This window comes from Rhodoferax sp. GW821-FHT07F03, assembly GCF_059418745.1.
In genome coordinates this window covers 1-461,373 of record NZ_JBWKQM010000001.1, presented here as the reverse complement: position 1 = coordinate 461,373, position 461,373 = coordinate 1, and the positions used below count along the sequence as shown (strand labels likewise).

The window sequence follows — 461,373 nt, the reverse complement described above, 5'->3', positions numbered from 1 at the left end:
TGAACGTGGATTCGCCTGCGTCCAACTTGCCCGCCGGGAATTCCACCATCACCCGCTGCAAGGGATAGCGGTACTGGCGCTCCAACACCAAACGTCCGTCGTCCAGCATGGGAATCACCATCACGGCGCCCGGGTGGTTCACATATTCACGCGTGGCGCTGCTGCCATCCGGCAGCCGAACCGTATCGCGAAAAGCATGCAAAAAGCGCCCGCGCAGCAACTCCTCGCTATCGGTCTTGTGCTCGATCAAATGCTGGTCGTTGGATGGCATAAGGGTGCAGCGGATAAGGTGGCAAAGAAAGAATCAGAAGAGCCCTGCTGCAGGCAGCAAGCCATCATGGCAGTGTGGCTCAGCGACTGTGCTTGAGCAGATAGCGGTAGACAAACCCTGGAAATGCGAGGGTCAAAAACAACGTTCCCGTGATGGCGTAAAACTCCCAGCCTTGGGATGCGATTTGTCCGGCGTGGTTCTCCAAAAACAAACCCAAACCGCCCACCAGCACATAGAGGAGCAGTAACTCGCCCAACCGAACGCCCAAGGATTTACCCCGGGACACGGATATCAAACCGAACAAACGTTGGCTCACAAAAGGCAAGTTGGCCGCACACAAGGCGGCCAACAAAACCAGCCAAACAGATACTGTTTGGGTCAACTCAATATCCAGCCAGCATAGGCAGCATCCAAGCCACTCAAGTACCCAGTGTCAACACGATGGAGCGTGCGCACAAGGCCATCAAACCACCAGGAACCAAGCCCAGCAACAGAACCAACGCGCCATTCAGAGTCAACACCGCGCGCACGTCCAACGGAGCAGATACCGTGCTGGCGGTAATGGGTGCGTCAAAGTACATCACCTTCACCACGCGCAAATAATAGAACGCGCCAATCAAGGACATGATCACGGCAAAAATTGCCAAAGCGATATAGCCGGTGTAGCCAGAGGCAATCAACGCTTGCAGCACCGAGAGTTTGGCGTAGAAGCCGACCATAGGAGGGATGCCAGCCATGGAGAACAAGCAGATGGCCATCACGGCGGCATACAAGGGACTACGCTCATTCAAGCCAGCCAAATCAGAGATTTCTTCGCTTTCAAAGCCTTCGCGAGCCAGCAGCAAGATCACACCGAAGCCAGCCAGGGTGGTCAATACATAGCTCACGACATAAAACATCGATGAGCTGTAAGCATTCGCGGCAGACAAGGTGTCGCCATTGACCACACCAGACAACAGACCCAATAAGACAAAGCCCATTTGAGAGATGGTGGAATAAGCCAACATGCGCTTCAGATTGGTTTGGGCCACGGCAGCCAGGTTACCCACCAGCAGGGAGCCGATAGACAACACCACCAGCATCTGTTGCCAATCTATCGCCAGAGGCAGCATGCCCTCTACCAACAAGCGGATCACGATGCCGAATGCAGCCAGCTTGGGAGCACCGCCGACCATCAAGGTCACCGCCGTGGGAGCGCCTTGGTAAACGTCTGGAATCCACATATGAAAAGGCACAACACCGAGTTTGAACGCCAAACCAGCAACCACAAACACCAGACCAAACACCAGCACCTGGTGCTTAACTTGCCCGGAAGCAATCACCTTGAATGCCTGGCCCACCTCCAGGGTTCCTGTTGCACCGTACATCATGGACAAACCATATAGCAAAAAGCCAGATGCCAGCGCGCCCAACACAAAGTACTTCATGGCGGCCTCGCTAGCAGTAGCGTTGTCGCGGCGCAAAGCCACTAGAGCATAACTGGACAAAGTAAGCAGCTCCAAGCCCATATAGATGACCAAGAAGTTGTTGCCCGAAATCATCACCGACATGCCCAACAGCGCAAACAGGCTAAGGGTGAACATTTCACCACCGCGCAGCATGTCACGATCGGCCGCATAAGGACGGCCATATACCAAGGTCACCATGACCGCAACCGTTGCAAAACATTTCAGCCAGTTGCCCATGGGGTCGCTGACCACCATATTGCCAAAGCCGTACAGCGTGGTATTACCGCTGGCGTAGGAACCCTGCAGGAATGCAACGAAGGCCAGCGTGGCCATCGTCAAGATATAGGTTCCGGTTCTACGAGGGCTTTTCACACCCAAGTCGACCAAGGCAATAACACAGGTCATCGCCAACAAAATAATCTCTGGATAAACCGTAATCCAACTGATTGTGTCAATCATCTTATCGTTCTCAATTCAGTGGTGTTTACAACTTGGAAATCGCAACATGCTTGATCAAATCGGCAACCGAAGCATCCATCACGTCGGTAAACGGTTTCGGATAAATCCCCATGGCGAGAACAGCAATTGCCAACAGCGCCAGCATCAAAAACTCCCGGGCATTGATATCCGTAAGTTCCTTGACATCGTCATTGGCCAGGGGTCCGAGATATACCCGTTTAAACATCCACAAGGTATATGCAGCACCAAAAATCAATGCGGTCGCCGCGCCAAAACCGATCCAGAAGTTGAACTTGATGGCACCCAAAATAACCATCCACTCACCCACAAAGCCCGCAGTGCCCGGCAAACCACAATTTGCCATAGCAAACAACAATGCAAACGCAGCAAACTTGGGCATGGTATTGATTACACCGCCGTAGCTTGCAATTTCACGGGAATGCACGCGGTCATACAGCACGCCAATGGACAAGAACATAGCAGCCGACACAAAGCCGTGCGCAATCATCTGAACCAAAGCGCCCGAAATACCCAAGTCATTAAATATGAAGAAACCCAAGGTCACGAAACCCATGTGAGCGACGGATGAATACGCAACGAGCTTCTTCATGTCCTGCTGCACCATCGCAACCAAGCCGACGTAAATCACAGCGATCAAGGAGAAAGCGATCAACAGCCAAGCCCATTGGTGAGCCGCATCGGGCGCAATGGGAAGTGAGAAACGCAGGAACCCGTACGCGCCCAGCTTGAGCATGATCGCAGCCAAGACGGCCGAACCACCGGTAGGTGCCTCCACGTGCACATCCGGCAACCAGGTATGTACAGGCCACATGGGAACCTTGACGGCAAATGCAGCAAGAAAAGCAAAGAACAACAAGGTCTGCGTGCGGCTATCCAAGCGCAGCTGGTGCCAGGTAGCGATATCAAAGCTACCACCTGACTTCACGTACAAGAAAATCAATGCAACCAGCATCAGCAAAGAGCCTAGCAGGGTGTACAGAAAGAACTTGAAGGCTGCGTATATCTTGTTTGGACCACCCCAGATACCGATGATCAAGTACATCGGAATCAGAGTGGCTTCAAAGAATACGTAGAACAAAATCCCGTCGAGCGCACAAAACACACCGATCATCAATCCACTCAGGATCATGAAAGCGCCCATGTACTGGTTGACGCGGCGGGTAATTACCTCCCATCCGGCAATAACCACTACCACGTTGATAAACGCGGTCAAGATCACAAACCATACAGAAATACCATCCACACCTAGGTGGTAGAAGACATTGAAGCGCTCAATCCAGCTTGCCTTTTCCACGAACTGCATCGCCGATGTCCCAAGTTGAAAACCTTGGTAAATCGGCAATGTGACTAGAAAACTCAGCAATGCACCAATCAGTGCAATCCAACGCACAGCCCGAGCATGCTCATCACGCCCCAGGGCCAAAAGTACAACGCCAAAGAATATAGGTATCCAAATAGCTAGGCTCAACAGTCCCATTTTTCTTTTCCCTTATTTGACGAGCCGGACCAAAGCCATAAACTGATCGTGCCAGACGAAATATGTCATCAATACAAAGACACCGGCAATCATGGCAAAGGCATAGTGGTAGATAAAACCGGTCTGCACCCAACGTACCAAGCCAGATACCCAGCCCACAATTTTCCAGGAACCATTGACCACAGCCCCGTCGATGATCACGCGGTCACCCACCTTCCACAGCAATGAGCCCAACAAACGCGCTCCACGAGCCAATACGTTTTCATTAAACCAATCCAGGTAATATTTGTTTTCAAGCAGCGTGTAAATTGGCTGGCAAGCACGCTTGATGGTCGCTGGCACGGCAGGATTGACCATGTACATGTAATAAGCAACCACCACCCCGGCCAAGGCCAATATGAAAGGCAGGGAAGTCAGCGCGTGTAAGGCCATCGCCATAGGACCATGGAAACCTTTGGCCAACTCTTCCATTGCCGGATGACGCTCCGCATCTACAAAAATAGCACCCTTGAAGAAATCACCAAACAACATCGGATCAATCGTCATCCATCCCAAAATTACAGATGGAATAGCCAATAGAACCAATGGCAAAGTCACCACCCAAGGAGATTCATGGGGTGTATGCGCCTCATGGTGACCGTGGTGGTCGGCATGATCATCATGGTGACCATGATGGGCATCTGGATTTTGATCGAAACGCTCTTTGCCATGGAAGACCAGGAAGTAGAGACGGAAGGAATAAAACGCCGTCACAAACACGCCGGCCAACACAGCAAATGAAGCAAAACCTGCACCGGGCAAATGGCTCTCTTGCACAGCTTCAATGATGCTGTCTTTTGAGTAAAAGCCGGAAAATAACGGAGTTCCGATCAGCGCCAAAGAGCCCAGCAACGAAGTAATCCACGTAATTGGCATGTAGCGACGCAGACCGCCCATCCAACGGATGTCCTGGTTGTGGTGAACGCCCATGATGACCGAACCAGCAGCCAAAAACAGTAGTGCCTTGAAGAAAGCATGGGTCATCAAATGAAACACAGCAACCGAATAAGCCGAAGCACCCAGTGCGACAGTCATATAGCCTAGTTGCGACAACGTTGAATACGCCACAACGCGCTTGATGTCGTTCTGAATAATGCCAAGGAACCCCATGAACAGCGCAGTAATAGCGCCGATGACCATAATGAAGTTGAGCGCGGTATCGCTCAATTCAAACAATGGAGACATGCGAGCGACCATGAAAATACCAGCGGTAACCATCGTCGCCGCATGAATCAATGCAGAAATAGGAGTCGGGCCTTCCATAGAGTCCGGCAGCCAAACATGCAAAGGAAACTGTGCGGACTTACCCATGGCACCAATGAACAAGCAAATGCAGATGACAGTCACCAGCATCCACTCAGTACCAGGGAACACAAGCTTGCTCAACTCATCGGCCTTCCCAAAAGCCTCTGCGTAATTCAAAGTACCAGCATAAGCAGCAATCAGACCAATACCGAGAATGAAACCAAAGTCACCTACACGGTTAACCAAAAATGCCTTCATATTGGCAAAAATAGCGGTAGGTCGGTTAAACCAAAAACCAATCAACAAATAAGACACCAGGCCCACTGCTTCCCAGCCAAAGAACAGCTGAAGCATGTTATTGCTCATTACCAACATCAACATGGAGAATGTAAATAATGAGATGTAGGCAAAAAATCGGTTATAGCCTTCGTCTTCCTCCATGTAGCCGATGGTGTAGATGTGGACCATGAGAGACACAAAAGTCACCACACACATCATCATCGCGGTCAGACCATCGACAAGAAATCCGACCTCCATGCGCAACCCACCAACCACCATCCAGGTATAGAGAGTTTCACTAAAACGGGCCCCATCCAAAATAACGCTTTTGAGCGTCATAGCCGACAAGATGAAGGCAACGAATACACCCAGAATAGTCAGACTATGGCTAGCGCGGCGACCAATTAAATTGCCACCAAATGCGGTACCAAAAACACCGGCCAGAAGAGCTCCTGCAAGTGGGGCCAGTGGAACTGCAAGAAGAGTAGAAGCGGTAAGGGTTTGAGTCATTTCTTATTAACCCTTGAGCGCATTGAGTTCATCCACATTGATATTGGATTTATTACGAAAGAGAAGCACCAGAATAGCCAGACCAATAGCCGATTCAGCGGCAGCCACCGTCAGGATAAAAAACACAAATATCTGCCCACGCATATCATTCAGATAGTACGAAAAAGCCACGAAGTTCATGTTCACAGCCAAAAGCATCAGCTCAATTGCCATCAACAAAACGATAAGGTTTTTTCGATTCAGAAAGATGCCAATAACCGACAGGGCAAACAAGATTGCCCCCAGCGACAAAAAGTGACCTAGCGTTAACGTCATTATTTTTTCTCCACGCTCGCAACGACGGCCGCCGCCACCTCAGCTTGAACAGGTTGCGTCACCTTCATCTTGATAATTTCTACGCGATCACGCGCCTTCACGCGAACCTGATCAGATGGGCTGGCATGCTTACTATCCTTGCGCTGACGCAAGGTAAGTGCAATTGCAGCCACAATCGCCACCAGCAAAATAACCGCGGCTATTTCCAAGGGATACAAGTACTCGGTATACAACAGCTTCCCCAACTCTTTGGTATTAGAAAACTGAGGTACTACAGGTACTAAAGCAGCAGAATTGCGAGCCTCCTCCGTTAAACGGAATCCCCCCATCAACACTGCCGCCATCTCCAAAGCGATCAAAGCGCCAATAGCGGCTGCAAATGGGAAATGTTTCCAAAAGCCTTGTCGCATGGAATCGATATTGATATCCAACATCATCACGACAAAGAGAAACAACACCATCACGGCGCCGACATACACCAGCACCAAGGCTATGGCTAGAAACTCAGCTTTGAGCAAAATCCAAATCGCCGCAGCCTGGAAAAACGCCAATACGAGGTAAAGCGCTGCGTATACAGGGTTGCGCGACGTAATGACACGAAACCCAGCGAACAACAACACCGCTGAGAAAAAGTAAAAAAGGCCAGTCTTAACGTCCATGGATCGATTCTTGTTTTATAGGATCAAAAGGATTGCGATCAGAGGATATCAACGGTATTTGGCATCTGCAGCACGGGCAGCTGCAATTTCCTTCTCATACCGATCACCAACGGCCAGCAACATGTCTTTGGTGAAATAGAGATCACCACGCTTTTCACCGTGATACTCAAAAACATGGGTTTCCACGATTGAATCGACGGGGCAACTCTCTTCACAAAAGCCACAAAAAATACATTTGGTCAGATCAATGTCATAGCGGCTGGTACGACGCGAACCATCAGTACGCACATCAGACTCAATTGTGATGGCCATTGCTGGACACACTGCCTCGCATAGTTTGCAGGCGATGCAACGCTCTTCACCATTTTCGTAACGACGCAAAGCGTGCAGACCGCGAAAGCGCGGCGATATGGGCGTCTTTTCCTCTGGAAATTGCACAGTAATCTTGCGCCGGAAGGCATGCTTTCCTGTAAGCGCCAAACCTTTAAAAAGCTCCACCAGCATAAAACTGGAAAGGAAATCTTTCAGTGAAAAGGCGGGAGAAGCCAATGTAGAAGACATGAATGACTCTCTTTACTTCCAGATATTTAACGACGTTTGCATCCACGCACCCACAACAACCAGCCACACCAAGGTAATTGGTATGAAAATCTTCCAACCTAGGCGCATGATTTGGTCATAACGAAACCGTGGGAAGCTGGCACGTACCCATAGAAACATAGTGACGACCGCAAATGTCTTGATGCCCAACCAAATCCAGCCTGGAATAAGATTGAACAACGCACCGTCAATCGGAGAGAGCCATCCCCCCAAGAACATGATTACGGTCAAGATAGAAACCAGCCACATATTGGCGTACTCGGCCAAGAAGAACATGGCAAAGCTCATCCCAGAGTACTCCACCATATGGCCTGCAACAATTTCAGACTCTCCCTCGACCACGTCAAAAGGATGTCGATTTGTCTCAGCCAAACCGGAAATGAAATACACAATAAACACCGGCAACAAAGGCAGCCAATTCCATGAGAGGAATGTCAGGCCCTTGTCTGCAAACATACCCTTAGCCTGCCCCAACACAATGTCGGTCATATTCAAGCTGCCAGATACCATCAACACAATTACGAAACAGAAACCCATAGCGATTTCATAGCTCACCATCTGCGCAGAAGCACGTAGTGCGCCTAAAAAAGCATACTTGGAATTGGATGCCCAGCCGGCAATAATGACGCCATACACCTCCAGAGATGTAATTGCCATCAAAAACAGTAAACCTGCATTGATATTGGACAGCGCAACTTCAGGACCGAATGGGACCACCGCCCAAGCTGCCAAGGCCGGCATGATCGTCATAATCGGACCCAAGAAAAATAGCCCCTTATTTGCTACCGAGGGAAGAATAATTTCTTTGGTGAGCAGCTTCAGTGCATCTGCAATAGGTTGCAGTAACCCCAGAGGACCGACGCGATTAGGACCAATACGAATTTGGGTCCAGCCGATTGCCTTACGTTCCCACAAAGTAAGGTAAGCCACACATCCCATCAACGGCAGCAACACCGCAACGATCTTGATAAGCGTCCAGATAACAGGCCATGCACCAGCAGCCCACCAGTTTGCAGCAACCAGCCCCTGGCCAAAACCGAATATCGAATCGATCATGCCGTCACCTCATTCACGCTGGATGCACGACGTCCATCCGCAGTAAGCTGCAATGACGTAGCGCGGCGCACAATACCGTCTAATTGGTAAAGGCTTGCAACGGACGGCGTAGCTACATTTGCAGAACTCAGATCCACGTTTGCCTGGGTTTTATTGCTCAGCATATCGACAGAAACACTTGCAGCACCAAGAAAACCCGTTGTCGCCAAGACATCCTGTGATGACTCGAAGTCAAAACCAGGAACCTTCAACAGGTTCGCCAATACACGCAAAACCTTCCATCCTGGTCGAGTTTCAGCCAACGGCCGAACCACCGCATGAAAACCTTGGATACGGCCTTCGGCATTCACAAAAGTACCTGCCGTCTCAGAAAATGGCGCAATAGGCAAAAGCACATCGCTGAACGCCAAGTTGGCCTTGAACGGACTTAACGTAACCACCATTTCAGCTTTAGCCAGAGCCGATGCTGCATTAGCACCAGCTGCAGAATCAAACTCTGGCTCCGTATTCAAAAGCAGAACCGCCTTCAAAGCACCATTCAGCATGATCTGAGCGTTTAATCCGCCTTGCCCAGGAAGTGCATTGACCAATTGCGCACCCACGGTATTTGCTGCTTCCGTCAGATAACCAATAGAAGCATCAGTTTGCTCAGCAATCCAATTTGCCAAAGCAAGAATACTGGAAGCCTTGGCGTGATGTGCTGCAGCATTACCCAGCAACACAGCTTTTCTATCCCCCCCCAACAGAGACTTGGCAATTGCAATCGCAACCGCGGTTGCCTCACCCTTTGCAGGCGGAGCAACACCCTTTTCCGATGCAATTGCTACAGCAACATCAGCCAGAACCTGAACCCATTGCGCAACTGGCACCAGCGTGGAATAAGCCAAAGGCATGGCCCACGCGTCGGGCTGAGCCAACTCAACTTCAGAATTGATAACACTCACAGCACAACCTTTGCGCGCCGCCTGGCGAATGCGTTGTGCAAATAAGGGATGATCCTTGCGCAGATTGGATCCCACCACCAGGACACGTTGCAACTGACTCAGACTTGCAATGGAAGTGCCCAGATAACGTACACCTTCGTTTGGAGCAAACTCAGCATTACGCATGCGATAGTCAATATTTTCACTACCCAAACCGCGTACCAACGCACCAGCAAGAACCAGTTCCTCAAGAGTACTGTGCGGGCTCACCAAAGCACCAATGGATGCAGCGCCGTGCTGTTCCTTGATCTGCTGCAGGCCATTAGCAACATATTCAAGTGCGGTTTGCCAATCTACCGACTTCCACTCCCCGCCCTGCTTCAGCATAGGCGTAGTAAGACGCTCGGTACTATTCAATGCCTCATAGGAAAAACGATCGCGATCAGCAATCCAGCATTCATTTACCGCTTCGTTTTCCAGCGGCACAACACGCATAACCTTATTGTTTTTAACTTGCACAACAAGATTTGCGCCCGTAGAGTCATGCGGGCTTACTGATTTGCGGCGTGACAACTCCCAGGTACGAGCGCTGTAACGAAAGGGCTTGCTAGTCAACGCACCGACAGGGCAAATATCGATCATATTGCCCGACAACTCTGAATCCACAGTCTCGCCCAGCACTGTCGTGATCTCGGAATGCTCGCCCCGATGGATCATTCCAAGCTCCATCACACCTGCAACCTCTTGGCCAAAGCGCACGCAACGCGTGCAATGTATGCAACGGCTCATCTCCTCCATCGAGATCAAGGGACCCACATCCTTGTGGAAGACAACCCGTTTTTCTTCCTCGTAACGAGAAGAAGAACCGCCATAACCCACGGCCAAATCCTGCAATTGGCATTCACCACCCTGATCGCAAATAGGGCAATCCAAGGGATGGTTGATCAGCAAAAACTCCATCACGGACTGCTGGGCCTTAATTGCCTTGTCGCTCTTAGTGCGAACAATCATTCCTTGTGTGACAGGCGTAGCACATGCAGGCATGGGCTTGGGAGCCTTTTCCACATCCACCAAGCACATACGGCAGTTGGCCGCAATACTTAACTTCTTGTGATAACAAAAATGCGGAATATAAGTTCCCGCCTTTTCAGCAGCATGCATAACCATGCTGCCTTCGACGATTTCCACCTTTTTGCCGTCGAGCTCGATTTCTACCATGTACTTTCCCTTGATCAGGCGTGCGCTGCAGCCTGTGGATTCTTGTTTTGGATCAACGCCTCGAACTCTGGGCGGAAATGCTTGATCATGGCCCGCACGGGCATGGCAGCAGCATCACCCAGCGCACAAATCGTGCGACCTTGGATGTTGTCGGCCACCGAGTTCAGCAGGTCTAAGTCGGTCACCCTGCCCTCCCCTCGCCATATGCGGTCGATCACACGCCACATCCATCCCGTACCTTCCCGGCACGGCGTGCACTGACCGCAGGACTCATGCGAATAGAAGTAAGACAAGCGCAGCAAGCTTTCCACCATACTGCGAGAGTCATCCATCACAATCACGGCGCCAGAACCCAGCATCGAACCTGCTTTGGCAATGGAGTCATAGTCCATGGTGCACTGCATCATGATGTCTGCAGGCAGCACAGGCGCAGAAGATCCGCCAGGAATCACGGCCTTCAAACTACGGCCTTTGCGAACGCCACCCGCCAATTCCAGCAATTTGGAAAATGGCGTTCCCATTGGAATTTCGTAATTGCCAGGACGCTCTACATCGCCACTCACAGAGTAGATCTTAGTGCCGCCATTGTTAGGCTTACCACATTCCAAATAGGCTTGACCACCATTGCGGATGATCCAGGGAACGGCAGCAAAGGTTTCTGTATTGTTAATGGTCGTGGGCTTTCCATACAAGCCAAAACTTGCAGGGAATGGAGGTTTGAAACGCGGTTGCCCCTTCTTACCCTCCAAGGACTCCAGTAACGCTGTTTCTTCTCCGCAGATATAGGCACCGAAGCCATGTGAAGCATGCAGTTGGAAAGAGTAGTTACTTCCCAAAATATTGTTGCCTAAAAGCCCCGCACTGCGCGCCTCTTCAAGCGCCTCTTCGAAGCGCTCATAGGTTCCAAAAATTTCACCGTGGATATAGTTGTACCCAACAGAGATCCCCATTGCATACGCAGCAATCGCCATACCTTCGATCACGATATGCGGGTTATATTGCATGATGTCGCGGTCTTTGCAGGTCCCAGGTTCACCCTCATCTGAGTTGCACACCAGGTATTTCTGCCCCGGAAATTGGCGTGGCATGAAGCTCCACTTCAACCCCGTGGGGAAACCTGCCCCACCTCGGCCACGCAACGCGGACTCCTTGACTGTCGCAATCACCTGATCCTGGGTCAGACCTTCACCACCGTCTTTTCCCAAAATCTTGCGCAACGCCTGGTATCCACCGCGTGCTTCATAGTCCTTCAAACGCCAATTACTACCATCCAGATTTGCAAAAATCTGGGGATTAATATGCCGATCATGGAAACAGGTTTGAACACCTGTAGCCTTGAACTGAGAAAGGATTTGTTCAGCAGACATTACTTCGCCTCCACTGGCAACGCACTGGATGCAAGCAATCCATCCACCAACTGATCCAACTTCTCGTTGCTCATAAAGCTGCACATAGTACGGTCGTTCACCAAAATGACCGGAGAATCTGCACACGCGCCCAGACATTCACTTTGCTGCAGAGTAAACAAGCCGTCAGGGGTTGTTTCATTCATAGCAATACCCAACTTGTGCTCAAGATGCTTCAATGCCTTGGCACCATCTCGCAACTGACAGGGCAAATTAGTGCACACGTTGAGCTTGAAGCGGCCTGTCGGCACTTGGTTGTACATGTTGTAGAAGGTCGTCACTTCATGCACGGCAATCTGCGGCATATCCAGATATTCGGCTACGACCTTCTCACTTTCAGCGCTTACATAGCCAAGCTCTTGCTGAACAATAGAAAGGCAAGCCATTACAGCGGATTGTTTTTGATCAGACGGAAACTTCGCCACTTCGCGGGCGAAACGAGATTTTGTTGCTTCAGAAATCATGTGTGCATCACCTGTCAATTTCGCCGAACACAATGTCCATCGTGCCGATCACAGCAACAGCATCGGCAATCATGTGCCCGCGAGACAACTCATCCATTGCAGCCAAGTGCGCAAAACCGGGTGCACGAATCTTCAGCCGATAAGGCTTGTTGGCACCATCGCTAACCAAGTAAATACCAAATTCACCCTTAGGATGCTCCACGGCGGCATACGCCTCACCCATCGGTACGTGGAAACCCTCCGTGAAAAGCTTGAAATGGTGGATCAACTCCTCCATATTCGCCTTCATAGACTCACGTGCAGGCGCAGCAACTTTGTGGTTGTCAGTAATAACCGGACCAGGATTCACACGTAACCAATCTACGCATTGCTTGATGATCCGGTTTGATTCGCGCATTTCCTGGACTCGAACCAGGTAACGGTCATAACAATCCCCCGTCTTACCAACAGGAATATCAAACTCGACCTTGTCATAAGCATCGTAAGGTTGTTTTTTACGCAAGTCCCATGCAACACCAGAGCCTCTCAGCATTGCGCCCGAGAAACCTAGGTTTAAAGCACGCTCGGGAGTCACCACCGCAATGCCAACCGTACGCTGCTTCCAGATACGATTTTCCGTCAGCAAGGTTTCGTATTCATCAACGCACTTTGGGAATCTGGCGCAAAAATCGTCAATGAAATCGAGCAAACTGCCCTGGCGATTTTCATTCAACTTTGCCATGGTCTTCGCATTTTTGATGCGACTGGCCTTGTATTGCGGCATGGTGTCCGGCAGATCACGGTACACACCGCCTGGACGGAAGTAAGCCGCATGCATACGCGCACCACTCACCGCCTCGTACATATCAAACAGATCTTCACGCTCGCGGAAGCAATAGATCAGTACGTTCATCGCTCCACAGTCTAGGCCGTGCGCACCCAACCACAGCAGATGGTTCAATAAACGGGTGATCTCCGCAAACATCACGCGGATGTATTGCGCACGCAACGGCACATCAATGCCCATCATTTTTTCGATGGCAAGACAGTAAGCCTGCTCATTCGCCATCATTGACACATAGTCAAGACGGTCCATATAGGGCAGCGACTGGATAAAAGTCTTGGATTCGGCCAACTTTTCAGTGGCGCGGTGCAACAAACCGATATGCGGATCCGCGCGCTGAATAACCTCGCCATCCAACTCCAAAACCAAACGTAAAACGCCGTGCGCGGCCGGATGTTGGGGCCCAAAATTGAGCGTGTAATTCTTGATTTCAGCCATGAGCTATCCTGCGCTTAATGCAAGCCACCATAGTTGTCTTCCCGGATGATGCGCGGGGTAATTTCCCGCGGCTCAATAGAAACCGTTTGATAGACAACACGTTTCTGCTCGGGGTCGTAGCGCATTTCGACATGCCCCGAAGTTGGAAAATCTTTGCGGAAAGGGTGACCGATAAAGCCATAGTCCGTAAGGATCCGACGCAAATCGTTGTGACCCTCAAAGAGAATGCCAAAAAGATCAAATGCCTCGCGCTCAAACCAGTTGGCTGAATTCCAGACTGCATCAACAGAATCCACCAAAGGGAAATCATCGTCGGCGCAAAACACCTTCAGTCGCAAACGCTGGTTCAAACTAACCGATAGAAGTTGCAACACAACGCCATACCGTGGACCGTCATACTCGCCATCACGAAATGAAGAGTAATCCAATCCACACAGATCCATCAGTTGCTCGAACTTGCAACCTGGTGCGTCACGCAGCAGCAGCGCCACCGCCGCGTAGTCGGCTGGCGCCACAACCACCTCAACCTCGCCCAACGCAATGGTGACCTGGCGCGCTCGATCCCCGAGCACATTTTCAATAATTTCTTTAAGCGCCTGGGGCTGAACAGCGTATGCAGTCATCTCAAGCCCTCGCAATCGTATTGGTGCGCCGAATCTTTTGTTGCAACTGAATCACACCGTACAACAAGGCTTCAGCGGTGGGTGGACAACCAGGCACATAGACATCGACAGGCACAATGCGATCACAACCACGCACTACCGAATAACTATAGTGGTAGTAACCACCGCCATTGGCGCATGAGCCCATGGAAAGAACCCAGCGCGGCTCCGGCATCTGGTCATAGACCTTGCGCAGGGCCGGTGCCATCTTGTTGCACAACGTGCCTGCAACAATCATCAAATCGCTTTGACGTGGACTGGGGCGAAACAACATACCAAATCGATCCAAGTCGTATCGCGCCGCGCCCGCATGCATCATTTCGACAGCACAGCAAGCCAAACCGAACGTCATGGGCCATAGCGACCCCGTCTTAGCCCAGTTCACCACCGAGTCATAAGACGTGGTGACGAACCCTTCTTTCATGACACCTTCAATCATCTTATTACTCCCAATCCAGGGCGCCTTTTTTCCACTCGTAGACAAAGCCAACGACCAGAATGCCCAGAAAAATTATGACGGCCCAAAAACCAACCACACCGACCTCCTTCAGCGCTACCGCCCAAGGAAACAGAAAGGCAATTTCCAGATCGAACAATATGAAAAGAATGGCAACGAGGTAATAGCGCACATCGAACTTCATGCGCGCGTCTTCGAAAGCCTCAAAGCCGCATTCGTAAGGGGAGTTCTTGGCCCCATCAGGACGATTGGGCCCAAAGATATGACCAAGCACTTGGGGCGCTACACCGACCCCCACTCCAACCAAGATGAACAAAAGGACTGGGAGGTATTGGTCGAGGTTCATCTTGAAATTTCTATCACCGCTAAAACCTGTCAAACCTTGCTGGCTTGACAGGCCTTTTTGTTGGTGCCGTCGGCGAGACTCGAACTCGCACAGCTTTCGCCACTACCCCCTCAAGATAGCGTGTCTACCAATTTCACCACGACGGCGGTTTCTCTGTACAGATGGCATGAGGAGCCTTGCGGCTTTTGGCTTTCAGTACAGCAATAGAGTTTACCCGAAACACCCCTCCATTTCAGAGTGCACTCGGTAAATTCAACACAGATTATTTCGTCGGAATTTGACCGGCACCAGAGCTCGGCACAACAGCTGCAGCAGGCTCATTTTTTGCTCCAGCAGCAACACCAGAAGCTGCCGCATCGGGCGCAGCGGCGCCGGCAGCCGGGCGATCCAAAACACTACCCGAACTCACGGGACGCGCACCATTGAAATACGCCAGAGCCAAGGTACACGCAAAAAACACCGCAGCCAAAATGCCTGTAGTGCGAGAGAGGAAATTGGCGCTTCCGCTGGCACCAAAGAGACTGCCAGAACTACCGCTACCAAAAGCCGCACCCATATCAGCGCCCTTGCCATGCTGAACCAGGATCAGACCAATCATGCCAACCGCCGCCAGCATCTGTACCGCCAACAGAAGGGTCAATAAAAAATTCATTTGGAACTCCTAAATCTAAGCTATTAATATTGATTAACTATTGAGCAGCTGCAACGATAGTCAGAAAATCAGCAACTTTGAGCGAGGCACCGCCCACCAAGCCACCATCGATATCCGCCTGGGACAGCAAATTCGCCGCATTGGCAGCATTCATGCTGCCGCCATACAGAATAGGGATGAGATCGGCATGGCTGCTAGCCGCCCGAAGCTGAGCACGCAACAACGCATGCACTTGCTGAGCCTGCTCTGGCGTAGCGGTCTTGCCGGTACCGATAGCCCATACAGGCTCATAGGCCAGCACAATTTCGCTAATGCAATGGCCATTGGCATGGATCACAGCCGCAAGCTGGCGCTTCACAACCTCTTCGGTTTTACCCGCTTCACGCTCAGCCAGGGTTTCACCCACACATACGATCGGCGTAACACCATTGGCTAGTGCGCACTGGGTTTTTGCCGCAACTACCTCGTCTGTTTCTCCATGGTATTGACGGCGCTCCGAATGACCAACGATGGCGTAACGCACGCCAAACTCCTTGAGCATAGCGGGTGACAGCTCGCCGGTGTAAGCACCTGACGCATGCGGGGAAACATCCTGCGCTCCCAAAAAAATAGCACTAGATGCAAGCAAGGTCTGCGCCTGAGACCAATATGGCGCGGGGACGCAAACCGCGACCCCACAAGTCGACGCAGCCACACCTGCAGTCAATCCTTCCAACAGTGCCTGGTTAGCGGCCAGGCTACCGTTCATTTTCCAGTTACCAACAATCAGTTTTTTCTTCATAAAACTACCAAGTCAAAATGATTTTCCCAACATGCTGGTTCGACTCCATCAAGGTGTGTGCCTGAGCCGCCCCAGTCCATCCTGCCTTGTCACCAACAGCAGCAAACACCTTATGAATCACCGGCTTGATCGCCCCGACCTCCAACAGAGGCCATACACGACTCTTCAATGCAGTTGCAATTTCTGCCTTGAAGACCACGGAACGGGGACGCAAGGTCGAACCGGTAATGGTCAAACGCTTACGCAACACCAGCCCCGCATTGAACTCACTCTTGACCCCGCCCTGGACCGCAATAATCACCAAACGACCATCTTCGGCCAAGCACTGGATTTCGCGCGCTACATAACCTCCAGCAACCATGTCCAACACCACGTCCACACCAGCGCCACCAAATATCCTTTGGATCTCCTCGACGAAATCATGGGTTTTGTAGTTGATCGCATGGTCAGCCCCCAGCGCCAGACAAGCAGCACATTTCTCAGCACTCCCCGCCGTCACAACAACCGTGGCCCCCATGGCCTTGGCCAGCTGGATGGCCGTTACACCAATGCCACTGCTACCGCCCTGTACCAGCAAGACCTCACCTTTTTGCAAACGAGCTCTGTCGAAAACATTGCTCCAAACGGTAAAAAGCGTTTCAGGCAATGAGGCTGCCTCGACGTCAGTCCATCCAGCAGGAACCGGCAGACATTGGGCAATGGGCGCCACACACATCTCCGCATAACCGCCGCCAGCGACCAAAGCACAGACCCGATCACCAACAGCAAAGCCCGCCTCGGCCATAGCCAGCAGGTCACCCGCCTCCACGACGCCAGCGACCTCCAGGCCCGGGATATCCGAAGCACCGTCCGGTACAGGGTAATGGCCCGTGCGCTGCAATACATCCGGTCGGTTGACGCCACTGGCAGCCACACGAATCAGCAACTCACCCGCCTTGGGGACGGGCACAGGCCGATCCACTAGACGCAAAACGTCAGGTGAACCATAGGCTTGGATCTCGATAGCCTTCATCACGGCGTTAATACAAGGAAAGGCCCCACCTCCGGCAGGTGGCCGCATTGGAATGCGACCACCACACACCAGATCAGTGCTGGGCTTCTGGGTTATAGGCAGCTGGCGCCGGACGGTCCAACAAGGCCTTCATTGACAGCTTGATGCGGCCTTTTTCGTCCGTTTCCATCACCTTAACCTTGATGATCTGGCCTTCGGTCAGATAGTCAGACACCTTTTCCACACGCTCGTGGGCGATCTGGCTGATGTGCAGCAAACCGTCCTTGCCAGGCAGCAAATTAACCAGCGCACCAAAGTCCAAAATCTTGGTGATCGGACCTTCGTAAACCTTGCCGATTTCAACTTCGGCCGTGATCTGCTCGATACGGCGCTTGGCTTCTTCGGCCTTGGCTGGATCACTGGAAGCGATGGTGATGGTGCCGTCTTCTTCGATGTTGATCTGGGTGCCGGTTTCTTCGGTCAGAGCACGGATCACCGCACCGCCCTTGCCGATCACGTCGCGGATTTTTTCCGGATTGATTTTCATGGTGAACAAACGGGGCGCAAAGGTAGACACCTCGGTCTTGGCTTCGGACATGGCGTCCATCATCTTGCCCAGGATGTGCAGGCGAGCCTCCTTGGCTTGCGCCAGCGCGACCTGCATGATTTCCTTGGTGATGCCCTGGATCTTGATGTCCATCTGCAGCGCGGTAATACCGTTGGTGGTACCTGCGACCTTGAAGTCCATATCGCCCAGGTGATCTTCGTCACCCAAAATATCGGTCAGTACGGCAAAACGGTTACCGTCCTTGATCAGACCCATGGCGATACCAGCCACGTGGGCCTTCATCGGCACACCGGCGTCCATCAGCGACAAGCAGCCGCCGCAGACCGAAGCCATCGACGACGAACCGTTCGATTCGGTGATTTCCGACACCACGCGCATGGTATAGGGGAAGTCTTCCTTGCTCGGCAGCACAGCGACCAGAGCGCGCTTGGCTAGACGGCCGTGGCCGATTTCGCGGCGTTTCGGCGTACCCACGCGACCGGTTTCGCCGGTGGCAAACGGAGGCATGTTGTAGTGCAACATGAAACGGTCTTCGTACTCACCGGCCAAAGCATCGATACGCTGTGCATCGCGCTCAGTGCCCAGCGTGGTGACGACCAACGCCTGGGTTTCACCGCGAGTGAACAAGGCCGAGCCATGGGTGCGGGGCAACACGCTGTTGCGAATTTCAATCGCACGCACGGTACGCGTGTCACGGCCATCGATGCGGGGCTCGCCAGCCAGAATCTGGCTACGCACGATCTTGGCTTCGATATCGAACAGCATACCTTCCACAGCAACGCTGTCGAAAGCCGCGCCATCGGCCTTCAAGGCGGCCATGACTTCGGCGTACGCAGCGCGGCAGGCCTGGGTACGAGCTTGTTTGTTACGGATTTGGTAGGCAGCGTTCAGCTTGTCACCGGCCAACGCGCCGACCTTGGCGATCAGCGGCTCATCCTTGGCAGGTGCCTTCCAGTCCCACACCGGCTTGCCAGCATCACGCACCAGTTCATGGATGGCGTTGATGGCGATATTGCCCTGCTCATGGCCAAACACCACAGCGCCCAGCATGATTTCTTCGCTGAGTTGCATGGCTTCGGATTCCACCATCAGCACAGCAGCTTCGGTACCCGCCACCACCAGATCCATGATGGAGTCTTTACGAGCCGTCTGACCTGGGTTCAGCACATATTCGCCGTTGACGTAACCCACGCGGGCCGCACCAATCGGGCCGCTGAATGGCACACCACTGACGGACAAAGCCGCGCTGGTAGCGATCAAGGCAGCAATATCAGCATCCACTTCAGGATTCAACGACAGGGTGTGCACGACCACGTGCACTTCGTTGAAGAAACCTTCAGGGAACAGCGGGCGGATCGGGCGGTCGATCAGGCGGCTGGTCAGGGTTTCGAACTCACTGGGGCGGCCTTCACGCTTGAAAAAGCTGCCGGGGATCTTGCCCGCAGCGTAGGTCTTTTCCAGGTAATCCACTGTCAGCGGGAAGAAATCCTGGCCGGCTTTGCCTTCAGTTTTGGCAACCACCGTGGCCAACACCACGGTGCCGTCCATATCCAGCAGCACGGCGCCGCTGGATTGGCGAGCGATTTCGCCAGTTTCCATGGTGACGGTATGGCTACCCCATTGGAAGGTCTTAGTTACTTTTTTGAACATGGTCATCTTTGGTCTCCTGGAAGAAAAACAGAACCCGAGGGGTCTATCCTTGGATCGCGGCCGTTTGCAAGGCCGGCTTGTGACAACAACCCAACCCGGGCTGAAAAGGCCAGAGAACCTCAGCTATACGATGCCATTCCATAACAACCAGCTACATGGCTCTTATGGAATGACACAGCGCGTACTCTGCGGTTGGACTCTGGGGGCAAAAACAAACAAAAACGCCTGAGCTAGTGAACTAACTCAGGCGCTTATGCATTGGGTATCCGACTTACTTACGCAGACCGAGCTTAGCAATCAAAGCTGCATAACGGTCATGGTCCTTGGCGTTCAGGTAATCCAACAGCTTGCGGCGACGGCTCACCATACGCAGCAGACCGCGACGACCATGGTGGTCCTTGGCGTGGGTCTTGAAGTGAGGGGTCAGTTCGTTGATGCGAGCGGTCAGCAGTGCAACTTGCACTTCTGGGCTGCCGGTGTCCGTTGCGCTACGTGCGTTGGCCTTGACAACTTCGGCCTTGATAGAGGATGCGATCATGTGTATATCCGTTATGTTTAACTTGCGTTGGTAGATGGAATTTCAGCCAACGTGCGCCTTGCAGGATGCAAAGCCTTCAAATTATAGCGCGTAACGCACAACAGGCCTGCACCGGGGCTACCAAAGGCCGTCAAACATCACAACTGGCGGACGCTGAAGGTATCGCAGGACTTCACTGCGCCGGTCTGTAAGCCCATGCTGAACCACCGCTGGCGTTGGGCACTGGTGCCATGGGTGAAGCTATCTGGCACCACTTCGCCCCCATTGGCGCGCTGCAGAGCGTCGTCACCGATCTTGGAAGCAGCATTCATCGCCGATTCGATATCTCCGTCTTCCAGCATTTTGCGGGCATCGCGCGCGTGGTGGGCCCATACACCAGCAAAACAATCAGCTTGCAATTCCAGGCGCACGCTCAGGGCGTTGTATTGGACTTGGCTGACTTTGCCACGCGCCTGGTCCATCTTTTCGCTGATGCCCAGCAGATTTTGCACGTGGTGTCCCACTTCGTGGGCGATCACATAGGCCTGGGCAAACTCCCCCGGAGCGCCCAGTCGGGTGCGCAGGGTTTCATAGAAAGCCAGATCGATATACACCTTTTGGTCGCCCGGGCAGTAAAACGGCCCCATAGCCGTCTGCCCCTTGCCGCAGGCCGTAGGCGTTGCGTTGCGAAACAGCACCAGCTTGGGCGCAATGTAGTGGTTGCCGTTCTTACTGAAGACCTCGGTCCAGACGTCCTCGGTATCGGCCAGCACCACGGATACGAACTTAGCCATCTGATCGTCCTTGGGTGGGCGGTGGGCTGGCACCTGCTGCACTTGGCCAGACGGTGTACCACCGCCACTGAGCAGTCCTAAGATGGTCAAGGGATTCACCCCCAGGACCCAGCCGCCCAGCAAGGCAATCACAATCGTGCCAATACCAATGCTGCGGCCGCCCAGCATGCCACCGCCGGAACCGCCATCGCCGGCGTCGCGGCGGTCTTCCACGTTATCGGACTCGCGGTTGCCTTCCCATTTCATACGCTATCTCCATGTTTCGGAGCACGATGGTACCGTGCAGGTAGCAATGCGATTTACATGCGATGTACGATTCTTCCGCGCAGCCATGTTTACACAAACAATTCGACAGACAGTGGTTTTCTACAAAACGCTCCATGAACATATTGGGATTCACTGAAAAGCCAACCGTGCTGGTCATAGACGACACCGCGGACAACCTCACCCTGATGGCCGCATTGCTAAAGGACAGCTACCGGGTGAAGGTAGTGAACCATGGCGAAAAAGGCCTGGCCATCGCCGCCTCGAACACACCACCAGACCTGATACTGCTGGACATCATGATGCCCCAGATCGACGGCTACGAAGTATGCCGCCGGCTCAAGGCCAACCCAGCCACGCGCAACATACCGGTGATATTTCTCACGGCCAAGTCGGATGACGAGGCCGAAGAAAAAGGCTTCGAGCTGGGTGCGGTGGACTACATCACCAAGCCCATCTGCCCGCCCATCCTGCTGGCCCGCGTGCACAACCATATTGCACTGAATGTGCGTACGGCCATGCTGCATTCACTGTCACAGAAGCTGTCTCGCTACCTGTCGCCCCAGGTCTACAAATCGATTTTTGAGGGCGCCCAAGATGTGTCCATCCAGGCGGTGCGCAAGAAGCTGACCATCTTCTTTTCGGACATCAAGGACTTCACCCAAACTGCCGAAGGCATGCAGCCTGAGGACCTGACTTACTTTCTGAACAGCTATTTCTCGGAAATGTCCAAGATTGCGCTGGAGCATGGCGCCACCATCGACAAATTCGTGGGCGACGCGATGCTGATCTTTTTCGGCGACCCCGAGACCCGTGGCGTACAGGAAGACGCCTTACAGTGTGTGCGCATGGCGGTTGCCATGCAGCGGCGCATGCATGCGCTACGCGACATCTGGCGCGACAAGGGCTATAGCCATCCGTTCCAAGTGCGCATTGGCATCAACACCGGCTTTTGCCACGTGGGCAACTTCGGCAGCGAACAACGCATGGACTACACCGTCATAGGTAACGAAGTCAACCTCGCCGCCCGCCTGGAGCAAAACGGCGAGCCAGACAACGTTATGCTGTCGTACGAAACCTATGCGCTGGTGAAAGACGAATTTGAGGCCGAAGAACGCGAACCGATCGCAGCAAAGGGCATTTCGCATGAAATCCGCTGCTTTGTATTGCGTGACATAGCCCCGACACAAAGTGCAGCGGACGCACTGCACCAGCGTTATCCCGGGCTGCGCTTGGCTGTAGACCTGGAAAAGCTCGACGCAGAGAGCCGCGAGCGTGCCGTACAAGACCTACAGAGCGCCATCGACAGCATCCGCCAGTTACCCCCCTCCACTCCCGTCTAACGCAGCATGACCGACATGGCCGACAAGCTGTTCAGCGTGCGCACCACATGCTGCACACTGGGGCCGGTGAACTCGAGAGTGACGCCATCCACCCGCTCGATACCGGGCAAAACGGCAAACAGGTCGGCCAGGCCCGGGCCCTGGGTCTGCAAACGGCACTGCACCGGAGCGTCCACTGTGCGCACAGGCGGTATATGTACACCGGCCACCGCTTCGCGCGCCGCCGTCTCGATGGCCCCGCAGGCCGCCGACGGCGACAAGGACACTCCACTTGCGTGCCCCTGGGCGGTTTTGGTCACCACAAAGCGTGCGCCCGGAAACAGCGGCTCGGTCTCGGCCTTGAACACGTCGTCACCGCTGGCCAGCAGCACGGGCACGCCCTGCTCTGCCGCAAGCGCACCGTACAGGCCAGCCTCGCCCAGCTCCTGGCCCTGCAGCCACACACGTGCAAACGCGAAGCTGTTGATGGTGTGCGCCAACACACCGCGGCTTTGCGAACGCGCGTGGTAGCCCACCATGAACACGCCGTCGCAGCCCTGCTCCAGCCCCCCCATCATGCCCAGCACGCGCGGCTTGCCCAGCACCACCTGGGCGCGCGGGTCCAATAGGTCGGGCAGCAAGTTGCGGAAGCCGCCGTGCGAATCGTTCACCAGCACCGTGGTCGCGCCGCCCGCAAAAGCGCCGCGTATCGCCGCATTCGCCTCCTCGGTCATCAAACGGCGGGCCCGCTCGTACTCGGTATTGCCGGCACGGGTCTGCTCGGCGTGGAATACGCCGGCCACACCCTCGATATCTACTGAAATCAAAACTCTCATGGTCTACACATCCTAGTGGGAGACCAGCGCCCGCCAGTCGGGCGCTATATCTCTGATAGCTGCTCGCGCACGTCCTTCGTGCCCCAGCACGGTTTTTGCCTCAAAGAGCGCGTGCACGATGGCCTGCTCGGTCACCTGGGCTGCAGCCTCAAACAAGGCATCCATTGAACTCTCGTGCAGCAAGGGCTGGGCGCGCAAATGCCCCACATCCTGCTGCGGCACGGTATAAGCCGTAGAAAAAGCCAGCGCGATATCACCGCTGCCATGGCCAAAGTCCGAGCCCGTGCGGGCCAAGCCGGCACTGGCGCGCACCGCCAGCCGCCGCAGTTGGCGCGCATCCAAAGGCGCATCCGACGCCAGCAACATGATGATGGAGCCCAACTCGGGTACTGCCGGGCCTGCTTTCAGGCGCTGCACCAGCAGCGGGCCGATGCGACGCCCAGCCAGGGTCAAGGCCTCCAGCCGGCCAAAATTGGCCAGCACCAAGGCGCCCAAGGTAAACGGCCCGGCGGTCGTCGCGGCGATGCGCGAGGCCGAGCCTATGCCACCCTTGAGTTCAACACAGCTCATGCCCCGACCCGCGCCCACCGCCCCCTGGGCGAACTGCGTGCTGCATGCCGCATAGGCTTGCAGAAAATGTGCCTCGTCCACAGCAAAAGCCTGCAAATCGTTCAGATAGCCGTCATTGCACTCCAGCACCAACGGGTTCACCGTGGGCAGGCCGCGACCAATGCCAGGGTTATCCGCCACCGCCAGCCGGGTGATCGCCGTAGCCACGCGGCCCACGGCAAAGGTATTCGTCAGGGCAATGGGCGACTCCAGCACACCCAGCTCCTGCACTTGCAGCAGCCCCATGCTTTTACCGAAGCCGTTGATCACCGCCAGCCCGGCCGGCGTCTTGTGCATGAACGGGTCTTGGCCATGGGTGCGCAACACGGTCACGCCGGTTTGTATGCCGCCCTGGGCCAGGGTGCAGTGGCCGACCTGCACACCGGCCACGTCGGCGATGCTGTCCAGCGGCCCACTGGGCAGATCACCAATGCGCGGCGATTCGAACACGGGGCTCAATTGTCCAGCTTGGGGTCCAGCGCGTCGCGCAGGCCATCACCCAGCAGATTGAACGCCAACACGGTGAAGAAGATGGCCAGGCTGGGGAATAGCGCGATATGCGGCGCGCTCATCATGTCGGCGCGGGCCTCGTTCAGCATGGCGCCCCACTCGGGCGTGGGCGGCTGCGCGCCCAGGCCTAGAAAGGACAGACTGGCCGCCGTGATGATGGAGGTACCGATGCGCATGGTGAAGTACACCACCACCGACGAGATGGTTCCCGGAAAGATGTGGCGGGTGATGATGGTCCAGTCGGACGCGCCGATGGAGCGCACGGCTTCGATATAGGTCAGGTGCTTGAGCGCCAAGGTATTGCCACGCACCAGGCGCGCAAACGCGGGCACGCTAAAGACGGCGGTGGCCAGAATCACGTTCACCATGCCGCTACCCAAAATGGCCACGATGCCAATCGCCAGCAAGATGCCGGGGAAGGCAAACAGCACGTCCGATATACGCATCACGATGCGGTCCCACCAGCCCTCGTAGTAGCCGGCCAGCAGACCCAGCACGGTGCCCACCAGGGCGCCCACCGCCACCGAGATAAAGCCCGCAGCCAGCGAGATGCGAGCGCCCATCAGGATGCGGCTGAAGATGTCACGGCCCAGAGGGTCCACACCGAACCAGTGCGCAGCCGAAGGCGTGGCGTTCAGGGCGTCGTAGTCGAAATAATTCTCGGCGTCATACGGCACCAGCCAGGGGGCCAGTACGGCAACCAGCACCAGCGCAAGCACAAAGCCGCCGGCCACCAAAGCCAGGCGCTGGCCCTGGAATTTGCGCCAGAACTCGGTCCACGGGGTGCGTACACGCTCTTGGGTCTTTTGGGGCTCTGACGCAGATGGAGTCATCACAAGTAGCTATATTATTTGTAGCGTATCGCTGGATTGATCACGGCATACAGCACGTCCACCACCAGATTGATCAAAATGAACTCCAGCGAAAACAGCAGCACCTCGGCCTGGATCACCGGGAAGTCACGCATCTCCACCGAGTCCACCAGCAGTCGGCCCATGCCCGGCCAGTTGAAAACCTTCTCCACCACGATCGAGCCGCCCAGCAAGAAGCCGAACTGCAGGCCCATCATGGTGACCACTGGGATCAACGCGTTGCGCAGGCTGTGCTTGACCACCACCACAAACTCGTTCAGCCCTTTGGCGCGGGCGGTGCGCACATAATCTTCCTTCAGGATGTCGATGAAAGACGACCGGGTAAAGCGCGCCATCACCGCCGCCACGCCGGCACCCAGCGTCAGCGACGGCAAGATGTAATGCCGCCATGAATCCGCCCCCACTGTGGGCAACCAACCCAGCTGAACGGAGAACACCTCCATCAGCAGCATGCCCAGCGCGAACGACGGGAAGGAAATACCGGTGATGGCCAGGGTCATGCCCAGCCGGTCCGGCCATTTGTTGCGCCATACGGCAGACACCGTACCGATCACCAGGCCCAGCAGCACCGACCAGCCCATGGCCGCCACGGTGAGCCAGAAGGTGGGCATGAAGCGCTCGGCAATCTCGGTAGACACCGGGCGCTTGCTGCGCAGCGAAATACCGAAATCGCCCTGCAGCGCATTGCCCATGAAGCGCACAAACTGCTGGTGCAGGGGCAGGTCCAGCCCCAGATCTTTGCGGATCATCTGAACCACCTCCTCGCCCGCCTCGGGTCCGGCCGCCAGCCGCGCCGGGTCACCCGGCAGCAGATGCACGAACAGGAACACCAGGGCCGCCACGATCAACAAAGTGGGCAGCAGGCCCAGCAGGCGTTTGAGGATGAAATTCAGCATGTCGTCAAAGGCAAGCGGCTTACTTCAGCTCGACTTCATCGAAGTTGAAGGACTGGTCTGGCATCATGTAGAAGCCATTCAGGTTCTTGGTGCGGGCCGACAGCAACTGCTCGGTGGCCAGGAAAATCCAGGGTGCGTCCTTCCAGATTTGCTGCTGGGCACTGGCGTAGAGCTTGGCTTTTTCGGTGGTGTCCACCGTGGCCAAGGCCTTGGCGATGTCGGCATCGACCGCGTCGTTCTTGTAGTACGCGGTGTTGAATGCCTTGGGCGGGAAGGACTCCGACGCCAGCAGGGGGCGCATCGCCCAGTCGGCCTCGCCGGTAGACGAAGACCAGCCCACGTAGTACATGCGCACCGGAGCCGTGGCCGGGTCTTGCCAGCTTTCCACGCGCTCCACCCGTTGACCCGCTTCCAGCGCCAGCACCTGGGCCTTCACGCCCACCACGCTAAGTTGCTGCTGGATGAACTGGATCAGCTTCTGGCCGGTGCTGTGGTTGTAAGCCGACCACAGCGTGGTTTCAAAGCCGTTCGGGTAGCCAGCCTCCTTCAACAGCTCGCGCGCCTTGACGGGGTTGTAGGGCCAGGGACCGAGCTTGGTGGAATAGGCCACATCCTTGGGCACCACGCCTTCGGAGGGGATGGCATAACCGCCGAACACCACCTTGACCAGGGCTTCCTTGTTGATGGCGTAGTTCAGCGCTTCGCGCACCTTGGGGTTGTCGAACGGCTTTTGCTGCGTGTTCAGCGAGATGTAACGTTGCACGATGGACGGGGTGACCGTCACTTCCAGGTTCGGTTTGCTCTTGAGCTGCTCCGACTGCTCAGGCGGCACGGGGTAGGTGAAGTTGGCTTCGCCGGTCTGCATCATGGCGGCACGCGAATTGTTGTCCACCACGGGGCGCCAGGTGATGGTGTCCACCTTGGGGTAGCCCTTGCGCCAGTAGCCGCCAAACTTCTCGACCTTGATGTAGTCGGTCTGCTTCCATTCCACAAACTTGAACGGGCCGGTACCCACGGGGTTGCGGCCAATGTCCTTGCCAAACTTCTGCAAGGCAGCGGGCGAAATGATGACGGCCGACGGGTGCGCCAGGGTGTTCACAAAAGCCGAGAACGGTTCCTTGAGCGTGAAGCGCACCGTGCTGGCGTCCACCGCCTCGGTCTTGGTGATGTTCTTGTACAGGCCGTAGCGCTTGAGCTTGTTGTCGGGGTTGGTGACGCGGTCGAAATTGATCTTGACGGCTTCGGCGTTGAAGTCCGTACCGTCCTGGAACTTGATGCCCTTCTTCAGCTTGAAGGTGTACGTCAGGCCGTCCTTACTGGCGGTATAGCTCTCGGCCAGCACGGGGCCCATCTTCATGCTTTTATCAAAGCCCATCAGGCCCTGGTAGAAGGACTTGGCGACCGCTTGCGACAAGGTGTCCTGCGAGTCGTACGGGTCCATGGTGGTGAAGTTGGAGAACACCGCCACCACCACATCTTTGGCAGCGTATGCGTGGGACACAAAGGCGGCCGACAAGGCCAGCGCTACAGACAGTTTCGTCAAACGGGGTTTCATGCGAATACTCCAAAGTTACCAAAAATCCCGGCTACCGGGTACCAAACTATCTAGTAGACACCACCTACCTTGTGCCGTGCCACAAAATGGCCCGGCCCCACCTCCAGCAGGGGTTCTACCTGCGGCAAATCGCCCAGCGCGCGAATCGGACTGGGGATGTCGCCCACCAGCAGCTCACGCTTGCCGCGTCGGCGCGCCGGGTCGGCTACTGGCACCGCCGACATCAGGCGGCGGGTGTAGGCGTGCTGCGGGTTCTCGAACACGGCGCGGCGTGGGCCGATCTCGACGATCTGGCCCAGGTACATCACCGCCACGCGGTGGCTGATGCGCTCCACTACCGCCATATCGTGCGAGATGAACAAAAAGGCGATGCCAAATTCGCGCTGCAAGTCCAGCATCAGGTTCACGATCTGCGCGCGTATCGATACGTCCAGCGCCGACACGGCCTCGTCGGCAATCACCACCTTGGGGTTCAACGCCAGGGCCCGCGCAATCGCGATGCGCTGGCGCTGGCCGCCAGAGAATTCATGCGGATACCGCTGGGCCGCGCTGGCGGGCAGGCCCACACGCTGCAGCAGCTCGGTCACGCGCTGCTCGGCCTGCGCACCTTGGGCCACGCCGTGCACCAGCAGCGGCTCCATGATGGCAAAGCCCACGGTGAGCCGAGGGTCCAGCGAGGCGAATGGGTCTTGAAAAATGAACTGCACGTCGCGCCGCAAGGCCTGCAGCGCGCGGCCCTGTAGCGGCGCAATCGCGCGCCCGGCCACGTCCACGCTGCCGGCATTGAACTCCACCAGCCGCGCCAGCGAGCGCCCGGTGGTGGACTTGCCACAGCCCGACTCGCCCACCAGGGCCAGGGTTTCGCCCGGCTGCAGGCTGAAGCTGACCTGCTCCACCGCGCAGACCTGGCGCGTCACCCGGCCCAGCACACCGGTACGCACCGGGAAGCGCGTGGTCAGCGCCTGCACGCGCAGCACCGGTGGCGCCTGGCGTTGCACGGTGTCCGGCAGCGGCTGGTCCAGCACAGCGGAAGCATCGGCGTCCAGCAGCGGAAACTTGGCTGGCGTGTCGGTGCCATGCATGGCGCCCAGCGTAGGCACGGCCGCCAGCAAGGCTTTGGTATAGGCTTGTTGAGGGGCAGCAAACAGGGCGGCGCAGTCGCCCTCTTCCACCGGGTCGCCACGGTACATCACCAGCACGCGGTCAGCCATCTCGGCCACCACGCCCATGTCGTGGGTGATGAAGACCACGCCCATCTGCATCTCTTCCTGCAGCATGCGGATGATGGCCAGCACCTGGGCCTGGATGGTCACATCCAGCGCCGTGGTGGGTTCGTCGGCAATCAGCAGACTGGGTTTGCAGGACAGGGCCATGGCAATCATCACGCGCTGGCGCATGCCACCTGACAGCTGGTGCGGAAAGCGGTCCAGTACATTTTTAGCCTCAGGGATACGCACCAGGTCCAGCATGCGCAAGGCCTCGGCACGGGCCGCTGCGCGGGCCAGACCCTGGTGCAGGCGGATCGACTCGGCGATCTGCTCACCCACCGGGAACACTGGGTTCAGCGAGGTCATGGGCTCCTGGAACACCATGGCCATCTCAGCCCCACGGATGCGCCGCATGGTGGCCGGGCTGGCCCGGGCCAGATCCAGCACCGAGCCGTCGCGCCGGTGGAAATCCATTTGACCGCTGACGATACGGCCGCCGCCGTTTTCCACCAGACGCATCAGCGCCAGCGAAGATACCGACTTGCCCGAACCCGACTCGCCCACGATGGCCAGGGTTTCACCCGCATTGACATGGAAGGACAGGTCGCGCACCGCATCCACGACGCGCTCCTTGGTTTCAAAGCGTACGCCCAGGTGGCGCACATCCAGAACACGGCGAGGCTTTGCGCCCTCCACCGTCACGCAGCCACTCCGCGCAGCAGCCGGGCCGTGCTGTAACTGCTGTCAGCCGGTTCCTGCAGACTACTCCAGACCTGGGCGCCTTCCACGAAGACCTTCAGCTCGCCGGGCTCGAAGCTGGACCAGGGCTCATCCGTGGTCAGCGGCTCGGTGGCCACCAGCACCATGCGGTCGCTTTCGCTGTTGACCTCACGCAGGTCCAGCGTCATGTCGCAATCGACCAGGCGCGCGGTCTGGAACGGGTGCTGACGCGACACCCAGCTGAGCTTGGTGGAGCAATGCGCGTACATGGCCTCGCCGTTGGACAGCAGGAAATTGAACACGCCATGGTCTGAAATACGGCGCGACAAACCGGCCAGCACCGGTGCGATCTGCTTCCAGCAGGGCGGGCAGGCGCCGCAGAACACGCTGCGCAGCTCCTGCAGCATCCAGCAAAAGGCTTTTTCGCTATCGGTCGTGCCCACCGGCAGGTAGTTGCCCACCAGGCCGGGGTGGAAGTTCTTCAGGTCGCCGTTGTGGCAAAACACCCAGTGCTGGCCCAGCCATTCACGCTGGAACGGGTGGCAGTTAGACAGGGTGATCTGGCCCTGCGTAGCCTTGCGGATATGCGCCAGCACGGACTTGGATTTGATCGGATAGCTGCGCACAAAGTCGGCCAGCGGCGAGTCGCTGGCCCGGCCGTCGTCGATGAACAGGCGGCAGCCGGTGCGCTCGTAAAAGGCGATACCCCAGCCATCTGCATGCTCACCCGTCTGGCCGCCCCGGGCGGAAAAGCCGGTGAACGAAAAGTTGATGCTGGCGCTGCTATTGCAGTTCATGGCGAGCATTTGGCACATGGTGGTTTCTTTCCTTGGATTCGCCTAATGCCCAGCAAAAATCAGGCCCGGGGCAGGGTCACTCCCACCTGGCCTTGGTATTTGCCGCCACGGTCTTTGTAGCTGACCTCGCAGACTTCGTCGCTTTCGAAGAACAGCACCTGGGCACAGCCTTCGCCAGCGTAAATCTTGGCGGGCAGCGGCGTGGTGTTGCTGAATTCCAGCGTCACATAGCCTTCCCACTCGGGTTCGAAAGGGGTCACGTTAACGATGATGCCGCAGCGCGCGTAGGTGGATTTACCCAGGCAGATGGTCAGCACATTGCGCGGAATGCGGAAGTATTCGACCGTGCGGGCCAATGCAAAGCTATTGGGCGGGATGATGCAGCTGTCGCCAGAGAAATCGACAAAGCTTTTTTCGTCAAAGTTCTTCGGGTCCACCACGGTGCTGTGGATATTGGTGAAGACCTTGAACTCGGGCGCGCAACGGATGTCGTAGCCGTAGCTGCTGGTGCCGTAGCTGATGATTTTGTTGCCATCTCGCTCGCGGATCTGGCCGGGCTCAAAGGGTTCGATCATGCCGTGTTGCTCGGCCATGCGGCGAATCCATTTGTCGCTTTTGATTGTCATAAAGATGTCTTTCGGTGAACGGCGATTGTAGCGTGCGGCATCCTTGAATGCTATCAACTTAATAGCTATATCGACATAAGCAATCTACAGCGCCTGCGAAATCACCGTGCGCTCCACCAGACGGTCGTCGCCCAGAATAATGCAGCCAAACAGCAGCTCGTCCAGGCTGTGCGCCCGCGAGGTCTTGCGTGCCAGCAGCGGCGTGGCCTGCGGGTTCAGCACCAGGAAATCGGCCTCGCAGCCCACCGCCAGATTACCCACCACCCCGCCCAGGCCCAGCGCGGCGGCGGCGCCCGCCGTGTGCTGCCACCACAGCTGCTGCGGGCCCAGGGACAGGCCGGCCTTGGTCTGCCCCTCTCTCCCCACGTAATAGGCAGCGCGCATGGTGTGGAAGGGGCTGAAGCTGGTGCCGCCGCCCACATCGCTGGCCAGGCCGTAGCGGAAGCCCGCGCGGTCCGCCTCGGCGTAGTCGAAAAAGCCACTGCCCAGGAACAGGTTGCTGGTCGGGCTGACGGCGGCCACGGTGCCGCTATCGCGCATCAGCGCGCGGTCGATGGCGTCAAAGTGAATGCAGTGCGCGTACACGGCACGCGGGCGCAGCAGGCCGAAGTCCTGGTACACCTCCAGGTAGCTGCGCGCATCCGGGAACAGCTCCTTGACCCAGGCGATCTCGCCCAGGTTCTCGGCCACATGCGACTGCACCCATACATCCGGGTAGCGCGCAGCCAACTCGCCCGCTCCGCGCAGCTGCTCCGGCGAGCTGGTGGGCGCAAAGCGCGGCGTGATGGCATAGCCCAGGCGGTCCACGCCGTGCCAACGCTGCAGCAGGTCTTCGGTGTCGATCAGGCTTTGCTCGGTTTCGTCGCGCACGCCGTCGGGTGAATTGCGGTCTTGCAGCACCTTGCCGGTCATCAGGCGCATGCGGTGGCTTTGCGCCTCGGTGAACAGCGCATCCACCGAGCTGGGGTGCGAGGTAGCGAATGCCAGCGCGGTCGTCACCCCATTGCGTAGCAGTTCTGCTATGAAAAACGCAGCTACTTCCGCAGCATAGGCGGGCGAGGAAAAGCGTTTTTCTGCGGGAAAAGTGTAGTTCTCCAGCCAGGGCAGCAAGCCGTCGGCTGGGGCGCCGATGATGTCGCTCTGCGGATAGTGGATGTGCATGTCCACAAAACCCGGCGCCAGGATGCGCCCAGGCAGGTGTTCCACGCTCAATCCCGGGTATTTGGGTCCCAGCGTACGGTAGGGGCCCACGGCCTGCACCACCCAGGTGCCCAGGGCGTTGGGGCCGACGACCAGCAGGCCGTCCTCCTCGTACAGGGCGGTTTGGTCGTCGGCAAAACGGAGAATAGCGGCGCGGTAAGCTTTCATATCTGACAAGCTTACGCATAATTCAGGCCATTTGATGTATTCCAACATGCCGATATCGACTTCTATCCATGCGCTTCCGACAAGCCTGGATGAGCTGAACACCCTCCCCCCGGACCAATGGCAGGCTGTGTTGGCCAGCCCACCTGCCCAGGCCGTGCCCTGGGTACGCGCCGCCGCCGAGCTGGGCCATGCCTCCGCCCAGGCCGCGCTGGGCCAGTGGCTGCTGGACGGCCACGGCATGGACAAGGACGCCGCGCAGGCCGTGCAATGGTTTTTGAAATCCGCCGCCCAGGGCCACCCCGTGGGCATGAACATGGCCGGGCGTTGCCTGGAAAACGGCTGGGGCACGGCGCCCGACCTGTTTGGCGCTGTCGCCTGGTACAAAAAAGCCGCCAGCCGCGGTCTGGACGCCGGCCTGTACAACCTGGCCAACCAGCTGGCCGCCGGCCACAGCGTGCCGCAAGACCACGCCGCCGCGCTGCAGCTGTACCGCCAGGCCGCCGACCAGGGCCATGCCAAGTCCATGACCAAGATCGGCCGCTACTACGAGGATGGCCTGGTGGTGGAGCAGGACCGGGAGGCCGCCTTCTTCTGCTACCAGGAAGGCGCGCAGGGCGGCGACTTTCGCGGGCAGTTCAACTACGCCAGCATGCTGGCCGAGCGCGGCCGCCTGGCCGAAGCCCTGGAGTGGCTGGCCAAAGTGCCGCTGACCGCCACCAAGGCCTACCTGGAGAAGACCGGCGCCCTGCTGCAGCAGTCTGGCAATGCGCAATTCCAGCGCGTTGGCAAGCTGTTCCTGCAGCAGGCCGGGCACTGAGCCCTGTTCCCATCCGGCTGACCATGGCTGTTGCGCACCCCGTCTTCCCCATCCGCACCGAATGCCCGCCCGGCGCCTGCAATTGCGGGCGCGACGCGCTGCTGCAAAGCCCCGACGGCGACCTGCGCGTGTTGCGCCTGACGCGCGAGGACGAAAAGCGCCTGGTGCAGCGCCTGGAAAACCTGAGCAGCCTGGGCGACCTGCGGCGCATGGAAGAGCGGATGGAGCAGCAGGTGGGCATACGCCTGAGCATCAGCAGCAGCCCGAACGAGGTCCGCACGCTGCGCGGCATCGTGATCCTGGTGCACGAGCAGCCCGGCCTGTGCCGCAAGACGCGCCAGGCCATACCGGCAGCCATCAAGCGCAGCCTGGAACTGCACCCCGAGATTGCCTACGACATCCTGAACGTGGGCGGCCTGTTCGAAGGCAGCTGAACGCCGCCCCGGCGTTTACTACAGTTTTAGTAGCTGCTAGCGCAGGTAGTACCTGCGCTAGCGGCCTATTTCATCAAGATTTGAATTGCAGGGCGTTGGTCATGTCGCCCATGGGCTGCTGGCCGCGCGCGACCATGGCGTCATCGCGCTCCTTCAGCCCGTCCAGCTTCTCCAGGCCGAACACGCGGGTGATCAGGCGCAGGATGGAGCCGGTGTCGTAAATGGTGTGGTCCACCGTGCCCTTGCGGGCGAAAGGCGAAATCACCATCGCCGGCAGGCGCGTACCCGGGCCCCAGCGGTCGCCCTTGGGTGGCGCCACGTGGTCCCACCAGCCGCCGTTTTCGTCCACGGTGACGACGACCACCATGTTGTCCCACTGCGGGCTGGCGCGCAGCAGCTTGATGGCGTGGGCGATGTGGCGGTCGCCGCTGGCCACATCCGCATAGCCAGCATGCATGTTCAGATTACCCTGGGGTTTGTAGAAGGTCACTGGCGGCAGCTTGCCGGCCTCGATATCGGCAAAGAAGCGGTTGGTGCGCGTCTCGTCACCCAGGCCGCCGTCGCGCAGGTGCTTGGTGCGGGCTGTGGGGTTCTCGGGGCCGAGGTTCTTGAAGTAGTTGAACGGCTGGTGGTGGTACTGGAAGTTGGGGATCTTGGGGATGCCCTTGGAGTCCTTGAACTGATCGAGCGTGGCCTGCCAGGCGCCGGCGTACCAGGCCCAGTCCACGCCCTTCTTGTCCAGCTTGTCGCCAATGTGCTGGTGCACCTGCGGCACCAGCACGCTGGGCTGGTTGGGCTCGGCGTAGTCGGGCCGGGCGCTGTCGCGCGACCAGGTAGGCCAATACGGTGGCGCCATGGTGTTCACGGCGTAGCCATCGGGCGTAAGGGCATTGGGGTCGAACTTCGGCGGGCCATCCATGGCGCTGGCCGGGCTGTTCTCGGTGGGCTTCAAGCGGTAGTCGGTCGGGTCGCTGCTTTGCAACCTGGCCACCTGGGTACGGGCAGGCGAGTTCATCACGTCCGGGTAGAAGGGCACGGTGCCCGTCACCAGGTACTGGTGGTTCAGGAAGGAGCCGCCGAATGCGCCCTGGAAGAAGTTGTCGCACAGCACGAATTCCTGTGCGATGTCCCACAGGCGCAGGTTGTAGCGGGTGTCGGCGTAGTAACCCATGGTGATGCCGCCCGCGTCGCCCCAGGCCACAAAGCCGTCGTTCTTGCCGCCGTTGATCTGCATCTGGTTGTGAAAGAAGGCATGGATCAGGTCGCGCGTAACCAGGCCCAGCGGCAACGCCTCGCCCTGCGGGCCTTTGAGCGCATACGGGGCGTTCGGCAAGTCGGTCTGGTACTGCGTGCCGGCCTCGTAGGTCACACCTTCGACCACCTGCGTGCCCACTTGCACCACGCCGCCCCAGGTCTGCGGCAGCTTGCCCAGCAGCTTGCCGTCGCGGTCACGCTGGGCGAAGTCGCCAGGCTTCAGGGCCGACAAGGGCTTTTCCAGACCGGGGAAGTTGGCAAACAGGTTGTTGAAGCTGCGGTTTTCAGCGTAGATCACGACCACGGTTTTGACGTTTTTCTGCAAGGCGCTGTCCAGCGCGCTGCTCTCCATGGCGCCAGCGCCACGCATGCTGTCAGTTGCGCAGGCGGTGAGCGTGGCGCCCACGCTGGCGGTGGCCATGCCGCCCAGGAAGTGGCGGCGCTTGAGTTCGGGTGCTGGGCTGGTGGTTACAGAGTCTTCGGTGGAGTCTCGTGGATCCGTCATGGCATTCCTGGCTGGTTTGTTGTCTACGAAGCTAGGCATGCTAGCCAGCAACCATGACAAAGAACAGCGCCGAATATGTAAAGGAATGTGAAACCCAGCCCATCATTTCACTATAGAAAAAATAGCTGCTAGCGCAGGTGCTATCTGCGCCAGCAGCCTATTTTCTATAAATTTTCCAACCAGCCTAGAAGCCGGTGAAGCAGGCTTGCAGGCGATCGGTCAGGGCTTTCTTATGGCTGGCGTCGATGAAGCTGGCCTCGAAGCTATTGGCCGCTAGCTGGTAAGCCTGCTGCGCGCCCAGGCCGGTGGCGGCAAAGGTCTGGGTGAAGTTCTCATTGATGTAGCCACCAAAGTAGGCCGGGTCGTCCGAGTTCACCGTGGCCACCAGGCCGGCATCGAGCAGGCGGCCCAGGTTGTGGTCGGCCAGGTTGGGGAACACGCACAGCTTCTGGTTGGACAGCGGGCACACCGTCAGCGGGATGCGGTCCTTGGCCAGGCGCTGCATCAGCAGGGCATCCTGGAAGGACTGCACACCGTGGTCGATGCGCTCGACCTTGAGCACATCCAGCGCGCTCCAGATATAGGCAGGCGGCCCCTCCTCGCCCGCGTGAGCCACCAGGCGCAGGCCCAGGCTCCGGCACTTGGCGAAGACCTGGGCGAACTTCTCCGGCGGGTGGCCCAGCTCGCTGGAGTCCAGGCCCACTCCGACGAATTTGTCCTGGTACGGCAGCGCCTGCTCCAGCACCTCGAACGCGTCTGCCTCGCTGAGGTGGCGCAGAAAGCACAGTATCAACACCGCGCTCAGCCCCCACTGCTTGTGCGCGTCCTGGCAGGCGCGATGCAGGCCGTTGATCACCACCTCGATGGGCACGCCGCGCGCGGTATGCGTCTGGGGGTCGAAAAACATCTCGGTATGCACCACGTTGTCGGCGGCGGCGCGGGCCAGATAGGCATGCGCCATGTCGTAGAAGTCCTGCTCGGTCAGCAGCACGCTGGCGCCTGCGTAGTAAATGTCCAGAAAGCTCTGCAGATTGGTAAAGGCGTAGGCACGGCGCAGCTCTTCCACGCTGGCGTAGGGAATAGCCACCTGGTTGCGCTGCGCCAGGGCGAAGATCAGCTCAGGCTCCAGCGAGCCCTCGATGTGCATATGCAGCTCGGCCTTGGGCATGGCGCGCAACAGCGCGGGCAGACGGTCTGCGGCGATGGGGGGTACGGTAAAGGTGTGCATCAACAGACTCCAAAAGTAATGCCCAGGTTTTTCAAATAGCGGCGGTAGGCGGACGAGGCTTTGTCCGCAGCCGTGTGCAGCTCGGCCCGCAGGTCCAGCGGCAGACGCTTAGGCGTTTGCGATTCCAGCACCGGCTGGTCCTGCGTAAAGATGGTGTGCTGGAAGGCCCGCATGGCGTCATCCGTGCTGCTCCAGTCATTGGAAGCCAGTCTAAACCAGACCCGGCTGCGCTCGGGGCCCTGCGGGCAGATGAACATTGCAATCGCCTCGCGGTAGTCCTGCAGCGCCACCTGCGCCGGGTCGGGCAGCTTGGTGAGTACCGCCGTATAGGGCGCCTCGACCGCATAGCTGTACTCCACCTGGGCCGGCCCGGTGGCCTGCAAGCTGGATTGGGGCTGCCAGGCCTTGCACTGCGTGGCCCACAGGCCCTGCGCCGTGCTGTCCACCTTGTAGTCGTCAATGGACGATGCCTCGCGCGTGCCCAGCCAGCCTTCGTGCACAAAGGCAAAGTGCGACATGTCCAGAAAATTCTCGACCAGGCGCGGCGCGCTGGTCGCCACGTCGTACGGGCCGCACAGCAGCTTGCGCAGCCGCGCATCGGACTCGGCGGCAAATGGTACAAGCTCCTGCGGTGAGGCAGGCGCCTGCAACTGCACCCACACCAGGCCATAGCGCTCGCAAGCCGCAAAGACCGTGGCAGTATGCCCCGCTGGCGGCACAAAGCCCGGCAACGCCGGCACACGCACACACTGCCCCGAGGCCGCGAACTGCCAGCCGTGGTACGGGCATTCCAACCGGCCATCACGCACCTGGCCCAGCGAAAACCGCGCACCCCGGTGCGGACACTGATCCGCCCAGGCATGCACCCCACCCGCCGCGTCGCGCCACAGCACCAACGGCTGGTCCAGCAAAGTAGCGCCCAGCGGCTGCTGCGCCACCGCCTCACTGGCGGCCACCGGATGCCAAAGCGTTTTTTCAATCATCTTCAAGCCATTCAGCAAAGACTGTGCCGCAATAAAAAAGCCGCTCCGAAGAGCGGCTTTCAAAGGGGCAGCAACCGCCCTCTTCTCCAGGCCAGCGCAGCGAGGCCCCTTCCAGAAACACCGCAGATCCGGCTCCGCCGGTCTGCTGGTGTTGCCCCCTGCAAGGGGGTTGGCGGCGACACGCAGTGCGCAAGCCTGGGGGTGAGCCTTATTTTCCGCCTGGAACCTTGCCCTCAACACCCTTCACGTAGAAGTTGATGCCTTGCAGGAAGGCGTCATCCGCCACGGCGTCCTTAGCGACCAGCACCTTGCCGTCTTGGCCCACGATGGGGCCCTTCCAGATGGCGAAGCTGCCGTCGGCCAAGCCCTTCTTGACTTCGTCGATCTTGGCCTTGGTTTCAGCTGGCACGTCATCGGCGATGGACACGACATCAATCGCGCCTTCCTTCACACCCCACCAAGCTTGGCCAGTAGCCCACTTGCCGTCCAGAGCGTCCTTGGTGGCCTTGATGTAGTACGGGCCCCAGTTGATGATGCTGGATGCCAGATGGGCCTTGGGGCCATAGGCGGACATGTCCGAATCCCAGCCAAAGGCGCGCTTGCCCTTGCTTTCAGCGGTCTTCAGCACGGCGGAAGAGTCGGTGTTCTGGAACAGAATGTCAGCGCCGCCGTTGATCAGCGAGGTGGCGGCTTCGGTTTCCTTGGGTGGGCTGAACCATTCGTTCACCCAGACCACCTTGGTCTTGATCTTGGGGTTGCTGCTTTGCGCGCCCAGGGTGAAGCTGTTGATGTTGCGGATCACTTCAGGGATAGGCACCGAGCCCACGATGCCCAGCACATTGGTCTTGGTCATCTTGCCCGCGATGATGCCGGCCATGTAGGCGCCTTCGTAGGTGCGGCTGTCGTAGGTGCGCACGTTGTCAGCCGTCTTGTAGCTGGTGGCGTTCTCGAACTTCACATCCTTCAGGTCGGCAGCGGCCTTCAGCATGGGTTCCATGTAGCCGAAGGTGGTGCCGAAGATCAGCTTGTTGCCTTGGCCGGCCATGTCGCGCAGCACGCGTTCGGCATCGGCGGACTCGGGCACGTTTTCCACGTAGCTGGTGACGATCTTGTCGCCCAGTTCCTTTTCCAGCGCCAGGCGGCCACGGTCGTGTGCATAGGTCCAGCCACCATCGCCCACGGGGCCCAGGTAGGCAAAAGCGACCTTCAGCGGCTCGGGCTTGGCGGGTGCAGCCTCGGCCGCAGGCGCGGAAGCAGGGGCTGCCGCAGGGGCAGCAGGTGCCGGCTCTTCCTTCTTGCCGCAACCCGCCAGGGCTGCCGCCACCGCGGACGCGGCAGCGAGTTGGATGAGGGAGCGTTTCTTCAAGTCAGTCATGGCAAAAGCACTTTCAGGCAGGGTTGAAAAAAGAGTAACAAAACATTATGAACCGGGAAAAAACGGTTTCCCCAGCGACGCGGGCATATTCATGCGTATCCACGCCGGGTTGCGCGAGATCAGCGCCAGCACCACGATAGGAGCCAGATAGGGCAGCATGCTCAGGAACTGGCTGGGCACGTTGACCCCCGTTCCCTGCAGATGGAAGGACAGCATGGTCACGCCACCAAACAGGTAGGCCCCCAGCAACACGCGGGCCGGCCGCCAGGTGGCAAAAGTGGTGAGCGCCAGCGCAATCCAGCCGCGCCCGGCGACCATGCCCTCAACCCATAACGGGGTATAGACCAGTGAGACAAAAGCACCCGCCAGACCGCACATGGCGCCACCGGCCACCACGGCCATGAAGCGGATGCGGCGCACGGGATAGCCCAGCGCGTGGGCCGACTCGGGCGACTCGCCCACCGAGCGCAGCACCAGGCCAGAGCGCGTGCGGTACAGGAACCAGATCAAGCCCAGGGTCAGCGCCATGGTCACGTACACCAGCGGATGCTGGCGGAACAGCGCCGGCCCTACCAAGGGAATGTCGCCCAGCAAGGGCACAGAGAACTGCACCCGCTCCGGCAGCTTTTCCTGCACGTACTGGATGCCCACAAACGCCGAAAAGCCGGAACCGAACAGACTCAAGGCCAGGCCGGTGGCGTACTGGTTGGTGTTGAGCCAAATTACCAGCACGCCAAACACCGCCGCCAGCAGTGCGCCCGCGCCCATGCCCGCCGCAAAGCCCAGCCAGTCGTTGCCGGTATGCACCACCGTGGCAAAACCGGCAATGGCCGCGCACAGCATCATGCCCTCGGCCCCCAGGTTGACGATGCCCGCACGCTCGTTGATCAGCAGCCCCAGGGCCGCCAAGGCCAGCACGGTGCCGGCGTTAAGCATGTCGCCAAATAGCAAGAAATACGATTCCATTACTTCGCTCCCCCGGTAGCAATGTGGGCGATCCGGGTGAGCCCCAAACGTACGCGGTATGCGATCAAGGTATCGCAGCCCAGCAAGGTAAACAGCAGCAAGCCCTGGAACACCCCGGTCAGCGACTTGGGCAGGCCCAGGCGCGACTGCGCCAGCTCACCGCCGATGTAGAACATGCTCATCAGCACGGCAGAGAACACCATGCCCACCGGGTGCAGCCGCCCCACATAGGCCACGATGATGGCCGCGAAACCGTAGCCCGCCGGCACATAAGGCGTCAGCTGGCCCAGCGGCCCGGCCACCTCCAGTGCGCCGGCCAAGCCAGCCGTGGCGCCCGAGACCAGCAGCGCCGTCCACAAAGCCTTGCGCGATGAAAACCCGGCATAACGCGCCGCGGCCGGCGCCAGCCCGCCCACCTGCAGTGCGAAACCAGCGCGTGTGCGAAACAGGAACACCCACAGCACCGCCACGCCCGCCAGCGCCATCCACAGCCCAATGCTGACGCGAGAGCCCTTCCAGATGCGCGGGATCTGCGTCACGGCCTCAAAGTTCTTGGACTGCGGGAAGTTATGCCCCATCGGGTCTTTCCAGGGGCCATCCACCATATAGCCCAGGATGAGCACGGCCACATACACCAGCATCAGGCTCACCAGAATCTCGCTGGCATTGAACTTGTCGCGCAGCACCGCCGTGACGCTGGCCCAGGCCATGCCGCCCAGCACACCGGCCAGCAAGATGGGCACGACGATCCAGGTGCTGCTGCCCTTATCGGCCATCAGCGCCACGCCACCGGCAAAAATGGCACCCAGCAGGTACTGGCCCTCGGCCCCGATATTCCACACGTTGGAGCGAAAGCACACAGCCAGGCCCAGCGCAATCAACAGCAAGGGCACGGCCTTGACCATCAACTCGCCCAGCGCATACGGGCTTTTGATCGGCTCCCAGAAAAACACCTGCAGACCCTTGACCGGGTCTTTGCCCAGCACAACGAACAGCGCAATGCCAATCAACACCGTGATCAGCAGAGCCAGAATGGGCGAGCCGTAGCCCCAGAACTTGGACGGCTGGGGGCGGGGTTCAAGCTTGAACATAGACCACCTCCGCCATCGCTGCCACTGGCGTAGCCACCACAGGCGGGGCATTCCACAATCCACTCATCCATTCTCCAATCTGGGCCACGGTGGCCTGCGCACGCGGGATGGACGGGGACAAGCGCCCCTTGGCTACCACGTGCAGGCGATCGCATATTTCAAACAATTCGTCCAGCTCTTCGCTGACCACCAGCACCGCGCAACCAGCATCGCGCAGCGCCAGAATCTCGCCGCGGATCTGCGCCGCAGCCCCCACGTCCACCCCCCAGGTGGGCTGGGACACGATCAACAGCTTGGGCTTGGCATCGATCTCGCGGCCCACAATGAACTTCTGCAGGTTGCCGCCCGACAGGGACTTGGCAGCCGCATTCGGCCCTCCAGCCTTGACCTTGAAGCGGTCGATGATGGCCTGGGCCTGGGCCTGCAGCGCGCCCAGCTTGATCCAGCCGCTGCCGGCCACAGCGTCGATGCGCGTCAGCAATAGGTTGTGCGCCAGGCCCATGGTGGGCACAGCGCCACGGCCGAGCCGTTCCTCGGGCACGAAATGCACGCCCATGGCACGGCGCGGGCCGGGGCCCATCTGGCCTACGTCGCGGCCAAACACCTGCACCATGTCGGGCCGGGCCCGCACGTCTTCGCCCGACAAGGCGTACAGCAGCTCGCGCTGGCCGTTACCGGAGACGCCAGCAATACCGACCACCTCGCCCTCGCGCACATCCAGGTCGATGCCATCCAGGTCCACACCAAACTGGTCTTCGCGTGCCAAGTGCAAGCCGCGCACGCGCAGCACCGTGGGGCCGGTTTTGACATCGCGGTGCTGCAACGCGGGTGGCTCGGCGCCAATCATCAGGCGGCTGAGCGAGGCGTTGCTTTCCTCGGTAGGGTTGCACACGCCTGTGACCTTGCCGCCGCGCAGCACGGTGCAGGCGGTGCAGAGTTCACGAATTTCATGCAGCTTGTGGCTGATGTAGAGAATGCTGCAGCCCTCGGACACCAGCTGTTTGAGCACCACGAACAGCTTCTCCACCGCCTGTGGCGTCAGCACCGAGGTGGGCTCGTCCAGGATCAGCAATTGCGGGTTGGTGAGCAGCGAGCGGATGATTTCCACCCGCTGCATCTCGCCCACGCTCAGGGTATGCACCGGGCGGCTGGGGTCGATATCCAGGCCGTAGGCGCTGGCCTTGGCGGTGATGCGCTGGGTGACTTCGGCCAGGCTCAGGCTTTTGTCCAGGCCCAGCCACACGTTCTCGGCCACGGTGAGGGTGTCAAACAGACTGAAGTGCTGGAACACCATGCTGATGCCCAGCGCCCGCGCTTCCTGCGGGTTGCGGATGTGCACCGGCTGACCGTTGAACAGCACCGTGCCTTCGTCGGGCTTGACCGAGCCGTAGATGATCTTCATCAGCGTGGACTTGCCGGCGCCGTTCTCGCCCAGCACGGCATGGGCCTCGCCCGGCTGCACCGCCAGCGACACGCCGCTATTGGCCACCACGGCCGGGTAGCGCTTGGTGATATTCGTCAATTGCAGTCTGGGTGGGGCCATACCTTGGGAATCTCGATTTATAAAAATAATGCCGCTAGCGCAGAGTAATCGTACACGAGCAGCTATGCTTTTCGTAGCGACGCAGCCACCGACTTGGTCAAGGCACGCAACCACTTGCCCGAGGCAGAGGTGTGGGTGCGGGCATGCCATAGCTGGTAGTACATCATGCGCGGGAAAGCGATGGGACATGGCAATATCTTGACCGGCAGCGTCGCCGCATAGCGCTCGCAGTACTGGCGTCCTGTGGTCAGTACCAGCAAGCTCGATGCCACCATGGCCGGGATCAACCCGAAATGCGCGCAGCGCGCGTTAATACTGCGCCGCAAGCCCAGGCTGTCCAGGTGCTCATCGATCACCCCCTTGGCCCCCGGGTACACCGGTGTGGGCGCAATGTGCTCGGCTGCCAGCCAGGTGGCCTGGTCCCAGCCACGGCGCACGGCGGGGTGGTCGGAGCTGACTAGGCTGACCACCTCGTCGCCAAACAGGCGGGCGATGTGCAGGTCTTCCGGCGGGCTACTCCAATTGCCCACCACCACGTCCAGCTCACCCTGCGCCAGGTGGGCGTGGTAGTCCAGCTGGCCCGACAGGCTATGGATTTCCACCGTGCACAGCGGGGCCTCGGATTTCAGACGGGCCACCAGTTGGGGCAGAAATAGCGGGTCCAAATAGTCGCTGGCAGCAATGCGGAAGGTGCTCTGGGCCGTCTTGGGCTCGAATCCGCGCACATCGCTGAACAGCACCTCGGCCGCCCGCAGGATGCTGACACTGGGGTTGAGCATGCGCAACCCGGCGTCGGTGGGCACCATGCCAGAGCCGGAACGCACCAAAATGGGGTCATCTGCCAGATCGCGCAGACGCTTCAAGGCGGCACTGACCGCGGGCTGGGTCATGCCCAGGCGGATGGCGGCACGGGAAACACTGCTTTCGGTGAGCACGGTATGGAGGACCCTGATGAGATGGAGGTCGATCTTGTCGAAAAGCGTCTGGTCTCTCATAGGTGCTCGTGGATGCAGGTCATATATCTTGGCGTATGTATTGTGGGGCGTGTCCAGACTAGGCTCTGAATATGCGGCCTGCCACAGGGCGTAAGTATGAACAGGTTCTTGTGCCGTTCATCCGGCTTCTCACACGCCAACCCGGCTGTGGCTGGTGAGGTTGCGGCACAGGAAATGCACAGGCATGGCGGCGACGCATTTGAAAAGCAGCGCAACCGCGCCTAGTGTTCCTTAGAACGTATTCACGTTTTTAGGCTTGCCGTATGCTGCATCCATTGACTTTGACTTATATCGTTTCAGCCCCGCTAGGACTCCACACCTTATGACAACCCACCCTCTGCGCTTCATCCGGCGTGGCCAGACCGTGATACTGAACAACGTGCCGCCCGACCGCACCCTGCTGCAGGTGCTGCGCGAAGACCTGGGCGCCATCGGCACCAAGGAAGGCTGCGGCGAAGGCGACTGCGGCGCCTGCACCGTGGTGCTGGCTGAGCCCCATAGCCATGAACATGGCAGCCTGCGCTTTCGCGCCATCAACAGCTGCATACGCCTGGCCCACTCGGTGGACGGCATGGCCTTGTGGACGGTGGAAGACCTGGCCCAGGCCAATGGCGACCTCCATCCAGCCCAGGAAGCCATGGTGCAGTGCCACGGTTCGCAGTGCGGTTTTTGCACGCCCGGCTTTGTGATGAGCCTATTTGGCATGTACCAGAACCATGTGTGCCGCGGCCAGGGCATCAGCCGCCAGCTGGCACAAGAGGAACTCTCGGGCAATCTGTGCCGCTGCACCGGCTACCGGCCGATTCTGGACGCCGCGCAGCACATGGCCAGCCTGCCACCGGTCCACATAGACGAATCCGCCTTGCTACAAAAATTAGAGCTACTTGCGCAGACAAAACCTGCGCTGCAGGCCGATTATTCTTATAAATCGCCCACCACCCTGGCCGAGCTCACTGCCGCACGCGCAGCGAACCCGCAGGCCCAGATCGTGGCCGGCTGCACCGACGTAGGCCTGTGGGTCACCAAGATGCACAAGCATTTCGACAGCGTGCTGGACGTCACCCAGGTGGCCGAGTTGCGGCAGATCCAGCCACAGGCCGACGGCATCCGCATCGGCGCGGCAGTCACCCTGCAAGACGCCTTCAGCGCGCTGGTGGCCGACCGACCGCAACTGCACAGCTTTGCCAGCCGCTTCGCCGGCCTGCCGGTACGCAACTCGGGCACGCTGGGCGGCAACGTGGCCAATGGCTCGCCGATTGGCGACTCCATGCCGCTGCTGATCGCCCTGGGCGCCAGCGTGGGCCTGGCAAGCCTTCGCGGCACGCGCAGCCTGCCGCTGGAGCACCTGTACACCGGCTACCGCAGCAATGTGATGGCACCCGACGAGGTGCTGGCCTGGATCGACGTGCCCCGCCCACAAGGCGAGCTGATGCAGGTCTACAAGATTTCCAAACGCTTCGACGACGACATTTCCGCCGTCTGCCTGGCGCTGCAGCTGACGCTGAAAGACGGCCTGGTGCAAACCGCCTCCATAGGCGCGGGCGGCGTAGCCGCCACCCCGGTGCGCGCGCTGCAAACCCAGGCCGCCCTGGTCGGCCAGCCCTGGAACCAGGCCACGGTGCAGGCCGCTGCCGCCGTACTGCGCGCCGAGTTCCAGCCCATCTCCGACATGCGCGCCTCGGCCGCCTACCGCAGCGAGGTGCTGGGCAATTTGCTGCAACGTTTCTGGTTGGAAAGCCAGGGCCAGACCCAGATCAATCTGGCCACCCTGGACGTGGAGGCCCTAGTATGAACGCCCCGGAAAAAATCGAAAAAATTGCTCTGGTCCCCGCTGCCGCAGGCCGCAGCGTGGCCCATGAAAGCGCCCGCGCCCAGGTGGCTGGCTCCGCCCATTACGTGGACGACCTGCCCGAGGTACGCGGCACGCTGTACGCCGCGCCCATCCTGTCCAACGTGGCCCACGGCACGTTGCACAAGGTAGATACGACCGCTGCGCAAGCCATGCCCGGAGTACAAGGCGTGGTGCTGGCCGCCGATATCCCCGGCGACCCCATCCTGGCGGCATTCGCCCACGACGAAGCCATTTTTGCCATCGACACGGTGCACCACGTTGGCCAAGTGATCGGCCTGGTGGTCGCCGATTCGGTCATGCAGGCACGCGCCGCCGCACGCGCCGTCCAGCTCGACATCAGCCCCCTGCCCGCCCTGCTGGATGTGCGCCAGGCCCACGCCGCCAAAAGCTATGTGCTGCCGCCGGTATTTGTGCGCCGGGGCGATGCCGCAGCAGCCCTGGCCCAGGCACCCCACACCCTCAGCGGCCAGCTGGAAGTAGGTGGCCAGGAACACTTCTACCTGGAGGGCCAGGTAGCCTATGTGCTGCCGCAGGAGCAAGGCCAGTGGCTGGTGCACTCCAGTACCCAGCACCCAGGCGAAGTTCAACATTGGGTGGCCCACGCGCTGGGCATTGCCAACCACGCTGTGCGGGTGGAATGCCGGCGCATGGGCGGCGGCTTTGGCGGCAAGGAAACCCAGGCCGGACATCTGGCCGTGTGGGCCGCCGTGGCTGCACAGAAGCTGGGCCACCCCATCAAGCTGCGCCTGGACCGGGATGACGACTTCATGGTCACTGGCAAGCGCCACCCGTTTGCCTACGACTACACCGTGGGTTACGACGACCAAGGTCTTATCTGCGGCCTACAGCTGACCATGCTGGCCAATTGCGGCTTCAGTGCCGACCTCAGCGGCCCGGTGGCCGACCGCGCCGTCTTCCACGTGGACAACGCCTACTTTCTGGCCGATGTGGACATCGCCTCCTACCGCCTGAAAACCCATACCCAGAGCCATACCGCTTTCCGCGGCTTTGGCGGACCGCAGGGCGTGATCGTCATCGAAAGCATACTCAGCGAGATCGCCCGCCAGCTCCAACTGGACCCACTGGCCGTGCGCCGCCACAACCTGTATGACGCGGCGCACACGCCCAACCCTACACGCGATACGACCCACTACCAGATGAAGGTGGAGGACAACATCCTGCACCCCATGCTGGAGCAGATAGAACAAACGTCCAGCTACCAGCAACGCCGGGCCGCGATTGCCGCCTGGAACGCTGGCAGCGCGGTGATCAAACGCGGCATCAGCATCACGCCGGTAAAGTTCGGCATCTCGTTCACCGCCACGCTGTTCAACCAGGCCGGCGCACTGGTGCATGTCTACACCGATGGCAGCGTGCAGGTAAACCACGGCGGCACCGAGATGGGCCAGGGCCTGAACACCAAGGTGGCGCAAATCGTGGCCGACGAGCTGGGCGTGGCCTTTGAAACCGTCCTGGCTACCGCCAGTGACACGAGCAAGGTGCCGAACGCATCGGCCACGGCCGCCTCCAGCGGCACCGACCTGAACGGCCGCGCCGCCCAGTACGCGGCGCGCAATGTACGGGACAACCTGGCGCAGTTCGTCGCCGGGCTGGACAACTGCGGCCCCGGCGCAGTGCGCTTCAAGGGCGGCGAGATCACCACCCCGGTGTGCAGCCGCCCGTTTGCCAGCGTAGTGCAGCAGGCCTATGCCAACCGCATCCAGCTGTGGAGCGATGGCTTTTACCGCACACCCAAGATCCACTACGACAAGACCACGTTGACCGGCCGACCGTTCTACTACTTCGCCTATGGTGCGGCTTGCAGCGAGGTCGCCATCGACACACTGACCGGCGAAAGCAAGGTGCTGAAGGTAGACGTGCTGTACGACGCCGGCACCAGCATCAACCCGGCCATCGATATTGGCCAGGTCGAGGGCGGCTTTATACAGGGCATGGGTTGGCTGACCACCGAGCAGTTGGTGTGGAACGACAAGGGCTATCTGAGCACCCACGCGCCCAGCACCTACAAGATCCCAGCCACCGGCGACATACCGGCGCACTTTAAGGTAGCGCTGTGGGAGCAGCCCAACTTCGAGGACAACGTCTTCGGTAGCAAGGCCGTGGGTGAACCGCCCTTCATGCTGGCCATCAGCGTTTTCGAAGCCCTCAAGGACGCTATTGCCACGGCCCGTGACGATGGCGCAGTGGTGCAGCTGGCTGCACCGGCCACGGCAGAAAATGTGCTGAAGGCCCTGGCGCATTGATCCGCAACATTCCACGCCCAGCGTGGAATGCAAAAAGCCCGCTATCTTTTGGATAGCGGGCTTTTACAATTTTGGTGGGACGTGCGGGGGTCGAACCCACGACAAACGGATTAAAAGTCCGCTGCTCTACCAACTGAGCTAACGTCCCAGCTAAAAGCATTTACGCTTTGTAGCGAAGCCTCAAATTATAGCGTGGTTTTTACCGGTTTCTCAAGAGTCTGTGCCAATTGGTCCAAAACCCAGCCCGCAGCACATTGACCGAAAGTGGCCGTGACGCTGACCACCGAGCCATAGCCATGGCAGTTCAGGCTGCCATCACTCTCCACCGCGCAGGACGCATCGGGCGGCATGACGGCTTCACGGCTGAATACGCAGGTCACTCCGATCTTTTTGCCTTCACGCGGAGCCGCATGTTCCTTGCGCAAGCGGTAGCGCAGCTGCGCCAACAAGGGGTCGTGCGTGGTGAAAGCCAGGTCGTCGATATCCACCTTGTGCGCGTGGCGCTTGCCACCTGCTGCCCCCACACTGATGAAGCAGGCACGGGTCTGCCGTGCCCAGGCCGCCATACGGGTCTTGGCCTTGACCTGGTCACAGGCGTCCACCACCGCATCCACGCCCTCGGGCAGCAATTGCAACCAGGTTTCAGGCTCGACAAAGTCCTCGATGCAATGCACGGTGCAGCCTGGATTGATCTGGGCAATACGGTCACGCATCGCCAGTACCTTGGCCTGCCCGACGGTCGAGTCCAGGGCATGGATTTGCCGGTTGATATTGGATTCAGAAACGTGGTCCAGATCCACCAGAGTCAAGCGCCCTACCCCGCTGCGCGCAAGCGCCTCCACGGTCCAGGAACCAACGCCGCCAATGCCGACCACCATCACGTGAGCGGCACGAATGCGCGCAGCGCCCGGCACGCTATACAGGCGCTCCAGGCCACCGAAGCGCCGTGCCAGATCTACAGCATCCATTTACTTGAGCTTGGCCAGCCTATCCTTGGCCGCCGATGCAGCTTCAGATTGGGGATAGACCTTGACCAGGTCTTCCAGTGTCTTACGAGCTGAACGCGCGTCTTTCAGCTCCATCTGGCAATTCGCAATCGACAGCGCGGCCTCAGGTGCGCGCAGATGGTCAGGCGCCGCCGCCAGCAAGGCGCGGAAGTTGGCAATCGCCTCCTTGTAGTCGCGGTTCGCATACTGGGCATTGCCCAGCCAGAACAGCACCGAAGTACCATAACCACTTTGCGGATAGCGCTTGTTGAAGCCCAGGAAGGCAGTTTGCGCGGCAGGGAAATCACCTTTGCGGAATATGGCCAGCGCGGCATCGAAGTCGCGGCTTTCCGCGGGGTCGGCGGTGAACTCCTTGCCATCCACGGTCACCTTGGCCGGTTCGAACTTGCGCAAACGGTCATCTACCGACTGTGTCTGGTCCTTCATACGGCGCTGCACATCCGCCACGTCACGTGCCAGTTGTTCATCCTGCCCACGCTGCTTGGCAAGGTCCGCGCGTACCGCATCGATCTGGCTCTGCAAATCCAGCAAGCTGCGCCGCAACTGCGCATTGTCTTCGTTGGCTCGCTGCAAATCTTCAGCCAACTTTTTGTTCGAGGACTCGACCCCCAGGCGGTTTGCTTCCACGCGCTGGCGCAAATCCAGAATGGCTTTGCGGGCCTCGTCATCGTCAAACACCCCAGCGTGGACGCTGCCTGCAAGCAGCATACAGCAGGCCCATGCCACTACGGCCAGACGCCGCACGGGGGCCGTCGAAAGTCTGGCAGTGCGAGTCATCGGTAGCTGATCTCTGCGCGACGGTTTTTCGCCATGGCGGCTTCATCATTGCCCATCACGGCAGGCTTTTCCTTGCCGAAGCTCACAGCTTCGAGCTGAGTGTCAGCCACGCCCAGCAGACCCAAGGCACGGCGCACGGACTCTGCACGCTTCTGCCCCAGGGCCAGGTTGTATTCGCGGCCACCACGTTCGTCGGTATGACCTTCCACCACGGCATGGCGGGTTTTGTCGGCCTTCAAGTAGCGCGCATTCGACTCAATCACCGACTGGTCACTTGACGAAACAGCGTAGCTGTCAAAGTCAAAATACACAATGCGCGAGCCGTTGGGGCCGACGGCATCGTTATTCGATTTCGTCAAATCCACGGAAGTCACACCACTTGTGCCGGCAGCCGAAGCATCGCTCTGCGCGCCAGCATTGCCGGCCTGCGTGACACCGGCACCGCTCTTATCCACCACAGGCACATCGTTCAGCTTGACGCCCGAAGCGCAACCGGCCAGCACAGCCGTCAAAGAAAGAGCCCACACCAAATTTTTCATTTCCATTTCCTCGTTAAATATGAAGTCAATACCGTACTCAGGGCTTCATGAACGGACCCCAGTCTGGTTCACGGATATCACCCGCTTGGCCAGCCAAACGCGCCTTTATTTTTCCGTCCAGGGTGGAGGTCATCAAAGCCTCACGCCCCTGCTGCTGGGTTGCGTAAACAATCAATCGGCTATTGGGGGCAAAACTGGGGCTCTCGTCCGCAGTGGTATCGGTGATGCTGGTGACGGTGGAACTGCTCAGCTCCATCACTTGCAGCTTGAAGGCACCATTGATGCGGGAGATATACGCCAGCCAGCGTCCATCCGGGCTGATGCTGGGTGAAATGTTATAGCTGCCCGAGAAGGTTACTCGCTCGGCATTGCCTCCGCTACTGGGCATGCGGTAGATCTGCGGCGCACCGCCACGGTCACTAACGAAATAGATGTATTTTCCATCAGCTGAATACCGGGGCTCAGTGTCAATGCCGCTGGATTGAGTCAGCCGCCGGGGCTCGCCACCATTTGCATCAATCACGTAAATCTGCGAGCCTCCGTCCTTACTGAGCGTCACAGCCAAAGAGCGGCCATCCGGAGACCAGGCCGGCGCACTGTTCGAGCCCTTGAAATTGGCAATCAAGCGGCGCTTACCGGTGGCAACGTCATGCACGTAGATCACAGGTTTGCGGGCCTCGAAAGACACATAAGCCAGTTGCAAACCATTCGGCGACCAGGCCGGAGAAATGATCGACTCCGGGCTAGCTAAGGCCGACTGGCTGTTCTCGCCGTCTGCATCGGCTACCCACAAAGTATGGCGCGAGCCGGCACGAGTTACATAGGCAATGCGGGTCGAAAAAACGCCGCGATCGCCAGTCAGCTTCTCATAGATGAGATCGGCAATGCGGTGCGCAGATAAGCGCAGATCGGCTTGCGGCACGGTGATACTTTGCGCAATCAGGTCCTTAGCCTTCACCACATCCCAAAGGCGGAAACGCACGTCGTAGCGGCCATCGGCCAAGCGAGTCACACTACCCGCCACCAGGGAGTCTGCAGCCTTCTGGCGCCATACCGACACATCGGGCGGGGTGGTTTCATCCAGTTTGGCTCCGCTGGCATCCACCGCCCGGAATTGCCCACTGCGCTCCAGATCGGCTTGCACGATGGCTGCAATCTTTTGCGGAGACTGGTCGTCGCCCTTGAAGCTGGCAATGGCGATAGGCAATTGGGTCAAGCCTACGCCTGACACCTCCACACGGAACTGGGCAAATGCCGAGCCAGCCCCGACCAGCGCCAGGGCGGCCAGACAGGATCGACGGTTCAACGAAAAAACAGAACTCATAAGTGCGTTGTCTTGAATCTCATGGACAAGGGGTAGGTGGGTTCGTATTTGTGAAAAATAGTTCCCAATCAGCGCTTCAGGACATTTTTCCAGTCTTGAGACCACTTCGCCTGGTGCTCCAGCTCCACGGCCTTGGCGTAGCGGTAGAAGGTTACTTCAAAGTACGAAAAAGCAATCACCAGCCCAGGCCAGCCGTCCAGGAAACCACGCTTGAACAGGAAATGCTTCCAGAAGGCCCAGATACCATGACTCAAAGCCTTGCCGTAACTGGAACCAGACTGACGCCGCTTTGTCGCCCCCAGGGACGAATAGCGGTTCATCTTGGCCACCACTTCAGCCAGGTCCTTGAAGGGCAATTGCCAGATGGCGGACTTCAAATAGCCAAGCCTGGCGCCGGGCGTCAACTCGAAGCCCTCGTGCACCGGACTGGGTTCGTAGCGCATTTGCGAACGGCGAAACAGTTGCGGCTGGCGATAGTTCGGGTACCAACCTGAGTGCCGTATTTCACGCCCCAAAAAGAAATTGCGGCGCGGCACAAAAAACACGTCAGCCTGTGCCTGCGCCACCAGGGCCTGTATCTCACTTGCGGCCTCATGTGTGCAGCGTTCGTCCGAGTCCAGGCTAAACACCCACTCATGCGAACAAGCAGCCACGGCATCATTGCGCAGCTTGCCAAAACCCTCAAAATCGATCTGCACCACCCGTGCACCAAGCGACTCGGCGATGCGCACGGTGTCATCCGTACTGTGTGAATCGGCTACGATGATCTCGTCTGCCCAGGCCACACTGCGGATGGCGTCAGCCACCTTCTCGGCTTCGTTATAGGCAATGATGTAAACGGATATCTTGCTCACTTGTGGTACGTGTTGGTCAGGTTGCAACCCGGTTGAGCATAGCAGACCCCCTAAACGCCCCCACGCGTAACCCGTATCGGGACCCACTTATTGATACACCGATAATGGCCGCCTATTTTGACTAACTCTACGGCCCATTCTGTGCGGTATCCACAATCCATACGAACCCTCCTAGTCTGTACTACAGCCATTTCCGTGGGCCTAACTATTGCCATGATGAGCGTAGCAAAAGCGCTGCTGGTGCTATGCGGCCTGGTGATATTGCTGAAGCAGCCATGGTATGCAAGCAGCCAGCGCGCATTTCCCGCACAGCGCACTGTCGTAGCGGTTCTGCTTGCCCTGGCTGGCCTGGCATTGACCCTACTGTGGACCGAAGCATCTTTGGCAGAAGCCGCGCAGTCGCTGGGCAAGCGCAGCAAGCTCTTGGTCATCCCCATGCTGCTGCTGCTCATACGCAACCAGCGGGAAGCCATGCTGGCCCTGGGTGCTTTTTTTATAGCGCAGCTATTTCTGTTGACCAGTTCATGGCTGCTGGTATTGCACCTCCCAGTCCCTTGGGCCACCAACCCCGCAACCGATACAGACTACGCTGTGTTTTCCACCTACCTCGACCAGTCCATCATGAGCTGCGTGGTGGCTGCGCTGTGCTGGCATCTGCGCGAACTCACCCATCGCCCCCTGCTGCGGGCCCTTGCTTTGCTAACCGTCATACTGGCACTAACCAACGCCGTGTTCGCCATGCAAGGACGGACAGGCCATATGGTGGCCATTGTGCTTATCACATTGGCCGTGATGTGGGCCTTGCCCACGCGCTGGCGTATTGCCGCTCTCTTGGCGCCGGTGCTGCTGGTAATGGGTATGTATGGTACTTCTTCCCGTTTCCATGACCGGTTCAATGCGGTCGCAACGGAAACCAGTGCATTCTCCGACGCTGGCAACAACGATACGCCGTCCGGCGAACGCCTAAACTACTGGCACCGTTCACTGCAGGCCATCGCAGAACGCCCCTTGTATGGCTTTGGTGTAGGTAGCTGGAACGCACAGTACCGCCGCCTGGATGCTGGTCGGGGCGCCCCCCATACCCTGCAAATACGCAACCCGCACCAGGAATTTTTGCTCTGGGGCGTGGAAGCGGGCCTGGGTGGCATTGTCTTGCTGTGCTATCTGCTGTTTGCGGCCTGCAAGGATGCGCTGTCCATGCCCTTGCCGGTCCGGCATGCTGTGCACTCCGTGGTTGCCGCGCTGATCGTTGCATGCTGTTTCAACTCGAGCCTGTTTGACGGCGCCATTGGCGACTTTTTTTGCGTGACGCTAGGCCTGCTGCTGGCCTTGGGCTGGCAAAGCCGGCACCAGCCACACTCTATTTCCAGAGCAAAGACTACTCCATGACTAACGCCGCGCCGACCATTCTGCAGCGCCTGCGCCATATCTGGCCCTATTTCAGTCCCTCTCGCAGCGGCTGGATCATGGCGGTAGTGGCCACCATCGTCGGTTCAGCAACCGAGCCCATGATCCCCGCCCTGCTCCAGCCCCTGCTAGACCAGGGGTTTCAGAAAACCAATATCCAATTGTGGGTGGTTCCCGTCACCCTGCTGCTGCTGTTCGGGGTGCGCGGTGCGGCAGGATTCATCGCATCCCTGGCCCTGGCCAAGGTAACCAACCAGGGCCTGATGGCCTTGCGCCAGGCGATGTTTGCCAAAGTGCTGACCGGCCAGCCCGCCATGTTCACCGCCAATACCTCCAGCGCCTTGGCCAACACCGTGGTGTATGAAATGCAGAACGGCTCCAGCCTGCTGGTGAACGCGCTGATGAGCATGACACGGGATGCGCTGACCTTGCTGGCGCTATCGTCCTACCTGCTCTATCTGAATCCCAAGCTCACCCTGATCGTCGCCTGCCTCATTCCAGCCGTAGCCTGGGTGATGCAGATTCTGTCCAAGCGCCTATTCCGCCTGACCAAGGACAGCCAGACTGCGACGGACTCACTGGCCTATGTGGTCGAAGAAAACGTACTGGCCAACCGCGACATCCGTTTGCATGCCGCGCAGAGCCTGCAACGCAACCGCTTCACCGAGTTGAGCAAGACGCTGCACCGGCTGTCCATGAAATCCACCGCCGCCTCTTCGGCCATGGCCCCCATCACCCAGATGCTGGCCGCGGTCGCCCTCTCGGCAGTCATCTCGGTCGCCCTGCTGCAGAGCGCCAACAATGGTGCCTCTGTTGGCGGCTTCGTAGCCTTTGTCACCGCCATGCTGATGCTGGTGGCGCCGATCAAACATCTGTCGGAAGTCGCCGGCCCCATTACCCGGGGCCTGGCCGCCGTGGAGCGCGGTCTGAACTTCGTGGAATCCACACCCGACGAATACGGCGGCAGCTTCCAACTGGAGCGTGCGCGAGGCAATATCCGTTTTACCGACACCACGGTGTCATTCCCAGGCCACCCCACTCCGGCCCTGGACCGCATCAACCTGGGGATTGCCGCTGGCGAAACCGTCGCCCTGGTCGGAGCCTCCGGCGCCGGTAAAACCACGCTGGTGAACCTGCTGCCGCGCTTTCTGGACCCGGCATCGGGCCGGGTTGAGCTCGATGGACAAGCCATCCAGGACTGGAATCTGGATGCCTTACGCCACCAGTTTGCCGTGGTCAGCCAGCATGTCGTCATGCTCAACGACAGCATCGCCCACAACGTGGCATTGGGCCTGCCCATGGACCGGCAGCGTGTACAGCAATGCCTGATCGATGCCAACCTGGATCGCCTGGTGGCCGACCTGCCGCAGGGCATAGACACCGTCGTCGGGCACAACGCCACCCAGTTATCGGGCGGCCAACGCCAGCGGCTGGCGATTGCCCGGGCGCTGTACAAAAATGCCCCAGTGCTGATACTGGACGAAGCCACCTCGGCACTGGACACCGAATCGGAGCGGGCCGTGCAAGACGCACTGGAGCGTCTGATGGTTCAACGTACCACCTTGGTCATTGCGCACCGCCTGTCTACCGTACACCATGCGGACCGCATCGTAGTCATGGACGCTGGTCGTATCGTGGAAACCGGCACCCACGTCCAGCTGCTGGAGCAAAACGGCCCCTATGCCCGCCTGTACCGCCTGGGGCTGCACAGCAGCGCAGAGGCTTGAGCACAGCAATCGCTATGAAATAAATAGCTGTCAGCGCAGGTAGATACTGCGCCAGCAGCCCATTTTTCATAGATTCTTTGCGACCGCCTGGTAAATCTGTTCCTGCTGCTGTGCCAACGCCGGCCACAGATGGTCTTGCGCAAAAGCCAACGCCTGGCGGCCCAGACCCTCACGCAATGCGGCATCGGCCAACAAGCACCGCAGGGCGGTAGCCAAGGCTGGCGCATCCTGCGGATCATCCAGCAGCAACACATTCACGCCGTCCGTCAGCAAGCCAGCAATACCGCAGTAGCGCTCGGCACTGACCACGACCGGCAGGCCATGGGCCATAGCCTCCAGCACCACCATGGCAAAGGTATCTTCCAGAGTGGGATGCACCAGTACATCTGCTGCCTGATAGGCGGGGTCCACCTGGTCCATGGCACCCAGAAAGAACACCCGCTGCGCCACACCCAAACTGCTGGCACGCGCACGGAATTCGGCAGTCTGCTCCGGCTTGCCCACCACCACCAGAAACACCTCGGCGGGCAGTTCAGCCAAAGCCTGCAGCAGGCTTGGCAGGCCTTTCTTACGGAAGTCGTTGCCCACCAGCAGCAGGCAAATTCCCTCCAACGGCAAACCCAACTGCGTACGCGCATGCTGCTTGGTGGCGTCACTGGCCGCACCAGGCACAGTGGCCACACCCGGGGTCAGTACCCGCAGCATGGGCAGAGTAGCGGGATAACAAGCAGCCATAGTGCCGCGCAAAAAACTGGACGTGACCACCACCGCCTTGTCTGCCTTCGGCCGGTAGCGCAAGTATTCCAAACCCAGATAGACCCATAACCGTGGGCTGGTCAGCACTTGCAGCCCGCGCTGTACGGCCCGCCAGCCGCGGCGTTGGTGGAACAGGTTGTGCCGAACCGGCAGCACGTGCACGGTCTGCACCTGGCCATGCCAGGTGTTCTCATGCGAATGCACCACGTCAAAACCTTTGCGCGTGGCCCACCAAGTGGCGATGGCATACCAAAGCTGGTTCACCCAGCGGGGTTTTTTGAATGGCGCAGAAACCCGGTGGTAGCTCACGCCAGGCATGGCATGGCCTATGGTCTGAGCAAACACATGGATATCGTGGCGCTGCGCCAATTGCTCCACCAGCGCAATCGAATAGCGCTCGGCACCACCACCGGTGGGGGCAAATACCCGGTTCAACACGGCAATGCGCAGCCTGCGGCCAGCCTCTATGCCGGGAGAAGGCTTGCCACTCATGCGCGACGGCGGTCTTCGTAGCCCGTACCCAGCTTCATCCACAGATTCAGCAGGCTGGTAGAGCGCGCTACCGGGGCGCGCGGCAACTGCAGCATGTCTTCACCCGCCAGGCAACGGCTTCGCTGAGTGGTGGTGGCGGTGCAAAAACCGGCCTCCTGTACCAGCTCCGTATGCTCAGCCGTGTATTCCCCGTAGGGATAACAAAAGTGGTTGACCGTGACACCCAGGCCGTCTTCCAGTTCTGATTTGCAAAGCATGATCTCGCTGCGGCTGGTGGCGGCATCCTGCTGGGGCAGGCGTACATGGTGGCGGGTATGGGCGCCTACGTCCTGCCCGCCCGCCACCCAGGTACGCAGCTGCGCCATGTCCATCAGCGGCGTCTGGGCAATTCCGATCTCGGCGTCCCAGGCATTGGTCTGCCCCAGGCGCTGACTGACCACATAACAGGTGGAAGAAAAGCTGTAACGCTGCAGCACTGGCAAAGCGTAGTGCAGATTGTTCAAATAACCATCGTCAAAAGTGATGCCCACCACCCGACCGGTCTTGCTGCCGACCAAATAGGGCTGCAGAGCCTGCATGGACAGTCCCTGGTAGCCCAGCAACTTCAGCAGCGCCATCTGGCGTGCAAAACTTTGCGGCGACACCACCAGGCTACGAAACGGCGCGCCCTTGGGCGGCGCCGAGTCGATCTGGTGGTACATCAGGATAGGGATGGGCTGTCGGTTGGCGGTACGTTGGCTGGGCATGGGTCTACAAAAGGACGATGTCGTACTGTTCCTGTCCCATGGCGGCCTCGCTTTGCAAGGAGATGGGTTTGCCGATGAAATCGCTCAAGCCAGCCAAGTGCTGGCTTTCTTCATCCAGAAACAGCTCTATGACTTTGGGCGAGGCCACCACGCGGAACTCGCGCGGATTGAACTGGCGCGCCTCGCGCAGAATTTCACGCAGGATGTCGTAGGTCACGCTGCGCGCGGTCTTCACGCTGCCCTTGCCGCTGCACACCGCGCAGGGCTCGCACAGCATGTGCGCCAGCGATTCACGGGTACGCTTACGCGTCATTTCCACCAAACCTAGCGCCGAAAAACCACCGGCCGTGGTCTTCACGCGGTCACGCGCCAGCTGCTTGCGGAACTCGGCCAACACAGCATCGCGGTGCTCCTCACGCGCCATGTCAATAAAGTCCACGATCACGATACCGCCCAAATTGCGCAGACGCAGCTGCCGGGCAATCGCCTGGGTGGCCTCCAGATTGGTCTTGAAGATGGTGTCGTCGAAATTGCGCGCACCTACGAACGCGCCGGTGTTCACATCCACCGTGGTCAGCGCCTCGGTCTGGTCCACGATCAGGTAGCCGCCGGACTTCAGCTCCACACGCCGGCCCAGAGCCTTGGCGATTTCCTCGTCGATGGAGAACAAGTCAAAAATCGGCCGCTCGCCCTTGTAGTGCTGCAGCTTCTCCACCGCCGCCGGCATGAATTCCTTGCCAAAGGCCTGCAACATCTCGAACTGTTCGCGCGAATCAAGGCGTATGGTCTGGGTCTGCTCGCTGACCAAGTCACGCAGCACACGCTGCAACAAATTCAGATCCTGGTGCAGCAAAGACGTGGGGGGCAAACGCACGGAGGCACTTTTGATGCGCGCCCAAGTCTTGCGCAAATAGGCTATGTCGTCGGCCAGCTCTTCATCCGTAGCGTCTTCGCCATTGGTACGCAGAATGAAGCCGCCACCCCCGCCTGTGGACGCATCGCCCACCAGCGCCTGCAGGCGCTTGCGCAAATCTTCACGTTGGGCCAGGGGGATTTTTTGCGACACGCCCACATGGTCGTCCTGCGGGAGAAACACCAGCAGGCGCCCGGCAATGCTGATCTGCGCCGACAGACGCGCGCCCTTGGTGCCGATGGGGTCCTTGATGACCTGCACCATCAACGCCTGGCCTTCGAACACCTGGCGCTCGATAGGCACCACGGGCGCAGCCGGCTTGGCCACACCATTGGCATCCAGCTCGGCCGACTTGTGGCCTACGAAGCCATTCGCCAGATCGGCCACGTGCAGGAAAGCCGCGCGTTCCAGCCCGATATCAATGAAGGTGGACTGCATGCCCGGCAGCACCCGCACCACCTTGCCCAGGTACACATTGCCCACCATGCCGCGCTCCAGTGTGCGCTCCACATGCAGCTCCTGCACCGAACCGTGCTCCACCACCGCCACCCGGGTTTCCTGCGGCGACCAATTGATCAGAATGTCTTGTTGCATAGGCATGGTGGTCAAAATTTAAAGCCCAGGGCGCGCAGCAGCTCGGCTGTCTCGAACATGGGCAAGCCCATGATGCCCGAATAGCTGCCCCGGATATGCGAGATAAACCCTGCCGCCCGCCCCTGCACCGCATAGGCCCCAGCCTTGCCCATAGGCTCACCCGAGGCCACATAGGCCTTTATCTGGGCCGTAGACATGGGGACGAAATCGACATGCGAGGCACTCAGGGCCTGCACCCGCTTACACCGCTGCTGCAACGCCACAGCCGTCAACACGCGGTGCCGGGAGCCGGACAAAGCGGACAGCATGCGCGCCGCGTCCTGGGCATCGGCCGGCTTGCCCAGAATCCTGCGACCCAACGCCACCGTGGTGTCCGAGCACAGGATGGGCGCCACGGGCAGGCCACGGCGCTTCAACCGCGCCACGGCGGCATCAAGCTTCAGGTCTGTCACGCGCTGAACATATGCTGCAGGTGCTTCGTTTTTCATAGCAACCTCAAGTCCTTCGCTGTCCTCGTCCGGATCGGGCAGCAACAGTTCATGGCGTACCCCCAATTGGTCCAGCAGCTGGCTGCGGCGAGGGCTTTGCGAAGCAAGGTAGATGAAATCGGTCATGGCACGATTATCACGGCAGGCATAGCCCAAAAAAGAACAGCCCGCCCATCTCGTTGACGGGCGGGCTGTTCACGGGAACGCTGTGAATTACTGCTTCACGGCTTCCACTTGGACGATCAGGTGCACTGCGTCAGGGAAGCCGTAGTTGGCGCCCCAGGTCATGCCCCATTGGCTGCGCTGAATGGTGGTATCAAAGTCGCCACCGCACACTTCACGCTTGAGCATGGGGTTTTGGTAGCAATTGAAGTTGCTGGCCTTGAGCGTCACGGGGTTGGTCTTGCCCAACAAGGTCAGATTGCCCACCACCTCCGACACCTTGTCGCCCGTGAACACGAACTTGTCGGCGCTAAAGGTAATGGTGGGGAATTTCTCAACGTTGAAGAAGTCAGCGCTTTGCAGATGCTTGTTGAACGCGGCGGTACCGGTGGACAGCGAAGTAGCGTCGATGGTCAGATCCACCTTGCCGGACTTGCCAGCCACGTCGAGCTGGACCGTACCTTCCTTCTTATCGAAACGACCGCGGTTGGTCGAGGTGCCCATGTGACCAATTTCAAAGGTCACAAAAGTGTGGCTTGGATCAATCGCATAGGTTGCGGACTCAGCCTGGGCAGCCCCGGCAGACAGGGTGGCGATAGCGGCAAGAGCGAGCAAAGTGTGGCGCATGGGTTCTCTTTCAAGAGTGGTTTAAGGAAACGGGAAACAGAAAAAAGCCGGGTTTAGAGCTTGCCTACACCCGTCAGATTGAATTTGAATTTGACTTGTACGTCGTCGGCGACCATGGAGGTATCGGCCCACTCGCCTTCGCCAATCTTGAAGGCAAGGCGCTTGATCGGCAGCACGCCGGAGGCCACGGTGTTGGCACCCGACTGCACCATGGTCACAGGTACCACCACGTCGCGAGCCTGGCCTTTGATGGTCAGCTTGCCGGCAACGTCATACTTGCCGCCACCCAGCGCCTTGACGCCGCTAGAGACAAAGCTGGCCTGAGGAAACTTGCCCAGGTTGAACCAGGTCGGCTTTGGCAACTCGGCGTCGGTTTCTGGCACGCCCAAAGTAGCGCTGGCCATGTCCACGGTGAAGCTGATCTTGCTGGCATCCAGCTTGGCCGGGTCGAAGCTAACCTGTCCATCAAATTTCTTGAAGCGCCCCTCTACCGGCACACCCATCTGCTTGCTGACGAACACAATTTCGCTTCCGGCCGGCACTAGCTTCTGGTCGGCATAAGCCCCCAAGCTAAAGCCCAAAGCCAGGGCAACAAGCGACAAATTCAATAGACGGGACATGGGTACCTTTCGAAATGAGAAAAAGCGATGCTCAGACGGATAGATCAAGATAGATCAGGATTTGGCAGGCCACATGCGGGCAATCAGCCCATCACGGTCCACAAACTGGTGCTTCAGCGCGGCAGCTACGTGCACCACCACCAGGGCGCACAGCGCCCATGCCGACAACCGGTGCAGAGGTTTCAGGAACTCGGCCAACTCCTTGCTGGCGGGCACCAGATCCGGCAGCGGAATCTGCCCGAAGACCACGATCTGGAAACCGGTCGCCGAGCTATAGGCCCAGCCCAGCAACGGCACCGCAAAAAACAACGCATACATCAGGCCGTGCGTCGCATGGTGGGCCCACTGCTGCCAGGCAGGCATGCCGCGGACCATGGCTTCAGGCAAGGCCGGCGGACGGTGCGTGGCGCGCCACAGCAGGCGCAAAGCGGACAGGGTCAGGATCGTGATGCCGGCCCACTTGTGCCAGTTGTACAACTTGAGCCGTGCGGGTGAAAAAGGCAGGTCCACCATATAAGTGCCGACGGCAAAAATGCCCGCCAAAGCCAGGGCCAGAATCCAATGCAGGGCAATTGCCACGCCGGTGTAGGTGGAGGCCTGTTTAGCCTGGGCTGCGGGTACGGAAGAAACGGGCATCGTAGTGAACCCCGGGCGGTTCAAGCGCCCGGTTCTTAAAATGTAAAGATCATTTTAGGAACCGTTCGTGGCGAAAAGTTCACTCAATTTGTTGGAATGATTCGAAATTTCTGAATCATTCTTGCCGCCGCTACTTTGCAGGCACAACAGCCCGAGGCTCCGCAGAGGCAGACGCAGGCAGGATATCTTCATCGTCCTCACCCAGGAACCCGCCGCTCTGGTGCGCCCAAAGCCTGGCGTATAGGCCGCCAGCCTCCAGCAAGCTGCGGTGATCCCCGACTTCCACGATGCGCCCCTTATCCAGCACCACCAGGCGGTCCATGGCTGCAATGGTTGACAGACGGTGGGCAATGGCGACTACGGTCTTGCCCTCCATCAGGCGGTACAGGCTGGACTGGATGGCCGCCTCGACCTCCGAATCCAGGGCACTGGTTGCCTCGTCGAGCAGCAGAATCGGGGCGTCTTTCAGCATCACCCGTGCAATCGCAATCCGCTGGCGTTGGCCGCCAGATAGCTTCACACCGCGCTCGCCCACATGGGCATCAAAGCCCTTACGGCCACTGGGATCGCTCAGGGTGTGGATGAAATCAAAAGCCTCGGCACGGCGCGCCGCCGCCACCATGTGCTCATCGGTCGCGTCCGGGCGACCATACAGAATGTTGTCGCGTACCGAGCGATGCAGCAGCGATGTGTCCTGCGTCACCATGCCGATCTGCGCGCGCAGGCTTTCCTGGGTCACCTGCGATATATCCTGACCATCCACCAGAATACGGCCGTGCTCCAGATCATAGAAGCGCAGCAACAGATTGACGATGGTGGACTTGCCCGCACCGGAGCGCCCCACCAGGCCGATCTTCTCCCCGGGACGAATGTGCAGCGACATATGGTCTATCACCTTGCGCGCATCCGGGCCCTTGGCTCCGTAGGCAAAGTCCACGTTCTCAAACCGCAGCTCGCCCTTCGTCACGAGCAAAGGCTGCGCCTGGGGTGCATCCTGTACGGCCTGCACGCGCGACAAGGTGTTCAAGCCGTCCTGCACCGTACCCACATGCTCGAACAGCGACGCCATCTCCCACATCACCCAGTGCGAAATACCATTCAGACGCAGCGACATGGCCGTGGCCGCTGCCACCGCACCCACACCGACCTGGCCCTGGGTCCATAGCCATAGCGCCACCCCGGCGGTTGCCAGAATCAACAGCATGCCCAGCACGTGGTTCACCACCTCGAAGCCACTGACCAGGCGCATCTGGCGATGCACGGTCTGCAGAAAATCCTGCATCGCTGAACGCGCATAGCCAGCCTCACGCCCCGCATGGGAGAACAGCTTGACGGTTGCGATATTGGTATAGGCGTCGGTAATACGACCGGTCATCAGCGAACGTGCATCGGCCTGCTTTTTGGCGACACCCGACAGGCGCGGCACAAAATAACGGATGGCCACAGCGTACAGCAGCACCCACGCCAGGAACGGCAGCAAAAGCCAGGCGTCGAAGCTCCCGACCACAGCCACCATGGTGACGAAGTAGATGGTCACAAACACCAGAATATCGCCCAGGATCATGCACACATCACGCACCGCCAGCGCCGTCTGCATCACCTTGGTAGCCACGCGCCCGGCAAACTCGTCCTGGTAAAAGCCCATGCTCTGGCCCAGCATCAGGCGGTGGAACTTCCAGCGCAGCATCATTGGGAAGTTGGCCGCCAGGGTCTGGTGCTTGAACAGGGTCTGCAATGCAATCAATAGCGGGCTACCCAGCAACAGCGCGCATAGCAGCAGAAGATGCGTACGCTCCTGGGTCCACAACAAAGCCGGTGGCACAGAGCCCAGCCAATCCACCACGCGCCCCATCATGGCGAACAGCAGGGCCTCGAACACACCCACACAGGCCGTGAGCAAGGTCATGGCCAGAATGTATTTGCGCGCACCTTTGCTGCACACCCAGACAAAATGAAAAAAGCCGCTCGGTGGCGGCTGGGGGGTGTCATCCGGGTAGGGGAGCACCAGGCTTTCAAACCAGTTCAGCATCGTATCTATTCGCGGTGATAGGGGTGGTTTGCGTTGACAGACCAGGCCCGGTAGAGCTGCTCTACCAGCAGCACCCGCGCAAACGCATGGGGCAAGGTCAAATCAGACAGCCGGATGCGCTCATGCGCCGCCTGGCGAAACGCCGGGTCCAGCCCATCGGGGCCGCCAATCACCAGCGCCACGTCATCGCTTTCCAACTGCCAAGTCTTGAGCTTACCCGCCAACGCCAAAGTAGTCAGTGTGGTGCCACGTTCATCCAGGGCAACAATACGGGCATTGCGCCCGATGCTGGACATGATGGCTGCTTCTATGCGCTCACGCTCGGCCGCATAAATCGTCTCTAGGGTCTTGGAGCCCCGAGGCTCGGTCTTGACCGCCTTGAGCTCCAGCTTGAGCTCAGGCGGGAAGCGTTTGGCGTAGTCGTCGTAGGCAGTTTGTGCCCAGTCGGGCATGCGCTGGCCTACGGCCACAATCACCAGCTTCATTTACTTGCGGCCGGGAGCCCGCTTGGCCGGAGCCTTGGGTGTCTTAGGCGCGGCGCGCTTGGCGGCAGCGGCCTTCTTCACGGTTTCGATCGGCGCCTTGATGACGATGGTCTTGACCGCCGTTTTCACGGCCGTCTTGGCGGGTGCTTTGGCCACGGTCTTGGCTGCAGTTTTAGCAGGGGCCTTGGCGGCTATAGCCTTTTTCGCTGGCACGGCCTTCTTGGCTGCAGGTGCTGCCACCGTTTTCTTTGCTGCTTTTTTAGGAGCATCCAGCACAGGACGCTCGGGTGCCAGCAGGCTTTCTGCATGTTCGCGTGCGGCGATCTTGCTGGCGCGTTTGGCAGCTGCGGGCGACAGCTTCTTGGCAGGCGCCTTCTTGGCTGGGGCCTTGACCGGCGCCTTGGCTTCTTCGGCCTTGGGCAGCGGCTTGGCCGAACCCAGCTTCAGGCGCACCGGCTTTTCGCCCCACAACTCTTCCAGGTGGTAGTACTGGCGGATCGCGGGTTGCATGATGTGCACCACAGCGCGGCCGCAATCCACGATGATCCACTCGCCATTGGCTTCGCCTTCGGTGCGCGGCTTGGCAAAGCCTGCATCGCGCACGGCATCGCGCACGCTGGAGGCCAGGGCCTTGGTCTGGCGATTCGAGGTACCCGAGGCGATGATCACACGCTCAAACAGCGCGGACAGACCTTCGGTATCAAACACCACGATGTCTACCGCTTTGACATCCTCCAGACCATCGACGATGGCGCGTTGGAGTTTTTGGGTGTCTTTTTTGGCGACAGTTTCCGATTGGGCAGAGGTGGTCATCGATTTGCTTGGTAGAGATGGTGTTGGTCAATATAGCGCGCCACGCCTTCGGGGACCAGATGGGCTATCCCCTGAGATGTTGCTGCGCGGTGTCGAATGTCGGTGGCACTCAGCGCCATGGGCGGCAGGTGCAGCGCCTGAAAGCGCCCTGGCGGCAGACTCTCAGAAACAAATTCAGGCGTAAATGGACCGCTTGCGCTTGTGTTGTCTGCGCGCAAAGCTACCGAAATTATAGCAGCCTGGACAATATCCCGCCAACCATGCCAGCTGGGCAGGCGCGCAGCCTGGTCTTCGCCCATCAACAGGAACAGCTCCGCCTGGGGCTGCTCGGCACGCAATTCGTTCAAAGTGTCTATGGTATAGGTTGGCCCTTCACGCTGAATTTCACGCTGGTCCACCACCACTTTGGGGATGTCGCCAAAGGCCAATTGGGCCATGGCTAGCCGGTGCACGGCCGGGCTCAGGGTGCGCGACTTGTGCCAGGCATGGCCGGTGGGGAACACGTACAAGGCATCCAGCTGCAGCTGCTGCAGCGCTGTACGCGCCAGCGCCAGATGCATGTTGTGCGGCGGATCGAACGCACCGCCAAACACGCCTATTCTTCGTAAAGCTGCGCTCACACCCAGTCTCGCGGCGGCAGAAAGTGGCGTGCCAACGCGTCTTCAGCAGAGCCCTCTTCCGGTTGGTGCTGGTAGGACCAGCTGGCCAGCGGCGGCATGGACAACAGAATGGACTCGGTGCGCCCGCCCGACTGCAGGCCGAAATGCGTGCCGCGGTCCCACACCAAGTTGAACTCCACATAGCGGCCGCGCCGGTACAACTGAAAGGCCCGTTCGCGCTCGCCATACGGCATGTCCTTGCGGCGCTGCAAGATAGGTACATACGCGTCCAGAAACGCCGAACCCACGGCCTGCGTCATGGCCATGCTCTGGTCTTGCCCCAGCTCGGAAAAATCGTCAAAAAACACGCCGCCAATGCCACGCGCTTCCTGCCGGTGCTTGAGGTAGAAATACTCGTCGCACCATTTTTTAAAGCGCGGGTATTTGTCGTCACCGAAGGGTGCCAGAGCCGCCTGGCAGCTGCGGTGGAAGTGCACCGCGTCTTCTTCAAAGCCGTAGATCGGCGTCAAATCCATGCCGCCGCCAAACCAGCAGACCGGGGCGGCATCAGCGGGCGAGGCCACGATCATGCGCACATTCATGTGCACCGTGGGCGCATAGGGGTTGCGCGGGTGAAACACCAGGGACACGCCCATGGCCTCGAAAGGTGCGCCGGCCAGTTGCGGCCGATGCTGGGTGGCAGAAGGCGGCAGCTTGGGGCCGCGCACGTGCGAGAAGCCGCAACCCGCACGCTCCAGCACCCCACCGTTCTCCAGTATCTGGGTGATACCCCGACCCTGCAATGGCTCGCCCGGCGGTTTTTCCCATGCGTCCGACAGAAACGCACCGCCGTCCAGTGCGGCCATACGGCCGGTGATGCTGGACTGCAAGCCCAGCAGATAGTCGCGCATGGCGACGGCCAAGTCCGGGCCGGAGCTCAAGTGCGTGCGGCGCGGTGGCCGATGTCCCGGCGGTATTGCATGCCGTCAAAGTGGATGCCACGCGTGGCTTCATAAGCCTGCTGCTGCGCCAGCTTGACGTTGTCGGCCAACACGGTCACACACAGCACGCGGCCACCCGAGGTGGACACCACGTCGCCCTGTTTGGTGGTGCCCGCGTGGAACACCACAGTGTCGTCACTGTTCTTGGGCAGGCCGGTAATGGCGTCACCCTTGCGCGGATTCAGCGGGTAGCCGTGGGCGGCCAGCACCACGCCCAGCGCAATGCGGCGGTCCCAGTCCAGACTGATCTGGTCCAGCTTGCCATGCGGGCCGGGTTCGGTCGCAGCCCACAGCACCTCAAACAAATCGGACTTCAGGCGCATCATCAGCGGCTGAGTTTCGGGGTCGCCCAGGCGGCAGTTGAACTCCAGCGTCTTGGGTTTGCCCTTGGCATCGATCATCAAGCCGGCGTACAAAAAGCCGGTGAAGGTGATGCCGTCTTTTTCCATGCCCTTGATGGTGGGCAAGATGATTTCGCGCATAGCACGTGCGTGCACATCGGCCGTGACCACGGGCGCGGGCGAATACGCGCCCATGCCGCCAGTATTCGGCCCTTCATCGCCGTCCAGCAGACGCTTGTGGTCCTGGCTGGTGGCGAGCGGCACCACATTCTTGCCGTCGCACATGACGATGAAGCTGGCCTCTTCGCCAGCCAGAAACTCTTCAATCACCACCCGCGCGCCACCCTCGTTGTGGCTCACCCCCAGGGTGTTGTCGACCAGCATGAAGTCCACCGCCTCATGGGCCTCGGCCAGCGTCTGCGCCACCACCACACCCTTGCCGGCGGCCAGGCCGTCGGCCTTGACGACGATGGGCGCGCCCATCTTGTCCACATAGGCGTGGGCCGCCACGGGGTCGGAGAAGGCTTCGAACTCGGCCGTGGGGATCGCATGGCGCTGCATGAAGGCCTTGGAGAAAGCCTTGGAGCTTTCCAGCTGGGCGGCGGCCTTGGTCGGGCCAAAAATGCGCATGCCGTGGGCGCGGAACTCGTCCACCACACCAGCCGCCAGCGGGCCTTCGGGGCCGACAACGGTCAGGGCGATGCCCTCGGTCTGGGCCCATTTGCGCAATGCCACCACATCGGTGATGGGCACGTTGATAAGCTGGCTGTCCAGCGCGGTACCGCCGTTGCCCGGCGCCACAAACACCTGGGACACACGTTCGCAGCCATTCATCTTCCATGCCAGCGCATGTTCACGGCCACCGCCGCCAATTACGAGAACTTTCATAGGGCCGCGTTGTGAAAGACTTCTTGGACATCGTCCAGGTCTTCGAGCACATCCAGTAGTTTTTGCATTTTTTCGGCGTCTTCGCCATCCAGTTCTATGGTGTTTTCGGCCCGCATGGTGACTTCGGCCACCTCGGGTTTGAGCCCAGCCGCATCCAGTGCCAGCTTGACTTTTTCAAAATCAGTGTAGGCGGTCAACACTTCGATGGCGCCGTCTTCGTCGGTGATCACGTCTTCGGCGCCGGCTTCCAGCGCGACTTCCATCACCTTGTCTTCGTCCGTGCCCGGAGCAAACACAAATTGCCCGCAATGCTTGAACTGGAACGACACCGAGCCTTCGGTACCCATGTTACCGCCATGCTTGCTGAACGCGTGGCGCACTTCAGCCACGGTACGTACACGGTTGTCGGTCATGGTGTCCACGATGATGGCAGCGCCGCCGATGCCGTAGCCTTCGTAGCGGATTTCCTCGTAGCTCACGCCTTCCAGCGTGCCGGTGGCTTTTTCGATGTTGCGCTTGACCGTATCTGCGGGCAAGTTGGCCGCCTTGGCTTTTTCAACCGCCAGGCGCAGGCGCGGGTTGATGCTCAGATCGCCGCCGCCCAAACGGGCGGCCACCATGATTTCACGGATCACGCGCGTCCAGATCTTGCCGCGTTTCTCATCCTGGCGACCTTTGCGGTGCTGAATATTCGCCCATTTACTGTGACCAGCCACGTAAAGTCCTTCTAGTTTGATTTAATCTACTGGCGCGATTTTACTTTCCCACCGCCCCCATTCCTGTCCAGGACGCCCCCCATGGCCGACGCTATTCTTCTTGCCAAAAACGCCACCACCACCTGCGAGCTGCTACCTGCCCTGGCGAATCGCCACGGCCTGATCACCGGCGCCACCGGCACCGGCAAGACCGTGACCCTGCAAACCCTGGCCGAAAATTTCTCCAAGATCGGCGTGCCGGTCTTCATGGCCGACGTCAAGGGCGACCTCACCGGCATCAGCCAGGCCGGCAAGATCGGCGACAAGCTGGCCGGCATACTGAAGGAACGCGGCCTGGAGCAACCCGCCTCGCAAGCCTGTCCGGCCACGCTGTGGGACGTGTTTGGCGAGCAAGGCCACCCGGTACGAGCCACCGTGTCCGACATGGGCCCGCTGCTGCTGGGCCGCATGCTGAACCTGAACGACACACAGGGCGGCGTGCTGAACATGGTGTTCAAGATCGCCGACGACCACGGCCTGCTGCTGCTCGACCTGAAAGACCTGCGCGCCATGCTGCAGTACGTGGGCGATAACAGTAGCGAATTCACCACCCAGTACGGCAATGTGTCGGCCGCCAGCGTAGGCGCCATCCAGCGCGGCCTGCTGCAGATCGAGTCGCAGGGCGGCGACAAGTTCTTCGGCGAGCCCATGCTGAACATCAGCGATTTCATGCAAACGGTGGATGGCCAGGGCGTGGTCAACATCCTGGCCGCCGACAAGCTGATGAACTCGCCGCGCCTGTACGCCACCTTTTTGCTCTGGATGCTGTCCGAGCTGTTCGAGCAACTGCCCGAGATCGGCGACCCCGAGCAGCCCAAGCTGGTGTTCTTCTTCGACGAAGCCCATCTGCTGTTCAACGAGGCACCCAAGGCCCTGGTGGAACGCATCGAGCTGGTGGTGCGCCTGGTGCGCTCCAAGGGCGTGGGCGTCTACTTTGTGACACAAAACCCGCTGGACATCCCTGACTCGGTGCTGGCCCAGCTGGGCAACCGCGTGCAACACGCGCTGCGCGCCTTCACCCCGCGCGACCAAAAGGCCGTCAAGGCCACGGCCCAGACCATGCGGCAAAAACCCGGCCTGGACATCGAAGCCGCCATCACCGAGCTGGCCGTGGGCGAAGCCCTGGTCAGCTTGCTGGACGAAAAGGGCCGGCCCAGTGTGACGGAGCGCGTGTTCGTGCTGCCGCCTGGCAGCCAGCTCGGCCCGATCAGCACCGAGCAGCGCCAGGCGTTGCTGCAGGGCTCGCTGGTGGCCGGCGTCTACGAGAAACTGGTAGACCGCGAATCGGCCTACGAAAAGCTCAAGGGCCGCACAGAAACCACGGCGGCGAATGCCTCTGCCGCTGGCACAGCCCCCGCCGGCAGCGCGCCCCTGCCCGGCCAGGCCGCACCAACGGCAACCGGCAACAGCGCCCTGGGTGGCGTGATGGGCGGACTGAACGACATCCTGTTCGGCAGCACCGGCCCGCGTGGTGGCCGGCACGACGGCCTGGCGCAGACCATGATGAAATCCGCAGTACGCACCATGGGTACCAAGATGGGCCAGGAGATTCTGCGCGGCGTGCTGGGCGGCATCTTCGGCGGAAAGCGCTGAACAGACTGGCTGGGAATTTTTAAGAAATCGGCCTCTAGCGCAGGATATACCTTCGCCTGCAGCTATTTAATCCATAGCACTGACATAGTCTTTCGGCGTGGTCATCCTGCCTAGAAACCCAGCCACCGGCACACAAAATGCATAGCGTGTACCCTGCTTGCCAGAAGGCCTGCCCATCGCTACATTGGATTTTTTGAGGACGTTCCATGCCTGCTGACGTAGCCACCGGTTCCCCTATCCCCGCCACTCCCGCCGCGCCGGCGGGCCCCAGCCACATCCGCCTGACCTCGCACGCCAGCGGCTACGGCGCCCTGCAGATACGCTGGGCCGCAGCCACGGCTGCCGAGCGCGGCCCGGTGGTCGGCACCACCACCAAGCGCAGCCACCGCAATGTGATCGGCACGCACAGCGGCAGCTACAGCATCTACCGCGCGCTGGCCGTGGCCTCCGGCGGCCTGTCGCCCAAACACCGGGCGGACCTGACCAACACCATGCCGACCGACGTGATCGGCCCCTACCCGCAGTGGAGCGAGCCGGGCCGCATCGTCGCCATGGACCCCTGGGGCGCCACCATCGCCACCGAATTCGCAGCCGAGCTGGCGGCGGGCTACGACATCCGCCCCACCATCGCGGTGACGCAAGCGCATGTGATCCTGCCCGAAGTCATCGAGGCGCTGCAATCCGGCCGCCTGCAGGCCGACGGCAAGTTCCTCAACGCCAGCGGCGCCGCCATGGTCACCAAGGTGGCGGTGGAGCCGGTGTGGTACCTGCCCGAAGTGGCCAAGCGCTTCAACTGCACAGAGTCCGAGCTGCGCCGCGTGCTGTTCGAAGAAACCGGCGGCATGTACCCCGAGCTGGTGACGCGCAGCGACCTGGAAGTATTCCTGCCGCCCATCGGCGGGCTGACCGCCTATATCTTCGGCAACCCGCGCGACCTGGCGAACCCCGAGGTCGAACTCACCGCGCGCGTGCACGACGAATGCAATGGCTCGGACGTGTTCGGCTCCGACATCTGCACCTGCCGCCCCTACCTGACACACGCCATCGAGGAATGCATACAGGGCGCGCAGCGCGGCGGAGTCGGCCTGGTGTCGTACTTCCGCAAGGAAGGCCGGGCCCTGGGCGAGGTCACCAAATTTCTGGTTTACAACGCCCGCAAACGCCAGGTCGGCGGCGACACGGCCGACCAGTATTTCAACCGCACAGAGTGCGTGGCCGGCGTGCAGGACATGCGCTTCCAGGAACTCATGCCCGACGTGCTGAACTGGCTGGGCATACGCAAGATCCACCGCCTGGTGTCCATGAGCAATATGAAATACGACGCTATCACCCGCGCCGGCATCGAGGTGGTGAAACGCATCAATATTCCCGAACACATGATCCCCGCCGACGCCCAGGTCGAAATGGACGCGAAAATGGCGGCCGGTTACTTCACCCCCGGCGCTGTGCCGGACGCCGAAGAACTGAAAAAGGCCAAAGGCCGTGGACTCACTGAATGACTATGGATTTGATAGCAGCCAGCGCAGATGCTGCCAGCGCCAGCGCCCTGTTACGCTCTACACAAGCGGTACGCGAACGGGCCCGGGGCCTGCTGGCGCGCGCGCGTACCGGCAACTCCGCCTACTTCACGGTGGCGGATGCCGCACTGCAACCCACCGCTGCCCTGGTGGCCCAGGTGACGCGCGAACGTTACCCCACGCTGGACATCCCGTACCACAGCCGCTGGCGCCATTTCGAAGCCGGTGGCGTGAACCGCGTGGAGCTGCTCAATGAAGAGTTGGGCAAGGTATCTGTCGCCAAGCGCGCACGCTCGCAGATCGACCTGGCCATCGTCAGCGTGCTGCTGGATGCCGGCGCCGGCCCCGACTGGCACTACAACGACCCGCGCACCGGCAAAACCTATAGCCGCTCCGAAGGCCTGGGCGTAGCCAGCTACAACGCGTTTACCAAGGGCCTGTTTTCCAGCAAACCCATGCAGCCCTGCCAGGCCGACGCCGAGGGCCTGCAGGCCATCACCGCGCGCCAGCTGGGCGACGCCTTCCAGGTCGGGGTGGAAAACCCGCTGGTCGGGCTGGAAGGCCGTGCCGCACTCTTACGCCGCCTGGGCGCGGTGATTGCCGCCCAGCCCGAGGTGTTTGGTGGCGCCGGCGGCCTGTGTCGCCCGGGTCGCCTGTTCGACTACCTGGTGCCCGTCAATACCGATACACCCACCGTCTCGGCCCACGCCATTCTGGTGGCACTGCTCACCACGTTATCGCCCATCTGGCCTGCGCAGAACGCTATCAAAACAGATGATGGCAGCGAGATCGCGCTGGGCGACTGCTGGCGTCACAGCGCCGTGCCCGGCGAGGGCGCGAGTGCGGGCTGGATGCCCTTCCACAAGCTGTCGCAGTGGCTCAGTTACTCCCTGCTGGAGCCGTTGGAATGGGCCGACGTGCCCGTCACCGGCCTGGACGCCCTCACCGGCCTGCCCGAATACCGCAATGGCGGCCTGCTGCTGGACGGCGGCGTGCTGGGCTGGAAAGACCCGGCCCTGGCCGGCCAGACGTATACCGCAGGGGATGAATGCATCGTCGAATGGCGCGCGCTGACCGTGGCCCTGCTGGACGAGCTGGCGCCGCTGGTGCGCGCCGAGCTGGGCCTGACGCCTGAGCAAATGCCCCTGGCCTGCGTGCTCGAAGGTGGCACCTGGGCCGCCGGCCGAGTGCTGGCACAGCGCCTGCGTGGCGGCACACCGCCTCTGAACATCGTCAGCGACGGCACCGTGTTCTAACGTTCACCCCCAGGCTTCGTGCACTTCGTGTCACTCTCGCCAACCCCCTTGCAGGGGGCGATACCAACGGCCCGGCAAAGCCGGTTCCGTGGTATCCCTGGAAGAGACACAGGCGCACAAATTGGCAAAATGAAACCTTAACTTTTAAAGAAAACCATGAGCACCGTACACCTGATCAACCACCCCCTGGTGCAACACAAGCTGACGCTGATGCGCCGCAAGGACGCCAGCACCAACACCTTCCGCCGCCTACTGAACGAGCTGTCCAGCCTGATGGCCTACGAGGTCACGCGTGACATGGCGATGCAGGACATCGAGATCGAAACCCCGCTGGAGAAAATGACCGCCAAGGTCATCGACGGCAAGAAGCTGGTGTTCGTGTCCATCTTGCGCGCCGGCAACGGCATTCTGGAAGGCATGCTCAGCGTGGTGCCAGGCGCGCGCGTGGGCCACGTCGGCCTGTACCGCGACCCGAAAACGCTGACGGCCGTGGAGTACTACTTCAAGATGCCCAGCGAAATGCACGAGCGCGACATCGTCATCGTGGACCCGATGCTGGCCACCGGCAACTCGGCCATTGCAGCGGTGGAGCGCCTCAAGGAGCTGAACCCGAAGTCCATCAAGTTCGTCTGCCTGCTGACCTGCCCCGAAGGCGTGGCCGCGCTGCAGGCCGCCCACCCGGACGTCGACATCTACACCGCCGCCATCGACCGCCAGCTCAGCGACCACGGCTACATCCTGCCCGGTCTAGGCGATGCGGGGGACCGAATTTTCGGCACAAAATAAGCCGCCAGCGTATATATCCATTGCGCCGACAGCTATTTAATAGATAGCAAACCCAACACAGCTTTGCGATCCGTGTTTTTGAAAGAATGTGCATGCTGGATTTACTCGTCACCCACGCCACCCTGCCCGACGGCCGCAGCGGCATGTCCATCGCGGTACAGGACGGCAAGATTGTGGAAGTCAGCCCCGGCCTGCAGGCCGCCGCACAGCAGACCGTGGATGCCCAGGGCCTGCTGGTCAGCCCACCGTTTGTGGACGCGCACTTCCACATGGACGCCACCCTGAGCTACGGCCAGCCCCGCGTCAACCAAAGCGGCACCTTGCTGGAGGGCATCGCCCTGTGGGGCGAGCTCAAACCCCATCTCACGCAAGAGGCTTTGGTGGACCGCGCCATGGCCTACTGCGACTGGGCCGTGGGCCACGGCCTGCTGGCCATCCGCAGCCATGTGGACATCTGCGACCCGCGCCTGCTGGCCGTGGAAGCCCTGCTGGAGGTGCGCCGCCGCGTCGCCCCCTACCTGGACCTGCAGCTGGTGGCCTTCCCGCAGGACGGCGTGCTGCGCGATCCGAACGGCATGGACAAGCTCAAGCGCGCGCTGCAGATGGGCGTGGACGTGGTCGGCGGCATCCCCCACTTCGAGCGCACCATGGCCGACGGCGCGCTCAGCGTCAAGCTGCTCTGTGAACTGGCGGCCGAGCAAGGCAAGCTGGTCGACATGCACTGCGACGAGTCAGACGACCCGCTGTCGCGCCACATCGAAACCCTGACCTATGAGACCAACCGCCTGGGTCTGCACGGCCGCGTCACCGGCTCGCACCTGACCTCCATGCACTCCATGGACAACTACTATGTGTCAAAACTGCTGCCGCTGATGGCCGAGGCGCAGATGAACGTCATCAGCAACCCGCTGATCAACATCACCCTGCAAGGCCGGCACGACACCTACCCCAAGCGCCGTGGCATGACCCGCGTGCCCGAGATGCTGGCCCAGGGCCTAACCGTCGCCTTCGGCCAGGACTGCGCCATGGACCCCTGGTACAGCCTGGGCAGCGGCGACATGCTGGAAGTCGCCAGCATGGGCCTGCACGTGGCACAGATGACCAGCCAGGCCGCCATGCGCCAGTGCTTCCAGGCCGTCACAGCCAACCCGGCGAAGATTCTGCAGCTGGAAGGCTACGGCCTGGAGGCCGGCTGCAACGCAGACTTTGTGCTGCTGCAGGCGCAAGACCCGATCGAGGCGATTCGCCTGCGCGCCACCCGCCTGCAGGTCTACCGCCGGGGCCAGCTGCTGGCCCAGACGCCGGCCACCACCGCCTGCCTGCACCTGCCCGGCCGGCCCAGCCAAACCGACTGGATGCTGCATCCATAAACTTATGCGAAACAGGCCTCTTGCGCAGGTAATACCTGCACAAGCAGCTATTAACTTGATAGCAAACTAGGCCAGGTTTTCAAACACCGGATGCAGATCGTCCGCCCAGTGTTGCAGCTCGGCCTGGTCGATATGCAGGTGCGACATGCAGGCCGAGCCATGGCGGGCCCATTCGTCCGACTCGCGCGTGCCCTCATGCAGGGCCACCAGGTGCTCGGCCAGCAGCAGCATGGCCACCAGATAGCGCACCTCGGGCGGGACGCTGGCCACCGGCAGAATGTCGAAGTCGTGGTGCAGGCGCACGGCGGCCGTCACCAGGGGCGGCAGCTTCCAGGTCTTGGCCACCAGCGCGCCCACCACGGCGTGGTCGGTCTTGTGGGCGGCGTTCTCGGTTGCCACAAAGCTGCGGTCCTGCCGCGCCAGGGCCTCGGCCAGGGTGCCGGCATAGCCCTTCAGGCCCTGCAACATCACCGGTATACCCACATGGCAGAACAGGCCACAGGTCTGCGCCACGTCGGCGTCCACGCCGTACAGATGGCGAGCGATGTAGGCCATGGCCAGGGATCGGCGGGTCGAGGTTTCCCAGAAATGCTCCAGCAAGGCCGCATCCACGCGGATCGCATGCCGGGTGAAGAAGCCGGTCAGCACGCCCACCGTCTGCTTCACGCCCAGCATGGCGATGGCCTCGCCCACGGTACGGGCCGGGCGCGAGCGGGCAAACAAGGGGCTGTTCGAATAACGTATCAGCGCCGCCGCCATGGCCACGTCCTGGCTGGCAATGCGGGCGATGGCGGCGGGGTCGGGGTCGCCGCCCCGCACTTCGCCCTGCAGCTCCAGCAAGAGCTGGGGGCACGGCGGGATCACGATATCCCGCACGGCGCCCTTGGCCTTGGCGGTTTCCAGTTCTCGGTCTATGTCTGCCAGCTGCATCGCGCCCCCTTAGTCCACGGAATTATGCCGACTTGCGCTTGGGTAGAATCCCCCCGTCAGGAGAGAGTTTTCACCCGAAAACCGCCGAAGGCGCAGGGCCCCGCTACGTGGGCCTGAACGCTCAGGCAAAAGGACTGACAAGCGTTTCTCATCAAACGTCACCCCACTGGAGAGAAGTCCGCCCCGAGCGGACTCACCGAAGGCGCAACCCGCAGTCGGCCTGCACCACCGCAAGGCCGGCCCGGCGAATCGCTCAGGTAAAGCGGACAGCGGGGACCACACATGGCCGTCAAAGGCCATGATCCGATTGTGTGTCCCCGAAAGAACCGCCATGGCCGACTTGTTACTCACTCCCCTCAACGCGCTGCATCTGGAGCTCGGCGCCCGCATGGTGCCCTTCGCTGGCTACAGCATGCCGGTGCAGTACCCGGCCGGCCTGATGGCCGAACACCACCACACGCGTAACGCCGCCGGCCTGTTCGACGTATCCCACATGGGCCAGTTGCGCCTGGTCGGCCCCGATGCCGCTGCGGCCTTTGAAACCCTGGTGCCAGTCGACGTGATCGACCTGCCCGTAGGCAAGCAGCGCTACGGCCTGCTGCTGAACGACGAGGGCGGCATCCGCGACGACCTGATGTTTTTCAAGCAGGCGGAAGATGACATCTTCGTCGTCGTCAACGGTGCCTGCAAAGCAGCAGACATTGCCCACATCCAGGCCCGGATCAGTCTGCATTGCGAAGTCATCCCCATGCCGGAAATGGCGCTGCTGGCGCTGCAAGGCCCCAAGGCTGTAGACGCGCTGTCGCGCCTGGCGCCTGGCGTGGAAAAGCTGGTCTTCATGACCGGCGGCCATTTCATGGTTGCCGGCATCTCCTGCTTCCTGACGCGCAGCGGCTATACCGGCGAAGACGGTTTTGAAATTTCGGTACACCAAGACCAGGCCGAGGCACTGGCCCGCGCTCTGCTGGCCCAGCCCGAAGTCCAACCCATAGGCCTGGGCGCACGCAACTCGCTGCGCCTGGAAGCTGGCCTGTGCCTGTATGGCAACGACCTGGACACCAGCACCACCCCCATCGAAGCCGGCCTGAACTGGGCCCTGCAAAAGGTACGCCGCGCTGGTGGCGCGCGTGAAGGCGGCTTCCCTGGCGCTAGCAAAATAATAGCGCAACTCGCAGGTAAACCAGGCGCTACAACCAAGAAACGTGTGGGATTGGTGGCACTGGAACGCGTCCCGGTGCGCGAACACACAGCCTTGCAGGACACCGCAGGCAACGTGATTGGCGAAGTCACCAGCGGCTTGCTTGGCCCCACGGTAGACAAGCCGATTGCGATGGCCTACGTGGCGCCAGAATTTGCTGCCATCGGCACCCGTATCAACGCCATCGTGCGAGGCAAAATCGTGCCGATGGAAGTCACGTCCATGCCCTTCACCCCGAACAATTACTTTCGCGGTTAATTCAACTTTTCACAGGAGCACCCCCATGAGCATCAAGTACACCGAAGACCACGAATGGCTGAACATCGAGGGCGACACCGCCACCGTCGGCATCACGCACCACGCGCAAGACGCATTGGGTGACGTAGTGTTTGTCGATCTGCCCGCCGTCGGCGCAAGCTTCGCGCAAAAAGACGTGGCCGGCGTGGTCGAGTCCGTGAAGGCCGCCGCCGATGTGTACATGCCTGTCTCCGGCGAGATCACCGAGGTCAACGAAGCCCTGCGCGCCGACCCCGCCCTGGCCAACACCGACCCGTTGGGCGCTGGCTGGTTCTTCAAGGTCAAGCTGTCGGATGCATCGCAAGTCGCCGCCCTGCTGGACGAAACCGCCTACAACGCATTTAGCCAAAACGCCTAACCCTCCCTAGACCTGCCCCATGACGACCTCCCTGCACGAACTAGAAAACGCCAGCGAATTCATCGCCCGCCATATCGGCATCGACGCTGCCGACGAAACCCTGATGCTGGAAGTGATTGGCTCCAGTTCGCGCCGGGATCTGATTGACGGCATCGTGCCGCGCTCCATCGCGCGCAGCACGCCAATGGATCTACCCGCGCCCGTCACCGAGGCGGCAGCACTGGCCGAGCTGAAGGCCATTGCCGCCAAGAACCAGGTCTTCAAAAGCTTCATCGGCCAGGGCTACTACGGCACCCATACACCAGGCGTGATCCAGCGCAACATCCTGGAGAACCCCGCCTGGTACACCGCCTACACGCCCTACCAGGCTGAGATTTCGCAAGGCCGCATGGAGGCGCTGGTCAACTTCCAGACCATGGTCTGCGACCTGACCGGGATGCCGATTGCCAACGCGTCCATGCTGGACGAGGCCACCGCCGCCGCCGAGGCCATGGCCCTGGCCAAGCGCAGCGCCAAAAGCAAGAGCAATGTGTTCATCGTAGCGGGTGACTGCCATCCGCAAACCATCGAAGTCATCCAGACCCGCGCCAAGCCGCTGGGTATCGAAGTCAAGGTCAGCACCGCCGTCATCACCCTGCCCCAATTGATGGCCAGCGGTGACTTCTTCGGCGTGCTGGCCCAGTACCCGGCCACCAACGGCATGGTGCACGACCTGCGCCCCCTGGTGGGCGTGGCCCATGCCAGCGGCGCAGCGGTCTGCGTGGCAGCCGACCTGCTGGCCCTGACCCTGCTGGTGCCCCCCGGTGAATGGGACGCCGACATCGTCATTGGCAGTACCCAGCGTTTTGGTGTGGCCGTGGGCAACGGCGGCCCGCACGCCGCCTACATGGCCTGCCGCGACGCATTCAAGCGCTCGCTGCCCGGCCGCCTGGTGGGCGTCAGCGTGGATGCACACGGCAACCCGGCCTACCGCCTGGCGCTGCAAACCCGCGAGCAACACATCCGCCGCGAAAAAGCCACCTCCAACATCTGTACCGCACAGGTGCTGCCGGCCGTGCTGGCCAGCATGTACGCGGTGTACCACGGCCCGCAAGGCCTGACCCGTATCGCCGAGCGCGTGGCCCGCTTGACTGCCATCCTGGCGCGCGGCCTGCAGCAAATGGGCTACGCGGTAACCAATGAATACGCCTTCGACTCGATCACGGTCAAAACCGGTGATGCTACCAATTTAATAGCTAGCCGCGCACAGCAATCCTGCGCCAACCTGCGTTTTCGCTTGAAAACCCATTTGGGCATCTCGCTGGACGAAACCACCACCCGTGGCGATATCGAAATGCTGTGGTCCTTCTTCGTCAAGCCCGGCGAACCCATGCCGCGCCTGAGCGAGCTGGAAAACAGCGTGGAAGTGATGATCCCCGAAGCCCTGCGCCGCAGCAGCGCCTTCCTGGCACACCCGGTGTTCAACACCCACCACTCTGAGACGGGCATGCTGCGCTACATCCGCGCGCTTAGCGACAAGGACCTGGCGCTGGACCGCAGCATGATCCCGCTGGGCAGTTGCACCATGAAGCTCAACGCTACCAGCGAGATGATGCCCGTGACCTGGCCCGAGTTCGCCAACATCCACCCCTTCAGCCCGCCCGAGCAGCGCCAAGGTTATGCCGAGCTGAACAGCCAGCTCTGCGCCTGGCTCAGCCAGGCCACCGGCTACGCAGGCATCAGCCTACAACCGAATGCCGGTAGCCAGGGCGAATACGCCGGTCTGCTGGCCATCAAGGCCTATTTCGATGCACACGGCCAAAGCCAGCGCAATATCTGCCTGATCCCGTCCAGCGCCCACGGCACCAACCCGGCCAGCGCCCAGATGGCCGGCCTGACCGTGGTCGTTACCGCCTGTGATGCGAATGGCAACGTGGACATGGCCGACCTGCAGGCCAAATGCGAGCAGCACAGCAGCCATCTGGCGGCGGTGATGATCACCTACCCCAGCACGCACGGCGTGTTCGAAACCCAGGTGAAAGAACTCTGCGCCCTGGTGCACAGCCACGGCGGTCGCGTCTATGTGGACGGCGCGAATATGAACGCCCTGGTCGGCGTGGCTGCGCCTGGCGAATTCGGCGGCGACGTCAGCCATCTGAACCTGCACAAGACCTTCTGCATCCCGCACGGCGGCGGTGGCCCCGGTGTTGGCCCGGTTTGCGTGGTCGAAGATCTGATCCCCTACCTGCCCGGCCACGCCACTGCGGGCGACAACAACCACGGCATCGGCGCCATTAGCGCGGCGCCCTTGGGCAATGCATCCGTGTTGCCCATCAGCTGGATGTACTGCCGCATGATGGGCGCCGAGGGCCTACAACACGCTACCGAAGCCGCCATCCTGGCCGCCAACTACGTCAGCACCAAGCTGCAGGCGCACTACCCCACTCTGTACGCCAGCGCCAACGGCCATGTGGCGCACGAATGCATCCTGGACCTGCGCCCCATCAAGGACAGCTGCGGTATTACCGCCGAAGACGTGGCCAAGCGCCTGGCCGACTACGGCTTCCACGCCCCCACGCTCAGCTTCCCCGTGCCCGGCACGCTGATGGTGGAGCCCACCGAGAGCGAAACCCTGGCCGAGCTGGACCGCTTCATCTTTGCCATGGTCGCCATCCGCGAGGAGATCCGCCAGGTCGAAGCCGGCACCTGGCCGCGCGACAACAACCCCCTGGTGCACGCGCCCCATACCGCCGCCAGCCTGCTAGCCGCAGAATGGGACCGTCCTTATGCGCGCGAAATCGGCGCCTTCCCGCTGGCATCGCTGAAGCAGGCCAAGTACTGGCCGCCCGTAGGCCGGGTGGACAACGTGTATGGCGATCGCAACCTGTTCTGCAGCTGCGTGCCGGTAGCGGACTACGCCTGAAATCCGCGAAGGCATGCGCGGCACAGATCCTGCTGAGGGTAGGGACATGAATACCCCTGCCCTGCCCGTCCACATCCACACACCGTTTGAAGATGCGCAAGCCATCTTTACCGGCACCCTGTTTGTGTCTCTGGCATTGATATTGTTTGCCCAGGTCGGGCTGCTCACCGGCGGCACGGCTGGGGCGGCCTTTCTGTTGCACTACGCCACTGATGTCACCCTGGGCAAGCTGTTCTTTCTGATCAATCTGCCGTTCTACTGGTTTGCCTGGACACGCATGGGCCGCGAATTTACCTTCAAGACCTTCATCGCCATCAGCCTGCTATCGGCCATGGTGGAATGGTCGCCCAGCCTGTTCGCGATAGACAGACTGCACCCGGCCTACGCCGCGGTGCTGGGCGGCTTGCTACTCGGTTCAGGCTGCCTGTTCCTGGCCCGCCACCGCGCCAGCCTGGGCGGCGCCACCATCGTCACCCTGTACCTGCAAAAAACCTACGGCTGGCGCGCCGGCAAGGTGCAGATGGGCATAGATTGCACCATCGTCCTGCTGGCTCTCACCGCCATAGAACCCGCCCGCGTGGCCTACTCGGTGCTGGCAGCGGTGGTCATGAACCTGTTCATCTGGGTGAACCACCGACCTGGGCGGTACGCGGTGCTGTAACCAAGTTGTGCTTACATCCGCATAGCACGTCGCCGCTATCACCCGCTGCTTACAACCTGTATCAGCTTTGTGGACGTCTTCGCTAGACCTGCAACGGAATTGAGCGAAGATATTACCTCTATGCATAAAGCGGCAGATAGGCAGATAACATAGGTGCCCCACCGTTTGAATGGAGGAATACGGCGGCAATGCCGCACCTCATCCAATCGATGAAAACAAATAATTTATTCAAATAAACTGAAATAAATTACAATTTAAAACAAACAACAGTCCCAGCATATTACATATTTAAGTTAACAATGACAATTATCGTAACAGGTGGCGCAGGTTTTATAGGCAGTAATTTTGTTTTAAGTTGGTTGGAGAACCATAACGAAACCATTATCAACCTAGACAAACTAACTTATGCCGGAAATTTACAAAATCTAGCCCCCGCGGCCGACAACAGCCATCACATTTTTGTACAAGGCGACATTGGCGACAAAGATTTAGTCGGCCAATTACTTGAAAAATACAGGCCACGTGCAGTTTTAAATTTTGCAGCAGAAAGCCATGTAGACCGCTCAATATCTGGCCCAGAAGCATTCATAGAAACAAATATTGTAGGCACTTTTAATTTACTTGAATCCATTCGCTCCTACTGGGGAAAAATGGAAGCAAAGGAAAAATCAGCTTTCCGATTGCTGCATGTATCTACTGACGAGGTTTATGGTTCCTTGGGCAAGACCGATCCCGCATTTACCGAAAAAAATGCTTACGAACCGAATAGCCCCTACTCTGCATCCAAGGCTGCGAGTGACCATCTTGTACGGGCCTATCACCACACGTATGGACTGCCGGTGTTGACCACCAACTGCTCCAATAACTATGGGCCGCTGCACTTTCCGGAGAAGCTGATACCGCTGATGATCGTCAATGCCCAAGCAGGCAAGCCGCTGCCAATATATGGCGATGGCCAACAGATCCGCGACTGGCTGTATGTACGCGACCACTGCAGTGCGATCCGCCGTGTGTTGGAAGCAGGCCAGTTGGGGGAAACCTACAACATCGGTGGCTGGAACGAGAAGCCCAATATCGATATCGTGCATACGGTGTGTGCATTGCTGGATGAACTCAAGCCGCGTGCAGACGGCCAGTCATACAAGCAGCAAATTACCTATGTAACGGACCGCCCCGGCCATGATCGGCGCTATGCGATTGACGCGCGCAAGATTGAGCAGCAACTGGGCTGGAAGCCCGCCGAAACTTTTGAAACCGGTATCCGCAAAACCATACAGTGGTATCTGGATAACCCGGAGTGGGTGGCCAATGTGCAGAGCGGCGGCTACCGCGACTGGGTCAATCAGCAATACGGTGGTGCGGTAGCCTCAGCATGAAGATATTGCTTTTGGGGCGCAATGGCCAGGTGGGCTGGGAACTACAACGCAGCCTGGCTCCATTGGGGGAGTTGATTGCCCTGGGATCTGATGCATCGCTAAATCCGGGCAATCTGTGCGGTGATTTCACCAATTTGGTAGGCTTGGCCGAAACGGTGCGCCAGGTGCGGCCGCAGGTGATCATCAATGCCAGCGCCTACACTGCCGTGGATAAAGCGGAAGCTGAGCCAGACGTAGCTCGCACCGTGAATGCGTTGGCACCCGGCGTACTGGCAACCGAGGCCACAGCCCTGGACGCCTGGCTGGTGCACTACTCCACCGACTACGTATTTGACGGCAGCGGGAACGCGCCATGGCACGAAGCAGACGCCACTTGTCCATTGGGCATCTACGGCCAGACCAAGCTCGAAGGTGAACAGGCCGTGGCCACTTGCCCTCGGCATTTGATCTTCCGGACCAGCTGGGTTTACGCGGCACGGGGCGGCAATTTCGCCAAGACCATGCTGCGGCTGGCGGCAGAACGCGATACGCTGAACGTCATTGACGACCAAATAGGAGCCCCCACATCAGCAGAGCTGTTGGCAGATGTAACAGCCCATGCGTTGATAGCCGCAATTCGCAAGCCAGAACTGGCCGGCTTGTACCACTGCGTGGCGGGCGGAGAAACCAGCTGGAATGGGTATGCCCGATTTGTTTTAGGACAAGCCCTTGCATTGGGCTGGGAACTCAAAGCCGGGCCTGAGCAGGTAGGCTCAACCTCTACGGCCAACTACCCTACACCTGCGCAACGCCCGCTGAACTCGCGCCTGAGCACAAGCAAGCTGCAAAACGCCTTTGGGCTAACACTGCCCTATTGGGAAACACAAGTGGCACGCATGCTGCAAGAGATTACAGGAAAAACTGAACATGACGGCAACCCCAAATCCAGCAACAAACAATATTGTGCGTCGTAAAGGCATCATCCTGGCTGGCGGCTCCGGTACACGTCTGTACCCGGCAACCCAGGCTGTTAGCAAGCAATTGCTGCCTATATATGACAAGCCGATGATCTATTACCCGCTCAGTGCGCTACTGCTGGCGGGTATCCGTGAAGTACTGGTGATTTCCACGCCGCAAGACACTCCCCGCTTCATCCAGCTATTGGGCGACGGCAGCCAATGGGGCATTCAACTGACTTACGCCATACAGCCCTCGCCCGACGGTCTGGCACAGGCCTTTCTGATTGGTGAGAAGTTCTTGGACGGTGCCCCAAGTGCACTGGTGTTGGGTGACAATATTTTCTACGGCCATGACTTCGCAGGCTTGCTGCACAAGGCCAACCAGCAAACCCATGGCGCAACAGTATTTGCGTATGCGGTGCAAGACCCTGAACGCTATGGCGTGGTGGAATTTGACACAAATGGCCGAGCCATCAGTCTGGAGGAAAAGCCCAAGAGCCCCAAGTCACGGTATGCGGTGACCGGCCTGTATTTCTACGATAGCCAGGTTGTTGAATTGGCCAAAAGCGTCAAGCCGTCGGCCCGTGGCGAGCTTGAAATTACCGACTTAAACAGGCTCTATCTGGAACAAGGTACGTTGGATGTGCAAACCATGGGCCGTGGCTATGCATGGCTAGACACGGGCACGCACGAGTCCATGCTGGAAGCCAGCCAATATATTTACACAATCGAAAATCGCCAGGGCTTGAAAGTGGCAGCTCCAGAGGAAATTGCTTGGCGGCAAGGCTGGATTGATAGCGAACAGTTGCAAAAACTCGCGCAGCCTTTGGCCAAATCGGGTTACGGCCAATACCTGATGCGCCTGTTAAAGGAAAAGGTGTTTTGATGAAAGTCACATCGTGCACCATTCCCGATGTGCTATTAATAGAGCCCCGCGTATTCGGTGATGACCGAGGCTTTTTCTATGAAAGCTTCAACCAGCGCGCATTTGACCAAGCCACAGGCCTGAACCTGCAGTTTGTGCAGGACAACCACTCCAAGTCGGCAAGAAATGTGTTGCGCGGCCTGCATTACCAAGTGCAGAAGCCCCAGGGCAAACTGGTACGTGTAGTAGCGGGTGAAGTATTGGACGTGGCAGTGGATATCCGGCGCAATTCGCCTACTTTTGGCCAATGGGTAGGCGCACTTTTGTCTGCGCAAAACCACCGCCAACTGTGGGTGCCGCCGGGTTTGGCCCACGGCTTTCTGGTGCTTTCCGATACTGCTGAGTTTTTGTACAAAACCACCGATTACTACGCGCCAGAACATGAACGCTGCATTGCATGGAACGACTCTACGCTGGCGATTGACTGGCCAATAGCATCCGATGGCCCAATACTGTCAACGAAAGATGCAAATGGTACAGCCTTCCTGGAAGCAGATCTTGGCAACTAACACAACCCTTCACTGCATTTCAGATTTCAATACCAATCCAAGGAGTAAGCATGGCTAAAGGAATGATTTTGGCGGCTGGTCAGGGTACACGCGTGCGCCCCTTGACCAAGAATATGCCCAAACCAATGGTGCCCATTCTGGGCAAGCCGGTAATGGAGTACCTGATCGAACACCTGGCCAATTACGGCATCAAGGAGATCATGGTCAATGTGGCATATAACCACTACAAGATCGAGCAGTATTTCGGCGATGGCCACCGCTGGGGCGTTCAAATCGGCTATGCCTACGAAGGCGTGCGCGAACATGGCGATGTAATACCCAAGCCTTTTGGTTCGGCTGGCGGCATGCGCCGCATCCAGGACTTCAGTGGTTTCTTTGATGAACCTACGCTGGTGCTGTGTGGTGACGCCTTGATCGACCTGGACATTGGCGCGGCACTGCACGAACACAAGTCCAAGGGCGCCATTGCCAGTGTGGTAACGCTGGATGTGCCGCGCACCGAAGTGTCTAACTATGGCATTGTCGTGGCCAACAACGAAGGACAAATCCAGTCTTTCCAGGAAAAGCCCTCGCCCGAAGAGGCACAGTCCACGTTGGCCAGCACGGGTATCTACATTTTTGAACCAGAAGCCATTGACCTGATTCCACCAAACAAGGTGTATGACATTGGTTCAGAGTTGTTTCCACAATTGGTTGAAAAGAAGCTTCCTTTTTACGCGCAGAAGCGCTTCTTCAACTGGATCGACATTGGCCGGGTCAGCGACTACTGGTCGGTACTGCAACGGGTGTTGCGCGGCGAAGTAGCGCAAATGAACATTCCAGGGCGCGAGGTCAAACCGGGTATCTGGGTGGGCCTCAATACCTCGATTGCCTGGGACCAGTGCAATATCCAAGGGCCCGTGTACCTGGGCTCCAGCGTGAAAGTGGAACCTGGTGCCACCATCATCGGCCCATGCTGGATCGGACACGGTAGCCATATCCGTTCAGGTGCCAAAGTGACGCGCAGCATTCTGTTCGAATACACCCGTATTGCGGCCGATATGCATTTCAACGAAATGATCGTGTCGCCCAACTACTGCGTCGACCGCAATGGCGAGACGATGTACCGCGGTGACGAGTTGGCCCAACTGCGCTGGGGTGACGCCCGGGCATAATCTGCCTCACCCCCAAGGCTACGTCTCCCCCTTGCAGGGGGCGATACCGGTGGACTGGCGGAGCCAGATCCACGGTATCTCTGGAAGAGATGACTCCACGCGAAGCATATGCCTTTCAGGCTTCTGGCGTTTATTTTCTTTGCGGCAAAAGCTATCTAATATGTAGCAAAACACGAAACAAAATACGGCTCCCTTTGAAGCGCCAAGACATAAAAAAAGCCACCTCGCGGTGGCTTTTTTACGGACGCATGAACTGGATTAGTTCAAAGCAGTCTTCTTGCCGTCTTTGTAGACGGACAGGGTGATAGCGGGGTTCTTCAACTCGCCATTGGGCTCAAAAGCGATGGTGGTGGTTACGCCCTTGTAGTTGGTCTTGATCAGCTCAGGGGTGTACACTTTGGGATCGGTGGAGTTGGCACGCTTCATAGCGTCGACCAGCACCATGGTGGCGTCATAAGTGTAAGGGCTGTAGATCTGGAACTGACCTGGGTACTTGGCGTCGTAACGCTTCTTCCATGCTTCGCCGCCAGGCATCTTGGCCAGGGAGGCGCCGCCTTCAGCGCACACCACATTGTCCAGCGTCTTGGCACCAGCAGCCAGCTTGGCCACTTCGTTGGTGCACAGGCCGTCACCACCGAAGTACTTGACGTTGGTCATGCCCAGTTGTTCCATCTGGCGCAGCATAGGGCCAGCCTGGGGATCCATACCGCCGTAGAAAATAGCGTCAGGAGCTTTGGACTTGATGGACGTCAGGATCGCCATGAAGTCAGTGGCTTTGTCGGTGGTGAACTGTTCGTCCACCACGGTCATGCCCTTGGCAATAGCGGTCTTCTTGAACACTTCAGCAACGCCTTGACCGTAAGCGGTACGGTCATCAACGATGGCAACCTTTTTCAGCTTGAGCGCGTCCACAGCATAGAAAGCCAACCCAGCACCCAGCGAGTTGTCGTTGGCGATGATGCGGTAGGTGGTCTTGTAGCCAGGCTTTGTCAGGTTGGGGTTGGTTGCAGCGCCCGTGATGTGGGGAATGCCGCAGTCGTTGTAGACCTTGGAAGCAGGGATGGTGGTGCCGGAGTTCAAGTGACCGACCACACCGTTGACCTTGGCATCGCACAGTTTTTGTGCAACGGCAGCGCCCTGCTTGGGATCTGCAGCGTCGTCTTCAGCGACCAGTTCAAATTTGATCTTCTTGCCACCGATCACGACATTTTGCGTGTTCAGGTCGTCCACGGCCATGCGTGCGCCATTTTCGTTGTCTTTGCCGTAATGGGCCTGCGCACCCGATGTAGGCGCAACGTGACCAATCTTCACGACCTGCACGTCTTGTGCAGAGGCAAGACCTGCCACGGCAGCGATAGCAGCAGCGACAGTCAATTTCAACTTCATTTGCATAAAAACTCCGATATTGGATTGGCTAGAAAACAAATAACTCTGTGAGTTACAAAACGTCACGAGCGGCAGAATAGCGCAATTTCCGGGCCTGACGCATAGTGAAAACCTTGGACTAGCCACTAATATCCCATTAATTCAACTGATACAAGGATTGACGTTTTAAGGACCATGGCGTGTGGCCAGCTCGTCGGCCACCGCATCCGACACGGACTGGCGCACAACGAATTCGATTTCCTCCCGCAGGCGCGGTACCAACGCCTGGGTCTGCTGCAGCACCATGGCCGCTACCGCTTCGGACAGCCGGCGCTCCAAAGACAAATCGATGCGTTGCATAACCCGATGGATGATCTGGTCTTCCAGGGCCTCATGGTTCGCCATACCCGTCACCGTACTGGACGCCTGCTGCGCCACCGGCTGCACCACTTCGGTGAGTGTGGGCACGAAACGCGGTGGCTGACGGGGTGGCGAGGAAGACATCAGGCGGACTCTTTCAGTTCAAGATCTTTGCGTTGGATCGCATAGCCACGAGAGGCATAGTGTTTCCAGCGCTGGCGGGCCAAGCCACGGTCGTCCTCATCCAGAGAGACGACTTCGATCAGCCGCTCAAAACGCTCAAACCCTGGCGGCACAGCATCCCCCAGCTGCAGCAGGACTTGCTGGTGCGGGGCCTCCAGCACCGACTCCAGCAGCAGCACAGGGGATGCCGACAATAAGGTTGCATCGGCACCATCCAGCGCGTGGGCCACAAAGTCCGTGCTGGAGAAGGTCCACAAAGCCTGATCGAGCTGGCGCAGCACGTCGATAGGCCCGGTCACCACGACCCGCGCGCCGCTGCGCGTCGCCTTGCGCAACAGCCTGCAGGCATACGCCTGCTTGTCGGGCGCATTGAAATGGAACTCCACCTCGGTCATGCAGCGGCCAACTTATTTAACCAGCCGTTTACGCGGTGCTGCAGATGCTGCTGCGGTTTTACGCGAAACTATCTTTTTTGCAGCAGCTGGCGCAGGTGCTACTTGCGCAGAAGGCTGATTCAGCACATAGTCCAGCAGCAGCCCCACCGGACGCCCGGTGGCGCCTTTGGCTGCGCCACTCTTCCAGGCCGTCCCGGCAATATCCAGATGGGCCCAGGGCATTTTGGCGGTGAACTTCTGCAAGAACTTGGCAGCCGTGATGGCGCCGCCCGCACGTCCCGCCACGTTAGCCATATCGGCAAAATTGGACTTCAGGCCTTCGGCATATTCGTCGTCCAGCGGCAAGCGCCAGCAGGGGTCGAGCGCGGACTCGCCAGCTGCCTGCAAAGCAGCTGCCAAGCCGTCGTCGCTGGCAAACATACCGCTACGCACGCCGCCCAGGGCGATCACGCAAGCACCGGTCAGCGTGGCGATATCGATGATGGCGCGGGGTTTGAAACGCTCCGCATAGGTCAGCGCATCGCACAGCACCAGACGGCCTTCCGCATCGGTATTCAGGTTTTCAATGGTCTGGCCGCTCATGCTGGTAACCACGTCGCCCGGCTTCACTGCACCACCATCGGGCATGTTCTCGCAGGCGGGGATCAAACCCACCACATTGGTCACCGGCTTGAGCTCGGCCAGAGCGCGGAACACACCCAGCACACTGGCCGCGCCGCACATGTCGAACTTCATCTCGTCCATCTCAGCCGAAGGCTTGATGGAGATGCCGCCGGTATCAAAGGTAATGCCCTTACCCACCAAAACGGTGGGGGCCACGGTTTTGGCTGCACCGTTGTAGTGCAGCACGATGAAACGCAACGGCTCTTTGGAGCCTTGCGCCACCGACATGAACGAGCCCATACCCAGCTGCGCCACTTCTTTGGGGCCCAGCACCTCGCAGCGGATCTTGGGGAAGCGGGCCAGGGTCTTGGCGGCATTACCCAACAGCGTGGGCGTGGCATGGTTGGCCGGGCGATTCGCCCATTCCTTGGCCATCTCCACCCCGGCCACCGTGGCTGCACCCAGCGCCAACTCGGCCTTGGCTGCTGCCGCATCGGGGGCACACAGCCACACCTGGGCCAACGCGCGACCTTCGGGCTTGGACTTGGTGGTGGTGTACACATAGGTGCCATCGGCCACGGCCTGCACCACGGCACGCACGGCTTTTTGCGCCGGCGCACCAGCAAAGCTGATGAGCAATTTGCGCAGCGTCGGACCTTTCAAGGCCGCTACGGCCGCCGCCACGGCCTGGCGCGTCTGGCGGGCCGAGCCGTCACCCGCACCGACCAGCAGCACCCGCGTGGCGGTGGCCGCCGCAGGCCGGTACATCTGCAGCAACTTGCCCGGCTTGCTGTCCAGATCCCCGCTTTTACGGGCCTGCTCTACAAGCTGAGACAATGCATCTTTGCCGGGCTGGAAGGCTTCCGACACCAGCACCACCAGGGCGTCGCACTTTTCTTTGGCGCAAGCCGCCAGGTCCAGGGATTTCAGTTCAAAGTTCATAATCCAGTCTTTTGGTTGGGGCCCCGAATGCGGCCTGATAGCCAGTGCTAACTAAAGCAACGATGTTATTCCATTCTTCTATACGCAAAGAGCTGGCACGCGGCTTTGGCGCCACCTTGGTAGCGCTCATTACCATCGTGATGACCATGATGCTGATCCGCACGCTGGGCCAGGCATCCAAGGGCGTGGTCAACCCCTCCGAAGTGATGATGGTACTGGGCTACACCGTGCTGGGCTACATACCCACCATATTGACCCTGAGCCTGTTTGTGTCCACGGTGGCTACCTTGTCGCGCATGTACCGCGACAGCGAAATGGTGATCTGGTTCGCCAGCGGACACGGCCTGATCGGCCTGATCAAACCCCTGTTCCGTTTTGCCTGGCCGATTCTGCTGGTGGTAGCCGCCATGGCATTGATCGTCTGGCCCTGGTCCAACCAGCAAATCCAGGACATGAAGGACCGCTACGAACAGCGCGGCGACCTGGAGCGCATCGCTCCCGGGCAGTTCCAGGAATCGGCCAATGGCAGCCGGGTGTTCTTTGTGGACAAGGACACGCCCGACAAACGCAGCGGGAACAATGTGTTCATCTCCTCGCTGGAGCACGGCAAGGAAACCGTCACCTCGGCCCGCAGCGCCCAAATCACCAACATCGACAAGAAACAGTTTTTGATGCTCTACCACGGCCAACGCCTGGAGTCAAATCTGGGCGAGCCGGACCTCAAGGTCAGCGAATTTGAAGAATATGGCACCCGCGTAGGCGACAACGCCATGGGCAGCAGCGACACCCCGCCCTCGCGCGTGCGCAGCTCGCTCGACCTGGTACTGGAGCCCACGCCACTGAACCTGGGTGAACTGGCCTGGCGCCTGAGCCTGGCCCTCGCGGCCCTGAACTTCGTGACCATCAGCCTGGCTGTAGCCGGAGGCAACCCGCGCTCGGGCCGCAGCGGCAGCATGGTGTTTGCGCTGTTCGCCTTCATCATCTACTACAACCTGCTGAACCTGGGGCAAAACTGGATCACCAACGGCGCGGTACCCTTCGGCAGCTTCATGCTGGGCCTGCACGGTGGCGTCTTCATTCTGTCCATGGGCTGGTTGCTGGTGCGCCACTACCAATGGTCCTGGCGCACATTGGTGGCACGCAAACCATCGGGAGCCGCCGCATGAAAACCATACGCCAGCTGCTGTACAAGGAAATCCTCACCTCGGTGGCTTTTGTCACCTTGGGCTTTCTGGCCCTGTTCTTCTTTTTCGACTTTGTGGACGAGCTGCGCTGGGTAGGCAAGTCCGGTGAAAACGGCTACCAGCTAACCCAGGCCGTGCTGGTCGTGGGCTTGATGGTGCCCAGCCATCTGTACGAGCTGCTGCCCATCACGGTGCTAATCGGCACCATCTTCGTGATGGCGCGCCTGGCCCAAAGCTCGGAATACACCATTCTGCGCACCAGCGGCCTGGGGCCCTGGCGGGCACTGCATACCTTGCTCAGCCTGGGCCTGATGTTCGTCGTGGTGACCTTCAGCATAGGCGACTACCTGGCGCCGCTGACAGACCGCACGGCCCAGTTGGTCAAAGCACGGTTCCAGGGCGACATCACCATCGGGCAGACCGGTGCCTGGCTGAAGGAAAAACAAGGCGAGCGCTCGTTTGCCGCCAACGTCAGCGCGCTGACCTCCACCGGCCAGATGCAGGGCATCCGTATTTTTGAATTTGGCAACAACGGCCTGCTGGCATCGCTAACGCATGCCGACAAGGCCGAGTTCGCCGGCGACGGCAGCTGGACCCTGTCCAACGTGGAGCGCAGCGACTTCCATACCCAAGTGGCCGACAACGCCAGCGTGGAGCGCAGCCACATTGCGACCTACCGCTGGCCCACGGAAATCACCGCCGAGATGGTGTCCACCGCCCTGCTCAAGCCCGACCGCATGGCCACGCTGGATCTGTTCCAGTACATACGCCATCTGAACGCCAACGGCCAGTCGGCCCAACGGTACGAAATCGAGTTCTGGCGCAAGGTCTTCTACCCGCTAAGCTGCCTGGTGATGGTGGTGCTGGCGCTGCCATTCGCCTACCTGCACTTCCGCGCTGGTGGCATCACCACCTATGTATTTGGCGGCGTCATGGCCGGCATCAGCTTCTTCCTGCTGAACAACGTGTTTGGCTACATCGGCAATCTGCAGAACTGGCAGCCCTGGCTCACGGCCGCTTCGCCGGGCATTATTTACTCCATGCTCTCACTGGCCGCATTCGGCTGGCTGGTATTACGACGTTGAAGAAACATATGCATGCGCGCGGCGTTATTTTGTTTGCCCATGGCTCCCGTGACCCGCTGTGGCACAAGCCCATGGAAGCAGTGGCGGACCAGGTCCGGGCGCTGGACCCGCAGGCCCGTGTGGCATGCGCCTACCTGGAACTAACCGAGCCCGATCTACCCAGCACGGCACGCCAGCTGGTCGCCCAGGGCGTGCAGCAATTGACTGTTGTGCCCATGTTCCTGGGCGTGGGTCGGCATGCGCGCGAAGACCTGCCGCTGCTGGTGGAAGACATGCGCCGGGAACACCCGGGCGTGGATATCCAACTGCAAGCCGCCGTGGGCGAAAATCCACAGCTGGTGTCCTTGCTGGCCAAGATCGCCTTGGGCACAGCAAAGCCCCTATAGACACTTACGGCATAATGAATTTCACAATACGCTGAAATTCGATATGAACCTACACCAATTCCGCTTCGTGCAAGAAGCTGCCCGGCGCGGCCTGAACCTCACCGAGGCCGCCAAGGCACTGCACACCTCGCAGCCCGGCGTATCCAAAGCCATCATCGAGCTGGAAGAAGAATTGGGCGTGGAAATCTTCGCCCGCCACGGCAAGCGGCTGAAACGCATCACCGAACCCGGTCAGCACGTGCTGCAAAGCATTGAACTCATCATGCGCGAGGTCGGCAACCTCAAACGCATCGGTGAGCAGTTCAGCGCGCAAGACAGCGGCACCCTGTCGATTGCCACCACCCACACCCAGGCGCGCTATGTGCTACCGGTGCCGGTTGCCAAGCTGCGCGAGGCCTACCCCAAGGTCAACGTCAGCCTGCACCAGGGCTCGCCCGACCAGGTGGCCCGCATGCTGATCGACGAGGTGGCAGAGATCGGCATTGCCACCGAGTCGCTTTCCAACTACGCCGAACTGGTCACCCTGCCCTGCTACGAATGGCAGCACGTCATCGTCTTCCCCGCCAACCACCCGCTCGCAAAAAAAGAGCGCCTGACGCTGGAGGACATTGCGCAAGAGCCCATCATTACCTACCACCCCTCGTTCACCGGTCGTACCAAGGTAGACCAGGCCTTTGCCGCGCGCAAGCTGGTGCCACGTATCGCCTTGGAAGCCATCGACTCCGACGTGATCAACACCTACGTGCGCCTCGGCCTGGGCATTGGCATCGTGGCTGAAATGGCGGTGCGCGATGTGCAGAACAGCGACTTGGTGGTGCGCCCCGCCGGCGCACTGTTTGGCCAGAACGTCACCCGGGTGGCCTTCAAACGCAGCGCCTACCTGCGCAGTTTCGTCTACAAGTTTGCCGAGCTGCTGAGCGATCGCCTTAGCCCCAAACTGGTGGCCCAGGCTATGACCGGCCACGTGAATGACTACGAGCTCTGATTCCGCCACGCATCTTTCTGCATGAACCCCACCATGACGCAAGCAGCCCCCCGCACCCCCACCCTGCAAACCAAACTGCCCGCCGTCGGCACCACCATCTTCACCGTGATGTCGGCGCTGGCGACCGAACACAACGCGGTCAACCTGGGCCAGGGCTTTCCAGACTTCAACTGCGACCCGGCCCTGGTGCAGGCCGTCACCGATGCCATGCAGCAAGGCTTGAACCAGTACCCGCCCATGCCCGGCATCCCAGCCCTGCGCGAAGCGGTTGCTACAAAAATAAAAGCACTCCACGCCCGTGAATACAGCGCCAACACCGAAATAACCATAACGGCCGGCGCAACCCAGGGCATCATCACCGCCATCCTGGCCGTGGTGCGCCCGGGCGACGAAGTCATCGTGCTCGAGCCCTGCTACGACAGCTATGTACCCAACATCGAGCTGGCCGGCGGCACCGTGGTGCGCGTGCCGCTGACGCCGCACACCTTCCGCCCCGACTTCGACAAGATCGCCGCGGCCATCACGCCAAAAACCCGCGCCATCCTGATCAACTCGCCGCACAACCCCAGCGCCACCATCTGGTCGCGCGAGGACATGCTGCAGCTGCAGGAGCTGCTGGCGCCCACCGAGGTGCTGCTGATTAGCGACGAGGTCTACGAGCACATGGTGTTCGACGGCCGCCAGCACGAAAGCGCGGCCCGCTACCCCGGGCTGGCAGCGCGCGCCTTCATCGTCAGCAGCTTTGGCAAGACCTTCCACGTGACCGGCTGGAAAGTCGGCACCGTGGTCGCGCCCGCGCCGCTGATGGCCGAGTTTCGCAAGGTGCACCAGTTCAATGTGTTCACCGTCAACACCCCGGTGCAGCACGGCCTGGCCAAGTACCTGGCCGACCCCACGCCGTATCTGGAGCTGCCGGCGTTCTACCAGCACAAGCGCGACTTGTTTAGAGAAGGTTTGAAGCAGACCAAGTTCAAGCTGCTGCCCAGCGAGGGCAGCTATTTCCAGTGCGTAGATATTTCCGAAGTGAGCGAGCTGAGCGAGTCCGACTTCTGCCAGTGGCTCACCAAGGAAATCGGCGTGGCAGCGATTCCGCTGTCGGCCTTCTATGGCAACGGCTTCGACCAGCGCGTTGTGCGCTTCTGCTTCGCCAAGAAGGACGAAACCCTGCAGGCTGCGCTGGCCCGCCTGGCCAAGCTATAACTATCAAAAGCATAGCTACCAGCGCAGGTACTACCTGCGCCAGCGGCCTATTTGGCTTCTAAGTAGTCGTAGACCACTTCGCCCATACCCAGGGTCAGGTCGGCGATGAAGTGCGAGGCTGAAAGCACTTCCAGCACAGGCAGCTTGGCCACGTCCACCGTCACATGCTGGAACAGCTCCAGCGCGGCCGGGCCGGTCCAGGCGCCTTTGACCTGCACGTCCTCGAGACGGTAGCGCACCAGCTCCAGGATGCGCGGCGTGCCGTCCACGTGGGGAATGATCTTCAGCAGGTAGCTGGGCTCGACCAGGGCCTTGTGCACCGCCGCGCTGTCGACCACCTTGTGCTTGTAGCCCATGGTGCCGACCGCACAGCGTAGGCTGCCGCAGTCCAGCGTGCCGACGATCACCTCGCCCTCGTGACTGATCTTGGGGCAGGCCAGCTTCTTGGGGAAGCCCCACAGCTCACGTCCGCCGGCGATGGGCGCATCGTCGTCCAGGTACATGGAATGCACATAGCCGCCGGGCTGGCCCTCGTAGGTCACAGGAATCACCTGGCCCGACTCGGTGTAGTCGCCAAAGCCGGTGGAGTCCGGCATGCGGATGAACTCGTACTTGACGATGTTGTCAGCCACCAGCAGCGGCTCCGGCACCACGGCGCGCAAGGCGTCCGGGTCGGTGCGGTAGCTGATGACGATGTATTCGCGGTTGTAGAAGCGGTACGGTGGGCGTGGAAACGAGGGGTTGGTCAACGGCATGGCGAATGCCGTTGCACGCACTTTGGCGATATCCATGGCGACCCCGGGTTTACTGGGCCGTCCAGCCGCCGTCGTTGGCCCAGGCTACGCCGCGCACGTTGTCGGCTGCCGGCGAGCAGAAGAACACGGCCAGGCCACCCAGTTGCTCGGGCGTGGTGAACTGCAGCGAAGGCTCTTTCTCCTGCAGCAGTTCCTTGGTGGCCTGGGCCACCGGAATGCCCTCTTTGGCCGAGCGGTCGTCGATCTGCTTTTGCACCAGCGGGGTCAGCACCCAGCCGGGGCAGATGGCGTTGACGGTGATGCCGGTCTGGGCGGTTTCCAGCGCTACCACCTTGGTCATGCCCACGATGCCGTGCTTGGCCGCCACATAGGCCACTTTCTGGGCCGAGCCGACCAGGCCGTGGGCCGAGGCGACGCTGATCACGCGGCCCCAGTTCTTGGCGCGCATACCGGGAATCACCAGGCGCGTGGCGTGGAAGGCGGCGCTGAGGTTGATGGCAATGATGGAGTCCCACTTCTCAATCGGGAACTCTTCGATCGGCGCCACATACTGGATACCGGCGTTGTTCACCAGAATGTCCACGCCGCCGAACTCGGTGTTCGCGTAGTCGATCATGGTGGCAATTTCTGCCGGCTTGCTCATGTCGGCACCGCTATAGCCCACCTTCACGCCAAGGGCCTCGACCTCGGCCTTGGGGCCGGCATGGTCGCCAAAGCCATTCAGGATGATGTTGGCGCCCTGTTTGGCCAGCTCCAGCGCGATGCCCAGACCAATACCGCTGGTAGAGCCGGTGACGAGTGCAGTTTTTCCGTTCAGCATAGGTAGATCCAATCAAGGTGAGGTGAAAGAAAACAGGCGCCTGAGGCGACAGAACCGCAAGGGTATACCACTAAGCTTGTCCGCGTATGTAGGTCAACAGGCAATGCCATCTGCAAAGTTTTGCGAACCCCGGCGCTCGCCAAGATCTGTAGACTTGCGCCCCATGCCCGCCCCCAAGTTCGCCCGTTGCGACATCCGCAGTTACAGCGGTGAACACATGGCGCACGCGCACGACTACGCCCAGGTCATGTTTGCCGTGCAAGGCCGCATGGAGCTGGAGATTGGTGGCCAGGCCAGCTTTGCCGACACCGCCTGCGGGGTGGTGATTCCGGCCGGGGTGGCGCATGGTTTTCTGGCCAGCGCCAATGCCCGCATGTGGGTGGCCGATGTGCCAGCCCATGTCGGCTTGGAGCGCATGCGGCGCTTTGCCGTTCCCGCTACGCTGGGCAGCATAGACACGGTGGCCGACCAGCTCACCGCCATACTGCAAGCCCCCAAGGTACTGCAGCGCCGCAGCCTGCGCCTGCATGAGCTGGACCAGGCGCTGGACGCGGCCCTGCACGAAGACTGGACGACGGTGCGCATGGCGGCCCTGTTCTTTCTAAGCCCGCAGCGCTTCCACGCCCGCCTGCTGGAGCTGACCGGCACCACGCCCCAGGCCTATCTGCGCGCGCGCCGCCTGCGCCGGGCCATGCAGTGGATACAAGCCGGCATGCCCTTGGAAACGGCGGCGCTGCAGCTGGGCTACCGCACGGCTAGTGCCCTGGCCTACGCGCTGCGGCGCGACTACCAGGTGGGGGCCAAACAGCTGCGTCAATCCTAAAAAGGTCCCGAGAACAAGAGTTTCTCGACAATCGGCGCCCCGCCCTGCCCCAGCATGGGTGCATGCAAAACAAATCTCTCTCCGGCACGCTCATGGTGCTGGGCGCCGCCGTCCTGTGGGGGACCACCGGCACCACCCAAAGCCTGGTCCCTACGCACCTCTCGGCCTACTGGATAGGCGCTTTTCGCCTGGTGGTGGCAGCGGCGTTTTTCAGCGCCGTCACCCTGGCCACACTGTCCCGTACGCAACTGCGCCAGGGCTGGCGCGCCCTGCCCGGCTGGAGCGTGCTGCTGGCCGGCGCCAGTGTGGCCGGCTACAACCTGGCCTTCTTCGCCGGCGTCAAGGCCACGGGCGTGGCCATAGGCACGGCCATCGCCCTGGGCAGCGGCCCGCTGTGGGCTGGTCTGCTGCAATGGCTGCTAACGCGCCAGCTGCCGGCCTGGAGCTGGTGGCTGGGTACGCTGCTGGCGGTGGGCGGCGGCAGCCTGATGGTGCTGTCTGGCACGTCCACCAGCGGCGCAGCGGCCAACCTGCAGGGCATCGCCCTGTGCCTGCTGGCCGGCCTGAGCTATGCCGTGTACGCGTTGCTGAACCAGCGTCTGGTGCACGCGACTTCACCCACCATGGCGACGTTGGCTGCGTTCGGCACCGCCGCCGTGCTGGCGGTGCCGGTGGCCTGGACCATCTCGGGCAACGTGACACCCGGCCCGCGCGACTGGGCCGTAGTGGGCTACCTGGGTGTGGTGGCCACGGGCATGGCCTATCTGCTGTTCAGCCATGCGCTGCGCTGGATCAGCAGCGCCACCGCTGTCACCCTGGCGCTGGCCGAGCCCCTGGTGGCGTTCTGCCTGGCCCTGCTGGTGCTGCACGAGGCGACCAGCACCGGTGCCTTCATAGGCCTGGGCCTGGTGCTGGCGGGGCTGGCCGTGGTGGTGCTGGCCGAGGTGCGACGCAAGGCCTGAGCGGACTCAGGCGCGATCAAGCACGCTGGGGCGCCAGCGTCTTGGCGTACAGGGATGCGCCGGTCAGGTCCTTCAACGTGACGGTCATGGCCTTGGTCTTGGCGTCGATGTCCACCTGGCCGAAGAACTGGTAGCCACCCGAGGGGGCGGTATTCTGCTCCGGCGGGGCCTTTTGGTAGACCACTTGCATGCCGAAGGTGTCGTCCACCTTGTTCGGGCCAAAGCTGCCCGAGTTCAGCGGGCCGGAGACGAACTCCCAAAACGGCGCAAAGTCGTTGAACTGGGCCTTGGCCGGGTCGAAGTAATGCGCGGCGGTGTAGTGCACATCGGCCGTCAGCCACACCACGTTGTGGATGCCGGCGCGCTTGATCTCGCGCAGCAGGCGGGCGATCTCGATCTCGCGGCCGCGTGGGGCCCCGTTGTCGCCGTTGGCAATGGCTTCCCATTTGTCGCGGCCTTCGGCGTCCTTGCCGTCCGGCACCTGCAGGCCGATAGGCATGTCGGCGGCGATCACCTTCCAGGTAGCCTTGCTGCGCTTCAGGCCGTCCAGCAGCCAGTCCACCTGCGGGCGACCCATGAAGTCGCTCTCGGGCGTTTCGCTGGTCTGCAGGTTGGCACTGTTGGGGCCACGGTAGCTGCGCATGTCCACCACGAACATGTCCAGCAGCGGGCCCTGGGGCAGGTGGCGGTAGACGCGCTGGCTTTCCACATCGGCGGTGCGGCGCAGCGGCGCGTATTCCAGGAAGGCCTTGGCGCCGCGCGCCATCAGCAGGGGCACGTTCTTCTCGGTATAGCGCGGGTCGCCGCTCACGTCTTTGGAGTCCGACCAGTTGTTGGTGACCTCATGGTCGTCCCACTGCCAGATTTGCGGCACGTCGGCGGCCATGCGGCGGATGTTGGCGTCCATCAGGTTGTAGCGGTGACGGCCACGGTATTCATTCAAGGTCTCGGCCACCTTGCTGACCTCTTCGGTCACGATGTTGCTCCAGATGCTACCGTCGGGCAGCTTGACCTGGGCGCTGATGGGGCCGTCGGCGTAAATGGTATCGCCGCTGTGCAGGAAGAAGTCGGGGTTGACCTTGCGCATCTGGTCATAGATGGACATGCCGCCCCAGGCCTCGTTGATGCCCCAGCCCTGGCCGGCGGTGTCGCCGCTCCAGGTGAAGCGCACGTCGCGCAGCGGGCGGGTGCCCGCCGCCGCCGGCAGGCGCAGGTGGCCGGCCATGGGCTCGGACATCACGCGTTCGTTGTGCAGGTCTTGCAAAATCACGCGGTAGAAGATTTCCTGTCCAGCCGGCAGGCCTGCCAGGTCCAGGCGGCCGGTGAAGTCGCTGTCTTCCATCAAATACGGGCCGCGCACGCGGGTGCTGTTGGCAAAGCTGGCGGTGGTGGACCAGTCCACCCACAGGCGCGCCGGGCGGTCGCTGCGGGTCCAGACGATGGCGCCGTCCGCCTTGGGGTCGCCGCTCTGGATGCCCTGGGCCATCTGCGGGCGCATGGCGTCACGGGTGATAACGGCCGGGGCGGACTGGGCCCAGCCGCGCAACGGCAAGGCAGTAGCGCCGGCAACAGCGGTGGTGGCATTCAAAAACAGGCGGCGATCCATGCAAACTCTCCATTCGTGGGTAATCGTGAACACCTCGTGGGTGATGCCGCATTGTTGAAAACACAAATGTCAGGCGTATGACCCCACCCGGCGGCGCGCACAGCCAGCACTTTGATAAAAAACAGGCCGTCAGCGCAGATAAAACCTGCGCGAGCAGCTATTAAATAAATAGCAATTTGCACATGCACGGGGTGGCGATCAGCAGACACACCGGCTGGCGCCTACGGCCTGGCTTGCACGAAATGTGGCAACTACCTACAGTTGGACAGCCTCCAGAGACCGGAGACTCATGGTTTCACCCGACCAATCTGAAAGCCTGCTTATGAATACCCCTCCGGCCACCCCTCACCAATCGGTCGCGCGCAAGCTGGCGCTTGTGTCCTTGAGCGGGCTTGCCGTCGTGCTGCTGGCCGTCAGCATCACCATTGGCTGGCTGGAGCACAACAGTACCAAGTCGCTGATGGTCAAGTCAGTGGAGGAAAAGGTGCAGAGCGTGGTCGCCGTGGCCGACGCCTATGACCAGGTCAACCGCAGCACCGTGCAAAGCGACTTCGAGAGCTTCCGCCAGAAATTCGACCCCGCACTGGCGCTGGATGAAACCACGGGCGACCTCAGTAACGCCGGCACCGTGCTGAACAACGACTTCACCCTGGTGGACCAGTTCAGCAAGGAAAGCGGCGGCGTAGCCACGGTGTTTGCAAAAAAGGGCGAAGACTTCATGCGCGTCACCACTTCGCTGAAGAAGCAGGACGGCACGCGCGCCATGGGCACACTGCTGGACCGCAACCATCCGGCCTACAAGCTAGTCGTGGCCGGCCAGGGCTATACGGGCCCGGCCGTGCTGTTCGGCAAGCCCTATATGACGCACTACGAGCCGGTCAAAAATGCGGCCGGCGCCATCGTGGGCATTCTGTTTGTTGGCAGCGATATTTCGCTGCAGCAGGCCGCGCTGGAAAAACAGGTGGCAACGTCCCACTTCTTTGCCACTGGCGGCATCTATTACATCGACGCCAAAAACGCCCTGGCAGACGCGGTGTTCGTCGCCCACCCCACAGCCAAAGGCAAGAAGGTGCTTGAAGCCTATCCGCAGGCCGAGAAGTTCCTGCAAGAGCTGTCCACCGCGCCTGACGGCTATGTGCGCAATGCCTACCCACTTTTGGCTGAACAAAAGGACAGCCGCTGGGCCTTGATGCACAAAACGCAGTCCGGCAAGGGATGGCTGGTGGCCGAGGTGTCCGAGAGCGAATCCATGGCCGAATACTGGCGCAATATGGGCGTTATCTGGGGCCTGCTGGCCGCCACCACGTTGCTGCTGGGCCTTGGCCTGTATCTGCTGGTGCGCCGCAATGTCAGCCAGCCGCTGGAGGAGCTGACCCGTGCCGTCACCACCGTGGCCCATGGCGACCTGACGCAAACCTTCGTCACCCAGCGCAAGGACGAAATCGGCGCGCTGGTGAACGAAGTCGAAGCCATGCGCCAACGCTACCTGCAGGCCTTGTCGCAGGTGCGCTCGTCGGTGGACAGCATCAGCAACGCCAGCAACGAGATTGCCACCGGCAACCAGGACCTGAGCAGCCGCACCGAGCAGACCGCCAGCAATCTGCAACGCACCGCCTCCAGCATGGAGGAGCTGACCAGCACCGTGCGGCAGTCGGCCGACGCCGCGCAGCAGGCCAACAAACTGGCGGCGTCTGCCGCCGCCGTGGCCGCGCGCGGTGGCTCGGTGGTGGGCGAGGTGGTAGCCACTATGCAGGACATCAACCAGGGCTCCAAGAAGATTGCCGACATCATCGGAGTGATCGACGGTATTGCATTCCAGACCAACATCCTGGCACTGAACGCCGCCGTGGAAGCAGCCCGCGCCGGTGAGCAAGGCCGTGGCTTTGCCGTGGTGGCCAGCGAGGTGCGCAGCCTGGCCGGGCGCAGCGCCGACGCGGCCAAGGAGATCAAGCAGCTGATAGGTGCGTCCGTCACCAAAATCGAATCCGGCGCGCAACTGGTGCAAAACGCGGGCAGCACCATGGACGAAATCGTGCGCTCGGTGCAGCGTGTCAGCGACATCATTGGCGAAATCACCGCCGCATCCACCGAGCAGTCGGGCGGCATCGCCGAGGTGAATACCGCCGTCAACCAGCTAGACCAGATGACCCAGCAAAACGCGGCCCTGGTGGAGCAGTCTGCCGCAGCTGCCGAAAGCCTACGCGACCAGGCCGAGCGCCTGGCCCAGGCGGTGGCGGTGTTCAAGCTATCCGGCGCGGGCGCCAGCCTGCCACGGCTGACGCACGGTAGATAGGAGCCGGATCAGTAACGCTTGCCGCTGACGCGCAGCATCAAGCGCATCACCAGCATGGCCACATATTCCATGGCCCGCTGGCGCAAAGGGCGGCTGGCGTACTGGGCCGGGTCCATGGGCCGCCCCTCCTCCTCCATCGCGCGGTGCAGCCGCCCGTGCAGACTGGCTGCGAAGCTGCTGTCGGAGACCACCACATTCGCCTCGCGCGCCAGCAACAGGCTCAGCGGGTCCAGGTTGGACGAACCCACGGTGGCCCAATCGCCGTCGATGACGGCCACCTTGGCGTGCAGAAAGCTGGGCTCGTACTCGAAGATCTCCACCCCCGCCCCCAGCAGCACGCCATACACCGGCCGGGCCGCGTAGTACTGCATGAAGTATTCGTAGCGCCCCTGCAGCAGCAGGCGCACACGCACGCCACGCTGCGCCGCCTCCACCAGGGCCTTGCGCAAGCGAAAGCCGGGCACGAAGTAGGCGTTGGCAATGATGATCTCGCGCTGCGCCTTTGCAATGGCGCGCAAATAGGCCGCCTCGATCCGCATGCGGCTGCGCAAGTTATCACGTAAAACGAGTGCAGCGCTGGTAGTACCTGCGCCAGCAGCTACAAATTCAGTAGCAACAGGAACAGGCCTTGATTTCGGCGACAGCAGGGTGCTGACCGCGTCGTGCAAGGCATGCTGGCGCAAATCGCGCACTGCCTGCAGGCGCTGCCAAAGCACATCCATGGTGGAGGCGATCTGCGCCACCAGCGGACCCGTCACCTGCACGGCGAAGTCGAAACGCGGCGCGGCCAGCACGCCGTAGCTAGGGTCGTGGAAGTCGTCCAGGATGTTGATGCCACCGCAAAAAGCCAGCGTGCCGTCCACCACGCAAAGCTTGCGGTGCAGACGCCGCCAGCGCGTGGGCAGCAGCAGGCCCCAGAGCTTGACCGGTGAAAACACCCGCCAGCGCACGCCGGCCAGGTCCAGCCGCATGCGCCATTCCGCGGACGGCTCGTCCGTGCCCAGGCCATCCACCACCACCTGGGTGCGCACGCCACGCTGCGCTGCGCGCACCAGGGCCTCGCCCACCTGGGCGCCGGCGCCGGTGAAGTCGAAAATATAGGTCTCCAGCTGCACCGTGTGGCGGGCAGCATCCATGGCACTGACCAAGGCAGGGAAGAATTCCCGGCTCCCTTCCAACAATGCCAGCTGGTGACCGCCGCGCAAATGGGCTCGGTGGCGTGGCATGTCACATCCTGAATTCAGCCAGCAGGGGCAAGTGGTCGGACATCCGCCACCAGATGCGCCCACGCGGCACCTCCAGGCTCAGCGGCTGCATGCCTCGCGCGTACACATAGTCCAGCTGTGCCAGGGGCAGGCGCGAGGGATAGGTGCGCACGCCCGACTTGTCGAAGCAGTGCATCTGGATGCGGTTCAGCGCCAGGCGCATCTGGCTGCCCCAGTCGTTGAAGTCGCCGGCCACCACCAACCGTACATCCGGGGGAATCTCGCGGGCGATATAGGCCGCCAGCTGCTGGACCTGGCGCGCCCGGCTGGCCGGAATCAGCCCCAGATGCACAACGATCACATGCACCGGTACGTCTTCCACCACCACATGCACGTGCAATAGGCCGCGTTGCTCGAAGCGGTGGTCGGAGATGTCCTCGTGCTTGTGCCAGACCACCGGCCAGCGCGAAAGCAATGCGTTGCCGTGCTCGCCGTGGCGGGTGAAGGCATTGGTCTGGTAGACGGCCTCATAGCCCTCGGGGGCCAGAAAGTCGGCCTGTGGCATATCGGGCCAGCGGGTGAAGTAATCCTGCTCGCTGCGGTTGAGCTTGCGCACCTCCTGCAGGCAGACGATGTCGGCGTCCAGCTGCTCTACCGCATGACCCAGGTTATGGATCTCCAGCCGGCGTGCCGGCCCCAGGCCCTGTACGCCCTTGTGGATGTTGTAGGTTGCTACGCGTAAGACAGTCATGGCATGAATCGGGGCAACATCAGGATGGCCTCCGCGTTAGATGGTGAAAAACAGGCTTGCGCTGCTGCATGGTACGGCAACCACTGGTAGGCCGTGTGCTCTCGCGCATGGAGTTGCACTACAGTACCCGCCGGCACCTGCAGGCCGAAAAGTCGCTCGCGGTTCAGCAGCACACCAGGCGCATATCGGTGCCGCCATTGGGGGTAGATGGGGTAGACGTTTTCCAGCTGCCAGTCACGCAAACCCGCCTCCAGCAGGCTCCCGACGCCGCAGCGTATGCCGGTTTCCTCGGCCACCTCGCGCGCGGCAGTGTGGGTAAAGTCCTCGTCCCAGTGGTCTTTGCTGCCGGTGACGGACTGCCAATGTTCGTCCGCATCCGCACGGCGTATCAATAGCACGTCCAGCGCTGGCGTGTGGATCACCACCAGCACGGATTCGGGGATTTTGAAAACAACGGCCATGGCCGCATATTAATCAGCTACTGCCATAAAGGTCATGCGCCAACACACATAGTGTCAAACCACCTGGCGCCTAGAATCAAGCACCGGGCCCAAGCTATTGCCGCCCGGTTTTTTGTGGGCTGTGCAATGCAGCCCCTGCAGCCGGCTCCAGTCCAAGCGCTCCACCTTCTCACCTCAAGAAAGCTGGAACCCCATGGAAATCTTCGACTACGACAACATCCTTCTGCTGCCCCGCCAATGCCGGGTGGAAAGCCGCGCCGAATGCGACACCAGCGTCACGCTGGGCGGGCGCAGCTTCCGCATCCCGGTGGTGCCAGCAAACATGAAAACCGTGGTGAACGCGCCGCTGTGTGCCTGGCTGGCCCAGCACGGCTACTTCTACGTGATGCACCGCTTCGACCTGGACAATGTGCAGTTTGTGCGCGACATGCATGCGCGCGGCGCGTTTGCCTCGATTTCGCTGGGCGTCAAGGCACCCGACTACGCGACGGTGGACCAGCTCGCCGCAGCCGGACTGGTACCGGAATACATCACCATCGACATCGCCCACGGCCATGCCGATACGGTGCAAAAAATGATTGCCTACCTCAAGCAAAAGCTGCCCGCGTCCTTCATCATCGCCGGCAACGTGGGCACACCCGAAGCCGTGATCGACCTGGAAAGCTGGGGTGCCGACGCCACCAAGGTGGGCATAGGCCCGGGCAAGGTCTGCATCACCCGGCTGAAGACCGGCTTTGGCACCGGCGGCTGGCAGCTGTCGGCCCTGAAGTGGTGTGCCCGCGTGGCCACCAAACCCATCATTGCCGACGGCGGTATCCGCGAGCATGGTGATATCGCCAAATCCATCCGCTTTGGCGCCAGCATGGTCATGGTGGGCTCGATGCTGGCCGGCCATGAAGAATCTCCCGGCCAGACGGTGGAGGTGGACGGAAAGCTCTATAAGGAGTACTACGGCTCAGCCAGCGACTACAACAAGGGCGAGTACAAACACGTGGAAGGCAAGCGCATCCTGGAGCCCATCAAGGGCCCGCTGGCCAACACGCTGGTGGAGATGCAACAGGACATCCAAAGCTCCATCAGCTATTCGGGCGGCCATAAGCTGATGGACATCCGCAAGGTGAACTACGTGGTGCTGGGAGGCGACAACGGCCTGATCATGTAAGCGCTAGGACTGCGCGGCCAGAAATGCATCCAGCGCCGCACGGTCTGGGCCATTGACCACACCGCCGGTGCGCTGCACCTTCAATGCCGCAGCCGCCGCCGCGAAACGCAGGGCCTGGCGGTCGGCCTGCCCTTGCGCCAAAGCCACAGCCAGAGCGGCATGGAATACATCGCCGGCACCATTGGTGTCCACCGCCTTCACGGCAAAAGCATCCAGACTGTGCAGCCTGCCGTCACCCGCCCGCATCCAGCACACGCCGCGCGGCCCCAGGGTTACCACTGCCACCTGCGTACCCGCATCCAGCGCCCGCTGCAACGCGGCAGCCAACGGCACATCGGGCGCAAACGCCACCAGGCCAGATTCCGAGAACACTGACCAATCAGCCAAGGCGCTCAAGACTCGCAAATCCTCCTGCGGCGACAAGTCACCGTCCAGCATGCTGAGCACCCCCTGCGCTTTGGCCCACTGCAGCGCCACCAGGGCACCCGGCATCCAGCGCGGGTCCACCGCTACCACATCGGAACCCTGCAGCTGGGCCTCGTCCAAAGGTGCTGCCCTGTGCAAGGCATCGCCACGGCAATTGAAAATCTGGCGCTCACCATGCGCGTCAATCACCACCGCCGAGATGGACGAGGTGGCATCGGGTACGCGTTGCAAGCCAGAGCAATCCACCCCCAGGCTGTGCACTCGCTGGGCCAGAAAACGCCCCGCCTCGTCATCACCCACCGCACCAAACAGGCGGACCCGAGCGCCCAGACGAGCCGCTGCAATCGAGGCATTCGCCGCCATACCTCCCGACACCATGCGATAAGACTGTGCCGGCGTCTTGGTGGGTTGCGAGGGAAACTGGTCGATGTCAAAGCAATGGTCCAGAGCCGCATGCCCCACGGTACTGATACGCGGCCCCGCCGCGGCGGAGGCGCCCTTCTGCATCTCACCCATAACATCCCTCTTTGATTCACCGGCTGCCGGCACGCTGTGCGGACAAGCACTTTGCAGGGCATTGTGTCGCAAGAGACTGCAGTCACTGCGGCATTTGCCTGAAGGACATCCATAGGCAAAGCAAAAAAATATGCCAGGGCTTCAAAAAGCCAGAAATACTGTGCATAATAGAGGGCTTGCCGCAAGCGAATATTAATTGCTTCCAGGCACCAGTTTTAAAGTGGGTTCTTAGCTCAGTTGGTAGAGCAGCGGACTCTTAATCCGTAGGTCGACAGTTCGAATCTGTCAGGACCCACCACTTTCAAGCCCTGTGGGCACTGCAAAGCCTGCTATTTAAACGATAGTAGGCTTTTTTGTTTTTTGGGACAATATGAGACGGCTTACGTGACAAGTCTCATACCCAGCAGCAACGCGTCTTATTGCTCCTGCCGCTGTTCATCCGCCAGCCCTAGATGCGCCATCGAAGTGCGAATTAACTGCACATCCCCTATGCCAATTGCCACTTCCTCGCATTGGCTAAAACAGGGCTGCTGACGCAGGCGCGCAAGCCGGCGACACACTTCGATCAGGTCAACGATCTTCTCCACTACATAGTTGTCGCACGCTGGTTGACCGGGGCCGGCACTCGCGCTCGCCAAGCGATTTCGCAGCGCCTGTAGCTTTCCGATTTCTTCAGTTCTTTTGACCTCAGGCAGGCTGCGAAAGCGTGACCAAAAGTCCTCGACGTCCCGAACGGCTTGCTCTCCATATTTCATGATGGCTCCTATGGAACAACTCCATCATGCGCCCGAGGGCCGCCAAAGCTGTGCGAACTATTTGGCAAATTCATAGAACCTAAGCATCCGCTGACGTAGCCTCTTTAGTCCTCAGACAACGCTCCCACCCCTTCCAAGCCCACTCCCTCGCATATTCAGCCGCGCCGCGCGGAAAAACCAAACAAAAAGCCTCCAGCGCAGGTGAACTCTTCGCTGGATGCTTCCATTTTTATAGCAACTTCAACACGCCTTTGGACCGCAGTGCGGTAAAACGTAGCACCGCAGCACGCAATTTATTCGGCGCGCACGGTCTTCTGGGCCATGGCCTGGGCCAAGCCGCCCCACTGGGCGCGAAACAAACCCGCATCCATTGTCTTGACGTTCTTCATGATGGGCTTGAAACCCATGTGGGCGAGTACGTCACGCTCCAGGTCCACGCCGGGTGCGATCTCGGTCAGCTCCAGGCCGTCGGTGGTCAGCTGGAACACCGCGCGTTCGGTGACGAACAAGACTTCTTGTTGGCGCAGCGCGGCGTCATGCCCGTTGAAGGTGATCTGCTCAACCTTCTCGATGAACTTGCGCGACTTGCCTTCTTTGACGATCGTCAGCTGACCGTCGGCCACCTTGACCTCCAGCCCGCCGGCGGTGAAGGTGCCGCAGAACACCAGCTTCTTGGTCGAACGGGTGATGTTGACGAAGCCGCCACAGCCCACCGGGCGGCCGTTGAACTTGCTGACGTTGACATTACCCCAGTTGTCCGCCTGGGCCAGGCCCAGGAAGCTGGCGTCCAGGCCGCCGCCGTCGTAGAAGTCGAACTGCAGCGACTGCTCGATGATGGCGTCGGCGTTGTAGGCCACGCCGAAGTCGCCCAGTTGCGCCGGGATGCCGCCAGTGATACCGCTCTCGATGCTCAGGGTCAGCTGGTCCGACACGCCCTCTTCCGCCGCCACCGATGGCACGCCGGCGGGGATGCCGATACCGAGGTTGGTGATGGCGCCAGGAGTCAGCTCCATGGCCGTGCGGCGCGCGATGACCTTGCGCTCGTCCAGCGCCATCGGCTCCAGCGAGTTGACCGGCACGCGCACATCGCCGCACAGCGCGGGGTTGAACTGGGTGGCGATGGTCTGCATGTGGTTCTCGGGCTTGCTGAGCACCACGTAGTCCACCGACACGCCGGGAATCTTCACCGCCTTGGGGTGCAAGCTGCCGGCCTTGACGATGCGCTCCACCTGCACGATAACGATGCCGCCACAGGCCTTGGCTGCGTGGGCGATGTTGATCTGCTCCAGCAGCATGCCTTCCTTGTCCAGGGTGATGTTGCCGTTCTCGTCGGCCACGGTGCCGCGGATGATGGCCACGTCGATCTTGGGCGTGGGGTAGAACAGCCATTCTTCGCCATTGAATTCGACCAGCTTGACCAGGTCTTCGGTGGACTTGCTGTTGAGCTTGCCACCTTCGATGCGCGGGTCCACAAAGGTGCCCAGGCCCACCTTGGTCAGCAGGCCGGGGCTGCGGCTGGCAATGTGGCGCGTCAGGTGCGACAGACTGCCCTGCGGGAAGTTGTAGGCCTCGACCTGGCCTTCGAACACCATCTTCATCATCTCGGCGCCGGTCTGGCCGAAGTGACCGGCCACGGTGCGCTTGATCATGCCCGCGTGGGCGAAGTGGACCATGCCCGCGTCCTTGCTGTTGCCTATGGCGCCGCAGGCCCAGGTGGTCACGTTGCGCGGGCGGCCGGTGTCCAGAAAGGTCTGCTCCACGCCTTTGAGCACTTCTTCGGGCAGGCTGGTGACGGCCAGGCCGCCGAGGAAGATGGTGGCGTCATCCTGGATGAGGGCGCCGGCTTGGGCGGTAGTAATGATTTTCATAGTGTGTTTCTGTACTTTATTGGCTGCTGTCGGTGACGCGCAGAATGGTGGCGTAACCGCTGTCGCCGGCTGCACAGCCGGTAAACATGCCGGTGCCGCCGCCGCGCAGCACCAGCTCTTCGATCAATTCGATAATGGCGCGCAGACCGGTGGGCGCTTGCGGGTGGCCCCAGATGATGGAGCTGCCATAGTTGTTCATCTTCTCCCAGGCAAAACCGGTGTCGCGTGCCAGAGCAATGTCGTTGACTGCGAAGGGGTTGTGGGTCTTGATGGCGTCAATATCCTTGATGGTCAGGCCGGCGTTCTTCAGGGCGTTGAAGCTGGCCGGTGATGGTGCCATGGGCATATAGCCCGGCTCCACACGGGCCATGCCAAAACCCAGTATCTGAATTTCGATGTGCGGGTTGACGGACGCCACGCGGGCCAAGTCGCGGGTGGTGACGATGGCGCCGGCATTGCCGTCCGCCGGGTGGGTTTGGCCGCCGTAGGTCACGGTGCCGCCCTCTTTCACAGGCTTGAGTTTGGCCAAGCCTTCGGCGGTGGTGGGAAAGATGCCTTCGTCGGTGCTGAGCACGCCGGTCTGCTTGCGAAACTTGGAGTCGCTCAGCGGCACATCGGCCATGTAGCGCTTCTGGAAGGCGCGGTCGTCGGCCAGCGCCTGCTGGTACTGGGTGTAGCGGTGCAGCTTCAGATCATGCTGCTCGGCGGTGCTGATGCCGTAGCGCGCAGCCACGTTCTCGCCGGTCTGCAGCATAGGGTTCTTGGCATACGGGTCATGGCTCATGTTGTCGGGCACCCAGTGTTCGCTGATGCCGTAGCCACCGGTGCCGCTGGAATCGGGGTAGTAGACCACCGGGCCGTTGGACTGGCGGTCGGCCATCACCAGCAGCGCGCTGGTCGCCGTGCCACAAACCACTTCCTGCGCGGCCATTTGCAGGGCCCGCACGCTGGTGGCGCAAGCTTGCTGAATGGTGGGACCAGCCACGCGGTCTATACCCATCATGCCGGTGACCCAGGGCAATCCGTAGAAGCTGCCCTTTTGCGGATTGGTCAGTCCCAAAATAGCCAGGTCGATCTGCGCCATGTCATAGCCGCGTGCTGCCAGCGCCTGCTTGCCGGTATGGGCCGCCAAGGGCAAGGCATTCAGGTTGGCCAGTGCACCTTGCCATTTGGCAAACGGAGAGGACCAGTAAATTCCGCAGGGAATATAGGCTTGCATGGGAGGTTTTCTCGCTTTGAGAACAGGTCAATTTAGTTATTTATCATAACCAAATTGACCGCCGTCCGACCTAGGGAAAACACTTGGTCACCCGGGCCGAACTACCCACCCAGGACGACAGATACGCGCTGTCAAACGTTCAAGCGCAGCCATTGCGCCAAGTCCGCCACCAGCTGTGTACCCACCGGCGACACGGCACTGAAGTGGATGCAGGCATGGATAGCGCCAGGGTAATGCTGATGGGTCACCGCCACACCCGCCGCTGTGGCACGCAGGGCCAGCGCATGGCCTTCGTCGCGCAACGGGTCGTGCCCCATGGTGGCGAGCCAGGTGGCGGGCAGGCCCGCCAAGTCAGACTGCAACAGCGCCATATCGGGGTGCCCGGGCGATTGCCCGCCCAGGTAGCTGGCAATGAACCAGCGCATCGCGTCCATGGTGAGGAACTTGCCTTCGCCGTTCTCCTGGTACGAAGGACTGGGTTCGTCGGGGTGCTGGGCGACTGGGTAAATCAGGCCCAACGCGCGCACCGCGGCGGCTTTCACCCGCCGCGCCGCTACCAAAGCCAGCTGCGCGCCCGCGCTGTCGCCCACGACGGCGATGCGCTGGGGGTCGGCACCCAGGCTGCCGGCGTTAGCCAGCAGCCAGCGCAATGTGGCTTCCACATCGTCGGGCGCGGCCGGAAACGGATGCTCGGGCGCCAGCCGGTAATCCACAGCAACAACCAGCATCTCGGCATGGTGGCACAGGGTTCGGCAGACGTTGTCATGGGTCTCCAGATCACCCATCACAAAACCGCCGCCATGTACGTAGAGCACCAGCGGCAAAGGCTGCTGGCTCCCCGCGGTATTGGGCGCATAAACACGCAAGGGCAACGCTCCTCCAGGGCCGGTAATGGCGGTGTCAAACACCCGCCAAATCCCGGGGGGTGGCAGGCCCAGGGCCTGCGCCTGCTCACGGTAAATTTGCCGTATCACAGGCGGTGGCAAGCTCTCTAGGGGCGGGTTGCCCTGGGCGGCGGCTTGGGCCAGAAATCCGGCCAAAGCCGGGTCCAAATCGGCCGAAGCCAGGGTCGGGAGATCGTTCATCATTTTGCTTGCTCTTAGGTGGTAGCTCTCAGGCCTCGACGACCAGCGCCCGCAAAGCGGCGTTGAAGACGGCGGACTGCTCCAGTTGCGGCGTGTGGCCGCAGTCATCGACGAGTTGAAACCGGCTCGCCGGGGCCAGCGTGTGCGCGTGCTCCGAATGCGCGAACGGGATCACGCTGTCTTGCCGGCCATGCAACATGAGCACTGGCACCGAGGCCGATGCGAGTGCCGTATGCGCATCGGCCACCAGCGACGCACGCTGCCCACCCAGGTCCGTCATCCGCCGCAAGGTGGCGAGGAAGGCGGCCTGGGCACCCGGTCGCATCACGTTGCGCTCTATCGTCTTGCGCAACTCGTCGGTGACAACAAACGATGGGCCGAAGATGGCCTGAATTTGCTGCATGACGGCCATGGGGCCAGCCCGCGACATCAGCGTGCCCAGCACAGGCAGCATCATCAGCCGGAAGGGCACGGGGCAGTCGCGCCCGAGGTTGGCCGCCGCGGCGAGCAGCACGGTCTGCACCCGCGCGGGCTGCTGGGCCTGCATCTGCAGGCAAATGGCCCCACCCAAAGAATTGCCGGCCAGATGCACCTTGTGCAAACCGAGCGCGTCGGCCACCCTCCATACGAAGGCGGCAAAAGTCTTGGGCGCGAACGGCTGCCCACCGAAGCCGGACAGACCGTGCCCCGGCAGGTCCAGCGCGATCAGACGCATGCCCAGGTTGGCGTCGGCAAACTGCGCCGACCAGAGTTCCAGCGAGCCGCCGATACCGTGCAGCAGCAGCACGACCGGACCAGCACCACCCGAGTCGCAATACCGCACCTGGACTTCATCGACCGAAATGTATGAATCGATCACGTCTCGTCCCCTTGAATACGCATATGTCTCATGCTGCGACCCTGCCCTGGACGCCCGCCACCCTCACAGCCGTGGCAGGCCGAAGGAGAAAGTAGCCCAGCGCCGGCAGCAACACCAAGGCCCCCACCATGTTCCAGATGAACATAAAGGCCAGCAAAATCCCCATGTCGGCCTGGAACTTGATAGGCGAAAATGCCCAGGTGCCTACCGCCAGTGCCAGGGTGATGCCAGTCAACATGACCACGCGGCCGGTGAACTGCAGCGCGTGGTGGTACGCGTCCGACAGGCTGGCGCCCTCACGCATGCGGGCCAGGGTGATGCTCAGCACATACAGCGCGTAGTCCACTCCTATGCCCACACCCAGGGCAATCACCGGCAGCGTGGCCACCTTTACGCCCATGCCCAGCCAAACCATCAAGGCCTCGCACAGGATGGAAGTCAGCACCAGCGGCAGCACCGCCACGAGCACCGCACGCCATGAGCGGAAGGTGATCCAGCACAACAGTACGACAGCGGCATAGACCCACAGCAGCATCTCGTGCATGGCCTTGGCCACCACGATATTGGTGGCCGCGGCGATGCCCGCACTGCCGGCGGCCAGTTGGAAGTGGATGGCGTCGGTGTTGTTGGCTGCGGCGAACCTTTCCACCTCGGCCACCACCCGGGACAGGGTCTCGGCCTTGTGGTCCTTCAGGTAGACATACAGCGCAAGAAAGGAGCAGTTCTGGTTGAACAGCTCGCGCGGCGCCCGTGTCTGCACGCCGCCCAGTGCTCCGTCATTCGGCAGCAGTTCAAACCATTTGAAGTTGCCTTCGTTGTAGCCCACCATCGCCAGTTTGGACAGCGCCGCCATGGAGTTGGTGGACTCCACGCCAGGCAGTTGCTCCAGCCCCCAGGCCAGGGTGTCGAGCTTGGCCAATGTGCCATAACTGGTGCACTGATCTTCGGGCGTGGTGACCATCACCGTCAGGATGTCGGCGCTGGCCGCGTAGTGCGCGATCTGGTAGGCGCTGTCGCGGTTGTAGCGGGAGTCGGGGCGCAGCTCGGAGGCGCCGGGGTCCAGATCGCCCACCTTCAGCTGCAGGCTCACGGCGTAGCCACCCACCGCCATCAGCGTGGAGACCACAATCGCCGCAGCCGCCCAGCGCTTCTGCGTGAAGTGGTCCAGCAGCGCCCACAGCCAGGCACGTTGGGTGCCGTCCTGCACCGCGTCTTCACGCAGGCTACGCGCCGCAGCCTTGGCTCCAACACCGGTGTAGGACAGCAAAATCGGCAGCAGTACCAGATTGGTGAAGATCAGTACGGCCACGCCTATGCTGGCAATCACCGCCAGGTCCTGGATCACCTTGATCTGGATGATGACCAGTACTGCAAAGCCCACAGCGTCGCACAGCAGGGCCGTCAGCCCAGCCATGAACAGGCGGCGAAAGGTATAACGCGCAGCCACCACGCGGTGCGTGCCACGGCCTATGTCCTGCATGATGCCGTTCATCTTCTGCGCGCCATGGCTCATACCGATGGCGAACACCAGGAATGGCACCAGAATGGAATACGGGTCCAGCTCATAGCCCAGCAGCGCCAGCAAACCAAACTGCCAGACCACAGCCACCAACGAGCATGCCACCACCAGAGCCGTGCTGCGGGCACAGCGGGTGTAGCCGTACAGCACCACGGTGGTGATGGCTAGCGCCAACAGGAAGAACAGCAGCACCTGCTGCAGGCCTTCAATCAAATCGCCCACCACCTTGGCAAAGCCGGTCACGCCGATCTGCAGCTTGTCGCTGGCGTACTTGGCGCGTATGACCTCGATCTGGCGTGACAGGTCACCGTAGTCCAGCGCCTTGCCGGTTTGCGGGTTGCGGTCCAGCAGCGGCACGAAGATGATGCTGGACTGGAAGTCGCCCGCCACCAGCTGGCCGATCTCACCGGAGCGCTCCACGTTCGCGCGCAGCTCGGCCAGGCTGGTGGGGCTCCCGTCAAAACTGTCGGGCACCACTGGGCCACCATCCAGCCCCTCTTCGGTCACAGCTACCCAGCGCGTGTTCGAGGTCCACAGCGATTTCATGAACGGCCGGTCCACACCTGGCAGCAGGAACACCTCGTCGTTGATTTTCTGCAGTGTGTCCAGATAGCTCTTGTCGAAAATCGTGCCTTGCTTGGCCTGCACAACCAGGCGCAGTGCATTGCCCTGCCCCGCCAGATCGCCCTTGTGCGCCAGGTAGTTGACGATGTAGGGGTGGCTGGTCGGTATCGTTTTTTCAAAACTGGCATTGAGCTGCAGGTGCGTCCCCAGCCAGCCCAGCACCAGGGTCAAGGCCAGACAGATCGCCATCACCCAAGGACGGTGGTTGAAGAAGGCGCGCTCCACCACATTGCCGGAGCGGGTGTCGAAATCTTCCAGCCGCGCAACCACGGGCTGGGTTTGGGAGGATGTATCGGCGTGCATTATTCTTTCGCGGCTGCGCGCAGCCTTGTTCCAAAAATCAATTCCAAAATCAATGGGCAGACAGGGCCGGCAGGCGGCGCATGCCCCGCAAGCTGGCCACGACCAGGCTGCCGTCGTCGGCCTGCACCACACCCGATACGGGCACGGGTTCACGTGCCGCCACACGGCGCAGCGCCACGCCATCGTCGCGTCCCACCAAGGCATCGCCGGCCTGGCTCATCAGCACAAAGCCACCGCCAGGCAAGCCCATGCCGGCCCCCACCGCCATGGGTACGCCGGTGTCCAATTTGTCCCAATGCACTCCGGCATCACTGGAGCGGTAGGCGGTACCACGCAGACCGTAGGCCACCCACACGTCGCCCACGCTACGCAACAAACCAAAGAAGCTGCCCTTGTACGGCGACTCCAAAGCCGCAAAGCTGGCACCACCATCGGTGGAGCGCAGCAGCAGGCCCTGTTCGCCAGCAATCAGCAGCGTGCTGCCGCTGGCACGCACGCCGTACAGGTGCAAGCTTTTGGGATTCGGCAAGCGCGGGGTCACGGCGGCCCAGGTTTTGCCCCCGTCCGCAGTGGACAGCATCAGGCCGTAGGCCCCCACCACATAGCCATGCTGGGCATCGCTGAACTCCAGGTCAAAGAAGGGTTTGTCGGCGCCCTCCTCCACCAGGCGCTGGGCGTTGGCGATAGCCTTGGCATCACCCGTGGCCTGGGCGGCTTGCAGCACCAGCGCAGCGGCCAGGATGCCGTCCAGCTGCTTGTGCCAGGTGGCGCCAGCATCATCACTACGCAACACCACGCCCAGGTGTCCTGCGGCCCAGCCAGTTTGCGCATCGGCAAAGCACACTGCGGTCAGGGTGGCCTGCACCGGCACCTGGGCCTGCCGCCAGCTTACGCCGGAGTCGTCGGACAGCAGCACGGTGCCGCGCTCGCCCACCGCCACCAGGCGCTTACCCGCGCGAGCCACGGCCAGCGTGGCCGCCCCCAAGGCCTTGGGGGTTTGCACGGCGGCCTGCGTCAACACAGCCGGCGTGCTGGCCGCCCGCGCTGGCAAAGCCAGCACCGTGGCCCAGCCGCACAAGCCCAGCAGGGCCGTGCGCCGCGCCACCCCATATTGAGCGGCCTGTTTCATCAGCGTGCGCCTTCGTTGGACAGGGATTCGGCGCTGAAGAAATTGCGCGGAATTGGCGGCACGATCTCGTACTGCTTGGGCAACTCGTTGGACGCCATGTTCAGGTAGTAGGAACCGTTTTGCAGGTCATAGCCGCCCCACAGCACAAAGTTGGAGACCACAGGCACATCGGGCGCGGTCAACATCAATGCAAAGTTGGTGCGCCAGAGCTGGCCCTTGGCATCCCAACCGTCGAACAATGCGGTCTGCCAGCTGTCTTCGTCGATGTAGTACTTGCGCTTGGGCACCACATGGCGCTTGCCAGCGGCCAGCGTGGCCTCCACTTCCCACACGCGGTGCAGCTCCCAGCGCACCTGGGACGGGTTCAGCGTGTTGGGCGTCACCAGGTCTTCCACCTTGGCGGCGGCGGCGCGGTTGTTGTTGTAGGGGATGTACATCTCCTTCTTACCCACCAGCTTCAGCTCGTGCTTGTCTATAGGGCCAAACAAGGTAAACGCTTCGTCGAACAGGCCGATGCCGGATGTCACCGAATCGGGCGTGTCATAGGCCACGGACGGGGCCTTGCGCACGCGACGCTGGCCTACCAGGTACTGCCACAGCCCACGCGGGGCGGCATCAGAAACGCCGTCCAGAGCCAGAATCGCTTCACCGGCCTTGGAGCCCGGTGCATTGGCCACGAACTTGCCCAGCGAGTAGTAGCCATCGAACTTTTCCAGGCTGCCGTCCTTGGCAAAGAAAGGCTGGCTCAGCGTCTGCGTGCCCCCCGAGGCCATGGCGCGCCGACCATCCGCGGTCACAACCCATACCCGCATGGGTAGAGTGATATTGCCGCCGCGCCAGGCGGTGCGCTGGTTCCAGATGGCTTCATAGCCGTCCTGCGGAATAGGGAATGGCACGCCGCCAAACGCCCCCTCCATGCCGAAGCCGCCTTCTATGGTCTTGGCACGGGTGGCATTCTTGAAGGTGTTGTCATACACCGCCTGGGGTGCAGCCGCCGTACGGTGCGTGGGGTACACGTCGATGCGGAAGTCGGGGTACTTCTTCATCAAGGCCTGCACGCCGTCTGACAACTTGTCGGCATACTGGGCCATGTTCTTGGCGCTGATGGACAGCGTCGGCTTCTCGCCAGGGAACAGGTCGGGGCGTACATCGCCGCTCTTGTAGCCGGCCGGAGCCTTGGTGGCACCACCCTCCCACGAGGGAATCGTGCCCTCCTTGTTGCCCGCCTTTTCGGCCCCCATCGGGGTCAGGGTGGTTTTGAGCTTGGCCGCCTCGTCGGCGCTCACGGCGGCCTGGGCGCCTCCAGCGACCGCCAGCAAGGCGGCTGCGAGCAAGGTGTTTATTGCAAACTGCTTCATGGTGTGTCTCGTTGAAATAGATAGGGGTGTGACAGGTTCAGAAAGTGCGCGACATGTTGAAAGACACATAGCTGCGGTCCTTCAAGGTCTGGCCGTAAGACAACATCCGTGAACCGGCGGGGTCCACCACGGTAAAGGTGCTCTCAGGGCCGAAGTAGCTGGTGTAGGTCAGGCCGATATTCCAGTCGTGGTATTTGCCTTTGACCCCCAGGTTGAAGTCGCCGGCCTTGCTGGCACCACCGGCAAAGTTCATGATGGCCGAGGAGCGGCCCGCAAAGTTGTAGCCCAGGCCCATGGGCAGCGACAGATCCAACCCCGGCAGTACCTGGAAGTACTGCGGCTCAAAGATCATGCGAAAGGCCGCCGCATCGCGCGTGGTGTTCGGGTCCAGGCCACCGTTGCCACGCGTGCTGGGGTTCTTGGTCACGCTCAGGGTGCGGTTCCAAGCCAACTCGGCCACCACCGAGCCGCCGTCCCACAGACCCGATTTGGTCAGAACATAGATGCCAGACAAGTTCAAATGGGCGGTCTTGCCGATGGCAAAGCAGGGGTTGCTGGGCGAGCCACTGCAATCAGCAGCAGGGCCACCCACGCCCAAAATGGCGGGCAGCAGTACCGCCGGGTCGCTGGCCAGGGGTGCATCAGCACGGAACGAACCCTCCAAGGCCCAGTTCAATGGCCCGATGGACGAAGTCACGCTGGCACCCACGGTCTTAACGCCTTCCGCATAGACCTTGTGCTCATTTCCATTGATGAAATCAAACACCGGTACTGCTGGCGTCTTTTCGTTATAGCGTGCGGCGTAGAAGCCGTATTCAAACGCGCTGCCGGCGGGAGCCCAGCGCACTTGCGCGCCAAACTGTCCGTTGTTGCCCGGCGTCTGGTCCTTGCTGTCGTCTGTGTTCAGCACCGTGGTCGGCCCCAGGTAGACACGTCCGCCGCCCAGGTAATCCTGGTTGGAGAAATAGCTGCCCACACCGGGCAGCTTGCTGGGGCGCCACTTGAGCTGGTAGTAGGCGCCCAGGGTCACATCTTCGGCCACCTGCAGGCTACCGGATATCTGCTCCACCGGCAGCAACACTTCTTTGAACTGCCAGTTGGGCACCGACATGATCTTGGCGATATCCACCGGGCCCTGTGCGTTGGCTATACCGTTCTGACCGAAGAACAGACTTTCACCATATTGCAGCGCGTGCTTGCCTATGCGGATGGAGGCCGGCATACCGCCTAGGTTTCCCTTGCCAAACACGAACACGTCCAGGAACTGGTCGCCCCGACCGCTTTGCATGGTGGTCAGCGGGATGTAGTCATTCACCGCCTGGTTGGCGTAGTTGTTCACCCCCAGCGATCCGTCATTGCTGCTGTGGCCTGTGTACTTGGAGTCGTACCAGGCGGCATGGCTGACGCGCAAACCAAAGTTGCCATGGGTCACGTCAAACTCGGTCAAAAGGTCAAACCGGTTGGACACAAAGCCCTTCTTACGGAAGTTCACATCGCCGTCGTTTTCGTTCACAACACCGGCGTCGCTGGACGGCACGGTCAGCCCGGGTGAGGCATCCTTCAAGCGATAGGCCGTGCTGTACTTGGGTGTCAAGTCCAGGCGGATCTTGGTGTCCGGATCAGAGCCCAGTTCCAGGGCCTGGGCCGATACGGCGCACAGCAGGCCACTGGCTACCGCCAGCGCGCTGAGTGGAAAGGGCGTGGTTTTTTTTGTCATCAATGTCTCCTCGGGTAGTACTTTTTTGTTTTACAGATAGGTCGAAGCCAAACCACCATCGACCGGGATATTCACGCCGCTGACCCAGCGCGCGGCATCGCTGCACAGCCAGGCAATCACCGCCGCCACTTCGTCGGCAAAGGCCGGGCGCAGCATGCGGTGGGCGTCTTTTTGCACACGCTCTTCGCCCAGCATGGAAACGAAATCGCCCAGAATGGGTGTGAACACCGGGCCGGGTGCCACGCAATTCATGCGCACGCCCTTGCCCAGAAACCACTCTTGGGATTGCACGCCGTTCCACACGATCAGCGCCTCTTTGAAGTACTGGTAGCAGGTGGCCTGCGGCACCGGGTGGTCACGCAACCAATGCGCTCCGGCATCGAAGCCCTTGATCGCGGCCAGCTCTTTGTGCAAGTCCAGCCGCAAGGGCCATTCAGCCCCCAGGATGGACGCCACGTTGACGATGCTGCCGCCGCGTGGAATGCGCGGCAGCACCGCTTCGGTCAGATGGCGCAGGCCCAGGTAATTGACCCGCGCCACCAGATCCACATCCGCCGTACCGGGCACGCCGGCGATATTGCAGAACGCATCGATGTGCGCGGGCAGCTGGGCCACGGCCGCATCTATGGCTGCCGTGGTGCCCAGGTCGGCTTTGACAAAACCATCCAGCGTCAGGCTGGGGTCGTTGCGGTCCATCCCAATCACCTTGGCGCCCTGAAAGCGGGCCAACCGCGCCACCTCGGCACCAATGCCGGATGAGGTGCCCGTGACGACAATGGTTTTTCCTTGCAAGCTCATGTTGTTCTCCTGGTTGTTATGGATATGTCAGAACGTGTGTCAGAACGGGTACGTGGGGGCCTGGTCTTTGACCGTGACCCACTGCCACATGGTGTATTCCTCCAGGTCGGCAGGGCCACCCACGCTGGTGCCATTGCCCGCGATACCGGGGCCGCCGAACGGATTCACACAATCGTCATTCACGGTCTGGTCGTTGATGTGGACCATGCCGGATTTGAGCTGCTGGCCCACCGCCATGGCGCGGCCCACCGACTTGGAAATCACCGCAGATGCCAGACTGCCGGTGTTGTTGTTTGCCAGCGCAATGGCTTCGTCATCCGTCTTGTAGGTAATGATGTTGGCCACAGGCCCAAAGGTTTCTTCCTCGAACACGCGCATACCGGACTTGACGCCCGTCAGCACCGTGGGTTTGTAGAACAGGCCCTCATAGCTACCGCCAGCTTCCAGCTTGGCTCCGGCCTTCACGCTGTCTTGCACCAGGGCGTGCACGCGGTCACGCTGCTTGGCGTCGATCAGTGGGCCCAGGGCCACTTGGCCACTGGCGCCGTTGCCCATGGGCAGATGTGTGGCTTTGGAAATCAGGCGTTTGGTGAACTCCGCTGCCATGCTTTCGTGCACCAGGATGCGGTTCGATGCCATGCAGATCTGGCCTTGGTGAAAATACGCGCCCCAGGCGGCATTGCATGCGGCCACATCCAGATCGGCGTCGTCCAGAATCACCAGCGAGTTGGTGCCGCCCAGCTCCAGGGAAACCTTCTTCAAATGCCGGCCGGCCAGCTCGCCGATGCGACGCCCCACCGCGACCGAACCGGTAAAGGCAATCATGGGCACCAACGGGTCCACTACCAGGGCCTCGCCGGCTTCGGCGTCTCCGGCCAGCACCTGCAGCAGGTCTTTGGGCAGGCCGGCTTCGGCAAAGATGCGGGCAATCATGAAACCACCGGAAACCGGCGTACGGCTATCGGGCTTGACCACCACGCCATTGCCCGCAGCCAGCGCCGGCGCAATGGCCCGCAAGGCCAAGATCAGCGGAAAGTTGAAGGGCGAAATCACCCCCACCACGCCGTGCGGCACCCGCCGGGCAAAGCTGGTGCGGCCAGGCACGCTGGGCAGCACATGGCCCTGCGATTGCAGGGGCAGATTGGCGGCCAGTTGGCAAATCAGCGCGGCCTCCCGGATTTCGTGCTGGCCCTTGGCCAAGATGCCGCCGGTTTCCCGCGCCGTATACAGGGCCAGCGCGTCAAAATGCTGTTCAAACAAAGCCCCGGCACGGCGGAAGATGGCGGCCTTCTCGCGCGGGGGCATGGCTACCCAGCTCTTCTGCGCCGCTGCGGAAGCGGCCGTGGCGGCAGCCATGTCTGCGGCATTGGCAATGCCTACACGGCACAGCACCTCGCCGGTGGCCGGTTCAATCACATCCCGTACCCCAGCGCCCAGTGCGGCTTGCTGCAGGCCCACAAAGTTGAAAATTTCCGTCGCATCGGTCGCGCCCATGGCCATGTCCTTTAGGTGAATTACGTTCATCAAGTCGCCACATTTCTTTGCAGCACACCTACTTATCGCAATGCACGGACCAGCCTTCTCCCGAAGGCATGCCAAAGGCCGTAAATCAAGCCCTCCGCCAGAGAGGAATTAGGTAGATACCCGAGCCCGCTTTACCGCACTGCAGCATAGGGAAATCACCCTCCATTAATTTCAGCAATTCGTTACATTCCTGAATCAAATTTAACCAATTGATGAAGTCCCCATGCGCAATTCCCCACGGGTTTCCCTGGCAGATGTCGCCCGTGCCACGGGCACGGTGCTCAGCAACTTCGACAGCAGCTCCGTCAACAAGGCCCTGGGGGGCTTTGCCAGCACCCACATCGGCAGCGAGGCCCACCCCAACGTGGCCGACATCAGCGAATGCCTGTTCTTTTCGCCGGGCGATGGGCGCATCTGGCTGCAAGACCAGCGCATGGTCTTGCTGCACACCGAGGCCCTGGGTTCGCTGCGCCGCGAGATGATCGACAGCCTGGGCACCAAGCAGGCCCGTGGCCTGTTCACACGTGCGGGCTACGTCAGCGGCGCGCGGGATGCCCATCTGGTCAGAAAGCAGTGGCCCGATGCCGACCCCTCAGCCGCCGCCATCGCGGGTACGCGCCTGCATGCCCTGGAAGGCGTCGTAAAAGTCGAGCTGGTGCAGGTGACGTATGACGCCAACACTGGCAGCTACGAGGGCGAATTCCTGTGGCACAACTCTAGCGAGGACGACGAGCACATCGCCGCCTACGGCATCGGCGGATCGCCTGCCTGCTGGATGCAGGTGGGCTATGCCACCGGCTACGTCAGCACCTTGTTCGGGCGGCTCATCGTCTTCCGCGAAACGCAATGCCGCTCCATGGGCGACGCGCAATGCCGAGTCATCGGCAAGTCGGCAGACCGGTGGGACAACGTGGAAGAAGACATGCGCTACCTGAACGTGCGCGACTTCGTGGACACTGCCGCCTACGCCCGCTCACCCAGCGACGCCGCCGAGCTACCCGCCAGCGGTGCGTCTGCGGGCGACGCCATGGTGGGCGCATCCTCGGCCTTCAACGCGGCCTGCCACCAGCTCAGCCGCGTAGCGCGCACCACCGCCACCGTGCTGTTCACCGGCGAGTCCGGCGTGGGCAAAGAGAAGTTCGCCAGCATGCTGCACAAGATCAGCCCGCGCAAAGACAAGCCCTTCATCGCCGTTAACTGCGCCGCCATTCCCGAGACGCTGATCGAGTCCGAGCTGTTCGGCGTGGAGCGCGGCGCCTACACCGGTGCCAGCGTGTCACGCCCGGGGCGGTTTGAGCGCGCCAGCGGCGGCACCCTGTTTCTGGACGAGATCGGCACGCTAAGCTTCGTCGCCCAGGGCAAGCTGCTGCGCGCGCTGCAAGAGGGCGAGGTGGAACGCGTGGGCGGCACCCGCAGCATCGCCGTGGACGTGCGTGTGCTGGCCGCCACCAACGAAACCCTGCGCCAGGCCGTGCGCGAAGGGCGCTTTCGCGAAGACCTGTTCTTCCGGCTCAATGTCTTCCCCATCCACCTGCCGCCGCTGCGCGAACGGCGCGACGACATTCCCCTGCTGATGAGCCATTTCTTGAACCACTACCGGCGCAAGCATGGCTGCGACATCCAGGGCTTCACCCAGGCCGCCGTGCGCACCCTGCTGAACTACGACTTCCCCGGCAATATCCGCGAGCTGCAAAACCTGGTGGAGCGCGCCGTCATCATGGCCGATGTAGGCGGTCTCATCGACGTACACCACCTGTTCACCAGCGGAGAGACCCTGGCCCCCGACGTCATGACACTCAAGTTGCAAGACGGCAGCGACACACTAAACCTGACAACTACGCCCCACCCTGCCGCCAAACCAGCCCCCCCAGCCCCCGCCAAAACACCTACCGCTGCAAGCGCCCTGTCGCTGGAGCAAACCGAGCGCGCCATGCTCCAGCAGGCCATCAGCGGCGCCCAGGGCAACCTATCGGCCGCCGCCCGCCTGCTCAACACCACCCGCGCCAAGCTGGCCTACCGGGCCCGCAAGCACGGGCTGGTGTGATGCGGGCACACTTCTGGATTTATAGAAATAGGCCTCTGGCGCAGGTAAATCGTGCGCAAGCAGCTACTTATTTAATAGCAACCAGCATTTAAGCCTCAGGATTTTCGATCAGCAGCGCCATGCCCTGACCGCCGCCCACGCAGGCGCTGGAGATACCGAAGCGTTTGCCGCGCTGGCGTAATGCGCGGGCCAGAGTCACCGTCAGGCGCACGCCAGTGGCGGCCAACGGGTGGCCCAGCGCGATGGCGCCGCCGTGCACATTCAGCTTGTCCAGGTCGAGGCCCAGCTCGCGACCCACGGCCAAGGTTTGTGCGCCCTGGGCCTCGTTGATTTCAAAGAGGTCGATGTCGGCCAGCGTCAGGCCGCAGCGCTCCAGCAGCGCACGGATGGCGGGGGCCGGGCCTATGCCCATGTACTCGGGTGCCACGCCCACTGCCGCAGCACCGCGCAGGCGGGCCAGGGGCTGCACGCCGCTCTTGCGTACATAGGCGTCGCTGGCCACCAGCGCGCTGGCGGCGCCATCCACCAAGGCCGAACTGTTGCCCGCAGTCTGCACGCCACCGGGGTAGACCGTGCGCAAGGCAGCCAGGGCGTCCACCGGCGATGGCCGGGGGTGGGTGTCGTGGGCTATCTGGGTCACTTTGCGCGGCAGCTGGATGCCACGGTTGGCATAGCCTTCCAGTGCAAACACCTCGTTGGCCACGGGCACGATTTCGCCGGCATGAAAGTCCTTGGCGCGCAGCGCGCGGTCGAACGACTGGGCCGCGAATGCATCCACGTCAGCCCGGCTGATGCCGTATTGCACAGCCAGGTTTTCAGCGGTCTGGATCATGCTGACCGGGCCTGCTGTATCGACCAACGCCTCCACCAAAAAGTCCTTGAACTCCACCGGCGCACCCAGCTTGAAGCCGCTGCGGTGGGTGTACGCAGCAATCGGGTTGCGCGTCATGGACTCGGTGCCGACCACCAGCGCCAGGTCGGCATAGCCCAGGGCGATCTGGTCGGCCGCCTGGCGGAACAATTCAAAACCGGTGCCGCAGATGCGCTGCACCAGGATGGAAGGCACGGCCAGCGGCACGCCGGCGTACAGGCCCACATGGCGTGGCAGCACATAGGCATCGAAGTCGGCCTGGGCCATGGAGCCCACCACCACCGACTCCACATCGCCCGCCGGCAACCCGCTGCGCTCCAGCACGGCGCGCGCCACCTTGATGCCCATGTCGGTAGGCGACAGCGCGCCAAAAGCGCCGCAATAGTCCACCAGCGGCGTGCGCACGCCGTCGACAAGCCAGGCATTGTGGAAAGAAGAAGAAAAGTGTTTCATAGAAATCCGTGGATAGTTGAGGCAGGCTGCGGCAACTGTCAGCCGCCGCAAAAACATACGCCGCAGTAGGTGGTGCAAGGTCTATTTTGATTATTAAATATAACTTTATATGCGCCCACCAAAGCTAGGGAAAGCACCTAGGATTCAAGCCTCTTTCAATCTTGTTTTAGTTATTTTTAATAACTATAGTTTGGCAAACTAAACCTGTATTCCCATGCGCACACCACATACCGACATCTCTCTGGAAATCCGCGGCGACAGCGAAGAAATCGCCATCATCCGCCTGACCCGCCCCGCTAAGCGCAATGCGCTGAACGACGGCCTGATCCTGGCGCTGCGCGACATCATGGACGGCCTGCCCGCCAGCGTGCGAGCCGCCGTGATCAGCGGCGAAGGCGAACACTTCTGCGCCGGCCTGGACCTGAGCGAACTCAAGGAACGCGACGCCGGCCAGGGCTTGCACCATTCCCGCATGTGGCATGCCGCGCTGGAGCGCGTGCAGTTCGGCCCGGTGCCGGTGGTTGCAGCACTGCACGGCGCTGTGGTCGGTGGTGGCCTGGAGCTGGCCAGCGCCTGCCATATCCGCGTGGCTGATGAATCCACTTTCTACGCCCTGCCTGAAGGCTCGCGCGGCATCTTCGTGGGCGGCGGCGGCGCGGTGCGCATCCCCCGCCTGATCGGCACCGCCCGCATGATGGACATGATGATGACCGGCCGCGTCTATAACGCCGCAGATGGCGAGCGCGCGGGCTTCGCCCAGTACCTGGTGCCCGCCGGCACGGCGTTCGACAAAGCGGTGGAGCTGGCCGGCCGCATCGCCCAAAACGCCCCGCTGACCAACTACGGCCTGATGCACGCCCTGCCGCGCATCGCCGAGCAACCCAGCGACCAAGGCCTGCTGACCGAATCCATGATGGCCGCGATTGCCCAGAGCGCGCCCGAGGCCAAGGAACGCGTGCGCGCCTTCCTGGACGGCCGCGCCGCCAAGGTGAAAAAAGACTGAGCCCACGCGCCCCCACCTAACCGTACGCGCCAGCCACACGACCAAGTTGCCCGCAGAGCACCGGAACCCAGACATGTCCGCCATCACTACCCCACCCCGCTTCCGCCCCTTGCAGTTTGGCGTCACCGAAGTCCGCACCCGCCAGGGCGAGCAGGGCTGCGTCTATGTGCAAGCCGCCCAAGAGCTGCAGCCCTACCCCACCCGGCTGACCGACCGGCTGGCCCACTGGGCCCAGACCCGGCCCGACCAGACCTGGATGGCCCAGCGCCAAAAGAATGCCGATGGCAGCCTGGGCGACTGGCAGCACATCAGCTACGCGCAAGCCTGGCAGTCGGCGCGCAACATCGCCCAGGCCCTGCTGGGCATGGAGCTGGGACCAGAGCGGCCGGTGGTCATCCTCAGCGAGAACGACCTGGACCACGCCCTGCTATCGCTGGGCTGCCTGGTGGCCGGCATACCGCAGTGCACCGTGTCAGCCGCCTACTCCACCATCAGCCAGGACTTCGACAAGCTGCGCCATGTGCTGAGCACCCTGACGCCTGGCCTGGTTTTCGCCAGCGTGGGCAGCCGCTTTGCCCGCGCCATCCAGACCACGGTGGCCAATGACGTACGAGTAGTGCTGGGTGCCGGCAGCATTGAAGGCCGCGACACCATTCCGTTCAGCCAATTGCTGCACACACCCGCCACCCCAGCGGTGGATGCCGCGCACGCTGCCATTACCGCGGACAGCATCGCCAAGTTCATGTTCACCTCGGGCTCCACCAAGCTGCCCAAGGCGGTGATCATCACCTACCGCATGTGGAGTGCCAATCTGCAGCAGATGAACCAGGCCATGCCCGTGCTGGCTGAGACGCCGCTGGTGCTGGTCGATTGGCTGCCCTGGAACCACACCTTTGGCGGCAACCACAACTTTGGCATCGTGCTCTACAACGGCGGCACGCTGTACCTGGACGAAGGCAAGCCCACGCCCAAGGGCATGGGCGAAACCATCCGCAATCTGCGCGAAATTGCACCCACCGTGTACTTCAATGTGCCCACCGGCTTCGAGGTGATCGCCAACCTCATGAAGACCGACGACCAGCTGCGCAAGAACCTGCTGAGCCGGGTGAAGATGTTCTTCTTCGCCGCAGCAGCACTGTCGCAGCCGATATGGGACTCGCTATTTGAAAGCGCCGAGCGCGAAGTCGGCGAACGCATCGTGATGGGTACTGGCCTGGGCATGACCGAATGCACGCCCTACTCCCTGGGCGTGAACAGCCCCCACGTGCAAGCCGGCCACATCGGCGTGCCCGCCCCCGGCCTGGAGCTGAAGCTGGCCCCCGTGGACGGCAAGATAGAGGTGCGCTACCGCGGCCCCAACGTCACCCCGGGCTACTGGCGCAACCCCGAGGCCACCCGCGAGAGCTTTGATTCCGAGGGCTTCTTCTGCTCCGGCGACGCGGTGCAGTGGATCGATGAAAACGATTTACACAAGGGCCTGCGGTTCGACGGCCGCATTGCCGAGGACTTCAAGCTCAGCACCGGCACCTTTGTCAGCGTGGGTCCGATGCGCGCCAAGATCATCGCCGCCGGCGCACCCTATGTGCAAGACGTGGTGCTGACTGGCATCAACCTGAAAGAAGTGGGCGCCCTCATCATCCCCACCAACGCCTGCCGCAGCCTCAGCGGCCTGCCGGACGACGCCAGCATGCAAGCAGTGTTGGAGAGCGCACCCGTGCAGGCCCGCTTTCAACAGCTGATGGACCAGCTGGCCGCCAGCGCCACAGGCAGCGCCAGCCGCGTTGCCCGCGCTTACCTGCTGGCCGAGCCACCCTCGCTGGACAAGGGCGAGATTACCGATAAGGGCTCCATCAACCAGCGCGCCGTACTCAAACACCGCGCCGCCCTGGTGGAGGCCATGCACGCAGACCAGTTGCACCCCACTCTCAAGCCCACAGAAAAATAACATGGCAACGGCTCCATGGATCCTCCTGCCCGGCGTGCGGGTGATGGCACGCCTGAACGTGGGAGGCAAACTCGCCTTCGCGTTTGCCCTGCTGGCAGCCGCGCTCGCACCCGCACTCTGGGCCGCATTCGGCGCCAGCGCAGACGGCATAAATGGCGTATCGCGCCAGTTGCTGCTGTGCTGGACGGCGGTGGCAGTGGGCGCACTGGTCTACTTTGGCGCATGCATCCAAGCGAACTTGTCGACGGGTTTGCAGGAGCTGGCCCAGCTGGTGGAAGCCGTGTTGGCTGGCAACCTGCGGCACAGCACGTCCATCACCGGAACAGACGAGTTGGCCCAGATCACGCGGCGTATGGAATCCATGAGCCGCAACCTGTCTGCCATCGTGGCCGCGATCCGCAGCGAGGCCGAGCTGGTGAGCATGGCCGGCGACCAGCTGTCCAGCGGCACCTACAGCCTGTCTGAACGCACCGAGCAGCAAGCGGCCAGCCTGGAGCAGACCACGGCCAGCGTGTCCGAGCTGGCCTCCACCGTGCAGCGCAGCGCGGAAGACGCGCTGGAAGTGCACCGCCATACCGAGCGCGTGCAGCTCACGGCCGACAACGGCGGCGCCATCGTGCAATCTGCCGTGGGCGCCATGGAAAGCATTGCCAAACGCTCCAAGCAGATGACCGAAATCATCAGCGTGATTGACGGCATTGCATTCCAGACCAACATCCTCTCGCTGAATGCCGCCGTGGAAGCCGCGCGGGCCGGCGAAGCGGGGCGCGGCTTTGCCGTGGTGGCGTCCGAGGTGCGCACCTTGTCGCAACGCAGTACCAAGGCGGCCGGCGAAATCAAGAAGTTGATCGAGGGCTCGATCGACGAAGTCGCCAGTGGCGTGGTGCACATCCACAAGACCAGCCGCCTGCTGCAGGACATTGTGAGCGGCATCCACGAAGTGACCGTCAGGGTGGGCCATATCTCCGCCTCCAACACCGAGCAAAGCACCAGCATCCATGAAATAGCCCAAGCCGTGCGCAGCCTGGACGACATCACCCAGCGCAATGCGCAGCTGGTCGAAGTCTCCGCCCGCTCGGCCGACAAGCTGCGCTCGCAGGCCAGCAATCTGTCGTCCAGCGTCATCTCCATGCGGCTGCGCCAGGGCTGCGCCGATGAAGCCCGCGTACTGGTAGAAAAGGCCTGCGCACTCATTGCGGCTGAAGGGCTGGAGTCCGCCGTGCGCCGCATCCATGACCGGCAAGGCGGCTTCATGGAACGGGATCTGTTCATCATCATTCTGGACCGCCGGGGCTACTTCCGCGCCTTCGGCATGGACCCGAGCAAGGCCAACAAACCGGCCGTGGCCGCACCGGGCGTGAATCTGGAAGAGTTGAACCGCAAGACCATCGCGATCGCCGACGAGGGCGGTGGCTGGATCGAGTTCAAGGGCATACACCCCATCACCAAGCTGCCCGCAGACAAGATGGCCTATGTGCTGCCCGCTGCGAGCCATGACTGCATGGTCATGTGCAGCATCAACAAAAACGATGGCAGCCAGGCCGCTGCACGCCTGCAGCTTGTGACACCAGCCGTTTAAGCCCGCAGCGCAGACAAATACTACGACAACCGCTACACATTCAATAGCATAGAGAGCATCACATGAACATTCAAGGACACGCAGCACTGGTCACCGGCGGTGGCTCCGGGCTGGGCGAAGCCACCGCCCGCGAACTGGCCCGCCTGGGCGCCAAGGTCGCCATACTGGACGTCAACCTGGCGGGCGCTGAAAGGGTCGCCGCCGACATCAACGGCATCGCCTGCCAGTGCGACATCACCAGCCCCGACAGCGTCACCGCCGCTATCGAAAAGGCCGCCGCCGCCCACGGCCCGGCCCGCATTCTGATGAACGTGGCCGGCATCGGCGGCGCCAAGCGCGTGGTGCAAAAGGACGGCAGCGCCGCCCCGCTGGACGCCTTCAGCAAGGTCATCACCGTGAACCTGATCGGCAGCTACAACATGACACGCTTGTTCGCCGCCGCCTGCGCCAAGCTGGAACCGCTGGAAGACGGCGCGCGCGGCGTGATCATGTTCACCGCCTCGGTCGCCGCCTTTGACGGCCAGGTAGGCCAGCAGGCCTATAGCGCCTCCAAGGGTGGCCTGGTCGGCATGACGCTGCCCATGGCGCGCGACCTGGCGCAGCATGGCATCCGCGTGTGCACCGTGGCGCCCGGCCTGTTCGCCACGCCGCTGATGCAGGAGCTGCCCGAGGCGGTGCAGGCCTCGCTGGCCGCCAGCATCCCCTTCCCGTCCCGTCTGGGCAAGCCTTCCGAATTCGCCGAGCTAGCCGCGCACATCGTGACCAATGGGCACCTGAACGGTGAAGTCATCCGGCTCGACGGCGCACTGCGCATGGCACCGCGCTAAGCGCTGCAGCAACCGACAAGACCAAGGAGACAAGACATGCCCACACCCCAAGCCCCCACCGGCGCGGCAGGCAGTACCAAGGTGCTGACCCTGTTCCTCTGCTTCATCGTGGCCCTGCTCGAAGGCCTGGACCTGCAGTCCGCCGGCCTTGCCGCCTCGGGCATCGGTGCCGAGTTCAAACTGCTGCCGCCGCAAATGGGGGGCATGTTCAGCGCCGGTCTGGTCGGTCTGCTGCCTAGCGCCTTGTTCGGCGGTTGGCTGGCGGACCGCATTGGCCGCAAGAAGGTGCTGGTCGGCTCGGTGCTGCTGTTTGGCCTGTTCTCGCTGGCGACAGCCCATGTGTGGGACTACCAGAGCCTGCTGGCCGCACGCTTTATGACCGGGCTGGGCCTGGGCGCGGCGCTGCCCATCCTGATCGCCCTGTCGTCTGAGGCCGCCGACGAGCGCAACCGCAGCGTGGCCGTGAGCGTGACCTATGCCGGCATCCCGCTGGGCGGCGCACTGGCCTCGGTGTTGGGCATGCTGAACGTGGGCGGCGGCTGGCGCGGCCTGTTCTATGTGGGTGGCGTGGTGCCGCTGCTGATTGCTTTTCTGCTGATCCTGCTGCTGCCCGAATCCCGCGCTTACCTGAGCCGCCAACAGGCTGCTGCCGCCACGGCGCGCCCCGTCTCCAGCGAGGGCCTGGCCGGACTGTTCAAAGGCAGCATGTGGAAGTCCACCCTGCTGCTGTGGCTGGCCAGCTTCTTTGTGTTGACCGTGCTCTACATGCTGCTGAACTGGCTGCCGTCATTGCTGCAGGGCAAGGGCATTAGCCGGGCCGATGCGGGCATGGTGCAGCTGCTATTCAACTTCGGCGGTGCTGCAGGCTCGCTGATGGTGGGCCGGCTGATGGATTCCAAGGGCCGCATGTTCACTGCCGTGTGCATCTACGTGGGCATGTTGCTGTCGCTGGCCGGGTTGGGCATGTCGGACAGCTTCAGCATGATGCTGCTGGCCGGGCTGGGTGCAGGCTTCTGCGCACTGGGCGGGCAGCTGGTGCTGTATGCGATGGCACCGGCGCTGTACCCCACCTCCATCCGTGGCACGGGAGTCGGTGCCTCCATCACCGTAGGCCGGCTGGGTGCGATTGGCGGCCCGATGATCGCCGGGCAAATCCTCGCAGCCGGCATGGGCGTGGGCGGCGTGATGGCCGCGTCATCACCCGGCATCGTGGTCGCCGCCGTGGCCGCCATGGCGCTGATGCGCGCCCAACAGGCGCTGCGCAGCCACTAAGAATTTATATATAAAAAAGACCTGTAGCGCAGGTAATACCTGCTCCAGCAGCTATCAAAAAAAGAGCAACCCATGGCCGCACTGAGCAACATCGCCTTCCTGCTATCCGAGGTGCTGCAGGCACCGCAGCAATGGCAGGTCTTACCGGCATTTGCCGATACCGATGCGGACCTGGCGCTACAGGTGCTGGAGGAGGCCGACAAGTTCGTCAGCCAACAAGTTGCACCGTTGCAGCGCGTGGGCGACGAGGTGGGCTGCCGCTTCCACGCCGGCCAGGTCAGCACGCCGCCCGGCTTCAAAGAGGCCTACCAGGCCTTCTGGCAAGCCGGCTGGCCGTCGCTGTCCTGCGCCCCCGAAGACGGCGGCCAGGGCCTACCAGCGGTGCTGGAATGCGTGCTGTTTGAGCTGCTGGCCGGTGCCAACCACGGCTGGACCATGGCGCCCGGCCTACTGCACGGCGCCTATGAATGCCTGAAACACCACGGTAGCGACAGCCTGAAAGCGCAGTACCTGGAAAAGATCGCCAGCGGCGAATGGCTGGCCACCATGTGCCTCACCGAAGCCCACGCCGGCAGCGACCTGGGCCTGGTGCGCAGCAAAGGCGTACCCAATGCCAATGCCACCGACGGCAGCGTACGCGTGAACGGCAGCAAGATCTTCATCTCCGGCGGCGAGCACGACCTGAGCGACAACATCATCCACCTGGTGCTGGCCCGCCTGCCCGATGCGCCGGCCGGGCCCAAGGGCTTGTCGCTGTTCCTGGTGCCCAAAATACTGCCGGGCGGCGAGCGCAACCCCGTGGTCTGCGAGCGCATCGAGGAAAAAATGGGCCTGCACGGCAGCCCCACCTGCGTGATGCGCTTTGACGACGCTACCGGCTGGCTGGTGGGTGAACCGCACAAGGGCTTGAACGCGATGTTCGTGATGATGAACGCCGCCCGCCTACACGTGGGCCTGCAAGGCCTGGGCCTGCTGGAGGCCGCCTGGCAAAAAGCCCACGCCTATGCGCTAGAGCGCCGGCAGATGCGTGCCCCAATGGCCGCACAAGGCCCCAGCACGATCGCCGAGCACCCCGCCATCCGCCGTATTCTGGACACTCAACGCGCCTGGATAGACGGCGGCCGGGTGGTGGCCTACCACACGGCCTTGCAGCTGGATGTGGCCAAGCACAGCCCGGACGCAGCCCAGCGCACCGGCGCCCAGCGCTGGTGTGCCCTGGTCACGCCAGTGCTGAAGGCGGCTTTCAGCGACCAGGCCTTCCAGGGCGCCAGCGCCTGCCTGCAGGTGTTTGGCGGCCACGGCTACGTCAGCGAATGGGGGATTGAGCAGATCGTGCGCGACTCGCGCGTGGCCATGATCTACGAGGGCACCAACGAAATCCAGGCCATCGACCTGCTGGTACGCAAGGTGCTGGCCGATGGCGGCGCCGGCATCAGCGCCCTACTGGCCGAGTTGCCCGCCACCGCGCGACGCAACGCCCTGCTGCAAGCCACCGCAGACCTAGTCCAGGCCGCCAAGGCTACACCCGAGCTGCCCTACTGGGTGGCAGACGACTATCTGCGCGCCGTGGCCCTGGCGCTGCTGGACTGGGCCTGGGGCCGCATCCGCACGACTCCAGCCGCCAGCGGGCCGCGCTGGAGCGTACCGGCCCAGGCCTTCCAGACCTGGGTGCTGCCCGAATTCGATATGCGCCTGGCCATCATCCGCCAACGGTTGGACGCGCAGACATAGCGATTACTTCACACCGCGGCCCGATTTGCGCGGGCCGCGCTTGTCCGTGGGTGGCCCGGCTTTTAAAATGGAGCTTCCTTTGCCCGCCGGAGCCCTGCCGTATGAATGCCATCTCGTCCATTTCGCTGTCCGGCATGCAAGCTGCGCAAACCCGACTGGATGCGTCTGCCCACAACATCGCCAACCAGCAAACTGAAGGGTTCCAGCCCCTAGAGGTGCAGCAAAGCACCCAAGCAGACGGCGGCGTCAGCAGCCAGGTGGAACGCAGCACCGGCGCCGGTCCCAGCCTGGAAGACGACGTGGTCGCCCAGCTGCAGGCCAAAAACAGCTTCCTCTCCAACCTCAACGTCTTCAAGACCAACGACAGCATGCTGGGGTCGCTACTGAATATTCGCGCCTGAGAAGCTGATGCCAACCAAGCCCTGAAGCGCGCTCGTTTGATCTTGAAGCAGTACCACGCGATGCTGCGACCGAATACCTGAAAAACGTGATGGGAAAAGTGGTGGCAGGCTGAGCGAGGTCGTCGTTGTCGACCCCGGTCTTTGGGGCCCGCCCTTGCAGGGGTGCGACGCAGCCAATCCTTGGAGCGCTCGGGCGGAGCATTACAATTTTCGGGAGCATGTTGAATTCGAACATCATGGTGGATTTTCAAAACACTGATCAAGACAGTCCGAAGACCCAGCAACCAATAGGATGAATGGATGATCAGCGCAAGCATGCAAGGTGACGTTAGGCGTCTGATCCTGACACGGCTGCGTATAGCTTACCAACGGGTCAGGCTTTCTACAGTTTCCAGCCTGCTGGTGTCATTACTGGTAGTGGTAGCCCTGTGGCCGGCCGTCGCCCGACCGGGGCTAATAGCTTGGCTTTTCGTGCTGTGGCCGATCTTGGCGATTCGCTACCTGTTCGCCCGCCGCTTTTTGAAGCTGGACCAAAGCGCCCGTGTCAAACCAAACAAGTGGATCACCGGCTATGTGATCGGTGCGGCAGCCACGGGGTTGTGCTGGGGGGTTACGGTTTTTTGCTTCCCGGAGTCGCCCCGGGATCAAACTGCCCTCCTGTTGGTCTTCGTGATCGCAGGGGTTAGCGCATTTGCCTGTGTGACCATGGCGTCGGTCCCGCTGGCATCCAACGCCTTCATGCTGTCCTCTTTGCTGCCGATGGCCCTGTGGCTGTTTTCATTTGACCAGTACGCCATGACTTTGATCACGCTGGTCTATCTGGGGCTGATGCTGCTGCTTTCGCGCCAAGTGCATGAAACCGTGCTCTCTTCTATGGTGTCGAACCAACAGAATAGGGAATTAACTTTGGCAGATCAGGAACGCGAAACGCGTTACCGCGCCCAAAACAAGCTACTGCATTCTGTGATGGAAGGCGCATCCGATGTAAGCATTTGGACAATCGACCGAGACTGCCATTACCTGATGTTCAATGCCCAGCATCGGGCAAGTTCAAAAAAGCTGAGGGGGGTAGACATTGCCATCGGAATGAGCGCCATCGACATGCTCAAACGCGAGGAATTCCGGGCGTTTCTCGATCGTGGATTCGGGCCTGCGTCAGCAGGTAATGGTTTCGCCGCCGAGACCAGGGAAGAAGTTGTGCAAGATGGCACCACAACCTACGAATACTTTGAGCACCACGGTTCGAGAATTTACGATGATGATGGTGAAGTCTTCGGGCTGACCATCTTTTCGCACAACATCACCGAGCGCAAGCGTATGGAACTCGAGCTGGAGGAGTCGCGCAACTTCCTCAGCAAGGTCATCAATTCCATTTCCGATCCGATTTCCGTCAAAGACAGTGAGCATCGGTGGATACTGCTCAACGACACCTGTTGCGCCATGATCGGCCACCCCCGTGAGGTACTGCTTGGCAAATCTGACTATGAGTTTTTTCCCAAAGAACAAGCCGATGTGTTCTGGGAAAAAGACGATCTGGTGTACAAGTCCGGCCAAATCAACGTCAACGAGGAGACCCTCACGGATGCGAATGGCAACACACGCTATCTGCTAACCCAGAAATCTCCTTTCACGTTCCGTGATGGGCAGCGCTACATTGTGGGCATCAGTCGCGACATCACCGAGCGCAAAGCTATTGAAAAAGCTTATCGCGACAGCGAGCATATGCTCCGGGAAGCCCAGCGCATCGCCCATGTCGGCAGTTGGGACGTCGATATGGTGAACGACAAGCTCACCTGGTCAGACGAAATTTTCCGCATCTGGGAAATTGACAAAACAAAATTCAAAGCGGACTTCGTGGCGTTCCTCGAAACGGTACACCCGCAGGACAGGGAGCGTGTATTGCAGGCTTACAACGAAGCCGTTGTCAACCATTCGCTCTATGCAGTCGAGCACCGCCTGCTATTCCCGGATGGGCGGGTCAAACACATCTTGGAGCAGGGCGAGCCACAATACGATGGGCAAGGCAAGCCGGTACGTTTCATCGGCACATCGCTGGACATTACCGAACGAAAACGTCTGCAAAATGAGTTGGCCGAGCGCGAACGCGAGTTTCGTTCGCTGGCGGAAAACCTGCCGGACAATATTGCGCGCTGGGATGTGAACGGGCGCTATCTGTATGTGAATCCCGCCCATGAACGAACGCTGGGCATTGCGGCAAGCGATCTGATCGGGCAGCCGCTCCCCGATACGCACGCGCACGTCAGGGCGGCCATCGCACAGGTTGTTGCCACCGGGCAGATGGTTGAACTGGTGCGTCAATCTGTGCCGGTTGGTGACGAGATTCAAATCCACGAAGTCAGCCTGGTACCAGAGTTCGATGCCGAAGGCCGTCTCGTCAGCGTGCTGGGGTTGGGTCGCAACATGACGGAGTTTTACCGCATGCAGCAGGCTGTCGTTGAACGCGAGCATGAGTCGCGCACCCTTATCGACAACACACCAGACACCATCGCCCGTTACGACCGCGATGGCATCCGCATCTTTGCCAACCAGGCCTTGGCCAACGGCATAGAAGGCGGCTTGGATGCTGCACTTGGCAAGACCCCCACCGAAGTTCCTGGCGGAGAACAATCTAAAACCTACGAGGCCAAACTGCGCGAGGTCTTGGCAACCGGTGTCAACACCGAATTTGAACTGGTCTGGCCGGGCAAAAATGGGCAGGCGCTTTGCAGCCACATCCGGCTCACGGCGGAGTTTGATGCCAGTGGCACCGTAGTCACGGTGCTGGCGGTGGGGCGCGACATCACCGATCTGTACAACTTCCGCCAGAAGATTCACCAGATGGCGTTCTATGACAACCTGACCTCGTTGCCTAACCGCGCCCTATTCAACGACCGCCTGCATCAGGTGCTTCACGATGCTGAATGGCACGGCCAACTTGCTGGAGTGATGTTGCTGGATCTGGACCGTTTCAAGGCCATTAACGATTCGTTGGGCCACCCCGCTGGAGATACCCTGTTGCGCGAAGCAGCGCTGCGACTCACCTTTTGTGTGCGTACCTACGACACCGTGGCGCGTCTCGGTGGGGACGAGTTCGCCATTTTGTTGCCCGATATCCGCAGTGGCGCTGACCTCGGGCGAGTGGCCAGCAAAATTCTCACAGCGTTCAATGAACCGTTTTTGCTGGAGGGCAACGAAGTGTTCGTGTCCACCAGCATCGGTATTGCGGTGTACCCCAATGACGACACCGATCCCCACGGGCTGATCAAGCAGGCCGATTCGGCCATGTATTTCGCCAAGCGCTCCGGTCGCAACAATTTCCGTTTCTATTCCAAAGACCTCACGGCCAGCGCGACTGAGAAGCTGTCACTGGAGTCAGAGTTGCGCAGGGCGCTTGAACGCAACGAGCTGGAACTGTATTACCAACCGAAAATCCGCTTGGACGACAACATGCTGGTTGGCTCAGAGGCCTTGTTGCGCTGGAACAATCCGCAGCGCGGCATCGTGCCGCCGAATGAGTTCATCGCGATTGCAGAAGACAGTGGGCTGATCATCGACATCGGCCATTGGGTACTGCGTGACGCATGCCGCACCGCCTGCGATTGGAATGGCGCGGAGAAGCCTTTGCACAAGGTGGCCATCAATCTGTCAGCACGCCAGTTCCAGTCCAACGATCTGGTCAGTGTGGTGTGCAATATTCTCGAAGAAACCGGCTGCCATCCGCAATGGATCGAGCTGGAGATCACCGAAAGTCTGTTGCTTGACGAGCAGGGTCAGGTGCTGGAGATGCTGAAAAGCTTCAGTGACATGGGCGTCACCATTGCCATTGACGATTTTGGCACCGGCTATTCGTCACTAAGCTACCTAGCACGCTTCCCAATCAACACCCTGAAAATTGACCGCTCTTTCATAGGCACCATCACTACCGAACATTTCCGCGGAGAGCTGGTGAAGGCTATTCTTTCCATTGCACGCTGTCTGGGGCAGGAAGTGGTGGCCGAAGGGGTCGAGACGCTTGAGCAAGCAACCTTCCTGCAGGCCCATGGTTGCCAGATTGCGCAGGGTTACCTCTACGGCAAGCCTGTGCCCAAGGTGGCGTTTGAAGCCATTAAATTCGCCAAGCACGGTGGGTAACGGTTTACTATTCCAATAAGCACAAAAATGCCCGTATCCGGGAAGTTTCTGATGGTCCTCGGGGCAGCTACGCTATACATTTAGATACATTTGCTGTCAAACAGCACAGTAGCCCCATTCCCTAGTCCGCCTGCGAGGCAGACGCCAAGGAGCCTTGTGAACCAACGTGCGGACGACCTCTCTACCAGCCAGGCCATGGTGATAGATAGTCACGCCACTTCGCGCTCCATCCTGGTGGCCCAGCTACGCGACTTTGGCGTGGGAAAGATAGTGCAATGCATGTCCACCGCCCACGCGCGCCGCCTGTTGGAGCACGAGCAGTTTGACGTTGTGCTGTGCGAACACCAGTTTGCCGGCAGCTCATCCTCTGGCCAGGATTTGATCGACGATCTGCGTCGCAACCAGTGGCTCCCCTTCTCCACCGTATTCATCATGGTGACCGCCGAAGCCACCTACACCAAGGTGGCCGAAGCGGCCGAGTCCGCGCTGGACGGCTACCTGCTGAAGCCGCACAGCGCCAACAGCCTGGGTGAGCGCTTGCTGCAGGCGCGCGTGCGCAAGATTTCGCTCAAGGACATCTTTGAAGCCATCGACGCGGGCGACTTTGAAAAGGCCGCGCAACTTTGCGTCAACCGGTTCAACGCCAAAGGGCCGTTCTGGCTGTACGCCGCCCGCGTGGGTGCCGAGCTGCTGCTGCGCACCAACCAGTATGACCAGGCACAGACCCTGTACGAGGCCGTGATTGCCGCCAAGACCCTGCCCTGGGCCAAGCTGGGAGTGGCGCGTTCGCTGCTGGATTCCGGCCAGACCGCCAAGGCCACCAGCGCCATCGAAAGCCTGATCGGCGAGAACCCGCAGTACGCCGATGCCTACGACATCCTCGGCCGCGCCCAGTTCGAGCAAGGCAAGTACGAGCAGGCCATGGCCTCCTACCAGATGGCGGTGGACATGGCGCCCGACTCCATCAGCCGCGCGCAAAACCTGGGCCTGATGATGTACTACGTGGGTGACCGCAAGCAGGCCGAGAAAATGCTGGACCGCACGGTGCGCCTGGGGTTGGACTCCAAAATGCTGGACTGCCAGACCGTTGTGCTGCTGGCGTTCATGCGCCTGGAAGCCAAAGACCGCAAAGGCCTGCAGCGCTGCTTCGACGACTTCAAGCGCGTCATGGAGCGCAGCACTGACACTGCACGCAATGAGCGCCTGCTCGGCATCATGCAAACCCTGCTGTACATCCACGACCAGTTGGTGGGCCAGGCCGTGCAGTCGGTGCGCGAGCTCACCCGCAGTGTCAACCAACAAGCTTTTGACTTCGAGTCCGCATGTAATCTGCTGGCCCTGCTGAGCGTGCTGGCGCAGCGCAGCATCCAATTGGACGAGATCCAGACCGTCATCGACGCGCTCGGCAAGCGCTTTTCCACCACCCGCCCCTTGAGCGAATTGCTGGCAGCCTCTTGCGCCGCACATGAACCCTATGCAGAGCGCATCCGGGAATGTCAGCCGCAAATCGCCAAAATCACAGAAAGCGCCATGGCCCTCAGCCTGCGCGGGGACCCCAAAGCTGCCGTGGAAAATCTGATCCTGCATGGAACCAACACGCAGAATGCCAAACTGATCGAAACCGCCTTCCTGGTCCTGCAGCGCTACGAAGCCAAGATCGACGACCACGCCAAGCTGCTGGCCACGGTGCAGGATTTGCGTGCGCGCTTCGCTCCAGCCAACTCTCGTTCGGTCCTGGGTGAACCCAAGCGGCAGGCGGGCCAACTAAGCCTGCGCACGGGTGGTGCGGCAGCACGTACATTACCGGGTTTGGCTCCTGCCGAACCCGCGCCCCAACGCCACGCCTTTTTGCCCCCTGGCTCCACCTGAATACCCATGTCCTGGCACGCCCAACTCGACCTGCATTACCAACAAGAAGCCGCCCGCAGCATTGCCCGCCACCTGCACAAGGGCCCGCTGCGCATTCTGCAAAGCCTGTACCCGGAGGGTGATGCCATTTGTCATAACGTGCTGGTCCACCCGCCCGGCGGCCTGGTCGGTGGCGACACACTGGACATCACGGTGCAAGTAGACAGCGGCGCCCACGGCCTCATCACCACGCCCGGTGCAACCCGCTTCTACAGATCCGCCGGCCAACCCGCGCTGCAAAACACCCAGATCACGCTGGCGCCCGCGGCCCGGATGGAATGGCTGCCAAGCGAGGCGATTTGCTACAACCAGTGCCTGGCCGAAAACCGCCTGCGCTTCCAGCTGGAGCCCGGCGCCGAACTGCTGGGCTGGGACGTGACCGCATTTGGCCTGCCGCAGGCGCAGCAGCCGTTTGCGCAAGGCCGCTTTTGCCAGCACCTGGAGCTGCCCGGCGTGTGGCTGGAACGCGGCACCATAGACGCCAGCGACACCCGCCTGCTGGACAGCCCGCTGGGCCTGGCCGGCAACAAGTGCATGGCCTCGCTGTTCTTCCTGGCCGGCAGTCGCCTAGAGAATGCGCGCCGCGCCGCCGCGCTGGACGTGGCCCGCCAAGTCATCGACAGCCACCCGCTGCGCGACACGGCCGGCGCCACCAGCCCCGATGGCCAGGTCGTCATCGTCCGCGCCCTGGCCCCGCTGGTGGAGCCAGCCATGGATTTGATGAAACAAGTCTGGGCCGCCTGGCGAGCCCACTTCTGGCAGCTACCCGCCACCAAGCCACGCATCTGGGCGATGTAGAAGAAATAGGCCGCCAGCGCAGAGGATACCTGCGCAGACAGCTATCAAAAATGCAGCAGAAAACAGACAAAGCCTCAGCCTTCTAAGCTGAAGGTCACCGTAAAGACGAGACTGTCTGTTCCAGAAACACCGCAGAACCGGCTCCGCCGGGCTGCTGGTGTTGCCCCCTGCAAGGGGGTTGGAGTAGCGACACGCAGTGCGCGAAGCCTGGGGGTGAGCCCAGCTACCCCGCTCCGACCAGCATCTGCACAAACATCTGCAGCTTGGTATTGGTCTCGGCACTCAGGGCGGTGAACTCCAGCCCGGCCAGCAGCAGGCCTTCTTCGTGCTTGGTCTTCATCACGCGGGCATAGATGTCGGTGACCGGATATTCCACCAGGGTCATGTCGAAGTTCAGCTTCACGTCGAAGCCGACTTCCAGCGGCAGGTCCAGCTCCAGCAGCACACCGTGGTAGCCGATGTCCAGGATATGCGCGCGGATCGGGTGGGGCAGCACCGTGCTGCCTTCCAGCACCTGCAGATCGCAAGGAATGCGCACCTCGGCACGGTGGCTGCGACGAAACTCCTGGCGGGGCACTTTGAGGTGTAGCGCGGGTATGGCGATCAGCTCGCGCACCTTCACGGGCACCAGCTTGCCCGCCACGAACACGTCCACCGGGTCGGTCACCACCACCGAGCCATCGCAACGCTGGTAAGTGTTCTCGCTGATCAGCACCTGACCGCGCAGGCTGAAGGATTCGATGCGCGAAGCCAGGCTGACCTCGTTGCCAATCACCGTGTACTGCGAAAAGGCTTCGGAGCCAAAGCGCCCGGCCATCACCGTGCCGGTGTTCAGGCCTATGCCCATGTACAACTCAGGCATGCGGCCGCGCTGGTACTGGTCGTTCAGCAGGCGCATGGCGATCTGCATTTCCACCGCGCAAGACAGGGCGCGCATCACATCGTCCGGGCGCTCCACCGGCGCACCGAACAGCACCGTCATGGACTCGCCGGTGAACTTGTCAATGGTGCCCTGGTAGCGGTAGATCACCTCGCTCATGCGCTCCAGGCACAGGTTCAGCATGGTCACGATGGTGCCCGCAGGCTGGGTGGCGGTCAGCGCGATGAAGCCGCGCAAATCCGCTACCAGTATGGTCACCTCGCGCTTGACCACCGCCAGCTCGGGCCCTGAATCGGGGGTGCCCAGGGCGCCGTCCACGATGGCCGACAACTCTGCTTGCAGCGCGGGAGACACAGCTGTGCCGGTTTCGCGCGCCACCAGTGCTTGCAAGCGGCGTTGTGTCTCCGTCCGGGTATCAGTTTTCATGCGATTGGACATTCTGTAATGGTTGCGCGGTATGCGCTACCAACAGAATAGTGCCGCACCCGGTGGCGGTCAAGCTGCAAGACCCGCAGCCTGCGCACCACGTCAATGGCCCAGCAGCCCGTCTGCCTTGAACATGGCTTTGATACCGCGCACCGCTTGGCGGATACGTGCCTCGTTCTCGATCAACGCAAAGCGCACATGCTCGTCACCATGGTCGCCAAAGCCTATGCCGGGCGAGACCGAGACCTTGGCCTTGGCCAGCAGCTGCTTGGCAAACTCCAGCGAACCCAGCGTACGGTAGGGCTCGGGAATGCGTGCCCAGATGTACATGCTGGCCTTGGGGCAATCCACCTGCCAGCCCGCTTCGATCAGGCCTTTGTAGAGCACGTCGCGGCGGCTCTGGTAGGTGGCGGCAATCTCAGTCACGCAGCTCTGGTCGCCCTCCAGTGCGGCGATGGCTGCCACTTGCAGCGGGGTGAAAGTGCCGTAGTCGTGGTAGCTCTTGATGCGCGCCAGCGCCGCCACCAGGTCCGGGTTGCCGACCATGAAGCCGACACGCCAGCCAGCCATGTTGTAGCTCTTAGACAGCGTGAAGAACTCGACAGCGATGTCCTTGGCGCCCGGCACCTGCATGATGGACGGCGCCTTCCAGCCGTCGAACACGATGTCAGCATAGGCCAGGTCATGCACCACGAAGATGTCGTGTTTCTTGGCCAGCGCAATCACCTTCTCGAAGAACGGCAACTCCACGCACTGCGCCGTCGGGTTACTGGGGAAGCCCAGCACCATCATCTTCGGCTTGGGGTAGCTGCCGCGAATGGCCTTCTCCAGCTCGGCGAAGAAGTCCACGCCCTCGGTCAGCGGCACGCTGCGGATGTCAGCGCCCGCTATCACCGCGCCGTAGATGTGGATGGGGTAGCTGGGGTCCGGCACCAGCACGGTATCACCCCGGTCCAGCGTGGCCAGCATCAAATGCGCCAGGCCTTCTTTCGAGCCTATGGTGACGATGGCCTCGCTGTCCGGGTCGATATCGACCTGGTAGCGCGTCTTGTACCAATGCGAAATAGCCCGGCGCAGGCGGGGTATGCCCTTGCTGGCCGAATAGCCATGGGTATCGGGCCGCTGCGCAACCTCGGTGAGCTTGGCAACGATGTGTGCAGGCGTGGCCCCGTCGGGGTTACCCATGCTCATGTCGATGATGTCCTCGCCACGCCGGCGCGCCGCCAGCTTCAGTTCGGCCGTGATGTTGAAGACGTAAGGGGGCAGGCGGTCAATGCGCGCAAAGCGGCGCTTGCCTGCAGAAGATGCAGCCATGTTGATAAATCTCACGTAAGCGCCCGGAACCGTCCGAGCGACGTGGTTTGCCATGTGGGCAAACCCGTTTGAATGCTAGCAGAAAGCCTGGCCGCCCAGACAAGCCAGCGCACGCAAAACCTGGCACGCAAACTGCATAGATAAACCTGTCTATACAGATTAAATAGACCTACTTTTTGAATTTTCACCAAACTTGTGCCTGATATGACCCTAATCCAATCGTCAAATCCAGCCTCACGCACCATTCGGGTGAAAATAATGGTTTACCTGTATGTACAAGTTGGCAAATAACGCCGACCATCGCACCACTATGAGCACATCCACACCTTCCGTACGCCGCACATCCAGGCCCCGCGCCCATGTGGCGGAATCCCCGCTGGAGCCTACCGTGGCCCGCTACCAGCAGGTCAAGGACTTCATTGCCGGCAAGATCCAGGACGGCACCTGGCGCGCTGGCGACCGCCTGCCGTCCGAGAGCGAGCTGGTAGCCCAGTTCGGCATTGCCCGCATGACCGTCAACCGCGCCCTGCGCGAGCTGGTGGAGCAAGGCCGCATCACCCGCACCGCCGGCGTGGGCAGCTTTGTGGCCGATGAAAAGCCCCAAGGCAATCTGCTGCAGATTGCCCGCCTGTCGGACGACATCCGCCGCCGGGGCCACGACTACCGCTGCCAGATCGTCACCGTGGAGCGCATCGCCGCCCCGCTCGAAGTGGCGGCAGCGCTGGGCCTGCACACAGGGGAATCGGTGTTCCACGCGGTTTGCGTGCACCTGGAAGACGGTGTGGCCATCCAGCTGGAAGACCGCTTCGTGAACCCGCGTATGGCACCCGAATTCATGGAGCAGGACTTCACGCTGGAGCAGCCCTCCGACTTCCTGGTGCGCACCGTGCTGTTCGACCAGATGGAGCATGTGGTGGACGCCGTGCTACCCACCCGCGAACAGGCCGAACTGCTGCAAATGGAGCCCAGCCAACCCTGCCTGCTGCTCACCCGCCGCACCTGGATGCGCGAAGTCCCCATCACCCTGGTGCGCTGCCTGCACCCCGGCGCGCGCTACCGCCTGGGCAGCCGCGTACGCACCGATGGCAATGCCGTGACCAGCTAACTTTTACCCCCACAAAACACTGCGCTTTCGCTCGCAATCACTTGTCTATACAGGATTAGAAATGTCCACTCTTACACTCCACCCCGGCCAAGTCACTCTGGCCCAGCTGCGCAGCATCCACGCAGGCAACATCCAGCTCAGCCTGGCCGCAGAAGCCCGTGCCGGCATGCTGGCCGCACAAGCCACCGTGCAACGCATCGTGGACCAGGACCAGGTGGTCTACGGCATCAACACAGGCTTTGGCAAACTGGCCAGTACCAAGATTGCACCCGACCATCTGGCCGACCTGCAGCGCAACCTGGTGCTGTCACACAGCGTGGGCACAGGCGAACACCTGGCAGCCCCGGTGGTGCGCCTGATCCTGGCCACCAAGGCGGTCAGCCTGGCGCGCGGCCATTCCGGCATCCGCCCCGCATTGGCCGAAGCCCTGCTGGCCCTGGTCAACGCCGGCCTGACGCCATGCATTCCAGCCAAAGGCTCGGTGGGCGCATCCGGCGACCTGGCGCCGCTGGCGCATATGGCCTGCGTATTGATAGGTGAAGGCCAGGCCACCAGCGCCAACGGCGAAGTACTGACCGGCGTGGAAGCCATGGCCCGCATCGGCCTGAAGCCTTTTGTACTAGGCCCCAAGGAAGGCCTGGCGCTGCTGAATGGCACGCAGGCATCCACCGCGCTGGCGCTGCACGGTCTGTTTGGGGCAGAGAACGTGTTTGGCGCCGCCCTGCTGTCTGGCGCCCTGTCGCTGGAAGCGGTGCAAGGCTCCATCAAACCCTTTGACGCCCGCATCCACGCCGCGCGCGGCCAGCCCGGCCAGATCGCCGTGGCAGCCGCTGTGCGGACTCTGCTGGACGGCAGCGAGATCGTGCCGTCTCACTCGAACTGCGGCCGCGTGCAAGACCCGTATTCCCTGCGCTGCATCCCGCAGGTCATGGGCGCGTGCCTGGACAACCTGACCCATGCCGCCCGTGTACTGCAGACCGAGGCCAATGCCGCGTCCGACAACCCGCTGGTATTTGACAACGGCGACGTGATCTCCGGCGGCAACTTCCACGCCGAACCCGTGGCCTTTGCCGCCGACATCATCGCCCTGGCCGTGGCCGAAATCGGCGCCATTTCCGAGCGCCGTCTGGCCCTGCTGCTGGACACCGGCCTGTCCGGTCTGCCGCCCTTCCTGGTACGAGACGGCGGGCTGAACTCGGGCTTCATGATGGCCCAGGTCACGGCTGCAGCCGTGGCGTCCGAAAACAAATCCCTGGCCCACCCGGCCAGCGTGGACAGCCTGCCGACATCCGCCAACCAGGAGGACCATGTGTCCATGGCCACCTTTGCCGCGCGCCGCCTGGGTGAGATGGTGAACAACACCGCCGTGGTGATTGGCATCGAAGCCATGGGCGCCGCCCAGGGCATTGAGCTGAAACGCGACCTGAAATCCTCGCCCCTGGTGGAAGCCGCCTTCGCCGACATCCGCCAGCGCGTTGCCTTCCTGGACCAGGACCGCTTCCTGGCCAACGACATCGAAGCCATGCGCCTGTGGGCCCACCGCAGCGACTGGCCCGCCGCCGTACTGAACATCTTGCCCAGCCACATTCCAGCCTAAGGAGAATTCCCATGACCCAACAAGACCCCCGCTTCGACGCCAGCCGCGTCATCCGCGCCCCCCGTGGCACCGAACTCAGCTGCAAGAGCTGGCTGACCGAAGCCGCCTACCGCATGCTGCAAAACAACCTCGACGCCGAGGTGGCCGAAGACCCGAAGAGCCTGGTGGTCTACGGCGGCATCGGTCGCGCCGCCCGCAACTGGGAATGCTTTGACCAGATCCTGGCCAGCCTGCGTGAACTGAACGACGACGAAACCCTGCTGGTGCAATCCGGCAAGCCCGTCGGTGTGTTCAAAACCCACGCCAACGCGCCCCGCGTGCTGATCGCCAATTCCAACCTAGTGCCCAAGTGGGCCAACTGGGAGCACTTCCATGAACTGGACCGCAAGGGCCTGTTCATGTACGGCCAGATGACCGCCGGCAGCTGGATCTACATCGGCAGCCAGGGCATTGTGCAAGGCACGTTTGAGACCTTCGTCGAAGCCGGCCGCCAGCACTACAACAACGACCTGGCCGGCAAATGGATCTTGACTGCCGGCCTGGGTGGCATGGGCGGCGCCCAGCCACTGGCCGCGACGCTGGCCGGCGCCGTGTCGCTGAACATCGAATGCCAGCAAAGCAGCATCGACTTCCGCCTGCGCACCCGCTATGTCGACAAACAAGCGCGTGACATCGACCACGCGCTGGAACTGATCCAGCAGCACTGTGCCGCCAAGGAAGCCGTGTCCATCGCCCTGCTGGGCAATGCCGCCGACATCCTGCCCGAGCTGGTGCGCCGCGCCAAAGCCGGTGCCATCAAACCCGACCTGGTGACCGACCAGACCTCAGCCCACGACCTGGTCAACGGCTACCTCCCCACGGGCTGGAGCGTGGCCGACTGGAAGGCCGCACAAAAAGACCCGGCCCAGCACGCTGCGCTGACAGCCGCCGCCGCCCAGAGCTGCGCCGTCCACGTGCAAGCCATGCTGGACTTCCAGGCCATGGGCATCCCCACGGTGGACTATGGCAACAACATCCGCCAGGTGGCTTTCGACGTGGGCGTGCAAAACGCCTTCGACTTCCCCGGCTTTGTACCGGCCTACATCCGCCCCCTGTTCTGCGAAGGCAAGGGCCCGTTCCGCTGGGTGGCCTTGTCGGGCGACCCGGAGGACATCTACAAGACCGACGCCAAGATCAAGGAGCTGTTCCCGAACAACCACCACACGCACCGCTGGCTGGACATGGCCCGTGAACGCATCAGCTTCCAGGGCCTGCCGGCGCGCATCTGCTGGCTAGGCCTGGGCGAGCGCCATATCGCCGGCCTGGCCTTCAACGAGATGGTAAAGAACGGTGAGCTCAAAGCCCCGATCGTCATCGGCCGCGACCACCTGGATACAGGCTCGGTGTCCAGCCCGAACCGCGAGACCGAATCCATGAAAGACGGCACCGATGCCGTGAGCGACTGGCCGCTGCTGAACGCGCTGCTGAATACCGCTGGCGGCGCCACCTGGGTCAGCCTGCACCACGGCGGCGGCGTTGGCATGGGCTATTCGCAGCACTCGGGCATGGTCATCGTGGCCGACGGCACCGACGCTGCGGCCGAGCGCCTGGCCCGCGTGCTGGTCAACGACTGCGGCTCCGGCGTGATGCGCCACGCCGATGCCGGCTACGACATCGCCATCGCCACCGCCAAGAAGCAAGGTCTGAACCTGCCCATGGTCCGCTAACACGATTGTCAACACGATTGCTCCTATATCCATAGCTGCCAGCGCAGGTAATTAGTGCTCTGGCGGCATATTTAACCCCCATTCCCCTGTCCCGCTGTTCCTCTGTCCTTCAACCTTTGAAAGTCTCACCATGAAAACCTCGAAACTCGTATCCGCCAGCCTGCTCGCCCTGGGCGCCATGTCCTGCCTGGCACCTGCACATGCCAAAGACTGGAAGTCCGTCACCATCGCCACCGAAGGCGCGTACGAACCCTGGAACCTGACCTTGCCAGGCGGCAAGCTCGGCGGCTTCGAGGTCGACATGATGGAAGACCTGTGCAAGCGCGCGCAGATCACCTGCAAGCTGGTCGTGCAAAACTGGGACGGCATGATCGCCGGCCTGAAAGCCGGCAAGTACGACGTGATGATGGACTCCATCGTCATCACCGAAGAGCGCAAGAAGGAAATCGCCTTCTCCGCCCCCTACGCCTCCACCTCGGCCAGCTTTGTCGCCGCCAGCGGCAAGCTGCTACCCGAAGCCAAGGGCCCCACCATGAAGCTGGGTACCGACGCCAAGGCCGTACGCGCCGCCATCGAGCCACTGCGCACTGCGCTGAAGGGCAAGACCATCGGCATCGCCTCGGGCACCGTCTACACCGCCTTCATGGATGCGCACTTCAAGGACATCGCCACCATCCGTGAATACAGCGCCTCGGCCGACACCATGCTGGACCTGAAGGCAGGCCGCATCGACGCCGCGTTTGACGACGTGACCCTGATCAACTCCATCCTGGAAAAGCCCGAAAACAAGGGCCTGGCCTACACCGGCCCCAAGATTGGCGGCCTGGTATTTGGCGAAGGCGAAGCCCTGGGTTTCCGCAAGGCAGATGCCGACCTGAAGGCCAAGTTCGACGTAGCAATCAAGGCTGCATTGGCCGACGGCACCATGAAAAAGCTGTCGCTGAAGTGGTTCAAGACCGACCTGACGGGCACGCTGTAATCCACACTGCGGCCACCGCAACAACCATTACCGAAAGACCATGATGGAATTGTTCGAAATGCTGGGGTTTGGTGAGCAAGGCTGGGGCTCGGCCCTGCTGCTGGCCACCCTGTTGACGGTGGCCCTGACACTGTGCGGCTTGCTGGTGGGCTCGGTATTCGGCGCGCTGGTCGCAGCCGCCAAGCTGTCGCCGCGGCGCAGCCTGCGGGCTGTGGGCGAGCTGTATTCCACGGTGTTCCGCGGCATCCCCGAGCTGCTGGTGATCTACCTGTTCTACTTCGGCGGCTCGACCCTGATCACAGCCATCGGCCAGTGGTTTGGCGCCGAAGGTTTCATCGCCACGCCGCCGTTTCTGGTGGGTGCGCTGGCCGTCGGCATGATTTCTGGCTCCTACCAGGCCGAGGTCTACCGTGGCGCCTTCCTGGCCGTGGTGCCGGGTGAGCTGGAAGCCGCGCGCTCCATCGGCATGCCCACCATGATGCTGGCTCGGCGCATCCTGCTGCCGCAAATATTCCGCCTGTCGCTGCCCGGTCTGGGCAATGTCTGGCAGATGAGCCTGAAGGATTCGGCACTGATCTCGGTCACCGGCCTTGCCGAGCTGATGCGCACCACGCAAATTGGTGCCGGTTCAACACGCCAGTACTTCACTTTTTATATCGTTGGCGGCATTCTGTATTTGTTGCTCACCGGCATGTCGAACCAAGTGTTCGGTCGTGCAGAAAAACACATGGGCAAGTCGCAACGACGCAGCCTGGCAGGAGGCCACTAAGATGGACTACGACTTCCTCCTCAACACCATGGGCAAGCTGTTGGTCGCCGTTCCGACAACGCTGGGCCTGTTCTTTTTGTCCATGCTGTTCGGCGGCTTGCTGTCGCTGCTCATCGTCGCCATGCGCGTTGGCCCGTACCCGGCGCTCAGTTGGTTTGCGCGCGGCTATGTGCTGGTGTTCCGCGGCTCGCCGCTGCTGATCCAGCTGTTCCTGATTTACTACGGCCTCGGCCAATTCGATGCGGTGCGCGAAAGCATGTTCTGGATCGTGCTGCGCTCGCCCTATGCCTGCGCGGTACTGGCGCTGGCCTTGTGCACGGCAGGCTACACCGCCGAGATTCTGCGCGGCGGGTTGCTGGCCGTGCCGCACGGCCAGATCGAGGCCGGCCTGGCCACCGGCATGTCGCGCTGGACGCTGCTGCACCGCGTCATCGCCCCCATCGCGCTGCGCCAGTGCCTGCCCGCCTACTCCACCGAGCTGGTGCTGCTGGTCAAGTCCACCGCGCTGGCCAGCCTGGTGACGGTGTGGGACGTGACCGGCGTGGCCCAGCAGATCATCCAGCGCACCTACCGCACCATGGAGGTCTTCATCTGCGCCGCCGCCATCTACCTGGTGCTGAACTTCCTGCTGGTGCGCGCCGTGGCCATGCTGGAGCACCGGCTGTCGCCGCATCTGCGCAAGCGCCCCACCACCGCTGTGAAACCCCACGCCCAAACCGTTTGACCCGACCATGACCACCACACCTGCGACCTTGGCCGTCACTGGCATCCACAAATCCTTTGGCAGCCACCATGTGCTCAAGGGCATTTCCATGACCGCCCAGAAGGGCGACGTAATCTCCATACTCGGTGCCAGCGGCTCGGGCAAGAGCACCTTTCTGCGCTGCATCAACCTGCTGGAAACGCCCGACCAGGGCAGCGTCTGCCTGGACGGCGAAACTCTGGAGATGCGCCAATGCAAAGACGGCCGCATGGAGCCGGTGCACCGCAAGCAGGTCGAGCGCATGCGCTCGCAGCTGGCCATGGTGTTCCAGAACTTCAACCTCTGGTCGCACATGACGGTGCTGCAAAACCTGATCGAAGGCCCGATGCGGGTGCAAAAGCGCCCGCGCGCCGAATGCGTGGAAGAGGCCGAGGCCTTGCTGCAGCGCGTCGGCCTGTTCGAACGCCGCGACTACTACCCCGCCCATCTGTCCGGCGGCCAGCAGCAGCGCGTGGCGATTGCCCGCGCCCTGGCCATGCGCCCGCAGGTGATGCTGTTCGACGAACCCACATCCGCCCTGGACCCCGAGCTGGTCGGCGAGGTGCTAAAGGTGATGCGCTCCCTGGCCGAAGAGGGCCGTACCATGCTGGTGGTGACGCACGAAATGGGTTTTGCCCGCAACGTGTCGAACCGTGTGGTGTTCATGCACCAGGGCCTGGTCGATGTAGAAGGCGCGCCGGCCGACGTGTTTGGCGCCCATAGTTCGGAGCGCTTCCGCCAGTTCAACTCCGGCCACCAGGAAAGGGCTGCTGCTTAAATGAACACCCTCACCACCATCACCCTCGGCGACGCCCCCTTGGGCTGGCGCGAGCTGGTCGCCGTGGCCCGCGACGGCGCGCCGCTGGCGCTGTCGTCCGCCGCTTGGGCCCGCATCGCCAACGCCCGCGCCATCGTCGACCGCATCGTGGCCAGCGGCGAGCGCGCCTATGGCATCAGCACCGGCCTCGGCGCCTTGAGCAATGTGCTGCTGCACGGCGAGCAACTGGCCCAGCTGTCGCGCAACACCTTGCTCAGCCATGCTGTCGGCGTCGGCCCGCTGCTGACGGTGGCGCAGACCCGCGCCATCCTGGTCGCGGCGCTGGCCAATTTTGCGCAAGGCTATTCGGGCCTGCAGCCCAAGGTGGTCGAAGGCCTGCTGGCACTGCTGAACTTTGGGATCACGCCCTGCGTGCCGTCCCAGGGCTCGGTCGGCTACCTCACGCACATGGCGCACATCAGCGTGGCCCTGCTGGGCGTGGGCGAGGTGCAGTTCCAGGGCCGCACCCAGCCGGCTGCCGAGGCGCTGGCCACCATCGGCCTGCAGCCGCTGGTGCTGGGCGCCAAAGACGGTTTGAGCCTGGTCAACGGCACGCCTTGCATGACCGGCCTGGCCGCGCTGGCGCTGGCCGATGTGGAGCGCCTGGCCGACTGGGCCGACGTGGTCGGTGCCATGAGCTTCGAAGCCCTGCGCGGCCAGACAGCCGCCTTCGACGCCGAGATCATCGCCCTCAAACCGCATCCCGGCATGCAGCAGGTGGGCCGCAATCTGCGCAGCCTGCTCGAAGGCAGCGAAGTCATTGCCAGCAGCCGTGGCATCCGCACGCAAGATGCCCTCAGCATCCGCTCCATACCGCAGATCCACGGCGCCTGCCGCGACCAGATCGCCCACGCGGCAAAGCAGATAGAAATCGAGCTGAATTCCGCCACCGATAACCCGCTGCTGCTGGGCACGCCCGAGGCTTACCGCGTGGTTTCGCAGGCCAATCCGCACGGCGAATCGGTGGCCATGGCCGCCGACCTGCTGCGCATTGCGGTGGCCGAACTCGGCGGCGTGGCCGAGCGCCGCATCGACCGGCTGGTGAACCCGCTGGTCAGCGGCCTGCCGGCGTTTCTGGTGGCCGAGCCGGGGGTGAATTCCGGCCTGATGATCACCCAGTACACCGCCGCCTCCCTGGCCGGCGAAAACCGCCGCCTGGCCCAGCCCGTGGTGGTGGACAACTTCATCACCTCGGGCAACCAGGAAGACCACCTGAGCCTGGGCACCAGCGCCGCGCTGGATCTGCACAAGTCCACCGAGAACCTGACGCAAATCCTGGCCATCGAATACCTGCTGGCCGCGCAGGCCTTCGAGTTCCTGAAGACGCAGCGCTTCGGCCAGGGCACCGGCCAGGCCTGGCGCAAGCTACGCGAGCAGGTTCCGGTCTTCGATGCCGACCGCTTTCTGGCACCCGACATTGCCAAGGCCGCTGCAATATTGCGTTCACCCTCGGGGCTACTGCCGTGATCCACAACTTCGACAGCGCTGCCCTGCCCGCCACGCCGTGGAAGAACGGCGGCGGCACCACGCGCGAGATCGTCTGCCAACCGCCGGGTGCCGGCATGGACAGCTTCGACTGGCGCGTCAGCATCGCCCGCATCGCCCAGGCCGGGCCGTTCTCGGCCTTCCCCGGTGTCGATAGGGTGATCATGCTGCTGGACGGCGCCGGCGTACGCCTGCATGCACCGGGCATAGACCACGCGCTGGACACCCCCGGCCAGCCCTTCGCATTCTCTGGCGATGTGGCGCTGGACTGCGACCTGCTGGGCGGCGCGTCTACCGATTTCAATGTGATGACCCGGCGCAGCCGCTTGCGCGCCGAGGTGCAGGTGCTCAACGCCGCCAGGCAAATTCCAGCATCCACCCAGGGCCTGCTACTGGTGCTACGCGGCGCCTGGCATCTGCAGTGCGGCGCGCACGATTTCCGCTGCGCCAGCGGCCACGGCCTGTGGTGGGATGCGCCGGCAGGCTGGCAGGCCACGCCGCTGGAGGCCCACGCGCAGCTGGTATGGGTCGGCCTGCATGATTTATAAAAAATAAGCCGCTAGCGCAATCCATACCTGCACGAGCAGCTACACATTCAATAGCAAACAGAATATGACTACGCCCCAACACCCCAGCGCTGACGGACTCTGGCACAACCTGCGGCTGGCTGATGGTGGCCCGGCCAATGCCCTGGCTGTTCAGCACGGCCAGATTGCCTGGATGGGTGCACTGGCAGATCTACCCGCAGCCTTCGCCGACCTGCCACGCATCGACGCCCGCGGCGCACTGGCCACGCCCGGCCTGGTCGATTGCCACACGCACCTTGTCTACGGCGGCCAGCGCGCGAACGAGTTTGCGATGCGCCTGGCCGGCGCCAGCTACGAAGAAGTGGCGAAAGCCGGCGGCGGCATCGTCTCGTCGGTCAAAGCCACGCGCGCCGCCAGCGAAGATGATTTGTACGCACAAGCCGCACCACGGCTGCAGCAACTGCTGGACGACGGGGTCTGCGCGATCGAGATCAAATCCGGCTACGGCCTGAGTCTGGAGCACGAACGCAAGCAGCTGCGCGTAGCGCGGCGGCTGGGTGCGGACTATGGCGTGACGGTGCGCACCACCTTCCTCGGCGCGCATGCCCTGCCGCCCGAGTACGCAGGCCGCAGCCAGGATTACATCGACTTGGTGTGCCACGAGATGCTGCCCGCGCTGCATGCCGAAGGCTTGGTGGATGCTGTCGATGTGTTCTGCGAGCGCATAGCGTTTTCGCTGGCCGAGACCGAGCAGGTTTTCAAGGCGGCGCAGTCCCTGGGCTTGCCGGTGAAGCTGCATGCCGAGCAGCTGTCCGACATGGGCGGCTCGGCGCTGGCGGCACGCTATGGCGCTTTATCGTGCGACCACATCGAGCATCTATCGCAGGCCGGAATCGACGCTATGCGCGCGGCCGGCACGGTAGCCGTGCTACTGCCCGGCGCCTACTACACGCTGCGCGATACGCATTTGCCCCCCATAGAAGCCCTACGCGCCGCCGGTGTGCCTATGGCGGTATCCACCGACCACAACCCGGGCACCTCGCCGGCGCTGAGCTTGCTGTTGATGGCCAACATGGCCTGCACGCTGTTCCGGTTGACGGTGCCGGAGGCACTGGCGGGGATCACCTCCCACGCCGCCCGCGCGCTGGGCTTGCAGGACACGCACGGCACGCTGGCTGTAGGGCGAGCGGCGAACTTTGTGCTGTGGGATTTGCGGGAACCCTCCGAACTGGTTTACTGGTTGGGGCAGCAGCCTGGGCGGACGATTGTTCGGCAGGGGCTTGTTGCATTGGATGGTTTGGGGGTGCTGTGAGTTTGCTGGGCGTTTATTGGCTTCCCCGGCCGGGATATGCGCCCGGCGGCGCAGTAACGTTTCTTTTGCTTCGCCAAAAGAAAGTCACCAAAGAAAAGGCGAGCCGAAGTCGTCGCCCCCTGCGCTGCGCTCCGAGGTACGCTGCGTTGCTCGGTCTGGGCGGGGTCCCGCTCGAACTCGCTACGCTCAGACAATCGCGGGCCCTGATCCGCCCAGCCCTGCGCTACTCGCCGACGCCACACGGCGTGGGAACCAACAGCCAATACCCAGCCCGGCACGGCCGGGCTGCAACGGCCTCGCGCCCTAGGCGCGATGTGGCGCATAGCGCCACCGATCCCGATCCCCGGGGTCCCCCTCTGTATGCGCCGAGGAGCACAGCTTTGGGCGGATCAGGGCTGGCGTTGTTTGAGCGCAGCGAGTTTAGCCAGACCCCGACCAAAGCGAGCACCGCAGGTTCCCGTAGCGCCAGCGGAGGGCGCAGACAGTGGGGGCGCCTTTCTTTTGGTGACTTTTCTTTTGCGCAAAAGAAAAGTTACTGCGCCGCCGGGCGCACATCCCGGCCGACGATGCCCATAAACAACCCCAAGTCATGACCAACCAAATCTTCGCCAAAAACGCCCTTCTCCCCACCGGCTGGGCCAGCAACGTCCTGCTCCAATGGAACAGCCTGGGCGAACTCACCACCGTCACCCCCAACACTGAACCCAACGGCGCACCAACCGCCGCAGGTCCGGTCACCCCCGGCCTCCCCAACCTGCACAGCCACGCCTTCCAACGCGCCATGGCCGGCCTGACCGAATTCCGCGGCGCCGCCCAAGACAGCTTCTGGAGCTGGCGCAGCCTGATGTACCAATTCGCCGCCCGCCTCTCACCCGAACAGGTCGAGGCCATCGCCACCTGGCTGTACATCGAAATGCTGGAAGCCGGCTACACCTCGGTGTGCGAATTCCACTACCTGCACCACAGCGCCGACGGCACACCCTACGCCGACGACGCCGAGCTGTCCAAGGCCCTGCTGCGCGCGGCAAAAACCGCCGGCATCGCCATCACCCTGCTGCCCGTGCTGTACCAGACCAGCGGCTTCGGCGGCACGCCGCCCAACGAAGGGCAACGCAGATTCATCCGCTCCACCGACTCGATGCTGCGCCTGCTGGAAACGCTCAAACCCCTGTGCGACGCGCAAGGTGCGCGCCTCGGCATGGCGCCACATTCGCTGCGCGCCGTGCCGCCCGACAGCCTGCGTGAAGCCGTGGCCGGCCTGCATGCGATAGACGCCAGCGCGCCGGTGCACATCCACATCGCCGAACAGACCGCCGAGGTCGATGCCTGCCTGGCCTGGAGCGGCCAGCGCCCGGTAGCCTGGCTGCTAGACCACGCCCCGGTGGATGCGCGCTGGTGCCTGGTCCACGCCACCCACATGAGCGAATCCGAATACCAGCGTGCCGCCGCCAGTGGCGCAGTCGCCGGCATCTGCCCGAGTACCGAGGCCAACCTGGGCGACGGCCTGTTCGATATGCCGCGCTGGCTGGGCCACGGCGGCGCCTGGGGCCTGGGCTCGGACAGCCATGCCTGCGTGAATGCGGCCGAAGAACTGCTGCTGCTCGAATACGGCCAGCGCCTGCAGTTCCGCCAGCGCAATGTGCTGGCAAGCGCGCAGCAGCCCCAGGTCGCTACGGCCACCTTGCTCCAAGCTGTGGCCGGCGGCGCGCAAGCCTCGGGCCGCAACGCACAAGGCCTGGCCGTGGGCCAGCGCGCCGACTTCTGCGTGCTGGATGCGCAGCACCTGGCATTGCGTGGCTTGGCAGCACCCGCCATGTTCTCGGCCCATGTATTCGGCAGCCATCGCACTTCGGCATTGGACGCCGTCTGGGTCGCCGGCCAACAGCGCACCGGTAGCGGCAGCCTCCATCCGTTGCGGGCGCAGGCCCAGGCGGCTTTCGTCGCCGCGCGTACGGCGTTGGTATGAGGTACAGGCCGCCGAGCCGCAGATCGGGCCTAGACCGGGCTCAACAGCCGGTAGTCGCGCACCACGCTGCGATTGCGCCCCTGGTTCTTGGCCTCGTACAAGGCCAGGTCGGCCTGGTGCAGCAGGCTGTCCAGGCTGTGCTGCCCCGGATGGATGATCAAAGCCCCCAGGCTGATGGTGCAGGCCACGTGCTGTGGGGGCTGCGCCATGGGCGTGGCGGCCACCACGGCGGGCAGGCGCTCGGCCACGGCATGGCCGTCCAGGGCGCCGTGCAGCATGATGGCGAACTCGTCACCACCCATGCGCGCCAGCATGTCCTCGGCCCGCAGCAGATGGCCGACCAGGCTGCTGATATGGCACAGCACCGCGTCACCCGCCGCGTGGCCGTGCAGGTCGTTGATCTGCTTGAAATGGTCCAGGTCGAACAGCATCACGGTGACCGGTTCCTGCGCAGCCAGGGCATCGCGCATGCGACGCTCGGCCTGCTCGATGAAACTGCGCCGGTTCAGGATTCCGGTCAGGCTGTCGGTCTCGGCCAGGGTACGCAAACGGCGCTCCATGCGCTTGCGCTCGGTGATGTCAAAAATGGCGCCGGCCTGCCCTGCGGGTGCACCGTCCACGCCGTGGAACACGGCTTTGTAAAACGTCACCTCGCGCAGGCTGCCGTCGGCCCAGCGCACCTGGGTGTCGTAGATTTGCCGGGTGCCGGATGCCAGCAGGCGCTGGTCGGCATCGGCATATATGGCCGCCAACTCGGGTGGCGCCACGTCATAGACCGTCTTGCCAATGATCTGTTCGCGCGGCAGCCCCAAAAAGTCCACAAAGGACTGGTTGGCCTCGGTATAGACGCCGTCGGCATTCTTGATGAAGATGGGTGCAGGCAGGTTGTCCAGGCTGGCGCGCAAGGCCTTTTGCTCGGTACGGTTGCGGCGCAGTTGGGCCGCCTGGCCATGGGGCGAGCACAGGCGCTGCAACAAAGCCTGGACCTGATGCGCCAGACCTGCGCCCTGCGCCGTATCGAATACCTCCACCGCCCCCTGCTCCCAGGCTGTCGACGCATAGAGGTCCCGCATGCCGGGCTGCGACAACCACAGCGCCCATGGCAAACCCTCCAGCCAACCCGCGGCACGCATGGCGTCCACGCAGGCAAGCCATGCATTCGACTCTGTCCCGTCCACCAGCCAGCAACGGCCCGCATCCGGGTCATGCATCCAGCCCTGCAATGCAGGGTCCGCAGGAGTGAGTGGCACGGCCGGACTATGGCGTGCACGCACCCAGGGCTGCAGCGCCACTGGAACAGGTGCATCGCTGAGCAAGAAGAACGGTTTGGTGTCTCGGTACATGGAATTCAGCACGCAAGCTGTCTGACAAAGGGGCCGCAGTGGCACAAGGGAATACCCCCTATTGTCGCGCTTGGCCACCACCACAAACCTTCAAACATACCCTCACCCGGCGTAAACCGCCGCCTTCTTCACCTCTCCAGGAGCCTCCATGCAAGCCTTTAACTTCCACCAAGGCACACAACCGCTGCTGATCTCCATGCCCCATGTCGGCACCTATGTGCCACCGGCCCTGGCCACGCGCCTGACCGATGTGGCCCAACAAGTGCACGACACCGACTGGCACCTGGAGCGTCTGTACGGCTTCGCCAAAGACCTGGGCGCATCGCTGCTGATAGCCACCCATTCGCGCTATGTGATCGACCTGAACCGGGACCCCTCGGGCGCCAGCCTGTACCCGGGCCAGAGCGTCACCGGACTCTGCCCGGTGGACGATTTTGATGACCAACCGCTGTACCGCGACCCGCAGGATGTACCCGGTGAAGCCGAGATCGCCGAGCGCCGCGACAGCATTTGGCAGCCCTACCACCAGCAGCTGCAGGCCGAACTGGCGCGGTTGAAGGCCGTGCATGGCAAAGCCGTGCTGTGGGATGCGCATTCGATCCGCTCGGTGCTGCCGCGCTTCTTCGAAGGCAAGCTGCCGGACCTGAACCTGGGCAGCGGCAACGGCATCAGTTGCGACCCGGCGATGGCGGCCCAGCTGCTGGCCATCGCCGAGTCCGTGCCCGGCCACACCGCGGTGCTGAACGGCCGCTTCAAGGGCGGCTACATCACCCGCCAGTACGGCCAGCCTGCGCAGAACATCCATGCGATCCAGCTGGAGATGACGCAGTGCAGCTATATGCAGGAAGCCATGCCCTTCGACTACCTGCCCGAGGTGGCAGCCCGCATCCAGCCGCATCTGCGCCGCATGGTGGAAGCCGCGTTGGGCTTCGCGCAACAGGGCACACGCTGACATGGCTAGTCGGGGCTAGATGACCGCCCATGCACTGACCACCTGGTTCCTCCCCAAGCCCTTAGCGTGATAGAGCAACTCATCGGCTGCAGCAATCAGCTGCGGGGCTTGCATGGGTGGCACCAGCTCGGAAACCCCGCTGCTGATACTGACACAAGAACCCGCCGAGGAATGGGCATGCGCAATGCCCAGGTGGCTGACTTCACGGCGTATCTCCTCCGCCATCCGCGCGGCGGCCCGCAGATCGGTATCGGGCAGGATGAAGGCAAACTCTTCGCCCCCGTAGCGCGCCACCAGATCAGCCGGACGGTGCGAGCAGGACGCGAGCACGCGTGCAACGCGCTTCAGGCAAGCGTCACCCGCCTGGTGTCCGTAGTGGTCATTGAAATCCTTGAAATGGTCTATGTCGCAAAGGATCAAGGCCAACGGCCTGTGGAAGCGGCTCGCAACAGCAATCTGCTCCGCCAGATACTCATCAAAATACCGCCGGTTCGCCAGCCCCGTCAATCCGTCATGCCGCGCTAAATTCGCCAGAACCTTGTTGGCCACACCAAGCTTGATCGACAGCTGGAACAGCCGCTGGTGCTGCTTCACATCTTCAATCAACAAAGCAATCAGCAAAAAGCTCGCGGCCAGCAGACCGTAGATCCGGCCTACATACCAGCCCAAATCGTATCGGCCGGTATTCAAAAGCGCCGCCAGTGCAATATCGAACAACCACACGCACATGACGACCAGCAGCCACACGTCCAGTACCGTGTGCGGCTTCTTCTTCCACACCGCCACCAAGGCGGCCAGGCTGAGAGCCCACACGCCGAATAAAAACCTGTGCCCCATATCGGTGGTGCGGTTGCCATTGAGAAAAATCGGAATATAGGCCTGGCCCTGCGTGGCGAAGAGCCCAAACCCAGCCACCAGAACAAATATGCCCACCACAGCGACAGCAATCGCAATGGATGGGCGATCCCGCATCAGCTGCTGCGGTTGAAAGGGTTTGAAAACCTTGCCCTTCAACAACGTATAGCCCATGATGGCCAGCGGAAACCCGCTGTGCCAGAACATGTACATCGCAGACGAAGTCTGGGGCCCCGACCCGAACAGGCCGGTTGGCGACAAGAGACCAGGAAAAATCGACAGATACTCCAGCGTGGCGCTTGCCGTGAACAGATAGCCACAGGCCAGCAGCAACAAAGCCGGCGTGCGCACCACGCTGAACTGACCAAACAACAGCACGGCGGTGATCAGATCGCAGATCACCAGCACCGACCCATACATGGGAATAAAGGCGGGAATCTGTACCAGCGGCATCCTGGCAAATGGCACGGCCGCCGCAAACACCAGCAGAGAGACGGCGACTGAAATGGCAGCATGCCGAATCTCCCGGCGCCCGGCGGGCTCCGTGGAAAGCAAGCCCGCGGGCGGCTTGGCCGAGTCACAGTCTGTTTGCATCATGTTATCGGCGGGCATTTTCTACACCCGCCCAGTGTCCACATTGAAACGACTCGACGAAAGGCAGCCGGCTTGGTGCGCGCATCTGCCCCACTGTGCTGCACCAGCCCAGCGCCACCGCATTCGCACCCAGCCTGCACCACAGCCTATGGATCTTGCACCTGCTGCGCCGCTTTGTACCTAGGGTGGACCCTCCCACGTCCACCGGCAAAATCATCGGCGCCGGCATTGCAAACGCCGCGCTTGCACCCAGCTAGCAGGTTCCGCACCGATTTGTTGCCACACCGATTTCCATGGATACCCCTACCGCCACCCTCATCGCCCTGCTGATCCTGAGTCTGGTGTGCGCCCTGGGCTGGCTGCTGCCGCGCTGGTGGGTGGCGCGGCGCCGGCGCAAGCTGCAGCAGCAGGCATTCCCCAGCGCCTGGCGCAAGATATTGCGGCGCCGGGTGCCCCTCTTTCACCGACTGCCGGCCGACCTGCAACTGCAGTTGAAGAAGCACATGCAGGTGTTCATCGCCGAAAAAGCTTTCATAGGCTGCGCTGGCCTGGAGGTGACGGAGGAAATGCGCGTGGTCATCGCCGCCCAAGCCTGCCTGCTGGTGCTGAACCGGTCGATCGACCGCTATGCCAATTTGCGGCAAATCCTGGTCTACCCCGGGGCCTTCGCGGTGGACCGTGCCACGTCTGATGGCGCCGGCGTGCTGCAGGAGCAGCGCCATGCGCTAGCGGGCGAATCCTGGTCGCAGGGCCAGATCATCCTGTCCTGGCAGGACAGCCTGGAAGGCGCAGCCACGGCCGATGACGGGCACAACGTGGTGATCCATGAATTTGCCCATCAGCTGGACCAGGAAACCGGCCACGCCAATGGCGCGCCCCGGCGTCTGCCGGGCACCGACCCGCAGCGCTGGTCACGTGTATTCCACGCCGCCTACGCCAAGCTGCGCCGGCAAGCCCACGTGGGCGAACCCGGCCTGCTGAACCACTATGGCGCACAGGACCCGGCCGAGTTCTTCGCCGTGGTGTCAGAGGTGTTTTTTGAACAAGGCGCCGCGCTGGCCGAGTACGACCCGGCGCTGTACCGCGAGCTGCAAGGCTATTACCGTCTGGATACGGCGGCCTGGTAGCGGGTGGACATTTAGGCAAAAACAGACTCTTGCGCAGGAAATACCTGCGCAAGCAGCTATCACTTGTGTAGCAGATGGCTCAGGCACTGACGTTGATGATCAAACCCTTGGTCTGGCTGGCGCGGCGCAGTTGCTGCGCGTAGGTGGCGTCCATTTGCTTGCTGCGGCTGTTCAGGTCGTTGGCCGTGTCCTGGCTGTTGCGGGCCGAGCGGTCGGCCTGGTCGGCGGCGGCGCGCAACTCGTCCGCCCGGCTCTGGGCGGCGTCCGCATCCCGCCGCGCCTGTGCAACCTGCGCCTTATCGGGGCCGGTTTGCACCTGCGGAATCGACAGACTGGTGCCAGTAATGGCGACCATGGCCAACTCAGGCGGTGGTGTTGACTATGCGACCTGTGGTCTGGCCCTGGCTGTTCACCACGGGCGGCGGCTTGGCCGGTGGGTTCTGGTCTTGGGCGACCTTGCTCACCTCGGGGTCGTCGCGCTGGGCGGCGCGGCGTTGCGCGTTGCGGGTTTCCGACGCAATGTCGGTAGGCTGGGTAGGCTGAACGGATTGCCGATAGACCGATGAAACATCCATGTCTGGCTCCTGGAGTGGATCGTTTGATTTTACGAGTGCGGCCTGGCACATGCAATCCGCGCCCCGGAAGGGGGGGGTCAGCTCCAGATGCGGTAAACCCAGAAGCTCTCGTCGTCCTGCACGCGCTGGCGCAGGGCCTCGGGGCTCAGGCCGGTGACGCGGCGCGTCTCGCGGCACAGGTGGGACTGGTCTGCATAACCCGCACCGGCCGCCAGGTCGGCCCAGACGACATTGCCGGCATCCTCTGCCTGGCGCACCTGGAAGAACGCGGCCTCGGCCCGGCTGCGGCCCTGCAACGCACGCAGGGACTGGCCCGTCCAGGCCTTCACCCGGCGTTCGGCCTGGCGCAGGCTCTGGCCCGCGCCGGATGCCAGGGCGCGCACCGCCAGAGTCTCAGCCCAGTCCTGAAAGCTGCGCACCGGTACCGCGCCCTGGGTGCGCGCCTGCTGCCAGCGCGGCAGCAAAAAGGCCTCGATGACCCGCACCCGATCCGCGTCGTCGGGCGCCTGCAGTGCGACCTGGGCCATCTCGCACCAGCTGGCATCCAGCACCTGGTGCAAGGGACTTTGCCGGTTTACCTGGGCGGCCACATCCACGCCGGTCATGGCGTGCAGGGCGTCGGGCAGCATGAGCAGCATGAAGCCCTGGGCCGGGCCCGGGTTGTACGACACCGTGGGCCGTGTATGCGGACCAAAAAACGAGATGGGCGGCAGACGTTGCAGCCAGTCGCCACTGCCGTCGGCCGGCAGCATATCGGCCACGCCATGCGTGAACCAGGAGATGCCGCACAGCGGGCTGGCAGGAAAATGGTTGTAGCGTTCCTGCGGCAGCAGATCCACGCCCAGGGTGCTGCGCGAGATATAGGCCCGCACGCAGGCACCCAGGCCCATGCCGGGGGCAATCAGGTGGGCCGTGGCGCCCTTGGGCGAGGTGTGGGACAACATCACGGCAGTGTAGCCAGCCGGGCTTGTCGTAATCGTTCAATACACGCCGGCCAAGCAGGCGCACAGTAGCCACCATGACCCCATCCAACGCAAGCTTTCCTCCAGGCCCCCTGCCCCGCTTTTTCGGCTTCCCCCTGCTGGGCCAGATGCGCCGCGACTACCTGGGTACGGCGCGGCATATGCACAGCCACTACGGAGACGCGGTGCACGCGCGCATAGGCCCGGAGCAAACCTTCGAGTTCTTCCGCCCCGACTGGGTGCGCGAGGTGCTGGTGGAGCAGGCGCGCAACTTCATCCGCTGGGAGCGCGGCACGGCGGTCTTCGCCAAGGTGCACGGCCAGAGCGTGCTGGTGACCGAGGGCGATACCTGGCAGCGCCAGCGCCGCATGCTGCAACCCGGCTTTGGCCCCAAGCGCATGGCCGGCTACGCCCAGCACATGGTGGCCGCCGCCGCCCAGGCCCTGGACGCCTTGCCGCCCCAGCCCAAGCAGACGCTGAATTTTGAGCACATGGTGACCCAGCTGACCATGGACGTGGTGCTGCGCACCCTGTTCAGCCAGCAGATCAGCGACAGCAACCGCGCCGAAGCGCTGGCGGCCGAGCAGGCGGTACAAGTGATCAGCCGCGCCGGCATGGAGGAATTCTTCTGGCCCTTCAGCCTGCCCGACTGGATGCCGCACAAATGGACCACCCGCCGCGCCAAGCACACGCTGGACGGCCTGGTGCGCCGCCACATCCGGCAGCGCCGCCAGGCCAACGGCACCGCACAAAGCGACCTGCTGGCCATGCTGATGGCCGTGCGCGACGACAGCGATGACAGCGGTGATGGCAGCGCGCTGAGCGACGAAGAGGTGCGCGACCAGTGCATGACCATCTTCCTGGCCGGCCACGAAACCACCGCCGCCGCCCTCACCTGGTGGGGCCATACCATGGCCGCCCACCCCGACTATGCCCAGCGCGCCCAGGACGAGGTGGACCAGGTGCTGGGCCAGCGCCCGCCTTGCTATGAGGACCTGCCCCAGCTGCCCTACCTGGCCCAGACGCTGAAGGAAACCATGCGCCTGTACCCGCCGGCACCCTCGCTAATCAGCCGGCGCGCGCTGCGCCCGGTGCAGATCGGCCCCTGGCAGCTACCCAAAGGTGCACTGGTGCGCGTCACGCCCTGGGTGCTGCAGCACGATGCGCGCTGGTTCCCGGAGCCCGAACGCTTCGACCCCGAGCGTTTTTCCAGCACCGGCCAGGCCCTGCACGAGCGCGGCAGCTACCTGCCGTTTGGCGCCGGGCCACGGGTGTGTATAGGCAATCTGTTTGCGACGACCGAGATGACGCTGATCGCCGCCATGGTGCTGCAGCGCTTCCGCCTGGCGCCGGGCAGCGCGGCGCCGCCCCAACCGGTGCTGAACGTCACGCTGCGCCCGGCGGGCGGCATGCCGCTGCAACTGACACGCCGCCAAAACCTGGCATAAAAAGTGCCGCTGGCGCTGATAGACCCTGCGCCAGAAGCTACTAAAAGGGTAGCGTACACACGGGGGTAAAGCACAGGCCCCACAATGGCGGCCTTTTCACCTATTTCTGTTACATGTCTACACAACTGTCCCTGCGTCGCTTTTTGCTGGCTCTGGCCATCGTGGCGGTGTGGGGTAGCAACTTCGCCATCATCAAGATCGCGCTGGCGCACTTCACGCCGCTATGGCTGGCCACCTGGCGCTTTGCGCTGGTGCTGCTGCCGGCGGTGTTCTTCATCCCACGGCCGACCGTGCCCTGGCGCAACCTGGCCACCTATGGCGTGCTGATTGGCGTCGGCCAGTTCGGCCTGATCTACTGGGCCATGCAGGGCCATATCTCGCCGGGGCTGGCCTCGCTGGTGGTGCAGACCCAGGTGTTCTTCACCATTGCCCTGGCCATGCGCACCACCAAGGAACGCATGCAGGCCTACCAGTGGTGTGGCCTGCTGCTGGCGGCCAGCGGCATCGTGGTCATCATGCTGCACACCGACGGCAGCACCACCCCGCTGGGTCTGGCCGTGGTACTGCTGGCGGCACTGTCCTGGGGTGGCGGCAACACCGCATCGCGCCAGGCAGGCAAGGTGAACATGATGGCCTACGTGGTCTGGTCTAGCCTGTTCGCCGTGCCCCCGCTGCTGGCGCTGGCCTGGGTGTTTGAAGGCAGCGCAGCCCTGATCACCAGCCTGCACACCGCCGACCTCGGCACCTGGGTCGCCGTGGTGTGGCAGGCCTGGGGCAACAGCCTGTTTGGCTACGCCATGTGGGCCTGGCTGCTGGCACGCCACCCGGCCGCCACCATCTCGCCCCTGGCCCTGCTGGTGCCAGTGTTTGGCATGGGCACCTCGGCCTGGTGGCTGGGCGAACCCCTGCCAGCCTGGAAGCTGATAGCAGCCGGCCTGGTGATGCTGGGCCTGGTGATCAACCTGCTGTGGCCGCGCTGGCGCGTCGCCCGCCAATCCTAGCCAAATCAGCCTCTAGCGCAGGAAGCATCTGCGCCAGAAGCTATCAAAACCATAGTACCCAGTCCACCCCTGGGTATTTCTTTAACATGATTTGTACAAACGTACAACATTGCAAGGTAAAAGCAGGCATCGGTGTTTGTACGAGTGTTCAACATTCTTGTACAAGCGTATAAACCAGCCTATGCCATCTACCAAAACCACATCTACCACCCGCAGCACACCGGCCAGCCGGCGCAAGGCGGCCATCGAACCTGGCGAGGACGCGCTGGCGCCGAATCGGCAGCAAAACATCCTGCTGGCGGCAGAGCGGCTGTTCGCCACGGCCGGCTTCCATGGCGTATCGATACGCGATATTGCCGAAGAGGCCGGCGTGCCGCTGGCCCTGGTGGGCTACTACTACGGCCCCAAGCTGTCGCTGTACCACGCCATCTTCCGCGAACGTGCGGGCTACATCGGCGAGCGGCTGGAGTCGCTGGCCGCGGCCCAACGCGATGCCGCACCGGGCCAGTTGCTGGAGGACATCGTCAATGCCTTTGTGCTGCCGGTGCTGAAGGTGGCGGCCCAGACAACAGGGCAGAACTTCATGCGCATCCTGTCGCGCGGCATGAGCAACCACCAGGAGGAAGACGAGCCGGTGATACGCGAGCTGTTCGACCCGCTGGCCCATGCCTTCATCGACGCGCTGGCCGCCGCCCTGCCCCAGGCCACGCGCAGCCAGGCCGCCTGGTGCTACCAGTTCGCGCTGGGCGCGCTGCTGCACCATGTGAACGACCGCCGTATAGAACGCCTGTCGCTGGGCCAGAACCAGCCGGGCGACTTCGACACCAGCGGGCCGCTGCTGGTGGCCTTCATCACCCACGGCCTGCGCGGTGCCTGCGCCGTCCCTACCCACTGAGCACTGAGGACCGCCATGCCAACACAGCCTAGACACGGCGGCCAGGCCATGGGGCCATAAGCCCCCCGCCGCTCTCCCACTCCCTTCGCCTGCCAAGCAAGGCGCAGTCGCACGCCGACCGCGCCGGGGGTGCGCACGCCCCAACCCGCCACAACACAAACCACCAGGAGACCAGAAATGACCAGCCCCACCGCCAGCACCCCTACCGGCGCGGCCCTACCCAACACCAGCAAGTGGCTCACCCTGTTGCTCTGCTTCATCGTGGCCCTGCTCGAAGGCCTGGACCTGCAGGCCGCCGGCATTGCCGCACCCGGCATCGGTGCCGAATTCAAGCTGCTGCCGCCGCAGATGGGTGGCATGTTCAGCGCCGGCCTGGTGGGCCTGCTGCCCAGTGCCTTGTTTGGCGGCTGGCTGGCGGACCGCATCGGCCGCAAGAAGGTGCTGATCGGCTCGGTGCTGCTGTTTGGCCTGTTCTCGCTGGCCACGGCCCATGTGTGGGACTACCCCAGCCTGCTGGCCGCGCGCTTTCTGGCCGGCCTGGGCCTGGGCGCGGCGCTGCCGATCCTGATAGCACTGTCGTCCGAAGCGGCTGACGAGCACAAGCGCGGCATGGCCGTCAGCCTGACCTATGCCGGCATTCCGCTGGGCGGGGCCCTGGCGGCGGTACTGGGCATGCTGAACTTTGGCGGCGGCTGGCGTGGCCTGTTCTACGTGGGCGGCGTGCTGCCGATGGCGATTGCGCTGCTGCTGGTCGTGCTGCTGCCGGAGTCGCGCGCCTTTGTGAACCGCAACCTGGGCCAGGCGCAGCCAGACCGGCCCCGCTCCAGCAACGCTGGCAGCAGCATGGCCGGTTTGTTCCAGGGCGGTATGTGGAAGTCCACCCTGCTGCTGTGGCTGGCCAGCTTCTTCGTGCTGACCGTGCTGTACATGCTGCTGAACTGGCTGCCCTCGCTGCTGCAGGGCAAAGGCTTTCGGCGCGCCGATGCGGGCCTGGTGCAGCTGTTCTTCAACTTCGGCGGCGCCGCCGGTTCGCTGCTGGTGGGCAAATTGATGGACGGCAAGGAGCGCGTATTCACCGCCGTCTGCATCTATCTGGGCATGCTGCTGTCGCTGGCCGGGCTGGGTCTGTCGGACGGCCTGGGGCTGATGCTGCTGGCCGGGCTGGGCGCGGGCTTCTGCACCCTGGGTGGCCAGCTGGTGCTGTATGCGATGGCGCCCACGCTCTACCCCACGTCCATCCGTGCAACTGGGGTTGGGGCCTCCATCACGGTCGGCCGGCTGGGTGCCATCAGCGGACCCATGATTGCCGGGCAGGTATTGGCCGCCGGCATGGGCCTGGGCGGCGTGATGGCGGCTTCAAGCCCCGGCATTGTGGTGGCAGCCGTAGCGGCCATGGTGCTGATGCGCGCGCAGCAGGCGCTGTACCGCTGAGTATTTATACAAAAAAGCCGCTAGCGCAGATATTACCTGCGCAAGTAGCTACTGAATTCATAGCAAACCACGAAAGACCAAGCATGACCCGCCGCTTCATCGACATCTCCATGCACCTGGAAAACGACGTGCCCTCCGACCCGCCCGGCCTGGGGCCCAAGATCAGCTACATCGACCACCAGACCAGCTACCCGGAAATGGCCCGCTTCTTCCCCGGCCTGCAGCAAGAAGACATGCCCGACGGCGAGGCCTGGGCCGTGGAAGACGTGCAGCTGAACACCCACAACGGCACCCACCTGGACGCCCCCTGGCACTTCGCCTCCACCATGGACGGCGGCCAGCGCGCCATCACCATCGACGAGGTGGACCTGAACTGGTGCTTCCAGCCCGGTGTGAAGCTGGACTTTCGCCACTTCCCCGACGGCTACGTGGTGCAGCCCGCCGATGTACAGGCCGAGCTGGCGCGCATAGGCCACACGCTGCAGCCGCTGGACATCGTGGTCATCAACACCGCCGCCGAGGCCGCCTACGGCTCGCCGGGCTATACCCGCGCCGGCTGCGGCATGGGACGCGAAGCCACGCTGTACCTGCTGGAGCGCGGTGTGCGCCTGACCGGCACCGACGCCTGGAGCTGGGACGCGCCATTCGCGCAAACCGCCCAGCGTTATGCAGACACCCGGGACGCCAGCCTGATCTGGGAAGGCCACAAGGCCGGCCGCGAGATCGGCTACTGCCATCTGGAGAAGCTGCACAACTTGTCGGCCCTGCCGCCGCACGGCTTCTACATCAGTTGCTTCCCGGTCAAGGTGCGCGCCGCATCGGCCGGCTGGACCCGCGCCGTCGCCATCTTCGACGACGCACTGCAGGCCAGCGCGCGATGAACACCTAGCCAAACCCTTCCCCCGCTGATTCCGCTTGTGGCGCAGTCGCCCGCCGACTGCGCCAGGGATCTGCTCGTTCTGAAATTCACCACCACCCCACCGAGGAGACAACACCATGCAATCCAAACTATCCACACTCACCCCTTTGGCCCTGGCCGCCCTGTGCTGTTACGCAAGCACCGCCCGGGCCCAGCCTGCCGTCACGCCTGGCCTGCAGATGTACGGCCTGGTGGACAACGTGGCCGGCAGTTTTGCCAGTTCCATCAGCGGCATCAACACACAAAGCGTGCGCACCACCAAGCTGGAAGACGGCGGCATGTCGGCCAGCCACTGGGGTGTTCGCGGCAACGAAGACCTGGGCGGAGGGCTGAACGCCTTGTTCGAGCTGTCGGCCTTCTTCCGCAGCGATGTCGGAGCATCCGGCCGCAGCGGCGCACTGCCGGCACCGGTCAATGTGGCGGCCGACCCGATGTTCTCGCGCGCCGCCTGGGTGGGCCTATCCAGCCCCAGCTGGGGCCGGCTACGTGCGGGCACGATCATCTCGCAGCTGTTCCTGAACACCATTGGCTCCAACGCCTTTGGTGACTCCATGGTCTTTGGCCCGCTGCCGCTGCTGACCTTCACCGGCGGCATTCTCGGCGGCGGCACCAGCTGGACCAACTCCCTGGTGTATGAAACCCCCACGTTTGCCGGCGCCTCGGCGACGGCGGCACGCTCGCTATCCGAAGGCCAGGGCGGCGGCAACAGCGCGCTGCGCCTGGCCTATGCCCAAGGCCCGTTGGCCACCTCGCTGGTGTGGCAAAGCGTGAAGAAAGACCCGCTGACTTTTGCCGATGGCACCACGCCGAACGACACCAGCAGTTGGCAGCTGGCGGCCTCGTACGACTTCAATGCGGTGAAGCTGTATGCCCACATCGGCCATATCCAGAACGACGGCACACAGGCCGCACCGCAGAACGTGGGCTACCGGCTCTGGGACATCAGCGCCGCCGTGCCAGTGGGCGCCGGCCGCATCCTGGCCGGTTATGCCGCGCGCACGACCCACGACACGGCGGCCCCGGTGCCCGCCAGCGTGGCTGGCGGCAATGTGGAACGCAAGATTCTCAGCCTGGGCTACGACCACAACCTATCGAAACGCACCGACGTCTATGCCATGTGGTCGCACGACAGCACCCGCACGCGCACCCTGCCCGCGCCCTTCAACACCATTGATGCCAGCGGCAACAGCTATGGCATCGGCATCCGCCATCGTTTTTAAAGCTCACCCCCAGGCTCCAGTGCTGCGCATCTTTCGCCAACCCCCTTGCAGGGGGCGATACCAGTGGCCCGGCAAAGCCGGTTCCACGATATCTCTGGAAGGGGCCGTTTTTGCCAACCGCTAAAACCTCATAGAAAGCGTTTATTTATGCAGAACACCACCATGCTCAACGAAACCCATGATCCCGATCTGCGCAGCTGGGTCTTGTCGGCACAGCAGCCCGGCACCGATTTCCCACTGCAAAACCTGCCGCACTGCGTGTTCCGCCGCCGCGGCAGCACAGAGCCCTGGCGCGGCGGCGTGGCGATTGGCGATGCCATCCTGGACATGGCCGCGGCCCACGCGCAAGGCGTGTTTGGCGCGGCGGCCGACACCGCCGCCCAGGCCGCCAGCGCCGGCACGCTGAATGGCCTGATGGCGCTGGGGCCGCAGGCCTGGTCGACGCTCCGGCTGGCGCTGTCGCGGCTGCTGCGTGAAGGCGCGCCCGAGGCGGCTCGGCTGCAGGTCTGCCTCGTGGCCCAGGCGAACGCAGAATACGCGGTGCCCGCGCAGATCGGCGACTACACCGACTTTCTGACCTCGCAATACCACTCGCTGAACGCCGGTCGCATCTTCCAACCGCAGAATGCACTGCTGCCCAACTTCAAGTGGCTGCCTATCGGCTACCACGGCCGGGCTTCGTCGGTCGCCGTCAGTGGCAGCGAGTTGCTGCGCCCCTCGGGCCAGACACGCAGACCGAGCACCGAGCTACCAAGCTTCGGCCCCACACAAAAGCTGGATTACGAGGTGGAGCTGGGCGTCTTCATCGGCCCCGGCAACCCGCGCGGTACACCGATTGCGCTGGACGATGCCGAAAACCACGCCTTCGGCCTGTGCCTGCTGAACGACTGGTCGGCACGCGATGTGCAGGCCTGGGAATCGATGCCGCTGGGGCCGTTCATGGCGAAGAATTTCCTGACCAGCATCTCGCCCTGGATCGTCACGCTGGAGGCGTTGGCGCCGTTTCGCGCTCCATTGCCGCGCGAGGCCGGCGACCCGGCGGCCCTGCCCTATCTGCGGTCGAGCCAGGTGCAGGCTTTCGACATCCAGCTGGAAGCCTGGCTGAGGCCGGCGGGCTCCGCTTCCGAGACACGGCTGTCGCACACCAGCTACCGCCATGCTTACTGGTCGGTGGCCCACATGCTGGCCCACCACACCAGCAATGGCTGCAATCTGCAGCCCGGCGATCTGCTGGGCACCGGCACCCAGTCCGGCCCCGAGCTGGGTGAAGAAGGCTGTTTGCTGGAACTGACGCGCGGCGGCCAGGTGCCGCTGGAGCTGCCCGGCGGCGTGCAGCGCCGCTACCTGGAAGACGGCGACCGGGTAGCGCTGCGCGGCTGGTGCGAACGTGCCGGCCAGGCCCGCATAGGCTTTGGCCCCTGCGTAGGTACGGTGCAGGCCACGCTATAGGGTTTCAGGTAAAAAGTGGCTCTGGTGCAGGTACTACCTGCGCCAGCAGCTACCAAATAAATAGCGACCCAGTCCCGTGGTTCAAGCCGGCTTGGCGCCGTCTTTCACCGCATTGGCCTCGGCCCAGGCCCAGGCCTGGCTGGAGAGTTCCAGCACCCGTTCCAGGCTGCTGAAGCCGTCGGCCGCCACACTGGCGTCGCTGGCGGTCTGGTTCTCTACCTGCGCGGCGGTATGCAGGTAGACATGCCAGGGGCCGGCCTGGCCCAGCAGGGCCTGCTCGGCCTCAGGCGGCAAGCTGAGAGTAGCGACTACTTCCTCAGGACTTATTTTGAGGATCAAGCCCAGCATGGACGCCAGCCCCAGGGTGAAGAAGCGGCCTGGCTCGGACTCGCCACGCTCTATGGCCAGCAGCTCCACCAGGCGCGAACGGCACAGCGCGATCTCTTGCAGAGCCGAGGCCATCTTGCGGCTGCCAGCAAACTGCATCAACATCAGCGACAACCAGCGGTGCAGGTCGTTGCGGCCCAGCATCTGCACTGCCTGGTCCACGCTGGAAATGCCGCCCAGATGCGCAAAGCTGGCGCTATTCATGCGCTGCAGCAAACGGTAGGTCAGGCTCACATCGCCCTTGATGGCCGCCACGATCACCGGCGTGTCGGCTCCGGCAGAGAGCTGGCTCAGCAGCTGGGACAGGCGCCCCACCTCGGGTGCCAGGGCCTGGGCCTTGGGTTTGGCCACGCGTGCCGTGCTGCCCATGGCGCCGCTGGCAAACTGTGCGCCGCCGTGCAGCACCAGCTCCATATGCTCGACCTGGGCCAGGTCGGTGACGATGGCCGGTAGTTTGGCTGCCGCGCCGGCCTGGGTTTTCAGCTGCTCCAGCAAGGCATCCACACCGGCTTCACCGGGTCGCAGCAGCCAGAAGTCCGGGGCCACGCCCATGTCCAGGCTGCTGCTCCAAGCTAGGCGGGCCCCAGCCGTGCGGAAGGCGGCCACCGTGTCACGCAACGCCTGCTGCGCCTCGGGTGCCAGCGGCTGTGCCGCATCGGCCTCCACGCCGACCACCACGCCGGCATCGTCCTTGGGCACCACGGCCTGCGCCAACCACACCGCAGGCAACCGTGCAAAGCCGGTACGCCCCTGCATGGCCACCAGCCGGGCGGCCACCAGCACAGCCGCCACCTGGGCGGTTTGCGCAGCAGCATCGCCACTGGCACTAAGACTGCGCTGCACAGCGTCGTCGATTCGGAACTCAAACCCGGCCACATCGCCATTGGCAGAGACCAGAGGGCGGCGCGCCACTACCTGCTGCGGACGCGGCGGCACGGGCGGCTTAACCACGGCGGCAGGTGCCGGGGCTGACTGCGCCGGCGCCGCGGGCTCGGGCGTGGTCTGACCAAACTTGGGAATCAGGCGTTTTAGAAAAGAAGTCATGGCGGGTACGGCAAAAGTACGTAGTACCAGACTCTAAGGCCTTCCTGGATCGATGTCAGACCTTTACGATTTTTTTATCTACCCCGGATACAGCAGGAATCAAATCGCCACCAGATTGCGCACACCGTTGGCTTCCATGTCCTTGCCCAGGCCGCGGGCGATGAACTCGCCGCGCTCCATCACCAGGTAATCGTCGGCCAGCTCCTGGGCGAAATCGTAATACTGCTCCACCAGCAGAATGGCCATGTCACCGCGGTCGGCCAGCATGCGGATCACGCGGCCAATGTCCTTGATGATGCTGGGCTGTATGCCCTCGGTGGGTTCGTCCAAGATCAGCAGCTTGGGGCCGGCGGCCAGCGCGCGGGCGATGGCCAGCTGCTGCTGCTGCCCGCCAGACAGGTCGCCGCCGCGCCGGTGAATCATCTGCTTGAGTACCGGGAACAGGGTGAACAGCTCGGGCGGAATAGGCGTGCTGGCGCTCTTATAGGCCAGGCCCATGCGCAGGTTTTCTTCCACCGTCAGCCGGGCGAAGATTTCCCGGCCCTGCGGCACAAAGCCCACACCGGCGCGGGCGCGTTCGTACGGCGTGTAGCCCTGGATGGCTTTGCCATCCAGCTCGATGCTGCCTGTCTTGATCGGCACCAGGCCCATCAACGACTTCAGCAAGGTAGTCTTGCCCACGCCGTTGCGGCCCAGCAGCACGGTGACCTTGCCCTTGGTGCATTGCAAACTGACGTCGCGCAGGATGTGCGAGCCGCCATAGTACTGGTTGATGTTCTTAACGTTCAGCATGGTGGAAGGATCTAGTTAAGGGTGAAGTACAGGCGGCTAACGGCAACCCGCCAATAGGGGCCCAAATGCGAGACGCACTGCGCTCGATCTACCTGCATACGGCGCGCAATTGGGATCTGACCCCCATTGGCTACACGCCCTGTCTCGCGCCCTAGGCGCGATGTGGCGCATAGCGCCACCGATCCCGATCCCTGGGGTCCCCCTCTGTATGCGCCGAGGAGCGCAGCTTTGGGCGGATAAGGGCTGGCGTTGTTTGAGCGCAGCGAGTTTAGCCAGACCCCGCACAAAGCGAGCACCGCAGGTTCCCGTAGCGCTAGCGGAGGGCGCAGACAGTGGGGGCGCCTTTCTTTTGGTGACTTTTGGTGTTCGCGTAACTTTGCTGCGCAAAGTGAGCGAACTCCACGTGCAAAGCACGGCATTGCGCAAAAGAAAATCCGCTCTGCGGATTTCTACAAAAGTTACTCGCCCGCCGGGGCGAACTCCCGGCCGGAGATACAAGTTAACGTCAACCCGCCAATGGGGGTCAGAGCCCCAATGCGAGACACACCCTGCTTGATCCGCCAGCACACGGCGCGCAATGGGGATCTGACCCCCATTGGCTAGGAGCATAGCTCTATCGGCCAAGATAAACCTCAATCACGCGCTCATCGGCCTGCACCTGGTCCAGCGTGCCCTGTGCCAGCACCGAGCCATCGCACAACACAGTGACGATCTCAGAGATGGTCTTGATGAAGCTCATGTCGTGCTCCACCACCATCAGCGAATGCTTGCCTTTCAGCGTCAGGAACAGCTCGGCCGTGCGCGCGGTTTCTTCGTCGGTCATGCCGGCCACTGGTTCGTCCAACAGCAGCAATTTCGGATCTTGCATCAGCAGCATGCCGATCTCCAGCCACTGCTTTTGCCCGTGGCTCAGGTTGCCGGCCTGGCGCGTCACGCTGTCGGCCAGGTGGATGGTGGTCAGCATCTCGGCCAGCTTGTCGCTCTGCGCCGAATCGAGTTTGTGCAGCATGGATGACTTGACGCTCTTGTTCATCTTCAGCGCCAGCTCCAGGTTCTCGAACACGCTGAGCTTTTCAAACACCGTGGGCTTCTGGAACTTGCGGCCAATGCCGAGCTGGGCGATCTCGGGCTCGTTGTGGCGCAACAGGTCGATGGTGCTGCCGAAGAACACCTTGCCGGTGTTCGGCCGGGTCTTGCCGGTGATGATGTCCATCATCGTGGTCTTGCCGGCGCCATTCGGGCCGATGATGCAGCGCAGCTCGCCAGGCGCAATGTCCAGCGACAAGCCGTTGATGGCCTTGAAGCCGTCAAAGCTCACATGCACATCTTCCAGGTACAAGATGCGGCCGTGGGCGATGTCCACCTCACCAGGGGTATGGATGCGCGAGAAGCCGGCTTCGCGGCCACCGGATTCAGTCTGGCCGGTTCCGTGTTGCTGCTTTTCTTTGCGGTCCAGGCGCTCCGTGCCTTCGTCCATCAGATCGGGCGTCATGCCTTGGCTCCCTTCAACTTCTTCACCAAACCCACCACGCCGTCCGGCAGGAACAATGTCACAGCAATAAACAGGGCACCCAGAAAGTACAGCCAGAACTCGGGATAGGCCACGGTCAACCAGCTCTTGGCACCGTTGACGATGAAGGCGCCCAGGATGGGGCCGATCAGCGTCGCCCGGCCACCGACTGCGGCCCACACGGCGATCTCGATCGAGTTCGCCGGGCTCATCTCGCTGGGGTTGATGATGCCCACTTGCGTCACATACAAGGCCCCGGCCACGCCGCACATCACGGCAGAAATCACCCAGATGCTCAGCTTGTAGCCCAGCGGCGAATAGCCGGAGAACATGACACGCGTTTCCGCATCGCGGATGGCCTGCAACACCCGACCGTACTTGCTGCCGACCAACCACTTGGCGAACAGGAAGAAGCCCAGCAAGGTCAAACCCGTGAGCACAAATAAGGTCATGCGCATCGAAGTGGTGGCCATGGGGATGCCCAGGATGCGCTTGAAATCGGTAAATCCGTTGTTGCCACCAAAGCCGGTTTCGTTACGGAAGAACAGCAGCATGGTGGCAAAGGTCATCGCCTGGGTGATGATGGAGAAGTAAACGCCTTTGATGCGCGAGCGGAAGGCAAAGAAGCCGAAGATGCCCGCCACCACCGCCGGTGCCCCCACGATCAAAAACAGCGTCGCGCCGAAGCTGCCGCTCAGCGTCCAGTGCCAGGGCAAGGCCTTCCAGTCCAGGAACACCATGAAGTCGGGCAGGTCGCTTTTGTAGTTGCCGTCGCGGCCGATCTGGCGCATCAAATACATGCCCATGGCATAGCCGCCGAGCGCGAAGAACAGGCCGTGGCCCAGGCTCAAGATGCCGGTGTAGCCCCAAATCAAGTCCATGGCCAGCGCTGCAATGGCGTAGCACATGATCTTGCCGACCAGCGCAATGGCGTAGTCGCTCAGATGCCAGATGCTGTCGGCCGGGGTCAGCAGGTTCAGCACTGGCGCCACGGCGCAGACCAGAATCAGCGCGACGATGAAGCTGCTCCAGCCGGAACGGGTCAGCAGCGGGCCTTTGACAGGCAAAGTTACTTTCGAGGTAGTGCTCATAATCTCACGCCTCCGCAGAGCGGCCCTTCATCGCAAAAATACCTTGGGGACGCTTCTGGATGAAGATGATGATCAGCACGAGCACCGCGATCTTCGCCAACACCGCACCGGTCAATCCCTCCAACAGCTTGTTCAAGATGCCCAGGCCCAGGGCCGCGTACACGGTGCCGGCCAGTTGGCCCACGCCGCCCAGCACCACCACCATGAAGGCGTCGACGATATAGCCCTGGCCCAGGTCGGGGCCTACGTTGCCCACCTGGCTCAGCGCGCAACCGGCCAGCCCGGCGATGCCGGAGCCGAGTGCGAATGCGTAGGTATCGATGCGGGCCGTATTCACACCCATGCAGGAGGCAATCGGCCGGTTCTGCGTCACGCCGCGCACGAACAGGCCGAGGCGTGTCTTGCCAATCAGCCAACCCACGCCCAGCAGCACAGCGATGGCGAAGGCGATGATGACCAGGCGGTTATAGGGCAGCGACAAATTCGCCAGCACCTGCACACCGCCGCTCATCCATACCGGGTTTTCCACCCCCACGTTTTGCGCGCCGAAGATGCTGCGCACCAGCTGCTGCAGCATCAGGCTGATACCCCAGGTGGCGAGCAAGGTCTCCAGCGGCCGACCGTACAGAAAGCGCAGCACGCTGCGTTCCAGCGCCGCGCCCACCAGGGCCGCCACCAGAAAGGACACAGGCACGGCAGCCAGCAAATACCAGTCAAAGGCACCAGGCAGGTATTTTTGGAAAACAGTCTGCACAAAGTACGTGGCATAGGCGCCGATCATCATCAGCTCGCCGTGCGCCATATTGATCACGCCCATCAGCCCATAGGTGATGGCCAGGCCCAGCGCCACCAGCAACAGGATGGAGCCCAGGCTGATGCCGCTGAAGATGGAGCCCAGGCGGTTGCCCCAGGCCAGCGCCGCATCCACCTTGGCCAATGCGGCCGAGAGGGCCACTTTGACATCTGGCTCCGCCTCTTCCTTCAGGCGCGCCAGCAGCACCGTCTTGGTGGCAGGGTTGCTGCTGTCGGCCAGGGTTTTGATGGCGTCCAGACGGTGCGCCTTGTCGGTGCTGTTGAGCAGCAAGGCGCCGCGCAGCAGGCCCAGCTGCTCTTTGATGGCGGCATTGGCCTCAGAAGCAAAGGCTTTTTCCACCAGGGCCAGCTTGCTCTCGTCGGGCTCGGCCAGCAGGGTTTTGACGGAGGCGGCACGCACCTTGTCGTCTTTGGAAAACAGCTTCAGGGCGGCCAGCGCATTGTCCAGCTCGCCGCGCATTTGGTTGTTGTTGATGACGTCTTCGGCGTCTTCCGGCAGGGCCACGGCGGCTCCGCTGGCAGGGTCCACGGTCTTGTCGCCCTGGACCCAAAAGACTTTGTCACCCTGGATCTTGATCTGGTCGTCGGACAGCGCCTGGATGAAGGCAACGGTCTTCTCGTCGGCGTTGACGACGGCTTTGTTGAGCGCCTCAATGCGCGTCTCGGCTTCGCCGGTTGCCATGGCTTTGACCTCGTCAGCGCTTAGTGCATAAGCGTGACCAGCTATTAAAAGCAGAGCAGCAGTAAAAATGGGAAGGATGGGGCGGAACATGTCCCAGCTTTCAAAAAAGAAAAGGAGATGGGGGCGCCACCGGCGAGCCCCCACCCTAGCCCTCTCCGTAGGAAGAGGGAATGGAACCAGCCATCGAGAACGCCCCTGCTCCCTTCCAGGGATACCGCGGAACTGGCTCTGCCAGGCCGCTGGTATCGCCCCCTGCAAGGGGGTGGGCGAAGACACGAAGTGCGTAGCCTGGGGGTGTTACTTCTTCACGGGTGCATCGGGCTTGCCGGCATTGCCTTCGATGTACGGGCTCCATGGCTTGGCTTTCACAGGGCCAGGCGTCTTCCACACCACGTTGAACTGGCCGTCGGCCTTGACTTCACCGATGAACACCGACTTGTGCAGGTGGTGGTTGGTCGCGTCCATTTCCGACACGATGCCGGACGGTGCATTGAACTTCTGGCCGGCCATGGCGGCGATGACCTTGTCGGTATCGGTGGACTTGGCCTTCTCAACGGCTTGCTTCCACATATTGATACCGATGTAGGTGGCTTCCATCGGGTCGTTGGTCAGAGGCTTGTCGGCGCCGGGCAGGTTCTTGGCCTTGGCGTAGGCAGACCACTTCTTTATGAACTCGGTATTGGTCGGGCTCTTGATGGACATGAAGTAGTTCCAGGCAGCCAGGTGGCCGACCAGAGGCTTGGTATCCACACCACGCAGCTCTTCCTCACCCACGGAGAAGGCGACGACCGGCACGTCCTTGGCCTTCAGACCGGCGTTACCCAGTTCCTTGTAGAAAGGCACGTTGGAGTCACCGTTGATGGTGGACACCACGGCGGTCTTGCCACCTTGAGAGAAAGTCTTGATGTCAGCCACGATGGTTTGGTAATCGCTGTGGCCGAACGGGGTGTACTTCTCGTCGATGTCCTTGTCGTCCACGCCCTTGCTCTTCAGGTAGGCGCGCAGAATCTTGTTGGTGGTACGGGGGTAGACATAGTCGGTGCCCAGCAGCACCCAACGCTTGGCGCCGCCGCCGGCCTTGCTCATCAGGTAGTCCACCGCAGGAATGGCTTGTTGGTTAGGCGCAGCACCGGTGTAGAACACGTTCTTGGACAGCTCTTCACCTTCGTACTGCACGGGGTAGAACAGCAGGCCATTCATTTCTTCCACGACCGGCAGCACCGACTTGCGCGACACGCTGGTCCAGCAGCCGAAGATCACGGCGACCTTGTCCTGGCCCAGCAACTGCTTGGTCTTTTCAGCGAACAGAGGCCAGTTGGAAGCGGGGTCGACCACCACAGGTTCCAGCTTCTTGCCCAGCACGCCGCCCTTGGCGTTGATTTCGTCAATCGCCATCAGCACGGTGTCTTTCAACACGGTTTCCGAAATGGCCATGGTGCCCGACAGGCTGTGCAGCACGCCAACCTTGATGGTGTCAGCCGCATGCGCGGGAATGACGGACAGGCTGCTCAGAGCCACGGCGGCGGTAATTGCCTTGAGAGTGAATCGACGTTGCATGTGTGCTTCTCCGGTAGTGAAATAAACCCTGACTGAACCCATACGCCACCCGGCATGTGGGCCTGTGTGTGGCGATGGATGGACTGTAGGCACGCATGCGCTTTGGAGAAATACGCCGGGTGGCGTATGCGCGGCATTGGCAGCGCTTAGGGGTGCATCACCTCCAAATTGCTGGGCTATACGGCCCTGGCTAAACTGGCTTGCCAGCATCTCCGCCGCCACCACCCCATGCACACTGCCGCCCACCGCCATTTCCTCAGCGCCCTCTGGTCCGCCCTGGAGGGCGATGCAGCCGCCTTGCCGCGCGTGCGCTTCAGCGGCGACGGCGAGCTGCCCTCTGTGTTCGAGACCACCGCCCTGGCAGCTGCCTCCATAGGGGCGGCCGGGCTGGCGCTGTCCAGCCTCAGCCATGCCCTCGGGCTGCCTGCGGACACGGCGGCCGAGGTGCAGGTGGATAGCCGCCTGGCCTCGTTCTGGTTCGCCACCTCGCTGCGCCCGCAAGGCTGGGCCGTGCCGCCCCTGTGGGATACAGTGGCGGGTGACTACCGCACGGCCGACGGCTGGATACGCCTGCACACCAATGCACCCCACCACCGCGCCGCAGCACTCGCCGTGCTGCAGGTACCGGCGGACCGCGCGGCCGTGGCGCAGGCCGTGGCCGGCTGGACCGGCGACGCCCTGGAGGCAGCCGTCGTGGCCCAAGGTGGCTGTGCTGGTGTCATGCGCAGCGCAAGCCAATGGATGCAACACGCGCAAGGCCAGGCCGTGCAGGCTGAGCCGCTGCTGCATTGGCAAATGGGTGCCAGCGCTGCCGCACCCGCCTGGCAGCCGTCCGCCCAGCGGCCCCTACGCGGGGTGCGGGTGCTGGACTTGACCCGCGTACTGGCCGGCCCCGTGGCTACCCGGCTGCTGGCGGGCCTGGGTGCCGAGGTTTTGCGCATAGACCCGCCCTGGTGGGATGAACCAGCCGTGGTGCCAGAAACCACGCTGGGCAAACGCTGCGCCCGGCTGGATCTGCGCCTGCCCGCCGACCGGGCCCGCTGGGAAACGCTGCTGGCCAGTGCCGATGTGCTGGTGCACGGCTACCGTGGCGATGCGCTACAACGCATGGGGCTGGGCGCGGACCGGCGCCAGCAGCTGCGCCCGGGCCTGGTGGATGTGTCGCTAAACGCCTATGGCTTCAGCGGCCCCTGGGCACAGCGCAGAGGGTTCGACAGCATTGTGCAGATGAGCACGGGCATCGCCGAAGCGGGCCAGCGCGCCGCCCAGGCCGACAAGCCAGTGCCTCTGCCGGTGCAGGCGCTGGACCACGCCACCGGCTACCTTCTGGCCGCGGCAGTGCTGCGCGGGCTGGAGCGGCGCGTGCGCGAGGGCAGCGGCAGCATCGCAAGGACCTCGTTGGCGCGCACCGCAGCCCTGCTGCAGTCACTGCCACGCACGGCGGACGCAGCAGCGCAGCCACTGGCGCCCGAGTCGCAGCATGATTGGAGTCCGGGCATCGAACAGAGCTTTTGGGGGCCAGCACGGCGGGTGACCTGGCCGCTATCGATACCGGGTATTGGATTTGCATGGGATGTGCCAGCCGGCCCGCTGGGTAGCGTAACGGCATGCTGGCTGGAGATGGGAAGCTAGTTTTGACGACGCTCTTGCATTCGGAATTTCGCAAAGAAATCAAACGAACGCTCGCGATAAGTAGCTTGTGCCCACGTGGCACAATCGCGCCCTTTTTCTTTGGGGCAGGATGCAATGGAAATCGCGCAATCTACGCCAACAGCGGCCAGCATCGCGAAGCTCGTCCAGGCCCGCTATGGCCTGGGCAAAGTGGTCGAGAGCGAATTCCTCCGACGCAGTTTCAATCAAGTCTACAGATTGGGCTTTGCCAGTGGGCAACGTGTCGTGGCCCGCCTCAGTGCCGAGCGGCCCCGAGGTGGTCCCAATGTATTGTTCGAGTCAGCCGCACTAGAACATTGGACGCGGGTTGGATGCTCCGTCTCTCGTTGCGTGCCCACCGCAACAGGTGAGGTTGCAATACAAGTACCGCTGCCCGAAGGCTCTCGGGCGCTGATGCTTTTTGAACATTTGGAAGGTGAGTTCACAAGCGACGCCGTCGAAGATATCGCAGCTTTTGCGCACGGTCTAGCCGCTTTGCACATCGGGGGTGAAAGCTACCAAGGGCCATCCAGCACCTATTGCCTGGACCTGGACCATCTCCTACTGAGGCCGCTGGAGGGTTTGCTGCGCGCGCCGACGATGACAGCCGAACTGCGTCCTCACTTCGAGGCGCTAGGCCACCGCCTACACAATGACATCTCGGCACTAGGCAAGCTCAGCCGCGCGCTTTGCCATGGCGATGCCCATGGCAGCAATCACTTCATCATTAATGGTGCAACAGGACGGCGTGAGGCCGTATTCTTTGACTTCGACGAGGCAGGCCCAGGCTATCTGGCCTACGAGCTTGCCGTTTACCCGTGGAATCTATACCCGCGTATGCCCGAAGCTGTAGTGGGCGACAAAGCGAAGACGCAGTGGCTGCATTTCATTTCTGCCTACCGCGAAAAGAAACCAGTTGCAGATGTTGACCTGGTTGCCATTTCACGTTTTATGGCAGTGCGGCAGTTTTGGCTGCTGGGAGAGTACGCAGGTCGAGTTCCGGTCTGGGGTTCGCAGGCAATGCCGACGGACTACCTCCGTAAGCAGGTCACCATGTTGCGCAATTGGGAGACGCTGGAACTACCGCTGTAAGTGCCAATAGCGGCTGCTGGCAACAGGTTTCAAGTTCGTAGCGGGTGAAGTCCAAAATTTCCTGCTACCCGCGGCATCCCATACACCAGCAGTTAGGCACGGTTGCTGCATCATCGCCCCCACAACAGCAGCGTTCGCAAAGGAGTCCCCATGCAATTCGAAAAAGACGGTCTGTGGCGCAACTGGGTCGGCAACCAGTCGTGCACTACGCGCTACAAGGGTGCGCCCAGCTCCGAAGACCAACTGCGCGAGATGGTGGCCGAGGCAGACCGCCTGGATCTGTACCTGCGCGTTGCCGGATCAGGCCACAGCTTCACCCCGGTGGTCGGCACCGGTGACCTGGCCGCTGTCCATACCCGGCACCGCATTCGCCTGGGACACGCCAGCCGGCCCGCTGGGTAGCGTGGCAGCGCACTGGCTGAATGAAGACCCAGCGGTGTAGGAACACCAGGGGGCCAGTGCGCTCCCCAAGTTCGCTATAGGCGCGGCGCGACCACAGGCAGCCCAAACTTGCTCCCCATGACGGTCTTGAGTTCCTCTGGGTCCAGCGTTCGCTCTTCGAGCTTTCCGTGCGTGACCGTCTTCAGCTGATTGCCGACCAGGATGTCCCGCCCCTGCGGGTTGTGCAAAACCACCACCACTTTCTGGACGAAGATCGCGCCGGGGTGGGTCGAGTTCATGTAGTTGGCGGGCTCGAAGTCGATCCACTCCTGCGCAGACAGATCGAAGCCGTACTGGTTCAGCCACTGCCCTCCCGCATAGGCCTGCAGCAGGTATTCGCCGTTGTCGGATCGGCTCAGCTTGAACCGGTCTGCATCCTGCGGCACCTCCACGTCCAGCAGTGCTAGCCGCATGGGCGCACGGATGCCATAGCTGCCAAAACCCAGGTCGCACAGCCAATCTTCCCCGTCCACCGTGGCAATGATTGCCATGTGCGTCTTGGGTCGCCGCACCGGGTAGAACATGGGCCGTGCCGCAATCAGGCGAAACGGTATGCCCAGCGCACACAGGGCCATAGAGAAAATACCGTTGACCTCGTAGCAATAGCCGCCGCGCTGGCGGTCGATGATCTTTTCAACGATGTGTTCCGGCACCAGCGAGACGATCTTGCCGGCCTGCACGTCCAGATTCTCAAAGGGCACGGTAAACAGCTGGCAACGCATGATCTCAGCGAGCGTGGCGGCATCCGCCTTGGCGTCACCTTCGTATCCGATCCGCTGAAAGTAGCGCTGCAGATTGAAATTCTCGGCATGCATAGGAAAGTCCTGTTATGGGTTGGGGTGATGTAACGATGATGCGCGGAAAACACTAGCGAACAGCGCCAGCTATTAGGACATGTGTGCTATACAGATAACGATAAACCATATCTGTCATGCAGCACAGTTACATCCAGCTTTCCAAGCTTTTGAAGCTCGACATCCGCCGCCAACGCTACCAGGTAGGCGCCAAGCTGCCCTCCGTGCGGCAGTACGCCACATCCCAAGGCGTCAGCGCGTCCACCGTGGTGCGCTGCTACCGTCAGCTGGAGAGCGAAGGCTATGTGGAAATCCGTGCCAAGTCGGGCATGTACGTGGCCGACTGGAAAGCGCAACAGCAAACACGCTCCCCCGCCAGCGCCGCTATGGGCACCCCACCCCCATCGGCCGTGCAGTACGAGCAGTTGGCGTCCCTGCAACACCGTATGACGCAGCTGTATGCGCTGACGTCCCAGCCGTTGACGCTGCCGCTGCACCTGGCCCATGCCGCCCCCCAGTGGTACCCCTGCGACACCTTGGCACGCATAGGCCAGCGCGTGCTGCGCCGCGACCCTTTGGCATTCGGCGCCTATGCCACAGGCACCGGGCTCCCCGCATTGAAAACTGCCTTGGTCGGCCATTTGACGCGCTGCGGCATCGAGCTGGGCCCGCAAGACCTGCTGGTGACCAACGGCGCCACCGAGGCATTGCAGATCGCGCTGCGTGCGGTCACCCGGCCGGGGGACACCGTGGCGGTAGAGTCGCCGGTGTATTTCGGCATTGTCCAGATGCTCGAACACCTGGGACTGAAGGTGCTGGAAGTGCCATGCGTCGCTAGCCAGGGCATCAGCCTGGAAGCGCTGGAATACGCCCTGGAACAGCACGGCAGCGTGCGCGCCGTGGTGGTGATGCCCAGCTTCCAGAACCCGCTGGGGTCATGCATGCCAGACGCGGCCAAGCGGCGCCTGCTCGGCATCATAGAAAAGCACGACACGGTACTGATCGAAGACGATGCCTTTGGAGACTTGGCGTCCGCGCCTGAGCGCCCTCGCCCCGTCAAGGCCTGGGACCGCACAGGACGGGTGATCTACTGCGGCTCGGCCAGCAAAAGCATGGCACCCGCCATGCGCCTGGGCTGGGTAGTGGGCGGTCGCCACCAGCGGCAGCTGGAGTCGCTGAAGCTCAGCAACTCCTTGACCACGCCGCTGTTCGAGCAAGCGGTGCTGGCGGAATTCATCGCGTCCGGGGCCTTGCCGTCGCACCTGCGCAAGCTGCGCGAACGGCTGGCGGCCACGGTGGGGCCCGCAACGCAGGCCGTCCTGCAGCACTTCCCGCTGGGCACGCGTGCCGGGGGCCCAGCTGGCGGCTGGTGGCTGTGGATCGCTTTACCTGACACGCTGGACACCATGGCGCTGTTGCACGCTGCGGCGCAACGCGGCATAGCGTTCACACCGGGCGCCTTGTTCTCGGTGTCGGGCAAGTTTGCCAACCACCTGCGTCTGAACATCGCCCGCCCCTGGGACCGTGAACTGGAGCAAGGCATCAAGACCCTGGGCCTGTTGGCCAAGGCGCTGCAAAGCCAGCTTGCACCGGACTCTGGTGTGAGGCCTTGAAACAGCGGCTGAATCTGGGTATGTTGGCAGGCCACAGACGGGCATGATTGCTGCATTCCAGCGGCAACCATCCTCAGCCTTCAACCGGAGTCAACATGCAATTCGAAAAAGGCGGCCTATGGCGCAATTGGGTCGGCAACCAATCGTGCATAGCGCGCTACAAGGGTGCGCCCACCTCCGAAGACCAGTTGCGCGAGATGGTCGCCGAAACGGACCGTCTCGATCTGAACCTGCGCGTCGCCGGCTCGGGCCACAGCTTCACCCCGGTGGTGGGCACCGGCGGCGTGCTGCTGTCGTTGGCGCAGATGCGGGGCGTGAACGGCTTTGACGACGCGAAGAAGCAGGTGCGCGTGGCTGCCGGCACGCGCATTCACGACCTGGCGATAGCGTTAAAAGCACACGGTTTTTCACTGGTGAACCAGGGCGATATCGATTCGCAGGCGGTGGCCGGGGCCTTCACCACCGGCACCCACGGCACCGGAACCACGCTGGGCTGCCTGGCCTCGTCAATCGCCGGGCTGCGGCTGGTACAGGCCGATGGCAGCGTGCTGGTGGTGGATGGCAGCGACGCCGATCTGCTGCACGCCGCCCAGGTGTCGGTGGGCACGCTGGGCGTGATCTCCGAGCTGACCCTGCAGGTCACCGACGCCTACCAGCTGCACGAGCATGTGTGGCGCGACGACTTCGAGACCTGCATGGCGCGGCACGATGAACTGGCGGCCACACACCGGCACTTCGGCTTCTTCTGGTGCCCCACGCCGCAGAGCCGGCACCTCTACTGCCTGGCCGACACAGCGGATGCGCCGCTGACCACCACAACCAAGACCGCCGATGTTTGCGAGATGAAGATCATCGACATCACCGACCGGCCGGCGCTGAACACGCCGTTCGAGAAGATCGCCTACTCGTCGGAGATCTACCCCATCGAGTACGTGCCGAACTTCCATGAGCTGGAATACGCCGTGCCGCTGCAGCATGGCAAAGAGGCTGTGCGGGCGGTGCGCGAGTTGATGCTGACCAAGCACACGAACTGCATCTTCCCCATCGAATACCGCTTCACCGCGGGCGACCCGGCGTGGATCAGCCCGTTCTACCAGCAGGACAGCATCACGCTGTCGGTGTCCGGCCAGCCGGGCGTGGACTACTGGGACTATCTGCGCGATGTCGATGCCATCTTGCGCCGTTACGGCTCACGCCCACACTGGGGCAAGATGCACTTTCTGGACACCGATGACGTCACCGCGCTGTACCCGCGCGCCGCCGATTTCCGCGCGCTGAGGCGCAAGCTTGACCCGCGCGGCCGCTTCCTGAACGACCATGTACGGGCGCTACTGGGCTAAACCATCCGCTAGCAAATTTATAGCTACTTACGCAACTAGTACCTGCGCCAGAGGCATGAAAAGCTTGTAAATTCAAACCAATTTCTGCACCGCGACGTGGCGGTTATAGGCCAGGTAGGCGCAGGCCACATCGGCCAGGCCCACCCCCACCGACTTGGCAACAATGATGTCGCCACTGCTGCCGCGCCAAGGCTGCCCATGGCGATACAGCTCGGGCAAATCCACCACCTTGGCCCGCTCGAAGTCGTTTTGCGGGCGCCACAGCACCAGCTCGCCGGCCTCGGCCAGGCTTTGCGGCTTCCATTCCACGATGATGCGGCTGGCGCGGGACAAAGTGGCGTCGTCCAGCTCGCGCCCCTTGGGCGCGCTGGTGCCGATGGCGCAGACAAAGGCACCGGGCTCCAGCCAACGACCGTCGAACACCGGCACCTGCGAACGTGTGGCGGTCACCACCAGGTCGGCGCCGCGCACCGCGGCTTCCGCACTGCACAGCTGCACCCGGCTGCCGGTTTGCAGCGCCAGGCGGCTGCACCAGCTGTCGTCACCCAGTGGGTCGACCACGGCGATCTCCTCAAAAGAAAAGACTCCGCACAAGGCCTGCGCCTGGGCCCGCCCCTGCAGGCCGGCGCCAAACAGCGCCAGCTTCTTCGGCGCCGGATTCGCGGCCTTGGAGGCAATCAACGCCGTCAACGCCGCGGTGCGAAAACGGGTCAGCTCGGCGCCATCCAGCACGGCGATCGGCACATTCTTTTCCAGGTCAAACAGCGTGACCAGAAACGCAAACTGGCCTTGCACCGTGGGGTAGACCTTGATGCCGCCAACCTGGCGCGCACCCCACAGCGCGCCCATGCTGCTCAGCCGGATATTGCCGCTTCCGGTGCGCTGGCGCGGGTGAATTTCAGCCTGCTCTGCAGCCAGGTCGGCAAATGCGGCGTCCAGAATGGCGGCCACGCCGGCAAAGTCGAGCAGCTGGGAAATGGCGGCATCGTCGAGGTAAAGGGGGTTCATATTTTCAGGTCGTCAAAAAAGGAATCGGGTGCCCACTGGCCGGGCTGGGCTATGCCAGCAGCAAAGCCCCCAGGCGAAAGGTGCCGACCACCTGGGCCAGCTTGTCGGCCTGGCCTTTCAGGCTGTCTGCGGCGGCGGCGCTCTGCTCCACCAGGGCGGCGTTTTGTTGGGTCATTTCATCGAGCTCACCCACGGCGGTGTTCACCCGCTCTATGCCCACGCTCTGCTCGGCCGCGGCGGCGGTGATCTCGCTGATGATGTCCGTCACGCGCTGCACCGAATCGACGATGTCACGCATGGTGCTGCCGGCCGACGACACCAGCCGCGAGCCGGCCTCGACGCGGTTGAAGCTGGCGTCGATCAGCTGTTTGATCTCGCGTGCGGCCTGGGCCGAACGGGTCGCCAGATTCCGCACCTCGGCCGCCACCACCGCAAAGCCCCGGCCCTGCTCGCCGGCGCGGGCAGCTTCCACCGCGGCGTTCAGGGCCAGAATGTTGGTCTGGAAGGCAATGCTGTCAATCACCGAAATGATGTCGGCGATCTTGCGCGAGCTGTGGTTGATCTCGTCCATGGTGGCCACCACCTGGGCCACCACCGCGCCGCCGCGCGCTGCCACTTCTGCGGCGGAAGACGCCAGCTGGTTGGCCTGCCGGGCCGACCGGGTCGACTGCCCCACCGTGCCGGTCAGGTCCGACAGCGACGATGCCGTGCCTTGCAAATTGCTGGCCGCCTGCTCGGTGCGTTGGCTCAGGTCCTGGTTGCCGCTGGCGACCTCGGCACTGGCGGCCTTGATCGACTCGGCAGAATCGCGCACCTCACCAACCACGGTACGCAACGAGGCCTGCATCGCATCCAGCGCCCGCAGCAACTGCGCCGTCTCGTCCCGCCCCTGCACCACGATGGTCTGGCCCAGATCGCCGGTGGCGATGCGCCGGGCCAGCGCCACGGCATGGTCCAGCGGCCGGCAAATCGACTGCAGCGTCAGCCACATCAGCGGCACGAACAGCAGCAGGGTCAGGCCTACCAGGCCCAGGCGCAGCAAGGATGCGGCGGTGGACTGTGCCTGCATCTGCTGGTGCGCCCGCACCGCTGCCTCTTGCTGCGCGGCGATCAGGCGTAACGTGTTATCGCCCAGCGCCTGGAAGCTCTTGTCCACCTTGGTCGAGAACACCAGCGCCGACAGGCTGTCGATCACCGCCGACTCCAGCTGTTCCAAGGCCGGCCCCATGGTCGCGGCGTAGTCCTGCATCAGCCTATCCTGGTTGGCCACCAGCTTGGCGATCTCGGCGTCGGCCGGGTTCGCCTGGCGGATTTTTGCGCCGACCTGCTGCACTTTCTGCACCTCGGCTTTCCACCGGCCGATCAGCGCATGCACCTGGTCGGCGTTCGAGGTGCCGATGGCAATCGCCAAGCTTTCCCAGCGCCGCACCAAGCCCAGCGATTCACGCAGCACGGCCACGTCGGCGGCAGCCGCATTGGCGCGGGTAAACAGATCGGCAGTGCTCTGGTTGGCCTGCACACCCGAGACCCAGCCCCAGCCGCCGAGCACCAGCAAGGACAGGGAGACGCAGGCCAGCACCAGGTAAAAGCGCAACCGGATACTGAAATTGTGGAGGGACAACATGGCGTTTCAGTCTTTCAATGGCGATCAGGGGACGCCGTATTTGCTGGGGAAGCGCAGGTTCTCCTGCATGTAGACATTCATCGGCACGCGCAATGCGACGGTGTCAAACCATTTCTTGTAGAGGCCGAGCAGCTCGCCAGACGACATCAAACCCAGCAAGGTCTTGTCGACAATTTCGCGCAGCGGTACATCGCCCTTGGGCAACATGAAGGCGTACGGTTCGACCGACATGAAACGGCCGCTCACCATCAGCTGGTCTTTGCGCGGCGAGGCGCTGAGCAGGCCGTAGAGCAGGATGTCGTCCTGCGCAAATGCATCTGCCTGGCCTCGCTCCACCAGCGCAACACCTTCCGGGTCGGTGCCTACGCTGATCACCTGCAGGTTCTGTTCAGTTTGCAGCTGGCGCACCAGGCTCTCGGCCGTCGTGCCCTTGCTGACGGCCACACGCTTTTGCCACAGGTCGTTGTTGCCCTGCACCGGGAATGATTTCAGCGTCAGCAGCCGGGCACCGGTGGTGAAGAAGGTGTAGGAGAAATCCACGTCCTTTTGCCGCGCCACCGTATTCGTGTTGCCACCGCACTCGATGTCGATCTCGCCGGCCTTCAACATCGGGATGCGCTGGGCGCCTGTGAGCTGGGTGTAGCGCACCCGCAGGTCCGGGCGCTTCAGGCTCTTGCGGATGTTGTCGATCACACGTAGGCAAAGGTCAATGGAGTAACCCACCGTATTGCCCTGTGCATCCTCAAATGCAAACGTACCGGGCGTAGCGATATAGCCGACACTGACCACGCCCTTCGCGGCGATGCGGTCCAGCGTCACGCTTTGCGCAATGGCAGCCCCGACCCACCACAATCCGGCGAATACCAGCAGCGACAACGCAGGCTTGCGCAGCAGCACGGGGCACATGGCAAGCAGCCTCAGGCCAGGCCAGGCGGCACAGCCTGGCCCCACGGCGTGGCTTGCTCGAAGGCAAACGCCGCCCGCAGAATCGTCGGCTCGGCAAACGGCCGGCCGATGAACTGCACCGAGATCGGCATGCCCGCCGACGACAGGCCCGCCGGCACGGCCACCGAGCACAGGTCCAGCAGGTTCACAAAGCGACCGAAGCGCGACAGCGGCGTGGCCAACTCATCCACTTCAGTCAGCGGTATCGCGCTGATGGCATTCGTCGGGAACACGCACACGTCCACCCCGTCCATGGCCTCCAGCATCGCGGCCTTGGCCTGCTCGCGCTGGCGTAACAAATGGATGTACTGCGCCGCGCCGATGTCGCGCCCCAGCAGGATGCGGCGCTGGATATTCGGGTCGAACTGCAGTTCGCGGCGCTCGAACAAGGGGCCCAGATGCGCATAGCCCTCGGCACTCATCAGGCTGCCGGCGATGCGCATGGATTGCTCCAGGCTGTGCGGCAGTGGCCGCTCCACCAGCACCATGCCCATCGACGCCAGCGCGTCCAGTGCCCGGTCGTAGGCGCGCAATACCTCGGCGTCCACATCCTCTCGCTCGGCCCATGGCAGTGTCCACACCCGCAGGCCCTTCACGTCTTTCTCCAGCCCCTGGGCCACCGAGCGCGTGGGCGCCAGGCGCGATACCGGATCGAGCGGGTCCGGCCCGGCCAGCACGTCCAGCATCGTCGCGCAATCTCGGACGCTGCGGGTCAGCGGGCCGACGGTATCGTGCGTCGGGCACAGCTCCAGCAGGCCGTGGCGGCTCACCAGGCCGTGGGTCGTCTTCAGCCCGACCAGGCCGCACAGGCCAGCCGGGATGCGCACCGAGCCCCCCGTGTCGGTGCCTATCGCCGCGCATGCCATGCCGGCCGCCACGGCCACGGCCGAGCCGCTGCTGGAGCCGCCGGGCACGCGGTGTGTCTGCAGGTCCCAGGGGTTCCAGGGCGTGCCCATGGTCGTGTTCGTGCCCCAGCCGCCAAAGGCGAATTCCACCGTGTGCGTCTTGCCCAGCACGATGGCGCCGGCACTGCGCAAGCGCTGCACCGCACTGGCCGTCAGCGTGGAGATGCGCGGCGGCAGCGCGGCCGAACCGCCGGTGATGGGCTTGCCCTGGATGTCGAACAAATCCTTCACCGCCACCGTCACGCCGTGCAGCGGCCCGAGCAGCGTGCCGGCCTGGCGCAACCGGTCCAAACCCTCGGCAGCAGCCAGCGCCTCGTCGGCATACACATCGATGAAGGCGTGCAACTGCGGGTCCCATCGGTTGATACGCGCCAGGTGCTCCTGCACCAGCGCCACGCTGGTCAGCGCGCCGGAGGCCAGCGCCTGCTGGGTCTGCTCTATCGAGCCGAAAGCCACGTTCGCCACGCTCATACGGCCCCCATCACACGGCGGCCACGCGCCAGCCGCCGCTCGAACAGGCGCGACAGCATCGATAGCGGAAAGGCGATGCCGAAGTAGAACAAGCCGACCAGCAAAAAGATGTGCAGCGGCAAAAAGAACTCGCTGGCCATGGCCCGGGCCGTCAGCATCAGCTCGTCGGTGGCAATCAGAGCGCAGAGAGAACTGTCTTTCAGCAGCGCCACATAGGTGTTCAGCAGTGGCGGCAGCATCAAGCGCAGCGCCTGCGGCAACACCACGCGGAGGAACACCTGGCGCGGCGCCAGGCCGACGGCCAAAGCCGCTTCGCGCTGGCCCTTGTGGATGGCGTTCAGCCCACCGCGAAAGATCTCGGCCACATAGGCAGCACCGTGCAGGCCCAGGCCCAGCGCGCCGGCCCAATAGCCTGACAAGGTAATGCCCAACGGCGGCAACGCAAAGTACAGCGCCAGCAGCAAAGCCAGCAGCGGCACGGTACGTACCGCCTGGATGAACAGATTGGCGGCATGGCGCAGCAGGCCGTTGCCGCTGCGCAGCATCGCCACCAGCGCCGCGCCACCCAGCAGCGCAGCGATGAAGCCGACCGCCGACAGCTGCGCCGTCACTACCGCGGCACGGGCCAGGCGCGGCAACCACTCTGGCAAATACTCCAGATAGGCCATGAAAAATACGGTCATCGCTGTGTCTCCAGGCGGCGTTCGGTGCGGGCGAAGGCCCAGCTGATCGGCAAAATCATGGCTGCGTACAGCAGCATGGCCGCCAGGTAGATCAGCGTGGTCTCGAAGGTGGAAGTCACCAGATTGCGGGCAAAAAACATGATCTCCGGCGCGGCGATGGCCGATGCGATGGAGGTGTCTTTCAGCAGCTGGCTGACGTAGTTACCCAGCGACGGCAGGGTCACGCGCAGCATCTGCGGTAGCAGCACATGGCGCAGTGTCTTGACAGGTGTCAGGCCCACAGACAAAGCCGCTTCGCGCTGGCCGACATGCAGGGATTTCAGGCCCGACGCGAACACATCGCACAGGATCGCTGCGCCCACCAGGCCCAAGCCGATGACCGCTGCTGTCAGCGGCGACAGCCGCAGTCCGACTGCCGCCAGTCCGAAGTACAGCAGAAACAGATGCGCCAGCGCCGGCACATTGCGCATCCATTCGATGTAGCCGGCAATCGCCCATTGCAACAGCCGGCTGTGGGTGAAGGTGCGGCAGATCGCCAGCAGCAAACCCAGCAGCGCAGCGATGGCGAATGCGCCCACGGCCACCTGCACGGCGGTGACCGCACCCAGTGCCAGAGTGGCCAGGATGCGCGCAAAAATATCGAACGCAGCCATCACAGCACCGCTTCCGCGCCAACCTGGCCGAGAAAGCTGCGCGTGCGCTCCATCTGCGGCCGGTTGATCACATCGGCGGCGGCGCCCTGCTCGACGATGTGGCCACCGTCCATGAAGATCACGCGGTCGGCCACGTCGCGGGCAAAGCGGATCTCGTGGGTCACCAGGATCATCGAGCGGCCCTCCTCCGCCAGCTCGCGGATCACACCCAGCACCTCGCCCACCAGCTCCGGGTCGAGGGCCGAGGTCGGCTCGTCAAACAGCATCAGCTTGGGCCGCTGCGCCAGCGCCCGGGCGATGGCCACGCGCTGCTGCTGGCCGCCGGACAGGCGCTCCGGGTATTCGGTCGCCTTGTGGCGCAGATGCACCTTGTCCAGCATCTCGTCGGCCAGCTCGTAGGCCTCGGCCTTGGACATGCCGCCGGCGCGGATCGGGCCCAGGGCCACGTTGTCGCGCACGTTCAAGTGCGGCCACAGATAGAACAGTTGGAACACCATGCCGATCTCGGTGCGCTGCGGCGCCAGCTCCTTGTCGCTCATGAAGCGGAATCCACCGCGCTTGTCCGGCAGCTGGCCGATGCGCTCGGACTCCAGCAGGATGGAACCTTCGCTAGGCCGCTCCAGAAAGTTCAGGCAGCGCAGGCAAGTCGATTTGCCCGACCCGCTAGGCCCGATCAGCGACAGGGTTTCGCCTTTGGCCAGATCAAAGGAAATGCCTTTCAGCACCTCGGTCTGGCCGTAGCTTTTCTTCAGGCCTTGGACCTGCAACAGTGGGTTGTTCATGGCAGCGTGGGTGGGCAAATGGAGGGTGACTTACTTGCAGGAGGGCAATTTCCAATCGGCCGGGCGATCGACACCGGCGCGGAAGTTCTGGCCGGCGGGCACGTACCACACGTCTTGCACCAGGCCGTACTTGCTGCCGATCTTCTTCAGCTCGCAGCCCTGCCAGAGTTTGGCGATCTCGGCGTTCACCGCCTGGGCCAGTTCCGGGTTGTCCTTGTTCAAACCAAACACCACCTGGCCCAGGCCGGTCAGCAGCGGGAAGTCGGGGTTCGCATCCACGAAGGCGTTGAAGCGCACGTTCCACTGCGGATTGCGCGAGATGGCGTACTGCATCACCGGCGGGTCGCCGATCACCGCGTCGATGCGGCCGGCCAGCAAATCACGCACTGCGGCGTCCGAGGTGTCGTACATGGTTAATTGCAGACCGGCAATCTTGCGCAGCTCGGGGATGAAGGAGAAGCCGGTGATCGTGCCGACCTTCTTGCCTTCCAGGTCCTTCAGGTGCGACCAGTTGGTCTTGTTCGACTGGGTGATGCCGTTCTTGAAGTAGTGGATCGGGTCGCTCAGCGTCATGATCTTCGAGCGCTGCTCAGTCCAGCCCATGGTGCCGGCCATCACGTCCACGCGCTTGGCCTGCACCGAGGCGATGGTGCCCGACCACTCCATCAGTGCCGGTTTCACCTTGAGCTTTACCGCGTCGGCGATGCGCTGCAGGATCTCGCCGTCGTAGCCGATCATCAGGCCGTCCTGGTAGCCGGTGCCGGGCATGTCGCCGGTGAAGGCGATGGTCAAATTGCCTTTGTCTATGGTGGAAGGAGTTTGCGCCTGCACAGTGGGCAGCAGCGCGAAAGCGCCGAGCAAGGTGCACAACAGCCGGGTGATAAAGAGTGGTTTCATGGTGGTTCCTGCAAGTTGGAAGAAGGCTTCTGGGTTACGCGTTGGCGTGGCACGATTGTTCAAAATCACCCCCCACTTGGCATAGGAAGCGCTTGCCTGTAAATTGAACGTATGCGACATACGGTAAAAACCCCTAAACCCCTGGCCAAGCAAGGCGCGAACGAACTGGTCGGCCTGCTGGACGCCTCGAAGGAACGTCCGCCGCTGAACCCATCGGGCGTGGAGCTGCGCATCGGCATCCTGCTCTGGCCGCGCTTTCCGCTGCTGTCGCTGGCCGGCCTGTGCGATGCGCTGCGGCACGCAGCCGACATAGGCGACCAGAGCCGGCAGGTGCGCTGCACCTGGACGGTACTGGGCGTGCCCGACCAACCGATCCAGGCCAGCTGCGGCGTGGAGATCCCAGTACAGCAGTCGCTATCGAGCCAGCACCAGTTCGACTACGTGGCGGTGATCGGCGGGCTGCTGCCCTTCATGGACAAAGTAGACCGGCGCTACACCAGCTTTCTGCAAGAAGTGGCTGCAGCCGGCACTCCGCTGATCGGCATCTGCACCGGCAGCTTCGCGCTGGCCCAGGCCGGGCTGCTGCAGGGCAAGGTGGCCTGCGTGCACCCCTTCCATGTGAACGACTGGAAGAAGATGTTCCCGGCCCAGGCGTTTGCGACGAATGCCGACTACCTGTTCGACGGCGACCGCATCACCTGCGCCGGCGGCATCTCCATCATCGAGCTGGCCACCGAGCTGATCCGCCGCCACTGCGGGCCGGACCGCGCGGCCAAGGTAGTGCACCAGATGACGGTATCGCAGCGCTCCTCCACCCACGTCACGCGCCGGCATGCGCTGGGCTATGCGTCAACGGAGAACGACAAGCTGCGCCAGGCCATCATGCTGATGGAAAAGAACATCACCACGCCTCTGGAGATCGCGGTGATCGCCCGACTGGTGGAGACCAGCAGCCGCCAGCTGGAACGGGTTTTCATGGCCGAGACCGGCGCGTCGCCGTCCGAGTTCTACCGCAACTCACGCCTCAAGTACGGCCGCTGGCTGCTGACCACATCCGACTCGCCCGTCAGTGCGATTGCCTACGAATGCGGCTTTGCCGACGCCTCGCATTTCATCCGGCATTTCCAGCAGCTGTACGGCATGGCACCGGGGCGGCTACGCCGCGCGGTGCAACCCCAAAGCGCTTGAAAATTTATAGAAATTGAGGCTCTAGCGCAGTAGATATCTGCGCAAGCAGCTATTGAATTAGTAGCGCATCAGCCACAGGCGGACGCACTGCTTCCATCTGTACCAAGAGGTGCACAGCCTTGGGCAAGCCCCAACTGACGCCCATGTCCATGCCGTAGTCGGTGCGGTCTATGGTGGTTTCAAAGCGACCGGAGCACGCCTCGGGAGCGGGCGGGACTGTGCAGACAAAATGGGTGACGTGCAACACCACGGGCAGGGTCTTGCCTAGCAGGGTCAGGCTGCCGCCCACCTCGGTCAGGGTGTCGCCGTTGAACAGAAACTGGTCGCCCACGAAACGGATGGTCGGGTACTGGCTGGCGTTGAACAGCTCCGCGCTTTGCAAAATGCTGTCGATGAAAGCCACGCCTGAGCGCACTGAAGCCGCGGCAATATTGACATTGGCCCAGCCGGTTTTGGCCTGCAGGTCCAGTTGAATGCTGCCCGAGTGCTGCTCGAACCGGCCGCTCTGAAGGCTGCCGAGTTCATATTGGGTCACGGTGCGCGCAGGATCGATCGCATAGACCACGGGCTCGGCATGGACCAGCCCCGCAGCCAGCGCCAGCACCCCATAACGCAACAGGCGCAGCCAAACCATGGTGTCAAGGCGCCAGCACACGGATCTGCACCAGGCGGCGCGTCTCCGCAACGGCTTCGCTGCTGTAGCTATTGGCCTGGGCCTGCGCACCGGTAGCGGCCACCGTGACCCACTGGCCCAGCGCCGCGCTGACCGTGGTGGCCATCTGGCTGCGCGACTGGCTGGGCAGCTCGGCATTGCCCGTGGGCGCCTCTACGCTGGCGGCCTGGACCTCGATCTGCACCGCCACCGGCTGCTTGCCACCGGGCCAGCGCGGCTGCACCGCCATGCTCTGGCCAGCCTGCATCCACACCATGCCGTAGCTGACGCCACCGCCGCTGCTACTGCCGGTTCCGCTGCTGCCCGACTGGCTGCTACTGCCCCCCACCACCGACTGCACAAAGCGGATGGGCACGGTCTGGCCCATGTGCAGCGTGGCCTTTTCGCCATTGCGCACCTGCACCTGCTGCGCCACCAACGGGGCGCTGGTGGCCTGGGTGCTGACGGTGTAGGCCGCGGATTCGTCGATCTGGCGCAGCTCTACCGTGAGATTGCGCTGCGGTAGTTGGGCCAGTACAGGTAAGGCCAGCCACAGGCCGGTAACGACCAGAAACAGGGATTTACGTGCATTTTTTGGCATTGCAATATTGTTTCACGTTTGTTTCACGTAGCCGCTTTGTGTGCCTGATGCGTTATGTAAATAAGGCCCCATATACAGCCTATCCAGGGCTTTATTCCAGCCCTTGTTCTGCATGGCCTTGCCTATATTGAAATGGACAGCCAGCCTCATTTTCGGCGGAGCTTTTATGTATACGGACACGATGACATTAGACAGCGGCACGGCGGGGGCATCGCCCAGCGGCCTGCTGCTGGAGGTGGACTTCAAATGGCTGATGGCTGGCCAGGGCCGTGATATAGACCCCGCACGGCTGATGCATGACCGTGGCTACGCCAGCAGCTGCCTGGAGTTTGCACTGCACTCGCCCTGCGCTCCCTTGCGTGCCTGTGCCAGCCGCCTGATGGTGGTACTGGGGCTCTAGGTTTTACCGGCCATCCGCAAAGCCAGCGCACTCAACGCCTCATAGGCCGCGCCGGCCTGGGCGTCCCAGGCCGTGACGGCCTGCGCCTGACGGGCAATGGCCGCGGTGTCGCCGCGCGCGGCCGGCCCGGTCAGCGCGGCGGCTGGACCCAGCGCGGTGATATTGGCCACGGCATTGTTCAGCAACATGCGGCGCAGGCCTGGGATCAGCTCCGCCGGCACGCCGCTGCTACGCCAGGCGTCTTCGGCCACGCTCTGCAGCACCGGCAGAAAGTTGGTGGCAAACACCGCCGCAGCGTGGTACAGCAGCTTGTGCTCCGTGGCCACGCCAAAGCATTGCGCGCCAATGGCCGTGAAGGCGCTGCGCAAAATTTCGCAGGCCGCCGGGTCACCTTCCAGCGCGCAGGCGGTACCGGCAAATTGGGCCACGGCCGCGTCCACCGAGGCAAAACTCAGAATGCAATGCGCACTGGCCGTCTGCCAGCCCCGCTCAGCCAGCGGTGCTAGCAGCCCATGGCCCAAGGCCCCACTGCAGTGGAAGGCCAGCGCAGGTGTGGCATTGGCAGACAAGGCCGCCGCCAGCGCCTGGGCTGCGGCGGAAATCTGCGCATCCGGCACGGCCAGCATCCACACATCGGCGGAGCGCAGGGCCTGCGGGTTGTCCACCGCCCGGCCCGCGCCAATGGAGGCACAGGCAAGCTCGGCGCGCTGCAAAGAGGTGGTCAGCACGTCCTGTACGGCGAAGCTGCCCTGCTGTCGCCACAAGCGTGCCAGGGTCTGGCCCACGCGCCCCGCGCCCACCAGGTTCAGGGTTTTCATGGCGGGTCGCTGGGCAAATGCCATACACGGTTGCGCCCGGCACGCTTGGCGCGGTAGAGCATGCCATCGGCATGGGTCAGCAACTCATCCAACGTGGCATCGGGCTCGGACATCACCACGCCGAAACTGGAGCTCAGTCGCACAGGCCTGCCGTCGTTGGACAAGCACAGCGCCTGCTCCACGCCCTGGCGCATACGCTCGGCCAGAGCCAGGGCACCCGCCAGGTCGGAATCCACCGCCACCACCACGAATTCATCGCCGCCGATGCGGCCAAAGAGGTCGGTCTCGCGCAGATTGCGCTGGCAAGCCTGCACCACGGCGACGATGGCGCGGTCGCCCACCGAGTGGCCGAAGCCGTCGTTGACCAGTTTGAAGTTGTCGATATCAAAGGCGATCACCGCGATCTGCGTCTGCGCGCGGCGCACGCGCTTGAGCTCCTGCTCGGCCCGCTCCAGCAGATGCCGGCGGCTCAGGATGCCGGTGAGTGCATCGGTATTGGCCAGCAGGCGGAACTGGTTTTTCAGCCGCACGACCTCGGTGATGTCGGTGGAGATGCCCACATAGGCGTCCACCACGCCGTGGTTGGTGATGGGCACCTTGATGGACCAGTAATGGCGCGTCACGCCGTCGGCGTCCACCAAGGTTTCTTCGCCGGTGGATTTACGCCCGCTGTCAAACACCTGCTGGTCCATCACGCCGAAACGCTCCGCTTCCTCCGGGGGAATCATCTGCGCATCCGTCAGGCCTACGATGCTCTCCTGCGTCTGACCGAACAGCTCGGCAGCGTTGATATTGGCGTACAAATAACGGCGCTGCCGGTCCTTCATATAGACCAGAGCCTCCAAATTATTCAGCACCGTGCCCAACAGCGTCTTCTGGGCCATCAGCGTACTCTCCAGGCGTCGACGCTCGGTGATGTCGGTAGAAATGCCGCACAGACCAACGATCTCGCCACTTGGTGCGCGCAGCGGCAGCTTGACGGACCAGCAGATCGTGGGCTGCTGCTGGCCCTTAGCCAGAGTGACCTCTTCCAATTCGACCTTCTCTCCCGTGGCGATGACGTGGCGGTCATTGGCCATGAATTGGTTGTGGACCGTCAGATCGAAAAACTTGTCGTCCGCAGCGCCCACCACCTCGTCCAGGCGACAACGGAACTGCTTGCACACCATGCTGTTGGCGTAGGTGTAGCGGCCCTGCAAATCCTTGGCATAGACATAAGCGCCCACATGGTCCAAGGTGGTTTGCAATGTGAAGACCTGCGCGATCAACTCTTCATAAGAAGCTTCCATGCGCACTCCTTACTTTTGAATACATTCATTCTAGGGGCTCCCCTGCTCTTGCGCCGTCCTTCAGTAGGCGGGTATTCCACGGCTAGAAACCTGTTCAAAGTCTTTTTTTGGGCCTCCCAAAAGACTTTGAACTCGCTCTAAGATGCCGTATGCATACGTCTCCCGTCCCCGCCAGCACCGCCCAAGACCGCCTGCGCACTCTGCCCAAGGCCGAGGTACATGCCCACCTGGAGGGCTGTTTCGAGCCCGCCTTGCTGGCAAGTTGGGCACAGCAGGCGGGTGTAACGCTGCCACGGCCTGTGGATCAGTTGTTTGCCTTCCAGGGCCTGGGCGACTTTCTGCACTTTCTGGACTGGGCCTGCGGGCTGGCCGACACACCCGAGCGCCTGGCCCAATTGGCCTATGCCTACAGCCAGCGCCTGGCCGACAACGGCGCGGGCTATGCCGACCTGATCGTCAACCCCAGCCACTGGAAGGCCTGGCATGGCCGGCTGCCAGCCATGCTGGACGCCATAGACGCCGGGCTGAGCGCCGCCGAGCAGGACGGTCTGCCGCCGGTGAACCTGTGCATCAGCCTGCTGCGCACCCAGTCGGCCAACGCGGCGGTGCAGTTGGTGGAGCAGCTGGTAGCGCTGCGCCATCCGCGCGTGGTGGCCCTGTCCATAGACGGCAACGAAGCCGCGGCCGGCCGCACCGGCCCACGCTTTGCCGAAGCCTTCCAGCGCGCCGGGGCCGCCGGCCTGCGGCGCACCGTGCATGCGGGTGAATCCAGTGGAGCCGAGGGCGTGCGCGACGCCATCTTGCTGCTGGGCGCGGACCGTATCGACCACGGCGTGCGCGCCATTGAAGACCCCTCCGTGGTGGCCCTGCTGGTGGATCGGCAGATACCGCTGGGCATCTGCCCCAGCTCGAATCTGCTGCTGGGCGTTTACCCCTCGCTGGCCGAGCACCCGGTAGACCGGCTATACCGCGCCGGCGTACGCGTCTCGCTGAACACCGACGACCCCTCGCTGCTGGGCGCCAGCCTAGTGGGTGAATACCAGCGCTGCCAGGCCGCGTTTGGCTGGACCGACGCCGACCTGCGCACCATTGCCCGCACCTCCATCGAAGCCAGCTTTGCCCCGCCAGCCACGCGCCAGCAACTTTTGCAGGCGCTAACAGCCTGGTAGTTGCTATGTATTCAATAGCTGATTGCGCAGTTAATACGTACGCCACAGCCATTTTTTCATAAAAACGGGAAATCCCGACTCCAGACTGCCCGCAAACCGCCGATAACCAGGAACCGCGTTCTACGCCCCGCCAGGAGACCCGCACCATGGGAATTGCCAACACCACGGCCGTGCAGTCGGCCACCGCCGCCGCACAAGCCCCCGCGTCCGACAGCCTGAACATCCGCGTGCTGAAAAAAGCCCTGGACCAGCAGGAGAGCAACGCGCAGACCCTGTTAGACGCCCTGCCCCAGCCCGCACCCGCACCGACACTGGCCACCTCCGGCAGCCTGGGCACCCAGCTCAACACCTACGCCTGAGTTTCAGGATAAAAACCGGCGCTAGCGCAGATAAATCCTGCGCTGGCAGCTATAGATTTAGCAGCATGCCGTGGGCCCAGGGACCGGAGGCGGTCACAATGCAGCTTTCCCCCACGAGATACCGCCATGCTGTTTGAAGCCTTTGCCTTTCTCCATTTAGTGGCCGCCATCGTCTGGATGGGTGGCATGACCTTCATGCTGTTCGCCCTGCGCCCCGCCGCCCTGGTCGCCATGGAGGCCCAGCCGCGCGCCCGGCTGATGGTGCAGGTGATGCAGCGCTTCTTCCGCCTGGTACTGGGCGCCATCGTGCTGCTGTTGGCCACCGGTGGCCATATGTACAGCAGCAGCATGAAGGCCGCCCGCGCCGCTGGTGCAGGCCTGCCCCTGGGCTGGAGCCTGATGGCCGGCCTGGGCCTACTGATGGTGCTGGTGTTTGGCCATATCTACTTTGCCGGCTTTGCCAAGTTCAAGCGCGCCGTAGCCGCCGCCGAATGGCCCACCGCCGCGCGCGCCGCCGGCCAAATCCACAACCTGGTGGTGCTGAACTTTGTACTGGGCTGGCTGGCGATTGCTGCGGTGAAGTTCATCCACTAGGAACGAAACAGGCCTCTAGCGCAATTAATTCCTGCGCAGGAAGCTACGTATTTCATAGCAAAAGCCTTCCACTAAAACCCGCCTCTATGGCGGGTTTTTCATGCACCCGAACTAGACGACTGGTCTACTTGATCCACAATCCAACCCATGCTTGCCGACGCCTCCCCCACCCGTAACCAGATCCTCGACTGCGGAGAACGCCTGATCTCCAGCAAGGGTTTCGTGGGCGTGGGCCTGGCCGAGATACTGGCCAGTGCGGGCGTGCCCAAGGGCTCGTTCTACCATTACTTCAGCTCCAAGGAACGCTTTGGCGAGGTGCTGCTGGCGCGCTATATCGAGCGCTATTTGCAGCAGCTGGACGCGTTGCTACGGCCCGACGGCACGCCGGCACGTGCCCGGCTGATGCGCTACTGGTCGTACTGGAACGTCACGCAATGCGGCGTGGGCGACAGCACAGAGCCTGCGTCCAGCCCCAAATGCCTGATCGTCAAGCTCAGCGCCGAAGTGGCCGACATCTCTGAACCCATGCGCAAGACCCTGCGCGAAGGCGCCGACGGCGTACAAAAACGCCTGGCCCTGTGCCTGGAGGAAGCCCGGCTGGACGGCTCCGTGCCCGCCAGCCTGGACGCCTCCAGCACCGCCGAAACCCTGTACGCGCTATGGCTGGGCGCCAGCCTTTTGTCCAAGCTGCGCCGTGACGGCAGCGCGTTTGACCAAGCCACCCGCAGCACCGAACTGCTGCTGGGCCCACGCACCGCCTGAGCCATGCATGTCCATCATTTTTTCACCGGCCCAACTAGCCGACCGGTCTATTTACAACTACTCGTTCTAAAAACAAGGGGCCCCCATGCTGAACTTTGACTTCCACAACCCCACCCATATCGTCTTTGGCAAGGACCGCATTGCCGACATCGCCAAGCTGGTGCCCGCCGGCGCCAAGGTGCTGATCCTGGTCGGTGGCGCCAGTGCCGAAAAAACCGGCACCCTGACCGAGGTGCGCCAGGCCCTGGGCACGCGCCAGCACAGCACGTTTGCGGGCATCGAGCCCAACCCCAGCTATGACACCGCCTTGCAGGCCGTGGCGCGCATCCGGGCCGAGGGCTTCGATTTCCTGCTGGCCGTGGGCGGCGGCTCGGTAATTGACGCCACCAAGTTCATCGCCGCTGCGGCCCTGTTCGAAGGCGATGCCTGGGACATCCTGCTGCAGCGCGGCCGCAACATCGGCCAGGCCCTGCCCTTCGGCGCGGTGCTGACCCTGCCCGCCACCGGCTCGGAGATGAACAACGGCGGCGTCATCACCCGGCGCGACGTCGGTGCCAAGCTGCCCTTCCGCAGCGCCAAGGTGTTCCCGCTGTTCTCGGTACTCGACCCGACCAAGACCTACACCCTGCCGCCCCAGCAGCTGGCGAATGGTGTGGTCGATGCCTTCGTCCACACCGTGGAGCAGTACCTGACCTACCCGGTCAACGCACCGGTGCAAGACCGCTTTGCCGAAGGCCTGCTGCAGACCCTGGTGGAGATCGGCCCACGCCTGCTGGCCGCGCCCACGCCGGTGTACGACGACCGCGCCAGCCTGATGTGGGCCGCCACCCTGGCACTCAACGGGCTGATCGGCGCCGGCGTGCCGCAAGACTGGGCCACCCACATGGTGGGCCACGAGCTGACCGCCCTGCACAACATCGACCACGCCCGCACCCTGGCCATCGTGCTGCCCGCCATGCTGGAAGAGCGCCGCGTGCAAAAGCGCGACAAGCTGCTGCAATACGGCGAGCGCGTTTGGGGCATACACACCGGCACGGACGATGAACGCATCACCGCCGCCATCGCCCAGACCCGCGACTTCTTCGAGCGCATGGGCATCGCCACCCGCCTGAGCGGCTACGGCCTGGGCGCGGACGCCATCGATACCGTGGTGCAGCAGCTGCAGGACCACGGCATGACCCAGCTCAGCGAACACGGTGACATCACGCCCGCCATCAGCCGCCGTATCCTGGAAGCCGCACTGTAAACCCCCACCCGGAGAACCCAGAACATGAGCCAAACCACCACTACCAACCGCCAAATCCAGCTGGCATCCCGCCCACACGGCGCGCCCACCGCCGCCAACTTCCACCTGGCCAGCGGCCCCGTACCCGTGGCCGGCCCGGGCCAGGTGCTGCTGCGCACGGTCTACCTGTCGCTGGACCCGTATATGCGCGGCCGCATGAGCGACGCGCCCAGCTATGCCGCACCGGTGGCCGTGGGCGCCACCATGGTCGGCGCCACCGTCTGCCGCGTGCAAACCAGCCAGCACCCCGGCTTTGCCGAAGGCGACTGGGTACTGGCCTATACCGGCTGGCAGGACTACGCCGTGTCCGATGGCAAGGGCCTGACCAAGCTGGACCCGAAACTGGCACCGCCCTCCTACGCCCTGGGCATTTTGGGCATGCCCGGCTTTACCGCCTATATGGGCCTGCTGGACATTGGCCAGCCCCAGGCTGGCGAAACCGTGGTGGTGGCCGCCGCCACAGGCCCGGTGGGCGCCACCGTGGGCCAGATCGCCAAGCTCAAGGGCTGCCGCGTGGTGGGCATTGCCGGTGGCGCAGAAAAATGCCGCTGGGCCGTGGAAGAACTGGGCTTTGACGCCTGCATAGACCACCACAGCCCCGACCTGGCCGCCCAGCTGGCAGCAGCCTGCCCGCAAGGCATAGACGTGTACTTTGAAAACGTGGGCGGCAAAGTGTTCGACGCCGTGCTGCCTCTGCTCAACAACAAGGCCCGCGTGCCGCTGTGCGGCCTGATCGCCCAGTACAACGCCACCGAACTGCCCAGCGGACCAGACCGCAGCAGCCGGCTGATGCGCACGGTGCTGACCAAGCGCATCCGCATGCAGGGCTTCATCATCTTCGACGACTACGGCCACCGCTACCCCGAGTTCGCCAAGGACATGGGCCCCTGGCTGGCTGCCGGCAAGGTCAAGTTCAAGGAGCACGTCGTGGACGGCCTGGAAAACGCCCCCGATGCCTTCATAGGCCTGCTGGAAGGCAAGAACTTCGGCAAGCTGGTCATCCACGTGGCCAACGACTAACTCCACCCCACCAATACAAGGAAACAAGATGAGCAAAATTCTGATGGTGCTGACCTCGCACGACCAACTCGGCAGCACTGGCCGCAAGACCGGCTTCTGGCTGGAAGAATTCGCTGCGCCTTACTACGTCTTCAAGGACGCGGGCGTGGACGTCACCCTGGCCTCACCCCTGGGCGGCCAGCCACCGCTGGACCCCAAGAGTGACGACCCCAGCGCGCAAACCCCGGCCACCGAACGCTTCAAGGCCGATGCCGCCGCCCAGGCCGTGCTGGCCAGCACCCACAAACTCGCCAGCGTATCGGCCGCCGACTATGACGCGGTGTTCTACCCCGGTGGCCACGGCCCGCTATGGGACCTGGCCGAAGACGCCACATCCATCGCCCTGATCGAGGCCATGCTGGCCGCCGGCAAGCCGGTGGCGACGGTATGCCACGCGCCCGGCGTACTGCGCCACCCCAAGAATGCCGACGGTACATCGGTGGTCGCGGGCAAGGCTGTCACCGGCTTTACCAACACCGAAGAAGCCGCCGTAGGCCTGACCGAGGTCGTGCCGTTTCTGGTGGAAGACATGCTGCAAGCCCGAGGCGGCAGCTACTCCAAAGTGGCCGACTGGCAGCCCTATGTGGTGGCCGACGGCCTGCTGATTACGGGCCAAAACCCGGCCTCGTCCGAGCCCGTGGCCAAAGCCCTGTTAAAACACCTGGCTTAGCCTGCGCACAGGCGGGCGATTTGCGTGGCGTCGATACAATGAGTTACGCATAGCGGGCCCGAGGCGGGTAGAACAGGTATGAACCTTTCTACCCAGCGCCGGTCCGATACAGCGTATGAACCTCAAGCCATCGACAAGGGAGATCTGCAGTTGAGCGACGATTTTGACGAACTGTTTGACAGCCCCGCATCGACGCCAGCAGCCCCAGCCACGCCTCTCCAGGTCACTGCGCCCACGGCCGCGCCAACCGCCACTCCAGCACCGGCACCGGTACCCGTCAAGGCCCCGTTTCTGGACCCACCCACGCTGTGGATGCCCTTGCTCAAGCCCGGCACCGAGGTGCGCTTTCAAGACAAGCCCTACACCGTGGGCCACGTCCTCATCAGCAAGGGCGATCTGTTCGTCAACCTGCGGGAAGTAGAAGGCGCGATATCGGCTGAAAAGGTCCGCGTCAGGCTCACGCAGATCAACCTCAACCTGCCGTCCAAGCCCGGCAACACACGCTAGCGCGCGGCAGCCCGGTAGCGTCCATGGTTCATCCCAAACGCTACGTATTTAATAGCGCCATGCGCACGTTCAACCTGCGCTGGAAGCCTGTTTCGCTTAAATCCCCCTGGCCGCTGCTGCGTACCCGCAACGCCGCACCCGCACGCGCCCCTGGTCAACGTTGGCAGTTGCAGGTAGATTGCGGGCATATTTGCCTGCCCTGTGACCCCGCCCGCCAGCACCACACCGCTGGCCTCCCAACGCCCACGGCCTATGCACCCCTTGGATGACCTGCTAACTGCGGCCCTGGCAGACAGCACCGCGCCAACGGCGGCCGACCCGCACGCCGCCCTGGCCCTGCTGCGCGCCATGCTGGACGCATCGCCAGACGGCGCAACCGCCATCGACCCACAGGGTGAACTGGTGGCTTTCAACCCCTGCTTCGTGCAGATCTGGTCCATCCCGCCGGACATGCTGCAGCGGCTCAACCCGGCCGAGCTGCGGCAACATTGCTGGCAACAGATCCGTTCGCCAGAGGCAGAACCTGAGGACCTGCATCCGTACTTGGGCACACCCGGCCAGCCTGAAGAGTTCGAGCTGCACGACGGCCGCATCCTGGAGCGCTATGTGTCCACCCCACTCACCGCCGCCGGCCAGCAGGTGGTGATCGTGTACTGGCGCGACATCACGGCGCGCAGGCGTACCGAGTTGCAGCTGCAAGAGACGCAGATCTTCATGGGCAACCTGCTGGACTTTGCGCCGGTATCCATCTACGTCACCGGTCGCGATCAGCACCTGCAGCTGGTCAACCGCCAGTGGGAATACGACACTGCCACCCCGCGCGCCGACGCCGTGGGCCGGCGCATGGAAGAGGTCTTCCCCGTCACCCTGGCGCAGCAATACGCCATGGAAAACCAGCAGGTGCTGGACAGCGGCCAGCAACGGGTCAACGAAGGCTGGGCCGAAACGCCAAACGGCCGGCGTTGCTACTACACCATCAAATTTCCGCTGCAGAACCGCCAGGGCCAGTTGGATGCGGTGGGCGGCATCTCCATCGACATCACCGACCGCAAGGACGCCGAGGCCCAGGCCAAGCACCTGGCCTTCTCCGACCAGCTGACCAGCCTGCCCAACCGGCGCCTGCTGCTGGACCGCCTGGACAAGGCCATGGCTGCCTGCCTGCGCCACGCCCGCCATGGTGCCCTGCTATTCATCGACCTGGACAACTTCAAAACCCTGAACGACAGCTACGGCCACGAAATGGGCGACCAGCTACTGCAGCAGGTGGCCCAGCGGCTGATAGATTGCGTGCGCGATAGCGACACCGTGGCCCGCCTGGGCGGCGACGAATTCGTGGTCATGCTGGCCGACCTGGACGCGCAGCCCCCCCTGGCCACCCAGCAGGCGCGGTCGGCCGGCGAGAAAATCCTGGCCACTCTCAACCAGGCCTACCTGCTGGGCAGCACCCGCTACCACGTCACGCCCAGCCTGGGCATCACCCTGTTCGGCCCCCAGCCCGAGGGGCTGGAGGAGCCGCTCAAACGCGCCGACATGGCCATGTACCAGGCCAAGGCGGCGGGCCGCAACACCCTGTGCTTCTTCGACCCGCAAATGCAGGCCGTGGTGCATGCGCGCTCGGCACTGGAGATGGGCTTGCGCGAAGCCTTGGCGCAAAGCGAATTCCAGCTGTACTACCAGCCGCAGATGCTGGGCTCGCTGCAGGTCACCGGCGCCGAGGCCCTGGTACGCTGGCTGCACCCGCAGCGCGGCATGGTGTCGCCGGCCGAATTCATCCCGCTGGCGGAGGAGTCCGGCCTGATACTGCCGCTGGGCCTGTGGGTGCTGCACGCGGCTTGTGCGCAATTGGCGCAGTGGGCCGTCATTCCAGAGTTGGCCACGCTGACGCTGTCGGTCAACGTCAGCCCACGGCAGTTTCGCCAGCCCGATTTTGTGGACCAGGTGCTCAGCGTGCTGCGCCACACTGGCGCCAACCCGCAGCGCCTGAAGCTGGAGCTGACCGAGAGCCTGCTGGTGGCCTCTATCACCGAGGTCGGCGCCAAGATGAATGCGCTGAAAAGCGTGGGCGTGGGCTTCTCGCTGGACGACTTCGGCACCGGCTATTCGTCCCTGTCGCACCTCAAGCTGCTGCCGCTGGAGCAAATCAAGATCGACCAAAGCTTCGTCAAAGACCTGCTGACCGACCCGAACGACGCAGCCATCGCCTGTATGGTGATCAACCTCGCGCACAGTCTGGGCGTGGACGTGATCGCCGAAGGGGTAGAGACCGAGGCCCAGCGCGACTTCCTGGCCCGCCACGGCTGCCACGCCTACCAGGGCTATCTGTTCAGCCGCCCGTTGCCGCTGCCGGAGTTCGAGGCCTGGGTACGCAAAACGCTACACAATTAATAGCTGCTGCCGCAGGTAGCATCTGCGCGAGAGCCACTATTTCCTTAAATTTCCAGTTGTTCATTTGAGCGGCACGGCCACGCCCAGCATGGGCCCCAGCGGCGCGCCCAGCCCGCCTTCCAGCGGGAACAGCTCGGAAATGGAGCCGTCGAGGTACAGCGCGTCCTGGCAGCCCAGGCTGTCGCGCAGCGTGTTGGCAAAGTCGTAGAAGTTGATGGGGTAGCGGCTCTTGGCCAGCACCACCTCTTGTGGCGTGCGGGTACACACGGCGTTGCGCACCAGGCGGTTGTCCGATCCGGGGGTAAACAGCGGGTTGATCTGCCGGTTCTGCAACAGCATCGGCCCCGACTGCGTGGCGTAGCGCACGCTGGGCGCCAGCTGGTCCCAAACAGTGGCCAGCGCATCGGTTTCCCAGATGGTGGCGCTTTGCTCGGTCAGCACCAAGGCACCGTTGGGCTGCAGGTAGAAGTTGCCATAGCCGTCCTTGCGGGTGCTCAGGCGGCGCAAGACCTGACGGTCCTCCACATACAGCCCGATGGGCCGCAGGTCCTTGCCGTAGATGCCGGCATTGCTGCCGCACAGCAGCCGCTCGCTACGGGTACGCAGCCAGCCGTCCACCTGCGGCAGGCCGGCAAGAGTCTGGCCATCGGGCCCGCGCCAGAAGGTACGCAAGGCATCGCCTGGCAAATGGATCTTGCACACATCCAGCACCAGCGCGCCCTTGCCCACATTGGCTAACTCGGCCGCCTGCAAACCGACGGCGCAAACACTCCACCATAGTCCCAGGCCCCAGGCCAGGGAACGCTTCAACACACGATCAAACATCCGCCCTTTTTACCTGCTTTCACCGCCATTCCGACGCGGGCCGCGCTTCTTTACCTGGCATTGTTCTGGGGGCGGTCATGACCCTGCCATGCCGCAATGGTTAAATGTTGCGCCAGCCCTCTTCCCTACGTCCCTGCCACCCAAGGAACCACGCACCGATGTCCTCTGCGCTCCCTGCCCTGCAACACGCCCACAGCCTGCTCGCCGCCGCCCGGCATAAAACCGAACAGCTGCGCAACATCGACCCCTATCTGATCGACCTGTCGCTGCGCGAGAACCCGGTGGGTTCACGCGTGGGCCAGACCCTGCGCGACAAGCTAGCCATCCTGCCCAAGCTGCGCGAGTTCGGCTTCAAGAACATCCACCTGGGCACGCTGGACTATTCCATGCCCGAAGACCTGGAGGTGGACGACGATTTCATGGTCTACCTGCGCGACCACGCCATCGACACCACCGGCTGCTTTGCCTTCACCGCGCTGGGCCTGGAGACACCGGACGGCGTCTTCACCCCCGACCCGTCGATGCTCAAGCTCAGGGATTACCGCGTGCCCAACACCCTGCACGAAATCTACCTCAGCCCGGCCGGCATGCAGTCCGCCGGCTACGACCTGGCCACGCTGGAGCGCAGCCTGCCGGCAAGCATCCAGTGGCTGATGCAGAACATCCGTGGCGACCATGGCGGGCCACCGCGCATCCTGATCAACATCGTGGACGGCTGCGACGCCCTGGCCGAAGACCCGGACACCACCTTCTCCATCCTGCAGCTGCTGGCCCAGCAACCCATAGAAGGCGTAAGCATCGAGGACGACCGCGGCACCTATATGCCGTTCCAGGTTGGCGCCTATGTGGCGGCCGCGCGTAGCTTCTTGCCGCCACCGCTGAAACTCGTGGTGCACATGCACGCCGGCGGTGGCTTTGAAAACGCATCCGTGCTGGAAGCCCTGCTGAACGGTGCCGACGGCGCCTGGGGCGGCCTGCCCAAGCGCGCCGCCGTCATCGGCCACGCTTCGCTGGGCGAGCTGATCGCCAACCTGGTGCGGGTGGGCAATCCGCATATGCAGCAATACCAGCTGGACCAGCTGCTGCCCATGGCGACCAAGCTACAGGTGCTGGACGATGAGGAACGCGTGCAGGACGACATCCCCATCCTGGGCCACAACGCCTACCGCCTGCCGCTGAGCTTCTTCCGCCAGGTGCCCAACCGCTTCATGGACCTGCCGCCCGAAGCCATTGGCGGCCAGTACCGCTACCGCATCTGCCCGGTGGTCAGCGACACTGCGGTCATCGCAGGGCGGCTGGCCGAAGTCACCGGTGAACCGGCCGACCATTTCACCGACGAGGTACTGAAGCAGATGATCCGCCTCATGCGCCAGGACCTGCGCGAAGGCCTGCGCATCGCCTACGACGAACCCGGCAATTTGTTGAATCTGTACGCAAGAGCATTAAGCTCCTGACCTTTATCCGCCCACCGCCCGCACACACGCCATGCAAATCGATCCCAACGTTTACAAGACCCTGCTGGAATCCACCAAGGCCATTCCCTGGCGCATCGACTGGAAGACGCTGACCTTCTCCTACATCGGCCCGCAGATTGAAGAGCTGCTGGGCTGGTCGCCTGAGAGCTGGGTGGGCGCCCAGGACTGGGCCGACCGCATGCACCCCGAAGACCGCGAGGCCACCTTCAACTTCTGCGTCGGCCAGTCGCAGGCCGGCATAGACCACGAGGCCGACTACCGCGCGCTGACCAAGGACGGCGGCTATGTGTGGATACGCGACGTGGTGCATGTGGTGCGCAAGGACGGCGAGGTGGAGGCCCTGGTCGGCTTCATGTTCGACATCAGCGAACGCAAGAAGACCGAAGAGCAGCTGATTGCGCTGCAAAAGGAATTCGAAGTGCTGTCCTTCAAGGACGGCCTGACCGGCATTGCCAACCGCCGCCGCTTCGACGCCATCATGGACATCGAATGGAGCAACGCCCGGCGCAACTGCCAACCGCTGTCGCTCATCATGCTCGACATCGACTACTTCAAACAATACAACGACCAGTACGGCCACCTCAAGGGTGACGACACGCTCAAGCGCGTCGCCGAAACCCTGGCCGCCGCCGCCACCCGCGCACGCGACTTCGTCGGCCGCTACGGCGGCGAAGAGTTCGTGCTGGTGCTGCCCGAGACCGACGCCACGTCCGCGCTGAAGATCGCCGAACGCTGCCGCAGCATGATCGCCCAGCTGCAAATCTCCCACGAGGGCTCGCAAGTCAGCCCCCACCTGAGCATCAGCATAGGCGTGGGCACCGTGCTGCCGGGCATGGACAGCGTGCTGGCCGACTTCATCGACAGCGTGGACAAAACCCTGTACCAGGCCAAACAGCTGGGGCGGAACCGGGTGGAATGCATGCCGGCCACTGCGGTCAGCCTGCCCGCTCAGCGGTGAAGCCCATCAAACTCAGCCCTTGATTTCTTAACCGCATACCTCCGGTCAGAAGCGGTCGGAAGGCCATTGTGTAGCGGCCGTAGTCAACACGAAGGAGGCACTCAAGTTCGGCTCTCACCTGACGTTGTGACCGAAGCCTAGTCGCCGGCTTTTATGGCTGCGCCCGCCATTTTTCTCCCCTGAAACCCACCGTCTTTTAGCCCCCATTTCTCGCTCAGAAGGGCACGCAAGTTCAATATTTCTGAGTTCTCGGAAAGTTCAGGAGCCAAACTGAAAAACGAGCTTCGCTCATTCGGTGAACGGAATGCAATACGCAGCGATTCTCCACCACTGATCGAAACCAACTCCAATAGGTTCGTCGTATTTCGACTTCCCACCAAGATGGACCGAATGGCTCCAAAATGGTCTAGCTTGAAAGTGGCCGTCCTAACCTCGCCAAGAAACCCGCTCCTGTGGAGAATCACCGTCCCGTCCGTTTGGACCTCAATCTCTTCCTTGCTTTGAAGCCAAAACCATCTGAAAAGCAGAGCCGAAATTACAAATATTATTAGACCCAGAGATTCCGCAAAGGTGCTCCACCCATGTTGAAGAACAAACATGCCGTAGAAAAACAAAGCAGAAAAAAATCCAAATATAGCAACTCGACCCCTACCATCCCTCCGTCGATAAAACCTCAGGTTCATAGAGTTTCCTATTGAGCAGTCACGTTATTGTGCGTTGCGCACAATTTTTCGCAGACAGTTATGACTGACACAGTTGAGCAAGATGACGACCTGCTTCGGAGCAATGGAAAAGAACTCTTCGGGCCCGACGTAGCCGCCCCGCCGAACTTTATTTATTCCCATCAAAGCGGCCGCTTCAAGTAGGGTTGAGCTTTACCCCACGGAATGGTTAGCATGATGCCTCTGCAACCTCTGACGGCCTCAGAGAAATCGTTACTCACCACAGCAAGCCCATCAAACTTTGGCATCAGCTCAAAGCTGAACCGATATTCCGGCTTTGGTGGGTGCCAGTCAGCCTTTCTGGCAACCATCACCCCTTCGTCGTCGCCTGCCGAGATAGCAGGCAGACTTTCTATCCAATCTTCAACACAAGAGTTATCAACTTGATAAGAAGTTAGGAATGGATTCAACTTACTTTTGGTATCGAATTTGCTAGCCTCTTTTAGGATCAGTGACTCGATAACCCGTTGGCTTTTTAACCATTTCTCTGGAATCCTCGCCTCGTTGTAGTTATCTAGGTAACGATCTAGCGTTTTATCTGACAAATGCTGGAAAAGAACTGTTCTCGCATCAACAGGCTCACTCGTTCGCAAGTCAAACACTTGGAAAGAATAACCAAATAGACCATGGGCACCACCGTAGTAACCGCCGCCCCCTCCACCCCAGACCAACCAACGAAGGGATTGAAACTGAACCTCGTTGCTGTCCTCTTCACTTCCATCTAAAGAAATATTTTCAAGTCGTGCTGCGGCTTCAGCAACTAGGCGTGATTTCATTCTTTTGTTGAAACGCTCCATTACCTCATTGGAGTAACCTGAAATCAGTTGAGGGACTTTGGCTTGTGACCGCGTGTCAGTCAAAACCCCGGCAGTCACAGAGTTTTTCTTCGGGAATTGCACCAGTTTTGTCGCTCCAGTTCCAAGCAACTGACTCCAGGCATGCTCTGCATCTAATTGAACGGCCGTCAATTGCACCTCTACAACTGCGGCGTTTTTTGCCCCCTTCCACTTTGCTGTGAGCGAGGTCTGTCCTTCGTTCGTACTTCCGGCTGACAACAGCCAATAGCCAGTAGGCTTTGCACAATCGATGTTGTGGAAATCCGCTTTGCATTCTGCCAACCACCCGTCTTCGGTTTTGATCAACGGAATGATTCGTCCTATTGCACGGTAAAAATATTTAGCCCGTTGCGCTTCCCCGTAAAGGTCCTGTTGGCTCTTCATCTCATTCTCGGAGAGAAACTGAAACACGATTTCTTTCTGCGCTAATTTTCCAATGAGCGTTGGTAGGGGTGTTTCGACTGCAGCTCTTGCAGTGCCAAAGGCCGCAGCCAGTGACAAGAAAAAAATACCAACGCCACAAATCGAAAACTTCATAGCTCCCCCTGCTGTTTTAAAGTAATCCTAAACGAACAGGCAGTGAAAGCAACTTCACGTAGAGCGTTGGTGTACACCGCCAACACACTCATGGACCTACCAAGCCCAAGATGACACCAATCGCGCGGTTTTCCGTCAATCAGGAGGCGCCGATCGGGAAGCTGCGCCACCGCATCACCCCCCCATCATTGACACGCGCTGCATACTGGCAACCGCACCATGGCCGTAGGCTATGTCATGCGCCAGGGCAACACCGTGGTGTATGACACCTACCTGATGGAATAAGCCAGCGCCAATCCGCTCTTGAATTCAGAGCACATCACGCAGGCACATGCTGCGTCGGTCGCTCTTTTTCCATAAATTTTCCAGAGCGGGCGCGGGTGTCAGCAGCAGCTGCTCTACCAGGGGCAGCAAGGCCGTGGTGTCGGGGTTGACCAGCAGCAGCAGGCGCGGCTCGCGCAACGGAGCGCCCTGCTCCACCACCTCGTCGAGCCGGCCCACCCAATCCAGGCTGCTCAAGGTGTTCAGCACGGGCTCCAGGTGCAACGTGTCCACCTGCAAGGCCTGGCCCAGTTGGGCCATGGTCAGGCCTTTTTCGCCCCGGGACTGGGCGCGGCTGAGTTGCTGCAGAGCCTCGATGGCCAGCAAAAAATGCCAGCCATGGGTGGTCGCTCGGCGGGCCACACCCTGCAGCAGGCTGGGCAAGTAGGCAGTAATCACCGCCCCCAGCAGCACGATCACCCAGGCCAGGTAGATCCAGATCAGCATGATGGGTAAGGTGGCAAACGCGCCGTACACCACAGAATAGGTGGGCACAAAGGCCAGGTACAGGGTTAGCAGGCGCTTGGCCACCTCGATGCCCAGGGACACAAAGATGCCGCCCACCCAGGCGTGGCCCCATTTAACGCGGGTGTTCGGCACAAAGCGGTACAGCGCCGCCATGCCGGCGGCCAGCAGGCCCATCTGCAACAGGCTGAACAAAAAGCGCACGCCACCGGGCAGGTTGTCGGCCAGGTCGCGCGAGGCCGACAGTACATAGGAGGTGAGCGCCAGGCTGGCGCCCAATAGCAGCGGCCCCAGGGTGATGGCGGCCCAGTAGATCAGCACCCGCTGGCCCAGTGGCCGGGCGCGGCGCACGCGCCAGATAGCGTTCAGCGTGCGGTCTATGGTCAGTATCAAAGCCAGGGCGGTGAACAGCACCGCTGCCAGGCCTACGCTACCCAGCTTGCTGGCCTTGCTGGCGAACTGGGTCATATAGCCGAGCACCTGGCGCGCAATGCTGTCCGGGATCAGGCTTTGCACCAGCCAGCGCTGCAGCACGCTTTGCACCGTGCCGAACATGGGAAAGGCGGTAAAGATGGCCAGCGCCACGGTAAAGAATGGCACCAGGGCCAGCGAGGTGGTGAAGGTCAGGCTGCTGGCCGTCAGGCCCAGGCGGTCCTCACGGAAGCGCTCACGCAAGGTATGGGCGGTGGTTTTCCAGGGGAATTGCGACAGATCTTTGAGAAACTGGTCAAAACGCTGGGACAGGCGAACAAGGCGCGGGATCAAGCGGGGGGCTAGGCGGGAAATAAGGCGGGTAGGCATGGCCGCTATGATGCCATCGCTATGCCTACGAACATCCAATCTGTGCAATGGAGCCGCGCCGTCGCGGTAAGTAGCCTGCTGGGCCTGATTGTGCTCAGCCTGGCATGGGAGCTGGTGCTGGCGCCGCTACGCCCGGGCAGCGTGGTGCTGGCCCTGAAAGCCCTGCCCCTGTGCGTGCCGCTGATCGGCCTGCTGAAGAACCGCATGTACACCTACCGCTGGGTCAGCCTGATGGTATGGCTGTACTTCACCGAAGGCGTGGTGCGCGCCTACAGCGACGCCGCACCCAGCCGCTGGTACGCGCTGGCCGAGGCACTGCTGTGCGTCTGTCTGTTTGCCGCCTGCGCGCTGCACGTACGCCTGCGCTTCAAACATACCAAGGCCGCGGTCCCGGCAACTTAATTTTTCACTTCCTATGCAAAACCTGCTTGAAAGCCTGCGCCAGGCCGTTGGCGCGCAATATGTACTGACCGAAGGCGACCTTAGCGCCTATGAGAACGACTGGCGCAAGCGCAGCCGCGGCAAGTCGCTGGCCGTGGTACGCCCGGGCAGCACGGCCGAGGTGGCTGCCGTGGTCAAGGCCTGCGCGGCCGCTGGTGTCAGCATCGTGCCCCAAGGCGGCAATACCGGCCTGGTGGTCGGCAGCACGCCCGACACCTCGGGCAAGCAAGTGGTACTGAGCCTGCAGCGCATGCACGCGGTGCGCGCCATCGACGGCGCCAACCTGACCATGACGGTAGAGGCAGGCTGCATTCTGCAAAGCCTGCAGGAGGCGGCAGACAAAGCCGGCTTTCTGTTTCCGCTGAGTCTGGCCGCCGAGGGCAGCTGCACCATAGGCGGCAACCTGGCGACCAACGCCGGTGGCACCCAGGTGCTGCGCTACGGCAATGCGCGCGAGCTGTGCCTGGGCCTGGAAGTGGTCACCGCCCAGGGCGAAATATGGGACGGCCTGAGCGGCCTGCGCAAGGACAACACCGGCTACGACCTGCGCAACCTGTTCGTCGGCAGCGAAGGCACGCTGGGCATCATTACCGCCGCCACCGTGAAGCTGTACCCGCAGCCGGCTGCCCAGCTCACCGCCTGGGCCGCCGTGCCCAGTCTGGACGCGGCCGTCACGCTGCTGGGCCTGGCGCACCAGCACCTGGGTGCGGGCCTGACCGGCTTCGAGGTCATGGGCCAGTTCGCCCTGAGCCTGGTGGCCAAACATTACCCACAGCAACGCGTGCCGCTGTACCTGGACACGCCCGCCGCCGCGCCGGGCCGCCCCAAGCCAGGCGCAGCCCCCTCGGAGGGCAGCGAACCACACGAAGTGGGGAGCGTGGGGGTACCCTACTGCGTGCTGCTGGAGAACTCGGACAACGAGTCCGAAACCCATGCCCGCACCCAGTTCGAAAGCCTGCTGGAACTGGCGCTGGAGCAAGGTTGCGTGACCGATGCCGTGGTGGCTGAGAACCTGGCCCAAGCCCATGCGCTGTGGCATGTGCGCGAAAGCATCTCCATGGCCCAGGCCGAAGAGGGGCTGAACATCAAGCACGACATTTCCATCCCGGTGTCGAGCATCCCCGAGTTCGTGCGCAGCACCGACCTGCTGCTGCAAGAGCGCATTCCGGGCGTACGCCTAGTCAACTTCGGCCACCTGGGCGACGGCAATCTGCACTACAACGTGCAAGCCCCGGCCGAGGGTGACCCGGCCCAGTTCCTGCGCGAGAAGGAAGGCGAGGTCAACACCATCGTCTTTGACGCAGTGGTCGCGCACGGCGGCTCGATCTCGGCCGAACACGGCGTGGGCAGCCTGAAGGTAGGCCACCTGGAGCACTACAAATCGCCGGTGGCGCTGCAGCTGATGCGCGGCATCAAACAGGCGCTGGACCCGCAGAACCTCATGAACCCGGGCCGGGTGGTGGTCCCGTAAGGTCTTGGCGGGGGACTTAAAATCGCGGTCTTATGACCCGCCCCATCCGCTCCCAATACGAAGATTTCATGCGCCTGGTGCATACCACCGGCGTGGCCAAGACCGACCGCACCGGCACCGGCACGCGCAGCGTGTTCGGCCACCAGATGCGCTTTGACCTGAACGAAGGCTTCCCCCTGGTCACCACCAAGAAGGTGCACCTGCGCTCCATCATCCAGGAGCTGCTGTGGTTTCTGCAGGGCAGCAGCGACAACAACTGGCTGAAGGAACGCGGCGTCAGCATCTGGGACGAGTGGGCCCGCCCTGACGGCAGCCTGGGCCCGGTGTATGGTGTGCAATGGCGCAGCTGGCCCAAGCCTACCCCTGAAAATCCGGGCGGGCATATCGACCAGATCGCCGAAGTCATCAAGACCCTGAAGACCAACCCCGACAGCCGCCGCATCATCGTCAGCGCCTGGAACGTGGCCGATCTGGACAAGATGGCGCTCATGCCCTGCCATGCATTCTTCCAGTTCTACGTGGCCCCTTCGACAGGCTCAGGACAGGCCAAGCTCAGCTGCCAGCTGTACCAGCGCAGCGCCGATATATTTTTGGGTGTGCCCTTCAACATCGCCAGCTATGCGCTGCTCACACACATGGTGGCGCAGCAGTGCGACCTGGCGGTGGGCGACTTCATCTGGACCGGTGGCGACTGCCACATCTACAGCAACCATGTGGACCAGGTGAACGAGCAACTCAGCCGCGCGCCCTACCCCTACCCGACGCTGCACATCAAGCGCAAGCCGGCCGATATCTTCAGCTACGAGTTTGAAGACTTCGAGGTGCTGGACTACCAATACCACCCGGCCATCAAGGCGCCGGTGGCAGTATGAAGCTGCATCTGATTTTTGCGCGTGCCGCCAATGGCGTGATCGGCGTCAACGGCGCCCTGCCCTGGCATCTGCCGGAGGACATGGCGCACTTCAAGCGCACCACGCTGGGCTGCCCGGTCATCATGGGCCGCAAGACCTGGGATTCGCTGCCGGCGCGCTTTCGGCCGCTACCGGGACGCGTGAACATCGTTGTGACGCGGCAAGCCGACTGGCAGGCCGAGGGCGCCTTGCGGGCCGGCTCGATTGCCGAGGCTGCAGCACTGTGTCCGGCCGATACTGATGCCTGGGTGATAGGCGGCGCCGAGATCTATGCGCAGGCCTTGCCGCTGGCACAGACCGCCGTGGTCACCGAGATCGGTGTGGCGTTTGACGGCGATGCATTCGCCCCAAGCTTCGGCCCTGAATGGGCCGAGACGGACCGCGAGGCGCACACCAGCAGCACGGGCCTACCGTTCAGCTTTGTGCGCCTGCAACGTGGGATTTGAATACTATATTTTTGATAGCACCTACCGCAGAAAATATCTGCGGTCGCGGCCTAAAAGGCTTGAAACGGTTTAGCACTGCTGGACAAAAAGTTATCGGACTCCTTGCAAAACGCAAGTCCGAAGATGCAGTAACAGGTCAGACCGGCAGCGGCCAAGCCCGACTAATCCTTTGTGGTGCAATTCCATTGCAGCAACCACGGGAACGGAATGAGCCCCGTTGAGCGGTTCGTATCTGGGTCCGCACTGAAAAACCAGTGCAACAAGGGCGTCTGTAGATGTGCAGTCTGTTCCGCGTGTACAGCCGCTTCCGTGCATGCCAACGCAAGGAATACCGATTTCTAAGGAATTAGAAAAATACCGTTTCTTATTTGACTACTTTGGAAGTCCCTGTAAGGGGTAAGACCACGCGCTCACCTGCTGACACCTATTTCTACCTTTCAATTGAGTGGCAACGAGAAGCGCTCCCAACGGGCCACAGCGCCATTGTCCTTGGCGATGTAGTTGAGCGTAAGTCGATCGTCTTTTCGAATAGGCTTCGCCCGAGAAATGGCGGCGTCGAGGAGCACGTCGATCCTCTTTCCGTTGAAGGTCTCAGCGTAATCGTTATCGGCTCGACCATTGCTGGTTGCACGATGGGCCCTAATCTTGAAGGTAAGGATTTCTCGCTCAACTTTTTGCCCGCTTGGTTCGTTGACATACGTTCGCCTCAACTGGGGCACGCTGACTACGGTGTCGGCGATTGAACACGTGCATCACACGTATGAGGCCTGCACTGCACCAGAAAGTGATGCACACAGAAGAGCAGCCCAACAACGCATGTGACTTGAACGCTTCATTCCACGGCTCCGCTTAAAACAACATTTTCGAAGGCTGTGGGGGGGGGCAAATGAACACGCCCAACCTGTCGCTCTTGAGCCGATCGAGTTGATTCCGGGGTTTAACGTCACCCATCAGCCGCGTGCGTTTCGCACGTCGGCTGCATGGGTTTGTTATGTTTCTCACGCCTTACAACGCGAGTGACGACCAACGCGACTACTGCCGATAGCAACATGCACACGCTGCCGAATAAACCAAAGGTCCACCACGGAATGTCAAAGCCGTGCGAATAAAAATTGCCGGCCGGGATTCCCAACACGATCACGCACAACAGAGCCGCGAGTCCTATATGCAACATTGCGAGTCCACCGCGCGCGCCTCTACGCAAGCGAACCACCACGTAAGTTACCGAGCCCACACTGCCTGTCGCCACACATATAAGATACGCGATGGGTCCGAGCATCAACATTCTCCAGAAACATAACGTAGAAGTAACCGGCGCCCAAGCATTGGAGCGCACGTAGTGCGCGGACGCCCTTAAGCGCCCGCGTTGACTGCCTTGTTGTACTTTAAAGTTGGTCCTACATGATAAGTATGCTTACCAAGGTTTTATTTCTATTTCCTTTGTGTTGTCGAACTCACGACACCCAACTCTGTTGGCTTGGCGAAGTTCGGAAGCAGAGCATGTTGTGAGTAATGCGCCTGAAATAGTTACCGTAACGTGCCTTCCTTCAATTTTCTCAAGGCGACTTTGAATATCCTTTGAAGGGGCGAAAGGGCTAAACAATAAGATTTGTCCGAAGTTGGTTGACTGCAGAGTTAGCATTGCTCCGCCCATTGGAACTGTTTGAAGTTGCCCAGAAACAGATATTTTCTCCGTGGCATAAATTTTCCCCTGGTGCTTAGGAGCCTTCTTAACAGGGGCGATAGTGATTGTCTCGCCGGTGGCGAAACATGGCGAAGTCAAAGAGAGTAATGTAAGTACGAAGAGAAAATTTTTCATTGGTCGAAGCCTAACGAATGGCGTGTATCTGCCGCGCAGCGATGCAAGAGACGAGGCGATGTTCATACGCGGCGGATAAACCTTGTGGGACTGAACCCACGCCCCGAATGGTCGTTGGTGAAGATACAGGGGATTGCTCAAGCAGTCCCTGCCGATGGACGCAAATTATGGCCCGAGTCGGGACGTTTTCGGACATTCATTTCTGTGACGCAAGCACCCACCCCGACATACCAGGCGGGTTGGGTGTGCCCATCTGCCTGGGCGCTGTGGCCTGCCAGCGCCCAGGCCCGCAGCACACGCTGCGCCACCCCGAACACCCCGCCAAGTGCCCGACCAAGCAGCGCCTGAACCCCCACCCCGCACCCTCACGGCGGCCCGCGCTGCGTTGGCCGCACCAGGGATACTGGGCTTGGCGGCATAGGCAACCGCCAGCACCGCGACAACCTGCAAGGTGCCACTCTTGCAGCACGGACACAGCAACACATCGATGCGCCCCACCCGCACCATGAAGTCCCGCGCCGATTCCTGCGCTTCGGGGTTGCAAGCAGGCATGCTCAGCGCCAGCCGTGCCGCCTCCAGCTTGACACCCTTGCACCTGGCAGCCAGCACCCCGCAATGCCATATCCGCTTGACCCCACAATTTACGCTCTACACTTCCGCCCCACACTCGGTCACCCTCATGCAGTTGCGCTTCGCTCGCTGTGATCTGCTTGCGGCGGGACTTGCACCCGCAGGAGTGCGCTCATGCTCGGCGCACAAGTATCTCGCTCGCCGGGGCGGCTCCCGGTCAGGGATGCCCGTGGCATCCACAAACCCCAAAAGAAACCACAAGCCCCATGGGCCTGCACCGTAGATAAATCCAGCGGTGATAGCTATTAATTTGATCGCCCAAGACTTTGACAGCGAGGCCTTCGCCCCGAGCTTCGGGCCCTGAATGGGCCGAGACGGACCGCGAGGCGCACACCAGCAGCACGGGCTTGCCGTTCAGCTTTGTGCGCCTGCAGCGCGCGGCCTGAATACTAGGCTTTTGATAGCGCCTCCCGCTTATTCCATAAGCGCCAGAGGCCTGTTTCATCTAAAAATCAACGCGAAATAGTCTTACCGCTATCGTCCGACAGCACGATCTCCACGCGCCGATTCAGCTGGCGGTTGGCAGCCGTGTCGTTGGCGACCACCGGGTGGGCTTCGCCGTAACCGCGGATGGCCACACGCTCGCTGCCAATGCCCATGCCCGCCAAAGCAGTGCGCACGGCGCCGGCGCGGCGATCCGATAGCTCCTGGTTGTAGCCGGAGGCACCGGTGCTGTCGGTAAAGCCTTCGACCAGCACCTTGCGCTGCGGGTTCTGCTGCAGCACGTCGGCCAGCTTTTGCGCGGTGCGCATGCCGTCCGGCGTCAGCCTTGCCTGGTCGGTGCCAAACAGCACGTCGCCCAGGGTGATGACCATGCCGCGCTCGGTTTTCTTGGCGGCCAGGTCGGCCAGTTGGGCTTCGAGCTGGGCGTTGCGGGTCTGGGCTTCGGTGGCGATGCGGCGGGCTTCTTCGGTCTTGCGCTGGGCATCGGCAGCATCGCCTTGGGCGACCAGGGCATTTTGCTGGGCTGCAAGCGCATTGGCCTTGGCCTGGTCGGCTTCGTTCGAGCGTTGCTGCAGGCGCAGTGCGTCGCTTTCCTTGCCAGCCTTCACGACATCGGTTTCGGCCGCCTTCTGGACAGCGGCTTCACGTGCCAGCGCGATCTTCTGCTTGGCCAGGTAGGCCAGCTGATCCACCTTTTCCGGCTTGTCCTTGTGGTCGGCCGAGGCATTGGCCTGGGCCAGCGCATCGCCGGCCTGCTTCAGTTCCAGCGGGGCATAGCGGTTGACATCGGAATTGGCCTGGGCCGACTGGTAGTCGCTACGGGTTTGCTCCAGTAGGCTGGTGCTGGTGGGCAGGGAACTGCAGGCGCCGAGCAATACAGCAAGGGCCAGGGCGACGGGGGTGGCGTAGAGTTTTTTCATGGTGTTCTTTCTTGGGGTTTACTTGCTGGCGCGGTCGAGTTCTTCACGCAGAACGCGCACGCTGTCTTGCATCGCATCAGCGGCCGCCTGCGACTTGGCTGAGTTGGCTTTACCCTGGGCCAGCTTGGCATCGGCCTGGGCCTGGTTCGCCAGCACGGCGGCCAGCTTGTAGTCCTTGTTGTCCATGGCCTTTTGGGCGGCGGTCATTTTTTCGCGGGCCGAGGCCATCTCCAGCGGAGCGAACTCTGCCCCGCCGGCACCGGCTGCGCTGTCTACCGCGGCTTTGGATACCGCGACATCGGCGGTGGCCGGGGTTTTCATGCTGCTGCAACCAAACAGCAGTGCCAGGGCAACAGCACTCGCGGCCAAGGGCCAGTTCATTTTTGTCATAGAGATCTCCAGTGGAAAAAGGGAATTCAGAAAGCCTGCGCCTGGCCGTCGGTAGACAAACCATGCGTTACGTGCCTTGGCAAAACCAGCTTGCCTAGCGCATTGGGAATGGCCTCGATATGCACCACGGGGGCGCTGCCGGTAACCGCGCCAAACATGGTGGCAAAGGCCGAATCGGCGGCGTCGCGGCCTATACCCAGGCGCACAAAGCCCATGGGAACGGCTACGCCAGAGGCGTCAAAGATGTACCAACGGTCACCCAGAAAGACCTCCACATAGGCGTGGAAATCGGTCGGGCCCAGGGTAGGGTCGGCACCGTAGTCGATGCCGGTGGTGAAGCGCGCCGGAATGCTGACGGCGCGGCACAGCGCGACCATCAGATGCGCGAAGTCGCGGCACACGCCAACCCGGTCCACCAGGGTGTCGATAGCCGTGGTGTTGCCATCGGACGAGTTGGAACGGAAGTTGATGCGGCTAGTTACCCAGTTGTGGATGGCCTCAACCCGGCTGTAGCCAGGCGGCAACTCGCCAAATTCATTGATGGCCAGGCGGTGCAGGCGGTCGGATGGGCAGTAGCGGCTGGGGTATAGGTACTGCAGCACCTCGCCCGGAATATCGGCCACACCGACCTCAGGGATGTTCTCTGGCAGCGCGGTGAAATGGGCCAGCTCCACCGTCGCCTCGTAGTGCACGTTCAGCGCACCGGTGGTGGCGGTCAGCCGCAGATAGCGGTTTTGCGTCACGGGGTCGGTATACAGCTTATGGGGTACGGGCTGGCTGATCTTCAGTACCTCCGCCACTACCGTCTGGTGCGAGGTCTGGGCCGCATGGATATTGAAGATGAAATCGCACGCAGGCGCCGTGATGGCGTAGTCCAAGCTGATCGAAAACTGGAGCCGTACGGCAGGAGGCTTGGAAGGAATCTGGGTGGTGGTCATGGTGGTGCGTTGGTATGCGGCCAGTCTAGGCAGAAGCCCCCAGGCCCAGAAGCGGACACCAACGCGGCCTACGGTAGGACAAGCACAGCAAGCGACCATGGCCAAGCGCCTACAGGGTTTAGCTTTTCCGCTTCATTTTCTATAGCATCCCGGGCTTGGCATATATGCAATGCAGGGTGTGACCAAAGACCTTGAACAGGTTCCAAACGCAAAAAAACCACCCGCTGGCTGTACCAGGGGGTGGCGGGTAACGCGGCGCGGTCAGATGGTCCTATCCGCGCGCGCGAAGGCGCTACTTCTTCAGGGTCATCTGGTTGTTGACGCTGTGCACATCCTCCACGGCGCGAGCCACCTGCAATGCGCGGTCGATCTGGCCCTGGTTGTCCACAAAGCCGCTGAGCTGGACCTCGCCCTTACGGGTCACCACAGCGATGTCGAAACTCTTCACGCTTTCGTCGGCCAGCAACGCGGCCTTCACGCGGGTGGTGACGATGGCGTCGTCCACCTTGTTGCCCACCGTGGTGTCGCTGGCCTTCATCGTCATTTTGTTGTCTATGGTCTTGACGCCCTGAACCCCCTTGACGATGGCGCTGATGCGTTCGACTTGGGCCAGGTTGTCCACAAAGCCACTGAGCTGCACCTCGCCCTTGCGGGTTTCCACTTTGACGTCCAGGCTCTTCACTTCGGGGTCGGCCAGCAAGGCAGAACGCACGCTGGCTGTGACCACGGTGTCGTCGATCTCGGTGCCCACGGTGGTGCTGGGCGTACTGGCAGCCGTGTCTACCGGTTTGCTGCAGGCCATGAGGGACATGGAGATGGCTGTGGTCAACAAGACTTTGGAGGCGTAACGTTCTAACTGGGTCTGCATAAGGTCTCTTTCTGATCTCGGATAAATGCCGTTCTGGTCACGGCGAGCTATGCAATGATTGTTGGCCGGCAGCTGGCAAATTTGTATCAGTCCAGGGGCGGCCTGCCTGTAAGCCGACTCCTACACACGTAGCTCTGTAGGCAACGTCTGACAGCGCCGAGCGCCCGTGGCTGGTAGGCTATGGCGACCATTTACGCGACGATGCAGCCAGATGAATACCGCGCCCCCTGCCACCACTCCCTTGACGGCCCGCAGCAGCTGGAAACTGATCACCCAGGTGGCGCAATCCTGGGTGAATGACTACGCGTCCAGCATGGGTGCGGCCCTGGCCTACTACACGCTGTTTTCACTGGCGCCCATGTTGCTGATCGCCATCTCGGTGGCCGGTCTGGTGTTTGGCGAGACCGCTGCGCGCGGCGAGATCGCGGCGCAGCTGCAGTCCTTCATGGGCGACCAAGGCGCTGCCGCCGTGCAGAGCCTGCTGGTCAGCGTGCACAAACCGACAGAGGGCACGCTGGCCACGCTGCTGGGCCTGGCCCTGCTGTTCATCGGCGCCACCTCGGTATTCGGCGAACTGCAAAACGCGCTGAACCGCATCTGGCGCGTGCCTGCGCAGGGCACCACGCGCGGCTGGATCGCGCTGGTGCGGGCACGCCTGCTGTCCTTCGGCATGATCCTGGCCATTGGCTTCTTGCTGATGGTGTCCCTGGTGGTCAGCGCCGGGCTGACCGCCACCGAGCGCTGGCTGGAGCCGGTATTCGGCGGCTGGTTCCTGGTGGCCGCCGTGGCCAATGCGGTGGGTGGCTTTGCCCTGGTAGCCGCCATGTTCGCCCTGATCTACAAGCTCATGCCCAACGCACGCGTGGAATGGAAGGACGTATGGATTGGCGCCATCTTCACAGCCCTGCTGTTCACCGTGGGCAAGTCGCTGATCGGCCTGTATGTGGGCCGCAGCGGTGTGACATCGGCCTACGGTGCGGCGGGCTCGCTGGTGGTGATCTTGCTGTGGGTGTACTACTCGGCGCAGATCTTTCTGCTGGGCGCCGAATTCACCTGGGGCTATGCCAATACCTTCGGATCGCGAGCAGCCACGGCCATGGCCATTGCATCAACGCGCAGCCAATAGGCGCTGCACACCCACGTCCAGCCCGCCCATGAAGGACTCCACCGCGCGGGTATAGCCACTCTCCAACCCCAATTGCTGGTTGATATCACGGTGTGACAGATCTTGGCCCAGCACGCTGGCGCGTACACCCAGCGCGGTGGCCCTGCTCACAAACTGCCGCGCCTGCGCGCATGAGTCGCCGCGCCGGGTGGAACATACGGCCAGCAGCGGGGCCGCAGACGCCTGCAGCACATCTGCTGGCGACACCTGGCGCCAAAACACAGGGTCGCTGCCAAAAGCCGTGTCATACAGGCGCATATGCCGCGCCTGCATGATCTGCACCACGTCCAGTGCCGCACTGTCCAAGGCCACCGTGCCCAGCCAGGGGCGCACGCCCGGCGCCAGGGTCGGCGCGGCGTCCAGCAAGGCCACCAAATGCGCCCCGGCCGAATGCCCGAGCAAGATGAACTTGCCAGCGTCGCCACCCCAGCCCGCCGCCTGCTGCTGGGCCACGGCCAGGGCGTGCGCTACGTCCTGGGCCTGCACCCGCACATCGGCCTGCGGCAGCATGCGGTAGTTCACCGACACGAAGATAAAGCCCTGGCCCACCCAACGCGCCAGCTTGTTCTGCACCACCGTCGCCGCACCCTTGTCCCCCACCCGCCAGGCCCCACCGTGCACCATGAACAGCACCGGTGCCCCCACCGGCTGGGCCGGCAGGTAGACATCCATGCGCTGCAGTGCGTCCGGGCCATAGGCCACATCGCGCAGCACGCGGACGCCGGCAGGCAGCGTCACCGTGCCCACTGGGCCATCGTCCTCGAGGCCCTGCTCCTGCTGCACCGCGCGCCGCTCCAGCAGGCGGTCGCGCAGCAGGCCGGCCTGGGCGGCGGCGCCAAATGCCAGCAGACAAACGCCGGTTCGCAGTACCGGCCAAAACAAAGATGGTGGGTTCATGAACGGCCTCATACGGTTTGGCTCACCAATGCAGCAAGCATGCCAAGTTGCCACTGGAACTCGGGCTCAAAAGACCCGCGTTCGGCCACTGCCGCATAGCCGCCCTGGGCGTAAACCGCGGCGTATGCAGCATAGCTGGCTGCCTCCAATGCCTTACCTTCGATTGCCTTGGCTACGGCGTAGGTGGCAGAAACTGCGGCATGGCCACAACCGTCGATTGACTTGGAGCCTTGATGATGGTTTGCCAGACGCGCGGCTTCGACGACAAGCTCACACCAACCGTCGCGATCGACAGACCCGGACAAATAGGCACCGAGCCCGCGCAGGCATGTCTCCACATCTGGCTCTTCGAGCAGGTGCTTGATCCGCATCGCGCAGGCATACCCAAACGCGAGCCGCAAATGCTCGTTGGCAGGTTCATGCAGAGCGACTTCTTTTGCGAGTTGATCAAGGGCGTGGTTCATACAACGCTCCCAGAATGGGTGTCAGGATTCCGCTGCAGCTTGCCTAACGAAACGCGTCCACCCCACGGCAGTTGCGCCTGTTAACGATGCAGCAATCGGCCGAACAGTGTGCCATGAAAGCCCAGCCACAGGAGTCACTTCACCGTGCACACCAAGCGGACAGGCAGCTTCGTGCTACGCGCCACGTCGCCGCGCACCACCCCGGTTTGCACATTCACCACCCAGCCATGCAAGAACGCCAGGCGGTTGGCGTTCTGCTCCGTCACGCCCTTCTGGATGTTCTTGTAGTCGTAGGGGTTGACCGACCTGCTATCGATGCTGGCCGAGGCCGTCCAGTACCACTCCGGCGGCGCCGAGGGAAACAAGGCCTTGGCCCCCTGTGCCGCAGCCTCGCCTTTGCCGATCAAGTGCTGCAGCTCCTTGACACCCGGTACACGCCAACATGCGTCGTCCGCCTTGGCACGCGCGCTCGCCAGCACGCGCGCTTCGGCATAGCTGACGAGCTTGGGATCGCCCACACAGGTTTGGCCGCTCCACTGCATACCCTCCACACAGCGCGCCCACGCCAGCCTGCTTTGCATGTCAAACACAAAGCTGCCGTCCTTGGACACCACCAGGCTGGGCGATTCCTCCGGGCTGGCTGCCTGGGCAGACTGCATGGCGACGAAACACAGCAACGAGGCAGCGATGTGGGAGTGATAGTGCATACGCATTGTCTGGTTGGAGCTGCTTCACAAAATCCTGCACACGCAGAGCAACAAAGTTTCTGAAAACCCCGCATCCAAGCGATGGGCACTATAGCGCGGGCATTTTTTGCACAGAATTTTCCGCACCCAATTCGCTCTTATTTTCGTAGCCTCTTACCCATGTTTTCTTTGCGCTAAGTCAGGTTTTGTTCAATAAACCAATTGCCGCCTCCCTGTGCCCCCATGCACGGAAAAGACTGTTCACCCTAAGAACCAGTTCAAGGGCTTAAGGCTTACGCCACAAATTGATTGCGAATTTCATCAGAAACACCCCGACGGCGCCTAGCAGTACGGCGGGCAGCAGGATACCCGAGCCATCTGCCTCCACGCCGCCAGCGGTGTGGCTTGGCATTGCCGCAGAGTTTGGTGCGTATTCGGCGCTGAAGTAAAAGTGCAGTGATGCGAGCAGCAGCCACATGGCCCAACCGAGCACCGCGGCGGCGAGCCCTCCAACGACCACCGAGATTTTGCGCAATGCAAGTTCCTTTCAATGCCTCAACGTAGTGGTGTTATGCAAGATCTCACGTACGCCTACTTCAGCTCCGCATAACTCATCTCACCGATCTTCTTTGCCAGCGTATCAATACCAAGCCATGCATTTCGATAGTAGTCTTCAACGGCGTAGTTTTTGCCTTGATAGGCAATGACTGCCTTGATCTCATCTTTGCCTGCAAAAGCGCCGGCCAGGAATCTGGCTGCATCTCCCCGGGCTACGTACTCTTTGATGGTGAGGTTGGCGTAATTCACCTTAGAAACTTTGCGCCCTGCCTTGCTCGCTGCCTCGTTGTAGCCCTCAACAATGAGACTCGGAATGGTGGACTTAACCGCACAAGTACCGCAGTCAATTGTGACCTGCAGCGCTGGCACTTCAGCCACTAAAGGAGTTGACTGCGCGCCAACGCCAGTACCTGCGTTTGTGTTTGTAGTTGTTGGGGTCGTGCTGGCACAACCAGAAACGAGGATGGCAACAGATGCGACCACTATGCCAACGTTATTTTGAATGCTCAAGAAGATGCTCCCAGTAGAGGTGGTAACGAATAGATTAATGAAGCCTAAAAAATAGCGCTTATCGGCCCAGCAACGATGCAAGAAAAAGGTGATTTTTATGCATGGCGCTTTCGCCTTGTTGGACTGACTCCACGCCCAGGAACGGAGTGGGATCAAGGGATGCATTAGGGGCTCTCTGATCCCACCCAGCCAACATATCCAAATTATGTCCCGGTGCTACGCATCGCAGCCATCTTCGGTATGTGCCGCGTGAACCCAACAAGCCCGGCCCACGCCAGGCCATGTGACACGGGCCCTGGCAGCCGCAAACCAACCCCCACAAATACCAGGTGACTTCCCTTGACGGGTTGCAAGCACCACAGGAACAATCCACAACATCTTTATACTGTTTAAATGCACAGCCCCCGCCGCATCGCCCACCTCGACATGGACGCGTTCTACGCCTCCGTGGAGCTGCTGCGCTACCCGCAGCTCAAGGGCTTACCGGTGGTGATTGGCGGCGGGCGGCGCAAGGAGGACGAGGCCTTGCGGCTGGCGCATGGCGGCGCCTTGGCGGACATTCCGGTGGCGGCATTTCCGGTGCTGAAGGACTATGTGGGGCGCGGCGTGATCACCACCGCCACCTACGCGGCGCGGCAGTTTGGCGTAGGCTCGGCCATGGGGCTGATGAAGGCCGCCAAGCTGTGTCCGCAGGCGATTTTGCTGCCGGTGGACTTTGAGGAAATCCGCCGCTATTCGCGCCAGTTCAAATCAATTGCCACCAGCATCGTGCCGGTGATGGAAGACCGCGGGGTGGACGAGATCTACCTGGACTTCACCGAGGTGCCTGGCGGCCAGCGCGAGGGCGGGCGGGTGCTGGCCCGGCTGATCCAGAAGGCCATACAAGACGCCACCGGCCTGACCTGCTCGGTAGGCGTGGCGCCCAACAAGCTGATCGCCAAGATGGCCAGCGAATTCAACAAGCCCAACGGCATCTCCGTGGTCCATGAAAGCGATGTGCAGACCCTGATCTGGCCGCTGAGTTGCCGCAAGATCAACGGCATAGGCCCCAAGGCCGGGGAAAAACTGGCAGGCCTGGGCATACAGACGATTGGCGAGCTGGCCGCGGCCGAACCGCAGTGGCTGGTGGGCCATTTCGGCAAGGCCTATGGTGCCTGGATGCATGAGGCCGCCCATGGTCGCGATACGCGCCCGGTGGTGACCGAGAGCGAACCCGTGTCCATGAGCCGCGAAACCACCTTTGACCGTGACCTGCACGCCGTCAAAGACCGGGCCGAGCTGGGCGCGGTGTTCACCCGGCTGTGCGAACAGGTGGCTGCCGACCTGCAACGCAAGGGCTATGTGGGCAAGACGATTGGCATCAAGCTGCGCTATGACGACTTCAAGATCGCCACGCGCGACCACACGCTGAGCCTCCCCACGGACGACGCCGTGCGCATACGCCAGGCCGCAGGCCAGTGTCTGAAGCGTGCGCCGCTGGACAAGCGGCTGCGGCTGCTGGGCGTGCGGGTGGGGTCACTGAGCAAGCGCGATGCCGCCGCGGATAGTTCAGATAAAAATATGCCTCCAGCGCAGGTAGTACCTGCACGAGCAGCTATCCATTTGGAAGCACAGACGGGCTGGCTGTTTTAGGCGTGGGCCGAAGCACCGGGCCTTCCGTTATGGCTTCTGTATCCGAATGTAGCTTTACGTTATTCTGTGTCGCCTGCAGCTTCGGAAGCTTTTATGAGACAAAAATACCCCACGCTGGTCCTGGCTGCACTAGCTCTGTGCAGCCCGTGGGCGCTGGCCGATACCGGCAAGCTGCTACTGACCGGCGGAGTCAGCAGCATCGACGGTACAGCCGGCGGCGGCCTGGGGCCTTGGGCCGTGATTGGCAGCAATGCGACCGAGCGCGAAATCGGCGCCAGCGCGGCCATCACCCGCCTGCATACCCAGGACTACGGCCTGACCGTCGCCAGCGCGGCCGTCGGCATCCATGACCGGGTGGAGCTGTCGATCGCGCAGCAGGACTTTGATGCATCGCCAGCATTGGCGCTGAACAGCATTGCCACCTTTGGCGTCACGCCGGGCCAGCACATCAAAATGGACATTCTGGGCGCCAAGGTCCGCTTGGCGGGCGACGCGGTGCTGGACAGCGACAGCTGGATGCCGCAGATCGCCGTGGGCCTGGAGCACAAGACCGTGCACCCCGGCTCGCTGGGCTCGGTGCTGGACTTTCTGGGCACCCAACGCAGCGGCACCGACCTGTATGTCAGCGCCACCAAGCTCTTCCTGGCGCAGGGCCTGTTGGTCAACACCACACTGCGCAGCACCAATGCCAACCAGAACGGCCTGCTGGGCTTTGGCTCGGCCGCGCCAGGCAAAAACCAGCGCAGCCTGCAGCCTGAAGTGTCGGTGGCCTATCTGTTGAGCAAAAACCTGGCCCTGGGTGCCGAATACCGCTTCAAGCCGAACAACCTGGAAGCGCTGGGCGCGGCCGCCGGCCTGGGCTCGGCGCTGCGCGAGGACAACTGGGCCGATGTGTTCATCGCCTGGGCGCCCAGCAAGAACCTGTCGTTGACCCTGGCCTATGTAGACCTGGGCTGCATCGTGCCGGGCGTCACGTCCGACCGCAAACAGACCGGGGCCTATCTGTCGGCCCAGATCGCATTCTGAGGAGCCACACCATGCCCGCCATCCGCCTATGGACCGCCGCCGCTGCGCTGTGCATTGCCTGCTGCGCCCAGGCCCAAACCAGCACCGCCGCGCTGTACCAGTCGCTGGGTGAAAAACCCGGCATCACCCTCCTGATGGACGACTTTGTGAACCGGCTCAAGGCTGACCCGCGTATAGGCAAGATGTTTGACGACATCAAGCCCGCCTACCTGAAGGAACAGCTGACCGACCAGGTCTGCGAAATCAGCGGCGGCCCTTGCAAGTACGAGGGCGAGGAGATGAAGAAGTCGCACGAGAAACTGGGCATAGACAAGGCCCAGTTCAATCTGCTGGTGGAAATACTGCAACGCGCCATGGATGCGCGCGGCATTCCGTTCACCGCGCAAAACCAGTTGCTGGCCAAGCTGGCGCCCATGCACCGTGAAATCATCACAGTGCACTGAGCCCCCACGCGCTTTAAACAAAAAGAGCTGCCAGCGCAGATAGCACCTGCGCTGGCAGCTCTTTATTTAATAGCAGTCCAGTTAAGGCGTTGTACGCAGCTCGCGCCGCAGCATCTTGCCCACGGTGGACTTGGGCAGAGCGTCGCGGAACTCCACGCTGCGCGGGCGCTTGTAGCCGGTGAGCTGCTGGGCGCAGAAGTCCAGCAGTGTGGCCTCGCTGAGGCTGGCGTCTTTTTTCACCACAAACAGCTTCACCGCCTCGCCCGTCGCCGCATCGGGCACGCCCACGGCCGCACATTCCAGCACCAGGGGGTGGAAGGCGGCCACGGCTTCGATCTCGTTCGGGTAGACGTTAAAGCCGTTGACCAGGATCATGTCCTTCTTGCGGTCCACGATACGCACATGGCCCTGCGCGTCCATCACGCCCACGTCGCCGGAGCGGAAGTAGCCGTCGGCCGTCATGGCGGCGGCGGTGTCCTCGGGGCGCTGCCAGTAGCCGGCCATCAGCTGCGTGCCCTTGATGGCGATCTCGCCGGCCACGCCGGGGGCCACTTCCTGGCCGGCATCGTCCACGATGCGCAGGTCCACGCCCGGCAGAGGCAGGCCGATATGGCCGGTGAAAGCCTGCAAATTGGTGTGGTTGGACGTGACGGCGGAGGCGGTTTCCGACAGGCCATAGCCCTCGGTGATGGGGCAGCCGGTGGCCGCCAGCCACTGGCTGGCCACCGCGGCCTGCACCGCGCTGCCGCCACCGTTGGAAATACACAGCTCGCTGAAATCCAGCTGACCAAAGTCGGGGTGCTGCAGCAGCGCGTTGTACAGGGTGTTGACTGCGGGGAACATATGCAGCTTGTAGGGCTTGAGCTGTTGCAGCATGGCGGACTGGTCGCGCGGGTTGGCGATCAGGATGTTGCGCCCGCCGGCCCGCATGCCCAGCAGACTACACACCACAAACGAAAACACGTGGTACAGCGGCAGCGCGCAGACAATGGTGAACTGCGTTGTGCGCACACGGCGCGCCAGGCCCGGGCGCATCCAGGCCTCGCAGGCCAGCAGGCTGGCGGCCAGGGTGCTATGCAGCAGGGTGGCGCCCTTGCTCACGCCCGTGGTGCCGCCGGTGTACTGCAGCACGGCCGGGTCGCTGGGCTGGATCTGCGGCCGCTGGAATGGCAGGCCATGGCCCTGGCGGATTGCATCGACCAGGCGGCTGCGGCCGTCTTCACGCGGTGCGGCGGCCGGTGCCGCCACCAGCGCGGGCAAGGCCTGGCCTGCGGGCAGACCCAGCAGGTCCGCACCGCCCACCACCAGCACCGTCTTGACATCGGTTTGGGCCAGGATGGCGTCCAGCGTGGGCAGAAACGGCTCCAGCACGATGATGGCCTTGGCGCCCGAGTCCTGCAGCTGGTGCAGCAGCTCGTGCGGGGTGTACAGCGGGTTCACGTTGACGGTGATGCAGCCGGCGCGCAGCACGGCCGCCATCGCCACCGGGAAGCTCAACAGATTCGGCAGCATGGTGGCCACACGGTCACCCGGCTGCAGCCCCTGGGCCTGCAGCCAGGCGGCCAGCGCCAGGGATAGGGCGTCGACATCGCCATACCGCAGGGCATGGCCCATGGACACATAGGCTTCGCTGTCAACGTGCTGGGCAAAGCTCTGCTCCAGCATGGCCACGACATCCGGGGTGGCCGAAGTGTCAAGGGTGGTGGGCATGCCGGGCGGATAATGGGCGTGCCAGGGGCGTTGCATGGTGTTTCTCCGTAGATGGGACAAGTCGCTCAAATATAGCGCCCTCCTTCACGTGCTTTTCAGAGCCCCATGAAAAAGGCCCTTTCCGCAATTGCAGAAAGGGCCTCCAGCTATCCTAAAGATAGCATTTATAGACGAAAAAACTAGGCAGCCATCTTGGCGGTTTTTTCATCCAGCAAGACTTCGGGCGCGTTCGCCTCGACCCAGGTTTCCTGGTTCAAGCCGGCGTGCAGGCGGTCCATATCGAGGTCGCCGGTCCATTTGGCAACCACCAGGGTGGCCACGCCGTTGCCCACCAGATTGGTCAGCGCACGGGCTTCGGACATGAAGCGGTCAATACCCAGGATCAGCGCCAGGCCGGCCACTGGCACATGGCCCACGGCAGACAGGGTGGCAGCCAGCACGATGAAGCCGCTACCGGTCACGCCGGCCGCACCCTTGGAGGTCAGCAGCAGCACCAGCAGCAGGGTGATCTGCTGGCCGATGTCCATCGGGGTGTCGGTGGCCTGGGCGATGAACACCGCGGCCATGGTCAGGTAGATAGAGGTGCCGTCCAGGTTGAAGGAATAACCGGTGGGGATCACCAGGCCAACCACAGACTTCTTGGCGCCCAGGTTTTCCATCTTCTCCATCATGCGCGGCAGCACGGATTCGCTGGACGAGGTGCCCAGCACGATCAGCAACTCTTCCTTGATGTACTTGATGAACTTGATGATGCTGAAGCCGTGCAAACGGGTGACGATGCCCAGCACCACCAGCACAAAGATCAGGCAAGTCAGGTAGAAGGTGCCCATCAGCTTGCCCAGTGAGAACAGCGAGCTGATGCCGTACTTGCCGATGGTGAAGGCCATGGCTCCAAACGCACCAATGGGGGCCACCTTCATGATCACGCCGACGATGCTGAACAGCACGTGCGAGAACTTCTCGATGAAGTCAAACACCTGGGTGCCACGGCCACCAAACTTGTGCAGCGAGAAGCCGAACAGCACGGCGAACAGCAGCACCTGCAGGATCTCGCCCTTGGCGAACGCGTCCACCACCGAGGTGGGGATGACGTTCAACAGGAAGTCCACCGTGCCGGTCATCTTGCCCGGACCGGTATAAGCGGCGATGCCCTTGGTGTCCAGCGTGGAGGCATCCACATGCATGCCGTTACCGGGCTGTATCAGGTTCACCGTAACCAGCCCCACGATCAATGCCAACGTGCTCATGATCTCGAAGTACAGCAAGGCCAGGCCGCCAGTCTTGCCGACCTTCTTCATGTCTTCCATGCCGGCAATGCCCACCACCACGGTACAGAAAATGATGGGTGCAATGATCATCTTGATGAGCTTGATGAAGCCATCGCCCAGGGGCTTCATTTCGGCGCCCAACTCGGGGCGGAAATGCCCGAGGGCAATGCCGATCGCCACGGCGAACAGCACTTGCACATACAGGGAAGCGTAAAACGGCTTCTTGGGGACGGAGGGGTTCGCTTGCATAGGGCGGCCTTTTCAGGAGTAGGAGAAAAATACGCGGCCACATCACCGCACATATTGCAAGCAACTTTAGGCCCGAAAACCGGCCGCGACAGTGTGGAAAATACCGCCCCAGGGCCTAGGGTTTACCCCGGTATTTCTTTTACCCCACGGGCAAACTGACACGATTTACGCTCACAATGTCTCCATGGAAAACACAGACAAACTCAACGACCGCAACGTTGCCCTGGCCTGGGCGGAACTGCAAGCCCACGCCAGCGCGGGCCAGCCTCTGGAGGCCGATGCTTACCGCCTAGCCTTTGCCGACCCGGAGTTTTTGCTGCGCCGCGAAACCCGAGGCATACGCTTCCAACTGGAAATGCTCAAGCCCGACCTGGAGCAGCAGGAACAAGGCATAGAGAACACGGTGGTGGTGTTTGGCAGCGCCCGTTTCCCGGCGCCCGACGATGCGCAACGTGAACTGGCCGCAGCACAAGCCGGCGACGACGCCACCGCATTGAAGGTAGCCGAGCGCCGCATGCGCAATGCCCATTACTACGACCAGGCCCGGCTGTTTGCCCGCCTGGTGGCCCAGTACAGCGCCGACCAGCCCGCGGAAGACCGCCTCTACATCTGCACCGGTGGCGGCCCCGGCATCATGGAAGCAGCCAACCGCGGCGCACATGAAATGGGCGCGCTGAACGTAGGCCTGAGTATTGCCCTGCCGCATGAGCAAAGCGGCAACCGCTATGTGTCGCCCAGCCTGAACTTTAAGTTCCATTACTTTGCGCTGCGCAAGATGCATTTCATGATGCGCGCCAAAGCCCTGGTGGCCTTCCCCGGCGGCTTTGGCACGCTGGACGAACTGTTTGAGGTGGTCACCCTGGTGCAAACCGGCAAGGCCAAGGCCGTGCCTATCATCCTGTTCGGCACCGACTACTGGAAGGGGCTGCTGAACTTCGACGTGCTGATAGAAGAAGGCGCCATCTCCCCAGCCGACCTGAAGCTGTTCACCTACGTGGACACGCCGGAGGAAGCCTGGAGCGCCATGCAGGCGTTCTACAAGCTGTAGAGCCTGTTCAAGACTCGCCGAAGTCGGCGGTCTTGAGCTGCCAGGCGGTGCGGGTGCCGCTGCCCACCACCACACCCACCACCCAGAACAGGCCAGCCACGCCGATGTAGGCGCTGGCCAGGCCAAACAGCATGGGCATCATCACGCTGGATGCGTTGATGGTCATCAGGCGCAGACCCAGCGCCTCGCCATGGCGGTGCTCGGGCGTAATCTGGTGCAAGGTACTCATCACCATGGGCTGCACCGAGCCCAGCACCAACCCCAGCAAAACCGAGCATGCGCCCATGGCCACCGCGCCCTGCAGCAGCGGATACACCGCAAACAACAGTGCCGTGGCACCCATGGCACCGGTAATCACCGCCCATTCGCGCAAATGTTGGGCCACCAGGGGCATGACCATGCGCACCACGGCCGCCGCAATGGCGAACACCCCCAGGATGGTGCCTATGGTGGAGGCACTCAGGCCGCGCTCATGGCCCAGGATGGGCACCACAAAGGTATGCACATCCCAGCAGGACGACAGAAACCAGTTCACCAGCAGCAGGCGGCGCAGCATGGGGTCGTGCAGCAAATCCCACACCCGGGCCTTGGCCGCGTTGGCTGGCGGGTGGATGGGCGGCAGCTCCTGCACACCGCGCACCAGGGCCCAGGTCAACACAGGTAACAAGGCCAGCATGGCAAACGCGGCGCGGTAACCGAAGATGTCGCCCGGCGCCGCGCCCGCATAGTCGATCAACAAGCCGGCCCCGAACGGCCCGATGAAGTTGGACACCGCCGGCCCCATGGCCAGCCAGCTGAACACCTGCTTGAGTTGGGTCGAACCCTCCACCGCCCGGCCCACATGGCGCTGCAACGCGATCACGGCTACACCGGTCGCCCCGCCCGACAGCAAGGCGCTGAGACACAGCACTGGGTAGACCGGAAACACAGCCGCCAGTCCGGCTCCCAGCACCGCCATGACCACGCTGCCGGTGACCGGCAGGCGCAAGCCGTTGCGATCTGCAAAACGCCCGGCGGGCAAGGCCAGGAACACCTGGGTCAGAGCAAACAGGGCCAGCAGGAAGCCCACAGAGAAAGCACTGTATCCGGCCTTCAGGGCCAGCAAGGGCGAGGCCAGACGCAGCCCAGTCATGCAAGCATGCAGGCAGATTTGGGCCAGTATCAGACGCGCCAGGGCCAGGGTCATGCCGGCCCGTCGTCCAGATCGGCCTGCGCGGGCAACAGAGCCTGCGCCTCTGCGTCCGGCAAGGCCTCGACCACTTTCAGCGCGCGGCGCATCTGCCGGGTACGGGTGTCGGCCTTGTCCAACGTGTCGGAGGCTTTTTGCACCTGCTCGCGGATGCGTGCCACCCATTCGCCGTAGCGCTCGAACTCGGTCTTCACCGCGCCCAGCACCTTCCAGACTTCAGACGCCTGCTGCTCCAGCGCCAGCGTGCGGAAGCCCATGTGCAGGCTGTTCAGCATGGCCAGCAAGGTGGTCGGCCCAGCCAGGGTCACGCGGTAGTCGCGCTGCAGACTGTCCATCAGACCGGGGCGGCGCAAGACCTCGGCGTACAGGCTCTCGATTGGCAAAAACAGGATGGCGAAGTCGGTGGTATGCGGCGGCGCCAGGTAGCTCTCGGCAATGGATTTGGCCTCGGTGCGAATGCGCGCCTCCAGCGCCTTGGCAGCTGCCTCGGCAGCAACAGCGTCGGCGCGCTCGTGCGCGTCCAGCAGGCGCTCGTAGTCGTCACGCGGGAACTTGGCGTCTATCGGCAGCCAGACCGGAGCACCGTCGGCGCTGCGGCCCGGGAAGCGCACCGCAAAGTCCACGCGCTGGTTGCTACGCGGCTTGGTCTCGATCTGCTTGCCGTATTGCTCCGACGTCAACACCTGTTCCAGCAGGTTTTCCAGCTGCACCTCACCAAACATGCCACGGGTTTTGACGTTGGTCAGCACGCGCTGCAGGTCACCCACGCCTTGGGCCAGCGACTGCATCTCGCCCAGGCCTTTGTGCACCTGCTCCAGCCGGTCAGCGACTTGCTTGAAGCTTTCGCCCAGGCGGGTTTCCAGGGTGTTTTGCAGCTTCTCGTCCACGGTCTGGCGCATCTCATCCAGCTTGGCGGCATTGCTTTGCTGCAGCTGCTGCAGCTGGCTTTCCAGCGTGGCGCGCACCTCGCCGATGCGCCGGGCGTTGGACTCACCCAAGGCCTGCAGCTGGGTGCTGAGCGTGTCAGACAGTGTCTTTTGCAACAGCGCTAGTTGCTGGGCAAAGGCGTCAATCTGCGTGTTCTGCGTGCGGGTGGCCTCGGCACTTTGCTGTACCAGGCTGCGCTGGAAGGTGGCGAAGCTGGTAGCCAGCTCTTGCCGGTCGGTGCGGGCGGACTCGGCGATCTCGCGGCGCAGCTCCTGGGCCAGCCGGTCCATCGCCGTGTGGTCGGGTGCGGCGGGCTTGCGCAACAGCAGCAAGGCGAGCAACAGCAGGTTCAGCACGCCCAGGCCAGACAACAGGCCCCATTCGATTCCGGTCATGAGTGCTATTTATTTCGTAGCTAGCTGCGCAAGGTTTATGGGCGTGAGTGGCTTGTTTTTTATAAGAAAACCGACGAGGTTGTCGGTGGCCAGCTGGGCCATGGCGGTGCGCGTGGCGACGGTGGCGCTGGCGATGTGCGGGGTCAGCACCACGTTCGGCACGGTCAGCAAATCAGGGTGGACCTTCGGCTCGCCCTCGAACACGTCCAGGCCAGCGGCGGCGATGCGCCCCTCACGCAGAGCCACGGCCAGGGCCGCGTCGTCCACGATGCCGCCTCGGGCGATATTGACCAGGGTGGCGGTGGGCTGCATCAGCGCCAGCTCGGCAGCACCTATGGTGTGGTGCGAGGCGGCCGAATACGGTACCACCAGCACCACGTGGTCGGCGGTCTTCAGCAGCTCCTCCTTGGACACGTAGCGGGCCTTGCATGCGGCCTCGGTCGCGGCGTCCAGGCGGGAACGGTTGTGGTATACCACGTTCATGCCAAAGCCGTGGGCGCCACGCCTGGCAATGCCCTGCCCTATACGGCCCATGCCGATGATGCCCAGCGTGCTGCCGTGGATCTCGGCGCCAGCAAACATGTCGTAGCTCCACTTCTTCCACAGGCCTGCACGCAGGAAGTGCTCGCTCTCGCAGACACGACGGGCAGTGGCCATCAACAGCGCAAAGCCGAAGTCGGCCGTGGTTTCGGTTAGCACATCGGGCGCATTCGTGGCCAGCACGCCGGCCGCGCTCATGGAGTCGATGTCGAAGTTGTTGTAACCCACGGCCATGTTGGCGCAAATACGCAGCTGCGGGCAGGCGGCCAACACCTCGGCATCGATGCGTTCGCTGCCGGTGGTGAATGCCCCCACCTTGCCCTGCAAATGGGTGATGAGGTCGGCCTTGGTCCAACTGGCATCGTCCTGGTTGGACTCCACTTCAAAGTGCTGCTCCAGCTGGGCAATGATGGACGGGAATATCTTGCGGGCGACGAGGATGGCGGGTTTGGTCATGTAGGGGTCTCGATTTCAAAAACCTGGCGCAGGTAGGCGATGTACTTCTCGTCGTCGCACATATTCTTGCCCGGGCTGTCGGACAGCTTGGCCACGGGTTGGCCATTGCAGCGGGTGAGCTTGATGACGATCTGCAGCGGCACGTGGTTGGGCGGGTCGCCCATGTCGTTGGTCAGGTTGGTGCCGATACCAAAGGCCAGCAGGCAACGGCCGCGGAACTGCTGGTACAGCTCGATGGTGCGCGGCACCGTCAGGCCGTCGCTGAAGATCAGGGTCTTGGTCAGCGGGTCCACGCGGTTCTGCTTGTAGTGCGCCAGCAGGCGCTCGCCCCAGCGGAAGGGGTCGCCGCTGTCGTGGCGCGCGCCGTCGAACAGCTTGCAGAAGTACATGTCGAAGTCGCGTAAAAACGCGTCCATGCCGTAGACGTCGCTGAGGGCAATGCCCAGGTCTCCACGGTATTCCTTGGCCCACATTTCAAAGCCGAAGACCTGGCTGTCGCGCAATCGCGGGCCCAGCGCCTGGCAAGCCTGCAGGTACTCATGGGCCATGGTGCCGAGCGGTGTCAATCCTAATTTCATAGCATAGAACACATTGCTGGTGCCCGCGAACTGGCCTTTTACGCCTGCACCCAGGCGGGCCACCAGCACCCGCAGCACTTCCTCGTGCCAGGCTTTGCTGAAGCGCCGGCGGGTGCCGTAGTCGGCAATCTTCAGTTCCTGCAGGCCATCGGCACGCAGCTGCTGGATCTTGGCGTCCAGGCGGCGGCGGCCCTCGATAAAGTCGGGCACCGGCTGGGTGTTGCGGAAATAGACCTCGTTGATGATGGCCAGCACCGGGATTTCAAAGGGAATCACGTGCAACCAGGGGCCCTGGATGGAAATCTCGATCTCGCCGCTGGGCAGGGGCGTGACCTGGATGTATTTCTCGTTCAGCCGGAACAGGCCGAGAAAATCCACGAAATCGCTCTTGATGAAGCGCATGGAGCGCAGGTAGGCCAGCTCAGCCTCCTGGAAACGCAGGCTGCACAACGAGCGGATTTCGTCGCGTATCTCTTCTACAAACGGGGCCAGCTGGACGCCGGGGTTGCGGCATTTGAACTTGTACTGGACCTGCGCCGCAGGGAACTGGTGCAGCACCACCTGCATCATCGTGAACTTGTAAAGGTCGGTGTCAAGCAGGCTGGTGATGATCATAGAAAGCGTGGCCGCCAAGGCCCCACAACGCGGTAGCTAAAGAAGTGCCGCAAAGTGTAGGGGATTCACGCCAACGCGACCCGTTGGAGAACCATAGGCCTCCAGCCAGGCTGGCTTTAAGGCCGGTTCATGCGCCTAAGCGCAATGCCCCGGCCACCGGCGCCGCCGGGATATGGCCGTAGCCATCACGCAGCTTGAATACCGCCACCACCTGCACCAGCTCGTTGGACTGGGCACGCAGGCTGTTGGCGGCGGCGGCCATTTCTTCCACCAGGGCGGCGTTCTGCTGCGTCACTTGGTCCATCTGGGTGACGGCCTCGCCGACCTGGGCCACGCCCATGGACTGCTCGTTACTGGCGGTACTGATCTCGCCCATGATGTCAGTCACCTGTTTGATGGAGTTCACCACCTCGGCCATGGTGGCACCCGCCTGGTCCACCTGGGCCGTGCCCTGGGCCACGCGCTCCACACTGGTACTGATGAGGTGCTTGATCTCTTTCGCCGCGTCGGCGCTACGCCCGGCCAGGCTGCGCACCTCGCTGGCCACCACGGCAAAACCACGGCCTTGCTCGCCCGCACGGGCAGCTTCCACGGCAGCGTTCAAGGCCAAGATATTCGTTTGGAAGGCAATGCCGTCGATCACGCTGATGATGTCGCTGATCTTCTTCGAGCTGTCGTTGATGCCCTTCATGGTCTCGACCACCTGGCCCACGGCCGCGCCACCCTTGGCGGCCACCTGGGATGCTTTCATCGCCAGTTCGTTCGCCAGCCGAGAACTGTCGGCGTTTTGCCGCACATTGGAGCTCAGCTCCTCCATGGAGGCCGCAGTCTGCTCCAGCGCGCTGGCCTGGCTCTCGGTACGCGCGCTCAGGTCATCGTTGCCCTGGGCGATTTCGGCACTGGCGGTGGCCACGTTTTCAGAGCCGGAACGCACATTGGTCACCACCCGCTCCAGGCTGGACTGCATCTCACCCAGGCTGCTCAGCAATTGGCCCACTTCGTCGGTGCGCTGGCCGTTGATGCGGGCAGTCAGGTCTCCAGCAGCCACACGGCGTGCCAAACCGATCGCGTCATGCAGAGGCAGCACAATGCCACGCGCCAGGTGCCAGGCAGCGGCTGCCGCCAACACAAAGGTGAGCACAAACGCCAGCGCCGCAATGCGCACCAGGTTACGGTGCTGGACCTCGCTGCTGGACAGCGCCGCTGCCACATTGGCGTCCTGGATCGCCACCAGATGGCTGATCGCATCTATCCATTGGTCCTGCACCGGGCTGACCTTGGTAACCAGGATGGAGGCCGCGGTATCCGGGCGGAAATTGCTGGCGTACTCTTCGGCCTTTTGCAAGGGCTCCAACGTGTCCTGCTCCAGCTTGGCGGCTTTAGCCAGGTCCGCAGCCTCCTCCGCGGTGGGTTCCAACTGGGTGAAGCGGGCGAGATTCTTCTTGTAGACCTCTTTCAGGGCGCGCAGGCCATCCACTTCTTTTTTCATTTCGTCCACGTCGGAGCGCAAGCCGATATTGCGTGCCTGCAGACCCTGTCGGAACACCGTGTCGCGCATGGCACCGGCAACTTCCCTGCGTTCCTTGGCCTTGTTAAGCGCACTGTCAAACTGGACCCGGCCCTGCGCATCCAGCACGAACGTGGCCACCAGCACCAGGGCTGGTAACACCAGTGCCATGCCCACGGCCAGATACAAACGCTGCGAAATCTTGAGATTCATGGCCGTACCTCCCATACATGGGACGGCCCCATGGCACGCAAACCCGATTCAGTTGTTTCAAACATGCTGCTGTGTTCCTTGTGTCCATACCTGTTGGCATCTGCGATGCCCGCGCGTCCGCTCAGCTAGCCGCTGTACGCACTGACTATCTCTTGGAAGCAGCAGCGCACCCATACTGGTTTACCATTAATCAAGTCGATTGATTTATTGGAGCATCGCAGGCTGCGGCACCAATACGTATCCACAGAAAACAGATACGCAAACCACCAAGAGTCCCGACTATCCGGCAATCGCACACAGATGACACTAGGGTTTTCGATAAGTAAAACAAATTGATTTAGTAACTATAGTTCGCTGCCCGCCTGAAATTCAGCTTGTATTTCAACGGCACCTGCCCCCAACCGAACCCTGTGTTCATTCCTATCCTGGAGACAACATGAAGAAGTCCACCGCTACCCTGGTACTTTCCGCCATTGCTTTCGCTGCTACCAGCGCCTGCGCTGCCGAGCCCGTGATCGGCCTGATCACCAAGACCGAAACCAATCCCTTCTTCGTGAAAATGAAAGAGGGCGCGCAAGCCGAGGCCAAGAAGCTAGGTGCCAAGCTGCTCAGCGCAGCCGGCAAGGCAGACGGTGATAACGCCGGGCAGGTGACGGCCATTGAAAACATGATCGCAGCTGGCGCGAAGACCATCATGATCACCCCCAATGACTCCAAGGCCATCGTCCCCAGCATCAAGAAGGCCCAAGCCCAAGGCGTGATGTTTATCGCCCTGGACAGCCCCACTGACCCCGTGGAGGGCACGGACGCCCTGTTCGCCACCGACAACTACAAAGCCGGTGTTCTGATTGGCGAATACGCCAAGAGCGCCATGGCTGGCAAGCCCGCCAAGATTGTGACCCTGGACTTGTTCCCTGGCCACCCTGTGGGCGCACAACGCCATAACGGCTTCATGAAAGGCTTTGGCCTGGCCGCAGCTGACGCCAAGAGCAACGAGCTGTCCAAGACCGCTGAAATCGTTTGTATGGCCGACAGCTTTGGCGACCAGGCCAAGGGCCAGACTGCCATGGAAAACTGCCTGCAGAAGAATCCTGACGTGAACGTGGTCTACACCATCAACGAACCCGCAGCTGCCGGTGCCTACCAGGCACTGAAGGCCGCAGGCAAGGAAAAAGACGTGCTGATCGTGTCGGTGGACGGTGGCTGCGCAGGCGTGAAGAACGTCAAGGCCGGCATGATCGCCGCCACCTCGCAACAGTACCCGCTGAAGATGGCCAGCATGGGCGTGGCTGCTGGCGTGGCATTCGCCAAGGACGGCAAAAAGGCCTCCGGCTACACCGACACCGGTGTGACGCTGATCACCGACAAGCCACAAAAAGGCGTGGACAGCAAGGACACCAAAGTTGGTATGGACTTGTGCTGGGGCAACAAGTAATCTGGCTCTGAACTGAACCGTGGGGCGCCTGTTTGCGCGGGCGCCCTATTCCCTCCCTTCATCCCAAAGACCACCATGGCTAGCCTCAAAGAAAAACTACCCCCCATAGGCACACTGGGGCCATTTATCGCCCTTTTCATTGCGTGCATATTTTTCGCGACGCAAAACGAACGCTTTCTCTCTGCAACCAATTTCTCACTGATCCTGCAACAGGTGATGGTCGTGGGTGTTATCGCCATCGGCCAAACACTGATCATTCTGACCGCCGGCATCGATTTATCCTGCGGCATGGTGATGGCCCTGGGCGGCATCGTGATGACCAAGGTGGCGGCTGAATTCGGCCTGCCTGCACCGCTGGCCATACTCTGCGGTATCGCAGTCACGGCATTCTTTGGCCTGGTCAACGGCCTGCTGGTAACCCGCATCAAGCTGCCCCCGTTCATCGTGACGCTGGGCACACTGAACATCGCGTTTGCAATTACGCAGCTGTATTCCAACGCCCAAACCATGACCGATGTGCCCCCCCTGATGACAGCACTCGGCACTACTTTCCGCATCGGCGGCACGGCTGTCGCCTGGGGCTCGGTGGTCATGCTGCTGCTGTATTTGGGTGTGTGGTTCTATCTGCGTGAAACCGCATCCGGTCGCCACGTCTACGCCGTAGGCAACAACCCCGAAGCTACCCGTCTAACCGGTATTCCGACCGAACGCGTACTGCTGGGCGTCTATGTGCTGGCAGGTATCTTCTACGGCATCGCCTCCCTGCTGTCCGTGGCCCGCACTGGCGTGGGCGACCCCAACGCCGGCCAGACCGAGAACCTGGACGCCATCACCGCCGTGGTGCTGGGTGGCACCAGCCTGTTTGGTGGCCGCGGCATGATTCTGGGTTCGCTGGTCGGAGCCATCATCGTGGGCGTGCTGCGCAACGGCCTGACGCTCATGGGTGTGCAGTCCGTCTACCAGGTTTTGATCACCGGTATTCTGGTGATCCTGGCCGTCACCATTGACCAACTTTCACGCAAGGGAGCCCGTTGATCATGGCTAACGACGCAAAAATTGTGATGCGCGCCACTGGCTTGGTGAAGCGCTACGGCCAGGTAACGGCCTTGGATGGAGCAGACTTCGAGTTGCGCGCCGGTGAAATTCTGGCCGTGATTGGCGACAACGGCGCGGGCAAATCGTCTCTCATCAAATGCCTGTCCGGCGCCACGATTCCCGACTCCGGTGAAATCCAGCTCGACGGCGAGAACATCCACTTCAAGAGCCCCATGGATGCCCGTAAGGCCGGCATCGAAACGGTATACCAGGATTTGGCTGTGGCCGCTGCCATGTCGATCTCGGAAAACCTGTTCCTGGGCCGCGAAATCCGCCGCGAAGGCTTTATGGGCAATGTGCTGCGCATGCTCGACAAGAAGAGGATGCTGGAGCAAAGCATCGCCCGCATGAACGACCTGAAAGTAGGTATCCGGTCCATGACCCAGGCGGTGGAAACCCTATCGGGTGGACAACGCCAGTGCGTGGCAGTTGCCCGCGCTGCCGCTTTTGCCCAGCACGTGGTGATCATGGACGAACCCACGGCCGCCCTGGGCGTCAAAGAAGGCAATATGGTGCTGGAGCTGATCCGCCGGGTGCGCGACAAAGGCCTGTCGGTGGTGCTGATCTCGCACAACATGCCGCATGTATTTGAAATTGCCGACCGTATCCACGTGGCCCGCCTGGGCAAACGCGGCTGCGTGTTGAACCCCAAGGCCATCAGCATGGCCGACACCGTTGCGGTCATGACCGGGGCCATTCGCCCCGACGAGCTGCCTGCCGGTTGCCTGGCGAATTGAAAGACTGACGCATGCTCAAAGGAATTGATCCACTGCTCACGCCCGAGCTGTTGAAGGTTTTGGCGGAAATGGGGCACGACGACGCGGTTTTGTTGGCCGATGCCAACTTCACCGCAGTGCGCCTGGCTGCTGGCAAACCGGTGCTGCGCTTACCCGGTGTCAGCATGCTGCGGGCGGTGCAGGCCGTCAACTCGGTGCTGCCACTGGCGACAGATGTGGAGTCACCGGTGGCGTTCATGCAGGTCTCGGATACCACCGCGCCCTATCGCTCGGGCCTGCAACGCGAGGTGCTGGAATTGCTGCAGCCCAGCCTGCAGCCGGGCCAGAACCCCGAGCCTATCGAACGCTTTGCGTTTTACGAACGGGTGCGCAACATCTACGCCATCGTGTTGACCGGTGAACTACAGCCGTTCGGCAACTTCATTCTGCGCAAAGGAGTGATCGGCGAAAATCTACGCCCATGACTCCCCCTCTAGCCTCGCCCCTGCTGCGCCCGCGCGGCTCCAACCATGTGGGCATGCGCCAGTTCAACGAACGTGTGGTGCTACAGGCCATCCGCCAGCACGGCAGCCTGCCCAAGGCCGAACTGGCGCGCATTACCAGCCTCACGGCCCAAACGATAGGGCTGATCACCTCCCGCCTGGAAGAGGACGACCTGCTGCTGCGCCACGAGCCCGTGCGCGGGCGCATCGGTCAGCCGTCCGTCCCTCTCGCGCTGAATCCAGACGGCGCGTTTTCCATAGGTATCAAGGTCGGGCGGCGTGGTACCGATTGGTTGCTGGTGGACTTCACCGGCAAGGTACGCCAACGCCTGACCCTGCCCTATGCCTTTCCCGATGCAGCCACGCTTCTACCGGCCTTGGGCCAGCACCTGGCCACGCTGTGCGATGCGCTGGGGCCGCTGAGCCCTCGCCTGGTTGGCATCTGCGTAGCCGCGCCCTTCCAGCTCGGCGGTTGGCACAAGATGCTGGGTCTGTCAGAAGCCCAGTCCAGTGCCTGGAACCAGATTGACCTGGGTGCCGAGGTGCAAGCCATGACCGACCTGCCGGTCAGCTTTGCCAAGGATGCCACCGCAGCCTGCGTGGCCGAGTTGGTGGCGGGCCAAGGCCGCAACCTGAAGACCTTTCTCTACCTGTTTGTCGATACCTTCGTGGGTGGCAGCCTGGTCATCAACTCGCATCTGCACGCTGGCATGCGCGGCAATGCCGGAGCCGTGGCTTCACTGCCCATGTATCTGGCGCAAACGACCGGCGCCGCACCCGAGCAATTGCTGGTCAATGCCTCCCTGTGGGAGCTGGAACAACGCCTGCAAGCCCACGGTCTGGACCCCAGCGCAGCCTATGATGAACGCGCAATGCAAGCCCCGTTTGCCACAGAAACCCAGAAATGGGTGACCCGTGCCGCCAACGCCCTGGCGCACTGCGTGGTCAGTGGCACGGCGTTTCTGGCTCCGGAGGCCGTGGTGATCGATGGTTCCATGTGCCGCCCGCTGTTACAGCAACTGCTGGCCAGCACCCAACAGGCGCTGAAAGACTACAACTGGGAGGGTCTGTGGCCCACACCCATCGTGGCAGGCAGCATAGGCTCGGACGCGCATGCCCTGGGCGGAGCCCTGCTGCCCCTGCACTCCAACTTTGCACCCGACCGGGATCTGTTCCTCAAAGCGTAAACATCGCCCCCTAAAACGGCACCTCGCCGTGGAACTGTTCCGCCAGAAAATCCAAGAACCGCCGTACCGATAACACCATGCACGGCGCAACGGCAACACCGGCCAGCGCAGTGGGTGAGATCAAGGCACAGATGCCTAAAGCCCCAAGGCCTGCCAACGCCGCCAGTACTCCAGCGCCACGGTGTAGGTGTTGACCTGCACCTGCACCGTCTGCTCCAGCTGCGTGCCGTAGCCGCCGGCCATGGCAAACGCCAGGGGCAGACGGCGCTGCCAGGCCCAGTCAAAAACACGACGATCGCGCGCCTGCAATCCATCAAAACTGAGCTTCAGGCGCCCCAAACGGTCTCCCTCGAACGGGTCGGCACCAGCCAGGTAGATCACAAGATCGGGTTCAAAGCGCTGGCCCAACTGCTCCAGCGCGTTTTCCAGCGCCTCCAGATAGGCCACGTCGCCGCAGCCGTCGGGCAAGCCCACATCCAGGTCACTGGCCTGTTTAAGAAACGGGAAGTTCTTTTCTCCGTGCAATGACAGGGTGAAAACGCTGGCATCCCCTTGGAAGATGCTCGCCGTGCCATCGCCCTGGTGCACATCCAGGTCCACCACCGCCACCTGCAAAGGCCTGCGGTGCATGCGCCCCCACTCCATCTGCGCTACGCGAGCGGCAATGGCCGCATCGTTGAACACACAGAAACCCGCCCCCTTGTCGGCACGCGCATGGTGCGTGCCCCCCGCCATATTCGCGGCAATACCCTGCCCGGCCATGGCGTCACGCACCGCCGCCACCGTAGCGCCCGCTGAGCGGCGTGAGCGCTCCACCATGGCCTGGCTCCAGGGAAAGCCGATGTCCCGCATCACCTGCGGCTGCAGTTGCACGATAGACCCATCCTCCAGCGACTGGATATAGGCGGGATGGTGGGCCAGGGCCAGCTCTCCATCACTGGCACGCGGCGCCTCACGCTGCACGACCTGGGCCAGCTCCGAGGCCACGCGGTCGCGCAACATGCGGTACTTGGCCATGGGGAAACGGTGACCCGCAGGCAGGGGCAGCACAAAGTGGTCGGAGTAGTACGCGTGCATGGAAATCGCTATCGCAATGTGACTAAGGTGCAGGCCCCACCTGGGGATAGAGTCGAGTATCTAATGTGCTGCAGCGCAGCATAAAAGCCTTGCATGCCAGAACAGGCGGCCTATAATTTAATCCATGCTGCACTGCAACATAAACCGGCGGATAGCCAGTCTCAGCGCAGATGTTGGATCTTTTACCGTTTCTTAATTAACTGGAGATTTTTATATGATGACCGCTGAACAAGTTCTGGCCTCCCACAAAGCTACCGTTGAAACCCTGTTTGGTCTGACGACCAAGGCTTTCGAAGGCGTTGAAAAGCTGGTGGAACTGAACCTGACCGCTTCCAAGGCAGCCCTGTCCGAAGCCGCTACCCACTCCCAAGCTGTTCTGAGCGTGAAAGACGCCCAAGAACTGCTGGCCCTGCAAGCTGGCCTGCTGCAGCCCCTGGCTGAAAAGACCGCCGCTTACAGCCGCCACCTGTACGATATCGCCCAAGGCACCAGCGCCGAATTCGGCAAAGCCATCGAAGGCCAAACCGCTGAAGCCCAAAAGAAGGTTGCTGGCCTGATCGAAAGCGCTGCCAAGAACGCCCCGGCCGGCTCCGAGTCCGCCGTGGCTGTGCTGAAAAGCGCCGTGACTGCTGCCAACAACGCTTTTGAATCCGTTCAAAAGGCTGTGAAGCAAGCTTCCGACGCCGCTGAAGCCAACTTCAAGGCTGTTGCTGCTACCGCTGTGAGCGCCGCTGGCACCACCGCCGCTGCCGCTACCAAGAAGCGTTAATTCGCCAAGGGCTTTCCTGGCTGCATGCCAGGGCCCGAACGGACAGTCCTGATTTGAAGCCTAGGTTTCCACCAGTTGTCTCCTCGGGTCCTTTCGACGCCATCAGGCTCAGGGATCCCTTACAGGCCTCGTCGCAAGACGGGGCCTTTTTTTATGCCCGTTTACTTTCCAGGCCTGCGTCAATGGCTCTTGGCCAGCATGGCCGCCTTGAGCTGCGGCAGAGCCTGGAGCATGGCCGCACGCCCGGCCTCGATGGCACGGCGGCGCGCGCCAAAATCGGCACTCTTCACGCCCAGCAAAGACGGGCGTACCACCACATCGGCTTCACGCAGCTCGTAGACATTGATGCTCTTGCCCATGATGGCAAAGGTTTGCAGCAATATCTGCATGGTGTCGTTGGCCAGGTTGCCTTCGGGGGCGCTGGAAATATCCACCGCCACCACCAGCTCAGCCCCCATCTGCCGCGCATAGCGCACCGGCACGGGTGACACCAGGCCGCCATCCACATATTCGTGCCCGGATATCTTGACCGGCTGGAATACCGCCGGCACCGCACTGGAAGCGCGCACGGCGGTGCCGGTATCGCCGCGCTGGAACAGTACTGCGTCGCCGCTGTTCAGGTCCGTCGCCACCACACCCAGGGGCATGGGCATGCTTTCAATCGGCCGGCTGCCCACCTGGGCGTTTACATATCGGGCCAGGGCGTCGCCGCGCAACATGCCGCGGCTAAAAATGGGCAAGGTCCAGTCGGTAAAGGCCGCTTCCTCCATGGTCTCGGCCACCTGCTGCAGCTGCGCACCGTTCTTGCCGCTGGCATATAGCGAAGCCACCAGGCTGCCGGCCGACGTACCCACCACCAGATCGGGGCGTATACCCGCCTCTTCCAGCACCTGGATCACCCCCACATGGGCAAAACCACGCGCTGCGCCGCCGCCCAGGGCCAGGCCTATGCGCGGCGGACGCTTCACGGCGGGCGGATTCGGTGCCGGCGGGGCCACCTCCACCGGTGCCGTCACGCAGCCCGCCAAACCCAGGGCAGCCCCCAGCAGCGTGCCCAATACCAAACCACGGCGCCCATTCGGCCCCCACTGCTGCGCTTGCGCGTCTTGTCTGCCCATCGTGTTCCTGCTTCTATCAAAAAAATAGCGGCTGGCGCACATGCTACGTGCGCCAGCCGCTATTTTGATGCCCAAACCAGGCTAGGCAGGTAAAGCTGCTTTTTTGGCGCTCACGGCCTTCACGATACGCGGCAGCAGCAGCACGGACAGCACCACCACCAGCAAGGTCACAGACATGGGCCGCTCCAGGAACACCGTCCACTTGCCCTCGCCTATCGACAACGCGTTGCGCATCTGAGCCTCGGCCAGCGGGCCCAGGATCATGCCCACCACCACGGGTGCGGTCGGGAAGTCAAAGCGCCGCATCACCACGCCCAGCAGGCCGATGCCGTACAGCAGCACCAGGTCGAACGCGCTCTGGCGCATGCCGTACACGCCCACCGTGGCGAAAATCAGGATGCCGGCATACAGCTGCGGCTTGGGAATCTTCAGCAGCTTGACCCACAGGCCCACCATGGGCAGATTCAGCACCAGCAACATCACATTGCCGATGTAGAGCGAGGCAATCAGCGCCCACACCAGTGAGGCGTTGGTGTCAAACAGCTGCGGACCCGGCTGTATGCCGTAGTTCTGAAAGGCGCCGAGCAAAATAGCCGCCGTGTTCGAGGTCGGAATGCCCAGCGTCAACAACGGAATCAGCGTAGCGGTGATGGCCGCGTTGTTCGCCGCCTCTGGCCCGGCCACGCCCTCGATGGCGCCGGTAGTGCCAAACTCCTCCTTGTGCTTGGAGATCTTTTTCTCCACTGCGTAGCTCAGAAAGGTAGGAATCTCGCTACCACCCGCCGGAATGGTGCCGAACGGAAAGCCGATGAAGGTGGCCCGCAGCCAGGCCGGCCAGGAGCGCTTCCACTCGGCCGCCGTCATATGCACCTTGCTCATGGGGTTGCGCGACTCGGCCACGCGCCCTTCGAACATCACGTTGTACAAAGCCTCGCTCACGGCGAACAGGCCCACGGCAATCAGCACCACCTCCAGCCCGTCCATCAGCTCGGGTACACCGCTGGTGTAGCGGGCCGCGCCGGTCAACTGGTCCAGCCCCACCAGACCCATGGCCAGGCCGATGAACAGCGAGGTCAACCCGCGCAGCGTGCTCTTGCCCAGCACCGCGCTCACAGTGGTGAAGGCCAGCAGCATCAGCAAGAAGTACTCGGGTGGACCCAGCCGCACCGCATAGGTCGCCACCAGGGGTGCAAACAGCGTCACCAGCACCGTGGCAATCGTGCCCGCCACGAACGAGCCTATGGCCGCCGTGGCCAGCGCCGCGCCAGCCCGGCCGCTCTTGGCCATCTTGTTGCCCTCCATGGCCGTGACCATGGAGCCCGTCTCACCCGGCGTATTCAGCAAGATGGAGGTGGTAGAGCCACCGTACATCGCGCCGTAGTAGATGCCGGCAAAAAAGATCATCGAAGCCGTGGCCTCGACCTTTACCGTGATCGGCAGCAACATGGCCACCGCCGTAGCGGGGCCAATGCCCGGCAGCACACCAATCGCCGTGCCCAGGGTGCAGCCCAGCAGAGCCCACAGCAGGTTGATGGGTGTGCCTGCAGTGATGAAACCCTGCAGCAAGTTGTTCCAGATATCCATTACAGCCACCCCGTCTGCGTCAGGCCAGGCAAGTTGATGGCCAATAGTTTGGTAAACATCCAGTACACCGGAGCGGATATCAAAAAGCCCACCAGCGCATCACGCAGGCTGGCCCGCAGCCCCCGGCCGCGTTGCCCCTCGGCCGAGGTAAAACCGCGCACCGCTAAGGCAAAGCACAGAGTGCAGCTCAAAATGAAGCCCAGGCTGGTGATCAGCGCCGCATTCGCCAAAATGCCGACCGACACCCAGGCAAACGCCACCCAATCGGCCCGCTCGGCACCCGAGGCCTCGTCCATGGCGCGGAAGCCGCCAGTGCTGGCCTCCCACAGCATCCAGGCGCCCAGCACGCACAGCACCAGCGCCACCACCCAGGGTAGAAAGTTGGGGCCCACGCCCGCATAGCCGGCCTCGGAGGTGATGCCCAGCGCACCCAGCGCCATGGCCGCACCCAGGCCCACCGTACCCAGACCAATCCAGGTCTGGGGAGATCGCACAGCCAACGCCATGGCCTTACACCATGCCCGACTTGACCATGGTCGCGCGCAAGCTGGCGAAGTCGTCGTCCACGAACTTCTCGAACTCGGCCCCGGTCAGCAGCGCGGGCGTCCAGTTGTTCTTTTCCACCGCCTCGGCCCAGGCCTTGGACTTGGTAGCCTTGACCAACACGTCAATCAACTGCTTGCGCTGCTCTGGCGTGATGCCGGCCGCGCCGTACACGCCGCGCCAGTTGCCGATCTCCACATTGATGCCCATCTCCTTCAGGGTCGGGATGTCCACGCCCTTCATGCGCGTGCCCGAGGTCACGGCCAGCGCCTTCATCTTGCCGGTCTTGATGTATTCAGAGAACTCGCTCAGGCCGCTGCCGCCCACCGTGACGTTGCCGCCCAGGATGGCAGCCGTGGCCTCGCCGCCGCCCCGGAAGGCCACGTAGTTGATCTTCGCCGGGTCCACGCCCACGTCGCGGGCAATCATGGCGGCCGCAATGTGCTCGGTAGAGCCGCGCGAGCCGCCGCCCCATTTGATGCTGCCGGGGTCCTTCTTCAGCTGCTCCACCACTTCCTTCATGTTCTTGTACGGCGAGTTGGCCGGCAGCACGAACACGTTGTACTCGGTGGTCAGCCGGGCAAGCGGAGTCGCCTGCGACAGGCTGACCGGTGGCTTGCCGGTGATGATGCCGCCCAGCATCACGGCACCCATCACCATCACGGCGTTCGGGTCACCCTTGTTGCCGTTGACGAACTGCGCCAGGCCCAAGGCGCCCGCAGCGCCGCCCTTGTTGTCAAAGCTCACGGTATCGGCCACCTGGGCATCCGTCATGGCCTTGCCCAGGGCACGGCCCGTGGTGTCCCAGCCGCCACCCGGGTTGGCGGGGATCATCATCTTGATGTTGGGAGCGGCGCGGGCCGACAGAGGCAGGGTTCCGGCTGCGGCCAGTGCCGCCAGGGACTTCAGAAAAACATCACGACGCATCGCGGTCTCCTTGTGGATTGTTGGAATTGGTCGATGATGCAAAGCCAGCCTGTCAGTTGGCTGTCGAAAAGCACTAGGGAAAATGCTAGGCCCCACGGGCGCTTACAGTCTCGCCTATGCGATTACTACTGGTGGAAGATGACCCGGCCATGCAAACCACGCTGCTGCGCGCGCTGGGCCGGCAAGGTATGCGGGTACAAGCCTGTGGCGACGGCCGCGCCGCGCTGGACCTGTGGCTGGCTGCGCCGCCCGACGTGGTGCTGCTGGACCTGTCCCTGCCCAGCATGGACGGCCTGCAGGTGCTGGCTGCCGCCCGCAAACAGGGTCTGCGCACGCCGGTGCTGATACTCACAGCGCGCGGCACCGTGGGCGACAAGATCCTGGGCCTGAACACCGGCGCCGACGACTACCTGCCCAAACCCTTCGACCTGGAAGAGCTCGAAGCCCGGCTGCGCGCCCTGGCCCGGCGCAGCAACGAATCCGCATTTGGTTTTGAAGAAAAATCGGCCTCCAGCGCAATCAATCTGGGCGCACTTCGCTATGAAAAAGAGAGCGGCGTACTTTACCACCTGGACCAGCCGCTGGAGCTTAGCCCGCGCGAGCTGGCCATGCTGCGCCCATTGATGGCCCAGCCCGGCCATGCGGTCAGCAAAGAGCGCCTGTTTGAACTGGTCTTCCCTGGTGCGCAAGAGGTGCAGTACGAAGCCATCGAAGTAGTGGCCTACCGCTTGCGTAAAAAGCTCAGCGCCACCGGTGTGCACCTGATGACACTGCGCGGCCTGGGCTATCTGCTCAAGGAAAGCGCTTGAAACCCAGCCGCTCCCTGCGCAGTACGCTGCTACTGGGCATTTTGCTGCCGGTGCTGCTGGTGGTGGGCATCAACACCTACAGCCTGTACGAGCAGGCGCTGGAAGCCGTCACCACCGCCTACGACCGCAGCCTGCTGGCGTCGGCCAAGTCGATCGGCGAAGAACTGGAAGTGGATGGCTACGACGACAAAGCCGTGCTGCGCGCCACCGTGCCCTATGCTGCGCTGGAGGCCTTCGAGGCCGACAACAAAAGCAAGATGTTCTACCGCGTCTCCAGCTTGGACGGCCAGCTGGTATCGGGCTACACCGTGCTGCCCTTCTGGCATGGCAGCATTCCCCAGCGTCCACCCTATGCCGCGCTGGTGAACTTCTACAACGACAGCGTGGGCGAGGAGCCCGTGCGCGTGGCCGTGCTGCTGCAGCCGGTGGCCACCCAGACAGGTCGCGCCATGGCCGTGATCCAGGTCGGCGAAACCCTGGAGCTGCGCCACACCCTGGCGCGCCAGATCCTGATCGACACCCTGTGGCGCCAGGCCGCGCTGATCCTGGTCATCGCCGTGCTGGTGGTCGCCGTGGTGCAGCACGCCACCGGCCCGGTACGCCAGCTCAGCCGCACACTGCAAGACCGCCCCGAGGGCGACCTGACCCGCCTGGCCGCCCCCGACGCACCGCGCGAGCTGCGCCCACTGCTGGACGCCACCAACCAGGTCATGGACCGCCTGCAGCACCTGCTGGACCACCAGAAACGCTTTGTGCGCGACGCCGCCCACCAGCTGCGCACACCATTGGCGGTGCTGAAAACCCAGGTCCAGTCTGCCCTGCGCAGCGACGTCGAGCCGCTGCAGGCCCTGCATGAAATCAACGCCACGGTGGACCGCGCCACCACCCTGGCGAACCAGATGCTGGCCCTGGCCAAGGTGGAGCAACTGCGCCAGCAGGACGACGCCCAGCCGCTGGACTGGGCCGAAGCCGTGCGTGCCGTGGCCCTGGACCTGTCACCGCTGCTGGCCGACAAAGACCTGGACTTCGCGCTGGACACCCAGCCCGCCCGGGTGCGCGCCCACGACTGGATGCTGCGCGAGCTGACGCGCAACCTGCTGCACAACGCCATCAAATACAGCCCCCATGGCGGTACGCTGGAAGTCCAGCTCAGCCTGGAGGGCCGCCACGCCCAGCTGCGCATTGCCGACAACGGCCCGGGCATCTCGCCCGAGTTGGCGCGCCGCCTGTACCAACCGTTCTCGGCCGGCGACGTGCACCATGGCTCCGGCATGGGTTTGTCGATCTGCCAGGAGATCGTCCACGCCCTGGGCGGTACCATCAGCCTGCAAAACCGCAGCCGGCAGGGCCAGCACGACGGGCTAGATGCCTGCGTACGCCTGCCCCTGACAACCTGACCCGAGGACGATGGAAAAACTACGTATCGACAAATGGCTATGGGCCGCCCGCTTCTACAAGACCCGCAGCCTGGCCACAGAAGAAGTCAACAAGGGCCGGGTGCAAGTCGCCGGCCAGGACGTCAAACCCGCGCGTGAAATCAAGGCCGGCGACCACATCACCCTGCGCCAGGGCCCCATGGTGCGCACCGTGGTGGTAGTCGGCATCAGCCAGGCGCGCGGCCCGGCCCCTGTCGCCCAAGCCTTGTACGCCGAAACACCAGAAAGCCTGCAAACCCGCACCGCCGCCGCCGAACAGCGCCGCCTGGCGCCGGAGCCGGCCCTCAGCCTGGACCATGGCCGCCCCACCAAGCGCCAACGCCGCGACCTGGACCAGGCAGGCCAGGCCTGGGGCGATCGGTGGAGTGCCTCGGTGGACGATTGAAAAAACTGAAAAACTAGGCGAACGCGGAGAACGCGCTGATCAAACCCTGGTTCTGGCCGTCGGCCACCACCTGGTAGGCCAGGGCGGGATTGCTTTTCAGAGCCGCCGTCCAGTTCGTGGCATTGGCATCGCTTTGGCTGGCCGCCACGCTGCCGTACTCGCCCGACGCAATCGCCAGATCGCTGCTGCTGACCGGCGTGCCCGTTTCGGTGGAGCCCAGCAAATCCGCCGCATTGGATTGCGCCGTATCGGCAACCGCGCTGGTGCCGGCCTGCAGATAGGAATTCAGCAGGCCCGCCGCGGTGTAGGTTGGGGTGGTGGCAGCGCCAGAGCCAAACGACGCAATGATGGACGCGTCACTGGACTGCTGTATGGCCTGATCCGTGAGCTGATTGAGCCCAGCCAGCCCGTTGCCCGCCGTGTAGGGGGCGACCAGACTGTTGCTGGAGCTGATTGTGGATATTGCGGCCATGACAAGCTAATTCTCGGCCTCGGGTCACCGGTTTTCAAGCAGGTTTACACAGCGATACCAGCCGCGGGCCCAGGAAGCCGTCAACGATAATGCACGGTCTGGGCCTCGCCGCCCACCCGCACGCGCATTCCATCGATTACCCGACTACCTGTTTCCCCCACATCACATCCAACACATGGGAACCAAAACCCAATCACAGCCAGCGGCCAGCCCCGTAGATCTCTCGGGCCATACGCCCATGATGCAGCAGTACCTGGCCATCAAAAACGAGCATCCTGAGACCCTGGTGTTCTACCGCATGGGCGATTTCTATGAGCTGTTCTTCGGCGATGCCGAGAAGGCCACGGCCCTGCTGGACATCACGCTGACCAAGCGCGGCCAGACCGCTGGCCAGCCCATCCCCATGTGCGGCGTGCCCTTCCACTCCATGGAAGGCTACCTGGCCAAGCTCATCAAGCTGGGCGAATCGGTGGCGATTTGCGAGCAGGTGGGCGAAGTCACAGGCAAGGGCCCGGTGGAACGCAAGGTGGTGCGAGTGGTCACCCCCGGCACACTGCTTGACCCCGAGCTGCTGGCCGACAAGACCGAATCCGTGCTGCTGGCCGTGCACCAAGGCCCGCGCAACAGCTGCGGCCTGGCATGGCTGAGCGTGACGCGGGCCGAAATCCACCTGGCCGAATGCCCCAGCGACGAGCTGGAGGCCTGGGTGACGCGCATCGCCCCCAGCGAACTGCTGCACAGCGCCGATGCCAGCGCCAGCTTCAGCCAGCGCATCCAGGCGCTGAAGCGCGCGTCGGCCACGGCCCTGTCCAGCACCGCGCGCCCGGCCTGGCAGTTTGACGCCGCCTTGGGCCAGCGCAAGCTGCTGGAGCAGTTGCACGCCGCCAGCCTGGAAGCCTGGCAGGCAGAAGACCTGCCCCAGGCCCATGCCGCCGCTGCTGCGCTGCTGACCTTTGCCGAGCACACCCAGGGCCGCGCCCTGTCCCACGTACAGACCATCCGCGTGCAGAAAAGCGATGCCAGCATCAGCCTGCCGCTGAGCACCCGGCGCAATCTGGAGCTGACGCAAACCCTGCGCGGCGAGGACAAACCCACACTGTTTTCCCTGCTGGATGCCTGCAGCACCAGCATGGGCAGCCGCGCCTTGAAGCGCTGGCTGCTGGAGCCCCAGCGCGACCGCAGCGAAGCCGCGCTGCGCCTGCAAGCGATTGGCGTGCTACGCGAAGCCGGCATGGGCCAGCGCCTGCGCGAACAGCTCAAGGGCAGCGGCGATGTGGAGCGCATCAGCGCCCGCATCGCGCTGCGCCAGGTGCGCCCACGCGAACTGGTGGCCCTGCAGTACACGCTACAAAAAACAGAGCTACTGCTGCAGGCAATACCTGCGCAAACGCCGTATTTGGCTCAAATCTCTGGCGCGCTGCAACCACCCGAAGGCTGCGCCGCCCTGCTGCAGCGCGCCATCCTGGACGAACCCGCCGCCCTGGTGCGCGATGGCGGTGTGATCAACCACGGCTTTGACGCCGAGCTGGACGAGCTGCGCGCCATCCAGACCAATTGCGATGCCTTTCTGCTGGACCTGGAAACCCGTGAAAAAGCCCGCACCGGCATTGCCAATCTGCGCGTGCAGTTCAACAAGGTGCACGGCTTCTACATCGAAGTCACCCAGGGCCAGGTGGACAAGGTGCCCGACGACTACCGGCGCCGCCAGACACTGAAGAACGCCGAACGCTTCATCACCCCCGAACTCAAGGCCTTCGAAGACAAGGCCCTGAGCGCCCAGGAACGCGCGCTGTCGCGCGAAAAATGGCTGTTTGAGCAGCTGCTGGACCAGCTGCAGGCCTTTGTGCCGCGCCTAGGCCAGCTGGCCTATGCCCTGGCCGCGCTGGACGTGCTTTGCACCCTGGCCGAGCGATCCCTGACACTGAACTGGTGTGCGCCGGTATTCGTCAAGGAACCCTGCATTGCCATCGAAGGTGGCCGCCATCCGGTGGTGGAGGCGCGCCTGGCCGAAAACTCCAGCGCCAGCTTCATCGCCAACGACACGGCCATGGGCCACCGCCAGCGCATGCAGATCATCACCGGGCCGAACATGGGCGGTAAATCGACCTATATGCGCCAGGTGGCCATCATCGTGCTGCTGGCCAGCATGGGCAGCTATGTGCCGGCCGACAGCTGCCGCCTTGGGCCGATAGACGCCATCCACACCCGTATCGGCGCGGCGGATGACCTGGCGAATGCGCAGTCCACCTTCATGGTGGAAATGACCGAGGCCGCGCAAATCCTGCACAGCGCCACCGCCCACAGCCTGGTGCTGATGGACGAGATCGGCCGCGGCACCTCCACCTTTGATGGCCTGGCCCTGGCCAGCGGCATTGCGGCGCACCTACATGACAAGACCCAGGCCTTCTGCCTGTTTGCCACGCACTACTTCGAGCTCACCGAATTCCCAGCCTCGCACCATGGCGCGGTGAACATGCATGTGAGTGCGGCCGAATCGGGCCGCGACATTGTCTTCCTGCACGAGCTGCAGCCCGGCCCGGCCAGCCGCAGCTACGGTATCCAGGTGGCGCGCCTGGCCGGCATGCCGGCCGCCGTGCTAAACCACGCCCGCCACACCCTGGCCGCGCTGGAGGACCACGCCCAAGGCAGCCAGGCACAGGTAGACCTGTTCGCCGCCCCGCCCGAACCGGTGCAATTGGGGCCTGGCCCCGTAGAATCAGCGCTGGCGGCCATCCAGCCCGACACGCTGTCCCCCCGCGACGCCCTGGAGGCCCTGTACAGCCTCAAGAAACTAGCCCAACGCGAGCAGGGCTGACCTGCTGCTCCACCACGAATCTATTGCGCCATGACCTACTGCGTCGCCATCAAACTCAATGCCGGACTGGTTTTCCTGTCCGACTCCCGCACCAATGCCGGCCTGGACCAGATCAGCACCTTCCGCAAGATGATCGTCTATGAAAAGCCGGACGACCGCTTCATGGTGCTGCTGTCGGCCGGCAACCTGAGCATCTCGCAGTCCATCCGCGAGATCCTGCAGGTCGAGCAGCTGAAGGAACACGAAGACAGCGAACCCATCACCATCTGGAACGCCAAGAGCATGTTCGACGCGGCCCGCGTGCTGGGCGCCGCCGTGCGCCATGTGTACGAGCGCGACGCCGCATCGCTGCGGCAGGCCGGGGTGGAGTTCAATGCCTCCATGATCTTCGGCGGCCAGATCAAAGGCGAAGGCATGCGCCTGTTCCAGGTCTATTCGGCCGGTAACTTCATCGAAGCCACGCACGAAACACAGTACTTCCAGATCGGCGAATCCAAGTACGGCAAACCGGTGCTGGACCGGGTCATTTCCCCCGACACCCCACTGGACGAGGCCGCCAAATGCGCGCTGGTGTCCATGGACTCCACGCTCAAGTCCAACCTGTCCGTCGGCCTGCCACTGGACCTGGTGGTCTACGAAGCCAACAAGTTCCAGACCGACAAAGTGGTCTGCATGGACGAAAACAACCCCTACTTCCGCATGCTGCACAGCAGCTGGGGTAAAAAGCTGCGCGAAGTGTTCGACAGCATCGAAGACCCGATGTGGAACGGCGAGGCCACCAACGTGCCGCTGATGGTGGAATCCGGCCGCGGCAAGCCGCTGCGCAAAATCACCACGCCCAACGAACGGCTGATCTAGAGCCGCAGGCAACGCCCCATGCGGTGGCGTATGCTGAACTTACGTGACTGCCCTCTGCCGTCCAATTGCACACAATGGCAGTCATGCAATCCATCATCTTCGCGCACGCCAATAGCTTCCCGGCATCCACCTACCGTGTCCTGTTCGACAACCTGCGCACCCGCGGCTACGCGGTGCAAGCGCTGGAAAAAGTCGGCCATGACCCGCGCTACCCGGTCAGCAACAACTGGCCGCAGCTGGTGCAGCAGTTGGCCGACTTTGCTGCCAAGGTGGTGGCCCAGCAGGGCGAGCCGGCGTTTCTGGTGGGGCATTCGCTGGGCGGATTTTTGAGCCTGATGACCGCCGCGCGGCACCCGGAGCTGGCCCGCGGCGTACTGCTGTTGGACTCGCCCCTGGTGGGTGGCTGGCGCGCCACCACGCTGGGCGCCTTCAAGCGAACCAAGATGGTCGAAACCGTATCGCCCGGCAAAGTCAGCAAAGGGCGCCGCCAGCACTGGCCCAGCCAGCAGGCAGCGCTGGAGCATTTTCAAAGCAAGAAAGCCTTCGCCCGCTGGGACCCGCAGGTGCTGCAAGACTATGTGACGCATGGCATGCAAGACCTGGACGGCAAGCGCGTGCTGGGCTTTGACCGCGCGGTAGAAACCGCCATCTACAACACCCTGCCCGACAACCTGGAAAGTCTGCTGCGCCACCACCCGCTGAAATGCCCTGCGGCCTTCATAGGCGGTACGCAGTCGGCCGAGATACGCCAGGTCGGCATGGCGCTGACCAACAAGGTCACCCATGGCCGCACCATGATGCTGGACGGCAGCCACCTCTTTCCCATGGAAAAACCGCTGGCCACCGCAGCCGCTATTGAAGCAGCGCTGCGCAACATGGGCGGTGACTGAACCTGGCTTAACTCAGTGCTGAGTAAAGAAGGGCTGCAGCGCAGCCAGTCCATCGATAAAGACAACCCGCTCGGCCATCTCCGCAGGCATGCCTTCACGCGGGTGTAAGCAAAATACCTGCATGTCGGCGGCCAGCCCGGCCTGTACACCGGGCAGGCTATCTTCCACCACCGCACAATGGCGGGGTTGTGCGCCCAGGGCCTGGGCCGCATGCAGAAACAACCCGGGGTCGGGCTTGAAAGAGCCCACTTCGTAAGCACAAAAAATGCGCTCGCCCAACAAGGGCAACAGCCCCGTCAGGCCCAGCGTCAGTTCCACCTTGGCGCGCGGGCCGTTGGTGGCCACACAGAATGGCAATTGCAGACTTTGCAGCAGCGCCAGGGCCCCTGGCAAGGCTTCCAGGCCCTGGCGGAAGCGAAGCTCCATCTGACGGCGCACCTGCAGCGTGAAATCGGCCTGAAATGCCAGTGACGAGGCCGGCGATGTGGACGGCAACTGCGACGCAATCCAGGCCACGCAATCTGCCATGCGCGCTCCACGGAACTGCTGGAAGGCCTGCGCACGCGTCAGGTCCACGCCGTGGGCGCGGGCCATCTCGAACATCACCTCCATGCCCGGCTCCTCGCTGTCCACGAGGGTACCGTCGGCATCAAAAATGACGGCATCTATGCGCATGGCCACCATCTGGTTTACGCCGCCCAGTTCACCGTGCCGGTCCACCAAGTGGCCAACACCACCAGACCGAAGGCGATGCGGTACCAGGCAAACACTTCAAAGCTGTGGTTGGCGATATAGCGCAGCAGCCAACGTATGCACAGCCAGGCCGCCAGAAAGCTGACGATGAAACCCACCGCGAACAGCGGGAAGTCAGCCATGGACAAGGAGGCCCGCTCCTTCCACAGGCTGTAGCCACCGGCAGAGATCAGGGTCGGAATGGCCAGGAAGAAGCTGAAGTCGGTGGCAGTCTTGCGCGACAGGCCCAAGAGCATGCCGCCGATGATGGTGGAGCCCGAGCGGCTGGTGCCGGGGATCATGCCCAGGCATTGCACAAAGCCCACCTTGACAGCATCCCAGGCGGTCATGTCGTCGATGTCTTGCACACGGGCCTTGGGCTTAGCGTAGCGCTCCACCCACAGAATGATCAGACCGCCGACGATGAAGGCCGCCGCCACCACCGGGGCATTGAACAGATAGTCCTTGATCTTCTTGTAGACGAAGAAGCCGATCAAGCCGGCAGGCAAAAAGCCCAGCGCCACGTTGAACACGAAACTGCGTGCCTTGGGACTGGTGGAAAACTCGCTCACCGAACCTGAGATACGCCTCCAGTAAACGATGATGACGGCCAGAATGGCGCCGGTCTGGATGGCGATATCGAACACCTTGGACTTGTCATCCGTCATGCCCAACAAGGTGCCGGTCAGGATCAGGTGGCCGGTACTGGAGATGGGCAGGAACTCGGTCAGCCCCTCCACAATGCCCATGATGGTCGCTTTGATCAGCAAAATAATGTCCACGCACGCTCCCTAAAAACTGTTGTGCAGCGATTATCACAGCGCGACAAGACACTACAAACGGGACTCGGGCGCGTTGCTTTTCTTTACACCCTGTGCGCAGGGCGGGCCCGAACCTGCCCCGCAGCGATCAACTGCCGCAGGTGCTGCTCGCGCTGGTGCCGGTGCTACCCAACCACTGGCTCAGCGCCGCACTGTAGGCCTGGTCGAAGCGGCCGTAGATATTGCTGCCACTTTGGTTGGTACAGCTGGAATCACCACCAAAAAGTTGCCCCACCAGATAGTGGCCACCACTGGACGAGGTCTGGAACAGCGGCGAGCCGCTGCTGCCCTCTTCCGTAGCGCCGCTGGTGAACACCGCATTCAGGAAATTGCCGCTGGTCACGCTGGACAAGGAACAAGTCCGGCTCTGCGACGTGGAGCTTATTTGGCTGCACAACTGGAACGAAGCTACGGTACCGGTGCTGACCTTCTCCAGATCACCCTCGGGGAAATGCAGGCCAGCCACGGTGGCACCTATGGTGGCCGGGTCCACCAACCAGCCCGCATACATGGCCCCCGTAGGCGGCGTGTCGAGCAGACGCATGAACGAGGTATCGGTTCCGCTGTTGGCATACAGCAAGGTGGCGCCGCCGATGCGGGTCGTGGAAGACGAGCTCAGCGCAGTACTGTTGCAGCTGGCAGAGCGATAGAACCAGTAGGTCTGCAGGCTGCTGGCCTCGGTCTGGGTGGAGATGCAGTGGTTGGCCGACAGAAAGTACGGCGTGCCACTGGAGCTTGTATCGTTCAGCAGCGTACCCGAGCACTGGTACAGCGTGCCGCCGGAAGCAAACACCATGCGGGCCACGGCATTGCTCTCCTTGCTGCTATAGCTGCTGTTGCAGTTCACATCCACCTCGCAACTGCCTGAACTACCGATGGCACGGGCGGTGACCGTGCTGGAATCCAGCGGCGACACCACCAGATGCGACAGGCGAGGCACGGCAATCTGCACCGTACTGGTGGCGACCTGGGCGGGTAGCTCTATCTCCAGCGTGACCTCCTGGCCTTGCACCAGCGGAGTCCAGTAGGTACGCGCGTTGTCGCTGCTGTCGCCACTGTCCAGATTGCGCTGCACGGCATCCAGCACGGTCTGGCCAGAGACCACATAGGCCGTGCTTGCATCCTGCGCATAGACGCGCACCGTAGCGTCGGCAGGCAGGCTTTTCACCAGCATACCCAGGCGCAGACCCTTGGCGTCTTCGGAGCTGAAACTGATGGCTGCGCGCTGGCCGCCGCTGACCGTGCTCTGCCAGCCCAGCACCGCGGCCGTGCTGTCCACGCTGGCGGTCAACACCACGTCGCGTGCCAGGCCGATACGGCGCGGCACGCCGATGCTGCTGCTCTGTGACACCTCGGCCAGGCGGGCCTGGCTCAGCGTACCCAGGCTGATCGACCAGGCGTTGATGGCCGTGCCGCTGCGCGCCTGGATGGGCGAAACATCGGAGCCCTGGCTCAGCATGGGCTCGACCTGCACCGCGGTATCCAGCGACGCCGATTTGGCTACGCTACTCACGCCATCCAGCGCGGACGAGGAACAGGTCGTCGTAGTCGTTGTCGTCGTGGTGGTCGTCGTGGTCGTGGAGGAAGAACCTCCACCACTACCGCCGCCGCAGCCCGCCAGCACAAGCACTGCCGCCCAGGCTCCCAGTTTCAAAACATCTGCCATTCACCATCTCCGTAAAGCAATTGCGCCAATCATACGTACTGCAGACACGTGTTCACGGCCTAGCCCAGCCACAGACACCCACTCTTTACACAATCTTAAATATTCAGAGAAAAGTCACTCTAACGCTTATAAATACAACGAGGACAGCTATTAAATTTGAAGCAAAACCAACCATTCAGGCGGCGATTACCCGGTTGCTTCATAAAGCCATACACAAGGCATATATTTCCTCCACATGGTGGACGCAGAATGCGCCGGCCCCCGGTTGCAAACACCCCGTGGGCGGTTCACCGCCGCAGAGCAGGCATACGCCACTCTGCCGCCCCTTCTTGCTTCTACGCGCCACCCGATTCCGATGCCCTACTTCTCCCGCGTTTCCCTTCTGGGGCTGGTCCTGTTACTGCAGAGCCTGGCGTTCCCCGCTTTGGCGGCAGCACCAGCATCGAAAGCCATCACACTGAATTTCTCCAACGCCGAGATAGAGGCCGTTGCCCGCACCCTGGCCGTCATCACCGGCCGCAACCTGGTGGTGGACCCGCGCGTCAAGGGCACGCTGTCGCTGAGCAGTGACACACCCGTCACGCCGGCCAAGGCCTGGGATCAATTTCTGGCGGCCCTGCGCATGCAGGGTTACACCATGGTGGAGACGGCGGGGCTGTACAAAATCGTGCCCGAAACCGAGGGCAAGCTGCAGTCCGAGTCGGTGCGGCTGGACTCCGGCCCCCAGCGCGGCGACCAGATCGTCACCGAGATCTTCAAGCTGAACTATGAGAACGCCAACAACCTGGTGTCGGTGCTGCGCCCGCTGATCAGCGCCAACAACGTGATCAACGTGAACAGCGGCAACAACTCCCTGGTCATCACCGACTACGCCAACAACCTGGGCCGGCTGCGTACCATCATTGCCGCGATGGACACTCCCAGCGCCACCGATGTGGAGGTCATGCCCCTGCAGCACGCGCTGGCAGCCGACCTGGCCGCAACCGTGCAGCGCCTGACTGACAGCTCCGGCGGCAAGACCGGCGGCACCGGCACCAGTAGCAGCGCCGCCGCCACGCCCAGCCCGGGCGCAGCCACCGCCCCTGCAGCTGCCAGCACGGCCACGGCTTCCAGCGGCGGCGCCTCGGTACTTGCGGACACGCAAAGCAACAGCCTGCTGGTGCGTGCGCCCAACCTGGCGCAACTGGCCTTCATACGCTCCCTGGTGGCCCGGCTGGACCGGCCCCGGGCGAACAGCAATGTGCGGGTGATCTACCTGAAGAATGCCGACGCCACCCGCCTGGCCAAGGTGCTGCGTGCCGCCTTCCCAACGGACTCGACCAGCGGTGGTGGTAGCAGCAGCTCCGGCAGCGCCAGCACACCCAGCGTGGCCCAGGTCGCCAGCAATAGCTCCAGTTCGAGCAGTGGTAGCAGCAGCGATAGCTCACAGGCCAGCGCACCCATCACCGCCACGGCGCAGCCCTCGACTGGCGGCGGCATCCAGGCCGACCCGGCAAGCAATGCCCTCATCATCACCGCGCCCGAGCCCCGCTTCCGCGAGATGTACCCCATCATCGAGCAGCTGGACTCGCGCCGCGCGCAGTTATATGTGGAGTCGCTGGTGGTGGAAGTGGACGCCACCAAGACCGTGGACCTGGGCGTGCAGTGGGCCTCGCTGTTTGACGTCAGCAGCAGCACCACCCTGACCCTGGGTACGGTGGCCAAGGCACTGGAGGAAATGACCGGCACCAACATCCTGTCCACCGCCAACATCGTGACGCTGGACAACGAAGAGGCCAAGATCGTAGTGGGGCAAAACGTGCCCTTCATCACCGGCTCGTACACCACCAGCACCAGCTCCAGCCCGTTCCAGACCATCGAACGCAAGGACGTGGGCATCACCCTGCGCATACGCCCGCAAATCGGCCAGAACGGCAGCATCCGCATGACCATCTACCAGGAGTCGTCGTCGGTGGCATCCACCAGCTCCACTACCGGGCCTACCACCAACAAACGCTCCATCGAATCCACCGTCATGGTCAACAACGGCAAAACCATTGTGCTCGGTGGCCTGATCGAAGACAGCCACACCGACGACGCGGCGCAGGTACCGGGCATTGCGGATGTGCCCTTTCTCGGCGCACTGTTTCGCAGCATGAGCCGCACACGCAAAAAGACCAATCTGCTGGTGTTTCTGCGCCCGGTGGTGATGGCCGATGAAAACGCCAGCGACGCGCTATCGATGGACCGCTACGACTACATCCGCGCCAAGCAGAAGGAGATGCCAATGGACATCCACCAACTGCCGCCAGACACCAGCCTGCCCCTGCTGCCGCCCAGCGCCTCTGTCGCTCAATAGATTGTGAACAGACTCTCAAAAGTTAAGTAAATTTGCGAACAGCATGGTTGACGTAGCCATGCTGCACCGCAATAATCCGCCCATCTTAATTTTGGAGTGCCCAACGTGGACAGTGCCAGTAGTTGTTGTGATGTGAAGCGTGCCGCGGTATCCGCGATAGCCGCTGTCTTATCAGCCATCTGACGCCACGTTATCTGTGGTTGTGGGGCTGCCAAGACAGCCGCCAGAACCACTTTCAGACGGTGTAGCCCACCGTGTGAAAGTAGCCGCACTCCCTTCCCATTGCTTGTAGTTGCTGAGGCAAAGCCTGGTCTTTGCCGGCGACTCATTGCTGCTCCGTCAACGTTCGGGCGCCCTGCTTTGTACAGGAGCGCGCGATGCCTTTACCCTTTGCCCCCCGCCGGGACCTGGCTGCCCATACGCCCACCCACGCCGCACAAGCTGCAGCCACGCCGCTGCATGCGCCGGCAGCCAAGGCAGATACCCAGACCCTGGACGCCGTCAACGCGCTGGACCACGGCTGCGTCTGGCCCACCCACCGCTTGCGCTGCTTTTTGCAACTGCAGCACAGCAAGGCTTTTGCCGGTTCACGCTGAGCCCCTGAGCACCAAACTATTTTTAGCAAAGGAGATGTCCTATGGACCCGTCACCCAGTAGGCGCTGCATGCGCCGCCTTCTCAACACCACTGCCATTTATTTCCAACCCTCGCATCCGGCCCTGACCTGGAGGCACCGGCTCACCTGAACACGTGAGGCGTTTGCTCCTGGGCCACGGCCGCCAGGAGAAACCCATGCTGTTCCACACACCTGTTCCCCGCGCTGCGCTGCAGCGTTCCCCATCGCCACACGCCGGCGTCTCCCACACCCTGCAGGGAGTAGCGCTATGACCGCATTGAAATACTGGGGCTTTGCCCTGCTGCGCATGCGCTACGCAGCCCGCCTGCTGCGCCGCCGCGCAAGCGCACAAAGCCCAAGCGAAACTACATCGACCAGCCACCTCTCCCGCCTGATGCTGCGCGCCGCCATGGACGACGTGCCGGCGCTGCTAACCCGGCTGGATACGCAGGCCGACGGCCTGGAGCATGCGCAGGCCGCACGCCGGCTGGAGCAAGTGGGCCCCAACGAGGTGGCACATGAAAAGCCCGCACCCTGGCGGCTACATCTGTGGCGCTGCTATAGCAACCCGTTCAACCTGCTGCTGACGGTGCTGGCCAGCGTGTCCTATCTAACCGACGACGACAAAGGTACGGTGGTAATCGGCAGCATGGTGGTCTTGTCCACCCTGATCCGCTTTGTGCAAGAAGGCCGCTCCAACCGCGCGTCTGCCCAGTTGAAGGCCATGGTCAGCAACACGGCCACGGTGCTGCGGCGGGACGCGGCGCATGCGGACATGCCGCCGACGCACACCGAGCTGCCCATCCAGCAGCTGGTACCCGGCGACCTGCTGCAGCTGTCGGCCGGCGACATGGTCCCGGCGGACTGCCGGGTACTGAGCGCCAAGGACCTGTTCATCAGCCAGTCGGCCATGACGGGCGAATCCTTGCCGGTGGAAAAGTTTGCAGAGCGCCGCTCGGGCAGCGACAACTTGCTGGAACAGGCCAACCTGCTCTTCATGGGCAGCAACGTGGTGTCCGGCTCCGCCCTGGCGCTGGTGGTCACCACCGGCAACAACACCTACTTTGGCACCCTGGCCCTGCGCGTCACCCGCAGCGACCGCGCACCCACCGCGTTCCAGGCAGGGGTGAACAGCGTCAGCTGGCTGCTGATCCGCTTTGCCCTGGTGATGGCGCCGCTGGTGCTGCTGATCAACGGCTTCACCAAGGGCGACTGGGCCGAGGCCCTGTTGTTTGCCCTGTCCATCGCCGTGGGCCTGACGCCTGAAATGCTGCCGATGATCGTCACCTCCACGCTGGCCAAGGGCGCTGTCATCCTGTCGCGCCGCAAGGTGGTAGTCAAGCGCCTGGATGCCATCCAGAACTTCGGCGCCATGGACGTGCTGTGCACCGACAAGACCGGCACGCTGACCCAGGACAAAATCGTTCTGGAGCGCCACACCGACGTGTTTGGCAATGCCTCCGCGCAAGTGCTGCAGTACGCCTACCTGAACAGCTACTACCAGACCGGCCTGAAGAATCTGCTGGACCGCGCGGTGCTGAACCATGTGGATCTGCAAGCCAAGGCGCCGCTGGCGCAGGGCTATCGCAAGATCGATGAGGTGCCGTTTGACTTCCAGCGCCGGCGCATGTCGGTGGTGGTAGACGGGCAGCAAGACCAGCACGAACTCATCTGCAAAGGCGCGGTGGAGGAAATGCTCTCGGTCTGCACCCAGGTGCGGGTAGATGGACAAGATGTGCCGCTGGACGCGCACATGCTGCTGCGTATCCAGGACGTCACCCGCCAGCTGAATGCCGAAGGCCTGCGCGTCGTGGCCGTTGCCATGAAGACGACGCCAAGCAGCCGCACCGTGTATGCGGTGGCCGATGAAACCGGGCTGACGCTGCTGGGTTACGTCGCCTTCCTGGACCCACCGAAGGAGTCCACCGCCCCGGCTTTGAAGGCCCTGGCGGACTACGGCGTGGCGGTGAAGGTGCTGACCGGCGACAACGAACTCGTCACCGCCATGGTCTGCCGACAGGTGGGTCTGCAGGTGCTGGGCGTACTGCTCGGCCACCAGATCGACAAGATGGACGACGCCGCGCTGGCCCATGCCGTGGAGCATCGCAATGTATTTGCCAAACTATCGCCGCTGAACAAGGAGCGGCTGGTACGCGCTCTGCGGGCCAACGGCCATGTGGTGGGCTTTCTGGGCGATGGCATCAACGACGCACCCGCCCTGCGTGCCGCCGACATCGGCATCTCGGTAGACAGCGCGGTGGACATCGCCAAGGAAGCCGCCGACCTGATCCTGCTGGAAAAAAGCCTGATGGTGCTGGAAGAAGGCGTGATCGAAGGCCGCAAGACCTTCAGCAATATGCTGAAGTACATCCGCATGACGGCCAGCTCCAACTTTGGCAACGTGTTTTCGGTGCTAGTGGCCAGCGCGTTCATTCCGTTTTTGCCCATGCTGTCACTGCACTTGCTGGTGCAAAACCTGATGTACGACGTATCGCAGATCGCCATCCCGTTTGACAACGTGGACGACGAGCTGGTGCGGGCGCCGCTGAAATGGAACCCGGCCGACATTGGCCGCTTCATGGTGTTCTTCGGGCCCATCAGCTCGGTCTTCGACATCACCACTTTTGTGCTGATGTGGTTCGTCTTCAAAGCCAATAACGCGGCCCAGCAAACGCTGTTCCAGTCGGGCTGGTTCGTGGTGGGCCTGCTCACCCAAACCATGATCGTACACATGATCCGCACGCCGAAGATTCCGTTCATTGAAAGCCGCGCGGCCTGGCCACTGATGCTGATGACGGCACTGACCATGGCGGCCGGCATTTTCCTGCCCATGGGGCCGCTGGCCGCGTATTTCAAACTGCAGGCGCTGCCGTTGTCCTACTTCCCCTGGCTGGCAGCGATTCTGCTGGCCTATATGGTCCTGACGACATGGCTGAAGCAGTTTTACATCCGCAAATTTGGCTGGCAATAAGACCATTTATAGAAACGATAACACCGCATGAAAACACTGGAAGCTCTGCAATATTTCGATGCTCTGGCGCTGCTGGACACCCTCATCCGTCTGGCCACGGCCTTTGTGCTCGGCGGCATGATTGGCCTGGAGCGCCAGGTGCGCCAGCGCACCGCAGGCCTGCGCACCAACACCCTGGTTGCGGTAGGCGCCGCCATTTTTGTATCGCTGGGCGACCGGCTGTTTGAACTGCATGGCGGCGGGCAAGGTGCCGTCACCATCGTGGCCTATGTGGTATCGGGCATAGGCTTTCTGGGTGCGGGTGCCATCATGAAAGAAGGCGCCAACGTGACCGGCCTGAACACCGCTGCCACTCTGTGGGGTTCGGGTGCCGTGGGGGCCTGCGCCGGCGCCGGCCTGGTGGCCGAAGCCGCGCTGGCGGCGCTGTTTGTGCTGGCCAGCAACACGCTGCTGCGCCCGGTGGTCAACCGCATCAACCGCCGCCCGGTGAACGAGGAAACCAGCGAAGCCACCTACACCGTCTACGCCATATGCAAACGCGAGGCCCAGGCCGACGTGCGTGAAAAACTGGTGGAACTGCTGGAGCAGGCCAGCTACCCGGTGCGCGATGTAGACCAGCACCCTTTTGGCCAGGCAGACGCCGAGATTGCCGCCGTGCTGTACGCCACGGCGGTAGAGGCCGACGAACTAAACTAGGTAATGGCCTTGCTCGAAGCACAGCCCGGGGTGGTGCAAGCCTTCTGGAGCTCCAGCACGGAGGACTGACGCTATTGTTAATAAAAATGGCCGCTAGCGCAGGTATTGCCTGCGCTAGCAGCTATCAAATCTACAGCAAAAACATGGCTGCCGCCACGGCGGTAGGCACCAGCGCCCCAGCCAGCAAGCCTAGCGCGCCGATGGACTCTTCATTAAAACCACGCCGCAGCAGCGCCACACCCGCCGGGTTGGGTGCATTGGCAATCACCGTCAAGCCCCCGCCGGCTACGGCACCGGCCACCAGCATGTACTGCGACTGGGTGGAGATGCCCTCGATCAGCGATCCCAGATAGGTCAGCGCCGCGTTGTCCGTCAGCGCGGTCAGCCCCAGCGCGCCAAAGAACAGCGCCGTGGGCGCCAGGCTGGACACGATGGGCTGCAGCCACCACTGCTGCATGCCGCCCAGCACCACCAGCCCGGCCAGAAAGAAGCCGACCAGCAACCCCTCTTTCAGGATCAGCGGGCTTTGGTGCTGTGCATAGGCCTGGGTGTAGCCGATGAAGAACAGAAACAGGCCGATGAACACCACCGGGTGGTGCGCAAACACCACCACCGCAGCCAGAAAGCCCAGGTGAATCAGACTCACCAGCAAGGGCACCGGCGCACCAGGACCCACGCTGCCCGCGGCAGGTGTGTGCAAGTGGCGGCGCAGCAGAAACACCAGCACGGTCGCATTCACCAGCACCGCCACGCAGGCGCGCCAGCCGAAGGTACTGGCCATGAAGGCGCTGTCCCACTGCCAGGCGGCCGCCACCATCAGCACCGGCGGCGCGGCATACGAGGTCAGCGTGCCGCCAATGGACACGTTGACAAACAGCACGCCCAGCGCGCCGTACTTCAGCCATTCGGGCGGGCCCTGGCGGAACACCAGCGGCGCCAGAATCAACGCGGCCAGCGTCATGGCCGCCGGCTCGGTGATCAGCGAACCCAGCAGCGGCACCAGGGCCAGGCCCAGCCAGGCCAACACCACCGGCGTGGGCAAAGGCACCAGGCGCGCCACGGCCATCAAACTGCTTTGCACCAGCGCCAGCACCGGGCGCGATGCGGCCACCACCATCACGACGAAAACAAACAAGGGCTCGGTGTAGTGGCGCGACTCGGCATAGGCCAGCGCCTCGGCGCCTGTAGTCAGCAGCGCCATCGCCACCACCAGCACAAAAGCCCACAGGCCAAACACCACCTCCACCTCGCCCAGGATATGGAACAGGCCGGCATGGCGCGGGTGCCGGTGGGCCAGGCCCTCAAACCATTTGGCGGCAAAGGTGTGCAGCAGCGCCAGCGCGAACAAGGCGGCGGCGACGGTCTGTATCAGTGAGGCTTGCATGGCATGGGTAGAAAGTAGGTTGGATACATCACAGCTGGGCCAGCGGAATGCTGCCTGCCTCTTCATCGGCCTTCAGCAGCCCTATCAGCTCGGCCAAATCCTGGTCCAGCCTTTGCAGGCTGGTTGCAGGCAGTTTACCCAGAGCCTGCGGCAGCACACCTTCAAACGGGCCGGGCACCTGCTGCAGCACGGCCAGGCCGGCGGGTGTCACGGTCAGGCGCACATTGCGCCGGTCCTCGGGCGCCTTGTCCAGCTGAACCAGTTCTTTACGCTGCAGGGTTTTGACCAGATTGCTGGCGGTGGACTGGTGGATGTCCATGCGCTGGGCCAAAGCCCCCATGCCTATGCCCGGGCTGTCGCGCACCACCCCCAGCGCCCACACCTGGGCGCCCCCCAGGCCCACCTGGTTCTCCACCTGCTGGAAATGGCTGCGCACGGCATTGAACACCACGCGAAAGCGGCGTAGCACCTGGGCGGTGCTGGCGGGGTCCACAACGGTCTGCTTTTTACGGGTCATGCCTAATTATATTTGGGGCAATATAAAATCAAACACCGCCTCTCCACACCCTCCCCCATGGACCCACATCCCCGTGTTTTTTCCGCGCTGCAGCGCGAGGTCGCCGACTGGCGCTTATGGGCCGGCCGCGCGGTGGTGCTGGGCTTTGCCGCACTCGCCGGGCTCATCGTGGTGGGTTTCACCTGGCTGACGGAACATGCGCTAGCGTACTTCTCACAACTAAACCAATATGCCTGGTGGCTGCCCCTGCTGTGGACGCCGGCCTGCACGGCGGCCATTGTGTGGCTGACGCGGCGCTTTGCGCCTGGTGCGGCGGGCTCGGGCATTCCGCAGGTGATGGCGGCCATGACGCCCGGTGTGCCCACGGGTGCACGGGCACTGTTTGTGTCCCTGCGCCTATCGGTAGCCAAGATGCTGCTGACGGCCTGGGGCTTGCTGGCCGGCCTGTCGCTGGGGCGCGAAGGCCCGTCGGTACAAATTGCTGCGGGCGTGATGCACCATGCTCGGCGCTGGCTGCCGCGCGGTGCCCGCGTGTCCGACTACGGCCTGCTGCTGGCCGGCGGCGCTGCCGGCATCGCTGCAGCCTTCAATACCCCGCTGGGTGGCGTGATGTTTGCCATCGAAGAGCTGGCGCGCAAGCCCGAGCAGCGCAGCAATGGCCTGGTGCTGGCGGCCATCGTGCTGAGCGGGCTGATGGCCGTGTCGGTCTACGGCAACGCCACCTACTTCGGCGTAATACGGGTGGAGAACCTGGGCTGGGCCCTGCTGCTACCCGGCTTGCTGGTGGCGGTGCTGAGTGGTGCCGCAGGTGGGCTGTTTGCGCGGCTGCTGGCGGTTTCGCTGGCGGGCAGCTCCAAAGACCAGTTCAGCCGCTGGCGCAAGCGGTCGCCGGTAGGTTTCGCCGCAGGCTGCGGCCTGCTGGTGGCGCTGCTGGGTTGCGCCAGCCAGGGCACGGCCTACGGCAGCGGCTACGGCCACACGCGGGCCATGCTGGAAGGTGCAGGCGATGCATCGGCCCTGGCGCCGCTGTATGTGCTGCTGAAGTTCTGCGCCACCTGGATCACCAGTTGGGCCGGCGTGCCCGGCGGCATCTTTGCACCCTCGCTGGCGATTGGCGGTGCGCTGGGCAACGACATTGCACAGCTGACCCACTATGCCAACGCCCCCACCTTGATTGCCCTGGGCATGGTGGGCTTTTTGGCGGCGGTGACCCAGGCACCCATGACCTCTTTCATCATCGTCATGGAGATGGTGGACGGCCACGGCCTGGTGTTGAGCCTGATGACCAGCGCGCTGGTGGCCAGCGGGGTATCACGCCTGGTCAGCGCACCGCTGTACGCGTCGCTGGCAAATCTACAACTAGGGCGCCTGCCCGAGCCTTTACCTGTGCCACCCACACCGCATAGCAGCAGCTTGCACCACTGAATCTGCAGTTCGTCGCAGCCCGCTGGCCGTAGCGCGCGGCCGCTGGCACAGTGCGGGCATTGCCATTTCACTGCCGCCCGCCATGCCGATTGCAACGCTCACACCCCTGATCGCCGTCCACATGACCGCCGCCCTGCTGGCCGTGGCCACCGGCCCTGTCGCCCTGTGGGCGCGTAAGGGCCGCAGCCAGCGCCCACGCCTGCACCGGGCTTTTGGCTATGCCTGGGTGACGCTGATGCTGATCACCGCCACGTCCGCGCTGTTCATCCGCGATTTCCAGCTGCCCAACCTGGCGGGGTACACACCCATTCACCTGCTGGTCGTGGTCATCGCTGTCTTCCTGTTTCGCGCATTCCACGCTTTGGCAGGCGGCGATATTGCGACCCACCGCCGTGTCATGCAGAGGCTGTACTTCGTGGCCTGCGTGGTGACCGGACTACTAACCCTGCTGCCGCGGCGTACCCTAGGCCAACTGGTGTGGAACCAGTGGCTTGGCTGGCTATGAGCATGCACAATCCCCACCTACCCCGGAGCCCCCATGTCTGCTGACCACTACGATGATCTGGAAACCTTGGCCCGCCGGCGCGCGGGCCGCAAGATTGGCTGGTACATCCACGCCCTGGTGTTTCTGGTGGTGAACACCGGGCTGGCCTTTTTGTCGCTCTACAACGGCCGGCACTTTGTGCTGACCTCGGCCTTTGGCTGGGGCCTGGGTCTGCTGATCCATGGCCTGGTGGTGTTCGTATTGCCGCCGGGCAGCGGCTGGCGTGAACGCCTGGTGCAGCAGGAGCGCGCACGCCTGCTACGCGAGCGTGAGCGGCAAAACTAGCCGCATGCGCCTGAGCAGCCTGCCCCTGCCGCGTGTGCTGGCCGTACTGGTCCCCGTGCTGGCACTGAACACCCTGATCGCCCTGGGCCTGACGCTGGCCGGTCCCTACGACCTGGCCAGCAACCTGGTGTTTTCGCACTGCATAGGCCTGGGCATCTGGGCGGCGATAGAACCCGTGTCGCGCCTCTGGGTCTGCGACATCGAGCGCCAATGGCGGCGCCTGCTGCTGATCGTGCCGGCCGGTGTGCTACTGGGCTACCTGGGCGGCAGTGTGCTGGCCCGGCTGCTGCTGGATTTGCCACTGGACTGGCACAGCCTGGCCCGCCTGCCCTACCTCGTGCTCAGCCTGGTTGCCGGCGCCGGCGGCACCTACTACTTCATCAGCCAGTTGCTACTGCGCCAGGCGCGGGAGCGTAACGCCGCCCAGCAGCTACACATGGCCGAGGCCCGGCTGCAGCTGCTGCAGGCCCAGCTGGAGCCGCACATGCTGTTCAACACCCTGGCCAATCTGCGCGTGCTGATCACGCTGGACCCAGCACGCGCCACCGCCATGCTGGATCGCCTGGTGAATTTTCTGCGCGCCACGCTGAGCGCGTCACGCCAGACCATGCACCCGCTCAGCGCCGAATTCGCCCGCCTGCAGGACTATCTGGAGCTGATGGCCGTGCGCATGGGTCCGCGCCTGCAGTACACGCTGGACCTACCCGCCGCGCTGGTCGACCTGCCCGTGCCCAGCCTGCTGTTGCAGCCGCTGGTAGAGAACGCCATACGCCACGGCCTGGAGCCACAGGTGGCGGGCGGCAGCATCCTGGTCAGCGCCCGGCGCAGCGGCGACCATGTGCTGCTGGAGGTGGTGGACAGCGGCGCAGGCCTGCCGCCGGCAGACATGCCCTCCGCAGCGGCCGGTGGCGGCTTCGGCCTGGGCCTGGCGCGCGAACAGCTGACGACCGCCTACGGCCCCCAATCCGCTATCGAGTTAATAGCTGCCAGCGCAGGTGGTACCTGCGCCAGAGCCTCATTTTTCATAAATCACTGAAGCATGCACGCCACCGCCCTGATCGCCGAAGACGAACCCCTGCTGGCCCAGGCACTGCAAACCGCCCTGGCCCAAGCCTGGCCGGAACTGCGCATCGTCGCCAGCGTGGCCGACGGGGCGTCCGCCGTGGCCCAGGCCCTGCAGCTGCAGCCCCAGCTGCTGTTTTTCGACATCCGCATGCCCGGCCTGGACGGACTGGAGGCCGCCGCCGAGTTGGCCGACCAGTGGCCTGGAGGCACGCCCTTCCCCGCCCTGGTGTTTGTGACTGCGTTCGACGATTACGCCGTGCAGGCCTTCGAGGCCCAGGCGGTGGACTATCTACTGAAACCGGTACAAACCACCCGTCTGCAAAAAACAGTGGCAAAACTGCAGCTGGCGCTGGCGGCATCTGCGCCAGCCGCTACACATTTGGAAGCAAACCAATTGGAAACCACGCTGGGGCAACTGCGCGCCCTGCTGGGTAGCCCGGCGGTCGCCACACCGGCCCCGCTGCAGATGCTGCAGGCCAGCAATGGCAACACCATCCGCCTGGTGCCGGTGGACGAGGTGGTCTACCTGGAAGCCGCCGACAAATACGTGCGCGTGCTCACCGCCCAGCATGAATACCTGCTGCGCACGCCACTGAAGGAGCTGCTGCCGCAGCTGGATGCACGCAGCTTCTGGCAGGTACACCGTGGCACCGTGGTGCAGGCCCAGGGCATAGACAGCGTGCTGCGCGACGCCAGCGGCAAGCTGCAGCTCACGCTGCGTGCCAGGCCCGAAAAGCTGGCCGTGAGCCGCCTCTACGCGCACCTGTTCAAAGCCATGTAGGGCGGCCCGCCCGCGAACTCAGCCGCCGTTCAACCGCTGGCCAGCTGGGCCAGGTAGCGGGACTCGAAGACATCGGCCGGCACCGGCTTGCTGATCAAATAGCCCTGCATTTCATCGCAGCCCAGCAGGCGCAGCAGACGCTCCTGCTCGCTGGTTTCCACCCCTTCGGCTACCACCTTGAGGCGGAAGGAATGCGCCAAGGTGACGATGGTGGAGACCAGGGCCAGGCCTTGCGGACCGGCCACCATCTCCAGCACAAAGGAGCGGTCGATTTTCAGGGTGTCCACCGGCAGCCGGGACAAATGGCTGAGCGAGGAATAGCCGGTACCGAAGTCATCAATGGCAATGCTCACCCCCATGGCGCGTATCGCCCGCAAGCTCTCGCTATTGGTCTGCACGTCGTCCATGATCAGGCTCTCGGTAATCTCCAGCTCCAACCCGGCCGCCGCCTTTTCGTCCACGCTGATGGACTGCTGGACCGCAGCCACAAAATTGCGGTGCCGTAATTGCAGGGGCGACACATTGACGGCAATGCGCACGGGCGTCAGGCCCTCGGCACGCCAGCGCATATTGTCCTGGATGGCCTGGCGCATGGCCCACAGACCCACCTCGTAAATCAGGCCGGTTTCTTCCAGCAGGGGAATGAAGTTCGCGGGTGGCACCAGGCCGGTTTGCGGATCGTTCCAGCGTATCAGCGCCTCGGCACCGGTCAGCAGGCCATTCACCAGACTGATCTTGGGTTGGTAATACAGCACGAACTGTCCCAGTTCCAGTGCCGTGCGCAGCCTACTTTCCAGGTCCAGCGCCTTGGCCACACGGGTGTCCATCTCGGGTGCATAAAACAGCACAGACTCGGCCGAGCTCTTGGCCCGTTTGAGCGCTGCTTCGGCATTGTGCAGCAGCATCTCCGCATCGTTGCCGTCCACAGGGTAGAGCGCAATGCCCGCTTTGCCGGCGATGCGTAGCTCGGTGCCGTCCACCAGGTAGGGCTTGGCAAAGCAGTCGCGCAACAACTGCTCCAGGATCAACGCGACCGCGCCCTCGTCACGCTGGTCATGCACCACCACGCCAAAGCAGTTCACCCCCACCCGCGCCACGGCGTCCAACCCCACGCGGCTGGCACGGATGCGCTCGGCCACCTGGCGCAGCAAGGCGTCGCCAGCTTGCCGCCCAATGGTGTCGTTGATGACACGGAAGCGCTCAATATCCACCAGACCAATGGCCAGCACGCTCTTGCCGCTGTCATGCGGGCGGAAATGCTGGCTGACATGCTCCAGGAAAAGGCTGCGGTTTGGCAGGCCGGTAATGACGTCGTAGTAGGCTAGGTAGTTAAGCCGCTCCTCCTTGTCGAGGTGGTCCATGGCAAAGCCGATGTCACCGGCCAGATCGGTCAGCAGCAGCTTTTCCTCGTCGTCAAAAAAGCCGGTCTCGTCTGCCGAAAGAACCAGCACCCCCAAGGCCTTGTCGGACACCATCAGTGGCAGATAGGCCAAGGAGCGGACGCTCGGGTCCATGGTCTGCAGGAAGTACAAGCTGCCTGCGTACTCCTGCATATCGTTGATCACAATGGGGCGCTTGCTCTGCACTGCGCGCACGGAGATAGGGGTACCCATGGGAGCACACTCCTCCAGGCTGAAGCGGTTTTGCAGGGAGGCCAAAAAATCCGGGGGTGCCCCGGCACAGGCCACCGGAATCAGTTGCATGGCATGCCAGTCCGCCACGCCCAGCCACGCCATCTGGAAGCGGCCATGCTCGACCGCAATCTGGCAGGCTCCGTTAAACAGCTCATCGCGCTTGCGCACACGCACAATCAGCGTGTTGATACCGCTGAGCACCGCGTACACACGGTTCAACCGCTGAATACGACGCTCGGCCTCCTTCTGGTAGCTTACGTCCTGGATGGTGTTGAACCAGCGCACCGGCACTGGCCGCCCCTCGGAGTCCATCAATTGCTCTGTGACCTGGCGGATATGGATCACCGAGCCATTGCTGTGCCGCATGCGGTAGGTGAAGTCCACCCGCGTGCCAGTCGCATCGGCCTCCTGCATCTTGGCCCTGACCAGCGCGCGGTCATCCGGGTGCACCAGCGTCAACCAGGCGCGGGCAGAGTCCACCATTTCTTCGGGCTTGAGACCCAACAAAGGCGGCAAGGTGTCAGGCCAGCTTTCCACCACACCCTGTGGTCCGGTGATGACGTGGGACAGCTTGGCCAGTATCTGCGCCCGGTACAGCCGCTCTTCACTGGCCTGCAGTGCTTCTGAGGCCAGCTGGCGCTGTGTAATCTCGATCTGCAACTGCTCTGCGTGCTGGCGTACCGTGGTGTAGAGGCTGCCGTTTTCGTAAATACGACCGACCTGGGCCATCATGGTGGCCACCATGCTTTCGTCTTCTTCGCTAAAGCCGCCGGCACCCAGTTTGTCTGCCAGGCAAATCCAGCCGTAGCAATGTGAAATCGATGCCACCGGGGCCAGCAGACAGCTGTGCAGCTGCGGGTAGTTGGCCGGCAGTCCTATGGCCGTGGGCTCACCGCCCGGGCAGTCCATCCGCACGGACTGGCGCCGGGAATACACCAGTCCCAAAGCGCCGGTTTCCACATGCGGGTGCTCCAGCGTCTGCAGCAAGCTGGGGTCTATGCCACTGGTGAAGAACACGGCCGGGCCACCGTTTTTGCCGTTCACGCACAACACGGCATACTTGGCCCCCATCAAATCACGGGCGCCACGGCACACCTTGTCCAGCAGCGTGTAGGGGTCTTGCTCCGATGCCAGGTGCAGATTGAGCGTGCTCAGGGCTTCCAGGCGGCGGTTGGTGGCGCGCAGGTCATCCAACTTTTCAGACAGCTTGTCGGTCATCACCTGCAGATGCGCGCGGTCAAAGGCTTCCACATCCGGTGGCGCGACAGGCTCAGGCACCCGCTGCAGAGATTGCTCTATGACACGCAAGATTTCTTCGGGCTCGCTGGGCTTGACCAGGACGCGCGTCACGCCACAGCTCTTGGCCAGGTTACGTGCCTCGCGCTCGCGGTAGTGCGCGCTATAGAAGATCACCTCGGTGGCCGCCACCAGCGGGTCGGCGCGTAGCTGGCGCACGAACTCGTAGCCGTCCATGGTGGGCATGAGAATGTCCGAAATCACCAGGTCAGGCCTCTGCTCTCGCACGATGGCCAGAGCCTCGGCGCCATCCGATGCTTCCAGGGCTTGGTGCCCGGTGTAGCCAATCAGGGTCACTAGCAGTTCACGGTTCGGAGCTTGGTCGTCCACCACCAATATTTTTGCCATGCGTCAGTTCCAGCGTTCTATGTATCTATGCGCCGCAAAGCACGCAAAGTGGGGGGCAGCAATAACTCGATCTGCTGGATAAAGTGCTCCGGGGTTATGGGTTTGGTGACATGGTCGTCGAAGCCGGCCGCCAGAGCCTTGTCCCGGTCGCTCGCCATGGAGAAGGCAGTGAGGGCGATGATGGGAACCTGGCGCCAGTGCGGGTCGTTTTTCAAGCGACTGATCACATCGTAGCCGTTGAGCACCGGCATTTGCAAATCGCAAAGAATGAGATCAGGGTTCTTTTCCAATGCATATTGCAAGCCCACGCCACCATCCACCGCATCCAGCGTGACATAGCCCGCAGCATGCAACAGGTACTGCACCAGATCCCGGCTGAAATCATCGTCCTCAATGATCAAAATACGAGCTGGCACGGCTTATCCCTCCGGTAATGCAAGAGTGAAAGTGCTACCTTGGCCATGGACGCTATGGAAGCTGAGCTGGCCTCCAAGCTCCTCGGCCAGCTTGCGGCTCAGATGCAAGCCCAGGCCGCTGCCTTCAAGTTTGCGCTTATTGGCCGCCCTGGGGCGGGAAAAGGCATCGAACAGCAGCCCCTGGTCCTCCACCGGAATGCCGGGGCCCGTGTCTTCCACGCTGATGAACAGAGTAGGCCCATTCGGCCCCACCCGCGACTCCAGACGCATGTGCACGCTTCCACGTTCGGTGAACTTGATGGCATTGCCCAGCAGGTTCATAACGATCTGCTTCAACGACCGACTGTCGGTGTGCCATAGCAGCGCAGCGGGCGGAAGATGCAGACTGAAGTCCAGATCCTTCTTGTCGGCCTCGGGGCGCAGGGCGGCGCCCACCTCATCCAGCAGCGCGCTGCAGTCCACTGTTTCCAAGGTCAGATCCATCTTGTTGGCGCCCAGCTTGGCCAGGTCCAACAGGTCGTTGATCAACGACAGCAGGTGGCGTGCGCTGGTTTGCACGATTTGCAACTGTTTGTCCTGTTCGGCATTCAGTGGGCCGGGCAGCTTCATGCGCAAGGTGCCGGTAAAGCCAATGATGGCGTTCAAAGGCGTGCGCAACTCGTGCGACATGCTGGCGAAAAACAGGTCTTTCGCCAAGGCGGTCTCTTCCAGCTGACGATTCTTGTCGCGCAGGGTCTGCTCAATAAGCTTGCGGTCGGTCACGTCGCGGATGGCGCTGGAGACAAATAGCCCGTCTTCCGTCTCCAGCGGACTCAGACTGATTTCGACAGGAAACTCCGAGCCGTCTTTACGCAGGCCAAACAGCTCCAGCCCGGCGCCCATGGAGCGGGGCCGCGGCTGCACAAAAAACCCGGACCGGTTGCCCGGGTGCTTAAGGCGGAAGCGCTCGGGCACCAAAAGTTCGATGCGCTCACCCAACAACTCGTCGCGGGTCCAGCCAAACAGCTGCACCGCCTGGGAGTTGACCAGCACCATGATGCCGTCCCGGTTGACGATGACCATCGCATCCGGGGCAGACTCAAGCAGGTCCTTGAACTTCTGGTCGGCCTTCTTGCGGTCCGAAATATCGCGGATGGCGCTCATCACCATCGTGCCTTCTTCGGTCTCCAGAGGACTCAGGCTGATCTCGACCGGGAACTCCTCGCCGCCCTTGCGCAAGCCATACAACTCCAGACCCGCCCCCATGGTACGGGTACGAGGCTGCTTGAAAAAATTTCCACGGTGACCCAGGTGGGCGCTGCGGAAACGGCTGGGCAGAAGAATCTCCACCGGCTGGCCGAGCAACTCGGCACGCGTATGCCCAAACACGTTCTCGGCTTGAGAATTGACCAACACAATACGCCCCGTCACATTCACCATCACAATCGCGTCCGGCGTGGACTCCAGCAGGTCCAGGAAGCGCGCCTGTACCAGCTTGGCATCACGCAATACCTTCAGGTGCGTGACGTCCTTCTGGTTGGACAGAAAGTACGCCAACCTGCCATCTTCACCGTAGACCGCGCGGGTAGACACGCTGACATGCACCAGGGTGCCGTCCTTGCGACGACGCAATGATTCGTAGACCACCAGCCCCATACGCAGCACATCGTCCAGCCGGCCCTGCTCTTCCTGTACGTGGTCATGGGGCACCACCAGCGCCACCAAGGACTGGCCCACGGCCTCGTCGGGGCGGTAGCCATAGAGCAATTCTGCGGCCGGATTCCACTGCAGCACACGGCCATCCGGCGTGATGGTCAACAGTGCGTCCGGGTTCAAGACCCACAGAGGATCGCTGGCATCTGGCCTCATGCAGTGCACGCCACCAGAACGCCTGACTGCACGTCTACGCAGAACAACAGCTGTTGGCCCATCGCAATTCCTTTCAGACTCAGTGTGCTCTCGGTCCCCATGCATACGCCCCAGCAAGCAAGTCTGCTGGCGCCACAAAGGTGTGCAATACGCCAGCCCTTTTGACTCGTTGTAACACTATCGCGCGCGATACGTCCAGAGCATCGAAGAACATCAGTCCCACAAATGGGGGATACCGGCCGCACCGTGTCGCGGTACACATTGCGCTATCTTTTTAGGACAAAAATTCTTAAGCCAAATAGGCCGCTTACGCAGATGAAATCTGCGCAAGACGCTATTTATTCAATAGCAAATCCTATAAATACGGCGGCGTGCAGGCAGAAACGATTTCTGCTGGCCGGTCGCCCACGTTGCGAAAGCGGTGCGGCAGGCTGCTGTCGAACAAATATGCGTCGCCCGATTTGAGCACCCGCACCTGCTCGCCCACGGTCAACTCGATCTCGCCCGACAACACGATGCCACCCTCGTGCGAGGCGTGCTCCAGCATGTCCACCCCGGTGTCGGCCCCTGGCTCGTAACGCTCCTGCAGTATCTGCAGGTTGTGTGCGCGCGCATTGCCGACCTGGCGCAATGTCAAGGTGCGGTCGCCGCTGGCGCCTGGGGCGTGCTGGGTCAGGCGGGAGGTCAGGTCCACCAGGTCGGCCGGGCTATGGAACACGCTGTCGGTCGGTGTCTGGTCGGGCTCGAAGAATTCCGCCATGGTCAGCGGAATGCCGTTCAGTATCTTGCGCAGCGAGGCCACCGAGGGGCTGCTTTTGTTCTGCTCAATCGTGGATATCTGGCTGGACGGCACGCCGGCCCGCTCCGCCAGCTGGCGCTGCGACCAGCCCGCCTGGCTGCGCACTTGCCGCAAGCGGCTTCCCACATCAAACTGGGCATCTGCCATGGATATTTCCTAAATTGTTACCCGCTTGCTCAATATTATGAGCAAAATATACGCTTATACCGATCACTTGAGCGTTGCCATGCCACTAGACCACACCACCGCCCCGTCCGACAAGCCGCCGGTCACCATCTTCGGCCCCGATTTTCCCTTCGCTTTCGACGACTGGATCCGCCACCCCGCCGGCCTGGGCAGCCTGCCCGCCGAGCACCTGGGTGCCGAGGTGGCCATCGTCGGCGCCGGCATGGCCGGCATGGTGGCGGCCTACGAGCTGATGAAGCTGGGGCTGAAGCCCGTGATCTACGAAGCCTCGAAAATGGGCGGCCGCCTGCGCTCGCAGCCCTTCGAGGGCGGCCAGGGCGTGATCGCCGAGCTGGGCGGCATGCGCTTCCCGGTGTCCAGCACCGCGTTCTTCCATTATGTGAACCAGCTAGGGCTGGCGTCGCAGCCCTTCCCGAATCCGCTGACCCCCGCCTCCGGCAGCACCGTGGTGGACCTGGAAGGCCAGACCTACTACGCCGAAAAACTGGCCGACCTGCCGCCCATGTTCAAGGAAGTGGCCGACGCCTGGAGCCAGGCGCTGGAAGACGGCGCCAGTTTCCAGGCCGTGCAGGACGCCATCCGCAGCCGCGACGTGCCCGCGCTGAAAGCGCTGTGGAACAAGCTGGTGCCGCTGTGGGACGACCGCACTTTCTACGACTTCGTGGCGACTTCCAAGGCCTTCGCCGGCCTGTCGTTCCAGCACCGCGAGGTGTTCGGCCAGGTCGGCTTTGGCACCGGCGGCTGGGATTCGGACTTCCCCAACTCCATGCTCGAAATCTTGCGCGTAGTGATGACCAACTGCGACGACGAGCAGCGCCTGATCCAAGGCGGTGCCGACCAGGTACCGCTGGGCCTGTGGCAGCACGCGCCAGACAAGATGGCGCATTGGCCCGCCGGCACCAGCCTGGCCAGCCTGCATGGCGGCGCGCCGCGGGCCGGCGTGGCGGCCATCAAGCGCCAGGACGATGGCAAGCTGGCCGTGACCGACCGCTGGGGCGATACCCGCGCCTATGCCGCCGTGCTGACCACCTGCCAAAGCTGGCTGCTGACCACCCAGATCGCCTGCGAGGAATCGCTGTTCTCACACAAGATGTGGATGGCGCTGGACCGCACCCGCTACATGCAGTCCAGCAAAACCTTCGTCATGGTGGACCGCCCGTTCTGGAAGGACAAAGACCCCGTCACCGGCCGCGACACCATGAGCATGACGCTGACCGACCGGCTGACGCGCGGCACCTATCTGTTCGACAACGGGCCAGGCAAGCCCGGCGTGATTTGCCTGTCCTATGCCTGGATGGGCGACGCGCTGAAGATGCTGCCCCAGCCGCCCGAAAAGCGCGTCAAGCTGGCCCTGGATGCGCTGAAGAAGATCTACCCGAACGTTGACATTGCCAGCCACATCATCGGCGACCCAATCACCATTTCCTGGGAGGCCGACCCGCACTTCCTGGGCGCATTCAAAGGCGCCCTGCCCGGCCACTACCGCTACAACCAGCGCATGTTCGCCCACTTCATGCAGGACGGCATGCCCGCCGCCCAGCGCGGCATCTTCATCGCCGGCGACGATGTATCGTGGACCCCAGCCTGGGTCGAAGGTGCGGTGCAGACATCGCTGAACGCAGTGTGGGGCATCCTGCACCACTTCGGCGGCCGCACGCATGCCGAGAACCCCGGCCCCGGCGATGTGTTCAAGGATATCGGGCCTATGGAGCTCCCCGAATGACCGATCTGAAACTGGCCCTGCTGCAATGCGCATCCCAGCCCGGCGACGTGCTGGGCAATCTGCAACGCCTGGACCAGGCCGCCGCCGATGCTGCCGCGGCCGGCGCCCACCTGCTGGTCACGCCCGAGATGTTTTTGACCGGCTACAACATTGGCGCCACCCAAGCCAGAGTACTGGCCGAAGCGGCAGACGGCCCACGCGCCCAGGCCGTCGCCGCCATCGCCCGCCAACACCAGATCGCCATCGTCTTCGGCCATCCCGAGCACGATGCCGCCGGCCACATCTTCAACACTGCCCAATGCGTGGATGCCCAAGGCCGCACGCTGGGCACATACCGCAAGACCCATTTGTTCGGCGCGCTGGACCGCAGCATGTTCGCCCCCGGCACGGGTGACGAACCGCTATTCGAACTCCATGGCTGGAAGCTCGGCCTGCTGATTTGCTACGACGTGGAATTCCCCGAAAACACCCGCCGCCTGGCCCTGCAAGGCGCCGACCTGGTCGTCGTGCCTACCGCCAACATGGCCGACTTCGACTTCGTCGCCCAGCACCTGGTGCCGACGCGGGCCTACGAGAACCAGCTGTATATGGCCTACGCCAACTTTTGCGGACAAGAGGGAGAACTGGCCTACGGCGGACTCAGCTGCGTGGCGGCCCCCGATGGCGCCGGCCTGGTGCAGGCGGGGCGGGGCACAGAACTGCTATTGGCGGAGCTGACGCAAACTGGCTTGGCCCGTGGACGGGCCTTGAACTGCCACGTGAAATTACTATTAAATCCATAGCTGCCAGCGCATATAAAATCTGCACTGGAGGCATATTTCATTCACACATCACTCCATCGCGTGCGCGTCCACCGGCGGCGGCGCACGGCGCTGTTTACGCATCAACAGCAGCAAGGGCATGGACAGCAAGGTGACGACCATCATGATCTTGAAGTCGTTGATATAGGCCAGAAAAGTAGCTTGGCGTGTGACTTCGCTATTCAAGGCGGCCAAGCCCTGCGGTGTGGCCAGGTTGTAGACGGTGGGCAGGCCGGCCTGGACGGCCGGGCTCGCCAGGTTGATGTACTCCACCATCTGCGAATGGAACAACGCGGTATTGCGGGTCAATACCGTCTGCATCACCGAGATACCAATGCTGCTGCCGATATTGCGCGACAGGCTGTAGATGGAGGTGCCATCCGGCCGGTAGATCGGATTCAGGGTGGAAAACGAGATGGTTGTCAGCGGCACCGACACAAAGCCCAAACCCAGGCCCTGGATGAAACCCGACCAGACCACAGCGGATTCGCCGGTATCAAAACTGAAGCCCGACATCTGCCATAAAGAAAATGCGGTAAGGCCAAAACCCAGCCCAATCAGGGCCCGTGGGTCGGTCCGTGTCGCAATACGCCCCGCCACCATCATCGACAGCATGGTGCCTATGCCGCTGGGGCCTATCACCAGGCCGGCCGTCACCACTGGGTAGCCCATCAGCGACTGCAGCAGCGGTGGCAGCAAAGCTCGGGTTGCGTACAGCAACAGACCGACCATGAAGTACAGCGTCAGGCCGGTGACGAAATTGCGGTCGTTCAACAGCTGCACATTGAAGAACGAGGCGCCCCGGGCCGTGGCCGTCAACGCAATAAAGAAGGCAAAGCTGACCAGCGCACCAGCCGCCTCCAGCACGATTTCTGTGGAGCTGAACCAGTCCAGTAGCTCGCCGCGGTCAAGGAACATCTGCAGCAAACCAATCGCCAGGCTCAGTGCGATGCAGCCATAGACGTCGAAGCGCAGTTTGCTCTGGATAGCGGTTTCGCGGATGTAGGCCTTGATACCCAGGAAGGACAAGATGCCCACGGGAATATTCACAAAGAACACCCAGCGCCAGCTGAAGTTGTCGGTCAACCAGCCGCCTAAGGTAGGCCCGAGGATGGGGCCGATCATCACGCCCATACCCCAGATCGCCATGGCCTGGGCATGCTTTTCCTTGGGGTTGGTGTCCAGCATGATGGACTGCGACAAGGGCACCAAAGCCGCACCAAACAAACCCTGCAGCAAGCGCGCCAACACGATCTCCGTCAATGAGTTGGACAGACCGCACAGCGCTGAGGCCAAGGTGAAGCCCACCACCGAGGTCAAGAAGATACGCTTGCGTCCGAAGCGCCCGCTCAACCAGCCGGTCAGCGGTGTGGCAATCGCGGCCGCCACGATATAAGAGGTCAGCACCCAGGAAATCTGGTCTTGCGAAGCCGACAGATTGCCCGCCATATGCGGCAAGGCCACGTTGGCAATGGTGCTGTCCAGCGTCTGCATGATGGTGGCCAGCATGATGGCCACGGTGACCAGCCCGCGATGCCTGGCGACGTCAGGGGCTACGGGTGCGGCGGTCACAGAATCTGCGGATGGCATGGGAGTTCTGTCTTGCAGGCAATTGGAAGGATGGACACCACGGATTGCGAAATAGCAACCCCGGTGATAGTGACGCAGGTTACTAATTAGGCAAAAAAGAGCTTCAGCCATCCAGAACACCCAGCAATTTGCGCAGCAGCGCATCCATCTGACCCATCTCTTTTTCAGAAAACCCGGCCCAGAGCGCCCTGTATTGCTGGCGGCGCAAAGGCTGCAGCGTTTCCACCAAGTTTTGACCTACGTCCACTGCGGTCAGGTGGTCAACAGCAGCACGGACACAAACGCACTATATAGATAGATAAGTGCCGGTGTCCTATCCATCCTACGTCGTACTGGTCGCTGTGAACGAAATGCTCTGCCGCCCAGACACGTACCGACAAAGGCACTTGTTCTCAATAACCTGTTCACCAAGCCCTGCGCACAAGCGCCTTCCCCGACCATTTTTCAGAACCATGCGACGCAGCAACGCGACCCATAACAAAATTTAAAAAAATGACTATTTCTGATATTTAGATAGGTATCAGAAAAAAAGTGGTTTTGCGGACTCATCATCTTCAAAAAACCGAAACCTCCCCTAGGAAACACCTACCGAGGGTTTTCCTTAATTTGAATATCAATATGAATAATACCCAAAACTCTATTAGTTTCATACGTTTTTGATATGTATCATCCGCTTACTTCTTGAAGTGATGCAACCTGAAATCGTTGCCTAACCCCAAGGGGTTGCAGGGAGGCTGAACGCGGGCGGCCTCACTAACGCCCGACACCCGTTATCCATTGATAGACATAGAGGAGACACTAATGATGAACAACCGACGTACCCTGTTGGCCACCTTGCTGGCTGCATCTTTTGCTGTAGCAGCTCCCATGAGCGCATTCGCTCAAAAGAAAATCGTAATGGGCTTTAGCCAGATCGGTGCCGAAAGCGAATGGCGTACCGCCAACACCAACTCCATGAAGACAGCAGCCTCTGCTGCCGGCATTGATTTGAAATTCTCCGATGCTCAACAAAAACAAGAAAACCAGATCAAGGCATTGCGCTCTTTCATTGCTCAAAAAGTGGATGTAATCGCATTGACCCCCGTCGTTGAATCTGGCTGGGACACCGTACTCAAGGAAATCAAGGACGCCAAGATTCCTCTGATTCTGGTGGATCGTTCTGTCGACTCCAAAGATACATCTTTGTATGTTACTCACATCGGTTTTGACTTCGTAGAAGAAGGTCGCATGGCCGGCCGTTGGTTGGTCGAAAAAGTGAAGGGCACCACGGGCGATGTGAACGTGGTGGAACTGCAAGGCACCGTTGGCTCTGCTCCCGCCGTTGATCGCAAGAAAGGCTTTGAAGAAGCAATCAAGAGCGAACCCCGGATCAAGATCATCCGTTCGCAGACCGGTGATTTCACCCGTGCGAAGGGCAAAGAAGTCATGGAGGCTTTCTTAAAAGCCGAAGGCAAAAAGATCAATGTGCTCTACGCGCATAACGACGACATGGGCATCGGTGCTATCCAGGCTATCGAAGAAGCTGGTCTGAAGCCCGCCAAAGACATCATGGTCATCTCCGTCGATGGCGTGAAGGGTGCATTTGAAGCCATGATCGCTGGCAAGCTGAATGTCACCGTAGAGTGCAGCCCCCTGCTCGGCCCTCTGGTCATGTCGACCGCCAAGGACATTGTTGCTGGCAAGCCCGTACCCAAAGATATTCAGGGTAAAGATGGCATTTACCCCATGGAAGTTGCAGCCAAGGAGTTCCCAAACCGCAAATACTGATCGCGGTTCAATCGGGATTTTTTCATTTACTAGGATTTAGCCCACGGCCTTGGCCGTGGGCTTTTTTTCAAGACACATGACACACACAACACAGGCTTCCAGCACTGTCACTCCTGTACTAGAGCTGTCTGGCATAGCCAAACAGTTCGGTACCATGCGGGCGCTTTCTGGCGTGAATCTGCGCCTATTTGCGGGTGAAGTGCACGCCTTGATGGGGCAAAACGGCGCTGGAAAATCCACACTGATCAAAGTATTGACCGGCGTGTATCGTGCCGACGACGGTGAAATGCGCCTAGGTGGAAAGCCCATCAACGCCGCGTCTACGCTAGAAGCCCAACATCTGGGCATTAGCACGGTCTACCAAGAAGTCAACCTCTGCCCCAATTTGTCGGTAGCAGAAAACATTTTTGCAGGCCGCTATCCGCGCAAAGGTTTATCGGGCGCTTACGCCATTGATTGGTCACACATGCAGCGCGAAGCACGGCAGCTGCTCGCGCGTTTGAATTTGGATATTGATGTTACCCAGACGCTCTCCAGCTACTCTGTAGCCGTACAGCAGATGGTGGCAATTGCCCGGGGCCTGAGTATCTCGGCTCAAGTATTGATCTTGGACGAACCAACCTCCAGTCTGGACGACGAAGAGGTAGAGCGCCTCTATGGCGTACTGCGCCAATTGCGCGATCAGGGTATGGCGATTTTGTTTGTCACCCATTTTCTGGATCAGGTATATGCGGTGTGCGACCGTATCACCGTGCTACGCAATGGCGAATTGGTGGGCGAGTATCTGGCCGCTGACTTGGGGCACAACGCGCTGATTGCTGCCATGGTGGGACGTGAAATGGTGGCAAATCCTGCACAAGCAGCGGGCGCGAGCGCCAACGTGCAAAAAGAACAATCTGTATTGCTGCAGACGCGTGGCCTCGCCCGTGCGGGCAGTGTCAAGCCACTGGACCTGACGTTGCATCGCGGAGAGGTGGTGGGCTTGGGTGGCCTGTTGGGCTCGGGACGTACGGAACTAGCGCGTGTGCTCTTTGGCCTGGACCAAAGCGACGCGGGCGAGTTGGTGATAAACGATAGCCCAGTGAAGATGGATTCGCCCGTGGAGGCAATTCGTCTGGGTCTGGGTTTGTGTCCAGAAGACCGCAAGGCCGAAGGCATCATTGGCGAACTCTCGGTACGCGAAAACATTGCGCTTGCCTTGCAGGCACGCCAAGGTCTGTGGCCCTGCATTTCACGGGCCAAGCAAATTGAAATGGCTGAGTACTACGTAAAGAACTTGGGCATCAAAACCAACAGCATTGAAACGCCTATTGGTCAGCTCTCGGGTGGTAACCAGCAAAAGGCAGTGTTGGGTCGTTGGCTGGCTACCAAGCCTAGCCTATTGATTCTGGACGAACCTACTCGCGGCATTGATATTGCGGCTAAGCAGGAAATCATGAACGAAATATTGGTATTGGCAAAACAAGGGATGGCTGTGTTATTCATCTCCTCAGAGATGGAAGAAGTAGTGCGCTTATCGGACCGCATTGTCGTGATGCGCGACCGCGCCAAAGTGGGCGAACTGCCCGGCGGAACGGAAGACCATGCGGTCTACGCCATGATTGCAGGGCAGGCATGAGCATGACAAACAAATCTTCTTGGCTGGTACGGGTGCAAACGCACCATTTGCTGTGGCCACTGGTTACCTTGGCGCTGATTTTGATGGTCAATGCCAGTCTGAATCCGGGTTTCTGGATGCTGCAATGGCGTGACGGTCACCTTTATGGCAGCGTCATCGACATCCTAAATCGCGCCTCACCACTGATGCTGGTGGCTCTGGGCATGACATTGGTAATCGCCACGCGCGGTATCGATATTTCGGTAGGTGCCACAGTGGCCATTAGCGCCGCGGTGGCTGCATTGATGGTTGGTGGCACGCTGGTGATCAACGACGGCGTGGCCCAGCATGTGAGTCGATTTCCGATGTGGTTGGCAATTAGCTGCGCCCTGCTCACGGCACTGGCCTGCGGGCTATGGAACGGGGTGCTGGTCGCCAAGATTGGCTTGCAACCCATCATCGCCACACTGATCCTGATGGTGGCAGGCCGCGGTGTAGCCCAGCTTCTGACAGACGGACAAATTGTCACGGTGTACTACCCACCCTATTTTTTCATTGGCAGTGGCTATCTTTGGGGTTTGCCATTTGCGTTGTTCATTGCCGGATTTGTGTACCTTGTAATGCATCTGGCGGTAACGCGCACGGCACTGGGGCTGTTTATCCAGGCAATTGGCATCAACCCCGCAGCGGCCCGCTTGGCAGGTGTGCGTGAGCGTTTGATCAGCATCTGCGTGTATGCATTTTGCGGCCTCACCGCCGGTGTGGCGGGTTTGATCATTAGCTCCAACGTCAAGAGTGCGGACGGCAACAACGCAGGTAACTTGCTGGAATTGGATGCAATTCTGGCTGTCACTCTAGGCGGCACTTTGCTAACCGGTGGACGCTTCAGCCTGGCGGGCAGCCTGATTGGTGCGCTCATCATTCAGACGCTGACTTCCACCATCTATTCGATTGGTGTTCCACCTGAGATCAATTTGGTAGTGAAGGCAGCTGTGGTGTTCGTAGTCATGCTGATGCAGTCAGCAGAGTTTCGCCGTGCGGTACGCGGCTGGGTGGTGCGCCCAAGCGCAGGGAGCAAAGCATGAAATTAGCAAGCAAATATATCCCCTTAGCGGCCACGGTGTCACTGTTCGCGGTCATGTCGGTGTTTGGCTCGGTGTCTTACAACGGTTTTTTCTCAACACAGGTTTTTTTGAACCTGCTGATCGACAACGCCTTTTTGGTCATTGTGGCTGTGGGCATGACCTTTGTCATTCTGTCCGGAGGCATCGATCTCTCGGTGGGCTCGGTGGTGGCACTTAGCACCATTGTGCTGGCCAAACTGGTAGAGCATTTGCATTGGCATCTGGCGCTAGCCATTCCCCTGGTGCTATGCATGGGAGCATTGTTTGGCGCATTCATGGGCTGGTTGATCCAGCGCTTTCGCCTGCAGCCCTTTATCGTCACTCTGGCTGGCATGTTTTTGGCGCGTGGCATGTGCTATCTCATCAGTATTGATTCAATCAGCATTACCGACCCAACCTACACAATGCTGGCACAAACACGCATCCACCTCTGGGCGGATGGGCCCATGCTGTCCATAAGCGCCATCCTTGCATTGGTGGTCTTGGCCGTTGCAGTATTTTTTGCGCATAACACGCAGTTTGGCCGTACCGTATACGCCATTGGCGGTTCGGAGCATTCGGCTGTGCTAATGGGACTGCCGGTGGCCCGTACCAACGTGACGGTCTATGCACTGAGCGGATTTTGTGCTGCGTTGGGTGGTGTGGTGTTCACCTTCTACATGCTGTCGGGTTATGGCTTGCACGCAGTAGGCTTAGAGCTTGATGCAATTGCTGCAGTAGTGATTGGTGGCGCGCTGCTTAGCGGAGGTGTGGGCTATATGCTGGGCACTCTGTTTGGTGTGCTAACCCTGGGAATCATCCAGACCCTCATCATGTTCGATGGCTCGCTCAGTTCCTGGTGGACGCGCATCGTGATTGGCGCATTGCTATTTGTGTTTTGCGTGTTGCAACGCGTGTTCGAGTCAGGGAGAAAGACCTCCTAATGCCAGGCCGGACACAACATACTTGTAAATGTATGTAATACCGCCTCCCAACCCAGGAACTACCGATGAGCAATACCTTGATCGTGGACGCCTCTCCTAAGACTCAGCAGAAATATCGACCACGTTTCATACAAAGGCTCAATCCGTTGATATGGTTGCAAGGCTGTTTTCTGCGATTGCCATTGGGGGTAAAAATCGCGCTGCCGCCAATGTTTGTGATCATCTGTTTGCTGCTCATTTCAGGCATCGCCTGGTTTGCAAACAGTGGTCTCACGCGCGAATTGCACAATGTGGCCGACACTGGCATGGTCAACATCGACAAGGCGCATCAGTATGAAGCAGCTTTACAAGAGTTGCAGCTGGGCGCATCCCAATTGGTGGCTGCCCTGGCTCTGCAAAAGGATGCCGTCGTCACTGACTCGATGAAAGCGCGCCTCGGTGGCAAGTTGACAGAACTGGAGCAGGCGATTGTAGGCGCCAACAAGGCAGTCGCAACACATGTTGATTCCAACGTAGACACGGAGTTGGTAGACGATTTGCAGGCCATCACCGAAGCCATCGCAACCTACCGACAAGAGTTTGATAAAACACTCACCGTAGCATCCGGAGACAACAACGGTGCAGCCAATGCGTTGACGATGCTTAACGACGCGCATCGTGTCGCGGCAGACAAAATTGCCATTTTGCTCAGCCGGGAAGCTAGTGCCGCCCAAGCCTCGCTGAGCAACGGTGATGCATTGGCCACGCTAAACACCCGCTTGATCATCGGCTTTGTTGTCCTATCTGTGTTGCTCTCGGCACTGATCAGTTGGACCTGCACACGTTACCTGACACAAATTTTGAAACGAGCCAGTGTGATTGCAGCAGCGCTGGAACAGGGTGATTTAACCCGCCGATCGGATATCGAACCCCATGACGTCGCAGGCCACACTGTGCGCGCGCTGTCGGACGTATCGGTCAACCTGAGCCAATTGGTGAAAGACGTGCGTGATTCGGCGACACAGGTAGAACTGGCATCCAAGGAAATTGAAGCCGGTAACCACGACCTGTCCCGTCGCACTGAGCAGCAGGCCAACATTTTGCAGGAGACGGCTGCCTCTATTGCGGATCTCAGCAACACGGTGAGAAACAGCGCAGAAAGCGCCCAGCAGGCAAACCGACTCGCCATGAATGCGTCGACGGTGGCGCAGCGCGGTGGTGAAGTGGTGCACCAGGTAGTGCAAACCATGAAGGGAATCAATGACGCGTCTCGCAAAATTGCGGACATTATTGGCGTGATTGATGGCATCGCTTTTCAAACCAACATCCTGGCACTTAACGCCGCGGTGGAAGCTGCGCGTGCTGGCGAGCAAGGGCGTGGCTTTGCCGTAGTTGCATCGGAAGTGCGCAGTCTGGCCGGCCGCAGCGCGGACGCGGCCAAAGAAATCAAGAGTCTGATCCATGCCAGTGTGGAGCGCGTGGGTTCCGGCTCTATTTTGGTTGACCAGGCAGGAATCACCATGACCGAAGTGGTAAATTCCATTCGCCAAGCTACTGAATTAATGGGTGACATCAGCGCAGCCAGTTCCACGCAAAGCGATGGCGTTTCTCAGGTGGATGAGGCGATGAAACAAATGGATAAAACCACGCAACAAAATGCTGCCTTGGTCGAACAAATGGCGGCCGCGGCCAGCAGCCTGAGAAACCAGGCCGGTGGTTTGGTGCAAATGGTTGAGGTGTTCAAATTGGGGGCTACCGATTGATGTGCCCATATTGAATGCTGGAGGCTGCACCTGCGTAACCCTGGGCTACGGGATTAATCCAAAACGGGTGTATTGATGGAAGTACGAAGAACGCCAGAGCCAGATGCTGGCCACGCTGCAAGATGACAATGTAGGGTTGCTCCGCTGCAGTTGCTGGGCAACTGGAAGAGTCGCATCCCATACGATGTTTTCATCGCCTGCTCGTCAGTGACCAGTGACGTAACCAAAGTGGGCTGTCTGGCATAAATTCTTGGGCCAGCACGGAGTGAACAAGAGCCTGATTGCCCAGTTCATGCTGGCGCCGTTCGGCAAAGTCGTCGACATCTAATGCGAAGTCAAGGAACTGGACGCAGAACTACGCAAGGCTATTCAGCAACGCCAGTGCTCGATTCTGCACTCGATCACGGCCCATCCGATGGACTACACGTCGTGACCAGGTTTGGCGGGAGAGTTTGGATCGTTCTCGGAAAAAGTGACGTGTTGATCATTTGACCTTGTCCTTGGGTAATTGCCTGTCTCGTCCACGAGTCGGGTGAAGGGCGCCCAGTACAGCAGACTGTAATTCAGTGAGACTCAGAAATTACACAATCAAGGAAAGTCTTGCCACGCATTGATGCGCCTCGGGAATAAAAAAAGCACCAGACTCTGGTGCTTTTTTATATTGCTGCAAGCAGCTTTGGCGTTACGGCCTAGACAGAAACAGCAGCCTTGCGGCGACGCGAGGTGCCCAAAATGCCCAGCAGGCCAGCACCCATCAGAGCCAGGGAACCTGGTTCAGGCACCTTGCTGGTCGTGGTTTTCACATTGGCGGCCACAGACAACAGCTTCACGAAGTCGTTGATAGTATCCATTGCACCACCACCGTAGCCGGAGTTGTATGCACTGATCAGCCACCAGCTGGAATAAGTAGTGCTGTCTGTCGTGTTGTAAGTGACATCAGTTCCTGTGCCGCCGGTGTTGGTAGCCGTCGTTGTGCCTGCCGTTCCGTAGTTCTTGACCGAAGTCCAGCCATTGGCCGCGTTCAAGGTAGTGGAATTGGTTGCCTGGCCCACACTGGTACCGGTCAAGGTCTTACCCGTAATGGTTGGGGTGCCCGCACCGGTGTACGCCAATACGGTGATGTCCGCATCGCTAGCCCAGTAGCCCAGGGTCAGGCTGGTGATGTTCACGGCCGAACCAAAACTCAGCAGGATCAGATCCGTACCATTCTGGTTGTCAGCCGTGTGCGTGGGGCTGGTCGCATCTTCGTTGACAGACACTACGCCCAAACCCAAGCCAGAACCCCAGTTACGAACGTTTGCTGCTGCAAATGCGGTGCCCGTGGTCGGAGCCGCGACAGTACCCGTACCTGTGGAGTAAGCCTGGGCATTCAGCGTAGTACCGCCAGCAGAGCCGCAGGTCAGGGTATTACCAATGCTCGTGGAGTTATTGCAACCAGAATCCAGCGCCCAAGTACCCGCTGCAAAGCTAGGTGCGGACAACAGAGCGAATGCACCGCACAACAACCATTGTTTGACGGAACCGTGGTTTGCAGAATGGGTTTTCATCATTTTTCCTCTTGAACCGAATTAAGCGAAGCGACGACTGCAAAAATCTGTCGGCCATATGTAAACAACAAAGCAACACTCATGCCAAACAAATAAACCATTTATTATCAATAACTTATGCAATTCATTGCCATTTGATGTGTTACATATGTAAAGGATTTCGACACAAAATAAAGTCCATACAACGCGATTTAGCGCAAGCTTTTGAGCAAGCTGTCGGCCTCGGCCATGGTCTCAAAACGGCGTCCGGATTTCAGGGCCGCCTCGACCTCGTCACGGGCCTCTGTTTTGCGTCCCGATTGGGCCAGAACCGCCGCCAGGTGGTAACGGATGTCCGGGTTGCCGGGCTCGCGCAGGCGTGCATCGCGCAGTAGTTGCAAGGCGCGATCCACCTGGCCGTTCTGAAACAAGGCCCAGCCCAGGGTGTCGATCGCGTTGGCATTACTGGGTGCCTTGGCCATAGCCTTTTCAGCCACGGTGACCGCCGAGGGATCTTTCAAGCGCAACAGCACATTGGCCAGGTTATTCAAGGCATCAGCGTCGTCAGGAGACAGCGCCAGCAAAGACTCATAGCTGGTGCGGGCTGCGGCGTAGTTGCCCGCACGCGCATAGCCATCGGCCAGAGCGCGACGCACCGAGACATCCTGTGGCCGGGTTTTCAACCATTGCTCCGCCAACTGCACGGCGGGTTTACCGCCGTCCTGGCCTGACAAGGCGCGGAACAAGCGCAGCAGCGTGTCCGAGCTAGGCTCGATCTGGAGGGCTCGGCGGTAGTTGTCGATTGCAGCTGCAGATTGGCCACGGGCCTGCGCAACGTCTCCCAACAGGCTGTAGCCAATCGCCCGTTTCGGCGCCAACGCGAGAACCTGGCGTGCACGTTGCTCGGCCTTGGCAGGATTTGCCTGCCGCAACTCCACGTCGGTCATCAAGGCCAAAGCAGGCAGGAAGTCAGGCTTGCTGGACAAGGCTTTTTCCAGGCTATAGGCGGCCCCCGCAGGGTTGTTCGCCGTCATTTGCAAGGTTGCGATTTCGGTTTGCTGAGGTGCGTTGAAGTCGGCGAAACGGGTTGCGCCGGAGAAGGTGGAACGCGCACCTTCGAGATCGCCATTGGCCAATTGGGCGCGGCCATACACCAGCATCACAGGCAAGTTGTCGCCCGCCTTGGCAGACAGGCGCTTGGCGGCCTCCAATGCCAATGCCGGCGCGCGGTTGCGCAAATGGAACTCCACCAGCGAGGTACCGGGGCGCAATTCGCCAGGGCCGGAGATATCGTTGGCTTTTTCCAGCCAGCGCTGCGTTTCCGCGGTTTGACCGCGACGATCGGACACATTGGCCATCTCGTACATGGCATCCACATTCTTGTCATCGGACTGCAAGATGGCGGCCAAGCGGGTTGCGGCCGAGTCATAGGCCTTGTTCAGCATATCTAGCCGGGCCAAATTCAGCTTGGGCTGCAGCAGGCTGCCATCCAGTGCCAGAGCGCGCTCGAAGCTGGCCTTGGCGGCTACCCGGTTGCCGCCCTGGGCCTGGGCCATGCCCAGCATGTTCAGGAACCCGGCATTGCCGGGCTGCTGCTTCACCAATTTGTCGGCAATGGCCAAGGCTTTGTCAGAGAGTCCGTCTCGCAAGTACAAAATCACCAGACCGGTGCCCGCCTGTGTTTGCTTGGGGTCTTTAAAGGCGGTTTCCAGCTGCGCAATCGCGTCGCCGGTCTGGCCACCGCCCAGCAAACTCATACCCAACGCGGTGTGAAATTCGGGTGCATTTTTAGTCGCCAAAGCCTGCTGCATCAAAGCTGTCGCCTTGGCGTTATGCCCCAAGGCCATATGGGCGCCAGCCAACATGGTGATGGCCTGGCCATCGCCAGGCTGCGCCTTGACGTACGCCTCCAATAGATCGGAGGCACGACCGAAATTGCCCTCGGCCATATTGATCTGCGCCAGCAACTTGGACACCGGGCTATTGCCCTGGATCTTTTGGAAGGAGTCCAGATAAGGCTTGGCCTTTTCGGTCTCACCCAATCCAAAATGCGCCAGCCCGTTGAGCATCAGCAGCTGTGGACGGTACTGGATGAAGGGTACCGGCACAGGGTCCAAAAAAGCCGTGACCTCGGCCAGGGCCGAGCGCACGGCAACAGGTTTGCCGTCGCGCTCAGCCAGCAGGGCCTTGAGATAAGCCGCGCGCGGCTCGCTTGGCGACAAGCGCTGCACCTCGGCCACGTCCTTGGCGGACTCTGCATATTTTCCTAAATCGATAGCAATACCCGCACGGGCGACGCGCGCTTCCACATGTTTCGCATCCAGCTGCAAGGCAGCGTCATAGGCCGCCACGGCGCCACGCAAGTCACCTTGGACGTGGGCCAAAGAACCCTTTTGATAACGCGCCTCCGCTGAATTGGGTGCCAGGGCCAAGGCCCGGTCTATGGCCGAATTGGCCTCGCTGAACTGGCGCGAACGAATGCGCACCGGCACCTCGGCCAGCCAGACTTCCGCACTGCGGCCGTCCACGATACGGGCTTCATCGATGGCTTTCAACGCATCCCGTGGCTCACCAATGTCTGCGCTGGCAGATGCACGCAGCAGCAAAAGCTGGATTTGCGTGGCAGGCGGCAAACCGGTGGGATTGAACAAGGCTTGGCTCAGCATCAACTTGTGCTTGCCCTGGGCGATAAACGCTTGGGCCAGCGGTACCACGACTTCGGCCCGGTTCACCCCCAAGCGCAGCGCTTCATTCAACGCAACCTCGGAAGCCACCGCCTCGCCATTCGCCAGCAAAGCCTTGCCCAGCAGCACCTGGACGGGCAGCATGTTTTTGTCGATTTGAAGCGCATTCTTCAGCTGGATGATGGCGCCGGGCATGTCGTGGCGCTCATAGCGACTCAGCGCATCTTCGTAATAACGCGATGCCTTGCTGTCTGACACCGCATAGGAGGAAACGCTGGTGGCACACAGCAAAGCCAAAAGCGTGGCGCGCCCGGCAAAAGCCGCGCTGCTAGAAAGGGGAAATAGCTTCATGGAGGGCAACTCTTGGCAGCGGGCGCACGGTGCGGCCCATCCAGGAATGTTAGCCCATGTAACAAAGCCTTTACAGGAGGAATCTCCCCACTCCGTGAGGAAATGGACTATCGGTGATTTGCTTCACATCCCGCTACAACACCCAAAATCTGCGTGATACAAACCGGCAGACCGGTATCACGCCGAAGCGGCAAAACGCTCGAATCCACGCGCCCGCAGCACGCAGGCCGGGCATTCGCCACAGCCGTAGCCCCAGGCTTGGCGGTGGCCACGGTCGCCCAGGTAGCAGGTGTGGGTGTGCTCCACGATCAGGTCTACCAACGCCTGGCCACCCAATTGCCGTGCCAGTTCCCAGGTTTGCGCCTTGTCTATCCACATCAACGGGGTTTCAATCAAATACCGTTTGTCCATGCCCAACGACAAAGCCAGTTGCATGGCTTTCATGGTGTCATCGCGGCAATCCGGGTAGCCCGAAAAATCGGTCTCGCACACGCCGGTGACGATAACTTCCAGATTACGCCGGTAGGCCAGGGCTGCAGCCAGGGTCAAAAACAACAGATTACGCCCGGGCACAAAGGTGTTGGGCAGGCCACTCTCCTCCATCTTGAACGCCATGTCACGGGTCAGCGAGGTCTCACTCACCTGGCCCAGAACGGACAAATCCAGCAGATGGTCTTCGCCCATCTTGCCGGCCCACTGCGGGAATTGCAGCTTGATCTGCTCCAGCACGCGCAGACGAGCCTGCAGCTCTACATGGTGGCGCTGGCCATAATCAAACGCAACCGTCTCCACATGGTCGTACTTGGACAAAGCCTGGGCCAGGCAGGTGGTGGAGTCCTGCCCACCGGAAAACAAAACAAGAGCGCGGGAATGCATGGTCGGATTTCAATAACAGTAAAAAGCTTTATAGGCTATTTTCGTAGAAGACGACAGCCGGCGCCCAGGCCGAGGCAGGTAGGATGCGACCATGAAATTCCTCCTGCGCCTGGTCCGCACATTGTTCAGATACACACTGACACCCCTGATCGCCCTGCTGCTGGTATTCGAAGAATGGGGTTGGGAGCCGCTGGCCCGGCTGATGGACAGGCTGGCGCATTTACCGGTCTGGTCGCATTTGGAGCGCCTGGTGCGGCGCCTGCCGCCGTATGCCGCCCTGCTGGTATTTTTTGTGCCCATGCTAACGCTGCTGCCCATCAAGCTGCTGGCCTTTTACTGGATCAGCAAAGGGCATGCCTTGCTGGGCCTGCTGGTGGTGCTGGCAGCCAAGCTGCTGGGCACAGCGGTAGTGGCCCGCCTATTCCACCTAACGCAGCCGGCACTCATGCAGCTACCCTGGTTCAGCCGCCTATACCAACGCTGGAAAGCATGGAAGGACGAATTGATTGCCCAAGTCAGAAACAGCCGGCCCTGGCGCATAGCCCGAGCGAGTTCACGCACCGTGCGCCAAGTCAGCCGTAAGCTGCTGGAAACCCTGCGCCAGGCCTTCCGCTAGCCTTCAAAGGTCTTATAAGCTTTTTAGGGCTCTAGCGCAGATACTACCTGCGCTAGCAGCTATAAAAACGATAGTACTTAGAAATCAAACTCAATGTGAGTGGCGTGGCACGGTCGAACCGCGGCAGCCCACCAGGAAGTCGAAATCGCAGCCATCGTCGGCCTGCAGCACGTGGTCCACGTACAGGCGGGCATAGCCCCCCGACAGCGGCTTGGGTACGTTGCCTGCCAGGGCGGCCAGGCGCTCGGCCAGCTCGGCATCGCTGATGTCCAGATGCAAGCGGCCTTGTTCGCAGTCCAGCTCGATGAAGTCACCATCGCGCACGGCGGCCAGCGGGCCACCGGCAGCGGCCTCAGGTGCCACGTGCAGCACGACGGTGCCGTAGGCGGTGCCACTCATGCGGGCGTCGGAGATGCGCACCATGTCTTTTACGCCCTGGCGCAGCAGCTTGGGTGGCAGGCCCATATTGCCGACCTCGGCCATGCCGGGGTAACCCTTGGGGCCGCAGTTCTTCATCACCATCACGCAGCTGGCGTCGATGTCCAGGTTTTCATCGACGATGCGTTCCTTGTAATGCTCCAGGTTCTCGAACACCACGGCGCGGCCGCGGTGCTTGAGCAGCGCGGGCGTAGCCGCCGATGGCTTGAGCACCGCGCCGCGTGGCGACAGGTTGCCGCGCAGGATGCAGATGCCACCGTCGGCGATCAACGGGTTATCGATGGGGCGGATGACTTCGTCGTTGTACTGGGGTGCTTCACGCACGTTGTCCCACATGGACTTGCCGTTCACCGTCAACGCATCGGGGTGCGGCAGCAGGCCATTCTCGCCCAGGCGGCGCAGCACGGCGGGCAGGCCACCGGCGTAGTAGAACTCTTCCATCAGGAAGCGGCCCGAAGGCTGCAAGTCCACGATAGTTGGGGTGTTACGGCCGATGCGGGTCCAGTCTTCCAGGTCCAGCTGCACACCGATACGGCCGGCAATGGCCTTCAAATGGATGACGGCATTGGTCGAGCCACCGATGGCGGCGTTGGTGCGGATGGCATTCTCGAAGGCTTCGCGGGTCAGAATCTTGGACAGGGTCAGGCCTTCGCGTGCCATCTCCACCGCGCGCGAACCCGACATATGGGCCAGCACGTAGCGGCGCGAATCCACTGCGGGAATTGCGGCGTTGTGCGGCAGCGAGGTGCCCAGGGCCTCGGCCATACAGGCCATGGTGGAGGCCGTGCCCATGGTGTTGCAGGTGCCGGCGGAACGCGACATGCCGGCTTCGGCGGCAAAGAATTGGTGTTCGTTGATCTCGCCGGCTTTCAGCGATTCATGCAGCTGCCAGACGGCAGTACCGGAGCCGATGTTCTTGCCATCCAGCTTGCCGTTCAGCATGGGGCCGCCGGTGACGACGATGGCCGGGATGTCGCAGCTGGCCGCGCCCATCAGCAAAGCCGGCGTGGTCTTGTCGCAGCCGGTGAGTAGCACCACCGCATCGATGGGGTTGCCACGGATGGCTTCTTCCACGTCCATGCTGGCCAGATTGCGGGTCAGCATGGCGGTGGGGCGCAGATTCGATTCGCCGTTGGAGAACACCGGAAACTCGACCGGGAAGCCTCCAGCCTCGAAGATGCCGCGCTTCACATGCTCGGCGATCTTGCGGAAGTGGGCGTTGCAGGGAGTCAGCTCAGACCAGGTATTGCAGATGCCGATGATGGGACGACCGTCGAACTCATGGTCGGGAATGCCCTGGTTCTTCATCCAGCTGCGGTACATGAAGCCGTTTTTATCGGCAGAGCCAAACCACTCCGCAGAACGCATTTTTTTCGGGGTATCAGTCATAGTAAATTTTTCAAAGAAGAGCGGCTACGGAAATCAGCCGCGGGGGATTTGCGGGCGGTAAAAAGCGCTGCAACAAGCAGAACAGCAAAAGCAGCGCGCCCACCACGATGCGCGTCCACCACGAACTCAAAGACTCATCAAAAGAAATCAATGCTTGGATGATGCCCACTGCGTGCATACCGTAGCAAAGCATGTAGAAGATGAACATGACACCAGCCAGCGTAGAGCAAAAACCAGACGGTATGTACACGCCAATCAGCGCAGAGCGCACTGACAAGCCCATCAACATGGCAGAGTATTCGCTGCCGCCGACGGCATACACGTTGCACCCCAAAGATGCGCAGTACGCCAAGGAAATGCCCCCAGCAACGCCACCAAAACGATGACGGTCCCTATGAAAATGGATGCGTCAGCCCATACAGACAAACGTATTTGCGATACCGCCGGGTAAAACTCACGGGTCATACTAATTGAATCAATGCTAATCAGGTAGCACAAGCCGTACACCAAGAACATGCCTGCCAGAGTCACCCAGAAATGCTGCAGGCGGTCTATCCGCGTAAGCTGCAGCGCTGGGTTGGCACTGGTGCCTAACATTATTTGTTCTTGTTGTAGACGTCAACAAACACGGCTGCCAGCAACACCAGACCCTTAATGATCTGCTGGTAATCAATACCGATGCCCATGATGGACATACCGTTGTTCATCACGCCCATGATGAAGGCGCCAATCACCGCCCCCATCACCTTGCCAACGCCACCGGACGCCGACGCGCCACCGATGAAGCAGGCTGCAATCACGTCCAGCTCAAATCCCAACCCACCCTTGGGCGTGGCGGTGTTCAGCCGCGCGGCAAACACCAGTCCGGCCAGCGCAGCCAGCACGCCCATATTGATGAAGGTGTAGAAGGCCAGACGCTCGGTTTTGATGCCCGACAGCTTGGCGGCCTTTTCGTTGCCGCCAAGGGCGTAGACGCGACGGCCAATGGTGGTCCGACTGGTCACGAAGTCAAACAACGCAATCAGCAGCGCCATGACGATCAGCACATTGGGCAGGCCCTTGTAGGATGCCAGCAGGTAACTGAAGGTGATCAGCAAGGCCGAGAAAATCACCATCTTGCCCCAAAAGAAGGCCGTGGGTTCGCCAGTCACACCGTGTTTTTGCTGATTGGCTCGTGCTCGTATACCCGCCACCACCAGTGCCAGGGCCACCAATACACCCAGCAGCAAAGAGGTCATGCGCAAACCTTCGGAGCTGAACAGATCGCCAATGAAACCCGAACTGAGCATCTGAAAAGTATCTGGGAATGGCCCCACCGACTGCCCTTGCAGCAACGCCAGCGCCAGCCCCCGGAACACCAGCATGCCCGCCAACGTGACGATGAAGGAGGGAATGCGGAAGAAGGCGACGAAGTAACCTTGCATGGCCCCGATCAGCCCACCTACAGCCAGGCAGAGAATGGCCGTGGGCAGGTAATGCCATTCGTAATTAACCATCAGCACCGCAGCCACCGCGCCTACAAAGCCGACGATGGAGCCGACCGACAGGTCGATGTGGCCCGCCACGATCACCAGCAGCATACCCAGCGCCATGATGACGATGTAGCTGTTTTGCAGCACCAGGTTGGTCAGGTTCAACGGCTGCATCAGCGTGCCGTTGGTCATGAACTGGAAGAAGGCCATGATGGCCACCAGCGACAGCAGCATGCCATATTCGCGCAGGTTGCTTTTGAAGAAGCTCAGGCCCGAAGGCGCGGCGGTGACAGCAGAGGCCGCAGGGGTTGTAGTTGTTTTTTCCATGATCTGAATGTTCTAGTAATGCTCTAGTTGGCGCTGACGATGGCGCGCATGATTTTTTCCTGGCTCGCCTCGGCGGTTGGCATTTCGGCCACAAACCGCCCTTCGTTCATCACGTAGATGCGGTCCGACAGGCCCAGCAGCTCGGGCATTTCGGACGAAATCACGATCACGCACTTGCCCTCGGCCGCGAGTTGCGCAATCAGGGTATAGATTTCGAACTTAGCCCCCACGTCAATGCCGCGTGTGGGCTCGTCCAGAATCAATACCTCGGGATTGGTGAACAGCCATTTGCTCAGCACCACTTTTTGCTGGTTGCCACCCGACAGGTTGACCACTTTCTGGTCTACACCCGAGCAGCGAGTGCGCATTTTTTCGCGGTAACCCTGGGCCACGGCAAACTCGCGACCATCGTCGATCACGCCGTTTTTGGACACGCCAGGTAGATTCGCCAGCGAGGTGTTCCACTGGATGTCTTCGTTCAACACCAGGCCGTTGCCCTTGCGGTCTTCGGTGACGTAGGCCAGGCCGTGCGCCACGGCTTTTTGCACCGTGGACACGTCGATTTCCTTACCGTGCAGCATCGCCTTGCCGCTGATGCGCTGGCCCCAGGATTTACCAAACACACTCATCGCCAACTCGGTGCGGCCCGCGCCCATCAGGCCGGCAATGCCGACGATTTCGCCACGCTTGACGGTCAGGTTGATGCCTTTAACCATCTCGCGGTCGGCATGCTGTGGGTGGTAGGCGCGCCAGTCGCGCAGCTCGAACACGGTCTCACCAATATTCGGCGTACGTTTGGGGTAACGGTCGGCCATTTCGCGGCCCACCATACCGCGAATCACGCGGTCTTCGCTAATGGATTCGGCGCGGCAGTCCAGCGTCTCCACCGTGGTGCCGTCACGCAAAATGGTGATGGAGTCGGCCACCTTGGAGATTTCGTTGAGCTTGTGCGAAATCAGAATGCAGGCAATGCCCTGGGCTTTGAGTTCTAGCAGCAGCATCAACAGCGCATCGCTGTCGGTTTCGTTCAGGCTGGCCGTAGGCTCATCCAGGATCAGCAGTTTGACTTCTTTGGACAGCGCCTTGGCAATTTCGACCAATTGCTGCTTGCCCACGCCGATATTGGTGATCAGCGTGTTGGGGGATTCTTTGAGGCCGACCTTCTTTAGCAAGGCCTGGGTCTGGCTGTGTGCCGCCATCCAGTCGATCACTCCGTTGTGCGCGGTCTCGTTGCCCAAAAAGATGTTTTCGGCAATCGACAGCAGCGGCACCAAAGCCAGCTCCTGGTGAATGATGATGATGCCCTGTTGCTCGCTGTCGTGAATGCCGCTGAATCGGCGCTCCTCATCCATGTAGCGGATTTCTCCGCTATAGGTGCCATGGGGATAGACACCCGACAAGACCTTCATCAAGGTTGACTTTCCTGCGCCGTTTTCACCCACCACGGCATGTATCTCGCCTGCATGCACACGCAGATTGACCTTATTCAACGCAACCACTCCGGGGAATGTCTTGCGGATGTCGTGCATCTCCAGAATTGTTTTCAACGCCTATTCCTCTTTTAGACTTACGCAGCGCCCGTGGGCGCGGTGGTACTCACCTGCCCTCGGGCGCTGCGTAAACCGTGCTTCAGTTGAAAGCAAATTGCATCTCAGGCACAACGATCCTGCTCCACGAGACGCAGGATCGTCGGCCGTCACGGCTTACTTGACTTGCGATTCCTTGTAGTAACCGCTGTCAATCAGGATTGGCTTCCAGTTGGAAGCATCTACAGCCACTGGCTTGAGCAGGTAAGCAGGCACGACCTTGATGCCGTTGTTATAGGTCTTGGTGTCGTTGATTTCAGGCTTCTTGCCGGACAACTCGGCATCCACCATATTGGCGGTCACCTTGGCCAGCTCACGGGTGTCCTTGAAGATGGTGGAGTACTGTTCACCACGCAGAATGGACTTCACCGAAGGTATTTCCGCGTCCTGGCCGCTCACAATGGGGCAAGGCTGGGTCTTGGTGCAGTAGCCCACACCCTTGAGGGAAGACAGAATCCCGATGGAAATGCCGTCATAAGGGGACAGCACGGCATCGACCTTGTCCTTGGCATAGAAGGCGGACAGCAAGTTGTCCATACGGGCCTGGGCCACAGCACCATCCCAACGCAGGGTACCGACCTTGTCCATGCCCATTTGCTTGCTGCGCACCACCAGCTTGCCGCTGTCGATGTACGGCTTGAACACGCTCATCGCGCCGTCGTAGAAGAAGAAGGCGTTGTTGTCATCTGGCGAACCACCAAACAACTCGATATTGAACGGACCCTTGCCTTGTTTCAGGCCCAGCTTGTCCACAATGGTGCCGGCTTGCAACACGCCGACCTGGAAGTTGTCGAACGTAGCGTAGTAATCCACGTTCTTAGAGCCCTTGATCAGACGGTCATAGGCAATGACCTTGACGCCCTTGTCGGCAGCGTTTTGCAGCGCCTTGGACAGCGTGGTTCCGTCAATCGAAGCAATCACCAGGACCTTGGCACCCTTGGTAACCATGTTCTCGATTTGGGCGAGCTGGTTAGGGATGTCGTCGTCAGCGTACTGCAAATCGGTCTTGTAGCCGCGCTCCTTGAGTACCTTGACCATGTTGTCGCCGTCAGCGATCCAGCGGGCCGAAGATTTCGTGGGCATGGAAATGCCGATGGTTCCCTTGTCTTGTGCATTGGCCTGGGGTGCGAAACCCATAGCAGCCAGGGCCATGCTGGCCAGCAAGGTTTTGATAAACGTACGTTTCATTGGATGTCTCCGTTGGTTAAAAAAACGCCCCCAGTATCAAGGGCGTCGTGGTTCGCGCAGATAAGTATTTACGCTTGGGGAACTCTTGCAGCCACTTCCATCGGAAAGATACTTTCTTCAGTCAGAATGCGTTTTTGCAAAGTCTTGCCTGCCTTCAAATTTATCATGACGGCCATGAGCTTCGGGCCCAGTAACGGCCCGCACTCAACAGACACGTTCAATTTACCAGTAATCATGGCGTCGAACGCGCCCTTCACCGCATCGATGGACATAATCATGATGTCCTTGACGGGTTTGAACGTAGCGTCTTCAACCGCCTGGCTGGAACCAATCGCCATGCCCTCGTTGCGCGCAAACAGCACATTGATCTTCTTGCCCTCGGCCTTTAAAAATACCTCCATGACTTCCTTCCCCTTGGCACGGGTGAAGTCGCCATCCACGTTCTGAGCAATGAAGGAACGAATGGCCTTGATCTGATTTTTCTGCCTTTGCTGTGCATCAGAGAACTTCAACTCAATTCCGGCTTCTGCGACAGAAGCCTTGATGGAATCGGCATTAACGGTATGCCATTCGCTTTCGGCACCCACTTGGCTAAAACCCAGAATAATTTTCTCCTGTGCAAATGCAGCGGATGGCAGCAGGCCGATAAAAAACACAGCAGCCAGTACAGCTGTAAGGGTACGGCAATTGATTTTTATAGCGCCTCCTAATTGATTTCGTAGTTTGCCCGGCCTGCTATTTCAGGCCAGCATGTAGCCGGTCTTCACCGTGGTGTAGAACTCTGCTGCGTAGCGCCCCTGCTCGCGCGGACCGTAGCTGGATCCCTTGCGCCCGCCAAAAGGCACGTGGTAATCGACACCCGCTGTAGGCAAATTGACCATGGTCATCCCCACATCCGCATGGCGCTTAAAATGCATCGCGGTTTTCAGCGATGTAGTGCATATACCGGCACATAAGCCAAATGGAGTGTCGTTCGCCAAAGCCAGCGCATGCTCGTAGCTATCTGCACGCAGTACGCAGGCAACGGGGCCGAAAATTTCTTCGCGGGCCAAGCGGTGCTCTGGCTTCGCAAGGAACAATGCGGGACTCATGTAGTGTCCAGGTGTAGGACGCTCCAAGACAGCGCCCCCAAAAATATGCTCCGTACCTTCTGCACGGGCGATTTCCATCCAGGCCAAGTGCTGTACCAACTGACTGCGATCCACCACCGGACCTATGGCCGTATCCCGCTCCAACGCATGCCCAACCTTCAGCTTGATCATCCGTTGACGCAGCTGCGATACAAATGCGTCATGCACCGCCGTTTCCACAATCAACCGGCTGGATGCGGTGCAGCGCTGGCCCGTTGAGAAATATGCGCCCTGCACAGCACAATCCACCGCTTGGTCTAGGTCCGCGTCGGCCAACACCACCAAAGGATTTTTGCCGCCCATCTCCAACTGCACCTTCGCGCGCCGCGCCGAGGTGGCCTGCAAGATGCGCTCACCTGTCGCCACCGAACCAGTAAAGCTCAAAGCATTTACGCGCGGGCTATCGACCAGAGTCTGACCCACCTCACGGCCGCTACCCATGACCAGATTGAAAACGCCTGCCGGTAGACCAGAACGACTAATGATCTCCGCCAACGCCCAACCGCAGGCTGGCACTAACTCAGCGGGCTTGAATACCACGCTATTACCATAAGCGAGCGCCGGTGCAATCTTCCATGCAGGAATGGCAAACGGGAAATTCCACGGAGCGATAATGCCAACCACCCCCACCGGCTCACGCGTCACGTCAACTTGCACACCCGGCCGCACAGAGGCCATGGCCTCACCCGCAATGCGCAAGGCCTCGCCGGCAAAAAATTTGAATATCTGGCCCGCCCGTGTGACCTCGCCCACGGCTTCTGGCAAAGTCTTACCCTCTTCCCGAGCAAGTAGATTGCCCAACTCAGCTTTGCGAGCCAGGATTTCGCTGCCAATTTGGTCCAGTACGTCGAATCGACGCTGCGGTGTACTCTGACTCCAATGCGACAAAGCCTCGGCAGCGGCACGTATCGCCAGTTCGGTCTGGTTACGATCAGCACGTGCGTACTCTGCAACTACTTCACGGGTATCAGACGGATTTTCACTAATGCCGGTGGTGACACCCGTCTCCCAGCGACCATTGATGTATTGCCGGGCAGTCTGCAGTTTTTCGCCTGATGTCATGTAGATGTGATTGCCAATGTGCGAGCAGTTTAGAAATAAAATTCATATCAATCTAATCATTTTTTCAACAAAATACATATCAATGTCTGCATTCTGGAAAACCCCATGACGAATTACACCCACTGGTTCATCCGCGCTCGGCTGAAAACCCGACAGCTTTTGTTGCTGGTGGCCCTGGCGGAAGAAGGCAACATCCACCGGGCAGCCCAAGTGCTCAACATGACTCAGCCCGCTGCGTCAAAGTTGCTCAAAGACTTGGAAGACGTGCTGGAGGTGTCGCTATTCGACCGTCTGCCACGCGGCATGCAGCCCACTTGGTATGGCGAAACCATGATCCGCCATGCTCGCGTAGCCCTGGCTAGCCTGAACCAGGCACACGAAGAACTCACTGCGCTCAAAGCCGGACGCTTTGGCCAAGTCAGCATCGGTGCGATCACCTCACCGGGGCTCACACTGCTGCCGTCGGCTGTTGCCCTGGTCAAGCAGGAGCAACCCACGCTGCGTATTGCACTGGACATCGATACAAGCCCGGCGCTGATTGAGCGACTACAACAGGGCAAACTCGACATCCTGGTGGCCCGCCTTTTCGCCGAACACGATAAGACCAATCTGCGTTACGAACCCTTAGTAGAAGAGCCGGTATGCGCTGTCGTCCGACCAGGCCACCCGCTGATTGGCATGACAGGACTGACCTTGCGCGACGTAGTGGGCGCCGGCTGGATCGTCCCGCCGGCCGGCAGTGTGCTACGCCACCGGTTTGAGCTGATGTTCCAGGAGGTAGGGCTGGCCACGCCGTTGAATGTGGTTGAAAGCGCCGCCCTGCTCTTCATCACCCGCATGCTGCAGCAAAGCGATATGGTGGCCGTAATTGCCGCCGATGTCGCCAAGTACTATGCTGCCCACGGCATTGTTTCCATAGTGCCGTTGGAAATACCATGCCATATGGATGCATTCGGCATCATCACCCGTACCGACCGCCTACCCTCCCCCGCAGCCAAGGTGATGATGAAGGCCCTGAAGACCGCCAGTCTGTCACTATACGGATGCAAGCTGGAGGCCGAATAAAGCTAAGCTGTCAAGCCCAGCCGGCATCCACCTTGAACTCTTGGGCGGTGCACATGGCGCCGTCACTGGAGGCCAGGAACAAAACCATGCGCGCGATATCTGCGGGCAAAATTTTGTCGGGCAGGCACTGGGTGCGCTGCAAATTGGCCTCGCCCTCGGCATCCAGCCACAGCTGGACCTGGCGCTCGGTCATCACCCAACCAGGCGAGACGGTGTTGATGCGAATGCGATCCTGGCCCAGGCTCTTGGCCAAGCCACGCGTCAGGCCATTCACCGACGACTTGGCGATCGCATAGCAGGGGTAGCCCGTGCCCTTGGTCTGCCAGCCGGTGGACCCCAGGTTGATGATGGAACCACCACCCAGTCGGCGCATGCCCGGCACCACCGACTGGATTGCAAAAAATGCCGGCCGCTCGTTGATGGCCATTCGCTGGTCGTAGTACTGGGGGGTGACCGACTCCAGCGTGTGGCGGTCGTCGCTGGCCACGTTGTTAACCAGTGCCGAAAAGTCGCCCAGAACCGCAGCGGCATCCTGTATGGCCGTTTGCAGCGCAGCCACATCCCGCACATCGCAGGTACGCCACCAGGGCGCGGCATGGCCGGCGTCCTGCAACTGCTGTGCCAGCGCGCGACTGGCATCTTCGGCCACATCCACAAAGGCGACCCGTGCGCCCTGCTCCACAAATGCCGAGACGATGGCCGCGCCAATACCACCGCCGCCGCCAGTCACAAAGACCGGCAGGTTACGCAAACTGGGGTAGGTGGAGTCCAATGCGGCGCCGGAAGATGTCGCCTGCGAATTAATGTTATTTGTCATTGCAAAATATATATCTTTAAATGCAAAAAATAATGCATTTTGATATAACTATGCCCTGCGCACCCCATCCACGTCAAGCACCGGACCTATTTACGCGCCGAACAAGGCGCAGCTTTTCACTTCAACCAACACACCATCTGCCGCCGCAGGATTTATAAAAAATATGGCTCTATCGCATGTATTACGTGCATCAGCAGCTATGAAATAAATAGCAATCACCCATCCTGCGTTAAACGCTTGCGGCCCGGTTAACCTCCAGCGCCACATGCAAGGCCACCAGAGCCTGGGTCAGCTTGTGCTGCGGGTCCAGATAGACCATGGGCAAGGATTGTTCGTGCGATTCACGTATCTTGACCGAAGAGGACAGATAGGGCTGCAGCACAGGCAGACCCTCGGCCACCAATTCGTTCACCATGCGCTGCGGCAGGTTGGCGCGCGGTTGGAACTGATTGACCACAATTCCGTCCACCACCAGGCCGGGGTTGTGGTCCACGCGGATTTCCTGCACGTTCTCCAGCAAGGTGTACAGGGCCTTGCGGGCAAACTCGTCGCAGTCGAACGGGATCAGGCAAGCACGCGCGCCAATCAGGGCGGAACGGGTATAGAAGTTCAGCGCGGGTGGGGTATCCAGGTAAATACGGTCGTAGTCCGCCCCCAATTGCTGCAAGGCTTCACGCAGCTTGTACAGCTTGTGACGCGACTCCAGCTTGCCCTCCAGCTCGCCCAGCGCCGGGCTGGACGGCATCACATGCAGGTTCTCGTGTGGCGTGGGTACGATGAAATCCGTGGGCGGTACCGTGCGCAGGCTGTAGCTCAGACAATGTTCAAAGAACCCGGCCACAGTGGGCTGGTCTTCGCGTGCCAGCGATCCCAACAGATAACTTGTGGAATTTCCCTGAGGGTCCAGATCGATTACCAGGGTGCGCAAACCCTGGCTGGCACTGATGGCGGCCAGGTTGCAGGTAATGGTGGACTTACCCACCCCACCCTTCTGGTTGAAAACGACAAGTGGCATGGCACGGTTCCTCGTACAAAGAGACAGGGGCTAAAACTCGGGCTATTGTCCACGGTCCATGCCCAACGCAGGCCAGCAGCAAATCGCATGCCCACTGCGACAAAAATAAGCCGCTGACCATCGCAGATGGCTACCGACCCAACTACGGCGATTTGGTAGCATGAAGACATGTTCAACCGCGCCTGCATCCGGCCCGCAGTCATTGCTGCCCACCTCAGTCTTTGCGCATTCAGCTGCTGCTTGGCAGCTACGCCCCCCACATTCGAAACCCCGGAAGCAGAGAAATTCGTACGGAGCATGTTGGCCGAAGCCGATGCAGGCAAGATCCTGCGCGTCAGCAGCAAAACCCTGATGCAAGCCTACAAATCCAACGAGGCTGCCGCCGACCAAAAATACAAAGGTAAACCACTGCTGGTGGAAACTGCGGTGGACCTGGTATCACGCGACATGGTCGGCGCCCTGGTGGTGTACCTTAAATCAGGCTCCTTTATGCCGGTTGCAGCCCGCTTCGACACCAAGGTCACCCTGGTCGAAGGCCTGGAAAGTAGCACCAACACCGTCAAAATCCGGCGGCTTCCAGCGGAAGAAGCCGTCACCTTGCTAAAACGCGGCCAGACCATCCATCTGCTCTGCAAAGGTGACGGTTACAGCCTGGGCTCCCCGGGGCTGGAGCTTTGCAACATGGTCAGCTTATAAAAGCTGGTATTTAAATCCCTGGCTCCGGCCCCTGCGCGCCCTTGTGCATCGTGATCACATCAAACGGGCAGCGCAGTGCGCATTTGCTGCAACCGGTACAGGCATCTATATCGCTAAGAACAGAGAACTTCCTCCAGCCCTGCCTTTCCAAGGACAGCAAATGCAGGTCGCACGTGGGCACGCACCAGCCGCAGCCAGTGCAGCGGGTGGTATCTATTACCGGTTTCGGTACTTGGCGTGGTCTACCCATTGAACCTACATCATAGAACCGGCACAACCTTGTTCACCACACAGACGAAAATCCAAAGATGCAAGAACCTTCGCCACGCTCCATACCCCGCTTCTGGTGGCACGCCACAACACTAGTCGCATTCCTGGCGGGCTGTGCCTCCACACCACCCAAGCAGCCGCTGCGAGCTGTCTCGCCAGCCGCTACCCAAGCCGCACCAGCGTCACCCTCTGCCGAAGCACAGAGCCTGCAACCAGATTTCGCCCGCTGGGTCGATAGCGTCCGCGCCCCGGCGCTTGCCGCCGGCATCAGCGATGCCACCCTGCATATCGCTTTCGACAATGTGCGTTACCTGCCACGTGTGGTCCAACTAGACCAGGCACAGCCCGAATTCACGCGTACTGTCTGGGACTATCTGGACTCAGCCGTATCCCCGCAACGCGTGGTGCGCGGCCAGGACAAACTCCTGCAAGTCCGGGCTGAAGCCGATGCAGCCGCCACCAGCTACGGCGTACCGGCCAGCACCCTGGTCGCCATCTGGGGCATGGAAAGCAACTATGGCAGCAACTACGGCGACATCCCCACCATTGACGCGCTGGCAACGCTGGGTTTCGAAGGGCGGCGCGAAGACTGGGCCCGTAGCCAATTGCTGGCAGCGTTGAAGATTCTGCAAAACCGTGATATCGACCGTGCCCACATGATCGGATCCTGGGCTGGCGCCATGGGCCAGACCCAGTTCCTGCCATCGAACTTTCTGGCCTACGCCGTAGATGCCGATGGCGACGGCCGCCGCGACATCTGGGGCAGCATGGCCGATGTACTGGCCTCGACAGCCAACTTCCTGGCCCACTCAGGCTGGCAAGCTGGCCAGCCCTGGGGCACTGAGGTGCAGCTCCCCGCAGGGTTCGACTTCGGCCGCGCCGACACCCAGATACGGCAAACCGCCGAGCAATGGGCAATGGAGGACGTGCGCAGCATGGACGGCGCAGCCCTGCCCGCGCTGGACGCGGCAGAAATCCTGTTGCCTGCAGGCGCACGCGGACCCGCCTTTCTGGTGGGCCCCAACTTTCGCGCCATCCTGCGCTACAACAACTCCACCAGCTACGCGCTCGCGGTCAGTCTGCTAGCCCAGCGCCTGGACAATGGGCCCGCTGTACAAGCGGCGTGGCCGCGTGATCTGCAAGCCCTCACGCGCAGCCAAATACGGGAGCTACAAACAGCACTGAACCAACGTGGATTTGCCAGCGGCAGCGCCGACGGCCTGATGGGCCCCACCACACGCGACGGCCTAAGAAAGTACCAACGCAGCCTGGGCCTGCCGTCCGACGGCTATCCAGACCTGGAGTTGTTGCAGCGCTTGCAAGCGCCATAGCATTGCGGATTCAGGACATCCGCAATGCACCGGTAGCCCGACCGTCAAGCCAACTGGCGTTGTACATGCTTGAGTAAGCCTTCACAGGCATCTTCAACCAGGTCCAGTACGGCCTCAAACCCTTGCTCCCCTCCGTAATAGGGGTCCGGGACCACCGGGTTGTCATAGTGTTCACAGAACTCGGTCAAGCGCCGGATCTTGGAGTGGTGACGGGACGGGCTTTCGCTCTGCGTCAAAGCCAGGTTATCCCAGTCCATCACCAGAATCAGGTCGTATGCGTCAAAGTCCGCATCCCGGATCTGCCGCGCCCGTAAACAAGACAGGTCGTAGCCACGCCGGGATGCATGCGCCTGCGATCGGGCGTCAGGGGGACTATTGGGATGGTAGTTGTGGGTGCCGGCGGAATCCACGTGGATTCGGTGCCCCCAGCCCTGTGCAGTGACCTTGTGCAGGAACACGCCATGGGCGGTCGGACTGCGACAGATATTGCCCATGCAGACAAATAGAACAGAGAAGGTTTTCATCATCATCGTCGTCGTGCGGGATGCCCAATCCTGGTCAAGCGGGAAGCAACAGTACCAGAGTTCCCAATCGGGCCATGCTTCTACACTAGGATGACAAATATACTGTATATTAAAACAGTATTTAGCCCAACTACAGATGTGAGAGCCCGCATGGAAACCATGATCGAAACCCTGTACACCGTCACTCTCAGCGACTACCCCGATCTACCCGAGAAGGAACGCATGGCTGCGGAAGCGCGCTACTGCAAAGCGTTAGAGCGGCGTATAGGCCCGCCGGAAGACGTAGCGCATGTACTCAAAGCAATAGAGCGTCTGACAGACGACAGTGATGTACAAGAACCCAGCGATGAAACGCGTAAGCTGGTAAGCCATTGGCATCTTGCGTGTAACGTGGCACGAACTGCGGGCTTGCAAGGGTTGGGGGATCTACCAGAAGCCTGGTTTGATGTCCGTGTCTTGTAAGCAGCCCCCTCAAACGTTGCAAAACTTTGGCTGCTGCAATCCAGAGAAACGCCAGCACCGAAATACATCGTTCCGAAGCCCATGTTGAATCTTCTCTTCACAACCGTTACCGAAGCCCTTGCAGCCACCGGAGCATCCGCTATGGCTCCAAGCTTGTTGGGCAGGAGTCTCAGTGTCTGGGAAGTATTGCTTTGCGGCGGTTTGGCATGGGCCTGCACAGCCTGCGTACTACGCTACCGCAAACGCCAGGAACGCAAGCGATTGGTTAGCATGCGCGACTCGGCCTTGTGGTGATGCAGCAGCCAGTTCGGGCGATTTCATCAACCGATTGGTTGAAATCAGCAACTCGCCAACCAGCCTCCGCTGGTGTCGACGGGAGGATTCAGTCCCCCCGCAGGGGTTTAGGCACAGCATGCCTGATCACGCCTTTGCGCCCCCGTACAAAAACCATACGAATCTGTTAGACGACTGCCAAGCAGAAGCAATAATCAACATGGTAAAAGCAAAAAACCATTAATCGTAAGCTATTGATTTAGCTTACTCTTAACGGGTTTTTTTAATACATGCCCTTTTCGTCAGCCAGGCGGATATAGGGACGGTCGGCGGGGCATTTGGCCCGGTCGCACTGGAGTTTTGTCAGGGGCATACAGGCGCGTTTGGGGGCATATTTTCTGGGGGCACAAAAAAACTGGATTTATGCCCCCAAATATGCCCCCACCAAATGCTGGCTGTCAACGAACTACTTTGAACCTCCACGAACGAAAAAGCCCCGACTAGCGGGGCTTTTAGCGTGGTTCCTGAACTTCTACGAACTTCCTGGAACCGGTTCTTGGCGGAAAGGGTGTCTGCCAATAAGTGATCCAAAGTAGTCCAACGAAATCCACTAACCCATTGATATTAAATAGTTTTTAAAAAATAGCCGTCCAATCTACGCCAAAAGCATTCAACCCAATCTGAGAATCTATGGTAGAAACCATGGTAGGAACAGAAAAAGGGAAATAGCCAATGGTTCGCAAGGCAAAAGACTTATCAGCGCTGGAAGTGGGCCGGCTGACCACACCCGGCAACCATGCAGTCGGGGGGGTGGCTGGACTATATCTCTACGTCAATGATGCGGGCGCACGGTCATGGGTACTACGCACGATGGTCGGTAGCAAGCGCCGCCACATGGGGCTCGGTGGTTTTCCAGACGTGCCACTGGCTATGGCAAAAGAAAAAGCCCGCAGAGCACGCGACGAAATTGCCCAAGGCATTGATCCAATTGCCCAACGCAAGGCGGCCACCAGCTTGCTACGCGCACAGCAGGTGATGGAAAAGACGTTTGAGCAAGCCACGGAAGGCTTCCTCGAAGCCCATGGGGATACATGGAAAAATCCCAAGCACAGAGCGCAATGGGCCAGTACCCTGGAAACCTACGCCTACCCTTTCATGGGTAAATTGCTCGTGCGCGACGTGGCCCAGGAACACGTACTCAACGCCCTGGAGCCGATCTGGAAAACGAAAAATGAAACCGCCTCCCGCGTGCGTGGCCGCATAGAAAACGTTCTGGACTGGGCTACCGTGCGCAAGTACCGCACGGGAGAAAACCCCGCTCGTTGGAAAGGCCACCTCGATATGCTGCTGGCAGCCCCCAGCAAGATCAAGAAAGTGGAGCATCACCGAGCCCTGCCAATCGCAGAGATGCCGCAGTTCATCGCGGACCTGCGCAAGCGCGAAGGCACGGCAGCGAGAGCACTGGAATTTGCCATCCTCTGCGCCTCTCGCAGTGGAGAAGTACGCGGGGCAACCTGGGGCGAGATAGATTTGGAAACGAAGGTGTGGACCATCCCGGCTGAAAGAATGAAAGCCGGCAAAGAACACCGCGTCCCCTTGAGCGAATCGGCGATTCGAATCCTCAATGCACTACCGCATCAAGATGCACCCGACCTAATATTCAAAGCGCCACGGGGCGGTCAGCTCTCCGATATGACAATGACGGCTGTCATGCGTAGGATGGAGGTTGATGCCGTCCCCCACGGATTTCGGTCTACCTTCAGGGATTGGGCAAGAGAACACACCAACTACCCGCGTGACGTGGCCGAGCAGGCACTCGCACATGAACTCGACAATAAAGTAGAGGCCGCTTATCGGCGTGGTGACGCCCTGGACAAACGCCGACACTTAATGGTGGACTGGGCCACTTTCTGCAAGACTTAACATGTACGAATTGAAAAATGATTGATGCCCCCGTTTTTTTGCCTGACCGAAAACACTACACTCTTTTGGAAATAGGTAAATCAATCGCAAACCTGGTCCCCGAAGAGCCCGACAAATCTCAGGGGATCGACTGCCTCAGTGAAAAACGCTACTCCTTAATACCATTTACCACTGAGCCAGAGTATTTATTCCAAAGAGCCATTTGCCTTAAATCCCCCTTAACAGAGATAGAGCGAGAAATACTTCAATCAATTCTCCCAGAATTGCCAAAAATTCATCACTTCATGTCAACAGAAGAGATTGAATATTTCTTCGAAAATTATTACAAACATCCCAATAGGCCACAGTGGGAACCGGCAATAACCACTCCTCGGAATAGGGAGTCCATGAAGACTGATTATGAAAACCGTGTCAGAGAGCATTGTGAAAATTATCTGAGCCAAGTAAAACAGGGAAAACTCAGACTTCTTAATGAAAAAAGAATTCTGCTTTCAGGTGAGAAAAGCGTTCTTCACTATCAAAATATGGCGTATGTGCTAAAGGAAGATGCCGTCTCTTTCTTCAAATTTATCGACCTTGAACTCCTTTTCATCGACTCACATTTGAAGGAAGATGCATCTGACGTTATTCCGCTGACACCCGCTTCTTCGGCAAGACCAGGAAAGCAGAAAAAGAAATGGACTCCTGAGCTCATTGCGGAGGCGGCCAAATATCTAGCCCAGCACGGAGAAAGGATGGCCGAAGAAAAATACCGGGTATCAGCAACGCGAATACGATTCGTGATGCGAAGAGAAGAAAGAAGAGCTCAATCCAAGGGGAAAAATTAGGCTTTGTTCCAATTACATGTTGCTCCCAGCGTCCAAGGGTCTCGCGCGAGCAGTCCGCAAGTTGAATGCTGTGCTGATAGCGCTCCAGCATGTGTCGCCAGTCCAGGTAATTGAAGAGGTACTTATTGGAGACGCCGTAAAAACGGGCCATCCAGCTCTTCAGCCTACTGTGATCCGCATTGACATTCTGGATACGAAAAGCGCCTTCACGCACCCATGACCCGCAGCAGTCATGCACCATGTAATGCGTGACCCCGCTGGTGCCAGCAACAGTGACGTAAACGACCGCCCCATCCATGCATCGCACCGACTCACGCTCGTTCAGCGGCAGCAAGGCCGCTCGCACATATGCGGCGTCGAACTTGTCCAACTGAAAGCCAGCCATGTTCACGGCACGGTCACGCACCACCATCACCGGGATCTGGTCGGGGCAGGTCGCGTTGTGCCCCTTGAAGGACTCCAGAAAGAAGACCTCGTCGGGTTCGATAATGCCGCGCTCACGACTATCACAATGTGCGGCGGCACGCCCGGTATCGGTAACGCCGCAAGCAACGGCTCCAGCCTTAAGGGGCCACTCGCGGGGCCAGCGCTTGGCAATGGCGTCCGCCTGGTAGTTCCGACAAAACCGCTATGGGCGCCTACTACGGAGAATGCTCACTAAATGCACGTCGCACCGTAGCTCTTTGCATGACTGTGAGTTGGTTGAGCGGCTCCAAACAGTACTAAAAGTCTTGGGTCCATGGGGACCTTCTCCATCTGTGGCCACCTGCAGATTACTCCGTCAACACGTGATTCTGAGACCGCCAAAAATTAGCCCCAAGCAGAGAATTGGAGCAGTTTTTTCAAGAGCGCAACCAGTTACGAGTCAAAGAAGTTGAATAAAAACAATGGCTTACGTGCTCACCGCAACCGCTTGACACGTAACCCAGTTGCCGAATCAGAATTTTCACCATCAGTAATCCCGGCACTTACCGGACCATGGTGGATAAGCAAAACGTATGCAGTCCACCCAAAACGATGGTGGAACTATGCAAAATTCTCGAATCAGAACGGCGTCTGCGGTTCCTCAAAACAAGCAAGCTGATGCGCCGTGCCGCATTGGCCGGAACGAAATCTGCACGCTGACACGCAATAGTCAGCAATCACTACAGCCCGCCTCCATGCAAGCCGCCGAGGGCCGACGCACAGAATCACCCCAAGCACCAAGTTCAACAAGGGTTGCTGTCACGAGAGAAGTTCGTCAATCCGCGATGTTGACAGCCCATTCGGACGGTAGCAACCGACGCGAGATACGCATTCTCCGCTTAGCGGATCTAAAGGCGCGCATTGGTCTCGGGCGGTCGGCCATTTACTACTTAATGGACCGGCGTTCCCCATATTACGACGCGTACTTTCCCCGAAGCGTCAAGATTTCCGCGAATTCCGTGGGATGGATTGAGTCCGAAATAGATGCGTGGCAGGAATATCGAGTTTCAGCAAGTCGCAACTGATCTCCGTACGCGGAATAGTCCCCCCAGCAACTAAACAGGCCACCGCACAAGGCCAGGAGAAATGCACGCCCAAAAAACATATTCCATGTCTCCCCGTTCACTCACATCAACCATCAGCCGCAAAACAGTAAATGCGATTTATAGAGCCACCCTTTTCACTCTACGCAAGGCAAGTCTTATAGAAAACTCATACCAACCCGCTCTAGCACGAATACATGTATTAGCCGAAACCAATCGCTTAAAGAAAGATCGTCACCATGAATCCCCCTAGCATCACCCCAAAGTTCCCACACTGGTCCGCACCCGAAATCCTGAAGAATGCAGTCCTAGAAACACAGAGCCACACACAGACACCTATGTCGATGGTATTTTCATCGGCATTGGCTGCCGTCTCATTGGCATGTCAAGACCAGATTCGCGTTAAGTTACAGGGCGGTCATGAAGCCCCTCCAAGCTTATACACCGTCTCAATTGCAGAGTCTGGAGAGCGAAAGACGCAAGTCGATCGGCTGCTTTTTCAAGGCGTTCGAAACTTTGAAAAGTCGCATCTAACCACTCAAGAGTCAAAGCAGGAAGACCATGAAATTGCAATGCAACTATGGGAAGCCGAACGCGTAGTGAGAGAATCATCTTTTCAAAATGCACTGAAAAAAGGAGAGTCCGCCGATGCTGAAAAGTCGGCATTACAGGCGCACCTCAAACTGAAGCCTCTTTCAGCCAAAGTGCCTAAACTCATCTATAACGATGCAACGCCGGAAGCTATTATTTGGGGATTGCATACCCAATGGCCTTCCGGAGGACTTATATCGGACGAAGCAGGCATGGTTCTAGGCAACCATGCAGGACGAAACTTGCCTTTGTTAAACAAGCTTCGGGATGGAGACAGTATCACCATTGATAGAAGGTCGGTTAAAAGCTTCACTGTGCGAGAGCCCAATTTCACGCTGGCGCTCATGATCCAGCCCAGGACGTTTAATCACTTCTTGGAAACCCAGGGCCAAAACGCACGTGATGTTGGTTTCTTTGCTCGCTGTTTGATAACGTATCCGGAATCAACACAAGGGTGGCGATTCATTTCCAACATCCAAGACGTAGCTTGGAAAGATTTACCGATTTTTCAGGATCGCATCGAATCCATTTTGCATGATGGCTACAAGAATAATGCCCAGTCCAATAAAGTGACGCTGGAGCTATCTACGGAAGCCCGATTTAACTGGCTCCGCTTTTACAACGCCGTGGAAGCGGATATGGGTAATGGTGGCTATCTGTGCGACGTGAGAGATGCTGCATCCAAGATAGCTGAAACATCCATTCGAATGGCGGCGCTATTTCACCACTTAGAAGGTCGCACCGGTCAGATTCAGGTAGACACGTATGACCAGGCGAGTAATATTTGCTCCTGGTACCTATTGGAATTCAAACGCATTTTTGGTACCAAACAGGAAGTACCGATAGAACAATTGGATGCGCAGCAGTTGGAACTTTGGCTCTGGGAGATCTTCAAGAAAGGTGGGAACTATCACCCGATCCGGAAAAACTTCATACGCCAATATTGCCCCAATAACCTGCGCGACAAAAACCGGCTCAACGCTGCCCTTTGGGAACTTGCTCGCATGGATAGGATCTCGTTCGGCATGATAGGTCGAACGGAAGTCGTCAATCTGAATCCAAATTACTTCACGGCTCAAGCATATACGCAGCCGCATGACAACCAATCTATCCAGCAGTTCAGAATAGGTAGACTTTGATTTATCGCTTGCGTCTGATGCGAACACCGCTATTTCCGCTATTCGTAGCAGAAATAGCGGAATGTGGTTCAGCTGGTGAGACGTTCAACGCCACAGGCGTGGTACTAAACAAACAGTGCCTGGTAGCCATCCCCCCCACTGGCACTGGCTCGCCAATACTGTCCCCACCGTCAGTTCCAGGCATTTTTAATGCTTGCGAATGACACAGACACCAATCCGGCTCTCAAGAAAACTAGCGCATCGGCCCATTTGATGCAGGAGGACGCCCTCGACGAGGTACGTTTGGGTCTAGCGGTTTAGGCATCCAGCTCTTACCGAAAGTACGAAACTCACCGGAATCTGTTCTGCCTGACTGGATATCAAACGCAGTACATTTTTTGGTCAGGTAGGCAGCAACCTTCTCGATTAGATTAATGCGTAATGGCACATCATCACGATGAATCATGCCAATACCCAAGCAACCTTGATTCCGTAATTTGTCCTTATCGAAGTTGCTGATATAGCACTGGCCGCATCCTTCGGTAATCGTGTTCCATACATCACGAATAGCCAGACCTATTCCAATATCATCTCGACGCACAGCACCGTTGTATAGCGCAAGTAAGTGGTAGTGATAGCCACCTTCTTTTTCACTGTATTCAAGACTCCAAGCGTAGCCTAGCAACCCTTCAAATACTTCCGGATGATTCCGTCTATCACCGAGTAGTTGTTCACGATGCATCTGTACGACTTCAATCGGTACTGCATTAGCCACTTCCCTTTTGTAGCTCAAATCTACACGCAACACCAGTATCCGCGAATGGTACTCAAATAGCCGGTTTATCAGCTTCGTTAGTTCTGATAGATTGCGTTTGGCACTATAGAGCAGTTCATCTAGTGTTCGATGATCGTACGCTGTTGTGTTAAATACAAAATCATTGAAATAGGAATGTCGTTGATTGCTGTTCATTTTAAAAGCACCTGCTTAGTTGATAAGGAAACCGCATCGATCTTCATCAATGCATACAATCTATCAACGATAGTATTTTTTACATCACAGGAGATCGTGCATGCAATCACATTAACCTGCAGTCATGATTTAACAGATAGCCAATCCAACATCAGACACTACGAACTTTGAATACTCCTCAAGCATACTCAATACACACCAAACAAATTAATCCGGTATATATTTAATATACAACCCCATATTCATGCTTAATACATACACTCAGTATATACCCAACGCATCCGCATGTATGCTTAATACATTCAGAATACTTTCAAACCAATAATACAAGAAAATCAAACACTCGTGTAGCAATGAAGACCCGCTGAAGCCTTCACGCTTAAATCAAATTAAACCATCCAAACCTCTACTCCAGAATTATGCAGAGATAATCTATAATTCAGCCATGATGAACACATTTACACAACGTGGTTCAAATTCCTCGAATTCGTTTTTTAGTTTCTTACTAAGACAATGGCAATATACTGATACATCACCGTGCCCTACGAATGCATGGCATTCACATCGCCCTCGTAAGTGCCATATCGGCTAGATTCTTGAAAACAAACTACACCCATGTGTAAAAAAAACAAGTACCGATCATCAGCTTATCGTGGGTAAAAATGAATGGCGTTGCTCATGTGGCAACTGATCAGCCGCGGTGCCACAGATTGGAAGACGACAACCAACGAGCAATTCATCCAGATCGTTGACGCCTACATCCACTGATATAATAAAAAACGCATCAAAATATCCCTTGGCTTATCTCAGCCCCCTCGATGCCGAGCGAGCGTTGGACTTGCGGCTTAAACCAGCCCAAGATTTCCGCCGCCCCCTAGAGAAGGTCTACAAACCCCCAATTTTTAATAGATCGTGGCTTGGAACCTATTGATTTTTATGAATCAATATTTCTGAAAAACGGGTTTTGCAGAGGGTCCCTATTAATTAGAATTGGATCAGCTCTAACATCTACGCTTTATAGTGTAATTTTCCGTATAAACGGCTTTCAATAGAAGAACGGGTCGCTGCGTGCTGCGTTTTGCATACGTATATTCATCCTTACCTGTAAGGGCTCTTGCTCATCATTATTTTTTCAATTTACACGTTCTCAAAACGGAATATTTTTTCCTGGAATATTAATTTGATGGTGCCGGTATCCAGCATGCTTTTTTCGACAATTATTTCTGCCATGCCCGGGTCACGGCACGCCTCGTTAAATAGTTCATCGCGATAAATCAGCAGGATCGTATCGGCGATGTCAGCCAAAGTTGCCGATCCATACAGGTCATATTTAGTGGGACGGCGATCTTTGCGGCGCTCAAATTTTTCGTCACCAGACTTTACGTCACTCGTTAAAAGAATGGGCATATCTAGTTGGCAGGCTAGGTGTTTCAAGCCTCGTGCATTTTGATCAAAGCGCGTCCAGCGGTCGGCTGAACTCATGCGTTCAATACCATCGACCCACGGTAACCCATCCACAATAATGATGCCTTTGTTACCATTGCGCTTTACGAAGTCGATGGCGTTTTCCTGCAGCCCCTCAAAGCTCAAGTTAACATCATCATTAATCTCAATAGATTGAGGCACACACCTTAGCCGTTCAATCAGTTCGGCCAGCCGTACCCATTCTTCATCGAACATTTCACCGTTAGCCAAATGGGAGTAGTGAATACGACCATTGGATGACATCATGCGTCGCGTGACATCTATGGCGCGAGTTCTATAAGAAAAAAGCATCACTGGAACCTCTTCGTGAACCAGTAGGTGTTCCGCAATATTGAGCGCAAAAGATGTTCGACCAACTCCAGGCCGAGCCGCGACCAGGATCAACTCTCCTGGTTTGAGCCCGTTGGTTACTAAGTCCAGTTCGGAAAATCCTGTGCTCAGCCCGATCACAAATGGAGTTTTTTCTGCCTTGCTTGTAATTTGGGTGTCAGCAAGCTCTTGCACTTGATCGAGAACACCGATCAATAGTTTCTGAAATTGATTCTCTTCGATTGGCACTGTGGCTGTTCTTTCGTTAATTAATTAGTTCATGCTATCTGACAAAAACATCTCTGCATTCGCGCGTGGGAGCTCATTGCGAGACGAATGTAGGCACGGATTCCTGGTCACTAACTGGGTTAGCTCCAAAGAGGCCAAGGGGCAGATCAAGTCGAGGGAATTACTGCGCAAAGCATACACAGGTCAGGAGGTAACGACAGTTATGCCGCGTTCGAGATGCCCGTCAATTCCCCCAGCTGGTCCTATATGCCGAAAACGCGCTGGCTTCATTGCGCCGAAAACAGGGTGGCTCCTATGTGCCGAAAACCAATTGGCCTGTATGTGGTGAAAAGTGACACGGGGGGTATGCGTGATGGCGAGCATGCAGGGCTTGGCCAGTCGATGGCGCCATACGCGGCTGACCATCCAGGAGTGTTAGCTGAGAAAATAGCGAGGGTCAGGCCTCATTCAACCACTTCATGGGTACGAGCTTGACCCCGTCTCGCCACTCGCGCAGCCCAACCACGCCTGGGATATCACCCCACACATCGCGGGACGCGTGGTCTAGCACGATCAGTTGCAGCTTGCCCTCGGCCTTGAGCACGACCTGCCCCATGACCTCGAATGCCTTGCGAACGGCATCGATGTCTTCATCCCGAAAGAGCGGTTCCTCGACCTTTTCATCCGGACGTGTCACAACGCGCTTCGGAAAGTACACCTGGCTGGGCTGGTCCAGGACCATAAAGCCGGGAACGGGACTGCTCGGCTGGGCCAAGTAGAACTGGTGCAGGGCCAGCAACATGGCCAGGTGGTAGGAGAGCCAGTTGGAGCCGCTGCCGATCTCGGACAGGTAGTCATCGCGCTCCGCGCCCCGCACCTTGATCGTCAGGTCGCTGATTTCGAGGGAGATGGGGTCATCGGCGTTCTCCACATCCAAGGAGGGCAAAAGGCGACCCGCATGTGTGTTGACCGCGAGCAAGGCTCGGCGCTTACGGGAGTCGACATCCTGCTCGCGAAGTTCCGCCTCTAACCGCTGAACGATCTCCCGCAATCGGGCCACCTCATCAACAAGTTCACTGTCGCTGCCCAGGCGCCGGTGAAGATCGAGGGCGGACTCGAGGTTGCCGACAAATCGCTCAGCTTTCTTCGCTGCGAACTGACGTTCACTCGCCTCCTTAGAGCGACCGGACAAGGCACGTTTGCGAATCTGAACAGACCGTAACCGCTCAGTCGTCTGGCCCACTTCGGCCGTCACGCGCTGCAGTTCACGATCAAATGCGGCGGGCACTTCCTTGTCGACGCCGGCCTCGGCTTCGACTTCTTCCAATCGCGCTGACAGCACCTCCAGCTTGCGTTTTGCCGAATCGGTGTGACTGCCACACATGGGACAGTCTGCTGCATCATCCGTGTGTGAGACCAGCCAACTGGATAACTTGAGACGTCCCCGCTGAAGCCCTATCGCCGCCTCATACTGATCGACGCCGGAGCTCATGCGGTTCATTTCCTCGAGCCGATGCCTCAGCGTGGTCAACTCTCGCGACACCTCGCGCTCCTCAGCATCCAGGCCACTGAGCTCGCGCAATGCATCAGAGATCGTCGAGGTGCTGACGGACAGGGTCAGATCCGTGCGTGCGACGACCTCCTCCAACAGCTCGATCATTTGCCCTCGCGTGGGTTGTTGCTCAGACTTGGACGTCAAGCCCAGCTCTTGGGCTTCGCTGAACTTGACCATCAGATCCGCCAGCCAGCGCGCCGACACCTGCTGAGCATCCTTGAGCTCACGCTCCTTGCGGCGCAATTCCTGACGTGTACGGCCCAGCTCGAACTGCTTTGCCATGAGGGCCGGCGTCACTGCGCCCAGCACATAGGGAAATATCTTACGCAGCTTCTCGCGGTGCTCGTAAGTGTTAGTCTTAAAAAACAGCACGTCCGGGTTGGCCACGATGTTCTGCGGCTGAAACGTGAACGCAGCAAGATCCCGAAAGCTCGGGCGGCCGTCAAAACCGGTCGAGTCGTCCCCGCCACCGGTGAAGTCCAGCTTCGACAGGCCGGCGAGGTCATCCAGCAGCCGCTTCACAGCGTCGGCGTTCGTATTCTTGACGATGCGCAGCGGCACCTCGGTAATCCTGTCGGCTTCCATCAGAAACATGTCATCGGTGCTGCGCTGCGCGCCGGGCTCACGGCGCGCCAGCAGTTTGTCGCCCTGATCGGTCGCCACGACAACGCCGAACCACTCGCAATACTTGCGGATGGTGTTAACGGGAATGGAACACGTGCTGGAGCCGAGGCAGTAGTCGATGATGGGGATGACCGCGGACTTGCCCGTCCGTGACGCGCCGCTGATGACGTTGACCTTGCCCAGATCGAACTGCAGCCGACGCGGCTTGAATTCGGGGTTCCGGGGCCAGAGCACGATCGCGCGAATCTGGAAAAACATCAGAGCCTCACCTTCAGCGTTGTTGTTATCTCGTGCAGCGTAAGCTGCCCACACCAGGCGCCGAGCTTCTCTGCATCCGCCAAGAGCTGCTTCACTTCGTCAGGCATGCCCCGCGCCCTGGTCCGCGACAAAGGAACCGCGCTACCCGCATCCGTGAGGTAGATCAGTCGTCCCGCGGTGGCCAACTCGATGGACTGCAAGCTCAGCACACGCCATCGCAAAGCGCGATCATGAAGTTGGAGCAGCAAGTCTTGCTTGGAGACAGCCGAATCACCGAATTTGGCCGCAAAGGCGCGAAGGCCCGAGCTGATCCTAGTACGTTGCAGTAGCTCGGCGGTCGCCTGGTGCAGAACGATGGGCAACGTAAGGAAGAGCACCGGCAACGGTGGCGGGTCGCCCGCAGCCTGGGACTCGACGTAGCCACAGCAGAACCGCCATATGACGGCGGCGCCCAATGCCGGGTTCTGGATGTTTTGTACCTCTCGTACTAGCATCGTCACGCCGCCTTTTTCGCCTTGAGGTGCTGCTCGTAGTCGGGATGCCATCCGATCGAGAGATCATCGGCCAGTCGGTGCAAGCAGCCCGGAATGAAATGCTCGGGCGGGTCCATCGCCTGCACTGATGCGCTGACCTGCATGCAGTCGGCATACAGCGCCTGCCCCTGCTGGTCCTGCGCTTTGCCGGAGTGCGCGACTTTGCAGGCAAGTCGCTTGTTCTTCCAATTTCGCTTGAGGGTGGCGTCGAGGTCATCAAGCGACGTCACATCCACCTCGCCGCGCACGGCCCAGTCGGTGCGATCCGCGGCAGCCATCAGGTAGTCGCTCACGGCCTCGAGCTTGTCTTCGAACGTCATGCCGATGATTTCGAGCTGTTGGACGAAGATCTTGGGCAGGTAGCCCTGCGACTCGTCCGAACTCGGCGCCTTCGCGCGACTCAGCAGCACTGTCTCCCGATCGATCTTGCGAACGTAGGCGTCATACGCAACCTTGAATTCGTCTCGTCCGATGATGGCAGGCCGATTTGCCTCCAGGAGCTCGTCCACGCGGCGCTTCACGAAGCCGCACATGTAATCTGCGATGTCCCGGACCTTGCTTGGCGACACCGGATGGGTGCGGATGACGGCTTCGATGTCAGCCTGCGGGCTGCCGGAGCCGCAGGTAAGCCGGAAATTCTTGATGACTCGCGCCACCAGATCCTGGTCAGCATCGAAGACCTTCTCAACGTAGGAGGCGACTTCTGAAGCGACGTCACTTCGCTGCGCGAAGGTGGGCGCCTCGCCCCACAGCGCGGTACGAGCCTGGAGAATGGCAGCGCGGGCGGCATCCAACGTCGCAGCCTCGGCGAGCACATGGACGATCACGCCTGTCACCGGCCGCGACACGTAAATCTCGAAAAGTGTTCTGTCCGGATCACAGCCGCCTTCCGCGGCCAGGGTGACCCAATTTGACAGCGTCTTCCAAAGCGACTTCGCCCGATCTGCCACCGGGTTCGCGGTGAGCGCGCTCTTGCTCTGAACCAGGTGCACACCTAGCTGCGCATGTTCTTGGGCCACGTCGTCCAAGACCTCCATGCTGCAGGAGCTGCCCTCGGGTACCACAAGCAGGAGATGCAGCAGTCGGGTGTACTGGAGCCCGTAGCCCAGCGCCTGACCTGGAACCTCGGTTTTACGTCGTGACCGCGAGGCTCCCCTACCCGTCGATGTTGTCATTCAGCTCCCTGACTTAATTGCAACATGATCTTACATGTATGGTGGCATCTGCTCGCACGCGGCATGCTGCATCTGGGCATCGTCGATATGGCAATAGCGAAGCGTCCTCGAACGCGTCTGGACTGCTGATGGGATGTGAACCCGAGAGATTCGGGTCCAGATTACTTCGAAATTGAACAACCTCCCTGGATCCGCCACTGGCGGCAGCGCAGTGCCAGCCGGGACATACGACAGAAAGGGGAACGCTCCAACGCTGCTCTCCATCGCGCACCAAGCGCATTCAAATGCGTCTTTTGGGGTCATGGTGCAAATCAACACAGACCTGTTGCGACGAAGACGTCAACAACTGGATCTTCATCAAAATTAATGAAATATTTTTCCTGGGTGTCAATTTCCACGCAAACCTAACCCGGTGATGGACCTGCGGCACTTCGGCATGGGCAGCCCATTATTATCTTGGGTACCCCCCAAAAAAAGCGACCATCACCTCTCCGGCGTATACGAATACACCCAATCCGAATACTTCTTGCTCCCGGCCAATCCTGCGAACGGGTCTTCAAAGTTACTCGTTTTGATGGGCGCTTTCTCGGACGTACTGGAAACACCCCGTATGCCGCCTTGTGCATCCATCACCAAACGCCAGTCCCGCGTACCCGTCATCGGGTCCACATAGATCTGGCGCAGATGCCGCTTCTTGAACAGGAACCGGCTGTCTTCCAGCAGATCCTGCAAGCGCGCAGGATAGGTCTTCACCAGACCCGGCGAGCTGAGGTAGTAGCTCTTGATGGCCTGCGCAAACTCCGCCCCAATCGACAGCAGCGCTTCTTCCCGTTCTCGCTGGCGCTGGGTGCTCCATACCTCGCTGGTGGCCGCCAGCGCCACACCCATGAAGGCCACAAAGAACAGCATCGTCAGATACACACTGCCGCGCATATGCATCGGCATTTTCTGGGGCGCAGCAGTGCTACCTGTGCGCCAGGGCGCTGTATGAATTTTCCGCACGCTAACCACCGGATATGTCACAGCTCGCTAAAAAGCTTGCCGTTGCGCGCAGAGCCCGGCGCCGCACTCTTCACATCCACGATGCCTGGATCATCAGGATCCGTCGAAGGCACCAGAATCCAGCTATCCCGAGATCCCGTGATCGGGTCCACCGGCACACGGCGCAGATAACGCTTGCCCACCAGCTCGTCCAAGGTCTGGGGGTATTTGCCGCTGTCGCCGTGCATCTTGTCAATGGACACCCGCAGTGCATCCAGGTTTTGTTCCAGCACCGCCAGATTGGCCTTGTCCACGCTGCCTGCGTAACGGGGCGCAGCAATTGACAGCAGTGTCCCCATGATGGCCAGCACCACCAGCAACTCGATCAGCGTAAAACCCCGGGCGCCATGGCCCAAAGGCCGCCCACGCCCACGTCCATGCTTTTTCATGACAAGCTCACCATGATTTGTACGCTTGGCCATTCAGCCCCACCTTCGGTGACTGGGAATACACGTCGAAGACATCCGCGCCTTCCTTCGGTTCTTCGTAGCTGGAGGCATAGCACCGCTTTGTCCAGGTATCCGCAGCCGGCAAGGTCTCATCCTCGTTGAACGGATCGCGGGGCAGACGCCGTAAAAAATACAGCTTCCGAGGTTTGGTGCTTCCGTCCATGGTGGGAGGCTTCGCATCGGCAACCCCTTCCACCAAGGCATCCAGGGTCGGAGGAAATCCGCTCTGGTCCGATTTCAGGAGAATGTGCCCGGTGTCCGCTGCCCGCTTGTAGGCATCGATAGCCACACGGATGTCATGCAATGCCTGGCGCAACTGCGCTTCCTTTTGGCGGCGCATGGCCATGTGCGTGAGCGGAAACACCGCGCTGGCCAGGATCGCCACGATCACCACCGTGACCAGCATCTCGACCAGGGTGAAGCCATGCGCGCGCCGCCCGCGATACCGGGCGCAGGGAACGGCGAACGCTACCAGTCTCATGGCTGCGCGGATGCCGCAAGGCCGGTGAAGGGGGCAGGCATGCTGACCGTTGGCGGCGCAGTGCCGCCCACCACGGGTTCCGCCATGAGGACCTTGAGTTCCGAAGGCATGGAGCCTGTCGGGCGCAATTTGATATTGAACACACTGAACTCACCCGCCCCAGCACCTATCGCATCATTGCGGATGGCTGTCACAAAGATCCGCCCTTTCACCGGGTCCACGCTGTTGGAGAAAGTGGTGTTGGCGCCATCCCGCTTGAAATACCCCCCCTCCTCCACCGCAAGAATCTGGTAGGCCGCGGGATCAAAGCTGATCTGGGCAGGCAAGCTGCGCATGGTGCCATCCGCTTTGGCCACCAGACTGACGCTGAAGACCCCGGCCTTATCGGCCGCAGAGGCCTTCCAGCTCAGCTCCACGTTCTTCGCGGGCTCCAGTGGCAAGGCCGTCGGTTTTGCCGCCCTACCAGGCGCAGCATCCGCGCCATTGGACGTGCTCTTGTTTCCTGCTCCACCAGCGCTAGCGCCTCCGTCAATGTCCGGCATACGCAAAGCGGCTTCCGTGCCCGACCAAAACTGGGTCAAGCCGGCGCCTGGCAGTACCAGGTTGTGCACCAGATGCGGCGTAATGGCCAAGACCAGTTCCGTGCGGTTCTTGGAATCGCTCTTGGAGCCAAAGACCCGGTCCAGCACCGGCATATCGCCAATGCCCGGGATCCGGTTGCTGCTATTGCTCTCCTGGTCGTTGATCAGTCCTCCCAGGATCTGGGTCTCGCCGTCGCGCAGGCGCAGCCTGGTCGAGGCATTACGGGTACCGATCTGGTAGGTCTGTGTTCCGTTAGCCATCGTGATCGTGCTGGTCACGGAGCTCACTTCCAGATCGACCTTGATACCGATATCGCTCTTGAGGCGGATATCGGGTTGCACCTCCAGTTTGAGTCCCACATCCAGGTAATTGACGCTGGGGGATATCACGCCGGTAGAGGTAATGCTGTTGGTGATGACCGGCAATTTGTCGCCAATCATGATCTTGGCGGTCTCTCTGTTCTTCACCCGGATACGGGGATTGGCCAGGATGTTGCTGTCGGTGATGGTCTTATTGAGATTCAAGGTCGCCGACAGGGAGGAAACCCCGACGGTGCTGCTGTTGATCTGGCGCAGGTCCGAAACCGTCAGTCCATTGCCGGAATTCGATGACAAAGGTGTCAATGCCACGGAAGCCGGCCATTGGATACCGAGCTTTGTCGCATTGGCACGGTCCACCTCCAGGACCTCGACCTCCAGCATGACCTCCGGCTCCTGGATGTCCTGCATGGAAATGATTTTCTCAGCGGCAGCGATGACATCTGGGGTGTCGCGCATGATCAACAGGTTCAGCTTTTCGTCGATCACCGTGTCCTTGGTTTTCAGGATCGTCTTCAAGTTGGCCTGCACCTGCTTGACGTCCGAGTTTTGCAGATAAAAGCCTTTGACCATGAGATCCTGGTAGACCTTGAGCTTTTCCGGCAGACTGGGGTAAATCAGAACCGAGTTGGCATTGAGCACTTTGAATTCCAGCTGGTTGGCGTGCAAGATCATCTTGACGGCTTCTTCCAGCGATGCGTTGCGGACCGATACCGTCACCCGCAAGTCCGGACGAACGTCCTTGTCCATCAAGAAGTTCACGCCGTTGGAGCGGCCCAGCACATCCATCACCATCTTGAAGGCCGCATCCCTGAAGTCCAGGCTGATGGGATCTCCCTTGGGGAGCTTCAGATTCATTTCGCCCATCAGGCGACGCCCTGTCGCACTGGACACGGCTTCGTCGATATCTTGCTGCAGCAGGTTGGCAGCATAGTGGCCGGGGTTTTCCGCCAACACCTGCTTGGTCAGGGCGGCGGCCATATTCACATCCCCGGCTCTCAGAAGCGTTTGGGCCTCTGCGATGAGTTTGCTCTGGCGTATCTCCTTGGGCAGCTGGACCAAGGCATCCTGCGCAACCGTATTGGCGGTATCGACCCGAAGGATGTTCTCGTACACCTTGCGGGCGTCGTCAAACCGGCCTTGCTGCTGCAGATCACGCGCTTGCATGAGCAAGCCCTTGGAGTAATTGCCCAGCCTGGAAAAATACTGGGTTGCCGCCTCTACATTCTCCGGCTCGGTATCCACGACTTTTTTAAGAACGAGCAGGCCTTCTTCGTTGCGTCCTTGCTGGAAGAGGTTCTGGGAGGTGCGGTAATTGCCGCTGGCACAGGCCGCCAGCAAGGTAAGCGCCAGGAGCGCGACAGTCCTGGCCATGGCGCTACGCGCCCAAAGGCTGGGGTGGTTGACTTGCAATTCAAGGTCCGATCTGAAGGGTCTGCCGCTCTGACAGCGGAAGATATTGAAACACCAGGACATCGCCTTCGATGCCCACGAATCGGTAATTGGCATCGATGCTGTCCCCGGCGCTGACAGAAAAAGATTCGTTGCCTCGCCCCAGAAACACCACCACGCCGGAAGAAGCCGCGACAGCCTCTTTCGTACCCGGCTTCGCTGCGGACGATTTCGGTGACGCGTCCATCTTTCCCAGGTACTGGAAAGGCAGCGGAGGTGCCGTGGGCGCCACCACGGGCGGGGGAGCCACTGGCTTGGGCGGGGGTGGAAGTACCACCGCCAAGGGTGCAAAGGGATCCACCTGTACAGTGGCTTGCGCGCGTGCGGTCGCGGACAGGCCTTGGTCCACAGCACTCGCCGCAAACATGGAGGGATTCGAGATGGCCGACACCGGTTCAGTGGCGGTCTCTCTGTCTCCGCTGTGCTGCGAAGCAGGTTCCGCAACCGTGGTGCCCTTTGCCTTGGTGGTCGCATGGGAAGACGCTGGCAAGAGATCCGCCGCAGCGTCTTCCTGCCAACGTGTCCACAGCGCTGCCGCCACACTCCCCGCCAGCGCAAGCCACAGTACCAGGTTGCGCACACGCGTAGATGCCGGCCCATGCTTATGACCACGCACTTGTACGGAAGATGCCCGGTCCAAACTCACGGCACCTCCCGCATATAAAGCGTCAAATGCAGCTCCACCGCCAGACGCCCACCGGGCACGCTCTCGCGGGTGATATTCATCGCATCGAGGGACAGGGAGGGATGGGCGACGAGCAGATCCCCCACGAACGTGCGGATGTCCTGGTAGCTACCCTTTACCGGCCAGTCAATTTCTAAAGCCCGGATCGGCACACCGAGCGAGGCCCCCGACATTCCTGCGTCTTTGCTGGCCCAACGGAACTGCCCCTGGGACAAGGCGATATTGCGCTTGGGCGCGGCATCGTAGATCTCGCCCAGAATGGCGCTGCGCTGGCGCACGTCGGGGAAGAACTCCAACCCCGCTTGCAGTGGCAAGGCCTGCTTGCCCTGGTCTGACTCCGCAGTGCTGCGGCTTTCCGCATGCTTAGCACTCTCGGCATCTGTTTGATCGGTCAAGGCGCCCAGTGCCGTGCGCAAGGGCTCCACCACCTGGACAATGCCCAAGGCACTGACAAGCAACAACACCAGGCCCGCAGCCAACATCCAGCGCCCTGACGCGAACCCGTTGCGGCCCATCCATGCGAACTTCTGCATCGAGTATGACGCCCACCCACGGGCACTCCGTAAAACGGTCTTCATGGAACGAGACTCCCCGAAGCAACATTGCGGGGGGCCGTCTTCTGCGAATTGGCATCCCACTTGGCATTGATCTCAAAATGCACCGTCCGCAGGGGGTCCTGCTCGTTCACCTGGTAGCTGGACAGGTAGGGATCACGCAACTTGGCGCACTCTGTCGGCACCGGCGGGGTCGCCGTCGGCGGCTCTGCGGCTTGCGCGGTCGGGGCTGTGGGCACAGGGGCCTCCAGTGCATCGACAAAGCGCGTAATCGCCTTGAAGCTGCGTGCATCGCCGGACAGGTGCAACTCACCGGTCGCAATGTCGGGGGCAATCGCCGACAGGGTGATATCGGGATTGGTGGAGGACTCGATGCAATGGAACAGGTTTTCCCAGGGGCGATCTAGTGCGGTCTGGATTCTTTGCAGGTACACGGCCTGCGCTTTTTGGGTATCGCTCAACACGACGGGCGCACGGGGCTGGCTGGCTTTTTGAGCATCCTGCTCCAGGCGGGTCTGGAGTTCGGACAACTGCTGCGCCAGGTGTGCATAGGTCGCCCCGGCTCCCACCAGCAGCGCGATGCCCGCCAGCAGTAGGCCGCGATACCACATGGGCGTGGTCCGGTTTGCCATTGCAAAATCAATGGCAATATCCATGCGCCTGCGTGCACGGCCCGAGGGTCTGGCCTTGAAGGACGCGGAATCCACCAGCTTCCGCGTGGCGCTGCGCAAATCCCAAGGCCCATCCCCCGACAGCACAAAAATCCCCGCGTGGTCAGACTGGCCATCCCGAAGACCGTTCGCAGCTTGTCCTTCCAACCCAAAAACCATCAGACAAACCTGCGGATCCACGAGCCGCTGCAGCAGTATCTCGCGCCGGGTATAGCGCAGGGCTTGCTCCAGATCACTCTCGCACTGCAGGCTGCGGATACCCTGGCTGGTGGATATCTGCGTGGAGCTTCTTGACTCCAAACTTGGCGTCTCGTGCCGGCTCCAGGACAGCGTCAATGTGCCAGCCTGCAGCGTTGCCAACAGCAGATCCGAGGCAGGTGCTTTCGCGCGATTCAGCACTTGCGTGAAGCGGTCCACAGCCAATGCGTGGGTCGGCATGAACGACCGCAGAACCGATCCCCGGGCCTTGAGTGCACGGGCCAGCCCTGCCTGCCAGGTGGGCGAGACCGCTGCCACCAGCTGTCCGTCCCCGAATCGCGCGCGCCCATGCGCCAGCAGCCATGCGTGCGTGTCCGCATAGAGGGCGGAAATCCTGGCAGACAAAAGCGCTTGGCGCTCAGTCAAGGACACACGGGAGCCCAGCCAGGGAATGGAAGACCAGCGTATCCACTGGTCGGCCAGGACCACGGTGCACGGCGCGACCCGCCATGCTGGGGGTAACTGCAGCAGCAACTGGCCGAGGGTTTCGCAACTGGCGCTGACCACGTCTTGCGCCAGTGGCACCTGTGCCTCCCACTGGCCCAGAATCTGCACAACTTTGCGCCCTTGGACCACTTGCAGACGTACCCTGTCAGGCGAGATGTCGGCCACGATGCGACGGGCGCGGACACGCGCCACGGCCAGCAGCCAAGGTCGCCGCACCCCCTCCAGCATGCGCGTGGACACAGGTTTAGAAATAGAGGGCAGCATGCTGGACATCGGTAGCACTCAGTACTGCTGCGCGAAGCTGACCCGGTTGATTTCTTCCACCGTGGTCCACCCTGCCAAGGCCGCCTGCACCGCGGCATCCCGGAGAAACACGGTTCCCTTGGAGCGGGCCAGGTCCTTCAGAGCCCGTATCGGGGCACGCGCAATGATCATTTCGCGCATCTCGTCGTCCAGGATGAGCAGTTCAGAAATCGCCCGACGCCCCTTGTAGCCGGTGCCACGGCAATGGCCACAGCCTCTGCCTCGGAACAGTTCCGGGAGCACCGCGCCGCAGTCCAGCCCCAGCTGTTCCTGTACCTCGGCAGCGCTCAATACATGGGGTTCGCGGCAATGCGGGCAGATGGCCCGAACCAGGCGCTGTGCCAGCACGCCGTTCAAGGCGGACACAAAGCTGAAGGTGTCCACCCCCAAATGGATGAACCGGCCCAGCACATCGAATACGTTGTTGGCGTGGACGCTGGTGAACACCAGATGCCCGGTCAGCGCCGACTGGATCGCGATCTGGGCGGTCTCCGAGTCGCGGATTTCTCCCACCAGTATCTTGTCTGGGTCATGGCGCAGGATGGAGCGCAAGCCCTTGGCGAAGGTCAGACCTTTTTTTTCGTTCACGGGGATCTGCAATACGCCGGGCAGCTCGTATTCGATGGGGTCTTCGATGGTGACGATCTTCTGGTCACCGCTGTTGATTTCCGTCAGAGCCGCATACAGCGTAGTAGTCTTGCCGCTGCCTGTGGGGCCGGTGACGAGCAACATACCGTAGCTTTCCCGGGCCAGGTTTCTGACCTGGCGCAATATCCGGCCCTCGTAGCCCAGCAACTCCAGGCTCAGGTTCTGCATCTGGTTGGTCAGGGACAGTTTGTCCAGGATGCGGATCACCACGTCTTCGCCAAACAGGCTGGGCATGACCGAGACCCGGAAATCCACATCGCGCTGCCGTATCCGCAATTTGAAGCGTCCGTCCTGCGGGATGCGCTGCTCGGAGATGTCCAGCTCGGCCATCACCTTGATGCGGGACACCACCTGCGCCGCCGCTTCACGTCCGGGCATCTGGCCCGCGCTGCATAGCACGCCGTCAATACGGTATTTAATCTTGAGTCCGCTGGCCAAGGCCTCCAGGTGGATGTCGCTGGCCTGGGCTTTCATGGCATCCAGGATGGTGGAGTTGACCAGGCGCACGATGGGGCTGGATTCCTGTGAGATGCTTTCCAGCGACACGTGGTCCACCGCATCGGACGCATTGACCGCATTACCCGCCTCCGGCTGCACATCCGACAATGCCTTGTCCATGGCCTGCAGCCGCCCTTCTTGCATCAGGCAGTAGGCTTGCAGGTCAGACGGGTGGACGACATGCCATTGAATTTGCCACTGGATACGCGCCTGTTTACCGTCCTGCTGGCCCGCTTGCACCTTGTTCTGCAACCAGGTTTGCAGCTCGGTATCCAGTGGGTCCGCGAGCGCCACGACAAGGTCGATCAGTGACATCGGCCGGCGAAGAACCAGGCAGGCTCTCTTGCTGGACTCCGTGAAACTCAGGACAGAGAAGTCCGGTTGCAAAGCATCCAATTCCTGCATGGACAGCACCGGCAGATCCAGTGTCAGACCCAGGCGTAGCGCACAGGTAGAAGGGACCTCGTTCAGCCGCTCGCCGAGCAAGGTCCAGAACGCGGCAATGTCCTTGCCTGCACTGTCGCGGGTGCTGAACAGGATGTGGGCGGGTATCGGCGCATGAGGGCTGGCCTGCGGCGCACCCAATCCCAGGGCATGCGCCTCCATACGGGACGCAGCAACAACGATGTCGTTCATTGGATGCTGCCCGCCAGTTCAAAGATGGGCATGTACATCAGGATGATGATGACGCCAATCGCCAACCCGATCACGACCATCAGAATCGGTTCGAACAGCCGAGAAAACCAGGCCACCGCACGGGAGACTTCCGCATCGTAAAAGCCGGCAATCCGGTCCATGACCTGGGCCAGCTCACCGGAACGTTCACCCGAGACCAGCAGGCGTGCGCCCACGGGGGTTGCCAGGCCATGGATGCGAAAGGCGTCGGACACGGCCTGGCCCTGAGAGATAGCTTGCCGGGCTGCGGTCAGCCCGGATGCCAGCGCAGGTTGCAGCAACAGGTCGGCCGTCATGTCCAGGGCGCGCACCAGGGGAATGCCGCCGGACAGCAGCATGGACAGGGTGCGGACGAACTGGGCCAATTGGTAGGTTTTAAGGTATTCACCGATACGGGGCATCGCCCACAGGCGTTGCACCAACCAAGCCCGGACCGTGAGACGGCTGGCGACATAGCCCGTGGCGACAAACAGCATCAATCCCAGAATGCCAATCGGCAAGAGATGCTGGTTCATCAACAGGCCCCACTGCATCAACCAGCGCGACAGGACCGGGAGGTGGTCACGCCCGACGTCGTCATAGATCTGGCTAAAGCGAGGCACGACGTAAACCATCAGGAACAAGATGACCAGTCCGCCCACCGCCAACAGCAGCGCCGGGTAGATGCTGGCCGCGACCACCTTGTCGCGCACGGCGGTGAGTTCGGTGCGGTAATTGAGGTAGCGGCGCAGTGCCTGCGGCAACTGGCCGGTACGCTCTGCAGCGCGGATGCTGGCAATCAACAGCGTCGGGAAGGTGGACTGGGTGGACAAGGCCAGTACGGCGTCCGTCCCATCCGCACATGTATCTGTAGGGTTTGCAGCGTGGCTGGCAGTATGGTGAATGGATGTGGGCGCACGTGTGTACAACGTGGTTCTGGCCAGGGCTTCGGACAAGGGGTGGCCTGTGCGCAATCGTTCCATGACAGCAGCCAGGACCTCTTGCAAGACGGGATCGCGGGCCTTCTCGTGCAGGATGTCCATGGACTCCATCAAGCCCATGCCCGCGTCCAGCAGCGCCAGCAGCTCCTGGCAAAAAAGCAGGACCGAGGATTCGCGGAATCGGGGGGTGAATGTGGGCATCCACGACACGTCGGCAGACCGCACCGACAGCACGGTATGGCCATGGGCCGCCACAGCATCGGAGGCGGCTTGTGCCGTGGCGGCCTGGATGACCTGCTCGCGCAGAGCTGCCGCGGAATACGCGCTACCGCTTTCGTAGGCTTTGACAATGAAGCGCATAGAGTGTCGGCCGCCATGGCGGGAGGAATATGGGAGCCAGGCCCCCTCCCCACCTACCAGTTGACGATAGCGGATCCCTGGTTGGCGCTGCCGGACTTGGCGTCGGGCCCATCGGAATACAGATCCACGTCCCCGTGCTCACCAGGCTGGCGGTAGTGGTATGCATTGCCCCAGGGGTCCAAGGGAACGGCTTTCTTGAGGTAGGGGCCTTGCCAGTTCTTGGCACCGGCAGGGGCGGTCATCAATGAGGCCAAGCCTTGTTCGGTGGTGGGGTATTTGCCGGTGTCCAGACGGTAGGTTTCCAGGGCTTTTTCTAATGCGTCGATTTGGGCTTTAGCGACTTTGACTTCGGATTTACCGACCTGGGTGAAGTAGCGGGGTGCGACGTAGCCAGCCAGCAGGCCGATGATGACCATGACGACTAGGAGCTCTAGGAGGGTGAAGCCTGCAATCGAAATCCAGTTTCTTGATTTCGCAATTTGCTTTTTGCAAATCGCGTTTTCTTTTTTATATGGAACCATCAAATATGCCCGTCGCAAAATCAAAGGCGCCCTCATTCAATCGCTGTGCTTCTATTGCACTCATTCAGCGTTAACTCCCCATCAATCGAAATCACGACCTGATTCCAGGTCTACAGTTTTTGCCCAAACTATCCTCGTTGCTCTCGGACTAGCTTGCTCAAAACTTCAGCAAGTTCAATTGCCTCATGCTCGGCAAGCTCAATGGGATCTTTGAATTTACTGAGAGTTTTTAAACAAATAGACCCACCGGGCTCCAGCCAAACCGCGATTTCGCCACTAGCAAGTTCGTATACATGAGGTGGTTTTTCAGTATTCATATTTTGAATCAAAAAGTTGGAAAGTGCGGATCATTGTTGTCTGATGGATTACCTATTTTCTTACCATTGGAGTCGAAGCCATGTACGTGCGGAGCTGCGGCATTTGGATTGTCATACGGCAATCCCGTTATGCGGTCAACGTGCCCATCGTGAATAAGCATTCGTTCTTTTCCTGTTACAGGATCACGCCATTTGTCAGGGTTATTTGGATCTTGGACAAGACCTTTGTCTTTTGCAAGTTGCTCAAGCTCCTCTCTGGTTTTCCCGGTCAATTCGTCTGGTTTAATTTCTGGACTAGGAGCCGACGTGTCGGCCTCCTCCGCCCCATTCACATTAAGCGCATTTTGTGCCTGGGCGAACGCACTCTTAGCTTTAACAGAAACCCAACCTACAAATGTTGCCCATACATCTTTGACAGGCTTCGTCTGCACGAGAGCAACTGTTAGGACAGCTAACACGACAACTGGCGTACTCACTCCGGCACCTATCGCTAGCCCTCCCACCATCACGGCGCTTGTTGTCCGCCCTCCGTTATGACCGTATCGATCAGGATCAGGACCATCTGGCTCATCACATGCACAAACAACCGTTGGCCGCAAAGTACGGATTGGTTCCTTGCCCGTCGATTGAGGTGGATCGCCTGCAGGACTTGCATCACTATTAGATGATTCTGAGCCGCCATCGCCGCTGGATCCCGCATCAAATCCCGTCGGGTCCGACATATTCAACGGGCTATTCCACACATAGCTGTAACGGTTAAAGCTCTGAGAATATCCAGGCGCCTGGATATGCGGATCAGCACTCATGAAGCGCGCTGTCATCGGGTCGTACACCCGGCCGTTCATGTTGATCAGCCCCAACTCATCCATGTGCTCATGGTTGGTGAAGCCGCGTTGTCCCAAGGTGTCGGTCACCGCATTTGTCGGATCTTCCGCACCAGGCACCTGGCGACGCTTGCCAAATGGCTCGTAAGCCAGACGCTCCAGCACCGTGCCAGCTTCGTCACTCACCACCGTGGTACTACCCAGACCATCGCGCTGGAAATACCGTGTCTGCTCACTAACTACATTGGCACTGCTGGTGATCTGCTTGATCTCGGCAATGACTGCGCCACCTGCTGTCACATAACTGCGCAGCTCCACACTGTTGTCGGGCTTGATTTCCTTTTCATAGAAGAGGTCCCCCGCATTGCCCGGGTTGAGGTAGTAAACCGTGCCCAGGGTGCTGGAGACCTGCTTGACACGTTGGTGCTCAGGTCCATAGGTGTACGTCTCCGATACCGTGGTGCTGCCACTGGTGGACGCCAGGGTCAACGGCATGTTGTAGCTTGTGTAGCTATAACTACGGGTATTAGCCACGGCAGTGCCTTGCTGCCAGACTTCGCTGGCGCGGTTACCGTTGCCATCGTGGCTGTAGAACCGGCTACCGCTGCTGCTGGGCAGCTGTACCAAGGTCAGAGCGTGGGGTGAAGCACTGGCCACACCGGTGGCAACGCATTGGCTGCCACTCACACTTTGTCCCGCCGGGCAGCTATAAGCCGTCTGCGCGGCAGCAGAAGTCGTGGTCTGGCAGGTACTGGTACTGCCAGTACCCACCTGTGTACCCGATGTGCAGACATATTGCACATTGGCAGGCACCAGTGTGTTATTCGACAACAAGCACTGGTTGTCACTTTGCAGAACTCCAGAAGTGCAGGTGTATTTGGGCGTAGCACCCACCGAGGTAGTGGTCACGCAAGTGCTGCTCGCCCCGGTCCCAGTCAAGGTTCCGCTCGTACAACTGTAGTTTGCTGTCGCACTCGATGTCGTGGTGTTGACACAGGTGTTACCTGCCACCGTCTGGCCTGCCGGGCAAGAATAGCTGCTGACTGTGGCCGCTACCGAGGTGGGAACTGTACAGGTCGAACCTGACAACGTCCCGGAAGAACAGCTGTAATTAGGGGTAGCGTTTGCGGTAGTGGTAACTACGCATGATGCACCTTGCAGTGTGCCTGCGGAGCACGAATAGAGAATGTGAGGCGTATAGACGCAATATGTTGTATACCCGGTATTGCGGCCGTTGTTCATTCCTATAGGGTCCGCAACTTTGTATGTCAAAAGCTGCCGGTTTGGCACTGCCCGACAAGCTTGCGCCCCCCCAGGAATATCGGTTTGGAACCCACTGCCGGTGCATGATCCTGCGGGATACGGTAAGGAATAAACCACATAGTTCACCATGAAGGAAAGGGAGCCCGCCGACGCTTGGTATTGAAACCTCGATGCAAGAGGAGGACCGGCTACGGTGCTTGGGCAACTGGTATCAAATGACTGGGCTGCAGCGGTAGTGGTAGTCAACGAACACGTCGTCCCCGAGAGGCTATAACCCGACGGGCAGCTATAACTGCTGACATTAGCCCCAACGGTCGTGGTGCCCACGCAGTTGGATCCACTCAGGCTGCCAGAGGCACAGGTGTAGTTGGGTGTCGCCGCCGTCGTCTGCGAATACACGCAGTTGGTTCCCGATAGCGTCGCATTGCTAGGGCAGGTCAAGGTTGAAGTGGCCGCCACCGAGGTGGTTGTCACACAGGTGGAACTGGATCCGCTGCCGGTCAATGTAGCCCCTGATGCACAGCTATACGCCGCGTTGGCCGGTGTCAGCACATTGGTCGAACTCAGGCACTGGGTGCCCTGCAAGGTTTGGCCCGAAGGGCAAGAATAGGTAACCGTAGGTGCAACGGACGTGGTGGTCACACAGGTACTGCTAGAGCCACTGCCGGTCAGCGTGCCGGTGCTGCAACCATATCCCTGCGTCGCCGCGGCGCTGACCGTTTGGTAGCCATAGCTTCCCAGATCGCTACGCGAAGTGATATTGCCGGAATTGGCGTATGCGTAGGTATTGGTATAGCTGGTCGCGCTGGCATTCACCGTGGAGGTGGTCAGGCGGTTCAGTGCGTCATAGCCAAAGGTTTCCAGCAGGCTTTGGGTCTGGTCATTGCGGTTGGTCACATTGCCCAGCGCATCGTACTGGTAGCTCGCGTTCTGCACCGCATTGCCGGCCCCCGCCGTAATGGCCTTCACGCGTCCGTTGGTCGGATCGAAGGTTTGTGTTGTCGCCAGTCCGTTGCCATAGGTTTGCTGCAGCAGATGCCCTTCGGCATCCCGCACATTGGCTTTCCACAGCACCACGCCAGATGAGACACGTGTGATGCTTTGCAGATAGCCCAAGGGAGTGAAGTTGTACTGCAACACCACGCCACCTGGGTAGGTGCGGGTCGCCACACGCCCGTTGGCGTCATAGGTGGCACCGTCTGTATAAGTGGTGTCCAGCGTGGTCGTGGTGCCGTTGGCACGGCCCAGACTGTCGTAGCCGAGCTTGCGGCTGTAGCCGGTACTGGTGGTTGCCTGGCACAGCTTGCCAATACCCTTGGGGCAGGCGACGGAGCCGCTGTAGGTGTCGTAATACCAATTAGAGACCAGGTCGGCTTCACTGCGTGCCGTCATGCGGCCCAGCACGTCATAAGCCATGGTGCTGGTGTTGCCCTTGCCGTCTTTCTGCGTAACCAGTTGGCCCAGTGCGTCGTAGCTATAGATCCAGGTACCCATGTCCGGATCGACCATCTGGGTTTTACGACCGCGCAGGTCGTACTGCATGGTCACGATGTTCTGTGCAACATCCTTGGTGGACACCAGATTGCCCAGGGGATCGTAGACAAAGCTAGTGGTCTGGTTGTTGCTGTCCACGACGGACACCACCTGTGCCTGGCTGTTGCGGGTGGTGGTGCTGGCCTGGTTGTTCGCATTGGTGACCGTCGTCACCAGTCCGCTGTAGCGGCTGCTGGTAACACTGCCATCAGCGGCCGTGCTGGACACCACACGCCCCAAGGCGTCGTAGATATTGGTCGTCCAGTAGGCTGTCTGTCCGGCGTAATAAGGCCGGGATACGGCCAGAACCTGGCCCAGGTTGTTGTACTGGGTGTCCTGGTAGATGGCTGTGCTGCTGCCCGAACCATCCCAACCCTGGGTCTCGGTGCGGAGCTTACGGCCCAAAGCATCGACATAGACCTTGCTGTAGGCACCGTTTTGGGTGGAACCGTTGCTGGCCAACGGGGTTGTGACCACCACATAAGCAGCCTGGGCACCGTTGACGGTGGGGCAGCTGGTGCTGCCGCCATTGAAACCAACACAGTAGAGGTACTGCGTCTGCGTCTTGTTGCCATCGGCACGGGCTTCCAGAATCGGTCGTCCCAGGGCATCGTAGTTCCATGTCGTTGTCAGGCTATTGGGACCAGTCAAGCTGGTAGGTCGGCCAAAACGCATGTCGTACTGCCGGGTTTCCTGCTGACTCAGAGCGTTGCTGGCACTGGTGACGAACTGGCCGGCAATAGGATTGGCGGTAGTCGCCGCAGTGCTGGAGCTGGAGCTGCGAGAGGTAAAGAGTGCGGATCCACTGGCACCGCTGCAATTGGCGGTGGTCGATCCGGTCTTGTTGCCGTAGCCGTCGTACACATAGCTGGTGGTCTGGCACAGCTGCGGCAACGTCGGCTCGATGGTCTCGCTCATGAGCAAGCCATTGCTGGCGTTGTAGGTGAACGCAGAGGTACGGGTGGCCGAGCCTGCAGGAGTGATGCTGGTCACCGCACTCTGAGTCAGTAATCCCAGAAACCAGTTGCTCGTGTCATTGGTATAGGTATTGGCAGTGGATTGGCTATAACCATCCCCCGTGCCCACCGTGGCCACCAAGGCATTGCCAAAACTATCAAAGGTATTGGTGGTCGTGGTCGTCGGCAACGCCGTTCCATCCAGATCCCAGCTGGTCTTGATAGCCTGGGATACATAGGGGAAATAGGTGTTTCCAGGTGCTACCGCGCAACCGTTGCCGGTTTGGGGATTGGTACAGCCAAAGGTATTGACGACCAGATTAATTTGGTGGCTAGGACCCGATGCTGCGGAGTTGCTGGTCGCAACGGTCAGGGGCAGTCCCGTAAAGGGCCAGGACTGGCTGAAAGTAGTCGTATTAGAAACCGTGTTGCTGCCCTGCTGCTGCGAGGTCGTCATGGCAGCGAAGCCCAGAACGCCTCTACCGGTGAATAGCTCCGCTCTCAAACCGCTGTAGCTGTAGTTGGTGGTGAGCAGCCCACCCACGCCATCGGGACTCACCACACTGCTGACCACATTGAAAGGCAGGTTCAGATTAACCAACGGATAGTTCACGGCGGAACCGACGGTGTACACCGCAGGATTGCTCAAGGTGCTGTAGTTGAAGTTGCTGTACGCACCCAGACCGTTGTCAATCTTGCTCACCAGTGTGGGCGCACCTGGCATGGCGTTGATCCAACTCTGGACATACATGCCGCTCGCGGCAGGGTTCCATGCCACCAAGTCCGCGCGTCCGGTACCACTCAGATCCGAGGTCAGCGTGCTCCAGCCCGTGGTGCCTGCAGCAGAAGTCCCGGTATTGCTGGCAGCACCATAGGCTTGCGTGAAATTCCCATCTCCATTGCCCAGGAACACATACGCCGCCCGCGTACCTGCGGCAGCATTGGCCGAGGCATAGACAATATCGACCAAGCCATCGCCGTTCACATCGGCCAAGCGGACATCCCAGCCCGTAAGGTTGCCCACATTGGACGAGATAGCATTTTTTTGCACAGCGGAAAACTGTCCGCCACCCACCCCGGCCCAAACATCCACGCTGGCACCACTGGTTCCCTTGCCCAAGGCCAGCAGCTCAGGTGCTCCCGCGCCATTGAGATCGGCCAGTACCAGGCTGTAGTTGGCCTGGTAGGTGTAACTCGAATTGCCTGGTGTACCGGTATACGTCAGCGCAGTGACTGGCGCACCCAACAAACCATTGGACTGCCCTGGCCAATACTGCATGGCAATGGAGTTGCCATTGGCATACAACATGACCAGGTCGGGAATCCCGTCATCATTGATGTCAGCCCAGTACACGCTGGATTGGACGTTGGCTGCAGTAAACCCCGTAGGCATGGCCCCCGTCCCCAAGCCTGAGGGCGTATTGAAACCACCTGACCCATTATTAAGCAGTCCCCAAACCGAAACGTTGCCCGAATCAGCAGTCACCCAAATAAGGTCAGCCTGGCCCGTTCCATTCTGGTCGGTCAGCCTGAAGTTTGCGACACCGGCGCAATTTGTGCCGGCATATGGCGTCGAGGTGGCCGTGCCAAAAGTACCATCGCCCTTGCCCTTGAGGACAGTCACCGTCAACGTGGCGCCGTCTGTGCTGCAAGTTGGAATCACCAGATCCGGAATACCGTCGCCGTTGATATCGCCGACCTGTAAATTAGTCCCCGTGCTAGCCCCGCCTTGGCTGGCTGCGAATCTTGTAATCTGCTTGCTGGCAGCCCCCAGATTGATGGCCGATATTGCCGCCTGTTTGGTGAAGGCACCAGAACCGTTGCTCAGCCATGCTTGGATCTGCAAGCTAGATCCCGATACCGAAAAACCAACCAGGTCCGTTCTACCGCTATTGGTCAGTGCAGCAGACACCATCTGCCAGCCGGTATAAGACTGTGCGGTGTCAGCAATGGAAGCCTGGGGCGTCGCAGCAAAACTCTGGCCGCAATTGGCAGTACATCCGTTGGCAAAACTGAGATAGGTCGGCCAAGTAATCTGCGTCGCGGGTAAGGTGCTTCCATCGGCGAAGACCTCTTGCACACTTGTCAGTGCAGACAGGTTGGATCCATACGTCTGGGACTTGTAGGTCAAGTTATAGGTCTTGACCAGGCTCCCGTTGGCATAGGTCTTGATGGTGCTGAGCAATTGGGTGTTTTTAACCAAACTGCCTGCGGTGTAAACCGGGATTTGATCCGTACGGCTGGTATAGCCGAACGCCACCGAACTGCTGGGTGCCTGGCTGCCGTTACCGGTATAGCTGATGCTCAAGGGGTAATAGGATCCGTTGGTAGCGTCCGGTGTGTACGCCATGGACATGTAATTGCCCACGGTGTCAGTGACCTTGCTCAGCGCCCACAGACGTACCGTTGGTTTGCCTTGCGCCAAGACGGCCGAATCGGTCGTGCTGCCGTACTGCAAGGTTTGGCCCGCTTTGGTCTTGACGGTGAACGACGCAGGCCCGTTGCCCAGTGCGCCATTGGCCACAATATTGCTGAAGCCGTCCTGCTCGGTTCGGTACACAGAGCCGGATGCTCCATAGGTCCCGCTGATCAGCATCAACTTTTGTCCATCGAGGCAGAAGCGATCTGTGCCGACGTAGGTAACACGACCACGAATCCCATCCGATGCCTGGGTTGCACTGCAGCGCGAAATGGACGACATGCCCGACAGACTCCAGCCAAGTCCCAACAAACCGTTACCGCCCTGGCTGTTGTATTGAAGACCAAGCTTGGGAGCCATGCCTGCAATGCCAGGCGGCAAAACGATGGGCATCGCATAGGTAGCAGCTCCGTTTTGGCCTACCCCCACCGAGCCTGACGTCGCCATGTTCTGTGCCTGGGCCGAGAGGCTCAAAGCCCCACCGAGAACTAACGCTGCACAAGAAAGAACCAGAGTTTTTAACTTCACACAAGCGGGACGCGTGAAGGGAGTCACAGAAAAAGAGGGCATTGGCAAATACAAAAATGCGCCTTTCACGGCGCGTAACTTTGCGATAGGTGCAACTACGGGAATTTACGTTCGAGCGATAGAAAGCGATGCGTGTGGGACAAAGAAATAAGGACACCACCCGGGTATGTCCGGATGGCTTAACTTCACGCCGCCATACAAATCAATCCATTGCTTCAAAAAAGGCAACGAATCGTAACAATATATTTACCAATACCCATGATCTTTACATGGCGATTTCGGGGGAGGAAGGGGATGGTTTTCATCAAAATGGTGGATGCATCGCGCCACCAGATGGAGCCATGAGCACATATTTGGGCAAAAAAATACTTCCACCCCATGGGATGCGACTTTGTCGCATCCCATAGTTCCGAACGTAAAGTCGGCGCCAAACCTTTTGGTCACGCCTCGCGTTTGCTGTAAATCGCGAAGTACATCATCAGCGCACGGACGGCGATAAATACCAGCAGCACGCCCTGAACAACGTACATCTCAGCCAGCTGAAATCCCGCTGCACCAATCGACACGACGATCAGCAAAACCCAGTCCAGCTTCGCGGTGTTGGCAAAGCCTGCTTTCTTATGGGTTCGGAACAGGCGGACACTGAGTGCAGCGGCAACACCGGTTGCACAACCGACCAGTGCAAGCTGGTACGTGGTGTAGATCAAAAGAGTGCCAATGGCCGCCGCAGCGATCAAGGTCATATGGAGTTTTTGGGTCAGTGTGGTCATATTGAATTCCAAGTAGAGATAAAAGAAAGTGAGTGGGGAGGCATCGGCCTATAGGGCTCGGCTCCCCAGATAAAGCGGTACGAGGGCCGACAAAAATACGGTTGCGATGGCCGTATTTCTGCCCTAGTGCCCCATCCGATCCGACACGATGATCTGTATGAACCGCGCCTTCACGCTGTTCACGTCCACCTTGACTTCCGTCTCGCCCTTGTCTTCCAGGTAGCCCAGGTAATACGCCACGTCGATGCTTTTGGACTTTCCCTTCAAACCAAACGTATACGACCCGGTGCATTGGCTCTGACTGTCGCCATGCGAGACAGTTTTGATGTTTTCCAGTGCGGGATCTCCAGTGAGATCGGACTGGATCTCCTGGTACCACACCGCATTGTTCAGGTGTGACTGGATGATGGCGATCACCTGGTCCTTGTTCTTGCCGCCGTTGCAATCCAGCTTGCTGCCGCAGCCCTGCAGACCTACCACGGCCGCACCCAAGGCTGCCACCATCACATACCTACCCCAGTTTTTAGTGTTCAACATAATTTCCTTTGATTGATTTATTTCAGAAAAGCCACCTCCGTCTCTCCATGAAGAGACGTGTGTGGAATCGATATAAAGATGTGTTTGAAACTCCTTTTAGAGCAAAAAAAGAGCGCCTTGAAGTAACCAAGCAGCAGGGACTGCAAGAAAACCTCGGCGCAGATATGTATTTTTACGATCTCATGATAGCTTAATGGGCTTCAAACACCGTGTATTCAAACACGTCTTTTTCTCAAGATCACAGGCATGCCACGCCATGCCTCTCCCGCGCCTACTCCCCTCTCCCTTCGACTGGTCTTTGCCCGCAATATCCGCTTGGTCCGCATCCATGCGGGCATGTCCCAAGAGAGCATGGCGGCTGAAGCCGGTCTGGACCGGACCTTCGTCGGCACCCTGGAACGTGGCCAGCGCAATATCTCCATCGACAACATCGCACTGATCGCCCAAGCCATTGGTGTCCCCGCGCACGAACTGATGGACCCGGACCTCCCTCGCCAGCGCGGTCTAGACGACACACTCACACGGGCACCCCGCACTGCACGCCCCTACCCTGTGTCGCGCAAGTCCAAAGCGGCAGGCTGATCAAGCCACCGCACTGGGTGCGGAAGCCTGCTGTAAATGGGCCACCTTCTGCTGCAGCCTGTCTCCCAACCGAGGCTTGACGGCAGTCCGTGCTGATCTCGACATCGGCACCAAGGCCAAGCCACCACTGTCCGGTTTATCCGGCCCTCCATCTCCATCTCCATCCACTGCGTGCGCATAGAACTCCTCCACCACGCTAGCGCCCTCCTCTTCAGACTCTTCAAATGCACCATGGGCCAGGCCCTGGCGCGCAGCCTCATCCAAAGCAGCCTGGTCAAAGCCAGCAGCCCGGCGGTCCGCATGCTCCGTTTTGGCTGTAGCGATCGCATCCGCCATCGTGGCTCCCGTCTGCACCGTCAGATCCACGTAGTAAATCGCCGACCGGTGCGACTGGGTGGTGGATTTGCCACGCAGCCGCAACTCCAGCGGCAAGGTCGACAGCAATCCACCCGATACCGCATGGAAGTAGCTGAGCCGTGCCGACAGAGTTCGGATGCTGTTGAACCCGGTGGTGCGGAACACAAAACTGCCCAGCTCGTCTTCGTCACCGATGCGGACGTTCAGCCGTCCGTAGGGCTTGCAGTAGCCACCTTGCCCCACGGCACAGGCCTCCGGTGCCGGACATGGCAGGGTCTGCATACCCTCCGCTGTGACCCGCCTACAGGTTTCACCGTTGCCGACGCACACAGGCCTGCCGGTGTGCCGGTCGAACATGGTGTAGTTGGCGCGCAGGTTCAGATCCGGGTCATCGAACAACAGGCGGACAGGGATGGTGCGCAGCTTGCCGCCGGCATTGCCGCTGGTCTTGCGCAGAGCTTCGTCAACCGGGTGAGGCACCCAGCCGTCCCGGTTCTGTACCTGGCTGGTGACGGTGAATTCATCGTCCTTTTCTGGGACACGTTTACCGGACTTTTCTACAACCTTGCCGATGGAGATCCGGCCAATCACGGGGGGCGTTAACGCCAAACCTTTGAGCATGGGGTTTCCTTTCTAAGAGGGTCTGTACAGGGTCTGTACAGGGTCATGGATGGAGACAAGAAGGAGAAGATGTGAAGAAAACTGGCAGGAGTGCTAGGGCTGTACGGCATCCAGCCGTACAGCCCTATGCCGCTAGCCATTGACCAGAAAGCGCCGAGATCCAGGCTTGACCAGGGGGTAGCGCTGCAGCAGTTCAGGTTGTGCGGCCAGCAGGCTGGCCACATCCAGCCCCTGGCTGTCCTTGCTGCGTTTCCAGGTCACGTCGCCGGCATCGAAGACCAGTTTGGTGGCCTCACCCATGCGCTGCTGGATGTGCTGCTTGAGCTGGGCTTCCAGTTGGATGGCTGCATCCAGTTGCTGGCGCACCGCCAGCAGATCGGAGAACACCGCACCCATAGCCAGATCGTCGGAAAGATCCAGGGTCTGGCCGTTGTCCTGCGGGTACAGGCAGCGCAGTGCCATATCGGCGGAGTCGGAACCATCGGCCGGTGGGGCTTCGTCCCGCTCCACATAACCCCAGAACTGGCGTTCCAACGCGATCAACCGGGCGATCATGGCTTCGTCTCTTTCGATGCGGTGGACCTGTAGTTCCTGCCCACAGATCAGCACAGCCACGTCGGCCGCCTGCTTGCCGGTGACAGCCAGTTGGTGCAAGACCTGCAGTTGGACGTATTCGGGTACGTCCTCCTGCCAGAGCCGGGCACCATTGATACCAGCAGTCTTGCATTCCAGGATCTGGACATCCGGCGCACCGATAACCTCCCGGTCCAGGTTGGCCAGCATCCAGGGTTCCCGAGGGTGCTGCAGTACCGCATTGATGCGACGTACCCGGTTGCCGGTGCGCTTGGTGTAGTGCGCCGCTACGATGGGTTCCAACAAGGTTCCCCAGTACATGGGACTGGTTTCGTCGTTGGGATCGGTCTTGGGCAGGTTGCCATCTCGACCCGTCTTCTCCATCCAGAGTTGAAGCTGAGACTTGTACGGGTTCAGGCCCACGGCAGCACCGGCGTCGGAACTGCCGATGCCGCCTTTACGTACGGACAGCCATTGCGCACGGCTGAGGTCCTGGGTTTTGACCAGCTTCAGGGCCGGTCGGGGTTTAGAGGTTGGGAGTGGTTTGTCAGGTTGAGTATGGGGAAGCATGGGGATTTCTTTCCATGGTCAAAGTGTCAAAGTTGGTCATCACAAGCACAGCGCCTGCGAAGACGTCATGCCTGTGGGTTAGGTTTCTGTGGGTCAGGTCTTAGGCTGGATTCCGTAACCGGCATCCAAGGCGAAGACGAGTTCAGCAGATAGCGCGCACCGAGCGCGTACAGTCCGCAAGGCCCGGCAGGCCGGTAGTACCCGGAGACGCAGCGCCGGAATGGCACACCGGCTTCGTTCGTGTAGACCACCGGATCGCCCATCGCAAAGCACAGGGGCTTGCCGTTCTCGGGCGGGAACGGCTTGAGCGCATCGTGCTGTGCGGTGATCTCGACGGTCCAATCGTGGTGGCTAGCCATGGCGTGGATCTCCTTCACGGTTCAGACAGCACAAGCACCACCACGGCATTCAACTAGCCAACTGCAGCGCATGCTCCAGTGCGCGCTGCTTGAGATTGGCCCCCTGGCCGAACCAGGCACTGTCCAAGCGGTATTCCTGGCTCTTGGCCCGTTTCTCATGGTCCACGAATTCGGTGACCGCATTGAGCAAGCCCCAGGCGGTACCACTGGCCGAGGCCAGTTCCGATCCCCTGCCCTGCCCGTCATACAGAGCCTGTACCCGTTTGAGTGCCCGTTCATTCGTCAGGCCCTGTGCCGGATCGACCTGGCGGTCGGTCTGGCACAGGACCTTGAGGAAGTAGTTCAGGGATTCATGGGTTTTGACTTTGCGCTCGGACAGGGTTTTCATGCGGTACATGAATCCGTCCCATTGCGAGACGGCAATGCCGAGTTGCTGCTTGACGGCTTGCGCGTCAAAGCTGGTGCTGTGCGGGACCTTGATGGCCTGGGTGGCTCCGTTCAAGGCCACGGCCAAGGTGTTGTTGCAGACCACCCGGATGGTGGTCGGCGTAGCCGTGGTTGCCAGGGTGCCATCGCAGGAAGTCGCCAGCAGGATGTAGCCTTTGACGGTATCACCACCCCTGAGGGCCGATTCCTTACCGGTGCGGGCCAAGGCCCAGAACTTCTTGCCACCTTTGAGGACACCGGCAGTTTCCAGCTCGAATCCAGACACCTCACTCAGGTCCCGGTAGAACTCCAGCACGGCTTGGGGTTGGACGACCTGGTAGCGGCCACTGACGACGGACAGTGCCGCCTTGGTATCGCTGCGGTACAGAACCTTGTGGTCCTCGCTGGACATGATGGCGCCCAGAGCGCCTTGCTGGTCTGCCAGGTAGCGGACAGGGGTTTCGCAGATGGACCAGTCCATCCCGGCTTTCTGAGCCCAGACCTCGATGGGTTGCTTGGGTGGGAGTGCGTTGCCGAGTTGGTGCCAGGGGGCTTCGCCGACATAGGCCATAGAGTTGATTTGGTGTGCCATGGTTATTTACTTTCAAAGTGGGTGGATGGGATAAGGGGAAGAAGCGAGAACGCGGAATAACGAAGAAATCCGGACGTGGCAAAGCCGCTGAAAACATCAGCCAGGCACGCCATGCCGGATCGGGAGCAGAAAAGAAACGAGGGAAACGGGGAAAGTGCTACGAGATCAGTGCAACCGTTGCAGTTGCGGGTAGCGAAGAATCAGAAACGAAAAGGCCCGGGCTACCTCCCCTAGGCCGTGGCTACCCGAGGACTGAAGGTGTAGCCGCACTGCAGGCACAGGCAGTTGTTCAGAACGTGCTGGTCAATGGCCTCGCCCAGGGAGGCTCCCAGCACACAGCCGGTTCCGCCGCCGACCAGAAGGCCAACCAAGACGCCGAGCAAGACACCACCGGGACCTGCCAGTGTGCCGACCGAACCACCAATTTCTGCGCCGTTCAGGGCGCCTATGGCTCCGCCTGCGGCGCCGGCGACTGTCCCCAAGCTACCACCGGTCTTTCTCGCAATATCCTTGGTGTCGATCCGCTCGGATGCGCATTGCGGGCATTGAAGGGGCATGGGGACATCTCCTTGTATGAATCGATATATCGGGTAGGAATACAGTTTTCAGATGCATGGGCAGGCTGCCTGGCAAAAATGCGGCATAGAACCCCGTATTTTTTGGAGTTTCATATATAGGACGAGACAAGCAAGAGATAGCACACCGAACACAAATGCAATGGCAAATGCGGCCAGACTTTCCAGGGGAGCGTTAGTTGAGAGCATAGGAATTCCTACGAAAGAAAAAGGGGTTGGACAGGGGGTTGGAAAGGATCGAAAGATACCCAGCATTGCACTGGGGATGGCTGGCAGGTGAATCGGCACGAAAATCCCAAGTGAGGGTTATTCGGTGGCACCGAGGCCCAAACAAGCGTATTTAAATCTCGTCTGTATCACTTTGCCATGGGAGTGATATGTGACTGAAAATATTTAGGACCCAGACGCCCACGCTCCAAGGCACGCACAGACGGCCTTGCCCACGCGATCCGCGACACAGGCAGCGCTGGTGGCATATTGGTGCCACCAGTTGGCCTCCAATCGACGGTGCGCGCCTACCCCAGGCTGAACGCGCCGAACTCAGTGATTACAAGGGATCTGGCTACCCTCGTTCCGTAATCCGTGGACTCGCCGTGCAAAACCATATTTCGGTTGAGTTCGCGTCAGTCTGGCTCGCCCTGCGCCAAGGCCATGGCCTCCCGCTCTTTTTCGTTCGCATTGATCGGGAGCACATTGGCCACAGCAGGAAATTTAAGCGACCTTCCGTATAGACTGCCACCAAGCAAAATGCCTCCAAGGCCTAGTAGTATCGAGGCAATCGAAAATCAAGGAGGCTGCGTGAAATCAAACCGTCCCGCGAAGACATTGCCGGCGTTCGTCAGGATCGGCAAGTAGCCATGCCTGCGGCGCTTCCAATCACCGACACGGTCATTGCCGCCATCGCGCAGCTCATTGACGACTCCAAGTCCAACGGCGAGTATCGAGACCCCACGCACTCAGACATCGATTTTTATGTCTCGCAGGCTGGCCTTTCCGCGCACGATCCCAAGCGACAAGGCCAGGTCGTCGGTAAGGCAAAACGAGTGCGGGCGATTCTGCACGTTGCGTTAACAGACAACGCCGACGCAGGCTCTACTCTCATTGGCTCGATCTTGGCGAAGGTCCGCGCGTGCGGCGGATTTCGTGAGGGCTCCCAAAACTATGTCGGCACGGAAGCAATCACCAACGCCCAAACAGCATTTGATGCCGAAGGATTCGCACTTGCCGCCGATGGTTCGATTGGGCCGAAGGTTCTATCTGCTTTGCAAGGCCAGGAATTGACCGAAGCATTGCGGGCCTACGCGAACCGAGCGCAGAAAGGCTCGCATGACGCGGCCCTCTTAGCTGGCACCGGCAAAGACTTGATGGAAGCGACCGCCGCCCATGTCTTGCAGACCATCAACGGTGGCTACCCGACAGGCGCGAACTTCCATAGCTTGCTCGGCATGGCGTTTGTCGCGCTCAATTTGGCGGTCCCCGAACTACCAGCGCAGCATGGCGAATCGCCAATCAAAGGGTTGGAGCGCGGACTGTTTCAAGCAGCCATCGCCGTCAACCGACTGCGCAACAAAGAGGGAACTGGCCATGGCCGCCCATGGCTGCCGTCTCTCAAAGACGATGAAGCCAAGGCGAGCACCGAGCTCGCGGGCTCAGTGTCGGCGTATCTGCTTTCCAAATTGGAAAAGCACCGCAAGTGATCTCCGCGATCCTAAAGCGAGTGTCCCAATGGCTTTAATTATTCGAGGCAACGAGCCAGAGAGCGTGTTCCACCTCAACGGCTTGGACGAAAACAGCGCAACCTATGCCATGGGGTGGACCCTTGAGCAAAGCCAGGCATTCCGGCAGATTTTTGTCGAGGCTCTGCTTGGAGAGCCGGTTGACGTAGCGACGGCCAAGCTGTCACTACAAAAACATGGCGAAGACGGCGGATACACTGACCTGGAGATCCAAGCTGGACAAGAATTCCATCTCGTGATCGAAGCAAAAAAAGGCTGGCAAGTTCCAAGTCTCGAACAACTGACGAGATATCGCCCAAGGGCGCTCGCGGGAGGGGCCTTGCGCCAACGGCTTGTGTCTGTCAGCTCGGCCCACGCCGACATCGCCACCCGCAGGCTTCCGCCACATTTGGATGGTGTGGGAGTCGTCCACCTTTCATGGCGCGACATTCAAAGGATGGCCAGCGCCGCTCATAGCCAGGCGTCGGGATTTGAAGAGAGGCTCTGGCTTCGCCAATTTGTTCAATACATGCAGGAGTTCGTAACTATGGAGCGTTTGACGGACAACACGGTTTATGTCGTATCCCTTGGCCTTGGTCCGATGGTGGACGGGGGCACTCACACATGGGTCGATGTCGTGGAGACGGACCGCAGTTATTTCCATCCCATTGGAAAAACCTGGCCCACCCAGCCGCCCAACTATGTCGGGTTTCGGTATAACGGCAAGCTTCAATCGGTCCACCATGTCGATAGCTTCCAAATCGCTGCCGATATTTCAACGATCAACCCCTTGTGGCTCCAAACTTCTGACGACCACTTCGTGTATCGGCTCGGCCCGCCCATGAAGCCTCCGGTCGTGGTAAGGACCGGCGATATCAACCGAAACGCTCGCTGCACATGTGCTATCGACACCTTGCTTTCAGGTGCGTTCACGACGATCAGCGCTGCACGCGACGAAACGAAGCGGCGGTTGGCTGAGGCTACGTAACTGGCTGCAAAGCGGCGTGGCAGGAAGAGCCGCCACATGCGTGTGTCACGCCAGCAAAGAAAATGCCACTCGTCCATGCTTGGAAGAGTGAGCAACCATCGTGGATGGCCCCGCTCATGGAGGTGAAGCAGGGGAACTTGCGTTCGGGCAGCACTATATCCAAGCCCAACATCAAGTCAAACGGCTTACTTCGACGTATAGCTGAGCAAGTTGCGCGCTGGCGTTGCAGACCAGGTCATTGGGATGACGTCTGAACATCTGTTGATTACGGAAACCGAAGAGTGTGGCAATGTGACCCAGGTCTACGATTCTGTCCGGGACAAATAGGGCGCGCTAAATCGACGCCTATGCGATTGCGCATCAGCTCGGCGACCTCGGGCTTGACGCCGTTGAAGCGACGGGGCTCGCACCGCACTGCGTGCGCATCCATTCGCCTTTGTCCGCGGGGTCCAGGTAGGTGATGATCACACCCGCAGCTGCGGTCATCGGAGCACTCGCTGCGCGCATGGGAGCGAGCTGGCTCCACGACGGCACTTCCACTTTAGGAATGGCGATCGCAGCCAACCTTTCTGGAGGACGTAATTGCGGCCAGCGCCCGTTCTCGTCATAGGGAGATAACTCGACAAACAGTGGCGAGCCGATGCGCGAACGCAGCACAGCAGGACACACGACCGCTGTCTTCTCTCCAGGCTCAACCCTGCAAACCGCACGCCCGCCTGCGGCCTTATTCAGGTGATCGCATCCTTCGCTGGTTAGGACCATCGCGACAGGAACCTCCCCCAGGCCCAGCACACCAACGACGGCTCTTGGGAATCCGGCCCCGTTGCCCGATATCCCTAGCAACGCCACCAAACTGGCCGCAATGCACACGCCCAATATCGCCAAGATATTGACCCGCGTCATCCAGGCCACGACGACATTCGATGCATAACACCAGGCGGTCCACCCCACCAAACCAACCAAGAAACGGCCGGAATCCCCGTCGCGCGGAAAAAAGGCAAACAGCGTGAGGAAAGCTGACATGGCCGTCAGCAACCAAAAATACCCAAAAGCCGAAAAACCTACTCCTCTGCGGATCTTCGCCCATCGGTTATCAGCCGCGTCAGAGACGTTCGCCTTGTACGTCGGCTTCAAGAAGGCAAAAACGCAGGCCAGGATCAACAACAAAACGAATGGGGTCGCGTAGCCCCACCTTGGAATTTCGCCCTTGGGATCCAAATAGAAGTAGAGCGCGAAAGCAATCGCGCTCAGCATTCCGGGAGCAATGAGAAGAGCCAAGGCTCGGTTCTCGCCCAGCCCGTTCGGACTTTCCTTTTGACCACGCATCATGAGCCCGGTACCGAACGCGCAGCCCGTCAACGCAGCGGCAAGAGCGAATCCGACGACTGCGACCGCCATCAATATCGCGCTGACCCCTGCCAGATCCAGCTCGGGTATCCGGCCAAGCTGGCAAAAGAACGCAAGCAATAGCAGACCACCCATCACCGAGGCCACCGTGCCCGCAGTGGCCAAAGGGCGTTCCCGAAGTTGCTGCAACCACCAGGGCATTGGCGGCTCCGTCTTGTTGACCCGATGCCGTCGCGAGGGCTTTTTGTCCTCTTCCATGTGTCCAAACCTCCCTTTCTTGCATTTTGACATCGGCAAGAATCTTTTAAGACCGCACAAGGCAGCTAGTTCAAAGCGATTACGTTACAAGCTTTCGGTGATTTCTTTGGTTTGGATATTTGTGTCGGCTAGGCCTGCGGTTACAGCATCAAAGGCCTCTTCTTCAAGGTCGCCTTGGTGCGCGGCAACATACTGCGCTATTTTTGAAGAAAAGAAACGCTGGGATCACTCGAAGTCCCCTTCCTAAGCGACAGACGCACACATGGCCATGGTGGGGTTCGGCAGACTGATGGCTTATTGCGCGTATCCTGACGTACATCCCCAGTTTTTTCGTCACGGCTTCTGACCGCCAAGCCTGAACAGACGTAAACCCGTCTATTTCAGAATATTTTTAGGATTTCTATAGGCCAATCCAAGCACCATTCGCATTGGTAGAAACAATGGTAGGAACAATGAAAAAGCGCCCCGTAGGGCGCTTGTTTCTTAGTTACTTGGCGGAAAGGGTGGGATTCGAACCCACGGTACCTTGCGGTACGCCTGATTTCGAGTCAGGTACATTCGGCCACTCTGCCACCTTTCCTGGTATGTCTTTAGCTTGGTCCTAGTGGCCTTGGGACTAAGCAACGCCCGCCATTCTAGCAGCTGACGCGGCCATATTCGGCTTAGCCACCCAATTTTTCCAAACCGCCCAGGTAAGGACGCAGCGCTTGCGGCACGGTGACCGAGCCATCGGCATTCTGGTAATTCTCCAACACAGCTACCAGGGTACGGCCGACGGCAAGACCCGAGCCATTCAAGGTGTGCAGCCATTCGTTCTTGCCCTGCGCATTCTTGAAACGGGCTTGCAGACGGCGGGCCTGGAAGGCTTCGCAGTTGGAGACCGAGCTGATTTCACGGTAGGTGTTCTGCGCAGGCAGCCAAACCTCCAGGTCATAGGTCTTGGCCGCGCCAAAGCCCATGTCGCCGGTGCACAAGGACATCACACGGTACGGCAAACCGAGCTTTTGCAGAATGGCTTCAGCGTGGCCGGTCATCTGTTCCAAAGCCTCGTAGCTGTGGTCGGGATGGACGATTTGCACCATCTCCACCTTGTCGAACTGGTGCTGGCGAATCAGGCCGCGCGTGTCGCGCCCTGCGCTGCCGGCTTCAGAGCGAAAGCAAGGTGTGTGGGCGGTCAACTTGATGGGCAGGTCGGCCTCGGCAGCAATGGTGTCGCGCACGAAATTGGTCAACGGCACTTCGCTGGTGGGGATGAGGTAGAGCGCGCTGTTGTCGGGCACTTCTTCGCCATCCTGGCCGCCTTTTTTGGCGGCAAATAAATCGCCTTCAAACTTGGGCAACTGGCCCGTGCCGCGCATGGAGTCGGCATTCACGATGTAGGGCACATAGCACTCGGTGTAGCCATGTTCGATGGTCTGCACGTCCAGCATGAATTGCGCCAAAGCCCGGTGCAAGCGGGCAATTGGCCCCTGCATGACGGTAAAGCGCGAGCCGGTGAGCTTGACGCCCATTTCAAAGTCCAGGCCCAGGGGTTCGCCCAGATCCACATGGTCTTTAGCTACAAAGTCCATAGCACCCGGCGCACGTTCGGCGGGGCTCCAGGTCCGCACCACCACATTGCCATATTCGTCCGCGCCGACCGGCACGCTGGCATGCGGCAGATTGGGTACGGCCAGCAGCAGGGCTTGCAGCTCGGCTTGCAGATGGTCCAGACGCAGGGCCGAGCTTTCCAGCTCGTCCTTGATGGCGGCCACGGCAGCCATGACGCCATCGACGCTTTCCCCCTTGGCCTTGAGTTGGCCGATCTGCTTGCTGAGCGCGTTGCGCTGGGCCTGCAGCTCCTCGGTACGGGTCTGTATGGTTTTGCGCTCGGACTCCAGCGCGCGGAACGAGTCCACGTTCAGGAAGGCTTGCGGATTTTTACGCGTTTGCAGCCGGGCTACGACGGCGTCGAGGTCTTTGCGGAGGAAGGTGATGTCTAGCATCCCCGCATTTTAGTTTCACGCCAGCGTGGCCGGATCGACGTTGCCGCCGCAGAGTATCAACGCCACTTTTTCGTCCGCACGCACCTGGTATGCACCAGACTGCAAGGCCGCCAAACCCAGGGCCGCACCGGGCTCCACGGCCAGCTTCAGCTCCTTCCACAGCCAGCGCTGCGCGGCTCGGATGGCGTCGTCGTCCAACAGCAAGGCATCTCGTACAAAACGTTGCGTGACCTCCCAACCCAGCTGCCCGATGCGCTTGGCGCCCAATGAATCTGCGGCGATACCCCCCACTGCAACATCCACCGGTTCACCCGCTTGACGCGCACGGTACAGCGTTGGCGCCAAGGTAGGCTCCAGGGCTACCACGCGGCTACGCTGCTCAAACCAGGCCGCCACGCCGCCGATCAGGCCCCCGCCGCCCACGCTGACCAACACGCTGTCGGGCAGACCGCCCTGGGCTTCCATCTCGTGGGCCAGGGTGCCGGCACCAGCCAGCACTTCCGGCTGGTCGTAGGCATGGGTCAACAGGGCGCCGGTGATCTGCTGGCGCGCCATGCAGGCCTCGAAAGCCTCCGCATACACCGCCCCGGTCACCACTACCTCGGCCCCCAGATCACGCAAGCGGGCACGCTTGGCTTCGGGCGAGACCGTGGGCACAAATACCTCACAGCGCACGCCCAGGGCCTGCGCCGCCGCCGCCGTGGCAATGCCCGCATTGCCGCCTGAGGCGATCACCACGCCCGCTTTCGGTATGTTGTTGGCCAACAGACGGTTCAGCATGCCGCGGGCCTTGAAGCTGCCGCCCACCTGGGTGTGCTCCAACTTGAGCCAGACCTCGGCACAGCCCAGGCCCAGCGCTGCGCCGGATAGCTTCCACAACGGTGTTTTACGTAAAAAATTGCCGTGGCGCGCATCAAACCTGCGCAAGGCGCTATCAATTTCAGAGTGATTCATCTTAGTAGCCGTCACTGCCATAGCCGCTGGCCAGGCTTTCAAACTTGGTGATATTGCGCAAGAACGCCAGCTTGACGGTGCCGACGGGCCCGTTACGGTGCTTAGCGATGATGACCTCAGCCACGCCCGGCTCTTTACACGCGTCCTTGGTGTAGTACTCGTCGCGGTAAATGAACATGATGATGTCCGCATCCTGCTCGATGGCGCCGGATTCACGCAAGTCACTCATCATGGGACGTTTGTCCGGGCGTTGCTCCACCGAACGGTTGAGCTGGGACAAGGCGATCACCGGGCATTGCAATTCTCTGGCCAGCATCTTCAAGCCGCGCGAGATTTCGCCCAGTTCGGTGGCGCGGTTGTCGCTACCTCCACTGGAGCTGGAGCCACTCATCAGCTGCAAGTAGTCGACCACGATCAGGCCCAGCTTGCCGCACTGGCGTGCCAGGCGGCGCGAGTTGGCACGCAGCTCGCTGGGAGACAGGCCCGGGGTTTCATCGATATGCAACGACACCGTACGCAGGCGCTCCACCGCCTCGGCCAGGCGCGGCCATTCCTCGTCGGTCAGCTTGCCGGTGCGCAAATGACCCTGGTCGACGCGGCCGATCGAGCCCACGATACGCACAGCCAACTGGGATGCACCCATTTCCATCGAGAAGATGGCAACCGGCAAGCCCTCGTTGAGCGCCACGTGTTCGGCGATGTTCACCGCGAAAGCCGTCTTACCCATGGACGGACGCGCTGCAAGCACAATCATATCGCCCGGCTGCAGGCCAGAGGTCATGCGATCCAGGTCAGGAAAACCCGTGGCCACACCGGTCACGTCGCCAGCACTGTCAGCCATCTCCTGCACGCGGTCCAGCAAGTCGACCACCAGGGTGTCCATGGCCTGGAAGCCCTGTTTGCTGCGCGCACCTTCTTCGCCGATATTGAAGATCTTCTGCTGGGCCTCGTCGAGGATCTTCTCCACCGGCCGGCCCTGGGTGTTAAAGGCATTGGTGGCGATCTCATCGCTGACCGTGACCAATTTGCGCAGCACGCCGCGCTCACGCACGATTTCAGCATAGCGGCGGATATTGCTGGCACTAGGCACGTACTGCGCCAGCGAGTTCAGGTAGGCCAAGCCCCCTACTTCGTCGGACTTGCCGATTACCTGCAGGCGCTCGAACACCGTGATCACGTCGGCCGGCTTGCTTGCGTTGATCAGCTCGCGCACCGCGGTAAAGATCAGCCGGTGCTCGTAACGGTAAAAGTCATCGTCCTTGAGCAAGTCTCCCACCCGGTCCCAGGCATTGTTGTCCAGCAGCAGGCCACCCAGCACGCTGGACTCGGCCTCGATGGAATGGGGAGGAATGCGCAACTGCGCAATTTCGCGGTCGTGGCTGGAGGACTCGTCCAAGGGGGGGAAAACGGCAGACATGGGGGCTTGCTTCCTGGGGTGAGGCTGGATGCTACGCGGTGGCGCCGGGAACGGCCAGGCACAAGTCTGTGCGCAAGCCGTGGATAAGCTCTGGACAACCCGGTATAAAACCCGGCGCCAAAGGAAAAGGCCGCCAGAGCTTACGCCCTGGCGGCCTCTTACAGAGAAACGCTAATTAAGCGGTTTCGCCGTAGACCGAAACGGTGATTTCCACAACCACGTCGGTGTGCAAAGCCACGTTCACGGTGTTGTCGCCGATGGTCTTGATCATGCCGTTAGGCAGGCGAACCTGGGCCTTGGCAACCTTGTAGCCTTGCTTGTTCAGCTCTTCGGCGATGTCCGCATTGGTCACGGAGCCGAACAGACGGCCATCCACGCCAGCCTTTTGCGTCAGCTTGATGGTCGTGCCGCCGAGCTTTTCGCCCAGAGCTTGCGACTCAGCCAGCTTGGCAGCAGCAGCCTTTTCCAGTTCGGCGCGCTTGGCTTCGAACTCGGCCTTGGCCAAGGTGGTAGCGCGACGTGCGCGGCCAGAAGGGATCAAGAAGTTGCGGGCGTAGCCGTCTTTGACCTTAACGATGTCGCCGAGATTTCCAAGGTTCACGACCTTGTCGAGCAGAATGATTTGCATGTTCGTACTTCCTTAGATGCGGTGCTGGTCGCTGTACGGCAGCATGGCGAGGAAACGCGCACGCTTGATAGCGGTGTTGAGCTGGCGCTGGAAAATCGCGCGGGTGCCGGTCAGGCGTGCGGGAATGATCTTGCCGTTTTCAGCAATGAAATCGCGCAGCGTGTCGATGTCCTTGTAGTCGATCTGTTCCACACCGGTCACGGTGAAGCGGCAGAAGCGCTTGCGCTTGAACAGCAGGGACTGGGTGTTGCGCTTCGGGCGCTTGTCTTTGTTATTGAAACGTTTTGGTCCGGCCATGATGGACTCCTGAATTAATCTGGTTGAAATTCTTGAATATGGAGCGCGGGGTTTTTACCCAATCGGGGACTGGCCAGAAAACCGGTGAATTGCCAACGGCTGCCCAGAGGCTGCTGCTGGATTCGCTCGGCTATCGCGCCAAAGGCAATTGCCTTGACCACGAGTTTGATTTGCCGTGTGTGGCCTGCTTGCTCCAGACTGGACTCGTGTTCGAGCACCATATCCAGGGCCGGCAGCCCGGCGGGCGTGTAGCGCAGATTTTTAAGCTCTGCAATACAGGCCGTCAAAACAACGTGGTTCACTCCGTTCGGTGACTCCGCGTAAGCACGCCACCTTAGTGGGCTGCGTACTCCGCCTGTTGCGTCTTGCGGGCTTCTTCACGCTCAACGGTCTTCATCATCGAAGATGGGCCGGTTTCGGCCTTCTTCATCACCACGGTCAGGTGGCGCAGCACGGCGTCGTTGAACTTGAACGCGTGTTCCAGTTCAGCCATGATGGCTTGGTCGGCTTCGATGTTGACGCACAGGTAGTGGGCCTTGGCCAGCTTGTTGATCAGGTACACCAGTTGACGGCGGCCCCAGTCTTCCACGCGGTGGATCTTGCCGCCGCCGGCAGTGATCATGCCCTTGTAGCGCTCCAGCATGGCTGGAACCTGTTCGCTTTGATCCGGGTGGATCATCAAAATGATTTCGTAATGACGCATATTTCTCCTTAGGGATGTAAAGCCACCCACTGCGTCTGTAGTGGTGTAGCAAGGGCAAAGCCAAGTATTATAGCGCGGCTTTTGCGCCCACAGCTTGGCGCCTCGACAAGAGGCTGACCAGCCAGACCGTCAGCGCGCCGGCTGGCAGCCCAAACACCCCCGCAGAAACCGGCTGAATACCCCACCACAGTCCGCTCTCATGCAGGCCGAGGAATGCCCGAACTACGGATGCATTCAAGGCCATATACCCCGTGGTCACCGCCAAACCCACCAGCATGCCGGCTACCGCACCGGCACGGGTCGCGCCCTGCCAGAAGATACCCGCCACCATGGCCGGAAAGAAGGCTGCAGCCGCCAGAGAAAACGAGGCCGAAACCAGAACCAGGATATTTGCAGGCTTTTGCGCGGCCACATAGGCCGCCACCAGGGCCAGCAGCAACAAGGCGAACTTGGACAACAGCACCCGCACCATGGGATCGGACCGCCCCCCCTTCCCCTCCAGATACAAATCATGGGCCAGGGCATTGCCCATGGTCAGCAACAGGCCATCGGCCGTGGAAAGGGCTGCCGCCAAGCCCCCCGCAGCCACCAAGCCAGATACGACATAGGGCAAACCGCCCAGCTCGGGGGTGGCAAGCATCACCAAGTCCGCCCCTAGCTTCAATTCTGCGAATTGCAGCACATGGTCGCCGTTGACATCGTTCACCGCCAGCAAACCGGGATCCACCTGGGCCCACTGGGCTATCCAGGTCGGCAGGCTTTCAAAGCTTTGGCCCACCAGATGGCTCATCACCTCGAATTTGACCAGCACCGCCAGAGCCGGCGCCGCCAGATACAACAAGGCAATGAACAGCAGCGACCACGCCACCGAGCTACGGGCCTCGGCCACCGAGGGCGTCGTGTAGAAGCGCGTCAACAAATGCGGCAGACCCGCGGTGCCGGTCATCAGGCAAAACACCAGCGCCAGGAAGTTCAAACGACTGGTGTTGAACAAGGCCGCCTCGGCAGGAGCTCCGTCCGGGTTGCCGGCAAACACCTGGGCATGCGGGGACATGCCAGCCAGCGGCCGGGCACGGTCCAGGTTGTCTTGCCGGGCCCTGCTCCACTGCTCACGCGCAGAAGCTACGTCGGACGGCAGTATGGCCAGTTCACGCGCGGCCTTGCGCACCAGCGCCGAATCCGCGCGGTCGGCCTTCAACTGCCGCAGATGCGCCTGCGCAGCCAGACGCTCCTGCTCCAAGGTCTTAGGCACATCGAGCAACATTTGCTCATACCGCGCCGCCCTGCGGCTGTATTCGGCAAGCACGGCCGTCTCCGCAGGAGACTCAGTAAGTTGCTTTTCCAAGGCGGCAATCTTGGGCAGTTGCTGACCATAGACCAAGATCGCCAAAGGATTACCCAACTGCTTATAGGCCAGCCAGGACACGGGGATCAAAAACGCCAGGATCAAGATCACGTACTGCGCCACCTGGGTCCAGGTCACCGCACGCATACCTCCCAAGAACGAGCACACCAGCACACCTCCCAGACCCAGCAAAATGCCGATCTCGAACTGCACCCCGGTCAAACGAGAGGTGATCAAACCCACGGCGTAAATCTGCGCCACCACATAGGTGAACGAGCACACTACGGCCGCTCCGGCGGCAATCCAGCGCGGCCAATGCCCTCCATAGCGCTGACCAAAAAAGTCGGGCACGGTATAGAGCTGCAGGCGACGCAAGCGCGGTGCGATCAGCAAGGCCACCAGGCAAAAGCCGCCCGTCCAGCCCATCATGTATGCCAACCCACCCGGCTGCCCGTCCGGCCCCGAAAAACCATTCAGGTACAAGCCACCTGCCAAGCCAATAAAGGATGCAGCACTCATCCAGTCGGCAGCAGTTGCCATGCCGTTGTAGACAGCCGGAATGCGCCGCCCTGCCACAAAGTATTCCGAAGGGTCCGAGGTACGGCAGTAGATGCCGATGCTCGCATACAGCGCCAATGTGGCGAACAGGAAAATGCCGCCTATCCAGTAGCGCGACAAACCTTGGTGCTCCGCCCAGGCCATGAGCGCCAGAAAACACAGCACACACGCCACGTACAGCGAGAAATTGCGGTGTAGTCCCCGGCGATAGCTTGCCTGGACGGACGCCGCCACCTCCTGGTCGGCCCCCACACCGCGCCTGCGCCAGGCATAGAGGCCGACGATGAGCAAATAGCACAACACCACGCCCTGGGCGCTAAACCAATAATTGAATGGCCAACCCGCCACCACCCAGCTCAGGTCGCGTGCGAAGAACACCACGCCAAACGACAGCAACGTCCACAGCACCAGCAAGCCAGTGCGCAAACGATCAAAGCGGGGAAGTGTGGCCAGTGGAGATAGGTGCACAGCAGATAGAAAAAGACCCACCGCAAAGCCGCAGACATTGCGACCTTGGTGGGTCCTTCATCCTAGCCCAGGCGCAGGCCTGGGCCTATCCGCAACAGCCCTAGGAGCCTGCGAGTTGCTTCCAGGTCGCCACCACGCTGTCGGGGTTCAGCGAGATCGATTCGATGCCCTGATCGGCCAGCCACTGGGCGAAGTCGGGGTGGTCGCTAGGGCCTTGGCCGCAAATGCCAACGTACTTGCCCTGCGCCTTGCAGGCGGTGATGGCACGGCTCAGCATGGCTTTGACGGCCGGATCACGTTCGTCGAAGTCGGCGGCCAGCAATTCCAAACCAGAATCCCGGTCCAGACCCAGGGTCAGCTGGGTCAGGTCGTTGGAGCCGATCGAGAAGCCATCGAAGTACTGCAGGAACTCGTCCGCCAGGATCGCATTGCTGGGCACCTCGCACATCATGATGACCTTCAAGCCATCCTGACCACGCTGCAGGCCGTGCTGAGCCAGCAACTTGGTGACCTTCTCGGCCTGGCCCAGGGTGCGCACAAAAGGCACCATCACCTGCACATTGCTCAGCCCCATGTCCTGGCGCACACGCTTCAGCGCGGCACACTCCATGGCAAAGGCTTCGCCGAAATCGGCGCTGATGTATCGCGCCGCGCCGCGGAAGCCCAGCATGGGGTTTTCTTCTTCCGGCTCGTAGCGGCTGCCGCCAATCAGCTTGCGGTATTCGTTGGACTTAAAGTCCGACAGGCGCACGATCACCGGCTTGGGCCAGAAGGCGGCGGCAATCGTTGCCACACCCTCGGCTACCTTGTCCACATAGAACGCACGAGGCGAGGCGTGGCCGCGGGCCACAGACTCGACGGCTTTCTTCAAGTCGCTGTCGATGTTCGGGTAGTCCAGGATGGCCTTGGGATGCACGCCGATGTTGTTATTGATGATGAACTCCAGCCGGGCCAGGCCCACGCCCTGGTTGGGCAACTGGCAGAAGTCGAAAGCCAGCTGGGGGTTGCCCACGTTCATCATGATCTTGGTCTTGATCTCGGGCATGGCACCGCGCTCGACTTCGGTCACCTCGGTTTCCAGCAGGCCGTCGTAGATCAGGCCGGTATCACCCTCTGCGCAGCTCACGGTCACCAGGGTGCCGGTCTTGAGCTTTTCGGTCGCGTCGCCGCAACCGACCACCGCAGGAATGCCCAGTTCACGCGCAATGATGGCGGCATGGCAGGTACGGCCGCCACGGTTGGTGACGATGGCACTGGCGCGCTTCATCACCGGCTCCCAGTTCGGGTCGGTCATGTCGGTCACCAGTACATCGCCGGGCTGGACTTCGTCCATTTGGCTGATGCTGTGCACCAGGCGCACCGGGCCGGTACCGATCTTCTGGCCAATCGCGCGGCCTTCGGCCAGGATGGCGCTTTTGCCTTTGAGTTTGTAGCGCAGCTCGGCCTTGTCTTTCTGCTGGCTCTTCACGGTTTCGGGGCGCGCCTGCAGGATGTAGAGCAGGCCGTCGGTGCCGTCCTTGCCCCATTCGATATCCATCGGGCGGCCGTAATGCTGCTCGATCACCAGGGCGTAATGGGCCAATTGTTCGACTTCGGTGTCGGTCAGCGAATAGCGGTTGCGCTGCTCGGTAGGCACGTCGGTGGTCTTCACCAGCTTGCCGGTGGCGGCTTTTTCAGCTGCGGTGGTGAATTCCATCTGGACCATCTTGGAGCCCAGGTTGCGGCGGATCAACGCGCGCTTGCCGGCCTGCAGCATGGGCTTGTGCACATAGAACTCGTCCGGGTTCACGGCACCCTGCACCACCGTTTCGCCCAGGCCGTAGCTGCTGGTGATGAACACCACCTGGTCGAAGCCGGATTCGGTGTCGATGGTGAACATCACACCGGCAGCGCCCAGGTCGGAGCGCACCATGCGCTGCACGCCGGCACTCAGGGCCACGATGTCGTGGGCAAAGCCTTTGTGCACGCGGTAGCTGATGGCGCGGTCGTTGTACAAAGAGGCAAACACCTCTTTCATCTTGTGCAACACGTCGTCGATGCCGACCACGTTGAGGAAGGTTTCCTGCTGGCCCGCGAACGAGGCGTCCGGCAAGTCTTCGGCTGTGGCCGACGAACGCACGGCAAACGAAGCCTCAGGGTTGCCCGCGCTCAGCTTGGCAAAAGCCTCGGTGATGGCGGCTTGCAGATCGGCCGGGAAAGGCTGGGCTTCCACCATGGCACGGATTTCTGCACCGGCCACGGCCAGGGCACGCACATCTTCAATATCCAGGCGCGCCAGGCGGGCACTGATCTTGTCGGCCAAGCCGTCATGCGCCAGAAAGGCCCGGAAGGCATAGGCCGTGGTGGCAAATCCGGTAGGTACCCGCACGCCCGTGGGCAGCTGGGAAATCATCTCGCCGAGGCTGGCGTTCTTGCCACCCACCGACTCGACGTCGTCCATTCTCAGTTGTTCAAAGGGTACGACCAGGGCGGTCGGGCTGAATAGTGCAGACATGGGAAGACTCCGAAGGTTAAAACCGGGTCTGCGCGTCCAAGGGCCTGGCCTTGGACGTCGCTGCACATGCCTGCCGCGCGACGGTGTTGTTGTTGGTCTGGGTAGCAACGGGGCATGGTGTGTGTGGGGTGTCGAAATAATTCCGAATGGCGCGATTGTAGAGAAGTCGGCGTTCCATCACATGCAAGTTACCGCCGAGTTACGAAATTTAGAAAAAACCATGAAATCGCACTCTAGCGCAATAACCACCTGCACAAGCAGCTACATCTTCAATAGCAAAATACCAAAACCAACCGTGCCGACTCGGCCGTCTACTTAGAACAAGACCGAGCGCTTCATCAGCGCCCGCGTGTCCGACAGCATGCCGGCCATGCGGTGCAAGGCATCTTGCGAGTCGCCCTCCTCGATGGCGGAAAACACCTTCTGGTGCTCGGGTAACGCATTCTTGAAATCACCGGCATTGCGTGCCGTGATATCCAACAGGGATTCCAGCGCGCTACCGATGATGGCAGCCAGCGGCATCAGCAAGGGATTATTGGTAGCTTTCAGGATGGCGGTGTGAAAGGCCAGATCAGCCTCCACCCATTCGCCGATGGAAGTGCAAGCCTCCATGGTCTTCAAGGCTGCGCGTATCACCACCAGCTGTTCCGGGCTGCGGCTGGCAGCCGCCAGCGAGGCAGCCGCCGGTTCGATGATTTCACGCAGCTCGGTCAAATGGCGCAGAAACTCGGCGTCTGCCCCGATCGCGCAGCGCCAGGCCAGGATGTCCGGGTCCAGCAGATTCCACAGATCGCGGTTGCGTACACGGGTGCCGATGCGCGGACGAGACTCCAGTAAACCCTTGGCGGCCAAGACCTTGACGGCCTCGCGCAACGCCGTGCGACTGACCTGCAGCTCCTGGCATAGCTGCTCTTCGTTGGGCAGCAGCGCCTCGGCAGGATAAATGCCGCCGACGATACGCTTACCCAACTCACTGACCACTTGGCCGTGCAGGTTACGGCCGGTATACATCGAAGCAGAATGGGGAAGTACAGGATGCATGCAGGGTGCCGCGCCTCATGGCGCCTCGTAAATGCCTAATAAATTCGATTGCCGGGCTTGTCAAAGAGCAATGATAGGCGCGTCTGGAAGCAGGCCTCATAAGCCTGGCCGGTCTTCAATGCCCGGCCATGCTCGGTCTTGATGACGATGGTGCCGCCCGCGGCGGAACGTGCATAGGCAAAGGTTTCACCGCCCAAGTGTTCCAGCATGTCGATGGTCAGTGGCAGGCGGCCATCTCCATCCTCGCGGAAATGCTCGGGGCGCACACCCAGTTGCACCTCGGTGCCCGCCGCCGGAGCCGTGCCCTTCAAAGGTACGGACACCACCAGCTCGCCAAAGCCGGCCAGGGCCACATGGCATAACGGCCCATCGCTGCCCAGCACCCGCCCGTCAAAGAAGTTCATCTTCGGCGAACCAATGAAGCCGGCCACAAAAGTATTTGCCGGGTTGTCGTACACCTCCAGCGGCGCCCCTACCTGCTCGATCAGGCCGGCACGCAGCACCACGATCTTGTTGGCCAGGGTCATGGCCTCGACCTGGTCGTGCGTCACGTACACGATGGTGGAGCCCAGTTCACGGTGCAGGCGCGCGATCTCGATGCGCATGTGCACGCGCAGCTCTGCGTCCAGATTGGACAAGGGCTCATCGAACAAAAACACCTTGGGGTCGCGCACGATGGCCCGGCCTATGGCCACACGCTGGCGCTGGCCGCCAGACAAGGCCTTGGGCTTGCGGTCCATCAGCGGGCCCAGACCCAGGATTTTGGCGGCGGCGTCCACCTTGCTGGCCACCTCGGCCTTGGGCACACCGGCGAACTTGAGCGCAAAGCCCATGTTCTCGCGCACCGTCATGTGCGGGTATAGCGCATATGACTGGAACACCATGGCGATACCGCGCTTGGACGGGTCCAACTCGTTTACGCGCTGGCCGCCGATCTCCATCACGCCGTCGGTGATGTCTTCCAGGCCAGAGATCATGCGTAGCAGCGTGGACTTGCCACAGCCAGACGGCCCAACAAAAACGACAAACTCGCCCTTGTTGATCTCCAGGTCCACACCGCGGATCACATGCGTGCCACCAAAGGATTTTTTAACGTTGCTTAATTTGACATCTGCCATTTTTATTTTCCCGCAGGCGCTTTGCCTCTTACTCCTGTTGCATCAGCATGTGGTGAGCGTCGTGGTGTGCTGGCCCAGGCGCTGCGTGGACACAGTCACCACGCTGTCGCTGCGCTCGCCCGTGCTCTCCACCCAGAAACCTGCCACACCACCTTTGAATGCCAGGGCCGCAGGGCCCAGCAATTTGGCGCCACCCGAGACCTGCAGCGACACCACATCGTCCAGGAACGGCAGCAAGCGGCCATGCTGGTCCAACGCGCGCACGATGAAGCGCACTGCATCCTTCTCACCCGCGATCAGCTCCGTGCTGTCAGCCTGCACATCCAGCATGGTGGGCAGCGGGTTGCCACTGAGCAGCACCTGTTTGACCGGCTTGCCATCCACATAGCCGGTCAAGCGGCCGTCCATCCACTGCATGCCCCAGGCGCCCAGCTCCTGCGGGTCGACGTGGCGGCTATCAATCACCACCGGCGCATGCGGCAGATGCGGGTACTGCGCACGGTCGGGCTCGATACGGATGGCCGGGAAGCTGCCGAACTGGAATTCCAGATAGTCGCAGTTCGTCAGCACGATCAGGGGCAAGGCCTCGCAGCGGTCCTTCTCGCCGCGTGCCCAATAGGTCACGGGCTCCAGCACCACCTGCTCTTGCGGGGCGCACTGGCTGGCGTAGGCGAAGGCAGCAAACTTGGGCTCGCGGAAGATGTCCATCACGCCGTGGTGGCAGATACGGTCGCCCGCACCAAAGTCCTTGTGCGTGTTGTAGTCGAACATGCACCAGCCAATGGAGCCAGCAATCTGCGGGTTGCCGTAAGCCTTGTTCAGCACATCCAGATAGCGGGTCACATGCTCGGCCTGGCGCACCTCGGGGTCGATGCGCTTGGTGGGGAACATATGGCCGTTGAACTCGGTCACCAGGTAGGGCACATCTTTGTCCAAGCCGGTGACGTAACGCGGTGGCCGCAGCGGCGCGGGCGGCTGGCCGCGCATCCATTCGGGCGTGGCCACGTGGCAGAAGTCGTTAACGGTGTAGACGTCTTCCAGCAGCTCGCTGTTCTCGATGTAGCGCACACCACCGGTCTGGCGCGTACTGTCCAACGCGCGGGCCATGGCATTGGTGCGGGTGTAGAAGTCGTGGTCGTCCTGCGACTCGTTGATGCGCACGCCCCAGAGGATGATGGAGGGGTGGTTCCAGTCGCGCTCCACCATGCGGCGCACGTTCTCTACCGACTCGTCCTTCCAGGCCGCACCGCCAATATGCTGCCAGCCCGGAATCTCTTCAAACACCAACAGACCGATCTCGTCGCAGCGGTCCAGAAAATAGCTGGACTGCGGGTAGTGCGAGGTGCGCACCAGGTTGCACTTCAGCACCTCCTTCAGCACGTCTGCGTCCTTCTGCTGCGCGCGGCGGCCCATGGCGTAGCCCACGTAAGGGAAGGACTGGTGGCGGTTCAGGCCCCGGATTTTGAGCGGCTTGCCGTTGAAGGAAAAGCCCTCGGTGGTGAAGCGTGCGGTGCGAAAGCCAAAGCGGGCGCTGAGCTGGTCGCTGCCTGCGCTGCTGGCGAGCGTTGCGCGGACCAGGTACAGCGCGGGGCTGTCCAACTCCCACAGTTGCAGGCCCGCCAATTGTTCAAACGATGCACTGAAGCCATCGGCATCCACCGCCACAGTTTGCTGTTGCAGCACAGCCCCCTCCACGGTGCACACCTCTACCAGCGCGGTGCCGGTAAAGGCCATGCCGGTGGGGTTGGCCAGAAAGCCTTTGACGGACACACCTTTGGCATCGCTCAGCTCATTCAATGTTTCAATTTTCAGATTGGCGATGGATACCGGGTCCGTCACCTGCAGCCATACGTCACGGTAGATGCCGGCATAGGTCAGGTAGTCGATCTGGCCGCCGAAGGGGGGGATCTCGGGGTTCTCGCTGCCATCGACCTTCACGGTCAGCAGGTTGTCACCCGCTTGCAGATAGTCGGTCAGGCGGGCCTGGAACGGGGTGTAGCCATCCTTGTGGCTGGCCACCTGGTGGCCATTGAGCCAGACCACGGTATTGGCCATGGCGCCGTCAAACTGCAGCGTTACTTCCTTGCCAGCAAACCCGGGCTGCCAGGCCAGCTGGTACTGGTAGCCGAATTCCTTTTGGAAGCTGCGCTCGTCGAAGTAGTTCATGTCCAGGTCCACCGCGTTGTGCGGCAGGCGGACAGAGGCACCCGCCTTGGGCTGGGTGGTCAGATCGCTGGAAAAATCGGCGTGGAATACCCAGCCGGCGGTCAATGGAGTCACGGTACGCATATGTGGAAAACCTATTTAACGGAACCCAGCATGCCTTCGACAAACTGGCGCTGCATGGCAAAGAAAACAACCAGGGTGGGAATGGTGGCCAGGATGGTGGCGACCATGATCACGCCGAAGTCCGGCGTATACGACGAGCCCAGTGACGACAGCACCAGGGTGATGGTCTTCAGTTCAACCGACTGCAACACAATCAACGGCCACAGAAAGCTGTTCCAGATGGTCATGAAGACGATGATGAAGGCCGCCGCGTAGGTGGAGCGCATCACCGGCAGATAGACGAACAGGAAGATTTGCCATTCCTTCAAGCCATCCACCCGCGCCGCGTCGCGCAGCTCCAGCGGGAAGGACTTGGTGTTCTGGCGGAAGTAGAAAATCATGTACGCCGACGCAATGCCCGGCAGGATCACCGCCATGTGCGTGTCCAGCATGTCGAACGAGGCTAGCAGGATGAACAGCGGAATCATCAGCGCCGAGAACGGAATCATCATCGACAGCAGCACGCCCTGGTAGACACGCTCACGGCCGGGTGAACGGAATATCTCGAAGCCATAGCCGGCCAACGACGATACCGCCAGCGTCAGGAACGAGCCCAGAATCGCCACCTTGCCGGAGTTCCAGAACACCAGGCCCACGTCGAACAGCTCGGCGAACTTGTGGTAGTTCTCGGCCAGCGCATTGCCAAAGCTCATCTTGCCTTTGGTGATATCGTGGCTTTCATTGGTGGCGCTGATCAGCATCCAGACAAACGGGAAGATGGACAACAGCGCCATCAACCACAAAAACCCATACACCAGGGCCGTGCGTAACTTTCCGCTCCATTGGCTCATTGATCACGCTCCCGGGCTGCATAAAACTGGATGAAGGCCAAGATCGCCACCAGCACCACGATCACATACGAGACCGTGGCGGCGTAGCCAAAGTTAGGCACGTATTTAAAGGACAGGTTGTAGATGTACAGCGACAGCGTCAGCGTGCTGTCCGCCGGCCCGCCGTTGGTGATGTTCATGGCCTCGTCGAACATCTGCAGCGTGCCGATGGTGGAAGTGACCGTGGTGAACAAAATCACCGGCTTCAGCACCGGAATGGTGATCGACAGGAACCGCCGTGTGGCCGATATGCCGTCGATGCGTGCCGCCTCGTAGATCGACTTGTCCACGTTCTGCATGGCCGCCAGATAGAAGATCATGTTGTAGCCGGTCCAGCGCCAGGTGATGGCGACGATCACCACCACGCGGGCCCAGAACGGGTCGGTCAACCAGGGCACGGCCTCAGAAACCAGGCCCAGCCCCATCAGCGTGCTGTTGACCACGCCGTCATAAGAGAACATGCTTTTGAACAGCACCGAATACGCCACCAGAGAAGTCACGCAGGGCAAAAACACGGCGGTACGCAGCAGGCCGCGGCCCTTGAGGTTGGGAATATTCAGGCACGAGGCCATCACCAGGGCCAGCACGATCATGATGGGCACCTGCACCACCAGAAAGATGGAGGTATTGGTCAAGGCCCGCAGGAACATGGGGTCGTCCAGCAGACGCTGCACATTGCCCAGGCCGACAAACCTGGTCATGGTGCCCTGCCCAGACTGCACCGACATCCATAGCGATTTGCCTATGGGGTACAGCATGAAGACAGAGATCAAGGCCATCGCCACGGAGACGAAGGCCCATCCGTTGATATCAAAGAAGCGGCTGGAACTCGGCTTGCTTGCTTGCCGCATAAAGGCTCCCGGGAACAATACACACGGGGGCAGCGCCAGCGCCGCCCCCACTCAAAAAAATGCTTACTTGATTTGCGCCGACAGCTGTTGCTGGATCTTGTCCAGCAGCTGGTCCACCGGCACGCCCTGGTTCAGCGCCGGCAGTTGGGCCGACACAGCCGCATCACCCTCGTAGGTGTAGATGCCGTAGTTCACGCTGGGGATCTTGCCCAGCCAGTCGCTGTAGCGCTGCCACACCTGGGCGCCGCCAAAGAACGGATCAGCTTCGGCATAGGCCTTGCCGCTACGCGATGCCAGCAGCGTGCCCACAGCGCCACGTGCGGTCAGGATGCTCTGGTAGAAGTCCACGTCCTTGGCGTAGATTTCATTCAGGAAGTCGATGGCCTGTGCCTTCTCCTTGCCGCCGCTCAGCACATACCAGCTGGAGCCACCCAAGTTGGACGCATGGCCGGCGCCTGGGATGTCCAGCGCCGGTGTGGGCGCCACGCCCCATTGGCCGGACTGGCCTTTTTCAGACTTGACCGAACCGGTGATCCACACGCCGGTAGTAATAGAAGCCACGTCGCCCTTGTTCACCGCACCCACGTATTCGGCCCAGTTGGTCACGGGCTTGACGATGCCGGCCTTGAACAACTTGCCCTGGGTTTCCAGCGCGGCCTTCAGTGCGGGGTTGTTCTTGATGTCGAGCTTGCCGTCTTTGTCGAAGTACCAGCGACCGGCGGACTGCATCATCACGCGGATCAGGCCGTTGTCATTGGGGTCGATGCCCAGCATCTTCTTGCCGGTGGTGGCGACGACCTTCTTGCCGATTTCAATATAGCGGTCCCAGGAGATGTTCTCCATGTCCTTCTCAGAAAAGCCGGCCTTGGCCAGCAAGTCCTTGCGGTAGTACATGCCGGTCACGCCCGAATCGAACGGCAGGCCGTAGGTCTTGCCGTCGATGGTCATCAGGTCCACCTTGTATTTGGCGAAGCCCGCGTAGTTCACCACGCCCGACATGGGCTCGAACGCACCAGGGAAGGAGCGCAGGTATTTTTGGGCGTTGTAGTCTTCCACCAGCACCACATCGGGCAAGGACTTGGTCACGCCGGAAGCCAGCATGGTCTGCAACTTTTGCTCCACGTCCGCCTTGGACATGTCCACGATCTTGAACGTCGCATCAGGGTGCTTGGCCGTGTAACGGGCCGCCGCCTCTTTCATGATGGCGATGTTGAAGTTCGGGTCCCAGGCCCAGACGGTGACTTCCTTGGCCGACACCGCAGCAGCGGTCATCAAGCCCATGGATGCCAAAGCCAGACTGGCCACGGCGGTGGTTGGTTTTGCAAAATGCATGGTGCTCTTTCGTCTCTTGTACTATGGTTGACGTGTCTGCGCCGGCCACCCACGCCCGTGTACGGAACACAGGGCGCCCGGTAGCGGGGCAGTGCAGGTCCGCTGGCCAAGGCCGCCGACCCACATTCATATTACAAATAACCTCTAGCCAACTCACCGGGGATTACCCTTGGCTGCTTTGGCCCTTCCAGTGGGCACTGCCGCATTCGTAAAAGTAACAGAGTGTGAGCGTCCCCCCTCTTGCCGATGGAATTGGCTTAATCATCATATTTTTAAAGTACCGACATGCCCGACAGCATCCACTTCTACGAACCCCGACTGGGTCATGGCTTGCCGCACGACCCGTTCAATGCCATCGTCGGGCCGCGCCCCATCGGCTGGATCGCCTCGCACAACGCCGAAGGTGCGCTGAACCTGGCGCCCTACAGCTTCTTCAACGGCTTCAACTACATCCCGCCCATCATCGGTTTTGCCAGCGTGGGTTACAAGGACACGCTGCGCAACATCGAGCAGACCCGCGAATTCGTCTGGAACCTGGCCACCCGCGACCTGGCCGAGGCCATGAACCAAACCTGCCAGGCTGTGCCCCCCGAGGTGAACGAGTTCGCGCTGGCCGGCCTGACGCCCGCGCCCAGCCGCGTAGTGGCCGTACCCCGGGTACAAGAAAGCCCGGTGTCCTTCGAATGCCGTTGCACCCAGATCGTGCAACTGCAGGCCGCCAGCGGCGCGCAAATCAGCACCTGGCTGGTATTGGGCGAAGTGGTGGCCGTGCACATCGCCAAAAGCCTGCTGAAAAACGGGGTGTACGACACCGCCGCAGCCGGCCACATCCTGCGCGGCGGCGGCCCGGCCGACTACTTCAGCGTGGGGCCGGAACAGCTGTTTCGCATGCACCGCCCGCGCTGAACGCAGCACGGCTGCTTTCCTATTTTGATAGCGGCTTACGCAGGTGTTACCTGCGCTGCCGGCCAGTTTGAGCGCAAACTTCGGCAGACTTTGCGTGGCTGCAGTACATTGGCGGCTATGCCTGAATCCACCCCGTACCTGACCGAGCCACTGGCCGACCTGGCCGCCTGGACGCGCTATTTCTGCGACGCCGAAATCCCCGTGCTGGCCACCACCTCGCAGGCCCTGGAGGCGCTGCGCGCCATAGAAGACGATGTGGATGCCGCCATGCTGACCGAGGCCATCCAGCCCGACCCGCTGATGACCATCAAGCTCATGGCCTACGCAGCCAAGCAGCGCCGGCCCGGCGACTTCACCGAGACCGAGAGCATCACCAGCGCCCTGGTGATGACCGGCATCGCCCCCTTCTTCCGCCACTTTGGCCTGCAGCCCACCATCGAAGACCGGCTGCACGACCAGCCCGAGGCGCTGGCCGGCCTGCGCGAGCTGCTGCAGCGTGCAGAACGGGCCCGCCTGTTCGCCCTGGGCTTTGCCGTGCACCGCAACGACATGGACGTGGACGTGATCCAGCGCGCCGCCTTTCTGCACGACTTTGCCGAGATGCTGATGTGGTGCCACGCTCCCACGCTGGAGCTGCAGATCCGCCAGGCCCAAAAAGCCGACCCCAACCTGCGCAGCGCCAGCATCCAGAAAAGCCTGCTCAACATCGAACTGGACGACCTGGCCCTGGCCCTGATGAAGCTGTGGCACCTGCCCTCGCTGCTGGTGCGCATCAGCGATACCAAGCATGCCGACCAGGCCAATGTGCGCAATGTGGTGCTGGCCGTGCGGGTCGCCCGCCACACCATGCACGGCTGGGACAACCCGGCCCTGCCAGACGATGTGAACGACATCGCCGAGCTGCTCAACGCCGCACCGCGCATCGCCCTGGCCTATCTGCACAAGATAGACGCCTCGGCCTGAGAGCCCGCCCAAGGCTCACAAAATAATCCGCCTCCAGCGCAGGCAATACCTGCGCTGGAAGCTATCAAAAGAATAGCAATCAGCAAACCGCACGCAATCCCGACTCACGCGGTCGGGTAAATGCTGCGTGAATCCAAAGCAAAGTTTCCTGCGTATCCGTGATGGATGTCCTGTACCAGCGTGTACCGGGCCTCTGCAAGCCAGCTTGGCATCAACGGACACGACCTTCAGGAGCACAACATGCAATTCAAACGCGGCCCCATCACAGCAGCCTGTGTACTGCTGGCCCTCGGCAACGCGGCGCTGGCATCCAGCCACCGCGAAGCGCCTTTCATCACCACCTCGCCCAAGGTGGACGGCACCGACTTCTATATGTTCCGCAGCTACGAAGGCGTGGCCAGCAACGGCAGCGGTGGCCGCTCGGACTACGTGACCATGATCGCCAACTACCAGCCGCTGCAGGCTCCGTACGGCGGTCCCAACTACTTCTCCATGGACCCCAACGCGCTGTACGAGATCCATATCGACAACGTGGGCGACGCCAAGGAGCACATGAGCTTCCAGTTCCGCTTCAACAACAAGCTCAATAACGTGGCCCTGCCGATTGGCGCGTCCAGCGTCGCCATCCCGCTGATACAGGCCGGTGGCGTGAGCAATGTGAACGACGCCAACCTGAACCTGAATGAAAGCTATACCGTCAAGGTGGTGCGCGGCGACCGCCGCAAAGGCGCCGTGTCCGACGTGACCAAGACCGACGGCAGCAAAACCTTTGAAAAGCCGGTGGACTACATCGGCGCCAAGACCCTGGGCAATGCCTCCGCCTACGAGACCTATGCGCAAAAGCATATCTTCGACATCAAGATCCCCGGCTGCCCCGCCGGCATGGACACCGGCAAAGTCTTCGTCGGCCAGCGCCAGGACGGCTTTGCAGTGAACCTGGGCCCGGTGTTTGACCTGGTGAACGCGCCCGCCGCCTTCTTGCTAGACCCGGCCAACAAAGACGCCGTGGGCCAAGGCGGCCAAGCTGTGGTGCAGAAGACCAATATCACCACCATCGCACTCGAGGTGAACAAGGGCTGCCTGACCGCCGGCTCCGAGACCGTCATCGGCGGCTGGACCACGGCCAGCCTGCGCCAGGCCCGCCTCCTCAACGGCAAGCCGCCATCGGGCCACCAGGCCAGCGAGAAAGCCGGCGGCGCCTGGGTCCAGGTGTCGCGCCTGGGCAATCCGCTGGTGAACGAGCTGGTCATCGGCCTGCCGGACAAGGACAAGTTCAACGCCTCCAAGCCGCAGGACGACGGCCAGTTCCTCACCTATGTGACCAACCCCACGCTGCCGGCGCTGCTGGGCATCACCCTGGCCAATAGCGCCACCGCCCTGGCGCCGACCAATTTGCCGCGCACCGACCTGGCCACCGTGTTCCTGACCGGCATCACCGGCGTGAACAAGCCGGCCAACGCCACGCCATCCGAAGTACTGCGCCTGAACACCGCCATCAGCCCCGTACCCTTCGCCACGCAAAACCGCCTGGGCGTGGCCGGTGAAGTACTGCGCGTGGGTGGCACGGCCAATCTGGCCCAGGCCGTGGACCTGGCCGGCTTCCCGAACGGCCGTCGCCCCAAGGACGACGTGGTGGACATCGCCCTGGTCGCCGTGCTGGGTGGCCTGTGCGTGATCAACGGCGACAACAACAGCCTGGGCCTGAACAGCGTGCCCGGCGTGCCCGGCGTGCCCAGCCTGACATCCTCCTGCAAGGCATCCAGCGTGCCGCTGGGCGCCCAGTCGGCCAATATCCACGACGGCGTGGACCAGGCCACCGTGCCCTTCCTCACACGCTTCCCCTACCTCAACACGCCCAACGCCGGCTCCAACTAAGCCCCTAGCAGTACGAAAGGACACACCATGGCTCAGTACAAATGGATAGCCCCCACCGTGGTCGCAGTTGGCCTGCTGGTGGGATGCGGAGGCGGTGGCGGCGGCGCGGACCTGGTGCAAACCGTGCCCGGCACCGACGTGCCCGTCGCGGCGGAAACCAATGTCGGCAACGTAATCTCGTTCGCCCAAAGGCAGATCGCCACGACCAGTGACAGCAGCGACCCGCTGGTGCTGGGCAGCGCCACGCTGGCCACCAGCGACTCGGACGAACCGGCGGACATCTGACCCGCCTAAAGCCTTGCACCGTTCCAGCCTGGCGGCAGCGGTGCAAGGCATTTCAACATTTACATGAAAGTGGCCGCCAGCGCAGAAGATACCTGCGCTAGCAGCTACTTTTTATATAGCAAACCAGACGCCGCACACCCATGCGCCTCCTAACCCTCCTGTGGCTTGCCGGCCTGCTGACGTGCAGCGCCGCCCATGCCACCACCGAGCTGCACCCCAGCCGGAGCGATGACGTGGTAGAACGCCTGCCCACCATCACCCGTGTGCGCCCGATAGCGCCGAATGCGTCGGCCCCGGCGCAGCCCGCCGACCCGGTGGCCGCAGCGGCCCAGGCCCGCGCCCACATCGCCACCGCCCGGCAAAGCGGCGACACCCGCTACTGGGGCCGCGCCCAGGCCGTGTTGGCGCCCTGGTGGAACCAGCCGAATGCCCCGGTGGAGCTGGCCATTCTGCAGGCCACGGTGCAGCAGGGCCGGCACGAATTTGCCGCATCGCGCAGCGTGCTGCAGGCCGCCCTGAAGCGAGACCCTGGCAGCGCCCAGGGCTGGCTGAACCTGGCGGCGCTGGAGCGCCTGTCCGGCCAGTATCCGCAGGCCCTGCTGGCCTGCAACGCCGTGGCCCGTGCCGGCCAGAACATGTACGCCCAGGCCTGCGTGCTGGAAACCCAGTCGCTGCAAGGCCAGAACACCGCTGTGCGCAGCGGCCTGAACGCCCTGCTGGCGCAAACCCGGGATGCTGGCCAGCGCAGCTGGCTGCTGTCCCTGCTGGCCGAGAGCGAGGAGCGCGCAGGCCATGACGCCGCCGCCCAGGCCGCCTACCGCAGCAGCCTGCACAGCGAGCCCGACCTCTACACCAGCATTGCCCTGAGCGACCTGCTGCTGCGCACGGGCAAACCGGCCCAGGCCCTGGCTGTGCTCAAGCCCCTGCCACTGACCGACGCCGTGTTGCTGCGCCAGGCCACCGCCCTGCGCCGGCTGAAAGACCCCGGCTGGCAAGCGCTGCGCCAGACCATCCGCGAATGGAATGCCGAACTCGCCCAGCGCGGCGACGACCTAACGCTGCACGGCCGCGAGCAAGCCCTGGTGGCCCTCTGGCTGGACGACGACGCAGCGGGCGCCCTGGCGATTGCCCGGCGCAACCTCCACCTGCAGCGCGAGCCGGTGGACTGGTGGGTCGCCCTGCAAAGCGCCCGCCAGGCCGGTGATGCGGCCGCCCTGCAGCAGCTGCAAGCGGATATGCGCGGCATCGGCCTGGTGGATGCGCGCAGCGTGAAGGGCGCGACATGAAACGCCTGATTTCCCTACTCTGCGCCCTGCTGCTGTGCAGCGCCTCCGCCTGGGCCCACAAGGGCAGCGACGCCTATCTGGACGTGCGTCAGGCAGATGCCGCGCTGAACCTACGCCTGTCCGTGGCTCTGAAAGACCTGGACCTGCTGCTGCCGCTGGACGCCAATGCCGACGGCCAGCTCACCTGGGCTGAAATACAGGCGGCCACACCCGCCGTGCTGGCCCTGCTGCAAGCCCATACCGGGCTGGACACAGCCGCCCCGGGCTGCCCGCTGACCTGGCGCTACGACGGGCTGGAGCGGCGCAGCGACGGTGCCTACCTGCGTGCCGCCGCCCAGGCACGCTGCCCAGCAGGGGCAGCCCTGGCCTGGCGCTACACCCTGTTCCGCGAACAAGACGCCAACCACCGCCTGATCGTCACCGGCGCCCTGGACGGCCACGACCTGCTGGCCACCGCCTCGCCCCAGCAAGTCCAGCCGCTGCAACTGCGCCAAGCCACCCACTCCGCCAGCCCCAACGTTCCCACTGGTCCCACCACGCAGCGCGGCATCGCCGCCACCGTGCTCGACTATCTGGGCCTGGGCATGCACCACCTGCTGGAGGGCTATGACCACATGGCCTTTTTGCTGGCCCTGGTGCTGCCGCTGCATTTGCGGCTGGGCCGGGGCGCCACGGCGGCGGGACAACGCAGCCCCTGGTGGTCGCTGCTGCGCACCATCACCGCCTTCACCATTGGCCACTCCATCACGCTGATGCTGGCCACCTTTGGCTGGAGCCAGGCCTCGCCGGTGTGGGTGGAGCCGGCCATCGCCGCCTCCATCTCGGTGACGGCCCTGCTGAACATCTTCCCGGTGCCCGTGCTACGGCCCGAACGCTTGGCCCTGAGTTTTGGCCTGGTCCATGGCTACGGCTTTGCCGGCCTGCTGATCGAGGCCGCCGCTTCGTCCGGCCTGCTGCCCTGGGCGCTGGCGGGCTTCAACCTGGGTGTGGAGGCAGGCCAGTTGACCGCAGTGACCGCCTGGGTGCTGCTGTCCCAACTTGTCGTCAACCAGCCTTGGTACGGCCGCGTGGTGGTGTGCGGCGGCTCGGCACTGCTGGCCCTGCTAGCGGCCTACTGGTTCTGGGTGCGGGTGTTTTGATTTGCTATTTAAATAGGAGCTACTTGCGCAGGTACCGCCCGCGCCAGAGCCCTATTTAACCCATATTCAATGGGGGTGCACATGTCTGTGGTGAATGTCCGGGTAATGCGGGTGCTTGTGCGTCATTACCTCGTGCCGGTGCGGGTGCGCATGGGCGCCCTGCCCGCTCCAGGCGAAGCTGTGCGCGTGCTGGTGGTGGGCATCGTGCCGGTGGGTGTGGTTGTGCTCCAGCACCTCGTGTGTATGCGCATGCTCATGCCGTTCGCGCACATGCAGCCATATGCCCACGGCCATCAGCGCCGCAGCCGCCCAGAACAACGGCCCCGGCAAGCCCGGCCACAACAGCAGCGAAATCACCACGCCGAATAGCGGCGCCACCGAGAAATATGCGCCAGTGCGCGCCGTGCCCAGGGTGCGCAGCGCCACCACGAACAGCGTCAGGCTCAGGCCATAACCCAAAAAACCCACCAACATGCTGGAGCCCCATACGCCTGCGGCCGGCAAGACTGCACCGCCGACCAAGGCCAGCGCCGTGTTGCTGATGCCGGCCAAAAGACCCTTGAGCCCGGCCACCAGCATCGCGTCGTTAGTGGAGACTTTGCGGGTCAAGTTGTTGTCTACAGCCCAGCACAGGCAGGCGCCCAGGATGAACAAGCCGCCGCGCGAAAAGCCCAGCCCGCCCGGCTCCCAGGCCAGCAGCACGCCGCCCAGCACAATGGCCAGCATGCCCAGCACCAGTTGGCGGTCGGCGTTCTCCTTGAACACCATCCAGGCAATCAGGGCGGTCAGCACGCCCTCCACATTCAACAGCAGGGAAGCCGACGCAGCACTGGTCTGCGCCAGGCCCAGCATCAGCAGCGCCGGCCCGAGCACGCCGCCAAACACGATGGCACCCAGCAGCCAGGGCCATTCGGCCCGTGGAATGCGCAGCTTCTGCGACTGCCGCAGGCTGCGTAACCCCAGCAACACGCCCAGGCCCAGGCCGCTACCCAGGTACAAAAGCCCCGCCAAGAGCAAAGGCGTCACGTCGCCCACCAGCAACTTGGCCAACGGTGTGCTGGCGCCAAACAGCAGTGCAGCAGCCAGGGCGGGAATAGCGGGTTTGATCGACATGGTGGGTACAGAGCAGATGAGGCTTACATAATAATCTTGTATCAATCATCACCTAGTGCGATGATTGATACATGAATTCCTGGCTGCTGCTGACGACAACCCTGCCCACCCACCCCAGCGCCCTGCGCGTGCGGGTGTGGCGCGCGCTCAAGGCCACCGGCGCGGGCACGCTGCGCGAAGGGGTGTACCTGCTGCCCGCCACCGCGCCAACGGCACAGTCGCTCTGGAACCTGGAGCACACCATCCTGGAAACCGGCGCGCCCGTCCATATGCTGGTGCTGACGGCACGCAACGCAGCGCAGGAGAGCCAGTTCCTGGCCCTGTTTGACCGGTCCGCCCTGTACACGGAGCTGCTGCAGTCCGTTCAGCACACGCGCTCCAGCCTGCGAACCGCGCCGGCGGCCACCCTGCGCAAGACCCTGCGCAGCCTGGAGCAACAGCTGCAAGCCCTGCAGGGCATTGACTTCTTCCCCGGCCCCGCGCAAGCACAGGCAGAGGCCGCGCTGTCTGCGCTGCGCCAGGCGCTGGAGCGCCAGCTCTCGCCGGGCGAGCCCAGTCCGCGCGCAGCAGCCATTGCCCTGCTGGCGCGGGCCGACTACCAGGGCCGTACCTGGGCCACGCGCCAACGCCCCTGGGTGGACCGCCTGGCCACCGCCTGGCTGGTGCAGCGCTTTGTGGATACCGCCGCACGCTTTGTCTGGCTGGAAGATCCACGGCAATGCCCGGCCGCCGCGCTGGGCTACGACTTCGACGGCGCCACGTTCAGCCATGTGGACACGCTGGTGACGTTCGAGGTGGTGGCCCGCAGCTTTGGCTTGGATGCCGACACAGGCATCCAGCGCCTGGCTGCGCTGGTGCACTACATCGACGTGGGTGGCATCCCGGTGGACGAGGCCGCCGGCATTGAGGCCCTGGTGCGCGGGCTGCAGGCCCTGCATGCCACGGACGACGCGCTGCTGGCCGCGTCCCTCCCGATTTTTGACAGCCTGTATAGAGCAATGAAAGCAGACGCATGAATACGCAAACTCCCCCCCAGCCCGTCAGCTTTGGCCAGGCCTTCCTCTACTGGCTGAAGCTGGGCTTCATCAGCTTTGGCGGCCCGGCCGGGCAGATTGCCATCATGCACGAGGAGCTGGTGGAGCGGCGCCGCTGGATATCGGAAAAGCGCTTTCTGCATGCGCTGAACTACTGCATGGTGCTGCCCGGACCGGAAGCCCAGCAACTCGCCATCTACATCGGCTGGCTGCTGCACCGCACGCGCGGCGGCATCGTGGCCGGGGTGCTGTTTGTGCTGCCCTCGCTGTTCATTTTGATCGGCCTGTCCTGGGTCTACATGGCTTACGGCCATGTGCCGGCCATCGCCGGCCTGTTCTACGGCATCAAGCCGGCCGTCACCGCACTGGTGGTGCATGCGGCTTACCGGGTGGGCTCACGGGCGCTGAAGAATGCCTGGCTGTGGGGCATCGCGGTGGCGGCGTTTGTGGCCATCTTCGCGCTGCAGTTGCCGTTTCCGCTGATTGTGCTGGCTGCGGGCAGCATAGGCTACCTGGGGGGCCGGTTTGCGCCAGCGCGGTTCAGCAGCAGCGGCGGCCACGGTAAGGCTGGTGCCTCCTACGGGCCCGCACTCATTGACGACGATACGCCCACATCGCCGCACGCCCTGTTCAATTGGCGGCGCTTTGGCCAGGTGCTGGCGGTATGCCTGGGCCTGTGGCTGGCTGCCATGGGCACGCTCACCGCGCTGTACGGCTGGGACGCGGTGCTGACGCAGATGGGCTGGTTCTTCACCAAGGCGGCTTTACTGACCTTTGGCGGCGCCTATGCGGTGCTGCCCTATGTGTTCCAGGGCGCGGTGGAGCATTACCAGTGGCTGAGCGCGCCGCAGATGATGGACGGCCTGGCGCTGGGCGAAACCACGCCGGGGCCACTAATCATGGTGGTGTCGTTCGTGGGCTTTGTCGGCGGCTGGGGCAAGGCGCTGTTCGGGCCAGAGGCCCTGCTGCTGTCGGGCGCGGTGGCGGCCAGCGTGGTGACCTTCTTCACCTTCCTGCCCTCGTTCATGTTCATTCTGCTGGGCGGGCCGTTCATTGAATCGACCCACGGCAATTTGAAATTCACCGCGCCACTGACAGGTATCACGGCGGCGGTGGTGGGCGTGATCGTGAACCTGGCGGTGTTCTTCGCCTACCACGTGCTGTGGCCGCAGGGGCTGTCCGGGCACTTCGAGTGGCCCTCGGCCCTTATCGGCATGGGCGCCGCACTGGCCTTGTTCCGCTTCAAACGCGGCGTGATCCCGGTGGTGCTGGCCGCCGGGTTGGCCGGCCTGGCCTGGACGTATCTGCAGCAGGCCTTCGCCTAGCAGCAGCTTGGCTCAGGCGAAGTCGCCGGCTTCGGCCGGGCCGGTCCATTCGATGGGGTTTTCAGAGCACAGCATTTCCTGGTCGGCAAAGCCAATCGATTCAGCCACGCGGCTGGGGTATTTGTCGAACAGGGCCGGGGCGTCCAGGTCCATTTCATGGGCCAGGCTACCCCAAGCGGCCAGGTAGACGATGCCGGCCAGGGTTTCACTGTCTATGTCTTCATTGGGGTTGGGGTGGTGCTGGATGGCATCCACGATGGCCTGCGGGAAATGCCACTTGGCGGCAAAGGCGGCGCCCACGTCGGCGTAGGAATAGCCCAGCTCGGCCACTTGCCGGGCATGGCGGTCGCCGTCCGAGGTAAAGCTGGCTTGCAAACAAGGCTGGTTGGGCATGGCGATCTTCATCACCAGGTCGCCCACGCCGTGCAGCAGGCCGGAGGTGAAAGCCAGGCCCTTGTCGATACGCATGGAGTCGGCCAGGGACTGGGCGATCTTGGCCACGTCCAGGCTGTGGCGCCAGAAGTCGGCCATGTCCACGCCAGGCACCTGCTTGAAGGCCCCGCCCACCGCCGCAGCGCTGATCAACTGGTGGGTGGCCTTCAGGCCCAGCAGCGGAATCGCCCCTTCCACGGTACCAATGCGGCCCCCACCGCCGTAACGGGCGGAGTTCAGCAGCCGCAGTATGCGCACCGTCAACCCCACCTCGCTGGAGACCAGCTCGGTAATGCGGCGCACATCGGGCTCTTCCTTCTGAAACTCACCCAGAATCTGCGCCACCGTAGCGGGCAAGGACGGAATCAGCGTGTCCGAGGCAAGAATTTCTTCAAGTTGCATGGCGTTCTCCGGGATTGGACTGCGGGAAAATGCCATCAATATAGTCCCAATATAGTCAGTCTCCACCACGTAAAGCCCGTTTGCCTGCATATGGCTGGTCGGAACCAATGCCGCTGACCGCAGTCTGTCCGTATACAGCCGGGTTTTGACTTGCCGCAAGACCATGGTTCCCAAAAACCTGCACACTGTGCCCCCATTGCGCTGCGTGGTGGCCACCGACCCCAAACACGTTCCAAAGGATTTGTATGCATCTTCGCTTTCGCCACACACTGGCCTGTGCCGCCCTGTTGCTGGCAGCACCGCTGGTGTGGGCCCAAGCCCCCAAAACCGTGTTTCTGGAAGACCTGACCTGGACCGAGCTGCGCGACCAGGTGCAGGCCGGCAAAACCACCATCCTGGTGCCCATTGGCGGCACGGAGCAAAGCGGCCCCTATGTGGCGCTGGGCAAGCACAACGCGCGGGTCAAAATCCTTTCACAACGTATCGCCGAAGGCCTGGGCAACGCGCTGGTGGCACCCGTCGTCGCCTATGTGCCCGAGGGCGGTACGGCGCCCACGTCTTCGCACATGCGCTTTCCCGGCACCATCACCGTACCGGACGATGTGTTCAAGAAAACGCTGGAATCGGCCGCCAACAGCTTCAAGGTGCATGGCTTCAAAAACATCGTCTTTCTGGGCGACCACGGCGGCTACCAGAAGGACATCCAGCAAGTGGTGGCCCAGCTGAACAAAAGCTGGGGCGCCACGGCACAGGCCCTGGTGCCACCGGTGTACTACGACACCAGCTCCGACGGCTATGCCCAGATCCTGCGCCAGCATGGCATACGCGACGATGAAATCGGCACCCATGCTGGCCTGGCCGACACCGCCCTGCTGATGGCCGTGGCGCCCCAGATGGTGCGCCAGGACGCAATGCGCAGCGGCCCCAAGCTCGGCCTGGCCGATGGCGTGTACGGCGGCGACCCGCACCGCGCCAGCGCCGAACTGGGCCAGTTGGGCATAGACGCCATCGTCAGCAAAACCATCCAGTCCCTCAAAACCAGCACGGCCGCGCACTAGGCAACCACTAGCGCGACCGGCATCTCTACAGGAAACCACCATGCATTTCAAAACCTCACTCACTGCTCTTGCTTTTGCAGCCATGGCCTGCGGCACAGCCTCGGCCCAGGCAATCAAGACCGTCCCCGGCATGCCGCCGGTGGTCAACGCCAGCAATCTGTACGGCGAGGCCGGCACCGACCGCCTGAGCCCGGCCGTGGCCAAGGCACTGCCGCGCATCTACGTGCCCAATCTGCGCTCCAACGATGTGTATGTGATCGACCCGGCCACCATGAAGGTGGTGGACAAGTTCCCCGTGGGCCAAAGCCCCCAGCACGTGGTGCCCTCCTGGGACCTGCAAACCCTGTGGGTGGCGAATAACGCCGAGGGCAAAAACAGCGGCAGCCTGACCCCCATCGACCCCCTCACCGGCAAGCCCGGCAAGAACGTGGAGGTGGACGACCCCTACAACATGTACTTCACGCCCGATGGCAAGGAAGCCATCGTGGTGGCCGAGGCGCATGCGCGGCTGGACTTCCGCGACGCCCACACCATGGCGCTCAAGTCCAGCCTGTCCGTGCCCGAGTGCAAGGGCATCAACCACGCCGACTTCGCCATCGACGGCAGCTACGCCCTGTTTACCTGCGAGTTCGGCGGCAAGCTGGCCAAGATCGACATGGTGAACCGCAAGGTAGTGGGCTACCTGGAGCTGAACAAGAAGGGCATGCCGCAAGACATCCGCATCGCCCCCGACGGCAAGGTCTTCTACGTGGCCGACATGATGGCCGACGGCGTCTACCTGGTGGACGGCGACAGCTTCACCAAGATCGGCACCGTACCCACCGGCGTGGGCGCGCATGGCCTGTACCCCAGCCGCGACGGCAGCAAGCTGTACGTATCTAACCGTGGCAGCAATATGGTGCACGGCATGCGCCACGGCAAGGGCAGCGTGTCGGTAATCGACTTCGCCACCCGCAAGGTGCTGACCACCTGGCCCATCCCCGGCGGCGGCAGCCCGGACATGGGCAACGTCAGCGCCGACGGCAAGACGCTGTGGCTGTCCGGCCGCTTCGACGACGTGGTGTATGCCTTCGACACCGACAGCGGCGCGGTCAAGTCAATCAAGGTCGGCGCCGAGCCGCACGGCCTGACCGTCTGGCCCCAGCCCGGCCGCTACTCGCTGGGACACACCGGTAATATGCGTTGATGCCTACAGCCTGCATGCTGCGTTTTTCATAGCTGCCAGCGCAGGTATTACCTGCGCTGGAGCCCGATTTTTCTCATGAGCAGCAACGACTTCCCACCTCTGGCCTTTGTGGACATTGAAACCACCGGCAGCACTGCCGGGCGGGACCACATCACCGAGGTGGGCATTGTGGAGGTCGACGGCCCGCACGTGCGCCGCTGGAGCCAACTGCTGGACCCAGGCACACCCATCCCCAGCTTCATTCAGCAGTTGACCGGTATCAGCGACGCCATGGTGGCCGGCCAGCCCACGTTCGCGGATGTAGCCGCCGACATCCTGGACCGGCTGCGCGGCAAGCTCTTTGTGGCACATAACGCGCGCTTTGACTACGGCTTTCTGCGCGCCGAATTCAAGGCCTGCGGCATCGCCTGGCAGGCGCCCGTGCTGTGCACCGTGAAGCTGTCGCGCCTGCTGTTTCCCCAGCAGGCCCGGCACAACCTGGACACGCTGGTCGCCACCCACGGCCTGCACATGCCCGAGCGCCACCGCGCGCTGGCCGATGCCGATGCGCTGGCGCAGTTCTGGCAGCTGCTGCAAACCCGCTTCGCCCCCGCCACCTTGCAGGACGCGGTTACCAGCCTGTCTGGCCGCCCCGCCGTGCCGCCGCAGCTGGACGCCGAACACATCGACCGCATACCCGAAACGCCAGGTGTCTACCTGTTCTGGGACGCGCAGCGCAACCCGCTGTACATAGGCAAGAGCAAGAACCTGCGCAGCCGCGTGCTGGCGCATTTCAGCGCCGCGCTGTCCAACCCCAAGGAGATGCGACTAAGCCAGCAGGTGGCCGACATCGACTGGGTGGAGACCGCCGGTGAAATCGGCGCCCTGCTGCTGGAGGCCCGCCTGGTCAAGCAGCACCAGCCCAGCCTGAATGTGCAGCTGCGCCGGCAAAACGATCTGCACGCCTGGCGGCTGGACGATCCTGCTTCTGTGCACACGCCCCTGGTGCCACGCCTGGTGAATGGGCCGGACATAGGCCTGGGCGTGCAGGACACCTTGTTCGGGCCGTTCCGCTCACGCCGCGCGGCCTTGCAATTGCTGGAAGACCTGGCTACTGAGCAGCGCCTTTGCCGGGCCGTGTTGGGCCTGGAAAAAATTGCATCCGGCAAGCCCTGCTTTGCCTACCAAATCCGCCAGTGCGCGGGGGCCTGCGTGGGAGAACAAAGCGTGGCCCAGCACAATCTGGCGCTGCGCACCGCCCTGATCCGCCACCAGGTCAAGCGCTGGCCCTACCCTGGCGCCATAGGCCTGCGCGAGGGGGATGACCTGCATGTGCTGCACGCCTGGCGCCACTTGGGCACGGCCCGCAACGAAGAGGAAGTGCAGGAGCTGCTGCAAGGCAGCCAGGTCGCATTCGACTTTGATAGCTACAAGATCATCAGCAAAGCCCTGGCCCAGGCCAAGCCAGGCCAGGTGCGGCGCCTGGCTGAGCCCAGAGCTGAATAGATACCATCCACGCAACAGCCGCGTCAGGCCCGCAAAGCGCCCAAAACCTGGGCCGCGTCATTGAACTGCAGATTGTCCATATCGTCACGCAAACGGGCGAAGCGCTCTGGCCCCAGCAGTGCCTTGATCTGCGCCGCCAGTTCCTCAAAACTTTGGATGGCCAGCATGTTCTGCTGCTGGAGCAGATCACACAGGCCGGCCAGATCCTCGGGGGCCAATGGCGGGCCCGACTCGACCGGCACCGCATCCACCAGCTTGTCGTAGGCGTCCAGGTACGGGGCGGCACTCTGCTGCAGGCTGTCCATTTGCGCATCCAGCTTGCGCAGCAGTTGCCGGGCCTTCTTGGCCTGTCCTTCCGCGCAGGCCTGTTCGGCCTCGCCAGCGAGTTGCTGCACGGCATTCACGCCCAGCATGCCGGCGCTGCCACGCAACTTGTGCATGCGCTGCGCCAGGGTGCTCAAGGATGCTGGGTCTTCATCGACAGGTGCCAGGCTGGTGGCGTGAAACTCCCGCAGCAGGCGTTTGAGCATGGCATAAAACAGCATCCAGTCGCCCCCCAGGCGGGCATAGGCGTCCTGGGCATCCACCCCGCGTATCGTAGGCCAATCGATCTGCGCCGGCCCGGCCGCGGCCGCGGCCACCGATGCCTCCGGCACCACCACCTGTATGCCGCCGAAAGCCGACACGTGGCGCAGGATGGTCCGCCTCAGGTGCTGCACATCGAACGGCTTGGCGATGAAATCGTCCATACCGGCAGCCCGGGCTTGGTGGTGCTCCTCCAGCATGGCGCCAGCCGTGAGGGCAATCACCGGCAAGCGGGTCAATCCCAGCTCCTGGCGGATGATGCGGGTGGCGCTCAGGCCATCGAGCTCGGGCATCTGCACATCCATCAGCACCACATCCACGGCTTCAGGCTGGGCCCGCAGAATATCGATGGCTTCACGCCCATTGGCCGCCAGGGTGACCAGCGCACCGTCCAGTTCCAGAACGCGTTTGGCCACCTCCAGATTGATCTCGCTGTCATCCACCACCAGCACCCGCACGCCGAGCAGCCCACGGCCCGTGCCTACCGCATGCTGGCGTTTGTGGCCCTTGGCCGCGTCGGCGGCGACCGCGCCAAAGTCCAGCTCCAGCCAGAACTCGCTGCCCACGCCTTCGGTACTCTCCAGGCCCAGATGCCCGCCCATCAGCGTGACCAAATGCTTGACGATGTGCAAGCCCAGGCCGGTGCCCCCAAAGCGGCGCGTGGTGGAGGCATCGGCCTGCACAAAGGGCACGAACAGACGCGCCTGCACCGCCGGCGGAATGCCGAGACCCGAGTCACGCACGGAAAACCGCAGGCGGATGCGGTCGGCCCCCGCCGGCAAACGTTGCAGCGACAAACGCACATGACCTTGCTCGGTGAACTTGACGGCGTTGCTCAGCAAATTGGTCAAGATCTGCTGCAACCGCGTGGCATCCCCCGTCACCACATCCGGCACATCCTCGGGCCAGTCCAGCAGAAATTCCAGCCCCTTGGCATGGGCCTGCATGGCCATCAGATCGGACACATTGCGCAGCAATGTGTGCAGGTCGAACGGCACCTGCTCTATCGCCATTTCATTGGCCTCGATCTTCGACAGATCCAGCACGTCGTTGATCAGGGCCAGCAGAGACTGGCTGGCCAGCTTGATCTTTTCCAGGAAAGCGGCCTGCTCCTCGTCCAGCACCGTATGCCCCAGCAGGTAGGACAGGCCCATCACCGCGTTCATGGGTGTGCGGATCTCGTGGCTCATGTTCGCCAGGAACTGGCTTTTCGCCACGCTGGCCTGCTCGGCCTTGAGCATCGCATCGCGCAACGATTGCTCCACCTGCTTTTGCCGCGTGACGTCGTGGGCCACCCCCAGGTAGCCAAAGATGCTGCCATCGGCCGCACGCATGGCAGTAATCACCTGTGACACCGTGACCCGGCTGCCGTCCTTGCGCACATAGGTCCACTCGCGGGCCTGGTGCAGGCTGAGCGGCTCGGTAAATACCGAGGCCCCCAGCACCGGATGGCCCACCTCGTCGCTCAGCTCCTGGCTGCGCGCCCAGATCTCCTCGGGGTCGTGGATCAGCATGGGCGTTTCACGCCCCACCATCTCGCCGCTGGAATAACCCAGCAGGCGCTCGGCGCCAACGTTGAACACCCGGATGGTCAACTGGTTGTCGGTAGCAATGATGGACACTTCGGAGGCGGACTCCAGCACGTTCTGCAGCAAGGAGTTGGTCTCCACCTGCAGCAGCTCGGCCCGCTTGCGTTCGGTGATGTCCAGGTTCACCCCGGTCAAACGCAGCGGCATACCCAAGGCATCGCGGTAGACGCGGCCCGCAGCCTTGATGTAGCGCACCTCGGCATCCGGGCGCAGGATGCGGAATTCAATGTCCATGGGGTGTTCACCACGCACCGTCGCATCGACATGGGACTGGTAGCGCGCCAGGTCCTCCGGGTGCAGACAGCGCGCCCAGAGCGACTCAGGCGCTTCGCCAGTGTCCGCGGCCACCCCCAGCTGCTGGTACACGCGCGCATCGCAGCTCAAGGTGTTATGGACCAGATCCAGATCCCACACACCCAGACCTGCACCTTCGGCCGCCATTTCAAAACGCAGATTGGTGTCGTGCAGCTGTTCTTCGGTTTTCTTGCGGGCGGTGATGTCACGCGAGATACCGAAGGTGCCGATCACCTTGCCCTGCACGTCGCGCAGGGGCATCTTGGTCGTCAGGTTCCAGGTCGGAGGCCGGTCCGGCCAAAACTCCTGCTCTTCCAGGTCGATCAGGGGCGTACCAGTCTCCATGATTTTCAGCTCCACCGCCGCCGTGCTGTTGGCATGCTCCTGGGTAAAGAAGTCTGCGTCCGACAGGCCTATCGCTTCCGATGGGTCTTGCAGCCCGTAGCGTTTGGCCAGGCCCGGATTGATGCGCAGAAACCGGCTGGACATGTCCTTGAAGTAAATCTGGTCGGGTACCGTGTTCAACAACGATGTCATCAGGTGGCGTTCGTAGGTCAGAGTGTTCTCAATCTGCTTGCGCGTGGTGATGTCCTGCAACACACCGACCAGGCGCACGGGGCGTCCCTGCTCCATCTCTGCTTCGCCCAATATCCGCACCCAGATTTGCCTCCCCCGAGCAGTCTGCATCGGCACCTCCAGATCCCAGCCCTCGCCGGACGCCATGGACCGCTCCACCATGCGCTGGATGAGCGACCGCTCCTCGGACTGGTAGAAGCTCAGCCCCTCCTCCAGCCCCGGTTGGTAGTCTGGCGGCACCTCGTGGATGAGCTTGAGCTGGGGTGACCAGACCACCCGCACCGGGTCCAAGTCCACCTGCCAGGCGCCGATCTTGGCGACACGGTTGGCACGCTCCTGGAAAGCCTGGCTGGCACGCAGGGTCTGCTCCGCCAGCTTGGACGCAGTGATGTCGGTACCCACCGCGATGTATTTCTCCACCTGCCCATCAGCCCCCACAAACGGCGCCACCGTACTGCCCAGCCAGTAGACAGCGCCGTCCTTGGCGCGATTGCAGATCTCGCCCCGCCAGGGCTGGCCACTGGCGATGGTGTTCCACATCACCGTCCAGAAATCCGGCTCGTGCACGCCGGAGCTGACCATCCGGTGGTTCTGTCCTATCAGCTGTTCGCGGCTATAGCCGGACACCAGGCAGAACGCATCGTTCACCTCGGTAATCCGGCCCGCGCGGTCCGTGACCGACACAATCGCATGCAAGTGGATGGTTCGCAGCAGGGCCTCGTTCTCGCGCTGCAAAGCGCCCAGCTTCACGCGGCCATCCATCAGCTCCGACACGTCATGCACCAGCGTGACAAGACCGCGCACCTCGCCATCCACGATGTCCGGCAGATAGTTCACCAGGGCATGCCGCTTGCTGCCACCACCTGGCCTGGGGATTTCCTGCTCGAAGAAGCTCTGGGGCTGGCCGCCCAAAGCAGCTTCCAGGGCAGGACGGCTGCGCTCATACACGTCGGGACCAAGCAGGTCACGCATATGTGTGCCGCGCAACGCCACGGGGTCGATGCCAAACCAGTTGCGATAGGCCTCGTTGGCCATGCGGTTCAACAGACCTTTGTCCCAGTATCCGATCTGCGAAGGCACGGCGTCCAGAATCAGCCGCAAATCACGCCGTGCCGCATCCAGCAGTGCGGTGCGCTCCAGCACCTGCTGCTCCAGGCTGGCATTGAGCTCACGCACGCGCAGCTCGGCACGCTTGGTGGGCCCGATATCCCGTATGACTTTCACGATGCCTATACAGCGGCCGTCAGCCCCCAGCATGGGTGCCCCCGCCACAGACACATCCAGCATGCTGCCGTTCTGGTGCATGCGCGTCGTGTCAAACAGCGGCAGCACATCGCCATGGGATATACGCGCCAGAATGTCGGCATCTTCCTGGGCCCGCTCCGGAGGTAGCAGCAACGCCGCCAGCATTTGGCCCTGGGCCTGTTCTGCGGTGTAGCCAAACAGGCGCTCGGCTGCCGGGTTCCAGTCAGTCACACGGCCATCCAGCGTCTCCCCCACGATGGCATCGGCGGAATAGTCCACCATGGAGGCACGGCGCGAACGCTCCAGACGCACCAGTTCGGCCTGCGCCAGCTCCTTCTGGCGGATACCGACCAGGGCCGCCACCAGCATGCTTATCACCAGACCCGCCAGAGCCACCCAGCGCGGGTCCAGCGGGTCCAGGTGGTCGAAAAACGACGGTAAAACCTTGGCATCCACCACCCAGGTGCGACCATAAATGGAAAGGGAGGTGCGCTGGCCCAGCGAGTCCGGAACGGGCTCCGCAGAGGATGAACGGTAAAAAACCTGCTCGCCCTTGTCCGATACATCGCTGAGCGAAAGAACCAGCTGGTCGCGGTGTATTTCTACATTGCGCAGCATCTCCGAGATCATCAAGGGCGCATAAGACCAGCCCTCCAGAGCCGCCTCGCGTGCCGCCGGGTCCACCACGGAAGCACCCGGCCGGTAGATAGGCAGCAGCAGCAAAAAAGAACTGGGTGCATTGGCCGGGTCCTGGACCAGCCTGATGGGCTCGGTAATGGTTGCCTGGCCGGTGCGCATGGCCTGGTCGGCTGCTGATCTGCGGCTGGCGTCAGAAGCCACATCCATGCCTATGCCGACTCGGTTGCGCTCAATCGGCTCCAAAAACTGGATGACATAGCGCTCGCCCGCATTCGGCTTGAACTGCCGCACGGCGAAGTCCGGCCAGCCATCGCGCTGGGCCGACGCCACAAAGGCCGCCTCGTCCGCCTGCGCCACCCGGCGTATCACGCCAAAGCCGCGCGCCCCCGGAAACTCCTTTTCTACATTCCGGGACGCGGCGTATTCACGGAAATGCTGGCGGTCCAGCCGGTCGAAACCGGCCCCCAGTACCGCACCGCGTGCGCCACGCAGTCCGTATTCATAGATGCCCAGGCGGTCGTTCAACTGCTCCAGGGTACTTTGAACCAGGCTGTCAAAGTGGCTGGCTGCATTGGCCGCGTTCTGCCGGGCTTGCCACAGGGTAGCCCAGCAGGTCAATACCAGCCCCAACAGCAAAACCAGCCTGGCCCGTACCTTGGGCTGGCGCAGCCATTCCTGGGTGGACTTCCACAGGGTGGCGGGCTGCATGGTCAGGTAGCCGGTACATCCGGGCCACTGGGTGGCCGAAGCATGGCAGCCCCGGGTGCCGGCAGCTGCAGGGGTTCAGCAGCCATATGCCAGGCCCTGGCCCTCCCCGCGCTCTTGGCTGCGTACAAGGCCTGGTCCGCCGCAGCCACCAGATCACGCATCTGGCCCTCACTGCCGGGCACGTCCACATGGCCTATCCCCACGCTCACCGTCACGTTGCCAGCGATCGATGAAGCCGCATGCGGCATAGCCTGGCGGGCCATGGCGTCCAGCACCCGCTGCGCCACCAATTCGGCACCGGCCAGCGTGGTTTGCGGCAGCAAAATCGCGAACTCCTCACCGCCATAACGGGCTGCCAGATCGGCCGGGCGCTGGCAGCTTTCCATCAACACCCGCGCCACGGCCTGCAGGCAGGCGTCTCCCTCGGGGTGGCCGTAGTGGTCGTTGAAGAGCTTGAAGAAATCCACATCCACCAGCAGCAGCGCGATGGGGTCTTTGTCACGCATGCTGCGCAGCCATTCACGCTCCAAGCGTTCGTCCAGGCGGCGGCGATTGGCCAGGCCCGTCAAGGCGTCCACGGTAGAAATACGGCGCAGTTCATCCGTCAGGCGTTTGATGCGCAACTGGGTTTTGACACGCGCCAACAGCAGCGGTTCGCTGATGGGTTTGGCGATGAAGTCCACCGCACCCAGTTCCAGCCCCGCCACATGTACCGCCGTATCGCTATGGCTGGTGACGAAGATTACCGGCACATCAGAAAACTCGGGGTCAGCCTTCAATATTTCGCATATCTCGAAGCCACTCATGCCAGGCATTTCAGAGTCCAGCAAAATCAGATCCGGCATGGCCTCACGGGCCAGGCGCAGGGCGACTTCACCATTGGTAGCGAAACGCAGCATAGCCACCTCTGAAAGAATGCGGCTGATGCGATGGATGATGACGGGGTCATCGTCGACCAACAGAATGCTGCTCTTATTCATTGTCCCGCGGAATGATGGATGGCCAGAACCCCGTACCGAACTGCTCCGGCTGCGACTTGCCCACTTGGGTGACCGCAGCAGTATCTCTGTTTTGCATCGACTTGGGTAGCAATGGCCCACTCCTGTTGCAGCCCTGGGGTGATCGTGGAAATACTACGCTTTTAGTAGCATCCCGCGCACGCAGCAACTGCGCCGCAAGCCTGATTCATACCCAATATATAGGAGGCGTTCCCAGCTCCGCTCTGGATGTAAAAACTTGCAATTTAGGGATTGGCATGGGCAGCACATGCAGGGCTTCGGGGTCCATGGGTTGGGCTCTGGATTTGGCTCCAAGGGGCGGTCCCAATTTTTCTGCCGCCCCCCTCCAGTGCAAGGCCGAACGCGACGGGACTGGGATAAGCTACAACGCAAAACATCGCACCAGGAGAAGCCTATCCACCCGCCAGAGCACCACAGCATGATGGACACGCTGGACCAGTTACCCTGCGCAGTTCTGGTGACCGACCACGCAGGCTATATACAGGCCGCCAACCACAGTCTGGCCAGCCTGGTGGGCCGCTCGGCACAGCAGCTCAGGCAGTGCGCGCTGGAAGATTTACTCCCCCTGCCCAGCCGCATCTTTGTACAAACCCATATATGGGCATTGCTACGCAACCAAGGCATGGTCAGCGAAATGAACCTCAAGATCCAGGACGCCCACAAGGCCAGCGTCCCGGTAATGGTGAACTGCCAGCGTGGCATGTTTGCCGGCGCAGACTGCTACTACTGGGTGTTTTTCGTGGCACTGGAGCGCCACAAGATCGAGATGGAGCTGCTGGGTGAACGCCGGCGCGCCGAGGAAATAACCCGCGAGCTGGCCGAGAGCGCACGCTTTGTACAGACCATCACCGACGCCATGCCCAGCCTGGTCGCCTACTGGGACAAAAACCTGCGCTGCCACTTTGCCAATAAGCCCTACCTGGAATGGTTCAACATCCAATCCGAAGACGTGATCGGCAGCACCATGCTGGAGCTGCTGGGCACGGCCATGTGGAAGCTGAACGAAGCCTATGTGCAGGGCGCCCTAGCCGGCGAACGGCAACGGTTCGAACGCGCCATGACCAAGGCCGATGGCAGCACCGGCTACACCCTGACCCACTACATCCCGGACCACAACCACCGGGGCGAAGTGGCCGGCTTCTTTGTGCTGGTCAACGATGTGACCTACATCAAGACCACCGAGAGCGAGCTCAAGCTGGCCGCCAGCGTGTTCAGCAACACCGTCAACGGCATCATGGTGACCGATGCCGACAGCATGATTCTGTCGGTCAACCCGGCCTTCACAGCCATCACTGGCTACAGCCCGGACGAGGTGGTGGGCCGCCCCTCGCAGCTGCTGCGCTCGCACCACCACGACGACGCCTTTTACGCCGCCATTGGCCACGCGCTGACCCAGCAAGGCCACTGGGCCGGTGAGCTATGGAACCGGCACAAGAATGGCGAAGCCTTTCTGGAATGGCAGAGCATCACCACCATTCCGGGCTCGGCCGACACGGCTACGCGCTATGTCTCGGTGTTCAACGACATCACCGAACGCTGGCGCAAGGACGAACGCATCCGCCACCTGGCGCTGCACGACCCTTTGACCGACCTGGCCAACCGCCAGCTGCTGACCGACCGGCTCAGCCAGCTCATCACCCAGACCGCACGCGAGCCACGCCGGCTAGCCCTGATGTTCCTGGACCTGGACCAATTCAAGCATGTCAACGACACACTGGGCCACGACGTGGGCGACGAATTGCTGGTACTGGTGGCGCAAAAGCTGCTGGCGCTGGTACGGCAAAACGACACAGTGGCCCGTCTGGGCGGCGACGAGTTCATCATCCTGCTGGACAACCCGCTGAACCAGGACGACGTGGCACAGATCGCCAACCGCATCGTCGCCACCATCCGCACGCCCGTCGTACTGCAGGGGCAAACCGTGCAGATTGGCGCTTCCATCGGCATTGCCCTCCATCCGGAGGATGGCGCCACGCCAGCGGCCCTGATCCAAAGCGCCGACACCGCCATGTATGCAGCCAAGCGCGCGGGCAAGAACACTTACCGGTTCTACGCTGCCGCCTGAGCGGCGCGCGCCAGAAATGTCCTACGCAGGACGGGGGCCATCTCCTGCGGACATGGACCGCCCCTGGAGGGACACTGAAACCCTAGCCGTTGCAGCACGCGGCCCAGGCAAAAGATGTGCGTGGGTGCTGCCACTGCAACTTCATTCCACCGATTGAAGGAGGTATTCCATGTTCCACCCATCTCCCCCCCTGCAGACACGGTCGCCTCGCAAGCGCCGAGCCCAACTTGCGCTGGCCGGCCTGGCGGTATCTGCCCTGGCACTATCGGCCTCACCAGTCTGGTCGCAAACCACGGGTGTGCCCAGCATGGCCGATACCCCCCCCGGCGCCACGGCAGACAGCAGCAAACTCAGTTTCACCGACAGTGCCATGCTGGGCGACTTGGCGCAAGCAACGCGGTCCGAAGTAGAGGCCGCCAAGCTGGCCCTGGAAAAGTCGCAGAACGCCAATGTGAAAAAGTATGCCCAGGACGTCATGGAGGAACACACCAAAGCTCTGACCGAGGTAGAGCAGCTGGGTGCGGCCAAGAACGTGAAACTTCCGCAAGGCGTTGGCGTGGTGAACAAGACCAAGGAAACCGCCCTGAAAGCGCTGTCTGGCAACACCTTTGACAGCCAGTACCTGAAGCGCGTCGGCGTGGGTGGCCACGAAACCGCGGTGGAGCTGCTGCAGAAGATCCAGAAAACGGCCAAGGACCCTGAGCTGAAACTGCTGGCCGACAAGCTGCTGCCGGCAATGCAGCGCAACCTGGACACGGCCAACCAGCTGGTTCCCGCATAAGCGGCACCGTGCAAACGCTACAATTTTAGTAGCTACTCGCGCATACAAAATGTGCGCTAGCGGCCCTTTTTGACACTGAACCTTCAGCGGACACAGGGCCGCCTTCCCCAGCCCATCCAACCGGCCAAACTGGCCCAACCGACATTACCAAGCCCGTACCTGCGCAAACGCCGTCGCCAGAAAGTCCACCAGCGCCCGCACCTTGGGCGGCACATGTTTGCGACTGGGGTACACCGCGTAGATACCCATCTCCAGCGATCGATAGGCTGGCAGCAGTTCGACCAGCCGACCGGCGGCCAGGTCTTCGCCCACCAGAAAACCCGGCTGCAGGATGATGCCCTGGTGCGCCAGCGCCGCTGCGCGGCAGGTGTCGCCGTTGTTGGCATGGATGCAGGGGCGGGTGGTGACGCTGACCGGCCCCTCAGGGCCGTCAAAATGCCACTCGTCCTTGGCCGCCCAATAGGTATAGGCGATGACGGCATGCCGGGCCAGCTCGCGCGGATGCAGCGGTGTGCCATGCGCGGCCAGATAGGCAGGCGACGCGCACAGCAGCATGCGGGTACTGGCCAGGCGCTTGCTCACCAGCGTGGAGCTGGGCAGGGTGGCAATGCGGATAGCCATGTCGTAGCCCTCCTCCACCAGATCCACCACCCGGTCGGCCAGGGTCAGGTCCAGCGCCACATCCGGGTACTGGCTGCGAAACAGCCCCCACAGCGGTGCCAGGTGCAGGATGCCAAAGGTGACCGGCGCGTTGATGCGCAGCAGGCCGCTGGCCGCGCCGCTGCGCGAGGTGAGTTCCGCCTCTGCCTCGTCCACACCGGCCAGCAGCTCCTTGCTGCGTGCATAAAACACCTGGCCCGCCTCGGTCAGCGACAGGCGCCGGGTGGTGCGCTGCAGCAGGCGTACACCCAGGCGGGCCTCCAGGTCCGCCACATAGCGCGACACCGCCGCCTTGGACAGGCCCAGGCTATCAGCCGCCTTCACAAAGCTGCCGGCATCCACCACGGCTGCGAAGGTTTGCATCTCCAGGAAACGGTCCATTGTCTTACCCACTGAAACAATGAATCTTATTTCAGGTCATTTATCTCTGCAACAGCCATAGATACAGTGGAGTCCATGCTTTCACCGGACACCACCATGACCTCAGCCCCCCCTGTCAACGCCGTTGCCACCGTCAGCCTGGCCCCGGTTTTCTTCATCTCCCACGGCGCCCCCACGTTTGCGCTAGAGCCTGGCCAGCTGGGCCCCTTGCTGCAGGCCGCAGGCCAGCAGTTGCAGGACGTCGACGCCGTGCTGGTGGTGTCGCCACACTGGCAAACCCGTGGCGTGCGCGTGTCCACCAGTGCCGCGCCCGAGACGGTGCACGACTTTGGCGGCTTCCCCGCGCCGCTGTACGCGCTGCACTACCCTGTGGCCGGCCACCCTGCCCTGGCGGCCCAAGTGGCCGAGCTGCTGGCAGCCGCCGGCTGGCCCACCAGCATGGACGGGCAGCGCGGTCTGGACCACGGCGCCTGGGTTCCGCTGCGCCACCTGCTGCCCGCCGGCAATGTGCCGGTATTCCAGGTGTCCCTGCCCCTGGGCCTGAACGCTGGCACCGCCCTGCAGCTGGGTGAGGCACTGGCCGCCGTGCGCGCCCTGGGCGTGGCCGTGGTGACCACAGGCAGCATGACGCACAACCTGTACGAGGTGGACTTCCAGGCCGGCCCCGACAGCATCACCGCTGAATACGTCACAGACTTCACCCGCTGGGTGCGCCAGGCCGTGAGCCAGAACGACACGCAAAAGCTGGTGGACTACCGCCAGCAAGCCCCGCACGCACAACGGGCGCACCCCACCGAAGAACACTTTTTACCGCTGCTGGTGGCCATGGGCGCACGCGGCCATGCCGAACCCGTGCAGGTGCTGGATGGGGGTACCACCTACCACGTGCTGGCCATGGAGTCTTATGCTTGGGGTCTGCCCGCAGCCAGCACTGAAACCACCCACTGAATGCAACCTGGAACATCCGCCATGCCCACCCTGAGCCCCCTGCAGACCAGTCCCGACTTCAGCCTGGCATTCCGCCTGCTGCAACCCGCTCCCGCCCAGCCCCAGGCCTGCCTGGTACTGCTGCACGGCGTGGGCGGCTCCGAAACCAACCTGGCGGACCTGGCCAGCGATCTGCCGCCCAATACCCTGGTGGTGCTGGCGCGCGGCCCGTTGACGCTGGGCCCGGAGCAATTCGCCTGGTTCCGCGTGGCCTTTGGCGCGCAGGGGCCGCGCATCGATGCGGCCGAAGCCGAGAGCAGCCGGCTGACCTTGATCCGCTTTGTCGAACAATTGCAAACCGCCTATGGCGTCAGCCCGCAGCGCACCGTGGTGGCCGGCTTCAGCCAGGGCGGCATCATGTCGGCCAGCCTGGCCCTGAGCACGCCCGAGCGGGTGGCGGGCTTCGGCCTGCTGTCCGGGCGCATCCTGCCCGAGCTGGAGCCGCACCTGGCCGCGCCAGCGCGCCTGCACCAGCTGCAAGCCTTTGTGGCCCATGGCACGGCCGACAGCAAGCTGCCCGTCGCCTGGGCCGAGCGCGCCGACGAGCTGCTGACCATGCTGGGTGTGGCCCACGAGACCCGGCTCTATCCCATGGACCACGGCATCAGCGCGGCCACGCATGCCGACTTTCTGGCCTGGTTACACAAGGTGTTGCCCGCGCAATAAGGCGAACACTCCTGATTTGATAGCTACCAGCGCAGGTATTACCTGCGCCAGCGGCATATTTCCTTTAAGAAAACCATGGACGCCGACACCACCATCCAGCGCGACTACGCCGCCGCACGCCTCCAGCTCCCCCCCGGTACAGCGATCACCGTGCTGCATATCGGCGAGGCCGCCACGGCGCTGGCCGTAGGCCGCGACGCAATACCGAGCGCAGTGCTGTCGCTGGCCATCGGGTCGCAGAAAACGGCGGCCGCGTTCTTCAAGCACACGCCGCCCACGCCCGGCGAAATCGAGAACGCCATCATGGTCGTGGAGGATGAAGTCACCCTGGCCCGCAGCGTCGTTGCCGATAACATGGCATTGTTCAGCGCCGACCCGGCCCTGCAAGCCATGGCCGACCTGGTTGGCGTACGTGGTCGCAGCATGTCGATCGATACGATCGAACGCCTGTTCGATCTGCTCGCCGCCCTATCCCAGGGCCGGCCCGTGGCCAGTGCGGGTATTCCAGACACCCCTAGCTTTGCCGCCACGCTGCTGATACTGCGGGAGTTCATGCACCACCTGGGATTTGCGGAAATCCGCTGGTAGCCACTGGAGCCGCCGACGGCTAAGCCCTATGCCTCATCACTGCAACGCTGCATGATGGCGTGCCTCTCTGCTTGGAGACTCAGCAATGCATCCACGCAATCTGCATCCAGCCTTCCGCTAGCGGCCTCCTTTTGCATCTCGGCGACGACGGCCTCTTCCGTCCACGCACTTTTGTAGGGGCGCTTGTTGGACAGGGCGTCATAAACATCTGCTACCGCGACAATGCGCGCTTCCAGGGGAATGTCCGCCATCAGGTGTCCCCTGGGATAGCCGGACCCATCGCCCCGCTCATGGTGGCAGGCCACGATATTGCGCATGATTTCGAAAGCCATGCTATCGCCCAGTCCCAAGTCCATACCCATTTGCACAACGATGGACTCGCCAATTTCCACGTGCCTGCGCATCAATACCCACTCGTCGGCATCCAGCCGCCCGGGTTTGAGCAATACGCTGTCGGACACACCCACTTTGCCCACATCATGGAGTGGCGCAAACAAAAAAATGTATTCAATGAATTCATCACTGAGTTGATGCGACTGTGCCAGCTGGCGCGCTATCAGCCGGGAATAGGCCGCCATGCGGTCCAGATGCGCCCCCGTTTCCAGGTCGCGGATACGTGCCAAGCCACTGGCGATGTGCACGCTGCCCACGATACCATGCACCACCTGCAGCTGGAGTAGATAAAGCTGCGAAATCAGATTGGAGAACAGCGTCAAGAACTCCGTCATGTTCGGGTCAAAAGAGCGGACCCGCTTGGAATCAAAAAACAGGAAGCCCGCCAGCTTGCTACCCAGAAAAAAAGGAACCGTCAGGCTGGACCGGTATCCACGCGACTTCAGCCACTCAGTGTGCCGGTTCGAGGACGTAAATTCCTGGGCAATGTCGTCCACCACACGGATTTGTCGATTCTGCGCAATCGAGCGCAAGGCAGGCACATTGGCTAGCTTGGATTCGTAGTGCTCCAGCACTACACCATCCATGCTGCTGCTGACAAATGTCTTCAGCATGTCGGATGTCTCATCGTAGGTGGCGAGCGACACACGATCAATTGCGGGATATCTGGCAGCGATGGCAGAGTGAATCGTTTTCAGATGCACTGAAATATTGAATTCATCCTGCTGAACCGACATCAGTGAGTAGTGGACTGGGCTCATGGTTCGAACATCAATTCTTATGTTCACAACACAGTGAAGCCGCATCCGCCTGCCCACGCAGCGACTTGGCCGTGGCGGCAAGTTCTTCCACCGTGGCCGTGTTTTGCTGGGTCAGAGAGTCCATCTGAGAAACCGCCTCGTTGATCTGGCAAATGCCCGAGGTCTGCTCAGCAGGAAAGACGTACTCGTGCTGAGTAACCGGTAGATTTCGCCTCATGGATAACCCCTGCGCGTTGAAGTTTTCAATCCCGTGGCGGTGGTCCGCAGACCCTGGCTCAGGCTTTCGCGTTGGCCAGCTTCGCGCAATCAATTTATACCAAACGAACACCCAAAAACACCATGCCATTCCAGCAAAAAAATCAACCAGCACACAAGCATCGTCAACTTTTAGTATGAACCTGATGCCTGTAGAGAAGCCACGGGGAAACCCTATTTAACAGCCAGTGGCGTAGCCAAGCTTCTATTGGCAAGCATCCATAGCATCCGGGGCTAGACACGCAAAGGGTTGCTACGCGCAGCAAGCAGCTACACAACCCGAACACCGCCGCCTACTAGGTGATGGCATGCGGTGCGATGCGCACGCGACCTGGGGCCAAATACTCAGCCATCCAATGCCACCGCTTCAATCTCAACCCCAGCAATACCCTCAGACCGCCAGCTCCTCCGGCAGCAGCATGGCGATGCGCTCGCGGATGGAGTCGGCGCGCTCGGCTCCTGCGGTGTTTTCCACCTCATCCAGCATCGCGCGGCCTACTTCCAGCATGGACGCGCGATCGCGGGCCTTGCGCAAGGCCTCACGAAAGAACTCCGCCTGGGCCGGGTCACGTTTGGCAAACATGCGCTCGCAAATATCGAACAGAAACATACGGGTCGTGGCCAGCGATCGTTTGCCGTCAAACGGATCTACCGCAGTGGATTGAACCGCCGCGGCAACAGCCGATACGTCCTGGCTCAGATAGCCGTCGCGCAAGAGCTGCAACACCAGCTGTTTGCCCTCGTGGCCAAAATACGCGGCCACCTCCTGCACGGTCTTACGCCCATCTGCCAACAGCAGCAGTGCACGCTCCCGCTGGCCCAGACTGCGGCATCCGGGTTGCAGCTCGGCACGCGCCTTATCGGTTTTTTGAAGCCCCATGGTGTCCGCCCGTTGAAGACAAAGAGCGATTGGAGCAAGTATTTGTTACTCAGCCATGACGCGAAGACTGCGCTCCAGCATGGCCTCAAATTCAGCGATCGGCAGCGGGCGGCTCATCAGATAGCCCTGGTAGGCATCGCAGCCGTTGCGGGCCAAAAACAGGCGTTGTTCCTCACGCTCCACACCTTCGGCGATCACCGCCAGCCCCAGAGTGGCCGCCAGTGCGATGATCATCTTGGCTATGGCCGCGTCGTTCGGGTCTTCCAGAATGTCTTTGATGAAGCCCTGGTCGATCTTCAGCTGGTCCAGCGGCAGTCGCTTCAGATAGGTCAGCGATGAATAGCCCGTGCCGAAATCGTCCAGCGAAAAGCCCACGCCCTCGGCCTTCAGCGCATCCATTTTGGCGATGGTGGTTTCCACATCGTTCACCAGCAGGCTCTCGGTCAGCTCCAGCTTGAGGCGCTGCGGTTGGGCGCCGGTACGGCGCACGGCCGCCAGCACCTGATCCACAAAGTCATCGCGCTGCATTTGCCGGGCACTGACATTCACCGCAATCGACAAGCCGGCCGTGCCGGGCTGCTGCGCCCAGGCCACCAGCTGCTGGCAGGCCGTCTCCAGCACCCACTGGCCCAACGGCACGATGAGATCGGTTTCCTCGGCCAGCGGAATGAACTCAGACGGGCTCACCATACCGCGCAGCGGGTGCTGCCAGCGCAGCAGGGCCTCGGCCCCGGTGACCCGCCCTGTACCCAGCACCTGCGGCTGGTAGTACAGGCTGAACTGCTGCTGCAGCAGGGCTTCGCGCAGGTCCGCCTCCAGCGCCGCACGCAAGGTCACCACGGCCTGCATGGCGGCATCAAAAAAGCGCAAGGTATTGCGACCCGAGGTCTTGGCCTGGTACATGGCCAGGTCCGCCTGTTTGAGCAATTCCTCCACGGCGTTGTGTCGTCCATCGAACAAGGCAATGCCGATACTGGGCGAGCTACGGCGCTCATGGCCGTCCAGTACATAGGGCTGGTTCAGCACGTCGAATATCTTCCCGCCCACAGCCCGGCAGTGGGCAGCGGCCTCGTCGACATGGCCGCCCAGGCCCTCCAGGATGACCACGAACTCGTCGCCGCCGAAGCGCGCCACGGTGTCTCCCTCGCGCACGCAACTTGTCAGGCGCCGGGCGACCTGTTGCAGCAGCAGGTCGCCCTTGTCATGGCCCAGCGTGTCGTTCAGGGTCTTGAAGTGGTCCAGGTCTATGAACAGCAAGGCCCCCAGGCTGCCGCTGCGCATGCTGGCCATCAGTGCCTGCTTCAGCCGGTCCAGCAGCAGGCGCCGGTTCGGCAACTGGGTCAGGGGGTCGTAAAAGGCCAGGCTCTTGACCTCGTCTTCGATGGCCTTGCGCTCGGTAAAGTCTTCAATGACCCAGATGGACCCGGCTTGTGGTGCTTCGGGGTACAGGCTGCGGCTACGCAGATGAGCCCAGAACTGCGAACCGTCCTGGCGCTGCAAGAACAGCACATCGTCGGAAGGTCCATGCTCCGGCGCGCTGGAGGACGCGCCGGGCGGATACAGCAATGCGGCGGACAAGCCCGCCATGTCCGACTGGCTATAGCCAAAAATGTCCTGGGCATAGTGATTGGCCAGATGGACCACCCCGTCGCGCACAAACACAACGCCCACCGGCACATTGCCCAGTATCACCTGCTGTTCGGCAAACGCGGCCTTCAGGTCGCTGCGCATATGGTCCATCTGCATCGCCAGCCGGCCTATTTCATCCGGCCGTTGCCAGCCCACAGCCTGGTCAAAATCGCCGCCGGCCAGTCGGTTGGAAAACAAGGCCAACTGGTTCAAGGGCCGCAATACGCGCACATGTAGCGCCAGCAGAATAAAGCCCAGCGACAGCACGAACTGGCCCAACAAAATGAAGGAATAGGCCCGGCGGTCGCTTTCAAACTCCTGTTGCTTCAGGCTGTTATCGACTTCCATCTCAATAAAACCGGCAACCTCCTGGCGGCTATTGCCCGCCTCCTGGAACGTCAGTGGCCACTGGACCACCCGCGAGCTGCCCCGCCGCCGCTCGGGCTGCTCCAGCGTCAGCATGGGCACCTTGTCGGAATCACGGATGACGATGCGCACCACCTGGGGGTCCAGCAAGGTGGCATGCCCAATGGTGCTCACGCTGGCGGTGTTGTAGTTCCATACCGGTGCCGACAGGCTGTTGGACAGCAGCAAAATCTTGTCGTCCAGGTAGCGCTCCAGCTCCTTGTTGATCTGCGCCTGGCGCAAATCCGTGAGCGTCATCACGCCAATCAGGGCAGGCACAAACAGCCCCGCCGCCATGGCAATCACAATGCCCACGCTCAGGCTGCGCAATCTGTCCCGGGTTTTCAACGGAGGCAAGCGTTGCTTGGTGGGTTGCAAGAAATGCATGGACCAAAGATTAACTGCGGAAGGTGTTTACGTGCTTAGCATTTGCTACACATCATTTTCTGGATTTCAGGATTCTGGAAATTTGCACGCGTCACCAGAGTGGTGTCGGTGAAGATGGTGGCCTCTTTGAGAGCCTGACCCCTGGCCGCAGCGACCGCCGCCTGCACGCCCTTGTAGCCCATTTGCGCAGGGTTTTGGATCACCAGGCCGCTGATCTCCTGCTTCTTCAGCCCCTCCAGCAGAAAATCGGTCGCGTCAAACCCGACGAAACGCAACTTGCCGGCCTGCCCCGTGTCGCGCAACGCGCGCAGCATGCCATCGGTCGAAGTTTCATTCACCGCGAAAACCCCGTCCAGAGGTTGGTGCCCCCCCAGCAAGGCGACCGCACTCTGCCGTGACCGGCCCGTCGAGCCGCCACCGTACACGTCCGCCACCACGGTGATCGCTGGCGCATTGGCCTTCATATAGTCCAGGAAACCCTTGGCCCGGTCATCCGTGGATGCGCTGCCCGCCACCGTGCGCAACACCACGACCCGGCCTTTTTTATCCAGCAGATCGGCCAGGGACTTGGCCGCCAGCTGGCCGCCGGCATAGTTGTTAGAGGTCACAAAATTGCTGTGCTGGTTGCCGTCCAGCCCCGAATCGACGGCCACTACCGGGATGCCCATGGCCACTGCACGCCGCACCGGCGCCACCAGGCGCGCCCTGTCGGTGGCAGCAATCAGGATAGCGTCCACCCCGGACTTGCTGTAGAGCTGCAGTATCTTGATCTGCGAATCGATGTCGTCATTGTGCGCAGGCCCGCGCCAGGTCAGCTGGATATGCCCGTCCTCTTGCACCGCCTTGTCCACGCCGGTGCGCATCACATCCCAAAAAACCTGGTCACTGGCCTTGGGGATGAAGACCAGGTGCACATCTTTCACCGCCGGCTGCGCAGCAGGCAGACCCATTGCGCAGCAGGCCCATAGCAGGATGAGTAGGGATTTCATATGCGTTCCAGCTTGAGTTCTTACGCCATAGCGACACATGCTATAGGTAACAAGATACGCTATCCCTGCATACAAGCGAAACGGGCATACCCTTGTTGCGCGGCCACCAGCAAGCTCTGGCAAGCGCTAGCCGAAACTCCTGATTTGATAGCAACCAGCGCAGGTACTACCTGCGCCAGTGCCAAATTTCATTCAAAACTGCTGGCTACTCAGTTGGCAACCGTGAAGCGCTTTTGCACATGCTTGGGCGTCTCGATCTCGTCCACCATGGCCACTGCCAAGTCGGCAGCCGAAATACCCGAAGGTGCGTCACCCACGCCGGGCAGCGGCGTGTCGGCACCCACACGGTACTTGCCGGTGCGCTCGCCGGGCGCCAGCAGGATGGGGGGCGACAGGAAGGTCCAGTCCAGCGTCGTTTCCAACTTGATGCGGTTCAACAGCTCGCGGGCCGCCAGCGCGCCCTGCTTCCATTCGGCAGGGAACTGTGGTGTGTCCACCAACTGCAAGCCGGGCGCCACAAACAAGCTGCCCGCGCCACCCACCACCAGCACGCGCTTCACGCCAGCCTGCTTGGTGCCGTCCAGAATCGCCTGGCTGCCCTGCAGGAACAGGTCATGGATCTGCGGCTCGGTCCAGCCGGGGTTGTAGGCGCTGATGACGGCATCCACACCGGCCACGGCCTTGGCCACCTGGGCAGGGTCCAGCACATCGGCGGGCACCACGGTCAGGCCGGGCTGGGGGCTGAACTTGCCAGGGTTGCGTGCCAACGCGGTCACCTGGTGGCCACGGCTGAGCAGTTCGGTCAACACGGCGCTGCCGACAAAGCCGGTGCCGCCAATCAGTGCAATCTTCATATCAAGCTCCTGTGGAAAAGGGCTCTAGTGTGATTTCTTCACCAAGATATGAATAGACGGTTTAATTCGCTATTACTCTGAAGCTCTGCTACACAATCAAGCCTATGGATCAACTCAAACGCATGGCCATCTTTGCAGAGGTGGTGGCCAGCGGCTCGCTCACGGCGGCCGCCCGGCAGCTGGACATGACGCCCTCGGCCGTCAGCCAGCATCTGCGCCAGCTTGAAAAAGCCCTGGGCCTGGCCCTGCTGCACCGCTCCACCCGTAAGCTGACGCTGACCGAGGCCGGCGCCCGCTACCACGTGGGCTGCGCGGCCATGGTGGCGGCCGCGCGCTCGGCCGAATCGGCACTAGCCCGACTGCGCGACGAACCCGAGGGCGAGCTGCGCCTGGCCGCGCCCATAGGCTTTGCCAGCCTGCTGGCCAGCGCGCTGGCGCCGCTGCGCGGCCACCCCAAGTTGACGCTGAACCTGCTGCTGGACGACACCGTGATCGACCTGATCGAAGCCCGGGTAGACATTGCGCTGCGCGTGGGCGCCATGCCCAGCTCCAGCCTGGTAGCACGCAAGCTGGGCAGCATGGAGCGCCAGCTCTGCGCCGCCCCAGCCTACCTGGCCGAACACGGCTGGCCAGGCCATCCGCAGGATTTGCCACAGCATGTATGGCTGGGCAGCGCATCCGACAACACCACTTTCGACACGCTGGAGCTGCACGGGCTGAACGGACTGAAAGGCGAGCACTGCACGGTCCAGCTGCGCGGCCGGGTGCAGGCCAGCCAGGTATCGGCCTTGCACGCAATGTGCGTGGAGGGCTGGGGCATTTGCGTGGCCGTGCGGCAGGAAGACTTCCAGGCCCTGGCCAACGGCCGGCTGGTGCCCGTGCTGCCTCAATGGCGGCAAAGCCCCATGCCGGTCTACGCCGTCACCCCGCGGCGCGATGCCCAACCCGCCAAGGTGCGGCACACGCTGGACCTGCTGGCCACCTACTTTGACCGGGTGTACCCGGGTGTGGTGGCAGACTAATTCCTATTTTGATAGCAGCCTGCGCAGGTATTACCTGCGCCAGCGGCACTTTTCGTTCTTAATGATCGTCGTGCAGATACGTGGCCTGGCGCGGCAGCAGCAGGCTGACTCCGAAGGCCAGAACCATCATCCCCGTGACGTACCAGTAAAAGTAAGACTCGTGGCCCATCGACTTCAGGCCCAGCGCCACGTACTCGGCGCTGCCGCCAAAAATGGCGTTGCCCACCGCATACGACAGGCCGACTCCCAGCGCACGCACTTCGGGCGGAAACATCTCGGCCTTCACGATGCCGCCTACCGAGGTGTAGAAGCTGACGACCGCCAGCGCGACGGTGATCAAAACCCCGGCCAGCAGCGGGCTGGTCACGCTTTGCAGCGTGGTCAGAATCGGTACCACCATGAGCGTGCCCAACGCGCCAAACAGCAGCATGTTGTTGCGCCGGCCGATGCGGTCCGACAAGGCACCAAACAGCGGCTGCATGCACATGTAGAGGAACAGGCAGGCGGTCATCACGTTGCTGGCGGTCTTGATCGACATGCCGGCCGAGTTCACCAAGTACTTCTGCATGTAGGTGGTGAAGGTGTAGAAGATCAGCGAGCCGCCGGCGGTATAGCCCAGCACCACCAACAAAGCACGCTTATGGTTTTTCAGTAGCTCGGCCACGCTGCCAGCAGCTTTGGAACTGCGCGTCTGCGCGGTGGTGGTTTCATGCAAGGTGCGGCGCAGCATCAGCGCAACCACGGCGGTCAACGCTCCGAGTACGAAGGGAATGCGCCAGCCCCAGCTCTTCAGCTCAGCCTCGTCCAGCAACTGCTGCAACACCACGACCACCAGCACCGCCAGCAGCTGGCCGCCGATGAGCGTGACGTACTGGAAAGATGAGTAAAAGCCGCGCTGGCCGCGCATCGCCACCTCGCTCATATAGGTGGCGGTGGTGCCGTATTCGCCGCCCACCGACAGGCCCTGCAACAGGCGCGCCGTCAGCAACAACACCGGAGCCAACGCCCCAATGCTGGCATAGGTGGGCAGGCAGGCAATCAGCAACGAGCCGCCGCACATCATCATCACCGACACCACCATCGAGGTCTTGCGCCCCTTGCGATCGGCCAGACGACCGAAGATCCAACCGCCGATGGGCCGCATCAAAAAGCCCGCGGCAAACACGCCGGCCGTGTTCAGCAACTGGGCCGTAGGGTCGGACTTGGGGAAGAACGCCGGCGCAAAGTAGATGGCGCAGAAGGCGTAGATGTAGAAGTCAAACCACTCCACCAAATTGCCCGACGAAGCGGCGACGATGGCGAAGATGCGCTTGCGCTTTTCTTCAAAGGTATAGGGAAGGGGCAGTACGGCAGTCATGGGCGTCCTTGTCTCGGTGAACTTGTAGTCGGCAGTGTCTTGCAATGCCGTGCTTCTGTCGTCCGTAGCAATCCGCCCCGGCGTCTGCGTAGCTCTACGCAAGGGTAATTACCTAGGGATGGCTAGAGCGCATTCTCACGCAAAAATCGCTCCAGCTCGTGGCTGTTCGAAAGGCCCAGCTTGGCAAACACATGGGCGCGGTGCGTCTCCACGGTGCGCAGTTCCAGCGGCGCCAGATCCAGCGCGATGCGCTTGTTCGGCTTGCCCTCGGCCACCAGGCGGGCCACCTGCACCTCGCGCGGCGTCAGCTTGGCCCATAGGGCCTGCGCGGCCTGCCGGGCTTGCTGCTCGGCGGCGATGGCGCTGGCCTTCTGCAAAGCCTGGGCCACCGTGTTCAGCAGGCGCTCGTCGTTGCAGGGCTTCTCCAGCCAGCCAAACGCGCCCTGCTGCACGGCCTCCACCGCCATCGCAATATCACCGTGGCCTGACAAAAACACCACCACCAGCGGGCTCTGCTGCGCACGCAGCGCCTCGAACACCTGCAGCCCGCTGATGCCGCCCAGCCGCAGGTCGAGGATGGCGCAGCCGGGGCGCTGAGAATCGACGCCGGCCAGAAATGCCTCGCCAGAAGCAAAAGCCTGCACCGCATGGCCACGCGACAGCAGCAACAGGCCCAGCGAGCGGCGCACCGCTTCGTCGTCGTCGACGACGTATAGGTTCAGGGGGAGAGGGTTCGACTTCATGGGGGTCAGGAGACAGGGAACGGAGTTCGCAGAGACTAACCGAGACCAACGCACAGACATTGCACAACAGGCATCTGACGGGAATGAGGTAGATACGATACCCGTTCACGGCCGGTCGCCAATCTGAAACAAGGAATCGGCTCGCTGTAGCGTTCAAAACTGGATAGATCTGTATCTATTCGGATGTCCCCAGCTTGCATATGCTTGAGCTCATTTCCCATTTACATGACTGATCCCATGCCAGAAATCCCCAGTTTGCTAACCTTTGGCCTTGTCTCGCTCGGCATGGTGCTCACACCCGGGCCGAACATGGTCTACCTCATTTCGCGTTCGATTTGTCAAGGGAGAACGGCCGGACTGATTTCTCTGGGCGGGGTGGCACTCGGGTTCGTTGTCTACATGCTGTGCGCTGCATTTGGCATCACTGCTTTGGTGATGGCCGTGCCGTACGCATATGACGCACTGCGCCTCGGAGGTGCGGCCTATCTGTTCTATCTGGCTTGGCAAGCTGTTAAGCCCGGCGGACGCTCGCCGTTTGAAGTGCGTAATTTGCCCAAGGACAGCCCTAAAAAACTTTTCACGATGGGGTTCATCACCAATTTACTCAATCCCAAGATCGCGATCATGTATCTGTCGTTGTTGCCACAATTCATTGATCCCGACCATGGCAGTGTTCTGGTGCAATCCCTCCTATTGGGCCTGACGCAAATTTTTGTCAGCGTTAGCGTCAATGCCGTAATAACCGTGCTGGCGGGTTCCATTGCGATTTTTCTCACGTCCCATCCCTCCTGGCAGACTGTTCAACGCTGGCTCATGGGAACCGTATTGGGCGGACTGGCAACGCGCATGGCCATGGAGAGTCGGCGGTGATTTCCTGATGGAACCGCCATCCAGAAGAACGTTCACTCTGCGACTTCCAGCTCCAACGTAAAAACCGTCCCCCCATCCACCCGGTTGGCAAACGTCAATCGCCCACGGTGGCTTTCGACAATCGTGCGGCAGATGTTCAGACCCAGGCCCAAGCCGCCGTCCTTGGTGGTGAAGAACGGCGCGAACACCTGCTCCGCAATTGCAGCATCAATGCCAGGCCCACGGTCCGCCACGCGGATCTGCATGCGGCCGGCGACCACGGCCGCGTCGATCTCCACCACCCGGCGTTCCGGTGCAGTGGCATGCATGGCCTGCAAGCTATTCAGCAGCAGGTTCAGCAGCACCTGCTCCAACAGCACGCGGTCGCCGCGCACCATGGGCAGGTCGGCCGGCACACGCAGCACGGTGCGCGCCTGCTGTGCCCGCATCTCGCCCTGCAGCAGGGCCAGCACATTCGCCACCAGGGCCGGCACGGCGCAGTCCTCGGCCCCAGCGGTGCGCTGGCGCACAAAGCCGCGTATACGCTGCACGATCTCGGCACTGCGCTGGGCCTGGGCCATGGTCTCATCAAGGCTGCTGCCCAGCAGTGCCTGGTTGCCTTGCTCAGCAAAGGCCTTGGCCGCGCTGGCGAAATTGCTCAGGGCCATCAGTGGCTGGTTCAACTCATGCGCCAGGGTGGACGCCATCTCGCCCAGGCTGGCCAGGCGCTGGGCGTGTTGCAGCTGCTCATCGTTCTGGCGCTGGCGCAGCTCGGCGCGCTTTTGCGCGGTGATGTCCACCACCGAGCTCATCCAGCCGCTGTGCTGGCCGTGGGCGTCGATCAGCCTGGCGGTATAGACCATGGTGAATACGTCATGCCCGTCTCGGTGGCGGATACGCGACTCGAAGCCGGACATGGCGGCCTGGCCGCTCATGGTGGCCTCGTTGTTCTGCCAGTGCTGTTCCACATCATCCGGGTGCCAGTAAGGGTATGGCGGCAGGCGGCCCAGCAGTTCGTCGGCGCGGTAGCCGGTCATATCGCACAGAGCGGGGTTGACGTAGATGATGTGGCCTTCCAGGTCGCGCGCGCGCATGCCGACCAGCAGCGAATCTTCCATGGCCTTGCGGAAGGCGTGGGCCTGGTCCAGCTCCAGCGTGCGCTCGCGCACGCGCACTTCCAGGTCTCGGCGGGCATCGCGCTGCTCGGCAAAGCGGCGCTCGCGCAGGCGCCAGTACAGGCTGCCCAGCAGCAGCAGGCCGGCGCACAGCAGACCCAGCATCCAGCTACGTTCGCGGGCATGAGTGACGGCGGCATAGTCGGCCATCACGGTCAGCGTCCAGCCCAGGTCTGGCAGGACCTCGTCCACCGCCAGAAATTCGCGCGGCTGGCCGGCCAGGCTGGTGCGCAAGCGGTAGCCCTCGGCATCCGGCGTCGCATCGCGCTGCCAGGGCAGCTGCGCAAAGCTGTGGCGCGCGCCGTACTGCTGGTGGCGCTGCACCCAGGCCAGGTCGTCCTCGCCCAGCGCGCGCTTAGCCTGGTATATCCAGGAAGGTACCGAGCCCAGGAACACGATACCGCGCGCATCGGCCAGCAAAATGGGGTCGCGCACAAAGGCCCAGGTGTCCTGGATCTGGCGCAGGCTGACCTTGACGGTGAGCACGCCGCGCACCACCCCGCCCTGCTGCACCGGCGCGGAGATGAACAGCCCCGGCTCCCCGGTGGTCTGACCCACACCGTAGAACTGGCCGTTGCGGCCAGCCCGCGCATCCAGAAAATACGGCCGGTTCGCATACGACTGGCCGACGAAACTCTGCGCCGTCTGCCAATTGCTGGCGGCCAGGGTCATGCCCTGCAAATCAATCAGGTAGAGCGCGTCCGAGCCGGCGCGGCGGTTCACCTCTTCGATGTAGCGGTTGGCACGCTGCTGGGCCACCGGGTCTTGCGGCTGGGCCAGCGCCGCCAGCACGTCCGGGTGCTGCGCGGCGGTAAACGGCAGGTAGCTGTACTTGGCCGCCGCACCCCGCAAGCCCAGCGCATGCACCTCGATGGCCCGGTGGATGGAGTCCAGCTGGAAGCTGGCCTCACGCCGCGCCGCCCACTGGCCGGCAGCGGCGATCAAGGCTAGGCCCAGCACGGCCGCTACGGCCCACGCCCACCACGTCCGGTATGCGGGCACAGCGGCGGTAGGTGCAGATGGATCGGAGGGCATGGATGCAGAACAGGAAAAAGGGCCGAATCATTGTGCATGAGCAACACCGCAGCCCTGCGCACCGTCACAAAGTATTGGCTTTGCGCAACTGCGTACCAGTCCCACGCGCAGCCAAACAACAAGCGTATTTTTTGTGCGCCACGCGGGCTAGTCCGCCCAGGCAATTTACTATTATTTTTATAGCTTATAGCGCAAGTATTCTCTGCACGAGAGGCATAAAACACCATGTAACCCGAAAGAGCCTGGCAGCCTGTCAAGGGCCCCCTCAGCACGGTAAGATGGCCATGCGCGCAGCCCCGCCGGCCGCCATTGCAAGCACCCGATACACCACACCATCTTGACGTACAACAAGAGGCAAGAACACACCATGCAAGCCATCCGCATCGCCATCGTCGGCGAGTCCCTAATCGACTTCACCGCCACCAGCGGCCTGAACTTTGAAGGCCATGAAGGCGGCGCCCCGACCAATAGCGCCATCGCTACCGCCCGCCTGGGCCAGCCCATAGGTTTCATCAGCCAGCTGTCCACCGACCTGTTTGGCGAACGCCTGCTGCAGCATCTGCAAAGCAATGGCGTGAACACCGACTGGGTGCTGCGCAGCGATGCGCCATCGACGCTGGCCTTTGTCGAACGTACGCCGCAGACCAACCGCTACGCCTTCTACACCCAGGGCACGGCCGATACGCAGTGGGCCCCCGCCGTGCTGCCCACCCTGCCCGATAGCTGCCGCTTTCTGCAATTTGGCTCCATCGCGCTGCTGCACGAGCCAGCGGCCAGCCGCATCACCGATCTGGTGCTGGCGCAGCAAGGCCAACGCATCGTCTTGTTCGACCCGAATGTGCGCCTGAGCCTGATCAAGGATCTGCCGGCCTACCGCGTCAACGTGCAGCGCTGGGCCGCCGCCAGCAACCTGATGAAGTTCAGCGACGAAGACGCCGCCGCCCTGGCGCCCGGCCTCAGCCTGGCCGAGGTGGCCGCCAGCTTCATGCAGCAGCCCGCGCAAGGCCCGCGCGCCGTGGTCATTACCCGTGGTGGAGATGGCGCCACGCTGTTCCGCCGTGGCCATGCACCGCTGGAGGTGTTGGCTCCCAAGATCACCGTGGCAGACACCATAGGTGCCGGCGACACCTTTGATGCCGGCCTGACCGTCGCCCTGCTGGAGCACGGAGTGGAGCAGGTGGCCCAGCTCGACAGCCTGCCCGACGCCACCTGGCTGGCCGTGCTGCGCTTCGCCGCCTGCGCCGCCGCCATCAACTGCACCCGCGAAGGTGCCAACCCACCCACCCGCGCCGAGCTGCAAGTAGCGCTGGACGCCACCTCCTGAACTGATCGAACGCCATGCAAGCCTTTCATCTCTACCTCGACAGCGCCGATCTGGCCGATCTGCAAACCTGCCTGCCCCACCCCGCCGTCCACGGCGTGACCACCAACCCCACGCTGCTGCGCCGCGCCGGCATCACCCGCGCCACGCTGCCAAAATTGCTGAACACCTGCATCAAGCTGGGCGCACGCCAGGTGCAGGCCCAGGTGCATGCCGCCGATACCGAGGGCATCCTGGCCGACGCGCACCAGCTGGTGCGTGAATTCAACCCCGGCCAACTGGTGGTGAAGATCCCCGCCACCCGCGACGGCCTGCGTGCAGGCGCCGAACTGAGCATGGAAGGCATTCCGGTCACCTACACCGCGGTGTACGCGCCCGAGCAGGCCCACTTCGCAGCCCAGCTGGGTGCCGCCTATGCCGCGCCCTACCTGGGCCGACTGGAGGATTCGGGCGTAGACGGTCTGGCCCTGATCGGCCAAATGCAGTCCCTGGTCAGCCGCAGCGGCGCCAACACCCGGCTGCTGGTGGCCAGCGTGCGTTCGCGCGCAGCCTACCTGGCCTTGCTGGAACTGGGCGTGGGCTCCATCACCATCCCGCCCAAGCTGTTCAGTGAGCTGTTCGACCACAGCGCCACGTTGGATGCCGAGCGCGGCTTCCTGGCCGACGCGGCAGCACTGGGCAGTTAGGCGAAGCGGACTTCGGCGCGCAAGCGCTGACCAATCTGGCGGATGCGCTCCTGGCCATTTTGCAGCGCGGCCTGGCTGGTGTGCACCGAATAACGGCCCAGCACCAAATCATGCGGGTGCGGTACCGCAGAACCCAGCACAAACACGCAATCGGTTTCGGCCTGGAAGGTAATGGTGTCTTCAGATGCATCAAACACCGCCATCTCGCCCTGGCGTAGCGTGTCTGGCAATCGCAAGCCCCCTTCGCCCAAGGCCACCCAGGCCACGCTGTGGCCGGTCGGTGGCTGGTATTCCCAGTGCTGCCCGGCCTGCAAACGCACCGACAGGTAATTGATGGACGATGGTGCTTGCAGGCTGCTGCGGGCCGCACCGTAGGCGCCCAATAAGACCTTGGCCGGTCCATCTTGCGCAATATCATCCGGCGTAACGTAGCTACTGAACGCAGGTGCCAGCTCCAGCGCCGCTGGCAAAGCCACCCACAGCTGGAAGCCCCGCATGCGGTCCGAACCACCAGGGCCACCCGCATGCCAGGCGCCGCCACCAGCCTGCATCCACTCCACACCGCCCTCGGCCAGCACACCCTTGCGCCCCGACGTGTCTTCAAAGCCCATGTCGCCCTGCAAGCTCCACGTCAGCGTGGCAATGCCGGAGTGCGGATGCAGGCCAAAGCCCTGGAAGGCGCTTGCATCGGCATCAAACAAGTCCAGAAACACAAATGGCTTCAGGTACTGCCCCAGGTCGGACGGGCTCATCAACCGGGTGATAGGCCCGTGGCGCTGGCCATACGTACGGTGCACGATGCGGCGCAAGGTGCTTGCGACCGCGCTCATACCGCCACCACCGTGGTGCGCGGCCGCAGCCGGTAGGCAACAAAGCCGCTAAGCAGCGCCAACACCAGGGCCGGCACCGCCGTGCCGCCGAGCACCAGCAGATGTGCAGCAATTGCACACAACATGGTCAGACCAAGTAGCAGCCCGCCCCAGAAGCCGGTGCGCGGCACCAGCAACAGCAGCACGCCAGTGATCTCGACCAGGCCAGTTACATAGCGAAACCACTGGCCCAGGCCAATCTGCTCGAAGTTCTGCACCATCATAGGTACGCCCGCCAGCTTGGCCACACCGGCCGCACCAAATGCCAGAGCCAATAACAACCGCACCGCCCAGACGATATGCCCCTGTTTTTTTACCGATGAAGCCATACACAATCCTTTGAAAGTTGAAGACCGGCTCTTCCGCCGTATGCCGCAAGCGTAGCCAGGCATGAATACGGCGACTAGTCGGTAGAATTTGATTTCACTCATCCAAAATTTGAAGTAATTGCATGCTGGACCTGAATGACGTGGCTTTGTTCGTGCAGGTAGTCGAAGCCGGCAGCTTTGCCGCTGCGGCCCGGCGCCTAGGCATGCCCGCCAACAGCGTGAGCCGGCGAATACAGGGTCTGGAACAGCACCTGGGTGCGCGTCTGATGCAGCGCTCGACCCGCAAACTGACCCTCACCGATGCCGGACGCGGCTTCCACGCGCGCTGCGCCGACCAGGTGCGGACCTTGGCGCAAGCCGCCCAGGAGCTGGTCGATGGCAGCCAGCAGCCACAAGGCGCGGTGCGTGTGGCCGCCCCGGCGGATTTCTTCAACTGGTTCCAGATGGACTGGGTGGCCGAGTTCCTGGCAACACACCCACGGGTACGGCTGGAGTTCGTACTGAACGATGCCCGCGCCGACCTGATTGGGGAAGGCATTGACATCGCCCTGCGCGCCGGTACGGTGCTGGAGCCGAATCTGGTGGCACGCCAGATCGGCGTCAGCAACACCATACTGGTAGCCAGCCCGTCCTACCTGGCGCTACGCGGCATGCCCGAGCAGCCCAGCGACCTGGCTCGGCACGATTGCGTAACCCGGGTATCCCGACAGTCCGCCAGCGGCCACAGCAACTGGCGGCTGGACGGCCCGGACGGCAGCGTCGACACCAGCGTCAGCGGGCGGTTTTGCGCCAACAGTATGGACGCAGTGATCAAGGCCACGCTGGCCGGCCTGGGGGTGGCGCCGCTGCCAGCAATGATGGCCCAGCCGCTGCTAGACAGCGGCCGCTTGCTGCCCGTGCTGCCCGCCTACGGGGTGCGCGGCGTGGGCATCCACCTGGTCTACTTGAGCCGGCACCACCTGCCGCGCGCTGTAGCCAGCTTCATTGCGTTTACGATGGACAAAGTCCAGAACTACACCATGGCCGTCCAGCCAGCCCCATCCACCTGCAGAATACCCATATGACCGACCGCACCGTCTTCTTCATCTCCGATGGCACCGGCATTACCGCCGAAACCTTTGGCAACGCCATCCTGGCGCAGTTCTCCATGGCGCCGCGCCATGTGCGCCTGCCCTTCACGGATACGGTAGACAAGGCCCACCAGGCGGTACGCCAGATCAACCACACAGCGGAGCTGGAAGGCAAGCGGCCCATTGTGTTCAGCACCCTGGTGAACATGGAGGTGCTGAAGGTGGTCACGGACAACTGTAAGGGCATGCTGCTGGACATGTTCGGCACCTTTGTGAATCCGCTGGAAAACGAGCTGGGCATCAAGTCCAACCACCGCATCGGCCGCTTCAGCGACGTGAGCAAAAGCCAGGCCTACCACGACCGTATCGAAGCCATCAACTTCAGCCTGGAGCATGACGACGGCCAGACCCACCGCGATCTGGCCCAAGCCGATGTGATCCTGGTCGGCGTCAGCCGCAGCGGCAAGACCCCGACCACCCTGTACCTGGCCATGCAGTACGGCCTGAAGGCCGCCAACTACCCGCTGATCCCCGAAGACTTCGAGCGCCGCCAGCTGCCGCCGGCCCTGGTGGAATACCGCAAAAAGATCTTTGGCCTGTCGATCCAGCCTGAGCGCCTGAGCGAGATCCGCAACGAGCGACGCCCCAACTCCAAGTACGCCTCGCTGGAGAACTGCCGTATGGAGGTGAGCGAAGCCGAAGCCATGATGCGCCGCAGCGGCATCCGCTGGCTGTCCAGCACCACCAAATCCATCGAAGAAATTGCCACCACCATCCTGCAGGAAATCCGGCCGGAACGGCTGGTGTACTGAGGCTTGGGCAGGTGCTTGGCGCCTACACCGCAATGGTGTAGAGCATGGCGCTGGCGCGCTCGTCGGCGTTGTGACCCTGCAGCGCGACATCCCACTCGTGGCCCTGGGCGCCGCGCTGGGGCGGCAAGCCCTGCGTCATGGCAGTGACCTCTTCCGCAGTGGCATCGAACTCGGCGGCCAGTTCACGGTTCTCCAGAAACAGGCGCGCCACCATGGAGCCGCCCGAATCGATGAGCATGAGGTAACGCACAGGCAGTCGGTATGACGTCTGAAGGTTGCCTCGCGGCGCTTCCATTCCGAAGGTTTGACTCATGAAACCATCTTGCCACAGCTATCGCGCCAAGGGTAGTGCTGCTTGTGCCTAGGCGTATATGTTCACGCCTCAATTGCTATCTATTTAGCAGCAACTTACACAGAAGAAATAAGCGCTGCAGGCTTATTTCATCATCAATTCTGTCTACGCGTTTTCATGCTTTCCATTTAATTTAAATGTATACAAACCGATAACAAAGTAGATACATTCACTGCCGGCCCTATCCCATGCTTGTACGCTCCGACCTGATCACCAGCACACTGCCCACGCCGGTCACCAGCCTGAGGGGCGCGGCATCGGCAGAGACGGATGGCCCCGCACTGGCTACGGCCGAGGTTCCGTCCACCATTGTCAGCAACTCCACTGCGCTGGAAGCCCATGCCGCCAGCTGGACCTACATGGCGCCCACACGCTATGTGCCTGCCAGCATGCAGGCTTGGCAAAGCCGATCCGAGGACACGGTCAGCAAGCTCATGGCACGCAATTTCTCGTCCACGGGCAATGCAAACCGCTTCAATGGCCTGGCAGGCGCCTTGCTGGAGCGCTTCAAAACCACGCCGGGTGACTACCAGCAAGCCGTGGCGAACTATGTTCCCAGCAGCAACACCAGCGTCGATGCCGCGGCCAAAATCGCGCTGTCCAGCATCGGCAACAACGCATTGGCCAAAGTGTCTTTGAGCATACGCACCCGCTCTGGCACCGTGGTGAACCTGACCCTGACCAACCAGAACGATGGCCTGGGCGTGGAAATACACAGCAATGGCCCCTTGAGCGCCACCGAAAGCCAGGCCATTGCGCAGTTATCCGCCAGCTTTGAAAGAGCGGTGCAAGGCTTCACTGCGGACCCGCCCACGGTGGATATTGCGGGCCTGGGCGACTACGACAGCACGGTCCTGTCCAGCATCGACCTGAAGGGCCAGATGCTGCGCAACGGCGACAGCTACCGCCTGGACTTCCATGCCGACGCCAGCCAGCGCAGCTTGAAAATGAGCTCTCCCACCGACCAGGTGGATATGAAAGTCAATCTGCAAAACCCAGCTTTATGGGGCAGCCCGGCCCAGCGGGAGCAGGCCATCGCCCAACAATTGCAGAAGATAAGCCAGGCCGGCAGCCGCGGCCATGGCAATGCCGAATGGATAGGCATTGTCCAGGACGCATTTGCGTCCATGCAGCGGTCCTACGGCGTCGATGCCAACGACAGCCCCCAAGTGCCGGCCAGTACCGGCACACCGACCATCAAGGACAGTGCTTTGTTATCTGGCCTGGCTGATTTTGCGCTGCGCATCACCGGCATGACCCAGGCCACCAACCCCATGCGTCTGGACGAAACCGACCGCTTTGACTTCAGTTTGCTGCAGACCACCAGCACCACTGGCCCGGCCGACAAGCCCGACAGCATCCAGCAGCGGCAAACATCCCGGCTCAAGGCTAACTACCACAGCGCGCTAAACGCCTCCGCGAAGCTGGAGCTCACCAGCGAAAAGAAATTGCAAAGCTACCTTTACACCCGCATCGACGACCAGGGCAGCCTGACGGTGACACTGACCCGGCAGCTGGACCAAAGTATGCAGGTGGTGGTGGACAAATCGGCGAAAACCTCCGCCCGGGTCCAGCACTACGAAATGGGCATGCTGGTCGAAGACCGCAGCACGCCCTGACGGCAGGCTCGGCTTAAAAGCTGGTCCAGTCGTCGTCGTTGGTGCTGGCGGCCTTGGGCGCGCTGAGCTTGCCCATGGTGGGTTTGATGCTAGGTTTGGCAGCGGGTTTAAGGACCGGCTTGGAGACAGGCCTGGCGGTCTGCGTGGGCAAAGATTTCGCCAACGGCTTACGGGCTACAGCAGGCGCAGGACGGGCCAGGGCAGGACGGGCAGCCGGCGCGCGCAGGGGTGCCGGGGCGGCCCTGCGCATCGGTGCCGGCACGGGTGCGGTCGCGACAGCGCGCTGGGGGGCAGCACCATCGAGCTTGAACACGGCCACCACCTGCACCAGGTCGTTCGATTGGGTGCGCAGGCTGCTGGCGGCGGCGGCCATTTCTTCCACCAGGGCGGCATTCTGTTGCGTGGCCTGGTCCATCTGGGTGACAGCCTCGCCGACCTGGGCCACGCCCAGGGCTTGTTCGTTGCTGGCGGCGCTGATCTCGCCCATGATGTCGGTGACACGGCGGATGGAGCTGACGACTTCGGTCATGGTGACTCCGGCTTGGTCTACCTGGGCCGTGCCCTGGGCCACGCGTTCCACGCTGGCGTTGATCAGGTTCTTGATTTCCTTGGCGGCGTCGGCACTGCGGCCGGCCAGGCTGCGCACTTCGCTGGCGACCACGGCAAAGCCGCGGCCTTGCTCGCCGGCCCGGGCGGCTTCGACGGCGGCGTTCAAGGCCAGGATGTTGGTCTGGAAGGCGATGCCGTCGATGACGCCGATGATGTCGGCGATCTTTTGCGAGCTGTCGTTGATGCCCTTCATGGTTTCGACGACCTGGTTGACCACTTCACCACCCTGGATGGCCACGGTAGATGCGCTCATGGCCAGCTGGTTCGCCTGGCGGGCGTTGTCGGCGTTCTGGCGCACGGTGGAGCTGAGCTCTTCCATCGACGCGGCGGTTTGCTCCAGCGCGCTGGCTTGCTGCTCGGTGCGGGCGCTGAGGTCGTCGTTGCCTTGGGCGATTTCCGCACTGGCAGTGGCCACGTTTTCGGAGCCCGAACGCACATTGGAGACTACCCGTACCAGGCTGGCCTGCATGTCTTGCAGGCTGGACAGCAGTTGGCCGACTTCGTCGGTGCTGCGGTTGTCGATGTGGGCGGTCAGGTCGCCTCCGGCCACTTGGCGCGCCACACCGGTTGCCTGCACCAGGGGGCGGGTGATGCTACCTGAGATCAGCCAGGCGCAGACCAGGCTCAGCAGCAGGCTGACCACGCCCAGCGCAACCATCAGGCTGCGGCTGGCTTCATAGTTGGCGTGGATTTGCTTGGCAATGCTGTCAATTTGCGCACGCTGCTGAGACAGCAACGCATCCATCTTGGCCAAATACACCTTGGAGGCGGGTACAAACTTGTCGGTCAACACCTTGTTCGCCTCATCCTCTTTGCCATCCTTCTTGAAGGCAAGAATTTCGTCACGGGCAGCTACATATGTTTTTCGGGCGGCCCCAATTTCTGCATAGAGGGCTTTTTCCTCGTCGGTATTGATGACCTCTTCCAGCTTCTTCTGGAACTCGGCCGATGTCTTGGACGACTCGGCTTGGTCTTCTGCAAAGTAAGCAGCTACGGAAGGATCACTGCTTTTGGCGATGGCGCCCGTGCGGCGCACGCCTGTGTGGATGTTCCGATACCAATCGCTCACAAGACGCTCGGTCTTGAGTGGCTCCTCCACCATGTTCTGCGTGGCCTGCGCAACCGCGCTCAACCGAGAAAGACCCACCAAGATACTGATCAAGGACATGATCAGCACCAGGGCGAAACCCAGGCCCAGGCGCTTTGCGATGGACAGGTTCTTAATAAAGCTTGGCATAGCAGCGTCTCTCTCAGAAGTTACGTAAGGAGGTTGAACAGAAAGGCAGGCAGCCGGGCCGGTAGAGCACAGTGGGCAATACGCCCCAATGGCATGTGGGCGGTATGCGCCGTACGGGTTGTGCGCTCAACCATGCGGGGCAGCTCGCGATTCAAGCGCGGAATTCTGCGGTAATTTACACCCGCTTACACGCATGGTTCGCGAAATGCTAGAAATATATGCCACCAAGGCCCAGAGGGCTTCTGGCGCACGCCGGGCAAATCAGCTCAACAGCTATGCATTTAATAGCTGCTTGCGCAGGTATTCCCTGCGATACAAGGGTTTTTTATCTAGATCACGGGCGGGCTTACAGCCCCGCCGCGGTAGCCGCGCGCAGCTTGTCTTTTTTGCTGGGCCGCTTGCCCTTGATGCCACCATTGGAGGGCGCCGAGCCCGCAACGGGCGGTAAGGGCAACTCCACCGGCTCAAAGCCCGCCACCTCTTCGCGCGGCAGGCTCAGGCCCTGGCGCTTTTCGATCAAGGCGAAATGGGCCGCGCTGTCGGCGGTGATAAAGCTGTAGGCCTCGCCGCTGGCACCAGCCCGCCCGGTGCGGCCAATGCGGTGCACATAGTCCACCGCAGAACGCGGCAGGTCGTAGTTGACCACCACCGGCAAGTCTGAGATGTCGATGCCGCGCGCTGCCAAGTCGGTAGCCACCACCACGTGTACGCGCCCGGCCTTGAAGTCGTCCAGCACCTGGGTGCGTTTGCCTTGGCTCAGCTGGCCGTGGAAAGGCTCGGCCAGGATGCCGGCCTTGCGCAGCTTGTCGGCTACCACTTCGGCGGCAAACTTGGTTGCCACAAAAGCCATCACGCGCTGCCAGCCCTGGCTTTGCACCAGGTGGCGCAGCAGCTGGGTGCGGCGGCTGGCATCCACCGCGATGGAGCGCTGGGCAATCGCGGGCGTGGCCGCCTCGGTCGTGGGAGCAGCGGCCATCTCTATACGCACGGGGTCACGCAGCAGTTGCGCGGCCAGGGCCTCGATGGCAGGTGGGAAGGTGGCAGAAAACAGCAGGTTTTGCCGCTGTGCGGGCAACAGCGTGAGCACGCGGGCCAGCTCTTCGCTGAAGCCCAGGTCCAGCAGGCGGTCGGCCTCGTCCAGCACCAGAGATTCCACGGCCGACAGTTGCAGCGCGTTATGGTCCACCAGGTCGAGCAGGCGGCCGGGTGTGGCCACCACGATGTCGGCACCACCGCGCAAGCCCATCATCTGCGGGTTGATGGACACGCCGCCAAAGATCACCGCAATTTTCAGCGGCTGCGGCAGGTGCTGGGCCAAACCACGGAACACCTCGCCCACCTGGGCCGCCAGCTCGCGCGTGGGCACCAGTACCAGCACGCGGCTGCGGCGCTTGCCCTGCAGATGTCCGGCCGCCTGCAGGCGTTGCAGCAGGGGCAAGGCAAATGCGGCGGTCTTGCCCGAGCCGGTGGGCGCAGCAGCCCATACATCGGCCCCACGGGCGATCGCCGGGATGGCCGAGGTCTGGATCGCCGTGGGCGCAGAGAAGCCCTGTTCGCGCACAGCGCGCAGCAAGGCGGGAGCTAGTCCCAGGGAGGCAAAGGGCATGAAGTTGCGTCTGCAAGACGTCTGGAAAGGGGTGGGGAGTTTACTCCCCGGCTGGGCCGCGTCAGCGGCGCAGCGCCAGCAGCCACGCCGGCAAACGGTTCAGCAGCGCCACCAGCCAGCGCATCTGCCATGGAAACGCGCACACCGCCTGGCGCAGCCGGATGGCCTGGGTAATCTGCACCACGGCCTGCGCCTCAGACAGGATGAAGGGCTTGTGGCTGGCGTCACCCTGGTTCAACGCACGCAGCTGGGCCGTGTCCACATAGCCGGGGACAATGGCCGTCACCGCAATGCCAAACGGCTGCAAGGCGGTACGGTAGGTGGCGCACAGGCTGAGCACGCTGCGCTTGGTGGCGCTGTACAAGGACGCGCCCGGATAGTCGTGCAGCAAGCCCGCCACCGAGGCAATCGCCACCAATTGGCCCGACTGCTGGGCCAGCATGGTTTCTGCCGCCAGGCCAAACGCCTGCTCCATGCCGCCTACATTGGTCCGCAACATGCGCAAGGTGGTAGCAGCATCCAGTGGGTGGTGCCGGGTGTTGAAGTAAAAGCCTGCGGCCACGATGAGCAGGTCCAGGCCCGGCGCGGAAAATTGTTGCATTACCCCGGCCAGTGCTGGCGCATCGGTAATGTCCAGCGCATAGGCCTGCAACTGCGCAGCGCCCGCGCCCAGGTCGGCGGGCAAGCGCGCCAGGTCGCGGCCCGCCACGGCCACCGTGTCGCCCTGCTGCAGATATTGCCGCGCCAGCGCCAGACCGATACCGCTGGTACCGCCCAGTATCAGGACGCGCATGGCTCGGCCTGGTTGTAGCGGTCCACCTGGCGCATGCGGGTCTTGTCGCTGGGCACGGGCCGCTGCAAGGCCTCCATGCCGCGCTGGTAACCGTACTGCCATTGCGCTTCGACATATTCTGCATAGGTGGCATGGCTGTCGGGCAGGGCCAGCACGATGCGGTTGCGTAGCCAGTCCAGCTTTTTGTGCACCTGCTGCCGGGGCAATGCGCGCGACACGTCGGAGGTATCGAACCACACGTCGGCATGCTGCCCGTTGACCTGGCGCAGGCGCTGGTTGCCATCCAGGCCCAGCACCTCGCGCCAGGCCGGGATGGAAAAGGTCTGGTCGAACGATTCCTTGAATTCGATCATCACCTCGTGGGCCAGCCGGTGTGCCACCTCGATGGGGAACAGGTCCACCACACCGCCGATGTAGTGGTCGGCCCCATGGCGGTGGCAGGGAAAGTAATAAAAGTCGGTGATTGACAGGCGAGCCGCCTCCTCCACGCCAATGCTGCTGTCGGTATAGAGCTGATCAGCAATCGCATGTGCGCCCCAGAGCGGGCTGGAAAACGGTGAATCCATACCTTGCAGCAAGGCCGCCGCGCGCGGCTCGCAAAGCACCGTCTGGGCGAACAACTTGCGCTCGCCACGGGGTTGCAGCACCTCGTCGGGACGGAACAACAGCTTGCCACCCATGGTTGCCACGGCCACCTCGGATTGGGCGACAGCAGGCGGCAAGGGCAGTTGCGGCGGTACCTCGAACAGGTAATCCTGGAAAAGATTGGGAATGCGCGGCACGCGGCCAGCCGCCAGTTTGCGCCGCAGCGCCCGCGCCAGCGTACCCGTCAGCGTGGCCTGCCGCGCCGGCTGCAGGCTGGCCCAGAAGGCGTACATCTGTGGCGAGCTCAGCCAGGCCTTGCGCTGTGCATCGTCTGGCAGCGCCTGGATGATGGCCGCCGCAATCGCGCCACCACAGCTGGCCAGCAGCAGATCGGGCTGGCGCCCTGCATCGCGGGCTGCAGCATACATGCCGAGATAGATGCCAAAACGGAAGCCGCCTCCGGCGAACACCATGCAGCGTTGGTACTTTGGGGGCATTGGGGACTGGTTCATGCCGCTAAGATAACCCACGCAAGATAGGCAACAAAAGAAGGCTGCGAATGGCGTCTGTGAACGGGGTGACATGGCAGCAGCGGCTGGCCCACCTGGGGCTCAACAGCCTGGCATTTCTGCTGTGCTACATGCTTGCCAATGCGTGGGCCCAACAGCAGGCTACGCCACGCAATGTAGCCCTGGAATGGGACACGCAGATCCCGTTTCTGCCCTGGATGGTCCTGCCCTATGCCAGCAGCGGGCTGTTCTTCTGCTCGGCGTTTTTCCTGGTACGCAGCCCAGATGCCTTGCGCGGGCTGAGCCAGCGTCTGCTGCTGGCCACCGCCGTGGCCGGGGCCGTCTTTGTGCTGCTGCCGCTGCAGTTCGGCTGGCCACGGCCCATGGTTGCGTCGCCTGTGTTGGCCGCTCTGTACCAGGGGCTGGAACTGGTAGACCGCCCGTACAACCAGCTACCATCCTTGCATGTTGCCTATTGCTTGCTGTTCTGGACATCGTTGCGCCACCGACTGAGCAGCTTATGGGCACGCATGGCGCTGGGCGGCTGGCTGCTGCTGACGGCCGTGTCCACCCTGTTCACCTACCAACACCATCTGCTGGATGTGGCTGGCGGGCTACTGCTGGGCTGGGTGTGTATTGTCTGCATCCCACCGGGCCGCAGCGAACCCTTTGTGGGTTTGTATTACTTTGTCGCGGCCTGCATCGCGTGGGTGCTGGGGCGCTACGCCTTGCAGCTGTGCGCCACGCTGTATCTGGTGCTGAGTCTAGGCCTGGTCAGCTTGGCCTATGCACGGCGCCAGCAGGGCTTTCTGCGCAAACGGCAGGGCCAATTTCCTTGGTGGGTATGGTGCGTGTACGCGCCCTATCTGCTGGGCTACCGGCTGACGTGGCTGGCGGTCCGGTGGAGCGGCCGGCATTTGCCACCAGTTCGACGCATCGGCCCCCAACTCTGGATAGGGCGCCGCCTGACGGATGCCGAGGCCCGGCTCTTGCCTGCCGGCTGCAGCGTCATCGACCTGGCCAATGAGCTGCCAGAAACCCCTGCGCTGCGCGCCCACCAAGCCCAACACCATTACCAGCACTTTGCGCTGCTGGACATCGTGCCACCCCCTGCGGATACAGTGCAGCAAATTGTGGCGGCCGTACGCCGCGAAACCGACGCCGGTCGCCCGGTGTATCTGCATTGCGCCATGGGCTACCGCCGCTGCCTGCAGATTGCCAATGCCTGTACACAATAGAAGCCATGCGCATTTCCATCTACCAACTCAAACCCCGTTTTCAGCAACTGCTGCGCCCCAGCCTGTCCTGGCTGGCACGCGCGGGAGTTACACCTAACCAGGTCACGCTGCTGGCCATGGTGTTGTCGTTGCTGTACGGCGCGGCGCTGCTGCTTTGGCCGCAAGACCTGCGGCTGTGGGTCGGGCTGCCTGTGTTCATGCTGCTGCGCATGGGCTTGAATGCCATCGACGGCATGCTGGCCCAGGCCACCGGGAAAAAAACGCGCCTGGGTGCGCTGCTGAATGAGATCGCCGACCAAATATCCGATGCCGTCCTGGTGTTGCCCTTTGCATTCGCGGCCAGCATCTATGCGCCCCTGGTGGTGCTGGCCGCGTTGGCCGCGCTGCTGACGGAGTTTGCCGGTGTGCTAGCCCTGCAGATAGGGGCAACTCGCGGCTTTGATGGCCCCATGGGCAAGAGCGACCGCGCCGCAGCTTTCAGCCTGCTGGCCCTGCTGCTGGCGGCTGGCGCCGGCCCGTTATGGCTGAATGGCCTGCTGTGCCTGGTACTGCTGCTATTGGCCTGGACGCTGCTCAACCGCCTGCGTTCAGCGCTGCGCCACGGCGCGCCACCGACACGGTAAAAATCCCTGCCACGCCCACCTCGCTGTGGAGCTTGTGGCAGCCCGCACTGGCCACCAGGGCATCCATCTCCGCCTGCGGCCGCGGGCGCATCTGCCAGGGCTGGCCCTGGTGGTTGGTCAAGGTCTTGGCAATCATCAGCAGATGCGGGTGCCAGGGCTGGCCGGTATAGACCAGATAGCCACCCTCTTTCAGCTGCCGGCCTATGCCCTGCAAGGACTGCAGCACCCGGGCGTTGTCGCTGAACAATTCATACAGACCAGAGACGATGGCGATGTCATAGGGCGCCTCGTCGGCAGGATAGCTGGCGGGCTCGAAAGCGTCGCGGCGTTGGTAGGCGATATGGTTCTTCAACTGCAGTTGCATGGCGAGCTGAAGCGCCTGCTCCAGGTTGCGTGGGTCCATGTCGCGCAGGGTGATTTCAATTTCGCGATCCTGGTGGCGCTTCACGGTCTCCAGCACATAGCGGCCGCCACCCGCGGCAATGTCCAGAATGCGCAGCGACTGGTCTGCCGGGTGCTGCGAAATCAATGCCCCTAGCAATTGCTGCAGCTGCGCCTTGCGCTGGCGTATACCGCGCCAACCAATGGCGTCCAGGTAGCCACGGTCGATCAACGGCCCCACACCCCAGCGCCCACCGGCCTGGTTGCGGTACACGTAGTCCAGCGAGGCACCGGAATCAAAACCGTGCACCAGGCCGATGCGCATGCCATCGCTCCATGGTCCCAACTTCGCCAGCATGCGCTTTTGCAAGCCGAAATAGGCGTCGTCCCACGCACTGCCGCCCCTGCCCTGTTGCAAGGCCTGATAACGCTGAGCGCTGGGGCCCAGCGTATCGGCCGCATGGTAGCTATCCAGGGCCGGAAATTCTTTCGCGAAGCACTCTGCAATAAATGCTTTACTGGCCTCTAGCGCTTGTTCTACCTGGGCCTTCGCTTCATAAAAGATAGCATGATGGCAATCGGGAATCACCACATAGCGCTTCATGGCGGACGCAAGACGATCAAAAAACTGGCGTTGCGGCGCCTGCTTGACCACATAGTCTTTGTCGGCCACCAGCATCAGCACCGGCGTGTCTATGGCCTGGGCGTCTTCCACCACGCGCTGCGCGGTATCGGCCAGGTCCAGCAGCACCCGCGCCGAAATGTTGCGTGTGATCAGCGGGTCTAGATCGTAGGCCTGCGCCTGGGCCGTCGAATGCGTCAGCATGCCCGCGCGGATGTAGCTGGTCACGCTCAGCCCGGGGCTGAAACGCAGCGCCAGGCGCAATGCGGGCTTGGCCAGGGGAACATACAGATTGATGTCAAAGGCCGCCGCCGCCATCACCACGCCGCGCACCCGGGGTGCGTAGTCATGCAGCCAAGTGGCCGCAATCACCGCGCCCACGCTATTGGCCACGATCAGCATGTTCTCCGCAGCAATGCCGTAGCGGGCTTGCAGGTGGCGGATGAAAGCCTCGAAGTCTTGCACCAGGGTGTAGAAGCTGGGCGCATCACCCCGCTCGCCGGGCGAATGCCCGTGGCCACGCGCATCCCAGGCAAAGGCCCAGTCCTGGGTGCAGCCCAATTGCTCTACCAGCGGCTGGATGCGGCCCGAATGCTCATGGCCGCGGTGCAGAAAAACCAGCGCCCGCTGCGGGCCGTCGTCGCGTGGCGTAGTCGGCTGCCAGCTGCGATAGAAAATACGGGTCTGGTCAAAGCTTTCAAAACCGGATTCCTGCTGGGTCCAGCCGGAAGCATTCAATAGGGTCATAGGGATATCTCGGTATACGGATCACGTGCAAACCTCACAGCGTCAAGCCCCAGTACAAGGCCGGGGCGGTCAATACCAGGCTATCTACACGGTCCAGAATACCGCCATGGCCTGGGATCAGCTGCGAAAAGTCCTTGATGCCCAAACTGCGTTTGGCGGCAGACAGCGCCATATCGCCCACAAAGCCGGCCAACGATAACAACACGCCCAGGGCCAGCAACTGCAGCACGGCAGCCAGCTGTAGATACCAACCCAACAGCGCTGACACCACCATGCTGGTCAGCACACCGCCCAGCAGTCCCTGCCAGGTCTTGTTTGGACTGATGCGGGCCGCAACCTTGTGCCTTCCCCAGCATTTTCCGCACACAAACTGCGCAATGTCATTCAGGGCTGTCAGCACAAACAGGTAAAAAAACCAGGCCAGGTTGGCGCCTGCAGATGAGGTGATATGCAGCAGCCGCGGCAAAAAGCTCAGCCCTGCGCACAGCCAGAGGAACAACAAGATCAGCATCCACGACGCTCTGCGGTACATACCGAAAGCCAAGATCTGCAGCAGCAGCATTCCCAGCAATACACCACATGCCAAATCCGGGTTATACAGCGCGAGCAGCGTTTGCAGCAGCAGCACTATGGCACAAGCCCCGTAGAAAAATTGAGCCCGCCCGGGGTAATGCATACCCAGCTCACGCATGGCCAGGCCGGCGATCAGCAAGGACAACAAGCCCGGCCCCCACGGATACAGCAGCAGACACAGACTCACCACCGGAAATATCCGCCACCAGGCATTTATCTGCAGGCTCAAGGCGCTCTGCCGCGCCGGGCTTAAACCCACCCCCGCACTGGCAAGCGCCAGCAGGCCATACAGCAGCAGCATGGCCCAGCCGATACGCGGTGCCGCACCCCATGCAGCAAGCCCAAACGCCCAGGGGCCTAACAACGCGTCAGGCATCGATTGCCGCAAGTCGGAAGAATGTCAACATTCGGTAAATTCTAGGGCAGCAAAAATAAGCAAGCCGGCCGCTTGACGAGATCAAAGCTCCCTGGATAAACGAACTGATTGCATAGCGTCTATTTATTCGCCTGAGACTTGCAGTTTGTTAAAGATGCAACCGCTTTCGATATGACAGATCTTCTCCTTGGAACCTGCAGGCTTGCAACCTACCACATTGCCCCCGGAACAGGGTACCAGGAAAAAACTCCTTCTTGCTGACCATCCCGATTCATGGCATAAGCTGGCCTGTAATGTGATCTGAATAAGGCGAACCAACCATGTGTGATCTGAATGACCAGGAAGAACTCAACAAGTACACCCGTCGCGACTTCGGTGTATGGGCTGCATCCGCCGGCCTGCTGACCGCGCTGCCCAGTGTGGCCAACGCCGCGGCGGTCGCCGAGCGCGAGGTGACCATCACCACGCCAGACGGCATTTGCGACGCGTATTTTGTCGCCCCCACGTCGGGTGCCGCGCCCGGCGTACTGGTGTGGCCCGATGTATATGGTTTGCGCCCAGCCTTCAGGCAGATGGGCCGACGACTGGCCGAATCGGGCTACAGCGTACTCGTGGTGAACCCCTTTTACCGGCAGAAAAAGGCGCCTACTGCGGTACAGGGCGGCCAGACGCCAATCGCCGAAGTGATGCCGTTGATGCAGGCCCTGACGCCAGCCATGCACCTGAGCGACGGCAAGACCTTCGTGGCCTGGCTCGATGCCCAACCCGAGGTGGACAAAACGCGCAAACTGGGTACCACCGGCTATTGCATGGGGGGACCCATCGCGGTGCGCACAGCCACAGTAGCACCGGGCCGTGTGGGTGCTGTTGGCACTTTCCATGGCGCTGCCATGGTGACCGCAGCGCCCGATAGCCCGCATCGACTGGTAGCCCAGACTCAGGCGCGCTACTTGATTGCGATTGCCGAGAACGACGATACCAAGGAACCCGAAGCCAAAGCCACCCTGCGCGCCGCGTTCGAAAGCGCGAAATTGTCGGCGGAAGTTGAGGTGTACCCAGCGGCCCACGGCTGGTGCCCGCCCGACACACGGGTCTACGATGCCGCCCAAGCCGAACGCGCCTGGACGCGCCTGCTGGCGACTTTCAGCACGGCATTGGTCTAATCTCGTCCGTCGGCTGGCAGGCCGAATCGGGTGCCGCAGTGTCCCGGCCTGGCTATGCAGATCGCGGGGACCAACGCTGGTAGTCCAAACAATGCTTGAGAGAGCTTTGGAGGACTGAGTTGGACCCATAGCGCCCTATCGCGCGAGATCCACGACCGGCTGCAATCGCCGCAAAACAGCCGTGCAGGATGCTCTGAAATGACAGCCGCTGGGTGGAACAAGGCGCATCGCTGGGATTTGACAAGCCTCCAGCGAAATATGGCGCCGCCTGTTTGCCAGGCTTACCCGATATAGACGACGCTAAAAATGCGTGAGAAATGTGTGAGAGCCTGGACGTTATGTGACGAAACAGGACGGTTTACAAATACGTAAGTCGTTTATTTTTAACGACTTACGTATGTTTTTTTGGTGGAGCCGGGGGGATTTGAACCCCCGTCCGCAAGCCTTCTTCGAACAGTTCTACATGTGTAGCCATCTGGTTTAAGTCTCGCCTTTTGCATCGCGCAGTGGCACGCTATGCAAAACGCCAGTAACCTATTTTCTCGAAGCACACTAAGTTACCCAGTGCACCCCCAGCCAAATGAAATTACCCCGCAGCCTGGACTGCAATACCTTGCGGCATTGCAACCCTTGCCCAGCCTATTGGCTTGCTGTTGCGAGGCTCACGCGCAATTAAGCGGCGAGTGCGAAACGTTCGTCGTTTGCAGTTAGGTTTTTTCTGCTGTTTTACGAGGTGACAGAACCTCGACATGCCCTGCTGCGCGTCCGAACCCACGTCGAAACCAGTGCAGCCCCAAGTTGCCTATTTTAAACGACGAATCCTGCCTGCGCATTTGGCAGCCATTGCAGCAACTCTTCCGGCGCATGGATCACCTGGTGCGCACCCCACTGGGCAATGTCGGCATTACTTCCGAGGTAGCCATACGCGGCTGCCACCGTGTACATACCCGCAGCCAAGCCCGCGACAATATCACGCTCATCATCACCCACATATACACAACTCTCGGGGGCGACCCCCAAGCGACGCGCCGCCTCGAACAAAGGTTCAGGGTGGGGTTTAGCATGTGGGGTCGAATCCCCGCCCACAACCGCTCCTGCAGATGCAAAAATCGGCATGGCCTGGGTCAAAGGAATCGCAAATCGCTCTGATTTATTGGTGACCACTCCCCAGGCCAGCTGTCGCCCAGTAAGTTCCTGCAACAAAGCAGGTATGCCATCAAATGCATAGGTTTGAAGCGTCAAGCGTTGTTCATAGTTGCTGAAAAACTCTTCTCGCATTAGCGCGTAGTCGGAATGGTCGGGCTGTATACCGAAGGCGATACCGAGCATGCCTCGCGCACCCGCACCGACCATAGGCCGGTAACGCTCCGCCGGATAAGAGGAGAGGCCACGATCTGTACGCATTTTGTCCGCCGCTGCCGCAAGATCTGGTGCGCTGTCCACCAAAGTGCCATCCAGATCAAACAAAATCGCCCGGACATTCTGAAACTGGGAACCCAATGAAGAAGTCATAGCTTTTGCGTTGCAAACATATAGTTCACACTGGTGTCCGCACTCAAAGCATACCGCTGGGTCACGGGATTGAACTCCAATCCACAGGTATGGCTCAGTGCCAGATCTGCTGAGCGGCAATACGCTGCAAGCTCGCTAGGACGGATCATTTTGGCGTACTCATGCGTACCACGCGGCAACATGTTGAGCACATACTCGGCACCCACAATCGCCATCAAGAAAGATTTTGCACTGCGGTGGATGGTGGAAAAAAATACCCACCCACCAGGCTTGACCAAAGTCGAACAGGCCCGCACTACAGAGGCGGGATCCGGCACATGCTCCAGCATTTCCATGCATGTCACCACATCAAAACTGCCCGCTTGCTCAACAGCCATATTTTCAGCGCTGATTTCCCGGTATTGAACCCTGGGTGTCCCTGACTCAAGAGCATGCAACTGCGCAACTTTGAGGGCTTTACTCGACAGGTCGATGCCTACCGCGTCCCCCCCGGCTCTGGCGATGGAGTCGGTCAATATGCCGCCGCCACAACCAATATCCAGCACCCGCTTACCCTTGAACGAGGCCAAGCAGTCCATCCACGCCAGGCGCAAGGGGTTGATCTGGTGCAAAGGACGGAACTCGCTGTCCTTGTCCCACCAACGATGGGCTAACTCAGAAAATTTGGCCAGTTCGGCCGGATCAGCATTCAGGCTTGGATTCATTCCATAATTTTCGCAGATTACACACGCTGGCTTGGCCCGCGATATGTGTCATACAGACGCAAAAAAGCCTCCCGAAGGAGGCTTTTTTGACTGGCATTTAGCCGAGTCTTTATCTATGCAACGCCAAAATACTTCAGCGCTGCTCCAGATAAATTACTTGTTGCGCGTACCAACCACTTCGATTTCAACGCGGCGGTTCTTGGCGCGGCCTTCAGCAGTCTTGTTGTCTGCCACAGGTTGCTTCTCGCCCTTGCCTTCGGTGTAAACGCGGTTCTTTTCGATGCCGTTAGACACCAAGTAAGCCTTCACGGCTTCGGAACGACGAACCGACAGCTTTTGGTTGTAAGCATCGCTGCCCACGGAGTCGGTGTGACCCACGGCAATAATCACTTCCAGGTTGATGCCCTTGACCTTGCTGACCAGATCGTCCAGCTTAGCCTTGCCTTCTGGCTTCAGTACAGACTTGTTGAAGTCAAAGAAGGCATCAGCAGCGTAGGTTACCTTTTCAGCAACCATAGGAGCTGGAACCACGGCAGCAGCAGGAGCTGGTGCGGGAGCAGCAGCAGGAGCTGGTGCGGGAGCAGCAGCAGGAGCTGGTGCAGCAGCAGGAACAATAGCGCCATCGCAGCCAGGAGCAGCCGTTGCAGGCGTCCAGTTGGCATCGCGCCAGCACAGTTCATTCGTGCCATTCTTCCAGACCAGCTCGTTCGTGCCGTTCTTCCAATTGTCAACAGACTGCGCACCAGCGGCGGTCACAAGCGCTGCGGAGGCAAACAACATCGCCACTTTGTTTAATTTCTTCATGGTTCTCCTCTGGGGGAAAAAGCTGCAGCAGCGCTGCAATAAGGGACGCCTGCAGTGACCATCACTGCAAACGTTCGTTGAATTGTGCCACACGCGTAAGGGGAAACGAGTAGGACAACAGGCTATCGCGAAGCCAGGCATGCGCGCACCGCGTATGTGTTGCTGCGTAGCGACAGTCACTTGGCCGTAAAATCCCATACTTCCTCTCGCACCACGTTTGCACTCCATGACCCAGTTCGCCAAAGAAACCCTGCCCATCAGTCTTGAAGAGGAAATGCGCCGGAGTTACCTCGACTACGCGATGAGTGTGATTGTGGGCCGTGCCCTGCCCGATGCTCGCGATGGCCTCAAGCCCGTGCACCGCCGGGTATTGTTTGCCATGCATGAGCTGAACAACGACTGGAATCGCGCTTATAAGAAGTCGGCACGTATCGTCGGCGACGTGATTGGTAAGTACCACCCGCACGGCGACAGCGCGGTCTATGAAACCATCGTCCGCATGGCTCAGGACTTTTCGCTGCGCCATATGCTGGTCGATGGCCAGGGTAATTTCGGCTCAGTGGACGGCGACAACGCGGCCGCCATGCGTTACACCGAAATTCGCATGTCCAAGATCGCCCACGAACTGCTGGCGGATCTGGACAAAGAAACGGTAGATTTCGGCCCCAACTACGATGGCAGCGAGCAAGAGCCGCTGGTCATGCCGGCCCGCTTCCCTAACTTATTAGTGAATGGCTCGTCTGGCATTGCCGTGGGTATGGCGACCAATATCCCGCCGCACAATTTGAATGAAGTGGTAGATGGCTGCCTGCACCTGCTGCGCAACCCGCAGGCCAGCGTGGACGAGCTGATGGAAATCATTCCCGCGCCCGACTTCCCTACCGCCGGCATCATTTACGGTATCAACGGCGTAAAAGACGGCTACCGCACCGGCCGTGGCCGCGTGGTGATGCGCGCCAAGTGCCACTTTGAAGATATCGATAAGGGCCAGCGCCAAGCCATCATCGTGGACGAGCTGCCCTACCAGTGCAACAAGAAAACCTTGCAAGAACGCATGGCTGAGCTGGTACACGAGAAGAAGATTGAAGGCATCAGCCACATCCAGGACGAGTCGGACAAGTCCGGTATGCGCCTGGTGATTGAGCTCAAACGCGGCGAAGTTCCTGAAGTTGTTTTAAACAACCTTTACAAACAGACACAACTCCAAGACACCTTCGGCATGAATATGGTGGCCTTGGTGAACGGCCAGCCCAAGCTGTGCAACCTGAAAGACCTGATCGAAGTCTTCCTGGAGCACCGCCGCGAAGTCGTCACCCGCCGCACCATCTTCAACCTGCGCAAAGCCCGCGAACGCGGCCATGTACTGGAAGGCCTGGCGGTCGCCCTGGCCAATATCGACGACTTCATTGCCATCATCCGCAATGCGCCTACGCCACCTGTCGCCAAGCTGGAGCTGATGGCCAAGCCTTGGGACAGCAAACTGGTGCGTGAAATGCTGACCCGCACCCGCGCCGACGGCGGCATGGTGAATGTCGACGACTACCGTCCGGACGGCCTGGACAAAGAACTGGGCATGGGCAAGGACGGCCTGTACCGTTTGTCCGAAGTGCAAGCCCAAGAAATCCTGCAGATGCGTCTGCAGCGCCTGACGGGCCTGGAACAAGACAAAATCGTTGCCGAATACAAAGAGGTGATGTCCGAGATTGAAGATTTCCTGGACATCCTGGCCAAGCCAGAACGCGTGTCCGCCATCATTGGCGAAGAACTGACAGCGATCAAACTGGAATTCGGCCAAACCAAGATCGGCGCACGCCGCAGCCTGGTCGAGCACAGCTCATTCGACCTGAGCACCGAAGACCTGATTACCCCCACCGACATGGTCGTGACCCTGTCGCACAGCGGCTATATCAAGAGCCAACCGCTCTCTGAATACCGGGCACAAAAGCGTGGTGGACGCGGCAAACAAGCCACTGCCACCAAAGAAGACGACTGGGTCGATCAACTGTTCATCGCCAACACACACGACTACATCCTGTGCTTCTCGAACCGAGGCCGCCTGTACTGGCTCAAGGTCTGGGAAGTACCGCAGGGTTCGCGTGGTTCACGTGGCCGTCCCATCGTCAATATGTTCCCGCTGCAGGACGGAGAGAAGATCAACGTCGTACTGGCGCTAACCGGCGCCGCGCGCAAATTCCCCGCCGACCAATACGTCTTCATGTCCACCAGCATGGGTACGGTCAAGAAGACCCCATTGGAAGATTTCAGCAACCCACGCAAGGCCGGCATCATTGCCGTGGACCTGGACCCGGGCGATTTCCTGATCGGCGCGGCGCTGACTGACGGCAAGCACGATGTGATGCTGTTCAGCGACGGTGGAAAGGCTGTGCGCTTTGACGAAAACGATGTGCGTCCCATGGGCCGCAATGCCCGCGGCGTGCGCGGCATGATGCTCGAAGAAGGCCAGACCGTCATCGCCATGCTGGTCGCCGAAGACGAGCAACAAAGTGTGCTGACCGCCACCCTGAACGGCTATGGCAAACGCACCAGCATCACCGAATACACCCGCCATGGCCGCGGCACCAAGGGCATGATTGCCATCCAGCAAAGCGAGCGCAACGGCCGTGTGGTCGCCGCGACGCTGGTGCATGCTGACGACGAAATCATGCTGATCACCGACAAGGGCGTGCTGGTGCGCACCCGCGTCAGCGAGATCCGCGAACTCGGCCGTGCCACCCAGGGCGTAACCCTGATCGGCCTGGACGAAGGCTCCAAGCTCAGCGGCCTCCAACGCATCGTCGAAAACGATGCGAATGTCGCGACTCCCGAAGCAGGCGAGGCAGATGCCGCCGGTGGTGGAGATGCGGCAGGCGACGAGACGCCCGAGGCATAAGCGCAGTCAACTATCAATTTAATAGCACCTCACACATATTAAATGTGCGTTGGAGGCCTATTTAACCTGTAAATCGCATGACCCGCCCATTCAACTTTTCAGCCGGCCCTGCGGCCATCCCCGAGGAAGTATTGACCCAGGCCGCCGCCGAAATGCTGGACTGGCATGGCAGTGGCATGGGTGTGATGGAGATGAGCCACCGCGGCAAAGAGTTTTTGTCGATCTACGCGCAGACCAAGGCCGACTTCCGCGCGCTGATGGCGGTGCCACCCGAATTCAAGATCCTCTTCATGCAAGGTGGCGGCCTGGGCGAAAACGCCATCGTGCCGCTGAACCTGTCGCGTGGCGGCGCCGTCGATTGCGTGGTCACCGGCAGCTGGAGCCAGAAGTCGCAAAAAGAGGCCCGTAAATACGCCCAGGTACATATCGCCGCCAGCGGCGAAGCCCAGGGCTACACCAGCCTACCCACCCCTACCAGCTGGCAGCTCAACGCCGATGCCCAGTACGTGCACATCTGCAGCAATGAAACCATAGACGGCGTCGAATTCCATACCCTGCCTGACCTCCAGGCCCTGGGCAGCAAGGCCCCGCTGGTGGTGGACTTCTCGTCCCATGTGGCCTCGCGTCCCGTGGACTGGAGCAAGGTCGGCTTGGCCTTTGGCGGCGCCCAGAAGAACCTAGGCCCCGCAGGCCTGACCGTGGTGGTCGTGCGTGAAGACCTGCTAGGCCATGCACTGCCCATCTGCCCCAGCGCATTCAACTACGCGACCGTGGCCGAGAACCAGTCCATGTTCAACACCCCACCCACCTACGCCATTTATATGGCGGGCCTGGTATTCCAGTGGCTGAAGCGGCAGACCGAAAACGGCCTGCACGGCATCGAAGCCATGGAACAACGCAACATCGCCAAGGCCGAGCTGCTATACCGCAGCATCGACCAGTCACAGCTGTACTTCAACAAGGTAGACCCCAGCTGCCGCTCACGCATGAACGTGCCTTTCTTCCTGCGCGATGAAAGCCGCAACGATGCCTTCCTGGAAGGCGCCAAGGCACGCGGCTTGCTTCAGCTCAAAGGCCACAAATCGGTCGGCGGCATGCGCGCCAGCATCTACAACGCCATGCCGCTGGCCGGCGTGCAGGCGCTGGTGGACTATATGCACGCATTCGAGAAAGCCCAAGCCTGATCCATGACTGCCGCCACACCCGCTTCTGCCCCTCTGGACCTAGCCGATCTGCGCGTCAAGATTGACCAAATCGACCAGGAACTTCTGTCACTGCTGAACCGCCGGGCACTGGTGGCCGAGCAGGTCGGTGAGGTCAAACGCCGCGAAGGCTCCCCCTTCTTCCGGCCCGACCGTGTGGCGCAGGTAATCGAAAAGATCCAGCACGCCAATACCGGCCCGCTGAAGAACACGCATGTGGCCGCCGTTTGGCGCGAAATCATGTCCGCCTGTCTGGCGCTCGAAGCACCGCAACGCGTCGCCGTGCTGGGCCCTGAAGGCACTTTCACCGAACAAGCCGCCATCGAATTCTTTGGCAGCGCCGCCGAGCTGCTGTACTGCGCCAACTTTGACGAAGTCTTCCACGCTACGGCCGCAGGCACTACCCAGTACGGCGTGGTGGCGATTGAAAACTCCACCGAAGGCATGGTTGCGCGCTCTCTCGACCTGTTCCTGCACTCCCCGGTACATGTCGTGGGTGAAGTCAGCCTGCTGGTACGCCACAACCTGCTGCGCCAGGTGAACTCGCGCGACGACATCGAAGTCGTCATGGCCCACCCCCAGGCTCTGGCCCAGTGCCAGGGCTGGCTGACCCAGCATCTGCCGCATGTCGAGCGTCGCGCGGTCTCCAGCAATGCCGAGGGTGCCCGCCTGGCCGCCGCCAACCCAACCTGGGCAGCCTTGGCGAGCGAGCGAGCCGCCTCCCAGTTTGGCCTGCATATCGTGTCCCATGCGGTGCAGGACGATGCGTACAACCGCACCCGCTTTGCCGTCATCTGCCTGCCCCAGACCCTGGCTACGCCGCCCGCGTCCGGCAAAGACTGCACCAGTTTGGTGGTATCCGTGCCCAACAAGCCTGGCGCCATGCACGATTTACTGGTGCCGCTGAAGACCAACGGCGTATCCATGACGCGCTTCGAATCGCGCCCGGCCCGCACCGGCCAATGGGACTACTATTTCTATATCGATCTGGACGGCCACCCCTCCCAGCCCCATGTCGCCAAAGCCTTGAAAGAATTGCACGCCCTGTGTGCGTTCTACAAGGTGCTGGGCACCTACCCCGTCGGTCCATAAGCGAGGCGCAACATGTTTGAACAACTGGGACTGATAGGCTGCGGCCTGATGGGCGGCTCCTTTGCCCTGGCCATGAAAAAGGCCGGCCTGGTCCAGCGCGTGGTGGGTTACAGCAAGTCCCCCTCCACCACCAGCCGCGCCCGCCAACTGGGCGTGATCGACGTGGAAGCGCCGTCTGCCCTGCTGGCCGTTTCCGGTGCCGACATCGTCCTGCTGGCCGTACCAGTAGCAGCCACAGAAGCCACTTTCAAATCCATCAAGCATCTGATCACACCCAACACCCTGGTGATGGATGTGGGCTCAACCAAGCGCGATGTGGTGGATGCAGCGCGCCGCGCGCTGAAGGAGCAAGTCGGCTCCTTCGTCCCGGCGCACCCCATCACCGGCAAGGAAGTGTCGGGCGTGGAGTTTGCCGACCCCTATTTGTACAGCGGCAAAAACGTCATCCTCACGCCTATCGAACGCACCCTCACCAAGCAATTGGCCCGCGCCCACGAAGTCTGGACAGCGCTGGACTGCAATGTGCTGCAAATGTCACCCGAGTCGCATGACGCCACGTTTGCTGCTGTCAGCCACCTGCCGCATCTGATCGCGTTCGCGATGATGCACGGCCTGGTGTCCCAAGCCCAGGGCCAGGAATACCTGGCACTGGCTGGCCCGGGCTTCCGTGACTTCACCCGCATTGCCGCATCGGATCCGCATATGTGGCGCGATATTCTGCTGGCCAACAAGGAAGAACTGCTGGCCCAGTCCCGCATCTTCCAGCGCACCCTGCAGACCATGGAAACCATGATCACCAACAACGACGCGGACGCGCTGGTCAGCATGCTGGAGCATGCCAGCGACAGCCGCGCCGACTGGAGCATGGCCTCCATGAAACAGAAAACCTGATGTTCGCAACCGCCTTCCTAGACCTCCCCCCACTGGACAGCGCCACCGGTACCGTCGTACTCCCTGGCTCCAAAAGCATCTCCAACCGGGTTTTGCTGCTAGCCGCACTCAGCGGCGGCACCACCCGGGTTCACGACCTGCTGGACTCGGACGACACCCGCGTCATGCTGGACGCGCTTGGCAAACTGGGCTGCGGCATCCGACACAGCGGCAATACGGTCGAAATCGACGGACTCGCCGGCCAACTCAGCGCCCGGCAGGCCGATCTGTTCATGGGCAACGCCGGTACCGCCATCCGGCCGCTGACAGCAGCACTGGCCGTGCTGGGTGGCGACTTCCGCCTGCACGGCGTGCCGCGCATGCACGAACGCCCCATCGGCGACCTCGTCGATGCACTGCGCCAACTAGGCTGCCAGATCGATTACACCGGCCAGGACGGCTATCCACCTCTGCGCATTGGCCAGCCCCAGCTGCAACTGGGCGCGCCGATACGCGTGCGTGGCGATGTCTCCAGCCAGTTCCTGACTGCGCTGCTGATGGCGCTGCCCTTGGTCGCCCAGCAGAACGTGGTGATAGACGTGGTGGGCGAACTGATCTCCAAGCCCTACATCGAGATCACACTGAACCTGTTGACGCGCTTTGGCATCAACGTGCAACGCGAGGGCTGGTCCCGCTTCACCATCCCGGCCGGCAGCCGCTACCAATCGCCGGGCGACATCCATGTCGAGGCAGACGCCTCGTCTGCTAGTTATTTCATAGCGCTTGGCGCAATTGCTGCCAGCGCTGGCGGCCGAATTCGCATTGAAGGTGTCGGCGCTGCATCGATCCAGGGCGATATCCGCTTTATCGACGCCGCCCAGCAAATGGGAGCGCAGATCACCAGTGGTCCCAACTGGCTGGAAGTCAGCCGTGGCAGTTGGCCACTGAAGGCCATTGAGCTGGACTGCAACCACATCCCCGACGCCGCCATGACCCTGGCCGTCATGGCGCTCTACGCCGACGGCACCACCACGCTGCGCAATATCGCCAGCTGGCGCGTCAAGGAAACCGATCGCATCGCTGCCATGGCGACCGAGTTGCGCAAACTCGGCGCCACCGTAGACGAAGGCGCGGACTACATCCGCGTCACGCCACCCGCAACGGTTGCCGACTGGAAGGCCGCCAGCATCCATACCTACGATGACCATCGGGTGGCGATGTGCTTCTCGCTGACCGCCTTCAACCCGGCGAAGCTGCCGGTGCGCATCGAAGACCCTAAGTGCGTGGCCAAAACCTTCCCCGACTACTTCGAGGCCATGCTGGCGCTATCACAGACCGCTACAGCCCACATCCCGGTGGTCTGCATCGACGGGCCGACCGCCTCGGGCAAAGGCACGGTCGCAGCGGCTCTTGCCGCCAAGCTGGGTTACCACTTCCTGGATTCGGGCGCCATGTACCGAATCACCGCGCTGGCGGCTTTACGTGCGGGGCTGAGCATCACCCCGACCGACGAAGCTGCTATCGCCACCCTAGCCCAAACCCTGCCGGTTCGCTTTGACGCTGGCAAAGTATGGCTGGGCAAGGACGATGTATCAGAGGCGATACGCACCGAAGAAGCCGGCATGAACGCGTCCAAAGTTTCGGCCTTGCCCTCGGTACGGCTCGCCCTGGTGGACCTGCAGCACAGTTTCCAGCGCTTGCCGGGCCTGGTTGCCGACGGGCGCGATATGGGTACGGTGATCTTTCCGCAGGCCCCGCTCAAGGTGTATCTCACCGCCACTGCCGCCCGACGCGCCGAGCGGCGGCATAAGCAGTTGATTTCAAAGGGAATTTCAACTACACTCGAAGACCTTCGTGCTGATTTGGAAGCGCGCGACGCCCGGGACTCGTCCCGCAGCACCGCACCTCTCAAGCCAGCGCAAGACGCACTGCTACTGGACAACTCCGAAATGACCATCGAAACCTCGGTGGACCAGGTATTGGACTGGTGGCAGAGCAAACAACCGTTTCGGGCCGCCTGAAACGGTATTTTTAGGCCCACTTGGCCGCCACCGCGCCGCAGGCGTACTGGCTGAGTGGTTTTTAACCTTGTAACCCCGGTGGTCACACGACCGCCACACCGCCACGGCAGACCCCACGCAGGTGCAATCCCGCACCCGTATACCCCTGTTCCGTGGACTAGGAAACACATGTCAGAATCATTTGCAGACCTCTTCGCCGAATCGCTAACCCGCACGGAAACGCGCATTGGTGAAGTCGTCACCGCCGAAGTCATCCGTATCGAACACAGCTTCGTGGTTGTCAACGCTGGCCTCAAGTCCGAAGCCTACGTGCCGCTGGAAGAGTTCAAGACCGACAAGGGCGAAGTTGAAGTCCAAGTTGGCGAATTCATTTCGGTCGCCATCGTTGCCATCGAAAACGGCTACGGCGACACCATCGTCAGCCGCGACACCGCCAAGCGCCTGGCTTCCTGGATGTCCCTGGAGAAATCCCTGGAATCCGGCGAATTCGTCACCGGCACCACCTCCGGCAAGGTCAAGGGCGGCCTGACCGTTCTGGTCAACGGCATCCGCGCATTCCTGCCCGGTTCGCTGATCGACACCCGCCCCATCAAGGACTTGTCTCCCTACGAGAACAAGACCATGGAATTCAAGGTCATCAAGCTGGACCGCAAGCGCAACAACGTGGTGCTGTCGCGCCGTGCTGTGGTGGAAGCCTCCATGGGCGAAGAACGCGCCAAGCTGATGGAAACCCTGAAAGAAGGTTCCGTGGTGCACGGCGTGGTCAAGAACATCACCGAATACGGTGCGTTCGTGGACCTGGGCGGCATCGACGGCCTGCTGCACATCACCGACATGGCATGGCGCCGCGTTCGCCACCCATCGGAAGTGGTGACGGCTGGTCAGGAAATCACCGCCAAGATCCTCAAGTTCGACACCGAAAAGAACCGTGTGTCCTTGGGTCTGAAACAAATGGGCGACGATCCATGGATGGGCGTGAACCGCCGCTACCCACAATCGACCCGTCTGTTCGGCAAGATCACCAACATCGCCGACTACGGTGCATTCGTGGAACTCGAACCCGGCATCGAAGGCCTGGTGCACGTTTCCGAAATGGACTGGACCAACAAGAACATCGCTCCCGCCAAGCTGGTTTCGCTGGGCGACGAAGTCGAAGTCATGGTTCTGGAAATCGACGAAGACAAGCGCCGCATCAGCCTGGGCATGAAGCAGTGCAAGGCCAACCCATGGCAAGAATTCGCGCAAGACACCAAGCGTGGCGACCGCGTCAAGGGCCCGATCAAGTCGATCACCGACTTCGGCGTGTTCGTGGGCCTGGCTGCCGGTATCGACGGCCTGGTGCATTTGTCTGATCTGTCTTGGAACGAAACCGGCGAAGCCGCCGTGCGTAACTACAAGAAGGGCCAAGAAGTCGAAGCCATCGTGTTGGCCGTGGACGTGGACCGTGAACGCATCTCGCTGGGTATCAAACAGCTGGACAGCGATCCATTCACCACCTTCACCACCATCAACGACAAGGGCCAAACCGTTACCGGTAAGGTCAAGACCGTGGATGCCCGTGGCGCTGAAATCGACCTGGGTGAAGACATCATCGGTTACCTGCGCGCTTCCGAAATCAGCCGTGACCGCGTCGAAGACGCACGTAACGTGCTGAAAGAAGGCGACGAAGTTACCGCTGTGGTGGTCAATGTGGATCGCAAGACCCGCAACATCCAGCTGTCCATCAAAGCCAAGGACGCTGCCGACCAAGGCGAAGCCATGGCTGCTTTGAGCCAAGCTTCTGCACGTGAAAACGCCGGCACCACCAGCCTGGGCGCCCTGCTGCGCGCCAAGCTGGACAACAACAATTAATTTGTTGCTGATATAGCCTAGTGCCACAAGCCGATCCGACTCGCAGGGGCGAGCGGGTCGGCTTGTTTCACTCTTGAGCAGGACTTATGCAATGCCTTCTACAGGCACACCCCTTACCGAAGGCATTGCATAACTCCGACTAACGTCCTTTTCCATGACCCGATCCGACCTTGTTGAAGAACTGGCCGCCCGTTTCAGCCAACTCACCCACCGCGATGCAGAGCACGCCGTCAAGACCATTCTGGATGCGGTCAGCGATGCCTTGGTGCGCGGGCACCGGGTTGAGATTCGTGGCTTTGGCAGCTTCTCCATCAACCGCCGGGCACCGCGCATAGGCCGCAACCCCCGCAATGGCGAGAGCGTCTCCATTCCCGAAAAGCGCGTGCCCCATTTCAAACCCGGCAAGGCTCTGCGCGAGGCGGTAGACCTGCGCACTGCAGAACTGGAAGCCCGAGACCGGCGCGAAGCCCGGGATTGACGGGCGCAGATCGCTAGAATGTTCTGAAGAGGAAGGACTCCCATGAAGAACCTGGCCAGGCTGCTTAAGTGGTTACTTAAAGCAGCCATTTTTTTTACCCTGTTTGCGTTTGCCCTGAATAACCAACAAGACGCCACCGTGCATTTCTTCTTCGGTACGCAATGGCGCGCCCCCATGGTGCTACTGGTGCTGAGCGCCTTTGCCGCAGGCCTGGCGCTGGGCATACTGGGTATGGTGCCGCGTTGGTGGAAACACCGCGTCGTCGCCAAGAAGGCACAGCAGCCCCAACCGCCCCTGCCCACCAGCACAGCGACCGAAACCTCCCGTACGGAACCCTCATCCCCACCCCATGGACTTTGATCTCAGCTGGATATTGCTTGGCTTTCCGATTGCGTTTGTACTGGGCTGGCTTGCCTCTCGGTTCGACTTTCGGCAGCTACGGGTAGAAAACCGACTCGCCCCCAAAGCCTATTTCAAGGGCCTGAACTACCTGCTCAATGAGCAACAGGACCAGGCTATCGACGCCTTCATCGAAGCCGTTCAAAAGGACCCCGACACCTCCGAACTGCACTTCGCGCTGGGCAACCTGTTTCGCCGACGTGGCGAATACGAGCGTGCCGTGCGGGTGCACGAACATCTGCTGTCGCGCGGCGACCTGAGCGCCGCCGACCGCGACCGCGCCCAGCACGCACTGGCGCTGGATTTCCTCAAAGCTGGCTTGCTGGACCGGGCCGAGACCGCGCTGCGCAAGCTGGAAGGCACCGATTTCGAAGCCCGCAGCCGCCTGGCCTTGCTGGCGATCTACGAGCGCTCACGCGACTGGGCCGACGCTTCCGAGATCGCTCATAAGCTAGAAACCGCTGGCCAGGGCAGCTTCAGCGGTCGCCAATCGCACTACCTGTGCGAACAGGCCGCGGCCCAGCCCGAGGCTGCCCAGGGTTTGCTGGAAAAAGCAATCGCCATCGCCCCCCAAGCCGCCCGCCCGCGCATCGACCTGGCCATCCTGCAACACCAGGCAGGCCAGTTGGATGAAGCCTTCAAAACCCTTCAAGCGCTTTCCGAATCTGCGCCAGCAGCTATACCTTTGGTAGCAGAAAGAATTGCCACCATCGCCGCCGCCGCCGGGCTCACCGACCCGGCCCTTGCGCTGCTCGAGAGCAGCTACGCCCAAAGCGCCTCGCTGGACGTGTTGCAGGCCATTCTGGGCCTGCAAGTGCGCTCCGGCACGCCGATGACCGAGGTGCGCATGCGCTACCTGAAGCACTTGGAGCGCGAACAGTCGCTGGTCGCTGTCGCACGCTGGATTGCAGGGGAAAAGCTGGAGCACGAAGAGTTTCATCCGCAGATCCAGCGCGCCCTGGACCACGCCGCCAGTCCCATGAAACGCTACCGTTGTGCTGCCTGCGGTTTTGAGGCGAAACAGCATTTCTGGCAATGCCCGGGCTGCCAGGCCTGGGATAGTTATCCAGCAAGGCGCGTGGAAGAGCTGTAAACAAAACAATATGACCAAACTCTTGACACTTTCCCGTGAAAAAATCTCCCAGGCACAAGTGCTGGTCGTGGGCGACGCCATGCTGGACCGCTACTGGTACGGCGCAGTAGACCGTATCAGCCCTGAAGCACCGGTACCGGTGGTGCGGGTCACGCGCGAAGAAGAGCGCGTGGGCGGTGCTGCCAACGTGGCCTCCAACATCGTTAGCCTGGGCGCACAGTCCTCGCTGCTCACCGTAGTGGGTGACGACGAGGCCAGCCACAGGCTGGAAGCGCTAGTGGCAAAGACCGGTATCCGAACCCATTTCGGCCGCGACCCGCAGCTGCAAACCACGGTCAAGCTGCGCGTCATCGGCCGCCAGCAGCAGCTGATACGGGTGGACTTTGAAAACACCCCCAAAAGCGAAATCCTGGCCTCACAGTCCGCCAGCTTTGCCACCCTGCTACCGACCCACCAGGCCGTGCTGTTTTCCGACTACGGCAAGGGCGGCCTGGCCCATGTGGGCGACATGATTGCGCTGGCGCGCACGCAGGGTAAAAGCATTCTGATCGACCCCAAGGGTTCGGACTACTCCCGCTACAGCCAGGCCACGGTAATTACCCCCAACCGCGCCGAGCTACAACAGGTGGTGGGCAGCTGGAACAGCGAGGAAGAGCTGCGCACCAAGTCGCAGAATCTGCGCCAGCAGCTGCAGCTGGAGGCCTTGCTGGTCACGCGCAGCGAAGAAGGCATGACGCTGTACGATGATCAAGGCGAGCTGCACGTGAGTGCCCAGGCCCGCGAGGTATTCGACGTGACCGGCGCCGGCGACACCGTGATCGCCACCCTGGCGGCCCTGGTCGCGGCCGGCCTGAGCCTGCGCGAAGCCATGCCCCTGGCCAACCGCGCTGGCGGCGTGGTCGTAGGCAAATTCGGCACCGCCACCGTCAGCTACGACGAACTTTTTTCCGCCGTTTAAGAGGATTCCCACCATGACCCGCATCGTCGTTACCGGAGCCGCCGGCTTCATCGGCAGCAACATCGTCAAAGGCCTGAATGCACGTGGCATCACCGACATCATCGCGGTAGATGACCTGACGCAGGGTGACAAATACCGCAACCTGGCCGACCTGCAGATTGCCGACTACGTGGATGCCGACACCTTCTACTCCCGCTTCGCCCAGGAGGCCTATGGCCGCGTGGATACGGTATTCCATGAAGGCGCTTGCAGCGACACCATGGAGATGAACGGCAAGTACATGATGGACAACAACTACCGTGTGTCCTGCGACCTGTTTGCCGCCTGCCAGGCCCAGGGTACGCGCCTGCTGTATGCATCTTCGGCGGCCACCTATGGCGGCTCGGCTTCCTTCATCGAAACGCCGGAGTTCGAACGTCCGTTGAATGTGTACGGCTACTCCAAGCTCCTGTTTGACCAGCGCATGCGCCTAGCCTGCGACCCGGATTTCAAGCGCTCGCACAGCCAGGTGGTGGGTTTCCGCTACTTCAACGTCTACGGCCCGCGCGAGCAGCACAAGGGCCGCATGGCCAGCGTTGCCTTCCACCAGTTCAACCAGTTCCAGGCCGACGGCAAGGTCAAGCTGTTTGGCGAATACGGTGGCTATGCACCTGGTGCCCAGCTGCGCGACTTTGTGTTCGTGGACGACGTGGTGGCCGTCAACCTGTGGTTCTTCGACCACCCTGACCAGTCCGGCATCTTCAACCTGGGCACCGGCAAGGCCCAGCCCTTCAACGACGTGGCCCACGCCGTCATCAATGCCCTGCGCGCCCATGTCCAGCAGCCGGCACTCAGCCTGGCCGACGCGGTGACTGGTGGTCAGCTGGAATACGTGGCCTTTCCAGACGCCTTGCGCGGCAAGTACCAGTGCTATACCCAGGCCGACCTCACAGCGCTACGCAGCACCGGCTGTGACCACGTGTTTGCCGATGTGCACACTGGCGTCACACGCTACGTGCAAAGTCTGCTGCAAGCCTGAGCCCATGTACGCCACATCGGTACCGGTATTCCAGCGTTATCTGGGCCAACTGGCCCAGATGCTAGAGCGGGCCGAAACTTCGGGGCTGGACCCGCAGCGTTTGCTGCAGGCGCGGCTGGCGCCCGATATGCTGCCCCTGTCGCTGCAGGTTGAAATCGCCACCAACTTCGCCGTGCGAGCCTGCGCCCCGTTGGCAGGGCTGGAAGTGCCGCCATTCGGCGAACCCGGCCACTCGTTTGCCGCGCTGCACGCACGGATTACCCGGGCCCAGCAGTTTCTGGCGGCGTTGAGCCCAGCGCAAATGGCCGACAGCGCCCAGCGCATCTGCACCGACCAGGCCGGCCAAGCCACGCTGACGCTGCCCGGCGAGGTTTTTCTATCGCAGTACGCGTTGCCTAATTTCTTCTTCCACCTGAGCAGTGCCTACGCCCTGCTGCGCCAGCAAGGAGTCCGGCTGGGCAAGGCGGATTTCGATGGCTGGCACGTGTACTGAACCACGCTAGCACGCAGATCAGGACATGAACATCCCACCGTCCACGTTAACGGTCTGGCCCGTGATGTAAGCCGCATCGTCCGAGGCAAAGAAGCTGACCAGTCCAGCCACATCTTCCCCCGTGCCCGCGCGGCCCATGGGGATGGCCGCTACCCACTCGGCCATCAGCTCACCGGGCTGGTAGTCGCCCATCAGCTTGCCCCAGGCCGCATCGTTGTAGGCCCACATATCGGTGGTGATGATGCCCGGGCAAAAAGCATTCACAGTGATGCCCGTCTTGGCCAGTTCCTTGGCCAGGCTCTGGGTGATGCCCACCACACCAAACTTGCTGGCAGCGTAGTGCGGGGTGAAGATAAAGCCTTGGCGCGCCTGGCCCGAGGCCGTATTGATCAAGCGCCCCTTCTTGCCTGCAGCACGCATGCGTACCGCAGCTTCTTGGCAGCAGAGAAACACGCCCTTGGTGTTCACGGCCATGACCTTGTCCCACTCGGCTTCGGTCAAGTCCTCCAGCCGGGCCACCGTGATGACACCGGCGTTCTGTACAGAAACATCCACCTCACCCAGCTCGCGCGCCACCTGTTCGTACATAGCCTTGACCTGCACCTTGTCCGTGACATCCAGCACCACGGATATGGCTTGGGCACCGGCATCCCGCAAGGCTTGGCCAGTTTCGTGCACCAGGGCCTCATTCGCGGCCACGCAGATGCGCGCACCCTCGCGGGCAAAGCGCTCGGCAATACTCTTGCCTATGCCCCGGCTACCGCCGGTTACAACCACCACTTTGTCTTGGAATCTAAGGGACATATCCAGCACCTACCAGCAGACAAAACCGCCGTCGACGATCAGGTCCACACCGGTGCAGAACGAGGCCGCCTTGCCGGACAGGAACACTGCGGGGCCGACCATTTCGTCCACCGTAGCCATGCGGCCCAGGGGCGTGTCGCGCTCAAAAATCTTGCGCTGCTCGGCCACTTCGGGTCGGGCATTCATGGGTGTCATGGTGTAGCCGGGGCTGATGCTGTTGACACGCAAGCCGCGGTCGCTCCACTCCATGGCCAGGCTCTTGCTGAGGTGGATCACCGCCGCCTTGGAGCTGTTGTAGTGCGCCTGCAGCAGCCCCCGATTCACGATGCTGCCCGACATGGACGCGATATTGACGATGCTGCCCCGGCGGCGCGGCAGCATCACGCGCGCCTGGGCCTGGCAGGACAAGAACACGCCCTCCACGTTGATTTGCATCATGCGCTGCCACTGCTCTATGGGCATATCTTCCGCAGCGGTCGCGTTGGCGATGCCAGCGCAATTGACCGCCACCGTCAGCGCACCCAGATCCTTCTCGGTCGCGGCCACGGCTGCCTGCACATCTTCGGCCCGCGTGACATTCCCTTCCAACGCTAGCGCGCGCCGACCCAAAGCTTGGATGCGCTCCACCGTAGACGACAAGCCGGCACTACCCGCCAAATCCAGGCAGGCCACATCCGCGCCCGCTTCGGCCAGCCCTACCGCGATACGCTGGCCAATGCCGCTCCCCGCTCCGGTAACAAAAGCCACGTCGCCGCGCAATTCAAACAAGTCCATACATGCTCCTGTGCAGTATTGCCGGCTCTATGGTCGGCAAGGTTAAGGTTGGTCCAGCAGTTGCTGGGCCGTGTGTAAATCGGTAATCAAAGTGGTCAGCCAGCCGCCACGCAAGGCAGCGCGTATGGCTTCGAACTTGCGCGCACCGCCGGCCACGCCGATGCGGCGGCGCGTGCGGCGGATCTGGTCTATGCCTATGCCCAGTACACGCTCGCCAAACGGCGTGGTCACGTGCTTGCCATCGGCGTCGAAGAACTGCATGCAGACATCGCCCACGGCGCCCGCATCGCGCAGATCGGCCAGGTCTTGCTCGGTAAACACGTTGCCGCTCTCGCGCAGCATGCGCGACGGCGGAATGGCACCTATGCCCAGCAACAGGGCCGACAAATCGTCGAAACGCTCCAGGGCCTGGCGGCAGGTTGGGTCGCTCAGCATGGCGTTCTTGGCTTCCACGGTGCTGACCACGCCGGGCGCATTCATGAAGATGGCTTCGGCCTTGGACAGCTGCGCCAGCCGCTCCGTCAACCGGGTGGCAAATACCTGCGCCCCCGCAAAGCCCACACCGCCCAGCACCTGCACGATGCTGCGCGTATGGCCTGGACCGGCAGGCCGCATCACATTGACGGCTGCCAGCAGACTGGAACTCCAGGACGACACGCCGATAGCGCCAAAGGTCGGCACCATCAGCTCCAGATAGCGGGCAGTGGGGCCGGCCAGGGCCAGATTGGTACGCTCATCGTCTTGTACGTCGGCTTCCTCGGCCTCGACCACGATGACTTCGTCCAGCCCGTAATGCGTTTCCAGACGCTCCTCCAGATCGGCATGCACGCCCTCGGGCACATGGACGGTGATGCGCACAATGCCCAACTCCTCGGCCTGCTTGAGTAAACGCGATACCCGCGTCTGCGACAGGCCGAGCTGCTCTGCAATGCGCGGCTGCCCGATGCCGCGTTGGTAGTACATGCTAGCGATCCGGGTGATAAGACGCTGCAGGTCGTGGGAGCCATATTGATGTTTTGCCATGGCGCGGATTATCTCTATGCCTCTCAGGAGACCGCCAGCTCCATAACCCGGGAGGGCGTTGCCTCGGCACGGCTCAGCACCCCTTGGTTCTCGCCCCGCGCCAGCACCACCACACGGTGCGCCAGGCCCAACACCTCGTCCAGATCGGAGCTGACCACCACCACGGCCATGCCGGCCCGCGCCAGCTCAGCAATCACTTCATAAATAGCGGCCCGTGCGCCCACGTCGATACCGCGTGTGGGCTCGTCCAGAATGATGATCTTGGGGTCGTGCGCCACCCATTTGGCGATCACCACCTTTTGCTGGTTGCCGCCCGACATGCTGCTGGCCGGCAACTTGGGCTGGCCCTTCACGCCCAGGCGCTGGATCAGCTTGCGCGCGAACTCTGCGGTGCGTGCGGGTTGCAACCAGCCGCTGGGTGCCACGCGGTCCAGGTTGTTGTACAGCAGGTTATCCTCGATGCTGTGGGGCAGCACCAGGCCCAGCGCCTTGCGGTCGTCGGGCACCAGCACCAGGTGGGCGCGGATCGCGTCCATGGGGCTGCGCATCACGATGGGCTTGCCGTCAATTTCTATGCTGCCCTGGGCAATGGGGTCTATACCCACCACGGCCCGCATCAGCTCGGTACGGCCCGCGCCCACGATGCCGGCAAAGCCCAGCACCTCACCGGCACGCACTTCAAACGATATATTCTTGAAACGGCCATTCGGCGCGTGCAGATTGCGCACCGCCAGCGCCACCGCCGCATCCGGTCCAGGTGCTGGAATGGAAGGAAACAGCCGGTCTACACTGCGCCCCACCATGTCGCGCACCAGCTGCGCGGTAGGTACCTGTGCCGTGGCATGGGTGGCGACCTGCACCCCATCGCGCAACACCAGAATGCGGTCGGCAATGCGCGCAATCTCGGCCAGCCGGTGGCTCACATAGATGAACGAAACGCCCTCCGCCTTCAGGCGATGGATCTGCTCGAACAGGCGGTCCGTTTCCTTGTCGCCTAGCGCGGCCGTGGGCTCGTCCAGAATCAGCAGTTTGGCGTTCAAGGTCAACGCCTTGGCAATCTCCACCTGCTGCTGTGCGGCCACGCTCAGGGTGCCGACTTTTTGGGTGGCGGGTACATCCAAGCCCAGGCGCTGCAACTGCACCTGGGCGCGCTGGACCATACCGTCGCGGTCGATGCGCCCGCCCTTCATGGGCAGGCGACCGACAAAAATATTCTCCGCAATCGTCAACTCGGGCAGCAGGCGCATTTCCTGGTGGATCAGGCCAATGCCCACATGCAGCGCATCCACAGGTGCCTGCGGCGCATAGGCCTGGCCTTGCCAGAACATGCTGCCACCCGCGTCCGGTTGCACCACCCCGGCAATCACCGACGACAGCGTGGACTTGCCTGCGCCGTTCTCGCCCAGCAAGGCCAGCAACTCGCCGGGCTGCACCTGCAGATTCACCCCGCGCAACACAGTGGTCGGGCCATAGGTTTTGCCGATGTTGTGCAGGACCAGGCCGGTAGAGGTATCGACGGAGGTGTCTGCTGAAGACGCAAGGGTGCTCATGGATGTACCAGGGGAAATAAATGCACGGCAGACGCCAGGCCCCGTCCGAGGACGAGAGCCTGGCGTACCCGCCTGATTAAGGATGTGCCTTCAGGAACTCTTCCACATTGGCTTGGGTGGTGACCTTGGCATCGGTAGGTTGGTCCTTGGGCACGGCCTTGCCTGCGATCAGGCTGGTGGCGGCATCCACCGCCATGCGGCCCATGTTGAAGGTCTGCTGCGTGGCCGTGGCATCCAGCGAGCCGCTTTGCACGGCCTTCAGGCCGCCCACATCACCGTCAAACCCGACGACCCAGATCTTTTGCGGCAGCTTGGCCAGCTTGACCGCTTGCGATGCACCCAGGGCAATGCCATCGGCCTGCCCCAGGATGACATTGATGGAAGGGTCGCGCTGCAGCATGTCCTGGGCGATCTTGGCGCCTTCATCGGCCGACCAGCGCTCGGTCCACTGCTCTTGCTTGACCTTCAGGCCGCATTTGTCCAGGCCCTGCTTGAAGCCCTTGGTGCGGTCCACTTCCGGCGTGGTGCCGCGCTGGCCGTGGATCATCACCACCGTGCCCTTGCCACCGGTCTTGTCGCAGACCATTTCGCCCAGTGCCTTGGTGGCGGCAACCGACTGGCCGTAGATGAAGGTGTCGCCAGGCGCGCCTTCGGCGTTGCGGTCCACGTTGATGACCGGGATGCCCGCAGCGCGCGCGGCCTTCACCGGCACGGTAGCGGCGGTGGCACCGGCGGGAATGTAGATCAACGCGTCGATCTTTTGCGTGATCAGATCCTGGATCTGGTTCACCTGGGTGGTGGCGTCGCCCTTGGCGTCCACGGTGATGACCTTGTAACCCTTTTCCTTGCCGTAGGTTTCGACAGACTGCTTGATCATGTTGAAGAACTCTGCCTGCAGATTGGCCACGGCCAGGCCGATTTTCTTTTCCTGCGCAAAAGCGGCGTTGGATGCGACGAGGGATGCGGCCACACCGGCGGCGATGGCGATTTGCTTGAACTTAAACATGTTTGCTCCTAGATGATGTATTTGTAATTGCGGTCGGTTCCATCACGGCGCCACCAGACCATGCGGCGTCGGCTCAAGGGTTGAAAGGTGTATGAATGGCGTTGGGCGGTAGGTCCTCCTCTGTGCGGCGCTAGCCAATGCGGCGTTTGTTGGAATCCACCGCCACCGCCAGGACAATCACCCCGCCGATGACCACTTGCTGCACGAAGGGCGATACGCCCAGCAGGTTCAAGCCGTTGCGCAGCACCCCGATAGTCAGCACGCCCATCAGCGTGCCCCAGATGGTGCCCACACCGCCGGACAGACTGGCGCCGCCAATCACCACGGCTGCAATCGTGTCCAGCTCGTAACCCAGGCCGCCGCTGGGCTGGGAAGAATCCAGCCGCGTGGACATCACCGCGCCGGCCAGACCGGCCAGCAGGCCGCACACGGTATAGACCGCCAACGTCACCTTGCGCACCGGAATACCGGCCAGTCGCGCCACCTCGGCGCTGCCGCCAATCGCATACAGGGACCGCCCGGCGGCGCGGTATTTCATGAAGATGGCAGCCGCAATGGTCAACACAATGAACAGCCCCACCGTGATCGACAGAAAGCCGAAGTAGCGGTTGATCGACATGGCCGAGAACCAGTCGGGGTAGCCCACGATCTGCGAGCCGTCGGTCACCATATTCGCCAGGCCACGGCAGATGGACATGGTGGCCAGCGTGGCGATAAAAGCCGGCAGGCGTGCATGGGTGATCAGCAGGCCCGAGCCCAACCCGCAGATCGCGCCCATGCCCAGCGCCGCCAGGATGGCAATCGGCATGGGTATGCCCACCACGTTCGACAGCCAGCCCATCACCATCATCGACAAGGCCAGCACCGAGCCCACCGATAGGTCGATGCCGCCGATCACGATCACCGCCGTCATGCCCAGCGCCATGATGCCCAGCACCGTCAGCTGGTCCAACACATTCAGCAGGTTACGGAAGGAAAAGAAGGTGTCTGTCGCCAACGACAACGCCACGCACAGCACCAGCAGGCTCAGCTCGGGGCCGTGGTCCACCAGCGTGCGCGCCCAATGGACACGGTGCTGCGGTGCGACGGTCGGGCGGGCCTTGTCAGGGCCGGCCGGGTTAGAAAGATCAATAGCCAAGATGCCTCCGGAAGATGGGCGTGAAATTGTGAAAACCTGGGTTCAGCCGCGCAGCCGTGCACGCGCCACCGCATGCGACCAGTTGCGCCGGTTGGTCACCACCTCAGCCGCGGCCAGGGTGGACGGCACATCGTTTTGCGCGCGGGCCAGGGCCTTCAAGCCCGCCCAGTCCCACACGCCCGCCTGCAGCCCGGCCAGATGCGCCACGCCCAGGGCCGAGAGCTCGGGATCGGCGCACTGCACTACCGGGCGGGCGATATAGCCGGCCAGCATGTCCAGCAGGCGCGGGTTGCGCGAGGGGCCACCGTCCAGATACAGCTTGCGCATGCCGGGCACGCTCTGGTCCATGGCATCGATCACATCGGCTACCTGGTGCGCAATGGATTCCAACCCGGCCGCCAGCAGTGTGGATTTACCGGCGCTCAGCGTCAGGCCACTGACCAGGCCCACGGCCTGCGTATCCCACCAGGGTGCGCCCAGGCCGTTGAAGCCGGGCACCAAGCAGACGCCATTGCTGGCACTGCGGCTGGCCAACTCCACCGCATCGTCCAGCGGCACCTCGAACAGATCGGCCAGCCAGCGCAGCGTCGCACCGGCGGCGCGGATATTGCCCTCCAGAGCCTGTACCGGGCCCTGGCCGGCGTCCCAGGCAATCGTGAGGCACATGCCGGGGTGGTGCGCCGCGCCGCTGGGTGCCAGCGCCATCACCGATGAGCCGGTACCGAGCGTGGCTTTCACCTGCCCAGGCTCGAAGCCGCCGTGCGCAAATAGCGCCGAATGCGAGTCGGCCATGACCGACAACACCGGCACGCCTTCCAGCGCGGGATGCAATTTGTCCGCCGTGGCGAACGCTCCACGCGACGCATGGACACGCGGTAGCAACTGGCGTGGAATGCCGAACAGCGCCAGCAAATCCGCATCCCAGTCGCCGGTATGCACGTTCAGCAGCTGGGTGCGGGATGCATTGCCCACCTCGGTCACAAAGTCTGCGCCCAGGCGTCCCAGCAAATAGGCGTCCACCGTTCCGGCGCACCAGTTGCCCGAGCGGGCCTGCTCGCGCTGCGGATCGAACTCGTCCAATAGCCAAGCCAATTTGAGTGCGGAAAACATCGGGTCCAGCGGCAGGCCGGAGCGCTCGCGCACCATTTTTTCGACAGCATCGGTGCTCAAACGGTCGCGCAGTGCCACCGTGCGCTGGTCTTGCCAGCTCAGCAACGGGGTTACGGCCCGGCCATCGCTGCGCTGCCAGACCAGGGCTGACTCGCGCTGCGTGCTGATGCCCACACCGGCCACCTGCACGCCGGGAACTTGGGCCAGGCAGGCCTGCACCGCCTGCAGCACGCTCTGCCAGATTTCCTCGGCGTCCTGCTCCACCCAGCCGGGTAGCGGCAGGTATTCGGACAAGGGCGCGGTCGCCTTTGCCACCATGCGGCCAGCTGCATCCACCAAGATGCATTTGGTGGCGCTGGTGCCCTGGTCGATCGCCAAAATATGCGCAGCCATATATCAACCTTTATCAGCCTTTGCGTGCAGCCACCAAAGCCCGGGCTTGCGTGGCAATGCCCTCGGCGGTCAGGCCGAAATGCTGCAACAGGAAGCTGGTGCTGCCCGTGGGCGCAAAACCCGGCACGCCCATGATGCGCACCGGCACCGGGTGGTTCTGCACCACCAGCTCGGCCACGGCGCCCCCCAGGCCGCCATGCACAATGCCCTCTTCCACCGTGACGATGGCGCCGGTTTCACGGGCTGCGCGCAGCACGGCCTCGTTGTCCAGCGGTTTGACCGACGACGCGTTGATCACCCGCGCCGTAATGCCTTCGCGGCCGAGTTGTTCTGCGGCTTCTAGCGCGCGCGAGACCATGGTGCCGATGGCGATCAGGGTCACGTCCTTGCCTTCATGCAAGGTCGCGGATTTGCCCAGCACAAAGTCCTGCCCATCGGGCATCACCGCCGGCACTTTATAGCGGCCGATGCGCAGGAAGGCCGGGCCGCCCGAAGCGACGAACCAGCGCAGGGCAGCCCGCGTTTCCGCCGGGTCGGCCGGCACGATCACCGGCAGGTCGCCGATAGCACGTATCCAGGCCAAATCTTCGATGGAGTGGTGGGTAGGACCCAGCTCGCCGTAGGCCATGCCGGGGCTCATGCCGCACAGCGCCACGGGAAAGTTGCTGTACGCCACGTCGGCCTTGATCTGCTCCAGCGCACGGCCGGTCAGGAACGGAGACGCTGCGCATACGAATGGCAGAAAGCCGCCATTCGCCAGGCCAGCGGCCACGCCCACCATGTTCTGCTCGGCAATGCCGACGTTGACCAGGCGGTCCGGAAACTCCTTCTTGAAAGCCCCCAGGTTGCTGGAGCCCACCGAGTCGTTGCACACGGCAACGATGCGCTTGTCGGTGCGCGCCAGGGCCGCCAATTCTTCGGCAAAGGCCACACGGCAATCGAATGTGCCGGCGACGCTGTTGTCTTCTTTACTCATTGATCCAACTCCTGCAAGGCTGCTTCATATTGCGCTGTGCTGGGCACTTTATGGTGCCATTCCACGCCGTTTTCCATGAAAGAGACACCCTTGCCTTTGACGGTGTTGGCGATGACGAAACGCGGTTGTCCGGGGTGTGGGGCGGTCAGGGCGGCCAGCAACTCGGCATGGTTGTGGCCGTCTACCGTCACCACATCCCAGCCAAAGGCACGCCACTTGTCGGCCAGCGGCTCCAGCTCGTTGGTGTCGGCCGTGGTTGCGCCCTGCTGCAGGCGGTTGCGGTCCACCACGGCGGTCAGCGAACCCAAACCTCGGTGGGCGGCACACATGGCGGCTTCCCAGTTGCTGCCCTCCTGCAGCTCGCCGTCGCCCAAGATGACGTAGGTACGCCAGTCCTGCTGGGCGATTTGCGCAGCCGAGGCGCAGCCCACCGCCACCGGCAGGCCGTGGCCTAGCGGGCCGGTATTGGTTTCGACGCCGGGGATTTTTTGCCGGTTCGGATGGCCATTCAACGGCGACAGATTGGCCATGAAATGCTGCAAACGGTCGGGCGAGAAAAAGCCGCAGGCCGCCAGCGTGGAATACAAGGCCGCCGCGCAGTGACCCTTGCTCAGGATGAAACGGTCGCGCTCGGCCCACTGGGGCAGTGCCGGGGCGATGCGCAGCACGGCCTCGAACAAGGTGGTCAGCACATCGGTCACCGAGAAGTCACCGCCGATATGGCCCAGGCCGGCGCCATGGATCATGTGCAGCACCTGGCGGCGCGTGGCGCGACTGGCCTCGGCCAGCAAAAGTGCCTGCTGCGCGGGCGAAGTCGCCGCCGCAAAGCGCGCACGCCGAGCCTGCCAGGCTTCAAGAGAAGAATGGTCCACGACAAGCGCTTGCGCTGGATCCTGGTTTGACTGTTCTTGCATATTTATTCATGTGTGAATTTATAGTTTTAATTGTAGAAAGGATTTGGAATGCAGGTATCAGGGTTTTCACCCGGAGGCCGCCAGATCGCGGCAATACAGCATCCCAACCAGGTGCTTACGACACTACAGTGGCAACTCTGCAGATTTACACCCCACCCCAAGCGCTATGTAATCTATAGCTTCCTGCGCAGGTACTATCTGCGCTAGAAGCCCATTTGACTCATAACCTGAGAGGTCTAGCAATGGATACGTTCACCACCCTGGCCAGCATCCTGGCCGTGCTGTTCATCGGCGTAATCAGCCCCGGCCCCAGCTTTGTGCTGGTGGCCCGCACGGCGATTGGCAACTCGCGCGCAGCCGGCGTGGCGTCGGCGCTAGGCATGGCGGCTGGGGCCTGTGTGCTGTGCATCGTGGCGCTGCTGGGACTCCATGCGGTGCTGCAGCAGGTGCCGCTGGCTTATTGGGGACTGAAGCTGGCGGGCGGCATCTATCTGCTGTATCTGGCCTACAAGATCTGGCAAGGCGCCAAGACGCCGCTGGTGCTGGCCGATGGCGCGCCACCCAGCGCTGCGGGCTGGCTGCGGCACTTTGTGATTGGCGCCGGCACCATGGTCAGCAACCCTAAGAACCTGTTCAAAATCTTTTGAGCAGCAGAGCCAGGAATGCTAAATGAATGAACTGCAAGGTGGTGTTCAAAAG

The 461,373-nt window shown here is 61.4% G+C and carries 402 protein-coding genes, 4 tRNA genes, 1 other RNA gene, 6 pseudogenes and 2 riboswitches (1 of these 415 only partly in view); of the genes and pseudogenes, 171 read left to right on the top strand and 242 right to left on the bottom strand.

Annotated elements, in window-relative coordinates; translation table 11 throughout:
• The 23 genes from AC07R0_RS02065 to ypfJ form a co-directional block, all read right to left on the bottom strand.
• Positions 1-271: the beginning of an NUDIX domain-containing protein gene (locus AC07R0_RS02065; RefSeq protein WP_495103587.1), read on the bottom strand. It extends 329 nt beyond the left edge of the window; only the first 271 of its 600 coding nucleotides appear in the window; the start codon lies at positions 269-271; its stop codon lies beyond the left edge, outside the window.
• Between the two features lie 79 nt (positions 272-350).
• The gene (locus AC07R0_RS02060) at positions 351-653 is read right to left on the bottom strand and encodes a DUF2818 family protein (RefSeq protein WP_495097315.1); all 303 of its coding nucleotides are present in this window, start codon (positions 651-653) and stop codon (positions 351-353) included.
• A gap of 37 nt (positions 654-690) precedes the next feature.
• Positions 691-2,178: an NADH-quinone oxidoreductase subunit NuoN gene (nuoN, locus tag AC07R0_RS02055; RefSeq protein WP_495103586.1), complete on the bottom strand. Its 1,488-nt coding sequence runs from the start codon at positions 2,176-2,178 to the stop codon at positions 691-693.
• 25 nt (positions 2,179-2,203) lie between these two features.
• Positions 2,204-3,676: an NADH-quinone oxidoreductase subunit M gene (locus tag AC07R0_RS02050; RefSeq protein WP_495103585.1), complete on the bottom strand. Its 1,473-nt coding sequence runs from the start codon at positions 3,674-3,676 to the stop codon at positions 2,204-2,206.
• A gap of 12 nt (positions 3,677-3,688) precedes the next feature.
• A complete protein-coding gene (gene nuoL, locus AC07R0_RS02045) occupies positions 3,689-5,749 on the bottom strand; it encodes an NADH-quinone oxidoreductase subunit L (RefSeq protein WP_495103584.1) in 2,061 nt (686 codons plus the stop codon).
• Between the two features lie 6 nt (positions 5,750-5,755).
• A complete protein-coding gene (nuoK, locus tag AC07R0_RS02040; protein ID WP_490590185.1) occupies positions 5,756-6,064 on the bottom strand; it encodes an NADH-quinone oxidoreductase subunit NuoK in 309 nt (102 codons plus the stop codon).
• The gene (locus tag AC07R0_RS02035) at positions 6,064-6,723 is read right to left on the bottom strand and encodes an NADH-quinone oxidoreductase subunit J (RefSeq protein ID WP_495103583.1); all 660 of its coding nucleotides are present in this window, start codon (positions 6,721-6,723) and stop codon (positions 6,064-6,066) included. The genes nuoK and AC07R0_RS02035 overlap by 1 nt, the downstream gene beginning before the upstream one ends.
• Positions 6,724-6,771: 48 nt before the next feature.
• The gene (gene nuoI / locus AC07R0_RS02030; RefSeq protein ID WP_495103582.1) at positions 6,772-7,284 is read right to left on the bottom strand and encodes an NADH-quinone oxidoreductase subunit NuoI; all 513 of its coding nucleotides are present in this window, start codon (positions 7,282-7,284) and stop codon (positions 6,772-6,774) included.
• Positions 7,285-7,296: 12 nt separating this feature from the next.
• Positions 7,297-8,379 (bottom strand): NADH-quinone oxidoreductase subunit NuoH, encoded by a 1,083-nt coding sequence (gene nuoH / locus AC07R0_RS02025; RefSeq protein ID WP_495103581.1) that lies wholly within the window; start codon positions 8,377-8,379, stop codon positions 7,297-7,299.
• The gene (gene nuoG / locus AC07R0_RS02020) at positions 8,376-10,520 is read right to left on the bottom strand and encodes an NADH-quinone oxidoreductase subunit NuoG (RefSeq protein WP_495103580.1); all 2,145 of its coding nucleotides are present in this window, start codon (positions 10,518-10,520) and stop codon (positions 8,376-8,378) included. The genes nuoH and nuoG overlap by 4 nt, the downstream gene beginning before the upstream one ends.
• Positions 10,521-10,534: 14 nt before the next feature.
• Entirely contained in the window at positions 10,535-11,887 is a 1,353-nt protein-coding gene (gene nuoF, locus AC07R0_RS02015; protein ID WP_495103579.1) for an NADH-quinone oxidoreductase subunit NuoF, read from the bottom strand.
• Positions 11,887-12,390 carry an NADH-quinone oxidoreductase subunit NuoE gene (gene nuoE / locus AC07R0_RS02010; RefSeq protein ID WP_495103578.1) on the bottom strand — a complete coding sequence of 168 codons (504 nt, stop codon included), beginning with the start codon at positions 12,388-12,390 and terminating at the stop codon, positions 11,887-11,889. The genes nuoF and nuoE overlap by 1 nt, the downstream gene beginning before the upstream one ends.
• A gap of 7 nt (positions 12,391-12,397) precedes the next feature.
• On the bottom strand, positions 12,398-13,651 hold the full coding sequence (locus tag AC07R0_RS02005) for an NADH-quinone oxidoreductase subunit D (protein WP_490590192.1): 1,254 nt from the start codon (positions 13,649-13,651) through the stop codon (positions 12,398-12,400).
• Positions 13,652-13,665: 14 nt separating this feature from the next.
• Positions 13,666-14,274 carry an NADH-quinone oxidoreductase subunit C gene (locus AC07R0_RS02000; protein WP_495103577.1) on the bottom strand — a complete coding sequence of 203 codons (609 nt, stop codon included), beginning with the start codon at positions 14,272-14,274 and terminating at the stop codon, positions 13,666-13,668.
• 1 nt (position 14,275) lies between these two features.
• Positions 14,276-14,752 (bottom strand): NuoB/complex I 20 kDa subunit family protein, encoded by a 477-nt coding sequence (locus AC07R0_RS01995; RefSeq protein ID WP_495097327.1) that lies wholly within the window; start codon positions 14,750-14,752, stop codon positions 14,276-14,278.
• A 4-nt stretch (positions 14,753-14,756) separates the two neighbouring features.
• Positions 14,757-15,116, bottom strand: coding sequence for an NADH-quinone oxidoreductase subunit A (locus tag AC07R0_RS01990; RefSeq protein ID WP_495097328.1), 360 nt, complete (start codon positions 15,114-15,116; stop codon positions 14,757-14,759).
• Between the two features lie 61 nt (positions 15,117-15,177).
• Positions 15,178-15,262: transfer RNA gene (locus AC07R0_RS01985), tRNA-Leu, on the bottom strand.
• A 116-nt stretch (positions 15,263-15,378) separates the two neighbouring features.
• Complete coding sequence (gene secG / locus AC07R0_RS01980) at positions 15,379-15,768, bottom strand: preprotein translocase subunit SecG (RefSeq protein WP_495097329.1); 390 nt, start codon at positions 15,766-15,768, stop codon at positions 15,379-15,381.
• Between the two features lie 37 nt (positions 15,769-15,805).
• A complete protein-coding gene (tpiA, locus tag AC07R0_RS01975) occupies positions 15,806-16,549 on the bottom strand; it encodes a triose-phosphate isomerase (RefSeq protein ID WP_495103576.1) in 744 nt (247 codons plus the stop codon).
• 4 nt (positions 16,550-16,553) lie between these two features.
• Entirely contained in the window at positions 16,554-17,561 is a 1,008-nt protein-coding gene (locus AC07R0_RS01970; protein WP_495103575.1) for an NAD(P)H-quinone oxidoreductase, read from the bottom strand.
• Between the two features lie 73 nt (positions 17,562-17,634).
• Positions 17,635-19,764 (bottom strand): polyribonucleotide nucleotidyltransferase, encoded by a 2,130-nt coding sequence (gene pnp / locus AC07R0_RS01965; RefSeq protein ID WP_495103574.1) that lies wholly within the window; start codon positions 19,762-19,764, stop codon positions 17,635-17,637.
• 265 nt (positions 19,765-20,029) lie between these two features.
• A complete protein-coding gene (gene rpsO / locus AC07R0_RS01960) occupies positions 20,030-20,296 on the bottom strand; it encodes a 30S ribosomal protein S15 (RefSeq protein WP_495097333.1) in 267 nt (88 codons plus the stop codon).
• A 137-nt stretch (positions 20,297-20,433) separates the two neighbouring features.
• The gene (gene ypfJ, locus AC07R0_RS01955) at positions 20,434-21,315 is read right to left on the bottom strand and encodes a KPN_02809 family neutral zinc metallopeptidase (protein ID WP_495103573.1); all 882 of its coding nucleotides are present in this window, start codon (positions 21,313-21,315) and stop codon (positions 20,434-20,436) included.
• Between the two features lie 134 nt (positions 21,316-21,449).
• On the opposite strand from ypfJ, the gene AC07R0_RS01950 reads away from it, so the two are divergent.
• A complete protein-coding gene (locus AC07R0_RS01950; protein WP_495097335.1) occupies positions 21,450-22,676 on the top strand; it encodes an adenylate/guanylate cyclase domain-containing protein in 1,227 nt (408 codons plus the stop codon).
• On the opposite strand, the gene AC07R0_RS01945 is transcribed toward AC07R0_RS01950, so the two are convergent.
• The 9 genes from AC07R0_RS01945 to guaD form a co-directional block, all read right to left on the bottom strand.
• Entirely contained in the window at positions 22,673-23,491 is an 819-nt protein-coding gene (locus AC07R0_RS01945) for a M55 family metallopeptidase (protein ID WP_495103572.1), read from the bottom strand. The two genes, AC07R0_RS01950 and AC07R0_RS01945, sit on opposite strands and share 4 nt — an antisense overlap.
• A 12-nt stretch (positions 23,492-23,503) precedes the next feature.
• Positions 23,504-24,550, bottom strand: coding sequence for a DmpA family aminopeptidase (locus AC07R0_RS01940; protein ID WP_495103571.1), 1,047 nt, complete (start codon positions 24,548-24,550; stop codon positions 23,504-23,506).
• Between the two features lie 5 nt (positions 24,551-24,555).
• A complete protein-coding gene (gene gsiD / locus AC07R0_RS01935) occupies positions 24,556-25,443 on the bottom strand; it encodes a glutathione ABC transporter permease GsiD (RefSeq protein WP_495103570.1) in 888 nt (295 codons plus the stop codon).
• A gap of 14 nt (positions 25,444-25,457) precedes the next feature.
• Complete coding sequence (gene gsiC, locus AC07R0_RS01930; protein WP_495103569.1) at positions 25,458-26,378, bottom strand: glutathione ABC transporter permease GsiC; 921 nt, start codon at positions 26,376-26,378, stop codon at positions 25,458-25,460.
• Between the two features lie 19 nt (positions 26,379-26,397).
• On the bottom strand, positions 26,398-27,933 hold the full coding sequence (gene gsiB / locus AC07R0_RS01925) for a glutathione ABC transporter substrate-binding protein GsiB (RefSeq protein WP_495097339.1): 1,536 nt from the start codon (positions 27,931-27,933) through the stop codon (positions 26,398-26,400).
• A 50-nt stretch (positions 27,934-27,983) separates the two neighbouring features.
• Complete coding sequence (locus AC07R0_RS01920; RefSeq protein ID WP_495103568.1) at positions 27,984-29,843, bottom strand: dipeptide ABC transporter ATP-binding protein; 1,860 nt, start codon at positions 29,841-29,843, stop codon at positions 27,984-27,986.
• The gene (locus tag AC07R0_RS01915) at positions 29,840-30,676 is read right to left on the bottom strand and encodes a class II glutamine amidotransferase (protein ID WP_495103567.1); all 837 of its coding nucleotides are present in this window, start codon (positions 30,674-30,676) and stop codon (positions 29,840-29,842) included. The genes AC07R0_RS01920 and AC07R0_RS01915 overlap by 4 nt, the downstream gene beginning before the upstream one ends.
• A gap of 41 nt (positions 30,677-30,717) precedes the next feature.
• Positions 30,718-31,284: a dCTP deaminase gene (dcd, locus tag AC07R0_RS01910; protein WP_495097342.1), complete on the bottom strand. Its 567-nt coding sequence runs from the start codon at positions 31,282-31,284 to the stop codon at positions 30,718-30,720.
• A gap of 84 nt (positions 31,285-31,368) precedes the next feature.
• Positions 31,369-32,652 (bottom strand): guanine deaminase, encoded by a 1,284-nt coding sequence (gene guaD / locus AC07R0_RS01905; protein WP_495103566.1) that lies wholly within the window; start codon positions 32,650-32,652, stop codon positions 31,369-31,371.
• A gap of 46 nt (positions 32,653-32,698) precedes the next feature.
• Between guaD and AC07R0_RS01900 the strand changes: the two genes are divergently transcribed.
• Both AC07R0_RS01900 and AC07R0_RS01895 read left to right on the top strand, forming a co-directional pair.
• Positions 32,699-33,469 (top strand): tetratricopeptide repeat protein, encoded by a 771-nt coding sequence (locus tag AC07R0_RS01900; protein ID WP_495103565.1) that lies wholly within the window; start codon positions 32,699-32,701, stop codon positions 33,467-33,469.
• Positions 33,470-33,492: 23 nt separating this feature from the next.
• A complete protein-coding gene (locus AC07R0_RS01895; protein WP_495103564.1) occupies positions 33,493-33,903 on the top strand; it encodes a hypothetical protein in 411 nt (136 codons plus the stop codon).
• A 73-nt stretch (positions 33,904-33,976) separates the two neighbouring features.
• On the opposite strand, the gene AC07R0_RS01890 is transcribed toward AC07R0_RS01895, so the two are convergent.
• From AC07R0_RS01890 to AC07R0_RS01855, 8 genes are all read right to left on the bottom strand, one after another.
• On the bottom strand, positions 33,977-35,662 hold the full coding sequence (locus AC07R0_RS01890; RefSeq protein WP_495103563.1) for an acid phosphatase: 1,686 nt from the start codon (positions 35,660-35,662) through the stop codon (positions 33,977-33,979).
• Between the two features lie 184 nt (positions 35,663-35,846).
• Complete coding sequence (locus AC07R0_RS01885) at positions 35,847-36,890, bottom strand: adenosine deaminase (RefSeq protein ID WP_495103562.1); 1,044 nt, start codon at positions 36,888-36,890, stop codon at positions 35,847-35,849.
• Positions 36,890-37,873 carry an aromatic ring-hydroxylating dioxygenase subunit alpha gene (locus AC07R0_RS01880; protein ID WP_495103561.1) on the bottom strand — a complete coding sequence of 328 codons (984 nt, stop codon included), beginning with the start codon at positions 37,871-37,873 and terminating at the stop codon, positions 36,890-36,892. Before AC07R0_RS01880 ends, AC07R0_RS01885 begins: the two co-directional genes overlap by 1 nt.
• 208 nt (positions 37,874-38,081) lie before the next feature.
• A complete protein-coding gene (locus AC07R0_RS01875) occupies positions 38,082-39,248 on the bottom strand; it encodes a BMP family ABC transporter substrate-binding protein (protein ID WP_495097349.1) in 1,167 nt (388 codons plus the stop codon).
• A 45-nt stretch (positions 39,249-39,293) separates the two neighbouring features.
• The gene (locus tag AC07R0_RS01870) at positions 39,294-40,214 is read right to left on the bottom strand and encodes an ABC transporter permease (RefSeq protein WP_495103560.1); all 921 of its coding nucleotides are present in this window, start codon (positions 40,212-40,214) and stop codon (positions 39,294-39,296) included.
• Positions 40,214-41,305, bottom strand: coding sequence for an ABC transporter permease (locus AC07R0_RS01865; RefSeq protein ID WP_495103559.1), 1,092 nt, complete (start codon positions 41,303-41,305; stop codon positions 40,214-40,216). Before AC07R0_RS01865 ends, AC07R0_RS01870 begins: the two co-directional genes overlap by 1 nt.
• Positions 41,292-42,848: an ABC transporter ATP-binding protein gene (locus AC07R0_RS01860; RefSeq protein WP_495103558.1), complete on the bottom strand. Its 1,557-nt coding sequence runs from the start codon at positions 42,846-42,848 to the stop codon at positions 41,292-41,294. The genes AC07R0_RS01865 and AC07R0_RS01860 overlap by 14 nt, the downstream gene beginning before the upstream one ends.
• Positions 42,849-42,910: 62 nt before the next feature.
• The gene (locus AC07R0_RS01855; RefSeq protein WP_495103557.1) at positions 42,911-43,843 is read right to left on the bottom strand and encodes a LysR family transcriptional regulator; all 933 of its coding nucleotides are present in this window, start codon (positions 43,841-43,843) and stop codon (positions 42,911-42,913) included.
• Positions 43,844-44,165: 322 nt separating this feature from the next.
• Here AC07R0_RS01855 and xdhA point away from each other — a divergent pair, with 322 nt between their 5' ends.
• Together xdhA and xdhB are read left to right on the top strand one after the other, a co-directional pair.
• On the top strand, positions 44,166-45,635 hold the full coding sequence (xdhA, locus tag AC07R0_RS01850; RefSeq protein WP_495103556.1) for a xanthine dehydrogenase small subunit: 1,470 nt from the start codon (positions 44,166-44,168) through the stop codon (positions 45,633-45,635).
• Positions 45,632-47,959: a xanthine dehydrogenase molybdopterin binding subunit gene (xdhB, locus tag AC07R0_RS01845; RefSeq protein ID WP_495103555.1), complete on the top strand. Its 2,328-nt coding sequence runs from the start codon at positions 45,632-45,634 to the stop codon at positions 47,957-47,959. Before xdhA ends, xdhB begins: the two co-directional genes overlap by 4 nt.
• A gap of 72 nt (positions 47,960-48,031) precedes the next feature.
• Here xdhB and AC07R0_RS01840 read toward each other — a convergent pair.
• The 6 genes from AC07R0_RS01840 to AC07R0_RS01815 all read right to left on the bottom strand — a co-directional run bounded on the left by AC07R0_RS01840 (position 48,032) and on the right by AC07R0_RS01815 (position 52,460).
• Positions 48,032-48,107, bottom strand: a tRNA-Lys gene (locus tag AC07R0_RS01840).
• 37 nt (positions 48,108-48,144) lie between these two features.
• A complete protein-coding gene (locus tag AC07R0_RS01835; RefSeq protein WP_495103554.1) occupies positions 48,145-48,927 on the bottom strand; it encodes a tRNA threonylcarbamoyladenosine dehydratase in 783 nt (260 codons plus the stop codon).
• Positions 48,928-49,674, bottom strand: coding sequence for a tol-pal system protein YbgF (gene ybgF / locus AC07R0_RS01830; RefSeq protein ID WP_495103553.1), 747 nt, complete (start codon positions 49,672-49,674; stop codon positions 48,928-48,930). It lies immediately after the preceding gene.
• A 65-nt stretch (positions 49,675-49,739) separates the two neighbouring features.
• Complete coding sequence (pal, locus tag AC07R0_RS01825) at positions 49,740-50,282, bottom strand: peptidoglycan-associated lipoprotein Pal (protein ID WP_495103552.1); 543 nt, start codon at positions 50,280-50,282, stop codon at positions 49,740-49,742.
• A gap of 37 nt (positions 50,283-50,319) precedes the next feature.
• On the bottom strand, positions 50,320-51,606 hold the full coding sequence (gene tolB / locus AC07R0_RS01820; RefSeq protein ID WP_495103551.1) for a Tol-Pal system beta propeller repeat protein TolB: 1,287 nt from the start codon (positions 51,604-51,606) through the stop codon (positions 50,320-50,322).
• Between the two features lie 68 nt (positions 51,607-51,674).
• Positions 51,675-52,460, bottom strand: coding sequence for a glycosyltransferase family 2 protein (locus AC07R0_RS01815; RefSeq protein ID WP_495103550.1), 786 nt, complete (start codon positions 52,458-52,460; stop codon positions 51,675-51,677).
• A 216-nt stretch (positions 52,461-52,676) separates the two neighbouring features.
• Here AC07R0_RS01815 and AC07R0_RS01810 point away from each other — a divergent pair, with 216 nt between their 5' ends.
• Complete coding sequence (locus AC07R0_RS01810; RefSeq protein ID WP_495103549.1) at positions 52,677-53,849, top strand: O-antigen ligase family protein; 1,173 nt, start codon at positions 52,677-52,679, stop codon at positions 53,847-53,849.
• A complete protein-coding gene (gene msbA, locus AC07R0_RS01805) occupies positions 53,846-55,594 on the top strand; it encodes a lipid A export permease/ATP-binding protein MsbA (protein ID WP_495103548.1) in 1,749 nt (582 codons plus the stop codon). The genes AC07R0_RS01810 and msbA overlap by 4 nt, the downstream gene beginning before the upstream one ends.
• A gap of 66 nt (positions 55,595-55,660) precedes the next feature.
• On the opposite strand, the gene AC07R0_RS01800 is transcribed toward msbA, so the two are convergent.
• From AC07R0_RS01800 to AC07R0_RS01735, 14 genes are all read right to left on the bottom strand, one after another.
• Positions 55,661-56,842, bottom strand: coding sequence for a glycosyltransferase family 4 protein (locus AC07R0_RS01800; protein WP_495103547.1), 1,182 nt, complete (start codon positions 56,840-56,842; stop codon positions 55,661-55,663).
• Complete coding sequence (locus AC07R0_RS01795) at positions 56,839-57,588, bottom strand: polysaccharide deacetylase family protein (RefSeq protein WP_495103546.1); 750 nt, start codon at positions 57,586-57,588, stop codon at positions 56,839-56,841. Before AC07R0_RS01795 ends, AC07R0_RS01800 begins: the two co-directional genes overlap by 4 nt.
• A 4-nt stretch (positions 57,589-57,592) precedes the next feature.
• Positions 57,593-59,095 carry a ribonuclease G gene (gene rng / locus AC07R0_RS01790; protein WP_495103683.1) on the bottom strand — a complete coding sequence of 501 codons (1,503 nt, stop codon included), beginning with the start codon at positions 59,093-59,095 and terminating at the stop codon, positions 57,593-57,595.
• Between the two features lie 11 nt (positions 59,096-59,106).
• The gene (locus tag AC07R0_RS01785) at positions 59,107-59,709 is read right to left on the bottom strand and encodes a Maf family protein (protein ID WP_495103545.1); all 603 of its coding nucleotides are present in this window, start codon (positions 59,707-59,709) and stop codon (positions 59,107-59,109) included.
• An 87-nt stretch (positions 59,710-59,796) separates the two neighbouring features.
• Positions 59,797-60,372 (bottom strand): YceI family protein, encoded by a 576-nt coding sequence (locus AC07R0_RS01780; protein WP_495076505.1) that lies wholly within the window; start codon positions 60,370-60,372, stop codon positions 59,797-59,799.
• 53 nt (positions 60,373-60,425) lie between these two features.
• A complete protein-coding gene (locus AC07R0_RS01775; protein WP_495103544.1) occupies positions 60,426-60,992 on the bottom strand; it encodes a YceI family protein in 567 nt (188 codons plus the stop codon).
• 54 nt (positions 60,993-61,046) lie between these two features.
• On the bottom strand, positions 61,047-61,628 hold the full coding sequence (locus AC07R0_RS01770) for a cytochrome b (protein WP_495076503.1): 582 nt from the start codon (positions 61,626-61,628) through the stop codon (positions 61,047-61,049).
• A gap of 130 nt (positions 61,629-61,758) precedes the next feature.
• A complete protein-coding gene (locus AC07R0_RS01765) occupies positions 61,759-63,657 on the bottom strand; it encodes an ABC transporter ATP-binding protein (RefSeq protein ID WP_495103543.1) in 1,899 nt (632 codons plus the stop codon).
• Between the two features lie 5 nt (positions 63,658-63,662).
• On the bottom strand, positions 63,663-64,142 hold the full coding sequence (gene rlmH / locus AC07R0_RS01760; protein WP_490590233.1) for a 23S rRNA (pseudouridine(1915)-N(3))-methyltransferase RlmH: 480 nt from the start codon (positions 64,140-64,142) through the stop codon (positions 63,663-63,665).
• A complete protein-coding gene (gene rsfS, locus AC07R0_RS01755; protein WP_495103542.1) occupies positions 64,143-64,955 on the bottom strand; it encodes a ribosome silencing factor in 813 nt (270 codons plus the stop codon).
• On the bottom strand, positions 64,952-65,581 hold the full coding sequence (nadD, locus tag AC07R0_RS01750; RefSeq protein WP_495103682.1) for a nicotinate-nucleotide adenylyltransferase: 630 nt from the start codon (positions 65,579-65,581) through the stop codon (positions 64,952-64,954). The genes rsfS and nadD overlap by 4 nt, the downstream gene beginning before the upstream one ends.
• Entirely contained in the window at positions 65,572-66,465 is an 894-nt protein-coding gene (hemF, locus tag AC07R0_RS01745; protein WP_495103681.1) for an oxygen-dependent coproporphyrinogen oxidase, read from the bottom strand. Before hemF ends, nadD begins: the two co-directional genes overlap by 10 nt.
• A gap of 26 nt (positions 66,466-66,491) precedes the next feature.
• Positions 66,492-67,784 (bottom strand): phosphoribosylamine--glycine ligase, encoded by a 1,293-nt coding sequence (gene purD / locus AC07R0_RS01740; protein ID WP_495103541.1) that lies wholly within the window; start codon positions 67,782-67,784, stop codon positions 66,492-66,494.
• Entirely contained in the window at positions 67,781-68,500 is a 720-nt protein-coding gene (locus AC07R0_RS01735) for a YebC/PmpR family DNA-binding transcriptional regulator (protein ID WP_495097372.1), read from the bottom strand. Before AC07R0_RS01735 ends, purD begins: the two co-directional genes overlap by 4 nt.
• Before the next feature lie 81 nt (positions 68,501-68,581).
• Between AC07R0_RS01735 and AC07R0_RS01730 the strand changes: the two genes are divergently transcribed.
• The 5 genes from AC07R0_RS01730 (at position 68,582) to AC07R0_RS01710 (ending at position 75,061) form a co-directional block, all read left to right on the top strand.
• Positions 68,582-70,132 (top strand): helicase HerA-like domain-containing protein, encoded by a 1,551-nt coding sequence (locus AC07R0_RS01730; protein WP_495103540.1) that lies wholly within the window; start codon positions 68,582-68,584, stop codon positions 70,130-70,132.
• A gap of 206 nt (positions 70,133-70,338) precedes the next feature.
• Complete coding sequence (locus AC07R0_RS01725; RefSeq protein ID WP_495103539.1) at positions 70,339-71,631, top strand: GTP cyclohydrolase II; 1,293 nt, start codon at positions 70,339-70,341, stop codon at positions 71,629-71,631.
• Positions 71,628-72,905 carry a URC4/urg3 family protein gene (locus AC07R0_RS01720; RefSeq protein ID WP_495103538.1) on the top strand — a complete coding sequence of 426 codons (1,278 nt, stop codon included), beginning with the start codon at positions 71,628-71,630 and terminating at the stop codon, positions 72,903-72,905. The genes AC07R0_RS01725 and AC07R0_RS01720 overlap by 4 nt, the downstream gene beginning before the upstream one ends.
• A 156-nt stretch (positions 72,906-73,061) precedes the next feature.
• Entirely contained in the window at positions 73,062-73,691 is a 630-nt protein-coding gene (gene upp / locus AC07R0_RS01715; protein ID WP_490590242.1) for a uracil phosphoribosyltransferase, read from the top strand.
• 92 nt (positions 73,692-73,783) lie between these two features.
• The gene (locus tag AC07R0_RS01710; RefSeq protein WP_495103537.1) at positions 73,784-75,061 is read left to right on the top strand and encodes an amidohydrolase family protein; all 1,278 of its coding nucleotides are present in this window, start codon (positions 73,784-73,786) and stop codon (positions 75,059-75,061) included.
• A gap of 66 nt (positions 75,062-75,127) precedes the next feature.
• On the opposite strand, the gene AC07R0_RS01705 is transcribed toward AC07R0_RS01710, so the two are convergent.
• Positions 75,128-75,991, bottom strand: a complete 864-nt coding sequence (locus tag AC07R0_RS01705; RefSeq protein WP_495076493.1) for an HDOD domain-containing protein — start codon at positions 75,989-75,991, stop codon at positions 75,128-75,130.
• Between the two features lie 47 nt (positions 75,992-76,038).
• Positions 76,039-76,138, top strand: a riboswitch (glycine riboswitch).
• A gap of 9 nt (positions 76,139-76,147) precedes the next feature.
• Positions 76,148-76,271: riboswitch (glycine riboswitch) on the top strand.
• 51 nt (positions 76,272-76,322) lie between these two features.
• On the opposite strand from AC07R0_RS01705, the gene gcvT reads away from it, so the two are divergent.
• The 9 genes from gcvT to AC07R0_RS01660 all read left to right on the top strand — a co-directional run bounded on the left by gcvT (position 76,323) and on the right by AC07R0_RS01660 (position 86,309).
• Positions 76,323-77,447: a glycine cleavage system aminomethyltransferase GcvT gene (gene gcvT, locus AC07R0_RS01700; RefSeq protein ID WP_495103536.1), complete on the top strand. Its 1,125-nt coding sequence runs from the start codon at positions 76,323-76,325 to the stop codon at positions 77,445-77,447.
• Positions 77,448-77,472: 25 nt separating this feature from the next.
• Positions 77,473-77,844 carry a glycine cleavage system protein GcvH gene (gcvH, locus tag AC07R0_RS01695; RefSeq protein WP_495076491.1) on the top strand — a complete coding sequence of 124 codons (372 nt, stop codon included), beginning with the start codon at positions 77,473-77,475 and terminating at the stop codon, positions 77,842-77,844.
• Positions 77,845-77,863: 19 nt separating this feature from the next.
• Positions 77,864-80,746, top strand: a complete 2,883-nt coding sequence (gcvP, locus tag AC07R0_RS01690; protein WP_495103535.1) for an aminomethyl-transferring glycine dehydrogenase — start codon at positions 77,864-77,866, stop codon at positions 80,744-80,746.
• 46 nt (positions 80,747-80,792) lie between these two features.
• A complete protein-coding gene (locus tag AC07R0_RS01685; RefSeq protein ID WP_495103534.1) occupies positions 80,793-81,407 on the top strand; it encodes a DUF6198 family protein in 615 nt (204 codons plus the stop codon).
• A gap of 299 nt (positions 81,408-81,706) precedes the next feature.
• The gene (gene rfbB / locus AC07R0_RS01680; RefSeq protein ID WP_495103533.1) at positions 81,707-82,783 is read left to right on the top strand and encodes a dTDP-glucose 4,6-dehydratase; all 1,077 of its coding nucleotides are present in this window, start codon (positions 81,707-81,709) and stop codon (positions 82,781-82,783) included.
• On the top strand, positions 82,780-83,736 hold the full coding sequence (gene rfbD / locus AC07R0_RS01675; RefSeq protein WP_495103532.1) for a dTDP-4-dehydrorhamnose reductase: 957 nt from the start codon (positions 82,780-82,782) through the stop codon (positions 83,734-83,736). The genes rfbB and rfbD overlap by 4 nt, the downstream gene beginning before the upstream one ends.
• The gene (gene rfbA, locus AC07R0_RS01670) at positions 83,690-84,607 is read left to right on the top strand and encodes a glucose-1-phosphate thymidylyltransferase RfbA (RefSeq protein ID WP_495103531.1); all 918 of its coding nucleotides are present in this window, start codon (positions 83,690-83,692) and stop codon (positions 84,605-84,607) included. Before rfbD ends, rfbA begins: the two co-directional genes overlap by 47 nt.
• Complete coding sequence (gene rfbC / locus AC07R0_RS01665) at positions 84,607-85,155, top strand: dTDP-4-dehydrorhamnose 3,5-epimerase (protein WP_495103680.1); 549 nt, start codon at positions 84,607-84,609, stop codon at positions 85,153-85,155. The genes rfbA and rfbC overlap by 1 nt, the downstream gene beginning before the upstream one ends.
• Positions 85,156-85,217: 62 nt before the next feature.
• Positions 85,218-86,309: a nucleotidyltransferase family protein gene (locus AC07R0_RS01660; protein ID WP_495076545.1), complete on the top strand. Its 1,092-nt coding sequence runs from the start codon at positions 85,218-85,220 to the stop codon at positions 86,307-86,309.
• A gap of 258 nt (positions 86,310-86,567) precedes the next feature.
• Here AC07R0_RS01660 and AC07R0_RS01655 read toward each other — a convergent pair whose 3' ends face one another.
• The 4 genes from AC07R0_RS01655 to AC07R0_RS01640 all read right to left on the bottom strand — a co-directional run bounded on the left by AC07R0_RS01655 (position 86,568) and on the right by AC07R0_RS01640 (position 90,157).
• The gene (locus AC07R0_RS01655) at positions 86,568-87,701 is read right to left on the bottom strand and encodes a branched-chain amino acid ABC transporter substrate-binding protein (RefSeq protein ID WP_495076486.1); all 1,134 of its coding nucleotides are present in this window, start codon (positions 87,699-87,701) and stop codon (positions 86,568-86,570) included.
• 159 nt (positions 87,702-87,860) lie between these two features.
• Positions 87,861-88,178: a hypothetical protein gene (locus tag AC07R0_RS01650; RefSeq protein WP_495103530.1), complete on the bottom strand. Its 318-nt coding sequence runs from the start codon at positions 88,176-88,178 to the stop codon at positions 87,861-87,863.
• Positions 88,178-88,612 carry a DNA polymerase III subunit chi gene (locus AC07R0_RS01645; protein ID WP_495099536.1) on the bottom strand — a complete coding sequence of 145 codons (435 nt, stop codon included), beginning with the start codon at positions 88,610-88,612 and terminating at the stop codon, positions 88,178-88,180. Before AC07R0_RS01645 ends, AC07R0_RS01650 begins: the two co-directional genes overlap by 1 nt.
• Positions 88,613-88,624: 12 nt before the next feature.
• Complete coding sequence (locus tag AC07R0_RS01640; RefSeq protein ID WP_495103529.1) at positions 88,625-90,157, bottom strand: leucyl aminopeptidase; 1,533 nt, start codon at positions 90,155-90,157, stop codon at positions 88,625-88,627.
• A gap of 62 nt (positions 90,158-90,219) precedes the next feature.
• Here AC07R0_RS01640 and lptF point away from each other — a divergent pair, with 62 nt between their 5' ends.
• From lptF to AC07R0_RS01615, 5 genes are read left to right on the top strand one after another with little or no spacing between them, the layout of a single operon-like run.
• Complete coding sequence (gene lptF / locus AC07R0_RS01635) at positions 90,220-91,323, top strand: LPS export ABC transporter permease LptF (protein WP_495076482.1); 1,104 nt, start codon at positions 90,220-90,222, stop codon at positions 91,321-91,323.
• The gene (lptG, locus tag AC07R0_RS01630; RefSeq protein ID WP_495103528.1) at positions 91,320-92,426 is read left to right on the top strand and encodes an LPS export ABC transporter permease LptG; all 1,107 of its coding nucleotides are present in this window, start codon (positions 91,320-91,322) and stop codon (positions 92,424-92,426) included. The genes lptF and lptG overlap by 4 nt, the downstream gene beginning before the upstream one ends.
• Before the next feature lie 8 nt (positions 92,427-92,434).
• The gene (locus AC07R0_RS01625; RefSeq protein WP_495103527.1) at positions 92,435-92,812 is read left to right on the top strand and encodes a sirohydrochlorin chelatase; all 378 of its coding nucleotides are present in this window, start codon (positions 92,435-92,437) and stop codon (positions 92,810-92,812) included.
• A 43-nt stretch (positions 92,813-92,855) separates the two neighbouring features.
• The gene (locus AC07R0_RS01620; protein WP_495076479.1) at positions 92,856-93,797 is read left to right on the top strand and encodes a CysB family HTH-type transcriptional regulator; all 942 of its coding nucleotides are present in this window, start codon (positions 92,856-92,858) and stop codon (positions 93,795-93,797) included.
• A 33-nt stretch (positions 93,798-93,830) separates the two neighbouring features.
• Positions 93,831-94,997: a pyridoxal phosphate-dependent aminotransferase gene (locus AC07R0_RS01615; protein WP_495103526.1), complete on the top strand. Its 1,167-nt coding sequence runs from the start codon at positions 93,831-93,833 to the stop codon at positions 94,995-94,997.
• Between the two features lie 47 nt (positions 94,998-95,044).
• On the opposite strand, the gene AC07R0_RS01610 is transcribed toward AC07R0_RS01615, so the two are convergent.
• Positions 95,045-95,788 (bottom strand): acetoacetate decarboxylase, encoded by a 744-nt coding sequence (locus AC07R0_RS01610; protein WP_495103525.1) that lies wholly within the window; start codon positions 95,786-95,788, stop codon positions 95,045-95,047.
• A gap of 13 nt (positions 95,789-95,801) precedes the next feature.
• Positions 95,802-96,572 (bottom strand): 3-hydroxybutyrate dehydrogenase, encoded by a 771-nt coding sequence (locus tag AC07R0_RS01605; RefSeq protein ID WP_495099529.1) that lies wholly within the window; start codon positions 96,570-96,572, stop codon positions 95,802-95,804.
• Between the two features lie 163 nt (positions 96,573-96,735).
• Here AC07R0_RS01605 and AC07R0_RS01600 point away from each other — a divergent pair, with 163 nt between their 5' ends.
• Together AC07R0_RS01600 and AC07R0_RS01595 are read left to right on the top strand one after the other, a co-directional pair.
• Positions 96,736-97,395, top strand: a complete 660-nt coding sequence (locus AC07R0_RS01600) for a helix-turn-helix domain-containing protein (RefSeq protein ID WP_495103524.1) — start codon at positions 96,736-96,738, stop codon at positions 97,393-97,395.
• A 62-nt stretch (positions 97,396-97,457) separates the two neighbouring features.
• Positions 97,458-98,357 (top strand): DMT family transporter, encoded by a 900-nt coding sequence (locus tag AC07R0_RS01595; protein WP_495103523.1) that lies wholly within the window; start codon positions 97,458-97,460, stop codon positions 98,355-98,357.
• A 16-nt stretch (positions 98,358-98,373) separates the two neighbouring features.
• On the opposite strand, the gene AC07R0_RS01590 is transcribed toward AC07R0_RS01595, so the two are convergent.
• Positions 98,374-99,963: an alkaline phosphatase D family protein gene (locus tag AC07R0_RS01590; protein WP_495103522.1), complete on the bottom strand. Its 1,590-nt coding sequence runs from the start codon at positions 99,961-99,963 to the stop codon at positions 98,374-98,376.
• 322 nt (positions 99,964-100,285) lie between these two features.
• On the opposite strand from AC07R0_RS01590, the gene AC07R0_RS01585 reads away from it, so the two are divergent.
• Positions 100,286-102,256, top strand: coding sequence for a methyl-accepting chemotaxis protein (locus tag AC07R0_RS01585; protein ID WP_495103521.1), 1,971 nt, complete (start codon positions 100,286-100,288; stop codon positions 102,254-102,256).
• Positions 102,257-102,264: 8 nt separating this feature from the next.
• On the opposite strand, the gene clsB is transcribed toward AC07R0_RS01585, so the two are convergent.
• Genes clsB through nudB form a run of 3 tightly spaced genes read right to left on the bottom strand, consistent with a single transcriptional unit; the run spans position 102,265 to position 104,673 of the window.
• The gene (clsB, locus tag AC07R0_RS01580) at positions 102,265-103,482 is read right to left on the bottom strand and encodes a cardiolipin synthase ClsB (protein WP_495103520.1); all 1,218 of its coding nucleotides are present in this window, start codon (positions 103,480-103,482) and stop codon (positions 102,265-102,267) included.
• A 1-nt stretch (position 103,483) separates the two neighbouring features.
• On the bottom strand, positions 103,484-104,212 hold the full coding sequence (locus AC07R0_RS01575) for an endonuclease/exonuclease/phosphatase family protein (RefSeq protein WP_495103519.1): 729 nt from the start codon (positions 104,210-104,212) through the stop codon (positions 103,484-103,486).
• The gene (nudB, locus tag AC07R0_RS01570; protein WP_495099524.1) at positions 104,209-104,673 is read right to left on the bottom strand and encodes a dihydroneopterin triphosphate diphosphatase; all 465 of its coding nucleotides are present in this window, start codon (positions 104,671-104,673) and stop codon (positions 104,209-104,211) included. Before nudB ends, AC07R0_RS01575 begins: the two co-directional genes overlap by 4 nt.
• 193 nt (positions 104,674-104,866) lie before the next feature.
• On the opposite strand from nudB, the gene AC07R0_RS01565 reads away from it, so the two are divergent.
• A complete protein-coding gene (locus tag AC07R0_RS01565; protein ID WP_495103518.1) occupies positions 104,867-105,835 on the top strand; it encodes a GMP reductase in 969 nt (322 codons plus the stop codon).
• A gap of 3 nt (positions 105,836-105,838) precedes the next feature.
• Here AC07R0_RS01565 and AC07R0_RS01560 read toward each other — a convergent pair whose 3' ends face one another.
• Positions 105,839-106,777, bottom strand: a complete 939-nt coding sequence (locus AC07R0_RS01560; protein ID WP_495103517.1) for a PfkB family carbohydrate kinase — start codon at positions 106,775-106,777, stop codon at positions 105,839-105,841.
• A gap of 222 nt (positions 106,778-106,999) precedes the next feature.
• Between AC07R0_RS01560 and AC07R0_RS01555 the strand changes: the two genes are divergently transcribed.
• Positions 107,000-107,075, top strand: a tRNA-Lys gene (locus AC07R0_RS01555).
• A 118-nt stretch (positions 107,076-107,193) separates the two neighbouring features.
• Here the strand turns inward: AC07R0_RS01555 and AC07R0_RS01550 are convergent.
• The 12 genes and pseudogenes from AC07R0_RS01550 to AC07R0_RS01495 all read right to left on the bottom strand — a co-directional run bounded on the left by AC07R0_RS01550 (position 107,194) and on the right by AC07R0_RS01495 (position 121,505).
• Positions 107,194-107,532, bottom strand: a complete 339-nt coding sequence (locus AC07R0_RS01550) for a hypothetical protein (protein ID WP_495076466.1) — start codon at positions 107,530-107,532, stop codon at positions 107,194-107,196.
• Positions 107,533-107,825: 293 nt separating this feature from the next.
• The gene (locus tag AC07R0_RS01545; RefSeq protein WP_495103516.1) at positions 107,826-109,400 is read right to left on the bottom strand and encodes an acyl CoA:acetate/3-ketoacid CoA transferase; all 1,575 of its coding nucleotides are present in this window, start codon (positions 109,398-109,400) and stop codon (positions 107,826-107,828) included.
• A 16-nt stretch (positions 109,401-109,416) separates the two neighbouring features.
• Positions 109,417-109,818, bottom strand: a complete 402-nt coding sequence (locus AC07R0_RS01540) for a hypothetical protein (RefSeq protein WP_495103679.1) — start codon at positions 109,816-109,818, stop codon at positions 109,417-109,419.
• 72 nt (positions 109,819-109,890) lie between these two features.
• Positions 109,891-110,619 (bottom strand): annotated as a pseudogene (locus tag AC07R0_RS01535) (thiolase family protein); the annotation flags it as partial.
• A 131-nt stretch (positions 110,620-110,750) separates the two neighbouring features.
• Entirely contained in the window at positions 110,751-111,707 is a 957-nt protein-coding gene (locus AC07R0_RS01530) for an alpha/beta hydrolase (protein ID WP_495103515.1), read from the bottom strand.
• Positions 111,708-111,732: 25 nt separating this feature from the next.
• Complete coding sequence (locus AC07R0_RS01525) at positions 111,733-112,563, bottom strand: alpha/beta fold hydrolase (RefSeq protein WP_495103514.1); 831 nt, start codon at positions 112,561-112,563, stop codon at positions 111,733-111,735.
• A gap of 28 nt (positions 112,564-112,591) precedes the next feature.
• Positions 112,592-115,009, bottom strand: a complete 2,418-nt coding sequence (locus tag AC07R0_RS01520; protein WP_495103513.1) for an efflux RND transporter permease subunit — start codon at positions 115,007-115,009, stop codon at positions 112,592-112,594.
• A gap of 49 nt (positions 115,010-115,058) precedes the next feature.
• Positions 115,059-116,138: a WD40/YVTN/BNR-like repeat-containing protein gene (locus tag AC07R0_RS01515; RefSeq protein ID WP_495103512.1), complete on the bottom strand. Its 1,080-nt coding sequence runs from the start codon at positions 116,136-116,138 to the stop codon at positions 115,059-115,061.
• Entirely contained in the window at positions 116,138-117,496 is a 1,359-nt protein-coding gene (locus AC07R0_RS01510) for a DUF1329 domain-containing protein (RefSeq protein WP_495103511.1), read from the bottom strand. Before AC07R0_RS01510 ends, AC07R0_RS01515 begins: the two co-directional genes overlap by 1 nt.
• A gap of 37 nt (positions 117,497-117,533) precedes the next feature.
• Positions 117,534-119,213 (bottom strand): DUF1302 domain-containing protein, encoded by a 1,680-nt coding sequence (locus AC07R0_RS01505; RefSeq protein ID WP_495103510.1) that lies wholly within the window; start codon positions 119,211-119,213, stop codon positions 117,534-117,536.
• A gap of 30 nt (positions 119,214-119,243) precedes the next feature.
• Positions 119,244-120,011 (bottom strand): coniferyl-alcohol dehydrogenase, encoded by a 768-nt coding sequence (locus AC07R0_RS01500; protein ID WP_495098310.1) that lies wholly within the window; start codon positions 120,009-120,011, stop codon positions 119,244-119,246.
• Positions 120,012-120,050: 39 nt separating this feature from the next.
• Entirely contained in the window at positions 120,051-121,505 is a 1,455-nt protein-coding gene (locus AC07R0_RS01495; RefSeq protein WP_495098328.1) for a benzaldehyde dehydrogenase, read from the bottom strand.
• Between the two features lie 253 nt (positions 121,506-121,758).
• On the opposite strand from AC07R0_RS01495, the gene AC07R0_RS01490 reads away from it, so the two are divergent.
• Entirely contained in the window at positions 121,759-123,579 is a 1,821-nt protein-coding gene (locus AC07R0_RS01490) for a sigma 54-interacting transcriptional regulator (RefSeq protein WP_495103509.1), read from the top strand.
• An 88-nt stretch (positions 123,580-123,667) separates the two neighbouring features.
• On the opposite strand, the gene AC07R0_RS01485 is transcribed toward AC07R0_RS01490, so the two are convergent.
• On the bottom strand, positions 123,668-124,909 hold the full coding sequence (locus AC07R0_RS01485) for a thiolase family protein (protein ID WP_495103678.1): 1,242 nt from the start codon (positions 124,907-124,909) through the stop codon (positions 123,668-123,670).
• Positions 124,910-125,117: 208 nt separating this feature from the next.
• Between AC07R0_RS01485 and AC07R0_RS01480 the strand changes: the two genes are divergently transcribed.
• The 10 genes from AC07R0_RS01480 to AC07R0_RS01435 all read left to right on the top strand — a co-directional run bounded on the left by AC07R0_RS01480 (position 125,118) and on the right by AC07R0_RS01435 (position 140,498).
• Positions 125,118-125,906 carry a crotonase/enoyl-CoA hydratase family protein gene (locus AC07R0_RS01480; RefSeq protein WP_495103508.1) on the top strand — a complete coding sequence of 263 codons (789 nt, stop codon included), beginning with the start codon at positions 125,118-125,120 and terminating at the stop codon, positions 125,904-125,906.
• Positions 125,907-125,979: 73 nt separating this feature from the next.
• Positions 125,980-127,851 carry a feruloyl-CoA synthase gene (locus AC07R0_RS01475; protein ID WP_495103507.1) on the top strand — a complete coding sequence of 624 codons (1,872 nt, stop codon included), beginning with the start codon at positions 125,980-125,982 and terminating at the stop codon, positions 127,849-127,851.
• Position 127,852: 1 nt separating this feature from the next.
• Positions 127,853-129,430, top strand: a complete 1,578-nt coding sequence (locus tag AC07R0_RS01470) for a methyl-accepting chemotaxis protein (RefSeq protein ID WP_495103506.1) — start codon at positions 127,853-127,855, stop codon at positions 129,428-129,430.
• Positions 129,431-129,492: 62 nt separating this feature from the next.
• Complete coding sequence (locus tag AC07R0_RS01465; protein ID WP_495076450.1) at positions 129,493-130,257, top strand: SDR family NAD(P)-dependent oxidoreductase; 765 nt, start codon at positions 129,493-129,495, stop codon at positions 130,255-130,257.
• A gap of 36 nt (positions 130,258-130,293) precedes the next feature.
• Complete coding sequence (mhpT, locus tag AC07R0_RS01460; RefSeq protein WP_495103505.1) at positions 130,294-131,529, top strand: 3-(3-hydroxy-phenyl)propionate transporter MhpT; 1,236 nt, start codon at positions 130,294-130,296, stop codon at positions 131,527-131,529.
• Between the two features lie 72 nt (positions 131,530-131,601).
• Positions 131,602-133,260 (top strand): acyl-CoA dehydrogenase family protein, encoded by a 1,659-nt coding sequence (locus AC07R0_RS01455; protein ID WP_495103504.1) that lies wholly within the window; start codon positions 131,602-131,604, stop codon positions 133,258-133,260.
• 101 nt (positions 133,261-133,361) lie between these two features.
• Positions 133,362-133,661, top strand: coding sequence for a flagellar basal body protein (locus AC07R0_RS01450; protein WP_495103503.1), 300 nt, complete (start codon positions 133,362-133,364; stop codon positions 133,659-133,661).
• A gap of 300 nt (positions 133,662-133,961) precedes the next feature.
• Positions 133,962-137,792, top strand: coding sequence for an EAL domain-containing protein (locus AC07R0_RS01445; RefSeq protein WP_495103502.1), 3,831 nt, complete (start codon positions 133,962-133,964; stop codon positions 137,790-137,792).
• Positions 137,793-137,948: 156 nt separating this feature from the next.
• Positions 137,949-139,661 carry a tetratricopeptide repeat protein gene (locus tag AC07R0_RS01440; protein WP_495103501.1) on the top strand — a complete coding sequence of 571 codons (1,713 nt, stop codon included), beginning with the start codon at positions 137,949-137,951 and terminating at the stop codon, positions 139,659-139,661.
• A 6-nt stretch (positions 139,662-139,667) separates the two neighbouring features.
• A complete protein-coding gene (locus AC07R0_RS01435) occupies positions 139,668-140,498 on the top strand; it encodes an urease accessory protein UreD (protein WP_495103500.1) in 831 nt (276 codons plus the stop codon).
• A 223-nt stretch (positions 140,499-140,721) separates the two neighbouring features.
• On the opposite strand, the gene AC07R0_RS01430 is transcribed toward AC07R0_RS01435, so the two are convergent.
• Both AC07R0_RS01430 and alaC read right to left on the bottom strand, forming a co-directional pair.
• Positions 140,722-141,804, bottom strand: a complete 1,083-nt coding sequence (locus tag AC07R0_RS01430) for an adenylate/guanylate cyclase domain-containing protein (protein ID WP_495076443.1) — start codon at positions 141,802-141,804, stop codon at positions 140,722-140,724.
• 102 nt (positions 141,805-141,906) lie between these two features.
• Positions 141,907-143,118, bottom strand: coding sequence for an alanine transaminase (alaC, locus tag AC07R0_RS01425; protein ID WP_495103499.1), 1,212 nt, complete (start codon positions 143,116-143,118; stop codon positions 141,907-141,909).
• Positions 143,119-143,428: 310 nt separating this feature from the next.
• Between alaC and hutC the strand changes: the two genes are divergently transcribed.
• From hutC to AC07R0_RS01370, 11 genes are all read left to right on the top strand, one after another.
• Positions 143,429-144,223 (top strand): histidine utilization transcriptional repressor HutC, encoded by a 795-nt coding sequence (hutC, locus tag AC07R0_RS01420; RefSeq protein ID WP_495098298.1) that lies wholly within the window; start codon positions 143,429-143,431, stop codon positions 144,221-144,223.
• 61 nt (positions 144,224-144,284) lie between these two features.
• A complete protein-coding gene (gene hutH, locus AC07R0_RS01415) occupies positions 144,285-145,820 on the top strand; it encodes a histidine ammonia-lyase (protein ID WP_495103498.1) in 1,536 nt (511 codons plus the stop codon).
• Positions 145,821-145,831: 11 nt separating this feature from the next.
• Positions 145,832-147,526 (top strand): urocanate hydratase, encoded by a 1,695-nt coding sequence (gene hutU / locus AC07R0_RS01410; RefSeq protein ID WP_495103497.1) that lies wholly within the window; start codon positions 145,832-145,834, stop codon positions 147,524-147,526.
• A gap of 130 nt (positions 147,527-147,656) precedes the next feature.
• Positions 147,657-148,505 carry a transporter substrate-binding domain-containing protein gene (locus AC07R0_RS01405; protein WP_495103496.1) on the top strand — a complete coding sequence of 283 codons (849 nt, stop codon included), beginning with the start codon at positions 147,657-147,659 and terminating at the stop codon, positions 148,503-148,505.
• A 43-nt stretch (positions 148,506-148,548) separates the two neighbouring features.
• Positions 148,549-149,274: an ABC transporter permease gene (locus tag AC07R0_RS01400; RefSeq protein WP_495076437.1), complete on the top strand. Its 726-nt coding sequence runs from the start codon at positions 148,549-148,551 to the stop codon at positions 149,272-149,274.
• Position 149,275: 1 nt separating this feature from the next.
• Positions 149,276-149,998 carry an ABC transporter permease gene (locus AC07R0_RS01395; protein WP_495103495.1) on the top strand — a complete coding sequence of 241 codons (723 nt, stop codon included), beginning with the start codon at positions 149,276-149,278 and terminating at the stop codon, positions 149,996-149,998.
• A 7-nt stretch (positions 149,999-150,005) separates the two neighbouring features.
• On the top strand, positions 150,006-150,794 hold the full coding sequence (locus tag AC07R0_RS01390; RefSeq protein ID WP_495103494.1) for an ABC transporter ATP-binding protein: 789 nt from the start codon (positions 150,006-150,008) through the stop codon (positions 150,792-150,794).
• The gene (hutH, locus tag AC07R0_RS01385) at positions 150,795-152,300 is read left to right on the top strand and encodes a histidine ammonia-lyase (RefSeq protein ID WP_495103493.1); all 1,506 of its coding nucleotides are present in this window, start codon (positions 150,795-150,797) and stop codon (positions 152,298-152,300) included.
• Positions 152,300-152,866: a HutD/Ves family protein gene (locus AC07R0_RS01380; RefSeq protein WP_495103677.1), complete on the top strand. Its 567-nt coding sequence runs from the start codon at positions 152,300-152,302 to the stop codon at positions 152,864-152,866. The genes hutH (AC07R0_RS01385) and AC07R0_RS01380 overlap by 1 nt, the downstream gene beginning before the upstream one ends.
• A gap of 64 nt (positions 152,867-152,930) precedes the next feature.
• Positions 152,931-154,157 (top strand): imidazolonepropionase, encoded by a 1,227-nt coding sequence (gene hutI / locus AC07R0_RS01375; RefSeq protein WP_495103492.1) that lies wholly within the window; start codon positions 152,931-152,933, stop codon positions 154,155-154,157.
• A gap of 589 nt (positions 154,158-154,746) precedes the next feature.
• Positions 154,747-156,123, top strand: coding sequence for a formimidoylglutamate deiminase (locus AC07R0_RS01370; RefSeq protein ID WP_495103491.1), 1,377 nt, complete (start codon positions 154,747-154,749; stop codon positions 156,121-156,123).
• A 29-nt stretch (positions 156,124-156,152) separates the two neighbouring features.
• On the opposite strand, the gene AC07R0_RS01365 is transcribed toward AC07R0_RS01370, so the two are convergent.
• Complete coding sequence (locus AC07R0_RS01365) at positions 156,153-157,466, bottom strand: sensor domain-containing diguanylate cyclase (protein ID WP_495103490.1); 1,314 nt, start codon at positions 157,464-157,466, stop codon at positions 156,153-156,155.
• 148 nt (positions 157,467-157,614) lie between these two features.
• Between AC07R0_RS01365 and hutG the strand changes: the two genes are divergently transcribed.
• Positions 157,615-158,418, top strand: a complete 804-nt coding sequence (hutG, locus tag AC07R0_RS01360) for an N-formylglutamate deformylase (RefSeq protein WP_495103489.1) — start codon at positions 157,615-157,617, stop codon at positions 158,416-158,418.
• A 15-nt stretch (positions 158,419-158,433) separates the two neighbouring features.
• Here hutG and AC07R0_RS01355 read toward each other — a convergent pair whose 3' ends face one another.
• Complete coding sequence (locus AC07R0_RS01355; RefSeq protein WP_495103488.1) at positions 158,434-159,885, bottom strand: sensor domain-containing diguanylate cyclase; 1,452 nt, start codon at positions 159,883-159,885, stop codon at positions 158,434-158,436.
• A gap of 77 nt (positions 159,886-159,962) precedes the next feature.
• Here AC07R0_RS01355 and AC07R0_RS01350 point away from each other — a divergent pair, with 77 nt between their 5' ends.
• Positions 159,963-160,124: a hypothetical protein gene (locus AC07R0_RS01350; protein ID WP_495076428.1), complete on the top strand. Its 162-nt coding sequence runs from the start codon at positions 159,963-159,965 to the stop codon at positions 160,122-160,124.
• Positions 160,125-160,160: 36 nt separating this feature from the next.
• Positions 160,161-160,994: a M90 family metallopeptidase gene (locus AC07R0_RS01345; RefSeq protein ID WP_495103487.1), complete on the top strand. Its 834-nt coding sequence runs from the start codon at positions 160,161-160,163 to the stop codon at positions 160,992-160,994.
• 79 nt (positions 160,995-161,073) lie between these two features.
• Here the strand turns inward: AC07R0_RS01345 and AC07R0_RS01340 are convergent, their stop codons facing one another.
• The 3 genes from AC07R0_RS01340 to AC07R0_RS01330 all read right to left on the bottom strand — a co-directional run bounded on the left by AC07R0_RS01340 (position 161,074) and on the right by AC07R0_RS01330 (position 162,513).
• Positions 161,074-161,349 carry a hypothetical protein gene (locus tag AC07R0_RS01340; protein WP_495076426.1) on the bottom strand — a complete coding sequence of 92 codons (276 nt, stop codon included), beginning with the start codon at positions 161,347-161,349 and terminating at the stop codon, positions 161,074-161,076.
• Between the two features lie 7 nt (positions 161,350-161,356).
• Positions 161,357-161,569, bottom strand: a complete 213-nt coding sequence (locus tag AC07R0_RS01335) for a hypothetical protein (protein ID WP_495076425.1) — start codon at positions 161,567-161,569, stop codon at positions 161,357-161,359.
• Positions 161,570-161,646: 77 nt separating this feature from the next.
• Complete coding sequence (locus tag AC07R0_RS01330; protein WP_495103486.1) at positions 161,647-162,513, bottom strand: AraC family transcriptional regulator; 867 nt, start codon at positions 162,511-162,513, stop codon at positions 161,647-161,649.
• A 74-nt stretch (positions 162,514-162,587) separates the two neighbouring features.
• On the opposite strand from AC07R0_RS01330, the gene AC07R0_RS01325 reads away from it, so the two are divergent.
• The 7 genes from AC07R0_RS01325 (at position 162,588) to fahA (ending at position 170,894) form a co-directional block, all read left to right on the top strand.
• Positions 162,588-163,979 carry a cytochrome P450 gene (locus tag AC07R0_RS01325; protein WP_495103485.1) on the top strand — a complete coding sequence of 464 codons (1,392 nt, stop codon included), beginning with the start codon at positions 162,588-162,590 and terminating at the stop codon, positions 163,977-163,979.
• Between the two features lie 113 nt (positions 163,980-164,092).
• A complete protein-coding gene (locus tag AC07R0_RS01320) occupies positions 164,093-164,980 on the top strand; it encodes an EamA family transporter (protein ID WP_495103484.1) in 888 nt (295 codons plus the stop codon).
• 181 nt (positions 164,981-165,161) lie between these two features.
• The gene (locus tag AC07R0_RS01315) at positions 165,162-165,875 is read left to right on the top strand and encodes a TetR/AcrR family transcriptional regulator (protein ID WP_495103483.1); all 714 of its coding nucleotides are present in this window, start codon (positions 165,162-165,164) and stop codon (positions 165,873-165,875) included.
• 177 nt (positions 165,876-166,052) lie between these two features.
• Positions 166,053-167,306 carry a 3-(3-hydroxy-phenyl)propionate transporter MhpT gene (gene mhpT / locus AC07R0_RS01310; RefSeq protein WP_495103482.1) on the top strand — a complete coding sequence of 418 codons (1,254 nt, stop codon included), beginning with the start codon at positions 166,053-166,055 and terminating at the stop codon, positions 167,304-167,306.
• Between the two features lie 83 nt (positions 167,307-167,389).
• Entirely contained in the window at positions 167,390-168,187 is a 798-nt protein-coding gene (locus tag AC07R0_RS01305; RefSeq protein ID WP_495076419.1) for a cyclase family protein, read from the top strand.
• A gap of 115 nt (positions 168,188-168,302) precedes the next feature.
• Complete coding sequence (locus tag AC07R0_RS01300) at positions 168,303-169,445, top strand: porin (protein WP_495103481.1); 1,143 nt, start codon at positions 168,303-168,305, stop codon at positions 169,443-169,445.
• A gap of 147 nt (positions 169,446-169,592) precedes the next feature.
• The gene (gene fahA, locus AC07R0_RS01295) at positions 169,593-170,894 is read left to right on the top strand and encodes a fumarylacetoacetase (protein ID WP_495103480.1); all 1,302 of its coding nucleotides are present in this window, start codon (positions 169,593-169,595) and stop codon (positions 170,892-170,894) included.
• A gap of 81 nt (positions 170,895-170,975) precedes the next feature.
• Here the strand turns inward: fahA and AC07R0_RS01290 are convergent, their stop codons facing one another.
• The 6 genes from AC07R0_RS01290 to urtA form a co-directional block, all read right to left on the bottom strand.
• Positions 170,976-172,325, bottom strand: coding sequence for an HDOD domain-containing protein (locus AC07R0_RS01290; protein WP_495103479.1), 1,350 nt, complete (start codon positions 172,323-172,325; stop codon positions 170,976-170,978).
• 99 nt (positions 172,326-172,424) lie between these two features.
• Positions 172,425-173,117: an urea ABC transporter ATP-binding subunit UrtE gene (gene urtE, locus AC07R0_RS01285; RefSeq protein ID WP_495103478.1), complete on the bottom strand. Its 693-nt coding sequence runs from the start codon at positions 173,115-173,117 to the stop codon at positions 172,425-172,427.
• Between the two features lie 613 nt (positions 173,118-173,730).
• A complete protein-coding gene (gene urtD, locus AC07R0_RS01280) occupies positions 173,731-174,609 on the bottom strand; it encodes an urea ABC transporter ATP-binding protein UrtD (protein WP_495103477.1) in 879 nt (292 codons plus the stop codon).
• Positions 174,606-175,718, bottom strand: coding sequence for an urea ABC transporter permease subunit UrtC (gene urtC / locus AC07R0_RS01275; RefSeq protein ID WP_495103476.1), 1,113 nt, complete (start codon positions 175,716-175,718; stop codon positions 174,606-174,608). The genes urtD and urtC overlap by 4 nt, the downstream gene beginning before the upstream one ends.
• Before the next feature lie 4 nt (positions 175,719-175,722).
• Entirely contained in the window at positions 175,723-177,303 is a 1,581-nt protein-coding gene (gene urtB, locus AC07R0_RS01270) for an urea ABC transporter permease subunit UrtB (RefSeq protein WP_495103475.1), read from the bottom strand.
• Positions 177,304-177,510: 207 nt separating this feature from the next.
• Complete coding sequence (gene urtA / locus AC07R0_RS01265; protein WP_495098273.1) at positions 177,511-178,770, bottom strand: urea ABC transporter substrate-binding protein; 1,260 nt, start codon at positions 178,768-178,770, stop codon at positions 177,511-177,513.
• Between the two features lie 228 nt (positions 178,771-178,998).
• Here urtA and AC07R0_RS01260 point away from each other — a divergent pair, with 228 nt between their 5' ends.
• The 3 genes from AC07R0_RS01260 to AC07R0_RS01250 all read left to right on the top strand — a co-directional run bounded on the left by AC07R0_RS01260 (position 178,999) and on the right by AC07R0_RS01250 (position 181,914).
• Positions 178,999-180,402 (top strand): CoA transferase, encoded by a 1,404-nt coding sequence (locus AC07R0_RS01260; RefSeq protein WP_495103474.1) that lies wholly within the window; start codon positions 178,999-179,001, stop codon positions 180,400-180,402.
• Positions 180,403-180,516: 114 nt separating this feature from the next.
• The gene (locus AC07R0_RS01255; RefSeq protein WP_495103473.1) at positions 180,517-181,512 is read left to right on the top strand and encodes a phosphotransferase enzyme family protein; all 996 of its coding nucleotides are present in this window, start codon (positions 180,517-180,519) and stop codon (positions 181,510-181,512) included.
• 150 nt (positions 181,513-181,662) lie between these two features.
• On the top strand, positions 181,663-181,914 hold the full coding sequence (locus AC07R0_RS01250) for a hypothetical protein (RefSeq protein WP_495103472.1): 252 nt from the start codon (positions 181,663-181,665) through the stop codon (positions 181,912-181,914).
• A 74-nt stretch (positions 181,915-181,988) separates the two neighbouring features.
• Here the strand turns inward: AC07R0_RS01250 and AC07R0_RS01245 are convergent, their stop codons facing one another.
• Positions 181,989-182,768 carry an arylamine N-acetyltransferase family protein gene (locus AC07R0_RS01245; RefSeq protein WP_495103471.1) on the bottom strand — a complete coding sequence of 260 codons (780 nt, stop codon included), beginning with the start codon at positions 182,766-182,768 and terminating at the stop codon, positions 181,989-181,991.
• Between the two features lie 116 nt (positions 182,769-182,884).
• Here AC07R0_RS01245 and AC07R0_RS01240 point away from each other — a divergent pair, with 116 nt between their 5' ends.
• Positions 182,885-184,360, top strand: a complete 1,476-nt coding sequence (locus tag AC07R0_RS01240; RefSeq protein ID WP_495103470.1) for an aminotransferase-like domain-containing protein — start codon at positions 182,885-182,887, stop codon at positions 184,358-184,360.
• A gap of 95 nt (positions 184,361-184,455) precedes the next feature.
• Positions 184,456-185,700 carry a D-arabinono-1,4-lactone oxidase gene (locus AC07R0_RS01235; protein ID WP_495103469.1) on the top strand — a complete coding sequence of 415 codons (1,245 nt, stop codon included), beginning with the start codon at positions 184,456-184,458 and terminating at the stop codon, positions 185,698-185,700.
• Positions 185,701-185,772: 72 nt separating this feature from the next.
• Here AC07R0_RS01235 and AC07R0_RS01230 read toward each other — a convergent pair whose 3' ends face one another.
• Genes AC07R0_RS01230 through AC07R0_RS01195 form a run of 8 tightly spaced genes read right to left on the bottom strand, consistent with a single transcriptional unit; the run spans position 185,773 to position 193,668 of the window.
• Positions 185,773-186,708, bottom strand: coding sequence for an ornithine cyclodeaminase family protein (locus AC07R0_RS01230; RefSeq protein ID WP_495103468.1), 936 nt, complete (start codon positions 186,706-186,708; stop codon positions 185,773-185,775).
• A 49-nt stretch (positions 186,709-186,757) separates the two neighbouring features.
• Positions 186,758-188,332, bottom strand: a complete 1,575-nt coding sequence (locus AC07R0_RS01225; protein WP_495103467.1) for a methyl-accepting chemotaxis protein — start codon at positions 188,330-188,332, stop codon at positions 186,758-186,760.
• A 24-nt stretch (positions 188,333-188,356) separates the two neighbouring features.
• A complete protein-coding gene (locus AC07R0_RS01220; RefSeq protein WP_116603835.1) occupies positions 188,357-189,238 on the bottom strand; it encodes an amino acid ABC transporter substrate-binding protein in 882 nt (293 codons plus the stop codon).
• An 11-nt stretch (positions 189,239-189,249) separates the two neighbouring features.
• Positions 189,250-190,653, bottom strand: coding sequence for an amidase (locus AC07R0_RS01215; RefSeq protein ID WP_495103466.1), 1,404 nt, complete (start codon positions 190,651-190,653; stop codon positions 189,250-189,252).
• A complete protein-coding gene (locus AC07R0_RS01210) occupies positions 190,650-191,336 on the bottom strand; it encodes an amino acid ABC transporter permease (protein WP_495103465.1) in 687 nt (228 codons plus the stop codon). Before AC07R0_RS01210 ends, AC07R0_RS01215 begins: the two co-directional genes overlap by 4 nt.
• On the bottom strand, positions 191,333-191,989 hold the full coding sequence (locus tag AC07R0_RS01205) for an amino acid ABC transporter permease (RefSeq protein WP_116603838.1): 657 nt from the start codon (positions 191,987-191,989) through the stop codon (positions 191,333-191,335). The genes AC07R0_RS01210 and AC07R0_RS01205 overlap by 4 nt, the downstream gene beginning before the upstream one ends.
• Positions 191,989-192,771 carry an amino acid ABC transporter ATP-binding protein gene (locus AC07R0_RS01200; protein WP_495103464.1) on the bottom strand — a complete coding sequence of 261 codons (783 nt, stop codon included), beginning with the start codon at positions 192,769-192,771 and terminating at the stop codon, positions 191,989-191,991. The genes AC07R0_RS01205 and AC07R0_RS01200 overlap by 1 nt, the downstream gene beginning before the upstream one ends.
• 30 nt (positions 192,772-192,801) lie before the next feature.
• Entirely contained in the window at positions 192,802-193,668 is an 867-nt protein-coding gene (locus tag AC07R0_RS01195) for an ABC transporter substrate-binding protein (protein ID WP_495076399.1), read from the bottom strand.
• A gap of 111 nt (positions 193,669-193,779) precedes the next feature.
• Between AC07R0_RS01195 and AC07R0_RS01190 the strand changes: the two genes are divergently transcribed.
• Entirely contained in the window at positions 193,780-194,856 is a 1,077-nt protein-coding gene (locus tag AC07R0_RS01190; RefSeq protein ID WP_495103463.1) for a GlxA family transcriptional regulator, read from the top strand.
• Positions 194,857-194,905: 49 nt separating this feature from the next.
• On the opposite strand, the gene AC07R0_RS01185 is transcribed toward AC07R0_RS01190, so the two are convergent.
• Entirely contained in the window at positions 194,906-195,490 is a 585-nt protein-coding gene (locus AC07R0_RS01185) for a YceI family protein (protein ID WP_495098260.1), read from the bottom strand.
• A 4-nt stretch (positions 195,491-195,494) separates the two neighbouring features.
• Positions 195,495-196,109 carry a secretin GspD/PilQ domain-containing protein gene (locus AC07R0_RS01180; RefSeq protein WP_495103462.1) on the bottom strand — a complete coding sequence of 205 codons (615 nt, stop codon included), beginning with the start codon at positions 196,107-196,109 and terminating at the stop codon, positions 195,495-195,497.
• A 181-nt stretch (positions 196,110-196,290) separates the two neighbouring features.
• Here AC07R0_RS01180 and AC07R0_RS01175 point away from each other — a divergent pair, with 181 nt between their 5' ends.
• Positions 196,291-196,509: a hypothetical protein gene (locus AC07R0_RS01175; RefSeq protein WP_495098258.1), complete on the top strand. Its 219-nt coding sequence runs from the start codon at positions 196,291-196,293 to the stop codon at positions 196,507-196,509.
• Here AC07R0_RS01175 and AC07R0_RS01170 read toward each other — a convergent pair.
• The gene (locus AC07R0_RS01170) at positions 196,506-197,327 is read right to left on the bottom strand and encodes a Rossmann-like and DUF2520 domain-containing protein (protein ID WP_495103461.1); all 822 of its coding nucleotides are present in this window, start codon (positions 197,325-197,327) and stop codon (positions 196,506-196,508) included. The genes AC07R0_RS01175 and AC07R0_RS01170 overlap by 4 nt on opposite strands.
• Positions 197,324-198,616 carry a sensor domain-containing diguanylate cyclase gene (locus tag AC07R0_RS01165; RefSeq protein WP_495098256.1) on the bottom strand — a complete coding sequence of 431 codons (1,293 nt, stop codon included), beginning with the start codon at positions 198,614-198,616 and terminating at the stop codon, positions 197,324-197,326. Before AC07R0_RS01165 ends, AC07R0_RS01170 begins: the two co-directional genes overlap by 4 nt.
• 149 nt (positions 198,617-198,765) lie before the next feature.
• Between AC07R0_RS01165 and add the strand changes: the two genes are divergently transcribed.
• The 9 genes from add to AC07R0_RS01120 all read left to right on the top strand — a co-directional run bounded on the left by add (position 198,766) and on the right by AC07R0_RS01120 (position 207,406).
• Positions 198,766-199,785 (top strand): adenosine deaminase, encoded by a 1,020-nt coding sequence (add, locus tag AC07R0_RS01160; protein ID WP_495103460.1) that lies wholly within the window; start codon positions 198,766-198,768, stop codon positions 199,783-199,785.
• Between the two features lie 146 nt (positions 199,786-199,931).
• Positions 199,932-200,144: a YjfB family protein gene (locus AC07R0_RS01155; RefSeq protein ID WP_495098254.1), complete on the top strand. Its 213-nt coding sequence runs from the start codon at positions 199,932-199,934 to the stop codon at positions 200,142-200,144.
• A 126-nt stretch (positions 200,145-200,270) separates the two neighbouring features.
• Positions 200,271-200,738 (top strand): CopD family protein, encoded by a 468-nt coding sequence (locus AC07R0_RS01150; RefSeq protein WP_495103459.1) that lies wholly within the window; start codon positions 200,271-200,273, stop codon positions 200,736-200,738.
• Between the two features lie 147 nt (positions 200,739-200,885).
• On the top strand, positions 200,886-201,500 hold the full coding sequence (locus tag AC07R0_RS01145; RefSeq protein ID WP_495103458.1) for a TetR/AcrR family transcriptional regulator: 615 nt from the start codon (positions 200,886-200,888) through the stop codon (positions 201,498-201,500).
• A gap of 85 nt (positions 201,501-201,585) precedes the next feature.
• The gene (locus tag AC07R0_RS01140; protein WP_495103457.1) at positions 201,586-202,746 is read left to right on the top strand and encodes an iron-containing alcohol dehydrogenase; all 1,161 of its coding nucleotides are present in this window, start codon (positions 201,586-201,588) and stop codon (positions 202,744-202,746) included.
• A 24-nt stretch (positions 202,747-202,770) separates the two neighbouring features.
• On the top strand, positions 202,771-203,805 hold the full coding sequence (gene curA / locus AC07R0_RS01135) for an NADPH-dependent curcumin/dihydrocurcumin reductase (protein ID WP_495103456.1): 1,035 nt from the start codon (positions 202,771-202,773) through the stop codon (positions 203,803-203,805).
• 28 nt (positions 203,806-203,833) lie between these two features.
• Positions 203,834-204,514 (top strand): type 1 glutamine amidotransferase domain-containing protein, encoded by a 681-nt coding sequence (locus AC07R0_RS01130; RefSeq protein WP_495103455.1) that lies wholly within the window; start codon positions 203,834-203,836, stop codon positions 204,512-204,514.
• A gap of 78 nt (positions 204,515-204,592) precedes the next feature.
• Positions 204,593-205,021, top strand: a complete 429-nt coding sequence (locus tag AC07R0_RS01125; protein ID WP_495103454.1) for a hypothetical protein — start codon at positions 204,593-204,595, stop codon at positions 205,019-205,021.
• Between the two features lie 252 nt (positions 205,022-205,273).
• Positions 205,274-207,406 carry a putative bifunctional diguanylate cyclase/phosphodiesterase gene (locus tag AC07R0_RS01120; RefSeq protein WP_495103453.1) on the top strand — a complete coding sequence of 711 codons (2,133 nt, stop codon included), beginning with the start codon at positions 205,274-205,276 and terminating at the stop codon, positions 207,404-207,406.
• Between the two features lie 60 nt (positions 207,407-207,466).
• On the opposite strand, the gene AC07R0_RS01115 is transcribed toward AC07R0_RS01120, so the two are convergent.
• Complete coding sequence (locus tag AC07R0_RS01115) at positions 207,467-208,219, bottom strand: phosphodiester glycosidase family protein (protein ID WP_495103452.1); 753 nt, start codon at positions 208,217-208,219, stop codon at positions 207,467-207,469.
• Between the two features lie 170 nt (positions 208,220-208,389).
• Here AC07R0_RS01115 and AC07R0_RS01110 point away from each other — a divergent pair, with 170 nt between their 5' ends.
• Complete coding sequence (locus tag AC07R0_RS01110) at positions 208,390-209,685, top strand: hypothetical protein (RefSeq protein ID WP_495103451.1); 1,296 nt, start codon at positions 208,390-208,392, stop codon at positions 209,683-209,685.
• A gap of 31 nt (positions 209,686-209,716) precedes the next feature.
• Positions 209,717-210,664, top strand: coding sequence for a sensor domain-containing diguanylate cyclase (locus tag AC07R0_RS01105; protein ID WP_495103450.1), 948 nt, complete (start codon positions 209,717-209,719; stop codon positions 210,662-210,664).
• 137 nt (positions 210,665-210,801) lie between these two features.
• On the opposite strand, the gene AC07R0_RS01100 is transcribed toward AC07R0_RS01105, so the two are convergent.
• The 3 genes from AC07R0_RS01100 to AC07R0_RS01090 all read right to left on the bottom strand — a co-directional run bounded on the left by AC07R0_RS01100 (position 210,802) and on the right by AC07R0_RS01090 (position 214,346).
• Positions 210,802-211,347, bottom strand: coding sequence for a hypothetical protein (locus tag AC07R0_RS01100; protein WP_495103449.1), 546 nt, complete (start codon positions 211,345-211,347; stop codon positions 210,802-210,804).
• A 161-nt stretch (positions 211,348-211,508) separates the two neighbouring features.
• The gene (locus tag AC07R0_RS01095) at positions 211,509-212,759 is read right to left on the bottom strand and encodes a hypothetical protein (RefSeq protein ID WP_495103448.1); all 1,251 of its coding nucleotides are present in this window, start codon (positions 212,757-212,759) and stop codon (positions 211,509-211,511) included.
• Between the two features lie 309 nt (positions 212,760-213,068).
• Positions 213,069-214,346, bottom strand: coding sequence for a YihY family inner membrane protein (locus AC07R0_RS01090; RefSeq protein WP_495077144.1), 1,278 nt, complete (start codon positions 214,344-214,346; stop codon positions 213,069-213,071).
• 21 nt (positions 214,347-214,367) lie between these two features.
• Between AC07R0_RS01090 and AC07R0_RS01085 the strand changes: the two genes are divergently transcribed.
• The 5 genes from AC07R0_RS01085 to AC07R0_RS01065 all read left to right on the top strand — a co-directional run bounded on the left by AC07R0_RS01085 (position 214,368) and on the right by AC07R0_RS01065 (position 218,358).
• Positions 214,368-214,748, top strand: a complete 381-nt coding sequence (locus AC07R0_RS01085; protein ID WP_495103447.1) for a DUF2069 domain-containing protein — start codon at positions 214,368-214,370, stop codon at positions 214,746-214,748.
• Positions 214,749-214,761: 13 nt separating this feature from the next.
• Positions 214,762-216,258 carry an FAD-binding oxidoreductase gene (locus tag AC07R0_RS01080; protein ID WP_495103446.1) on the top strand — a complete coding sequence of 499 codons (1,497 nt, stop codon included), beginning with the start codon at positions 214,762-214,764 and terminating at the stop codon, positions 216,256-216,258.
• Between the two features lie 32 nt (positions 216,259-216,290).
• Positions 216,291-217,130 carry a thymidylate synthase gene (locus AC07R0_RS01075; protein ID WP_495103445.1) on the top strand — a complete coding sequence of 280 codons (840 nt, stop codon included), beginning with the start codon at positions 216,291-216,293 and terminating at the stop codon, positions 217,128-217,130.
• Positions 217,127-217,615: a dihydrofolate reductase gene (locus AC07R0_RS01070; RefSeq protein ID WP_495103444.1), complete on the top strand. Its 489-nt coding sequence runs from the start codon at positions 217,127-217,129 to the stop codon at positions 217,613-217,615. Before AC07R0_RS01075 ends, AC07R0_RS01070 begins: the two co-directional genes overlap by 4 nt.
• A 377-nt stretch (positions 217,616-217,992) precedes the next feature.
• The gene (locus AC07R0_RS01065; RefSeq protein WP_495103443.1) at positions 217,993-218,358 is read left to right on the top strand and encodes a hypothetical protein; all 366 of its coding nucleotides are present in this window, start codon (positions 217,993-217,995) and stop codon (positions 218,356-218,358) included.
• Positions 218,359-219,029: 671 nt separating this feature from the next.
• Here the strand turns inward: AC07R0_RS01065 and AC07R0_RS01060 are convergent.
• The 6 genes and pseudogenes from AC07R0_RS01060 to AC07R0_RS01035 form a co-directional block, all read right to left on the bottom strand.
• Entirely contained in the window at positions 219,030-219,434 is a 405-nt protein-coding gene (locus tag AC07R0_RS01060) for a hypothetical protein (protein ID WP_495103442.1), read from the bottom strand.
• Positions 219,435-219,799: 365 nt separating this feature from the next.
• Positions 219,800-220,070: pseudogene (locus AC07R0_RS01055) on the bottom strand (IS91 family transposase); the annotation flags it as partial.
• Between the two features lie 446 nt (positions 220,071-220,516).
• Entirely contained in the window at positions 220,517-221,428 is a 912-nt protein-coding gene (locus AC07R0_RS01050; protein ID WP_495103441.1) for an OmpA family protein, read from the bottom strand.
• An 18-nt stretch (positions 221,429-221,446) separates the two neighbouring features.
• Positions 221,447-221,818, bottom strand: coding sequence for a DUF4398 domain-containing protein (locus tag AC07R0_RS01045; RefSeq protein WP_495103440.1), 372 nt, complete (start codon positions 221,816-221,818; stop codon positions 221,447-221,449).
• A 26-nt stretch (positions 221,819-221,844) separates the two neighbouring features.
• Positions 221,845-222,756: a transglutaminase-like domain-containing protein gene (locus AC07R0_RS01040; RefSeq protein ID WP_495077137.1), complete on the bottom strand. Its 912-nt coding sequence runs from the start codon at positions 222,754-222,756 to the stop codon at positions 221,845-221,847.
• Positions 222,757-223,048: 292 nt separating this feature from the next.
• A complete protein-coding gene (locus tag AC07R0_RS01035) occupies positions 223,049-223,624 on the bottom strand; it encodes a BON domain-containing protein (RefSeq protein WP_495098235.1) in 576 nt (191 codons plus the stop codon).
• 211 nt (positions 223,625-223,835) lie between these two features.
• Between AC07R0_RS01035 and AC07R0_RS01030 the strand changes: the two genes are divergently transcribed.
• Entirely contained in the window at positions 223,836-224,750 is a 915-nt protein-coding gene (locus AC07R0_RS01030; protein ID WP_495103439.1) for a YihY/virulence factor BrkB family protein, read from the top strand.
• Here AC07R0_RS01030 and AC07R0_RS01025 read toward each other — a convergent pair.
• The 5 genes from AC07R0_RS01025 to AC07R0_RS01005 all read right to left on the bottom strand — a co-directional run bounded on the left by AC07R0_RS01025 (position 224,733) and on the right by AC07R0_RS01005 (position 228,069).
• The gene (locus tag AC07R0_RS01025; RefSeq protein WP_495103438.1) at positions 224,733-225,686 is read right to left on the bottom strand and encodes an alpha/beta hydrolase; all 954 of its coding nucleotides are present in this window, start codon (positions 225,684-225,686) and stop codon (positions 224,733-224,735) included. The two genes, AC07R0_RS01030 and AC07R0_RS01025, sit on opposite strands and share 18 nt — an antisense overlap.
• An 8-nt stretch (positions 225,687-225,694) precedes the next feature.
• On the bottom strand, positions 225,695-226,150 hold the full coding sequence (locus AC07R0_RS01020) for a hypothetical protein (protein WP_495103437.1): 456 nt from the start codon (positions 226,148-226,150) through the stop codon (positions 225,695-225,697).
• Positions 226,151-226,284: 134 nt separating this feature from the next.
• On the bottom strand, positions 226,285-226,857 hold the full coding sequence (locus AC07R0_RS01015; RefSeq protein WP_495103436.1) for an Lcl domain-containing protein: 573 nt from the start codon (positions 226,855-226,857) through the stop codon (positions 226,285-226,287).
• Between the two features lie 265 nt (positions 226,858-227,122).
• The gene (locus tag AC07R0_RS01010) at positions 227,123-227,371 is read right to left on the bottom strand and encodes a hypothetical protein (protein ID WP_495103435.1); all 249 of its coding nucleotides are present in this window, start codon (positions 227,369-227,371) and stop codon (positions 227,123-227,125) included.
• Between the two features lie 56 nt (positions 227,372-227,427).
• Positions 227,428-228,069, bottom strand: coding sequence for a hypothetical protein (locus tag AC07R0_RS01005; protein ID WP_495103434.1), 642 nt, complete (start codon positions 228,067-228,069; stop codon positions 227,428-227,430).
• Between the two features lie 228 nt (positions 228,070-228,297).
• Here AC07R0_RS01005 and dinB point away from each other — a divergent pair, with 228 nt between their 5' ends.
• The 3 genes from dinB to AC07R0_RS00990 all read left to right on the top strand — a co-directional run bounded on the left by dinB (position 228,298) and on the right by AC07R0_RS00990 (position 231,005).
• Positions 228,298-229,536 (top strand): DNA polymerase IV, encoded by a 1,239-nt coding sequence (gene dinB / locus AC07R0_RS01000; RefSeq protein ID WP_495103433.1) that lies wholly within the window; start codon positions 228,298-228,300, stop codon positions 229,534-229,536.
• 93 nt (positions 229,537-229,629) lie between these two features.
• Entirely contained in the window at positions 229,630-230,562 is a 933-nt protein-coding gene (locus AC07R0_RS00995) for a DUF3034 family protein (protein WP_495103432.1), read from the top strand.
• A gap of 11 nt (positions 230,563-230,573) precedes the next feature.
• Positions 230,574-231,005 (top strand): group I truncated hemoglobin, encoded by a 432-nt coding sequence (locus AC07R0_RS00990; RefSeq protein ID WP_495103431.1) that lies wholly within the window; start codon positions 230,574-230,576, stop codon positions 231,003-231,005.
• A gap of 81 nt (positions 231,006-231,086) precedes the next feature.
• On the opposite strand, the gene AC07R0_RS00985 is transcribed toward AC07R0_RS00990, so the two are convergent.
• Complete coding sequence (locus AC07R0_RS00985; RefSeq protein WP_495103430.1) at positions 231,087-232,751, bottom strand: AMP-binding protein; 1,665 nt, start codon at positions 232,749-232,751, stop codon at positions 231,087-231,089.
• Between the two features lie 143 nt (positions 232,752-232,894).
• Positions 232,895-234,232, bottom strand: a complete 1,338-nt coding sequence (locus tag AC07R0_RS00980) for a dicarboxylate/amino acid:cation symporter (RefSeq protein WP_495103429.1) — start codon at positions 234,230-234,232, stop codon at positions 232,895-232,897.
• A 184-nt stretch (positions 234,233-234,416) separates the two neighbouring features.
• On the opposite strand from AC07R0_RS00980, the gene AC07R0_RS00975 reads away from it, so the two are divergent.
• The gene (locus AC07R0_RS00975; protein ID WP_495077124.1) at positions 234,417-235,280 is read left to right on the top strand and encodes an LOG family protein; all 864 of its coding nucleotides are present in this window, start codon (positions 234,417-234,419) and stop codon (positions 235,278-235,280) included.
• A gap of 7 nt (positions 235,281-235,287) precedes the next feature.
• Here the strand turns inward: AC07R0_RS00975 and AC07R0_RS00970 are convergent, their stop codons facing one another.
• The 5 genes from AC07R0_RS00970 to AC07R0_RS00950 all read right to left on the bottom strand — a co-directional run bounded on the left by AC07R0_RS00970 (position 235,288) and on the right by AC07R0_RS00950 (position 241,700).
• On the bottom strand, positions 235,288-236,466 hold the full coding sequence (locus tag AC07R0_RS00970) for an MFS transporter (protein WP_495103428.1): 1,179 nt from the start codon (positions 236,464-236,466) through the stop codon (positions 235,288-235,290).
• Positions 236,463-237,791, bottom strand: a complete 1,329-nt coding sequence (locus tag AC07R0_RS00965; protein ID WP_495103427.1) for a DNA recombination protein RmuC — start codon at positions 237,789-237,791, stop codon at positions 236,463-236,465. Before AC07R0_RS00965 ends, AC07R0_RS00970 begins: the two co-directional genes overlap by 4 nt.
• Before the next feature lie 9 nt (positions 237,792-237,800).
• Positions 237,801-238,787: a 2-hydroxyacid dehydrogenase gene (locus tag AC07R0_RS00960; RefSeq protein ID WP_495103426.1), complete on the bottom strand. Its 987-nt coding sequence runs from the start codon at positions 238,785-238,787 to the stop codon at positions 237,801-237,803.
• Entirely contained in the window at positions 238,784-239,980 is a 1,197-nt protein-coding gene (gene pncB, locus AC07R0_RS00955) for a nicotinate phosphoribosyltransferase (protein ID WP_495103425.1), read from the bottom strand. The genes AC07R0_RS00960 and pncB overlap by 4 nt, the downstream gene beginning before the upstream one ends.
• Before the next feature lie 127 nt (positions 239,981-240,107).
• Positions 240,108-241,700 carry a methyl-accepting chemotaxis protein gene (locus AC07R0_RS00950; RefSeq protein ID WP_495103424.1) on the bottom strand — a complete coding sequence of 531 codons (1,593 nt, stop codon included), beginning with the start codon at positions 241,698-241,700 and terminating at the stop codon, positions 240,108-240,110.
• Positions 241,701-242,136: 436 nt separating this feature from the next.
• Between AC07R0_RS00950 and AC07R0_RS00945 the strand changes: the two genes are divergently transcribed.
• The 5 genes from AC07R0_RS00945 to AC07R0_RS00925 all read left to right on the top strand — a co-directional run bounded on the left by AC07R0_RS00945 (position 242,137) and on the right by AC07R0_RS00925 (position 246,636).
• Complete coding sequence (locus AC07R0_RS00945; RefSeq protein ID WP_495098220.1) at positions 242,137-243,135, top strand: sugar ABC transporter substrate-binding protein; 999 nt, start codon at positions 242,137-242,139, stop codon at positions 243,133-243,135.
• Positions 243,136-243,210: 75 nt separating this feature from the next.
• Positions 243,211-244,170: an ABC transporter permease gene (locus AC07R0_RS00940; protein WP_495077117.1), complete on the top strand. Its 960-nt coding sequence runs from the start codon at positions 243,211-243,213 to the stop codon at positions 244,168-244,170.
• A gap of 2 nt (positions 244,171-244,172) precedes the next feature.
• Positions 244,173-244,967, top strand: a complete 795-nt coding sequence (locus AC07R0_RS00935; RefSeq protein ID WP_495103423.1) for an ATP-binding cassette domain-containing protein — start codon at positions 244,173-244,175, stop codon at positions 244,965-244,967.
• A gap of 11 nt (positions 244,968-244,978) precedes the next feature.
• The gene (locus tag AC07R0_RS00930) at positions 244,979-245,431 is read left to right on the top strand and encodes an RbsD/FucU family protein (protein WP_495077115.1); all 453 of its coding nucleotides are present in this window, start codon (positions 244,979-244,981) and stop codon (positions 245,429-245,431) included.
• Positions 245,428-246,636: an ROK family transcriptional regulator gene (locus tag AC07R0_RS00925; RefSeq protein WP_495077114.1), complete on the top strand. Its 1,209-nt coding sequence runs from the start codon at positions 245,428-245,430 to the stop codon at positions 246,634-246,636. The genes AC07R0_RS00930 and AC07R0_RS00925 overlap by 4 nt, the downstream gene beginning before the upstream one ends.
• A 135-nt stretch (positions 246,637-246,771) precedes the next feature.
• Here the strand turns inward: AC07R0_RS00925 and AC07R0_RS00920 are convergent, their stop codons facing one another.
• Positions 246,772-247,713 (bottom strand): histone deacetylase family protein, encoded by a 942-nt coding sequence (locus tag AC07R0_RS00920; protein WP_495103422.1) that lies wholly within the window; start codon positions 247,711-247,713, stop codon positions 246,772-246,774.
• Between the two features lie 214 nt (positions 247,714-247,927).
• Between AC07R0_RS00920 and AC07R0_RS00915 the strand changes: the two genes are divergently transcribed.
• On the top strand, positions 247,928-248,482 hold the full coding sequence (locus tag AC07R0_RS00915) for a phasin family protein (protein WP_495077112.1): 555 nt from the start codon (positions 247,928-247,930) through the stop codon (positions 248,480-248,482).
• Between the two features lie 179 nt (positions 248,483-248,661).
• On the opposite strand, the gene AC07R0_RS00910 is transcribed toward AC07R0_RS00915, so the two are convergent.
• From AC07R0_RS00910 to AC07R0_RS00895, 4 genes are all read right to left on the bottom strand, one after another.
• Complete coding sequence (locus AC07R0_RS00910; RefSeq protein ID WP_495098218.1) at positions 248,662-249,600, bottom strand: patatin-like phospholipase family protein; 939 nt, start codon at positions 249,598-249,600, stop codon at positions 248,662-248,664.
• 81 nt (positions 249,601-249,681) lie between these two features.
• A complete protein-coding gene (locus AC07R0_RS00905; RefSeq protein WP_495103421.1) occupies positions 249,682-251,184 on the bottom strand; it encodes a tripartite tricarboxylate transporter permease in 1,503 nt (500 codons plus the stop codon).
• On the bottom strand, positions 251,184-251,690 hold the full coding sequence (locus tag AC07R0_RS00900; protein ID WP_495103420.1) for a tripartite tricarboxylate transporter TctB family protein: 507 nt from the start codon (positions 251,688-251,690) through the stop codon (positions 251,184-251,186). The genes AC07R0_RS00905 and AC07R0_RS00900 overlap by 1 nt, the downstream gene beginning before the upstream one ends.
• Positions 251,691-251,694: 4 nt before the next feature.
• On the bottom strand, positions 251,695-252,654 hold the full coding sequence (locus AC07R0_RS00895; protein WP_495103419.1) for a tripartite tricarboxylate transporter substrate binding protein: 960 nt from the start codon (positions 252,652-252,654) through the stop codon (positions 251,695-251,697).
• Positions 252,655-252,770: 116 nt separating this feature from the next.
• Here AC07R0_RS00895 and AC07R0_RS00890 point away from each other — a divergent pair, with 116 nt between their 5' ends.
• The 3 genes from AC07R0_RS00890 to AC07R0_RS00880 are packed head-to-tail and all read left to right on the top strand — an operon-like array spanning position 252,771 to position 255,284.
• Positions 252,771-253,463: a response regulator gene (locus tag AC07R0_RS00890; RefSeq protein ID WP_495077107.1), complete on the top strand. Its 693-nt coding sequence runs from the start codon at positions 252,771-252,773 to the stop codon at positions 253,461-253,463.
• Positions 253,460-254,860 (top strand): sensor histidine kinase, encoded by a 1,401-nt coding sequence (locus tag AC07R0_RS00885; protein ID WP_495103418.1) that lies wholly within the window; start codon positions 253,460-253,462, stop codon positions 254,858-254,860. Before AC07R0_RS00890 ends, AC07R0_RS00885 begins: the two co-directional genes overlap by 4 nt.
• A 10-nt stretch (positions 254,861-254,870) precedes the next feature.
• Positions 254,871-255,284 carry an RNA-binding S4 domain-containing protein gene (locus AC07R0_RS00880; RefSeq protein WP_495098212.1) on the top strand — a complete coding sequence of 138 codons (414 nt, stop codon included), beginning with the start codon at positions 254,871-254,873 and terminating at the stop codon, positions 255,282-255,284.
• 13 nt (positions 255,285-255,297) lie between these two features.
• Here AC07R0_RS00880 and AC07R0_RS00875 read toward each other — a convergent pair whose 3' ends face one another.
• Complete coding sequence (locus AC07R0_RS00875; protein ID WP_495103417.1) at positions 255,298-255,756, bottom strand: hypothetical protein; 459 nt, start codon at positions 255,754-255,756, stop codon at positions 255,298-255,300.
• Between the two features lie 175 nt (positions 255,757-255,931).
• Between AC07R0_RS00875 and mutS the strand changes: the two genes are divergently transcribed.
• The 3 genes from mutS to AC07R0_RS00860 all read left to right on the top strand — a co-directional run bounded on the left by mutS (position 255,932) and on the right by AC07R0_RS00860 (position 260,319).
• Positions 255,932-258,571: a DNA mismatch repair protein MutS gene (mutS, locus tag AC07R0_RS00870; protein ID WP_495103416.1), complete on the top strand. Its 2,640-nt coding sequence runs from the start codon at positions 255,932-255,934 to the stop codon at positions 258,569-258,571.
• Positions 258,572-258,601: 30 nt separating this feature from the next.
• Positions 258,602-259,429, top strand: a complete 828-nt coding sequence (locus tag AC07R0_RS00865) for a proteasome-type protease (RefSeq protein ID WP_495077102.1) — start codon at positions 258,602-258,604, stop codon at positions 259,427-259,429.
• A gap of 83 nt (positions 259,430-259,512) precedes the next feature.
• Positions 259,513-260,319, top strand: a complete 807-nt coding sequence (locus AC07R0_RS00860; RefSeq protein WP_495103676.1) for an alpha/beta fold hydrolase — start codon at positions 259,513-259,515, stop codon at positions 260,317-260,319.
• Positions 260,320-260,331: 12 nt separating this feature from the next.
• Here the strand turns inward: AC07R0_RS00860 and AC07R0_RS00855 are convergent, their stop codons facing one another.
• The 3 genes from AC07R0_RS00855 to AC07R0_RS00845 form a co-directional block, all read right to left on the bottom strand.
• On the bottom strand, positions 260,332-261,039 hold the full coding sequence (locus tag AC07R0_RS00855) for an HAD family hydrolase (protein ID WP_495103415.1): 708 nt from the start codon (positions 261,037-261,039) through the stop codon (positions 260,332-260,334).
• Complete coding sequence (locus AC07R0_RS00850; RefSeq protein ID WP_495103414.1) at positions 261,009-261,833, bottom strand: undecaprenyl-diphosphate phosphatase; 825 nt, start codon at positions 261,831-261,833, stop codon at positions 261,009-261,011. The genes AC07R0_RS00855 and AC07R0_RS00850 overlap by 31 nt, the downstream gene beginning before the upstream one ends.
• Before the next feature lie 127 nt (positions 261,834-261,960).
• Positions 261,961-263,538, bottom strand: coding sequence for a trypsin-like serine peptidase (locus tag AC07R0_RS00845; protein ID WP_495103413.1), 1,578 nt, complete (start codon positions 263,536-263,538; stop codon positions 261,961-261,963).
• Positions 263,539-263,893: 355 nt separating this feature from the next.
• Here AC07R0_RS00845 and AC07R0_RS00840 point away from each other — a divergent pair, with 355 nt between their 5' ends.
• The 4 genes and pseudogenes from AC07R0_RS00840 (at position 263,894) to AC07R0_RS00825 (ending at position 270,227) form a co-directional block, all read left to right on the top strand.
• Entirely contained in the window at positions 263,894-265,876 is a 1,983-nt protein-coding gene (locus tag AC07R0_RS00840) for a secretin GspD/PilQ domain-containing protein (protein ID WP_495103412.1), read from the top strand.
• Between the two features lie 377 nt (positions 265,877-266,253).
• Positions 266,254-266,472, top strand: a complete 219-nt coding sequence (locus AC07R0_RS00835) for a hypothetical protein (RefSeq protein ID WP_495103411.1) — start codon at positions 266,254-266,256, stop codon at positions 266,470-266,472.
• Positions 266,473-266,759: 287 nt separating this feature from the next.
• Positions 266,760-269,462: a magnesium-translocating P-type ATPase gene (gene mgtA, locus AC07R0_RS00830; RefSeq protein ID WP_495103410.1), complete on the top strand. Its 2,703-nt coding sequence runs from the start codon at positions 266,760-266,762 to the stop codon at positions 269,460-269,462.
• Positions 269,463-269,498: 36 nt separating this feature from the next.
• Positions 269,499-270,227: pseudogene (locus AC07R0_RS00825) on the top strand (MgtC/SapB family protein).
• A gap of 61 nt (positions 270,228-270,288) precedes the next feature.
• Here AC07R0_RS00825 and AC07R0_RS00820 read toward each other — a convergent pair.
• Positions 270,289-271,542, bottom strand: coding sequence for a putative Na+/H+ antiporter (locus AC07R0_RS00820; RefSeq protein WP_495103409.1), 1,254 nt, complete (start codon positions 271,540-271,542; stop codon positions 270,289-270,291).
• 28 nt (positions 271,543-271,570) lie between these two features.
• Complete coding sequence (locus AC07R0_RS00815; protein ID WP_495103408.1) at positions 271,571-272,059, bottom strand: MarR family winged helix-turn-helix transcriptional regulator; 489 nt, start codon at positions 272,057-272,059, stop codon at positions 271,571-271,573.
• A 57-nt stretch (positions 272,060-272,116) separates the two neighbouring features.
• On the opposite strand from AC07R0_RS00815, the gene AC07R0_RS00810 reads away from it, so the two are divergent.
• From AC07R0_RS00810 to AC07R0_RS00790, 5 genes are all read left to right on the top strand, one after another.
• A complete protein-coding gene (locus AC07R0_RS00810) occupies positions 272,117-273,484 on the top strand; it encodes a chloride channel protein (protein WP_495103407.1) in 1,368 nt (455 codons plus the stop codon).
• A gap of 82 nt (positions 273,485-273,566) precedes the next feature.
• Positions 273,567-273,989: a DUF2306 domain-containing protein gene (locus tag AC07R0_RS00805; RefSeq protein WP_495103406.1), complete on the top strand. Its 423-nt coding sequence runs from the start codon at positions 273,567-273,569 to the stop codon at positions 273,987-273,989.
• Positions 273,990-274,022: 33 nt separating this feature from the next.
• A complete protein-coding gene (locus tag AC07R0_RS00800; RefSeq protein WP_495099124.1) occupies positions 274,023-274,313 on the top strand; it encodes a 2TM domain-containing protein in 291 nt (96 codons plus the stop codon).
• On the top strand, positions 274,297-275,349 hold the full coding sequence (locus AC07R0_RS00795) for a sensor histidine kinase (protein WP_495103405.1): 1,053 nt from the start codon (positions 274,297-274,299) through the stop codon (positions 275,347-275,349). The genes AC07R0_RS00800 and AC07R0_RS00795 overlap by 17 nt, the downstream gene beginning before the upstream one ends.
• Before the next feature lie 3 nt (positions 275,350-275,352).
• On the top strand, positions 275,353-276,159 hold the full coding sequence (locus AC07R0_RS00790; RefSeq protein ID WP_495103404.1) for a LytR/AlgR family response regulator transcription factor: 807 nt from the start codon (positions 275,353-275,355) through the stop codon (positions 276,157-276,159).
• A 29-nt stretch (positions 276,160-276,188) separates the two neighbouring features.
• Here the strand turns inward: AC07R0_RS00790 and AC07R0_RS00785 are convergent, their stop codons facing one another.
• The 4 genes from AC07R0_RS00785 to AC07R0_RS00770 all read right to left on the bottom strand — a co-directional run bounded on the left by AC07R0_RS00785 (position 276,189) and on the right by AC07R0_RS00770 (position 282,647).
• The gene (locus tag AC07R0_RS00785) at positions 276,189-279,437 is read right to left on the bottom strand and encodes an EAL domain-containing protein (protein WP_495103403.1); all 3,249 of its coding nucleotides are present in this window, start codon (positions 279,435-279,437) and stop codon (positions 276,189-276,191) included.
• Between the two features lie 17 nt (positions 279,438-279,454).
• Positions 279,455-279,853 (bottom strand): response regulator, encoded by a 399-nt coding sequence (locus AC07R0_RS00780; protein WP_495099120.1) that lies wholly within the window; start codon positions 279,851-279,853, stop codon positions 279,455-279,457.
• A 3-nt stretch (positions 279,854-279,856) separates the two neighbouring features.
• On the bottom strand, positions 279,857-281,701 hold the full coding sequence (locus AC07R0_RS00775) for a PAS domain-containing sensor histidine kinase (protein ID WP_495103402.1): 1,845 nt from the start codon (positions 281,699-281,701) through the stop codon (positions 279,857-279,859).
• A 355-nt stretch (positions 281,702-282,056) separates the two neighbouring features.
• Entirely contained in the window at positions 282,057-282,647 is a 591-nt protein-coding gene (locus tag AC07R0_RS00770) for a cupin domain-containing protein (protein ID WP_495103401.1), read from the bottom strand.
• A gap of 79 nt (positions 282,648-282,726) precedes the next feature.
• Between AC07R0_RS00770 and AC07R0_RS00765 the strand changes: the two genes are divergently transcribed.
• Both AC07R0_RS00765 and AC07R0_RS00760 read left to right on the top strand, forming a co-directional pair.
• A complete protein-coding gene (locus tag AC07R0_RS00765; protein ID WP_495103400.1) occupies positions 282,727-284,409 on the top strand; it encodes a flavin monoamine oxidase family protein in 1,683 nt (560 codons plus the stop codon).
• Complete coding sequence (locus AC07R0_RS00760) at positions 284,406-285,191, top strand: carbon-nitrogen hydrolase family protein (protein ID WP_495103399.1); 786 nt, start codon at positions 284,406-284,408, stop codon at positions 285,189-285,191. The genes AC07R0_RS00765 and AC07R0_RS00760 overlap by 4 nt, the downstream gene beginning before the upstream one ends.
• A gap of 48 nt (positions 285,192-285,239) precedes the next feature.
• Here the strand turns inward: AC07R0_RS00760 and AC07R0_RS00755 are convergent, their stop codons facing one another.
• Positions 285,240-286,799 carry a DHA2 family efflux MFS transporter permease subunit gene (locus AC07R0_RS00755; RefSeq protein ID WP_495103398.1) on the bottom strand — a complete coding sequence of 520 codons (1,560 nt, stop codon included), beginning with the start codon at positions 286,797-286,799 and terminating at the stop codon, positions 285,240-285,242.
• Positions 286,800-286,902: 103 nt separating this feature from the next.
• Complete coding sequence (locus tag AC07R0_RS00750) at positions 286,903-287,025, bottom strand: hypothetical protein (protein WP_495099114.1); 123 nt, start codon at positions 287,023-287,025, stop codon at positions 286,903-286,905.
• Positions 287,026-287,600: 575 nt separating this feature from the next.
• Here AC07R0_RS00750 and AC07R0_RS00745 point away from each other — a divergent pair.
• The 5 genes from AC07R0_RS00745 to AC07R0_RS00725 all read left to right on the top strand — a co-directional run bounded on the left by AC07R0_RS00745 (position 287,601) and on the right by AC07R0_RS00725 (position 293,952).
• Complete coding sequence (locus AC07R0_RS00745) at positions 287,601-288,566, top strand: ABC transporter substrate-binding protein (RefSeq protein WP_495099113.1); 966 nt, start codon at positions 287,601-287,603, stop codon at positions 288,564-288,566.
• A 76-nt stretch (positions 288,567-288,642) separates the two neighbouring features.
• Positions 288,643-290,184, top strand: coding sequence for a sugar ABC transporter ATP-binding protein (locus tag AC07R0_RS00740; protein ID WP_495099112.1), 1,542 nt, complete (start codon positions 288,643-288,645; stop codon positions 290,182-290,184).
• Between the two features lie 2 nt (positions 290,185-290,186).
• Complete coding sequence (locus tag AC07R0_RS00735; protein ID WP_495099111.1) at positions 290,187-291,248, top strand: ABC transporter permease; 1,062 nt, start codon at positions 290,187-290,189, stop codon at positions 291,246-291,248.
• A complete protein-coding gene (gene yjfF, locus AC07R0_RS00730) occupies positions 291,245-292,210 on the top strand; it encodes a galactofuranose ABC transporter, permease protein YjfF (protein WP_495103397.1) in 966 nt (321 codons plus the stop codon). Before AC07R0_RS00735 ends, yjfF begins: the two co-directional genes overlap by 4 nt.
• A 65-nt stretch (positions 292,211-292,275) precedes the next feature.
• Positions 292,276-293,952 carry a methyl-accepting chemotaxis protein gene (locus AC07R0_RS00725; protein ID WP_495103396.1) on the top strand — a complete coding sequence of 559 codons (1,677 nt, stop codon included), beginning with the start codon at positions 292,276-292,278 and terminating at the stop codon, positions 293,950-293,952.
• Between the two features lie 689 nt (positions 293,953-294,641).
• Here AC07R0_RS00725 and xdp1 read toward each other — a convergent pair.
• The 3 genes from xdp1 to queC form a co-directional block, all read right to left on the bottom strand.
• The gene (gene xdp1 / locus AC07R0_RS00720) at positions 294,642-295,502 is read right to left on the bottom strand and encodes an exosortase-dependent surface protein XDP1 (protein ID WP_495103395.1); all 861 of its coding nucleotides are present in this window, start codon (positions 295,500-295,502) and stop codon (positions 294,642-294,644) included.
• Positions 295,503-295,690: 188 nt separating this feature from the next.
• The gene (gene prsT, locus AC07R0_RS00715) at positions 295,691-298,513 is read right to left on the bottom strand and encodes an XrtA/PEP-CTERM system TPR-repeat protein PrsT (RefSeq protein ID WP_495103394.1); all 2,823 of its coding nucleotides are present in this window, start codon (positions 298,511-298,513) and stop codon (positions 295,691-295,693) included.
• Positions 298,514-298,690: 177 nt separating this feature from the next.
• Positions 298,691-299,389 carry a 7-cyano-7-deazaguanine synthase QueC gene (gene queC / locus AC07R0_RS00710; RefSeq protein ID WP_495103393.1) on the bottom strand — a complete coding sequence of 233 codons (699 nt, stop codon included), beginning with the start codon at positions 299,387-299,389 and terminating at the stop codon, positions 298,691-298,693.
• 91 nt (positions 299,390-299,480) lie between these two features.
• On the opposite strand from queC, the gene AC07R0_RS00705 reads away from it, so the two are divergent.
• Positions 299,481-300,005, top strand: coding sequence for a hypothetical protein (locus AC07R0_RS00705; protein WP_495103392.1), 525 nt, complete (start codon positions 299,481-299,483; stop codon positions 300,003-300,005).
• A gap of 90 nt (positions 300,006-300,095) precedes the next feature.
• Here AC07R0_RS00705 and AC07R0_RS00700 read toward each other — a convergent pair whose 3' ends face one another.
• The 7 genes and pseudogenes from AC07R0_RS00700 to AC07R0_RS00670 form a co-directional block, all read right to left on the bottom strand.
• The gene (locus tag AC07R0_RS00700; RefSeq protein WP_495077076.1) at positions 300,096-301,832 is read right to left on the bottom strand and encodes an IlvD/Edd family dehydratase; all 1,737 of its coding nucleotides are present in this window, start codon (positions 301,830-301,832) and stop codon (positions 300,096-300,098) included.
• Between the two features lie 10 nt (positions 301,833-301,842).
• Positions 301,843-302,381, bottom strand: a pseudogene (locus AC07R0_RS00695) (ABC transporter permease subunit); the annotation flags it as partial.
• A 47-nt stretch (positions 302,382-302,428) separates the two neighbouring features.
• Positions 302,429-303,631 carry a multiple monosaccharide ABC transporter permease gene (gene mmsB, locus AC07R0_RS00690; RefSeq protein ID WP_495077072.1) on the bottom strand — a complete coding sequence of 401 codons (1,203 nt, stop codon included), beginning with the start codon at positions 303,629-303,631 and terminating at the stop codon, positions 302,429-302,431.
• 23 nt (positions 303,632-303,654) lie between these two features.
• Entirely contained in the window at positions 303,655-305,160 is a 1,506-nt protein-coding gene (gene mmsA, locus AC07R0_RS00685; protein WP_495077196.1) for a multiple monosaccharide ABC transporter ATP-binding protein, read from the bottom strand.
• 174 nt (positions 305,161-305,334) lie between these two features.
• On the bottom strand, positions 305,335-306,405 hold the full coding sequence (gene chvE / locus AC07R0_RS00680) for a multiple monosaccharide ABC transporter substrate-binding protein (protein ID WP_495077071.1): 1,071 nt from the start codon (positions 306,403-306,405) through the stop codon (positions 305,335-305,337).
• A 16-nt stretch (positions 306,406-306,421) separates the two neighbouring features.
• Positions 306,422-307,103: pseudogene (locus AC07R0_RS00675) on the bottom strand (type 1 periplasmic-binding domain-containing protein).
• Positions 307,104-307,145: 42 nt separating this feature from the next.
• Positions 307,146-308,597 (bottom strand): aldehyde dehydrogenase family protein, encoded by a 1,452-nt coding sequence (locus AC07R0_RS00670; protein WP_495103391.1) that lies wholly within the window; start codon positions 308,595-308,597, stop codon positions 307,146-307,148.
• A gap of 105 nt (positions 308,598-308,702) precedes the next feature.
• On the opposite strand from AC07R0_RS00670, the gene AC07R0_RS00665 reads away from it, so the two are divergent.
• Positions 308,703-309,662, top strand: coding sequence for a LysR family transcriptional regulator (locus AC07R0_RS00665; protein WP_495103390.1), 960 nt, complete (start codon positions 308,703-308,705; stop codon positions 309,660-309,662).
• A gap of 10 nt (positions 309,663-309,672) precedes the next feature.
• On the opposite strand, the gene AC07R0_RS00660 is transcribed toward AC07R0_RS00665, so the two are convergent.
• Entirely contained in the window at positions 309,673-310,479 is an 807-nt protein-coding gene (locus tag AC07R0_RS00660) for an SDR family NAD(P)-dependent oxidoreductase (RefSeq protein ID WP_495103389.1), read from the bottom strand.
• A gap of 229 nt (positions 310,480-310,708) precedes the next feature.
• Positions 310,709-311,494, bottom strand: coding sequence for a ParA family protein (locus AC07R0_RS00655; protein WP_495103388.1), 786 nt, complete (start codon positions 311,492-311,494; stop codon positions 310,709-310,711).
• Between the two features lie 297 nt (positions 311,495-311,791).
• On the opposite strand from AC07R0_RS00655, the gene AC07R0_RS00650 reads away from it, so the two are divergent.
• Complete coding sequence (locus AC07R0_RS00650; protein WP_495099102.1) at positions 311,792-312,190, top strand: OB-fold protein; 399 nt, start codon at positions 311,792-311,794, stop codon at positions 312,188-312,190.
• A 10-nt stretch (positions 312,191-312,200) separates the two neighbouring features.
• Here AC07R0_RS00650 and AC07R0_RS00645 read toward each other — a convergent pair whose 3' ends face one another.
• Positions 312,201-312,440 (bottom strand): 4Fe-4S dicluster domain-containing protein, encoded by a 240-nt coding sequence (locus tag AC07R0_RS00645; protein ID WP_495103387.1) that lies wholly within the window; start codon positions 312,438-312,440, stop codon positions 312,201-312,203.
• A 58-nt stretch (positions 312,441-312,498) separates the two neighbouring features.
• Here AC07R0_RS00645 and AC07R0_RS00640 point away from each other — a divergent pair, with 58 nt between their 5' ends.
• Positions 312,499-313,791: a lytic murein transglycosylase gene (locus AC07R0_RS00640; RefSeq protein WP_495103386.1), complete on the top strand. Its 1,293-nt coding sequence runs from the start codon at positions 312,499-312,501 to the stop codon at positions 313,789-313,791.
• A 44-nt stretch (positions 313,792-313,835) separates the two neighbouring features.
• On the opposite strand, the gene AC07R0_RS00635 is transcribed toward AC07R0_RS00640, so the two are convergent.
• Entirely contained in the window at positions 313,836-314,285 is a 450-nt protein-coding gene (locus AC07R0_RS00635; RefSeq protein WP_495103385.1) for a low molecular weight protein-tyrosine-phosphatase, read from the bottom strand.
• Between the two features lie 180 nt (positions 314,286-314,465).
• On the opposite strand from AC07R0_RS00635, the gene AC07R0_RS00630 reads away from it, so the two are divergent.
• The 3 genes from AC07R0_RS00630 (at position 314,466) to AC07R0_RS00620 (ending at position 317,800) form a co-directional block, all read left to right on the top strand.
• Positions 314,466-314,777: a hypothetical protein gene (locus AC07R0_RS00630; RefSeq protein ID WP_495099099.1), complete on the top strand. Its 312-nt coding sequence runs from the start codon at positions 314,466-314,468 to the stop codon at positions 314,775-314,777.
• A gap of 1,005 nt (positions 314,778-315,782) precedes the next feature.
• Positions 315,783-316,973: a tyrosine-type recombinase/integrase gene (locus AC07R0_RS00625; protein ID WP_495103384.1), complete on the top strand. Its 1,191-nt coding sequence runs from the start codon at positions 315,783-315,785 to the stop codon at positions 316,971-316,973.
• Between the two features lie 17 nt (positions 316,974-316,990).
• Positions 316,991-317,800 (top strand): hypothetical protein, encoded by an 810-nt coding sequence (locus AC07R0_RS00620; RefSeq protein ID WP_495103383.1) that lies wholly within the window; start codon positions 316,991-316,993, stop codon positions 317,798-317,800.
• A 91-nt stretch (positions 317,801-317,891) separates the two neighbouring features.
• On the opposite strand, the pseudogene AC07R0_RS00615 reads toward AC07R0_RS00620, so the two are convergent.
• Positions 317,892-318,398, bottom strand: a pseudogene (locus AC07R0_RS00615) (IS1595 family transposase); the annotation flags it as partial.
• A gap of 400 nt (positions 318,399-318,798) precedes the next feature.
• On the opposite strand from AC07R0_RS00615, the gene AC07R0_RS00610 reads away from it, so the two are divergent.
• Together AC07R0_RS00610 and AC07R0_RS00605 are read left to right on the top strand one after the other, a co-directional pair.
• Positions 318,799-319,290: a helix-turn-helix transcriptional regulator gene (locus tag AC07R0_RS00610; protein WP_495103382.1), complete on the top strand. Its 492-nt coding sequence runs from the start codon at positions 318,799-318,801 to the stop codon at positions 319,288-319,290.
• 257 nt (positions 319,291-319,547) lie between these two features.
• Positions 319,548-321,038, top strand: a complete 1,491-nt coding sequence (locus AC07R0_RS00605) for a YfjI family protein (protein WP_495103381.1) — start codon at positions 319,548-319,550, stop codon at positions 321,036-321,038.
• 232 nt (positions 321,039-321,270) lie between these two features.
• On the opposite strand, the gene AC07R0_RS00600 is transcribed toward AC07R0_RS00605, so the two are convergent.
• The 19 genes from AC07R0_RS00600 to AC07R0_RS00510 form a co-directional block, all read right to left on the bottom strand.
• Positions 321,271-321,987, bottom strand: coding sequence for a YagK/YfjJ domain-containing protein (locus tag AC07R0_RS00600; protein WP_495103380.1), 717 nt, complete (start codon positions 321,985-321,987; stop codon positions 321,271-321,273).
• 1,137 nt (positions 321,988-323,124) lie between these two features.
• A complete protein-coding gene (locus AC07R0_RS00595; RefSeq protein ID WP_495103379.1) occupies positions 323,125-324,030 on the bottom strand; it encodes a DnaB-like helicase C-terminal domain-containing protein in 906 nt (301 codons plus the stop codon).
• A gap of 436 nt (positions 324,031-324,466) precedes the next feature.
• On the bottom strand, positions 324,467-326,446 hold the full coding sequence (locus AC07R0_RS00590; protein WP_495103378.1) for a DUF3732 domain-containing protein: 1,980 nt from the start codon (positions 326,444-326,446) through the stop codon (positions 324,467-324,469).
• Entirely contained in the window at positions 326,446-326,940 is a 495-nt protein-coding gene (locus AC07R0_RS00585; protein ID WP_495103675.1) for a three component ABC system middle component, read from the bottom strand. The genes AC07R0_RS00590 and AC07R0_RS00585 overlap by 1 nt, the downstream gene beginning before the upstream one ends.
• Before the next feature lie 2 nt (positions 326,941-326,942).
• Positions 326,943-328,154, bottom strand: a complete 1,212-nt coding sequence (locus AC07R0_RS00580; protein ID WP_495103377.1) for an ABC-three component system protein — start codon at positions 328,152-328,154, stop codon at positions 326,943-326,945.
• Between the two features lie 483 nt (positions 328,155-328,637).
• Positions 328,638-329,099, bottom strand: coding sequence for a type II secretion system protein (locus tag AC07R0_RS00575; protein ID WP_495103376.1), 462 nt, complete (start codon positions 329,097-329,099; stop codon positions 328,638-328,640).
• Positions 329,100-329,173: 74 nt separating this feature from the next.
• Entirely contained in the window at positions 329,174-329,584 is a 411-nt protein-coding gene (locus tag AC07R0_RS00570) for a type II secretion system protein (RefSeq protein ID WP_495103375.1), read from the bottom strand.
• A gap of 7 nt (positions 329,585-329,591) precedes the next feature.
• Complete coding sequence (locus AC07R0_RS00565; protein WP_495103374.1) at positions 329,592-330,125, bottom strand: prepilin-type N-terminal cleavage/methylation domain-containing protein; 534 nt, start codon at positions 330,123-330,125, stop codon at positions 329,592-329,594.
• Positions 330,122-332,398 (bottom strand): secretin GspD/PilQ domain-containing protein, encoded by a 2,277-nt coding sequence (locus tag AC07R0_RS00560; protein WP_495103373.1) that lies wholly within the window; start codon positions 332,396-332,398, stop codon positions 330,122-330,124. Before AC07R0_RS00560 ends, AC07R0_RS00565 begins: the two co-directional genes overlap by 4 nt.
• A gap of 40 nt (positions 332,399-332,438) precedes the next feature.
• Positions 332,439-333,122, bottom strand: coding sequence for a hypothetical protein (locus AC07R0_RS00555; protein WP_495103372.1), 684 nt, complete (start codon positions 333,120-333,122; stop codon positions 332,439-332,441).
• Positions 333,119-333,739 (bottom strand): hypothetical protein, encoded by a 621-nt coding sequence (locus AC07R0_RS00550; RefSeq protein ID WP_495103371.1) that lies wholly within the window; start codon positions 333,737-333,739, stop codon positions 333,119-333,121. The genes AC07R0_RS00555 and AC07R0_RS00550 overlap by 4 nt, the downstream gene beginning before the upstream one ends.
• Positions 333,736-335,355, bottom strand: coding sequence for a hypothetical protein (locus AC07R0_RS00545; protein WP_495103370.1), 1,620 nt, complete (start codon positions 335,353-335,355; stop codon positions 333,736-333,738). The genes AC07R0_RS00550 and AC07R0_RS00545 overlap by 4 nt, the downstream gene beginning before the upstream one ends.
• Before the next feature lie 18 nt (positions 335,356-335,373).
• Positions 335,374-337,176: a GspE/PulE family protein gene (locus AC07R0_RS00540; RefSeq protein WP_495103369.1), complete on the bottom strand. Its 1,803-nt coding sequence runs from the start codon at positions 337,174-337,176 to the stop codon at positions 335,374-335,376.
• Positions 337,173-338,495, bottom strand: a complete 1,323-nt coding sequence (locus AC07R0_RS00535; RefSeq protein ID WP_495103368.1) for a type II secretion system F family protein — start codon at positions 338,493-338,495, stop codon at positions 337,173-337,175. The genes AC07R0_RS00540 and AC07R0_RS00535 overlap by 4 nt, the downstream gene beginning before the upstream one ends.
• A gap of 53 nt (positions 338,496-338,548) precedes the next feature.
• Entirely contained in the window at positions 338,549-339,016 is a 468-nt protein-coding gene (gspG, locus tag AC07R0_RS00530; RefSeq protein ID WP_495103367.1) for a type II secretion system major pseudopilin GspG, read from the bottom strand.
• Positions 339,017-339,144: 128 nt separating this feature from the next.
• On the bottom strand, positions 339,145-339,333 hold the full coding sequence (locus tag AC07R0_RS00525) for a hypothetical protein (protein WP_495103366.1): 189 nt from the start codon (positions 339,331-339,333) through the stop codon (positions 339,145-339,147).
• A gap of 8 nt (positions 339,334-339,341) precedes the next feature.
• Complete coding sequence (locus AC07R0_RS00520) at positions 339,342-346,925, bottom strand: FG-GAP-like repeat-containing protein (protein ID WP_495103365.1); 7,584 nt, start codon at positions 346,923-346,925, stop codon at positions 339,342-339,344.
• A 371-nt stretch (positions 346,926-347,296) separates the two neighbouring features.
• Positions 347,297-347,626: a hypothetical protein gene (locus AC07R0_RS00515; protein WP_495103364.1), complete on the bottom strand. Its 330-nt coding sequence runs from the start codon at positions 347,624-347,626 to the stop codon at positions 347,297-347,299.
• A 123-nt stretch (positions 347,627-347,749) separates the two neighbouring features.
• Complete coding sequence (locus AC07R0_RS00510) at positions 347,750-348,163, bottom strand: hypothetical protein (RefSeq protein WP_495103363.1); 414 nt, start codon at positions 348,161-348,163, stop codon at positions 347,750-347,752.
• A 47-nt stretch (positions 348,164-348,210) separates the two neighbouring features.
• Between AC07R0_RS00510 and AC07R0_RS00505 the strand changes: the two genes are divergently transcribed.
• Together AC07R0_RS00505 and AC07R0_RS00500 are read left to right on the top strand one after the other, a co-directional pair.
• Entirely contained in the window at positions 348,211-348,357 is a 147-nt protein-coding gene (locus tag AC07R0_RS00505; RefSeq protein WP_495103362.1) for a hypothetical protein, read from the top strand.
• A 52-nt stretch (positions 348,358-348,409) separates the two neighbouring features.
• Positions 348,410-348,745, top strand: coding sequence for a helix-turn-helix domain-containing protein (locus AC07R0_RS00500; RefSeq protein WP_495103361.1), 336 nt, complete (start codon positions 348,410-348,412; stop codon positions 348,743-348,745).
• Here AC07R0_RS00500 and AC07R0_RS00495 read toward each other — a convergent pair whose 3' ends face one another.
• The 5 genes from AC07R0_RS00495 to AC07R0_RS00475 form a co-directional block, all read right to left on the bottom strand.
• A complete protein-coding gene (locus AC07R0_RS00495; protein WP_495103360.1) occupies positions 348,746-349,723 on the bottom strand; it encodes a recombination directionality factor in 978 nt (325 codons plus the stop codon).
• A 132-nt stretch (positions 349,724-349,855) separates the two neighbouring features.
• Positions 349,856-350,866: a YqaJ viral recombinase family nuclease gene (locus AC07R0_RS00490; RefSeq protein ID WP_495103359.1), complete on the bottom strand. Its 1,011-nt coding sequence runs from the start codon at positions 350,864-350,866 to the stop codon at positions 349,856-349,858.
• A 65-nt stretch (positions 350,867-350,931) separates the two neighbouring features.
• Positions 350,932-351,225, bottom strand: coding sequence for a hypothetical protein (locus tag AC07R0_RS00485; RefSeq protein WP_495103358.1), 294 nt, complete (start codon positions 351,223-351,225; stop codon positions 350,932-350,934).
• Positions 351,226-351,274: 49 nt separating this feature from the next.
• Positions 351,275-352,243: a DUF932 domain-containing protein gene (locus AC07R0_RS00480; protein ID WP_495103357.1), complete on the bottom strand. Its 969-nt coding sequence runs from the start codon at positions 352,241-352,243 to the stop codon at positions 351,275-351,277.
• 230 nt (positions 352,244-352,473) lie between these two features.
• Positions 352,474-352,800: a hypothetical protein gene (locus tag AC07R0_RS00475; protein WP_495103356.1), complete on the bottom strand. Its 327-nt coding sequence runs from the start codon at positions 352,798-352,800 to the stop codon at positions 352,474-352,476.
• Between the two features lie 875 nt (positions 352,801-353,675).
• Here AC07R0_RS00475 and AC07R0_RS00470 point away from each other — a divergent pair.
• Positions 353,676-354,515, top strand: coding sequence for an abortive infection family protein (locus AC07R0_RS00470; protein ID WP_495103355.1), 840 nt, complete (start codon positions 353,676-353,678; stop codon positions 354,513-354,515).
• Between the two features lie 28 nt (positions 354,516-354,543).
• Complete coding sequence (locus AC07R0_RS00465; protein ID WP_495103354.1) at positions 354,544-355,521, top strand: hypothetical protein; 978 nt, start codon at positions 354,544-354,546, stop codon at positions 355,519-355,521.
• Between the two features lie 360 nt (positions 355,522-355,881).
• On the opposite strand, the gene AC07R0_RS00460 is transcribed toward AC07R0_RS00465, so the two are convergent.
• The 17 genes from AC07R0_RS00460 to AC07R0_RS00380 all read right to left on the bottom strand — a co-directional run bounded on the left by AC07R0_RS00460 (position 355,882) and on the right by AC07R0_RS00380 (position 375,475).
• Positions 355,882-357,126, bottom strand: a complete 1,245-nt coding sequence (locus tag AC07R0_RS00460; RefSeq protein ID WP_495103353.1) for a hypothetical protein — start codon at positions 357,124-357,126, stop codon at positions 355,882-355,884.
• A gap of 492 nt (positions 357,127-357,618) precedes the next feature.
• Positions 357,619-357,706, bottom strand: a tRNA-Ser gene (locus tag AC07R0_RS00455).
• Positions 357,707-357,788: 82 nt separating this feature from the next.
• Complete coding sequence (gene serS, locus AC07R0_RS00450; RefSeq protein ID WP_495103352.1) at positions 357,789-359,111, bottom strand: serine--tRNA ligase; 1,323 nt, start codon at positions 359,109-359,111, stop codon at positions 357,789-357,791.
• 15 nt (positions 359,112-359,126) lie between these two features.
• Positions 359,127-360,065: a threonine/serine dehydratase gene (locus AC07R0_RS00445; RefSeq protein ID WP_495103351.1), complete on the bottom strand. Its 939-nt coding sequence runs from the start codon at positions 360,063-360,065 to the stop codon at positions 359,127-359,129.
• A 1-nt stretch (position 360,066) separates the two neighbouring features.
• On the bottom strand, positions 360,067-361,482 hold the full coding sequence (dnaB, locus tag AC07R0_RS00440) for a replicative DNA helicase (RefSeq protein WP_495103350.1): 1,416 nt from the start codon (positions 361,480-361,482) through the stop codon (positions 360,067-360,069).
• Between the two features lie 175 nt (positions 361,483-361,657).
• Positions 361,658-362,110, bottom strand: coding sequence for a 50S ribosomal protein L9 (gene rplI / locus AC07R0_RS00435; RefSeq protein WP_495099095.1), 453 nt, complete (start codon positions 362,108-362,110; stop codon positions 361,658-361,660).
• 12 nt (positions 362,111-362,122) lie between these two features.
• A complete protein-coding gene (rpsR, locus tag AC07R0_RS00430) occupies positions 362,123-362,407 on the bottom strand; it encodes a 30S ribosomal protein S18 (RefSeq protein WP_092761761.1) in 285 nt (94 codons plus the stop codon).
• 14 nt (positions 362,408-362,421) lie between these two features.
• On the bottom strand, positions 362,422-362,709 hold the full coding sequence (gene priB / locus AC07R0_RS00425) for a primosomal replication protein N (protein ID WP_495076359.1): 288 nt from the start codon (positions 362,707-362,709) through the stop codon (positions 362,422-362,424).
• Between the two features lie 32 nt (positions 362,710-362,741).
• A complete protein-coding gene (gene rpsF / locus AC07R0_RS00420) occupies positions 362,742-363,110 on the bottom strand; it encodes a 30S ribosomal protein S6 (protein ID WP_092761765.1) in 369 nt (122 codons plus the stop codon).
• 67 nt (positions 363,111-363,177) lie between these two features.
• Positions 363,178-365,481 (bottom strand): VC_2705 family sodium/solute symporter, encoded by a 2,304-nt coding sequence (locus AC07R0_RS00415; RefSeq protein ID WP_495103349.1) that lies wholly within the window; start codon positions 365,479-365,481, stop codon positions 363,178-363,180.
• Positions 365,482-365,581: 100 nt separating this feature from the next.
• Complete coding sequence (gene ppsA / locus AC07R0_RS00410) at positions 365,582-367,975, bottom strand: phosphoenolpyruvate synthase (protein ID WP_495103348.1); 2,394 nt, start codon at positions 367,973-367,975, stop codon at positions 365,582-365,584.
• Between the two features lie 315 nt (positions 367,976-368,290).
• Positions 368,291-368,986 (bottom strand): FadR/GntR family transcriptional regulator, encoded by a 696-nt coding sequence (locus AC07R0_RS00405; protein WP_495103347.1) that lies wholly within the window; start codon positions 368,984-368,986, stop codon positions 368,291-368,293.
• 65 nt (positions 368,987-369,051) lie between these two features.
• A complete protein-coding gene (locus AC07R0_RS00400; RefSeq protein WP_495103346.1) occupies positions 369,052-370,134 on the bottom strand; it encodes an ABC transporter ATP-binding protein in 1,083 nt (360 codons plus the stop codon).
• A gap of 42 nt (positions 370,135-370,176) precedes the next feature.
• Complete coding sequence (locus tag AC07R0_RS00395; protein ID WP_495103345.1) at positions 370,177-372,423, bottom strand: glycoside hydrolase family 2 protein; 2,247 nt, start codon at positions 372,421-372,423, stop codon at positions 370,177-370,179.
• Positions 372,424-372,434: 11 nt separating this feature from the next.
• Positions 372,435-373,253 (bottom strand): carbohydrate ABC transporter permease, encoded by an 819-nt coding sequence (locus tag AC07R0_RS00390; RefSeq protein ID WP_495076353.1) that lies wholly within the window; start codon positions 373,251-373,253, stop codon positions 372,435-372,437.
• The gene (locus AC07R0_RS00385; RefSeq protein ID WP_495103344.1) at positions 373,250-374,143 is read right to left on the bottom strand and encodes a carbohydrate ABC transporter permease; all 894 of its coding nucleotides are present in this window, start codon (positions 374,141-374,143) and stop codon (positions 373,250-373,252) included. Before AC07R0_RS00385 ends, AC07R0_RS00390 begins: the two co-directional genes overlap by 4 nt.
• Before the next feature lie 63 nt (positions 374,144-374,206).
• Positions 374,207-375,475, bottom strand: coding sequence for an ABC transporter substrate-binding protein (locus AC07R0_RS00380; RefSeq protein ID WP_495103343.1), 1,269 nt, complete (start codon positions 375,473-375,475; stop codon positions 374,207-374,209).
• Between the two features lie 285 nt (positions 375,476-375,760).
• Here AC07R0_RS00380 and AC07R0_RS00375 point away from each other — a divergent pair, with 285 nt between their 5' ends.
• From AC07R0_RS00375 to AC07R0_RS00350, 6 genes are all read left to right on the top strand, one after another.
• Positions 375,761-376,381, top strand: a complete 621-nt coding sequence (locus AC07R0_RS00375; RefSeq protein WP_495103342.1) for a flavin reductase family protein — start codon at positions 375,761-375,763, stop codon at positions 376,379-376,381.
• A 117-nt stretch (positions 376,382-376,498) separates the two neighbouring features.
• A complete protein-coding gene (locus AC07R0_RS00370; RefSeq protein WP_495103341.1) occupies positions 376,499-377,344 on the top strand; it encodes an HDOD domain-containing protein in 846 nt (281 codons plus the stop codon).
• A gap of 240 nt (positions 377,345-377,584) precedes the next feature.
• Positions 377,585-379,219 carry a DUF4331 domain-containing protein gene (locus AC07R0_RS00365; protein ID WP_495103340.1) on the top strand — a complete coding sequence of 545 codons (1,635 nt, stop codon included), beginning with the start codon at positions 377,585-377,587 and terminating at the stop codon, positions 379,217-379,219.
• Between the two features lie 27 nt (positions 379,220-379,246).
• On the top strand, positions 379,247-379,504 hold the full coding sequence (locus AC07R0_RS00360; RefSeq protein WP_495103339.1) for a hypothetical protein: 258 nt from the start codon (positions 379,247-379,249) through the stop codon (positions 379,502-379,504).
• Positions 379,505-379,644: 140 nt separating this feature from the next.
• Positions 379,645-380,790 carry a tetratricopeptide repeat protein gene (locus AC07R0_RS00355; RefSeq protein WP_495103338.1) on the top strand — a complete coding sequence of 382 codons (1,146 nt, stop codon included), beginning with the start codon at positions 379,645-379,647 and terminating at the stop codon, positions 380,788-380,790.
• The gene (locus AC07R0_RS00350) at positions 380,787-381,929 is read left to right on the top strand and encodes a HupE/UreJ family protein (RefSeq protein ID WP_495103337.1); all 1,143 of its coding nucleotides are present in this window, start codon (positions 380,787-380,789) and stop codon (positions 381,927-381,929) included. The genes AC07R0_RS00355 and AC07R0_RS00350 overlap by 4 nt, the downstream gene beginning before the upstream one ends.
• A 66-nt stretch (positions 381,930-381,995) precedes the next feature.
• Here the strand turns inward: AC07R0_RS00350 and AC07R0_RS00345 are convergent, their stop codons facing one another.
• Entirely contained in the window at positions 381,996-383,042 is a 1,047-nt protein-coding gene (locus AC07R0_RS00345) for a DMT family transporter (RefSeq protein ID WP_495103336.1), read from the bottom strand.
• A gap of 71 nt (positions 383,043-383,113) precedes the next feature.
• On the opposite strand from AC07R0_RS00345, the gene AC07R0_RS00340 reads away from it, so the two are divergent.
• A complete protein-coding gene (locus AC07R0_RS00340; RefSeq protein ID WP_495103335.1) occupies positions 383,114-384,058 on the top strand; it encodes a chromate resistance protein ChrB domain-containing protein in 945 nt (314 codons plus the stop codon).
• The gene (gene chrA, locus AC07R0_RS00335) at positions 384,055-385,401 is read left to right on the top strand and encodes a chromate efflux transporter (protein WP_495103334.1); all 1,347 of its coding nucleotides are present in this window, start codon (positions 384,055-384,057) and stop codon (positions 385,399-385,401) included. The genes AC07R0_RS00340 and chrA overlap by 4 nt, the downstream gene beginning before the upstream one ends.
• Before the next feature lie 12 nt (positions 385,402-385,413).
• Here chrA and AC07R0_RS00330 read toward each other — a convergent pair whose 3' ends face one another.
• Entirely contained in the window at positions 385,414-386,235 is an 822-nt protein-coding gene (locus AC07R0_RS00330; protein WP_495099080.1) for an HDOD domain-containing protein, read from the bottom strand.
• Positions 386,236-386,480: 245 nt separating this feature from the next.
• On the opposite strand from AC07R0_RS00330, the gene AC07R0_RS00325 reads away from it, so the two are divergent.
• The 3 genes from AC07R0_RS00325 to AC07R0_RS00315 all read left to right on the top strand — a co-directional run bounded on the left by AC07R0_RS00325 (position 386,481) and on the right by AC07R0_RS00315 (position 389,964).
• Positions 386,481-387,293: a creatininase family protein gene (locus AC07R0_RS00325; protein WP_495103333.1), complete on the top strand. Its 813-nt coding sequence runs from the start codon at positions 386,481-386,483 to the stop codon at positions 387,291-387,293.
• An 82-nt stretch (positions 387,294-387,375) separates the two neighbouring features.
• Positions 387,376-388,479 carry a YncE family protein gene (locus tag AC07R0_RS00320; protein ID WP_495103674.1) on the top strand — a complete coding sequence of 368 codons (1,104 nt, stop codon included), beginning with the start codon at positions 387,376-387,378 and terminating at the stop codon, positions 388,477-388,479.
• A gap of 75 nt (positions 388,480-388,554) precedes the next feature.
• Entirely contained in the window at positions 388,555-389,964 is a 1,410-nt protein-coding gene (locus tag AC07R0_RS00315; RefSeq protein ID WP_495103332.1) for a 3'-5' exonuclease family protein, read from the top strand.
• A gap of 23 nt (positions 389,965-389,987) precedes the next feature.
• On the opposite strand, the gene AC07R0_RS00310 is transcribed toward AC07R0_RS00315, so the two are convergent.
• Positions 389,988-395,600: a PAS domain S-box protein gene (locus AC07R0_RS00310; RefSeq protein ID WP_495103331.1), complete on the bottom strand. Its 5,613-nt coding sequence runs from the start codon at positions 395,598-395,600 to the stop codon at positions 389,988-389,990.
• A gap of 2 nt (positions 395,601-395,602) precedes the next feature.
• Positions 395,603-396,580: a diguanylate cyclase domain-containing protein gene (locus tag AC07R0_RS00305; protein WP_495103330.1), complete on the bottom strand. Its 978-nt coding sequence runs from the start codon at positions 396,578-396,580 to the stop codon at positions 395,603-395,605.
• 457 nt (positions 396,581-397,037) lie between these two features.
• Here AC07R0_RS00305 and AC07R0_RS00300 point away from each other — a divergent pair, with 457 nt between their 5' ends.
• Both AC07R0_RS00300 and AC07R0_RS00295 read left to right on the top strand, forming a co-directional pair.
• On the top strand, positions 397,038-398,684 hold the full coding sequence (locus AC07R0_RS00300; RefSeq protein ID WP_495103329.1) for a sensor domain-containing protein: 1,647 nt from the start codon (positions 397,038-397,040) through the stop codon (positions 398,682-398,684).
• 169 nt (positions 398,685-398,853) lie between these two features.
• Positions 398,854-399,465: a DUF4142 domain-containing protein gene (locus AC07R0_RS00295; RefSeq protein WP_495076334.1), complete on the top strand. Its 612-nt coding sequence runs from the start codon at positions 398,854-398,856 to the stop codon at positions 399,463-399,465.
• A 144-nt stretch (positions 399,466-399,609) separates the two neighbouring features.
• Here AC07R0_RS00295 and AC07R0_RS00290 read toward each other — a convergent pair whose 3' ends face one another.
• On the bottom strand, positions 399,610-400,506 hold the full coding sequence (locus AC07R0_RS00290) for a LysR family transcriptional regulator (protein ID WP_495103328.1): 897 nt from the start codon (positions 400,504-400,506) through the stop codon (positions 399,610-399,612).
• A gap of 96 nt (positions 400,507-400,602) precedes the next feature.
• On the opposite strand from AC07R0_RS00290, the gene AC07R0_RS00285 reads away from it, so the two are divergent.
• The 3 genes from AC07R0_RS00285 (at position 400,603) to AC07R0_RS00275 (ending at position 402,747) form a co-directional block, all read left to right on the top strand.
• Positions 400,603-401,454 (top strand): dioxygenase family protein, encoded by an 852-nt coding sequence (locus tag AC07R0_RS00285; protein WP_495103327.1) that lies wholly within the window; start codon positions 400,603-400,605, stop codon positions 401,452-401,454.
• Between the two features lie 21 nt (positions 401,455-401,475).
• Positions 401,476-402,159, top strand: coding sequence for an alpha/beta hydrolase (locus AC07R0_RS00280; protein ID WP_495076331.1), 684 nt, complete (start codon positions 401,476-401,478; stop codon positions 402,157-402,159).
• A 75-nt stretch (positions 402,160-402,234) separates the two neighbouring features.
• Positions 402,235-402,747 carry a hypothetical protein gene (locus AC07R0_RS00275; RefSeq protein WP_495103326.1) on the top strand — a complete coding sequence of 171 codons (513 nt, stop codon included), beginning with the start codon at positions 402,235-402,237 and terminating at the stop codon, positions 402,745-402,747.
• A 26-nt stretch (positions 402,748-402,773) separates the two neighbouring features.
• On the opposite strand, the gene AC07R0_RS00270 is transcribed toward AC07R0_RS00275, so the two are convergent.
• The 6 genes from AC07R0_RS00270 to AC07R0_RS00245 all read right to left on the bottom strand — a co-directional run bounded on the left by AC07R0_RS00270 (position 402,774) and on the right by AC07R0_RS00245 (position 409,300).
• The gene (locus AC07R0_RS00270; RefSeq protein ID WP_495103325.1) at positions 402,774-403,901 is read right to left on the bottom strand and encodes an HD-GYP domain-containing protein; all 1,128 of its coding nucleotides are present in this window, start codon (positions 403,899-403,901) and stop codon (positions 402,774-402,776) included.
• Positions 403,902-403,911: 10 nt separating this feature from the next.
• On the bottom strand, positions 403,912-404,271 hold the full coding sequence (locus AC07R0_RS00265; RefSeq protein ID WP_495103324.1) for a hypothetical protein: 360 nt from the start codon (positions 404,269-404,271) through the stop codon (positions 403,912-403,914).
• A gap of 276 nt (positions 404,272-404,547) precedes the next feature.
• Complete coding sequence (locus AC07R0_RS00260; protein ID WP_495103323.1) at positions 404,548-405,036, bottom strand: hypothetical protein; 489 nt, start codon at positions 405,034-405,036, stop codon at positions 404,548-404,550.
• A gap of 45 nt (positions 405,037-405,081) precedes the next feature.
• Positions 405,082-407,457 (bottom strand): putative bifunctional diguanylate cyclase/phosphodiesterase, encoded by a 2,376-nt coding sequence (locus tag AC07R0_RS00255; protein ID WP_495103322.1) that lies wholly within the window; start codon positions 407,455-407,457, stop codon positions 405,082-405,084.
• Between the two features lie 35 nt (positions 407,458-407,492).
• Positions 407,493-408,446, bottom strand: coding sequence for an ABC transporter substrate-binding protein (locus tag AC07R0_RS00250; RefSeq protein WP_495099066.1), 954 nt, complete (start codon positions 408,444-408,446; stop codon positions 407,493-407,495).
• A gap of 209 nt (positions 408,447-408,655) precedes the next feature.
• A complete protein-coding gene (locus tag AC07R0_RS00245) occupies positions 408,656-409,300 on the bottom strand; it encodes an NAD(P)-dependent oxidoreductase (RefSeq protein ID WP_495103321.1) in 645 nt (214 codons plus the stop codon).
• Between the two features lie 104 nt (positions 409,301-409,404).
• Here AC07R0_RS00245 and AC07R0_RS00240 point away from each other — a divergent pair, with 104 nt between their 5' ends.
• Entirely contained in the window at positions 409,405-410,322 is a 918-nt protein-coding gene (locus AC07R0_RS00240; RefSeq protein WP_495103320.1) for a LysR substrate-binding domain-containing protein, read from the top strand.
• A gap of 58 nt (positions 410,323-410,380) precedes the next feature.
• Here AC07R0_RS00240 and AC07R0_RS00235 read toward each other — a convergent pair whose 3' ends face one another.
• Both AC07R0_RS00235 and AC07R0_RS00230 read right to left on the bottom strand, forming a co-directional pair.
• Complete coding sequence (locus AC07R0_RS00235) at positions 410,381-411,679, bottom strand: MFS family transporter (protein WP_495103319.1); 1,299 nt, start codon at positions 411,677-411,679, stop codon at positions 410,381-410,383.
• Between the two features lie 122 nt (positions 411,680-411,801).
• Positions 411,802-412,422, bottom strand: coding sequence for a response regulator transcription factor (locus AC07R0_RS00230; protein ID WP_495103318.1), 621 nt, complete (start codon positions 412,420-412,422; stop codon positions 411,802-411,804).
• A 237-nt stretch (positions 412,423-412,659) separates the two neighbouring features.
• Here AC07R0_RS00230 and AC07R0_RS00225 point away from each other — a divergent pair, with 237 nt between their 5' ends.
• Entirely contained in the window at positions 412,660-413,292 is a 633-nt protein-coding gene (locus AC07R0_RS00225; RefSeq protein ID WP_495103317.1) for a LysE family translocator, read from the top strand.
• A gap of 32 nt (positions 413,293-413,324) precedes the next feature.
• Here the strand turns inward: AC07R0_RS00225 and AC07R0_RS00220 are convergent, their stop codons facing one another.
• A complete protein-coding gene (locus tag AC07R0_RS00220; RefSeq protein WP_495103316.1) occupies positions 413,325-415,481 on the bottom strand; it encodes a sensor histidine kinase in 2,157 nt (718 codons plus the stop codon).
• 376 nt (positions 415,482-415,857) lie between these two features.
• Here AC07R0_RS00220 and AC07R0_RS00215 point away from each other — a divergent pair, with 376 nt between their 5' ends.
• Both AC07R0_RS00215 and AC07R0_RS00210 read left to right on the top strand, forming a co-directional pair.
• Positions 415,858-416,805 (top strand): carbohydrate kinase family protein, encoded by a 948-nt coding sequence (locus AC07R0_RS00215; protein WP_495103673.1) that lies wholly within the window; start codon positions 415,858-415,860, stop codon positions 416,803-416,805.
• 14 nt (positions 416,806-416,819) lie between these two features.
• Positions 416,820-417,488 (top strand): transaldolase family protein, encoded by a 669-nt coding sequence (locus tag AC07R0_RS00210; RefSeq protein ID WP_495103315.1) that lies wholly within the window; start codon positions 416,820-416,822, stop codon positions 417,486-417,488.
• On the opposite strand, the gene AC07R0_RS00205 is transcribed toward AC07R0_RS00210, so the two are convergent.
• Positions 417,485-418,318: a pirin family protein gene (locus AC07R0_RS00205; protein ID WP_495103314.1), complete on the bottom strand. Its 834-nt coding sequence runs from the start codon at positions 418,316-418,318 to the stop codon at positions 417,485-417,487. The genes AC07R0_RS00210 and AC07R0_RS00205 overlap by 4 nt on opposite strands.
• Positions 418,315-418,686 (bottom strand): DoxX family protein, encoded by a 372-nt coding sequence (locus AC07R0_RS00200; protein WP_495103313.1) that lies wholly within the window; start codon positions 418,684-418,686, stop codon positions 418,315-418,317. Before AC07R0_RS00200 ends, AC07R0_RS00205 begins: the two co-directional genes overlap by 4 nt.
• A gap of 122 nt (positions 418,687-418,808) precedes the next feature.
• Here AC07R0_RS00200 and AC07R0_RS00195 point away from each other — a divergent pair, with 122 nt between their 5' ends.
• Positions 418,809-419,750 carry a LysR family transcriptional regulator gene (locus AC07R0_RS00195; protein WP_495103312.1) on the top strand — a complete coding sequence of 314 codons (942 nt, stop codon included), beginning with the start codon at positions 418,809-418,811 and terminating at the stop codon, positions 419,748-419,750.
• A complete protein-coding gene (gene ppsR / locus AC07R0_RS00190; protein ID WP_495099056.1) occupies positions 419,747-420,568 on the top strand; it encodes a posphoenolpyruvate synthetase regulatory kinase/phosphorylase PpsR in 822 nt (273 codons plus the stop codon). The genes AC07R0_RS00195 and ppsR overlap by 4 nt, the downstream gene beginning before the upstream one ends.
• A 22-nt stretch (positions 420,569-420,590) precedes the next feature.
• On the opposite strand, the gene AC07R0_RS00185 is transcribed toward ppsR, so the two are convergent.
• Positions 420,591-420,818, bottom strand: coding sequence for a hypothetical protein (locus AC07R0_RS00185; protein ID WP_495103311.1), 228 nt, complete (start codon positions 420,816-420,818; stop codon positions 420,591-420,593).
• A gap of 290 nt (positions 420,819-421,108) precedes the next feature.
• Here AC07R0_RS00185 and AC07R0_RS00180 point away from each other — a divergent pair, with 290 nt between their 5' ends.
• A complete protein-coding gene (locus tag AC07R0_RS00180; RefSeq protein ID WP_495103310.1) occupies positions 421,109-422,539 on the top strand; it encodes a hypothetical protein in 1,431 nt (476 codons plus the stop codon).
• A 13-nt stretch (positions 422,540-422,552) separates the two neighbouring features.
• Here the strand turns inward: AC07R0_RS00180 and AC07R0_RS00175 are convergent, their stop codons facing one another.
• From AC07R0_RS00175 to AC07R0_RS00160, 4 genes are all read right to left on the bottom strand, one after another.
• On the bottom strand, positions 422,553-424,385 hold the full coding sequence (locus AC07R0_RS00175) for a methyl-accepting chemotaxis protein (protein WP_495103309.1): 1,833 nt from the start codon (positions 424,383-424,385) through the stop codon (positions 422,553-422,555).
• A gap of 346 nt (positions 424,386-424,731) precedes the next feature.
• A complete protein-coding gene (locus tag AC07R0_RS00170; protein ID WP_495103308.1) occupies positions 424,732-425,991 on the bottom strand; it encodes a DEAD/DEAH box helicase in 1,260 nt (419 codons plus the stop codon).
• 61 nt (positions 425,992-426,052) lie between these two features.
• Positions 426,053-426,784: an SDR family NAD(P)-dependent oxidoreductase gene (locus AC07R0_RS00165; protein ID WP_495103307.1), complete on the bottom strand. Its 732-nt coding sequence runs from the start codon at positions 426,782-426,784 to the stop codon at positions 426,053-426,055.
• Positions 426,772-427,881, bottom strand: coding sequence for a patatin-like phospholipase family protein (locus AC07R0_RS00160; protein WP_495103306.1), 1,110 nt, complete (start codon positions 427,879-427,881; stop codon positions 426,772-426,774). Before AC07R0_RS00160 ends, AC07R0_RS00165 begins: the two co-directional genes overlap by 13 nt.
• Before the next feature lie 47 nt (positions 427,882-427,928).
• On the opposite strand from AC07R0_RS00160, the gene AC07R0_RS00155 reads away from it, so the two are divergent.
• Positions 427,929-429,116, top strand: coding sequence for a phosphatase PAP2/dual specificity phosphatase family protein (locus AC07R0_RS00155; RefSeq protein ID WP_495103305.1), 1,188 nt, complete (start codon positions 427,929-427,931; stop codon positions 429,114-429,116).
• Between the two features lie 5 nt (positions 429,117-429,121).
• The gene (locus tag AC07R0_RS00150; RefSeq protein WP_495103304.1) at positions 429,122-429,739 is read left to right on the top strand and encodes a CDP-alcohol phosphatidyltransferase family protein; all 618 of its coding nucleotides are present in this window, start codon (positions 429,122-429,124) and stop codon (positions 429,737-429,739) included.
• On the opposite strand, the gene AC07R0_RS00145 is transcribed toward AC07R0_RS00150, so the two are convergent.
• Positions 429,690-431,489 (bottom strand): bifunctional alpha/beta hydrolase/class I SAM-dependent methyltransferase, encoded by a 1,800-nt coding sequence (locus AC07R0_RS00145; RefSeq protein WP_495103303.1) that lies wholly within the window; start codon positions 431,487-431,489, stop codon positions 429,690-429,692. The two genes, AC07R0_RS00150 and AC07R0_RS00145, sit on opposite strands and share 50 nt — an antisense overlap.
• Before the next feature lie 34 nt (positions 431,490-431,523).
• Positions 431,524-432,438: a phosphatidate cytidylyltransferase gene (locus AC07R0_RS00140; RefSeq protein WP_495103302.1), complete on the bottom strand. Its 915-nt coding sequence runs from the start codon at positions 432,436-432,438 to the stop codon at positions 431,524-431,526.
• A gap of 320 nt (positions 432,439-432,758) precedes the next feature.
• Between AC07R0_RS00140 and AC07R0_RS00135 the strand changes: the two genes are divergently transcribed.
• On the top strand, positions 432,759-433,601 hold the full coding sequence (locus AC07R0_RS00135; protein WP_495103301.1) for a dienelactone hydrolase family protein: 843 nt from the start codon (positions 432,759-432,761) through the stop codon (positions 433,599-433,601).
• A gap of 406 nt (positions 433,602-434,007) precedes the next feature.
• Here the strand turns inward: AC07R0_RS00135 and ssrA are convergent.
• The 4 genes from ssrA to ompA form a co-directional block, all read right to left on the bottom strand.
• Positions 434,008-434,396, bottom strand: a transfer-messenger RNA (tmRNA) gene (gene ssrA / locus AC07R0_RS00130).
• A gap of 12 nt (positions 434,397-434,408) precedes the next feature.
• Positions 434,409-435,113, bottom strand: a complete 705-nt coding sequence (locus AC07R0_RS00125; RefSeq protein ID WP_495103300.1) for an HAD family hydrolase — start codon at positions 435,111-435,113, stop codon at positions 434,409-434,411.
• Positions 435,110-435,817, bottom strand: coding sequence for a bifunctional 2-polyprenyl-6-hydroxyphenol methylase/3-demethylubiquinol 3-O-methyltransferase UbiG (gene ubiG, locus AC07R0_RS00120; protein ID WP_495103299.1), 708 nt, complete (start codon positions 435,815-435,817; stop codon positions 435,110-435,112). Before ubiG ends, AC07R0_RS00125 begins: the two co-directional genes overlap by 4 nt.
• Before the next feature lie 153 nt (positions 435,818-435,970).
• Positions 435,971-436,621, bottom strand: a complete 651-nt coding sequence (gene ompA / locus AC07R0_RS00115; RefSeq protein WP_495074746.1) for an outer membrane protein OmpA — start codon at positions 436,619-436,621, stop codon at positions 435,971-435,973.
• A 226-nt stretch (positions 436,622-436,847) separates the two neighbouring features.
• Between ompA and gyrA the strand changes: the two genes are divergently transcribed.
• The 12 genes from gyrA to AC07R0_RS00055 all read left to right on the top strand — a co-directional run bounded on the left by gyrA (position 436,848) and on the right by AC07R0_RS00055 (position 450,986).
• On the top strand, positions 436,848-439,511 hold the full coding sequence (gyrA, locus tag AC07R0_RS00110; RefSeq protein ID WP_495074747.1) for a DNA gyrase subunit A: 2,664 nt from the start codon (positions 436,848-436,850) through the stop codon (positions 439,509-439,511).
• Between the two features lie 77 nt (positions 439,512-439,588).
• A complete protein-coding gene (gene serC / locus AC07R0_RS00105) occupies positions 439,589-440,695 on the top strand; it encodes a 3-phosphoserine/phosphohydroxythreonine transaminase (protein WP_495074748.1) in 1,107 nt (368 codons plus the stop codon).
• Between the two features lie 3 nt (positions 440,696-440,698).
• The gene (pheA, locus tag AC07R0_RS00100) at positions 440,699-441,805 is read left to right on the top strand and encodes a prephenate dehydratase (protein WP_495074749.1); all 1,107 of its coding nucleotides are present in this window, start codon (positions 440,699-440,701) and stop codon (positions 441,803-441,805) included.
• Positions 441,806-441,817: 12 nt separating this feature from the next.
• Positions 441,818-442,696 (top strand): prephenate dehydrogenase, encoded by an 879-nt coding sequence (locus tag AC07R0_RS00095; RefSeq protein ID WP_490590425.1) that lies wholly within the window; start codon positions 441,818-441,820, stop codon positions 442,694-442,696.
• Complete coding sequence (locus tag AC07R0_RS00090; RefSeq protein ID WP_495103298.1) at positions 442,696-444,696, top strand: bifunctional 3-phosphoshikimate 1-carboxyvinyltransferase/cytidylate kinase; 2,001 nt, start codon at positions 442,696-442,698, stop codon at positions 444,694-444,696. Before AC07R0_RS00095 ends, AC07R0_RS00090 begins: the two co-directional genes overlap by 1 nt.
• Before the next feature lie 168 nt (positions 444,697-444,864).
• A complete protein-coding gene (rpsA, locus tag AC07R0_RS00085; RefSeq protein ID WP_490590427.1) occupies positions 444,865-446,547 on the top strand; it encodes a 30S ribosomal protein S1 in 1,683 nt (560 codons plus the stop codon).
• 154 nt (positions 446,548-446,701) lie between these two features.
• Positions 446,702-447,025, top strand: coding sequence for an integration host factor subunit beta (locus AC07R0_RS00080; protein ID WP_490590428.1), 324 nt, complete (start codon positions 446,702-446,704; stop codon positions 447,023-447,025).
• A 42-nt stretch (positions 447,026-447,067) separates the two neighbouring features.
• The gene (locus tag AC07R0_RS00075; protein ID WP_495074752.1) at positions 447,068-447,385 is read left to right on the top strand and encodes a LapA family protein; all 318 of its coding nucleotides are present in this window, start codon (positions 447,068-447,070) and stop codon (positions 447,383-447,385) included.
• Positions 447,375-448,517: a lipopolysaccharide assembly protein LapB gene (gene lapB, locus AC07R0_RS00070; protein WP_495103297.1), complete on the top strand. Its 1,143-nt coding sequence runs from the start codon at positions 447,375-447,377 to the stop codon at positions 448,515-448,517. Before AC07R0_RS00075 ends, lapB begins: the two co-directional genes overlap by 11 nt.
• A 10-nt stretch (positions 448,518-448,527) precedes the next feature.
• Positions 448,528-449,475, top strand: a complete 948-nt coding sequence (gene rfaE1 / locus AC07R0_RS00065; protein WP_495074754.1) for a D-glycero-beta-D-manno-heptose-7-phosphate kinase — start codon at positions 448,528-448,530, stop codon at positions 449,473-449,475.
• A gap of 13 nt (positions 449,476-449,488) precedes the next feature.
• Entirely contained in the window at positions 449,489-450,493 is a 1,005-nt protein-coding gene (gene rfaD / locus AC07R0_RS00060) for an ADP-glyceromanno-heptose 6-epimerase (protein ID WP_495103296.1), read from the top strand.
• A gap of 4 nt (positions 450,494-450,497) precedes the next feature.
• Positions 450,498-450,986 (top strand): DUF1993 domain-containing protein, encoded by a 489-nt coding sequence (locus AC07R0_RS00055; protein WP_495099140.1) that lies wholly within the window; start codon positions 450,498-450,500, stop codon positions 450,984-450,986.
• Between the two features lie 18 nt (positions 450,987-451,004).
• Here the strand turns inward: AC07R0_RS00055 and AC07R0_RS00050 are convergent, their stop codons facing one another.
• The 9 genes from AC07R0_RS00050 to AC07R0_RS00010 all read right to left on the bottom strand — a co-directional run bounded on the left by AC07R0_RS00050 (position 451,005) and on the right by AC07R0_RS00010 (position 460,632).
• Complete coding sequence (locus AC07R0_RS00050) at positions 451,005-451,790, bottom strand: SDR family oxidoreductase (RefSeq protein ID WP_495074757.1); 786 nt, start codon at positions 451,788-451,790, stop codon at positions 451,005-451,007.
• 9 nt (positions 451,791-451,799) lie between these two features.
• The gene (locus AC07R0_RS00045) at positions 451,800-452,564 is read right to left on the bottom strand and encodes an SDR family oxidoreductase (protein ID WP_495103295.1); all 765 of its coding nucleotides are present in this window, start codon (positions 452,562-452,564) and stop codon (positions 451,800-451,802) included.
• Positions 452,565-452,606: 42 nt separating this feature from the next.
• Positions 452,607-453,587: a sugar-binding transcriptional regulator gene (locus AC07R0_RS00040; RefSeq protein WP_495103294.1), complete on the bottom strand. Its 981-nt coding sequence runs from the start codon at positions 453,585-453,587 to the stop codon at positions 452,607-452,609.
• Positions 453,588-453,610: 23 nt separating this feature from the next.
• On the bottom strand, positions 453,611-455,137 hold the full coding sequence (locus AC07R0_RS00035; protein ID WP_495103293.1) for a sugar ABC transporter ATP-binding protein: 1,527 nt from the start codon (positions 455,135-455,137) through the stop codon (positions 453,611-453,613).
• Between the two features lie 76 nt (positions 455,138-455,213).
• Positions 455,214-456,143, bottom strand: a complete 930-nt coding sequence (locus tag AC07R0_RS00030) for a sugar ABC transporter substrate-binding protein (RefSeq protein WP_116604708.1) — start codon at positions 456,141-456,143, stop codon at positions 455,214-455,216.
• A 130-nt stretch (positions 456,144-456,273) separates the two neighbouring features.
• Positions 456,274-457,281 (bottom strand): ABC transporter permease, encoded by a 1,008-nt coding sequence (locus AC07R0_RS00025; protein WP_315232518.1) that lies wholly within the window; start codon positions 457,279-457,281, stop codon positions 456,274-456,276.
• Between the two features lie 42 nt (positions 457,282-457,323).
• Positions 457,324-458,784 carry an FGGY-family carbohydrate kinase gene (locus tag AC07R0_RS00020; protein ID WP_495103292.1) on the bottom strand — a complete coding sequence of 487 codons (1,461 nt, stop codon included), beginning with the start codon at positions 458,782-458,784 and terminating at the stop codon, positions 457,324-457,326.
• Between the two features lie 13 nt (positions 458,785-458,797).
• Positions 458,798-459,760 (bottom strand): transketolase family protein, encoded by a 963-nt coding sequence (locus AC07R0_RS00015; protein WP_116604710.1) that lies wholly within the window; start codon positions 459,758-459,760, stop codon positions 458,798-458,800.
• The gene (locus AC07R0_RS00010; RefSeq protein ID WP_495103291.1) at positions 459,757-460,632 is read right to left on the bottom strand and encodes a transketolase; all 876 of its coding nucleotides are present in this window, start codon (positions 460,630-460,632) and stop codon (positions 459,757-459,759) included. The genes AC07R0_RS00015 and AC07R0_RS00010 overlap by 4 nt, the downstream gene beginning before the upstream one ends.
• 284 nt (positions 460,633-460,916) lie before the next feature.
• On the opposite strand from AC07R0_RS00010, the gene AC07R0_RS00005 reads away from it, so the two are divergent.
• A complete protein-coding gene (locus AC07R0_RS00005) occupies positions 460,917-461,321 on the top strand; it encodes a LysE family translocator (protein ID WP_495103290.1) in 405 nt (134 codons plus the stop codon).
• The last annotated feature ends 52 nt before the right edge of the window (positions 461,322-461,373 follow it).

Excerpts from the sequence above, each read along its gene's own strand:
- nuoN (WP_495103586.1), bottom strand. The coding sequence starts at position 2,178 with ATGATTGACACAATCAGTTGGATTACGGTTTATCCAGAGATTATTTTG.
- AC07R0_RS02050 (WP_495103585.1), bottom strand. The coding sequence starts at position 3,676 with ATGGGACTGTTGAGCCTAGCTATTTGGATACCTATATTCTTTGGCGTT.
- nuoL (WP_495103584.1), bottom strand. The coding sequence starts at position 5,749 with ATGACTCAAACCCTTACCGCTTCTACTCTTCTTGCAGTTCCACTGGCC.
- nuoK (WP_490590185.1), bottom strand. The coding sequence starts at position 6,064 with ATGACGTTAACGCTAGGTCACTTTTTGTCGCTGGGGGCAATCTTGTTT.
- AC07R0_RS02035 (WP_495103583.1), bottom strand. The coding sequence starts at position 6,723 with ATGGACGTTAAGACTGGCCTTTTTTACTTTTTCTCAGCGGTGTTGTTG.
- nuoI (WP_495103582.1), bottom strand. The coding sequence starts at position 7,284 with ATGTCTTCTACATTGGCTTCTCCCGCCTTTTCACTGAAAGATTTCCTT.
- nuoH (WP_495103581.1), bottom strand. The coding sequence starts at position 8,379 with ATGATCGATTCGATATTCGGTTTTGGCCAGGGGCTGGTTGCTGCAAAC.
- nuoG (WP_495103580.1), bottom strand. The coding sequence starts at position 10,520 with ATGGTAGAAATCGAGCTCGACGGCAAAAAGGTGGAAATCGTCGAAGGC.
- nuoF (WP_495103579.1), bottom strand. The coding sequence starts at position 11,887 with ATGTCTGCTGAACAAATCCTTTCTCAGTTCAAGGCTACAGGTGTTCAA.
- nuoE (WP_495103578.1), bottom strand. The coding sequence starts at position 12,390 with ATGATTTCTGAAGCAACAAAATCTCGTTTCGCCCGCGAAGTGGCGAAG.
- AC07R0_RS02005 (WP_490590192.1), bottom strand. The coding sequence starts at position 13,651 with ATGGCTGAAATCAAGAATTACACGCTCAATTTTGGGCCCCAACATCCG.
- AC07R0_RS02000 (WP_495103577.1), bottom strand. The coding sequence starts at position 14,274 with ATGACTGCATACGCTGTTCAGCCCCAGGCGCTTAAAGAAATTATTGAA.
- AC07R0_RS01995 (WP_495097327.1), bottom strand. The coding sequence starts at position 14,752 with ATGATTGAAGGTGTCATGAAAGAAGGGTTCGTCACCACGTCTTATGAC.
- AC07R0_RS01990 (WP_495097328.1), bottom strand. The coding sequence starts at position 15,116 with ATGAACCTCGACCAATACCTCCCAGTCCTTTTGTTCATCTTGGTTGGA.
- secG (WP_495097329.1), bottom strand. The coding sequence starts at position 15,768 with ATGAATTTTTTATTGACCCTTCTGTTGGCGGTACAGATGCTGGCGGCG.
- tpiA (WP_495103576.1), bottom strand. The coding sequence starts at position 16,549 with ATGAAGAAAAAACTGATTGTTGGTAACTGGAAAATGAACGGTAGCCTG.
- AC07R0_RS01970 (WP_495103575.1), bottom strand. The coding sequence starts at position 17,561 with ATGAAGGCTATCGAGATCCAAGCCTATGGTTCACCTGACGTTTTGCGT.
- pnp (WP_495103574.1), bottom strand. The coding sequence starts at position 19,764 with ATGACCATGTTCAAAAAAGTAACTAAGACCTTCCAATGGGGTAGCCAT.
- rpsO (WP_495097333.1), bottom strand. The coding sequence starts at position 20,296 with ATGATCGCATCCTCTATCAAGGCCGAAGTTGTCAAGGCCAACGCACGT.
- ypfJ (WP_495103573.1), bottom strand. The coding sequence starts at position 21,315 with ATGAAATGGGAAGGCAACCGCGAGTCCGATAACGTGGAAGACCGCCGC.
- AC07R0_RS01950 (WP_495097335.1), top strand. The coding sequence starts at position 21,450 with ATGAACATATTGGGATTCACTGAAAAGCCAACCGTGCTGGTCATAGAC.
- AC07R0_RS01945 (WP_495103572.1), bottom strand. The coding sequence starts at position 23,491 with ATGAGAGTTTTGATTTCAGTAGATATCGAGGGTGTGGCCGGCGTATTC.
- gsiD (WP_495103570.1), bottom strand. The coding sequence starts at position 25,443 with ATGACTCCATCTGCGTCAGAGCCCCAAAAGACCCAAGAGCGTGTACGC.
- gsiC (WP_495103569.1), bottom strand. The coding sequence starts at position 26,378 with ATGCTGAATTTCATCCTCAAACGCCTGCTGGGCCTGCTGCCCACTTTG.
- gsiB (WP_495097339.1), bottom strand. The coding sequence starts at position 27,933 with ATGAAACCCCGTTTGACGAAACTGTCTGTAGCGCTGGCCTTGTCGGCC.
- AC07R0_RS01915 (WP_495103567.1), bottom strand. The coding sequence starts at position 30,676 with ATGTGCCAAATGCTCGCCATGAACTGCAATAGCAGCGCCAGCATCAAC.
- dcd (WP_495097342.1), bottom strand. The coding sequence starts at position 31,284 with ATGACAATCAAAAGCGACAAATGGATTCGCCGCATGGCCGAGCAACAC.
- guaD (WP_495103566.1), bottom strand. The coding sequence starts at position 32,652 with ATGAAAGCTTACCGCGCCGCTATTCTCCGTTTTGCCGACGACCAAACC.
- AC07R0_RS01900 (WP_495103565.1), top strand. The coding sequence starts at position 32,699 with ATGCCGATATCGACTTCTATCCATGCGCTTCCGACAAGCCTGGATGAG.
- AC07R0_RS01895 (WP_495103564.1), top strand. The coding sequence starts at position 33,493 with ATGGCTGTTGCGCACCCCGTCTTCCCCATCCGCACCGAATGCCCGCCC.
- AC07R0_RS01890 (WP_495103563.1), bottom strand. The coding sequence starts at position 35,662 with ATGACGGATCCACGAGACTCCACCGAAGACTCTGTAACCACCAGCCCA.
- AC07R0_RS01885 (WP_495103562.1), bottom strand. The coding sequence starts at position 36,890 with ATGCACACCTTTACCGTACCCCCCATCGCCGCAGACCGTCTGCCCGCG.
- AC07R0_RS01880 (WP_495103561.1), bottom strand. The coding sequence starts at position 37,873 with ATGATTGAAAAAACGCTTTGGCATCCGGTGGCCGCCAGTGAGGCGGTG.
- AC07R0_RS01875 (WP_495097349.1), bottom strand. The coding sequence starts at position 39,248 with ATGACTGACTTGAAGAAACGCTCCCTCATCCAACTCGCTGCCGCGTCC.
- AC07R0_RS01870 (WP_495103560.1), bottom strand. The coding sequence starts at position 40,214 with ATGGAATCGTATTTCTTGCTATTTGGCGACATGCTTAACGCCGGCACC.
- AC07R0_RS01865 (WP_495103559.1), bottom strand. The coding sequence starts at position 41,305 with ATGTTCAAGCTTGAACCCCGCCCCCAGCCGTCCAAGTTCTGGGGCTAC.
- AC07R0_RS01860 (WP_495103558.1), bottom strand. The coding sequence starts at position 42,848 with ATGGCCCCACCCAGACTGCAATTGACGAATATCACCAAGCGCTACCCG.
- AC07R0_RS01855 (WP_495103557.1), bottom strand. The coding sequence starts at position 43,843 with ATGAGAGACCAGACGCTTTTCGACAAGATCGACCTCCATCTCATCAGG.
- xdhA (WP_495103556.1), top strand. The coding sequence starts at position 44,166 with ATGACAACCCACCCTCTGCGCTTCATCCGGCGTGGCCAGACCGTGATA.
- xdhB (WP_495103555.1), top strand. The coding sequence starts at position 45,632 with ATGAACGCCCCGGAAAAAATCGAAAAAATTGCTCTGGTCCCCGCTGCC.
- AC07R0_RS01835 (WP_495103554.1), bottom strand. The coding sequence starts at position 48,927 with ATGGATGCTGTAGATCTGGCACGGCGCTTCGGTGGCCTGGAGCGCCTG.
- ybgF (WP_495103553.1), bottom strand. The coding sequence starts at position 49,674 with ATGCTGCTTGCAGGCAGCGTCCACGCTGGGGTGTTTGACGATGACGAG.
- pal (WP_495103552.1), bottom strand. The coding sequence starts at position 50,282 with ATGAAAAATTTGGTGTGGGCTCTTTCTTTGACGGCTGTGCTGGCCGGT.
- tolB (WP_495103551.1), bottom strand. The coding sequence starts at position 51,606 with ATGAGTTCTGTTTTTTCGTTGAACCGTCGATCCTGTCTGGCCGCCCTG.
- AC07R0_RS01810 (WP_495103549.1), top strand. The coding sequence starts at position 52,677 with ATGAGCGTAGCAAAAGCGCTGCTGGTGCTATGCGGCCTGGTGATATTG.
- msbA (WP_495103548.1), top strand. The coding sequence starts at position 53,846 with ATGACTAACGCCGCGCCGACCATTCTGCAGCGCCTGCGCCATATCTGG.
- AC07R0_RS01800 (WP_495103547.1), bottom strand. The coding sequence starts at position 56,842 with ATGAGTGGCAAGCCTTCTCCCGGCATAGAGGCTGGCCGCAGGCTGCGC.
- AC07R0_RS01795 (WP_495103546.1), bottom strand. The coding sequence starts at position 57,588 with ATGCCCAGCCAACGTACCGCCAACCGACAGCCCATCCCTATCCTGATG.
- rng (WP_495103683.1), bottom strand. The coding sequence starts at position 59,095 with ATGCAACAAGACATTCTGATCAATTGGTCGCCGCAGGAAACCCGGGTG.
- AC07R0_RS01785 (WP_495103545.1), bottom strand. The coding sequence starts at position 59,709 with ATGACCGATTTCATCTACCTTGCTTCGCAAAGCCCTCGCCGCAGCCAG.
- AC07R0_RS01780 (WP_495076505.1), bottom strand. The coding sequence starts at position 60,372 with ATGCGCCACACTTTGCTCGCTCTTGCCGCTATCGCCACCCTGTCTGCC.
- AC07R0_RS01775 (WP_495103544.1), bottom strand. The coding sequence starts at position 60,992 with ATGTCCCGTCTATTGAATTTGTCGCTTGTTGCCCTGGCTTTGGGCTTT.
- AC07R0_RS01770 (WP_495076503.1), bottom strand. The coding sequence starts at position 61,628 with ATGCCCGTTTCTTCCGTACCCGCAGCCCAGGCTAAACAGGCCTCCACC.
- AC07R0_RS01765 (WP_495103543.1), bottom strand. The coding sequence starts at position 63,657 with ATGCTGAACTGGTTTGAAAGCCTGGTGCTCCCCTACCCGGATGACACC.
- rlmH (WP_490590233.1), bottom strand. The coding sequence starts at position 64,142 with ATGAAGCTGGTGATTGTGGCCGTAGGCCAGCGCATGCCCGACTGGGCA.
- rsfS (WP_495103542.1), bottom strand. The coding sequence starts at position 64,955 with ATGACCACCTCTGCCCAATCGGAAACTGTCGCCAAAAAAGACACCCAA.
- hemF (WP_495103681.1), bottom strand. The coding sequence starts at position 66,465 with ATGCGCGACTATCTGCTGGGCTTGCAGTCCAGCATCACCGGCCGTATG.
- purD (WP_495103541.1), bottom strand. The coding sequence starts at position 67,784 with ATGAAAGTTCTCGTAATTGGCGGCGGTGGCCGTGAACATGCGCTGGCA.
- AC07R0_RS01730 (WP_495103540.1), top strand. The coding sequence starts at position 68,582 with ATGGCCGACGCTATTCTTCTTGCCAAAAACGCCACCACCACCTGCGAG.
- AC07R0_RS01725 (WP_495103539.1), top strand. The coding sequence starts at position 70,339 with ATGCCTGCTGACGTAGCCACCGGTTCCCCTATCCCCGCCACTCCCGCC.
- AC07R0_RS01720 (WP_495103538.1), top strand. The coding sequence starts at position 71,628 with ATGACTATGGATTTGATAGCAGCCAGCGCAGATGCTGCCAGCGCCAGC.
- upp (WP_490590242.1), top strand. The coding sequence starts at position 73,062 with ATGAGCACCGTACACCTGATCAACCACCCCCTGGTGCAACACAAGCTG.
- AC07R0_RS01710 (WP_495103537.1), top strand. The coding sequence starts at position 73,784 with ATGCTGGATTTACTCGTCACCCACGCCACCCTGCCCGACGGCCGCAGC.
- AC07R0_RS01705 (WP_495076493.1), bottom strand. The coding sequence starts at position 75,991 with ATGCAGCTGGCAGACATAGACCGAGAACTGGAAACCGCCAAGGCCAAG.
- gcvT (WP_495103536.1), top strand. The coding sequence starts at position 76,323 with ATGGCCGACTTGTTACTCACTCCCCTCAACGCGCTGCATCTGGAGCTC.
- gcvH (WP_495076491.1), top strand. The coding sequence starts at position 77,473 with ATGAGCATCAAGTACACCGAAGACCACGAATGGCTGAACATCGAGGGC.
- gcvP (WP_495103535.1), top strand. The coding sequence starts at position 77,864 with ATGACGACCTCCCTGCACGAACTAGAAAACGCCAGCGAATTCATCGCC.
- AC07R0_RS01685 (WP_495103534.1), top strand. The coding sequence starts at position 80,793 with ATGAATACCCCTGCCCTGCCCGTCCACATCCACACACCGTTTGAAGAT.
- rfbB (WP_495103533.1), top strand. The coding sequence starts at position 81,707 with ATGACAATTATCGTAACAGGTGGCGCAGGTTTTATAGGCAGTAATTTT.
- rfbD (WP_495103532.1), top strand. The coding sequence starts at position 82,780 with ATGAAGATATTGCTTTTGGGGCGCAATGGCCAGGTGGGCTGGGAACTA.
- rfbA (WP_495103531.1), top strand. The coding sequence starts at position 83,690 with ATGACGGCAACCCCAAATCCAGCAACAAACAATATTGTGCGTCGTAAA.
- rfbC (WP_495103680.1), top strand. The coding sequence starts at position 84,607 with ATGAAAGTCACATCGTGCACCATTCCCGATGTGCTATTAATAGAGCCC.
- AC07R0_RS01660 (WP_495076545.1), top strand. The coding sequence starts at position 85,218 with ATGATTTTGGCGGCTGGTCAGGGTACACGCGTGCGCCCCTTGACCAAG.
- AC07R0_RS01655 (WP_495076486.1), bottom strand. The coding sequence starts at position 87,701 with ATGCAAATGAAGTTGAAATTGACTGTCGCTGCTGCTATCGCTGCCGTG.
- AC07R0_RS01650 (WP_495103530.1), bottom strand. The coding sequence starts at position 88,178 with ATGTCTTCCTCGCCACCCCGTCAGCCACCGCGTTTCGTGCCCACACTC.
- AC07R0_RS01645 (WP_495099536.1), bottom strand. The coding sequence starts at position 88,612 with ATGACCGAGGTGGAGTTCCATTTCAATGCGCCCGACAAGCAGGCGTAT.
- AC07R0_RS01640 (WP_495103529.1), bottom strand. The coding sequence starts at position 90,157 with ATGAACTTTGAACTGAAATCCCTGGACCTGGCGGCTTGCGCCAAAGAA.
- lptF (WP_495076482.1), top strand. The coding sequence starts at position 90,220 with ATGTTATTCCATTCTTCTATACGCAAAGAGCTGGCACGCGGCTTTGGC.
- lptG (WP_495103528.1), top strand. The coding sequence starts at position 91,320 with ATGAAAACCATACGCCAGCTGCTGTACAAGGAAATCCTCACCTCGGTG.
- AC07R0_RS01625 (WP_495103527.1), top strand. The coding sequence starts at position 92,435 with ATGCATGCGCGCGGCGTTATTTTGTTTGCCCATGGCTCCCGTGACCCG.
- AC07R0_RS01620 (WP_495076479.1), top strand. The coding sequence starts at position 92,856 with ATGAACCTACACCAATTCCGCTTCGTGCAAGAAGCTGCCCGGCGCGGC.
- AC07R0_RS01615 (WP_495103526.1), top strand. The coding sequence starts at position 93,831 with ATGACGCAAGCAGCCCCCCGCACCCCCACCCTGCAAACCAAACTGCCC.
- AC07R0_RS01610 (WP_495103525.1), bottom strand. The coding sequence starts at position 95,788 with ATGGATATCGCCAAAGTGCGTGCAACGGCATTCGCCATGCCGTTGACC.
- AC07R0_RS01605 (WP_495099529.1), bottom strand. The coding sequence starts at position 96,572 with ATGCTGAACGGAAAAACTGCACTCGTCACCGGCTCTACCAGCGGTATT.
- AC07R0_RS01600 (WP_495103524.1), top strand. The coding sequence starts at position 96,736 with ATGCCCGCCCCCAAGTTCGCCCGTTGCGACATCCGCAGTTACAGCGGT.
- AC07R0_RS01595 (WP_495103523.1), top strand. The coding sequence starts at position 97,458 with ATGCAAAACAAATCTCTCTCCGGCACGCTCATGGTGCTGGGCGCCGCC.
- AC07R0_RS01590 (WP_495103522.1), bottom strand. The coding sequence starts at position 99,963 with ATGGATCGCCGCCTGTTTTTGAATGCCACCACCGCTGTTGCCGGCGCT.
- AC07R0_RS01585 (WP_495103521.1), top strand. The coding sequence starts at position 100,286 with ATGAATACCCCTCCGGCCACCCCTCACCAATCGGTCGCGCGCAAGCTG.
- clsB (WP_495103520.1), bottom strand. The coding sequence starts at position 103,482 with ATGCCACGCCACCGAGCCCATTTGCGCGGCGGTCACCAGCTGGCATTG.
- AC07R0_RS01575 (WP_495103519.1), bottom strand. The coding sequence starts at position 104,212 with ATGACTGTCTTACGCGTAGCAACCTACAACATCCACAAGGGCGTACAG.
- nudB (WP_495099524.1), bottom strand. The coding sequence starts at position 104,673 with ATGGCCGTTGTTTTCAAAATCCCCGAATCCGTGCTGGTGGTGATCCAC.
- AC07R0_RS01565 (WP_495103518.1), top strand. The coding sequence starts at position 104,867 with ATGGAAATCTTCGACTACGACAACATCCTTCTGCTGCCCCGCCAATGC.
- AC07R0_RS01560 (WP_495103517.1), bottom strand. The coding sequence starts at position 106,777 with ATGGGTGAGATGCAGAAGGGCGCCTCCGCCGCGGCGGGGCCGCGTATC.
- AC07R0_RS01550 (WP_495076466.1), bottom strand. The coding sequence starts at position 107,532 with ATGAAATATGGAGAGCAAGCCGTTCGGGACGTCGAGGACTTTTGGTCA.
- AC07R0_RS01545 (WP_495103516.1), bottom strand. The coding sequence starts at position 109,400 with ATGAAAATCATTACTACCGCCCAAGCCGGCGCCCTCATCCAGGATGAC.
- AC07R0_RS01530 (WP_495103515.1), bottom strand. The coding sequence starts at position 111,707 with ATGATGAACGATCTCCCGACCCTGGCTTCGGCCGATTTGGACCCGGCT.
- AC07R0_RS01520 (WP_495103513.1), bottom strand. The coding sequence starts at position 115,009 with ATGCACGCCGATACATCCTCCCAAACCCAGCCCGTGGTTGCGCGGCTG.
- AC07R0_RS01515 (WP_495103512.1), bottom strand. The coding sequence starts at position 116,138 with ATGAAACAGGCCGCTCAATATGGGGTGGCGCGGCGCACGGCCCTGCTG.
- AC07R0_RS01510 (WP_495103511.1), bottom strand. The coding sequence starts at position 117,496 with ATGAAGCAGTTTGCAATAAACACCTTGCTCGCAGCCGCCTTGCTGGCG.
- AC07R0_RS01505 (WP_495103510.1), bottom strand. The coding sequence starts at position 119,213 with ATGACAAAAAAAACCACGCCCTTTCCACTCAGCGCGCTGGCGGTAGCC.
- AC07R0_RS01500 (WP_495098310.1), bottom strand. The coding sequence starts at position 120,011 with ATGAGCTTGCAAGGAAAAACCATTGTCGTCACGGGCACCTCATCCGGC.
- AC07R0_RS01495 (WP_495098328.1), bottom strand. The coding sequence starts at position 121,505 with ATGGGCGCGACCGATGCGACGGAAATTTTCAACTTTGTGGGCCTGCAG.
- AC07R0_RS01490 (WP_495103509.1), top strand. The coding sequence starts at position 121,759 with ATGCGCAATTCCCCACGGGTTTCCCTGGCAGATGTCGCCCGTGCCACG.
- AC07R0_RS01480 (WP_495103508.1), top strand. The coding sequence starts at position 125,118 with ATGCGCACACCACATACCGACATCTCTCTGGAAATCCGCGGCGACAGC.
- AC07R0_RS01475 (WP_495103507.1), top strand. The coding sequence starts at position 125,980 with ATGTCCGCCATCACTACCCCACCCCGCTTCCGCCCCTTGCAGTTTGGC.
- AC07R0_RS01470 (WP_495103506.1), top strand. The coding sequence starts at position 127,853 with ATGGCAACGGCTCCATGGATCCTCCTGCCCGGCGTGCGGGTGATGGCA.
- AC07R0_RS01465 (WP_495076450.1), top strand. The coding sequence starts at position 129,493 with ATGAACATTCAAGGACACGCAGCACTGGTCACCGGCGGTGGCTCCGGG.
- mhpT (WP_495103505.1), top strand. The coding sequence starts at position 130,294 with ATGCCCACACCCCAAGCCCCCACCGGCGCGGCAGGCAGTACCAAGGTG.
- AC07R0_RS01455 (WP_495103504.1), top strand. The coding sequence starts at position 131,602 with ATGGCCGCACTGAGCAACATCGCCTTCCTGCTATCCGAGGTGCTGCAG.
- AC07R0_RS01450 (WP_495103503.1), top strand. The coding sequence starts at position 133,362 with ATGAATGCCATCTCGTCCATTTCGCTGTCCGGCATGCAAGCTGCGCAA.
- AC07R0_RS01445 (WP_495103502.1), top strand. The coding sequence starts at position 133,962 with ATGATCAGCGCAAGCATGCAAGGTGACGTTAGGCGTCTGATCCTGACA.
- AC07R0_RS01435 (WP_495103500.1), top strand. The coding sequence starts at position 139,668 with ATGTCCTGGCACGCCCAACTCGACCTGCATTACCAACAAGAAGCCGCC.
- AC07R0_RS01430 (WP_495076443.1), bottom strand. The coding sequence starts at position 141,804 with ATGAAAACTGATACCCGGACGGAGACACAACGCCGCTTGCAAGCACTG.
- alaC (WP_495103499.1), bottom strand. The coding sequence starts at position 143,118 with ATGGCTGCATCTTCTGCAGGCAAGCGCCGCTTTGCGCGCATTGACCGC.
- hutC (WP_495098298.1), top strand. The coding sequence starts at position 143,429 with ATGAGCACATCCACACCTTCCGTACGCCGCACATCCAGGCCCCGCGCC.
- hutH (WP_495103498.1), top strand. The coding sequence starts at position 144,285 with ATGTCCACTCTTACACTCCACCCCGGCCAAGTCACTCTGGCCCAGCTG.
- hutU (WP_495103497.1), top strand. The coding sequence starts at position 145,832 with ATGACCCAACAAGACCCCCGCTTCGACGCCAGCCGCGTCATCCGCGCC.
- AC07R0_RS01405 (WP_495103496.1), top strand. The coding sequence starts at position 147,657 with ATGAAAACCTCGAAACTCGTATCCGCCAGCCTGCTCGCCCTGGGCGCC.
- AC07R0_RS01400 (WP_495076437.1), top strand. The coding sequence starts at position 148,549 with ATGGAATTGTTCGAAATGCTGGGGTTTGGTGAGCAAGGCTGGGGCTCG.
- AC07R0_RS01395 (WP_495103495.1), top strand. The coding sequence starts at position 149,276 with ATGGACTACGACTTCCTCCTCAACACCATGGGCAAGCTGTTGGTCGCC.
- AC07R0_RS01390 (WP_495103494.1), top strand. The coding sequence starts at position 150,006 with ATGACCACCACACCTGCGACCTTGGCCGTCACTGGCATCCACAAATCC.
- hutH (WP_495103493.1), top strand. The coding sequence starts at position 150,795 with ATGAACACCCTCACCACCATCACCCTCGGCGACGCCCCCTTGGGCTGG.
- hutI (WP_495103492.1), top strand. The coding sequence starts at position 152,931 with ATGACTACGCCCCAACACCCCAGCGCTGACGGACTCTGGCACAACCTG.
- AC07R0_RS01370 (WP_495103491.1), top strand. The coding sequence starts at position 154,747 with ATGACCAACCAAATCTTCGCCAAAAACGCCCTTCTCCCCACCGGCTGG.
- AC07R0_RS01365 (WP_495103490.1), bottom strand. The coding sequence starts at position 157,466 with ATGTACCGAGACACCAAACCGTTCTTCTTGCTCAGCGATGCACCTGTT.
- hutG (WP_495103489.1), top strand. The coding sequence starts at position 157,615 with ATGCAAGCCTTTAACTTCCACCAAGGCACACAACCGCTGCTGATCTCC.
- AC07R0_RS01355 (WP_495103488.1), bottom strand. The coding sequence starts at position 159,885 with ATGCCCGCCGATAACATGATGCAAACAGACTGTGACTCGGCCAAGCCG.
- AC07R0_RS01345 (WP_495103487.1), top strand. The coding sequence starts at position 160,161 with ATGGATACCCCTACCGCCACCCTCATCGCCCTGCTGATCCTGAGTCTG.
- AC07R0_RS01340 (WP_495076426.1), bottom strand. The coding sequence starts at position 161,349 with ATGGTCGCCATTACTGGCACCAGTCTGTCGATTCCGCAGGTGCAAACC.
- AC07R0_RS01335 (WP_495076425.1), bottom strand. The coding sequence starts at position 161,569 with ATGGATGTTTCATCGGTCTATCGGCAATCCGTTCAGCCTACCCAGCCT.
- AC07R0_RS01330 (WP_495103486.1), bottom strand. The coding sequence starts at position 162,513 with ATGTTGTCCCACACCTCGCCCAAGGGCGCCACGGCCCACCTGATTGCC.
- AC07R0_RS01325 (WP_495103485.1), top strand. The coding sequence starts at position 162,588 with ATGACCCCATCCAACGCAAGCTTTCCTCCAGGCCCCCTGCCCCGCTTT.
- AC07R0_RS01320 (WP_495103484.1), top strand. The coding sequence starts at position 164,093 with ATGTCTACACAACTGTCCCTGCGTCGCTTTTTGCTGGCTCTGGCCATC.
- AC07R0_RS01315 (WP_495103483.1), top strand. The coding sequence starts at position 165,162 with ATGCCATCTACCAAAACCACATCTACCACCCGCAGCACACCGGCCAGC.
- mhpT (WP_495103482.1), top strand. The coding sequence starts at position 166,053 with ATGACCAGCCCCACCGCCAGCACCCCTACCGGCGCGGCCCTACCCAAC.
- AC07R0_RS01305 (WP_495076419.1), top strand. The coding sequence starts at position 167,390 with ATGACCCGCCGCTTCATCGACATCTCCATGCACCTGGAAAACGACGTG.
- AC07R0_RS01300 (WP_495103481.1), top strand. The coding sequence starts at position 168,303 with ATGCAATCCAAACTATCCACACTCACCCCTTTGGCCCTGGCCGCCCTG.
- fahA (WP_495103480.1), top strand. The coding sequence starts at position 169,593 with ATGCAGAACACCACCATGCTCAACGAAACCCATGATCCCGATCTGCGC.
- AC07R0_RS01290 (WP_495103479.1), bottom strand. The coding sequence starts at position 172,325 with ATGACTTCTTTTCTAAAACGCCTGATTCCCAAGTTTGGTCAGACCACG.
- urtE (WP_495103478.1), bottom strand. The coding sequence starts at position 173,117 with ATGCTGAACGTTAAGAACATCAACCAGTACTATGGCGGCTCGCACATC.
- urtD (WP_495103477.1), bottom strand. The coding sequence starts at position 174,609 with ATGACGCCCGATCTGATGGACGAAGGCACGGAGCGCCTGGACCGCAAA.
- urtC (WP_495103476.1), bottom strand. The coding sequence starts at position 175,718 with ATGAGCACTACCTCGAAAGTAACTTTGCCTGTCAAAGGCCCGCTGCTG.
- urtB (WP_495103475.1), bottom strand. The coding sequence starts at position 177,303 with ATGTTCCGCCCCATCCTTCCCATTTTTACTGCTGCTCTGCTTTTAATA.
- urtA (WP_495098273.1), bottom strand. The coding sequence starts at position 178,770 with ATGCAACGTCGATTCACTCTCAAGGCAATTACCGCCGCCGTGGCTCTG.
- AC07R0_RS01260 (WP_495103474.1), top strand. The coding sequence starts at position 178,999 with ATGCACACTGCCGCCCACCGCCATTTCCTCAGCGCCCTCTGGTCCGCC.
- AC07R0_RS01255 (WP_495103473.1), top strand. The coding sequence starts at position 180,517 with ATGGAAATCGCGCAATCTACGCCAACAGCGGCCAGCATCGCGAAGCTC.
- AC07R0_RS01250 (WP_495103472.1), top strand. The coding sequence starts at position 181,663 with ATGCAATTCGAAAAAGACGGTCTGTGGCGCAACTGGGTCGGCAACCAG.
- AC07R0_RS01245 (WP_495103471.1), bottom strand. The coding sequence starts at position 182,768 with ATGCATGCCGAGAATTTCAATCTGCAGCGCTACTTTCAGCGGATCGGA.
- AC07R0_RS01240 (WP_495103470.1), top strand. The coding sequence starts at position 182,885 with ATGCAGCACAGTTACATCCAGCTTTCCAAGCTTTTGAAGCTCGACATC.
- AC07R0_RS01235 (WP_495103469.1), top strand. The coding sequence starts at position 184,456 with ATGCAATTCGAAAAAGGCGGCCTATGGCGCAATTGGGTCGGCAACCAA.
- AC07R0_RS01230 (WP_495103468.1), bottom strand. The coding sequence starts at position 186,708 with ATGAACCCCCTTTACCTCGACGATGCCGCCATTTCCCAGCTGCTCGAC.
- AC07R0_RS01225 (WP_495103467.1), bottom strand. The coding sequence starts at position 188,332 with ATGTTGTCCCTCCACAATTTCAGTATCCGGTTGCGCTTTTACCTGGTG.
- AC07R0_RS01220 (WP_116603835.1), bottom strand. The coding sequence starts at position 189,238 with ATGTGCCCCGTGCTGCTGCGCAAGCCTGCGTTGTCGCTGCTGGTATTC.
- AC07R0_RS01215 (WP_495103466.1), bottom strand. The coding sequence starts at position 190,653 with ATGAGCGTGGCGAACGTGGCTTTCGGCTCGATAGAGCAGACCCAGCAG.
- AC07R0_RS01210 (WP_495103465.1), bottom strand. The coding sequence starts at position 191,336 with ATGACCGTATTTTTCATGGCCTATCTGGAGTATTTGCCAGAGTGGTTG.
- AC07R0_RS01205 (WP_116603838.1), bottom strand. The coding sequence starts at position 191,989 with ATGGCTGCGTTCGATATTTTTGCGCGCATCCTGGCCACTCTGGCACTG.
- AC07R0_RS01200 (WP_495103464.1), bottom strand. The coding sequence starts at position 192,771 with ATGAACAACCCACTGTTGCAGGTCCAAGGCCTGAAGAAAAGCTACGGC.
- AC07R0_RS01195 (WP_495076399.1), bottom strand. The coding sequence starts at position 193,668 with ATGAAACCACTCTTTATCACCCGGCTGTTGTGCACCTTGCTCGGCGCT.
- AC07R0_RS01190 (WP_495103463.1), top strand. The coding sequence starts at position 193,780 with ATGCGACATACGGTAAAAACCCCTAAACCCCTGGCCAAGCAAGGCGCG.
- AC07R0_RS01185 (WP_495098260.1), bottom strand. The coding sequence starts at position 195,490 with ATGGTTTGGCTGCGCCTGTTGCGTTATGGGGTGCTGGCGCTGGCTGCG.
- AC07R0_RS01180 (WP_495103462.1), bottom strand. The coding sequence starts at position 196,109 with ATGCCAAAAAATGCACGTAAATCCCTGTTTCTGGTCGTTACCGGCCTG.
- AC07R0_RS01175 (WP_495098258.1), top strand. The coding sequence starts at position 196,291 with ATGACATTAGACAGCGGCACGGCGGGGGCATCGCCCAGCGGCCTGCTG.
- AC07R0_RS01170 (WP_495103461.1), bottom strand. The coding sequence starts at position 197,327 with ATGAAAACCCTGAACCTGGTGGGCGCGGGGCGCGTGGGCCAGACCCTG.
- AC07R0_RS01165 (WP_495098256.1), bottom strand. The coding sequence starts at position 198,616 with ATGGAAGCTTCTTATGAAGAGTTGATCGCGCAGGTCTTCACATTGCAA.
- add (WP_495103460.1), top strand. The coding sequence starts at position 198,766 with ATGCATACGTCTCCCGTCCCCGCCAGCACCGCCCAAGACCGCCTGCGC.
- AC07R0_RS01155 (WP_495098254.1), top strand. The coding sequence starts at position 199,932 with ATGGGAATTGCCAACACCACGGCCGTGCAGTCGGCCACCGCCGCCGCA.
- AC07R0_RS01150 (WP_495103459.1), top strand. The coding sequence starts at position 200,271 with ATGCTGTTTGAAGCCTTTGCCTTTCTCCATTTAGTGGCCGCCATCGTC.
- AC07R0_RS01145 (WP_495103458.1), top strand. The coding sequence starts at position 200,886 with ATGCTTGCCGACGCCTCCCCCACCCGTAACCAGATCCTCGACTGCGGA.
- AC07R0_RS01140 (WP_495103457.1), top strand. The coding sequence starts at position 201,586 with ATGCTGAACTTTGACTTCCACAACCCCACCCATATCGTCTTTGGCAAG.
- curA (WP_495103456.1), top strand. The coding sequence starts at position 202,771 with ATGAGCCAAACCACCACTACCAACCGCCAAATCCAGCTGGCATCCCGC.
- AC07R0_RS01130 (WP_495103455.1), top strand. The coding sequence starts at position 203,834 with ATGAGCAAAATTCTGATGGTGCTGACCTCGCACGACCAACTCGGCAGC.
- AC07R0_RS01125 (WP_495103454.1), top strand. The coding sequence starts at position 204,593 with ATGAACCTTTCTACCCAGCGCCGGTCCGATACAGCGTATGAACCTCAA.
- AC07R0_RS01120 (WP_495103453.1), top strand. The coding sequence starts at position 205,274 with ATGCACCCCTTGGATGACCTGCTAACTGCGGCCCTGGCAGACAGCACC.
- AC07R0_RS01110 (WP_495103451.1), top strand. The coding sequence starts at position 208,390 with ATGTCCTCTGCGCTCCCTGCCCTGCAACACGCCCACAGCCTGCTCGCC.
- AC07R0_RS01105 (WP_495103450.1), top strand. The coding sequence starts at position 209,717 with ATGCAAATCGATCCCAACGTTTACAAGACCCTGCTGGAATCCACCAAG.
- AC07R0_RS01100 (WP_495103449.1), bottom strand. The coding sequence starts at position 211,347 with ATGAACCTGAGGTTTTATCGACGGAGGGATGGTAGGGGTCGAGTTGCT.
- AC07R0_RS01095 (WP_495103448.1), bottom strand. The coding sequence starts at position 212,759 with ATGAAGTTTTCGATTTGTGGCGTTGGTATTTTTTTCTTGTCACTGGCT.
- AC07R0_RS01090 (WP_495077144.1), bottom strand. The coding sequence starts at position 214,346 with ATGCCTACCCGCCTTATTTCCCGCCTAGCCCCCCGCTTGATCCCGCGC.
- AC07R0_RS01085 (WP_495103447.1), top strand. The coding sequence starts at position 214,368 with ATGCCTACGAACATCCAATCTGTGCAATGGAGCCGCGCCGTCGCGGTA.
- AC07R0_RS01080 (WP_495103446.1), top strand. The coding sequence starts at position 214,762 with ATGCAAAACCTGCTTGAAAGCCTGCGCCAGGCCGTTGGCGCGCAATAT.
- AC07R0_RS01075 (WP_495103445.1), top strand. The coding sequence starts at position 216,291 with ATGACCCGCCCCATCCGCTCCCAATACGAAGATTTCATGCGCCTGGTG.
- AC07R0_RS01070 (WP_495103444.1), top strand. The coding sequence starts at position 217,127 with ATGAAGCTGCATCTGATTTTTGCGCGTGCCGCCAATGGCGTGATCGGC.
- AC07R0_RS01060 (WP_495103442.1), bottom strand. The coding sequence starts at position 219,434 with ATGAAAAATTTTCTCTTCGTACTTACATTACTCTCTTTGACTTCGCCA.
- AC07R0_RS01050 (WP_495103441.1), bottom strand. The coding sequence starts at position 221,428 with ATGAAAAAACTCTACGCCACCCCCGTCGCCCTGGCCCTTGCTGTATTG.
- AC07R0_RS01045 (WP_495103440.1), bottom strand. The coding sequence starts at position 221,818 with ATGACAAAAATGAACTGGCCCTTGGCCGCGAGTGCTGTTGCCCTGGCA.
- AC07R0_RS01040 (WP_495077137.1), bottom strand. The coding sequence starts at position 222,756 with ATGACCACCACCCAGATTCCTTCCAAGCCTCCTGCCGTACGGCTCCAG.
- AC07R0_RS01035 (WP_495098235.1), bottom strand. The coding sequence starts at position 223,624 with ATGCAGACCCAGTTAGAACGTTACGCCTCCAAAGTCTTGTTGACCACA.
- AC07R0_RS01030 (WP_495103439.1), top strand. The coding sequence starts at position 223,836 with ATGAATACCGCGCCCCCTGCCACCACTCCCTTGACGGCCCGCAGCAGC.
- AC07R0_RS01025 (WP_495103438.1), bottom strand. The coding sequence starts at position 225,686 with ATGAACCCACCATCTTTGTTTTGGCCGGTACTGCGAACCGGCGTTTGT.
- AC07R0_RS01020 (WP_495103437.1), bottom strand. The coding sequence starts at position 226,150 with ATGAACCACGCCCTTGATCAACTCGCAAAAGAAGTCGCTCTGCATGAA.
- AC07R0_RS01015 (WP_495103436.1), bottom strand. The coding sequence starts at position 226,857 with ATGCACTATCACTCCCACATCGCTGCCTCGTTGCTGTGTTTCGTCGCC.
- AC07R0_RS01005 (WP_495103434.1), bottom strand. The coding sequence starts at position 228,069 with ATGCATCCCTTGATCCCACTCCGTTCCTGGGCGTGGAGTCAGTCCAAC.
- dinB (WP_495103433.1), top strand. The coding sequence starts at position 228,298 with ATGCACAGCCCCCGCCGCATCGCCCACCTCGACATGGACGCGTTCTAC.
- AC07R0_RS00995 (WP_495103432.1), top strand. The coding sequence starts at position 229,630 with ATGAGACAAAAATACCCCACGCTGGTCCTGGCTGCACTAGCTCTGTGC.
- AC07R0_RS00990 (WP_495103431.1), top strand. The coding sequence starts at position 230,574 with ATGCCCGCCATCCGCCTATGGACCGCCGCCGCTGCGCTGTGCATTGCC.
- AC07R0_RS00985 (WP_495103430.1), bottom strand. The coding sequence starts at position 232,751 with ATGCAACGCCCCTGGCACGCCCATTATCCGCCCGGCATGCCCACCACC.
- AC07R0_RS00980 (WP_495103429.1), bottom strand. The coding sequence starts at position 234,232 with ATGCAAGCGAACCCCTCCGTCCCCAAGAAGCCGTTTTACGCTTCCCTG.
- AC07R0_RS00975 (WP_495077124.1), top strand. The coding sequence starts at position 234,417 with ATGGAAAACACAGACAAACTCAACGACCGCAACGTTGCCCTGGCCTGG.
- AC07R0_RS00970 (WP_495103428.1), bottom strand. The coding sequence starts at position 236,466 with ATGACCCTGGCCCTGGCGCGTCTGATACTGGCCCAAATCTGCCTGCAT.
- AC07R0_RS00965 (WP_495103427.1), bottom strand. The coding sequence starts at position 237,791 with ATGACCGGAATCGAATGGGGCCTGTTGTCTGGCCTGGGCGTGCTGAAC.
- AC07R0_RS00960 (WP_495103426.1), bottom strand. The coding sequence starts at position 238,787 with ATGACCAAACCCGCCATCCTCGTCGCCCGCAAGATATTCCCGTCCATC.
- pncB (WP_495103425.1), bottom strand. The coding sequence starts at position 239,980 with ATGATCATCACCAGCCTGCTTGACACCGACCTTTACAAGTTCACGATG.
- AC07R0_RS00950 (WP_495103424.1), bottom strand. The coding sequence starts at position 241,700 with ATGAATCTCAAGATTTCGCAGCGTTTGTATCTGGCCGTGGGCATGGCA.
- AC07R0_RS00945 (WP_495098220.1), top strand. The coding sequence starts at position 242,137 with ATGAAGAAGTCCACCGCTACCCTGGTACTTTCCGCCATTGCTTTCGCT.
- AC07R0_RS00940 (WP_495077117.1), top strand. The coding sequence starts at position 243,211 with ATGGCTAGCCTCAAAGAAAAACTACCCCCCATAGGCACACTGGGGCCA.
- AC07R0_RS00935 (WP_495103423.1), top strand. The coding sequence starts at position 244,173 with ATGGCTAACGACGCAAAAATTGTGATGCGCGCCACTGGCTTGGTGAAG.
- AC07R0_RS00930 (WP_495077115.1), top strand. The coding sequence starts at position 244,979 with ATGCTCAAAGGAATTGATCCACTGCTCACGCCCGAGCTGTTGAAGGTT.
- AC07R0_RS00925 (WP_495077114.1), top strand. The coding sequence starts at position 245,428 with ATGACTCCCCCTCTAGCCTCGCCCCTGCTGCGCCCGCGCGGCTCCAAC.
- AC07R0_RS00920 (WP_495103422.1), bottom strand. The coding sequence starts at position 247,713 with ATGCACGCGTACTACTCCGACCACTTTGTGCTGCCCCTGCCTGCGGGT.
- AC07R0_RS00915 (WP_495077112.1), top strand. The coding sequence starts at position 247,928 with ATGATGACCGCTGAACAAGTTCTGGCCTCCCACAAAGCTACCGTTGAA.
- AC07R0_RS00910 (WP_495098218.1), bottom strand. The coding sequence starts at position 249,600 with ATGGGCAGACAAGACGCGCAAGCGCAGCAGTGGGGGCCGAATGGGCGC.
- AC07R0_RS00905 (WP_495103421.1), bottom strand. The coding sequence starts at position 251,184 with ATGGATATCTGGAACAACTTGCTGCAGGGTTTCATCACTGCAGGCACA.
- AC07R0_RS00900 (WP_495103420.1), bottom strand. The coding sequence starts at position 251,690 with ATGGCGTTGGCTGTGCGATCTCCCCAGACCTGGATTGGTCTGGGTACG.
- AC07R0_RS00895 (WP_495103419.1), bottom strand. The coding sequence starts at position 252,654 with ATGCGTCGTGATGTTTTTCTGAAGTCCCTGGCGGCACTGGCCGCAGCC.
- AC07R0_RS00890 (WP_495077107.1), top strand. The coding sequence starts at position 252,771 with ATGCGATTACTACTGGTGGAAGATGACCCGGCCATGCAAACCACGCTG.
- AC07R0_RS00880 (WP_495098212.1), top strand. The coding sequence starts at position 254,871 with ATGGAAAAACTACGTATCGACAAATGGCTATGGGCCGCCCGCTTCTAC.
- AC07R0_RS00875 (WP_495103417.1), bottom strand. The coding sequence starts at position 255,756 with ATGGCCGCAATATCCACAATCAGCTCCAGCAACAGTCTGGTCGCCCCC.
- mutS (WP_495103416.1), top strand. The coding sequence starts at position 255,932 with ATGGGAACCAAAACCCAATCACAGCCAGCGGCCAGCCCCGTAGATCTC.
- AC07R0_RS00865 (WP_495077102.1), top strand. The coding sequence starts at position 258,602 with ATGACCTACTGCGTCGCCATCAAACTCAATGCCGGACTGGTTTTCCTG.
- AC07R0_RS00860 (WP_495103676.1), top strand. The coding sequence starts at position 259,513 with ATGCAATCCATCATCTTCGCGCACGCCAATAGCTTCCCGGCATCCACC.
- AC07R0_RS00845 (WP_495103413.1), bottom strand. The coding sequence starts at position 263,538 with ATGGCAGATGTTTTGAAACTGGGAGCCTGGGCGGCAGTGCTTGTGCTG.
- AC07R0_RS00840 (WP_495103412.1), top strand. The coding sequence starts at position 263,894 with ATGCCCTACTTCTCCCGCGTTTCCCTTCTGGGGCTGGTCCTGTTACTG.
- AC07R0_RS00835 (WP_495103411.1), top strand. The coding sequence starts at position 266,254 with ATGCCTTTACCCTTTGCCCCCCGCCGGGACCTGGCTGCCCATACGCCC.
- mgtA (WP_495103410.1), top strand. The coding sequence starts at position 266,760 with ATGACCGCATTGAAATACTGGGGCTTTGCCCTGCTGCGCATGCGCTAC.
- AC07R0_RS00820 (WP_495103409.1), bottom strand. The coding sequence starts at position 271,542 with ATGCAAGCCTCACTGATACAGACCGTCGCCGCCGCCTTGTTCGCGCTG.
- AC07R0_RS00815 (WP_495103408.1), bottom strand. The coding sequence starts at position 272,059 with ATGACCCGTAAAAAGCAGACCGTTGTGGACCCCGCCAGCACCGCCCAG.
- AC07R0_RS00810 (WP_495103407.1), top strand. The coding sequence starts at position 272,117 with ATGGACCCACATCCCCGTGTTTTTTCCGCGCTGCAGCGCGAGGTCGCC.
- AC07R0_RS00805 (WP_495103406.1), top strand. The coding sequence starts at position 273,567 with ATGCCGATTGCAACGCTCACACCCCTGATCGCCGTCCACATGACCGCC.
- AC07R0_RS00800 (WP_495099124.1), top strand. The coding sequence starts at position 274,023 with ATGTCTGCTGACCACTACGATGATCTGGAAACCTTGGCCCGCCGGCGC.
- AC07R0_RS00790 (WP_495103404.1), top strand. The coding sequence starts at position 275,353 with ATGCACGCCACCGCCCTGATCGCCGAAGACGAACCCCTGCTGGCCCAG.
- AC07R0_RS00785 (WP_495103403.1), bottom strand. The coding sequence starts at position 279,437 with ATGGCAAAAATATTGGTGGTGGACGACCAAGCTCCGAACCGTGAACTG.
- AC07R0_RS00775 (WP_495103402.1), bottom strand. The coding sequence starts at position 281,701 with ATGAGGCCAGATGCCAGCGATCCTCTGTGGGTCTTGAACCCGGACGCA.
- AC07R0_RS00770 (WP_495103401.1), bottom strand. The coding sequence starts at position 282,647 with ATGGCAGATGCCCAGTTTGATGTGGGAAGCCGCTTGCGGCAAGTGCGC.
- AC07R0_RS00765 (WP_495103400.1), top strand. The coding sequence starts at position 282,727 with ATGCCACTAGACCACACCACCGCCCCGTCCGACAAGCCGCCGGTCACC.
- AC07R0_RS00760 (WP_495103399.1), top strand. The coding sequence starts at position 284,406 with ATGACCGATCTGAAACTGGCCCTGCTGCAATGCGCATCCCAGCCCGGC.
- AC07R0_RS00755 (WP_495103398.1), bottom strand. The coding sequence starts at position 286,799 with ATGCCATCCGCAGATTCTGTGACCGCCGCACCCGTAGCCCCTGACGTC.
- AC07R0_RS00745 (WP_495099113.1), top strand. The coding sequence starts at position 287,601 with ATGATGAACAACCGACGTACCCTGTTGGCCACCTTGCTGGCTGCATCT.
- AC07R0_RS00740 (WP_495099112.1), top strand. The coding sequence starts at position 288,643 with ATGACACACACAACACAGGCTTCCAGCACTGTCACTCCTGTACTAGAG.
- AC07R0_RS00735 (WP_495099111.1), top strand. The coding sequence starts at position 290,187 with ATGACAAACAAATCTTCTTGGCTGGTACGGGTGCAAACGCACCATTTG.
- yjfF (WP_495103397.1), top strand. The coding sequence starts at position 291,245 with ATGAAATTAGCAAGCAAATATATCCCCTTAGCGGCCACGGTGTCACTG.
- AC07R0_RS00725 (WP_495103396.1), top strand. The coding sequence starts at position 292,276 with ATGAGCAATACCTTGATCGTGGACGCCTCTCCTAAGACTCAGCAGAAA.
- xdp1 (WP_495103395.1), bottom strand. The coding sequence starts at position 295,502 with ATGATGAAAACCCATTCTGCAAACCACGGTTCCGTCAAACAATGGTTG.
- prsT (WP_495103394.1), bottom strand. The coding sequence starts at position 298,513 with ATGAAGCTATTTCCCCTTTCTAGCAGCGCGGCTTTTGCCGGGCGCGCC.
- queC (WP_495103393.1), bottom strand. The coding sequence starts at position 299,389 with ATGCATTCCCGCGCTCTTGTTTTGTTTTCCGGTGGGCAGGACTCCACC.
- AC07R0_RS00705 (WP_495103392.1), top strand. The coding sequence starts at position 299,481 with ATGAAATTCCTCCTGCGCCTGGTCCGCACATTGTTCAGATACACACTG.
- AC07R0_RS00700 (WP_495077076.1), bottom strand. The coding sequence starts at position 301,832 with ATGACTGATACCCCGAAAAAAATGCGTTCTGCGGAGTGGTTTGGCTCT.
- mmsB (WP_495077072.1), bottom strand. The coding sequence starts at position 303,631 with ATGGAAAAAACAACTACAACCCCTGCGGCCTCTGCTGTCACCGCCGCG.
- mmsA (WP_495077196.1), bottom strand. The coding sequence starts at position 305,160 with ATGCACGACATCCGCAAGACATTCCCCGGAGTGGTTGCGTTGAATAAG.
- chvE (WP_495077071.1), bottom strand. The coding sequence starts at position 306,405 with ATGAAACGTACGTTTATCAAAACCTTGCTGGCCAGCATGGCCCTGGCT.
- AC07R0_RS00670 (WP_495103391.1), bottom strand. The coding sequence starts at position 308,597 with ATGACATCAGGCGAAAAACTGCAGACTGCCCGGCAATACATCAATGGT.
- AC07R0_RS00665 (WP_495103390.1), top strand. The coding sequence starts at position 308,703 with ATGACGAATTACACCCACTGGTTCATCCGCGCTCGGCTGAAAACCCGA.
- AC07R0_RS00660 (WP_495103389.1), bottom strand. The coding sequence starts at position 310,479 with ATGACAAATAACATTAATTCGCAGGCGACATCTTCCGGCGCCGCATTG.
- AC07R0_RS00655 (WP_495103388.1), bottom strand. The coding sequence starts at position 311,494 with ATGCCACTTGTCGTTTTCAACCAGAAGGGTGGGGTGGGTAAGTCCACC.
- AC07R0_RS00650 (WP_495099102.1), top strand. The coding sequence starts at position 311,792 with ATGTTGGCCGAAGCCGATGCAGGCAAGATCCTGCGCGTCAGCAGCAAA.
- AC07R0_RS00645 (WP_495103387.1), bottom strand. The coding sequence starts at position 312,440 with ATGGGTAGACCACGCCAAGTACCGAAACCGGTAATAGATACCACCCGC.
- AC07R0_RS00640 (WP_495103386.1), top strand. The coding sequence starts at position 312,499 with ATGCAAGAACCTTCGCCACGCTCCATACCCCGCTTCTGGTGGCACGCC.
- AC07R0_RS00635 (WP_495103385.1), bottom strand. The coding sequence starts at position 314,285 with ATGGGCAATATCTGTCGCAGTCCGACCGCCCATGGCGTGTTCCTGCAC.
- AC07R0_RS00630 (WP_495099099.1), top strand. The coding sequence starts at position 314,466 with ATGGAAACCATGATCGAAACCCTGTACACCGTCACTCTCAGCGACTAC.
- AC07R0_RS00625 (WP_495103384.1), top strand. The coding sequence starts at position 315,783 with ATGGTTCGCAAGGCAAAAGACTTATCAGCGCTGGAAGTGGGCCGGCTG.
- AC07R0_RS00620 (WP_495103383.1), top strand. The coding sequence starts at position 316,991 with ATGATTGATGCCCCCGTTTTTTTGCCTGACCGAAAACACTACACTCTT.
- AC07R0_RS00610 (WP_495103382.1), top strand. The coding sequence starts at position 318,799 with ATGCAGTCCACCCAAAACGATGGTGGAACTATGCAAAATTCTCGAATC.
- AC07R0_RS00605 (WP_495103381.1), top strand. The coding sequence starts at position 319,548 with ATGAATCCCCCTAGCATCACCCCAAAGTTCCCACACTGGTCCGCACCC.
- AC07R0_RS00600 (WP_495103380.1), bottom strand. The coding sequence starts at position 321,987 with ATGAACAGCAATCAACGACATTCCTATTTCAATGATTTTGTATTTAAC.
- AC07R0_RS00590 (WP_495103378.1), bottom strand. The coding sequence starts at position 326,446 with ATGTTTTTCCAGATTCGCGCGATCGTGCTCTGGCCCCGGAACCCCGAA.
- AC07R0_RS00585 (WP_495103675.1), bottom strand. The coding sequence starts at position 326,940 with ATGCTAGTACGAGAGGTACAAAACATCCAGAACCCGGCATTGGGCGCC.
- AC07R0_RS00580 (WP_495103377.1), bottom strand. The coding sequence starts at position 328,154 with ATGACAACATCGACGGGTAGGGGAGCCTCGCGGTCACGACGTAAAACC.
- AC07R0_RS00575 (WP_495103376.1), bottom strand. The coding sequence starts at position 329,099 with ATGCCGATGCATATGCGCGGCAGTGTGTATCTGACGATGCTGTTCTTT.
- AC07R0_RS00570 (WP_495103375.1), bottom strand. The coding sequence starts at position 329,584 with ATGAAAAAGCATGGACGTGGGCGTGGGCGGCCTTTGGGCCATGGCGCC.
- AC07R0_RS00565 (WP_495103374.1), bottom strand. The coding sequence starts at position 330,125 with ATGAGACTGGTAGCGTTCGCCGTTCCCTGCGCCCGGTATCGCGGGCGG.
- AC07R0_RS00560 (WP_495103373.1), bottom strand. The coding sequence starts at position 332,398 with ATGGCCAGGACTGTCGCGCTCCTGGCGCTTACCTTGCTGGCGGCCTGT.
- AC07R0_RS00550 (WP_495103371.1), bottom strand. The coding sequence starts at position 333,739 with ATGAAGACCGTTTTACGGAGTGCCCGTGGGTGGGCGTCATACTCGATG.
- AC07R0_RS00545 (WP_495103370.1), bottom strand. The coding sequence starts at position 335,355 with ATGCTGCCCTCTATTTCTAAACCTGTGTCCACGCGCATGCTGGAGGGG.
- AC07R0_RS00540 (WP_495103369.1), bottom strand. The coding sequence starts at position 337,176 with ATGAACGACATCGTTGTTGCTGCGTCCCGTATGGAGGCGCATGCCCTG.
- AC07R0_RS00535 (WP_495103368.1), bottom strand. The coding sequence starts at position 338,495 with ATGCGCTTCATTGTCAAAGCCTACGAAAGCGGTAGCGCGTATTCCGCG.
- gspG (WP_495103367.1), bottom strand. The coding sequence starts at position 339,016 with ATGGTTCCATATAAAAAAGAAAACGCGATTTGCAAAAAGCAAATTGCG.
- AC07R0_RS00525 (WP_495103366.1), bottom strand. The coding sequence starts at position 339,333 with ATGAATACTGAAAAACCACCTCATGTATACGAACTTGCTAGTGGCGAA.
- AC07R0_RS00515 (WP_495103364.1), bottom strand. The coding sequence starts at position 347,626 with ATGACCACACTGACCCAAAAACTCCATATGACCTTGATCGCTGCGGCG.
- AC07R0_RS00510 (WP_495103363.1), bottom strand. The coding sequence starts at position 348,163 with ATGTTGAACACTAAAAACTGGGGTAGGTATGTGATGGTGGCAGCCTTG.
- AC07R0_RS00505 (WP_495103362.1), top strand. The coding sequence starts at position 348,211 with ATGAAGAGACGTGTGTGGAATCGATATAAAGATGTGTTTGAAACTCCT.
- AC07R0_RS00500 (WP_495103361.1), top strand. The coding sequence starts at position 348,410 with ATGCCACGCCATGCCTCTCCCGCGCCTACTCCCCTCTCCCTTCGACTG.
- AC07R0_RS00495 (WP_495103360.1), bottom strand. The coding sequence starts at position 349,723 with ATGCTCAAAGGTTTGGCGTTAACGCCCCCCGTGATTGGCCGGATCTCC.
- AC07R0_RS00490 (WP_495103359.1), bottom strand. The coding sequence starts at position 350,866 with ATGCTTCCCCATACTCAACCTGACAAACCACTCCCAACCTCTAAACCC.
- AC07R0_RS00485 (WP_495103358.1), bottom strand. The coding sequence starts at position 351,225 with ATGGCTAGCCACCACGATTGGACCGTCGAGATCACCGCACAGCACGAT.
- AC07R0_RS00480 (WP_495103357.1), bottom strand. The coding sequence starts at position 352,243 with ATGGCACACCAAATCAACTCTATGGCCTATGTCGGCGAAGCCCCCTGG.
- AC07R0_RS00475 (WP_495103356.1), bottom strand. The coding sequence starts at position 352,800 with ATGCCCCTTCAATGCCCGCAATGCGCATCCGAGCGGATCGACACCAAG.
- AC07R0_RS00470 (WP_495103355.1), top strand. The coding sequence starts at position 353,676 with ATGCCTGCGGCGCTTCCAATCACCGACACGGTCATTGCCGCCATCGCG.
- AC07R0_RS00465 (WP_495103354.1), top strand. The coding sequence starts at position 354,544 with ATGGCTTTAATTATTCGAGGCAACGAGCCAGAGAGCGTGTTCCACCTC.
- AC07R0_RS00460 (WP_495103353.1), bottom strand. The coding sequence starts at position 357,126 with ATGGAAGAGGACAAAAAGCCCTCGCGACGGCATCGGGTCAACAAGACG.
- serS (WP_495103352.1), bottom strand. The coding sequence starts at position 359,111 with ATGCTAGACATCACCTTCCTCCGCAAAGACCTCGACGCCGTCGTAGCC.
- AC07R0_RS00445 (WP_495103351.1), bottom strand. The coding sequence starts at position 360,065 with ATGAATCACTCTGAAATTGATAGCGCCTTGCGCAGGTTTGATGCGCGC.
- dnaB (WP_495103350.1), bottom strand. The coding sequence starts at position 361,482 with ATGTCTGCCGTTTTCCCCCCCTTGGACGAGTCCTCCAGCCACGACCGC.
- rplI (WP_495099095.1), bottom strand. The coding sequence starts at position 362,110 with ATGCAAATCATTCTGCTCGACAAGGTCGTGAACCTTGGAAATCTCGGC.
- rpsR (WP_092761761.1), bottom strand. The coding sequence starts at position 362,407 with ATGGCCGGACCAAAACGTTTCAATAACAAAGACAAGCGCCCGAAGCGC.
- rpsF (WP_092761765.1), bottom strand. The coding sequence starts at position 363,110 with ATGCGTCATTACGAAATCATTTTGATGATCCACCCGGATCAAAGCGAA.
- ppsA (WP_495103348.1), bottom strand. The coding sequence starts at position 367,975 with ATGTCTGCACTATTCAGCCCGACCGCCCTGGTCGTACCCTTTGAACAA.
- AC07R0_RS00405 (WP_495103347.1), bottom strand. The coding sequence starts at position 368,986 with ATGTATACCGGCCGTAACCTGCACGGCCAAGTGGTCAGTGAGTTGGGT.
- AC07R0_RS00400 (WP_495103346.1), bottom strand. The coding sequence starts at position 370,134 with ATGGCAGATGTCAAATTAAGCAACGTTAAAAAATCCTTTGGTGGCACG.
- AC07R0_RS00395 (WP_495103345.1), bottom strand. The coding sequence starts at position 372,423 with ATGCGTACCGTGACTCCATTGACCGCCGGCTGGGTATTCCACGCCGAT.
- AC07R0_RS00390 (WP_495076353.1), bottom strand. The coding sequence starts at position 373,253 with ATGAGCCAATGGAGCGGAAAGTTACGCACGGCCCTGGTGTATGGGTTT.
- AC07R0_RS00385 (WP_495103344.1), bottom strand. The coding sequence starts at position 374,143 with ATGCGGCAAGCAAGCAAGCCGAGTTCCAGCCGCTTCTTTGATATCAAC.
- AC07R0_RS00380 (WP_495103343.1), bottom strand. The coding sequence starts at position 375,475 with ATGCATTTTGCAAAACCAACCACCGCCGTGGCCAGTCTGGCTTTGGCA.
- AC07R0_RS00375 (WP_495103342.1), top strand. The coding sequence starts at position 375,761 with ATGCCCGACAGCATCCACTTCTACGAACCCCGACTGGGTCATGGCTTG.
- AC07R0_RS00370 (WP_495103341.1), top strand. The coding sequence starts at position 376,499 with ATGCCTGAATCCACCCCGTACCTGACCGAGCCACTGGCCGACCTGGCC.
- AC07R0_RS00365 (WP_495103340.1), top strand. The coding sequence starts at position 377,585 with ATGCAATTCAAACGCGGCCCCATCACAGCAGCCTGTGTACTGCTGGCC.
- AC07R0_RS00360 (WP_495103339.1), top strand. The coding sequence starts at position 379,247 with ATGGCTCAGTACAAATGGATAGCCCCCACCGTGGTCGCAGTTGGCCTG.
- AC07R0_RS00355 (WP_495103338.1), top strand. The coding sequence starts at position 379,645 with ATGCGCCTCCTAACCCTCCTGTGGCTTGCCGGCCTGCTGACGTGCAGC.
- AC07R0_RS00350 (WP_495103337.1), top strand. The coding sequence starts at position 380,787 with ATGAAACGCCTGATTTCCCTACTCTGCGCCCTGCTGCTGTGCAGCGCC.
- AC07R0_RS00345 (WP_495103336.1), bottom strand. The coding sequence starts at position 383,042 with ATGTCGATCAAACCCGCTATTCCCGCCCTGGCTGCTGCACTGCTGTTT.
- AC07R0_RS00340 (WP_495103335.1), top strand. The coding sequence starts at position 383,114 with ATGAATTCCTGGCTGCTGCTGACGACAACCCTGCCCACCCACCCCAGC.
- chrA (WP_495103334.1), top strand. The coding sequence starts at position 384,055 with ATGAATACGCAAACTCCCCCCCAGCCCGTCAGCTTTGGCCAGGCCTTC.
- AC07R0_RS00330 (WP_495099080.1), bottom strand. The coding sequence starts at position 386,235 with ATGCAACTTGAAGAAATTCTTGCCTCGGACACGCTGATTCCGTCCTTG.
- AC07R0_RS00325 (WP_495103333.1), top strand. The coding sequence starts at position 386,481 with ATGCATCTTCGCTTTCGCCACACACTGGCCTGTGCCGCCCTGTTGCTG.
- AC07R0_RS00320 (WP_495103674.1), top strand. The coding sequence starts at position 387,376 with ATGGCCTGCGGCACAGCCTCGGCCCAGGCAATCAAGACCGTCCCCGGC.
- AC07R0_RS00315 (WP_495103332.1), top strand. The coding sequence starts at position 388,555 with ATGAGCAGCAACGACTTCCCACCTCTGGCCTTTGTGGACATTGAAACC.
- AC07R0_RS00310 (WP_495103331.1), bottom strand. The coding sequence starts at position 395,600 with ATGCAGCCCGCCACCCTGTGGAAGTCCACCCAGGAATGGCTGCGCCAG.
- AC07R0_RS00305 (WP_495103330.1), bottom strand. The coding sequence starts at position 396,580 with ATGAATAAGAGCAGCATTCTGTTGGTCGACGATGACCCCGTCATCATC.
- AC07R0_RS00300 (WP_495103329.1), top strand. The coding sequence starts at position 397,038 with ATGATGGACACGCTGGACCAGTTACCCTGCGCAGTTCTGGTGACCGAC.
- AC07R0_RS00295 (WP_495076334.1), top strand. The coding sequence starts at position 398,854 with ATGTTCCACCCATCTCCCCCCCTGCAGACACGGTCGCCTCGCAAGCGC.
- AC07R0_RS00290 (WP_495103328.1), bottom strand. The coding sequence starts at position 400,506 with ATGGACCGTTTCCTGGAGATGCAAACCTTCGCAGCCGTGGTGGATGCC.
- AC07R0_RS00285 (WP_495103327.1), top strand. The coding sequence starts at position 400,603 with ATGACCTCAGCCCCCCCTGTCAACGCCGTTGCCACCGTCAGCCTGGCC.
- AC07R0_RS00280 (WP_495076331.1), top strand. The coding sequence starts at position 401,476 with ATGCCCACCCTGAGCCCCCTGCAGACCAGTCCCGACTTCAGCCTGGCA.
- AC07R0_RS00275 (WP_495103326.1), top strand. The coding sequence starts at position 402,235 with ATGGACGCCGACACCACCATCCAGCGCGACTACGCCGCCGCACGCCTC.
- AC07R0_RS00270 (WP_495103325.1), bottom strand. The coding sequence starts at position 403,901 with ATGAGCCCAGTCCACTACTCACTGATGTCGGTTCAGCAGGATGAATTC.
- AC07R0_RS00260 (WP_495103323.1), bottom strand. The coding sequence starts at position 405,036 with ATGGGGCTTCAAAAAACCGATAAGGCGCGTGCCGAGCTGCAACCCGGA.
- AC07R0_RS00255 (WP_495103322.1), bottom strand. The coding sequence starts at position 407,457 with ATGCATTTCTTGCAACCCACCAAGCAACGCTTGCCTCCGTTGAAAACC.
- AC07R0_RS00250 (WP_495099066.1), bottom strand. The coding sequence starts at position 408,446 with ATGAAATCCCTACTCATCCTGCTATGGGCCTGCTGCGCAATGGGTCTG.
- AC07R0_RS00245 (WP_495103321.1), bottom strand. The coding sequence starts at position 409,300 with ATGAAGATTGCACTGATTGGCGGCACCGGCTTTGTCGGCAGCGCCGTG.
- AC07R0_RS00240 (WP_495103320.1), top strand. The coding sequence starts at position 409,405 with ATGGATCAACTCAAACGCATGGCCATCTTTGCAGAGGTGGTGGCCAGC.
- AC07R0_RS00235 (WP_495103319.1), bottom strand. The coding sequence starts at position 411,679 with ATGACTGCCGTACTGCCCCTTCCCTATACCTTTGAAGAAAAGCGCAAG.
- AC07R0_RS00230 (WP_495103318.1), bottom strand. The coding sequence starts at position 412,422 with ATGAAGTCGAACCCTCTCCCCCTGAACCTATACGTCGTCGACGACGAC.
- AC07R0_RS00225 (WP_495103317.1), top strand. The coding sequence starts at position 412,660 with ATGCCAGAAATCCCCAGTTTGCTAACCTTTGGCCTTGTCTCGCTCGGC.
- AC07R0_RS00220 (WP_495103316.1), bottom strand. The coding sequence starts at position 415,481 with ATGCCCTCCGATCCATCTGCACCTACCGCCGCTGTGCCCGCATACCGG.
- AC07R0_RS00210 (WP_495103315.1), top strand. The coding sequence starts at position 416,820 with ATGCAAGCCTTTCATCTCTACCTCGACAGCGCCGATCTGGCCGATCTG.
- AC07R0_RS00205 (WP_495103314.1), bottom strand. The coding sequence starts at position 418,318 with ATGAGCGCGGTCGCAAGCACCTTGCGCCGCATCGTGCACCGTACGTAT.
- AC07R0_RS00200 (WP_495103313.1), bottom strand. The coding sequence starts at position 418,686 with ATGGCTTCATCGGTAAAAAAACAGGGGCATATCGTCTGGGCGGTGCGG.
- AC07R0_RS00195 (WP_495103312.1), top strand. The coding sequence starts at position 418,809 with ATGCTGGACCTGAATGACGTGGCTTTGTTCGTGCAGGTAGTCGAAGCC.
- ppsR (WP_495099056.1), top strand. The coding sequence starts at position 419,747 with ATGACCGACCGCACCGTCTTCTTCATCTCCGATGGCACCGGCATTACC.
- AC07R0_RS00180 (WP_495103310.1), top strand. The coding sequence starts at position 421,109 with ATGCTTGTACGCTCCGACCTGATCACCAGCACACTGCCCACGCCGGTC.
- AC07R0_RS00175 (WP_495103309.1), bottom strand. The coding sequence starts at position 424,385 with ATGCCAAGCTTTATTAAGAACCTGTCCATCGCAAAGCGCCTGGGCCTG.
- AC07R0_RS00170 (WP_495103308.1), bottom strand. The coding sequence starts at position 425,991 with ATGCCCTTTGCCTCCCTGGGACTAGCTCCCGCCTTGCTGCGCGCTGTG.
- AC07R0_RS00165 (WP_495103307.1), bottom strand. The coding sequence starts at position 426,784 with ATGCGCGTCCTGATACTGGGCGGTACCAGCGGTATCGGTCTGGCGCTG.
- AC07R0_RS00160 (WP_495103306.1), bottom strand. The coding sequence starts at position 427,881 with ATGAACCAGTCCCCAATGCCCCCAAAGTACCAACGCTGCATGGTGTTC.
- AC07R0_RS00155 (WP_495103305.1), top strand. The coding sequence starts at position 427,929 with ATGGCGTCTGTGAACGGGGTGACATGGCAGCAGCGGCTGGCCCACCTG.
- AC07R0_RS00150 (WP_495103304.1), top strand. The coding sequence starts at position 429,122 with ATGCGCATTTCCATCTACCAACTCAAACCCCGTTTTCAGCAACTGCTG.
- AC07R0_RS00145 (WP_495103303.1), bottom strand. The coding sequence starts at position 431,489 with ATGACCCTATTGAATGCTTCCGGCTGGACCCAGCAGGAATCCGGTTTT.
- AC07R0_RS00140 (WP_495103302.1), bottom strand. The coding sequence starts at position 432,438 with ATGCCTGACGCGTTGTTAGGCCCCTGGGCGTTTGGGCTTGCTGCATGG.
- AC07R0_RS00135 (WP_495103301.1), top strand. The coding sequence starts at position 432,759 with ATGTGTGATCTGAATGACCAGGAAGAACTCAACAAGTACACCCGTCGC.
- AC07R0_RS00125 (WP_495103300.1), bottom strand. The coding sequence starts at position 435,113 with ATGACTTCTTCATTGGGTTCCCAGTTTCAGAATGTCCGGGCGATTTTG.
- ubiG (WP_495103299.1), bottom strand. The coding sequence starts at position 435,817 with ATGAATCCAAGCCTGAATGCTGATCCGGCCGAACTGGCCAAATTTTCT.
- ompA (WP_495074746.1), bottom strand. The coding sequence starts at position 436,621 with ATGAAGAAATTAAACAAAGTGGCGATGTTGTTTGCCTCCGCAGCGCTT.
- gyrA (WP_495074747.1), top strand. The coding sequence starts at position 436,848 with ATGACCCAGTTCGCCAAAGAAACCCTGCCCATCAGTCTTGAAGAGGAA.
- serC (WP_495074748.1), top strand. The coding sequence starts at position 439,589 with ATGACCCGCCCATTCAACTTTTCAGCCGGCCCTGCGGCCATCCCCGAG.
- pheA (WP_495074749.1), top strand. The coding sequence starts at position 440,699 with ATGACTGCCGCCACACCCGCTTCTGCCCCTCTGGACCTAGCCGATCTG.
- AC07R0_RS00095 (WP_490590425.1), top strand. The coding sequence starts at position 441,818 with ATGTTTGAACAACTGGGACTGATAGGCTGCGGCCTGATGGGCGGCTCC.
- AC07R0_RS00090 (WP_495103298.1), top strand. The coding sequence starts at position 442,696 with ATGTTCGCAACCGCCTTCCTAGACCTCCCCCCACTGGACAGCGCCACC.
- rpsA (WP_490590427.1), top strand. The coding sequence starts at position 444,865 with ATGTCAGAATCATTTGCAGACCTCTTCGCCGAATCGCTAACCCGCACG.
- AC07R0_RS00080 (WP_490590428.1), top strand. The coding sequence starts at position 446,702 with ATGACCCGATCCGACCTTGTTGAAGAACTGGCCGCCCGTTTCAGCCAA.
- AC07R0_RS00075 (WP_495074752.1), top strand. The coding sequence starts at position 447,068 with ATGAAGAACCTGGCCAGGCTGCTTAAGTGGTTACTTAAAGCAGCCATT.
- lapB (WP_495103297.1), top strand. The coding sequence starts at position 447,375 with ATGGACTTTGATCTCAGCTGGATATTGCTTGGCTTTCCGATTGCGTTT.
- rfaE1 (WP_495074754.1), top strand. The coding sequence starts at position 448,528 with ATGACCAAACTCTTGACACTTTCCCGTGAAAAAATCTCCCAGGCACAA.
- rfaD (WP_495103296.1), top strand. The coding sequence starts at position 449,489 with ATGACCCGCATCGTCGTTACCGGAGCCGCCGGCTTCATCGGCAGCAAC.
- AC07R0_RS00055 (WP_495099140.1), top strand. The coding sequence starts at position 450,498 with ATGTACGCCACATCGGTACCGGTATTCCAGCGTTATCTGGGCCAACTG.
- AC07R0_RS00050 (WP_495074757.1), bottom strand. The coding sequence starts at position 451,790 with ATGTCCCTTAGATTCCAAGACAAAGTGGTGGTTGTAACCGGCGGTAGC.
- AC07R0_RS00045 (WP_495103295.1), bottom strand. The coding sequence starts at position 452,564 with ATGGACTTGTTTGAATTGCGCGGCGACGTGGCTTTTGTTACCGGAGCG.
- AC07R0_RS00040 (WP_495103294.1), bottom strand. The coding sequence starts at position 453,587 with ATGGCAAAACATCAATATGGCTCCCACGACCTGCAGCGTCTTATCACC.
- AC07R0_RS00035 (WP_495103293.1), bottom strand. The coding sequence starts at position 455,137 with ATGAGCACCCTTGCGTCTTCAGCAGACACCTCCGTCGATACCTCTACC.
- AC07R0_RS00030 (WP_116604708.1), bottom strand. The coding sequence starts at position 456,143 with ATGTTTAAGTTCAAGCAAATCGCCATCGCCGCCGGTGTGGCCGCATCC.
- AC07R0_RS00020 (WP_495103292.1), bottom strand. The coding sequence starts at position 458,784 with ATGGCTGCGCATATTTTGGCGATCGACCAGGGCACCAGCGCCACCAAA.
- AC07R0_RS00015 (WP_116604710.1), bottom strand. The coding sequence starts at position 459,760 with ATGAGTAAAGAAGACAACAGCGTCGCCGGCACATTCGATTGCCGTGTG.
- AC07R0_RS00005 (WP_495103290.1), top strand. The coding sequence starts at position 460,917 with ATGGATACGTTCACCACCCTGGCCAGCATCCTGGCCGTGCTGTTCATC.